This window comes from Halomonas sp. SS10-MC5, from assembly GCF_015992245.1.
GTDB classification, from domain to species: domain Bacteria; phylum Pseudomonadota; class Gammaproteobacteria; order Pseudomonadales; family Halomonadaceae; genus Halomonas; species Halomonas sulfidoxydans.
In genome coordinates, this window is the sequence record NZ_CP065435.1 from 2,593,840 (window position 1) to 3,051,379 (window position 457,540).

Below are 457,540 nucleotides of genomic sequence, written 5' to 3' on the forward strand. Positions count from 1 at the left end.
GAGATCCCCGACGCCCCGGGCAAGTACTTCTACGTCTGGCTGGATGCGCCGATCGGCTACCTGGCCAGCTTCAAGAACCTGTGCGAGCGCACCGGCATCGACTTCGATGCCTTCTGGAAGAAGGACAGCGAGGCCGAGGTGTATCACTTCATCGGCAAGGACATCGTCTACTTCCATGCGCTGTTCTGGCCGGCCATGCTGCACGGCGCCGGCTTCCGCACCCCCACCGCCGTGAACTGCCATGGCTTCGTCACCGTCAACGGGGCCAAGATGTCGAAGTCGCGTGGCACCTTCATCAAGGCAGCCACCTATGCCGAGCACCTGAATCCCGAGTACCTGCGCTACTATTTCGCCGCCAAGCTCACCTCGCGGGTCGACGACCTGGACCTCAACCTCGAGGACTTCGCCGCCCGGGTGAATGCCGACCTCGTCGGCAAGGTGGTCAACATCGCCAGCCGCTGCGCCGGGTTCGTCAAGAAGCTGGGCGACGGCCGGCTCTCGGCCCACTGCGCCGAGCCGGAGCTGGTCGCTCGCTTCATCGCCGCGGGTGATGGCATCGCCGAGGATTTCGAGGCTCGCGAATTCGGACGCGCCGTGCGCAAGATCATGGAGCTGGCCGATGAAGCCAACACCTACATTGCCGACAAGGAACCGTGGGTGCTGGCCAAGCAGGAGGGCCGCGAACAGGAGGTGCTCGACATCTGCTCGGTGGGCATCAACCTGTTCCGCCAGCTGATGGTCTACCTGGCGCCGGTGGTGCCGGCCATGGCCCAGCAATCGCGCCAGTTCCTGCAGTTGGAATCGCTCGACTGGGAGAGCCGTCACGAGGTGTTGCTCGACCACGGAATCGCCAAGTTCAAACCGTTGATGACCCGCGTCGAGCGGGAGAAGATCGATGCCATGATCGAGGCATCGAAGGAGGATCTGGTGGAAGAACAGAAGCTCAAGGAAGCGGCCAAGGGGCCGCTGGCCGACGACCCCATCGCCGAGCAGATCGCCTTCGACGACTTCGCCAAGGTCGACCTGCGCATCGCCCGTATCGCCAAGGCCGAGTACGTCGAGGGTGCCGACAAGCTGCTGCAGCTCACACTCGACCTGGGCGGCGAGTCGCGCAACGTCTTCGCCGGCATTCGCTCGGCCTATGCCCCCGAGGCCCTGGAGGGTCGCCTGACCGTCATGGTGGCCAACCTGGCGCCGCGCAAGATGCGCTTCGGCGTCTCCGAAGGCATGGTCCTGGCTGCGGGAGACGACGACGGTATCTACCTGCTGTCGCCGGATTCCGGCGCCGAGCCCGGCCAGCGCGTCAGGTAGATCGCCTTCGCCCATGAAACTGCGCGGCCTCGGTCGCGCTTTTCATTACTGAAGGAGCACATAGAGCCAAGCTTCGACGCAGCGTGGGCAAGCACAGGCACTTTTCGGTCACAGCCTAAGTTCCACTAAAGTTTTGTAATCCAGAGCCGAAATATCTTGTAAGCAATCACCTACACCGGTGCCAATACCTCTGACACCCGGGGTGGCGGCACATGAAACAGGCATGCCTCATGACGACAGTGCTCACTTCGTTGCGTAATCGTTTCCTGCTGTCGTTGTGTGGCGTGCTGTGCCTGGCCCTGCTGGCCCTGGTGCTGATTGCACGCTACCAGATCATGCCGATCCTGCTGGAAGACGAGGAAACCTTTGCCAGCGCCGAGCTCGACCGGGCCGAACGCGCCCTGGGCAGTGAGCTCAACCACATGCGTCGCCTGGTCGAAGATTGGGCCTACTGGGACGATTCCTTCGACTTCGTCAGCGGGAAGCGGCCCGAGTACGTCGACTCGAACCTCTACGAGGATACGCTCGAGACGCTCGATCTCGAGCTAATGCTCTTTCTCGACGCCGACCGGGAAGCCTTCTGGGTGGTCGGCTACGACGAAGAGGGAGAATTCACCTCCTGCCCGGGCGTGGCGCCCCCCTGCGATTGGGCCGAACCGGCCAGGGACTTTCTCGTCCGCCACATCGAGCAAAAGGCGGACGATGCCACCGACACCTGGCTGCTGGCGCAATCCGAGCTCGCCATGGCGGCCCTGTCACCGATCCACCAGAGCCGGGAAGCGTCGCCGGCGGCCGGCTGGCTTGCCATGGTGCGCCCGTTCAATGCCCCCTGGATCGAACAGCTGCGCGATACCACCGGCATCCAGATGGAGCTGAGCCCCGTGCCGCAGCAGGAGGGCCCTATCCAATACCTGGAGCGCGTCTCGCCGACGCACATGGCGGCACAGCGCCTAATCCCGGCGCTGCCGCCGAACCGCGCCGTACGCATCGACGCCCTGCTGCCCCGCCAGCGTTATCAGGCAAGCCTCGAGACCTTCCGCTTCGCGCTCTACTGGACCGGCGGCGTGCTGATCGTCACCCTGCTGATCGTGCTGTGGCTGCTCGAACGCATGGTGCTGCTGCCGCTGCGCCAGTTCACCCACTACACCCAGCGTGTCCACCGGGAGGTCGTACTCCCGGCCATGCCCGACAGTCTCGCGGCGCGCCACGACGAGATCGGCACCCTGGCGCGGGAATTCCGCCACCTGCTCGACCATCAGCGCAAGCAATCCGAACAGCTGCTGGAGCTGAGCCAGCATGACCCCCTGACGGGCGTGGCCAACCGCCGGTTGTTCGATGAGCGCTTCGCCGAGGCGCTGAGCCTGCGCAGCGCCCGCCACCGCACCTCGGCCATGATGATCGACATCGACCATTTCAAGCTCTACAACGATCATTACGGCCACCAGGCCGGCGATATCTGCTTAATGACCCTGGCGCAGTGCATGGAAGACTGTCTCAAGCCCCATGGGTTCCTCGTGGCCCGCACCGGCGGCGAGGAATTCAGCGTCCTGCTTCCCGGCACCTCGCTCGATATCGCGTTAGCCCACGCCCGCGAGCTGCTGAAAGCCATCAATGCACTGGAGATGCCGCACGAATTCTCCCCCACCAGCACCAGCGTGACCGTCAGCATTGGCGTCGCCGCCCACCAAGCGGACATGACGACCCCGTCCGACATCATGCGGGCCGCCGATCAGGCCATGTACCAGGCCAAGACGGGCGGGCGTAACCGGGTCGAAGCCTATCGCACCAGCGACCAGCTCAGCCCGGTCGAGCGTTAGAAGCGCCAGGGGGAGCAGGACGGTATGCCCGTGCCGGGCCGCCGCGTATAATGTCCGGCCGTCAGCCTCCGCTGGCACCCCACCTGCGCCCTATCAGGAGACGACGTGACGGGCCACAGCACCTTGATCGATGCCATCGATGCGCTGCTGCCGCAGACCCAGTGCGGCAAGTGCGGTCATCCTGGCTGCCGCCCCTACGCCGAGGCCATCGCCGCAGGCGAACCGATCAACCGTTGCCCTCCCGGCGGCGAGGACACCGTCGAACGCCTGGCCGAGCTGACAGGCCGTCCACCCCAGGCCTTGGAGCAGCCAGCCCAGTCACCGCTCGCAGCGGTCATACGCGAAGCGGAATGCATCGGCTGCACCAAGTGCATCCAGGCGTGCCCGGTGGATGCCATCCTGGGCGCCAGCAAACGCATGCACAGCGTGATCACCGCCGAGTGCACCGGCTGCGAGCTGTGCGTGGCGCCCTGCCCCGTCGACTGCATCGACCTGGTTCCCCACCCCGAGTGGCAGGCCGCCGCCGATGAGGCCGAGCGCCAGGCATACCTGGCGCGGCGGGCGGAGCTGGGACGACGGCGCTATCAGGCCCGCCAGCAGCGCCAGGCACGCCTGGCGCGGGAGAAGCGCCTGGAGCGGCAGCGCCGCCTGATTCGACAAGGGACGCGCGACACTCGCAGCGGCCCGGTTCCACAGCAGCGCCAGCGCCAAATGGCGGTTAAAGCCGCCGAACAGGCAGTGCGCCGGGCTCGCCAGCAGTTCGAGAGCGCCCAGCGACGGCATGATAGAGAAGCCTGTCGCCAAGCCGAGGCGCAGCTCGCACGCGCCACCGCCCTGCTCGAGGAGGCCCGCGCCTCCCTCGCGTCCGATTCACCGTGAGCGTGCCATCGAACGAGAACCCCGCATGAACGCCCAGAAACGCTACGAGATCTTCGCCCGCCTGCGCGCGCACAACCCCGAGCCGACCACGGAGCTCGACTGGAGCACGCCGTTCGAGTTGCTCACCGCCGTGCTGCTCTCCGCCCAGGCCACCGACGTCGGGGTCAACAAGGCCACCGCACGGCTGTTCCCGGTAGCCAACACGCCTCAGGCCGTCATCGACCTCGGCCTCGAGGCGCTCAAGGAGCACATCAAGACCATCGGGCTCTACAACACCAAGGCCGAAAACCTGATCAAGACCTGCCGCATCCTGGTGGAGCGGCATGGCGGCGAGGTACCTCGCACCCGCGCCGAGCTCGAGGCGCTACCCGGCGTAGGACGCAAGACCGCCAACGTGATTCTCAACACCGCCTTCGGCGAGCCGACCATTGCCGTGGACACGCACATCTTCCGTGTCTCCAACCGCACCCGGCTGGCCCCGGGCAAGAACGTCGACGAGGTCGAGCAGAAACTGCTGCGCCACGTGCCCCGTGAGTTTCGCCGCGACGCGCATCACTGGCTGATCCTGCACGGGCGTTACACCTGCGTGGCCCGCCGGCCGCGCTGCGGTAGCTGCGTGATCGAGGATCTCTGCGAGTACAAGGAGAAGGTGGATATCGCATAAACCGGTATCGGTTAAGCAAATTTCGAACTGAAAATGCGACTAATGGGGGTTTTGCATATAACGGCACAGTCATGGACGATGCCGGATAGATAACAATAACCAGAGCCGCAAGCATGCCACTGCACGACCGCCCCATCGGTGAGCGCATCGAAGCGCTGCTCGCCCTTTCCCGCGAACACGCCGACACTTTCTGCAGCTCCTCGGCCTGGCTGGCCCGTGAGCGCTACCTGGCCAACCATCCCACGCGAATTCTGGTCATGAAATGCATGGATGGACGCATCCACCTGCCCCATGCCACCCGCACGCCGCTGGGCATCATCACTCCGTTCCGCAACCTCGGCGGCATCTTCCACCTTGGCTGGCCTTACCTCGGCGAGATGCTCACCGATGCCGTCGACGACGCCATTCAGGCCGGCAGCGGCGTGCTGCTGATCATCAGCTACCATTTCTCCCGCGGCGAGCGGCTGCGTGGCTGCGCCGGTTTCGCCTGCGACACGGATGCCGCCCTGGCACAGGCTCACGAGATACGTCGCCAGGCTGAACGCATCTTCGGCCGCGATCATCGCCACGTCTACCCGCTGGTCTGCGGGTTCGAAACCGACACCGATGCGCTCATCGTGCACGGCACCGGCGACTCCCTCCTCGACATCAGCGCACTCGCACCCGAGGCCGAAGGCGAGCTGGAACGTCGCCTCGCCGACCTGTGCCCCGACATGCCTGGCGATATCCGTCGCGACCTGCTGCCACTGCTGAAGGGCAACCTGCAACACGTCGACTCGCTGCGTGGCACCGCCCGCGAGCTCGACATCGAGCATCGCGAGTGGGTGATCTGCGTCGGTCGCGGCTTCGACTTCCTGCACCTGCCCAACACTGCGCTGATCGTCGGCCCCTACAGTCCCGACCTGTCCGAACCCATCGGCACCGCGGCGGCAATCATCGATGGCAACATGAAGGCAGGCCGCATTCCGGACGACGGTTTCCTGCTGCTGGCCTCGACGCCCTATGAAGCGGTCGGCGTGGACCGCGCCCGCGCCGAACTGAAGTCGTGCTTCCTTGCCGAGTTCGCCGCCCAGGTCATCGCCAGGGAACACCCCGGGCTGGCGAACCGCATGACGTCGCGCACCGCTGTCGTGCATTGGCCCAGCCGCAGGCTGGAACTCCTCGATCACGCTTGACCGGAGCGCAACGATGACGCTGCTGAAGAGCTTGCTGCTACCACCCACGCTCAACGTGCTGCTGGTACTGCTGGGGCTATGGCTCAGCCCCAAGCGTTTCCTCGGCGCCCTGCTGATCATGCTGGGGCTGTTCGGCCTAGTGCTGCTCGCCACGCCGATGGCCAGCCATACACTGCGCCAGGGGTTGGAACCCTACGCATCTCCCGCACGCTCCCAACTGGAGCGCGCCGAGGCGATCGTCATCCTGGGTGGCGGGCGAGACTACCAGGCTCCCGAGTTCGGCTGGGGCGACGCGCCGGCGAATCCCACCTGGCGCCGCCTGGCCTATGGTGCGCACCTGCATCGCCAGAGCGAGTTGCCGATCCTGGTGAGCGGCGGTCGTGTCCATGGCGAGGAGTTTGCAGAGGCGAGCCTGATGGCCGCTGCGCTGCGCGACGTCTTCGTCGTGCCGGTTCGCTGGCTGGAAGGCGAGAGCCGCAGCACCGCCGAGAATGCCCGCTTCAGCGCCGAAATGCTGCGTGCCGATGGCATAGAACGGATAGCCCTGGTCTCGCAGGCCTGGCACCTGCCGCGAGCCGTGGCGGAGTTCGAGGCCCAGGGCCTGGAGGTGATCCCCGCGCCCACCGAGTTCACCAGCCCACCGCCCGAGGGGCTGTCGGCCTGGCTGCCACGCGCCTACCACCTCAACCAGAGCACGCGTGCCCTGAACGAGTGGCTGGGGCGTGCCGGCCAATCGCTTCACCAACTGCTGCCATAGCTGCTGCCTGCCGCACGGGACGCAAGCGGAGGTCGCGTCAAGCCGGCGCTGTCTCGCACTGTGGCGCCCCGGCGTCCGGCTCCCCGACCCAGTGCTGCAACCTGGCGACGAGCTGCTGCGGCCAATCGCGGTCGTTGTCCACCTGAGCGTGTACGCGACTGAGTTCCAGCCTGGCCACGTCGACGTCATGACAGGCCCACAGCGCATCGCCTTGGGTAGCGGCGAGTATCCCATCCGCAGGAAAGCCATGATCCATCGGCGCGTAGAGGGTCGCCTCGCCGGTGTTGACGTCGAGCGCCGGGCTCCATGGCGCCTCACCCGCGGTCACCGCCTGGGCCACGAAGAAGCGATTCTCGAGCGCGCGTGCCAGGCAGCCAATTCTCACCCGAGTCGCGCCGGCAGCGGTGTCGGTACAGCTGGGCACCAGCAACAGGCGAATGCCCGCCTCGAACTGGGCACGTACCGGCAGCGGGAACTCCACGTCATAGCAGACCGCGATGCCGACCCGGTGGCCATCGCAGTCGAAACCCGACAGCGCATCGCCCGGTTCGATGATGCCGCTCTGCTTCTCGTAGCCGGTCAGTTGCAGCTTGTCCTGCCAGCCATGAACGCCGTCCGGGGAGAACCAGTCGGCCCGATTGCGGTAGCGGCCACCGCCCACGTCGAGCAGGAAGGTCCCGGGCACCAGGTACATGTCGAGTTCCCGCGCCAGGCGTCCGTAGAGTTCACACCAGGCACCACGCCATGCCTGGAGCCCGGCCAGCGACGCCGCGAGGTCGCCATGCACCTCGGGCGGAAAGCCGGCCGCGAGTTCAAGGCTCAGATATTCGGGCAACACCGCGATTCGGGCGCCCAGCTCACGCGCCTGCCTCAGACAGGTTTCCTGGCGCCGTGCGAAATCATCGAAGCTTGCCGGCATGCCGATGGGATATTTGGCCACGGCCACGCGCATCGCTATTCCTCCTCCCCCTGTTTCCGGACCTGGTTGGCCTACGCCTGGGCCACCTGCCGCAGCCACTCCTCCAGGTTGTAGTAGTTGGTCACGCGGGTGATCCGGCCATTTGCCACTTCGAAGAAGGCGCCGCCGGGCAGCACGTAGCGCTGCCCCTTGGCCGGCGGCAGCCCCTCGTCGGTGGCACGGTACTCGCCGTGAACGACGTATTCCGCGGCGACTCGTCGTCCGTCGGCGGCTGGCATGAGCACGACGTCTTCCAGTCGCTCCACGTAGCTGCGATCCATGCGTGCCAGAAACTGACGAAAGGCGTCACGCCCCGTCTCCCGCGGCCCCTGGTTCAGGTCGTGGGCCACTTCGGGATCGAGACAAGCGAGCATGGCGTCCCAGTCGCCACGGTTGAAGGCATCGTAGTACCGCTGGATCAGTTGCACGCTACCGGACATGAACAGGCTCTCCTGACTGGGCTCGAGGGGCGAAAGTGTAAACGCCCCGGCCCGACAGCGTTAGCCTGTCACCCTGCATTTGACCATTGCTGTACAGCAATGGCCGGTTGGCGCGTGAGCCGCTTCAGAATCCCAGCTGCTCGAGACGATCGGCGAGCGCTTCGAGGGCCGGAAGACCCAGCACGTCGCTCGGCAGCAGCGGCAGTCGCAGCCGTGGCAGGTGCGCGAGCTGCTCGTCGATGCGCGCCAGGTAGCTGGCTTCCTGCTCACGCCTGGCACGCAGGAACTCACCGTCGGCATCGGCGGGAATCACCCGGTTGACCACGGCGCCGGCCACCGGCACCTTGGCCGCTTCGAGCGCCTGCACGGCCCGCACCGTCTCGAGAATCGGCAGCCGCTCGGGGGTCATCACGAACAGGAAGCCGGTTTCTTCGGCGTTCTCGATGCGGCGCCGGGCACGGTGGAACAGCCGGCGGCGCTCGATCAGCGTCCGTGCCACGCCGCGAGTACGCTCGTCGAGATCGCTCAGCGGATCCTCGCGGGGATCGTCGAAGGGCGTGGCCACGTCGCGGCCGCGCCTGGGCGTCAGGTGCGAGAGCACCTTGCCCAGTTCCTCGGACTTGCGATTGTGCGCCAGCAGGCCATCGGTCCAGGCCGCCATGGCTTCGGGCAGGGTCAGCAGGCGCAGGGTATGACCCGTCGGCGCGGTATCGAAGATCACCAGGTCATAGGGCGCGGCATCGTCAGTGACGATGCGCGACAGCCGCTCCAGCAGGGCGGCTTCCTGGGTACCCGGCGACTGTCGCGTCAGGTGCATCTGGCGCTCCAGCTCGGCCATCATCTCCGGCGCGGCATAGCGGCGCATCTGCTCGGTCACCCGGGTCAGGTGCGCCTCGACCTCGGCGTCCGGGTCGATCTCCATGGCGTCCAGGTTGGGCAGCAGACGCCGCGGTGCATCGTTCAGCACACGGTCGAACGCGTCACCGAGGCTGTGGGCCGGGTCGGTGGAGACGACCAGTACGCGGCTGTCGCGGCGCGCGGCCAGCACGGCCAGCGAGGCGGCCACCGTGGTCTTGCCCACGCCGCCCTTGCCGCCCACCCAGACCAGGCGTTTGTCGAGTAACTCTTTCATATTACTTCCAAGGCATCGAGAGTTGGCGGCAGCTCAGGAGAGCTCCCTCGCAGCTCACTGGAGCGCAGCACTTTGTCCGTGTCACTAACAGCATCGGAAATGGTCCAGCGGCGAGCGCTCCATGCCCATGCGCCGGTGCCAGTCGTGGAAGCGCTCCAGCAGTAGCGGCTGAAGCTCCAGGGTGTAGTACGCAGCCGGGTTGGGCACGCCCATCATCTCGGAGAACACCAGCAGCATGAACAGGTCGTCCTCGTCGCGCCGGGCACGGGCGATAGCGCCGCGATAGCGGGCGCTGTAGAACTCTTCGGCGACGAACCGGGCCTGGCTCAGCCAGGCCCGAAGCCGCTCGCGACGAGAATCCGGAGTGTCACTGTCGTCGCTCATGGGCTGCCTCCTCGTTTCACTCCTGCCTGGCCACTTCCGCCCGCGAACGCTTCAGCGCCGAGGCGCACTCCATGGCCACGAGGATCGCGGCGATCAACACCACGATATCCACCAACAGCAGGAAGTAGTTGCCCTCGTTGAAGAAGGTGCGCAGTTGGATGAGCAGCGCTGCGATGGTCATCACCAGCAGGAAGCACAGCGGCGCCAGGGTGTACCACATCGGCCGGCGCAGGCGCACCAGCATCACCGTCACCACCAGCAGGGTCAGGCCTGCCAGCAGCTGGTTGGTCGTGCCGAACAGCGGCCAGATGATCATGCCGCCAGTACCGCTCGCACCACCGGCGCCAAAGGCGAGCAGCAGGCAACTGCCCACGGCCAGCAGGGTGGCGGGCACGTTCCTGTTCATCCACTTGAGCTGATAGATTTCGCCCCACTCCTGGAAGATGTAGCGCTGCAGGCGCAGGCCGGTATCCATTGTCGTACCGGCGAACAGGGCCGCCATCACGGTAAGCAGCGTCGCCGCGGTGGCCTCGGGCAAGCCCAGGCCGTTATGGATGATGAACGCACCGCCCTCGACGAAGGCATTGACGCCGCCGGCACCGAACGCTGTATAGACCGCCTGCCAGTCGGCGAAGGTGGCAAAGCCGGCCGTGGCGGCCAGGATGGCCGCGAGTGCCAGCATGCCCTCGCCCACCGCGCCGAAATAGCCGACGAAGCGGGCGTCGGTCTCCTTGTTCAGCTGCTTCGAGGTCGTGCCGGACGAGACCAGGCCGTGGAAACCGGAAATCGCGCCGCAGGCGATGGTGACGAACAGCAGCGGCAGCATCGACGGCGTGCCGGCCGGCAGCTCGCCGTTGACCATCGGCGCCACCACGGTGGGGTTGAGCAGCAGGACGGCGCCGTAGAGCACGATCAGGCCGATGAACAGCTGCAGGCCGTTGATGTAGTCGCGCGGCTGCAGCAACACCCAGACCGGCAGCATGGAGGCGATCGCCGCATAGCCGAAAAGGATCAGGATCCACACCGCGTTGCCGGAGAAGCCAGCCACCTCGGCCGGCATCTGGATCGGCACCGAGGGGCCGACAAGGATCAGCGCATAGAGCGCGATGACGCCGAGGATCGACACCACCGGCAGGCTGAGGATGCGCCGATAGATCAGCTGGCCGATGATCAGTGCCACGAGGATAGCGCCCCACACCGGCACCACGGCGCTGGAGAAGTTCATCATCAATCCTGCGATGACCACGGCGAACACGGCGTTGACCATCAGCAGGACGAGGAAGATGACGATCATGAAGATGCTGCGGGCACGCGCTCCGACCACATCGCCGGTCAAGGCGCCGACCGACTTGGCCTTGTTGCGCACGCTGGCCCAGATGGCGCCGGAGTCGTGCACGCCGGCAAAGAACACGGTGCCGAGCACGACCCACAGGAAGGCCGGCAGCCAGCCCCAGATGACCGCGATGGCCGGCCCGACGATGGGCGCGGCGCCGGCCACCGAGGTGAAGTGATGTCCCCACAGGACATAGCGGTTGGTCGGCACGAAGTCGACGCCATCCTCGTATTCGTGGGCGGGCGTCTGGAAGTCGGGGTCGAGGCGGTAGATCCTGGTGGCGATGAAACGCGAGTAGAGGAAGTATCCCGCGGCCATCCCCGCAAGACCGAGAACCAGCAGGACGATAGCACTCATTCTGGTCAGCTCCTTTGTGAGGAAGGTTCCTTTTCTTTCCTGACGCTTCGCCCGTGATGCGAAGCGAGAGTTCCGGCAGCGCGCGTGGCCCTGCCCGGCAAGGATGAGCAGAGGATAGTGACAAGTCTACTTTTCGGCCTGACCGGCCGGCCTTTTGCCGCTAAAGTCGTAGCCACTGCCTCGGGACCGGTGATCGACGGCCGGCTTGTTCCAAGGTCTTACAGCCCCCGGGGGAGAGGGCGCGTTACGCTGCGGTAGAAGCCAGCCCAGGACGACGAGACCTTCCATGCCAGAGACTCTGATGCAACTCGCCATGGCCGGCGCCTTCGGTGCCTTCGTCGGCCTGCTGTTTCGCGTGACGCGCCGGCCAGGCCAGGCGCGCGCCTTCACCTTCACCCTGGTGGGCCTGGCTGCCGGCATCACCGCCTACCTGATCTTCTATCTTCTGACCCGCACCACCGGCGCCCCTGCCTGGCTGCTGCCCCTGCTGGTGCTGCTGCAGGTGTGGCTGTGGCTCGGCCCGCTGGGGCCGAAGTGGCGGCGACTCGGGAAGAACGGCGACGAGCCGCGCTGATTGCCGGTTGTCGCCTCCCTTTCCCCAGGCGGCCACCCTGCGCTGCGGGCGCCTTCTGCCAAGGTCGTCTTTGCCGCCCCTGTCAGGCGCACTAGACTGACAATCAACAAGATACAACGACGCTTCAAGGAGTCATGCATGGCCAAGGTGCTGGTGGTGGACGATGAGCCCAACATCGTCCTGTCGCTGGAGTTCCTGATGCAGCAGGCCGGATTCGAGGTGGAGACGGCCGAGGATGGCGAAGGTGCCCTGGCCAAGGTCGAGCAGTACGCCCCCGACCTGATCCTGCTCGACATCAGCCTGCCCGACATCAGCGGCTTCGACGTGCTGGAGCAACTGCGCCAGGACGACCGCCATTCCCGCTTGCCCATCATCATGCTCACCGCTCACGGTCGCGAGGTGGAACGGGAAAAGGGCCTGGCCCTGGGCGCCGACGACTACGTGACCAAGCCCTTCTCGACCCAGGCCCTGGTCGAGAAAGTGAAGGCCCTGCTGGCCGAGGACGCCAGATGAAGGGAGGCAAGCTGCCCAAGCGCCAGCGCCTGATCGGCTTGTGGCTGTTGCTCAGCGGCATCAGCCTGCTGGGTGGCGCCATCTTCGCCGCCTGGCTCGACAGCCTGTTCCAGCCCCAGGGGGTCGCCCGCCTGATGCTGTGGCTCGGCTGCTTCTCCGGGGGCGGAACCATCTTCCTGCTCGGCCTGCTGCTAGAGCGCATGCTGTTCACCCCGCTGCGCCATCTGCAGGTGCAACTGGCCCGCCTGGTGGCCAACCCCGATGCCCGCGAGGACTATCCACCCGAGGGCTGGCTGCGCGGCCTGGGTCCGGACCTGGTGCGAGTACGGGAGGCCTGGCGCAGCGACCGCCAGCGCCTGGCTACCGCCCATGCCGAGGGTGCACGCAGTGCGGCACGCATTCGCCAGGAGCTCGAGACGCTGCTGCAGGTTCTCGACATGCCACTGCTGCTGTGCGATCACCATCGGCGGCTGCTGCTGTTCAACCAGGCCGCCGAGAAGCTGTTCGAGAAGCATACCGGGCTTGGGCTCGGCAAACGCCTGGATGCCCTGCTGCCGATATCGAGCCTGCAGGATGCACTGAGCCAGCTGCCGCAGGACGGCTCCCCGCGCGAGCTGCTGATTCCCTGCGACGAGCGCTGGCTGCACACCGTGATGCGCCGGGTGCCGCAGAGCAATGGCGAGACCCTGCTGACCCTGACCGATGCCACCGCCGCCTGGACCAGCGAGATGGGGGCGCGTGCCGGCCTGGCGCAGCACATGGCGCCGCTGCGCCGGCATGGCGCCAGCCTGGCCAGCGCCGCCGAAGCGCTGGGTAGCGTACGCCACGCCAGGCACATCGACGACACGCTGCGCCGGCGCCTGGAGGCAGTGATCGACGAGGAGAGTCGCGCCCTGGGCAGCGAGATCGAGAATCTCGGTCGCCTGATCGAGGACATGCAGCAGCAGGGCGAGCGCCTGGTGCCACTGTGGTCCAACGACCTGTGGCAATCGCTTAACGAACGGCTCGGCGACAGCCCCATCGAGGTCCTGCCCATCGGCATGCCCGCCTGGTTCAAGGGCGATGCCCCGGCGCTGCTGGTCCTGCTCGTGACGCTGCTGGTGCGATTGAGCAAGCATGCCGACACCACGTACTTCGAAGGCGAGATCCTGCTCGGTAACCGCCGCGTCTACCTCGACTTGATCTGGCCCGGCAAGCCACTGCCGCAGCGGGAACTCGCGGCCTGGTGCGAGCAGCGACTCGACGCCTTGCCGCTCTCTCCGCGGGTCGGCGACCTGCTGCGTCAACATGCCAGCGACGCCTGGAGCCTGGCCGACAGCGATGGACGGCACGCTCGCCTGCGCCTGCCGTTGCCCGCCATGGATCGCGTCGGGGCGCCGCCCAGCCAGCTGCCGCCACGGCCCGAGTTCCATGACTTCGGCATCGCCGACTTGCCGCCACCGGATGCCGAGCTGGCCCGACGCCCACTGAAGGCGCTGGAGATCGTGGCCTTCGACACCGAGACCACCGGGCTCGAGCTGCGCCGCGGCGATACCGTCATCAGCATCGGCGCCTGCCGCATCGTCAACGGCCGGCTTTTGGCCAGCGACACCTTCGACGTACGGGTCGACCCCGGCAGGCCGATACCGCCGGCCAGCACCGCGATTCATGGCATCACCGACAGCGAGGTGGCCGGCGCCCCGCCGCTGCCGGTCATCCTGCCGCGCTTCCGCGACTACATCGGCGATGCCGTGATCCTGGCCCACAACGCCGCCTTCGACCTGCTGGCCCTGCAGCCCACCGACAGCGGCACGACCCTGGACATGCCGGTACTCGATACGCTGCTGCTCTCCCGAGCTCTCGACGAGAGCCTGGACGGGCACGACCTGGATACCCTCGCCGAGCGCTACGATCTCAGCTTCCCCCCGGGCACCCGTCATACGGCGATCGGGGATGCGCGGGTCACCGCGGAGCTGTGGCTGGCACTGCTGCCGCGCCTCGAGGCCCGCGGCATCGAGACCCTGGAGCAGGCACTGGCGCTGCAGGCCACCGCCTTGGACCGAGAGGACGCCTGCACATGAACGCCTCCGGCCCCCAGGCCCGGCTGGCCGGCTTGATCGGCCTGGCCGCCCTGCTCTTCTCGCCACCGCTGGTCCTGATCTTCGATCGACCGCCCGCCGCCGGGCTCTCCTGGCTGCCACTCTACCTGTTCGTGGCCTGGCTGCTGGTCATCGCGCTGGCCGCCTGGCTGATGGAGCATCGGCAGGAGGAAGGCTGACGCGATGAGAACCGATCCGGTGGTGCTGACGGTCGCCTTCGGCTACCTGGCGCTGCTGTTCGTGATCGCCGCCTGGGGCGACCGGCGTGCCGAACAGGGCCGCTCGGTGATCGGCTCGCCCACCGTCTACGCCTTGTCGATCGCCGTCTATTGCACCGCCTGGACCTTCTACGGCAGCGTGGGGCGGGCGGCGGTGTACGGCCCCAGCTTCCTGCTGATCTATCTGGGCCCGACGCTGGCCATGCTGATGGCCCCGCTGCTGATTCGCAAGATGGTGCGCATCGCCAGCACCCAGCGCATCACCTCCATTGCCGACTTCATCAGCGCTCGCTACGGCAAGAGTTCCAGCCTCGGCGCGCTGGTGGCGCTGATCGCGCTGATCGGCATCACGCCCTATATCGCCCTGCAGCTCAAGGCGATCACCCTCAGCCATGCGGTGCTGGTCAACTACCCGGAAGCGGCCGAGTTTCGCCTCGCCGAGGAGAGCTTCTGGACCGACAAGTCGTTCTGGGTGGCGCTGGTGCTGGCCGTGTTCATCATCCTGTTCGGCACGCGGCACCTGGATGCCAGCGAACGCCACGAGGGCATGGTGGCGGCCATCGCCTTCGAATCGCTGGTCAAGCTGGTGGCCTTTCTCACCGTTGGCGTCTTCGTCACCTTCGTGCTGTTCAACGGACCCGGGGACCTGTTTCGCCAGGTCGCCGACTCGCCCGAGCTGGCCGGCGCCCTGAGCCTCGACGCGGTGCCGGGCGGCGCCATCGGCTGGGTCGGTACCCTGGTGCTTGCCTTTCTCGCCTTCCTCACCCTGCCGCGCCAGTTCCAGGTGCTGGTGGTGGAGAACGTCGACGAGCGTCACCTCAGGCGCGCCAGCTGGCTGTTCCCGCTCTATCTGGTGGCGATCAACCTGTTCGTGATCCCCATCGCCATGGCCGGCCTGCTGCTGCCGATGGGCAACGGCGACCCCGACAGCTTCGTGCTCACCCTGCCGCTCTCCGCCGGTACCGAAGGCATCCCGCTGCTGGTCTTCATCGGCGGGCTGTCGGCGGCCACCGGCATGGTGATCGTCGAGACCATCGCGCTCTCCACCATGGTCAGCAACCAGCTGATGATGCCGCTGCTGCTGCGCTCCAAGCGCTTGCACCTGAGCTCCCAAGGGGAGCTGGCCGGCTGGCTGCTGGGCATCCGCCGCGTGGCGATCGTGCTGATCCTGCTGCTGGGCTACCTCTACCACGCCCTGATCGGCGACTCCTACAGCCTGGTGACCATCGGCCTGGTATCGTTCGTCGGCGCGGCCCAGTTCGCCCCGGCCATGCTGATCGGCATGTACTGGCGCGGCGCGACCCGGGCCGGCGCGACCCTGGGCCTGCTGGCCGGCTTCCTCACCTGGTGCTACACGCTGCTGCTGCCGGGCTTCGCCCAGTCGGGTTGGCTCGACGCCACCTTCCTCCAGCAGGGCCCGCTGGGCCTGGCCTGGCTGCGCCCCTATGCGCTGTTCGGCCTCGAGGGGTTCGACATCTACAGCCACGCCCTGCTGTGGTGCCTGCTGGCCAATGTCGGGCTGCTGGTCGGGGTCTCGCTGTTCACCCGCCAGACCCCGGTGGAGCAGACCCAGGCGGCGCTGTTCACCGAAGCCATGAACCCGGGACTTCAGCACACCTCGCTATGGCGCGGCCAGACCACCCGCGGCGAGCTCAAGAGCCTGCTCAACCGCTACCTGGGCGCCGGCTCCACGGCGCGCATCCTGTCCACCCCTCAGGGCAGCCAGGACGACGAGGCCCCCGCCCCGCCGGCCTTGATCGCCCGCGCCGAGCAGGCGCTGTCGGGGGCGCTGGGCAGCGCCTCGGCGCGCGTGCTGATCAATTCGGTGGTACGCGGCGAAGCGCTGGACCTGGAGTCGATCCTCAGCATTCTCGACACCACTTCGCAGACGCTGGAGTACAACCGCCGCCTGGAGCAGAAATCCAACGAGCTGGCGCGCATCGGCGAGGAGCTGCGCGCGGCCAACGAACGCCTGCGCGAACTCGACCGGCTCAAGGATGAATTCGTCGCCATGGTCAGTCACGAACTGAGAACGCCGCTCACCTCGATTCGTGCCTTCGCCGAGATCCTGCGCGACAACCGCGAGCTGCCGGAGGAGAAGCGCATCCACTTCCTCGAGGTGGTGGTGCTCGAGAGCCAGCGGCTGTCGCGGCTGATCGAGGAGATCCTCGACCTCGCACGCCTGGAAAGTGGGCGCCTGACGCTCAACCCCCAGCGGCTCGACCTGGTGGCCCTGGTCCGCCACAGCGTGGATGCGGTGCACCGGCTACAGGAGGACCGCGGCGTCACGCTGGAGATCGACCTGGCGCTCGACGAGGCGCCGGTCGTCGGCGACCCCGATCGCCTGGAGCAGGTGATCATCAACCTGCTCGACAATGCCGGCAAGTTCGCCGCCGACGACGACCCGCGCGTGCGCCTTCACCTGGCCCGGCACAAGCAGAGCTTCAGGCTGAGCGTCGAGGACAACGGCCCGGGCATTGCGCCTGACGAGCGTGAGCGGGTCTTCGAGAAGTTCCACCAGGTCAAGCGCTATGGCGCCACCAGCGGCAAGGCGCGCGGCCGCCCCCGCGGCAGCGGTCTGGGCCTGCCGATCAGCCGCGGCATCGTCGCCCACCTGGGCGGGCGGCTGTGGGTCGACGAGGCGCCGACGCTGGAAGGGGCTTGCCTGGTGATGGAGCTGCCCGAGGCGTCAACGATGGCCGGGCCTGCGGTGATTCGTACTGAAGCTCCATGATACCCGGGCCGCCTTGCAGCGAGCTCAGACGGTACCAACGTTTCGGGCCACCCTGACCAGGCCGCGAATTACCTGCATGTCGTGGCGCAGCAGCAGGCGCTGGTCGTCCTCGAGCCTGGCGACGTCGATCCAGCCATCGGCCGCCCCGCCCGCCTTCAGGCTGGCCAGCTGCGCCGTCAGAAGCCGCTCTTGCAGGCGATCCAGGGCCGCTATCCCCGCCCGGGCCTGACCCGCCGAGAGCGCCTCCTTGAGCACCAGCGCCGACAGCCGGCGGCGCGTATCGGGCACCCCCACGGCGTGGCGCAGCGCCAGCAGGCGGACGGCATTGACCAGTGGCAGCAGGCCCTGACGCTTGAGGTCGAGGGCGTTCACGTGCGGCGCCTCCTCGCTGCTGCCGGCGAGCCGGCCGAAACGATCCAGCGCCACCGGCAGCTCGTCGAGCAGTTGCGCCATCTCGTCCAGGAACAGCCCCGCGCGAGGCATGAGCCGTGCGACGTGATCGGCCAGCGCCTCGGCGAGACCGACGTCGCCGAAGACCGGGTAAAAGTCGAGCAGGATGTTGCTCTGCTGGACGCGCTTCACCCGGCGGTCGCGGGTCCACAGCGTGAGCTGCTCGCGCCATTCCGGTAGGCGTTTGCGCCACATCGGCCAGCGCGCCATGACATGGCCGTGGCACAGTGGAATGCCGGCCTCGTCGAGTCGCGTGGTGAAGCGCTCCCCCAGCGCCTGGAAGAAGCCGTCGATCTCGGTATGGCGAGCGTCCGGGTAGTCGGCCACGATCATGGCATTGTCCTGATCGGGACCGAGCAGGCTCTCGTGGCGACCGGCGGAACCCAGCGTCAGCACACAGAAGGCCACCGGCGGCCTGCCCCAGCCCTGTGCCAGCATCTCGTCGAGGGAAAGCTGGATGGCGCGACGATAGAGCTGGTCGTTGTGGTCACTGATCAGTTGGCTGATGCGCCAGGCCGGCAGGTCGAGCCGCTGCAGGGCCTCGACCAACCGCGGCTGCCAGGCATGGGCGGCCGCCAGGTCGGGATTCGGCCCCAGTTCGTCCACCGCCTCGTACAGCGGGGCCAGCAGGCCGTCCGGTGCCGGCAGGTCGTTGCCGGCGAAGAGCTCTCGCCAGGGCGAGGCCCGATGCAGCACGCGCATATCGTCTCCCATCGCACACACGTCAGGCAGTGTAGCGAGCGAGCGTCAGCATGGCACTTGGGCCAAGGGATGAGCCCTCCCTCGGCAGGCGTGGCAGCGGATTCAGCGCGGCTGGAACATGTCGTCGCCGACCTGGTCGATGTAGCGCTGCGCCTTGCTCACCATCAACTGATCGCAGGCGTCGCGGCCCGGCACCAGGTCGGAACGCTCGAAGCGGTGCTCCAGGGTCTCGCCATTCTCCCCCGGCTTGCGAATCCAACCGCTCACGCGGTACTGGCCGCCCTGCTCGGCCGGCTCGGAGACGATCTGGTAGCCGTGGTACTCGACCGGCTCGGCGGCCTTGGCATTCCCCGGCTTGGCGTCACCGCCGCTTCCGAACAACCCGCCCAATAGTTTCTTCAGCATTGTTCTCTCCTACAGTTCTTCCCTACGAATTCTTCCCCTGCGAGGGCTTTCAATGCGAACCCACCAAACGAGAACGCCGGCCACTGGCCGGCGCGTCTCGCAGAGAATCGACAGACGATCAGCTCTGCTGGCGACCCTTCCCCGCGGCAATCCGCAACCGCAGGGCGTTGAGCTTGATGAAGCCCTCGGCATCCTTCTGATTGTAGGCGCCGGCGTCGTCCTCGAAGGTGGCGATGGACTCGTCGAACAGCGACTGCTCCGACTTGCGGCCCACCACGGTGGCGCTGCCCTTGTAGAGCTTCATGCGCACCACCCCGGAGACGTTCTTCTGGGTCTCGTCGATGGCGGCCTGCAGCATGCGCCGCTCGGGGCTCCACCAGTAGCCGTTGTAGATCACCTTGGCGTACTTCGGCATCAGTTCGTCCTTGAGGTGCGCTTCCTCGCGGTCGAGGGTGATCGACTCGATGGCGCGGTGGGCGCGCAGCATGATGGTGCCCCCCGGCGTCTCGTAGCAGCCGCGGGACTTCATGCCGACGTAGCGGTTCTCGACGATGTCGAGACGGCCGATGCCGTTGTCGCCGCCCAGCTTGTTGAGGGTCTCGAGCACCTCGTGGGGCCTCATCGGCTTGCCATCGATGGCGACGATGTCGCCACGCTCATAGGTCAGCTCGACGTAGGTGGGCTGGTCGGGAGCGGCTTCCGGCGACACGCTCCAGCGCCACATGTCCTCCTCGGCCTCGGCCCAGGGATCCTCGAGAATGCCGCCCTCGTAGGAGATGTGCAGCAGGTTGGCGTCCATCGAGTACGGCGATTTTTTCTTGCTCTTGGAGAAGTCGACGGGGATGTCGTGCTGCTCGCAGTAGGCCATCAGCTTCTCGCGGGAGGTGAGGTCCCACTCGCGCCACGGCGCGATCACCTTGACCCCGGGTTTCAGCGCGTAGGCGCCCATCTCGAAGCGCACCTGGTCGTTGCCCTTCCCGGTGGCACCGTGGGAAATGGCGTCGGCGCCGGTCTCGTTGGCGATCTCGATCAGGCGCTTGGCGATCAGCGGGCGAGCAATGGAGGTGCCCAGCAGGTACTCGCCCTCGTAGATGGTATTGGCGCGGAACATCGGATAGACGTAGTCGCGCACGAACTCCTCGCGCAGGTCCTCGATGTAGATCTCTTTCACGCCCAGGGCCTGGGCCTTGGCGCGCGCGGGTTCGACTTCCTCGCCCTGACCGATGTCGGCGGTGAAGGTCACCACTTCGCAGCTGTAGGTCTCCTGCAACCACTTGACGATGACGGACGTGTCCAGGCCGCCGGAATAGGCAAGCACGACCTTCTTGACATCGGACATTCGGGGGCTCCTCTGAGGTAAACGACGCAAGGCGCCCAGTATAGCGTGGCTGCCGCCCGGCGAATACCGGCGGCGGGACGTATCGCGGCCAAGCTGTTAGACTTTTCGCCCATGAGAGTCGGCCTGGCCGCGGCGGTTGCCGCTGGCAAGGAGCCGTCCCCGACAACGACAGAGAGAGGCACGTGATGAGGAGAGGCGCATGAGCGAGGCGATCACTCGCGAGATGATGGCGCAGCGGTTTCGCAGTTTCCTGCCGGTGGTGGTCGATCTGGAAACCGGAGGGTTCAGCGCGGAGCGCGACGCCATTCTCGAAATCGCCGCCGTGACGCTGACCATGGACTCCGAAGGCAACCTGATGCCCGACGCGACCTACGCCTACCATGTGCAACCCTTCACCGGGGCCAACGTCGAGCAGTCGGCGCTCGATTTCACCGGCATCAAGCTCGACGACCCGCTACGCCAGCGCGTAGCGCTCTCCGAGGCAGAGGCGCTGGGCGAGATCTTTCGTCCGGTGCGCAAGGCGATCAAGGCCTACGGCTGCACCCGCGCCATACTGGTGGGCCACAACGCCGCCTTCGACCATGGTTTCCTCAATGCCGCGGTCAATCGCTGCGGTATCAAGCGCAATCCCTTCCACCCCTTTTCGAGCTTCGACACCGCCAGCCTGGCGGGCCTGGTCTACGGCCAGACGGTCCTCGCCCGCGCCTGCCGCGCGGCGGGCATCCCCTTCGACAACCAGGAAGCCCACTCGGCACGCTACGATACCGAACGTACCGCGGAGCTGTTCTGTGCCATCGTCAACCGCTACAAGGATCTGGGTGGCTGGGCGCTGGCGCAGCGCGAACAGGGCCTCGAAGACATCTAGTCGAGCACTGTCGGATGCCGGCGAGGCCCTGCCGGGCCCGGCTCAGTGCCGGGTGCCGGTGTCCTGCTCCCAGCCGGCGGGCAGGTCGAGGTCGTCCTCGCCTGGCGCACCGCCAACCCCCGGCTTGTCGATGATCTGCACGGTGCTGGCGTGCAGCCCCTCCTCGCCCTCGTCGGGCTCGAAGCGCACCCGGGTGCCCACGGTCAGGCGCTTGAAGTCGTCGTGCAGCACCGAGTTCCTGTGAAAGTAGAACTCTTCGCCGCTGAGGCTCTTGAGAAAGCCGTAGCCATCCTTCTCGAACAGGCGCACCACCGTCGCCACCGGCGGAATCGGCTCGTCGTTGTGCTGCTTGACCTTGCCATCGCGCTTCGCCGTCTGCTTCTTGAGCTGCTTCTCCATCGCCTCGAAGGCGTTGCGAATGATCGGGCGCAGCTGGACCTGGGGGTCGGTGACCTTGTCGCTCTTTTCGGCCACGAGTTCGCCCTTGGCGGGTAGCGACACCTCGACCAGGGCGCGATACGGGTTGCCCGTCTTGTGGGGGTTCTGGGTCTGTTCGATGGTGACACGGCAGGAGACGATGTCGCGGCTGAATTGCTCGAGCTTGGCCACGCGCGACCTGACGTACTCGTCGATCCATGCGGAGCGTGATACGTGCTGGTAGGTGATCTCCAAGGGTGTCTGCATCTCTCCTCCCTGGCAGTGCATGCCTGAATCCGTTTCGGCCTTTCGGCTTCAGCGTGGTCATGCCCGCGGGGGATTTCAAACCCGTTGCTTCGTCATTTGGTTTCCCAACGTATCAGGCCCGTGGCGGCGGTCTGGAATCGACAAGGCCCGCGAAGCGGAGCTCGCGGGCCTTGTCGGGGCGTCGTGCGGAAGCGGATCAGGCCTCGCCGCCCTCCTCCTTGGCCTTGGCGCGTGCCGCCGCGTCCTTGATCAGCTTCTCCAGCTCACCGCTCTGGTACAGCTCGCCGACGATGTCGCAGCCGCCCACCAGCTCGCCTTCCACCCACAGCTGGGGAAACGTCGGCCAGTTGGCATACTTCGGCAGCTCGGCGCGAATGTCCGGGTTGTCGAGCACGTTGACGAAGGCGAAGCGCTCGCCGCAGGACATCAGGGCCTGAACGGTCTGGGCAGAGAAGCCACACTGGGGCAGCTGGGGCGTGCCCTTCATGTAGATCAGGATGGGATTTTCGCTGATCTGGCGCTGGATATTCTCGAGGGTAGTGCTCATGTGCGCTCCAGGTTGGATCGTGAATGCCGAGGCTGCCGGGCCAATACCCAAGCACCACGCTCGGCCTTTCTCTCTTTGCCCTCATTCTACTGATGACGGGCGAATTGCGCATCCCCCGCCGGCTGGATAGGATGGTGGTTTTTTCGCGCGGAGAGATCGCCATGGCGACACGCCACTTCCTGACCCTGCTGGACCTGAGCCCCGAAGAGCTGCACTACCTCGTCCAGCGCGCCATCACGATCAAGAACCGCCTGCGTGCCCAGGGGCCGAGCTATGCCCCGTTCGCCAACCGCACGCTGGCGATGATCTTCGAGAAATCCTCGACCCGCACCCGAGTCTCGTTCGAAACGGCCATGGCGCACTTCGGCGGCCATGCGCTGTTCCTTTCGCCCAGGGATACCCAGCTCGGCCGCGGCGAGCCGATCGAGGATACCGCCCGGGTGCTGGCGGAGATGGTCGACATCGTGATGATCCGCACCTTCTCCCACGCCGGCCTCGAGACCTACGCCGCCGCCAGCGCGGTGCCGGTGATCAATGCGCTCTCCGACGACTACCACCCCTGCCAGCTGCTGGCCGACGTGATGACCTGGACCGAGCTGCGCGGCAGCGTGCGCGGCCGCACGGCGGTGTGGATCGGCGACGGCAACAACATGTGCCATTCGTGGATCAACGCCGCGCGCCAGTTCGACTTCCAGCTGCGCGTATGCTGCCCCGAGGGCTACGAGCCGCGCCAGGACATCCTCGCCGCCGCCGGCGATCGGGTCACGCTGCTGCGCGACCCGAACGAGGCCGTCGTCGGCGCCGACCTGGTGACGACCGATGTCTGGGCCTCGATGGGCCAGGAGGAGGAGCAGGCCAAGCGCGAAGCCGATTTCGCCGGCTTCCAGGTCAGCGAGGCCATGCTGGACCGTGCCAAGCCCGACGTGCTGTTCCTGCATTGCCTGCCGGCCCATCGCGGCGAGGAGATCAGCGAGACTCTGCTCGACGACCCGCGAGCCGTGGTCTGGCAGGAGGCCGGCAACCGTCTGCACGCACAGAAGGCACTGATCGAGTTCCTGCTGCTGGGCCGGGTCGACCACTGAGGCCCGCCCAAGGCTCGTTCTAGCTGCCGCCCACCGCCTGCTGATGCAGCAACAGTTCGACGCGGCGGTTGGCGGCCCGCCCTTCGGGCGTCGCGTTGCTGACCAGGGGGCGCGTCTCGGCATAGCCCACCGCGCGCAGCCGCTCGGCCGGCAGGCCCTGGTCGGCCAGATAGCGCAACACGGCGATGGCGCGCCCCGAGGAGAGCTCCCAGTTCGACGGGAAGCGGGAGCTGGCGATGGGGATGCTGTCGGTGTGCCCCTCCACGGAGATCTCTCCCTCGAAGGAGACGAGGATGTCGCGCAGCCGGCTCAGCACCTCGCGCCCTTGCCCCGTAAGGACGGCCTGGCCACTGTCGAACAGCAGATTGTCGTCGATGCGCAGGGTGATGCCCTGCTGCCCCTCGGTCACGCTCACCCCTTCGATCTCGAGCCCGGGGAAACGCGGCTCTAGGCCATCGTGGCGCGGCTTGAGCCCCGTCCCCGCCACCAGGCGGGCGGCGGCTTCGGCCTGCGGCGTCACCCGTGCCGATGTCTCGCCGCCTTGGCGGCTGCCCTCGATGGCCTGGCCGTTGCCGGCCAGCGAGAGCAGCAGCACGAACAACGTGATCAGCAGCGTCAGCACGTCCAGATAGCTCACCAGCCAGCCCTCCCCCTCGCCGACTTCGACGGCGGGAGGATGCAGCACGTCGCGCGTGCTGCGATCAAGCATTCTGCGCCTCCCCATCGGGGGCTTCGCGCTTGGTCACTTCGGGGTCGCGGATCTCGTCGTGGTAGTTGGCGACGAAGGAGTTGAGTGTCTCTTCGATGAAGGACGGCAGACGACGCTTGGTGATCAGCGAGATGCCCTCGAGCACCATGTTCATGGCGATCAGGCGCTCCTCGGTGCGTCGCTCGAGCTTCACGGCGATCGGCTTGAACACCAGGTTGGCCAGCAGGATGCCATAGAAGGTCGTGAGCAACGCCACCGCCATGCGCGGGCCGATGACGTGCAGGTCGCCCGACTCCATCACCTCGAGCATATTGACCAGCCCGACCAGGGTGCCGATCATGCCGAAGGCCGGGGCATAGGTGGCCATGGTGCGGAAGATCTGCGCTTCGGCATGCTCGCGCGCCTTGAGCCGGGCGATGCGCCAGCGCAGCAGGTCGAAGATCTCCTCCTCCTTGGTATTGGCGATGACCAGCTGGATGCCGGTGCGCAGGAAAGGATTGCGCGCTTTCTCCAGTGCCGCCTCGACGGCCCGCACGTCGCCCTTGAACCACAGCCGCGAGATGTCCACCAGTTCCTTGATGTCGTCGCGCATGTAGGTGTTCTCCCGGCGGAACACCAGGCCCACCAGGCGCACTACCCGCAGGACTTCCCTCAGCGGATAGCTGATGAAGGTGGCCGCCATGGTCCCGGCCAGCACGATGGCCAGGCCCGGCAGGTTGATGAAGCTCTGCGGCGACTCGGCGGTAAAGAACAGCACGCTGACCAGCAGCACGATGCTGGCGAACATGCCGATGATGGTTGAAGGGTTCATGCAAGCTCCTGAAAAGACGGGGCATCGAGCCTAGTGAAAAATATCGGCCATGGGCGTGGCCACTTTAGCCACGAAGGGGAAAGGCCGGCACCGGGTTGACCCAGGTCAAACTTTTCGCCTCCTGCTAAAGTTTCGGCAATCGCGGCCGATACGATAGCCATGAGATCCTTGTCGGCACCAGGCCCTTCGGTCGGGCCTGCCGAGGGCGGCACAGGGGGTTGGCCCTCGCCTGGCCAACGAGCGATTCCGGCGGCGGCCAGGACGCCTCCGTGAGCATCCCGTTGGCCAACCGCGACCAGACAGGAGTAGCCATGCAACGATGCGCCGAGAGGGACGGATGCTGCGAACGCTGTGAGGGGCCGCTGCCGTTCGCTTTTACCATGGCCTTCCAACCCATCGTCGACCTTGCCTCGGCCAGCATCACCACCTACGAGGCGCTGGTGAGAGGGCCGGCTGGCGAATCGGCGGCCAGCATCCTGGACCAGGTCACGCCTCGGCTGCTGTATCGCTTCGACCAGGCATGCCGAATCCGCGCCATCCAGCTCGCCAGCCGTCTCGGCATGCGCGAGAGCCTGTCGATCAACTTCCTGCCCAACGCGGTCTACGAGCCCACGGCCTGCATCCAGGCGACGCTGGCGATTTCCGAACAGGTCGGCTGGCCGGCCGAGCGGCTGGTCTTCGAGGTCACAGAGATCGAAAGGGTGCAGGGCCAGCATTTGCGCAACATCATCGAGGCCTATCGCAACATGGGCTTCAAGACCGCGCTGGATGACTTCGGCAACGGCTTCGCCAACCTCGACCTGCTGGTGGAACTCGAGCCCGACCGGCTCAAGATCGACCGCGCGCTGGTGATGCACTGCGACAGCGATACGCGCCGCCAGGCCATCCTGCGTGCCGTCGTCACGCTGGCGCGGGAACTGGATGTCGACCTGGTGGCTGAAGGCGTGGAGACCCGTGCCGAGGCCTTGTGGCTTGCACGAGGCGGCATTACCCAGCAGCAAGGCTTCTTCTATGCCCGCCCCGGCCTCGAGGCATTGACCCACGGCCTCGAGCCGACGCTCGCGACGTTGCAACGGGCCATCTAGGGTAAGCGGTTCGAACACGTTCATGTCAGCCTGAAACTTGAGAAATTTCCGAGTGCATCGCACTCAGCACGGAGCCAAGCAGCATGCCTGAGCCAAGGGACCCCGATCCTTTCACCGTCGCGCTTCAGCCAATTCACGATGCCAGCCATCATCACGTCGCGGATCGCCTGGTCTACACCCGGCACACCGACAGCGAAACCGAGGACGTCATGGCCGCCACCGCCAGGGCGCTGGCCAGCGCCGTCTATGAACTTGGCGATGGCGGCCTGCTGGGCGACAGGACACTGTTCGTCGACCTGCCGCTGGAGTGGCTCGAGCGCCCCGAACTGCTGCCTACGCCGGCCCCGCGCCTGGCGCTGGGCATGGCCGGGGCGCACACGGTCACCGCCGAACTGCTCGCACGCCTGGACGATATCCGCGAACGCGGCTACCGGGTCATCGTATCGTCCCGCCTGCTGAAGCAGGACCCCGAGGCCATGCTCGACCGCTGCGACATCATCGCGCTCACCTCGCCGCGGGACCTCGACGATGCGACCCTGGAGCGGCTCCCGGGGCGCAACGTCAAGCTGCTGGTCGAGAACCTCGACAGCCGCGAAGAGCTGGAGCGCTACCAGGCGATGGGCTGCGATTACTATCACGGCCACTACCTCGCCAAACCCAGCTTCATCGCCTCGGCTCCGCGGGGCCGCCATGGCAACCGTGCCGCCCAGATCCGCCTGATTCGTGCCCTCTACGAGGACAACCAGGACCTCAACCGCCTCCACGAACTGGTCGTGCAGGTACCCCACCTGCACGTGGCCATCCTGCGCCGGGCCAACTCGAGCTATTTCCACCGCGGCGGCAAGGAGGTCGACCTGCATCGCGCGGTCCAGCTCCTGGGGCTCATCGAGCTTCGCCGGTTGATCCTGACGCTGACGCTCGCCAGCCTGCAGCCCACGTCGCGCATCGTGTTGCGCATGGCGCTGATCCGCGCCTTCATGTGCCGCAACCTGGCGGCCCCCTTCCCCACCCTCGACTCCGAGGATGCCTTCACCACCGGCCTGTTCTCGATGATGGATGCCCTGCTGGAGGAGGACCGCAACACCCTGCTCGAACACCTGCCGCTCGGGCAGCCGATCATCGAGGCCCTCAAGCACCGGAGCGGCCCCCTCGGTGCCGTGCTGACCCTGTGCGAGAATCACGAGCGCCAGATCGAGGAAGCCATCGATGACGTGCCCGCCGACCAGCTTCATGCCTGCTACATGAATGCGCTGGAGAGCACCAAGGCGCTGATGGAAAACCTTTAATCGTGTTCTGCCAGGCGCGCCCGCAGACGGCTCACCGCCTGGCTGTGCAACTGGCAGACCCGAGATTCGGTCACGCCCAGCACGACGCCGATCTCCTTGAGGTTGAGCTCCTCCTGGTAGTACAGCGCCATCAGCAGCTTTTCGCGCTCGGGAAGCGCCTCGATGCCCTCGGCGAGTTGCCGGCGCTTCTCCTCGTCGATGAGCATGCGGTAGGGCGTGTCGATCGAGGCGTCCTCGATCCCGGGCTCGACCCCTTCGGCCATCAGCGCCTCGAAGGGAAGCAGGTGCCCGCTGTTGGTATCGCTGAGCAGTTGGCGATACTCCTCCAGCCCCATGTCGAGTTCACCGGCGATCTCGGTCTCCTCGGCGGGGCGTCCCAGCGACTGCTCCAGACGCCGCACCGCCTCGTCGACCGCCCGGGCGTTGCGCCTGACGCTGCGTGGCAGCCAGTCCCGGCTGCGCAGCTCATCGAGCATGGCGCCGCGAATGCGCTGGCTGGCGAAGGTGGCAAAGCTGGCCCCCTGGCTCGCATCGAAGCGGCCCATGGCCTCGAGCAGCCCCACCGTACCGGCCTGAATCAGGTCGTCGAGTTCGATGCTCGACGGTAGCCGAACCTGCATGGAAAGCGCCTGGCGCCTCACCAGCGGCAGGTACTCATCCAGCAGGTCCGCCTGTTCGATCTTGCCTCGTGCTGTGTACATGCGCTTGCTCTCACGGCTGACGATTCCCACGAGCGTCGACTCGCACGCTCGACGGGTCAGGGGCGTGGCAGATGCTCATGGTTGACGATCACCTGCAGCCCCTGCAGGGTCGCGGCACGCTGCCGGCGATCCTGAAGGGAAAACTGAAAATAGAGTGGCGTATCCGCCGGCAGGCCCGCCAGGCCGTCGGTCTGTCCCCGTGGCCCCGGTAGACGCAGGCAGCTGCCCGGATGGCACAGCCAGGCATTCACCGCGATGCCGACCGGCGGCTGGTAGTGCCAGCCGACCCGCCCCATCACCTGGCCACTGGCCAGCTCCGGCGAGGGCGGCAGCAAGGCAGCGGAAGCCATCGGACGGTCGGCCGTGGCCACCAGCAGCGAGGGGGCGGAGGCGACCCAGCTGCCGCTGGCCTGCGCACCCCCCAGCCAGCCACCGAGCGCGATGGCCGCGAGCCAGTGACTCGCTCGAGGTATCATCGCGCCAATACCAGCAGTTCGATGTCGAAATAAGCCTCTGCCACATACTGCAGATTGGCCAATAGGCCCTGTCGCCCCACCCCGGGCGGATGCACGGCGAGCAGCCGCCGAGGCCCGCCCTGCTCGGCTATCTGCTTGAGCAGACGGTAGCCACGGCGAAATGCCTCGAGATCGTCATCCACCCACAGCGCCCAGTGCGACTGCTGGGTCGCCAGCACGGGCAGGTGTGGGCTGCTGATGGGCAGCGCCACGATGCGCCAGGCGCGGGGGTCACCCACCCATCGCCGCCCCTCGCGGGCCCAACTTTCCAGCAGCTCGGTCACCCTGGCAGTGTGCCGCTCGGCGGTCCCCGGCAGGCCCAGCACCATCAGCGTCACCCCCTGGGCGCTGGCGGCCGGGCGTGACGGCGCGGTGGCGGCACGCCCGGGGGCTGGCTTGGCCGCCGCACGGGCCATGGCCGGCGGCGGTGTCGCGCCGCCGTCGCCCCTGGCCGCCAACTCGACCAGCATCTCGGCCACATGTGCCGGGCACTGCTGCGACTCACCGTTCGCCCACTGGCGCAGCCCTGCGGCCTGGTCCCATCCCATCTAGCCTGTCTCCCTTTCACCGAGACCCAGGTGGCGAATGGCATCGCGCACCAGGAAAAGTTGTACCAACGACTCGAGCAGCGCAACGTCACGGCGACGACGGCGCCCCCCGCCGAGCCCCAGCAGCTCCGCCCGCAGGTCCATCGCCGATTCGTCCTCGGCAAGGTCCAGGTGGGCGGCCACCGTCGCCAGGCCGCTGGCCATCAGCAGGCGCAGGTCGGCACGCAGTTCCCCGAGTTCGGCCGGGTCCAGCCGCTGCCAGGCGCGGCGGGTGAGCTGCGGCAGTACGTCGCCCTGCAGCAGCGCAAGCAACAGCGGCTCGGGCTCGCGCCCCAACCGCGCCGGCGCCAGCCAATAGCGCTTGCCAAGCACCTTGCCGCTCTCCTCGTCGCGAACCTCACCGAACCAGACCCGCGCTTCCAGCAGCTCCCGGTCGCGCCGATTGCCCTTGAACGCGACGTCGGCGGCCAGCGCGGCGAGGACGAGGCGGCCTGGCGCGCCGCGGAAGCGGCAGCGCACGTCACCCACGGCCTCGCCTACGCCATCCAGCGACACCAGGCTTCGCCGCTCACCGGCGTATACGACGCGCTGGCTGCCGCGTGCCTGGCTGCACCAGCTCAAAGCCTGGCGTTCCAGCCACTCACCCGCCTCTGCATCGGGCAGGCCATTCAACAGATGCACACCGATTCCATGCCGAGCTCCCGCCGTCTCGAGGCGCGCCTGCTGACCCGCCACCTGACGGTGCTGCAGCAGCGGCAGCGCCAGCCAGGTACCTTCGGGGCTGAGCGCCACGTCCGGCATCGACCAGCTCTCGCCCGGTACGCGACGACGTTCGCTCCACAGCATCCCCAACGCCTCGCCGGCACCAGGGTAATCCTGCAACAGCCGATCCAGACGCTGCTGCTGGACGGCGAACGGCAAGCCCAGCAGGTTCCACACCTCCTCGAGGCGTTCGAAGCCAGGCAGGCGCTGGCGCAACAGCTGCAACACGGCGGCCAGGCGGCGCCCCTGCCCCAGCAGGCTGCCCGAGCTTCGCACGGCCGGTTCCGGGGCCAGACGCGTCACCGTGCCCGGCGTCGACGGGCGGTCGGCGAGTGCCTGGTCGATCAAGGCCTCCGGCTGGGCGAGTGCCATGTCTTCCGGTACCCGCTGGCCATGCGAGACGAACAGCAGGCGCAGACCATGACGCATGACGATGTCGAGCACGGGCGCCAGCCGCCCGGCCTCATCCTGCTTGGTGACGATGCAGTCACGCAGCTCGCCGCCGGCCGCCTGGGCCGCCTGCCGGTAGCGCACCACCACCTCCTCGAGGGTCTCGGGCTGGCTGGCGGCGTTGAGCAGCAGTACCAGGCGCACCGGCGAGTCGCCACCGTGCAGGTGGCTGACCTGCTCGATGACCCGATGGTCGCGCTGGCTCATGCCGACCGTGTCGATGATGATCCAGGACTTGCCCTTCATGCGCCCCAGCAGGTCCGATACCGGCTGATCGGCATTGAGCGCGTACATCGGCACGTCGAGCAGTCGCGAATAGATGCGCAGCTGCTCGTGCGCGCCGATCCGGAAGCTGTCGGTGGTCACCAGCGCCACCGGGCGGGTGCCGTGGCGCATGACGTAGCGCGCCGCCAGCTTGGCCGTGGTGGTGGTCTTGCCCACCCCGGTGGGTCCGATCAACGCTACGATGCCGGTACGGTCCATGAAGGCCGCTTCGTCGTCCAGGCCGCTCAGGCGCTGGGTCAACTGGCGCGCCAGCCATGCCAGGGCACGCTCCTCCAGGGTAGCGGCGGCCGACAGCTCCTCGGGCAGGGCCGAGACCACCTCGTCGGCCAGCGCGCGGCTGAAACCGCTCGCCAGCATCGTCTGCACGAGCTGCTCGCCCAGCGTGGCGGTCGATGCCGGCTGGCCACGCTCACGCGTCAGCATGGCGCGCATGTCGCGCATCTCCTCGAGCAGCCTCGCGCTCATCGCCTCGAAGGCCTGGGCCGGGTCGGGGCCTGCCGGCGTGGCGGGCCCCGCTGCGGCCGGGGGTTGCGGTACTGCGGACGGTGGCACGCGCTTGCTGGCGCCGCCATCGTCCTGCGCCGCGGCCGACTCGGCCATTGCCAGGATCTCGACGCCCTGCTCGGTGTGTCGGTTGGCCAGGATCAGGGCTTCGTCGCCAAGGGCCGCGCGCACCTGGCGCATCGCCTCGCGACTGTTGACCCCCACGAAACGCATGACACTCATCGCTTATCGACCTCCCACCAGCGTCACGATACGCAGCGTCCGATCATCGGGTATTTCCGCCTGCGACATCACCACCAGGTGGCGCATGCGCCGGCGCAGGAAACGGGCCAGCAGCGGACGCAGGCTGTGCTGCACGACCAGCACCGGCGGTTCGCCGCTCGCCTCATGCCGCTCGACGGCCTGCTCGGTCTGGCTCATCAAGGTCTCGGCCAGCCCCGGCTCGAGCGCCCCGTTGCCATTCATCGCCTGCAACAGGACCTGTTCGAGCTGGGCCTCCAGGCCGATCACGTTCAGCGTATCGCGCCCGGGGAACCACTGCTGGGTGATTGCGCGCCCCAGCATGATCCGTACCAGCGCTGTCAGTTCGTTGGCATCCTGCTGCTGGGGCGCGTACTCCGCCAGGGTATCGAGGATGGTGCGCATGTCGCGAATGGAGACATCTTCGTCGAGCAGGTTCTGCAGGATGCGCTGCAGGACGGTCAGGCTGATCGCCTTGGGCACCACCTCCTCGACCAGCGACTTCTGCTCCTCGCCCAGCTTGTCGAGCAATTTCTGCACCTCCTGGCGCCCCAGCATCTCGGCCGCGTGGCGGTGCAGCAGGTGGTTGAGGTGCGTGGCAATCACGGTACCGGCGTCGACCACGGTATAGCCGTAGACCTGGGCGTGCTCGCGCTGCCCCCCGTCGATCCACACCGCCGGCAGGCCGAAGGCGGGGTCGGAGGTCGGCGTGCCCTGCAGCTGGCCGGTGACCTGGCCCGGATCGATGGCCAGCCACTGGCCCGGGAAGGCCTCGGCGCGCCCGATCTCGGCCCCCTTCAGGGTGATGACGTAGGTATTGGCGCCCAGCTCCAGATTGTCGCGAATGTGCACCACCGCGGGCAGGAAGCCGACCTCCTGGGCGAACTTCTTGCGCACGCTCTTGATGCGGCCCAGCAGCTCGCCATCCTGGCGCTGGTCGACCAGCGGGATCAGGCGATGTCCGACCTCGAGCCCCAGGGTGTCCACCAGCTGCACGTCCTCCCAACTGGCCTCGGGCGCCTCGGGCGCCGGCGGTGGCTCGGCGTGAAGCTCCTGCGCCACCAGGCGCTGCTCCTGCTGACGTGTCAGCATCCAGGCCAGGCCGGCCAGGAGGCCGGTGAACAGCAGGAACACCATGTTGGGCATGCCCGGCACCAGGCCCAGCAGGCCCATGACCAGCGCCGCCAGCACCATCACCTGGGGGTTGACGAACAGCTGGCCGATCATCTGCTGGCCAACGTCCTGCTCGGTGTTGACGCGGGACACGGTCACGCCGGCGGCAGTGGAAATGACCAGGGCGGGAATCTGAGCCACCAGGCCGTCACCGATGGTCATCAGGACGTAGGTGCGGGCGGCATCGCCGAAGCCCATGTCGTACTGGAGCATGCCGATCAGCAGGCCGCCGATGATGTTGACTACCATGATCACCAGGCCGGCCATGGCATCGCCACGCACGAACTTGCTGGCACCGTCCATGGAGCCGTAGAAATCGGCTTCCTGGGCGACCTCGGCGCGACGCGCGCGCGCGTCCTCCTCGCCAATGAGGCCGGCGTTGAGGTCGGCATCGATGGCCATCTGCTTGCCCGGCATGGCGTCGAGCATGAAGCGCGCGCCCACTTCGGCAATACGTCCCGCCCCCTTGGTGATGACCATGAAGTTGATGACGACCAGGATCAGGAAGACCACCAGGCCCACGGCGAAATTGCCGCCGATGAGGAACTCACCGAACGCTTCGATCACCTTGCCCGCCGCATCGCCGCCCTGGTGGCCTTCCATCAGGATGACCCGCGTCGAAGCGACGTTGAGCGACAGCCGCAGCAGGGTGGTGAACAGCAGCACCGCCGGGAAGGCGGCGAAGTCCAGCGGCTTCTGGGTGAACATGCTGACCAGCAGCACCATGACCGCCAGCGCGATGTTGAAGGTGAACAGCAGGTCGAGTGCGAACGGCGGCAGCGGCACGATCATCATGCCCAGGATCATGATGATCAGGATCGGACCGGCCAGCAGCTTCATGCGGACATCGCCCATCCAGTCGCGGCGCCCGATGATATGGCTGAGTGACTTCATCGACGCGCTCCGTCGGATTCGGACGACCCCGGCTCAGCGTTGCCCTCGGCCGCATCGGCCGCGGGCACTGACAGGCTCTCCGGGATGACCAGATTCTCGGGTGTAGGCGGCACCTCTCCCCCTTCTCGTGACACGTGCTTGAGACGGAAGGCCCAGGCCAGGACTTCCGCCACGGCGGTATACAGGTCCAGTGGAATCTCGCGTTCGAGATCGACGTGTTGGTACAGCGCACGCGCCAGTGGCGGTGCCTGCAGCAGGGGAACTCCGGCGGCCTCGCCGAGTTCACGGATGCGCGCCGCCACCATGTCGGCGCCCTTTGCCACCACACGGGGAGCCCCCATGCGCGCCTCGTCGTACTGCAACGCCACGGCATAGTGGGTCGGGTTGGTGATGATCACGTCGGCCTCCGGCACCTTGCTCATCATGCGATTTCGCGCCATCGCCTGCTGCTGGGAGCGAATTCGCGCCTTGACGTGCGGGTCACCCTCGGACTCCTTGTGCTCACGCTTGATCTCATCCTTCGACATGCGCAACTTCTTGGCATGGCTCCAGAGCTGGTAGGGCACGTCGATCAGGATCACCACCAGCAGCGTCAGCACCATCAGCCCGCAGGCTTCGGCGGCCATCAGCAGCGCCCGGGCCAGCGCCTGGGTCGTCGGCTGATCCATCAGCGACAGGTACTCCCCCAGATTGTAATAAAGGTACGCCGTGCCGACCCCGCCGATGAGCACCGACTTGGCCACCGCCTTGAACAGCTCGATCAGTGCCTGAGTGCCGAACATGCGCTTCAACCCCTTGAACGGGTTGAGCTTCGACATCTGGGGCTTGAGCGACTTGGCCGAGATCAGCCAACCGCCCAGCAGCGCCGGCGCCACCAGCGCCACCAGGGTGAGCAGCAGGAACAGCGGCAGCATGGTCCACAGTGTCCGGGATCCCAGGTCGAGCACGTTGCTCAGCATGGGGCCGGTCTCGAAGGCTTGGCGACGCTCGAACAGGAAGGCCTGCTCCATCACCAGCCCCAACTGGTCGTAGAGCAGCGCTCCCATCGACCACATGCCCACCACGCCGCCCAACAGCAGCATGAAGGTGGTCAGCTCACGGGAACGGGCAACCTGGCCTTCCTCACGCGCCTTCTCCAGGCGCCGTGGCGTGGCCTCTTCGGTTTTTTCCTGATCACTGCTCTCGTCGGCCATGGCACCCGCACACTTTTCCGCACGGTGGCCATTGTGGCGTCAACGGCAGGCTGTCGATACGCCAAAAAGCGCCGATGATCGCAGTCTTATCGACCACGACCGTCGGCGCCTATGAAGATGGAGAGCTTGAAATAGGCGGCTTAAGGACTTCAACGCCTATTCATGTCTATGCGAACGCTGAGCAAATCGCCGAGCGAGATGAAGCGCAAGGCGCGCGGCGCACAGGAACCGGAGCATATGGGGTATATGTGAGGATTCCGACCGGGCTGGCGCTCCAGCACCGCGCAACGCAGCGATTCGCTCGCGCAGGCATTTGTGCACCCTAGAAGCCCAGTTGATCGAGCAGATCATCCACCTGATCCTGATTGGTGACGACATCGACTCCCGGCTTGATCTGCGGGCCGTTGAGCAGCCCCTCCTCCCGGCGCCGGGCTTCGTTCTCCCACTGGTCATTGGCCTTGCGCTGCATGTTCTCGCGGGCCACTTCCTCGGGCACGTTGTCGATCAATACCTGTACCAGCTGGTGCTCGATCTCGCGGATGACGTCCATCATCTTCTTGATCACCTGGCCGGTCAGGTCCTGGAAGTCCTGGGCCATCATGATCTCGAGCAACTCCTTCTGCGTGGCCTGGGTCTTGTCGGGCACATCGGCCAGGTAGCTGCGTGTCTGCTTGACCAGGTCACGCGCCTCGTCTAACTCCTTGGGCTCGGCGAACCATTCGGCCCAGCGCTTGTCCAGCGACTCGGCGCCACTGCTGATCGAATCCTGCAGCGGCTGGGCACGGTCGATGGCGTTGAGGGCACGCTCCGCGGCCTGCTCGGTCATGGTGGCCACGTAGCTCAGTCGATCCCGCGCGTCGGGAATCGCCTCGGCCGCCTTCTCGATCTCCTTGTCCAGGCCCAGCTCGCGCATGCTTTCCCGCAGCATGCGGGTCAGCTGTCCGATGCGCTGGACCAGCTCCTCGCCAGCGGCGCCGGGCGATTGCGCCTGGCCAGGCTGCTCGTTTGCGCTCATCTCGTTCTCTCCTCCGCAAGCGGGACTAACCTGCCGGCGTCACTTGCCCAGTTTTTCGAAAATCTTGTTGAGCTTCTCTTCCAGCGTGGCGGCGGTGAACGGCTTCACCACGTAGCCGCTGGCCCCGGCCTGGGCCGCCGCGATGATGTTCTCCTTCTTCGCCTCGGCGGTGACCATCAGCACCGGCAACTGCTTGAGCGAGTCGTCGGCACGGATCTGCTTGAGCATTTCCAGGCCGTCGAGGTTCGGCATGTTCCAGTCGGAGACCACGAACTCGAAGGCGCCCGAGCGCAGCTTGGTCAACGCCTCCTGGCCATCCTCGGCCTCCTCGACGTTGGTGTAACCCAGCTCCTTGAGCAGGCTCCGAACGATCCGGCGCATGGTCGGAAAATCGTCGACCACCAGAAAGCTCATGTTCTTGTCAGCCATCAGGATTCCTCTTTCTCTATCAGACGTTGATCGTCATCCGACGACATCGATTGCCGTCGCGGTTGCAATGAGCGTTCAGAATTCTTCCCAGTCCCCCTCGACCACGGGCTCGGCCTGGGACTTGCGCTTGGGCTTGGGATCGATCTCGCGGCCTGCCGGGCGCGCCCGGCGCTCCGGGTTGGCCAAGGCGGGGACAGCAGTGCGTTGCGTCAGCGAAGCTCCGCCGTTCACGCCCTCTTTCTCGCTCGGCGGTTGGCCATGCGCGGAGTCGCGCTGCGCATCGCCTGCCAGGCGAAATATGGCAACGGCCTGCTCGAGACGGTTGGCCTGCTCCTCGAGCGAGGCCGCGGCGACCGTGGCCTGCTGCACCAGCGAGGCGTTCTGCTGGGTGACCTGATCCATCTGGCCCACCGCCTGGCTTACCTGCTCGATACCATCGCTCTGCTCCTGGGACGCTGCGGAGATCTCGTCCATGATATCGGTCACGCGGCGCACCGCCTTGACCACCTCGTCCATGGTTTCGCCGGCCTGTTCGGCCAGGGTCGAGCCCTCCTTGACCTGGGCCACCGACCCCTCGATCAACTCCTTGATCTCCTTCGCCGCCGTGGCACTTCGGCTGGCCAGGTTGCGCACCTCGCCGGCCACCACGGCGAAGCCGCGGCCCTGCTCGCCGGCGCGGGCCGCCTCCACCGAGGCGTTCAGCGCCAGGATGTTGGTCTGGAAAGCAATGGAGTCGATCACGCTGGTGATGTCGCTGATCTTCTGTGAGCTCGCGGAGATCCCACCCATGGTCTTGACCACGCGATCGACTACTTCGCCGCCACGCTCGGCCGTGGTCGAGGCGTCCAGGGCCAGCCCGCTGGCCTGGCGCGCGTTGTCGGCATTCTGACGGACCGTGGCGGTGATCTCCTCCATGCTCGAGGCTGTCTCCTCCAGCGACGCCGCCTGCTGCTCGGTGCGCGACGACAGGTCGGCATTGCCGCTGGCGATCTCACGCGTGCCGACATGGATCGAGCCGCTGCTGCCACGCACCTGACCGACGATGCGGGTCAGGCTCTGTTGCATGTTGCGCATGGCATTGAACAGCTTGCCGATCTCATTGCGGCTGCCCTCGGGGATCCTGCCCGTCAGGTCGGCCTTGGCGATGGTCTGCAGGTGATTGACCGCGGAGTTGAGCGGGCGGATCACCGTGGCACGCAGCCCGACATACACCAGCACCAGCACCAGTGCGGCCAGCACCAGCGCGGCCAGCTTGATGGCAGCGAAGCGATCGGCCCGCGCACGGAAGTCGGCCGTCATTGCCTGTCCGGTGCTGAAGCCATAGTGAACGAACTCGGTCATGCTGCTGGCCAGGGCGGCACTGGGTTCGATGAGTTCTTCGCGCAGCCTGCCGAACTGCGGCGTATCGAGCTGGTCGAGCGCGGCGTGCTGATCCCGAACCAGGCCGAGCACCGTAGTGAAGTGCTGCTCGAGGCGCTGCGCCAGGTCACGGGAGCCATCGAACTTGGGCACTGCTGAGAAGCTGCTCAGGCGTGCCTCGGCCCTGTCGATCCGATCCGCGGCGACATCGAGCTGCTGATTGGCATCGGCCGTGCGGCCCAGCATGATCTGGTTGGAGGCGATCTCGAGGCTGACCCGCGCCACGTTGAGCAGCGCATCGGCGCGGTTGACTTCGTTGAGCTGCTGGGCGTTGATGCGGTCGAGATCCGTCATGACCCGCTCCGCCTGGCGCTCGGACAGGAACGAGAGCAGCGCCACCACGCCGATCAGTACGGCGAAGCTGGCCAGTGCAGCGATCACGGACACGTTGATACTGATATTGCGAATCAGGCGGCTCATTACCGGGCGGCTCCTTGCGTAGGCTGACGACTTTTTTGTCGTCTTGTTCTTTTCTTGTAAAGGCTCAAACCCGTTGCGCGCGGCCCGAGGCCGCCACCAGCGCCATCAGGCGCTCGGGAATGTCCTCGAGGCTGGCCACCTCGGCGGCTCCGCCCAAGGCAATCGCCTCGCGCGGCATGCCGAAGACCACGCAGCTGGCCTCGTCCTGGGCCAGAGTGGCAGACCCCGCCTGGCGCATCTCAAGCAGGCCCGCGGCTCCATCCTTGCCCATGCCGGTGAGGATCACACCGATGGCGTTGCGTCCTGCCTGGGTGGCAGCGGAATGAAACAGCACGTCCACCGAAGGGCGGTGGCGGTTGACCGGCGGACCGTCGTCGAGCCTGGCCACGTAGTTCGCCCCGCTGCGTGCCAGCTTGAGGTGGGCGTCGCCAGGGGCAATGTAGGCATGACCCGGCAGCACTCGCTCGCCGTCACTGGCCTCCTTCACCGTCACGTTGCACAGGCGGTTGAGCCGCTCGGCGAAAGAGCGGGTGAAGCCGCCGGGCATGTGCTGGGTGATGAGGATGGCCGGGCTGTTGGCGGGAAGCGGCTCGAGTACGGCACGGATCGCTTCCGTGCCCCCGGTGGAGGCACCGATGATGATCAGCTTCTCGCTCGATACCAGCGGCGCCTTCAAGGTGGCCCGCGGCGCCGTCTGGGCCTGGCGCGCCTGGCGCGGGCGCGACTTGGCCGCGGCGCGAATCTTCTCGGCGATGTCATTGGCGTACTCGAGCATGCCATTGCGGATGCCCAGCGACGGCTTGGCGACGAAGTCCAGTGCCCCCAGTTCCAGTGCACGCAGGGTGATTTCCGAGCCGGCCTGGGTCAGCGACGACACCATCAGCACCGGCATCGGCCGCAGGCGCATCAGGCGCTCGAGGAAGTCGAGCCCGTCCATGCGCGGCATCTCGACGTCGAGCGTCAGGACGTCGGGGTTGTGGCGCTTGATCAGGTCGCGCGCCACCAGAGGATCGGGCGCCACGGCGACCACTTCCATGTCCGGCTGCGAGTTGATGATCTCGCTGAGAAGGTCGCGAATCAGCGCCGAGTCATCGACGCACAGCACCTTGATCCTGTTCGATCCCAAGACAAGTCTCCTGTTCATGGGTGAGTCATGGCGACCCATGGCATGCCAATATGAGATTCATCGGCACGGGCGGCGATAACTTTAGCCTCACGGCGTCTCGCTACCTGCCTGCGCCAGCCATCTCCGCCAGGGTGTAGACGGTCTGCCCACGCAGGCGAAACACCTTGCTGATATACGAAAAATTCTCCGAGTGGCCGGCAAACAGCAGGCCATCGTCCTTGAGCAGCGGCGCAAAGCGCTCGAGGATTCGAGCCTGGGTCTGCTTGTCGAAATAGATCATGACGTTGCGGCAGAAAATGGCATCGAAGGGCCCCTTGACCGGCCACTGCGGCGCCAGCAGGTTCATCGACAGGAACTCCACCATCGAGGAGACCTCGGGGCGCACCCTGGCGAGTCCCTCGTGCTGCCCCCGGCCCTTCTGGAAGAAGCGCTTTACCCGGCTCTCATCGATCTTGCGCACCTGCTCGACGGGATAGACGCCGGCCCGCGCACGCGTCAACGCCTCGGTATCGATATCGGTGGCCACGACACGCGCCTCCGTCGCCCGCGCGCCCAGGCTCTCGTGCAGGGTCATGGCGATCGAGTACGGCTCCTCTCCGGTCGAAGCGGCGGCGCTCCAGATGCGCACGGGCCCGCTGGCCTTGCGCACGTGCTCGGCCAGCAGCGGGAAGTGATGCATCTCACGAAAGAACGCCGTGAGGTTGGTGGTCAACGCATTGGTGAACGCCTCCCACTCCCTCGCATCGGGCTGGCGCGCCAGCTTTTCCAGATAGTCGCTGAAGCGGGTCAGGCCATGGTGGCGCAGGCGCTTGGCGAGTCGGCTGTAGACCATCTCGCGCTTGTGCTCCGCCAGCACGATACCCGCCCGCTGGTAGATCAACTGGCGAATCCGAGAAAAGTCTTCGTCGGTGAGGACCAGGTCACGCTCGAGGTGACCCAGCCCGGACCATTGCCCCGGTTCCATTCCGGGGCCCTGTGACATCGTCAAAATGTTTCCCACTCTTCATCGGCTGTTGCCTTGCTGGTCTTGCCAGGCGTCCGCGGCACGGGAAGCGGATCATGCCCCAAGGCGGGGGTGGCAGAACGTGGGCGCTCGGCTGAGGTCTCGGAGAATCTCTCCTGGCCGTGGGCGACGACCTGCTCGAGCCCGGCACCCCGCAGCCGAAAGACACGAATCGCCCGGTCGAGAAGCTCCGCCTGGCGCTGCAGGTCGCTTGCCGCCCGCGCGCTCTGCTGCACCCGCTCGGCGTTCTGCTGGGTCACCTGGTCCATCTCGGTGATGGCCTGGTTGATCTGGCCGATGCCGCTGCTCTGCTCCTCCGACGCCGCGGTGATCTCGCCCATGATGTCGTTGACCCGCTGCGAGGCCGCCACCACCTCGGCCATCGCGCTCTCGGCGCGCTGCACCTGGCTGGCCCCCTCGTGGATCTCGCTGGCGGAACCGTCGATCAAGCTACGGATCTCCTTGGCCGCCTCCGCGCTGCGCCCGGCCAGGTTGCGCACCTCGCCGGCCACCACCGCGAAGCCGCGCCCCTGCTCGCCCGCCCGCGCCGCCTCCACCGAGGCGTTCAGCGCCAGGATGTTGGTCTGGAAGGCGATCGAGTCGATCACGTTGATGATGTCCTTCATCTTCTCGGCGCCGGCGGTGATGCGCGCCATGGTCTGCACCACCCCATGCATCAGCTCGCCGGTGTCGCGTACGCGGCTGGCGTTGTCCAGCGCCAGCCCGCTGGCCTGGCGCGCGTTGTCGGTGTTCTGCTGCACCGTGGTGGTCATCTCCTCCATGCTGGAGGCGGTCTCCTGCAGCGAGGCGGCCTGCTGCTCGGTACGCGCCGAGAGATCCTCGTTGCCGCGCGCGATGGAACGCGACGCCGGCGTCACCACGTCGATGCCCTGCTGTACGCTCCGGGTCGTGCTGTAGAGGCTCTTGCGCATGGTGTTGAGCGCACCGAGCAGCACCCCGATCTCGTCACGAGTACGATCGGGAGAGCGCACCGCCAGGTTGCCCGAGGCGATCTGCAGGGTGAAGTCGACGGCGCGGTGTACCGGCCGGGTGATCGCCCGCAGGGTCCAGAAGCCCAGCAGGATCAGGAACAGGATGCCCACCGACAGCGCCGCCAGCTGACCCGTGAGCATCAGGGCCTGACCGCGCTCGGCTTCTTCCGCCAGCTGGTTGGCATAGCCGAGCTTGCCCTCGATCAGCACGTTGATGCTCTGGCTGATGCTCTCGACCTCCGGGCGCAGCACATCGTTGTAGGCCTCGTAGGCGGCAAAGCCGCTGCCGTCGATCAGCGCCTGCAGCGTGGGGCGGATGCCCTCATCGACGGCGACGCCGAGCTGGGCGTCGAGGGTCGCGATTTCCTCGTTCGTGGGGTCCTCGCCCTCCAGGAAGCTGTCCCAGGAGGCACCGACTCGCTCGACGACGACTTCGGATTCGTCTGCCAGCGCCTGGATCTGCTCCAGACGCAGCGCCCTGGGGTTGCGCACCGGGCGCTCCAGGTCGGTCATCAACTGGCTCAGCAGCTGGTCGACTCGTTGCAGATCGGCGATGTCCTGCACGCCATTGCCATTGATGTAGGCTACACGGTCTCCCGATACCTTGAGGCCATACAGCCCCACCGCCCCGCTGAGCAGCAGCAGCAGTACCGGCACCAGGGTCAGGGTGACCAGCTTGGCCCGCAGGGTATGCACGTTGAGCCGTGCAAACGCACCCAGCACCCCGCGCCGTACCAGCTGCCCCCGCCGGAATGCCAGCTTGGCGCGCCCTTCACGCAGCCGGGCATAGGCGCGAGCCGCCGCCTCGGCGGCCGCCGGCTCGACCGCCGTGCGCACCGAGGTGTAGCCTTGGCACTTGCCGTCCTCCAGGATCGGCGTGACCGTCGCCTGCACCCAGTAGTGGTCACCGTCCTTGCGGCGGTTCTTGATCACCCCTTGCCAGGTCTCGCCCTTCTTGATGGTCTTCCACATGTCCGCGAAGGCCTCGGGCGGCATGTCGGGATGACGAATCAGGTTGTGCGGCGCCCCGATCACCTCCTCGTGGGCGTAACCACTGACCTCGACGAACGCGGAGTTGGCGTAGGTGATTCGCCCCTCCAGGTCCGTGCGGGTGATGAGCAGATGCTCCTCGCCCAGCTTGAATTCCCGCTGCGTTACCGGCTGATTGTCGCGCATCGTTATTATCCTTTGCCGCCTCGTGTAAGTGAGTCCCCTGCCACGCTACTAGAACGTCTCCCACTCCTCTTCGGGCGCCTGGTCGTGCGCCTTGGCCGGTGCCCGCTTGGCAGGAAGCGGGTCGTGCTGCGCGGCTGACGTGGCCGCCGGCGTGCTGGCGGCGCCGGCCGGCCGGCCGGCGGACTCCTTCGCGTCAGGCACCGTCTCGGGGCCAGCCCCCTGCAGGCGATAGACGCGAATGGCCTGGGCCAGCTGCTCCGCCTGGCGCTGCAGGTCGCTTGCTGCCCGCGCGCTCTGCTGCACCCGCTCGGCGTTCTGCTGGGTCACCTGGTCCATCTCGGTGATGGCCTGGTTGATCTGGCCGATGCCGCTGCTCTGCTCCTCCGACGCCGCGGTGATCTCGCCCATGATGTCGTTGACCCGCTGCGAGGCCGCCACCACCTCGGCCATCGCGCTCTCGGCGCGCTGCACCTGGCTGGCCCCCTCGTGGATCTCGCTGGCGGAACCGTCGATCAAGCTACGGATCTCCTTGGCCGCCTCCGCGCTGCGCCCGGCCAGGTTGCGCACCTCGCCGGCCACCACCGCGAAACCGCGCCCCTGCTCGCCCGCCCGCGCCGCCTCCACCGAGGCGTTCAGCGCCAGGATGTTGGTCTGGAAGGCGATCGAGTCGATCACGTTGATGATGTCCTTCATCTTCTCGGCGCCGGCGGTGATGCGCGCCATGGTCTGCACCACCCCATGCATCAGCTCGCCGGTGTCGCGTACGCGGCTGGCGTTGTCCAGCGCCAGCCCGCTGGCCTGGCGCGCGTTGTCGGTGTTCTGCTGCACCGTGGTGGTCATCTCCTCCATGCTGGAGGCGGTCTCCTGCAGCGAGGCGGCCTGCTGCTCGGTACGCGCCGAGAGATCCTCGTTGCCGCGCGCGATGGAACGCGACGCCGGGGTCACCACGTCGATGCCCTGCTGCACGCTCGCGGTTGTGCTGTAGAGGCTCTTGCGCATGGTATCGAGCGAGCCCAGCAGCGCACCGATCTCGTCGCGGGTCTGCTTCGGCATCGCCACCGCCAGGTTGCCCGAGGCGATCTGCAGGGTGAAATCAGCCGCGCGGCGCACCGGCCGGGTGATCGCCCGCATGATCCAAACGCTGATGATGATCAGCAACACGAAGCCGAGTGCCATGAAGCCCAGTTGGCCCACCAGCATCTGCTGCTGCCCCTGCTCAGCGTCCTCGGCCATGCCCAGGGCGGCGATGCGCTGCTGGTCGATCAATTGGTTGATCTGTACCGTCAAGGCTTCCGCACTTTCACGCAGCGGAGCCGTCTGGTTGTTCAGCGCCATCATGGCATCGAAGGCCTCCTCGCCGCCCAGCGCGTCGGCCATGGATGCCAAGCCTTCATCGAGGAAGCTCGTCAGCGAGGCGTCGAACTCCATCGCCACCGGCGTACGGTTGACGTCACGATCCAGGTACTCGCCCCACAGCTCCGAAAGCTGCCCGGCGATGCGAGAGAGTTCCTCGGCGCGCTGGTGTCGCTCGCCCAGGATATCCATGCGCTGTTCGGCGCTGAGCCCCTGCGGCCCCTCGTTGACGAGTTGACCGAGCTGCTGAAGTCGAATCACGTCCTGCAAGCCGTCACGGTTCAGTTCCGCCAGGCGCTCCCCCGACGCTTGCAAGCCGAAAAGCCCGACCCCGCCGCTGATCGCGAGCAGCAGCAGCGCCGAGAGCGTGAGCATGGAGAGGCGGGCGCGAATGGAGTGCAGGTTGATGCGTGCCAGCCAGCCCAGCGGGCCGCGCCGCACCACCAGCCCCTGGCGCAGGGCATAGGCGGAGCGCCCCTCGCGCAGGCCCGCGTAGATGCGCTCGGCCGCTTCGATCGCGCCGGGTTCGGCCACCGTGCGCACCGAGGTGTACCCCAGGCATTGCCCGTCCTCGACGATCGGCGTGACCGTCGCCCGCACCCAGTAGTGGTCGCCGTTCTTGCGCCGGTTCTTGACCAGCCCCTGCCAGGTCTCGCCCTTCTTGATGGTCTTCCACAGGTCCGCGAAGGCCTCTGGCGGCATGTCGGGATGGCGAATCAGGTTGTGCGGCGAGCCGATCAGCTCCTCTCTGCGATAACCGCTTACTTCGACGAAGGTGTCGTTGGCGTAAGTGATCTGGCCCTTGAGGTTGGTGCGGCTGATCAGCAGCTGCCGATCGTCCAACTTGTACTCCCGCTGTGTCACCGGCTGATTGTTGCGCATTGTAGTTTCCTTGCCGATTCGGCTCGATCAGGGCGGAACGGCTGGCATGACGCCGCCCCTGCGTTGTCTGGCACTGCGACTCCGGCGGGTCCTAGAACGAGGCCCACTCTTCTTCTTTCGGCTCTTCGTGCCGGCCCTTCGTGACGTTCTGGCTGCGCTTGGCGGGCAGCGGATCCTGCAGCGCAAGCGGGGCGGCCCGACCGGCTTGCCGGCCCGCCTTCGATGGTGTCTCGCCCTGCTGTCCCGCCAGGCGGAAACGCAGGACGGCCTCGCGCAGGCGAGCGGCTTCGGCCTCGAGCTGGGTCGCCGCCGTGGCGGCCTGCTGCACCAGCGTCGCGTTCTGCTGGGTCACCTGGTCCATCTGGGTCACGGCCTGGTTGACCTGGCCGATACCGTTGCTCTGCTCCAGGGAGGCCGAGGCGATCTCGTCCATGATGTCGCTGACCCGCTGGACGGCCGCGACGATCTCGCCCATGGTCCGACCGGCCTGGTCCACCCGTGCGGTACCGACATCCACCCGCTCCAGCGAGGTGTTGATCAGCGCGCGGATCTCGCCCGCTGCCGAGGCGCTGCGTCCGGCCAGGCTGCGTACCTCCTGGGCCACCACGGCAAAGCCACGACCGTGCTCGCCGGCACGGGCCGCCTCGACCGAGGCATTCAACGCCAGGATGTTGGTCTGAAAGGCAATCGAGTCGATGACGCCGATGATGTCGGACATCTTGTGCGAACTTTCGCTGATGTCGTGCATGGTCGCGACGACCTCGCCGACCACCTCGCCGCCCTGGGCCGCGGTGCGCGATGCCTCGGCGGCAAGCTGGCTTGCCTGGCGCGCATTGTCCGCGTTCTGCTCCACGGTGGAGGCCAGTTCCTCCATGCTGGAGGCGGTCTCGGCCAGCGAGGCGGCCTGCTGCTCGGTACGCGACGACAGCTCGCCGTTACCCTCAGCGATCTCCTGGGCCCCCAGGTAGATGCTCTCGCTGCTGCTGCGCACCGTGCCGACGGTGCCCGAAAGGCCATCCTGCATGTGTCGCAGCGAGGTGAACAGGCGTCCGATCTCGTTGCTACCGCGGTTCTCCACCGGCTGGGAGAGGTCGCCCTGGGCCAAGCCCTCGAAATAACCGACCAGACGGGCGAGCGGTCGTAGCACATTGACGCTGATGCCCCACACCACGATGCCCATCACCACGACCGACCCCAGCAACACGGCGACGATTGCCAGGCGGATCAGACCGGTCGTAGCGGCAAACGAGGCCTGATGCGCCGCACCCGACTCTCCCGCGTGCGGCGCCATGGCGGCGACGGCGGCGCTGCCCTGTTGCAGAGCATAGAGACCCAGGACGCTCAGCACGACGAGCATCGCGCCGAAGAACAGCAACACCAGGAACCAGCTGGCCCGGACTGTCAGGTTGTCGAGTAACTTCACGTCATCCCCTTATGAGCGGCATGCAAAAAGACCGCCTTTCATACGGACATCGGCAAGGGCGAGGCGAACTTGAGCCCCCTTCACTCCGCCACACGCTCCACCAGTTCCATCTCGTCGCTGGTCAGCAGCTTGTCGATATCGACGATGACCAGCATGCGGTCCTCGAGACTGCCCAGCCCGCTGAGGAAATCGGAAGAGAGCGTGACCCCGAACTCCGGCGCCGGCTTGATCTGGTCGGGCGAGAGCGTCATGACGTCGGACACGCCATCGACGACGATCCCGACGACACGATCCTCGACGTTGACCACGATCACCACCGTCTGGCCGCCGTACTCCACCTTGTCGAGGTGGAACTTGATACGCAGGTCGACGATCGGCACGATCACCCCGCGCAGGTTGGTCACCCCCTTGATGAAGTCCGGCGCATTGGCGATTCGCGTGACGTTCTCGTAGCCACGGATCTCCTGCACCTTGAGAATGTCGACGGCATACTCTTCGTCGCCCAGCGAGAACACCAGGAATTCACGGTTGTGGGCTTCGGCAGCGGCGAGTGCCGCATCGTTCGTCTGGCTCATGATCAGTTCTCCAGCGCGTTTTCGGTCAGGACTTCAAGTGTCTGCAATCCCCGCTCGGGCCGGCGCTTCTCCTTCTTGGCCCGGCTGAGGCGATGCAAGCCGGTGATGTCGAGGATCAGCGCCACGCTGCCATCCCCGAGGATGGTCGCGGCGGAGACCCCCGGCACCTTGCGGTAGTTGGTTTCCAGGTTCTTGACCACCACCTGCTGCTGGCCGACCAGGTCGTCCACCAGCAGGGCATAGCGACGCCCTTCGCCCTGCACGATCACGGCGATGGTCTCGGTGAGCGTGGTCTTGGCGTTCGGCACGTCCAGCGCCTCGTGTACCGCCACCACCGGCAGGTACTCGTCGCGGACCTTGAGCACCACGTCGTCACCGGCCATGGCGTAGAGATCCTCCTTGGCCGGCTGCAGCGACTCGAGCACGGCGGACAGCGGCAGAATGAACATCTCGTTGCCGACCTTGATCGACATGCCGTCGAGAATCGCCAGCGTCAGCGGCAGCACGATGCGGATGGTGGTGCCTTCGCCCGGCGTGGACATGATCAGCACGTGCCCGCCCATGCCCTGGATGTTGCGCTTGACCACGTCCATGCCCACGCCGCGGCCGGAGACGTCGGTCACCTCCTTGGCAGTGGAGAAGCCGGGAGCAAAGATGAGCTGCCACACCTCGTCGTCGCTCATGGTGTCGGAAACGGGCAGGCCGTTCTCGCGCGCCTTGGCCAGCAGCCTGTCGCGATTGAGACCGGCGCCGTCGTCGATCACCTCGATGATGATGTTGCCGCCCTGGTGCCGGGCCGACAGCACCAGCTTGCCGGTGCGCGGCTTGCCAGCCGCCTCGCGCACGTCGGGCGGCTCAATGCCGTGATCGAGGCTGTTGCGCACCAGGTGCGTCAGCGGGTCGATGATGCGCTCGGTCAGGCTCTTGTCGAGCTCGGTGGACTCACCCTCGGTGGTGAGCTCGATCTCCTTGCCCAGCTTGCCCGCGGTCTCGCGAACGACCCGGGGGAAGCGGCTGAAGACGAAGTCCATCGGGATCATGCGGATCGACATCACCGACTCCTGCAGATCCCGCGCGTTGCGCTGCAACAGGCTCATCCCGTTGAGCAATGCGCTGTCGGCGACGCCGTCCAGCTCGCTGACGGTCTGGTCGAGCATCGACTGTGTGATGATCAGCTCGCCCACCAGGTTGATGATCTGGTCGACCTTGTCGACCGATACTCGAATCGAGGTCGACTCGCCGCCCCCCTTGGCCTTGTTCTTCGCCTTGGCGGGTTTGCCATCGTCGGCAGGCATGGCGGCGGCCGCCGGCTTCGGCGGCTCCGCCACCGGCTCGGCAGGTGTCTCCTGCGGCGTGGGCGTGGGCTCGCCAGCCTGCATCGCCGGCGTGCCTTCGGCGGCGCGGATGTTGACCTGTTCGGCATCGACGATGAAACACATCACCGCCTCGATGTCGTCATTGCCGACCGACGAGGCGAGCGTCACCTCGTAGCACGCCTCGTCGCCACCGTGGGCGATGACCTCACCCAGCTGGCCCAGCTCTTCGACCAGCAGCTGACGGTCCTTCTCGCCCACGTTGAGCAACGTCACGATGCAGTGATTCGAGCCTGCCTCGCCGTCCTGCTCGCTCGCGGCGACGGGTTCCGGCGGCGGCTCCGGTTTGGGCGCCGGCGCTGAGGGCGCGCCCCCCTCCAGATCCTGGCCGATCTCTTCGAGCGCAATCTGCTGGAGCGTCTTGCAGATACGTTCGAAGGCCTCCTGATCGGGCTCGTCGCCGTTGCGGTAGGCGTCTAGCTGATCGCTGAGCATGTCCTTGGTTTCCAGAAAGGTATCGACGATATCCCGGCGCAGCTTGAGCTCGCCCTTGCGGGTATGGTCGAGCAGGTTCTCGAACAGGTGTGTGGTCTTCTGCAGCACGTCGAAACCGAACGTGCCCGCCCCTCCCTTGATCGAGTGGGCCGCCCGGAAGATGGCATTGAGATGCTCGGTATCCGGTGCCTCCACGTCGAGCTCCAGGAGGTAGCGCTCCATGTCGGCCAGCAGCTCTTCGGCTTCCTCGAAGAAAGTGTCATAGAAATCCGTGATATCCATGCGCTTCACCACCTGGTGTCAAAATGGGTTATTGGGGATTGAGGGTACGGCGAAGGCCTTCAGTAAATTGCTGTACGGGCGCCAGGTCGACCTCGCTGTCGAGGCGGGTGCTCATCGGACTCGGCACGCCCGGGCCGTTGAGAATGCTCGGCCGGCGAATGTACTCCGCCACCTCCGGCAGCAGTACCAGCAGCTCGATCCGGCGATTGTCCGCATCGAAGGGGTCGGTATCGGGCAGCAGCACGCGATCGGCGAAGCCGGATACCCGCAGCAGCTTGTCCGAGTCGAACCCGCCGGCGACCAGTTCGCGGCGCGACGCATTGGCCCGATCGTTGGAAAGCTCCCAGTTGCTGTAGCCCCGGTAGCCGCCCGCATAGGGCCGGCTGTCGGTGTGCCCACCGATACTCAGGTCGTTGGGCAGGTCGTTGAGCAGTGGCGCGATGGTACGCAGAAGGTTGCGCATGTAGGGCTCGACGCGGTCGCTGCCGATGGCGAACATGGGTCGCTGTTCGGTATCGAGTAGCTGGATACGCAGCCCCTCGGGCGTCAGATCGAAGCGCATCTGCTGGCGCAACTCGCGCAGCTCGGGGTCGGCCTCGATCACCGTCTCGATGCGCCGCTGCAGATCCATGAAGAAGCGCCGCTGCTGCTCGCTTGGACGCGAGAACTCGCGAGTGTCGATACGCGCCCGCTCGCCCTCGCTGTGAGCCGGGTCGGGGCCGCCACCGGGAATGGCCCGGGTGCTGCCGGCACGATCCCCGCCGGTGACGGCACTGACCAAGGGCGTGCTGAAATAGTCGGCCACCCCTTCGCGCGCCTCCGGGCTTGCCACCGAGAGAATCCACATCACCAGGAACAGCGCCATCAGGGCCGTCATGAAGTCGGCCAGGGCGATCTTCCAGCTCCCGCCATGGTGAGCGCGGACGACCTTCTTGCGCCGAATGATGATCGGACGCTTGTCTCCCCCCGCACTCATTCTGCTGCCGCACCCGACTTGGCATTACGCACATAGGTCTCGAGCTCGGTGAACCCGGGGCGCTCGGCGGTATGCAAGGCCTTGCGGCCGAACTCCACCGCCAGCTGCGGCGCGTAGCCGTGCAGGCTGGCCAGCAGCGTGATGCGAATGCACTGGAGCATCTTCTCCGCTTCCTTGGCCTGGCGCTCGATGGTACTGGCCACCGGATTGACGAAGCCGTAGCCGATCAGAATACCGAGGAAGGTACCGACCAGGGCGTGGGCGATCATCTCGCCCATCTGCTCGGGGCCGGCATCGGCGTAGGTCAGCGCCTTGACCACCCCCATGACGGCCGCGACGATACCGAACGCGGGCATGGCATCGCCCACCTTGGCGATGGCATCCGCGGGGATGTGTGCCTCCTGCTCGAAGGTCTCGATCTCGTGGAGCATCAACTCGTCGATCTCCATCGGATCCATGCCACCGGCCACCATCAGGCGCAGGTAGTCGGTCAGGAAATTCATGATCATCGGATCGGCCAGCACCTTGGGGTGCTCCTGGAACAGCACGCTCTCCTGCGGGCTGTCGATGTCGCGCTCGATGCCGAGCATGCCCTCGCGGCGAACCTTGGTCAGCAGCTTGAACTGCACTGCCAGCAGCTCCATGTACATCTGTTTGTTGTACTTCTTGGTACGCCGCAGCTTGGGAAGGATCTTGAAGCTCGCCTTGATCGCCTTGCCGTTGTTGGCAGCGATGAAGGCCCCGATCCCGGCCCCACCGATCATCAGCAGCTCGGTCGGCTGGTAGAGTGGCCCAAGGAAGCCCCCCGCCAGCACGAAGCCGCCGAAGACACACGTTATGACTACGAGGTAACCCAGCAGAATCAGCACAACCGATACCCTTCAATGGATGCAAGCCGTCGTTACCATTGCTTATCGGCCAAGCGGCGCCACACTTGAGGCCCGGCGGGCTAAAAAGAACGACCGGCCTTCGGCCGACCCATCCAGCCCCCAACGACAAGACGCCGCCCGAAGGCGGCGTCTTGCTACGCAGGCGTGCCGGTCACAGCAACGTCAACCGACGCGCTTGAGCGAAACCTCACGACCGACGGCCTGCTCCGCCTCGCGCTCACGGCGCTTGCGCGTCTTGCCGGCGCGCGAAGGCGGCATGCAGATACCGCAGACATAGTCATGGTCCGGCGTGTGGGCATGGGCGACGAAGCGGCCACTGCAGTGGGTGCAGGTCGACAGCTGCAGGAGTTCGCTCTCGAAGAACCTGACCAGGGTCCAGGCGCGGGTCAGGCCCAGCACCGGCTCGGCCTGATCGATGCTGACCTGCTCGCCGTAGAGCCGGTAGGCGGTAACGAAGGCCTGCATCCGCTCGCACTTCTGCTCCTCGACCAGGCTGCGATAGATGTTGAAGAACAGCGAGGCGTGTACGTTCGGCAGCCAGGTGATGAACCAGTCGGTGGAAAAGGGCAGCATGCCCTTGGGCGGCGACATGCCGCGCACTTCCTTGAACAGGCGAATCAGGCGGGCACGACTCAGGTCGGTCTCGGTTTCCAGCACCTGGAGACGAGCCCCCAGTTCGATCAGCTCGATGGCGAGCTGAACCTGCTGCATCTCCTCGACGAGGCTTTTCTGCGACATCGCTCACACCCCCCGCGACAGGGATGCGGTACCACGACCCGCCATGAGCAGCGAGGCATGGAACTGCGACAATCCATTGTCACGGGGGTTATCGATCACTTGACGCAGCTGCTCGGCGCCATCGAAACCGAAGTGGCAAAGCAGCTGGTTGGTGCGAGCCAGGCGAGTCAACTGGGCGGCACCGAGCGACACGAGCAGATCGGCAGTCTCGTCATCGATCTTGAGACGAAACATGGCCGCCGCGCGGTCGTCGTTGAGCAGGCGCTGTGCCAGCAGCAGATAGGCGAGGTTGAGCTCCTGGATCTCATCCAGGTGATTCGTGTTCATCATTCAGTTTCCCTGCACGCTGTTGATTCGCGTGTCCTTTGTTTTCTTGTAAAGCACTTATTCAGGACTACGGCCTGGAGATACGTCGGATGGATCAACGACATGACCAGGCAGCACCTGATAAGGACATATCTCACACAGGCATTGTGACCACTGTTTTAATACCTGCCAACCTTTCTCAACGCAACATATCCTCAGTCGAAAAGATGAAGCGACTAAGCCTCAAGGATTAAATTGTTAACGCCTTGTGCCGCAACATAAAAAAAGACACATTAAAGGCTTGACAAATCCAGAAGAAAGCGCATTCGCTTACAATTTTTTACAAAAAACAGGCTGTCCGTTTCAACGCTGCTCTTGCGCTTCCGCAAGCTCATACACCCATACGAGCAATTCGGCGATCACCTGGTACAGCATCGGAGGGATGCGCTCGTCCAGATCCAGCCCCATCAGCAGCGCCACCAGCTCGGGGGCATCGTGAACGTAGATACCCTGCCGTCTAGCCTCGGCCAGAATCCGTTCGGCCATGTCGCCATAGCCCTTGGCCAGCACTCGCGGGGCATCATCACCCTCGCGGTAGGCCAGCGCGACCGCCTGGCGTCGCCGCTCAGGCTTCGGCTCCGTCATCGGCTCCTCCCCCGTCCATTGCTCCCCCCTCCCAGGGGCCGGCATCGATCAGCACCGGCGACAGCCCCGCCTCCTCAAGCCGCTGCTCCAGCTGCGGCAGCCCCCTCTTCAGAACCGACAGGCTACCCTCCTCCCTGGCCAGCAGTTGAAGGCGAAGGTGTGTCTCCTGCAGCCACAGTGCCACCCGAATCTCGCCCAGGCTTGGCACCGTGAGCTGGAGCTCGGAGTGCCAGGCCTCCTGCTGCCCCTCACCCTGACCCTGTTCGGTGCCCTCATGCTCATGCCGGGCACCGGCAGGCAGTTGGATCATCAAGGCCATGAAGATACCGGACCAGACGTCCCCTTCCCAGCGCAAGACGGGTGTGACCAGCATCTCGAGCTGATGCCGGACCAGCCCCTGGAGGCTTTCGTGGACCGGCTCCCCTCCCGTGGCCCGGGCACGAGCCGGCGGCTCGCCCTCCGCCTGCCCGGCCAGCTCCGCCCCTGCCACCCGTGACGCCGCCGGCGCCGGGGTGTCGCGCGCCGGGGCTTGAGACGGTGCCGGCATCTCGCCCCCGGCCCTCTCGCCACGCGCCGCTGCCGGATACAGCGACTCGGTGGCGACATAGGCGCTGGCTGCGGATGGCGCCTGCCCCGGCAAGGCCTGTCCAGGGGCTGGTGGCGCGGGCTGAAGCAAGCCGGGCTGCCCCGTAGCCGGCGCCCCGGCACCGGCCACCGGCGCCGGGGCGGGAGCGTTAGCCGGTGCCGCCGGCGTGAAGCGCAGCGTGCGCAGCATCTGGGGTTCACGTTCCAGCTGCTGGCGACTCATCTCGCCGCGGTACCAGCGGGAAAGATGCGCCTCGTAGAACAGTCCGCTGTCGCGCACGCCGGTTTGCAGCCGTTCGGCCAGGATAGAAGCGCTGGGGGCTTCGCCCGAGGTCATCAGCGGAGAGTTCGGACTGAGTACCGACGGCGGGGCCGGGAAGCGTACCAGCAGGTCGGCAATGGTACGCGCCGAGGGGCTGAAATGGGTCTGAAAGGATGCGGGAGACGGCGCCGGGTCGCTGCGCGATACCGGCACTTCGCCACGTTGATTGGGGGTTGCGGTGCCCTGCAGCGGCGCCATGCCGGGGCGGCGCCCCTCCAGGCGGGAATCGCTGTGCAGCGCCCTGGGCCCTTCGCCGGGGTCGACCGGTCTGACCGGCTCGGTCAACTCCCGCGGCGGGGCGGTATCGATACGCTTGCCCAGCACCTGATGAAGCAGCGTATCGAGCAGTGGCGTGATGCCACTCACGACGTCTCCGGGCCGAACTTGCCGGCAGCATCGATCACGGAGGCCGCCTGCTTGCCGTAACTGCGATGCAAGTCACGCTGGCGCCGGCTGGTATCCATGAGCTGCCCGAGCTCGCTGCGGCGCGCCATCAGCTGCTCACGGATCGCCAGGTCATCGGCCAGAATGGCCTCGAGCAGTTCGGCCTTGCACTGCAGACCTTCGTGATCGAGCCTGGCGTCCTTGTCGAGCTGGCGGACCCGATCGACGAGCTGCAGATAGCCGGATTGACGCTCGATGAGCGCATCCCACTCTCCGGCGCGTGCCAGTTCGAGCATGACGGCAACCTGTTGCCTGAGTCGGGTATAGCCGTCGAGTACGGCACGAGTGGTCGACATCGCCATCTCAGCCTTGCGCTCCTGCGCTACCGATCTCCCGCCACGCCGAGGCAATATCGTCCAGCAGCTTCTCGGCCTGGTCGAGGCTCTCCTGATCACTGTGCAGGTTGGCCGCCAGCAGCAGCCGACCGACGTAGTCGTAAAGCGAGCCCAGCCGATCGGCAATCTCGCCCCCTTTTTCAATGTCCAGCGCTGCCAGCAGCCCATTATTGACGATGTCGAGCGCCTTGGAGATGGCCTTGCCCTTCTCCACGGTATTGCCCGCCTGCATGTGGATGCGCGCCGCGCGGATGGCGCTCAGGGCACCGTCGAACAGCATCACGATCAGTTGATGCGGCGAGGCGGACATCACGGCGCTCTCGACGCCAACCCTGGCATAGGCACCGGCACCTCGTCCGTAAGCGGCAGCTCCTCGCATGGTACTCATGGGTCGTTCTCCGAAAAATCGTGGCGGCGAAACGGTCACGATGGCGATATGGCATTTTACGGATAGTTTGGCAGGCTTCGCGCCAACGGTTCCTGTGAAAAGCCCGCGACCTTGGGGTTATTTCCTGTTATCGGCGCGAAGCGCGTCGACTTTAGCCACGCATCGGAGCACTCACGTCGAGACGGGCACCTCTTCGACCATTTCTCCCAGGCGCGACGTGACATCCCCGCGCAGTACTTCCCCGAGCGCGTCTCCAGGCGGAGCCACCTGCTCGGTCAGCTGTACCTGGAAGGGCTTGCCCTGCTGGTCGAGCCGCTGCACCCAGGCCAACGCGCCGCCGGAGAAACGCACCAGCGAGCCCACCGGGCGCAGCCCGAAGCGCTGCACGTATCGCTTCACCCAGCGCGGGTCGAACTGGCCGGGTGACTTGAGCAGATGCCGGTATACCGCGTCGATGCGCCAGGCGGGGCGGTCGGAGCGGTCGCGCCGCATGGCATCCACCACGTCCACCACCGCACTCATGCGGGCCAGCTCGGGCAAGCCTTCGCTCGTTGCCCCCGCCGGGTAACCGCTGCCATCGAGGCGTTCGTTGATGCCACCCACGACCGCACTCACGACCCCCGCCGCCAGCCATTGGCAACTGCCCAGCCGCTGCTTCAGCAGCATCACGTGCTCGTGGAGGCGAGCCCGCGCTTCTGGCCCCAGCGATTCGGCGGCCAGCAAGCCGGGGGGCAGCAGCCCCTTGCCCAGGTCATGCACCATGGCGCTGGCAGCCAGCGCCTTGCGTACGTCCCGCGGCACCGAGCCGCTGTTAGCCAGGGCCAGCACATGTACGGCAACCCCAAGCCCATGGCGGACCAGTAGTGGCTCCTGCCCCAGGCAACGAGTGGCGAACAGCAGCGCCTCGATGTCCTCCTCGGCCAGTTGGAGCAGCATGTCGGCATGGCGCGAGAGTTGAACCGAGTCGATCTCGTCACCCTGCTGCAGCTCGAGCAGTTGGGCATCGAGGTAGCCTGCCACCCGTGCCAGCCGACGCGCCATCGGTGTCGGGTAGGCCTGCAGGTTGCGCCTGCCGACCGGGGCCGAGGCGCCTGCCGACTGGCTCTGAAACAGCATCGAGGGCAGGCGGCCGACATCGGCATCATCGCCGTAACGCGACGACTCGCGCTCGATCTCGCGAACGAAGAACCACAGCTTGCGCTCCTGCTCGGCGGTACACTTCTCGAACTGGAACCCTACTCTCAGGGTCTGGCGATCGCTATCCGCCACCGTGTGGCGCGGCACCGCCTGTACCGTGAAGCGCGTATCGTTGGGAAAGCAAAGCTCTACCTCGACCAGCACGGCCTCGGCCAGCAGCGCAGCGGCCGAGGCGGGCAGTTCCAACTGACAGCCCTGCTGGGAGAGATCCTTGAGGTCCCCTTGCACTGCGGTCTCGCCCTCGGCACCGCGCACGATGGCGCCGACTTCCATGCCCAGTCGCAGGCGGGCACGAAAGGACTCGCGCCGCTGCAGTTCTTCGAGATAGTGAGGATATTCGCAATGACACTGCACTCGCCCCCCCGCCGTCTCGACCTGCCGCGACTTGAGCGCCGGCGTGCGGATCATCTTGCCCTGCACCTGCCCCAGCAGGCGAAAGCCGACCCCACGCTTGAGCTCACCCACGATTTCGCGAACGGCGGTGATATCGAGCAGAAGGGATTGCGGCGCCGCCTGCTCCATCACTACCACCGGCATGGGCGTGCTGTCGGGCTTGTCAAGCAGCAGTGAAGCTCCGCCGGGCTGGATCAACCGCTCCAGCAGCGCCTCGATCTCGCTCGGGCTCCCCACTCGAAGAAATTCGTCCTGAACCTGCGCCATCCTCGCTATCCCGCCCCTTCGGTAATGGTTTAGTGGTTATCGTCTGGCCACGACTGGGCCCCGGCCGTGAGCGCCTCACCGTCGAGCGGTATCGACAGGCTGTCACCTTGTCCGGGCACCGCGCCTCGTTGCGTCAAGTAGGCCTTAAGCTTTTCGAGAGGCATCGGGCGGGCAAAGAAGAAGCCCTGGAAGACGTCGCAGCCGTGCGCCGCCAGGAAGTCGCGCTGCGCCGCTTCCTCGATGCCTTCGGCCACTACCAGCAGCCCCAGGTGATGGGCCATGGAGATGATACCCTGCACGATGGCGCTGTCGTGGCGATTGACGGTGACGTCACGAACGAAGCTGCGGTCGATCTTGATCTTACCGATGGGCAGCTGCTTCAAGTAGCTCAAGCTCGAGAAGCCGGTGCCGAAGTCATCGATGGACACCTCCACTCCCATGTCACGCAGACGATGCAGCGTCTCGACGGCCGCCGCGGTATCGCTCATCAGGATGCCCTCGGTGAGCTCAAGCTCGAGGCAGTCCGGCGACAGGCCGGTTTCCAGCAGCGCCTGCTGCAGGTTGCTCAGGAAATTGGCGCGGCGGAACTGCAGCGGTGAGAGGTTGACCGAGACGCGATAGCGGCCGTACCCCTTGGCGGCCAACCGACACATGTCACGGCACGCCTGGCGCAGCACCCATTCGCTGATCGGCCCGATCTGGCCGGTGTCCTCGGCCAGCGGAATGAACAGCCCCGGCGAAAGGTACCCCTTGACCGGATGCTTCCAGCGTACCAGCGCCTCGAAGCCGACCACCTGCCCGCCCTGTGCGGCGAGCAGGGGCTGGTAGTGCAGTTCGAAGTTCTCGGCCTCGATCGCTTCCTGCAAGTCGTTGCGCAGCGCCATGCGCTCGCTCACTTCGTCATTGATATCGCTGGTGAAACACTCCCAGGCGTTGCGCCCCTTCTGCTTGGCTCGGTACATCGCCATGTCGGCCTGCTGGATCAGCTCGACGGGATTTTCCAGCTCCTTGCGAAGGAAGGCGATGCCCACGCTGGCGCCGATGTAGAGTTCGTGCTCGCCAACCCGATACGGGCGTCCGATACAGGGAAGCAGCCTCTCGACCAGGCGGATGGCATCCTCTTCGCGCTCCAGCTCGGGCAGCAGGATGACGAACTCATCGCTGCCGAAGCGGGCCAGCGTATCGCCCGGGTCGAGCTCATCCGCCAGGCGCTGGGCGGCCTGGATCAAGACCTGGTCGCCCACTTCGTGGCCGAGGCTGTCGTTGATCGGCTTGAAATCATCCAGGTCGAGGAACAGTACCGCCAGGTGACACCCGTGCCGCTGGGCGAGCAGCACATCGTGCATCAGGTGATCCTCGAACAGCGAGCGGTTGGCCAGCCCCGTCAGCGCATCGTGACTGGCGTGATAGGAAAGCTTCGCCTCGTAGGACTTGCGCTCGGAAATGTCGTGCTGGATGCCGATGAAATGCGTCACGACGCCCTCGTCGTCCCGCACCGGCGCCAGGTAGAGATTGTTCCAGAACGGTGTGCCATCCTTGCGGTAGTTGCACAGCGTGACGTTGATTTCGCGCTGTTCGGCAATAGCCTGCCTCAACTGCGCCATGGCCTGGGTATCGGTATCGTTGCCCTGCAAGAAGCGCCCGTTGCGCCCCAACACCTCGTCGCGGCGGTAGCCGGTGATACGCTCGAACGCCTCGTTGACGTAGATGATGGGATTATTGGGCTGCCGGGCGTCGCTGATGATGATGCCGTTGATGCTGGCCTCGACGCTGCGCTGCAGGATGCGGAGCTCCGTCTCGCGGCGGTGCCGCTCCGTCATGTCCTTGGCAATGCCGTAAAAGCCGATGATGCGGTCGTTGACCACGATGGGAAGGTTGGTCACGTCCAGATAGACGCTGCGCGCCTCGCGATGCGCGATGGTGACCGTATAGCGGAATGCCTCGCCCTTGTCGGCATCGCGATAGAGGGCAGCGACACGCTCACGGTCGTCCGACTCCACCAGCTTCGAGAAATGCAAGCCGATCAGTTGCTTCAGGGCGTAGCCTGTCACGCTGCTGCAGGCCGCATTGGCCGTGGTGAAATGCCCCTCCAGGTCGAGCGAGAAAACCGCGTCGGGATGGTAGGTGAACATCGAACGGTAGCGCTGCTCGTTCTCTTTCAGCGCTCGACGGTTACGCTCGCGCTCCACCGCCAGCGAGACCAGTTCGGCCGCCTCGATCACACGCCGGCGGTCGCTCCGCGCAGGCTCGCCCGGCCGCTGATAGTAAATGGCGAAGGTGCCCAACAGCTGCTGGTTGCTGCCGACCACCGGATAGGACCAGCAGGCCCTCAGGCCATGGCGAGCCGTCAGCGCATGGTAACCGACCCAGCGCGGATCGTTGGCCAGGTCGGCGCATATCACGAAGTCACGAAGGTATGCCGCACGGCCGCAGGCACCGTTGTCAGGGCCTATCGTCACCTCCCCGATCGCCTCGCAGTAGGCTTGCGGCAGGCTGACGCTGTACAGTCGCTCCAGCCGTTGCTGCGCCTCGTCGCAGAGCATGATCGACGCGATGCCACCCGGCACCTGGGCCTCGACGATCCGGCAGATCGCCTTCAGCGTATCCTCCAGAGGCTGGTCCCGCGCAATCAGTGTCTGTACGCGCTGCTGTGCCCTCAGGTGACGCTGGGTGCGCGCCAGGGCCAGCGAACGGCGCCGGCCCAGGCCGGCCATGCCGAGACTGAAGGCCAACAGATAGCTCATGACCAACCCGCCCACGGCGACGCCCAACGGCATCAGCCCCGTCAGGCTGGCCCTCTGCGGACCGGCATCGTGGATGCGCATCTTCATGGCCGCGCCGCCCGGCAGCATCACCAGGCCACGTCTGAGCTCCACCCCCTCGATATCCTGGCGGTGGTTGATCGGCAACAGGCTCTCATCACTCTGCAACGAGAGGCGCAGTGGGGTGACCAGCGTATTCACCTCTTCGCGAAACAGGCGCGTGAGATCGAGCACGGCGATCAGCTTGCCATGGGCGGGAGGCGACAGCGGTACGGAGACCAGGGCAAGCTCGGGGTGCGCTTCGTCCGGCAGCACCCAGCGTGGGTAGGGGCCACCCACCGCCAGCCAGTCCAGCAGCCAATCGTGTTTCGTCACCCAGCCGGCGAGTCGAAAATCGCCTTTTTCCCGCCCCCAGCGAAGCTGCTCGTCGAGCCCGGACTGCCAGTGGAGCGCCACCAGGCTCGGCATGTCGCGAAAGTAGCCATCGACCTCCACTTCCCGATATCGCCGGGGCGGCAGGCCGCCAAACTCGACCCAGCGCTCCGCCATGCGCTGGATCTCGCGCTGCTTGTTGTCCACCACACGCTCGGCGCTGACCTTGAAGGTGAAGAACAGCTCCGCGGCGTGCTGCTGCCTGGCATCGTACTGCTGCATGGTAAGCGCATACCAGGCAATGCCGCTGGCCAGCACTCCGCCAGTCAAGGCCAGGATCATCCCGCGATTCAGCGTGAGCACCACGCTCGGGTGCCGTGCCATCAGCATCATGGCCGTACCGCTCAGCAGCGCGGGCAAGGCGATGAAAGGCGTTGCGAAGGCGCTATCCCAGGGGCCGATGTCCAGCAGGTCGGGCCGCAGCCCCGCCACTACGCTCACTCCCCCCACCAGGCACAGGCCAGCCCCTCCAAGCCACCAGGACAAGCGGGCGCGCACCGAGCGATTGCCCGCCATCAGGCAGGCGGCAACGATCAGCACCGCGACGCTGGTCATCGGCGTCAGCGGTGGCTGCCCGAACGTGAACGCCTCGCCAAACGCGGAAGCCAGCCATGCCAGCAGCGGCGCATAAAGGCCGATCGGCAGCAGCAGTGCCCCACAGAGCTGGGCCAACGGCACCCTGCTCACAAGCGTCGCCAACAGCCCTCCGCCAACCAGCACCATGATGGGCAGGCTGATGCCGGGCGGCTGCCACTCGACCGGGAGCTGCCAAGTGGCCAGGCCGTTGACGATGCCCATGACCAGCAGCAACACCGGCACCAGCACCAGCCAGGCATGGAGCGCCACTTGCTGAGAATTGTTGGGCATTCGGTCCCCACTCGCTAATTTCCCTGAGAGGGTTATCGGCAGCGAGCCGGAAGACTTGAGGAGTTCGGCGAGGGTCGTGCAGATCGCCAGGCGTGGCCACAGGATCGCCGTGCAGGGGCCGGCCATGGCCTGCCACTGAACTCATGGACCTGCGGGCTCAAGCGTCGCTTGGGTCCAGCGCGGCCACCACCTGGTTACGCCCCTCCCGCTTGGCCCGGTAGAGCGCTTCGTCGGCCCGCTTGAGTGCCTCCTGCGCCGGCTCGTCCTGCGCCAGGCGGGTCACGCCGATGCTGGTCGTGACGGGTATGGGCTCGCCAGCGTGGCCGTGAAACTCGGTCTCCTCCACGGCATGCCGAATGCGCTCGGCGACTTCCAGCGCCCTGGCCTGGCCGCTGCCGACCAGGATGATGACGAATTCCTCGCCCCCATAGCGCGCGACACAATCGTGACGGCGCGTCTGGTGCTCCAGCAGCTCGGCAAACTGGCACAGCACGCTATCGCCAGCCGAGTGGCCGTAGCTGTCGTTGATACGCTTGAAATGGTCGAGGTCCGCCAGCAGGAGCGAACAGGGTACGCTGCCGAGACTATCCTGCCCTTCGATGTCACGCTGCCAGGCCTGGACCTTCTCCAGATGTACCTCCAGCGCACCGCGGTTGTAGAGCCCGGTCAGCGGGTCGTGCGTGGCCTGGCGATAGAGCCGCAGCAGCAGGCTGAGCTGAAAGTGGTTGGCCGCCAGCGACACCAGCAACAGGCTGGAGAGCAGCCAGACGCTCTCCAGCCCGCGGCCGCTCATCCAGCTCCCGTCGTTCACCTGCGAGAATGCCAGCAGCCCGAGCATGGCAAGGCCGGCCGCGAGCGATTCGATGAGGGTGAAGGGAAAGACGCTCAGCGCCGCCACCAGCAGGAAGGGGATGAACCCATACCCCACCAGGTTGCGTAGCTGCTCCGCCGGCAGCATGACCAGCACGAACAGGTAGAACCCCGCCGGCAGGGCCAGCAGCATGCCGGCGCAGAAGCGGATGCGCCAGATCCGCTCGCGGCTGCAATAAGCCAGCACCAGCACGGCCACCAGCCCCAGCAGCAGCCCCACCCTTCCCGCCAGGGTCAGGTACAGCAGCTCGCTCGGCAGCACCAGGGCATCCACCACGATCCACAACGGCGAGAGCAGCGCGAAGATGAGCGCCAGGGCCAGCACGCGGCTGCGCAGGTAGCGCGCATGGGCGAAAGCGAAGTCCCGCGAGTGGTGGCGGCTGCTCAGGGTATCGCGCAGGGCGCTCAAGCCGACGAACAGCTCATGCCCCACTTCGGGCGGCTCGGCCAGTGCATCCAGGCGCCGGCTATGGAACTCACGAGGCTCACGCGACTTGCTCAAGAGCATGGTAGGGCCTTGTCGTATGGCCGCACTTCCTGATGGCCGGTAACGGAGATGCCGCACGCCTGCCTGAACGGAGGGTAACTGTGCAGCTTCGTCGTTATATCAGAGCAAGCTCACGGTAACGAGCCCGAAAGACTCGATATGCGACGAACATCGTGCCATTTCATTGCCATTTCAATGCGCATGCATCATGCGAACCGATCCAGACGTGCGATCGATCGGAAGCGCCCCTCCGGCGTGAAGCAGAGGCGAAAGACGCCATGCACGCCATCCCGGCTCACCACGTGGCGCAGCGCCTCGGCAGGGAACGCCACGCGCCGGCCATCCAGGCTCATGGCCAGCACCTGCCCCACCCTGCCCTGGTAATGGGCGAGGCAGGCCTCGGCGGACAGCTTCAACACGACATCGACACTCGGCATGTGTTTCAACCGGCCCAGTGGGTTGCGTTTAAAGGTGGCGACCCCGCGGTGCGCATCAGCGACTTCTCATTCACTAGCTTCGCGCTTATTCTACGCGTCACACGATACCAACGATAAGAGCCCCGCGCTCAACCACGCAGGAACGTCACCTTGAACACAGTTGCTCTTTTCCGCGCCCCCCTGGTGGGCGGCGCCGTGATCGTAGGCACGGCCCTTTCACTCGCTACGGTCCAGGCGCAGGAGCCGGACTGGACCGCCGAGCCCAGCTACGGCAGCCACCACCTTTCCGCCGGCTTCACCCCCGACCCCTGGGTACAGAGCCTGCAGGCGGGCGGCTCCACGCCGGTGAGTGCCAAACTGGGCCCGAACTGCACCGGCTACATCATGGCCAGCGCCCCGGACATCGACCTGCACTACACCGCCGGCAGCATGCCGCTCTACATCACGGTCACTTCCAGCGCCGATACCACCCTGGTCGTCAATGCGCCCGATGGACGCTGGTACTGCAACGACGACTTCAGCGGTCTCGATCCCGTGGTCATGTTCCAGAACCCGCCCAGCGGCATGTACAACGTCTGGGTGGGCGTGCACGGCAGCGACCAGATGCAGCCGGCCACGCTCAAGATCACCGAGCTGAATCCTGCCAACTGAAGCGTGTCCCCTCCCGGGCGAAGATGCCAATAAAACTGCTGTCTTAACGCCATGCTGCAAGCCCAAAGGGAGGGGGCCATGCCCTGCTCAAGCCTCAGTAACGGCCTATCTCCCCGCCACCCTTCCCTCATTGCAGCCGGTATATCTATTTGGCAGTCAGGCCGCAGGCGACATAACGCCCGGCAGTGATGTGGGTCTGGCACCTCTTTTACTCACTGCGCTGACGGCAGAGCAGCGCTGGCAGTTGAGCGGTGAGCTGGCATAGTTCCGTTAGAGCAGTTTCTGCTTGGGTGACTTCGACCATCCCGCCATGACAGGAGGGCCCCGCCTCTCCCGCCACCAAGGCAGCCGGGCGATTCCCACCAGCTTCCAGCCAGACCCATTTTCATATTGGCTTCACCTGGGCCCTCTTCAGGCTCGCCCGCCCCGGGTGAAGCCCCGCCCATCAGATCGATCTTAAAGTTTAACGAATACGTATTCACTCTCTACTACTAAAGTATATTTACTTTAATTTCAAATAGTTATTAAGAACAGGTTTGGCAATGAACCTACCATCCATTGCATACGTATGCGCTATCACCTAGAACAACCCCTGGGCTTGGCCTTTTGGTTGGATACCGGCTGTTGAGCCCACATCGACTCAGGTAACAGACCACAACGATAACGCGCCCAGCGCTAACGCTGGCTTCATCAGGAGTTTTTTCATGAACCGCTTGCAGACCAAGTCCCTACCCCTCACCTCCTTGGCAGCCGCCGTCGCTCTGGCCACATCAACTTCCGCTCTTGCCGAGCCAGAGCGTGTCATCGACGTCAGCCTCCCGCTGGGCCCCGAATCCCAGCAGGGTGTAGGCATTCTCAAGTTTGGCGAGGAGCTCGAACGCCTCTCGGGCGGCCGTCTGGCTATCGAGCCCCATTACGACAATGCCCTTGGGGCCGAGCGAGAGGTCGTCGAGGGCATGGGGATGGGCATGATCGACGCCGGCATCACCTCGACCGGCCCCATGGGGGGGTTCGTCGACGAGTTCATGCTCTTCGATCTTCCGTATGTCTTCGAGAACCACGAGCATGCCTACGCCTTCCTGGATAGCGAGCATGGCGAAGAGCTTGCTCGACTGGCCGAAGAGGGCATGAACGTCAAGTTCCTGGCGTGGATGGAGAACGGCTTCCGCCACAACACCAACTCGGTGCGTCCGCTCGAACATCCCAGCGACCTGGAAGGTATCAACCACCGCACCCAGGAAAGCCGCGTGCAGGTCGATACCTGGGAAGCGCTGGGTGCCAATGCCACCCCCATGGCCTGGACCGAGGTCTACACTGCGCTTCAGCAGGGCGTGATGGATAGCCAGGAGAACCCTCTGGCGACCATCTACGATGTCAATTTCTATGAAGTTCAGGATTACCTGAACATGACCCAGCACGTCTACTCTCCGGCGCCCCTGATGATGAGCCTGGACCTTTTCAACTCCTTCAGCGAGGAAGACCAGGCCATCATCCTGGAAGCGGCCCAAATCGCGTTGCCCGTCCAGCGTGAAACCAGCCAGGAACTCGAGCAGCGCTACCTCGGTGAACTCGAGGAACTGGGCATGACCGTGACCCACCCCGATCTCGAACCGTTCCGCGAGGCTGTCCGCCCCGTCATCGACGAATGGGCCCCCACCGTCGGCGAGGACCTTGTCGACGCTGCCCTCAACTACGAGTACTGAGCCCCACGGCGCCCGCAGGCTGAAGCCCTGCGGGCGCCATGCTGACGCATGAGGCGCCCATGAAGACCTATCTATTGCTGGCCAATAGGGCCATCGACCAGTTTAACCGCCTGATTGGCTGGGGGCTGGCCGCACTCCTGCTGGTGATGACCGTGCTCATCTTCTGGCAGGTATTTGCCCGATTCGTGATAGGAAAACCTCTGTTCTTCTCCGATGAGATTGCCCGCTTTGCCATGCTCTGGCTCACCTTCATCGGGGCCGGTTACGCCTATCGCAGGGGCGCGCTGATCTCCGTGGATATCGTGCTGGAATATGCAGGAAAGACGTTGGGCTGCCTGCTGCGGATCGCCATTATCCTGTGTTCGGCGCTATTCGCTTTCATCATGGTCAAGTACGGGCTGGATATCGTGGAACGCGTCTCGAGCCAGACCGCTCCCAGCACCCGGATTTCCATGATGTGGCCCTACCTTGCGGTGCCCGTGGGTGGCGTCGTCATTCTGATCAACAGCGTGGGGCTGCTGATCGATGAAGCACTCGGCAAACCGTACAGCCCTAAACAGGAGGTGAACTGACCATGGCACTGCTCCTGTTCCTGGTATTGATTTCCCTGTTCCTCATCGGCGTCCCCATCGCCTTTTCGCTCGGCCTGGCTTCTGCCGTGACCGTATGGCATGGCGACCTGATGCCGATGCTGGTCATCGCCCAGCAGCTCATCGCCTCGGTGAACTCCTTCCCGCTGATGGCGATCCCGTTCTTCATCCTGGCAGGCTACCTGATGCAAGGGGGAGGCATCTCCCAGCGCCTGGTCGATTTCTCCAATACGCTGGTCGGCAGCATGACGGGGGGCCTGGCCATGGTCGCCATCGTCACCTCGCTGTTTTTCGCCGCCATCTCCGGGTCTGGGGCGGCGACTACCGCGGCGATCGGCTCCATCCTGATCCCTGCCATGCTGGCCAAGGGCTACCCCGGCGGCTACGCCGCCGCCAACCAGGCCGCCTCCGGCGCCCTCGGCGTGATCATTCCTCCCAGCATCCCGCTGATACTCTATGGCATCGCCGCCAACGTCTCGGTGGGCGACATGTTCATCGCCGGCATCCTGCCGGGCGTTCTGGTCACCTTGACGCTGCTGCTCTTCGCCTACTTCTTCGCCAAGGCCAACGGCCTGGGAGGCAACGAAAAGAGCTCCTTCAAGGACATCCTCCGGGCCGGGCGGAAAGCCATTCTGGCAATCCTGATGCCGATCATCATTCTGGGGGGCATCTATGGCGGTATCTTTACGCCGACCGAAGCCGCGGTGGTGGCGGTTGCCTACTCCTTCCTGATCGGTTTCGTCATCTACCGAGAAATCAAGCTCGCCAGCCTGGTGGGCATCCTCAAGCAATCGGCAGTCACCACCGCGGTGGTGCTCAGCATCATCGGCGCCGCAGGGCTCTACGGTCGCATCCTGCAGCGCTTGAGGGTGCCAAACATGATTTCCGATTTCGTGATCTCGGCCATCGACAGCCCGCTGTTGTTCATTATCCTGGCCAACCTCCTGCTGCTGGTGGCCGGCATGTTCATCGAGGCGGCCGCGGCGATCCTGATCTTCGTGCCGATCCTGCTGCCTATTGCCATCGGCTTCGGCTTCGACCCGGTTCACTTCGGCATCATCATGGTGGTCAACCTGGCCATGGGCATGTTCACGCCGCCGGTCGGCCTCAACCTGTTCGTTGCGTCCCAGATCACCAACATCGGCATTGCCCGGCTCACCTGGGCCGTCATGCCCTTCGTCGGCATCGTGCTCATCAACCTGCTGATCATCAGCCTGCTGCCCTTCCTTTCCACCTGGCTGCCTTCGTTGTAAGCCCTACCCAGGTCAACCTGACTAGGAGAGACCCATGAACGTCGTTGAAAGCCTGGCGCCTCGCCATGGCCTCAGAGTCCTGATCACCGCCGGCGCCAACGGCATCGGCCTGGCCATTGCCAAGGCCTTCCAGGAAGCAGGGGGGCGGGTGCACGTCTGCGATATCGACGCCCAGGCCTTGGCCGCGCTGCCCGAGGGCATCACGCACACCCAGGCCGATGTCAGCCAGGAAGCGGATGTCGAGCGGCTGTTCCAGGACGCCGCCGCCCTGGGCGGGCTCGATGTGGTGGTCAACAACGCCGGAATTGCCGGCCCCACCGCGAGCATCGACGAGATTGATGACGAAAGCTGGCACCGCACCATCGACATCAACCTCAACGGCCAGTACCGCGTCGCGCATCGCGCCGCCCCACTCCTGCGCAAGAGCCACGGCCTACTGATCAACCTGGCCTCGGTCGCCGGCCGCCTGGGCTTTGCCTATCGCACGCCCTATGCCGCCAGCAAATGGGCCGTCGTCGGACTGACCAAGAGCCTGGCCTGCGAACTCGGCCCCGAGGGGGTACGGGTCAATGCCATCCTGCCCGGCATCGTGCGCGGTCCACGCATCGAAAAGGTCATCGAGGATCGTGCCGCCAAACGGGGCATCAGCTATGCCGAGATGGAGAAGGAAAATCTCTCCAAGATCTCCATGCGCCGCATGGTGGAGCCCACCGACATCGCGGCCATGGCGCTTTTCCTGTCGGCGCCGGGCGGCGCCAACATCTCGGGCCAGGCGCTGAGCGTCTGCGCCAACGTCGAATCCCTGTGACGGCAAAAGGAGCCCTACATGACAGCTCGAATAGGTATCGTGGGCGCCGGCCTGATCGGTCGTGCCTGGGCCATCGTCTTCGCCCGATCCGGCATGTCCGTTTCTCTCTATGACGTGGACGCAGGCGCCCTGGACAAGGCGCGGGAGGCCATCCGCCAATCCCTCACTGACCTCCAGCAGGCCGGCCTGATCGAGGACGTGGGCGCCCCACTGGCACGTATCCAGACACAAAGCGACCTGACGCAAGCCATGGCAGGTGTCGAGTACGTCCAGGAGTGCGGCCCGGAGAACGTCGAGGCCAAGCGGCGCATCTATGCCGACCTGGAAGCAGTGGTAGCCAGCGATACCGTGCTGGCCAGTTCCACCTCGGGCATAGCCGCCTCGCAGTTCACCGACCACCTGAGCCACCCGGAGCGCTGCCTGGTCGCGCATCCGGTGAACCCGCCCTACCTGATCCCGCTGGTCGAGGTCGCCCCCGCGCCCACCACATCGCAAGCCGCGGTCAACCGCACCATGCGCCTGATGGAGCAGGCCAACCAGGCCCCCATCCTGGTGCGCAAGGAGATCCAGGGGTTCATCCTCAACCGCCTGCAGGGCGCCCTGCTCAACGAGGCGCTGCGCCTGTTCCGAGATGGCTACGTCTCCGCCGAGGATCTCGACAAGACCGTCAAGCATGGATTGGGGCTGCGCTGGTCGTTCATGGGGCCCTTCGAGACCATCGACCTCAATGCGCCCTCCGGGGTGGTCGACTACGGCCAGCGCTACGGCCCCTTGTACCGCGACGTCGATCGCCAGCGCGGCGGTGACGATCCGTGGGAAACCACGAACCTCGCCGCACTGGGCGAAGCGCGCCGCGAGCAGCTGCCGAGCGACGGGCTCGCCGAGCGACAAGCCTGGCGCGACCGCCGCCTCATGGCGCTGATGGCCCACCAGCGCCTCCTTTCCGCTTCCTGACAGCCGCCAACCACGAGGAGACACACACCATGGCGAACAAACACAAGGTCATCATTACCTGCGCCGTAACCGGCGCCATTCATACCCCTTCCATGTCACCGCACCTGCCGGTCACCCCGGAGGAGATCGCCGAAGCGGGCATCGCCGCGGCCGAGGCCGGCGCCTCAATTCTTCACCTTCACGCCAGGGACCCCGAGAACGGCAAGCCCACGCAGGACCCCGCCGTCTTCGAACGCTTCCTGCCGCGTATCAAGGCTTCCACCGACGCGGTCATCAACCTCACCACCGGTGGCAGCCCGCACATGACCGTGGAAGAACGCATGCGCCCCGCCATGGAGTTCAAGCCGGAGCTCGCCTCGATGAACATGGGCTCGATCAACTTCGGTCTATTCCCCATGCTCAATCGCTACGACAGCTTCCAGCACGAGTGGGAGCGCGCCCACCTGGAGAACAGCCGCGACCTGGTGTTCAAGAATACCTTCGCCGACATCGAGACAGCGATGACGCTAGGCGGCAAGAACGGCACACGCTTCGAGTGCGAGTGCTACGATATCGGCCACCTCTACAGCCTGCGCAACGTGATGGATCGCGGCATCGTGGGGGGACGCATCTTCGTGCAGAGCGTGTTCGGCATTCTGGGCGGCATCGGCCCGCATCCGGAAGACGTGATGCATATGCGCCGCACCGCCAACCGGCTGTTCGGCAATGAGTATGAGTGGTCAGTGCTGGGTGCCGGCAGCAGCCAGATGCGCATTGCCGCTCAGGCGGCGGCCATGGGGGGTCACGTTCGCGTGGGGCTGGAGGACTCCTTGTGGCTCGCCCCGGGCAAGCTGGCCGAAAGCAATGCCAGCCAGGTGAGAAAGGTGCGTGAGATCCTCGAGGGGCTCTCCTTCGAGATTGCGACGCCCGATGAAGCGCGCGACATGCTGCAGCTGAAAGGTGCCGACAAGGTCGGCTTCTAAGGAGATTGGCTTATGCCCCTTTACCGACTCGAAGGCCATGCCCCCGAGATCGACCCTTCCGCCATGGTGTTGAACGAAGCCACCCTGATCGGAAACGTCCACCTGGACCGTGAGGTCACCGTTTGGCCGGGTGCCGTGCTGCGCGGCGATAATGAGCCGATTACCGTGGGCGCCGGCAGCAACCTGCAGGATGGCTGTGTGGTGCATACCGACCCGGGCCACCCGGTCGTCATCGGCCGTCAGGTCACCGTTGGGCACCTGGCCATGTTGCATGGCTGCCGCATCGGCGACGGTGTATTGGTCGGCATGAACGCCACGCTGCTCAACGGCGCCGAGATTGGCGAACACTGCATCATCGGGGCCGGTGCCCTGATCACCTCGGGCAAGAAGTTCCCACCGCGTTCACTTATCGTCGGCAGCCCCGCCAAGGTGGTCAGGGAATTGACCGATGAAGAAGTCCAGGGGGCGCTGGACAACAGTGCCGTCTACGTGAAGAAGATTCATCAGTATCAGTCTCTGGAGAAGCTATGAGCGCAGGGTCGGGCAAGACACGCTCTACGATTCTGGTGATCCGCTGCTTGTGATCTGCCCGGCTCCTGAGAGAGTGATGCATGAAAAGAAAATCCGTAACCTCCCGTGATGTGGCCAAGTTGGCTGGGGTGTCCCAATCGGCAGTAAGTCGCAGTTTTTCCTCCGACGCCAAGGTGGCGGAGAAGACACGCAAGAAGGTGATGGCAGCGGCCAGGGAGCTGGGGTACCGCCCCAACTCGATCGCTCGCTCGCTGATCACCCGCTCCAGTCGCACCATTGCCGTGGTGACTTACAGCCTCGACAACCCTTTCTATGCCTTCATGCTGGAAAAGGCGTCACGGTTCTTTCAGCAGCAGGGGTATCACCTGCTGCTGTTCTTTGCTCCCTCAGATAGGGGGTTCGACACCGTTATCGACGAAATCATCAGGAGCCAGGTCGAGGGCGTACTGTTGTTGGCCATCACCCTCGACAACGCCCAGGCAGAGGAAGTGGCCGATTTCGGGATACCCGTGGTGATCATCAACCGTACCGTGAACTATGCGGGGATCAGCCAAGTCGGCAGCGACAACTTCAGCGGCGGGTACTGGGCCGGTCAACACCTCGCCTCCCTTGGCCATCGCCGCATCGCCTATCTGGCGGGGCTGCCCGACTCCTCCACCGACCACCAGCGACATGCCGGCTTTATCGAAGGGCTTGCCACCATGGGTGCAGCCTGCCACGCGTCGGAGGTGGGCAACTACCGCTACACGGATGCCTGTGATGCCACGCGGCGCCTGTTTGCCGCGAAATCGCCGCCGGATGCACTGTTCTGTGCGAACGACGTGATGGCGATTGCCGCGATGGAAACCATGCGTCATGAATTCGGCCTGATGGTGCCGAATGACGTCTCGGTCATCGGTTTCGACGATGTGCCGATGGCGAGCTGGCCCAGCCACTCCCTGACCACCCTGCAACAGCCCGTCGACCAGATGATCATGAAAGCCACGGAGCTGCTGATGGGACAAATCCACCAGACAGACACCATACCGGAGCACGTCACTTTGCCCGTCACGCCAAAGCTACGCAGCAGTACCCAGCGTTTGGCGCGCGGCACCGAGGAACATTGAGAGGAGCAGCAGTGTGAATATCCTACTTGCGCCGGATAGCTACAAGGACGCCCTGCCGGCACGTAAGGCCGCCAACGCCATGGCGACTGGCATACAGCGTGCCTCGCCAAAGGCGCAGTGGGATGAATGCCCCATGGGCGATGGTGGGGAAGGAACGCTCGATGCGCTGATCGTCTCGACGCAGGCACAGCGGCGTTACCAGATGGTACAGGATGCCTTGGGGCGAGCCTGCCAGGCAGCATGGGGTTGGCATGCCGCCACTCGCACGGCGTATATCGAGCTGGCCGAGGCCAGTGGCCTGCAGCGACTGACGCCCTCGGAGCGCACGGCAATGCATACCTCTACCCATGGCGTGGGTGAGTTGATGCTTGCCGCCCTCGACGAAGGCGCCGAGCGCCTGGTACTCATGCTCGGCGGTAGTGCGACCAACGATGCAGGGGCCGGTATGCTGCAAGCCCTGGGCGCCAGACTGCTGGATGACCGAGGCCAGCCATTGCCGCCCGGCGGAGCGGCGTTGCTCGACCTGGCCCGAGTGGAGCTCGACGGGCTGGATCCGCGCCTGGCCAGCGTGAGCGTTGAAACGGCTGTGGATGTCGATAACCCCCTTCTCGGCGAGCGAGGGGCCACAGCCGTGTTCGGGCCCCAGAAAGGCGCCAATGAGGAGGATGTGGCCCGATTGGAAGCTGCGCTGGCGAACTTCGCCGACAAGGTAGTCAAGGCCCTGGGGGAGGATTACCGCGAAATGCCCGGTGCGGGAGCGGCGGGTGGGATGGGCTTCGCCGCGCGCGCGTTTCTGGGAGCCGAGCTGCGCCCGGGTATCGAGCTGGTGATGGACCAGGTGGGATTTCGGCAAAGATTGGCAGGCGCCGACCTGGTCATCACAGGCGAGGGAAGGCTGGATGGACAGAGCCTGTCCGGCAAGACACCGATTGGCATTGCTCGCCGTGCACGAGACGCTGGGGTTCCGGTCGTCGTGCTGGCGGGCAGCCTCGGCGAAGGCTGGCAGTTGGCCTACCGAGAGGGCGTCACGGCGGCGCTCGCCCTCGCCGATGGACCCATGGCGCTGGAGGAAGCCCTGGCGCGCTGTGCCGAGCTGCTGGCGGACCGCACCGAAAACGTGGTGCGCTTGTTTGATGCACTACCGGCCCGCTCTTTCTGACATCTGCACTGCAACGGCCCGACCTGTGTCGGCAACTCTCAGGTTATGCACTGCCGATAGCCGAGCTTCAAACGCAGACAACCCAGCCATGGGTCGGGCTGCTCAATCTTGCTATGGGCCATCAAACAGTAGGCCTCGAAGGCGGCTTCCCTCCGCCTGCCCCGAGGAGCGCTAGCGTCTTTCCGCGCTTTCCAGTGGCACGTATGGCTCGAATTCGCGTTGGTCAGATTCGTCCAGCGGCTTCACCTTCCCGTGGGCGGTGGCGGCAAACCACGCCTGCTTGTCCGCCTGGGTACGCCGCATGCTGATCCAGCACTGATGGAAAGCCGCCGTGGCGCCGCACGCCACCAGCAGCACCACCAGGGCCAGGGAGCCCGGGTCACGAAGCGGCACCGCCAGAAAGAACATGGTGACCACGGCCGCCGCACAGTTGAGCAGCGCGATGGCCCACGCTGCCGGCCAGATCTTGTGCACCGCCACCAGCACCACGGCGCGGATCAACATCAGCGTGACACCCACGAACCCCAGCACCCCCACCAGGCCGAAGCCCGCGGCGATCCCGGCGTAGAGCGAATGAAAACCCTGGTAACCCTTGAGCCACAGGCCGACATCCCCCGGCGCCATGCTACCGGTGCCGAACAGCAGGCTGCCCTGCCACTCGTTCCACGCCTGCGCCCAGAGCATCAGCCGTTCGGTACTGCCGGGATGAATGACGTGTGCCGTGGCGACCTCACCCTGCAGGGTCAGCACGATGGCCTGCAGAGGATGGTAAAGGCCTTCCACCAGGGTGCGATTCCCGCTGACCAACCCCTGCCAGGTCACCAGCCCCACCAGCAGCGTCAGCAGCAGGGTCAAGGTGCCCACCAGGCCGAACTGTCGGCTGCGGTAGATCCCCATCATCAGCGTGATCCCCGCGAAGCAGAACACGCCCACCATGGCGCCAATCCAGCCCGTGGCGTAACCGCTGGCTACCAGCACCACCAGCACCGGCACGCACATCAGCAGCGCCGCGCCCACCTGGTAGGTGGGCCGCCAGCCGATCCCCAGGCGCTGCACGCCGGAAAACAGCATGGCCAGCAGAATCAGGAAGCCGTTGCTGGCGAGAAAGCCGGTCTGCGAGGGGTTACCCCAGGCGTGAGGATTGGAGAGCACGCCGCTGCCCAGGCGCGGCCAATCAGCATGCAGCACGAACGAGGCGATGCCGCCCAGCAGGAACAGCGTGAAGAGCCACGGCCACTGCAAACGCAGCTGGGCCAGCCACCAGCCGATGGGAATACTGACAACACCGGTAATCAGCACCAGCGGCAGCCAATCCGGCGACACCGGCACGGCCCCGCCCGCCTCCAACGTTCGCACCAGCACATAGCCGCCCAGCGCCAGGCTGGCCCAAAACAGCGGCAGCCGGGTGGCATCGCGCAGGAAGGCCGGCAGCGCGAAGAGCGTGGCGAGCAGCACCAGGCCTGCCCCCAGCGCACTGAACCAGGGGTTCAGCGTCAGCGTGAACAGCGCCAGATAGAGCCCTGCCAGCGCCAGGCGGCGGCGCCACCCGCCGACCAGCGGCCGGGTACGCAGCATTACGCCATCAGCCTGGGCGCGCACCAGAATGGCCGGCCCCTGTGGCGTGGCGTACAGGCGCCGCAAGGCCTTGCTGGTCCGCCAGGCGTGGCGGATGAACACGTAGTGCGCCACCGCCACGCCGATCAGGCCCAGCAGCATCAGCAGATCGGGCACGCCCAGCAGCGAGCCCACCACCCCCACGGCCCCGAGCACCGCCGTCATGCTCATCAGCGCCAGGGTCGCCGAACCCGGCAAGAACCCCGCGCGCAGGAAGATATGGTGCAGATGTTCGCGATCGGCCGCGAAGGGGCTGCGCCCCTTGCGGATGCGGCGGATCATCAGGCTCAGCGTATCCATGACAGGCATCACCAGGATCCAGCCATAGGCAACGGGGCCGAGCACCGCCTGCTCATACTGTGAGAGTTCGATCACGAACCAGGCAATGGCGAAACCCAGCGCCATGCTGCCGGCATCGCCCATGAACACGCTGGCCCGCTTGCGCCAAGGGTGGCGCATGTTGAAGAACAAGAACCCCACCACCGCTGCCGCCAGCGAGGCGATGACCACCAGCAGCGAGAGCTGGCCCTGCACCGCGGCGATGATGCCAAGCCAGCTCAGCATGACCAGCACCGTGCCACCCGCCAGGCCGTCGATGCCATCCATCATGTTCACTGCATTGATCAGCCCCGCCACCGCGAACACCGTGACCGGCACGGCTAGCCACCCCAGCTGTACCGCCCCCACCACGGGGAACTCGCCGAGCGTGGTCACCACCTGGCCCCCCCACACCACCATCAGCACGGCGGCCAGCAGCTGCACGCCCAGCTTGACGGTGCTGCGCATGTCGCGGGCATCGTCGATCACCCCGCAGGCCACCAGCAACGCCATGCCGGCAAACAGCGGCACATATACGCTCTGCACACCCGGCAGAAAAGGCTGCACCAGCAAGAAACCGATGAAGACCCCAAGCCCACCGGTCAGCGGCACCACCCCCTGATGCTGCTTGCGCCCCCCTGGCCTGTCGGCCAACCCCACTGCGGCAGCAGGACGCCGCAATACGGCAATGGCCAGGGCCGACAGCCCCATGGCCAAGAGCGGAATGAAACTCCATGGATCCATAAAACTCCCTACGCATTAATTATCGCCATGGCGTGGCCGCGCTTTCTGTGAAGCGCTGAACCCCGCATGGCTTATTCTTGATGATCGAAACCCTTGCTATTAAGTTATTGTTATCTGAAGTGACGCACGCAGAAAAAGCGCAGGACAGTAGGGGCAGGGAACACACATGAAAACTTTAACATTATGAATGAAATGGCCCTCCGGACCAGTAGCTAAACTCTCACCAGACCGACCAAGTGTACCGGATCGTGAGTATGAAACGTCAGCAGTACAGCAGTGACTTCAAGGCCAAGGTAGCCCTCGCAGCCCAGAAGATAGAAGAGACGACCACCTCGTGTTGGCCGCTCGCTCAGGGTGCCCCCCTTTCATGGTGAGACAGCGGAAGCGCGGGCTGCTGACAACTCCGCTGGACTCTACGTGGGCGTCAGCGACAGGGAAGCCCAAAAGAGCCAGGAGCTGGTCGACAACCTTTATCGCGAAATCAATAAGCGGAAAATAAAGGAACGGGATTCTATCACGAAGGCTCGAGCGTTGAGCCGGGTGCAGCGCCTAGCCAGGTCCGGCGGCCGTTTTATTTTCTGGGCATCAGCCGCTTAGCGCTTGATAATTACTTCGTCAGGCACATTCGGGAGCGGTACCAAGAAGTATTGGATGATGGAATAACCGTTGAGGCGTGCTTTCTTCCACCACTGACCGAGGCAGCCTGATGCCGTTAATACAAAGATCCGAGCTTAGATACAACTATTTAGTGAGAGCCAAAGCATAGAGCCAAATTCATCTGGTTTCAGCTTTCTCCCCTTTCGCTTTCTTGACGCCACTACCCTCATACCCTCGCGGATTCTGCTCCTGCCAGCGCCAGGTATCGCACAGCATTGCTTCCAAGCCGCGCTCGGCGCGCCAGCCCAGCTCCCGCTCCGCCTTGGCGACATCGGCATAGACTTCTGCCAGGTCGCCGTCGCGACGCGGCACAAAGCGATACGGTACCTGTTGTCCCGTGACTCTCTCGAAGGTCTCGACCATCTGCAGCACGGAAACGCCCTGGCCAGTGCCGAGATTGTAGATATGCGCCCCGGGCCGCTCCAGGCTGGCCAGCGACTGCACATGCCCGGCGGCCAAATCGACCACGTGCAGGTAGTCGCGCACGCCGGTGCCGTCGACGGTGGGGTAATCGTTGCCGAAGATCGCAAGCGCCGGCAACCGCCCCACCGCCACCTGGGCGATAAACGGCATCAGGTTGTTGGGAGTTCCCCGGGGGTCTTCGCCGATCAACCCGGATGGATGGGCGCCGATGGGATTGAAATAGCGCAGCAGCGCCACCGACCAGCGCGGGTCGGCCCGGCACTGATCCTCCAGCAGCTGCTCGACCATCGCCTTGGAGCTGCCGTAGGGGTTGGCGGTGCGCCCGCGCGTCAGGCACTCCACATAGGGCACCGGCGCGGCCGGGCCGTAGACGGTGGCCGAGGAACTGAACACCAGCCGGTAGACCCCTGCCGCGGCCATGGCCTGGCACAGCACCAGGCTGCCGTGCACGTTGGCATCGTAATAGGCCAGCGGCTGCTCGACGCTCTCCCCCACCGCCTTGAGGCCGGCGAAATGGATCACCGCCTCGATGGCATGCTCGGCGAACAGCCGATCGAGCAGCGCCCGGTCGCGCACGTCGCCCTCGACGAAACGCACCGCCTTGCCGGTGATCGCCTCGACCCGCTGCAGCGCCTCGCGTGACCCATTGACGAGGTTGTCCAGCACCACCACCTCGTAGCCCGCCTCCAGCAGCTCCACGACGGTATGCGAACCGATATAGCCCGCGCCACCTGTTACGAAAATCGTCATGGCATTCCCCTAATGCGGCCTTATTGAGATCAGCAGCGCCCGTAGCGGTCGGTGAAGCGCACGATATCGTCTTCGCCCAGATAGGAACCCGACTGTACCTCGATCAGCTCCAGCGGGATCTTGCCGGGGTTCTCCAGGGCATGCACCTGGCCGATGGGGATATAGGTCGACTCGTTCTCACTGACGAGTTGGGTCTTCTCGCCGATGCTGACCTTGGCGGTGCCCGAGACCACCACCCAGTGCTCGGCGCGGTGGTGATGCATCTGCACCGAGAGCTTGGCGCCAGGCTTCACGGTGATGCGTTTGACCTGATAGCGGCTGCCGTTGTCGATGCTGTCGTAGACGCCCCAGGGGCGATAGACCTCGCGGTGATTGTGGTGCTCACTACGGCCTTCGGCCTTGAGGCGCTCGACGATCTGCTTGACCTCCTGCACCCGATCCTGGCGGGCCACCAGCACCGCATCCTTGGTTTCCACCACCACCAGGTCCTCGACGCCCACCGTGGCCACCAGCCGATGATCGGCATGCACCAGCAGGTTGTGGCTGTCGTGGAGCATCACGTCACCGTGGCAGGCATTGCCTTGGGCGTCGCGCTCGCTGACCTCCCACAGCGCCGACCAGGAGCCGATATCGCTCCAGCCGGCTTCCAGCGGGACCACGCTGGCATGCGCGGTGCGCTCCATCACCGCGTAGTCGATGGAGTCGGCCGGGCAGGCCTGGAAGGCCTCGGCGTCGAGCCGCGTGAAGTCGAGATCCTCACGGGCCCCGGCCAGGGCCGCGCGACAGGCCTTGACCATGGCCGGCTGGAAGCGTTCCAGCTCCTCCAGGTAGCGGCTGGCCCGGAACAGGAACATGCCGCTGTTCCAGTAGTAGTTACCGGTGGCCAGGTAGTCTTCGGCGGTGGCGGCATCGGGCTTCTCGACGAAGCGCTTGACCCGGAAGCCGAAGTCGCCCTGCCCTTCGCCGCGCTGGATATAGCCATAGCCGGTCTCGGCATGGGTGGGCACCACGCCGAAGGTCACCAGCTGACCCTGCTCGGCCAACGCCTGGGCATGCTGGATGCTGGCATGAAACGCCTCGACATCCTTGATCAGGTGATCTGCCGCCAGCACCAGCAGCAGCGCCTCGGGATCCTCTTCCACCGCCTGTAGTGCCGCCAAGGCGATGGCCGGGGCGGTATTGCGCCCTTCCGGCTCGAGCAGGATGCGGGCGTCGGTGATGCCCTGCTGGCGCAGCTGCTCGGCCACCAGGAAGCGGTGTTCTTCGTTGCAGATCAGCAGCGGCGCGCGGTGCTCCAGGGGCGACAGGCGTCTCAGGGTTTCCTGCAGCATGCTGCCTTCGCCGGTGACCGGCAGGAACTGCTTGGGGCGCAACTGGCGCGACAGCGGCCAGAGCCGCGAGCCACTGCCCCCAGCCATGATAACAGGGGTAATCACTTCAGAACCTCCTCATTCAATAGCGGAAGCATGAAAAAAATAAATCCGCCTCGCGAGTGAGACGGATTGGCAGGCATCGCTTCACAGATACAGGTCACTACCAGGGCCATAAACATACAAAATAAGAGCAATAACTTGATAAGGATGACGAGAACACTCATCCGCTCAGCAATGCATCCACCCGCTGGCTAACGATCCCCAGTTTCTGATCCCAGGCATGCTGCCGCTCTACATACCGTCTTGCCGAGATCGCGATTGAAGATCTGAAACCACCATTGCCAGACAGCAGTTGTAGCGTATCCACATATTCATCGACGGAATTGGCGATCAGGAAGTCCTTCCCGGGGACGGCTTCCAGCCCTTCACTGCCGACACTGGAAACGACGGCAGGGATGCCGAGCGCCATATACTCCAGCACCTTGTTCTGTACGCCAGCCCCAAGGCGAACGGAGCAAATGCCAGCAAGGGCCCCTTTGGCGTGCTCCGCCACTTCATCGACGGCCCCCGTGACTTCGACGCCGGGCAACCTCTCGAGTCGAGCACGGTCAGCATCCTTGATTCGGCCGATCACTCTGAAAACATAGTTACCCTTCCCCACCAGCCTGGGCATTACCTGTTCGGCAAACCAGTTAGCGGCATCCAGGTTCTGCAACGAATACATATTGCCAATGAAGACCACCATCTTGCCATCTGTTTCCGGACTGAAAGGAAGGTGGCTCAAGTCAACACCATTCGAGCAGACAAGGGTGCTTGCAGCAGTCGGAGACCCGACAGGGAACAAGTAGTCCTTGTCGACCTGAGATACCAGAATGGACAAGTCAAAGTCTGACGCGATCCGCTGTTCGTATTCTTTCAATCGCCTCTGCTCGACCTTGTATACCCAAGCCTTGAGACCCGTGACACCAGCCGTTTTTCTTACCCTCTCATAGTTCATGGAAATGGCATCCGTCATCTCCAGCACCTTGGGCAGCGATTGATCACGCAGATAAGAGCCAGAGCGTATCAGGTGAGCCAGCGCCAAATCATGCTCAGGTACCAGTCGACGCACGGCCTGAGAAAACGCCTTGCTCTGGTAGTAGGCCACTTGCAGGGGAGTGGTAGTCGGCAGGCTGCGCAAGCAATTCAAAAAAGAACGCCAACGTGGTAGATAAACTTTTTCGACACGCGAGAAGACGCCGTCTTGTGGCACATCCATCTGCATTTCATCGGTCGACTCACAAAGGCTCAACAGAGTCAGTCGATAATGTTTTGACAACTCCTTGCACAGGAAATATATTCTTAGCCGATCCCCGCCGACAACGGGATAAGGGAACCGAGGAGTGAGCACCAGGACCTTTGGCTTTTCTAGCACTGAAAACGCTCCCAAAACCGGGTGATTGTCTTTTCCACCGAGCTTTCCGAAAATGCCCTGGCATGCCCTCTTCCCGCTTGAACGCGTCTCTCGAAGTCCAGGGCATCACTGTCGTTACATAGCGTGGCCATTGACATAGCCATATCTTGGATATCGGATGGATCGAACAGCCGTGCATGTTCCCCGACGACTTCCGGTAGAGAGGTCGTATTGCTGCAGGCCACTGGGGTACCGGATGCCAGGGCTTCGAGGGGAGGAATGCCAAAGCCCTCGAAGAGTGAGGCAAAGACAAAGCCCCGGGCTAGTCGGTAACGGTCCTTCAATTCCTCGACCGTAAGGTAGCCTTCAAACGTGACATCGTCATCCACAAGCCCTTCTGATCGTGACAAGTGCCTATAATAGTCATGACGAGCTGAGGGTATACCCCCGATGACCAAGGTAATATCACGGCTCAACAGAGCCTTCTGCCTCGCCTGAGCAAAAGCAGCGATGAGTGCCGGCACATTCTTGCTGGGAGCCTCTCCGGCCACGGTGAATAAATAGGGTTGGCGATTCTCCAAGGGAAGCGGCTCCTCACGGAACCACTCATCGCCGATGGCATTGGGAATGACCGTGACATTGGACGCTGCCACCCCCAGCTTGTCTATCAGTTCCCGTCGAGTGTACTTGGATACCGTGATGATATGCTGTGCCTTGCGGACCATTCTCGGTACGACTCTACGGCGATAATAACGCCCAAGGGTCTGATAAAAGGAGCGCGAAGGAGGCAGTTCTTTCCATGAGCGCATGAATATCAGGTCATGAACCACGACGAGAGTGGGCGTTTTCACTCGCCATAACGGCCCCGTGTTGTATGGGCACAACAAGATATCCGGTTTACGCTGCCGGACGAGCCTGGGCAGGTGATACTGTTCCCACAAGGGAAAAAAACCACGTCCCGACTCGACCGACTGCAGTCCCTCGACTCTCGTACCTGCCGGTGATAGCGCCATGACCTGATCGCGAACGGGGCGAATGAGCTGCCAGGCAAAGCGCCCCATCCCCCTCATGGAGCCCGACATCCACTTTGCATCGACGGCAATCATGTGATAAGCCCCTTCTTGCGAGCGATCTCCTCGACGAACTCCAGGAACTGATCGGTCATGTGCTCCACGGTAAAACGTTCTTCAATGGTTTTACGAGCCGCTGCACCAAGCCTCTCCACATCTTCATGAGAATCCCTGAGACGCACGACAGCTTGACACAACTTGTCGAAGTCGCGATCAGGCAGCAGAATGCCGTTCACGTCATCTTCAAGAATCTCAGGAACACCACCGACGGGATAGCTGATCACGGGGCACCCCAGACTCATGGCCTCCAGCACTGCATATGGGAAGGCTTCGTATTTTGATAGCATCAGCAACGCATGGGCTTGGGAAATATAGTCCTCAGGGTTGTCTACATGGCCAGTCCAAGTGATGCGATCTGAAACTTCTCCCTGCTCAGCGTATTCCTTTAGTTCAGCCTCAAGAGGACCACTGCCGACAACAACCAAACAAACGCCACTCACATATCTCAATACATCAATTGCTTCAATTTGATTTTTGTTTGAGTTCACACTTCCCAATATCACAACTGTAAAACGATCATTGCATTCAACCTTTCTCCCGGGAAGACTCACCCCATTATATATGGTTTTTATTTTCCTAGGCGCATAAATATCTGGCAGGGAGTAATCACATACTCTAACCACCCCATCTACAAACAAAAGCAAAAAACGAAACAATATCTTCCTTATGATTGATCGAAAAAAAGAAGCTTGCTTGTCTCTGATATCACTATGTTGCACATATATCACACAACATGTACCGCCTAACCAATTTCTTATCTTATATAGTGCTGCGTTACCATTTAGAATAACAAACTCTACTTGATTTTTATCTACTTCATCAGGGGAAACAAGGAATCTAAGACCTGGACTTTCAGAAATAACCCCAGAACAATAGCCTCGCCTAGAAAGCTCTAGTGTAATATTTGACAAATACCTTTCTTGTCCACCAAAAACTTCAGAGTGGTTAAAAAAAAGAAATTCCAAATCGTTATACCCCTGCCTTTATTTTCAGCGAACCAAGATAAAGCGAAACAACTGTTATCACAAAGAACATGATTTTACTGTAATGTGTAACTAGAGTCATCGACATAGCAAGAAAGACTAAAATGAAGATGACGAGAGAGTTACCCCTAGTCTGGCCAAAACCCTTATCGGCCGAAGAAAATAAAAGCTGAAGCAGATATGCAAAAAAGCCTAAAAAAAGCAAGATCCCAGCCAGTCCTGATTCTGCCAATATCTCAGTATATGTGTTATGTGACACTTGCCCATGATAATTATATGGATGATTAACGAAGTTACCGATACCATATCCAAAGAACGGGTTTTCCATAAACACTGAAAAAGCAGACTGGACCGCTGAAAATCTATCACTCAAAGAGTTTCTATCGCTGCTCTGTGAGTAATAATACGGATCAAAAACCTTTGAAAGATCATGGGGCAGAAGGTCTCGGAGGTAATACACAACAAGCAAAGAAAAGAATACGACCAAAACTCCGATTGATATTTTCCTAAAATTCATAGACTTATTGTACGCAGAAAAAATCAATATGATTAGTAGCGCAATCGCTGATGCCCTTGAGCCAGACAAGATAACGCCAATTACTAATACCCCCCTGACAAAAAGTCTATGCGATATAGTCTGTGAAAAGGTTAAGGCTAGTGCAAGCAAACAAAGCAACCCAAAATAGTTTGGATCACTCATTAAACCAGCACCTCTATATAAACCTGGAACTAGGTTAGACAGGAAAACTCTATCAGAAATGTATCCATGGCCACTAACTGCTTGGAAAAAAGATAGAGCTACACTTATTATCATCCAACAGAAAAAACAATTGCAAAGCACTTTAAGATCAAGGTGACTTCTATAAACTATCACAAAGGAAATAAAGCCAATACCCAAGCTGATTCCAACAGACAGACTCTGGGATGAAAACGAGCCACTAGAAAGCAACAACGACAAAGAAATTAAACTGAAAGCGTAAAGAAAACAAAAAAACTCAACTCTACTAGGTTTGCGAAGAGTCAGCCCACTAGCTAAAAAGGCTAATACAGACAATAGAAATAGCACTTTAGACCAAGACAACAATAAAATATCATCTAAAATCACTGCATCATTTACTACAGCACCAACGTAAAGGAATGCAGCTAAGTAGCTTAACCTGATATTCATTTCAAGGAGTTCAAAAGTTCTTTAGACATTGCAGATGGACTTACTACACTATAGCTTTTATCGTCATCATTGCTTAAAAAATCAAAAATAATCTCAGGGCTTATGCCATCAAAATCAACAACAGAACTTTTACTATTGATATTCTTTAACTCTATAGCAGCTGCGACAGATTCACTTGCAAAAAAAGGCTTGCCAAAGAGCAAAATTTCATTTATGACCATTCCCCAGGGTTCATCATCTGAGAGGAGTATCAAACCATCCGACGCTACGTATAGCTCACATAACCGATCAGGATCGGTAAACCCCAGGAAGTTGATGTCAGAGAAACCATTTTCCTCTGCAACCTTTGCCATTTCCGACTCCAATGGCCCAGAACCGGCAACAAGTAAATGTATCTTTCGTTCTTGGCGAACCTTTGAGAGCAACTCAACCGTTTCGACTACTCTCTTACGAGAAATCAATTGCCCGACATAGATAAAACAAAAAGTGTCTTCATCGATATTAAGACCTTTTCTTATTTTAACCCTGCTGGGCTCCAACTCCCTTTTCTTCTCTAAGAAGAAATCATTATCTACTGCATTGTTCACAATGCTAATACTTTCTTCGTCGACGCCATTATTTATGAGAAACGTCTTGGCCATCTGGCATGAGGCAATACAGGACTGAGCATGGCGGTACATCCTCTGCCGGAGTCGGCTGACGATTCCTGTGGAAACCTTCGAAGTCGTCGTGATCTCATTCCAGACGACGTAGCGAATGCCTAAAGTCAGGCAGGACAGGACGGCAAGAAACGAGGTCCAGGAAGCATCACCGATGACCAGGCGATCCGGACGATGACGAATCAACTCCCAGAATATCCCAAGACGCAGGTGTACGATCCTTCTGGCATCCGCCCCCTTCTTCAGGTTCAGCGTGAATCCTGAAAGTTGGCGGACTGCATAGCCAGCACGGTTCTCGACTTTCCACTCACGATCGATTTCACGCTCGACGCACGTCAGCACCCGAAGCCGCGTGACGCCCTCTTGCCGAGCCAAGGCATCGAAGAACGGTACACGATAAGGCGCCACCATATTGGTCAAGATGGAGATATTCATGCGGCGCTCAATCTTGTTTTCAGATAGAGAAACGACTTCTTGGCCCAGTTCAACGGCTGCGTATACTTCAAGATCGGAAGCCAATGTTTTTCAAGCAATAGCCGATAACCTTCGAGTGCACGGGCCGAAAGCCCGATGGACTCGCCCCCGTGCCGATGGTAAATGGTCAAGATCTCTTTTGCCACGTCACACTCATACCCTTTCAAGAAAATCCTGATCCACATATCCCAGTCTTGGCAGCTGGGCAAAGCTTCATCGAACAGGCCGGCCTCTACGATGGCCCGCTTCTTGACGATTACCGATGCCGACATGATGAAGTTGGTCGTGACAATGTATGACCTGGCATCTCCGCTGACCGATATCTTGCTGTCATAGGATGCCATGCCATTGGCGCCATCGGCCCTTGTCCATGTATATACCAGACCAAGGTTTTTAAAATTACTATCCTGAATGATCTTCGCCTGTGCTTTCAACTTTCCAGGCAACCATTCATCATCGTCATCTACCAGGGCTACCCAGTCACACGAGGCTTGCCGGATCCCACGATTGCGGGCCTTCGGCGCCCCACCATTTTCGGGCTGCTCAAGGAACAACAGTGAAGGAAAGCATTCGCGGTATTCTTCAATGACTTTTTTATATTCTGCAGTCATCTCGGAGCAGTCATCGACTACGATGACCTCCTTGGGCTTCAAAGTCTGAGCCGCGATCGACCGCAAAAGGCGCTTCAACAAATCTGAGCGCTTATAGGTCGGAATGACAACACTGATATCAATCATTGTGATCCTGAATATCCGCTTACCGCATCATGAATAGTTTGGGAGTGTCTTATCTTGCATACGAGTAGCAGCGTACCGAAGATACCGTAAGCAACGGCCGAGGCAACAGCACAACCAATGGCCCCATACCGCCAGGTCAGGACCGCAAAGAGCATGGTTGAGATCATCAAGGTTGGAATGAAAACTTGTGGAAACAGGAGACGCGGTGACAATCTGATGAGCAAATAAGTCGAGAGCGGCCTGGCCATATTGAGCAGAAAGACCCCGACACAAATCAAGCTTCCATATACATAGAAGGAATTTTTCGCCGTTTCATCTGTCACACCAAAGAATGGCGACAGCCATGCACCCAAAGTCACGAAAGACAGCAGCTGGACAAGGGATAGTGCTGCATTAAAGGCCACCAGCTTTTGATAGGCATGTTCTGACTTTTCGCCGGCATTGGCCAAGATAACGGGCACGAAGGATTGGAGAAACATCGGGACAACAAAGAAAAGATTGCTCACTTTAAGTGCTGCCGTATAAGTGGCAATCTCCATGGTTGCCACCTCATTCAGCTTGAGAAACAAGGGATCAACATTGTAGAGATAGAAGGTGATGACACCACTGAAGTGCTGCCACAGTGAAAACCCCAGGAATGCCGACTTGAAGCAGTGCGAAAACGTTTCCCAGTCGATGGGGCCAAGCTGCCCCTCTCGCAACATTACCACTGCCCAGAAACAGGCCACTGAAAAAGTCCAGCACAGATAAATCGTAAGATAAACAGAGAGCCCAGGATAAACAAACTGTGCCAAGCACAGAGTGGCAAGCAGACTTTTTGTCAAGATCTCGACTTTCGCGACACGCTTCTGTTGCAACTCCATCCGCAGATAAATCCGGCCTATTTCGGCGGCCTGGATCAACTGGGTACCGAGAGCCAAGGCGACGGCCACGATCTGCCAGTCATATCCGAAGAGCCAATAGGAGATACCGAGCAGTATCAGCAGCGAAAGGGATTTCGCCAAGGAAAAACAGTAGAATGTCGTGACATATTGGGGGAGTGTACCATTGGTCATCCATTCCTTTTGGTGTTTCAACAAGGAAGTCTCAGGAACGACCAACAAAACGTTAAAGATAAATAACACAGAGGTGGCCAAGCCAAAATCGGCCAGATCAACTGTCGGCAGTGTATTGAGTAGCACCCATAGCGTAATAAAATCAAAGCCACGCGACCCCACCGATTCCAGTGCGGAGTAGCCGAATGCCTTTTTTAGCTTATCAAGCATTATGAAGTCGATAGGTAATGGTGGATATCAGCTTCTGATTCTTTTGCAGGTTCAAACAATCCATGCTTGTATATCGTAGACAACCCTCTCCTGTGGATGAATATAGGGTGACTTCGCTTGTTGGCTTGGTATCCTGGCGAATCTTTATGTCTTCTTCAAGCCCTTTCAACTCTGCACAGTGCGCGTAGTGAAAGTCCTTGAAGAGCATATCCAGCTTGGCCTGAATAATATCGGAAACAACAATTTCGCAGCATGTCCTATCAACCGAAAACAACCTTTCAAATCTTACCAAGGAAGACTCGCCAACAAAACCATTATCAACTTTCCTGAAGCGTAGTTGCTCAATGAACCAGAATCTGACATTATCGACAAAAGAATGAAAACCGTTTCTCCAATATATATTGACTCTTCGCTTGGAGACGTTGACAATACGATCCTTAATGGGGAGCTTCGAATGCAGTACCCCAGAAGGAAGAGGCAATGTCTGGACTGACGTTTCGCATGGCCCCTCTTCCCCACCGAAGCGTGGCGTCATTTCTCTTCCATTCATGCATATATAAGGAAGAGGCTGCTCGTCAGCCACATGCCCATAGCCACCCAAAGGTGTCGCCCAGGTAATCGTGATATTCGGCGAAAGCTGCACCACATCAGGTAACATATCTCTATTCGCCATCTGATAGCTGCCCTGTCCTGAGTAAACAATAGGCCAGGAATGGCTGATAATCGTACAGGGTATTATACCCATACCAACCATGGGGCCTATCGGCAGAGAAGTTGATGCCAGCTAATTCGGGTTCAATCCGTCGAAGTACCAAGGGAAAACTCCCGTCCCTTCTCTGGAACGAGAGCACTCGCTTGGCCAAGGCTTCAAGCTTCGTCTGATCGAGGGCTCTCAAACAGCGGTTGATATACTCGAGGCTGTAAACCAATGCACCATATCCGAATATTTGTTCCTGGCCTCTGCCCAGATAAAGTGCTGTGCCGTCTGCCATCATAAGATGTTCACTAAGCTGCCCGGCCTTGATGATGATGTTCTTGAGCCATTCAGCCTTTGACTCATGGTATATATGTATAAGAACAAACAAGGAAAATGCATGGTATTGCAGGGATCGAGTTTTGAATTCGTCAAGAATCATGCCTTCTGGTGTCGTATAGAGATTTATCGCCAACCTGAAAGTCACGCGATCATACCAGGCGAGCCGCTTGTCAAAGTACTTGTTGACCACTCGTAGAAGATACCAGTTGAACATTCTGGTTCCTTTCTTTCGATAGCGAGTCAACTGCTCGACACAGGGGTGCTTGACCCCATGCAAGCATCGCAACGCCTGCATCGCAAAAACGACAAATTCCCAGGAGTACTCCCTGCTATTTTTTTCTTGCTGCTCAAGATGCTTGATGGCTGTATGGAAAAGTCGGGAGCCGCTCGAGTTTTCGTCATCTTGAACAGCGGCACTCAATGCCGTGAACGCATAACCCCAGGTCGGGGGGTCCGGGAAGCCCTTTTCCGAATCCAGCATGCGCTCGAGATGAGCATTAAGCCGCTTACCAGACTCTTGATATTGTTTTATCCTATCCATCAAGTTACGACTTTGACCCGAGCCCCAAGACTGCATGTCATCCCTTTTTCTACTGTTGCCTCTCCTACCGCCATGACCGGAAAGGATGGATACTTTCTTTCACGTATCCTGAACAGCTGTTTCTTTAGCCAGCGAGGGTAGAGCGATTGATACGGCAACACCCCTTCATAGCGAGGATTGCATGACCGGATGATTAAATTAGATTTTTCGGGATCAGCAATCATGCGCTGATGCACGATCCAGCGGTACCCCAAGGCATCTCTTTTTTCATCTCTTACGTAACATACACTTTGCATGCCTTCGATATCATTGGAAAATGTAAAGTCAAAATCTAGCCATGTCGACCCGGACACCGGAACTCTTAGGGAAGTTACTGGGTACTGATAATAAATATTTGAATTTTTATGAACTATTTCCTTGTCATTAATTTTCGCCGGCCTGTCATTACTTGAATAAACGACAAACCTGGACACTAAATCATAAACCTTAGACACCTCACAGAAGCTAAATTTTACCGCACGGAGTAATTCATTGTTTGATAGCTTCCTCCGGTCACCTATCGTGACATGGGTGCCAAAAAGCTCCGGAGAGAAACTGATATCGGAAGCAATCACAGAGATTTCTTGTGCTTTATTCGAGTGGTTTTTAAACGAATAGTAACCTACAGAGTTACCAAATTCGATATCAAGGAATATTTGACCTGATTCAACAAGGGAGGGCATATCATCAGCTGGAGTCATCTTGCCACCATTACATATAAGCACTGACAAAGAGCTAAGAGTACGTCACAAGGCGGCTTTTCATTACATTCTGTTTCTGTTCTCCTTACTTATAGGAGTAATTATAATATCCGTAACCATACGCCGTGGCGGCCTTGCGCTCGACGGCGTTGAGCACGCAGCCCTTGAGCTCCACCCCGGCGGTTTCCAGGCGGCGGCGGGCCGCTTCCAGTTCCTTGATCGGGTTCTGCTGGAAGCGCACTACCATCATGGTGGTGCCACACTGCTTGCCCACTACGGCGGCATCGGTCACGGCGAGTACCGGCGGGGTGTCGACGATCACCAGGTCGAAGCGCTGGCTGGCTTCTTCGAGCAGTTGGCTGAAGCGCTGGGTGAGCAGCAGCTCCGAGGGGTTGGGCGGTACGCTGCCGCGCGAGAGGTAGCTCAGCCCTTCCTGGCTGGTGGCGCGCAGCACGTCGTCCAGCGCGGCCTTGCCGGCCAGCAGTTCGGAGAGCCCGCCTTCGCTCTTGCCGCGGAAGGCGTGGTGGATGTGGCCCTTGCGCATGTCGGCGTCGATCACCAGCACCCGCTGGCCGGCCTGGGCGCATACCGCGGCCAGGTTGATGGAAACAAAGCTCTTGCCGATGCCGGGGCTGGGGCCGGTGATCATCAGGCGATTGTCGCTGCCTTCCATCATGGCGAAGTGCAGGCTGGTGCGCAGGCCGCGCAGCGCCTCGATGGAGGTATCGGCGGGAGCGCGCTCGGCCAACAGGGCCATGGGCACCGCCCTGCCGCGCTTCTCTTCGCGCCGGCGCATGCGCTGGGTGAGCTTGTGCTGCTCCTCGGAGAGCGGCACCGTGGCGTACACCGGCAGGCCGGTCTCTTCGATCTGCGCGGGCGATTCCACGCCGCGGTTGAGCAGGCCGCGCACCAGTACGAATCCCACCGCCACCATGCCGCCGAGCAGCGTGGCGAGAATCACGATCAACGGTTTCTTCGGCTCCACCGGCAGGCGCTGCACCATGGCACCGTCGAGGATGCGCACGTTGCCCACGGTGCTGGCCTTGGCGATGTTCATTTCCTGCATCTTGTTGAGCAGCTGAACGTAGATCTCCTGGGTGACTTCCACATCACGGGTCAGGCGCAGCATCTGCTGTTGGGTTTCGGGCAGGTTGTTGATCTGCTGGTTGAGCTGGGCGCGCTCGCGCTGCAGCTGCTGCTTCTTTTCGTTCAGCGCGGCATAGGTGGGGTGGCTTGGGGTGAAGCGCCGTGAAATCTCAGCCTCGGAGAACTCCAGCTCGTTGAGCTGGCCTTCCAGGGTGACGATGCGCTCGAGAATCGCCTGGGTTTCCAGCGAGAGGTCGACGCTGTCCTGCTGCATGCGGTAGGCGTTGAGGGTCTCTTCCGCCTGGCTCAGCTGCACGCGTACCTGGGGCGCCTGCTGCTCGAGGAACTCCAGGCTCTGTTCGGCCTCGGCGCTCTGGCGCTGGATGTTCTGGGTCAGGTAGACCTGGCTGATGGCGTTGAGGGTGCGCTGGGCGCGCTGGGGGTCGGCGTCTTTCAGCGAGAGGTCGAACAGGCCGCTGTCGCGGCCCTGCTGGCTGACGCTGAAGCGCGTGCGCAGGTCGTTGATCACGTCGAGCAGCGGTTGCTGCACCAGTTCGAACTCGGCACCGGGCGCGGCCAGCAGCTCGGCCACGCGCAGGGTGACCTGGCCATCGAGGAAGCTCTCGCCCTGCCCGGTCCGGCCCTCGCCGAGCACTTCGCCGTCGAGGCTCAGCCGGTAGCGCTGGCCCTCGAGCACTTGCAGGGTGAACGCTTCACCCTGCAGCGCCGGGGCGACGTGCAGCTCACCCAGGTTGAGGGTTTCCCCGGCCCAAACGTTGCGCCGGGTGAAGGCGTAACCATCCAGGAAGGCCGGGCGCTCGACCCCGTGGCGTACGAGGAAGTCCCCCACCAGCGGCAGCCGGCGCGGGGTGACGGTCACGTCCAGCCGCTCCTGTTCCACCGCACGGCCCAGCACCAAGCGCGAACGCAGGATGCCGAGCTCCGCGTCGGCCTTGGTCTCTTCCCCCAACATGGCACGCACGTCCTGCAGCGGGTTGTTCATGCCCGCCTTGCTCTCGACCTGCACCAGCGCATCGGCGCGGTAGATCGGCGTGGCCAGCAGCGCATAGGCCACCCCGAGCAGGCTGAACAGAGCGGTGATGGCAACGATCCATCCCTTATGGTCGAGCAACAGGCCGAACAGGCGGCCAAGGTCGATTTCGTCGTCGGCCGGCGCCTGGTGGGCCGGGGCGGAGGGCTGGGCAACATCTGACATGGGGACTCCGTTTAGCTTCAAGCTGAAAGCTTCAAGCTGAAAGCGACAAGCTAAAAGAAAACAGGGTTAGGCAGGCAGTGGAAGCAGGCTCACAGCTTGTTTGACCAGGCGGCGGATGCCTGCTTGATCAGGTCGTGGGCGTGTTCGAAGGCTTCGCGGCTCATGCGGTAGGGGTCGGGGATGTCGCGGCCCTTGCCGCCGTCGAGCCAGCGCCCGAGCCGCATGGTCTTGCCCAGGGCGGCGGGCTCCAGCTCGCCCACGGCGCGGCGCTGGCCGTCGCTCATTACCAGGATCAGGTCGGCGGCCTGCAGCATGTCGGCGGTGAGCTGGCGGGCCTGGTGCTGCGAGACGTCGAGCCCCTCGGCCTCGGCCAGTTCACGGGCGGTGGGCTCGACGCCCTGCCCCACCAGCGCGCCCAGGCCGGCGGAGCTAAACTCGCGCTGGGGCAGCTTGGCGCGCAGTATGGCCTCGGCCACCGGGCTGCGGCAGATGTTGCCGATACAGACAATCAGGATGCGCTGGAACATCAGATGTCGTCTCGCAGTTCGGTCACGTCGCGCGTGGCGCGGGTAACCTGGTACACCGCCGTCACGCTGGGCAGGATCTGGCTGATGATCCGGTTCCAGCGGCCCAGCGGGGTGGTGGTCACGTAGACCACGTCGTTGGGCTCGAGCTGGAAGCGCGTGCCGAGCATCATCGCCGTGGCGTTGCGCGCATCGAGCTGGTACACCGTGGCCAGCTGTTCACTCTCGGCTGCGGCTTCGCGGATCACGAAGATGCCGCTGGCATTGGCGCTGTTCTCGTTCATGCCGCCGGCGCGTGTCAGGGCGTCGGTCAGCGACAGCCGCGAGCGCCCCATCGGCAGGCTGACGGTCTCGCCCACCTCGCCCATCACGAATACGTGCTGGCCCAGGTTGTCGGGCACGTGCAGCACGTCGCCATCCTGCAGCAGGCGGTTCTGCTGCAGCTCTCCCCGGTAGAGCATGTCGTACAGCGAGAGGCGGTACTCCTCGCCGTTGCGGGTGAGCGTGACTTCGTGCCAGCTCGCCTCGTCGTTCAGCCCGCCGGCCTGGCTGATGGCGTCGAGCACGGTCAGCGGCACGTTGGTGATCGGCTGGCGGCCCGGCTCGTTGACCTCGCCGGTGACCAGCACCTTCTTCGAGCGGAATGCCGCCACCTGGACTTCTACCTGTGGGTCGGCAATGTAGGTAGCCAACCGGCGCGCGATGATGTCGCGCACTTCGGCCACCGTCAGCCCGACGACCTGGAGCCGGCCCACGTAGGGGTAGTAGATGGTGCCGTCGTTGTGCACCACGTTGCCGGATTCCGCCGCACTGCGCTCGCCGCCGGCGGGAATGGTCAGCTCGGGGTGGTCGTAGACGGTGATACTCAGCACGTCGCCCTTGCCGATACCGTAATCGTAGCCTTCTACGTCGGCCAGCAGCGAGTCGCTGAGGCGGCGCATGTCGGCATTGCTCGGCGCCGGCCGCTGCGCGCGTACCAGCCCGGGGGTGATCGGGCGGATGTCCACCAGGTCGTCGATCGGGGCGCTTTCGGCGCGATAGCCGATGTGCCCGCCGGGCGCATAGGCGCAGCCGGCCAGAAGGCCGGCGCAAGCCAGCAGGACGAACCGTGTGAGTCGGGTGTGATGCATTCAGCCAGCCCCTTGAATTTCGTTCGGACACGCTACCGCCCCGAGGTGACGAAGGCGCATCCCCGAGGCCGGAAAAAAGAATCCCCCAGCCGGCAAGGCGATGCCGGCAAGGGGCTCAGATATGTAGGGCTGCCGCTTCGGGCGTTGCCTTTTGGCAACAGGGGAAATTAGGCACCCATAAAATCGGTGGCGATAGTACACATTTCATTACCTATAGACCATGCCTCTCATCATTTTTTGACCGCTTTGCAGCAATGTCTTACAAAAACTGTCGCAAATTTCCTACAACGAAAGTCGTCCAGCGACGAAGCTCTGGTCATGCGGCGCCTCAGGCGTTACCATCCGCCGGAATTAGTTTTCTGGTACGTAGCACAAAGTAACAGTCGCCATTGAGCGACATCTGCACAGGGAGTCGACGGATGACTTTGAAGGGTATTGCAACGGTGGTCGTGGCGGGCATGCTGGTTGCCCCGCTGGCACTGGCTCAGGAGACTGGCGCTGCGGCCGGCTCCGGCGCTTCGAGCGGTTCCGCCGCAACCGGCGCCGCTGGCAGCGCAGGGGGTACGGCGGCAGGTACCGGGGCGGCAGCGGGTGGCGCAGCCGCAGGCGGTGCCGCGGCGGGCGGCGGCCTGGCGGGCTTGTCCGCGGCGACGGGCCTTTCCACCGCGGCGCTGGCGGGCGTCGGGATTGCCGGTGCGGTGGCCGTTGGCGCCGCCGTTGCCTCTTCCGGCTCCAGCAATGGTGGCACTGGCACCACGGGAACCACGGGCACCAATTGATGGGTTGGCCCTGGTCCCAAGCGCCTAAGCGAGACCGCCTGAGGGCGGTCTCGCTTTTGTGTGGGGCGCTGTTCGGTCTGGCCGGCTGTGCCAGCGACGGCCTGAGCCCGCTGGGCGCTTCGCTGCAAACGGTACTGCCGTCGCGCGGCGAAGCGAGCGACCAGGCCGCCGAGATCCCTTATGCCACGCTCGCGCTGCGCATGGGGGATCTGCAGGGGCTGGCCGTGATGGGCACTCGAGCCGGCGACCACAGCTATTGGCCACTGGCCGATGGCGTGCTGCTGGCGCTGCACGCCGGGGGGCTTTATGCCACCAGCGGGCTGGCGCAGGACCTGTTGGCCACTCACTACCCCGAGACCCCGCCGCCCTGGCAGCTCGATACCCCGGCCCGCTTCGTGCTGGTACGCCACTGGCAGGATAGCGAGGGGCAACTGGTACGCGGGGTGGCCCAGGGTACGCTGGCGTGCGCCGCGGCCGAAGCGACCGAACTGCCGCTAGGGGATCGCCCGCTGGAGCGCTGCACGCAGCAGTTGCGCTGGGAGCATGGCCCAAGCCAGAACGCGACGCTGTGGCGCGACCCGCAGGAGCGCCGGCTGTGGGCGGTGGATGAGCGCCCCTGGCCCGGCGCGCCGCGAATTCGCTGGCAGGTGGCCCGGCACTGGTGGCAATGAATGCCTGCGGTGCCAGGCTTCTGCAACAAGACACGTGAAAACCCTCATGACGCGACGCCGCCCTTTGCTGGCCCTTACGTTGACGCTTCTGCTGCCGGCGCTACTGCCGCCCCCCTTGGCTGCCAGCGCCCAGCGTGAAGCGCCGGCCTCCGGCGCCATGCCGGCCACCCTGCTCGAGGCGTGGCTGGCCTGGCAGGCCGAGCAGCCCGAACCGCTCGACTGGGCCTATAGCTTCGCCCTGCGCAACAGCGACGCCGCCACGCTTGCCGGCCTGCGCCGCGAGCTGCTGGCCGAAGTGGCCGCACTGGGCGATGCCCTGGCACTGATGGGCGACGCGCGCCAGGCGAGCCGGCTGCAGGCATGGCACCAGGCGCTGCGGGAGCTGCCCATCGACGCCGCACGCTCGCCGGAGCGCTTCGACCTGCCCTGGCTCGCCGCTTCGCTGCGGCGCAACCTGCCCACCGCACGCCTGGCGCACCTTGGCAGCTGCGAGCCGCCGGGCTGGGTCGAGCTGTGGCATGCCGCCGGCGTTACCCGCCTGACCTGGCAGCCCGGCATGACCACGGCCGATGCCGTTGCGCAACTGCCCGCCGCCGGTCGCGATGAGCTCGACCAGGCCGCGCTGATATCGCCGCTGGGCACCGCCACGACGCTGGGCGTAGCGCGCTGGAATCGCGAATCGGCCCCGCTGGCCCCCGGTGCGCGGCTAGTGCTGCTGCTGCCCCGCCACGGCCTGGGCGGCACCCAGGAGGGCAGCCTGGTCAACCAACTGCTGGTGCGTTTTCTCGCCACTCGCCTACCCGGTGACGCTTGTACCCTATGGCCAACCCCATGAACCCACGCCCCCGCCGGCCGGCCCTCTCCCTACGCGTGTACACGCGCGCGCTGCCAGGCTGCCTGATTGCCGCCCTGCTGCTGGACAGCCCCTCGGCGCTGGGCGCCGGCCAGAGCGATTTCGGCGGCGTCGGCCTGATGCAAACCCCCACCGCGCGCATGGCGCCGCTGGGCCACTTCGCCGCCACCTATAGCCGCACTGCGCCCTACCGGCGCTATGGCGTGTTCATACAGCCCACGCCGTGGCTGGAGGCAGGCTTTCGCTATGTCGAGATCGAGGACCGACGCTACGGCGAGAGTATTGCCGGTGAGCGCAACTACCTCGACAAGGGGCTGGATGCCAAGTTTCGCCTGCTCGAGGAAGGCCCCTACCGGCCCGAGGTGGCGCTGGGCCTGCGCGATGCCGGCGGTACCACGCTGTTCGGTGCCGAGTATCTAGTGGCGAACAAGCGCTTCGGCGATTGGGATATTTCGCTGGGCCTCGGCTGGGGCTACCTCGGCGCCAGTGGCGATCTCGGCTCGCCGCTGGGCTGGCTCGACAGCCGCTTCGATCACCGCCCCACCGAGTACGGCGAAGGCGGCGGTGAGTTCGAGATCTCGCAGCTGTTCCGCGGGCCGGCGGCGCTGTTCGGCGGCGTGGAGTACCAGACCCCGTGGCAGCCGCTGGTGCTGCAGCTTGAATATGAGGGCAACGACTACAGCAACGAGCCGGCCGGCACGCCGATCGCAGCGGAATCGCGGGTGAATCTCGGCTCACGGCTGCAGCTGGGGGAGAATGTTTCGCTGCATGCGGGCTGGCAGCGCGGCGATACCCTCATGGCGGGGGTGACGGTTTCGGCCAACCTGGCGGGGCTCGCCCAGGCCAAGCAGGACCCGCCCCCCATGCCGCTGGATGCCCCGGCCAGGGGTAACTGGCAAGACGTCGCCGAGGCGCTAGAAGCCAACGCCGGCATGCGGGTGCACGAACTCGAGCGCCGTGGCGGCAGCGTGACGGTGACCGCCGAGCCGCAGCGCTACCGCAACCTGGCCACCAGCGAGGGCCGCGCGGGGCGCATCCTGCACGCCGAACTCGGCCCCGACGTGACCGAATTCCGCTATCGGTGGCAGCAGCACGGGCTGGGCCTGCGCGAGAGCGTGCACCCGCGCGACTCCTTCGTGGCTGGCGTGGCCTCGACCGACGCGGCCCGCGAGCACCTGCAGGGCGTGTACGTGCATGCCCAACTGGAGCGCGCCGCGGGCGAGACCCTGTACCGTGGCACGCCGAAGCGCTTCGACTACCACTTCGGCCCGGCCCTGGAGCAGAACTTCGGCGGGCCGGACGGTTACCTCTACCGCCTCTCGGCCTTCGCCGACATGGCGTGGCACACCGATGCCAACGGCTGGTTCTCGCTGCGCGCCGATGCCACCCTCGCCGACAACCTCGACAAGTATGACTATATTGCCCGCTCCGAGCTGCCGCGGGTGCGAACCCATATCGGCGACTACCTGGCCAGCGCCGACGTGGGCCTTACCCAGCTGCAGTACACCCGCACCGCCCAGCTGGCGCCCGACTGGTACCTGCTGGGCTACGGCGGGCTACTGGAAGTCATGTATGCCGGAATCGGCGGCGAGGTGCTCTACCGCCCCTTCAACAGCCGCTGGGCCCTTGGCCTTGACGTGAACCGGGTGCGCCAGCGCGAGTTCGACCAGCGCTTCGCGCTGCGCGATTACCAGACCTGGACCGGCCATCTCACCGCCTATGTCGATACCGGCTTCGAGGATCTGCTGGCCAAGGTCAGCGTCGGGCGCTACCTCGCCGGCGACAACGGCGTGACCTTTGATGTCTCGCGCGAGTTCGACAACGGCGTGCGGGTCGGCGGCTGGGCCACCTTCACCGACGCCGGCGACGACTTCGGCGAAGGCAGCTTCGACAAGGCGCTCTACCTCTCGATCCCGCTCGATGCCTTCTTCGTGCGCTCGAGCCGCGATCGCGCCGACATTGCCTGGCAGCCGCTCACCCGCGATGGTGGCGCCCGCCTCAACCGCCGCCACTCGCTGTATCAGCTTACCCAGGAGCGGGATCTCGGTAGCTACTGGCGCCAGTTCGAGGGGGTTTGGGAATGAAGATCGAGCGATACGACCTTTTCCTAATTTAAATTATTTACTTGGCAATTTATGTTGTTGAAGCATTACAAGCTGGTCTGACCAGCCAGAAAAGAATGAAAAGAAAATAGAGCGAAGCCAGCAGAGCTTTGCCGTACGCAAGGAATCAGGATGTTTCAGAAAGGGAAGCCACGCTGCCTTTCACGGCAGCCCTATGCCTCGATTCGCAGGCCCGGTTCGTGCAGTGTCAGGAGTGGTCGCAAGCGTTCGAGGCGAAGTGCACATGGCCCGGCTTGAGCGAATAGTCGGCCTTGGGCACTCACTTAGACACCGCTGCTGGCAAATCGCCGGAGTTCGCTACCTGGTCTATGTGGCGCTGGGCATCTGGGCGCTGGCGGCCGATCCTTTCACGCTCTCCTCCACTTCAGACCGTGCCCTGTCGCGTGAATACCAGAACCTTCACGTACGACTCTCCGGTGTCGAGCCCGCCCCGCTGACGGTGGTGATGATCGATGCGCCGAGCATCCAGGCACTGCATGGCGACGGTAGCGGGTGGATGTCGAGCAGCGATTGGCCGCTGGACTACGCCGACCATGCCAGGCTGATCACCGACCTGACCGACAGCCAGGCACACCCACCCAGCGCGCTCTTCTACGATATCTTCTTCGAGGCACCAAGAAGCGCCAGTGGCGATCTCGGGAGGCTGGGCAGCCGGCTGTCCATGCTGGCACAAGATGGCCCAACCAAGCTGTTACTGGCCGGGGGTGGCAGCCCCATGCCCATGTCCCTGCCTTCCTATGAGCTGCTGGCTCAGCCCCAACTGGCGCCGACATCTTGGCATGGGCATGGAGATGACTACCCCTTCCTGGCGGCCGTTCCCCTCCTCAACACCACGCGCGGCGACGTCAGGCCGACCCCGGCGGTTGCTGTGTACCAGGCCCTGTGCGAGGCCTCGAACCGCTCATGCGATTGGCTGGAGCCGACCTCGGCCTCCGATCTTTCCGTGCAGTGGGCATCACGGGAAGCGCCGGAGTGCGTACCGGCAGAGCCGGTAAGCCGCTCGGGCGCACTGCTGAAGCGCTTCGCGCAAGGCGTGCTCCAAGGGCTCTACCGCAAGGTGGAGCCGAGCCACCTCTCGGCCGACTGCCTGCCGGTCAATCTCGTTCGTGCCTCACAGCTCTACGGCGATGACCCGGTTTCGCTGGTTCCGCCGGAGCTCGGTGAAGGCGCACCCTATGCCGTGATGGTCGGTGTCGTCATGCCCAGTATGCTGGATTACGTTGCCACGCCCATTTACGAGCAGTTGCCCGGCGTCATGCTGCATGCCGTCGCCTTCGAAAACCTCTGGCGGCTGGAGAGCGGCTACTTCCGGTATCGAGATGTCACGCTGTGGGGCATCGCCGCATGGTGCCTGGCCGTGTTGCTGTTCATGCTGCAGGCGCAGCGGCGTCACGTTTCCCCGCCACGTACGAAGATTCCCCTGGTGCTGATCTGGTGGGGCGTGATCACCGTGGCCGTGTTGCTGCTTCAGCTGGTCTTTCACAACCTGATGCGAATCGTACCGGAGGGATGGCTATCGCTGATCGCTGTCGTCCCCCTGCTTCGCGAAGTCGTGCTGCGCAACGAGGCAGCTACCCAGCCAATCAAGGAGACAAACGATGCATAACGCGCGAATGCTATGCGCTGCCGCCATTCTGATGTGTACCTCGGCCGCCTGGGCCGAGGCGGTTCAGATCGTGGAGATCCCCAGCCCCCGTTTCACCGAAGCTCAGCAGGTCAGTAGCGAGCAGTGGTTTTTGGTCGACGAGATTGCCGGCTTTTCCTTGCCGCTAGCGGCAAGCACCAACACCGGTTCTCAGCGTGAACTGCTGTTTACCGTCGCCGGGGAGCAGTACCGTATCGCGCGCGCCGATGTCGTCCTTGCCAACGAGGCGCTTGTCACCAGTGCCTGCGATACGGTTCCTCTGGCCCTGGCCGCGGATACCCGCTCCGCCAGCGTGAAGGGGGCAGGTGAATCATGCCGTTGATCAAACGCATCGCCACGCTGCTACTCTGCCTGACGCTGGCGGGGTGCGCCGGGCTGCCGACTGGCGACTCCCAGCTTGCCGGGGTGAGCTACGAAGTGCGCTCGGCCGACCTGCAGCATGTCCACCGAATGAACCGCGTACTGATCGCCGACCAGGCGCTTCTCGATTATCTCAACGGCATTTTGATCCGCCTCGAAGCCGGGCTGGATGAGCCGTGCAACTGCATCGTCGTGGTCGATTCTTTTGCAGGCTACGAAGCTTACGCGCTCTCGCCTTACACCATCGTTCTGTCTACCGGCGTCATGGCGCAGGCAGAGAGCGAAGATGAAATTGCCGCCCTCCTTGCTCATGAACTCTCGCATGTATTCCATGAGGACACGATCAAGTCCCGTTTTCAACAGGCCGCTGTCACGGCGGCGCGCATCGGTGGTATTGCAGCCGGCAATGGCTATAGCGTGGTATTGGGCGATGCCGCCAAGGAAGCGGCCAACGGCCTGATCTATCACCGTTGGAACAGCGAGCAGGAAGTCCAGGCAGATGCCTTTGCCGTGTCGCTTCTCGCGGCAGCCGGTTACTCCCAGGATGGCTTGAAGATGGCCGTTCGTCGCTTGGGCGAGTATTCCCAAAGTGCCCTGGCAAGCCGCGGTGATGATACGCCCGTCTGCGTTACCGATGCGGGCGACAATCGCTATAACGTCAATTTTGCCGGCTGCGCCGCGCGCATGACCGGTTCCCGCGATAGCCTCTACGAGCCCATGGAGGTCCGCCTGGAGAAGCTCAACGAGCGCATCTGGGAGTTAGAGCCTGACGAACGTCGCCGCCGCATCGGCAATGACGTGCCGCGTTTCGCTTCCGTCGACTATCTCTATGGGCTGAACCGCCTGGTATCGAACAATGAGACCGAGCTGCGGGCTGGCCTGGAGGCGGTGGAGCAAGACGCGATCCCTCCGATGCTGGAGAAGAACGCCCACGTCTACAACCAGCTTTCTCTCGCCCACGCTATGCTGGGCAATCTCGAGCCGGCACAGGATTATTTCATGAAGACGCTCGAGAGCGACTACCGCACCACCTTCAACTATCAGCGCCTGCTGCATCATGCCAATCAGCAGAACAACCCCCAGATGGTCGGGCGCATCATTACGCTCATGCATCATGACATCGGCCTGTCCGAAGAGATGCTGCCCTACGAGTATTACCTCGCCAAGCGGCATGAGTTGAGGCTACACGAAGCTCAAGCGTGGGCGCGTTGTGGCTTGAACCTGGCCCAGAACCTGGAGCTTTACCAGCGTTGCGTCGAATTCGGCGAAGCAGCGGACAAGAACTTGGTGCTTAAATGGTAAGCGGCAGCCCTGGCACGACAGGATGAAGGTCGCTTCTCTTGCAGCCCGGCTACGGTCGGGCTGGCTCATGTTTGCGCAGCACCGCCCAGCACACCACGCATAGCCCCAGGTAGCCGCTCAGGCCGCGCACGTCACGCAGCATCGACTGGGTCAGCCCGAAGTCGATGAAGGCCACCGGCACCATCATGCCCGCGGCGGCCAGCAGCCGGGTGCCTGGCTCGGCACCGGGGCTGCGCAAGCGGCGCCAGAACAGGCCCAGCGGTACCACATAGAGTGCCACCAGCACCGCGACGCCCACCAGGCCACGGCGCGCTGCGGTATCGATGAGCTCGCTGTGGAGCTGGTCGTGGTGGCGTATGCCCGCATGGAGCCCGGCCTGGTCAATCAGTTCATCGCGCCGTGCCGACACCTCGCCCTCGCCCCAACCAAACAGCGGCCGTTCGAGGAACATCAGGCCGCCGGCACGCCACATTTCCAGCCGCAACCCGACAGAGGTACCGCGAGAATCCCCTGCCCAGTACTGTTCCAGGTTGCTGTAGGCGAGTGCCACACGATCCCTGACGCCGCTCTGCGGTATCAGCGCCAGCGCCAGCAGCAACGCCATCAGGGTGCCGGCCGCCAATCGCCGGGTCCGACTGGGCAACAGGTTGCGCGCGACCCGATAGACCACCAGCAGCAGCAATGGCGCGGCGATCCAGCCACCGCGAGTGCCCGAAAGCAGCGACCCTACCATGCCGGCCATGGCCGCCAGCAGGCCCAGCACCACCATGGCCGGGCGACGAACGCTGCCGGCGCGCAGGCACCACAGAGCGCCAAGCAGCGAGAGCCCGCCCAGCAGCAGGGAGAGATTGCCGAAGGGAATGGCGTTCATGCCGTTGCTGGCTCGCGCCTTGCCCAGCACCAGCCGTTCGAAGAGGGCAATGCCACCGGCGCCCACGGCACCGCACGATACCGCCAGCCACAGCAGCCGCGGCTCCGGCGAGAACGACCTGAGCGCCAGCAGCAGCGCGGCGCCCAGCAACGGCCACAGCGGCAAAAGCACGCCTTGGTTGCCCTCACCTATCGGCCACTGGCCGCTGCGCCATACGTCGAGACACCACAGCCCGCCATAAGCGAGCAGAGCCAGCAGCATGGCGATATCGTCGCGGTCGAGCCAGCCATCGCCACCCATCCGTGGCGCATGAAACAGCAGCGCTGGCAGCAGGGTGACCGCGGCGAGCAGGGGAAAGATCGCATAGGCCCAAGGCAGCACCACCAGCAGCGCAATAAAGGCGAACCCCCACAGACTGGCCAGTGTCTCCAGCCGTGCCGTGTGGGCTTCCAGTCTGGCGGGTAGCCGCCTGCGATTCGCTCGCTCCTGCTGCTTCCAGGATGTGCTGGCGGTCATCTGCGTTCCTTTCGCGTGCTCTGCTGGGGCGACGAGCTGCCTGCCGCCCTGGGACGACGCGTATTCTGTCATGGGCACCCCGCGCCAGGGCAGGATTTTCTCGCGTGGCGCAGTGGACTTTGCTCGCCTGGCGCGGTGAATGCAGGTGGCGGGTAACTGCCGTTTCCCTTTCCCAGCGGTATCCCCTAGAATGCGCCGGCTTTCGCTATACGCGTGACCGCAAAAGCCCGCCATGGGGCTCAGCGCCTCCCTTCGGATGCTTGGCTGCGGCTGGCGCGGCGCCGTTCAGCCCGACCGAGGGCGATCGACCGGCATGGCCGGAAGCAGCCGCTTGTCGCAAAATAATGGGTCTGGGCTGGCTCCTCCCTTGACACATCCTAAGATATATTCATTACTCGGCACATGATCGACTCCGCAGGTAACCTATGAACGCCGCCCCACGCTCCGGCAATCCCTCCGCCCAGGTGATCCGGTCGCTGCTGCAGCACAAGCACCAGCTCTCGATGCATTCGAAGAACGCCCCCTATGCGCTGCCGGCCCAGGTCACCGAGCTGGACCTGGAGGCCGGCCAGCTGGTGTTGGAGGCGGAGTACAGTGGCTCCGACATCGAGCAGTACACCAGCGGTGGCGGCATGAGCTTCGACATCGAGGCCCTGAAGGCCCCGGATGCCGGCGAGCGCGAGGTCTACAGCATCAGCAACGTGTCGGCGAAGATCCTGAAGACCGATAGCACGACCTACCGGCTGGAATGCCAGCTGCCTGAATCCGTCTTCGTCCAGGATAGCCGCGGGGCGATCCGCATCCCCTTTATCCTGGGCATGCAAGCGCGCGTCAGCGTCGAAGTCTACCTCCACGAACTCAGCATCCCCGGGCGCCTGCGCAACCTCTCCGTCGGCGGCTGCATGGTGGATATCGACATAGCCGACAGCATTGCCATTACCGTGGGGCAGAGCGTGCCGGGCATCACCCTGGAATTTCCCAGCGGGGTGAGCTTCTTCGCCGAAGCAAGCATTCGCCACATGCGCCCCTTCGGCAACCACGGCCATGCAGCCGTGGGTTTCCAGTTCATCAACCTGACCACACCGCAGTCCGAAGCCCTGTTCCACTATGTCTCGGAAGCCGAGCGGGAAGCCGCCTACCGAACGGGAGCCAATGACGCAGTGGCCACGCACTCCCCCCTCTTCATTCCCGGTGCCAAGGAGAAGAAGATTCTGCAACGAGAAGAGCAGGAGCGCCAAAAGCACGCGCAACGCTCCCCCGTCCAGCGGGGGGTGATGGAAATCGCCCATCAGATCCAGATCGGGCTGATGTACATGAAGACCCGCCACCTCTTCCCCGAGGAGATCCTGTATGACTGTGCCGACACCCTGCTCTATCTCGTGGCGCAGGATCGCAAGGCGCTCCTCTATGCGCTGGCGTTCCTGCGCAACGAGCCGGACTGGGTACGCCATGCCGTCCAGGTAGCCGGCCAGTTGGCGGACATGATGCTGCTGCGCGATCCCCATTCGCCTCATGTGCGCGAGGCCGTCCTGGGTGCGCTGCTGCACAGCATGGGCAAGCCGCTATTGGTCAGCGAGGAGCTGCCGTCCCTCAAGGTCCACATGAAGCCCTACCAGAAAGAGATCCTGAAAGGGCACGTAGCCGCCCTCAAGGAAAAGCTGCAGGCATTGGGCTGGTCGCCGAGTCCGACCTGTCGCGACGTACTGGTCAACGCCAACGAGCGACTCGATGGATCCGGCTACCCGGCGGGCAAACGAGGTGAACAGCTCTCGGAGCTGGCCAGGCTGGTTTCCGTGCTCAAGGCCATCAACAAGCTGACGCATGAGCGCAATGGCATTCCGCCGCGGGCGCCGCTCGATGCCTACCGCTGGGTCAACGATGCCTCTGGAGCCTATGACAAAACCATCCTCGTCGAATACATCCAGCAATATGGTCTCTACCCGATCGGCAGCCTGGCCAAGTTCTCCGGCAGCTTCCTGGCCTGGATCATGGATATCGATGCCAAGGGCATGCCCACCAAAGTCAACGTCATCAAGAATCTATCTTTCAAGGACACTAATATCGACAGCGTCTTGACCAGCAAGGACTTCGCGCAGATAGGAAAGCTCGAGGGAGTGGTCAATCCTGCTGACTACGGGGTCCGGATCGCCAAGTAAGAAGCTTTGCCAAGGGGGGACCTATGCAGCTCGCAAACGCCGAGGCGAACATCGCCTTGGCCTTGGCGGCAGGCCTGCTGATGCTGGTCTTCCCCCTGCGGGATACCATGGGGCAGAGCGAGCCCGAGCATGACCAGTTGGTCTTTGCCGGCTCCGCGACCTACCCGCCGTTCCAGTGGCTCGACCGGCACGGCCAGGCGAAAGGCTTCGTCATTGATCTGCAGGAGAGCATGGCACACCACGCCGGGATCGACGCCGAACATCGGCTGATGGAGTGGGATAGCGCCCTGCAGGAAGTCCAGGACGGCAGGGCCGATGCCATTGCGCTGTTCGCCGCCGAAGAACGTGCGCCTTTCCTCGATTTCACCGAGCCCTTCTATTACCTGTTTCACGGCATTTTTTCGCACGACGACGGCGAGCACTTCAGCAGCCTGGCGGCCCTGGAGGGGCACCGAGCCGCCGTGGTCTCCGGCAGCCATGCCGAAGCACGGCTGGCGGAAGAACACCCAGATATTCCGCTGGTGCCGGTCGCCACCGAGTACGACTGCCTGCGCGCGGTGCAGGCCCGGCAGGCGGAGGCCTGTATCGAGGCCTCCCTCACCTCGATGCGCCACGCCGCCGAAATGAACGTACGCCAGTCGAGCCCCCCTTTCTGGCCGCAGCCCTACGTGTTCGGGGTTCGCAAGGGGAATACGGCCATGCTGGCCTGGCTGGAGCACCAGTTGGCCGTGGTCATGGCCGACGGTACCTTCAACGACATCTACCAGCAGTGGCGACCCGAGCTGGAGTGGCGGAAGCCCAACATCATCGACAGCCTGCGCACCTATGCCTGGGCAGTTGCCGTTCTGCTCTTCATGGCGCTGCTGGGCTTCATGTTTTCCTGGTACCTGAAGCGTCAGGTATCCCTGCGCACGCGCCTACTGTCCCAGGAACTAAAGGCCCGTAGCCGACTCGAGGAAGAGCTGCGCTATCAGGCGGAGCATGACACCCTGACCGGGCTTCCCAGTCGCACCAGGTTCATCGAGAGCCTGGACCGGCGACTCCAGGAGCAGCCGAACTGGGAGCCCACGGTAATTCTCCTGCGCTTGCTCAGCCTGGAACAGCTCACCAGCATGTTCGGCTATCGCTTCGGCCACGAGCTGCTGCTCATTAGTTTCGCCAGGCATCTCGAATCGCTGGATTTTGCCCAGGTCAGCCACTTGGGTTCGGGCGTCTTCGCCATTCTGCGCCAGCACGACTTCTCACACGACGATCTCGCGCAACGGGTGAACGATTCCCTCGTCGTCGATACGATCAGCATCGACGTGCAGGTCGCCATGGGCATTTGCGAGGGGCGCACCAAGCGGGACGAATGCAACGGCTCCGAGGCAGAAGAGCTGGTGCGCCGCGCCATGACGGCCTACTCCGCGGCAGCCGGCAGCGGCCAGGCGTGGCGTATCTACAGCCCTGACCTGGAACCCGACCCCAACGACCTGATACTGCTGCGAGACTTCCGTCGCCATGGCACACGCGACATGTACCTGCTTTACCAGCCCAAGCTCGACCTGGCGAGCGGTTATGTCCGGGGAGCCGAAGCGCTGGTCCGTTGGCAGCATCCGCAGTTGGGCAACGTGTCGCCCGCCCATTTCATCCCGCTACTGGAAGAGACGGGGCTGATCACACGGCTGACCTACTGGGTCATGGAAGAAGCGATACAGGCCGTCGAGCGATGCCAGGAGCATGACGAGGATTTCAGCCTCAGCGTCAACATCTCATCCCGGGACCTGATGGAAGGATCCACGCTGATCGATTTCATCAAGACGAGATCGTTCGCCTACCGTAAACAGGCGCTGTGCCTCGAGATTACCGAGACAGGCGTCATCCACGACCAGCGCCACGCCCAGAAGGTCATCGAGCAGCTTCACGACGAGAACATCAGCTGTGCCGTTGACGACTTCGGTACCGGCTACGCCTCCTTATCCTACCTGAGTGCGTTTTCCGTCGATGAGGTCAAGCTGGATCGCAGCTTCATCAGCAACATGCTGGAAAACCGGCGGCACCGTACCATTATCGCCTCGACCATTGCCCTGGCGCATGAGCTGGGGCTCAAGGTGACGGCGGAAGGGGTCGAAGATGCCGCCACGCTTCGCGAGCTGGCCGGGTTGGGCTGTGACATGGCCCAGGGGTACGTCATTTCGAAACCCATCGCCGAGCGCGACTTGCATCAGCTCATCGGGCACCGGTACTTCAGCGAAACGCTTCTGCAGGAAAAGGTTTCGCCTGACTGACCTCTCTCTCGCGAAGGGCAAGCGACTGCCGCTGGCGTGCGAGGCGGTTCATTACACCGCCAAGATTGGCTTTCCATTCGCAGTGCCTTTCAACCAGATCGCTGAAGTTGCAATTGACGATGCCGCTTCCCGCGTCGGGTACCGGCACCAAGCCTGCCGGAGCAGCGAAACCGGCATCCGCCTTACGGCACAGCCACTGCAGCTCGCTGTCCTGTTCCGAGTGGCAGTTATGTATACCGGCCGCCGTAGAGGCAGCAGCCGTGCGCCAGTCCAACTCGTTGGCGCTGTCCACGGCACCGCCCAACAGGATGGCATCCCGGACATATCTCCCGGGCCCCTTACTGGCCAACGCCAGCAGAGCGAAGAAGATGACCCTGGCTCCCAGCGAATGTCCCATCAGAGTGAAAGTTCTATTCTCGGTACGGCTGATGGCCTCGGCCAGCAGCGCCCCCGCCTTCTCCGCGTTCAGCATGGCGGATTGCCAAGGGTTGAACGCTCCCTTTTCCCCACGGAACAAGATATCGCTCGTATGTGCGCCAGCTGCGGTTTTGGTCAGCAGCCCACCCAACCTACGCAGCGCTTTGGCTTCCCAATTCAAATACCAGAGCGAAGCATCACAGTAGTGTTCCGTCAGGCCATCGCACCAGTCATGGGCATCAAGATCCCCCTCGGACAAGGGACCATTGACCATAACGACCCGATGTCCACGGTCCTCGGGTGACGTACGCTTCAATACAAAATGGTAATCGGGGATGTCCTTCAGATAGGCATTTGCCAGCCCATAACCGGCCTTGCCACCCAGCCCGGCTCCGGCGGCGGCAATGATACCCAACTCTCCGCTCCCTACCTTGGTCAACGATGCCGAAGCGAGCAGGTCTTCGTGCGAAGCGTCGTGGCGGGCACGCCAGTAGGAGCCCCCCAGCGCCACCGCAATGCCTGGCGCCGCCAGGTAGCTGCTCGCCTCCCCGGCACCGGGTCCATTGCCATTGGCCAGGCCAACGAGGTTTTTCCTGCGTGGCCGCATCAGATACTTGAACTCTCCCAGTTCGAGTATCTTGGCTGTTGCCTTGGTGAAGTTCGGCATCGAGCCATCATGCTCTGCGCACAGCTCGCCATGCCACACCTGGGTCTGGCACTCATCTCCTGCCTTCCCATCGTCACCAATCACTGCGCGCGCCATGCTGTCGCAGTAGCGACACTGCGCCGTCAGTAGTTTGCATGAGGAGCACAGGAAGGTGGCGCGGCCAGAGCCATGCTTCTTGAACAAGGTATGGCGACTGAATTCTCCGCACCAAGAACACCAGGAATTCAAATGATGCAGGCGTACCTCGGACATGAGTGAATACCCCTTCAGAGCATCGCGAGCCTTCTGCTCCGAGCCATCCATACCGAACAGCACCTTGGCAGGACTCGCGTGATTTATTCTAAGAGGCTTAACGGCACCGCAAGTCGAAACTTTAATCGGATGGTACGGCTTACCCGTTTGTCCGTCTCGCTGGTAGTACCTGCCAGGCGGGCACTGCTGTCACATAAAAACAGCGTTTCCTTTCAGGGCGGCTTACCCTAGAATGCGCCGGCTCGAGCTTCGCTCGTCACTTTCGGAGGGTCGCCTGATGACGCTGAAAGTCCTCTGCAGGCGTTTGATCGCAGCCGTCGTCGTACCTGTCATCCTGGTGACGGCCACGCTGTACCCGATCCTCCAGGCCCACCTCGGCGCCCGGCTCGACGGCGCCGTCTCGGCCGCCGACGCCAAGCTCGAAGCCGGTTTGCGAGTGCTGCAGAGCGAGATCAACGCCAGCATCAACCACCTGCTGGCGACCGCAGAGATGCCGCTGATCCAGCGCTACCTGGCTGGCGTGGGAACGGTTCAATCCCCACGGCAGGAGGCCACGGCACATCTCACCGAAGCCCGCCTTCATGCGCTGTTCGAAACGCTGCTGCCACACTACGCGCGTTACACCCAGTTAAGCCTGATAGATTCAGCCGGCCGGGAACTGGTACACGTCGGCGACGCACCGGCCCAGCCCGAGCGTCATGCCGAGGCCATTTTTTTTCTCGAAGCCATGGCGCTCGCGCCCCGGGACGTCTACGTCGCAGCGCCAAGTCATGCTCAAAACCGTCAAACGGCCGGCGCTTTCCAGTTGACTATCGCCACGCCCGTTTTCGACACGCTTGGCAAGCGCAAGGGTGTGCTGAGATTCACCCTGGATTGGCATCATCTGGCCACCGATATCCAGCGAACCGTTGCCATGGAAGTGGAATCGCTCCCCTTCATGATCGACGCACGGGGAACCTGGCTGCTGACCGAGATGGAGGGGCCGCTCGCGTTCGGTGACAGCTTTGCGGCACATTCACCGCTCATCTGGGAGGCGCTCTTGCAGCGCAATCGCGGTGAAGTGGACGATGGCGATCAGCGAGTCTTGTTTCGCGCCTACGATGCGCGCATTGACCACTATCATAGCCAGGCCGGGATGGTCACCGGCCCACCGGGCTATTATCCGTGGCGGCTGGGGATCACGGTGACCCAACCTGCTCTCGCTACGCTGCTCGCAGAGCAACCCACGGCCGTTCTGATCGCCCTGCTTCTCTATGTGCTTTCCATCACCTTCGGCGTGTACTGGGCGATCAGCCACCATCGCCAGCAGACCCTGCGCCAACAGGCGCAGCGGCTCTCCCAGCAGGCCCATGACTATGCCCATGAGGTGCGCGACCTCTACGAGAATGCGCCGTGCGGCTATCACTCGCTGGACGCCGACGGGCGCGTGGTCAAGATCAACCGTACCGAACTCAACTGGCTGGGCTACGCCGCAGAGGAGGTGATCGGCAAGCGGGACTATCGGGATTTCGTCACGCCCGAGACCCGCGAGGCGTTCGAAGCGGCATTTCGGGAGGTGCTGGGGCCGCAGCGGGAGGGCTCGGCGGAGTGCGAGCTGGTCACCCGAAGCGGCGACACCCTGCCCGTGGTCATCCAGGCCACCGCCTATCACACACGGCAGGGGTTCGTGCACTCCCGCGCGATGGTGTTCGACCTGAGCGAACGCAAGCGGTTGGAGGAAGCGCTGGCTCGCCAGGCCATGACGGACCCCCTGACGGGGCTGGGCAACCGGCGCTACCTCAAGGACCAGGCCAGCCTAGAGATGGCCCGTGCCCGGCGCAGCGGCGCGCCCCTGAGCCTGATCGTCATCGACCTGGACCACTTCAAGCGTATCAATGACGAATACGGCCACGACATAGGCGACCTGGTGCTGCAGGACTTCGCCCGCAAGGCCGCGGAGCAGTTGAGAGAGGGCGACGTGTTGTGCCGCATGGGCGGTGAGGAGTTTGCCGTGCTGTTGCCCGACACCCCCAAGGAGGCTGCCTTGCTGATCGCCGAGCGGCTTCGCCAGGCGCTGGAAAGTTCACCCGCAGCGGTGGATGAAGAGGTCGAGCCTTCGGGGCAGCTGCGCTATACCGCCTCGATGGGGGTCACGTGGGTCAATCCGGAAGCATCGACCCTGAAACCGGCGATCAAGCGCGCTGACACCGGGCTCTACGAGGCCAAGGCTCGCGGGCGCAACCGGGTGGCGTGGCAGGGAGAGTGACGCCAGGCGAGTGTGGTAGCCTTATGCAGGATCGGTCTGCAGCTCTTGGGCGCGCTGGTAGAGACGACGAATTCTCTCGACAGCCACGGCTTCGTGCTCGTCCAGCTCCAGCCGAGTGTCGTCCTTCCCTTCCGGCTCTTCCATGGCATCGACCAGCTGATCAGAGTAGCGCCGCAGCAAGTGCCCCAGGTTCATATTGATCATGGTGATCTCCAATTCGAACTCGTCCTTGAGTTCCTGAAGCCGCCGCGTTTCCCTGGGGTCGAGACTGTACTCAAGCTTGGCCCCGAGCGTTTCGCTCAGAAACTGCTCGGTTGCCTGGAGTTTCGGCAGAAGTTCGTCCAAAAGCTCCCTTGACGATAGGCTCGGATCGAATCCCGCCATGCTTTCTCTCTCAGTCAGAAATTTATGGATTATCCTACCCACCTCTCCTAAGAGCACGTGCTCAAGCCAGCAGCGACATCACGCCCCGCGGCGCCTGGTTGGCCTGAACCAGAACCGCGGAACCCGCCTGCTGGAGGAATTTCGCCTTGACCAGGGCGGAGGTCTCCTGGGCGTAGTCGGCATCGACGATTCGAGACCGGGCAGCTCCCAGGCTTACCTGCTCATGCCCCAAGCTATCGAGGGCGGATTCGAAGCGATTGTGCAGTGCGCCGTAATGGCTGCGATAGCCATCCACCTGGCCCATCGCCTGCTGGAGTTTCTGCATCGCCTCGAGGGCCTTCTCCCTCGGGTCCAACGCCACCCCCTCGAGCCCCAGTGAGTGGCTATTGGCTGGGGTAGGGCCAACGGTAAGCTTATCGATTCCTTGGCCGAAGCCAGCACCGACCGCTATCTCAGTGGGCCTACTGACAGGGCTCATCAACGGTTCCGGCTCCTCGTATTCGATGGGCATCTCGTCCCAGGTTGCCCGGGCATTGAAAGCCCCCTCCCCTGCAACGAAAACGAGCAGGTTCTCGGTGACTCTGTCCAACGTGACCCGCTCCAGCATGTTGTCCGCCAAGCGACCGTCATTGAACTCGGTGCCGTCTTCATCAGCTGTATCCAGCGCCAGCCGATCGCCATCTCCGCTGTAAGCGATGAGCATGCCGTTGTAATCCAGTTGGATAGGCAGCGAATTCGGATCATGAGACCCCGCACTGTCCTGCAGCAAGCCGGCATCGTAGGAGGCATCTGCATTGAATCCGTTACCCACCGTTATCAGCCGGTCGTTGGCCGTCGCGGCGTCGCTGACGTTGCGGTACTGCCAGACATAATCGGGATGATCCCCTTCGATTGGCGTGCCGATGAGATGCTTCCCGTCTACCGTGAAAATCTGTATGTCGTCGTCGAAACTCAGCGAATCGATCTCCAGCATCACGTTAGTGGCACCCTGGGGAATGTAGGCCAATGACGCGATGCCGGAGGAGAAGCGCTTGAAAGTCGGCTCGAGCAGCTCGGTGATATGCGGTGCGTTTCCCAGCTTGACTGGCAGCGGTCGAGGTTCCTCCGGCGCAAGCGGGGTCTTGCCGAACGCCTCGGTGCCAAACGCGATCCGGTCGATCTCCTTGACAAGCTGCTGGTATTCGGCATCGATCGAGGCACGATCAGCCTCCGAGAGCGTTCCGTTGGCTGCCTGAACGGCCAGCTCACGCGAGCGATGCAGGATCTCATTGATACTGTCGAGCCCACCTTCGGCAGTCTGCATAAGCGAAATCCCATCATTGATGCCTCGCGACAGCATAGAGCCCGCGCGCAAGCCTGCCTCCATGCGGTTGGCAATGGCCTGGCCGGCGGCATCGTCCTTGGCGCTGTTCACGCGTAGGCCTGAGGCGAGCCGTTCCATGGACACCGCCAACTGGGACTGGCTGCGGGCAAGGTGGCTCTGCCCCTTAAGCGATAAAATGTTGGTATTGATGACTGTCATGGCCGCTCTGCGGAAGAGATGATAGCTATAATTTCGGCAACGGATAAGAAAACTTTAGTGTAATAAAAAGAGGCGCACCTTATTCTTTAGGTGCTGCATGAGATGCATAAGTATGAATAGGCTAGCCTTACAGTTTTAATTTTCTGAACTAGTTTGGTAAGGAAAAACCGAAATGGCTCTATAATTCAGAGACACCAGAAGCCAAGGAGCAAGTTGGAAATTAATAAGGTGCCGGATCCGTTTTCAAGAAAGGGCCTCTTAAAAACGAAAGAAGCCCAGAAAAGGAAAAAAGAACTGTTAAACTATAGGGAGCCAACGGGAGCATGTGTCAGGCGAATATCATCACTTTACACAGTGTACGCAGCGCACATCTAGCCTTCACCGCCCGGTTAGCAATTTCGTAATTGCACTCTCAATCATCTGGTCGCTTCCCAAGCTATAATTTAAAGCCTTATCAGGGCGCCTTATCAAATTATTCATGCATGCGTCAGAATCCCTAATAAGCAGCCCAGTAGAAAATTCTTTCTCAACATCACCGATATAGTCCGAGCAGTAGACGGTTGGTATACCGAAATTTAGCGCATCAAGAGCACAGGTGGACGAGAAAGTAACATGCACTCTCGCGGACTGCAATGATTCATTAATTCCTATCTTGACAGGATCCTCAACCTTAGACTTAATGTTCATTTTTTTTAGCATCGACTGTATTTCGATCGCCTCATCAATATGGAGTGGATGCGGCCTGATTACTACTTTTTCTTTTATTAAAGAATGCACATTTTTTATAGCATCATAAGGCACAGGAATTCCTTTCGACTGAGGCTGATGGGTATAAAGAATGTATCTACCAATATTTTTAGAAAACTTAATATGCGGACAAACAGGATTCCCACCTTCGACTACTCTTGCCCCTACCTCAATATCACTATCCTTTACTAGCATTTTTGTAGCCATACCTCCCCAAGTCCAAAACAAATCCGGAAGCAACGGACTAGAAAGCTCTAATTCTTTAAACTTAGAATATGCAGGGTGCTTAAAACCATTAATACCGTGCTGCACATCTATAACAGTCACGCCCAGCATTTTGCAAGCAAAAATAATAGGGAAATAATAGGGGCTATAATAACACCTTAGCAGCACAGCATCGACATTCATTTTGGCTAGAAGCTTAAAGTACTCACCAATCAGACCATTGAGAAAATAAAATCTACTCTCAAGATCGCGGCGAATACTTGCGCCATAGAACTCAATCAAACGAGAATCAAAGAAATCTATCTCCTCTTTTTGCTTAGTACTCAATAGCTTTCTGTACTGGGGCTCGGCAATATTAATTCGAGTCGTAGCTATACCTTTTTCTTCGAATTTCCTCAGAATACTACCAAGAAAAATCCTATCTGCAAAATAACCGACCTTCTTGATTCTTTTTTTCTCTGGGTAAACATCAGTCAATACCCCCGAGCTCAACAAGCCCCCTGCAGGCATTTCCACAGGCTTACAAAATACCTCTTTCAAGCAGAATAAAAACGCCTCTCGGATTAAAGGGGAGTAATTCAAACGAGAGGAAGAATCCAAACTTGAAACAATACGGCTGTAAACATCAAATTTCTCGTATGCAAACATATCCCCCTCCACTAAAGGCCTAACAGATCAAATAAATTATCGTCATCACCCAAGAAGCTTTTTCTCTCATCACTACCTTTAACCAACTGATCAGAAAAAGAAGGCAACAGACCCTTATCCTCAAGCAACTTCAAGGAACGGTCAGTACAAACAGAAGACACTAATTTATAAGCAAAATCATGTACACCGAAAATTTCACTAAGGATAAACGCAAGCTTCATTCTATTTTCATTGTTCAAGGTCATTAGACGCTCGCGGCTGGGCAATAGCAATGCATCAGCACTTCCCAACTCGGTAGCCTGCCGCTTCACTTCTGGCACACTCTCGGGCAGATGACTGATATGTTTCATATCATTGAATCGATACAAACGGAATCCATGATTCTCCATCCAATCGAGAAATCTCGCCAGGTTGAATTGCATCTTATGAATCGGCTGAAAAGAAATTCGAGCCTGGATGATTAGTGTATTGGCCAATGCTTTCGTAGCATGCTCCAATATTTTCAAGTTGTCATGACCAGCATCAAGTGCCAAGAAATCAATACTAGGAAGACCCTCAATGCTATCAAGAGCAACTGTTGGAATTTGATACCAGGACGACCTAGAATCAGTTTTAATAGATGCGGCTTCTAATTCATCATCTGTATAAAGCGTGACAGGCTGGCCATCACCAAGACTGGTGCTGGGGAAGTGCTGTATTTCTCCATATTGAGCAAGATGGTCCACCGTAGGTAACTTCCCGGTAGGATCGAAACTCAGAATAACGACACGACCGCTGCCAAGCAATTCGCGGGCATCTGCCCTGGCGGCCAGCACCGCACCATTATCAACTGCAAGCACCGGGCTTTCGAGCTGCCAGTCAAAAATACCGCTGGGTAGCGCTACGGAAAGTTTCACAGGGACATTTTCATCAGCGAACTGCGCTGCACCACTCTTACTGAAGGTCAAAGCCTCGGGCGGCTTGCCTTCGCAATGACGCTGCCATATGGCGCGCAGCGCAGTGGCCAGATGACTGGCAAAGCGAGGACCATCGCAAATGGGAGAATCCGTCAGAATGGTACGTAGGGCAGCACGAATGACGGCAAGATTGGGCAAGTCAGCCGCCAACTCCGTGGCACGTTTACGAAACTCTTCCCAGCTATCTGTTACCAGTTCGGAAAGCCCGGCATTGACGAGATGGGTTGCACTATGACGCCCAGCAAAGGTGGGACCGACCCGGGTTACGACAGGCACCCCCATCATCAGGGCCTCACATGTGGTCAAACCACCTGAATAGGGCCAGGTATCCAGAGCGATATCGATACGCTGATAAGTGGCCAAGAACTCCTGGTGCTGTGCCGGGCCTTCCATCAATAACCGATCCACGGCAACGCCATGTTCCGCAAAGATTCCAGTCAACTTGTCGCGGTAGCGTGCGCTTTCGAACTGAATCCCGCGAAGCAGCAGCTTGCTGTCAGGGATTTCCTTCAGCAGCTTGGCCCATTCGGCCAGCATGGGTGGAGATAGCTTGGCGGGGTTATTCAGGCAACCGAACGTGATGTAGCCATTGTTTAGCGCAGGAAGACCATTGCACGAAGGGGCATGCTCGGGAATATGGTAACAGATATAGTCGTCAGGAAGACGAATCAGCTTCTCCACATAGAGTTCATCGACTCCCTCAGGCGTCTCGATGCTGTCGCTCAAAAGATAATCGAAGCAGCTTAGCCCAGTCGTACTGATCAAGCTTCCCACCCACTTGACGATCAGCGGAGCTGGCTCACGAGTCAGGGTATCGTAGCGCGAGCCTTCACCGGCACCGTTCATGTCAATCAGTATATCGATGCCATCACTGCGAATCGTCTTCTCCAGTTGCTCTGCACTCAGCCCTTCGACCACCTCCCAACGGCGGACGACATTCTGAAAACACTGCGTCAACTTATCCACTACTTGGTTTGTACTGTAAGCAATCAACTCGAACTGCTCAGCAGGTAAATTCTCCAGTGCAGGAAGTATCATCTGCCCTACCGGATGCACTCTGAATCCACCGGAAAGCAGTCCAACACGAATTTTTTTTGCAGGGTTCTTAAGCGTACTTTCCCGAGCTGAGGCAAGCATGGCAACTTGCTTACCCCATTGTACCGTCATGTTGTAAAGATCCACAGCACTGTATGCAGGATTATAGTGTGCCGCTACCAATAGATTTGAATGGACCTTCCTATTGGAAGGATTTAACTTCAGCTCTTTGTTGTAATGAAATTCGGCTTTTTCATATTCACTTTCTTTGACATAGAGTGCCGCAATATGGTTATTCACCCCTACATGTTTTGGGTTTATCTCAAGTAACCGCTTCAAGGTCTCAAGAGCGTCATCGTGTCGCTTAAGCTGTTCAAGTATGCGGGATCGCCATAGCAGTGTTTCTTCATGATAAGCGTCTAATGCTAAAGCACGATCATTTATCTCGAGCGCCCTGCGGTTATCACCCAGTTGATGGTAGGCTCGGCTCATCCATACCAATGCGGTCAAGTGGTCTGATTCTGCCTTAAGAATCTCATGCAGCGCTGCCGTCGCCTGCTTGGCCTGCCCTGCCAGCACTTGATACTGTGCCAGTTTCAGCCGTTGAGCGGCGCCGGGCGTTGCCAGCTGGTCGATCACTTGGGCCATGGCCTCGCAGGCGTCGGCAAAGCGCTCCAACCGGCCCAGCACGTTTGCATGTAGCTCATGGGCCTGGGCAGCCTGCGGGTAGCGTTGCACCAAGGCTTCGGCCATTTCCAAGGCTCGGAGGTAGTCTCCCCCACGATAAGCGCTATCGAAAGCATCTAGCTGAGCGGCCGGCAAGACATTGCCAACCTTTGGTGCGGGAGAAGGGTAACGTCGACGAGCATTTTTCTTGGCCATGGCCGGGGCACCTTGACAGTTGTATACGATGGCAACTGCTCATGGTAAACCGCCTGGCGCGCCGGGATACGTGCAAAAGGACTAGCAACAACCCCCTTTTTCGCTCTTAGGCTGAGCGGTTTCCCAGCAAATACCTACAACGAAGCGAGGCTGGCCAATCGGCCAGCCTCGGGAGAGGGTTGCATAGCACAACCCGATACCAACTTCGCGATTAGCCCAGCAGAGAGAGTACGCTCTGCGGCGTCTGGTTGGCCTGGGCCAGCATCGATGTACCAGCCTGCTGCAGAATGTTCGCGCGGGTCATGTTGGAGACCTCGACAGCGTAGTCGGCATCCTCGATCCGCGAGCGGGCCTCGCTGAGGTTGGTGACGTTGGTGGTCAGGTTCTCTACCACTGAATCGAAGCGGTTCAGGGTAGCACCAAGCGTTGCACGCTGGTCGTCGATCTGCTGAAGGGCAGCGTCGACAACATCGATTGCTGCTTGCGCGCTTGCAAAGCTGGTGACATCGATATCCGCCACTGCTGTGTTAGTAAGGCCAATATCGCTAGCCGTCATCGATACGGTTTCGACTTCGATGGAGTCAGAGGTCCCGGTATTGGCGCCCACTTGGATATTCAAAGTAGCCGAATTGCTGAGCAGTGCAGTGTCGTTGAAAGTCGTTGCTTCGGCAATACGAGTGATTTCTTCGACGCGCTTATCGATTTCCAGCTGGATGGAAGCACGGTCATCAGCTGAGTTGGTGTCGTTGGCCGCCTGCACCGCCAGCTCACGGATACGCTGCAGGTTGTCGCTCAGCTGGTTCAGGCCGCCTTCCATGGTCTGCACCATGGAGATACCATCGTTGGCATTACGCTGGGCCTGCTGCATGCCCTTGATCTGGGCGCTCATGCGGTTGGCGATAGCCTGGCCGGCGGCATCGTCGGCTGAACTGTTGATGCGCAGGCCGGAGGAGAGACGCTCCTGCGCCTTGGCCAGCATGCTCTGAGAAGACTTCAGGTTGTTCTGGCCGATCAGGGCGGTGATGTTGGTATTGATCACTGACATGGTGTCATTCCTTCTTTACGTTGAGGGCTCCATTGACGGGCCCACTGAACCTTTCCTGCGGCCCAGCATCTCGGGCCTGTCTCAACGGCGCCGTTGGCCGTTACCCTAATTAACGGCTTCGCGAGGGAAACCTTTAGGGGGCGGCACGACTTTTTTTGCTTTTTTTGAAGGATCGGACACCTTGCCAAGTCGGCTTCGGTGTCGTAAACGCTCGGGCCCGGCAATTGCCGGGCCCGGTAAATTGGCCAGGATGAGTCGTGATCCTGGCACCGCTGCAAAACTCTCTAGCGGCTTCTACTACTTCTTGGTCTGGACCATCTGCATGCTCAACATATCGAGCTGCTGCATCAAGTAGGAGCCAGTGGAGTTCATCTTGGCGAGCATGACATCGAGCTGCCCGAACTGCTTGCGATAGCGCTCGATGGTTCGCTCAATGCTGAGTTCCATGCGCTCGTAGCGGCCGTTCAGGCTGTCTACCTTCGTTTCCGAACTCTTGATCGAGCTCTTCACCAAGCCCTCGGCGCCCAGCACCTGCTCCAGCGTCGTGCCGAGCCGGCCAGCCATGCCGGCTTCCTTGCTATCTCCTGCAAAGAAATCAGACAGTGCCTGGGGATTGCTTGCGATCACCTCGTCGAGCTTGGTCTCGTCGAGTTCCAGCCGGCCGTTGGGCTTCAGTGAGATGCTCATCTGGGTCAACATCTGTATGTCGCCGCCCGGGACGAGATCACCCAGGTTTCGGCTGAGCCGCGATTCGATGGTGCGTACGGCACGGTCGCCGACCAGTTCACCAGCCGTATCGGCGTCTCCGGTCGCCTCGGTCATGCGACCGATGGTCGACTTCATCTCGTTGTAGGCGGTAACGAACCCTTTCACAGCCTCCTTGAGGACATTGTTGTCGCGCTCCACCACCACCGTCGCGGTTTTCCCCGCCGCCGCGGCGTCCAGTTCGAGCGTCACACCCTGAATCGCGCCCTCAACCCGGTTGGAACTGCTGGTGATGGTGATGTTGTTGATCAGGAGCTCGGCGTCTCTCCCGGCCACCTTGACTGCCGTATCCTCGGTCAGCGCGGTATTGGCGAAGGCCATTCCCGTCACACTCTCTGCCAGCCCCGTCTCCTTGGAGTTCACCACCAGGCGGTAGCGGTTGCCGTCATTGATGATCGAAGCCGACACTCCGGCATCGGCATTCGCATTGATGGCATCTCGAATGTCCTCGAGACTCCCGCCTTCGGCGAGATCGACCGTGACGTCCGCCTTGCCCTGGAAACTGAGCGTCAGCGTATCGCCACCCGCGCCCACCAGCGCATCGGTGGTGCTTGCGACACCCTGGCTGGCGATACTGCCCGCCTTGGCGGTGTGATTCACGGTGACTTCGTAGCGCCCCGGGCTCGCCTCCGCTCCCGCGGTCGCGGTGATACCCTCGCCCAACACACTGGTCGTCAAGCTCTGGTACAGCTTGGCGTCATTGAGCTTGGTCACGGCGTCCTGGAACTTGGTCAGGCCGGACTGCAGCCGGCCATAGGCCGAGATCTTGGCCTGCTCCTGTGTCTTCTGGGCCGTGATCGGCTTGAGCTTCTGTCGCTCCGCCGCGTTCAGCTGATCGAGTAGCCCCGACAGATCCAAGCCAGAGCCAACACCGAGTGAGGAGATGCTTGCCATGGGACGATGCGCCCTCCGTGAGCGTCAATAACGGTTATGGGCTTACTATCGGCTGCTGAACCGGCAACTTTAGCCCTGTGGCATAATTTTTCCGACCGCTAGCGGCAGGCAAGCCCAAGCAGGGAGTGATCAGAGCATGCCCCCACCACCCTCGCCCTGGCCCTGGCCCGGTAAGTGGCTCAGCTGCTGCGTCAGGTAGGCGCTGGTCTGGTTCATCTGGGCCAGCATGCCGTCGAGCTGACCGAACTGCGTCTGGTAGCGCGCGATGGTGGTATCGATGCTCTGCTCGGTACGGGTATAGCGCTCGTTCAGGCTGTCGATACGATTCTCGGCCCCGCCGATGGCCCCTTCCAGTGCTCCATTGCTGTCCAGCAGCTGTTCGAGTGTCGCGTCGAGCCGGCCCGACATGCCATCCGTTGCGCTCTCTCCGGCGAAGAAGGCGCCGACCTCGCCCGGACCCTGCGCAAGCGCCGCTTCCAGTTTCGTTTCGTCGAGCTCGAGCGTGCCATCGACACGCAGGGCGATGCCGAGGTCGGCCAGCATGGCGTGGTCACTCCCCTCGATCACGCTTGCCAGGTCGCTGCGCAGACGGGACTCGATGCCGCGCACCGCACTGTCCCCGATCAGCTCACCGGCCTCCCCGTCCTGGCCGTTGAAAGCCGTCAGCTTGCCTGCCGTGTCCTTGAGCTCATTGTAGGATTCGACGAAGTCGGCGACGGCCTGCCGAATGGAGTCCGTGTCCGGCTCGACCGTCAAGGTGCTGCTGCCCGTGCCCTGAAGGCTGAGCGCGACCCCCTGGATGGCATCGTCAACCTGGTTGTCGGCACTCGACACGGCGATGCCGTTCACCTCGAACCGGGCATCCTGGCCTTCCTGCAGCACCGCTTCGTCCTCCAGCGTTGCCTGTGTCGCCACGGTCGCGAAGTTGGCATCGACGATGGCCGCCTGTTCGCCGGTCTCCTGCGACATCAGGGCCAGCCGGTAGCCCTCACCATCGTTGACGATCGAGGCCGTGACGGCCGCCTCGGCATCGGCATTGATGGCGTCTCGCACGTCTTCGAGAGTGCTATCTGCCGCTATGGCAACGCCATGATCGAGACTGTCATCCGCGAAGGCGAGTTCGAGCATGGCATCGGCATCGTTGAGTTCGGCATCGAGGCTCTCGACGCGCTGCGTGGCAAGACTGCCGGCGGTCGCCAATTGCTCCACCTCGATCGCATACTGGCCGGGCGAAGCCTCGGGGCCTGCCGCAGCCTGCACCGCATCGCCGTTGACGGACGTGGATAGTCCCTGAAAGAGAGCGGCGTCGTTGAGGGCCTCGTTGGCGGACTGGAAACCAGAAAGGGCTCCCTTCAATTCGCCGTAGGCGGAGATCTTGACCTGCTGGGTTTCGATCTGCTGTTTAATGGGTTCGAGCTTGCTGCGCTCGGCGTCGTGGAGCTGATTGAGCAGGCCGTTGAGATCGAGGCCCGAGCCGATGCCGAGGGAGGAGATGCTGGCCATGGGGAACTGCCTTCAGCCGGTGAGTTCGGGTACCGAGCGACACTGCATCGCTCGGTACCGTCCTTACCTCTAGCTTGTCGGCGGCAGCGAGCCAACCTTTAGGCTCGGAAGCGATTTTTTTCGTTGCCTATGAACAGGGCCGCCGAGCCTGTCTGGCTCAGCGGCCGGAAAGGACTCACTCCAGCTCGACGAGTACACGCGACCGGGTTGGTGCCATCTCAATCTGCCTGGGAGCCTGCCGATCCATCCTGCGCTCGCTGAGCTTGAATCCACCCACGGCCTCGGCCAGCCGGTCGGCCTGGTCCTTGAGCTGCTCGGCCGCGACCGTGGATTCTTCCACCAGGGCGGCGTTCTGCTGGGTCATGCGGTCAAGCTCCGCCACGGCGATGTTGACCTGCCCGATACCGTCGCTCTGCTCGCCCGCCGCGACGCTGATCTCGCCCAACACCTTGGCCACGCGGCCGACCCCTTCGACCAGCTCCTCCATGGTGGCACCGGCACGCTGGACCAGCTCGGTGCCCGAGGCCACTTTCTGCCCGGAGGCCTCGATCAACCCACGAATCTCGCGCGAGGCCTCGGCGCTGCGCGTGGCCAGCTGGCGCACTTCACCCGCTACCACGGCGAAGCCTCGGCCCTGCTCGCCGGCACGGGCCGCCTCAACCGACGCGTTGAGCGCCAGCAGGTTGGTCTGGAAGGCGATACCGTCCATCACCTTGACGATGTTGCCGATGCGCTCGGAGGAGGCCGTGATCTCTTCCATGGTGGTCACGACCTGGCCCACCACTTCGCCACCGCGGGCCGCCACCTCGGAAGCGGACTGAGACAGCTCGCTGGCCTGGCGCGCCGAATCCGCGGTGTGCTCGACGGTACTGGTGATCTGCTCGATGGAGGCCGAGCTCTGCTGCAGGCTCGACGCCGCGTTCTCGGTGCGCCGAGAAAGATCCTGACCGCCGGTGGCGATCTCCCCCGCCGCCACGGTCACCGACTCGCTGGCATCGCGGATGGTCAGCATGACGTCCTCGATGCGCGAGACGAAGCGGTTGAAGGCGGCGGCAATCTGGGCCACCTCGTCGCGGCCGTCCTCCGGCAAGCGCTGGGTGAGGTCGCCATCGCCGCTGGCGATGTCGGTCATGGCGTCACGCGCCACCTGCAGCCGACGGAACATCAGCTTGAGCAGCGTCCCCAGCACCAGGGCGGCACCCAGCACCACCAGCACCAGGGTTGCCAGCGAGGTACCCAATACGGCGCGCAGCCCGGCCGTGGCTTCGCGCTGGTCCAGCGCCACGACGAGTTGCCAGTCGGTTCCCTGTATCGGCACGCTGCGAAGCCACTTGCTGCGCCCCTCCAGGTCAAGCCGTACGGGTGCTTCGGCCCCGATCGGCGCAGTGAAATAGTCATTGCCGAAGGCCGGGGAGAGGTGTGACGCCGGCTCCAGCGTCATATCGGGATCGGGATGCGCCACCAGCGTACCGTCGGCGGTGACGAGGAAGGCGAAGCTTGCCGGCGTCGGCGCGATGTCGCCTACGTTGGCCACGATGGTGTCGATGGAGATATCGCCACCGCCCACCGCCACCAGCCGACCATCGTCGTGGAAAGGCGTGGCAATGGTGACGATCAGTCCGCCGGTACTGGCATCCACGTAGGGCGGCGTGACGATGGTGCCGCCGGCCTCCACCGCCTGAAGGTACCAGGGACGCTGTCGCGGGTCGTAATCGGCGGGCGGGTTCCAGCCATCGGAGAAGATGCCCTTGCCGTCCGCCGGGTTCGCCAGGTAGGTCGACATGAAGCCACCGGCAGCGGCCACCTGCTGCAGAGCCGGCAGGGGGTCTTCGCCCTCGACGGCGGGCGCCAGCGCCTCCAGCATGCTGGCGCGGGCATCGATCCACTCGCTGATGGCGAGCCCGTTGCCCTGGGCTTCGGCAGACAGGTGGCGTGCGACCTGCTGGTCGTTATGGCGTTGGAGGGTAAAGTAGTTGATGGCGGCGTTGACAATCAGCGACACGGCGATAACGACGGCCGTGACCAATAGCAAACGAAGTCGCAGGGAGGTGAGCATGGAGAGTTCTCGCTTGTAACGGAATGCGGAGCCGGTCACGTCCATGCGCCGGGGGTAACCGCATATCGGCTGCGAGTCGCTAGACTTTAGACGCAAGTCAACGTGCGTGGATGATCACCTCGACACGGCGGTTCTGGGCCCGCCCTTCCCCCGTGTCGTTGCTCGCCAGGGGCCGCGTGTCGGCCAGGCCCACCGCCCGCAGGCGCTGCGAATCGACGCCTGAACGCTCCAGCGCGTGCACGATGGCGATCGCCCTGGCGCTGGAGAGCACCCAGTTGGAGGGAAACTCTTCGGTGCGGATCGCGCGGCTGTCGGTGTGCCCCTCCACGGCGACCTCCCCGTCATGGCGTTGGATCACCTCCATCAGACGCTGGATGAGCGCCTCGCCGTCGTCGCTCAGCTCGGCCGTGGCGGTGGGAAACAGCAGCCGGTCTTCCACGCGCAGCTTGATGCCTTCGGCCACGCGAGAAACTTCGACGCCCTCCAGGTCGGCCAGGTAGGGGGCATCGTCAAGGCGTGCGCTCAGTGTCTCCTGCAAGGCTTTCGTCGCGGCAACGGCCTGCGGCGTGATCTCCCTGACGCCATTCGGCGGGCGGTCGGTCAGCACCAGCGCGAAGTCGGCCGGCGACGTCGGCACGCTGCCGTTTGCCACCAGCGTCGGCAGCATGAGCGGTGGGGGTTCGCGCTGCGCCAGCAGGGCCAGCGGCGTGGGCGCCGCGAAGGCGATCCGCTCGCTCGGCGCCGGCGTCAAGCGCCGCGGCAACCCAGCCACCCCCAGCGCGGCCGAGATGGCCGACTGGCTCAGCCGCCCGGGAACCGGGCGCGGCATCGCCGCCAGCGGCAGCGCCTGGGTCATCTCGCTGGGCAGCGGTATGGCGAAGGGCACCCGTGTGGCGAGCGGTGCCGCCTCGTCGCCGGGGCGCCCGAAACTCGAGAGCGTGAAGATGAGCACCATCAGCGCCACCAGCAGGGTCATGATGTCCAGGTAGCCGATCATCCAGGTACTGTCCTGATCGTGATCGTGGTGGGTCGGCATCAGCGACTCGTGGCGCATGGGGCCACGGTGATCGCCGCCGCTGGCGTGCAGGGAACTCATCGAGACGGCTGTCGATCCGGGGTTGGGGAGACGGACGAAGAAAGATACCAGACTAAGGGATCACGGCCACGGGCGAAGCCGTAAAAAGCGCCTGCCGAAGACAGTTTCTCATGGCCAGGCGATGGCCTTCAGGCATCTTGTGGTGCCACTCCGCTGCGGGAGAGATAGCGACTGGCGAAAAAATCGGCCGGTACCGGCTGACCGGTGAGGTAGCCCTGGATCAGTTCGACGCCGTGTCGAGCCAGGATGTCGCGCTGCGCCTCGGTCTCGACCCCAACGGCGGCGATGCGCCACTCCATTTCTCCGGCCAGCCCCGCCACCGCGGCCACAATCGCCGCACTGCCGCGCTGGCCGCTGTCCAGGCGCTGCACGAAACGGCGGTCGATCTTGAGCATGCTGATCGGCAGCTCCTGCAGGTAGCCGAACGAGGCGTAGCCGGTGCCGAAATCGTTGATGGCGACCTCGCCGCCCAACCGCCGCAGCCGCTTGAGCACGACGGCCGCCTGATGAGGCTTCTCCAGCAGCGTTCGCTCGGCGATCTCGAACCCCACCAGGCCCGGCTGAAGCTTGTGCTCGTTGAGCTTGGTAGCCACGCGTACGGGCAAATCGTGCTGCCAGAACTGGCACGACGAGAGGTTGATGCTGACGGGGACCGGCGTAGCCCCCGAGGTACTCCAGCCGGCCAGCTGGGTGCAGACCTGCTCGAGGATGAACTCGTCCAGCTGCGGCAGCAGCCCCGCGCGCTCGGCCAGGGTCACGACGCTGACCGGCGGCACGCTGCCCAGCAGCGGATGATGCCAGCGCAACAGGACCTCGGCACCATGCAGCCGATTGCCGTCACGCTCGAACACCGGTTGATAGTGGAGCTGCAGCCCCTCGCCGCTGATGAAGGCTTCACGCAGGGCGGTTTCCAGCGCGCGCTGGCGGTCGTCCTGCAGGTTCATCTCGTTGCGGTAGAGACGGTAGCCGTTGCGCCCTTCCTGCTTGGCCTGGTACATGGCGACATCGGCATTGTGCACCAGCGACTCCGCCGTCGAGGCGTCATCGGGGTAGAGGCTGATCCCCAGGCTGCAGCCGAGGCGGAACTCCTGACCCTCGATCACGCAGGGCTCGTGCACGGCCTCCACCAGGCGCCGGGCCACCCGCACCACCTCGTCCACCTCCTCCAGATCGGGCAGCAGCACGAGGAATTCATCGCCCCCCAGGCGGGCAAGGGTGTCGTCCTCACGCAGGCGCGTCTGCAGCCGTTCGGCCACCATCACCAGCAGTTCGTCGCCGAAGGCATGGCCCAGCGCATCGTTGACCTCCTTGAAGTGGTCCAGGTCGACGAAGATCACCGCCAGCCGGCTCTGGTTGCGATGGGCGTGGCGTATCGCCAGCTCCAGACGATCCTCCAGCAGGCGGCGATTGGGCAGGCCGGTGAGGGCATCATAGTAGGCCAGCTTGCGAATGCGCTCTTCGCTGTCGCGCAAGTGGGTGATGTCGCTGAACAGCGCCGCGTAGTGGGTCGCCGTGCCGCTGCGGTCGGTGATCGCCGTGATCGTGAGCAGCTCCAGATAGAGCTCACCGCTCTTGCGCCGGTTCCAGATCTCGCCGCGCCAGTAGCCGCTGCGCTGCAGGGTATCCCACATCTGGCGGTAGAAGGCGGCATCGTGGCGACCCGAGGAGAGAATGGCAGGGGTCTTGCCAATCACCTCCTCGGCGCTATAGCCGGTCATGTGGCTGAAGGCGCGGTTGACGAATTCGATGCGATTGGCGGCATCGGTAACGATGATGCCTTCCAGCGAGGAGTCGATCACCCGCTCGGCCAGTTGGCGGTTCTCCCGCGACTGGGCCAGCGCACGGTCGCGCTGCTCCAGCGCATGGCGCAGGTCCTGCGTGTAGAGGTGCTCGGCGCCGGCCAGCATGTCGCGAAAGCCCAGCAACCCCACCACCTCACCGGCCTCGTCGAGCACGGCCAGGTGGCGCACGCGGTGATTCAACAGCAGGTCGCGTGCAGCAATCAGCGTGTCGTCCTGGCGCACCGTCAGCAGGGGCCGACTGGCCAGCGAATCGATCGGCGTGTTGCCCGGGTGGCGCGCCACGAAGCGCACCAGGTCGCGTTCGGTGAGGATGCCCAGCTCGCCGCCCTCGCACTTGACCACCACGGCATCGCATTCCGAGAGGCGCATCGAGCGCGCCGCCTGGGCCAGGCGCTGTCCCCCATCCAGCACCAGCGCCCGATGGCGCATGGCCGCCTGGACCTCGCGCAGCCGCAGGTAGGGCTCGAGCCCCTGGTTCAGCGCCACGTCCGTCTGCGACAGGATGCCTAGCGGAGCGTCAGCGTCATCCACTACGAGAAAATGCCGGCGCCGCTCGGCGTTGAAGCGTAGTGCGGCCTCACTGAGCGGCGTGGAACCGTGCAGGCTCACCACCGGCTGGCTCATGACCTGGGCTATCGGCTGGCGTACGGCATCGGGGTCGGCAAAGTTGACCGCCAGTGCATCGTGCTCCGTCCAGATTCCCACGGGCTGTCCTGCCTTGACCACGACGATCGAGCTGCACTGTCGCGCCGCCATGCGTTCGGCGGCCATCCACAGCGGTGTCTCGGGCTCACACGTGAGGAGGCCGGACTGCATGATGCGTTCGATGGGTAGCTCTTGGCTCATGGCGCCTCGCTGGCTGGATACCTGCTGCTTGAGTCGTCGTCATGGAACTCAAGAGCAACCTGCACGCGTCCCTGCACGGTTCAGGATCCCTGCCTGTCCGGAGTGGCGACTTGGAATGTAGCCAATCCGTAACTGCATTTTATCCACTTGGCCTGACTTTGCATCAACGCAGGGAAAAAAAGACCAACGCTTGGTGTTTATCGCGCAAATAAAGCGGCACCAGACGCTAAAGTTGCCGGCTTGGCGGCCGATAGAGTTTGCGGGAGAGGCTGTCCGCCAGACGGCCTTGGGGGATGCTGAAAGATCGCTTCAGCAAGGCATATACAAGGAAAAACACGACATGTCTTCGCCACTGACCGATGCCACCAATGCCTTGAACACGTCGGCGCTACACGACCTGACACCGCGCCAGCGCAAGGAGACCGTGCTCGCCACGCTACCTTCGGCGGGCTCCGTGCTGGCCCATGCCGCAAGCCACGGCCAGGCACCCAGCCCAGCCGACCTGGTGGAACCGATTCAACGCATCAACGAAGTGCTTCGCCAGTATGGCGTGGAGTTCGAACTCAACGACACGTCACGGATCATCACTCGCATCGTGGATCGTGAAACGGGCGACGTGCTGCGCCAGATTCCCGCGGAGGAAGTGCTGGCCATCGCCGAACGGCTGGAGGAACTGCAGGGCAACCTGATCAGCCTCAAGGTGTAAGTTCACACCTGCATGTTCATGACGTCCTTATAGGCCGTCACCAGGCGATTACGCACCTGCAGCCCCATCTGGAAGGCGACACTGGCCTTCTGCATGTCGACCATGACGTCGTTGAGTTCGACGTTGGGATCGCCGGCCTGGAACGCCATGGTCTTGGCAGCGGATGCCTGCTGCAGGCGGTTGATGCGCTGTATCGACGCCTGCAACTCGCCGGCGAAACCGCCCTGGCCCACTTGAGTGGAAACCTGCTGCCCCTTGCCCGCCTGACCGCCGGCCTGGGTCGCCAGGGTCTGCATCTGGGCCAGTGCCGACTGGATGGCCGGTGAACTCATGATCCGCGCCCTCTCTCATTCGCCATGGCATCTGCACCATGGAGCGTTTGCCTGCTGACGCCGGGGCCGCCGAATCGGGACCCTGGCGAATGTAGAGCAAGGCTAACAGGTTACGAAGCGTCACCAAACTACCAAATGGCAGGAAAAAAAGGGGCTTTTCCCGCCTTTGGAGTGGATGGCGGCTCGCATAATAGCGTTCATCACAGTTGCGCCCCCACGGGGCAGCCAGAACGCGGTGAACGGATGCAGTCGATGCCATCTTCGAGCAACATTTTCCAGGCAGCCGATGACGCTCTCCTACGGGGGGGCGCATGAGCAACGGCGCCACGACGCAGGAGCGTCAGGCCTCCCCGGGCAGCGGGTCCTCCGCTGCGCTGCTGGAGCGCCTTCAGCAGCAGTTTCGCGGAAACCCGCTGATCGCCGTTCTGATCGGCGGTGCCGCCATGATCGCGATCGTGGTGGCCTTGCTGATGTGGGCGCGTGAACCGGAGTATCGCGTCCTCTACAGCAACCTCACCGAAGCCGATGGCGGGCGCATCATCAGCGAGCTGGATAGCCGCGGCGTTCCCTATCGCTTCAGCGAAGGCGGCACCGCCCTGCTGGTGCCGGGCGACAGCGTGCACAGCCTGCGCCTGCAGCTGGCCGAACAGGGCCTGCCGCGCGGCGGCAACGTCGGCTTCGAGCTGATGGACAGCCAAGCCTTCGGCGTCAGTCAGTTCGCCGAGCAGGTCAACTACCAGCGCGGCCTCGAGGGTGAACTGTCGCGCTCCATCGAGTCCCTGGGGCCGGTGGAGCGCGCCCGCGTTCACCTGGCCATGGCCAAGTCCTCCGTCTTCGTGCGCGACCGCGAACCCGCCAAGGCGTCCATCATCGTGACCCTCGAGCCGGGCCGCGTCATGGGTGAAAGCCAAGTCGCCGCCATCGTCCACATGGTCTCCAGCAGCGTACCGGACCTCGCGGCCGAGAACGTCACCGTGGTCGACCATAGCGGTCGCATGCTGTCGATGCCGAACAGCCAGGGCCGTGGGCTCGACGCGACCCAGCTCGACTACATCGCCGAAGTCGAACGCTCCTTCCAGCAGCGCATCGAGAACATCCTGGCGCCGATCCTCGGCCGCGACAGCATCAGCGCCCAGGTGGCCGCCCAGATCGACTTTTCGCGCCGCGAAGAGACCAGCGAGCGCTACGGCCCCAACCAGCCGCCCAACGAAGCCGCGGTGCGAAGCCGCCAGACCAGCCTCTCCTACAACGGCGACGACGGCGTGGCGCGGGGCATCCCCGGCGCCCTGAGCAACACCCCGCCGGGCGTGGCGCCCTCCCCCATCGAGCTGCCGACCGACGAGGAAGGCGAGCTCACCGAGGAGGCCGAGCAGAGCCTGCGCGCGCTAAACAATCTGAGCCAGGACGACGTCATCAACTACGAGGTCGATCGTAACGTCCAGCACATCCAGCATCGCCAGGGCCAGGTGACGCGCCTGACCGCCGCGGTGGTGGTGGACTATCGCGAGGAGCGCGACGAGAACGGCGAATGGCAGCGCGTTGCGCTCAGCGAGGCCGAGATCGCCCAGATCGAGCGCCTGGTACGCCAGGCCATCGGCTTCTCCCAGGCGCGGGGCGACGCGATCGAAGTGGTCAACAGCCCGTTCAGCCGTGTGGTCGAGGAGAGCGAGGAGCTCGAGTGGTGGCAGTCGCCCGAGATCCATGCCCTGGCGCTGACCGCCGGCCGCTACCTGCTGGTCGCCCTGGGCATCCTGCTCGGCTACCTGCTGATCCTGCGCCCGTTGATCAAGCGCCACACCGAACGTCCCGTGCTGGCGGCCGCGCCGGGCACCGGCCTGCAGGTCCGCGTGGGCGACGATGCCGAGGCCAGCGAAGGCGAGCTGCAGGCGGCCGGCGGTGAAGATGACGAACTGCGCCCGTACCAGAAGCCGAAGCGCAAGCGCCGCTCCTCAGCCTATGAGGACCACCTGGCCGAACTGCGTGAGCTCGCCCAGGAGGATCCCCGCATGATCGCCATGATCGTTCGCAGCTGGATGAACAAAGAATGAGCAGTGCCAAGCCCATGAGCGGCGTACGCCGCAGCGCCATCCTGATGCTCGCCCTCGACGAGGACAGCGCCGCGGAGGTGTTCAAGTACCTCGCGCCCAAGGAGATCCAGCAGCTCAGCATGGAGATGGCGGAGATGGATCAGGTCTCCCACGAGGACATGCAGCAGGTCATGCTGGAGTTCCATCGCGAGACCGAGGAGTTCATCGCCCTCAACCTCAACTCCAGCGACCATATTCGCTCGGTATTGACCAAGGCCCTGGGCAGCGAACGCGCCACCAGCCTGATCGAGGACATCCTGGAGTCCACCGGCACCAGCAGCGGCATCGACTCTCTGAACCTGATGGAAGCGTCGATGGTGGCGGAGCTGATCCGCGACGAACACCCGCAGATCATCGCCACCATCCTGGTGCACCTGGAGCGCCATCAGGCCGCCGATGTGCTGGAACTGTTCGACGACAAGCTGCGCAACGACGTGGTGCTGCGTATCGCCACCTTCAGCGGCGTCCAGCCGGCTGCCCTGCAGGAACTCACCGAGGTGCTCTCCGGCATGCTCGATGGCCAGAACCTCAAGCGCAGCAAGATGGGCGGCGTGAGAACCGCCGCCGAGATTCTCAACCTGATGAACTCCTCCCTGGAGGAGACCGCCATCGAGACGGTGCGCGCCCACAGCGAGGACCTGGCCCAGAAGATCATCGACGAGATGTTCCTGTTCGAGAACCTCATGGACCTGGACGACCGCAGTATCCAGCTGGTGCTCAAGGAGATCGACACCAACTCGCTGGTGGTGGCGCTCAAGGGCGCACCCGAAGGTCTCATGGAGAAGTTCCTGCGCAACATGTCGCGGCGGGCCGCCGATCTCTTGCGCGAGGACATGGAAGCCCGCGGGCCGATTCGCGTGTCCCAGGTGGAAGCCGAGCAGAAGGCCATCCTCCAGGTGGTGCGCCGCCTGGCGGATTCCGGCGAGATCGTGCTGAGCGGCGGAGACGACACCTATGTCTGAACGTTCGCCCGCCTCTTCCGAACGGCACGCGCCGTGGCAGCGCTGGCAAATGGGCCAGTTGCACGACGAAAACCCGGCCGAGCGACAGAGCCAGGAGTTGGACCCGGCCGAGCAGGCCAGGCGCCGCGCCGCCTTTCAGCGCCAGGCGGAGCTGAAGGCACTGCGCGAGAAAGTCATTCAGGAAGCCCGCGAAGAGGGTTATCGAGCCGGCTTCGAGACTGGGCGCCACGAAGGCCATGCCCAGGGCTTGAAGGAAGGACGCCAGGAGGCCGAGCAAGAGTTGAAGCGTCGCACTCACGAGGTCGTCACGCCGCTCAAGCCGCTCGCCGAGCAGTTCGCGAACGCGCTGGCAACGCTCGACGATGAGATCGCCACGGATCTGGTGGAACTGGCCTTGGCAACCGGCCAACAGCTGGCCGGGGAAGCGCTCAAGGCTCGGCCGCGCCAGGTACTGGAGCTGGTCAAGGCGCTGCTGCACACCGAGCCACCACTGGTCGGCCAGCAGCGCCTGTGGCTGAACCCCCAGGATCACAAGCTGGTGGAAGAACACCTGGGCGTCGAGCTGGCTGCCGCCGGCTGGAAGCTGCAGCCCGATGCCCAGCTGACCCGTGGCGGCTGTCGGGTGACGAGCGCTAATGGCGAGCTGGATGCCACCTGGGAAACACGCTGGCAGGCGGTAAAGTCGCAGGTGCGCAGGCGCCACTCGACGCCCCCCGCCGGCGACGGCAAAGATGACTAGCAGCGAGATGCGCCCATGACCGAAGCAGCGGTATCGACACCCAATGCGCACCGGATGCGCTGGCAGCAGGCGCTGCGGCACGTTCGCGAGCGTGTGGAGACGGTACCCGGCTACCGCACCAGCGGGCGTGTCCTGCGCGCCACCGGCATGGTGATCGAGGCCGTCGGCCTGCGTGTGGCGCTCGGCAATGCCTGCCGCATCGAACTGCTCTCCCCCGGCGGCAACGAAGCGCCGCAGTTCGCCGAGGCCGAAGTGGTCGGCTTCAACGGCGAACGCCTTCTGCTGATGCCGCTCACCGAGATCTCCGGCCTGATGCCCGGCGCCCGGGTGTACCCGCTCGGCGACGGCCCGGATCATGCCGCTCGCCGCTTCCCTCTCGGCGAGTCGCTGCTGGGCCGCGTCGTCGACGGCAACGGCGAGCCGCTCGATGGCCTCGGGCCGCTGGACGACGCCCCGCGCGCGCCGCTCAGCACGCCACCGCTCAACCCGCTCAGGCGCGCCCCGATCGACGAGCAGATCGACGTCGGTATCCGGGCCATCAACGCCCTGCTCAGCGTCGGTCGCGGGCAGCGCATGGGCCTGTTCGCCGGCTCCGGTGTGGGCAAGTCGGTGCTGCTCGGCATGATGGCCCGCTATACCGGCGCCGACGTCATCGTGGTCGGGCTAATCGGCGAGCGCGGTCGCGAGGTACAGGACTTCATCGACAACATCCTCGGCCAGGAGGGGCGCCGCCGCGCCGTGGTGGTGGCAGCTCCTGCCGACACCTCGCCGCTGCAACGGCTGCAGGGCGCCGCCTATGCCACGCGCCTGGCGGAGGGATTCCGCGATCAGGGCAAGAACGTGCTGCTGATCATGGATTCACTGACCCGCTTCGCCATGGCCCAGCGCGAAATCGCCCTCGCCATCGGCGAACCGCCGGCGACCAAGGGTTATCCGCCCTCGGTGTTCGCCAAGCTCCCCAGCCTGGTGGAGCGCGCCGGCAATGCCGAGCGCGGCCGCGGCTCGATCACTGCCTTCTATACCGTGCTGACCGAAGGCGACGACCAGCAGGACCCCATCGCCGACTCGGCACGCGCGATCCTCGACGGCCACATCGTCCTGTCGCGGGCCCTGGCCGAAGCCGGCCACTACCCGGCCATCGACATCGAGGCCTCGATCAGCCGCGTGATGACCCACATCATCGACGAACGGCAACTGGGCATGACCCAGGCGTTCAAGCGACTCTTCTCGCGCTACCAGCGCAACCGCGACCTGATCAGCGTGGGCGCCTACAGCCCGGGGCACGACCCTCAGCTGGACGAAGCCGTCCAGCGCTACCCGCAGCTGGAACACTTCCTCCAGCAGGGCATCAATGAGAATGCTTCGATCGAGGCTTCCCGACAGGTTCTTGCTGAGACCCTAGGAGTCAAGCAATGAGTGCACCGTCTCAACTCGCCATGCTGAGCGACCTGGCGCGGGATGCCCGCGATCAGGCCGGCCGACTGCTGGCCGGCGAGCGACAGAGCGAGCGCCAGGTGGCTTCCCAACTGGAGTCGCTCAGTCGCTATCGGCTCGAATATGCCGAGCGCCTGCAGCAGGCCATGCGGGAAGGTATCGACCCGGCCAGCATGCACAACTACCAGCAGTTCCTGGCTTCGCTGGATGCCGCCCTGCAGCGGGCCAGGCAGGCGCTCGATGCCCAGCAGCAACGCGTTCAGCAGAGCCAGCAACAGTGGCGACAGGAACAGCAGCGACTCTCGGCCTTCGATACCCTGGTGTCGCGCCGTGACGTCGAGCGGCAGCGTCAGGAGGAGCGCCGCGAACAACGCACCAGCGACGAGATGGCAGCCGGACGGCTACTGCGCCAGCGCGCCGGATACGCATCCTGATCCGGTCAAGGAGACAACCATGAATATCCAGATGATCCTGTCCGCCTTGCCGACGCCGCTCTCCGGCAAGCCGGACACCGGCGCCGGCCAGGGCCAGTTCGCCCTGGCACTCAGCCAGGCTGCCACGGCCACTCCCGACCAGGCGGGCAACGTCACGTTTGCCGCCCAACTGAGCGCCATGCCGACAGAGGGGTTACCGCCGCCGACCATGGCCGCTCAGCAGGCGCTGCTCCAGGCCCTGAACGGCCACGCCGGGCAGCGACTCGACGGCGAGGCCGAATCAGCCCTGCCCGATGCGGAGCTGCGCGAGATCATGGCGCGGCTCGCGCTGATCGAAGGCAGCAGCCAGGCGCCGGCCCTGCCCGATGCAGCGCTGCCGGCCGACCAGCAAACGGCACGCCCCGTTGACGAGATGAGCGTCGAGCTCGCCGAACACCCCCAGGTTGCGGCCCTGATGACGGCTGCCGTCACCGAGACACAGCGCCCTGGTACGGCAGCCTCTCCGGGCATGAATTTACCGGGTGAACGCGCCGCACAGCCCGGCCAGCCGGCTGCCGCTGCCGCCGGCCACCCGCTGACGGCGTCGCTAGCAGCCTCGGCAGCCGCCGCCGCGGAAGCGGGAGATGGTGCTGCGGCGTCGGCTCGGCCGGCCGACTTCGCCAATGCCTTGGCCAAGGCACCTGCGCCTCAGCCTACCGCCGAGCTGCGAGCCACCACCGCCGAGACACCGCGTGGCGGCTTCATACCGGATGCCGCCACCATGACACAGGCCACCACCGGCCCCACGGCACCCGCCCATGCATCGGCTCAGCCCGCCCCGCCCCCGGTCCCGGTCGCCCAGGCCAGCCTTGCCGCTCCACTCCAGAGTCCGGCCTGGCCCAGCCAACTGGGGCAACAGCTGGTGCAGTTCGCCCGCCAGGGCGGTGAACAGCAGGTCGAGATGCGCTTGAATCCCGCCGAGCTCGGGCCGCTCACGGTGACCCTGAAAATGACCGAGCAGGGGGCCCAGGCGCAGTTCCTGTCCGCCCATGCCCAGGTACGCCAGGTCCTCGAACAGGCCATTCCACAGCTCCGTGAGGCACTGGCCGAGCAGGGCATCAGCCTCGGCGAGACCTCCGTTGGCGAGCAGCGCAAACAGGACGCCCAGGCGTTCGCGGGCCGTGACGGTCAGCGTGGCCAGGGGGGAGCAACCCGGGGCGAAGACGGGCTGGCACTGCCGGATGGCGATGAGCCGGGCGTGTCCCCCTCCTCCATCACGCTCCCGCTGGATGGCCGGGTGAACCTCTACGCTTGAGACAAAAAGCCAAGATAGGCCCTTTCGCGCGGCCTGTTCCTGTCATCAGGGGTCGCGCACCTTCGGCATACTCTCCTCAACGGCTAGACCCACATTGACAAAGGCAAGGCAATGGCGAAATCGACGGGTGGCTCCTCCAAGCTCCTGTGGTTGATGATACTGCTGGTACTGCTCTCCACGGCGGCGGCCGGGGCGGCCATCTACATGGTCATGAACGATCGTAATGAAGGCGATGCCAGCCTCCAGACGCAGCAGATCGAGCGGCAGGCACCGATCTTCGTCAAGATCGACCCCTTCACGGTCAATCTCGCCGACGACAACTTCGGCTCGCGCCTGCTCTACACCGGCATCTCGCTCAAGGTCGGCGCGGACGAGACCCGCGAGATCCTGATCGAGCACATGCCACAGGTACGCAGCCGGCTGCTGATGCTGTTTTCCGGCAAGCAGGCGAGCGAACTGACCACGCCGGACGGCAAGCGCCGCCTGAGCGAGGAGGTCATCGCCGTGCTCTCGGAGCCGCTGACCGAACCCCAGCCGTCCCTCGAGATCCAGGACGTGCTGTTCACCGAGTTCATCGTGCAATAAACGGGTGCCCTGGCCACCATGTCCCAAGACGATCTGCTGTCACAGGATGAAATCGACGCCCTGCTCAAGGGCGTCAGCGGCGATGACGAGCCCGTTGCGCGCAGCGACGGCGACTCCCGCGTACGTCCTTATGACCCGGCGACCCAGCACCGCGTTATTCGCGAGCGCCTGCAGGCGCTGGATATCATCAACGAACGCTTCGCGCGGCACTTCCGCATGGGGCTGTTCAACCTGCTGCGGCGTAGCGCCGATATCACCGTCGATTCGGTACGCTATCTGAGCTACAGCGAGTTCTCCCGCAACGTGCCGGTACCGACCAATATCAACATCATCGGCATGAAGCCGCTGCGTGGGTCGGCGCTGATCGTGTTTCCGCCCAACCTTGTGTTCATGGTGGTGGACAACCTGTTCGGCGGCGACGGGCGCTTCCTGACCAAGTCCGAAGGGCGCGAGTTCACCAACACCGAGCAGCGCATCATCCAGCGCCTGCTGCAGCTGGCCATCGACGCCTACGAAGAGTCGTGGAAGTCGGTCTACCCGCTGCAGATCAGCTACCTGCGCTCGGAGATGCAGTCGAAGTTCGCCAACATCACCAACTCGCCCAACGAGATCGTGGTGAACACGAACTTCAACATCGAAGTCGGCAATCTCTCCAGCAGCTTCCAGATCTGCATCCCTTACCTGATGGTCGAACCCCTGCGCGACCTGCTGGCCAACCCGCTCAGCGACGGCCACCACGACCAGGATGGCTCCTGGACCAAGCGCATGGCCGGCGAGCTGCGTCGCTCCGAGGTGGAGCTGATCGCCAACTTTGCCGATGTCCCCACCCGCATCGCCCATGTCATGGCGCTCAAGGTGGGCGACGTCCTCCCTCTCGAGCTGCCCGAGACGGTCACCGCCAGCGTCGACGGCGTGCCGGTGATGGAGTGCGACTACGGTAGCCAGCACGAGCAACGCGCGCTGCGTGTCATCCGCATCATCGATCATGGTGCACAGAACCCGGCGTCAAAGGACGCTTTCATCAAGGGCGCAGCGCCTCAAGCCAAGGACTTCAAGCATGACTGATCCCAAGAAACCCGATCAGAACGTTTCCGACGACGACTGGGCCTCCGCGATGTCCGAGCAGGAAGGAAACGAGCCCGCGGCCGACGACGACCCCTGGGCCGAAGCCATGGCCGAGCAGCAAGCGGCCGAGTCTGCGGCCGGCGCCGAGGACGATCCCTGGGCGGAAGCCCTGGCCGAGCAGGAAGCGGCCGATGCCGCGGCCGACGAGGCCCCGGCGTCGGCCAGCGCGCCTGCCGCCGCCCCTCAGTCGGCCGGCGACCGGGTGTTCCGCCCGCTCGACAAGGGCAAGGAAGGCGGTGCCGCCCGCGACCTCGAAATGATCATGGATATTCCGGTCAAGCTGACCGTGGAGCTGGGCCGCACCAAGCTGACCATCAAGCAGTTGCTGGAGCTGACCCAGGGCTCCGTCGTCGAACTCGACGGCCTGGCCGGCGAACCGATGGACATCCTGATCAATGGCTATCTGATCGCCCAGGGCGAGGTCGTCGTGGTCGACGACAAGTACGGCATCCGCATCACCGAGATCATCACCCCCTCCGAGCGGGTACAGAAACTCAACCGATGAGCAACACCGCCTCTTCCGAGACCGCCTCGGGGCTCGAGTCCCTGGCCGTCGGTGGCGATGCCCTGGTGGGCATGGCCACCCTCGGCAAGACTGCCGCCGCCCTGGCGCTGGTCATTGCCATCATTTTCATCTGCACGGCGCTGCTGCGTCGCTGGAATCCCCAGAAGCGCGCGGCGGGCGGCCATCTGCAGGTCATCGGCAGCGCCGCCCTGGGCAACCGCGAGCGAGTGGTGATCGTCGAGGTCGAAGGTACCTGGCTGGTACTCGGTGTCGGCGGTGGCCAGATCAACAAACTGCATGAGCTCGCGGCTCCCGCCCGGCCCGCCGGAAATGGCTCGCACCCGATGCCCGAGGGGGAGCGCTTCGCCGCTCGCTTTGCACGCGCACTCAAGCACAACGCCGGCCTGGGCGGCCGCGGGCGAGGAGATGCATGATCGGCTCTCCTCGCTCGCTGCACCGGCTCGCCCTGGCCGTCGCGCTGATCCTCACCCTGTTGCCGCTCGGTGCGCAGGCCCAGCAGATTCCCGGAATCATCAGCCAGCCCCTCGAAGACGGTGGCCAGCAGTGGTCGATCCAGCTGCAAACCCTGCTATTGCTGAGCTCGCTGGCCTTCCTGCCGGCGGCGCTGCTGATGATGACCAGCTTCACCCGGATCATCATCGTGCTCAGCCTGCTGCGCACCGCCATCGGCACCCAGGCCACGCCGCCCAATCAGGTGCTGCTGGGCCTGGCCCTGTTCCTGACCTTCTTCGTGATGTCGCCGGTCATCGGCCTGGTCTACGAAACGGCCTGGGTGCCGCTGACTGCCGATGAGATCAACTTCGACGAGTTCCTGCAGCTGGCCCAGCAGCCCTTCCGCGAGTTCATGCTGGCCCAGACCCGTGAGCCCGACCTGGCGCTGTTCGCCCGCCTGGCCGAGGTCGGCCCCATGCAGGGCCCGGAAGACGTGCCGCTGCGGATCCTGGTGCCGTCCTTCGTCACCAGCGAGCTGAAGACAGCGTTCCAGATCGGCTTCACCATCTTCATCCCGTTCCTGATCATCGACCTGGTGGTGGCCAGTACGCTGATGTCGCTGGGCATGATGATGGTGCCCCCGGCGACGATCTCGCTGCCGTTCAAGCTGATGCTGTTCGTGCTGGTGGATGGCTGGCAGCTGATCATCGGCTCGCTGTCCGAAAGCTTCTTCATCTAGGCCCGGGCATTGATCCGGGCCTACGCGAAACAGGGCCGAGCCAGCCTCGGCGAGGAGTCCAAATGACACCGGAAATGGTCATGAGCATTGCCTACCAGGGCATGCGCGTCACGCTGTTCCTGGCCGGCCCGCTGCTGATCACCGCGCTGCTGACCGGCCTGATCGTGAGCCTGTTCCAGGCCGCGACCCAGATCAACGAGATGACCCTCTCCTTCATCCCCAAGATCCTTGGCGTCTTCAGCGTGCTGGTGCTGGCCGGCCCCTGGCTGATCGGCCTGATCGTCGACTTCACGCGCAACCTCTTCACCAGCATCCCCAGCATGCTGATGTGAGTCACGCATGGTCGAGGTGACTTTCGCCCAGCTGCACGGCTGGCTCGTCATCCTGCTGTGGCCCTTCGTGCGGATCCTGGCCTTCTTCTCGGCTGCCCCGCTGTGGGGCCACTCCAGTGTCCCGCGCCAGGCCAAGATCGGCCTGGCGTTCCTGGTCACGGTGGTCGTCGCGCCGGTGCTGCCCCCCATGCCCGACGTGCCGATCGTCTCCTGGGCGGGCCTCGGGCTGATGGTGGAACAGATGCTGATCGGCATTGCCATCGGCGTGGTGATGCATGTGACCTTCGCCGTGGTGCAGGCTGCCGGCGAGTTCATCGGCCTGAAGATGGGCCTGGCCTTCGCCACGTTCTTCGATGCCGGCAGCGGCACCAACACCATGATCCTCTCGCGGGTGTTCTACATGATCACGCTGCTGCTGTTTCTCGCCCTGGGCGGGCACCTGCTGGTGCTCGAAGCGCTGGTCTCCAGCTTCCACGGCCTGCCCGTCGGCATCGGTTCGTTCAACCCCGCCGCCTTCGAGATGCTGGTGCGCTACGGCGGCACCATCTTCGTGGCGGGCATGTCGCTGGCATTGCCGCTGGTGGGCTCGCTGCTGATCATCAATTTGGCCATGGGCATCCTCAACCGCTCGGCCCCTCAGCTCACCGTGTTCAACATCGGCTTCCCCATGATGCTGACTATCGGCCTGGTACTGCTGATGGTATTGATGACCGATATGTCGCGCTTCCTCCAGGGGCTGTTCAGCCACGGCATCCAGTTCCTCTACTCGCTCATCGACGCGATGGCGCCACTCGCCTGAACGCCTGAACGCCTGAACGCCTGAACGCCTGAACGCCTGCCAGGCGAAACCCGCCCCACCCCCTGAACAAAAAAAACCGCCCCGGCGAACCGGAGCGGCGAAAAGAGACCCCATGGGTTTGCACCGACAAGGTCTGCAGGGAAGCGTAAAGCCTCGTCCGCCAGCTTTTGGACGCCGCTTAGGGAGATGCTGGCTGCACGAGCGAATTGCCGCGCAGCCTCGGGCCTCAGAGATAATTGAACAGCGACAGGCCCTTGACGTCGACGAAGGCCTTCTGCGCCGCCTGCAGCCCGACCTGACGCAGGCTGTACTCGGAAATCGCCTCGCTGTAGTCGAGGTCGACCAGGTCGGAGAGGGTCTGCTCGTAGTTGTTCATGCGGTTGCCGCCGACGGCCTCGATCACGTCCAGCTCGTTGAGACGCGCCCCCATGGAGGCGCGCACGGTGAGCACGTTGTCGAGACCGTTGTCGAGCTCCCGCATGGTGGTACGCAGCGTATTGGCCAGCTCGGCTTTCTCGGTCGGGGTGCCGGCCGGGTTCTCGAGCACACCGAGTGCCTTCTCCAGGGTCTTGAAGAGGTCATGGTTCATCTCGTCTGCGGTGGCAAACTTGACCCCATCCCCATCTTGGGGAGTTCCCTGCAGCTCGAGCCTCAAGCCGCCCACTTCGACCGTCTGGCCGGCAGGGTCGTAGGGCTCGTCGTTCAGGGCCGGTGCCGTATCGACCCAGTCGCCGTTATCGTCCTGCATCTTCACGGTATAGGTATGCGTTACGCCATCGCTGGTGAAGTCGACGCGAAACGCACGGCCATGGTTCGGGTCCGCGTTGTTCACGACCTGCGGACCGGAGAAGCGCACGTTGCCTCCGTTGCTGCCGGTAAGCGTACCGTCCGCATCCAGCGTCCCGGCCTCGGACAGGTAACCGGCACCACTCGCGACGCTGTTGAAGATGCGCGCGCCACTGTCCGACACCGGCATCTCGCGCGAGGCATCGACACGCTGCGCCCGGGCATTGTCGTCGCCGACATAGGACACGCCGTCAGCACTGCGTACGAAGGGGGGGCTCGAATCCTGATAGCCGCCGAACAGGTAGCGTCCGTTACCGTCGCTGGCATTGGCCTGGCCGATCAGCGTCTCGTAGATGCCGCGCAGCTCCGAGGCCACCGACTGGCGATCCGCATCGTTCAGGGTGTCGCTAGACGCCTGCACCAGCAGCGTCTTGGCGCTGGTGATGGCATCGCTGACACTGTTAAGTACGCTCTCGGCCTGGGCCAGCGAGTTGCGCGCCGATACGCGCGCATCGGCGAACTGCTGGCTCACCGCCATGGCCTGGGAGACGCCGACCGCCCTCGAGGCCGCCTGGGGATCGTCGGAGGGGTTCACGACGCGGCGCCCGCTGGCAATCTGCTGGCCGACCTTGAGGAAGTCGCTCTGCTGACGATTCATGGATGCCACGCTCTGATCGAACATGGTCACGGTGCTGATACGCATCGTACGAGACTCCCTGGTGATCAGTTACGCAAGCCGAGGATGGTGTCGAATACCGTGGAAGCGGTATCGATGACCCTGGCGTTGGCCATATAGAACTGCTGGTAGCGAATCAGGTTGGCCGCTTCCTCGTCCAGGTTGACGCCGGATTCTGACTGCTGCACCGCCTTGAGCTGGTCGGTGAGCCCCTGGCGGGCGTCGAGGTTGACCTTGACGATGTTGGCTCGATTGCCCACGTCGCTGACCATGCCGGCGTAGGCCTGGCTGAACGACGAGCGCCCGGCCACCAGCGCCTCGCTCTGCAGGTTCTGCAGGGCCAGGGCATTACGGTTGTCACCGGTACCGGACATGATCCAGTCGGCCGGATCGTCCGTCGGGTTGAGCGGCTGGGCCGCGGCAATCTTGTCCAGGTCGGAAACCTGCGACTCGAAGGCGGCTGCGGCACGCCGCACCGGTTGAACCTCGTAGCGATCGCCATTGGCAGGCGTACCGCTGAACTGCAACGTCACGCCTCCGAAGCCCAGCGTCGAGGTCCCGTCGTCCCAGGTGATTTCGTCGGCCGGTACCGCCTGGCCATTGTCCTTGCGAATCACCTGGGGGGGATCGCCCGGGGTACCGAAGCGCACCGTATAGTCAGTGGCGCGCAGCCTGTCGATATTGTCCGTATCGAAGCTGGCCGTCAGCACGTCCTCGCCGCTGGTGTTGCGCGGGTAGGAGTAGGCCTGAGGCTGACCGATGGTGAAGAAATCCCCTCCCGGATCGCCGTTGAGATCCATCCCTTGGCGATGCTGTTCGTTGAAACCCACCGTCAGCGATACGGCCAATTGGCCGATCTGGCTCTGGGTCTTGTCCAGGGTCTCGGCACGGAAGGTCATCAGGCCGCCCAGGGCCCCGCCCTGGATGGTATTTTCCGGTAGCGCTATCAGGTTGCCACCGGAGTCGCGATAGCCCAGCACGGTACGCTGCGGGTCGTTGGGGGCATCCATCGCCTCCAGGCGATAGTGGTTGGTGCCGGAAACCAGTGGCTGCCCGTTGGGCAGGCTGATGTTGTAGCTCTTGCCATCCTGGATATCCAGGCGCAGGTTCATGCGCTCGCTGAGCTCGGCCACCAACTGGTCGCGCTGGTTGAGCAGGCTGTTGGGGGCCTCGCCGCTGCGCGCACGGGCCAGGGCGATCTCGCGGTTGAGCGTGGCGAGCTGCTCGGTGGCGTTGTTGATCTGGGTGACTTCATCCTCGATCTGGCCGTTGATGCCCTCCTGCATGTCCTGCAGGTAACCGTCGAAGGCGCGGAACTGGGCGGTCATGGTGTCGGCGGTGCCAAGCACGCCCTGGCGCGCCGCCGGGTCGGAAGGTGCACCGGCGAGGTCTTCCAACGACGAGAAGAAGCTCTGCATCAGCGGTGCCAGACCCGCCTCCCGGTCGGCCAGCAGGTTGTCGATCTGGCTGATCTGGTTCTCGTAGGTCGACAGCGCGCTGGAGGAGCTGGTTGCTGCGTTGAGCTGCGAGGCGACGTACTGGTTGAACTGGCGCTGGATGTCGTTGACCTGCACGCCGGCGTCGGCACGGCTCTGCCCCAGGATCGTCAGTTCCCGGTTGTAGCCGGGGGTATAGACGTTGCTGATGTTGTTGCTGGTGGTGTTCAGCGCGTTCTGGGCGGCATTCAGGCCGCTCAGGCCGACGGAAAAAATGGTGCTCATGGTGTCGTTTCCTTTCGCCAATGCCCGTTATATCGGCCCGGGTCCGCGAACCTTTAGGCGCCGAGACGCAAATCAGTAGCTGAAGAAGACCAGCGAGTCGCCACGCTGCTGCACCGGCCCCATGGAGTTCATCACCGCGATCAGCTTGTCGGCGTAGGCCGGGTCGGTGGCGTAGCCGCCCGCCTGGAGGGCGCGAGCGGCCTGCTCGGCGCTGCCGGCGGTGGTGACCGCTGCATAGCGGGGGTTGTTGCCGATCAGCCGCGCATAGTCGGTGAAGGCCTGCTCGAAGGAGTCGTAGGCACGGAAGGTGTCGACCACTCGCGTGCGCCGCCCGTTGATGTATTCATGGGTGGTGACGTCAGTGGTACGCCCCTGCCAGTTGCGCCCCGCCTTGATGCCGAACAGGTTGTAGCTGTTGCCGCCATCGGCCGTGGCGATCTCGTGGCGCCCCCAGCCGGTCTCCAGTGCCGCCTGAGCCAGGATCAGCTCGGCCGGCACCCCGGTCTGGCGGCTTGCCGCCTGGGCGGGTGCCGAGAGGCGCTGCATGAAGCGTTGCACATGCTCGCCCCCCTGACCGTCGCTCGGGGCTGAGCGGAGCGCCTCGCCGGCAGCCGTGCCGGCGCTTCCTGGCTCGCCGGCGGCGCGGCTCGGGGCCGGCAGCGTGGCATCAAGGGCCGACATGAAGCCCCCGCGCACCGCTTCGAGCTCCTCGAGGAAGGTTGCCGGCAGGCTGGCCGCACGCTCTTCTCGCGCCGCCCCCGTCGCCTTGCCCTCATCCTGCGGGGCTATTGCCTCTTCGCCTGCCGGTTGCAGGGCATCCTGAAGCACCCTGGGCGTGCCGCGCGGTATCCCGGCAATCAATTCGCCCAGTTCGCGGTCGGCCACGCCCGAGCGGGACGACGAGGCACCCAACTGGCCTTCAAGCTGGGCGACGAGATGGTCGGCCAGGCCGATGCCGCGTCCGGCCATGGTCTGGGCCCACTGCTGGTCGAGCATCGACTGGTAGAACTCGCCCTGCTGGCTGTCGAGCAGGCCACCGTCAGGAATGGTGTCGCGCATGCTCTTGAGCATCATCTGCAGGAACAGTGCCTCGAACTGCTGTGCGGCACCGCGCAGGCCTGCCGCGCTATCCTGACGCGCGGTGTGCTTGAGCCGCTCGAGCCCCTGTACGTCGAGGGCGAACTGGCCGGTGGCGTCCTGAATGCTCATCAGAGGATCTCCAGCTCGGCACGCAGCGAACCGGATGCCTTGAGCGCCTCGAGAATGGCCATCAGGTCGGTGGGCGTGGCGCCGAGCGCGTTGAGCGCATTGACCACGTCGACCAGGTCGGCCCCTTCGACCACGCGCAGATAGGCATCCTGCTCCTGAACCTCGATCTCGGTATCGGGCACCACCACCGTTTCCCCTTCGCCGAAGGGCGCCGGCTGGCTGACCATGAAGCGCGGATCGATCACGATCGAGAGATTGCCATGAGCCACCGCGGCACGATGCAGCTTGACCGCACTGTTCATGACCACCGAGCCGGTGCGGGCGTTGAACACCACCTTGGCCGCCGCCTCCGTGGGCGTGACCTGGATATTCTCCACCTGGGCCATGAAATTGACCCGAGAATTGGCATTCATCGGCCCGTCGAGGGCGATGACGCGGCCGTTCATTGCTGCCGCCACCGGCCGGCCGAATTCGTCGTTGATGGCGTTGACCACGCGCTGCACGGTGCCGAAATCGGACTCCTTCAATTCCAGCTCGAGCAGCCCGCCATTGCTCCCGAGATCGAGCGGGACTTCACGCTCCACCATGGCGCCGCCGGCAATGCGCCCGCCAGCCAGCTGATTGACCTGAACCGAGGCGCCTCCCGCCGCCGCCCCAGCTCCACCAACCAGGAGGTTGCCCTGAGCGATGGCGTAGGTATCGCCGTCGGCGCCCTTCAGCGGGGTCATCAGCAGCGTGCCGCCACGCAGGCTGCGCGCGTTTCCGATCGACGAGACGTTGACATCCAGCCGCTGCCCGGGACGCGAGAAAGGCGGCAAATCGGCCGTCACCATCACCGCGGCAACGTTGCGCAGCTGCATGTTGGTGCCGGGCGGCACCGTGATGCCGAGTTGCGACAGCATGTTGGTCAGGCTCTGCCCGGTGAAGGGGGCCTGCATGGTCTGGTCACCGGTCCCGTCGAGGCCGACCACCAAGCCATAGCCCACCAGCTGGTTGTCACGCACGCCAGCGAAACTGGCGATCTCCCGGATGCGCTCGGCCTGTACCGGCAGCGCCAGCAGGAGGAGCCATGCCAGAAGCAGGAGTTTCGCCGCCATCGGAGGAGAACGGTATGGCTTGGACATCGTGAGAGTTGTCATGGTCGCCTCGCTCGCGGTCGCTCAGAAAGGCGAGATGTTGAGGAAGAAGCGCTGCATCCAGCCCATGTACTGCGCCTCGTTGATGTAGCCGTTGCCCACATATTCGATACGGGCGTCGGCCACGGCGGTCGAGGGCACGGTGTTCTGGCCGGTGATGGTGCGCGGATTGACCACCCCGGAGAAGCGAATGAACTCGACCCCCTGGTTGATGGCGATCTGCTTCTCGCCGCGCACCCGCAGGTTGCCGTTGTGCATCACCTCGAGCACCGAGACGGTGATGGTGCCGGTGAAGCTGTTGTTGGCCTGGGAGCCGCCGCCGCCGGAGAAATCGCTCTCGCCGGAGAGGTCGAAGCCGTACTCGGCCAGGCGCTCCAGCGCATCGGGCAGCTCGGCCAGGTCAAGACCGGCCGAGCCGCTGCGATCCATGTTGGAGCGCGAGTTCTTGCTTGCGCTGACCTGCTCGTCGAGCACGATGGTCAGGATGTCGCCCACCATGCGCGGTCGGCGATCCTCGAACAGCGGCTGGACCCCGCGATGCGCCTGGTAGATGGAACCATTGGCCAAGCGCGGCGGCGGCTCGACGATATTGATCTGCTCCTGCTCGCCGACCACCGAGGCACGCGGCACCTGGGCACATCCGCCCAGGGCCAGCATGATGATGGCGATAACCGCCGTGATCACTCTACCCGCCATCGAACTAGTACCCGTACCTTTCATTCTTGCTCGCTTCCGGCCGAACGCTTCAGCCCAGGATGTGCCGTTGATCGTCGATCAGAGCTGGCTCAGGCGGGCCAGCATCTCGTCGCTGGTCTGCACGGCACGGCTGTTGATCTCGTAGGCCCGCTGGGTCTGGATCATGCTGACCATCTCCTCCACCACATTGACGTTGGAGGTCTCCACGTAGCCTTGGAACAGCCTGCCGGCACCGTTCATCCCCGGCATGGCCTCGTTGCGCGGGCCCGACGAAGTGGTTTCGCGATAGAGGTTGCCGCCGATGCTCTCGAGCCCCGTCGCATTGACGAACGTCGAAATGGTGATCTGGCCCACCTCCAGCGCCTGGTTCACGCCCGGCTGGGTCACCGAGACGATGCCGTCCTCGCCGATGGAGATCGACAGGGCGTTGTCGGGAATGATGATGGCCGGCTCGAGCGGATAGCCGTTGGCGTTGACCATCTGTCCGTTCTCGTTGAGCTGGAAGCTGCCGTCGCGGGTATAGGCCGTGGAGCCATCCGGCATCAGCACCTGGAAGAAACCGTTGCCGTTGATCGCCAGGTCACGCGAATTTTCGGTCTGCTCGAGCCCGCCCTGGCTGTGCAGGCGCTCGGTGGCCACCGGACGCACACCGGTACCGACCTGCATTCCCGAAGGCAGGCGGTTCTGTACGTCGTTTTGTGCACCGGGCTGGCGCAGGTTCTGGTAGAGCAGGTCCTCGAACACCGCCCGCGAGCGCTTGAAGCCGTTGGTGCTGACGTTGGCCAGGTTGTTGGAGATGACGTCCAGCTTGACCTGCTGGGATTCCAGGCCGGTCTTGGCCGTCCACAGTGACTTGATCATGAGACTTTTCCTTTACCCTGCGCGCCGTCGGCTCGTGAGCGAGCCATCAGCCTTGTATAGAGAGCAGATTGTTGGCCCGCTGGGCATTCTCGTCAGCGGTCTTGATCGCCTTCATCTGCATTTCGTAGCGCTTGGCCACGTCGATCATGGCGACCATCGCCTCCACGGCGCTGACGTTGCTGCCTTCCAGCGCACCACTGGCAAGCCGCGCTTCCTCGTCGGCCTCCAGCGCGGCGACCTCGCCCTCCGCATTCGGCGGCACGCGGAACAGGCCATCATCGCCGCGCTGCAGGCTCTGCTGCGGCGTGACCAGCTTCAACCGACCTACGTCGACCAGTGCCTCGGGGCCTTCTCCCTCACCGATGGCGCTGAGGGTCCCGTCGGCACCGATGGTGACGCTCGAGCCCAACGGCACGATGAGGGGACCGCCCTCGCCGATCACCGGCCGCCCCACCACGGTGACCAGACCGTTGCCATCCACTTGCAGGTCGCCGCGGCGGGTATAGGCTTCGCTGCCATCGTCGGCCTGCACGGCGAGCCAGGCATCACCTTCCAGCGCCACATCCAGCTCGCGCCCCGTTTGGGTGATCGGCCCCTGGCTGAAATCGCTGCCCGGCGTGGTCGCCGCGACCGATACACGGGTCGGCAACACGCCGTCGCCCTGAACCGGCACGGCACGCATGGCATGCAGTTGGGCGCGGAAGCCGCTGGTCGAGACGTTGGACAGGTTGTGGCTGACCACCGCCTGCTGATCCATGCTCTGCTTGGCCCCGCTCATGGCGGTATAGAGGATACGGTCCACGATTTCGCTCCCTTGACGCTCGAATCAGCGCTTAGCGCAGGTTGATCGCAGTCTGCAGGAGCTCGTCCTGGGTCTTGATCGTCTGCGAGTTGGCCTGGTAGGCCCGCTGCGCCACGATCATGCTGACCAGTTCACGCGCCATGTCGACGTTGGACGTCTCGACCGCCCCGGAAACGATGCTGCCCAGCAGGCCGCTACCCGGCGCGCCGACCAGTTCCTGGCCCGATTCGTTAGAAGCGCGCCAGACGTTGTCGCCGGCGGGCGTCAAGCCTTCGGGGTTACGGAAGCTGACCAGGGCGACCTGACCGGCGGGGCGCGACTGCTCGTTGGAGTAGTTGCGCATGATGGTGCCGTCTTCATTGATGGTGATACCCACCAGGGTGCCCGAGGTGTAGCCATTCTGGGTCAGGCTGCTGACGGTAGAGGTGTTGCCGAACTGGGTGGTGCCGGCCAGGTTGAGGTCGAAGGTGAGATCCTCCGGCTCGCCGCCAAGGTAGTCATTGGCGGCGAACGAGACACCCGCGATGGCGCCATTGGCATTGACGCTTCCCGCACCATTGATCAGCTTGCCGTTATTGTCGAACTGGACGGAAAATTCCGTCACGTTGCCGGCACCATCGTCCAACGTGGTACCGTCGAGCGTCATTCTCGCCGTCCAGTCGTTGGCCGCGGTCTTCTCGTAGTAGACCGTGATGTTACGCGGGTTGCCGAGCGAGTCGTAAACGGTGAAGTTATTGGAGTAGTGGTAGTCGATCATGGCCGGGTTGCCCGTCGAATCCACCGCTTCCACCGTACTCAGGTCGTCGCCGATCACCTTGCGCGCATCCAGGTTGAGCGTGGTACCGACGCGCGTGGTGGCGCTGGCATCCAGCTCTTCGGCAGAGACGTTCAGCGGCTGCGGCTGGCCGCCCACCTGTACCTGGCCGGCGGCGTTGAGGCCATAGCCCATGATCTGGAAGCCCTGAGCATTGATCAGGTTTCCGTCTGAGGTCATGGAGAGCTGACCGTTGCGCGAATAGACCACCTCGCCACTGGTATCCATGTAGCGGAAGAAGCCTTCGCCGGCTACCGCCAGGTCCAGGTTGCGGTTGGTCGATTCGACGTTACCCTCGCTGAAGTTCTGCAGCACGGCCGACACCCGCGTTCCCAGGCCGACCTTGGAGTTGGCGAACACGTCGGAGAACTGGACGTTGGAGCCCTTGAACCCCACGGTCTGGGAGTTGGCAATGTTGTTGCCGATGGTGCCCAGCTTCTGCGACTGGGAATTCAGGCCGCTCAATGCTTGTGAAAAACTCATTGCTTCGTTCCTCTGCCTACCGGCGAAAAATGCCGCTATGCGCGGTTCTCGTATTCAGTGAATGTGGGTCAAAGAATCTGCTTGACCTGGTCGAGGCCGACCTGGCCATAGACGGCGCCCAGGTCCAGCTTCACGCCACCGTTCTTGTCGGGAGGCGTCACCCCACCGACCACGGCATAGTTGAGCGTGGTGCCGTCTACCGTCTTGTCGCCGCTGGTGGCCTCGATACGAACGCGATAGGAGCCCGGAGCCGCCACCTCGCCCTCGCTGGTACGGCCATCCCAGGTGAACGACTCCACCCCCTCCTTGGCCGAGCCGATGTCGTAGCGATTGACCACCTGGCCGCTGGCATTGGTGATCACGACACGGACGTTATCGGCCGACTGGGGCAGCTCGATGCCGAACGGCGTGGTATGCGGCTCGCCCTCTTCGCCATGCTCGAGCAGCACGCGATCGCCCGGCACCAGCACGCCCTTGCCGATCAGGCCGGTGGCCTGCAGGGTCTGGCCGGCGTTCATCTGGTCGGTGATGCCCGAGAGCGTCTCGTTGAGATCCTCGATGCCGCTGACGGTGTTGATCTGCGCCAGCTGACTGGTCATCTCGTGGTTGTCCATCGGCTTGAGCGGATCCTGGTGCTGCATCTGGGCAATCAGCAGGGTCATGAAATTGTTGCGCAGGTCGGCAGACTGGCTGGCATCGCGGGCGGCCGGGCCGCCCTGGTTCATGCGCGTGACGACATTGGCATCAATGGTGTTCGACATGGCGATCAGCCCTCGCCCAGCGTGAGTGTCTTGAGCATCATCTGCTTGCTGGTGTTCATGACCTCGACGTTGGCCTGATAGGAGCGCGACGCCGAGATCATGTTGACCATTTCGTGCACCGGCTCGACGTTGGGCATCGACACGTAGCCCTCCTCATTGGCCAGCGGGTGCTCGGGGCGGTATTCCAGGCGCAGCGGCGCGGGGTCCTCGACGATGTCACGCACCCCGACGCCACCGATGCCCCGCCCGCCCTGCAGACGTGACTCGAACATGACCTGCTTGGCACGGTAGGCCTCGCCGTCCGGCCCGGCCACGCTGTCGGCGTTGGCCAGGTTGCTGGCGGTGACGTTCATGCGCTGCGACTGGGCGCTCATGGCCGAGCCGGCGATATCGAACACGGAAAACATCGACATGGTTATATCTCACTCCTCTGTCAGTTCCGGCCTGTCATTCCGGCTGCATGGCGTTCTTCAGCCCCTGGATGCGGCTGTTCATGAAGGTCAGCGCCGCCTGGTAGCGCACCGCATTGTCGGCGAACTGGGTACGCTCGCGGTCCATGTCCACGGTATTGCCATCCAGGCTCGGCTGGTCCGGAATGCGATAGAGCAGCTCATGCCGGGGCGTCGCCATGGCCTGCCCCGCCAGGTGCCGCTCGGAAGTGCGCGCCAGCGATAACCCGCCGCCTGACGACCGCCCGTGCTCGACCGCCCTCTTCAGCTCGCTGGCGAAGTCGATGTCGCGCGCCTTGTAGTTGGGCGTATCGGCGTTGGCGATATTGCTCGCCAGCACCTGGTGGCGCTGCTGGCGCAGGCCCAGCGCCTGCTGGTGGTAATTAAAGGCGGCCTCGAGCTGGTCGATCATGCCGGCACTCCCGTGCAAACCCAGTGGATGACATGCGGAACTTCTTGAGGTTGAAGAATAGCGATGCCGCTGTCATGTCAATGGCAGGAACAGGCCGGTTTTCCTCGTTCATTTCCGCTGTTTCAGTCCGTCGCCTGTCGCTAGAATCTGGCCATCACCCCTGCTGGACGACCTTGCCCGATGCGTCTGATCCGCCTCGCCCTGCTGCTGCCGCTGACGCTGGCCCTCCTGCCGCTGCCTGCGGCGGCCACGGCTGACGACACCGAACTGCTGCAAGCCGTGCATGCGTTCCTGCACGAGCAGGCAAGCACCCTAGGCGACGAACTGATCATCGAGCTGCGTCTGCCATCAGCGAGGCTGCCGGCCTGCGAATCCCCCGAGCCCTTTCTTGCCCGTCCGGGCGACGTTCCCCTCGGGCGCGTTTCCGTGGGCGTACGCTGTGGCAGTGACGGCCGGCAGGTGCGCTACCTGCAGGCCGACATCGGCGCGCTGGGGGAGTATCCGGTTCTCACCGCTCCGCTGGCGGCAGGCGAGACCGTCCGTCGCGAACACTTGGCCATGCAGTCAGGCAACCTCGCCGAGCTGCCGAACCGAACCTTGCTCGATATTGACGAGATCGTCGGCCAGGTGGCGACCCGCCCGCTCAGCCCGGAGCAGCCCCTGCAGGCTCATCAGTTCCGCAGCCTGCCGCTGGTGGAGAGAAACCAGCGCGTCGTGGTCGAGGCCAGGGGCGCGGCGTTTCGCGTCACCCGCGAAGGTCAGGCGCTGGAGCCGGGAGCCATGGGCGACCGGGTCAGGGTTCGCTTCGACAGCCGTGAAGTCGTGACCGCCGAGGTGGTCGGCGAGGGCACCCTTGTCGTAGACTTCTGACATTGCCACGCTGGCGAACCACACCGGACGAGGCAGGCGCAACGCCGTCTCGAAAACCTGCATCGAAGATCGGGCCTAAAGTTAATCCGCGCGCCGCCGATAACAGCTGAAAGCATCCGGTCATGAGGCCAATATCGTGAAGATCAACAGCCAGAACCCCCTGACTCGCCCGACGCAGACGACGCCGCGCGAGGAGACGCAGCCGGTCAAGGGCGCCACCTCGGCCAAGCAGCAGGAACCCGGTCCGTCGGCCGCCACCCACCTCAGCCAGAAGGCCGCCGACACCTCGCGCGACGTCGACATGGCGCGGGTCGAGGAGATTCGCGAAGCCATTCGCGAGGGGCGACTGGAAGTCCGTGCCGAGCGCATTGCCGATGCCCTGATCGAATCCCTGGCAGCGGAGCGCCGCGGGGAATGAGCCTGGCGAAGCTTCTTCAAGAGCAGCAGCAGCGCCTGAATGGCGTGATCGACCTGCTCCGGCACGAGCGCACCGTGCTGGCCGGCGCGCACATCGATGGCCATCTGCTCGGCGAGATCGCCGGGCTCAAGCAGTCGCTGCTGACCAAGCTGGAAACCAGCGAGACGCTGCGCCAGGGCGTGCAGCAGCGCCTGGGCTATGCCAGAGGAGCGCAAGGTGCGCGACAGGCAGCGGCCGACGCTGGCTGTGAGCACGCCTGGCTCCATACCCTGGAGCTGACCCGCGAGGCCCAGCGCCTCAATGCACTCAACGGCAAGCTGGTGGAGCTGCGCATGGAGCAGAACACCCGCCTGCTGGCGTTCATCCACCAAGCCGCCGAGAAGACCGTCTATCGCGCCAGCGGGCGCGTTGCCGCCCAATCGGGACGCATCAACGCCTCGGTCTAGGCACGGATTCGCCAGCCGCTTCCTCCCCTCGACTCGACAGTCGTCACAAGACCTCCTGCCACGACGCCTGACACCTCCTGCCACGACGCCTGACTCTGACGGCCCTCTGCGCTACACGCCCCACCGCTGCGGACGTGCCCGTGCCGCTACCACAGGCTGTTGATCAAATCGTCGTCGCAGGTCGTGATCACCACGGTATTACGCCCCTCCGCCTTGGCCTTGTAGCTCGCCTCGTCGGCACGCGCGAGCACGGTCTCGGCGGCTTCATCCCCCTCCTGCAGCGCCGTTACCCCCATGCTGAGAGTGATGCTGTACGTCTTGGCCTCGTTGGTTACGGTGACTTCGGACACGGCGCGGCGTAAGGACTCCGCGATCTCCCCTGCCTGCTTGAGCGTACAGCTGGGCAACAGGACGGCAAATTCGTCCCCACCCTGGCGGGCGACGTGATCGCTGCGGCGAACCTCCCAGGCCACTACCTGGGCAACCCGGCGCAGCATCTCGTCACCCAGGGCGTGTCCGCCCTCGTCATTGATCGGCTTGAAGTGATCGAGATCGAACAGGATCAGCACCGAGGGAGTGCCCGTCTTGGCATACTCCGCCAGCGCCTCCTCGAGACGCCGCTCGAAGCCACGCCGATTGAGCAGGCCAGTCAGGGGGTCGTGTTCGGCCTCCCAGCGCTGCAGCGCCTCCTGCTGCCGACGCTCGGTGATGTCCTTGACCATGCCCACGAAGCCCAGCGCCTGCTCATTGCCCAGCACTTGGCTGGCATGCACCTCGACCCACAGCGTGGCCCCGTTGGGGTGGAGGAAGCGAAGCTGACGCACGAAGTCGCTACCGGTCGCCAGGGTGTGACGCCACATGTCCTCGGCTCCCTGCTTGTCGGCCGGATGAATGCGCTCCCACCAATCTTTGAATCCATGAGAAGCTTCCAATCCGAGGAGTTCGAGCAGTGCCGGATTCAGGTAGTTGAGGCGGCCGTTCAGATCCGCCACGAACATGCCGATGGGCGTCGAACCGAGAACGGCGTCGAGGAACGCCTGGCGATCGCGCAGGTGCTCGAGCGCCGCCAGCCGCTCATGCTCGAGCCGGTTGAAGCTGCTGGCCACCTGACGCAGCTCATGCATATTGGTGGAGAGTTCCAGATAGCGCCTCTCTCCCGCCCCGACCTGGGCGATCTGCCGCTCGAGCCGGTGCAGGGGACGCAGCAGCCGCCTCACCAGCAGACGCATGGTGACCAGCATGACGACCGCCAGCACCAGCCAGGCCCACCAGAGCCGCCCCAGGAAGTCACCCAGAGGTTGCCGAACCTGGGCCTGAGGCACCGCCACCTTGACGACCCAGCCGGCCGGCCAGATCTGACGATACGACATGAGGGTCGGCGCCCCCCCGCTGTCCCGGGCAACCGTCTCGCCCTGCCAGCCATCCAGCGCCAGCTGTCGCGCCGGCGCATCGGCGAGATCCTCCTCGTGGGCCAGCGATGGCTGCCGACGCGGATGAAAGAGCCGTTCTCCGCTGACGGCGAATACCGACACGTAGCCATCCTCGCCCAGGCGAATCGTCTCCAGGCGGCGAAACAGCCCCCCTCGGGCGAGGTTGATCATGCCCCCGACGACACCGGCGAAATGCCCTTGCTCATCGAAGCGCGGCACCAGCATGAGCACCAGCGACTCCCCGCTTGCCCTGCCGGTGAAGGGGCGGCTGACGTAGGGCCACGGCGAGTGCCGGACCATGCGGAAATATTCGGTGTCGGCGGTTTCCAGTCCCACACGACCTGGTACGATGGGCCAATCGGCGACCACGCGGCCTTCGGCATCGGTGACCATCAGCCCTTCGAACCACTCCATTAGCACTTGGCTGTTCGCCAACCGGGACGAAAGCTCGTCGGCCTCGACTTCGCGCAGGCTACGCTCGAGCCGCTTGAGCGCACCCAGCCGGCGCTCGACCTGTCGGGTCAGGTCGTCGGCGATCAGCCGCGATTCATAGCGCAGATGCGACAGGTTGGCCTCATCGACGAGCCCCTTGCCGAACTGCCAGGCCAATACCAGAACGATGCCGACGATGACCAGCCAGGTCATGGCCAGTCCGGCAAGGAGGCGCCCCTGCAGCGAGCAGATCGAGCGGGCCAGGGACGCGATAGATGCCATCACGTGCAATGAAATCTCCTGGATGGAGGGAAATAGGGCCTGTCGGCTTCGGCTTGACAGAGTGTGCCGCCTGTTCCTGGCAGCCCCGCACGGAGGCAGGAGAAGCTAACCTTGTTATCGGCACGCCCTAAGCGAACTTGAGCCCTGTAGACGCATCAAAGCATGTTACCCAACATGACGAACGCGCTCCTCAACGCAAGGAGGCTGCCTCGCTCAAGTCCTGGCGAGACAGGACGATATAGAACCTAGATCGAACCGAATTTCACTTTACCGAAGCCGTTCCGATGACCGAAAAAGGTAACCGCCCCCCGGGCAAGCAGCTGCACGTCCTTGCCCAGCATCCGGCTCGGCTGGTGCAACACGCCTTCGAGCAGAGCCAGACCGGCCTGGTCATCACCGATGGCGATGGCAACATTTTGCTGGTCAATGACGCCTTCTGTCGCATCGCCGGCGTCGACAGCGCTGAAACGCGCGGCTGGCCGATCGAGCACTTTTACCTTTCCCGGCGCATACCTTCGCATCTGCCGGTTACCGCTGAGACCCCTCCGAACGTGACACACTCCTGGCAGCAGGAGGTGCTCTGTCGCCGAGCCGATGGGGAATCGCTGCCGGTCCTGATGACGGTCGACGCCATTCTCGACGCACACCAGCAGCCGCGCCATTTCCTGCACACCTTCGTCCAGCTCACCAGCGCCAATGGCGAATGGCTCGACGATCGCCACTGGATACATATCGACCCCATCACCGGCCTGCCCAACTGGCTGCTGCTGCGTGATCGCCTGGGCCACGCCCTGGCCCAGGCCGAACGCGCCGACACCACCCTGGCGCTGCTGTTCATCGATATCGATCGGTTCAAGGCCATCAACGACTCGCTAGGCCATACCGAGGGCGATCGCATGCTGGGCGAGCTGGCCCAGCGCCTGCAGCGCGAGGTGCGCAGCAGGGATACCCTGGCGAGGCTCGGCAGCGACCAGTTCGTGGTGCTGCTGGAAAAGGACGGCACTCCCGAATCGGCACAGCTGGTCGCAGAGCGCCTGCAGGAGGCGCTGGAGCCGCCATTCACCTCCGGCGATCGTTACCTGCTGATGACGGCGTCGATCGGCATCGCCCTCTACCCCACCGATGCGCAGGACGTCGAAACGCTGCTCACGGCGGCTCGCGGAGCCATGTTCACGGCCCGCAAGAAAGGGCCGGGGCGACTGGCCTTCGTCGACCATCGGCTGACGGCGCAACTCAAGGAGAAGCACCGGCTCGAGACGCTGCTCAGCGAAGCCATCCACATGCCGAACCAACACTTCGAGCTGCACTACCAGCCGGAGCTCGATCGGCGCAGCCTGCACTGCACCGGCCTGGAAGCCGTGCTGCGCTGGAAGCGTCCCACGCGCTGGCAGCACCCCCCGGGGCACTACCTGGACACACTCGCCCGCCTGGGGCTAGGCGTACGGCTCAACCGCTGGATGATCCAGACGGCGGTCGCCGACCATCGTCAGTGGCACGACAGCGGGTCTGACCTCGGGCGTCTTCCCGTCTCTCTCCAGCTCTGCGAATCGCACCTGGCGCAGGACACCTTCGATCATCGACCGCTGGATCTCTTCCTGCGACACCAGGAGATGAACTCCTTCGAGTGGCTGACGCTGAAGGTGCCCGCCCACGGGCTCGGCAGCGACCTGGACCGAGCCATCCACTTGCTGAAGCGGCTCGAGCGGCTCGGCATCCGCCTTGCGGTGGAGGGCTTCGGCAGGGATTCCGTCGACCTCCCCTGGCTCGCCCGTCTGCCCTTCCAGAAAGCCACCGTCGATGCCCGGCTGGTCGGCATGCATCATGACGGACGGCGCCTGGTGGAAGCGTCGTGCCGCATGCTGAACGCTCTCGACATAGAGCCAGTGATCGTCGGTATCGACGACGAAAGCCTGGCGACAGCCGTGGAAGGCGTTTCCGCACGCCTCGTGCAGGGCAACCTGTACAGCCCGGCCATGGCGGCGGCAGCGCTGTCGCCATGGCTCGAGGCACATGGGCCGGTCGAGGAGTGACGGGGCTCGAGCCGAAAGGCGCCGCTAGCGCGCCAGGTCGAGCCGCTCGGGGAAGCTGGGCGGAAAGGCGGCGAGATAGGCCTCGCTGACCCGCAGCACCCGGGCATCGTCATGCTTGCCTCCCGCCAACTGGAATCCTACCGGCAGGCCACACGGCGTGAAGCCGCAAGGTACGGATGCGGCGGGCTGCTGGCTGAGATTGAAGGGGTAGGAAAACGGCGCCCACTCCTCCCAGTCTCGCATGCCGGCATCCGGTGGTACGTCATGATGGAGGGGAAAGGGGCGCACCGCTACCGAAGGTGTCATGACCAGGTGATAACGCTGATTGAAGTGTTCGAGCCTCTCGGTCAGGCGCGCCCGTTCCTTGAGCGCATAGAACATGTCCAGCGCACTCAGCCGTTCGGCCCGCTTGGCGTCGGCCACCAGGCCGGGGTCGAGCAGCCGACGCTGCCGCTCGCCGTGCTCGCGATACACCGCCAGCGAAGCGGTGAACCACAGCGTATTGAAGATTCGGATGGGCGACTCGAAGCCCGGGTCCACCTCCTCCACCACGGCGCCGAGTTCCTCGAGCCGATGGGCTGCCTTGCGCACGCACTCGGCCACCTCGGCCTCCACCCGGGCGTAGCCCAGCGTAGGCGAGTAGGCGATGCGCATGCCCTCGAGCCCTTGGCCGAGCTCCTCCCCCCAGTCCTGGGGCTGTCCGCGCAGCGCGTAAGGGTCGCGATAGTCGTAGCGTCCTATCACGTTCAGCATCCGGGCCGCATCGGACACGGTGCGTGTCAGAGGGCCCAGGTGCGAGAGCGAGGCCTCCTTGGAACGCGGCCACTCCGGCACCCAGCCGAAGGTGGGCTTGAAGCCGAACACACCGCAGAATGACGCGGGGATGCGGATCGAGCCACCGGAATCGCCCCCCTGGTGCAGCACCCCCATGTTGAGCGCCGCCGCCACCGCCGCGCCGCCCGACGAGCCGCCCGGTGTCAGCCCGGTGTGCCACGGATTGGCCGTCGCGCCGAAGATGCGGTTGTCGGTGATGGCCTTCCAGCCGAACTCGGGCGTATTGGTCTTGCCCAGAATCACCGCGCCGGCCTCGCGCAACATGCGTGCCGGCGGGGAATCCCGCTCGCAGGGCGCAGCCGACTCCGTCAACGACCCCTTGCGCGCCGGCAGGCCAAGAGACTCGGTCAGATCCTTCAGCGAGACGGGAATGCCATCGATATCACTGAGCGGGCGCCCTTGACGCCAGCGCCGGGCCGAGGCTTCGGCAGCCGCCTGCGCCCCCTCCCTGTCGACCACCACGTAGGCGTTGACGGCGCTGTTGAAGCGGTCGATACGCTCGAGTGCGGCATTCGTTGCCTCCAAGGAAGAAGCCGTGCCGCTTGCAAAGTGCTGGCGAAGCTGCCCCGCATCCATGGTGCCGAGATCGGTGTCGCTCACAAGAACCTCCGTTTTTCCAGTGAGACCCTCCTATGATTGTGGGAAAGACCTGCCATCTTGGGCAAATGGCGCGTACCCCACGCGGTATGGCCCCAGCGGCTAGCGGCGGACCGGTCGAGCCTCCCGCTGCCTGCTCAGCAGCCATGCGCCTGCTACCGCGGCGGCGGCCGCCGATACCAGCACCGCCCGGCGCAGGCGTGGCGAACGAAAGCGACCGTCGATGCGTCGCTCCCCCCGAGGCGGTGCGAACAGGTTTCCCGACGACTCGGCCACAGGCCGCGCCCGACGCAGCGCGGCTTCGACCAGGCCGGCATTGATTCGGCTGTAGCCAGGCAGCCATTGGGCCACCGGCGCCAGCACGGCGGGCAGACCGACGTAGACACTGTGCCGCGGGCGCATGGCGAGCCCGACGATGGCTCTCGCGGTACGCCGTGGGTCGTAGACCGGCGGCACACGCGCAACGAGCCGGCCCGTATGGTTCGCCCCATCCCGGAAGCCCGGCGTGTCCATCACCGCGGGAAATACCTGGCAAACATGGATGTTCGGCCAGCGCCGCAGCTCACCGCGCAGGCTCTCGCCAAAGGCACGCAAGCCGAACTTCGCCGCGCTGTACGAAGCGGCGTACGGCTGCGGCGCCCACCCTCCCAGCGAGACGTTGTCGATCAGCGTACCGTACCCCTGCCGCTTGAAGTACGGCAGCACGGCATGGGCACCGCGCAGGCTGCCCAACAGGTCGGTCTGGATCACCTGCTCATGCGCCTCGCGAGGCACCTGCTCGAAGGCTCCCAGCGCGCCGACCCCGGCGTTGTTGACCCAGACGTCGATACGGCCTGCGGTCGCGTAGGCCTCCCTGGCGACTCGCGACATGTCGTCAGGCCGACTGACGTCGGCGACGACGATTCTCGCCTGGCCGCCCAGGCGATGGCACGCCTCGGCCACACCGTGCAGGGCCTGGCGGTCGCGGGCGACGAGAAACAGCGCAGCACCGCGACGCGCGAACTCGTGAGCAGCGGCTCGGCCAATGCCGCTCGAAGCACCGGTGAGCACGACGACCGTGTCGTGCAAGTCATGGGTACGCATCTCGACTCCTCCTCCCTGTTGGCGACGCTGCGGGCCGGTATCGACGGCGCGGCGCACCCGACACGCGTTGCCGTGCCCATAACGTAGCCGAGCAGGCCAGGAATGGCCCAGCGCATGCCGGCCATTTTGTATCCTTGCGTTTCAAGCGGCTAACCTTGGTTAATAGATACAAACGACGACAAGGAAATGAAAATGAACAAGGTATGGGTCGCTGCCGCCTGCGTGGCCGGCATCGGCGCCGGCATTTATCTACACAACGCCCGGAACCAGGCAGAACGGGTGAGCCCGGATGAGCTGACGCCGGACCAGCAGCGCTACTGCGAGCAGGTCGAACAGTGGTACCGGGAGGAGATGCTCGATGTCGCGCCCAAGTGGCGCCTCGGCCACCCCGACGAGCAGGGTACGTATACCCAGTGGTGCGCGGATAGATAGGACGCTGCGGCAGGCACACGAAAAAGCCGCCTGGCGCGATGCGCCAAGCGGCTGATTCGTAAAAGCTTGTTGGTGGAGCCTAGCGGGATCGAACCGCTGACCTCAACACTGCCAGTGTTGCGCTCTCCCAGCTGAGCTAAGGCCCCACGCGTTCCCGACCTCTCGAGAACGAGGCGTATCTTATCTACCGCGACAGAGCTCGTCAATAGGCTCGCGCCATGTCGTCCTTGCGTTGAGAGAAAGCGGGAATCGAGATGCTCGTTCAATTTCCCTTGCCTCACGAGTATGGCAAGCTTGCCTCTGGATGCCGAAGACTCGGCGATCGAGAGCCCAACCGAGCTCAAGCTCCCGCCGCGACTCCCGGTTCGTCGCCGCGAGCTCTCCCTAATGACGAGGAATGTCAGTCTTGATCAAGGTGCTCATTGTCGACGATCATCATCTGGTTCGCACCAGTCTTGCTCGCTTGCTTGAGAACGAAGAGGACATAGACGTGGTAGGCGAAGCCGCCAGCGGCGAGGAAGCCATCACCCTGTGCCGCCAACTCGAGCCCGACGTGATCCTGATGGACCTGCGCATGCCAGGCATCGGCGGCCTTGAAGCGACCCGCAAGATCATGCGCAACAACACCGACGTACGCATCCTGGCGCTGACCGGCTTCATGGAAGACAATTTCGCCCAGCGCATGCTCGACGCCGGCGCCGGCGGCTTCATCAGCAAGGATACCCAGGTACCGGACATGGTCGACGCCATCCGCAGCGTCTTCGCCGGGCATCGCTACATCAGTCCGGACATCGCCCAGCGCCTGGTGCTCTCCCGCTTCGATTCGGAGGAGAACCCCTTCGACAAGCTCTCGCAGCGCGAGCTGCAGGTGGCCATGATGATCGTCAATTGCCAGCGGGTCTCGGAGATCTCCGACCGGCTGTTCCTCAGCCCCAAGACCGTCAACACCTATCGCTACCGGATCTTCGAGAAGCTCGGCGTCGAGACCGACGTGGAACTCACCCACCTGGGACTGAAGCATGGCCTGATCGAAGGCTTCGACACCGCCAACTGACTGGGCCCTTCTGGTAACCTGTGGCTCCCATGCCAGACAGCCCGAGCGCCATGACCTTCGATTCGAGGCAGTTCCTTGCCAACCTCACACAAGCCCCCGGCATCTACCGGATGCTGGACGAGCACGGCGATACCCTCTATGTCGGCAAGGCCAAGCGGCTGAAGGCCCGCCTGGCCAGCTACTTTCGCGGCGCGCTCAACGCCAAGACCCAGGCCATGGTATCGCGCATCGCCGACGTACAGGTCACGGTGACGCGCAGCGAGATCGAGGCCCTGCTGCTCGAGCAGACCCTGATCAAGGAACTGCGTCCGCCCTACAACATCCTGCTGCGCGACGACAAGTCGTACCCCTTCGTGTTCGCCAGCGATCGTCACCCCTTCCCCGCCCTCGAGTACAAGCGTGCACGTCGGCGCCATGCTGACGGGCGCTACCTCGGCCCTTTTCCGAGCAGCGGTGCGGTGCGCGAGAGCCTCTCGCTGATGCAGAAGATCTTCCGCATACGCAACTGCGAGGACAGCGTCTTCGCTCACCGCACGCGCCCCTGCTTGCAATACCAGATCCAGCGCTGCAGCGCGCCCTGCGTCGGCCTGATCAGCGAAGCCGACTACCGGCGCGACCTGGAACACGCCATCATGTGCCTCGAAGGGCGCAGCGAACAGGTCACCCAGGAGTTGACCGAGGCCATGGAGACCGCCAGTCGCGAGCTGGCCTTCGAGGATGCCGCCCGCCTGCGCGACCAGATCCAGCACCTGCGCCAGCTCCAGCACCGTCAGTTCGTCGACACCGAAGGGGGGGATGCCGACGCCTTCGCCCTGGCCGAACGCGAAGGAGCACTGTGCATTTCGGTGCTGGCGGTACGCCAGGGGCGACTCCTCGGGGCGCGTCACCACTCGCCTGACAATGGCCTGGGCCTGGAAGCCGCCGAGCTGCTGGGAGAATTCGTCAGCCAATACTACCTGGGCCAGGGGCGCGAAATCCCCCGCGAGGTGATCAGCAGCCTGCCGCTCCCCGACGGAGACATCCTGGAAAGCGCCCTGAGCAGCCGCGCCGAGCGCCGCGTACGGGTGACCCACAAGGTGCGCGGCCACCGCGGCCAGTGGCTCGAACTGGCGCGCACCAATGCCGAGCAGCAGTTGGCCAGCCGCCTGGCCAGCCAGAGCGAACTCGAGCGCCGCTTCGACTCCCTGCAGCAGACCCTGGGGCTCGAGGAGGCCGTCGAGCGGCTCGAGTGCTTCGACATCAGCCACAGCCATGGCGAGGCAACCGTGGCCTCGTGCGTGGTGTTCGACCGCAACGGCCCGCGAAAATCGGATTATCGGCGCTTCAACATCGAGGGCGTCACGGCCGGCGACGACTATGCCGCCATGCGTCAGGCTCTGGATCGGCGCTTCCGCCGCCTCGCCGAAGGCGAAGGGGTGACGCCGGACATCCTGCTGCTGGATGGCGGCAAGGGTCAGCTCAACCTGGCCCGTGAGGTGCTGAGCGAACTGGGGCTCACCAGCATTCGCCTGCTGGGCGTGGCCAAGGGCACCACGCGCAAGGCCGGCCTCGAGACGCTGTTCCTCGAGACGGTCGACCGCACCCTCGACCTGCCGACGGCCTCGCCGGCGCTGCACCTGATCCAGCACGTGCGCGACGAGGCCCACCGTTTTGCCATCACCGGGCACCGCAACCGGCGCGACAAGGCCCGGCGCAGCTCTGCCCTCGAAGAGATCGACGGCATCGGCCCCAAACGCCGCCGGGAGCTGCTGCGCTTCTTCGGCGGGCTGCAGGGCGTCAAGCAGGCCAGCCGCGAGGAGCTCGCCCGCGTTCCCGGCATCAGTGCCACGCTGGCCGAGACGATTCATCGCTCGTTGCATGGATGATGCTGGCCGCTACAGATAGAATGGGGCCATTTCGGCTCTCCTGACCCAAGGCAAGGACCCCTCGCCACATGAACATCCCCAACATCCTGACGCTGGCCAGAATCGCCTTCATCCCGCTGCTGGTGGTGTTCGTCTACCTCCCTTATTCGTGGAGCATGCCGGTAGCGGCAGGCCTGTTCGCGCTGGCCTCGGTCACCGACTGGCTCGACGGCTACCTGGCGCGGCGCTGGAACCAGTCCACCCCCTTCGGCGCCTTCCTCGACCCGGTGGCGGACAAGCTGATGGTGGCCGTGGCCCTGGCCCTGCTCATCGAGCGCTTCGACAGTGTCTGGCTGACGCTGCCGGCACTGGTGATCATCGGTCGTGAGATCGTGATCTCCGCACTGCGCGAGTGGATGGCCGAGATGGGCAAGCGCGGCAGCGTGGCCGTCTCCTGGCTGGGCAAGATCAAGACGACCCTGCAGATGATCGCCCTGCTGCTGCTGCTGGCCTTTGCCCCCAGCACGCAGCTCTCCCTGCTGGGCGTCGTCACCCTGCATGTCGCCGCGATCCTGACGCTCTGGTCGATGCTGATGTACCTGCGCGCCGCCTGGCCCCACCTGTCCCGCTCGATGTGATCGAACGCCACCCGACGCCAACAAGTGATTGACACAAGCGAGCTTATCCGTATAATTCGCACTCGAGTCGAGCGGGAATAGCTCAGTGGTAGAGCATCGCCTTGCCAAGGCGAGGGTCGGGAGTTCGAATCTCCTTTCCCGCTCCAGTCTCTTCGTGAGGGAGACAAACGACTCAACGAGGCTGGATGGCAGAGTGGTCATGCAGCGGACTGCAACTCCGTGTACGCCGGTTCGATTCCGACTCCAGCCTCCATTCCTTACCCCTCGTCAGTTGTCTGCTCGAAACCGTGCCGCCCGGATGGCGAAATTGGTAGACGCAAGAGACTTAAAATCTCTCGGTGGCAACACCGTGCCGGTTCGAGCCCGGCTCCGGGCACCAACGAATTCAGCCCTCACTCGCTATCGTCCCCTGCAACCTGTCACGGCGGCCAAGACCGGTGCTGTTGGTGGATGACGAATACAGCCATTTCCGCATTTTGCTGCTTAACGCGAACTGCTCGGGATCGCTGTCATCCAAGACCAACTGGGCCTCGAGCAGCAGCGCTCGGCAGGATTCGACAAGCGAGGCCTGCGTGTCGCGCTCGGCCTGCAGTGCATCCAACCGGCGGCACATTTCCGGGGACGCCATCCCCTGGTAGACGGCGAGTTCCGATAGCGGATATTGGCTGCTCATGACTGACCCTCTTCAGCTTGGCGGCATAGGCCATTGTCGCGGCCTTGAGCCTGCTCGGCCCTTTCTTTGATCGTGGCGCGCACAACGGACAACTCCTCCCATGAGTTTTTTATCGGCCGCGCCTCGTCGTGCTTGAACGAGAAACCTGCCTGCTTCCGTGCATCGTGGATGCGGTGGGCGTCATGGAGCCTCATGAAAAATGGAGCCTCATGAAAAGGCGCCAGACTGATCGTTGGCGCCATGCTACAATCGCGCATTCTTCAACGATCTCAGTCAGCTAAGCTCCTGATAGAAAAGGGAACCGAAGTGCAAGCGCAGCCCCGCGACGAACTTGAAACTTCACGTTGGCAATACCGTGCCGGTTCGAAGCCGGCGCCGGGCACCAGGCGCTCCGCCGCCCACGCCTCCCTATCCTGTTGGGCCCCTTTGCGGCATGCTGGCTGATGCAACAGTCTCCAGCGAGAATGCGCATGGCCCCTATCCGTCCGGCCCGTAGCGAACACGACGTTCTTATCATCGGTGGCGGCGTTGCCGGCCTGACCCTGGCGCTGCACGTCGCCGGGACGCGCCGCGTCACCCTGGTGCGCCCCGCCAGCGACGATCAAGGCGCCAGCCGCTGGGCCCAGGGCGGCATTGCCGCCGTGCTCTCGCCCCAGGACGACTTCGACGCTCATGTCGCCGACACGCTGGTCGCCGGCGATGGCCTGTGCGACGAGCGGGCCGTGCGCTTCACCGTCGAGCAGGGGCCCGCGGCCATCGAGTGGCTGCTCTCTCTCGGTGTACCGTTCACGCGCGACGAAAGCCCAAGCGCCAGCTACCCCTATCACCTGACCCGGGAAGGCGGGCACGGCGCCCGCCGCATCATTCATGCCGAGGATGCCACCGGGCGCGCCGTGCTCGACACCCTGAAGAGCCACGTCGAGGCGCATCCGGCGATCGCCATTCGCGACGACCTGGTCGCCATCGGCCTGATGGGCGATGCCCAGCAGCGCTGTCGCGGCGCCCGCTGCGTGGACGAACGAGGCCAGCTGCAGGAGCTGCTGGCCGGCGATACGGTACTCGCCACCGGCGGTGCCAGCGGACTTTACCGCCATACCACCAGCCCCCACCCGGCCAGCGGCGAGGGCATGATGATGGCCGCTGAGCTGGGCGCCGAGCTGATGAACCTCGAGTTCCAGCAGTTCCATCCGACCTGCCTCTACGACCCGGGCGGCCCGCCCTTCCTGATCAGCGAAGCGGTTCGCGGTGAAGGCGGCAGGCTTTACAGCACGGATGGACATCGCTTCATGCTCGAGCGGGACGAGCGCGCCGAGCTGGCGCCTCGCGACATCGTCGCCCGCGCCATCGACGCCGAGATGCAGCGTACCGGCTCGCCCCACGTCTGGCTGGACGTGACCCATCTCGGCGACGCGGCCATTCGCCGCCACTTTCCCACGATCTACGCCCACTGCCTGCATCGCGGGCTAGACATCACCCGTGCACCGATTCCGGTCGTGCCCGCCGCCCACTACAGCTGCGGCGGCGTTGCCACCGACCTCGACGGCAGCTCCAGCGTGCCGCATCTGTACGCCATCGGCGAAGTCGCCTGCACGGGGCTGCACGGCGCCAATCGCATGGCCAGCAACTCGCTGCTGGAGTGCCTGGTCTACGCGCGCAGCTGCGCCGGCAAGCTGGCGCTGCGCGCCCCCGCCGCCACGTCTTCGCCGACGGCGGGCACCGTGGGTACAAAACGGGTGGAAGCCCATCGCGTCGAGCAATGGCGCACGGCCATGCGCGACATCATGAGCCGCCACGTGGCCATCGTGCGCCGCGACGCCGGTCTGGAGGCCGCCTCGCGCGAGCTGAGCGAGCTGAATCGAGAGATACAGGCCGCTGTCGAAAGCGCTGCACCCGATACGGCACTGGCCAGCCTGTGGCACGCCGTCAGGCTGGCCCGCCTGACCGTGATGGCGGCTCGCCAGCGCCGCGAGTCACGCGGCCTGCACTTCAACCCCGACTGCCCGCCCCACGACCAAACCGGCCTGGCGCCACGCCCTTCCCGGCTTCATCTGGCCGATCTCCCCGACTGAAGGACCCGCGCCGTCCGCCACCGACGCCTTGCCCCTAGCGAGCCAGCGCCCGCCGCAGTTGGCGCCGCGCTTCGCACGAGGCGCTGTCGGGCCACAGCCAGGTCCGTCGACGTTCGATGTCCAGCGCGATCAGCCAGGGGCCACGATAGGCGCAGCGCAGCCTGACGGGAACCGCCTCGGCAGCAGCCGCCGGGCGCCACAGCCAGCGCCAGCCGCCACCGGCTTCCGGTTGCATCTGCAGCTCACCGTGGGCCTGTCCACGCCAGAGCCACCCGCCCAGCCACAACAGCCACCCCAGGGCCGGCAGCCCCAGCCATCCGGGCGCATGGCTCAATACGCTGGCGGTGACCGCCAGCGCCAGCAGCCACTGGCAGCCCCAGGCCAACCTAGACGGGACGATGCGGATCGTTATCGGCGTTCTCGGCATGTTGCTGAATCAGCGTCACGATGCGGCGAAACTGCGGATCGGGCTCCTCGCGCTGCATCAGCCAGGCAAAGAGATCCTGGTCCTCGCCCTCGATCAGCGCGCGATAGGCCGCCTGGTCCCCGGCGCCGAGCCCATCGTAGCAGTGCTCGAGAAAGGGGATCAGCAGCAGGTCGAGTTCCCACATCCCGCGCCGGGAGTGCCAATAGAGCCGCTTGCGCAGGGCAGCGGCATCGGGGGTATTCGCTTCGCTCAACGTCGGCCTCGATGGTAGGAGGAATGAGGCACCAGTATACCGGAGCCGGAAAAATGGGGCAGCGCTTCGACCCGCATTGCCCCTCTCTCTTGACCATGGTCGTAGTGCGTTGTTTTATCTCGGTTTGAGCAGTATGCTGACGGGAGAACAAGAATGCCACCCAGGTCCCACCGGACCAGGAAACGCCTGGAGATGACCCGATGACCAAATCCGAGTTGATCGAACAGATCGCCATGCGCCAGCCTGAGCTCTCGATCAAGGAAGTCGAATCCGCGGTTCGCCTGATTCTCGACGACATCACCGACACGCTGGCCGAGGGGGGACGGGTCGAGATCCGGGGGTTCGGCAGCTTCTCCCTGCACTACCGGGAGCCGCGGGTCGGTCGCAACCCCAAGACCGGCGAACCGGTCGCACTGGAGGGCAAGTTCGTGCCACACTTCAAGCCTGGCAAGGAACTCCGCGAGCAGGTCAATGCCAGCCGCGCCCTCGGCTATTAATACTTTCGTCATTCACAAGGGATAGACACATGCGTTGGCTCAAAGGCCTGATCCTGGCCATCATCCTGCTGGCGGTACTGCTTGTCGGCATTCTCTTCGCCGTCAACAACCAGCAGACGGTACCGCTCAACCTGATCTGGATGGAGCTGCCGGCCGTATCGCTCTCCGTGTGGCTGCTGGCCGCCCTGGTCTGCGGCGTGGTACTGGGCATGCTGGCGATGACAGGGGTCTGGCTGAGGCTGCGCACCGCGCTCTCGCGCGCTCAGCGCTTGAATCGACAACAGCGCAAGGAACTCGACCGTCTTCGCGTTCAGGAGCTCAAGGAACTGCCGTAAATGCCTGATGCCCTGCTGCTTGTACTGCTGATGGCCGCCGTTGCCATTGGCTGGTGGCTAGGCCGCCGTGAGCGCCAGGGCAGCCGCGATCACGCGCCATCGAACACGCTGTCACGGGACTACTTCGTCGGCCTGAACTACCTGCTCAACGAGCAGCCCGACCGCGCCATCGAGACCTTCGTCAGCGCGCTGGAAGTGAACAGCGAGACCATCGACACCCACATCACCCTGGGCAACCTGTTCCGCACCCGCGGCGAGGCCGACCGCGCCGTCAAGATCCACCAGAACCTGCTGGCCCGCCCCACCCTGACGGTTCTGCAAAGCGAACAGGTGCAGCTCGAGCTCGCCCGGGACTTCCTTCACCTGGGGCTGTTCGATCGCAGCGAGCGGCTACTCCAGCAGCTGGTGAACGACGCCAGCCACGACGACTTCCGTCATTCCGCCAAGCGCCTGCTGGCGGACCTCTTCGATCGCGAGGGAGAGTGGCAGGCCGCCTTCGACGTGGCCTACCCCAGCCTGATTCGTCGGCACGAGGACATCCGCCGTGCAGCGGCCCACTGGCTCTGCGAGATGGCCGACCAGGAACGCCGCTCGGCAAGCCCGGGGCTGGCCCGCAAGCACTTGCGGCGCGCGCTATCCATCGACTCGCGCTGCGTGCGCGCCAACCTGCTGCTGGCGGCACTGGCCCAGGATACCGGGCACTATCGCGATGCCATCCGTATCCTCATGCGCATCCCCGACCAGGATCTGGACATGATGCCAGTCGCGCTGGAACCGCTGCATCATGCCTTTGCGATGCTGAATGACGAAGCGGGACTGGTGGATTGCCTGGAGCGACTGCTCGAACGCGCCCATGTGACCAGCCTGATCATTCTGCTGGCGGAGACCCAGCGCAAACGCCACGGGCTGCAGGTGGCCATCGAGCTGGTCAGCGAACAGCTCAATCGGTCGCCGAGTCTGGGCGCCCTCGACTATTTGCTGGACCTCTACCAGCATCAGCAGCAGGAACAGGGGGCTCCCGACGACCGGCTGCAGCTGCTCAAGCAGCACACCCATACCCTGCTGACGGCACGGCCGAGGCATCGTTGCCAGCGCTGCGGGTTCGCCGGCCAGCCCCTGCACTGGCAATGCCCCAGTTGCCGCAGCTGGGGCACCACCCGTCCCATCACCGGCATCGAGGGGGAGTGAGGCTCAGCCCCGGGCCAGTTCCTGCTCGATGGCCGTCAGCGCCGCCATCGGATCGTCCGCCTGGGTCACCGGCCGACCGATCACCAGATGCGTGCTTCCCGCCGCCAGCGCTGCGGCCGGCGTCATCACGCGCCGCTGATCGCCATGCTCGGCACTGCGCGGCCTGATTCCCGGCGTCACCTTGAGGAAGTGTTCACCGCACAGCTCGCTCAGCCGAGCCGCCTCCTGCGCCGAGCACACCACCCCGTCCATGCCGCACCGATGCGCCAGCACGGCCAGGCGTTCGACATGCTCGGCCGGCGTGGCCGCGACGCCCACCTCGGTGAGGTCCTCTGCCGTCATGCTGGTCAGTACCGTCACGGCGATCAGACGGGTCGCCAGCGCGTGGCGATCCAGGCGTTCCCGTGCGGCCTCCATCATGCGCCGGCCACCGCCGGCATGCACGTTGACCATCCACACGCCCTGCTCGGCGGCCGCCTGTACGGCGCCGGCCACAGTGTTGGGAATATCGTGGAACTTGAGGTCGAGAAATATCTGAAAGCCGCGCCCATGCAACGCATCGATCACCTCCGGGCCACTGCGGGTGAACAGCTCCTTGCCCACTTTGACGCGGCAGCGCTCGGGGTCGAGCCGGTCGGCCAGGCACAGGGCGGCATCGAGAGAGGGATGATCGAGGGCGATGATCAAAGGCGAATCACTGGACACGTTGGGGCTCCGGCTGCGGGGGTGATGGCCCGATTATACCAGCCACTGCCGGTTCACCGTTCTCTTCAGCCTGAACTATGCTCTTACCTAATATGAGCACGCCAGCACACGCCCGCTGTGCTCACCTCGTTCCAGGCACCACGACAACGACAACGGCTATGCCACGCATGCCCCTGAATCGATGGACCGGGAGGACTCCATGACAAGCGAACAACGCATTGGCCCGATCGTCCTGCCTGACAGCCGAGCCCAGCGAGTGCTGATCTCACTGCTGGAAGGCTCCGGCGTGACTCTCAATGGCGACGCGCCCTGGGATCCACAGATTTATCATCCTGACTTCTGCTCGAGAATCCTGCGCCAGGGTTCCCTGGGGCTGGGGGAGTCGTTCATGGATGGCTGGTGGGAATGCGAGCAGATCGACGAGATGGCCTGCCGCCTGCTCCTGCATGGCCTGGGCGAGCGGGCCCGCCCCCCTGCAGATCGCCTCATGTATCGTCTCCAGGCGGGGCTGCTCAACCTGCAGAGCAAGGCCCGGGCCTACATCGTCGGCGAAGCACATTACGATCTGGGCAACGACCTGTTCGAGCGCATGCTCGACCCCACCATGAGCTACTCCTGCGGCTACTGGAAAGACGCCGCGACGCTTCACGAGGCCCAGCTCGCCAAGCTCGAACTGGCGTGTCGCAAGCTCGAGTTGCGCCCCGGCATGCACGTGCTGGACATCGGCTGCGGCTGGGGCAGCTTCGCCGAGCATGCGGCCCGTCATCACGGGGTCTCGGTAACCGGCATCACCATCTCGCGGGAACAGGCGGAGCTGGCCAGGGAACGCTGCGCCGGCCTGCCCGTCGAGATCGAGCTGAAGGACTATCGCGAACTGGCCGGCTGCTTCGATCGCATCGTCTCCATCGGCATGTTCGAGCACGTGGGCCATCGCAACTACGAGATCTACTTCCAGACCGTCGAACGCCTGTTGGCCGAGAATGGCCTGTTCCTGCTGCATACCATCGGCTCGAACCGCTCCGAGATCAGCGTCGATCCCTGGATCGACCGTTACATCTTCCCCAACGGGGTGCTGCCTTCGGCACGCCATATCGCCGATGCCAGCGAGGACCTGTTGCTGATGGAGGACTGGCACAACTTTGGCCCCGACTATGACAGAACGCTGATGGCCTGGCGCGACAACTTCGATGCCCACTGGCACGAGATCGCCGATCGCTACAGCCAGCGCACCGAGCGAATGTTCCGCTACTACCTGTCGGTATGCGCCGGCGCCTTTCGTGCGCGCGACCTTCAGCTCTGGCAGGTCGTCTTCTCCCGCGGCAGGCGGACGCGCTACGACGCACCGCGCTGAAGCCTCACGCCGCATGAGGCGTTATCTTACAAGCGCTGTAGGCAATTTCTTACAGCTTCCGCTAGATGATTTACGCTCTGTTACAACGTATATTAGACATTCTCTCAACGGCTCCCTTCCGTAGGTGGGTGGCTTCGCGTAGAAGCCAAGCATGCCCGTGACAAGGTACCGAGCCGTTACATAACAACACCAGGACTCATGCCTGTACGCAGCAGGCCACAAGGGACGCCCGCATGTCTGAAGAGAATGCCATGACGGGAGGGGAGCTGAATGAACCGACCAGCATGCGTGACTTCACGGAACGCCTGCCCGGCGTCGTCTTTCAGTTTCATCGTGACCATCACGGGCACATGCATTTCCCCTACCTGGCCGGAAGCGGCACCGGCCTGCCAGGAATCGATCGCAACGCCTTGAACCAGGACGCTCGCCACATGCTCGACCGCCTGGATGAGGAGGACTACCCGCGCGTGATGGCCGCCATCGAACGTTCGGCTCGCTGGCGCATCCCCATCGCCACCAAGTTCCGCATCCGCCTGTCGGGGCGCCGCTGTCGCTGGGTCGCGCTTCGAGCCCAGCCGGAGGATTCGGCGACCGGCGTGCTCTGGCACGGACTGATGATCGACATCACCGAACAGATGGCCGAGGAGGCCAGGCTACGCCGGCTCTCGGATACCGACGACCTGACCGGCCTGGCCAACCGCCGCAGGCTGATGACCCGGCTCGACGAGGAGATCGCCAGGAGCAATCGGCATGGAAGCCCGCTCTCCCTGATGTTGCTCGACCTGGATCACTTCAAGCGCATCAACGATACCTGGGGACACCTGCAGGGCGACCAGGTACTCGCCGAATTCGCCACCCTGTGCCACCAGCTACTGCGCGAGGAAGACATCATCGGCCGACTCGGCGGCGAGGAGTTCGCCGTGCTGTTGCCCTTGACCCCGCTGGTCGCCAGCCACCCGCTGGCCGAACGGCTGCGCCACGCCATTGCCGCGCACGATTTCGGCATCGAGGCCGGCCAGGTCACCGCCAGTATCGGGCTTGCCGAGTACCGCCTGGGTGAGTCGAGAGACACCCTGATCGGCAGGGCCGATCGCAGCCTGTACGCGGCCAAGCATCAAGGGCGCAACCGCGTCATCAGCGGCTGAACATGCCGCCTCCCGTCGACACCCCATGTGGCAGATTGCGCAAGGCGATGGCATCATGGACAGGATGCGGGCCATGCAGAATGACGGTCCGACGTTGCCACGATTCCCTATTGTCGCCAGACCGACGAGGTAGCGAAATAACATGTTCGAACATATTGAGCGGGTCCCCGGGGACGCCATCCTCGGCCTGATCGAGGCCTTCAAGAAGGATACCAATCCCCAGAAGGTCGATCTCGGCGTCGGCGTCTACAAGGACGCCCAGGGCAACACCCCGGTGATGCGCGCCGTCAAGGAAGCCGAGGCCCTGCTGCTCAAGAACGAAACCACCAAGACCTACATCGGCTCCCACGGCGCGCCCGAGTACGGCGAAGTGATCCTGCCAATGGTGCTGGGCGAAGGCTCACCGGTCCTCGCGGCCGGCCGCGCCAGCGCGACGCAGTCGCCGGGTGGCACCGGTGCCCTGCGCCTGGCGGCCGACTTCATCAGTACCCAGCTCCCCGGCAAGGGCATCTGGGTCAGCAATCCCACCTGGCCGAACCACCACGGGATCTTCACCGCCGCCGGCATCGAGCTGCACAAGTATCCCTACGTCGACGCCGAGAATCGCCTCGATTTCGACGGCATGCTGGCCGCGGTCCAGCAGATTCCGGCCGGCGACGTCATCGTGCTGCACGCCTGCTGCCATAACCCTACCGGCTTCGACCTCTCCCGCGAGCAGTGGCAGCAGATTCTGGAAGTGGTCCGTGAGCGCGGCCTGCTGCCTCTGATCGACTTTGCCTACCAGGGCTTCGGTGAGGGTCTCGATGAAGACGCCTACGGCGTTCGCTTGTTGGCCGAGAACCTCGACGAGGTGATCATCACCAGCTCCTGCTCGAAGAACTTCGGTATCTACTGCGAGCGCACCGGCTGCCTGATCATGGTGGCGAAGAACCACGAGCAGATGGAGAACATCCGCTCTCAGGTGGCCATCGTCGCCCGCGAGAACTACTCCAACCCGCCTGCTCATGGCGGCGCCATCGTCAGCGAGATCCTCCACTCCGCCGAGCTTGCCGCCATCTGGCGCGAGGAGCTCACCGAAATGCGCGACCGCATCAATACCCTGCGCCGCGATTTCGTCGAAGCGCTGAAGCCCTATGGGCTCGACCAGAAGTATGCCTGCGTGGCCGAGCAGCGCGGCATGTTCTCCTATACCGGCCTGCAGCCGGAGCAGGTCGACCGCCTGCGTGACGAGTTCGGCATCTACATGGTACGTTCGGGCCGCGCCAACGTGGCCGGCTTCTCCAACGAGAACCTGCCCTACCTGGCCAAGGCCATCGCCGCGGTCAACTGATCCTACGCTCGCAGTCACGCCCCGCCCCGGCCTTGTCGGGGCGGGCTGAGCCGACGCACGTGCGACCAATCTTTTTTACGTAGGCGATCCGTCGAAGAGCGGGCGCATATTCTCGATCAGGTAGCGATCATCGAACCCGGCCTCATGCTTGAGCGCCTCCAGGTCCGGTATCGTCACGCGGTAGCGCTCGCGGAAGATCAACCCGTCGTCGTTCAGTGCCGTGAAGGTTCGGCTGACATGGACCGGGCTGAGCCCGAGCAGGTCGGCCAGAATCTCCTGCGACAGCGGCAGGCGAAAGCTTTCGCAACCGTTACCGTGGGTCTGCTTGATGCGCTGGCACATCTCGAGCAGGAAATGCGCCAGCTTCTGGCGTGCGTTGCGCCGCGCCAGGTTGACCAGGCGCTCCGTCAGCATCACCTGCTGGCGGCTGGCGATGGCGAACAGGATCGAGGTGAGGGTAAAGGACTGGCGGAAGATGTCGACGAGGTGACGATGGGGAAAGAAGCAGACTTCGCCGTCCTCAATCATCTGCACCCCGGCCAGGCGCTGCGAAAAGGCAAATTCGCGCAGGCCGACGATATCGCCGGGCAGGTAGATATCCAGAATCTGACGCGTACCGTTCTCCAGCTCACGGTAGGAGAACGCCCAGCCGCGCTTGAGCGTGCAGAATTCGTGGGCCCGGTCGCGTTCCTCCCACAGGGGGAAGCCGGCCTTGACCGTGGTGGCGCTGTCCTCCAATCGAAAAAGCAGCGCCTTGTCCTCGGCGGACAGCGGATAGTACTGATTGAAATGCCGAACGATGCAGCTCTCGTCTGGGTTCATCGAGCATCCCCCCTGAATTCATGAATGCGCCAAGCGGCCCCCAGCGCAGCGAACCCCCGCAATGAGCCACTTCATCTTACGTGCTCGCCCTGCGGGTGAATACGACAAAGGCAGTCTTGACCAAATAGTCAGACAGTAGTCACACTGGACCTGCCTTGACTACAACCCCAACACACAAGAGGCTCATCATGGCGGCTTCCCCCGTGCACTACCCCTGGTACAAGAAGGAGGACACCGATGCCTTCTTCGCCCTCTTCCAGAACAATATCGCCAACTTCGTCATCATTGCCATCACCATGCTGGGCATGGGCTTTCCCGCTTCCATTGTCTTCGGTCAGGTATTGCCGGGAGCCGCGGTGGCCGTGATGGTCGGCAATTTCTACTACGCCTGGTCGGCGGCACGTCTGGCGCGCAAGGAGAACCGCAGCGACGTCACTGCGCTCTCCTATGGCATCTCCACGCCGGTGATGTTCGTCTTCCTGTTCGGCGTACTGCTGCCGGCCAAGCAGCTGACCGGCGACGCCGAGCTGGCCTGGAAGGTGGCGGTGGCGGCCTGCTTCATCAGCGGCGCCATCGAGGCGGCGGTCAGCCTGATCGGCCGTTGGGTCCAGTATCACCTACCGCGTGCCGCCATGCTCGGTGCGGTCGCGGGGGTCGCCTTGACCTTCATCGCCGGCGAGATGCTGTTCAAGACGCTCGAAATGCCGGTAATAGGGCTGCTGGTGCTGGCGATCATCATCGTCGGCCTGGTGGCGCGCGTCAGCATGCCGTTCCGCCTGCCGACCTCGCTGTTCGCCATCGTCATCGGCACCGCCATGGCCTACCTCATCGGCGATGCCGGCGGCGAGCGCTTCAGCGATGCCTTCACTCACCTGGGCTTCTACCCGCTGCTGCCCAACCTAGCCTGGTTCGAGGGGCTGGGGCTGCTGTTCACCGGCATGCTGGCGGTGCTCACCGTGGTGCTGCCGATCACGCTGTACAACGCCATCGAGACCATGAACAACGTCGAGGCAATGGAAGCCGCGGGCGACAAGTACGACGTTCGCGAGTGCCAGGCCGTGGATGGCGCCGGTACCATGATCGGCGCCCTGTTCGGCGGTGTCTTCCCCACGACCGTCTACATCGCCACGGTAGGGGCCAAGTGGATGGGCGCCGGTCGCGGCTACAGCATCCTCAACGGCGCCGTTTACGCCCTGGCCACCATGTTCGGCCTGATCGCCGCCCTCGCGGCCATCATCCCGGTCTCGGTGGTCGCACCGATCCTGGTCTTCGTCGGCATGTCGATGATCGCTACCGCCTTCCAGAGCAACGATACGCGCTATTACCCGGCGGTTGCGCTGGCCATGCTGCCTTACTTCGCCAACTACGTGATGACGCGCTTCAACCGGGCTGCCGAGGAGACGGTAACGGGAATCTCTTCGGGTGTCGTGCCGATGGGCCAGGGCGCGATGTTCATGGCCATCTTCATCGGCGCCATGACCGTCTCGGTCATCGACCATCAGTTCCGTCGCGCCGCCATCTTCGCCGCAGTGGCGGCGGCCTTCTCCTTCGTCGGACTGATGCACGCCCCGGAGCTGGCCGTGAACGCCGCCTGGGACTTCACCCTGGGCTATCTGGTGATGGGCGCGCTGTTCCTCTACTTCGCCTGGCAGCAAGAGAAGTCGGTAGCTCCCCATGCCTCCCCGTCCAAGCCCGCCGCGGCTCCCCAGCCGCCAGCGGCCGACTGAGGCACAAAGCATCGGGGGCGCAGCTGCGCCCCCGGTTCCCTTGCCTGGCTCCCTCGGGATTCGTTGGGTTCGTTGAGAAGAAGCGGATCCCGGTTCAGTTGGCGTCGATGGTACTTTCGGCTTCCGTCTCGCCTTCTGCCGTCCCCCTGATGCGATCGCGATTCTCTTCGATCCGGTCCTGGGCAGGTTCGGCAGCCCGCTCCGAGGCACGATCCAGCCCAGGTGCTTTCGGTTTGTCGGCTTCGGCTTCGACCTCCGTTTCCACATCGGCATCCATATCGGACGTCGCGTCGAGGTCGTCAGTGGATTCCGATTCCGTCTCCATATCGCCGTCGAGGCTGGCATCGGTATCGCCATCGACGCTGGCATCGGTATCGCCGTCGACGCTGGCATCGGTATCGCCGTCGACGCTGGCATCGGTATCGCCATCGACGCTGGCATCGGTATCGCCGTCGACGCTGGCATCGGTATCGCCGTCGACACTGGCATCGGCATCGGCATCGCCGTCGACGCTGCCATCGGCATCGCCGTCGACGCTGCCATCGGCATCGCCGTCGAGGCCGCCCTCGGCATCACCCTCGGCGCCTCCATCCAGGCCGCCCTCGGCACCACCTTCGGCGCCGCCATCCAGGCCGCCCTCGACACCACCTTCGGCTCCGCCATCCAGGCCACCCTCGGCATCGCCGGCCTGGGCCAGCAGCATGGGAGACGATTCGCTGGCCACTCCCAACGATGCCGCGGTGGAAACATTGCCGCTCTGCCACGTTTCACTCTCGGCATGAGCGGTCGCGCCGGCCAGGCCGGCAAAGATCAGGGCCATACTGGCAGTCAGTGTCTTGAGCTTCATAGCGCCTCCTTCTCCCCGTCTCCTTGGGGGTGGTTCGGTCAGACTCCTGATGAGCAGCTCGCAACGATACCGCTCATGCCCTACCTAGCGAGAGACATGCCATGCCTAACAAAAAATTCGTAAAAACAGGAAATTGAAAAAGAACGGCGTTCATGCAGCTGCCTGACAGCTGACTAGGGCAGCCTGGATACGTCGCAATCAAGAGACAGGCAATTAAAGCGCTCACCCAGAAAGCTCGCCCAGAGACACGCATGGTAAGAAGGCAAAGCCCCTGTCACCATTTCGCGACATTACGCCTCGAGCGCGGCAGAAGCCGGTCAACCCTTCCGATGCGACGAGGCCCTGCCGAACGTTCGACAGGGCCTCGTCGATACCCACCCGTGCGCTACGTCACGCAGCGTCGTGGGACACATCCAGGCCGCTCGGGTCGATGACGGCCACGCTGGTCAATCAGATCGACCAGGCATAGCTCGCCGACTTCACCCGAGGCCACAGCGACTCCCGCACGAGAGCCGCCGTGCAGGCAGCCTTACTCTGCAGGCTGGGCCGGCTGGCCCTGCTGCTGTTGCATCTGGTTCTGCAGGTCCTGCATCTGCTGCTGCTGCTGGGCAATCGCCTCGTCCAGCCGCTGCCGCTGCTCATCGGTGAACACCGACTCGATACGGGACTGCAACAGCACGGTTTCGGCGGTGATCTCCCCGGTCAGGTCGCCCAGGCGTGAAGCATCCTCACGAATGACATTCTCATCGTAGTCAGGACCAACATGATCGCCGAGGCGCGCCTGGAGGGCCTGGGCCTCCTGCTCCTTGGGTGCCAGCTGACGCTCGGCCTCGTCCAGCAGACCACGGATCTCCTGCTGCTGGTTCTCGTCCAGGTCGAGCAACTGATCGAGCTGGTCCACCTGGTCTCCCTGAGGCGGAGCCTGCATCTCCTGTGCCGCCACGACGCCAGTGATGCCCAGGGTGAGCACGATCGTTGTCAGAAACTTGGTGAGCTTCATCACTTACTCCATTCCATCAGAGTTGCTTTCATGACCCGTACGGTCGAGCCACTACGTCCTATCCCAGACAGCGCAACAGGCGTCAGGTTCGCTCACGCGGCAAAAGTTTCGACTCGACGCCTGCCTCGGCACTGCTGCGGGCCAGCATGTGGCGCATCAGCCGCCAGGCCAGCGTGCCCGCCACCACGTTACCGAAGGCCGCCCCCATGGCGAGCCCCGGCAGGCCAGCAAGCGACGATCCGAGCCAGAGGAACGGTAGGTAGCAGAGGAACAGCCTTGCGGTGGACATCAGCATGGCGCGCAGCGGCCAGCCCAGTGCGTTGCCGGCAGATACCACCAGCATGCAGACCCCGAGGGCGGCGTAGCTCGGCAGCAGGAACCGGACCAGCACCGTCAAATCGCTCCGCACGTCGGCGCTGCCCGCCAGGAGCTGAGAGACCCAGGGCGACAGCAGCGCCAGTCCCCCACCCAGCAGCAGCTGCCACCCGATGACGACCCTCAGCGCCAGGCGTATCAGCTGCCTGACCTGAGCCCAGTCACCGGCACCGTAGCAACGCCCCAGCCAGGGCGGGAGCGACATGGTCATCGCCAGCACCACGACCAACGCCAGCGTTTCGAGCCGGCTCGCCAGCCCCCATGCCGCCACTGCCGACTCCCCCAGGCCAGCTACCACCGAGACGGCAAGCATAGCCGCCAGCGGCGGCATCAGCTGGCTGACCATGGCCGGCCCGGCGATGCCGGCGAAAGCGCCAGCCGAGCCGGCCAGCTCGCGCCTGAGCCCGTGACGCGTCAGCCAGTCGCGCCGGCGCAGCCGATAGACGGCCAGCAGCAGCCCGCTGCCGAAGGCGATGGCCGTGGCCCAGGCCGCGCCGGGAAGACCAAGCCCTGCCCAGGGCCCGACGCCGAAGATGAACAGCGGGTCGAGCAGCAGATTGATCAGGCTCGTGACAACCATCAGCTTGCCGGGCAAACGCGTATCGCCGTGGGCGCGAAACAGGCTATAGACAAAGTAGAGGACCGCCCCCAGCCACGCCGCCAGCAGCTGCGGCGCCCAGTAGGCGCGGATCAGCGCACGTGCCGTCGCGTCGGCTCCCAGACGAGAGAAGATCGGCACCTGGGCCCACCACAGCACGAACACGAGCAGGGCGATGGTCACGCTACCCACTACCAGCACCAGCGAACCCAGGCGCCGGGCCCGTTCGACCTCGCCGGCCCCAAGCGCGCGCGAGATCAGTGCCGCTATGGCGATGCCGAGCCCTACCTGCACGCCGATGACGAGAAAGGTCAGCGGAAAGGTGAACGACTGCGCCGCCAGCGGTGCCGTACCCAGGCGGGCAACGAAAGCACTGTCCACCAGTTGGAAGCCCAGCAGCGCCAACACACCGATCGCCATCGGCCAGGTCTGGCGCCACAGGGTCAGCCCCAACGAGGGCGCGGTATTGTCACTTTGTGTCACGCACTCTCCCGTACAAAACGCGACACCCCCGGATCAGTCCGGGGGTGGCAGTGTCATGACGTTGAGCCAGGTTACTGGCGCACCCCCTCGAAGGTGACGTAGAGCTCGAGTTCGTGCATCGCTTCTGGGAAATCGCTCATGTCGATACCGAAGTCCGCCAGGGTCAGCATGGTGCTGCCCTCGAAGCCGGCGCGATAGCCGCCCCACGGGTCTTCGCCCTCGCCCATCAGGGTGACCGGCATCTCGATCTCGTGGGTCTCGCCGTGCAGGGTCAGGTCTCCGGTCAGCACGCCCTCGTCGTCACCGTTGGGCGTGAAGCCGGTGGAGACGAACGTGGCAGTCGGATACTCGCCGGCGTCCAGGAAATCGCTGCTGAGGAAATGCTTGTCACGCTCGGCATTGTTGGTGTTCAGGCTGTTTACCTGTACCTCCATTTCCACGCTGGAAGCCTCGAGATCCTCGGGGTCGTACTGGAAACGGCCCTCGAACTCCTCGAAGGAGCCGAGAATGTATGAGTAGCCCAGGTGATTGATCTTGAACTGGATGAAGGCATGCTGTCCCTCGGTATCCACCACGTATTCAGCGGCCGGTGCCGTACCGGCGGCGGCCAGGGAAACGGCGCCAAAGGCAGTAGCGAGTGCGGCTTTCTTGAACATCGAGTCTCTCCTTGGTTGAGCGCCCACAGGCGCTGGCGTTCAACGGCGACGCGTACGTGCCGGGTTCATCATGCGAATGAGAGTATCGTAGCGATCGAGGAAATGGTGCTTCAGTGCCGCCAAGGTATGGCCCGCCGCCAGCAGCATCAGCGCCACGGCACTGTACCAGTGGATCTCACCGGCAACGCTGGCCTGGTCGGGCAGGTGACTGACCAGCGCGGGCACCTCGAACCAGTCGAAGACACTGATGCCACGTCCGCGAGCGGTGGAGATCAGGTAGCCGCTGACCAGCACCGCCAGCATCAGCACATAGAGGGCGATATGACCCAGATGGGCGGCAAAGCGCTCTGTGCGGCTACCGTGGGCCGCGGGGACAGGCTGGAACAGGCGCCAAGTTACGCGCAGCAGCGTGACAAACAGCAGCAGCATACCGATGGAGCGGTGCCACCACGGAGCGCGATTGTACCAAGGGTCGTAGTAGCCCAGGTCCGTCATCCACCAGCCGAGCAGGAACAGGCCCACGATCGCCACGGCACTGGCCCAGTGGAAGAGGATGCTGACCAGGCCCCAGCCTGAGCGGGTGTTGCGCCACATCTCGTCGCTCCCGTTGCGCTGCGTGATCGATGGGAGGCAGCATACCGTAACGAATGCTCAGGATGCGCTGAAAAAACCGAACGTTACGTTCGTAAAAATTCCCTGTCGTTGTCACGGGGCGCCCTTCCACGCCCGGAACGCTCAGATCAACGCATCGAGGCCGCGCGCCAGGTCGCTGCGAATGTCCTCGAACGCCTCGAGCCCTACCGCCACGCGGATCAGGCCCTCGCCGATGCCGGCCGCCTCCTTCTGCGCTTCGGAGAGCCGACCGTGGGTAGTGGTGGCAGGATGGGTGATGGTGGTCTTGACGTCTCCCAGGTTGCCGGTGATCGATAGCATGCGGGTGGCATCGATAACCGACCAGGCCGCCTCGCGCCCGCCTCTCACCTCGAACCCCAGCACCGCACCAAAGCCGCCCTGCTGACGCCCGGCCAGCTCATGCTGCGGGTGGCCCGGCAAGCCGCTGTAGTGAACACGCGCCACTGCCGGATGCCCCTGCAGCCATTCGGCCAGGGCCTGGGCATTCTCGCAGTGGGCGCGCATGCGCAGGCCCAGCGTCTCGAGTCCCTTGGTGAAAATCCAGGCATTGAACGGGCTCAGGCACGGTCCGCAGGTACGCACCACGCCAAACACCTCCTCGAGTTCCTTGTCACGTCCTACCACGGCGCCGCCGATCGCACGACCCTGGCCGTCCAGGTATTTGGTGGCGGAGTGGATGACAAGGTCGGCCCCCAGCGCCAGTGGCTTCTGCAGTGCCGGCGTCAGGAAGCAGTTGTCGATGGCCAGCAGCGCGCCCGAGCGATGGGCAATGTCGGCGAGCGCTGCGATATCGACAATCTCGGAGAGCGGGTTGGAGGGGGTCTCGGCGAACAACAGGCGCGTTCGGGGCGTGAGCGCCGCCTCCCAAGCCGCCAGGTCGGAGAGTTCGACGTAGCGTGTGGTGATACCCAGCTTGCCGAAGTACTTGTCGAACAGGCTGACGGTGGAGCCGAACAGCGAGCGCGAGGCGACGATCTCATCGCCGGCCTGCAGCAGGGCGAGCACGGTCGCGAGTATCGCCGCCATGCCGGAACTCGTCGCCACGCAGCGCTCGCCCCCTTCGAGCGCCGCCAGGCGGCGCTCGAAGGTGTGCACCGTGGGGTTGGTGAAGCGCGAATAGACGTTGCCCGGCTCCTCCCCCTTGAACTTGCGTGCCGCCTCGGCGGCGCTGGCATAGACGAAGCTCGACGTGGGGAAGATCGGCTCGCCGTGCTCCTGTTCATGAGTGCGGTGATGTCCGGCACGAATCGCCAGGGTTTCCAGCGCCCAGCCGTCGTCGGGGAATGTCTCGTCATGCATGCTCGGCCACCTCAGTCGTCGATGTCATCTTCCTGATTGTGCATGCCCACCAGCGCGTGGGCACCGACGCTCTGCTGCTCCTTGGCAGCGTCGTTGCGCGAGGCCTCGAGGGCCGAGAGGTAGCCGTCGTCGATATCGCCGGTGATGTAGTTACCATCGAACACCGAGCAGTCGAACCGTTCGAGACCGGGGTTGACTTCGCGGCAGGCGGCCTTGAGGTCATCCAGATCCTGATAGAAGATGCGGTCGGCACCGATCAGCTCGCCGACCTCAGCCTCGCTTCGGCCATGCGCGATCAGCTCGGCGGCCGCCGGCATGTCGATACCGTAGACGTTAGGATAGCGCACCGGTGGCGCCGCCGAGGCGAAGTAGACCTTGTTCGCCCCCGCGTCGCGTGCCATCTGGATGATCTGCTTGCAGGTGGTGCCGCGAACGATGGAGTCGTCCACCAGCAGCACGTTCTTGCCCTTGAACTCGACGCCGATGGCATTGAGCTTCTGGCGCACCGATTTCTTGCGCTGGGTCTGCCCCGGCATGATGAAGGTACGGCCGATGTAGCGGTTCTTCATGAACCCTTCACGATAGGTCACCCCTAGGTGCTGGGCGAGCTCCAGCGCCGAGGTGCGCGAGGTATCGGGAATCGGGATCACCACGTCGATGTCGTGCTCCGGCCATTCGCTGCGGATGCGGTCACCGAGCTTGCGCCCCATCTGCATACGCGTGCCGTAGACGTAGGCGCCGTCGAGGATCGAGTCGGGGCGTGCCAGGTAGACGTGCTCGAAGATGCAGGGCGACAGCGTGGGCGCATCGGCGCACTGCTGGGTATGGAATTCGCCCTCCATGTCGACGAAGATCGCCTCCCCCGGCGCCAGGTCGCGGTGCAGTTCGAAGCCGCCGACATCGAGCGCCACCGACTCGGAGGCGATCATCACCTCCTGGCCCGTGCCTTCGTCGCGGGTGCCGAACACCACCGGGCGGATGCCGTTGGGGTCGCGGAAGGCGACCAGGCCGACACCGTTGATGATCGCCACCGCAGCGTAGCCGCCGCGGCAACGACGATGCACCCGCCGCACCGCGTCGAAGATGTCGCCGGGGGAAAGGTGCAGCCCCTGCTTGCCCAGCTCATGGGCGAAGACGTTGAGCAGCACCTCGGAATCCGAACTGGTATTGATGTGGCGCAGGTCGGAGGAGAACAGCTCTTGCTTGAGCTGGTCGGAGTTGGTCAGGTTGCCGTTGTGCGCCAGCGCAATGCCGTAGGGCGAATTGACGTAGAACGGCTGCGACTCGGCTTCGCTGGACGAGCCCGCGGTGGGGTAGCGCACATGGCCGATACCCAGGTTGCCCTGCAGCCTCGCCATATGGCGCGTGTGGAACACATCGCGTACCAGGCCGTTGCTCTTGCGCAGCAGAAAACGTCCTTCGCTCCAGGTCATCATGCCCGCAGCATCCTGGCCGCGATGCTGAAGCACCGTCAGGGCGTCGTAGATCGCCTGGTTAACGGTCTGCTTGGCCAGAAGGCCGACGATACCGCACATTCCACCTTACCTCGCTTGCAGGGGGCCGACCGCAGTCGGCTTGATAATAGCAGTAGTGACTTACTGGGCGCCGGGCTCGGAAGTGCCGGCATCGCGGCGCTCGGGCAGCGAGAGATTCCGCCAGCCCTCGGGCGCCTCGGGAACGCGCCCTTCCCAAGCCTCGAGCTGGCTCACGGCCCAGTCGCGCAATTGCTCGAAGGTGGGCCGCAGTTCTGCATTCTGCCATGCCTGCAGCTGCGCCAGCGGCGTCAGGCTGATCAGGATAGTGGCTACCACCAGTATGGCCGCTCCGCGGGTGACACCGAAACAGGCGCCGGCGACACGGTTGAAGAAGCCCATGCCGACCCACTCCACGGCGGCATGAACCATGCGGATGACGATGCCGCACAGCAGTACCACGCCAAGGATCACCAGCACGAAGGCCAGCACCAGCCGGCCGTCGGGGTTGTCGATCAGTCCCGAAAGCAGATCGGCCACCGGCTCGGCCAGCAGTCGAGCGGCCAACAGGGCGATGATCCACGCCGCCAGGCCCAGTCCCTCACGAACCAGACCGCGCATGAAACCGGCCAGGGTCGAGACGGCCAGAACGGCGAGAAAGCCCCAGTCGATCCAGGTCAACATCATGCGTTCAGTCTCTCACACGGACCAGCAAACCCTGCAGGTTGACCTGCTCCTTGATGGCACTCATGGCGCGTTCGCCGGAATCCGAGGATTCGAAGGGCCCCACGTAGACCGTGGTCATGCCGTTCTCGCGCCGCCGGCTGTAGACGGGGAACCCCTGCTCCTGCAGCTGCGTCTGGAGGCGCTCGGCGTTGCCCGACTCGCCAAAGCTGCCCACCTGCACGGCCCACTCGCCCTCCGACGAGGCGCTCACGGAGTCCTGGCGTTCGGGTTCGGGATTCGCGGCAGTGGACCGCTCGCCCTCCAGGCGTTCGGAGGCAGCCCGGGCCAGGTCGGCAATCGGATCCTGCCGAGGCGCCTCGGATGGTGGCGAGGCCTGCTCCGCAGCGCCGTTCGTCTCGCCCTGCTGCAAGGCCACGGCCGGTTCCGCCTCGACCCGTGCCGTATCGTCGGGCTCGGGCTCGACGTCTTGCAGTGGCGGCTGCGGTTCCACCAGCGAGGGATTCGTCTCGGGGGTGCGGATCTGTCCCAGGCTCGTCGGCGGCTGCGGGTCGGGCACGTTGCGCCGCTCCACCGGGACCGGCTGCTCGATGGTCAGCATCGGCTGGGGACGCTCGTCGCGGGGGGCCGGCTCATCGAACAGCATCGGCACGAAAATCACCGCCAGGGCAATCAGGATGATCGCACCGCTGATTCGTTCGCGCATTCCGTACTTCATCATCCCTCCTGCCCGGCTAAGCTGCCTGTGCCTGCTTCCACGCCAGTATGGCCGCTACCGTGAAGAAGGAGCCGCACACCAGCACGCGATCGTCGGGCGCCAGCCGCCCGGCCAGCCATGCCGCACCATCCTCGGGCGTCGGGGCCTGGTATGCGACATGTCCCGCTTGCCCCGCGATGCGCTCCGCCAGGTCCGCGGCGGTGCGTGCCCGCTCACCGGCCAGGGTCACGGCCACCCAGCCATCCGCCACGCCGGCGAGCGCGGCGACGACGCCATCGGCGTCCTTGTCACCCAGCATGCCGAGCAGCACCCAGGTTCGCCCGCGGCACGGCCGCTCTGCGAGACGGCCCGCCAGGTAGGCGGCGGCGTGCGGGTTGTGGCCCACGTCCAGGCACCACTGGCCCATCCACTGCATGCGGCCGGGCACCTGCAGGTCGCGCAGGGCCAGCCGGCAACTCACTTCGTCGAGTGCAATGCCGGCCGCGACCAAGGCCTGCAGCGCCGTCGCCGCATTGTCGAGCGGCAGCCCCGGGTCAGGCAAGTCCTCCACGCTTGGCGAGGCGTGATCGCCAACGGCTCCCTGCCAGCCGAAGCGGCCGACGGCACCGGGCGTCCAGCGAAACTCCTGCCCCAGCGCCAGGACCGGGGCGCCGCAAGCCTCGGCGCACTGGCGAACGCTGTCGGGGAGCTCGCTGCTGCCTAGGACGACGGGATGTCCGCCACGCATGATGCCGGCTTTCTCACGGCCGATTGCGTCGAGGTCGGTGCCGAGAAAGGCGGCATGGTCGAGGGCGATGGTGGTGATGACGGCGACGTCGGCATCGATCACGTTGACCGCATCGAGCCTGCCTCCCAGCCCGACCTCGAGAATGGCGAGGTCGGGGCGGCGGCGGGCAATGGCCCACAGCGCCGCCAGGGTCCCGGCCTCGAAGTAGGTCAGGCTGACGGGATCGTCGGCCAGGCGCGCCGTTTCCACGGCTTCGAAGCCGGAAATGAGCGTGACATCGTCCGCCTCGGCGCCATCGAGCCGCAGCCTTTCGTTGTAGCGCAGCAGGTGCGGCGAGGTGTAGGCGGCGGTGGTGAGGCCATGCGCCCTGGCCAGTGCCTCGATCATGGCGACGGTCGACCCCTTGCCGTTGGTGCCGGCGACGGTGATCACCCGCGTCGCCAGGCGCTGCTCCAGCAGTCCCATGCGGCGGGCCACCTCGGCCACTCGCTCGAGGCTGAGGTCGATGCCCACCGGGTGGATCCGCTCGAGGTAATCGAGCCAGGCGTCCAGCGTACGGGGTGACGGAGAGGTCATCACGGGCGATCAGCGCGGCGCATCGGAGCGATCGGCATCCGCGGAGGACGCCGATGGCGAAGCCTCTTCCGGTGCCTCGGGTTCGAAGGCGTCAATGACCTCGCCCTCCTCCGCCGCCGCACGCTCGGCCTCGTCGACCAGGTCCGGTTCCAGGGGCTCGGGAAGCTCCAGGCCCTGCGGAGGCTGGTGGGTGAGCTTGCGCAGCACGGCACCGAGACGGGCACGCATCTCGCTGCGGGTGACGATCATGTCCACCGTGCCATGCTCGAGCAGGAACTCGCTGCGCTGGAAGCCCTCCGGCAATTTCTCGCGCACGGTCTGCTCGATCACCCGCGGCCCGGCGAAGCCGATCAGCGCGTTGGGCTCGGCCACGTTGAGATCGCCGAGCATGGCCAATGATGCCGAGACGCCGCCGAACACCGGGTCGGTCAGCACCGAGATGTAGGGCACGCCGGCCACGCGCAGGCGTTCCAGCGCCGCCGAGGTCTTGGCCATCTGCATCAGCGAGAACAGCGCTTCCTGCATGCGCGCCCCGCCCGAAGCGGAGAAGCAGACGAAGGGAATGCGCTGCTCGAGCGCCAGGGTCGCGGCACGCACGAACTTCTCGCCCACCACGGCCCCCATGGAACCGCCCATGAAGGTGAACTCGAAGGCCACCACGACCACCGGCAGGCCGTCCAGGGTGCCACGCATGGCGACCAGCGCGTCCTTCTCGCCGGTCTCCTTCTGCGCCGCACCGAGGCGGTCCTTGTATTTCTTGGAGTCGCGGAACTTGAGGCGGTCCACCGGCTCCAGGTCGGCCGAAATCTCCTCCCGCCCCTCCTTGTCAAGGAACCAGTCGAGCCGCTTGCGCGCCGTCAGCCGCAGGTGGTGGTCGCACTTGGGGCAGACGTTGTGATGCTTTTCCAGTTCGGGAAGATAGAGTACCGCCTCGCATTTCGGGCACTTGCGCCACAGGCCGTCGGGCACGCTGGCCCGCCGGTCCTTGCGCTGAATCCGCCCCATCGAGGGAACAATCTTGTCGAGCCAGCTCATGTCAGAAAGGCTTCCGTATGCTGTTGCGCCCGGCTGTACCGGGCGTCATGAATCGAATCTCGGGCAAGGGCAAGCTCAGCGAGCGGGCAGCGCATCCAGGGCGCGGCGCATCTCCCCGAGTACCGCCTGGAGCTCGCCGGCAATCGCTTCGGGCCGCTCGGCGTTGTCGGCAATGCGACTGACCAGGGCGCTGCCGACGATGACGCCATCGGCGACCTTGCCGACCTCGGCGGCCGAGGCGCCGTCGCGGATGCCGAAGCCGACGCACAGCGGCAGCTCGGTCAGTTCACGCAGTGGCGCCAGATGTTGGGCCACGTCCTCGGCATTGAGCGTGGCCGCCCCGGTCACGCCCTTGAGCGCGACATAGTAGAGGTAGCCCTCGCCATGGGCGCATATTGTAGCGGCCCGCTCCCGCGAAGTGGTAGGGGCAACGAGAAAGATAGAGGCCAGGCCGTGCTGCTTGAGCAGCGGGCCGAACTCGTCGGCCTCTTCGGGGGGCATGTCCACGGTCAGCACGCCGTCGATGCCGGCGGCCGCGGCCTGCTCGGCGAAGGCTTCGAGACCGATGCGCTCGACGGGGTTGAGATAGCCCATCAGCACGATCGGGGTCTGCTCGTCACGCTGGCGGAATTCGCGCACCATCTCGAACAGATGGGTGAGCCGTACGCCGTGCTCGAGGGCACGCTCACAGGCCTTCTGAATCACTGGCCCATCGGCCATGGGGTCGGAGAACGGCACTCCCAGCTCGAGCACGTCGGCGCCCGCCTCCACCATGGCATGCATGAACCCAACGGTATGCTGCGGCGCGGGGTCGCCGGCGGTGATGTAGGGGATCAGCGCGCGGCGCCCCTGGGCCTTGAGCTCGGCAAAGCGTCTGTCGATTCGATTCATCATCAGAACTCCAGCCCGTCGATCTTGGCGACCGTCATGATGTCCTTGTCGCCGCGGCCGGAAAGGTTGACCACGATGTTTTGATCGGGTCGCAGGGTCGGCGCCAGCACCTTGGCATACGCCAGGGCATGGGCCGACTCCAGCGCCGGCATGATGCCTTCCACCCGGGTCAGCTCGCGGAACGCCTCGAGCACGGCGTCGTCGTTGGCCGCCACGTACTGCACACGGCCCACATCCTTCCACAGCGCATGCTCGGGGCCCACGCCCGGATAGTCGAGACCCGCCGAGATCGAATGCGTGTCCGAGACCTGGCCGCCCTCGTCGGACATCAAGTAGGTACGGTTGCCGTGCAACACGCCGCGCGGCGCGTTGGACGCCAGCGGGGCGGCATGGCGCCCGGTGTCAACGCCGTCGCCTCCTGCCTCGACGCCGTACATGGCGACCTCGTCATCTTCGACGAAGGGGTAGAACAGGCCCATGGCGTTGGAGCCGCCCCCTACGCAGGCGATCAGCGCATCGGGCAACTTGCCGAACTCTTCCAGCGACTGGCGGCGCGCCTCGCGGCCGACCACGGCGTTGAAGTCGCGCACCAGCATGGGATAGGGGTGCGGCCCGGCCACGGTGCCGATGATGTAGAAGGTGTCGTCGACGTTGGTCACCCAGTCGCGCAGCGCCTCGTTCATGGCATCCTTGAGTGTGCGGGTGCCGGACTCCACCGGGATCACGTTGGCCCCGAGCAGGCGCATGCGGTAGACGTTGAGCTTCTGGCGCTGAACGTCCTCGGCACCCATGTAGACCTCGCACTTCAGCCCCAGGCGCGCCGCGACGGTGGCCGTGGCCACGCCGTGCTGGCCGGCGCCGGTCTCGGCGATCACCCGCGGCTTGCCGCTCATCTTGGCCAGCAGCGCCTGGCCGATGGTGTTGTTCACCTTGTGCGCGCCGGTATGGTTGAGGTCTTCGCGCTTGAGCCAGATCCGTGCCCCGCCGAGCTGCTGCGACCATCGCTCCGCATGGTAGAGCGGAGAAGGACGGCCCACGTAATGGGCCAGGTCATAGTCGAATTCGGCCTGGAAGTCCGGATCGTCGCGAAGACGCAGGTAGGTCTTCTCCAGATCGTCCAGGGCGAAGCTCAGGGTCTCCGAGACGAACCGGCCGCCATAGGGGCCGAAGTGGCCGCGGGCGTCCGGCAGTCGGGTCAGGTCACTGAACTTGCTCACTAAAGACACCTCATAGGGTCGCCACAAGGGACAGGGATTGAGTCGGGCTTGGGCAGGGAGCCATCATGCCGGGCGCTTGCGATCCGCCTCGGCCACCGCCGCGGCGAACGCCGACAGCTGGCCGGGATCCTTGACACCGGGTTCGGCTTCCACTCCGCCGGAAACGTCCACCGCGAAGGGGCGCACGCGCTCGATGGCGCCGGCCACGTTGTCCGGGGTCAGCCCACCCGCGAGAATAACAGGTTTTGCCAGGCTTGCGGGGATTCGCGACCAGTCGAAGGTCTCGCCGGTACCGCCCGGCACCCCCGGGCGATAGGCATCCAGCAGCAGCGCCTGGGCGCCATCGTAGGCCGCGGCGGCGGCGTGCAGATCGAGATCGTCACGCATGCGCAGCGCCTTGATCCATGGACGGCCGAACTGCGCGCAAAAGGACGGCGTCTCATCACCATGGAACTGCAGCAGGTCGAGGTGACGGCTGGCCCTCTGGACGAACTCCGGCGAGGCATCGACGAACAATCCCACCCGCGTGACGAAGGCCGGCACCTGGGCTGCCAATGCGGCAAGACGCGCCTCGTCGACGCAGCGCTTGCTGCCCGGCCACAGCACGAACCCCAACGCATCGGCACCGGCGGCCACGGCATCGGCCACGTCCCGTTCGCGGGTCAGGCCACAGAATTTGATGCGAGTGCGGGATGGCGTCATGACTTCCCCTCCTCCACCTCGGGTACACCGCTCGTCGACTCGGCGACGGGTCGGCCTCGGCGAAATTCGACCATGGGGCATGCCGGCAGTTCGCGCTCGCCGGTCCACTCGCCCAGGAAGGCCAGCAGGTTCGGACCCAGCGGCTCGCGCGGCAGGCCCCAGGTCTCATCGTAGAGGGAGTCGACGAAGTGTAGACCGCAGGCCGGCGCGGTGACGTCGGAGAGCGTACGGTCCTTCAGCGCCAGCAGCCCGGCCAGGTAGTCGTCGCCCCGCTCGCCGCGCCCCACGGTGACCAGGGCGCCGACGATGTTGCGGATCATGTGATGCAGGAAGGCATTGCCCTGCACGTCGATCACCACCAGCGGCCCGTGCCGATGCACCTCGATGAAGTGCAGGTGGCGCCAGGGCGTCTTCGATTGGCAGCCCGCCGCGCGGAAGCTGGAGAAGTCGTGCTCGCCGACCAGCGCCTGGGCCGCACGATGCATGGCATCGGCATCGAGCGGATCGCGACACCAGGTGACGTTGGCGCGCTCCAGGACCGGTCGGCTCGGCTGGTTGAGGATGACGTAACGGTAGCGACGCGCCAGCGCCTTGAAGCGGGCGTGGAAATCCTCGGGCACCTCGCACACCCAGCGCACCGCGACATCGCGCGCCAGGTTGGCGTTGACGCCGAAGACCCAGGCCTTCTGCGAACGGGGCGCGGGCGCGTCGAAGTGGACGATCTGGCGCGTGGCGTGCACGCCGGAATCGGTGCGCCCACTGGCATGGACGGTCACCGGCCGGCTTGCCACCTTGGCGAGCGCCCGTTCCAGCTCGGCCTGGACCGAGGGGGCATGCTTGAGGCGTTGCCAGCCACAGTAGGCGCTGCCGTCGTATTCCACCCCCAGGGCCAGGCGGCCGCTCAGGGGGTGGCGATCGTCAAGAGGTCGAAACAGGGTCATGCCGCCATCAGAGTCGGTAGTGAGTGAACAGATCCTGGGCCTCGCTGCGCACCTGCGGATCGCTGGCGTCCTTCAACAGCCGCTGAAGCAGCGGACGGGCCCGCTCCGCGTCACCGCTCTCGAGCAGGTGACGGGCCCGCTGCAGATCGTCACGTCCGCCGGCCTCGCCCAGGACGACACCATTATCGCGGTCCAGCGGCGGGAAGGCCACCTCCTCCACCTCCCATTCGGCTTCGCCGGCCTCCCCGAGAGCCGCGTCCATCCGCGGGAATTCGACGCTGGGCTGCATCGGCGTCTCTTCGCGCGACGGCGGGTCCGGGTCCAGCGCGGGAGGCTGGTAGTCGATCGTGCGCCACTCCAACGATTCACCGCGCTCATCCGCCGGGGTGGGCCCCTTGCCATCGCCTGGCGGTGCCTCGTCATCGGGCGAGCTTGGCGTTACGCCCGGCTCCTCGGCCCGCAGTGGCTCTGCCTGTGCCGACGATGCATCCTCGCGCCCGGCCAGCTCGCTGCGGGGGGCGTCGAGCGGCTCCCGCTCGGCCGGCAACGGCGGTTCCTGCCGCCCCACTGCGGGCGCCAGCGACTCACTCCCCGCGGCGGCGGCGGTGCGCGGCGGCTCGGCCCTGTTCGCAAGGGAATCGGGATCGGGCGCAGCGGGCTGAAGCTTGGCCAGCAACCGCCCCGCTTCGGCCACCAGGGCGGAGTCGCCGGTCTCGGCCAACCGCTGAGCCTCGCGCTCGGCCGCCTGCCGGTCACCCTGCTCCACGTGAACGTTGAGCAGTTTCAGGCGCAGGTCATGGCGCTCGGGTTCACGGGCCAGGCCCGCCTCCAGCATCTCCCTGGCCTGATCGTAGCGCCCATAGGCCATGAAGATATCCGCTTCGCTGATCGCTTCGGCCTGGGGCATGGTGGCGCGAGGCAGCTCTTCCCGATGAGTCTCTGGCTCATCCAGGCTCATGCCCGCCGCGGCGAGCGGGGCCGGACCGGCGGCGGCCCCTGGCGGCACCGCGACGTGGTCGGAGGGAGGCATGCCGTGGACCATGTTGGGCATTGCGCTACCTCCCGACGCGGGGACGGCGTCGCGGCGCTGGCGGCGGCGCACCCACAGCCAGAGCCCCAGCAGAGCCGCCAGCCCGGCGCCGCCCAACAGCAGGTTGCGGTCGACATCGACCGGATATGCCGCCCCCCACCAGGGCGACTCGCCCGGCTCGTCCTTCTCGGCCTGTACTACCGCCCCGCCGCTGCCAACCTGCACTGCAGCCTGGTTACTGGCCAGCAGCGCCGCCAACTGCTCGCGCATGGCCTCGACCTCGTCGCGCAAATTACCAAGCTCGTGCTGCAGGGCGTCGCGCTCGGTCTGTACCGCTTCCAGCGCCGCGCGGCTCTCCTGCCAGCGCCGCTCGAGCAGCGCGAAGCGCGGGTCGTCCTGTGCCAAGGCCAGCTCGCCAGCCCCCAGCGTTGCCAACACGTCGGCATCGAGCCAGCCTTCGGCGCGCCCGCCCTCCTCACCGGCGTTCGCTGCCGCCCGGTCGCGCTCCACGGCAGCGCCCATGGCGGACTCGGCGGCCAGCTCCTCGTCGCTGAGCAGGGTCAGGCGCGGCGCGGGAAGGGCCGCCTCGGCAGCCATGCCCTGCTCGCTCGCTGTCGATTCGCCCGGCGTGCCGGAAGGCTCGGCGATCGCCTGCGCAACGGACATCGCGGCAGCCTCGAGCTCGCCGACCGCCGCTACCCGAGCCCCCAGGGGGACGCGAGCCGGCGCACCGTTGCCGCGACTTGCCCAGGCCTGGTTCATGGCCTGCACCATCTGGGAAGCCTCTTGTGCGGAGCGCGCCGCAATGGCCTCCCGGGACGGCACGGTCAGCGTGTAGCCGGCCCGCATGGCGTTGATGTTGCCTGACGGGAACGCATCGGGATTGGCCTCGACCAGCGCCACCATCATCTGGTCCATGCTGACCCCGGCATCGGGACGCAGCCTGCTGGCCACCGACCAGAGGGTATCGCCACTGCCGACCCAGGCGCGTTCTTCCGCGCTGTTCCGCTCTCCTGCCGGTGCAGCGGATAAGCCTGAGGCGTCGGGCTCGGCATCGGCCACCTGCGCTTCGGCGGCGGATCGTGCCGCGGGGACAGGCTGACGACTCGAGCCGCTCACCAGTACCGGCATGCGATCGTAATCGGGAGGGTCGAGCAGCAGCGTCACCTCGCGCAGTTGGCGCCCTGACGGCCAATCGAAGCGCAGCAGCAAGTCCATCCAGGGCTCCCGCACCGCCCTTTCGCTCGAGAGACTCACGACCCACTGGCCCTGACGCACTTCCACGTCGGCCCGCACGCTGGCCGCCAGCGGCGTGCGCGAGAGGCCCGCAGATTCGAACTCCCGGGCCCCGGCCACGCTGACACGCAGCCGCTCGGGATCGAGCCCGTCCGTATCGGTGAGCGGAATGACGGCACGCAGCGGTGCATTGAGCGGGGAACGCACCTGAGCCTCCCCCACGCCCAGCGCCAGCGCCTGTGGGCCAGCGGCCGACAGTGCCAGCAGCATGGCGTATGTCAACTTGCGTTTCATGGAGCTCCCTTGCCTTGCTCGCTTGCCTGATAAGGCGTCCGGTTCTATTGAAGCCACGCTTCAGACCGCTGATGAATATGTACCATATCCCTGTACGCCCTGCTTCCACGCCAGCCAAGGCCAATCTCAGCCCCACGCAAAACGGGGCATCTCCCGCAGGAGATGCCCCGTCAACGGCACTGCAACGAGAATTACTGCTCGCGCAAGATCTTCAACATGCGCTTGAGCGGTTCGGCGGCACCCCACAGCAGCTGGTCGCCGACGGTGAAGGCCGAGAGATATTCGCCGCCCATGTTCATCTTGCGCAGGCGGCCCACCGGAACGTTCAGGGTACCGGTGACGGCAGCCGGCGTCAGCCCGGCAATGGTGGCTTCCTTGTCGTTCGGAATCACCTTGACCCACTCGTTGTGCTTGGCGATGCGCTCCTCGATTTCATCTATCGGCACATCTTTCTTCAACTTGATGGTGAAAGCCTGGCTGTGCGAGCGCATGGCGCCGATGCGTACGCACAGGCCATCGATCGGGACCGGGTTGGACTGCAGGCCGAGGATCTTGTTGCTCTCGACGCTACCCTTCCACTCCTCGCGGCTCTGGCCGTTGTCGAGCTTGGTGTCGATCCACGGCAGCAGGCTACCGGCCAGCGGCGCGGTGAAGTTCTCGATCGGAAAGTCCTGCCCCTTCATGGCCGCCGCCACCTTGCGGTCGATGTCGAGGATCGCACTGGAGGGGTTGTCGAGCTCGCTCTGGACCACGTCGCGCAGCGCGCCCATCTGGTTGAGCAGCTCGCGCATGTGCTTGGCGCCGGAACCGGAGGCGGCCTGATAGGTCATGGAGGTCATCCATTCGATCAGGTCGGCCTCGAACAGCCCTCCCAGGCCCATCAGCATCAGGCTGACGGTGCAGTTGCCGCCGACGAAGGTCCTGGCGCCTCGGGCCAGCTGGGCGTCGATGACGTGACGGTTGACCGGATCGAGCACGATGGTCGCCTCGTCCTCCATGCGCAGGGTGCTCGCGGCATCGATCCAGTAGCCCTTCCAGCCACTGCCGCGCAGATCGCCGTAGACCTGCTTGGTGTAGTCGCCGCCCTGGCAGGTGATGACCACGTCGAGCGCCTTGAGCGCCTCGATGTCGGTGGCATCCTTCAGCGGAGGCACGTCCACGCCGATGTCGGGGCCGGGCTGACCGACCTGGGAGGTGGTGAAGAAGATCGGCTCGATGCCGTCGAAGTCCCCATCCTCCTGCATGCGCTGCATGAGCACGGAGCCCACCATGCCACGCCATCCGACGAAACCGACTTTCAACATGTGAAGTCCTCCTGGAAAGAATGAGGCCAATAGTATACACGACCCGGGCCCACCTCGCAGGCGAGCCCGGGCCAGGATAACGGCAATGGTATGCGGTGGCGTTCAGGCGGCCTCGAAGGCTGCCAGCACCGCGTCGCCCATTTCGCTCGTCGATACGGTGCGCGTGCCCTCGGAGGCAATATCCGCGGTCCGCAGGCCGTCGTCCAGCACTTTCCCGACGGCATTTTCGATGCGAGCCGCCAGCTCGGGCTCGGAGAGCGAATAGCGCAGCATCATCGCCACCGAGAGGATGGTCGCCAGCGGGTTGGCAATGCCCTTGCCGGCGATGTCCGGCGCGCTGCCGTGGCAGGGCTCGTACATGCCCTGCCCGCTCTCGTTGAGCGAGGCCGAGGGCAGCATGCCGATGGAGCCGGTGAGCATGGCGGCGGCATCGGAGAGGATGTCGCCGAACATGTTGCCGGTGACCATCACGTCGAACTGCTTGGGCGCGCGCACCAGTTGCATGGCGGCGTTGTCGACGTACATGTGCGAGAGCTCGACGTCGGGGTACTCCGGCGCCAGCCGTTCCATCACCTCGCGCCACAGGATGGTGACCTCGAGCACGTTGGCCTTGTCGACGCTGCACAGGCGCTTTCCGCGCTTCTGCGCCAACTCGAAGGCGACCCGGCCGATGCGCTCGATCTCGCTCTCGGAATAGACATAGGTGTTGAAGCCGACCCGTTGGCCGTCGCGCACCTCGATGCCGCGGGGCTGGCCGAAGTAGATGCCGCCGGTCAGCTCGCGCACGATCATGATGTCCAGCCCCGCCACCAGCTCGGGCTTGAGGCTGGAGGCGCTGGCCAGCTGCGGGTAGGTGATGGCCGGGCGCAGGTTGGCGAACAGGCCGAGGTTCTTGCGCAGGCCGAGCAGGCCCTTCTCGGGGCGCTTGGCCAGGTCCTCGAGCTTGTCCCACTTGGGACCGCCCACGGCGCCGAGCAGGATGGCGTCGGCGGCCTTGGCCTTGTCCAGGGTCACGGCGGGCAGCGGCTCGCCGTGCTCGTCGTAGGCGCTACCGCCGACCAGCGCCTCCTCCACCTCGACGTCGAGGCCTTGGGCTTGGCAGCTAGCCAGGATGCGGCTCGCCTGGGCGGTGATCTCGGGTCCGATGCCGTCACCCGGCAGTACCAGAATCTTGCGTGTCATCATTGTTTCCTTGGTTGACTACCGCCGTCGCAAGCGGGGCGCCGGGGGCAGGCCGAAGAGGAGGTCTTTTGCCATGGATGGCAAAAGTAGCGCCCAGGGATGGGTTCACAGCGCCTCCTCGCAGGCCTGCCGCCGGATCAGCCCCGCGGGGCGCCGAGGGCAAGCCGGATCAGCCCCGCATTTCCGACGGTAGAGCTGGAAGTGTCAGGCCTGAGCGCTATCGCGGAACAGCCACGGCCGCTCGGCACGGTGGCGCTGTTCGAAGGCACGAATGGCATCCTCGTCCTGCAGGGTGATGCCGATATCGTCGAGCCCCTCGAGCAGGCAGTGCTTGCGGAAGGCGTCGACCTCGAACTCGAGAATCTCACCCGCAGGGGTGATCACCCGCAGGTTCTCGAGGTCAACGTCGAGGCGATAGCCTTCGCTGGCCTCCACCTCGCGGAACAGTCGGTCGATAACGTCCTCCGGCAAAGTGATCAGCAGCAGGCCGTTCTTGAAGGCGTTGTTATAGAAGATATCGGCGAAGCTCGGCGCGATCACCACGCGAAAGCCGAAGTCCTCCAGCGCCCAGGGGGCATGCTCGCGGGAGCTGCCGCAGCCGAAGTTGCGCCGCGCGAGCAGCACGCTCGCGCCCTGATAGCGCGGCTGGTTGAGCACGAAATCCGGGTTGAGCGGACGCTGGGAAACGTCCTGACCGGGCTGCCCCTCGTCGAGGTAGCGCAGCTCGTCGAACAGGTTGACGCCGAAGCCGGTGCGCTTGATCGACTTCAGGAACTGCTTGGGAATGATCAGGTCGGTATCGACGTTGGCCCGGTCGAGCGGTGCGACGAGCCCTTCGGTGCGTTCGAATTTCCTCATGGCTCAGGCCTCCTCTGCAACGGGCTGGGCGTCGAGACGACGCACATCGACGAAGTGGCCGGCGATGGCGGCGGCGGCGGCCATGGCCGGGCTGACCAGGTGGGTGCGGCCGCCATAGCCCTGGCGACCCTCGAAGTTGCGGTTCGAGGTGGAGGCGCAGTGCTCGCCGGCGCCGAGCTTGTCGGCATTCATTGCCAGGCACATGGAGCAGCCCGGCTCGCGCCACTCGAAGCCCGCCTCGATGAAGATCTTGTCGAGCCCCTCGGCTTCGGCCTGGCGCTTCACCAGGCCGGAGCCCGGCACCACCATGGCGAGCTTGATCGAGTCGGCCACCTTCTTGCCGCGCGCCACCTTGGCCGCCTCGCGCAGGTCCTCGATGCGCGAGTTGGTGCACGAGCCGATGAACACCTTGTCGAGCTTGATCTCGGTGATCTTCTGCTTGGGCGCGAGCCCCATGTACTCCAGTGCACGGGTGTAGCCGCGCTTGACGGTCTCATCGTTCTGCTCGGCCGGGTCGGGCACTTCGCCGGAGATACCGGTGACCATTTCGGGGCTGGTGCCCCAGCTCACCTGGGGCTCGATCTCGGCGGCATCCAACGTGACCACCTTGTCGAACCGGGCGTCCGCATCGGAGACCAGGTTGCGCCAGTCCGCCACGGCGGCCTGCCACTGCTCGCCCCTGGGGGCGAAGGGGCGCTCGGCGAGGTACTCGATCGTGGTGTCGTCCACCGCGATCAGGCCGACCCGGGCGCCGGCCTCGATGGCCATGTTGCACACCGTCATGCGCCCCTCCATGGAGAGGTCGCGAATGGCGCTGCCGGCGAACTCGATGGCGTAGCCGGTGCCTCCGGCGGTGCCGATCCTGCCGATGATGGCCAGCACCACGTCCTTGGCGGTGACGCCGGTGCCGAGCTTGCCCTCGACGCGCACCTGCATGTTCTTCATCTTCTGCGCCAGCAGGCACTGGGTGGCGAGCACGTGCTCCACCTCGGAGGTGCCAATGCCGTGGGCCAGCGCGGCGAAGGCGCCGTGGGTAGCGGTGTGGGAGTCGCCGCAGACAACGGTCATGCCCGGCAGAGTGGCGCCCTGCTCCGGCCCCACCACGTGCACGATGCCCTGGCGCGGGTCGTTGATCTTGAACTCTTCGATGCCGAACTCGACGCAGTTGTCGTCAAGCGTCTGCACCTGGATCAACGACACCGGATCCTTGATGCCGGCGTTGCCCTCGGCACGCTCCTTCAGCGTGGTCGGCACGTTATGGTCCGGCGTGGCCAGGTTGGCGTCGAGACGCCACGGCTTGCGCCCGGCCAGACGCAGCCCCTCGAAGGCCTGAGGCGAGGTCACTTCGTGCAGCAGCTGGCGGTCGATGTAGATCAGTGCGGTGCCGTCGTCGCGCTCCTTCACCAGGTGCTGCGACCACAGCTTGTCGTAAAGCGTCTGGCCTGCCATATCGTTCTCCGGGGCTCTGTGGCCCTTTGCCTGTCCGGTCTAGGGAAAGACTCCCCAAGGTTCGCCGATCTCGTACGTATTGCCTCAAAGGGCCATTGCAGCAGAACTTGCCGAGGGGCGCCGGGGACAGGTCGGAGAGGAGGTCTTTTGCCATGGATGGCAAAAGTAGCGCCCAGGGATGGGTTCACAGCGCCTCCTCGAAGACCTTGTCGCCGGCAAAGCCCCGACATGCCAAGGCTACCCCTTTCCTGCATTGCCATGGCCGAGTGATTGCAGTCTTGCGCGGCTCGCCCATAAAAGCAATTCATGTTATTTATTCATTGGATTCCCAACAGGAATACAAGCGATAGGATGGACACCCAAAGCCTGCAAGCCTTCCTCGCCGTGGCCGACAGCGGCAGCTTCTCCCGCGCCGGCGAGCACCTGCACCTGACCCAGCCGGCGGTCTCCAAGCGCATCGCCACCTTGGAAGACCAGATCGGCGCGCGGCTGTTCGACCGCATCGGCCGCCGCGTCACCCTCACCGAGGCGGGCCGGGTGCTGCTGCCCCGCGCCCGGCAAATTCTCGTCATGGTGGACGACAGCCGCCGCGCGCTGACCAATCTCGAAGGCCAGGTGGCCGGCAGCCTGACGCTCGCCACCAGCCATCATATCGGCCTGCATCGCCTGCCGCCCCTGTTGAAAGCTTACACCCAGGCACACCCCGGGGTGCGTCTGGACCTGCGCTTTCTCGACTCGGAGCTGGCCTATCAGGGGGTACTGGACGGCGAGCTGGAAACGGCCGTGGTCACCCTGGCTCCGCACCCCGACCCGCAGCTCGAGGTGGTCCCGGTATGGGAGGACCGGATGTGCTTCGTCTGTGGCCTCGATCATCCACTGGCGACACGCGGCCGGCTCACGCTGCACGAGCTGTGCGCCTTCGATGCCGTGCTGCCCGGTCCCATGACCTTCACCCGCACGTTGATCGAATCGCGCTTTGCCGCTGCCGGCCTCGAGCTGCCGGTAGCCCTCTCCACCAACTATCTCGAAACCCTCAAGATGATGACCGCCATCGGCCTGGGCTGGAGCCTGCTGCCGGAGCGAATGGTGGTAGGCGAGCTCCACGAACTCGACGTGGAGCATCCGACCATCACCCGCTCTCTGGGTTATCTGGTGCACCGCAGCCGTACGCTTTCGAATGCCGCGCGGGCGATGCTCTCCCTGCTGGAGGAGGCGCGTGACGCAACGAGTCGCAGGAGTTAGGAAGAAATTGTTAGACTGCTCACAATAAACCTGACTCCGCCTGGAGCCCTGAGCCATCGTGTCCCCACCCGACTCGTCACCGACATCCTTGCGCCATGCCCTGGCCGGCGGGCTGATCCTGCTTGGGCTGGTACAGCAGATCCTCGCCTTCGCCGGGATCGTACTTCTGCCACACGGGGTGGGTTACGTGCTATGGATGGCAACCCTGCTGCTGTGGCGCGACATTCCCCGCCGCACCCGCTGGCAGGCCGGCGCATTGGCCGCCATCGGCCTGGGACTGCTGATCCTGGCGGGTTGGCGCTACGCCAGCGACATCGCCTGGCCGGCAGTCACCAGCGGCAACACCTATGTGGTGGCGATGTTGGTCGGTGTCAGCTTCATCGGCCTGATCGGCAACCGCAGCGGCTCGTCGCGTCCGTTGGGCCGCCCGATTACGGGGCGACGGGGCACCCTGGGTACCTGGCTCGGCGTCCATCTGCTCGGCACCATTCTCAATCTTTCGACGGTGTTCATGATCGGCGACCGCCTGGCCCGCCGCGCCCCGCTGACTACACCCCAGTTGCTGGCGCTCAATCGCGGCCTCTCCAGCGCCGCGCTGTGGTCGCCGTTCTTCGCCTCGATGGGCGTGGTGATGACCCTGGCCCCGGGCATGGAGTATTTGCGTGTCCTGGCCATCGGGCTGCCCTTGGCGCTGGTCAGCGGGGCACTCACCACGTTCGAGCTGTCGCGCCGCTTCGACCTCGCCGAAGTAGCGGGCTTCTCGCTCTCGCCGCGTAGCCTGCTGATGCCGGTATCGATGGCCATACTGGTGATGCTGTTTCACTTTCAGCTCACGCCTCGGCTCGGCATCGTCAGCATCATCACGTTTCTGCTGCCGGCGGTGGCACTGGTCAGCAACCTCCCGGCCGGGCCGCGCTGGACCCTGCGCCGCGTGCGCCAGCACACGCTGACGCGCCTGCCGGCGATGCGCGGCGAGATTGCCCTGTTCCTCTCGGCAGGTTTGCTGACCCTGGGACTCTCCACCTTCGTCGCCGCTGCGACGGGCAGCGAATGGCGGCTATTCTCTCATTTCGGCTCGGCCCAGGCCGTGATCAGCTTTCTCGCCATCGTGATCAGCGCCGTGGCCGGGCTGCATCCGATCATCGGCGTCTCGGTACTGGCCTCGATGCTGGACCTGAGTGGCAACGAGCAGACGCTGTTTGCCTTTACCGCTCTGGCCTCCTGGGCGGTGGGCACCTCGGTGGGGCCGCTGTCAGGCATCAATCTGTCGCTGCAGGGGCGCTATGGCGTCAGCGGCTACCGCATGATGCGTCACAACCTGGGGTACGCCCTGCTGCTCAGCGGCCTGGTGATGGTGGCCATCATCGCGCTCGATGCCTGGGTGTAGCGTCTCACTGGGAGATACGGTAGAAGTAGCGATGCCCGCACCGATGGCAGGGTTCGATGCGAGTCACGCCCTCCAGCTCGACGACCGCATCGCAGTGCACGCAGGCCATGCGTCCTGGTGCCGCCACCTCACCCTCGCAGTAGTCGGCCCGTGCCGCCTCCAGGTCTTCGTTGAGCTGGGCGTTCTCGACGATGCTGCGGTCGGCGATGGAGAACAGCGAATCCACCACCTTGCGCGACAGCAGGTCGAGATCGATGCCCAGCCAGGCGGCGACGCCACGGCCTCCCGCCCGCAGGTAGCGCCGCATGTCGATCAGGTCGCGCTCGACCCAGGCACGCAGCAGGGCGAGCTCATCCTTGGTGAATTCCTCGAGTTCCGCCTCGAATTCGACCGCCTCGTCCAGTTCCCGCTGCAGGTTCTCCCAGGTCAGATCATCCGCGCCCTCACGCAGCCGGGCCAGCATGCGCTCGTAGCCCTCACGCAGCCGATGTTCGCGATGGGAGTCGGGACGTTCGCTCATGGTCATCTCCTCGAAGCGGTTTTCGGCATGGACCGGGCATGGCCGGGCCTGCCCTACTGGGGTATCCTTGGTTACCATTTAGACGCCATCCCGCCGTCAGTTCAACATTTTATCGTATGGCTGCCGGCCGGCAATGACGTCGGACAACTTTCTGCGCAAGCGCACGGTGCTACCGCGCCAACACACTCTAAGGTCATTTCGAAAGCCGATGGACGCACAGTACAAGCCCTTTGAAATCGAACGCGACGCCCAGGACTTCTGGGAGAAGAACCAGTGCTTCAAGGCGGTGGAGGATGCCAGCCGCGAGAAGTTCTACTGCCTGTCGATGTTCCCCTACCCCAGCGGCAAGCTGCACATGGGGCATGTGCGCAACTACACCATTGGCGACGTGGTCTCGCGCTTCCAGCGCATGCAGGGCAAGAACGTGATGCAGCCCATGGGCTGGGACGCCTTCGGCATGCCGGCAGAGAACGCGGCGATCCAGAACCGGGTGCCACCGGCCAAGTGGACCTACGACAACATCGACTACATGCGCAGCCAGCTCCAGGCGCTGGGGTTCGCCTACGACTGGGGCCGCGAGTTCGCCACCTGTGACACCGACTACTACCGCTGGGAGCAGTGGTTCTTTGCCAAGCTGGTGGAGAAGGGCCTGGTCTACAAGAAGATGTCCACGGTCAACTGGGACCCGGTGGACCAGACCGTACTGGCCAACGAGCAGGTCATCGAAGGTCGCGGCTGGCGCTCCGGTGCACTGGTGGAGCGCAAGGAAATCCCGCTGTGGTTCCTCAAGATCACCGACTATGCCGATGAGCTGCTCGCCGATCTCGACAAGATCGAGTGGCCCGAGCAGGTCAAGACCATGCAGCGCAACTGGATCGGCAAGTCGCGCGGCGTGGAACTCAGCTTCGACATCAGGAACGCGGACGGCAGCATCGCCGAGCCGCTGTCGGTCTATACCACCCGCCCCGACACGCTGCTGGGCGTGACCTATGTGGCGGTGGCGGCCGGCCATCCGCTGGCCAGGGCCGCGGCGCAGGGCAACGCCGAACTGGCCGCCTTCTGCGAGGAGTGCGCGCGCGGCGGCACCTCCGAGGCGGAACTCGCCACCAAGGAGAAGCGCGGCATGGCCACCGGCCAGGTGGCGGTGCACCCGCTGACCGGTCGCGAAGTGCCGGTGTACGTCGCCAACTTCGTACTGATGGAGTTCGGTACCGGTGCGGTCATGGCCGTTCCCGGCCACGACCAGCGCGACTGGGAGTTCGCCACCAAGTACGACCTGCCCATCGAAGCGGTGATCAGCGACGAGAGCGGCCTGGCCCCGGATCTTTCCGAGGGCGCCTATGTGGAGTACGGCCGGCTGATCAATTCCGGTGAGTTCGACGGCCTGGACTTCGATGCCGCCTTCGAGGCCATTGCCGGCAGGTTGGCCGAGCTGGGTCGCGGCGAGGTGAAGATCAACTATCGCCTGCGCGACTGGGGCGTGGCCCGCCAGCGCTACTGGGGCGCACCGATTCCGGTCAAGTACGGCCCCGAAGGCCAGACCGTGCCGCTCTCCGACGACGAGCTGCCGGTGGCCCTGCCGATGGAGGTGACCGTCGACGCCAGCGGCTCGCCGCTGAAGAAGATGCCCGAGTTCTATGACCTGGGCGACGGCTGGGTGCGCGAGACCGATACCTTCGATACCTTCATGGAATCGTCCTGGTACTTCGCCCGCTTCTGCTGTGCCGACAATCGCGAAGCCATGCTCGACGAGCGTGCCGACTACTGGCTGCCGGTGGATCTCTACATCGGCGGGATCGAGCACGCCATCCTTCACCTGCTCTACGCGCGCTTCTTCACCAAGCTGATGCGCGACCTGGGTTTGGTGAAGGTCGACGAGCCGTTCCAGCGCCTGCTCACCCAGGGCATGGTCATCGCCGAAACCTTCTACCGCTCGACGCCGAACGGCGGCAAGGAATGGTTCAATCCCGCCGATGTCGAGGTCCAACGCGACGACAAGGGGCGCCCGGTCAGCGCGGTGCTGATCAAGGACGGCCAGCCGGTGGAGATGGGCGGCATCGAGAAGATGTCCAAGTCGAAGAACAACGGCGTCGATCCGCAGTCGATGATCGACCGCTTCGGCGCCGATACCGTGCGCCTGTTCATGATGTTCGCCGCCCCGCCGGAGCAGTCGCTCGAGTGGTCCGACTCCGGCGTCGAGGGTGCCAGCCGTTTCCTCAAGCGCCTGTGGCGCCTGGTTGCCGAGCACCTCGAGGCCGGTCAGCCGGGCAAGCTGGACACCGCTGCGCTCAACGACACCCAGCGTGAACTGCGGCGCAAGACCCACGAGACGATCAAGAAGGCCAGCGACGACATCGGTCGGCGCACCACCTTCAATACCGCCATCGCCGCGGTGATGGAGCTGACCAACGCCCTGGCCAAGTTCGACGATGCCAGCCCCCAGGGCCTGGCCGTGGCCCGCGAGGCCGTGGAAGCCTGCGTGCTGCTGCTGGCACCGATCACGCCGCATGCCTGCCATGCGCTGTGGCGCGAGCTGGGCCACGAGGAGCCGGCCATCGACGCCGCCTGGCCACAGGTGGACGAATCGGCCCTCGCACGCGACACCATCGAGCTGGTGGTCCAAGTCAACGGCAAGCTGCGTGCCCGCATCGAAGTCGCCGCCGAGGCCGCCAAGGAAGCCATTGAAGCCGAAGCCTTCGCCGCCGAGAACGTCCAGCGGCACACCGAAGGCAAGACGGTACGCAAGGTGATCGTGGTACCGGGCAAGCTGGTCAATATCGTGGTGAGCTGACGCAGACCGAACGGGAGCGCCCATGCAGCGACGCGAATTTCTCAACCTTGCCGTGGCCGCCGGGGCGGCCCTGGCACTGGCCGGCTGTGGCTTTCGCCTGCGCGGCTTCGATACGCCGGGGCTGGCCCTCGACGAACTCGCCCTGGCGGGTACGGACAGCGACCTCGCCCGCCTGGTGGAAGAGCGCCTGGTGGCGGTCGGTACCCAGGTGCACGACAACGCCCCGCAAGTGCTCAACCTCGGCCCGGAGACGTTCCGTGAGCGCCAGTTGAGCGTCCTCGACAGCGGCCCGCAGGAGCGGGAAATGGCGCTCACGGTGCCCTTCTCGGTGCAACGGCGTAGCGACGGTGTCTATCGGCTCTCCGAACAGCGTCTCGAGGTATCGACCCGTTTCACCGTCAGCGACGACAACCTGCTGGCCCAGGACGACCTGCGCGAGGAAGCGCGCCAGGAGCTACGCCAGGAAGCCGTGCGCCGCCTGTTCGATCGCCTGCGCACTCTGGATGGGGCTCAGCCGTGAAGATGGAAGCTCTCGTGAAGGCGCGCCCGTGAAGATCTTTGCCGACAAGCTGCCGGAAGCGCTGGCCAAGAAGCTGCCCCCGGTGGTGATCGTGGCCGGCGAGGAACCGCTGCAACACATGGAAGCCTGCGATGCCGTGCGCAGCGCGGCCCGCGAACGCGGCATCGAGGAGCGCGACATCCTGCATGTGGAAGCCAACTTCGCCTGGGGCCGGCTGCGTGAGGCAGCCGCCAGCCTGTCGCTGTTCGCCTCGAGCAAGTTGATCGAGCTGCGCCTGGGCAACCAGAACCTTGGCCAGGAAGGCGCCAAGGCGCTGAAGGAGTATGCCGACGCGCCGGGCAACCGCGACAACGTCCTGCTCGTCAGCATGGGCAAGCTCGACTTCCGCCAGCAGAAGAGCGCCTGGTTCCAGGCGCTCGACAAGACAGGCCTGTTCGTGCCGGTGTGGCCGGTCGATGTGGCGCGGCTGGGCTTCTGGCTACGCGACCGAGCCGAGCGCCACGGTCTCTCGCTCGACCTGGATGCCGCCCGCCTGCTCGGCGAACGCACCGAAGGCAACCTGCTCGCGGCGGACCAGGAGCTGCAGAAACTGGCCCTGCTGCTGCCCCCAGGAACGCGCGTGGGCCCCGCTCAGATCGCCGGCGGCGTGGAGGACAGCGCGCGCTACGACGTCTTCACCTTGACCGATGCCTGCCTCAAGGGCGAGCGCGAGCGCGTCTCGCGGATCGTTCGCGGCTTGCGCGGCGAAGGGGTCGAGGCCCCCATCGTGCTGTGGGCCCTCAACCGCGAGTTGCGCACGCTGCTCTCGCTGCACCAGCATCTCGACCAGGGCCAAAGCTTCGAGCACGCCTGCAAGGCTCAGAAGCCAGCCATCTTCGACAAGCGCCGTCCCGCCTACCAGCAGGCCATTGCGCGTTTGCCAAGGAAACGCCTGCACAAGCTGCTGCTGTTCGCTCAACGCCTCGATCTCTCGATCAAGGGCGCGGCCCAACTGCCACCCTGGGAGGCACTTCACGATCTGGCGCTGACACTGGCGGGTGGCCGCGGCCTGCTGGCCGAACTGCCGTCCTCCTACCGCGTCGGCTGAGCCTTTAGGCCGCCCCGTGACCTCTCGCCAAATCGCTTTATGCAAGGGCATGAAATTTCACGCGCTTTCTGCTTATACTTATACAGCATCGTTGGAGCAAGTGGACGACTGCGCTCACCGAACCGGGAGCGCTGGATCATTCAAGAGCCGGAAGCCTTTCCCCAAGAAGAAGGAACACTGATCATGAAAACACTCCGCCGCTTTCTCAGCCCCCTACTGATCCTGGCCCTGGTGCTCGGCAGCGTCTCGGTTTCCGCCGCCCCGCTTCCCGCCAGCGAGCTGGTTTCCACCCAGGCGGCTCTCTCGGCCGAGCGGGCCGACGCCGACCGGGAACGCATCAACGAGATCCTGTCTCGTGCCGACGTTCAAGAGCAGCTCATCGCCCAGGGCGTCGACCTGGCCGAAGTCGAAGCCCGGGTAGCGGCGCTATCCGACGAGGAAGCGCGCCAGATGGCCGAGCAGCTCGACCAGCTGCCCGCCGGTGCCAGCGTCGTCGGTGCCCTGGTGCTCATCTTCCTCGTCCTGCTGGTCACCGACATCCTGGGCCTGACCAACGTCTTCCCCTTCACGCGCTGATGAGAAACGACATGCAGAGCCGTTTCAAGCCAGCATGCATGAACGCCCGCTTAGCGGGCGTTCTTCTGTTGGGCTTTTGGCTGCTGGTGCTGACGGGTTGCGCCTCGACGCCTCGCCTGGCCGAAAGCACCGAGCAGGCGCTACCCCGCCAGGCCGCAATCGACGGCGTGCCTTTCCATTCCCAGCGCGAGTACCAGTGCGGCCCCGCATCGCTGGCCATGGTGCTCAACCATGGCGACGTCGACGTGGCCATGGAGAGCCTGATTCCCCAGGTATTCATCCCCGGTCGCGAGGGCAGCGTACAGCCTGAAATGCTCGCCACGGTGAGGCGTCATGGCCGCATTCCCTTCGTGCTGGACAACAGCTTCGATGCGCTGCTGACGGAAATCGCCGCTGGCCACCCTGTCGTCGTCATGCAGAACCTTGCCCTTCCAGCGTGGCCGATGTGGCATTACGCCGTCGCTATCGGCTACGATCTGGAGGCCGAGGAAATGACGCTGCACAGCGGTGAGGAAGCGGCGCGCATCGAATCCTTCCGCCGCTTCGATGCCACCTGGGCACGCAGCGACCGTTGGGCTTTCGTCGCCCTGGCTCCCGGTGAGATGCCTAGCGGTGTCGGTGAGCAGCGCGCGCTACAGGCGATCGCTGCCTTCGAGCAGGTGCAGGGGGCCGAAGCAGCCCTCCCGGCCTGGGAGGCTTTGGTCAAACGCTTCCCCGGCTCCGGCATGGGCCACTTTGCCCTGGGCAATGCCCGCCATGCTGCCGGTAATGCGCCGGGCGCCATCGAGGCACTACAGAGCGCCGTGACGCAGCGCAGCGACCTGGGTGCGGCTTGGTTGAACCTGGGCCTGCTGCAACGCGCCCAGGGAGAGGAGGAGCTCGCCCGGCAGGCGCTGTCACGTGCCGCCGAGCTGCCGGGTCCATGGCGGGAGCGGGCCATGGAGGCCTTGACGCAGCGCTGATGTGCCAAGGAGAACGGAAGAGGCAGGAGGTGTCGTGAGCTACGCGATCTCGCTCAAGCGTATCTATAGTCCGCACGCACCGGAAGACGGTGCGCGAGTTCTGGTCGATCGGCTCTGGCCCCGCGGCAAGAGGCGCGAGAGCCTGGCGCTGACCGAGTGGTATCGGGACGCCTCCCCGTCGCCCTTGTTGAATCGTCAGCTACGTCAGGATGAAATCAGCCCCAAGGTCTTTGCGGTACGCTACCGTGGCGAGCTACGCGACCATCCCGAGTGCCTGATTCCTCTGATGCGATATGCCCGCCAGGGGAAGTTGACGCTGCTTTCCGCGGCACGCAACCTTGAGGAGTCCTATTTACCTCTGCTGCGGCAGGCCCTGCTGGAGGCGCTAAGGCAAGAAGATGCCGAAGATCTCGAGCCTGCATCGCCTCCGTGCTATCGGCACCAACTGCGGGATGAGTAACTGTCCGGTGCCGGATACCTAGGCGCCACCGTGAGGTTCGTCATCCTCTCGATCCTGCGCGCATGTATCTCCTGATCCGCCCCCTCGCCGGGCCATCGAACAGGTAGTAGAGCAGATATGCCAGCACCATGGGGTCACGCAATGCCAGGCAAGTCCTCACCAGCAGGTTCAAGTCGATCTCCGTTCCTGCGCTCCTGCACAGGGATACATAGCGCTTGAGAAAAAGCCTCATCCGTCGATGGATGAACGTGGTGAGCTGCCTGTCCCTCACTTTCCGGTTGAGCCTCAGGAGGGTCCTGACGGTAGCATGCATGCCCTGAACGTGCTTGGGGACCTTGTGCTGGGTCATGGTCGAGTTCAGTCTTATGCGTCTTTCAAAGTAAACCTGCTGCGTCACCAGAAAGCGTCTAGCGGCCATCACCAACGGGTAGAGGATGCATTCATCCTCATGAAAGTGTTGGATGAACCTAAGCGAGGCATCGGACCATAGGCGGCGCCTGCTCATGTACAGACAGGTCGAGGCGGAAAATCTTCCGCTAGCACGGAACGCTTCGAGAAGTTCTATCGAGGACTCGAAGACTCCATCAAATCCCCTGCCATATTCCAGCTGGATGATGCTTTCATCGACGCCGTCGTAAAAGCTCCTTCCCGAGAAGAAAACAATATCTGGAAAAGCATTGTTCTCTGCCAAACTTTTCATATCGGCTATGAAGTCCGGCGTCACCAAGTCATCCGAGTCGAAAAAATAGACGTATTCACAACTAGCCAACGAAAGTCCCAGGTTTCTGGCACTTCCCTGCCCTTGGTTGCTGGTAGAAAGAATTTTGACAGGATAGGGATGTTGGAATTTTTCAACCAATGCCAGGGTATCATCCGTGCTGCCATCATCGATAATGATGACTTCATCGGGAAGAACCACCTGGCTTGCCATGGAGGCTAGCGCCTCCATGACGTAATGCGAGACGTTGAATGCCGGCATGATCACACTGATGCTAGCCTTATTCATTGTCGCTCCGTATCGACTCGTCATCATTTTCTTTGCCCATCCCGCATGCACCTTCTGGCAAAGAAAATCATCCTGTTACTGGTGTAGGTTCTTCGGTAGTAAAGATGACTCCTACCAAACCCCCAAATCACAAGTGTGGATATTTTTTCGCGCAAGCACATTTTCTCGACAAAATCTTCATTCAAGTCGATTTTTACCTTTGACCCGTCCTTCAGGTCAAAAACCTCTCTGAGTTTTTTGTCAGAAAGAATTTCCATAATATGGAATGGCGTGCCTTGCCAACGATAGATCCAGACAGGCTGGCCGGCTATGAAAGCCGGCCAGATAAAGCGCCTCCCATTATCGAATTTCTTGGCGCAAGCGACGCGCAGCTTAACGCCATCGTCAAGGACGATATTCAAGGAACCTGGGAAGATGCGCAGCCCCGTGAGATGTTCTATCTCCTCGACGGAATGAGCTATATGTTCGTTAGCCCTCCCCCTCCCTGAAGACACGATCCCCTCAACCCTTCTCATTCTTCATCCCTCGAGCCGGATCTTAATGAATGAATTTTCCAACCTGATTGAAAGTCGGCTTAACTTGATCTTTCACCTTTCTCAAAACCTTGTTGGCGAGACGAACAGGCCTCATGGCCATTTTTCCAAAAACCCCCAATTCTCGCTCACCGAACATCGACTCGCTTAGCAATTTCACCACTTCCTTGTTGATATGAACGCCAACGTCTATGGGTTTTTCGTAGTAATAGTTATTTGATTTCAGATATCCCTTGAGCAGGCCACCCACTTGCACGTTATCATGTACATTGACATCCTGATACCAACCCCACTGCTTTTCCCTTGCAATCTCTTCGAGCAGCGCGACATAATTTTCACCAACACGACTCTTATGCACCTTACAGTGATAGAGGAGCGAAAAGAAGAGATCCTCCAGCTCGGGAACAAAGAAATTTTCATGCTTCTTCCTGCGTTCCAGCATGTCCTTCTCCCACGAACAGGGGTAATAACCATCTCCCACGAATCGAATATCGACAGGTATCGTATTGCCTGCAATATCGATAGTTCCTTTGTAAGGCCTTCCACGCTTCTGGTAGACGTTGGCCGCCGAGGCCAGTTTCTGAAAATCGGAACAAAGGAAATCCACGTCACCACAGCCGGATCTGACAGGAAGATTTTCAAAATTTCTCAGCACAAGGTATTTAACACAGTTATTCAGGACTTCAAATGGCTCATTCCAGTCCCGCCAGCCATTGGCTCCCTCTAGATCCTTGTGTATGTCTTTCTTTATCGGAACATCGGAAGACAGACACTCGCGAAGAAGTTCGCTACCGAGAACGAGCGACGTCTGGAAGATAAATTCCTCGTAATTGTTGCTGGAATGCACCTGGTACGCTTTATCAAACCAAGCGCGAAACTCATATTTTTTCTTCACGATATTTCGGTTAGAAAGCTCTATGTTACCGGATACATTTCGAATCAAGGTGTACTGTGGCTCCAGATCCTCAACAATAATGAAGCGAAACGGGGGCTTTCCGATTTTCCTGTCGTACCCTTTGAACTCAAGTGATCCCGAGGGTCTTTGGTAGAGGCGCTGAATATTCCTATTATAATTCCGCTCTGACCAATATATATTGTAATCGCCCAGTATATTAAAGTTTCGCCTTATTCCTTCAACGATCTCACCTTCTTTGCTTCGCCCCCCCTCCCATATGGCAAAACATGAGAAGTCTCGTCTTACCACACCCCTCCTTTCCTGCAACAAGGCTGGCTCACTCGCAGGCTCCCGCGCTTTTTTCGCAAGCTTGAACATGGTGCCAGACTCAGCCGAACTCCCATTCACGCGCCCGATAGTATTCATTTTTCATCTCGCTCTGGCTTTTCCGATAGCTAGACGGCTTGTATAATTTCTTCACGTTTCGGCCATAATCGTTCTTGTAAATGCCGCTCGAATCGGCGGCGGAAAATTTCGACAGCCTCATCCTCTGTATACAACCCGCGCCTAACATTAGGCCATAAATGGGCTTCCTCGAGCCTGATGACGGGGTTATCCTTATCGAACAACATGGGAATACTATCTATTTCCAGAGCCAGACATATCGCAACACGATGCCAGCCATGCCTTGGCTGGATGATTTCCTCTCCCTCAGTGGAAAATATTCTACCCCTGATCAGCCCGAACTCCTCCTTCAGCCCTATGCGCTTGATGGACTCATAAGCCTCGATAAGCCTTTTCAGCTCCATTTCCACCAACTTGGGGGAGACTGGGCCAAAACCTTTCCAACCATCCTCCTCGCGCCAGGCTTCAAAACCATTCTTTCGCGCCTCGTCGCGCATCAACTCGATGCGGAACTCCTTCTTCTCCTCCGGCGTCGACGCATCCCAAGGGTAAACATAAGCAAGTGGATCCAGGCGAAGCCACTGCTTGTTGGGCACGACATTCAGAAACTCGGCCACATTCTTTGGCTGGAATTCATCAAAATAATGGGAAAAGAACCGCAGTGCCGCATCCCTTCCACCGCGTTCATAGGCGCGAATCACCTGGATCCAGATGTGCATCAGGTTGGTGCATGCCAGCAGGGCAAGCGGCACGTCTACCACGTATCTACGCTGCTTGCTCGAATACATGCCTTCCAAAGGAGTGGGACACCTTCCCGGTGCCCTCATATCGTGTATGAGAGCCTGCTGTCTTTCGATTCTGTAACCGGCCAGGCGCAATGGCCCAGCAAGACACGCTCTGACAATCCCTCTTCCCCACGCGCCCAGCGTTCGTTTCATAGCCCCCCCTCGGCCAATCGACTCGGCAACATGCCCGTTCTGCAGGATTTGTCGACGGTTCCCCTCCTTACGTAATCAAGACGTCAAACTCCCGGCCTCGGAAAGAACAAACTGCAACCTTTCGATACTCAAGATCACACAGCTCGCGCAGCGCTGCGTATATCATTTTTCTCATGCTTTTTTGCGAGCCCAGCGCTATGCCCCTAGAGCGGTGGCGTACTGGCCGGGTGTCAGCGTGGGAAACGCTTCCTTGGGCGTTGCAGGGTGGCCCATGACGGTAGGTACACGTGCCGGTTACGGCGACCGGCACGTGGAAGCAGAGGGGCCTGGAGCGGGACGGAAGAGTCAGAACACCCGGTTCAGCCCATTCTGTGCCGCCACCCGGTAGGCCTCGGCCATGGTAGGATAGTTGAAGGTGGTGTTGACGAAGTACTTGAGGGTATTGGCTTCGCCGTTCTGCTGCATGATCGCCTGGCCGATGTGGACAATCTCCGAGGCCTGGTCGCCAAAGCAGTGGATCCCGAAGATCTCCAGGGTGTCCTGATGAAACAGGATCTTGAGCATGCCCACCGTATCGCCGGTGATCTGGGCACGAGCGGTATCCTTGAAGAAGGCCTGCGCCACCTCGTAGGGCACCTTGGCTTCGGTGAGCTCACGCTCGGTCCGCCCGAATGAGCTGATCTCGGGAATGGTGTAGATGCCCGTCGGCACCTCATTGACGAAGCGATAGTCGCGCTCGAGCAATTCGTCGCAGGCGTTGAGCCCCTGGTCGTAAGCGGCGCTCGCCAGACTCGGCCAGCCGATCACGTCACCGGCGGCATAGATATGCGGGATGGCGGTACGGTAATGGTCGTCGACCTGGAGCTGGCCGCGCCCGTTGGCTTCGAGGCCGATGTTCTCCAGGCCAAGTTCATCGGTATTGCCGGTGCGGCCGTTGGCCCACAGGAAGGCGTCGGCACGCAGTTTCTTGCCCGACTTGAGGTAGACCACCACCCCCGACTCGTCGCCCTCGACCCGCTCGTACTCTTCATTGTGGCGGATCAGCACGCCATGCTTGCGGAGGTGGTAGGAAAGCGCATCGCTGATCTCGTCGTCGAGAAACGAGAGCAAGCGGTCGCGGCTGTTGATCAGGTCCACCTTGACGCCAAGCCCCGAAAAGATCGAGGCGTATTCGCAGCCGATCACGCCAGCACCGAAAATGACCAGCGTGCGCGGCGTGTGGGAGAGACTGAGAATGCCATCGGAGTCGTAGATGCGCGGATGGCGGAAATTGATGTCCGCGGGCCGGTACGGACGCGAGCCGGTGGCGATGATGATCTTCTGCGCCACCAGTTCCTCCAGCGCCTCCTGGTCGCGCACCAGCAGGGTGTGCTCATCCTTGAAGCGAGCCACCCCGCTGAACAGATCGATGCGATTGCGGGCATAGAACTTGGTACGCATCTCGACCTGCTGATCAATGGTGATACGCGAGCGTTCCATGACCCTGGGAAAGGAGAACCAGCGTGGCTCGCCGATGTCGCGGAACATGCGGTTGGTATTGAACTGCATGATCTGCTTCACCTGGTGGCGCAGCGCCTTGGAGGGGATGGTCCCCCAGTGGGTGCAGTTGCCCCCCAGGACCGGCTGCTTCTCCACGACCGCCACCCGCTTGCCGTGCTTGGCGGCGTTGATGGCGGCGCTCTCGCCGGCGGGTCCGGTACCGATCACCACCACGTCGTAGTTATGGACTGCCATGGGCTGTTGCGTCTCCTTTGCCTTGTCGATGTTGGTTCTCGGCTTCCGGGGCTACGGCTGCAACACGGTATCTCGAGCGATGCCTGATCCGGCGATCGACAGAATCCGAGGCCGTTAACGGCGAGTGGCATCGTAGCCGAGGTCGGCGCCACGACTCTCGTCGCTCGAACGGCGCGCACTGACCGACTCACCCTTGCGCTTGCGGTTTTCCTCTTCGCACACCTCGTCCTTGCCACCGCAGATGTCGCAACCCTCCTTGAGGCCCAGCTTGTTGAGCCCGCCACAGGAACCGGCGATGGGCTTGCGCCCCATGATCACGCCGATGGCCATGGCCGCCATGATCAGCAGCATGAATCCCAATACGACGAGAAAAGTGCTCATTGCTCATCCTCCAGGCGGCTAGGGCTCGAGCCAAGGCTCGAGGGCCGCGGTATGTTGAATTTCGATACCCTGTGGTGTCTTGACAACGACCCTGGCGGCACTATCCATGCTCTCGGCCAGCGCCAGCGCATGCTCGGGATCGGCCTGCATCAGCCGGCTGGCCTGGTGCATGGCCTCACTGGCGCTCGGCGCGATGACGCTCACCGCCAGCGGGGTCGTCAACGTGAGCAGCGGCACCCGCTCCTGCCGCGCAAAGCGATGCACCAGTGCGGCATTCCGGAGACGCAGGTGTCGTGCGCCATCGGGGCCGGGCAGCCCCGCCAGCTCGAGCGACAGGCGCCAGCCCCCGTCGGGCGACTCCCCCTGGGCGCGCAGCACACCCCCCAGCTCGACCAGCACGGCGGCCGGGGCCGGACGATGCTCCTCAAGCCATTGCACCAACCGGTCGACGGCAAGCACATGCGTCTGGCGATCCACTTCGTGCTGCAGGCCCGGTGTAGCTATCCAGAAGCGGCGAAAGGCCGTAGCCAGCGCGTGGGTAAAGACGCTTCGCTGGCGTTCGAGTGTTGCCATTTCACCTTGTATGCCGGCCTCGAGCGCGGCGACCTGCGTCTGGTCGAGGTCGGCATACAGGGTGATGTGGTAACCCGTTCCCAGGGCCGTGCCCTGGATGAGATGCTCGTCGGACTGGTCACGGCAAGCGCTGAGCACCAGGACCATCAGAACCGGAAGAAGGAGCCGGGCCGGCCCACTGAGGGCCAGCCCGGTGTGTCGCCCGAGGGCGAAGGGGATCATCCGCCAAAGTCGTCCAGCAGGATGTTCTCGGGTTCGACGCCCAGATCGAGCAGCATCTTGATCACGGAGGCGTTCATCATGGGCGGCCCACACATGTAGTACTCGCAATCCTCGGGGGCCGGATGGTCCTTGAGGTAGTTCTCGTACAGCACGTTGTGGATGAACCCGGTGGGACCGGTCCAGTTGTCCTCGGGCAGCGGGTCGGACAGGGCCAGGTGCCATTCGAAGTTGGGGAACTCCTCGGCCAGCTGGTCGTACTCGTCGTTGTAGAAGGTCTCGCGCCAGGAGCGCGCACCGTACCAGAACGAGATCTTGCGCTGGCTCTTGAGGCGCTTGAGCTGGTCGAAGATATGGCTGCGCATGGGAGCCATACCCGCACCACCGCCGACGAAGATCATCTCGGCGTCGGTATCCTTGGCAAAGAATTCGCCGAAGGGGCCCATCACGGTCACCTTGTCGCCCGGCTTCAGGCTGAAGACATAGGTCGACATCAAGCCTGGCGGATGATTGGTACCGGGAGGCGGCGTGGCGATACGAATGTTGAACTTGAGGATGCCCTTCTCTTCCGGATAGTTCGCCATGGAGTAGGCGCGGATGACTTCCTCGGTGTTCTTGTGGGAGATCTTGAACAGGTCGAATTTCTCCCAGTCGCCACGGTACTCCTCCTCGATATCGAAGTCGGAGAACTTGATGTCGTAGGGCGGTGCGACCAGCTGGACGTAGCCGCCGGCGCGGAAATCGACGTTCTCGCCTTCGGGCAGCTTGAGGTTGAGCTCCTTGATGAAGGTGGCGACGTTGGGATTGCCGATGACCTCGCACTCCCACTTCTTGACGCCGAAGACCTCCTCGGGCACCTCGATCTTCATGTCCTGCTTCACCGGTACCTGGCAGGAGAGCCGCCAGCCCTCCTTCTTTTCGCGCAGGGTGAAGTGGGACTCTTCGGTCGGCAGGATCGAGCCGCCGCCCTCTTCCACCCGGCACTTGCACTGGGCGCATGAGCCGCCGCCACCGCAAGCGGAGGAGAGGAAGATGCCGTTGGCCGCCAGCGTGTTGAGCAGCTTGCCACCGGCCTGGGTGGTAATGGTGTGTTCCGGGTCGCCGTTGATCTCGATGGAAACGTCGCCGGTGCTGACGAGCTTGCTGCGGGCCGCCAGGATCACCACGACGAGGCCGATGACGACCACGGTGAACATGAACACACCGAGCAAGATGATAGATGTTCCAACCATGTCGGTTTCCTATTTGCTGTGTAACCTGTTTCCCGGCGGCGCGAACGCCGCCGGAAATGCGCCCGGACTCAGAGCTGGATGCCCGAGAAGGACATGAAGCCCAGCGACATCAATCCCACCGTGATGAAGGTGATGCCCAGGCCCTGCAGGCCGGCCGGCACGTCACTGTACTTGAGCCGCTCGCGAATCCCCGCCAGGGCAGTGATCGCCAGCGCCCAGCCGACGCCGGAGCCCAGGCCGTAGACCACGGATTCGCCGAAGCCATAGTTACGCTCGACCATGAACAGCACGCCCCCGAGGATGGCGCAGTTCACGGTGATCAGCGGCAGGAACACGCCCAGTGCGTTGTAGAGCGCCGGCACGTACTTGTCGAGGAACATCTCGAGGATCTGCACCAGCGCGGCGATGACGCCGATATAGGAGAGCAGGCCCAGGAACGACAGGTCGATGTTCTCGGCGCCTTCGATCCCCGTCCAGGTCAGCGCGCCCTCTGCCAGCAGAGCGTTGTAGATGACGTTGTTGACCGGCACGGAGATGGTCAGCACCACGATCACCGCGATACCGAGGCCGATGGCCGCCGAGACCTTCTTGGATACCGCCAGGAAGGTACACATGCCAAGGAAGAACGCCAGCGCCAGGTTCTCGACGAAGACCGAGGCGACGAACAGGCTGATATAGTGCTCCATGTTACACGGCCTCCTTCGGCTGGGTGTTTTCCTTCATCTTGAACTCATTCGCCTCGACCTGCTCCGGATGGGTAGAGCGCAGCGCCCAGATGATCAAGCCGATGATGAAGAACGCCGATGGCGGCAGCAGCAGCAGGCCGTTGGGCACGTACCAACCGCCGTCCTGCACGGTCGGCAGGATGGTGAAGCCGAACACGCTGCCGGAACCGAGCAGCTCGCGAACGAAGCCGACGGTCATCAGGATGAAGCCGTAGCCCAAACCGTTGCCGATACCATCCAGGAACGACAGGCCCGGGCTGTTCTGCATGGCAAAGCCTTCGGCACGCCCCATCACGATGCAGTTGGTGATGATCAGGCCGACGAACACCGAGAGCTGCTTGGACATCTCGTAGGCGAACGCCTTGAGCACCTGATCCACCACGATCACCAGCGAGGCGATGATGGTCATCTGCACGATGATACGGATCGATGACGGAATGTGATGGCGAATCAGCGATACGAACAGGTTGGAGAACGCCGTTACCGAGATCACGGCCAGCGCCATGACCAGCGAGACGCTCATGCTGGTCGTCACCGCCAGCGCCGAGCAGATACCGAGTACCTGCAGGGCGATGGGGTTGTTATTGAAGATCGGGGTCGTCAGGACGCCCTTGGGAGTCACAGCGGACATTTTCAGGCTCCTTAAGCTTCAGCTTCGAGTTCGACGTCGGCTTCCTGAGCTTCCTCCGGGTCGATTCCCTGGCGGAACCGCGCCAGGTACTCACCGAAGCCCTCCGGGCTCAGCCAGAACTGCAGCATGTTGGTGACGCCGTTACTGGTCAACGTGGCGCCGGACAACGCATCGATCTCGGTCTCGTCGTCGGCGCCACCCTTGGTCAGGTGAATGGCGGGCGTGACATCATCCTCGCTGGCGAAGATCTTCTTGCCTTCCCACTGAGCCTGCCAGCGCGGATTGTTGACCTCGGCGCCCAGCCCCGGGGTCTCGGCGTGCTCGTAGTAGGTGATGCCGACGATGGTGTTGCCGTCACCTTCCACCGACATGAAGCCGCGCATCAGCCCCCACAAGCCCTGGCCACGGATCGGCAGGATGATCTGGTCCGGATCCTCGGGGTCACCGACCAGATAGACGGTGGCGTAGTTCTCGACGCGGCTCAGGCCGGCGATGTCACGATCCCCCGATAGGGTACGCCCCGTGGCCGGGTCACGTGCGGCCTGGAAGTGGTCGAAGGTCTCGGGGTCGAACTCGTCGGTGTACTCCCCGGTACGCATGTCCACCACGCGCGGGGTCACCTCGCCGAAGGCCGCCTCCACGTCCATGCCCGGCTCGTACAGGTTGGCCACGCTGAGGATGTTGGTCTTGCGGTCGAGCTCCTGGTTGAGCTGTTGCTTGGGTCGCAGCGCCACCGCTGCGGTGGACACGATGACCGAACACACGATACAGAGTGCGAACGCCACCGTGAGGATCTTCTTGATGGAGTTATTGCTCTGTGCCATCAGGCAGTCTCCTCGGCCGGTGCACCGACACGCCGCATGCGGCGCTTGATGTTGGCCTGAACAAAGAAGTGATCGATCAGCGGTGCGAACAGGTTGGCGAACAGGATCGCCAGCATGATGCCCTCGGGGAACGCCGGGTTGACCACGCGGATCAGCACGGTCATCACGCCGATGAGGATGCCGAAGATCAGGCGGCCCGGATTGGTCATCGAGGCGGACACCGGGTCGGTGGCCATGAACACCATGCCGAAGGCGAAGCCACCGATGACCAGGTGCCAGTACCACGGCATGGCGAACATCGGGTTGCTCTCGGAGCCGACCAGGTTGAACAGCAGGCTGGTCCCGACCATGCCGAGCAGACAGCCAAGCATGATTCGCCAGGAGGCGATCTTGGTCCACAGCAGCACCGCCGCACCCAGGAAGATGGCCAGCGTCGACACCTCACCGACGGAGCCCGGCAGGTAACCGATGAAGGCATCCCACCAGCTGTACTGTGAGCTCAGCTCCGCCATGCCCTCCTGGAAGGCGATGGAGAGCGGGGTCGCACCGGTGTAACCGTCGGCCGCCACCCACACCGCGTCGCCCGAGATCTGCGCCGGGTAGGCGAAGTAGAGGAAAGCACGGCCGGTCAGCGCCGGGTTGAGGAAGTTCTTGCCGGTGCCGCCGAAGATCTCCTTGCCGATCACCACGCCGAAGGTGATGCCCAGCGCCACCTGCCACAGCGGGATGGTGGCCGGCAGGATCAGGGCATAGAGCACGGAGGTGACGAAGAAGCCCTCGTTGACCTCATGGCCCCGCTTGACGGCGAACAGAACCTCCCAGAAGCCACCGACCACGAAGGTCACCAGGTAGATCGGCAGGAAATAAGTGGCGCCGAGCACGAAGTTGGCCCACAGGCTGTCGGGATCATGGCCCGAGGCGAACACCATCAGGATGGCTTCGCGCCAGCCGTCCATGGAGGCATAACCGTCGGCAATGGCACTGTTGGCCAACCAGCCGGCGTTCCACATGCCGAAGAACATGGCCGGGAAGGTACACAGCCACACGGTGATCATGATGCGCTTGAGGTCGATACCGTCGCGCACGTGGGCCGTGGTCTTGGTGACGCTGGGCGGAGAGTAGAAGATGGTATCGACCGCTTCGAAGAGCGGGTACCACTTCTCGTACTTGCCACCCTTGTGGAAGTGCGGTTCGAGATTGTCGAGCGTCTGTCGGATACCCATCATCAGGCCTCTTTCTCGATCATGGTGAGGTTGTCACGCAGGATGGGACCGTACTCGTACTTGCCCGGGCACACATAGGTGCACAGCGCCAGGTCCTCTTCATCCAGCTCCAGACACCCAAGCTGCATGGCCGCCTCGATGTCTCCGACGATCAGCGTGCGCAGCAGCTGGGTCGGCAGAATATCCAACGGCATCACTTCCTCGTAGACACCTACCGGCACCATGGCCCGCTCGGAGCCGTTGGTGGAGGTGTTGGGCGCGTAGTTGGAGAGCCCCTTGAACTTCGACAGGTAGATCCCCAGCACAGAATGACGGTTGTTGCCCGGCGACAGCCAGCCCAGGAAGGCTCGCTTGTTGCCCTCCTCGAGCAGAGTGAACTGATTGTGGAAGCGGCCCAGGTAGCGCAGGCTGCCCTCCGCGGTGAACCCCGAGAACACTGACCCGGAGATCACGCGCGTGTCTTCGGGTTGGAGGATTTCCCCCGCCAACAGTTCCCCGGTGCTGGCACCGATGCGCGTGCGCAGCAGGCGCGGCTTCTCAGCGCGCGGCCCGCCCACGGCGACGACCCGTGACATGTCGAGCCTGCCCTCGGCGAAGAGCTTGCCGAAGGCGATCACGTCCTGGTAGCCGATGTGCCAGACACGCTTGTGCAGGGCGACCGGCGACAGGTAGTGAATATGCGTACCGACCAGGCCGGCCGGATGCGGGCCGCCGAAGGTCTCGACCTGAACGCCTGCCACGTCGCCGCCGGGAATCCGTGCGTCGGGCGCAGTACACAGGAAGACCTTGCCCTGGGTTAGACTCGACAGCACCTTGAGCCCGTCTTCGAAGGCCTCGGGTTGCTCGTTGATGATGATGGCGGGGTCGGCGCTCAGCGGGTGAGTGTCGATCGCGGTGACGAAGATATCGGCCGGCTCGCTGTCGATGGCCGGGCTGCGCGAGAAGGGGCGGGTGCGAAGTGCCGTCCACAGCCCCGACTCGACCAGCTGGTCGACGATGCGCTGGCGTTCGAGGGATTCTAGCCCATCACGCCCGAGGGCCGTAAACTCGACCGCTTCTTCGTTCTCGTCGACCTGGATCACGACCGAGAGCAGCTTGCGCTTCTCGCCACGGTTGATGGCGACGACTTCGCCGGCAGCCGGTGCCGTGAAGCGCACGCCGGGGTTCTTCTTGTCGGTGAAGAGGAGTTGGCCCAGTTTCACCTTGTCCCCTTCCCGGACCTCCATGGTCGGCTTCATGCCGACGTAGTCGGTGCCCAGGACAGCCACGTGACGCACGGGTCGCGCATCCTCGATGCGCGGCTCGGGCGTCCCCATGATGGGGAGATCCAGGCCTTTCTTGACTTCGATCATAGTCTCGCCCAGTTGATGGATCGGAAATGCGAAGGAAAGGGGTTCGAATGGATTCGAATTCTTGTTGAGTCAGTACGTTACCAGTCAGGCCCGAGGAAATTCGGGCCACCCCGAAAAAATCCACAGCATTATAAAGACAAGCGCGACCAAAGACCACACGGCCTAAGGTCGCAAAAGGGGGCACAAAACCGCTCTACGCTTGGCTTCGAAAGGGTTCAATAGGCGTTGAAAGACGCTCGTTTCAGGGCTTTTCGTCTGTCCTGAAGAGCCGGGGCGGCGCCCCGAAAGCGCCGCCCGGAGTGACGGATCAGTGACGCGGGTCAGGTAATCCCGACCCGCGCGATCGGGTATGCGCCGACAGGGCTCAGGGCTGGACGCGCGGCAGCTTGAGGAAACGCACGTTGGAGATGTGCTGCAGGATGCGCACCACCTGACAGCTGTAGCCGAACTCGTTGTCGTACCAGACGTAGAGCACCGCCTGCCGGCCGCTGGCAATGGTCGCCTTGGCGTCGACGATCCCGGCATGGCGGTTGCCGACGAAGTCGGACGACACCACCTCGGGTGAATCGACATAGTCGATCTGCTTCTGGTAGGAGGAATCGGTCGACATGCGGCGCAGATAGTCGTTGAGCGCCCCGGCATCGGTCTCGCGGCCCAGGGTCAGGTTGAGGATGGCCATGGAGACGTTGGGGATCGGCACGCGGATGGCGTTGCCGGTCAGCTTGCCGGAGAGCTCCGGCAGCGCCTTGGCCACCGCCTTGGCCGCCCCGGTCTCGGTCAACACCATGTTGAGCGGTGCGCTGCGGCCGCGGCGATCGCCCTTGTGGTAGTTGTCGATCAGGTTCTGGTCGTTGGTATAGGCGTGTACCGTCTCGACGTGACCGCACTCGATGCCGTACTCGTCGTTGAGCACCTTGAGCACCGGCACGATGGCGTTGGTGGTACAGGAGGCCGCCGACAGGATGGTGTCGTCCTCGGCGATATCGCCATGGTTGATGCCGAAGACGATGTTCTTGATGTCGCCCTTGCCCGGCGCGGTGAGCAGTGCCTTGGACACGCCCTTGCACTCGAGGTGCTGGCCGAGGCCCGCCTCGTCGCGCCAGATGCCGGTGTTGTCGACCACCACGGCGTTGTCGATGCCGTAGGCGGTGTAATCGACGTCGCTCGGCTTGTCGGCGTAGATCATCTGGATCACGTTGCCATTGGCGGTGATCGTGCGGGCCTCGTAGTCGACGCTGATGGTGCCGTCGAACGGGCCGTGGACCGAGTCGCGGCGCAGCAGGCTCGCCCGCTTCTCCAGGTCCTTGGCGATGTCGCCCCGGCCGCGCACGACGATGGCACGCAGGCGCAGCAGGTTGCCGCCGCCGGCCTTCTCCACCAGCACTCGCGCCAGCAGGCGGCCGATGCGGCCGAAACCGTAGAGCACCACGTCCTTGGACTGGCCGTTGTTGCCGTTGGGGTCGTGGGCATCGACGATCTCGGCGAGCTCTTCGCGCAGGAAGGCCTTGGCATCACCGCCGCCGCGCTTCTTGAAGGCCACGCCCAGCTTGCCCACGTCGACGTGAGCCGGCCCCAGGTTTAGCTCGGTCATGGCCTGGACCAGGGGCAGGGTGTCCTGCACCGAGAGTTCGGTACCCTCGACCTTCCTGACGAAACGGTGGTCCTTCAGGATACGGATCACCGAGCGGTTGAACAGCGAGCGCCCATAGAGGGTGGTGACCACGTTGTTGTGGCGATAGAGGCTGCCGATCAGCGGGATCATCTGTTCGGCAAGGGCCTGATTGTCGTGCCATTCCTGGAAGACGGTCTCGAGGGGTTGCTGACTCACGTGAAGCCTCTCTGATAATCGAAAATTCCGGCTCATTATCCCGTCCGCGTTTCGCTGGGGCAATCGCAGGATGGTCGCAGGCGGTGTAGGGGGATTACAGGAATCGCGGCTTGACTACAAGCGCCGTATCGGGCTGGTATGATCCCCCTTTGCTCCTGTTGCTGCTCTCAGCCAGGCATTTGCGAACGGCCTGACGGCCTGCCCACACGAATGACGGAACGCCCGACGACATCATGCCCAAACTCTCGCCGCTCGATCCGCCCCGACCAGCGGGGACTCGCGATACCCTCTACTGGCAGACCCCGCCGGGCAGCGCGGCTGCCCTGGCGCTGGCCCACCTCGCCGGCGACGCGCCGCTGCTGGTCGTCACGCCGGACACCGCCAGCGCGCAGCGGCTGGAGAACGACCTGCGCTTCTATGCCAGTGTGCCGGTACTCCCCTTTCCCGACTGGGAAACCCTGCCCTACGACAGCTTCTCGCCGCACCAGGACATCGTCTCGGAACGGCTGCGAACCCTGCGCCGGCTCCAGGACGGCGAGCACGGCATCGTGCTGGTACCGATCAATACCCTGATGCAGCGGCTGCCACCGGTCGACTACATCGCCGGGCGCGTGCTCACCCTCGAGGTGGGCATGCGGCTGGATCGCGAGGGCTTTCGCGAGAGTCTCTCGCGCGCCGGCTACCGCGCCGTGGAAACGGTCTACGAGCCGGGTGAGTACGCGCTGCGTGGCGCCCTGATCGACCTCTATCCCATGGGCAGCGAGAGCCCGCTGCGCATCGACCTGTTCGACGACGAGATCGACACCCTGCGGCGCTTCGACCCCGATACCCAGCGCAGCCAGGACAAGGTCGAGCGCATGGAGCTGCTGCCGGCCCACGAGTACTCGCTGTCACGCAGCGCCATCGCCTGTTTCCGCGAGGGCTTCGAGACCCTGTTCGACGTCGACCCGCGCCAATGCCCGCTGTACGTCGATGCCCTGAAGGGCATTCCCTCTCCCGGCCTGGAACAGTACCTGCCGCTGTTCTTCGAGGAGACGGCCACGCTGTTCGATCACCTTGCCGACGGTACCCGCGTGGCGCTGCTGCCCGACGTCTTCGCCGCCGCCGAACACCATTGGGCGGCCATCGAGAGCCGCTACGAGAATCTCGGCGTCGACCCCACCCGGCCGCTGCTGCCGCCCCACCGCGCCTTCCTTCCCGTCGCCGAGGTATTCGCCGCCATCAAGCGTCACCCGCGAGTGGAACTGACCGAGGACCCCGAGCATCGCCACGCCCATGCCGTGGCCGCACGCGCGCTGCCGGAGGCGACCATCAATGCCCGCGCCAAGCAGCCTCTGGCGGCGCTGAGACGATTCGTCGACGAGCACGCTGGCACGCGGGTGCTGTTCGTCGCCGAATCGCGCGGCCGACGCGAGGCACTGGAGGAGCTGCTGGCCCCGCTGCACCTCGAGCTGCCCCATGTCGAGGGATTCGACGCCTTCCGCCAGGGCGACTCGCGCCTGGCCATCACCGAGGGCGAGGTCGGCGCCGGGCTATGGCTGGAGCAGCCCGACATCGCCGTGATCACCGAGACCGAGCTGTTCGGTGACGTGGTGCGCCAGAGCCGTCGCCGCGAGAAGGCCACCGACATGGGCGAACTGGCCATTCGCCACCTGGCCGAGCTGCGCCCGGGCGCCCCGGTGGTGCACCAGACCCACGGCGTCGGCCGCTACCGCGGCCTCGAACGCCTGGAGGCCGGCGGCCAGGCTGCGGAGTTCGTCGCACTCGAGTACGCCGACGGTGCCAGACTCTACGTTCCGGTGGACAACCTGCACCTGATCTCGCGCTACGCCGGTGCCGACGACGAGCTGGCCCCCCTGCATCGCCTGGGCTCCGAGCAGTGGGACAAGGCGCGCCGCAAGGCGGCCGAGAAGATTCGCGACACCGCCGCCGAATTGCTCGACGTCTATGCCCGCCGCGAGGCGCGGGAAGGCTTCGCCTGCGCCCCGCCCGACGAGGAGTATGCCCGCTTCGCCGCCAGCTTCCCGTTCGAGGAGACGCCCGACCAGCGCGCCGCCATCAGCGCGGTGATCGGCGACATGACCGCTCCCCGGCCCATGGACCGCGTGGTGTGCGGCGACGTCGGCTTCGGCAAGACCGAGGTCGCCATGCGCGCCGCCTTCCTCGCCGTGCATTCGGGGCGTCAAGTGGTGGTACTCGTGCCCACCACCCTGCTCGCCAGACAGCACTTCGAGAACTTCCGCGACCGCTTCGCCGACACCGCGGTGCAGATCGAGCTGGTGTCGCGCTTTACCGCGGGCAAGGGGCAGGCCGATTCGCTCAAGCGCATCGAGAGCGGCCAGGCCGACATCGTCATCGGCACCCACAAGCTGCTGTCGAAGTCGATGAAGCTGCCCAACATGGGGCTGCTGATCATCGACGAGGAGCATCGCTTCGGCGTGACGCAGAAGGAGCGCCTCAAGGAACTACGCGCCGAGGTCGACATCCTCACCATGACCGCCACGCCGATCCCGCGCACGCTCAACATGGCGATGAGCGGCATTCGCGACCTGTCGATCATCGCCACGCCCCCGGCGCGCCGGCTATCGGTGAAGACCTTCGTCCAGCAGCGCGACGAGTCGATCATCAAGGAGGCGATCCTGCGCGAAATCCTGCGCGGCGGCCAGGTCTACTACCTGCACAACGAGGTCAGGACCATCGAGACCGCCGCCGAGAGTCTCCGCGCCCTGGTACCCGAGGCACGCGTCGCCGTGGCCCACGGCCAGCTCCCCGAACGCTCCCTGGAGCGGGTGATGTCGGACTTCTACCACAAGCGCTACAACGTGCTGGTCTGCTCCACCATCATCGAGACCGGCATCGACGTGCCCAGCGCCAACACTATTGTCATCGAGCGCGCCGACAAGTTCGGCCTGGCCCAGTTGCACCAGCTGCGCGGTCGCGTGGGCAGGAGCCACCACCAGGCCTATGCCTACCTGCTCGCCCCGCCGCCGCGGGCGATGACCAAGGATGCCGTCAAGCGCCTGGAGGCGATCGGCGCCGCCGAGGACCTCGGCGCGGGGTTCACCCTGGCCAGCCACGACATGGAGATCCGCGGTGCCGGCGAGCTGCTCGGCGAGGAGCAGAGCGGCCAGATGGAGGCCATCGGCTACACCCTCTACATGGAGATGCTCGATCGCGCCGTGGCCGCCATCCGTGCCGGCAAGACGCCCAACATCGAAGCGCCGCTGAGCGATGGCGTCGAGATCAGCCTCAACCTGCCGGCGCTGATCCCCGACGACTACCTGCCCGACGTCCAGCAGCGCCTGGTGATGTACAAGCGCATCGCCAGCGCCGCCGACGAGGCCGAGCTCAAGGAGCTGCAGGTGGAGATGATCGACCGCTTCGGCCTGCTGCCGGCCGCGGTCAAGACCCTGATGCGCCAGACCCGCCTGCGCCAGCGCGCCGAACGCCTGGGCATCGTGCGCCTGGAGGCCGGCGCCCAGCGGGGCCGGGTGATCTTCGGTGGCCAGACCCGGGTCGACCCGCTGACGCTGGTCAAGATGATCCAGGCCGAGCCGCAGCGCTACCGGCTCGACGGCGCCGACACCCTGCGCTTCAAAGGCGAGATGGAAGACGCCGAGGCCCGCTTCCAGGCCATCGAGCAGCTGCTCGATGGCCTCAATCGCAAGGCCAAGGCCGCCTGAAGGCGGCCAGCCCCCCGATCCGGCACCGCTACTCCCGCCGGGACCGGGAACGCTATACTATGCGATGTGTCTTATCGCAGCCTTGACACCAACCCGACGCCACCCCAGCGGCAGGCGTATGATCGTCGCCCGGCGGGCACCGCCTCCCTTGGGCAACCCCGACCAGCGACCTTATGACGAGAACACGACGTAGATGAAGAACCCGACATTGACCAGGCGACTCGGTCTTGGCGCTGCCCTGTTCGGTCTCGCCGCCCTGCTGGCGACCACGACCCTTGCCGAGGAGGACGGCTCCGAGCCCCCTCAGGAGCTGCCCCGTGGCCATTATCACCTGCCCGACGAAGGCAACGTGATCGGCGAGGTCTATACCGTGACCGTCGAGGAAGGCGAGACCCTGCTCGATATCGGTCGCCGCCACAACGTGGGCTACGAGGGGATGCGCATGGCAAACCCCGACGTCAGCATCTGGGCGCCCCGCCCCGGTACCGAAGTGGTGATCCCCGCCCAGTTCATTCTCCCGGACGCGCCGCGGGAAGGCATCGTGGTCAATCTCTCGGAGCTTCGCCTGTACTACTATTCGCGCCCCGGCATCGTCGAGACCTACCCCATCAGTATCGGCCGCGACGGCTTCGCCACGCCGGTAGGCGTGACCCGCACCACCGTCAAGGTGAAGGACCCCCACTGGTCGCCACCGCGCTCCATGCGCGAGGAAGCCGCTGCCCGCGGCGAGCCGGCCCCCGCCGTGGTGCCGCCGGGTCCCGACAATCCCCTGGGCCGTCATGCCATCCTGCTCGGCCTGCCGAGCTACCTGATCCATGGCACCAACCGTCCCGATGGCGTCGGCATGCGCGCCAGCCGTGGCTGTATCCGCATGTTCCCCGAGGACATCGAGTCGCTCTACGAGCGCGTGCCCAGCGGCACCCAGGTCAACATCATCGACCAGCCGTTCAAGGTTGCCTGGTCGGCCGACGGCGTGCTCTATGCGCAGTCTTTTCCCCTGCTCGAGGAGAACCAGGGCACCTTCGAGCCGATCCTCAACGCCATGGAGATCGTGGCCGGCGCCTTCGGCGAAGAACCCGCGCCGGTCGATTACGCCCAGCTGCGCCAGATCGTGGAACAGCCCGACGGTCGCCTGGTGTCGCTGCTGCGCCTCGCCGAGGAGGAGCCGGCTCCCGAGGAACGGGAGGAGACCCTCGACGAGGGATTGTTCTCCGAGCTGGAAGTCAGCCAGCAGACGGGGCTGTTTTCGGAGCTCGAAGTCAGCCACCTCTAGCGCTGGAAGCGGCAGGCGTTGGCTCGACCCAACCGCCGAGGCCTGCCGCATCGACAAGCCATCCGGAACGAGAAAACCCCGCCGAGGCGGGGTTTTCTCGTTGCAGAACCGCCATCGCCCGAAGGCGATACGGCGCTCCGGCAGAATTACTTCTGCATGGAGCGCTGGAACATGCGGTTCATTTCCTCGCGGTTCTGCTCGGACATCTGCAGAGCCGCCTGGGCGTCACGCTGCGCCTGGTTGGCAGTGTTCTGAGCCTGAGTGGCGATGCTGCGCGCTTCCGCAGCGTCGGCCTGAGCGGCTTCAGCGGTCTGGCGAACTTCATCCAGAGCGGCGTTGCTGGCACAGCCGGCCAGGATGGCCAGAGAAGCAGCAGCGGCGGTCAGCTTCAGGGTGGTCTTCAGAGTCATGATGTTCTCCTTGAGTCTTCCTTGGTACTGCACACGTTAGTACAGCGGCGTTGATGTTGCCTGTGATCCAGGCTCCCCTGCTCAATGCAGGATTCTTGCAGCGACTGCTGCCAAGCACAGGAGTCAAACGCTGTTTTATAATACCAGACGGCGCTTGTCCATAGCTCGAAACGTCCCTTGCGTATCTTGAGCCTAGCGGATGACGACGCGAGTGCCAATGTCGATTAGCTCGGAAAGCCTTTCGATCTGTTCGTCGGTCACCGCCACACATCCCTGAGTCCAGTGATAGCTGGCATGAATCTCCGGGTCCCCCCTACCGACACCATGGATCCCGATGAAGCCCCCCAGTACGGTGCGCTGCGGCGGATACCCGTGGCGGCGGTAGTAGGCGAAATAATCTGCGTAATCCTGCTCCGTGTAAAGCCCTGATTCCAACGCCATGCGCGCATGGGAGGGCGTGGGATAGTCCAGCCCGATGAAAATGTGCCAGTCGCTCTCCCAGTTGAACCGGTTGACGCGAAATTCCCCCTTCGGGGTTGTGTTGTCCCCCTGGGTTCGCATGATGCTGGCCCCGGAGCGCCCCAGCGAGATGGGCGCGAAGCGCTCGAGGAGTCGCTCGCCACGGTAGAGGCTCAACGCGGCCTCGCGGTCGTCGACGAGAACCCACACTTCATTGGCATGACGAGGCAGGTGAGCACGCGCCAATAGGGTTTCGATGAGGTTGGCTCGGCCCTCACGAGGCAGGAGGAGCGTGAAAGGCGCCAATAGGGCGAGCTGGCCGAAGCGACGGCGGGAAACGGATCTCATCGGCTCCTCACACAGACGGAATGGTTGGCGACAGGCGCTTTATAACGTATCGCTTGTCGACTGTCAGTTCACTTAACGTAACCGGACCCGGGCCCCGCCGGGCTGATGCTTGCCCTCCATCCTCAGGCCAGCAAGCTTCTTGTGCACCAGTATATTGCCAGCTCTACACCTCTCGCCGCGCTGCCACGGCTCAAGCCGACAGTATGGCTCCCATGCGAAACACTTCCCGCAGGCTGGTGATGCCCGCCTCGGCCTTGGTCAGGCCATCCTCGAGCATCAGCTCGATACCGCGCTCGAGCAGGCTGCGGCGCAGCTCTGACTCGTCGGCATGACGCAGGATGCGGGCATGGTCCTCGGGAGCCAGCTGCCAGATCTCGAACACGCCGATACGGCCGCGAAACCCGAGTCCATCGCACTGCGGACAGCCCTTGGCAACCCAGGTCAGCGCCGGCGGCACATGACCGATCGCCTCCAGCCATTCGCGGTCGCTGTGGTCGGGTGCCGCCTGCTCACGGCAATGCGGGCACAGCCGGCGCACCAGCCGCTGGGCGATGACCAGCCCCAGGTTGGCACTGATCTCACTGTCGCTGAGGCCGAGCTGGCGCATCGAGGTCACCACCCCCACGGCGTCGCGACTGTGCAGCGTTCCCATCAGCGAACGACCGCTGCTGGTCACGCTCAGGGCGGCAAGGGCCGACTCGCGGTCACGAATTTCCCCGATGAGCACGTAGTCGGGATCCAGCCGCAGGAGCGAACGGGTGCCGCTGGCGAAATCCAGACCATGGTCGAGGTCCACCTGGATCTGGTTGATGCCGGGAACGCTATATTCGACGGGATTCTCCAGGGTGACCACGTGACTGTCGGTCAACTGCAGCTGACCCAGCAGGGTGTAGAGCGTAGTGGTCTTGCCGGCACCGGTGGGACCGGCGACCAGCAACATGCTGCCCGTGGCGTCCATCCAGCGCCTGATGCCCAACGCCCCTTCCTCGCCGATTCCCAGCTCCTCGATGTCGTCGAAAGATCGCGGCGGCGCCAGGAAGCGAATCGCCAGCTTCTCCCCCGTCACGCAGTGCACCGCCGTGACGCGCAGGTAGCGCTCCCCTTCGCCGCTCGCCTCCCGTGTCCAGCGGAAGCTGCCCTCCGCGGTAACCAGGGAAGGCACCGGATTGAGCTTCGACAGCACCTTATACTGGTTCACCAGGCGCGCGCCTTGCACTGCATCGACCCGCAGTGCATCGACGATACGCCCATCGATGCGCAGACGAATGCGATAGGCCTCCGGCTCGGGATCGAGGTGCACGTCGGTGGCCCTGGCGCGCAGGGCATCGTCGAGCAGAGCGTAAGCCTCCAGCGTTCCACTGCCCGACGCCTGCTCCGCTTCCAACTGCGCCGACAATGCCGGCAGCAAGTGGCGCTGATAGGTCTGCTCCAGCACGGCCTGCTCCTCCCTGATTGACCCTGGACATGCGGCGCTGGCGCTCGGCCGCTGACAGCAGTCTAGCTCAAGCGCGCCGCGCCGCAGTCCGGCATGCCGCCACGGCACGCCAAGCACAGCGCCCCCGGCAGGCCTGCCTGCGGGGGCGCTCTCGGCACGCATCGATCCGTTCGGTTACGCTAGGGGCGTGGCTCCACGGTGAAGATGCTCTGCAGCTTGTGCTTCTTCCCGTAGATGTGCACCGTGGTCTCGGGGAACGGGTAACGGTCCAGGTACTCGCTGTCACCGTTGAACCGGGGCTTGTGCGCATGGATCATGGCGGCGGCCAGGCGCTCCCGGTTGGCATGGCCGCTCAAGCCCATCGAGTACCACAGCTCCTCGCCGGGCTGCAGGAAGGCACGCCATTTCTCCCTGTCGGGATGATGCTGCAAACCGTAACGCACGTTGCGATGCTCACCCACATAGAGCAGTTGCTGGACCTCCATCTCATGGGTCTCGGGGTCCGCGGCGGCACGAAAGACGCAATAGATGCCGGAGTCGTCCGGCACCTCACGCAGCGACTCATCGCTCCAGTACCCGAGCATCTCGGGAGAGAGAAGATCGTTAGAGATGGAGCTCAACATGAAACGTTCCGGCATGGCGATCTCCTTGATCGAAGGGTCTATTTGCAGTCTGGCACATAAACTCAATAGTCTTCGAGCCGCTGCATGTCACGCACCAGGCGGCGCACTTCCCCCTCGTGCCCCTTGGCCAGGGCCTCGAAGAACTCCTTTTCACGGCTGCCGCCAGCCAGATCGGCGCGATGGGCGTAAAGGTCCTGAAGGGTCCGGTGTGCGGTCAGTGCCGTTGCCAGCACGCCCTGTACGCTCTCGCCCGCGACGCCCTCTGGCAAGCGTTCGAGTACCGGGGGGTGGGGAAAGTCGTTGGGGTCGTCGAACCAGGTGTTGAGCACGCCCTCATGATCGCTGCCATCGTCGAGATAGCCCAGCAGGTCGGCTTGCAGCTTGCGCTCACGCTGCGCCAGGTATTCCAGCGCCATTCTCACCCGTTCGTCGTTACCCGTTGCGGCCAGCTGGGAATAGTGATCGGCCATACGGGCATGATAGTCGGCCGCCCACTCGACCAGCTCCTTGACTTGATGAAAGCGCATGCGAGCCCCCCTCGATGTCGCTCAGCCAGCCTCGACGACCAGCTGCTTGCTTTCATCCTAGCCAAAGCCGACCGCCGTCGCTTGACTTGTATCAATCGAAGGCGATTGGCACCGATGCCGGATGGCACGGAGTAAACGGGTGACAGGCGCCTGCCCTACCACTCCTCGCTGGTCTCACGCAGCGCGGCGATCTCGCTCTTGGCCTCACGCAGGCAGGCGCGCAGCTCGTCGCCCAGCGCAGCGCCGCTGCCCACCGCTATCAGCCCCTGCTGCGAGGAGTTGCGCCGACGCGCCACGCCCTCGCTCGCATGCAGCGCCTCGATGCGCTGCAACAGCCAGCCAAGCCAACTTTCGGGACGCATCGCCAGCTCGCGCAGACGATGCAGCTCGGCAATGCCGGCCCCCTCGGCACCCAGCAGGTCGCGCCAGTCGTGGCGCTCCAGCCGGGCATGCTCGGTGACCTCACGCAGCAGCGACTCGAGCGCCAGTTCGGTCAGCGCCAGTGCGGCCTCCTCGGTGGCCATGCGCCGCGCCTCGGCGTGCTCGTCCTCACCCGGGGGGACCGCCAGGAGCAGCTCGGCCTGGTAGAGCAACTGGTTGGTACGGGCTCGCGGGCTCACTTGCGCTTGTCCTCCACCTGCCATCTACCGTCAGCGTAGATCGCCCGCCAGCCGGTCGCCTTGCTCTCTTCCTCGGTCATGACGAACTGCTCCTTGCTCTTGCGCGAGTAGCGGATCTGGGCCGGGCGGCCATCGGGATCCTCGCTGGGGGCATCGAGCAGATAGCGATACTTCTCCGGCAGCTCACCGGCGTGGGCCTTCAGTTCCCGCACCAGAGGCGGCCGCGTCTCGCGATTGCGCGGAAACTTGCTCGCCGCCAGGAACAGGCCACTGGCACCGTCGCGCAGCACGTAGTGATCGTCGACCTTCTGACAGGCCAGCTCGGGCATCGGGATGGGGTCCATCTTCGGCGGGGCGACCTCACCGTTGCGCAGCAGCTTGCGGGTGTTCTTGCATGCCTCGTTGGTGCAGCCGAAATACTTGCCGAACCGGCCCGACTTGAGCTGCATCTCGCTGCCGCACTTGTCGCACTCGATGGTCGGCCCCTCGTAGCCCTTGATGCGGAACCTGCCGTGCTCGATCTCGTAGCCCTCGCAGTCTGGGCTGTTGCCGCAGATATGCAGCTTGCGGCTCTCGTCGATCAGATAGCTGTCCATCGCCGTGCCGCACTTGGGGCAGCGATGCTTGGCGCGCAGGGCCTGGGTCTCGGCCTCTTCGCCGGCATCGGCGGGGACCGCCTCGTCGCCGGGCAGCAGGTCGATGGTGGTCTTGCAGCGCTCCTTGGGCGGCAGGTTGTAGCCGGAGCAACCCAGGAACACTCCGGTTGACGCCGTGCGGATCTGCATCTTGCGGCCACAGGTGGGGCAGTCGATATCGGTGGGCACCGGCTGGTTGGGGCGCATGCCCTCCTCGCTCTCGGCGGCCTCCAGTTCCTCGCGGAACTCGGCATAGAAGGCGTCGAGCAGCTCGCGCCAGTTGCGCTCGCCCTCGGCGACCTCGTCGAGACTGTCCTCCATGCGCGCGGTAAAGGAGTAGTCCATCAGGTCGGGAAACGACTCCTTGAGCCGCTCGGTGACGATGTCGCCGAGCTTTTCGGCATAGAAGCGCCGGCTCTCCAGCTTGACGTAGCCGCGATCCTGGATGGTGGAGATGATCGAGGCATAGGTCGAGGGACGCCCGATGCCGCGCTTCTCCAGCTCCTTGACCAGGCTCGCCTCGGTATAGCGGGCCGGCGGCTTGGTGAAGTGCTGCTGGGGGTCGAGCGCCTCGAGCCGCATCGGCGTGCCCTCGGCGAGGTCAGGCAGCGCCTGGTCCTCGTTCTTGCCCGCGGGCTTGAGCACCCGGGTATAGCCGTCGAACTTGAGCACCCGCCCCTTGGCCTTGAGCTCGTAGCCGTCGGCTTCCACGGAGAGGGTGCTGGAGAGGTATTCGGCCGGCGTCATCTGGCACGCCACGAACTGCCGCCAGATCAGATCGTAGAGTCGCTCGGCGTCGCGCTCCATGCCGGCCAGGTCGCCGGCCTGACGATTGACGTCGGAGGGGCGGATCGCCTCGTGGGCCTCCTGCGCGCCCTCCTTGCTCGAGTAGCGATTGGGCGACTCGGGCAGGTAGCGCTTGCCGTAGGCCTGCTCGATATGCTCGCGCGCCATGGCCACCGCATCCTGGGACAGGTTGGTGGAATCGGTACGCATGTAGGTGATGTAGCCCGCCTCGTAGAGGCGCTGGGCCAGGGTCATGGTCTTCTTCACCGAGAAGCCGAGGCGCCCGCTGGCGGCCTGCTGCAGGGTCGACGTAATGAAGGGGGCATTCGGCTTCGACCGGGTGGGCTTGTCCTCCCGCGCCGTGATGGCAAGGCTTGCCTTGCGCAGACGCTCGATACGCTCGAGCGTTTCGGCCTCCGAGGTGGGCCGGAAGGTCTTGCCGTCCTGGCGCACCAGTTCGAATCGCACCGGCTCGCCCTGGTCGGAGACGAGATCGGCATGCACGTCCCAGAACTCCTCGGGCACGAAGGCGCGAATCTCGCGCTCGCGCTCGACGATGAGGCGCACCGCTACGGACTGCACTCGGCCGGCCGAGAGGCCGCGGGCGATCTTGGCCCACAGCAGCGGCGAGAGCATGAAGCCCACCACGCGGTCGAGGAAGCGCCGTGCCTGCTGCGCCTCGACACGGGGAATGTTGAGCGTGCCGGGCTCCTGGAACGCCTCCTTGATGGCGTTCTTGGTGATCTCGTTGAACACCACGCGGCGATAGCGCGCGTCGTCGCCGCCGATGGTCTCCTTGAGGTGCCAGGCGATGGCCTCCCCCTCCCGGTCGAGATCGGTGGCGAGATAGACGGTGTCGGCCTTCTCGGCGAGCTTCTGCAGCTCGGCCACCACCTTCTCCTTGCCGGGCAGGATCTCGTAGTGGGCCTTCCAGCCCTGTTCGGGATCGATGCCCATGCGCCGGATGAGCTGATCCCTGGCCTTGTGTTTCTTGTACTCGGCCTTCTCCTCGGGCGACATCTTGCGCGTTGCCGCCGCCTGCCGGGCGCGCTCCTTGGGATCGGAGGCCGCCTTGCCCGAGCCGCTGGTCGGCAGGTCACGGATGTGTCCCACGCTCGACTTCACGACGAACTCGCTGCCGAGATACTTGTTGATCGTCTTGGCCTTGGCCGGCGACTCGACGATGACCAATGACTTGCCCATAGCGCTCCACATTCTGCACGGCAGGGTTCTCGAGCCCCACCTGAACGGTTCCGGTCCACCGGTTCCTCGGCGGAGACGGTGAAAAATCCGCTTACCCTACCCCAGCCACCCGTTTCACGCCAGTCGCTTCACATGGCGGCAGTAAAGCAGCAATGGGAAAGAGGCATCAAGTCGGTCATGCCCCGTCGCGACTTCGCGCCGCCAAACGACCAGCGCCCCTGCCACGATTGACAGGGGCGCCGGGGCGTATTCGCGAAACCTCTTGCTCAACGCTTGCGAGGCTTGCGCGAAGCGTCCGGCCTGCTGTTCGCCTCGCTCCGGGTAGCGTCGGAAGGGCTGTCGGCCTGCGGCCGGGAAGCCGCCTTCCTCACCTTTCCGGTTCGCGCCTTTCCGGTTCGCGCCTTCGAACCGGTGGAGCGCCTCGCCTGATCGGGCTTGGCTGCCTCGGGCTCGGCCCTGAGCAGGCTCGCCATCTCGCTGCGCGCCGTGGCCTCGGCCCTGGCCCCCGTCGCCACCTGGTCGTGAAGCTCGGCCAGCGCCTGGCGACGCTCCGCCGGGTCAACCCGCTCCAGCGCCTCGCCGAACAGCGCCTGGATGTGCTCGTAGCGCTTGCGGGCGTGCTCGGAGAGCTCCCCGCTTGCCGCCAGCACGTGGTCGATATGCTCCAGCGACGCGCGTATCGACTCGCCCGACTCCCCCGCCAACAGCTGAGGAATCGCCGCCAGCGCCGCCTCACGATCCAGCTTGAGGATGAAGAACTGCTCACGCACCAGATGCTTGAAGTCCGACAGACTGGCGCCCGGCTCCAGCTCGGCGCGCGAGGCCCGCAGGCGCTTGAAGTTACGCTCATCGGTCGTGGGTGCCCCACCCAGCACATGGATCACCGAGCGCATCACCGCCTCGTGGATGCCGCCTTCGGCCACGCGCTGGCGCAGTTCGTCCTGGCGCCGCTCCAGGAAGCGACGATGTTCCGGCTCGCTGCCGGGCTGGCGGCGATGGATATGGGCGTCGCCGCCCAGGCCAACCATGGCCTGTAGCAGCGGCTGGCCATACACCGTCAGGAAGGTGTGCTCGATGCTCTGGTCGCGTATCTCGCGCCAGGTGTCCAGGCTACGGGAGATCTGCTCCGACACGGCCCGCTCCATGGTTCGCAGGAGATTGTCCTCGGCGACGGGATGGCGGTCCTCACGCACCCACTCGGCCAGCACCGGCAGCGGCACCGACAGGGGATTGCGATCGGATAGTAGCTTGTAGCCCAGCCGGATCGGATGCAGGCGGCGCATCAGGCGAGCCGCCTCCGGGGTAATCACGGCCCGGATCCAGGGCTGCACGAACAGCCGGTAGAGCCCGAGGTTGGTCTCCGAGAGGCGCGCCACGGTGGCGAAGCGCCGGTCGTCGTCCTCGCGGTGATGCAGCACGTCGCGGTTGAGCCCCTCGATGGAGCGCGCCTTGAACTCGAGCAGGTAGTCGCGCTCGAGCAGCTCGGCATCGTCGCGCTCATCGGCACTGGTCACCGTGGTCTCGTACAACCCCGGCGGCAGCACGTCGATGTAGTCGATGTTGGCGGTGAACTCGGCATGCTCCTTGCGCGACACGCTGCCCGACACGAAGATCCCCAGATGACCGGTGCTGTCGTGCACGCAATAGACGATGGTCTGTTCGCTGGCGACGATGTCGTCGGTGTCGCCGTAGAGATCGCGCACCCAGCCCAGTGCCTGGGGCGGCGGCGTGATGTCGTCGCCCTGTGAGCAGAACACTACCACCGGCGAGCGCACGTTGCGCAGGTCGATGCGACGCCCGTCCGACGTGACCAGTTGTGCGGTGGAGAGCCGGTTGCCGACGAACAGGTTGTCGACGATGTACTGGATCTCCTCGCCGCCCAGCACCACGTGACCACCCCACCAGCGCTCGAAATTGAGATAGCGCTCGGCCTCGGTGTCGACGTTGGCATACAGCCGATACTGCTTGTCCCACCAGGTATTGGCCGGATTGAGCCGCTCGAAGTTCTGTACCAGCAGGGCACCATCGAACAGTCCATCGCCCAAGTCGCTGGCCAGGGTCGTCATCCAGCTGCCGCCGGTCATGCCGCCGGTATAGCGCATGGGCGCCTTGCCCCGCTCGCCGGCCCAATAGGAGAGCGGCGCCCCGGCGATCAGGATCGGTCCGAAGACTTCGGGCTCGAGCGAGGCCGCCATCATGATCTGCCAGCCCGCCTGGCAGTTGCCGACGACCATCGGTTTCTCGCTCGATTCAGGATGGAGTTCGACCACACGACGCAGGAAGGCAATCTCCGCCTCCACCACGTCCTCCACCGTCTGACCGGGTTCGGGATAAGGCAGAAAACCGATGAAATAGCAGGGATGGCCCGCCCGCAGGGCAACGCCGATTTCACTGTCGGGCTTGAATCCACCGATGCCGGGGCCATGCCCGGCCCGCGGGTCGACGACCACGAAGGGGCGCGCCTGGAGATCGACCTCGACACCGGCCGGAGGCAAAATCTGCATCAGTTCGTAGTTGACCGGCCGCGGCAGTTCGCGACCGTCCATTACCACCTCGGCGTTGAAGCCCAACACATTGGGCTTGGTCTTCTCGATGTGCTCGAGATACTGGTTGCCGCGCTCGCGCATCACATCCATGTACAGCACGCTGCGCTCGACGGCGTCCCGCCAGTAATCGAAGGCGGCACGACCGAAACCGAATGGATCCAGGAAGCTGAAAACTTCTGTCGGGGGTATCGGCAAGGGTGCGTTCATGCTCGGCTCCTGTTGTCTCCGCTATTGGGTTTCGACAGCGGAAGGAGAAAAAATGCTGCGATGCAGCAAGCATAGTACGCCCTGCGTCATTGCAATGCAGCCGTTTTGTCGATTTTTTGTGAAGCGCTTACCCGCCCGTTCCGTCGCTGTCTTCGCCGACGCCAGCCGGGCGCCCATACCACTCCGTCAAGGCTCGATGCTCGCGGCGGCGGGCCTCCGCGCCGTCTCGCCCCCATACCAGCAGGCGCATCCCGGTCTCGCCCGCTTCCGGGGTGGGGCGGTCAAGCCTGACGCCGGGCCCACCTCCCAATTGCCCGCCTCCTGGCAGGAGCAGGCGCCAGCGCGCCTGCCCAGGCCGGCCCGGGCCATGCCCCATGTGGCCGACCCGGGGACGCCGCAACCGCTCTCCCGCCACCAGGCGGATCTGTTCCACCGCCAGGTCGAGCCCGGTCAGCACTTCGGCCAGCCCCTCGTAGCCCGTCAGAGCGGGGCGCATGCCAACGAACCCCAGCCGGTTGTCGGCCAGCGAAAAACTCAGCGTCGCCAGGCCGACCAGGCCGAACGAGCGGGCGCCGTGCACGGCAAGCTGCCCCAGATAGGCGCGTTGCTCGGGCGTCAGCCGCTCGCTGGGGGCCATGGCGAACCCCGCGCCGAGCAGCTCGTGCTCGACCAGGGCCAGTGCCTGGCCGCGGCAATCGGCCAGCACCGGCAGGTGTACCCGTGGCGCCTGCGGTTCGCCCAAGGGCAACCCCGCCTCACGCATCAACTGCCGCGCGGCCTCGTCATCGCACATGGCGGCGATGTGGGCCTCCTGCGGGCCGATGAAGACCAGACCCGCACGCGAACAGGCCCGGGCGAGGCGCCACTGCTCCTCGGCTAGCGCCTCCCCGGGATGCACGGCCTCGCAGCCCAGCCGCTGGGCGTGCTCCACCAGGGCATCGCCGGTCCTGCCACCGCTGCCATGCCAGACCAACTCGAGTTCCGTGCAGGCCTGGCCGGCCCGCAGCGCGCCCAGGCCGCTGCCCGCCAGCATGACGCCATGCCAGCCGCCCTGGCGCAGCACGCCGGGAGCGGGGCTGGACGACGCTTGCCGGTGTCCGGCGAGGCCGGCGGCATGACCCCGACCGTCGGCGGTGATAGCATGAAAGGGCTTCTTCAACGGGCCTCCCCGACCCCTCTAGCGGATTGATAGATGACAACGCCTAGCCTGCTGAACCGCCTGACCTTTCGCCAGCTCCAGGTGTTCCAGGCCGTGCATCGCCAGCAGTCCTATTCCCGCGCCGCCGAACAGCTGGGCCTGACCCAGCCGGCGGTCAGCGCGCAGATCCGCCAGCTCGAACAGGCCCTGGGTCAGCCGCTGTTCAAGTACGCCGGCAAGACCCTGCACGTGCTACCGGCGGCCGATGCGCTGGCGGCCTCGACCCAGGCCATCTTCGGCCAGGTCTCGCGCCTGCAGATGACGCTATCGGACATGGACGGCACGATCTCCGGCGAACTGAACCTGGCCGCCGTATCGACGGCGCAGTACGTGGTGCCCCATCTGATCGCCCGCTTTCGTGCCCACTATCCCAACGTCCAGGTGCGGCTGCAGGTATGCAACCGCAGCCAGGCGCTGGAAAGACTGGCGGCACGCCGCGACGACCTGGTGATCATGGCCATGGTGCCCGAGGACGATGACAACCTGGTCTTCATGCCGTTTCTCGAGAACGAACTGATTCCCATCGTCTGGCCCGGTCATCCGCTGCTCGAGGCCCCCTCTCCCACGCTGGAGGACCTAGCCCGCCACTACCTGCTGATGCGCGAGTCGGGGTCGGGCGTACGCACCGCCTTCGAGCAGCTCGCGGCCGAACAGGACGTCGCGCTCCAGCATACCATGGAGCTGGGTACCAACGAGGCGATCAAGCAGGGCGTGATGGCGCACCTGGGCGTCACGGTGCTGCCGCGCCTGGCCGTTCGCCTGGAGCTGGGCGCGGGGCTGCTGGCCGAGCTGCCCCTGCCCGGGTTTCCCCTGCGTCGCTCCTGGTGCACGGTCTATCCCCGGGATCGCTTCCCCACCCCCGTCACCGAACTCTTCCTGCGTTTCGTGCGCGAGCGGCTCGGCGAGATCGAAGCACACTTCAAGGCCCCACCGCAGCCGATGCCCGATCACGGCGTGGTCTGCCTGCCGATCCCGCCCGGCTGAAGGCTTCGGCCCCTGGTACCGGCGCGGAGCGCTGTGCCAGGCAGGCGGGGATATGGTAGATTACGGGCCTGCGACCATCGTATCAATTGCTGCCATGCGGGCTGGTGCCGCCCGGACCCGACGTCCCGCCGCACCGCGGCATGGTTGTGGCAGCCGCCGAGTGGAGGGGCTCACACCCTATGAGCGACAGCACCTCGAAACGCGTGCCGAGCGGCGCGAAGTTCCGTACCGAGCATGGTTTCGCCGCCATCAAGGATGGCATCAAGCAACGCAGCCAAGCCGAGGGGCGTCCCGAACCGGGTCGCAAGCCGCAGTGGCTGCGCGCCCAGATCCCCGGCGGCGGCCGCTTCGAGGCGGTGAAACGCAACGTCAACGAGCATCGCCTGAGCACGGTATGCGCCGAATCGCACTGCCCCAACATGGGCGAGTGCTGGAGCAACGGTACGGCCACCATCATGCTGATGGGCTCGGTGTGTACCCGCGCCTGCCGCTTCTGCGCCGTCGACACCGGCAATCCGCGCGGCTGGCTGGACGCCGAGGAGCCGGCCAACACCGCCAAGTCGGTGGAGTTGATGGGGCTGCGCTACGTGGTACTGACCTCGGTCGACCGCGACGACCTGGACGACGGCGGCGCCGCCCACTATGCCGCGTGTATCCGCGCGATCAAGGCGAATACCCCTGAAGTGGTGGTCGAGGCGCTGACGCCCGACTTCGACGGCGACCCGTCCGCCATCGAGCGGGTGGTCGACTCCGGCCTCGAGGTGTTCGCCCAGAACGTCGAAACGGTGGAACGACTCACCCACTACGTGCGCGACCCCCGCGCCGGTTACCGCAAGACCCTCGACGTGCTGGCCCACGCCAAGCGTCACCGCCCCGGCGTGCTGACCAAGACCAGCCTGATGCTCGGCCTCGGCGAGACCGACGAGGAGATCCTCGCCACTTTCGACGACCTGCGTGCCATCGATGTCGACATCGTCACCCTCGGCCAGTACCTGCGCCCCACCCGCAACCACCTGCCGGTGGAGCGCTGGGTGACGCCGGACGAATTCGAGCGCTATCGCCGCCTGGGCCTGGAGAAGGGCTTCATGGAGGTGGCCTCCGGGCCGCTGGTGCGCTCCAGCTATCGGGCCGACCGGGTGTTCGAGAAGAACAACCTGGGCCTGGCCGCGCCGGCCGAGGTGCCGGGCCAGGCAACCGACCCCAATCGCATCCAGGCGGTCAACGTCGGCTGACAACCCGCCCCACCGGCGGAGCCACGGCCCAAGCGCAAAAAAGGCGACCTCGCGGTCGCCTTTTTGTCTTCCCTGCCCCCGTCGACTGACGGCGCCGCACTCAATCGACTTGCGCAGCCTTCGCCGTCAGCCGGGCGGGCAAGGCCGCCTCATCCGGGACGAGCTCGCGTCCCAGCTGCAGCGCCAGGCACTCGGCAAGGCGGGTGCCGACCTGATCGAGGGAGAGCGGCTCGGCGACCAGGTCGGCCAGGCGTGTCATGGCCATGCCGGCATAACCACAAGGATTGATGCGCTGGAAGGGAGCCAGGTCGGCATCGACGTTGAGCGCCACGCCGTGATAGCTCGCACCGCGCCGTATGCGCAGGCCCAGCGAGGCGATCTTGGCCTCACCGACATAGACCCCGGGGGCATCCGGCCGGGCGTGGGCCTCGACGCCGCGCTCGGCCAGCACGGCGATGACGGCATTCTCGATCGCCGAGACGAGATCGCGAACGCCCAGCCGGGCCCGGCGTACGTCGAGCAAGGGATAGAGCACGACCTGACCGGGACCGTGATAGGTCACCTGTCCGCCTCGGTCGGTCTGCACCACGGGGATATCGCCTGGCATCAGCAGATGCTCGGGCTTGCCTGCCTGCCCCTGGGTGAACACCGGGTCATGCTCCACCAGCCAGAACTGATCCGGCGTCGCCTCGCAGCGGCCGTCGGTCAATTCGCGCATGGCCTGCCATACCGGCTGGTAGGGGCGCCGGCCCAGGCGCAGCAGGGTAATCGGCGCCCCTCCCGCCTGGCCGCTCAACTACACCACCATGTGCACGCGCCCGGTGGCCTTGAGCTCGGCGAACAACGCCTTGAGCTGGGCCTCGCCGGTGGCGCGCATCGTCAATCGCACCGACTGGAAGCGGGCATTGCGGCTCGCCACCACTTCGATGCTGGACGCATCGAAGCTTGCGTCATGACGCTGCACCACCTGGCAGACGGTAGCGGTGAAATCCTCGGCAGCGTCACCCACCACCTTGATCGGGTAATCGCAAGGGAAGGTGATCGTTGGCGCCGACACCGCGGCAGCCGGCGGCTGACGCAGGTCGCGCAGTTTGTTGTCAGACATGGCCATGAGCGCCTCGTGGGGATTTCCGACTATTTTACTCAACTATCCGACGCCGACCAAGGCACGACTAGAACCACCCGCTGAGCAGGTTGCTGAAGAATCGCCGCACCTGGTCGAACAGCCGCTTGAACAGCCCGCCCTCCTCGATCGACTCGAGGGCTACCAGGGGCTGCTCACCCACGACCTCCTCACCGAGACGCACCTCCAGCGTGCCCACCCGGTCACCGAGGCTGATCGGCGCGGTGAGGTCGGGGCGAATGTCGAGCCGCGCGCTGAGTTCCTGGTTGCGCGCGCGCGGCAGCGTCATCGCGACATCGCTGTCGACACCAACGCGCAGTTCGTCCTTCTCGCCCCCCCAGATGCGCGGCGAGTTCAGTACCGCCCCCTGCTCGTAGAGCTCGAGCGTCTCATAGTAGCGGAACCCGTAGCTGAGCAGCTTCTGGGTCTCCTGGGCACGCGCCTCTTCGGAGCTGGTGCCCATGACGACCGAGATGAGTCGCATGCCATCGCGCTCGGCCGAGGCCACCAGGCAATAACCCGCCTCGTCGGTATGCCCCGTCTTCAGGCCATCCACCGTCGGGTCGCGCCACAGCAAGCGGTTGCGGTTGGGCTGGCGGATGTCGTTGTAGGTGAAGTACTTCTCGGCGTAGATGGCGTAGTGCTCGGGATAGTCGTCGATGATGTACTGGGAAAGCCGCGCCAGATCGCGCGCCGTGGAGTAGTGCTCGGGATGGGGAAGCCCCGTGGCGTTGACGAACTGGGTGTTGTTCAGGCCCAGCCGGGACGCATGCTGATTCATCATGTCGGCGAAGGGCGCTTCGCCTCCGGCAAGATGCTCGGCCACGGCGACACTGGCATCGTTGCCGGACTGGATGATGATCCCGTAGAGCAGGTCGCGAATCGTGACGTCCGTGTTGACCTCGATGAACATCTTGGAGCCACCCGTTCGCCAGGCGTTCTCGCTGACGCGCACGGTATCGTCCAGGCTGACGTTGCCGCGATTCAGCTCGCGCTCGACCAGATAGGCCGTCATCAACTTGGTCAGGCTCGCCGGTGGCAGGCGTTCGTCGGCGTTGTGCTCGGCCAGCACCCTGCCGCTGTCGGCATCCATCAGTATCCACGACTTCGCCGCGATCTGCGGTGAAGCGGGTATCAGCGTCTGGGGCTGCGGCACCGCTTGCGCCATGGCCTGGGAAACGACCAGCATCAGGCCGAGCAGCGTCAATGGGAGAAGACGCGAACGGAAACGGGAAAACAGCACTCGCATGGGCATGGATCTCATCGCTACGTCGAGAAAGGTCAAGGGTAAGGTGCGCCGTTCAGTCGGCGCCATTGACGATAAAGGCTTGATCGAAACCGGCACGTCTCAGCTCATCGCGGGCGGGCTCGACCTGCCCGGCATGGGCGAGGGGGCCGACCTGAACCCGGTACATGCCGGCGGCGTCCGCCACGCGAACCGGATGCGACAGCTCGTCCTCCAGGCGCGCCTTGAGCGCTCGCGCGTTGTCGGCCGAGCCCAGCGCCGCGATCTGCAGGTAGATCGGCGTCTGGCTGCTCGCCTGGCTGGGTGCGCTGGGCGCCGAGGCGTCCCCGGTGCGTGCCGGTGCCGCCACGTCACGCCGCGGCGCGCTATCGGCCGCGGGTTGGACAGCGGCGACTGCAGGCCGGTTCGCTCCACTGCCGCCGTTTTCGGCCTGCCAGGCCACCGGGTCGATTGCTTCGACCTTCACCCGACCGGTACCGCGGTCGAGGATGTCGAGTCTTGCCGCGGCGGCGTAGGAGAGGTCGATCTCGCGGTCGTTGTGGAACGGGCCGCGGTCATTGACCCGCACGATCACCGAGCGACCGTTGTCCAGGTTCGTGACGCGGGCATAGGTCGGCAGCGGCAACGAGCGATGCGCCGCGCTCATCTTGTACATGTCATAGATCTCACCGTTCGAGGTGGCGTAGCCGTGAAACTTCTGGCCGTACCAGGACGCGGTGCCCTGCCGCGCGTAGCCGCGGGCATCCGGCAGGACGCGATAGGTCTTGCCCCATACCTCGTAGACCGGACGGTTGCCCCCCCGCGAGGGTGCCTCGGCGCGCGGCACGGCGTCGGGGATCTGGCTCACGTCGGGCGGGTCCTGGGGGTAGGCATCACCGCTCATGGCGTAGCGCTCCGTCGACGTCGCCGCTGCCGGGCCGCCGTCTCGCTGCGCCGGGGTACTCGATCCGCTGCCGGCACAGCCTGCCAGCAGCAGCGTCATGGCCAGTCCCAACCACAGCGTCTTCACAGCGCACCCTCCTGCTCGTCGGACACGGAGGCGGACAGCGGGAAAGGCTCCAGCTCGCGCAGCTCCGCTATCGCCTCGGCCAGCTCGGTCACGGCCATGGCGTAGAGATGGCTGTGGTTGTAACGGGTGATGACATAGAAGTTCTCGTAACCCAGTCGGTAGCGCCACTGCGTATCGTCGACCTCCAGCGCCAGCGGAATGACCCGGGTCGATTCGTCGAGTTCAGCGACGGAATCGACGCCGGAGCGCTCCAGCTCGCTCAATGCCTGATAGGGCCGCCGGGTCTGGTTGAACTCGATCGCCCCGGGCGGCGTGGCAGGCCCTTCGGCCTCGGTATAGATGGGCTCGCCCGGACGCCAGCCATGCTCGGCGAAATAATTGGCCACGCTGCCGATGGCATCGACCGGGTTGGTCCACAGGTCGCGCTGGCCGTCGCCGTCGAAATCCACCGCATAGGCACGGTAGCTGCTGGGTATGAACTGCGGATAGCCCATGGCACCGGCATAGGAACCCGTGAGGCTGCCGGGCTCGACCTCCTGCTCGTGGCTGATCTCGAGAAAGGCGGCCAGTTCGCCACGAAAGAAACTTCCGCGAACCGGATGGTGGAAGGCCAGCGTCGCCAGCGAGTCGATGACCCGGTGGCGTCCCGTGAAGCGGCCGTAGCTGGTCTCGACGCCGATGATGGCGGCAATGATCTCCGGCGGCACGCCGTATTCGGCCTGGGCGCGGGAAAAGGCCTCCTCATGGGCCTCGATGAAGGCGACCCCGCGACTGATCCGTTCCGGCTGCAGGAAGATCGCGCGATACTCGTCCCAACGCAGCCGGCGCTCCGCCGCCCCCGCCATGGCGTCGAGCACGCCCTGCTGGAAGGCAGCGTCATCCAGCGCCGCCTCCAACCAGCCACGCTCGATGCCGCGCCCAGCGAGCTCCTCGAGCAGTTGCCTGGCCCCTTCATGCTCGGCAGGGGAAAAGTCTGCGGCGTGCACGGCAGGCGCCGCCCACCAGAGCGCCATGGTCACCACCGCGGCGCCAGCCCCTTTGCACTTTCTCGATGGCTTCATGCTTGCGCCACTCCCTGACTGGGGCCACATCGTCCGAGCCCGCAACGCGCTGCGCCGGCCATCAGCGCGGCAGCAGGCGGCGGTGCCCATGAATGGACATGAGAATACCGAATCCCGCCAGCAAGGTCACGCTGGAGGTCCCACCGTAGCTGACCAACGGTAGCGGTACCCCGACCACGGGCAGAATGCCGCTGACCATGCCTACGTTGACGAAGACGTAGATGAAGAACGTCAGGATGATACTGCCGCCCAGCAGGCGCCCGAAGGTGTCGTGGGCCACGGCGGAGAGCCACAGCCCGCGGAGCACGATCAGCAGGTAGAGCAGCAGCACGAGCAGCATGCCCACCAGGCCGAATTCTTCGCCGAGCACCGCCACGATGAAGTCGGTGTGCCGCTCGGGCAGGAACTCCAGCTGCGACTGGGTTCCCTGCAGCCAGCCCTTGCCCCACAGGCCACCGCTGCCGATGGCCGTGGTCGACTGGATGATGTTCCAACCGGCCCCCAGAGGGTCGCTTTCGGGGTTGAGAAAGGTCAACACCCGCTGCCGCTGGTAGTTGTGCAGGTTGATCCACAGCAGCGGCAGCGCCGCCGCCGCGCCCACGCAGAGCAGGCCGATGAAGCGCCACGAGAGCCCCGCCAGCAGCACCACGAAGACCCCGGCGCACCCCACCAGCAGGGAGGTGCCGAGGTCCGGCTGCTTGGCGATCAACACGATGGGTACGCCGAGTATCGCCGCACACACCAGCAGGTCCTTCCAGCGCGGCGGGAGTTCGCGTCGCCCCAGCCAGGCCGCCAGCATCAGGGGCATGGCCAGCTTCATCAGCTCGGAGGGCTGGAAGCGGATCACCCCAGGGATCTCGAGCCAGCGCTGGGCCCCCATGCCGATGTCGCCCACGACCTCCACCGCGACCAGCATCAGCAGCCCGGCGCCATAGGTCAGCGGCGCCCAGCGCAGCAGCGTGGCAGGCGGAAGCTGTGCCAGGGTCAGCATCACCACGAGCGCGACCAGGAAGCGAGTGCCCTGGGCCATGACCACTTCGATGCGCTGGCCGCTGGCACTGTAGAGCACCCCCAGCCCCGCGACCAGCAGTACCAGCAGCAGCAGCAGCAGCCAGGGGTCGAGATGGGTGCGCTCCCAGATGCTCTTGCGCCGTGATATGCCGTCTTGCGGTGCCTTCACCGGCCGCGCGCGCAGCCCCTTTGCCACTCCCATCCACGTCATCGCTCAGTTCCCCGCCACGCTGCCGGTATCATTCTCCATCACCTCGCGCACCTCCTCGACATCGGGAGCCTCCTCCTCCAGCAGCCAGGCGTCGGTGATGGCGCGTGCCAGGTGCGCGGCATGGGTACTGCCCCCCCCGGCATTCTCCACGATCACGGCCACGGCGATCTGGGGCTCCTCCAGTGGAGCGAAGGCCATGAACAGCGCATGGTCGCGCAGCCGTTCGGCCAGCTCCTCGGCGTTGTAGCGCTGGTCTTGCCCCAGCGAGAAGACCTGGGCGGTGCCGGACTTGCCGCCCATGCGATACTCGAGATCCACCCCGGTACGCCTGGCCGTGCCCTCGTGCCCCGTGAGGACCTTCTCCATGCCGGAGAAGATGCGGTCCCACCAGGCGTCGTTCTGGATGACGATGTCGGCGGGGGTATCCGGCAGCTGGATCGGCACGTCCTCCTCGCCGATTCGCCGGGCCAGGCGCGGCTTGACCCACTGGCCGCGATTGGCGAGTACGGCGGTGGCCGTGGCCAGCTGCAGCGGCGTGACCTGCCAGTACCCCTGGCCGATGCCGACCGAGAGCGTCTCGCCGGGGTACCAGGGCTGGTTGAAGCGGGCCCGCTTCCAGTCCCGCGAAGGCATCAGGGCCGCACTCTCACCGAAGACGTCATGGCCGACGCGCTGGCCGAAGCCGAAGGCACTCATCTGCTCGTGCAGGCGGTCGATGCCCATGTCATGCGCCAGAGAATAGTAGTAGGTGTTGTTGGAGACGGCGATGGCGCGCTCCATGTCGACCCGCCCATGCCCCCAGCGCAGCCAGTTGCGGTAGCGACGACTGTCGTTGGGCAGTTGGTAGAAGCCCGGGTCGTTGATCGTCTTCTCGGGCGTGATCACGCCTTCGGCCAGCCCGGCCAACGCCAGGAACGGCTTGATGGTGGAGCCCGGTGGATACTGGCCGCGGATGGCGCGGTTGAACAGCGGCAGGTCGATGTCCTCCTGCAGCGCGCGGTAGGAGTCGAAGTCGATCCCGGTGACGAACTGGTTGCTGTCGAATCCCGGCGTCGAGACCATGGCCAGTATCTCGCCGGTTTGGGGCGCCACGGCGACGATCGAGCCGCGGCGGCCATCGAGCAGCTCGTAGGCCAGCAGCTGCAGCTCTTTGTCGAGCGTCAGGGTCAGGTTCTGACCGGGCACGGGGTCGGTGCGCCCCAGCTCGCGCAGCACCCGCCCGCGGGCGTTGGTTTCCACTTGGCGCAGGCCGGCCTGGCCATGCAGCACGTCTTCGTAGAAGCGCTCCACCCCGGTCTTGCCGATGAAGTGGGTACCGGCATAGCGCCCGGAATCGAGCTCCTTGAGCTCATCGGCGTTGATGCGCCCGACATAGCCGAGAGCATGGGCCATGACATGGGCATCGGGGTAGTAGCGCAGCAGCTGCGCCTCGACCTCGACCCCGGGAAGCCGATGCCGGTTGACGGCCAGCCGGGCGATCTGCGCCTCGTCGAGATCGCTCATCAGCAGCGCCGGCTGGAACGGCCGCTGAGGCTGACGCGCGCGCAGCCGAAAGCCCTCGGCCTCCGGCGGCGTCAGCTCCAGCAGCTCCTCGAGCCGGTCCAGGGTGGCATCGAGATCGTCGACCCGCTCGCGCGTGAGTGTCAGGTTGTAGGTGGGGCGGTTCTCGGCCAGCAGCATGCCGTTACGATCGTAGATCAACCCGCGAGTGGGCGGCAGCGGCTCCACTCGCACGCGGTTCTTCTCGGAGCGGGTACTGTAGACTTCGTGCTGGACGACCTGGAGATACACCAGCCGCCCCGCCAGCAATCCGATCAACAGCAGGATGGTCAATACGGCAAGAAATGCCCGCACGCGAAAGATGCGCAGCTCCTGCTCGGGATTCTTCAACGTCTCGCGGCGGTCGCGCATGCCGAAAATGGTCTCGACTCAAAGTTCGTGAAGCCGCCGTTCAGCGGTGATAGGGGTGCCCGACCAGCAGGGTCCAGGCGCGGTAGAGCTGCTCTGCCAGGATCACCCTGACCAGCGGATGCGGCAGGGTCAGTGGAGAGAGCGACCAGCGCCGGTCGGCAGAGGCGGAGAGCTCCGGGGCCAGCCCGTCGGGCCCGCCCACCAGCAGCACCACGTCGCGTCCCTCGAGGCGCCAGGTCTCGGCCTCCCGGGCCAGGCGCTCGGTGCTCCAGGGCTTCCCCGCGACCTCGAGCGCGACCGTGAATTCATCGCCGCGCAGCCGCTCGCGAATCCGCTTCGCCTCGGCCGCCACGGCCCTGGCCGTGTCGGCGTTCTTGCCGCGCTGACCGGGAACGATCTCCTCGATTTCCAGGGCAAAATCGCGCGGCAGACGCTTGCGGTACTCTTCGACGCCGTCGTTGACCCAGCCCGGCATGCGCGTGCCGACCGCCAGCAGGCGGATTCTCATACGCCACCGTGTTCCTGCTGCGGCTCCGAGTCGCTCGGCAGATCGGCCCACAGCCGTTCCAGGTCGTACAGCTGGCGGGTCTCGGGGAGCATGACGTGGACGACCAGATCGCCCAGGTCCACCAGGACCCAGTCGGACCCGGCCTGCCCCTCCACACCCAGTGGCTGGATACCGCCGGCCTTGGCCTGCTGAACCACGTGATCGGCAAGCGCGGCGACGTGACGCGTGGAAGTGCCGCTGGCCACGATCATCAGGTCGGTCACGCTGGTCAGCCGGGACACGTCCAGTTGCACCACGTCCTTGGCCTTGAGGTCGTCCAACGCCTCTACCACCAGAGTCTTGAGCGAATCGTTCTGCATAGCCCCTCGTCAACGGGAAGTCTTGGTCACCGTCATTGTATCGTCTTGGGCTGCCGCTGGCAGCGCTCAGCGACGCCGATAAAGCAAGTTGGCGAGGATTCTCGCCTCGACGGCTTCGGGCAGCAGGTAGCGCACACTCCGTTCCGATGCGAGCCGCCGGCGAATCTCGGTCGCCGAAATCGCCATGCGCGTCGGTAGCGCAAGCCGCAGCAGGTGGCCCGCGGGGCGCCGCATCAACGCCTCGGCACTCGCGACTTCACGCCCTCTGATCAGTTCAGCCAGGGCTGACGGCAGCGGGGCGTCGTGGCCGGGGCGATCGATCACTACCAGGTGGGCCAGTTCGAAAAGACGCCGAGGCGACTGCCAGTCGGCCAGGCGCAGGAAGGCGTCATGCCCCAGGGCCATGACGAGCCTTGCCTGGTTGCCGTACTCGCCGCGCAGACTGGCCAGGGTATCGGCACTGTACGAGGGCCCGTCGCGCTCGAGTTCACGCGGATCGGCGACCAGCCCTGGCGTCTCGCCGATGCCCAGCCGCAGCAGCGCCAGGCGCTCCTCGGGGGTGACCTGGGGTGCACCGCGCAGGGGCGGTATCTTGGCCGGCACCATGTGGACCCGATCCAGCCCCAGGGCCTCGAGCAGCTCCACGGCGCTGCGCAGGTGTCCCAGGTGGACGGGGTCGAAGGTGCCGCCCAGCATGGCCACCCGCGGCGGCTCCAGTGGCAGCGCGGCGTGCCGGGCCGGCTGCGTACTGGTCTGGTGTGCGGTCACCGGCGGACCTGTCCATCGCCCAGTACCACGTACTTGCGGGTGGTCAGCCCCTCGAGCCCCACCGGCCCCCGGGCGTGCAGCTTGTCGGTGGAAATACCGATCTCCGCCCCCAGGCCGTATTCGAAACCGTCGGCGAAGCGGGTCGAGGCGTTGACCATCACCGAACTGGAATCGACTTCGGCCATGAAGCGGCGCGCCAAACCGTAGTCCTCGGTGACGATGGCGTCGGTGTGGTGCGAACCGTAGCGCTCGATGTGATCGATGGCGGCATCGATGCCGTCGACCACGCGTATTGCCAGCACCGGGGCCAGGTACTCGGCGTACCAGTCCGCTTCGGTCGCGGCGGCAATGCCGGCGAGAATGGCGCGACTCCGCTCGCAGCCGCGCAGTTCGACGCCATGCTCGGCATACGCCGCGGCCAGTTGCGGCAGCAGTTCCTCCGCCATGGGGGCGTCGATGAGCAGCGTCTCCATGGTGTTACAGGTGCCGTAGCGATGCGTCTTGGCGTTGATGGCGATCGCCAGCGCCTTCGCGGGGTCCGCCGAGGCATCGATATAGACGTGGCATACGCCGTCCAGGTGCTTGATCACCGGCACCCGCGCCTCGCGCGAGATGCGCTCGATCAAGGACTTGCCACCGCGCGGTATGATCACGTCGACGTACTGGGGCATGGCGATCATTTGCCCCACCGCGGCCCGGTCGGTGGTCGCCACGACCTGCACGGCCCCCTCCGGCAGCCCGGCCTCGCGCAGCCCCTCGCCGATGCAGGCGGCAATCGCCGCGTTGGAGTCGCGCGCCTCGGAGCCGCCGCGCAGAATACTGGCGTTGCCCGACTTGAGGCACAGGCTGGCGGCCTCCAGGGTCACATTGGGGCGCGATTCGTAGATGATGCCGATCACGCCGAGCGGTACGCGCATCTGGCCCACCTGGATGCCGCTGGGGCGAAAGCGCAGCCCGTCGATCTCGCCGACGGGGTCGGGCAGCGCCGCCACCTGCTCCAGGCCCTCCACCATGGCATCGAGCCGCGCATCATCCAGCGCCAGGCGGTCGAGCAACGCCGGCTCCAGGCCGTTGGCTCGGCCGCGCGCGAGGTCCGCGGCGTTGGCGGCCAGGATCTCGCTGCGGCGACGCTGGAGCTGCTCGGCCATCGCCAGCAGGGCTCGGTTCTTGTCGCCGGTGATGGCGCGGCGCATCTGGCTGGCAGCGCTGCGCGCCGCCTCGCCGAGGCGGGTCATGTAGGCGACGACATCGACCACCGCGGCTTCGGTGCGTTCGGGTTGGGAGGCGTGAGCGGGCATGCTGGACGAAGTTCTCCTGGGCAGAGCGCCACACGGCGCTGCGGACGTTATACTGGCGCGACAATACGACGAACTCCATAGTAAGGCACCATGCAGAGCAAGTACAAAGTCGGGCTGATGCGCCTGAACCTATGGGCTGCAGCGCTGCTGCTGATCCTGCTGGCGTACCTGTCGGAACAGCTGTCCAGCGCCTTGCTGCTGGTCTTGGCCAGCATCTGGCTGATGGTCACGGCCAGCCTGCTCGAACTGAGCCATCGCCGCCCCGCCACCATACCCTGGCAGTTGCTGCCCAGCCTGTTGCTGGCCGGGCTGCTCGTCGCCGACCCAGCGCGTCACGCCCTGTGGCTGTGGGTCTGGCCCGCCCTGCTGATGCTGCCGCAGCCTGGCTGGGTGCTGGCCCTCACTTGCCTTCTGGCGGCACTGACCTGGTGGCTGCTGGCGGACCTGCTGGGCATCGAGCAGACGCTGTTCTCCGGCCTGGTGCTGCTGCCGCTGATGCTGCTGGGCCTGGCTCGCAACCGCTACTGGTTCCCGACCCGCGCTGCCGCACGCCAGCGCATGCGCCTGGTACCAGGCCTGCCCCTGTGGAGCGGCCAGCAGCTTGCCACCGACCTGCGCCGGGAGCGCGCGCGCTGCCGGCGTGAGGGGGTACACGCCGAGCTGATGCTGCTGCGTACCTCACGGCATCAGCTGTGGCCGATGGCCCAGGACCTGTGCCGCCTGACCCATGAGTTCGAGAACTGCTATCGTCTCGACCACCGCACCCTGGCCACCCTGCTGCTGAGCCGGGATGACAAGCAGGCCAGCGAACGACGCCATACACTGCTCAAGGGGCTGCGCCCCAATGCCAAGGTCCGCTTCGCCTCGCTGAGCGGCCTGGGCACGCTCGAGGAAGCGGTACAGCGCTTCGAGCGCCAGCGCGAGGAACTCCAGGTCGAGACGGAGCGCGTCCATGGCTGAGGCCAACCGCCCCCATATGGGCCGAATCGTCATTGCGTACGCCATTGCCACCCTGTTGCTGGGCGGCTATGCGATCTGGCGCTACCTGATGGGCGACTACAGTCGCATCCTGCTGCCGGCCTCTCTCGCCCTGGTCATGCTGGTGGCCTGCCTGATGTGCGTCGCCAGCGCCAGCCAGGCGAGGTTGTCCGCCTACCTGGCGCTGATCGTCGGCTACCTGATGCTGGCCCTGGAGCTGCCATGGCTGGACGAGGCGGGTATCATGTGGCTCGGCTTCGCCCCGCTGCTCACGGTGCTGTTGCTGCCTCTCGCCTCTGCCATGCTGCTCAACCTCCTGCTGGCCCCTGTCTGGCTCCTGCTCAGCGATACGCAGCTGGACGTTCACCTGGCGCTGAGCTATGTCGCCATGGCACTGGTGGTGGCACTGGTTCCCTGGGAGCAGCGCCGCCAGCAGGCGCTGCTGGACGCCACCAATCCACGCGACCCGCACTGCAATGCCCTGGCTCGCGAGGCCATGCACGAACTGCTCGCCAGCGAGTACAAGCGCACCCAGTTCCTCGGCCAGCCCTTTGCCGTGCTGGCACTCCACCTGCCCCAGCTGGAAATGGCCAGCGAGCAGTTCGGCAACCGGGCGCGCCAGGCCCTGCTCGATGCGCTCTGCCTGGCTGTCAATCGCTTCTCGCGCCGCCATGACTTCCTCGGCCGGCAGAGCGCCTCCACATTCTGGCTGGTACTGCCGGACACCAGCCAGAGCGGGGTCCAGATGGTACAGCAGCGCATCGGACAGGCACTGGAAACCACGGTGCTGGTGGACACCGGACCGCTGCAGGTGAAAATCGCCCACTGCCAGCGCCTCCCAGGGGAAAGCTGGCCGCGCTTCGAACAGCGGCTGCTGACCTTGACCCGCCATCTCAGCAATAACTGAAGGGATTCACGCAAGCCGGTAACCAAGGAGTCGATGCTTGAGCCTGACCGAAGCCCTGCTGCAACTCGCCCCCTCCCCCCAGCTGCTGCTGTTCACCGTGGGCGCCATCGCCATGATCGAATCGCTGGCTCTGATCGGCCTGCTGCTGCCCGGGGTGGTCCTGATGACCGCGGCGGCCTCGCTGGCCGGCCATCAGGACATGGCCGTGACCTCGCTGCTGCTGGCCGCGTTTTGCGGTGCCATACTCGGCGACGGGCTCAGCTTCACCCTGGGCTATACCCAGCGCGAGCGGGTCACCCGGCTGTGGCCACTGTCGCGTCATCCGGAGTGGCTGGCGCGAGGCGCACGTTTCTTTCAGCACTATGGCAGCCTGTCGGTGTTCTTCGGTCGCTTCGTCGGCCCGGTTCGCCCCGTCATCCCGTTGATTGCCGGCATGTTGCACATGCCGCCGCGCACTTTCCTGTGGGCCAACCTGGTCTCGGCGGCGCTGTGGGCGCCCACCTATGTGCTGCCGGGATACCTGCTGGGGCAGACCTGGCAGCAACTGCTGACAATTCCGGCGGGGCTCGAGGCGCTGCTGATCACGCTGGCCGTGATGCTCGTGGTGCTGGCGGTAGCTTTCTCGTGGCTGCGCCAGCAGGTGAGCCGCCCGGGCCGCGTCTACCGGGTGCTGGCAAGCGGCGCTAGGCGCCACCCGCTGCTGCGCCGGACCTGGTTGAAGGGAAGTTGGCACGGCGAGATGCCCCTGGCCAGCTGGCTGCTGCTGATCTTCTCGCTCGGCGGGCTTTCCGGCCTGACCATCGCCGTGATCCGCCAGGACGGCCCCTTTCCCATCGACCTTCAGGTGAACAGTTTCTTCGACGCCCTGGTGGTGCCGCTGCTGCCCGAGGCGGGCGAGCTGCTGGCGCGCGTCGGCGACATCGCTGGAATCCTGGCTCTGGTGCTGCCCTGGGGCGCCTGGCTGCTGGCCCGCCGCCACCTGGCCGCCCTCGCCCATGTTGCCGCCGGGCTCGGCGGCATTGCCGTGCTCAACATACTGGGCAAGGCGCTGATCGGCCGGCCACGGCCGGAAACGCCGGACTACCTGCTAGGCTCGCTGTCCTACCCCAGCGCCCACGCCTCCTCCGCCGTGGTACTCTACGGCCTGGCCGCCGCCTTCATCGCCCAGGAGCTGCCCCCGCAGCGGCGCTTCTGGATCTACTGGCTCGCCATTGCCCTGACCCTGCCCATGGCGCTGTCACGCCTGGTGATCGGCGTTCACTGGCTCTCCGATCTGATCGGCGGCGGTCTGCTGGGACTGGTGGTCTGCGCGCTGGTGCGCCTGGCCTGGCAACGCCGCCCCCATGCCCCGCTGAGCCCCTGCCCCTGGCCCTGGCTGACGGTCGCCTCGCTGGTGCTGCTCGGCGCCCGGGTGGCGCTGCTGCCGGCCGTGTGACGAACGCCGCGACGGTCGGGGTTCAGCCGAAGGCCAGCCAGCCCCCCACGCCCACCATCAGCGTGCCGGCGATGCGGTTGAGCAGCCGGACGTTGCCACTCTCGCCGAGCACGCGCCGCAGACCGCGCCCGCCGGCGGCATACAGCAACAGGCTCAGGAACTCGATGGTGAGAATCACACCGATCAGCGCCGCCAGCTGTCCGCCCAGCGGACGCGACGCATCGAGGAAGGGGGGCAGCAGGGCGACGAAGAAGGCCCAGCCCTTGGGGTTGGCCACCGCCGTGACGAAGCCCTGCAGCGCCAGCTGACCACGCGTGGCCGGCGCCAGCTCGACGTTCTCGAGGGGAATCGCCATGCGACCCCGGGAGCGCCACATCATCACCCCCAGGTAGCCGAGGTAGGCGCCGCCGACCCACTTGAACAGCGCGAACAGCTCCGGCTGGCGCAGCATCAGCGTGGCCACGCCGGCACCGGCGGCGGCAGCCACCAGCCCCACGCCGATGAGCTCGCCGGCCATCATCCATAGCGTGCGCTTCACCCCCTGGGTCATGCCCAGCACCATCGACAGGGTCATGCACATGCCAGGCGTCAGCGAGACGAAAAGAAAGGTCGGCACGAAGACCGACAGCAACGATAGCTTGATCATGGCGCAGGCCTGTTTCCCGTACTCCTAGCGTGACGTCCGCTCGTGACGTGGCGATGACACGACGGCGAAGTTCATTCGCCCCAGCGCGGCAGGAGCCGGTGCTCGATGCCGAGCTGATTGAGGATGCGGGCCACGATGAAGTCGACGAGATCCTCCACCCTCTCGGGCTGGTGGTAGAAACCGGGCGCGGCGGGCAGGATGACCGCCCCCATGCGGGTCAGGTTCAGCATGTGCTCGAGATGAATGGCCGACAGCGGGGTCTCGCGCGGCACCAGGATCAGCCGGCGGCGCTCCTTGAGCGCCACGTCGGCGGCGCGCTCGATCAGGTTGTTGCTCGCACCGGTGGCCACTGCCGACAGCGTGCCGGTGGAGCAAGGGCAGATCACCATGGCCGACGGCGCACCGGAGCCCGAGGCCACCGGCGCCATCCACTCCTCGCGACCGAAGCAGCGAATCTGGCCGGGGGCGGCCCCGCTGCGCTCGATCAGCGCCCGGGCCAGCCGCTCGGGTCGTGCCGGCAGGTCGGCATCGGTCTCGGTCTCGATCACCAGATGCGCGGCCTTGGAGATCATCACCCACACTTCGTGCCCCGCAGCCACCAGCGCCTCGATCAGGCGCAGGCCGTACTGGGCTCCGGAGGCGCCGGTGATCGCCACCGTCACGGGGGGCTGGAAGCCCGACTTATCCCTCGGCCCGGAACCTGCCTCAGCCATGCGCCACCTCGAGCGCCGCCAGCAGCTTCTCGTGGATACCGCCGAAGGCGCCGTTGGACATCACCACGATGCGGTCGAGCGGGCGCGCCTCGGCCACCAGCGCCGAGACCAGCGCGTCGATGTCCTCCTCGAGCCGTGCCGGCACGGGGCTGGCTTCAACCACCGGGGCCAGCGACCAGTCGAGGCCCGGCGGCTGGTACCAGAACGCCAGGTCGGCGGCGGCGACGCTCGCTGTCAGGCGGTCGCGCATGGTCCCCAGGCGCATGGTGTTGGAGCGCGGCTCGATCACCGCCAGCAGGCGACCGCGCGGCGTGGCGGCACGCAGCCCCTCGAGGGTGGCCGCGAAGGCGGTGGGGTGGTGGGCAAAGTCGTCGATGACCTGGATGCCGGCCACCTCGCCGCGCACCTCCTGGCGCCGGCGTGGCGTCTCGAAGCGCGACAGCGCCGCACACCCCCGCGCCAGGTCGACGCCGCAGGCATGCGCCGCGGCCAGGGCCGCCAGGGCGTTGCGCGCGTTGTGGCTACCGGTCAGCGCCCAGTCGACCACGGCGTCCTCGTTCACCTCGCCCTGCTGGTGTACCACCCGGAAGCGCGAGGCGTCGTCGCGCTCCAGCACCAGCCGCCAGGCGCTCTCCGCCGCGCTGCCGAAGCGCTCCACCGGCGTCCAGCAGCCCATGTCCAGCACTCGGTCCAGCGCCGGTTCGCCATCGGCCACCAGCAGCCGGCCGCGTCGCGGAACGGTACGCACCAGATGGTGGAACTGACGTTCGATGGTGGCCAGGTCAGCAAAGATATCGGCGTGATCGAACTCGAGATTGCCGAGCACGGCGATCTCGGGGCGGTAGTGCACGAACTTCGAACGCTTGTCGAAGAACGCGGTGTCGTACTCGTCGGCCTCGACCACGAAGGGTGCACCCGCGCCACCGAGCCTTGCCGATACGCCGAAGTTGCGCGGTACGCCGCCGATCAGAAAGCCCGGCTCGAACCCGGCCGACTCCAGCAGCCAGGCGGCCAGGCTCGCGGTGGTGGTCTTGCCGTGGGTGCCGGCCACGGCGATGACCCGGCGTCCCGGCAGCACGTGCTCGGCCAGCCACTGGGGGCCGGAGGTATAGGGCAGGCCCAGGTCGAGCAACGCCTCGACCTCGGGATTGCCACGGGTCATGGCATTGCCGACCACCACCAGGTCGGGGGGCGGCGTCAGATTAGCCTCGGCGTAGCCTTCATACAGGCCGATGCCGGCCTCTTCGAGCTGGGTACTCATCGGCGGATAGACGCCCGAGTCCGAACCGGTGACGGTATGCCCCAGGTCGCGCGCCAGCAGGGCCAGGCTCCCCATGAAGGTGCCGCAGATACCGAGAATATGGAGGTGCATGCAATCCGACCTTGTTCACCTGGTAGAGCTGGCGGGCGCTGCCCGCCGAAAAGGAACCGGCAGACTAGCACGGCCTGGCGGCGCCCCTCCAGCGGCGTGCAGGTTCGCCGCCTTTCGTCTAAAATGTCACGCCTCGTCGTGACGCATGAAAATGGACATTTCCCAGGAGCCCATAAGCCCCATGGCCCAGCATAACGCCTTCTATGCCCAGTCCGGCGGTGTCACCGCCGTGATCAATGCCAGCGCCTGCGGCGTGATCGAAGCCTGCCGCCAACATGCCGACCGTATCGGCAAGGTCTATGCCGGACACAACGGCATCATCGGCGCCCTGACCGAGGACCTGATCGACGTCAGCCAGGAGTCGGACGAGGCGATCGCCGCCCTGCGGCATACCCCCGGCGGCGCCTTCGGCTCCTGCCGCTACAAGCTCAAGGACATCGAGAGTCATCGCGCCCAGTACGAGCGCCTGATCGAGGTCTTCAAGGCTCACGACATCCGCTACTTCTTCTACAATGGCGGCGGCGACAGCGCCGACACCTGCCTCAAGGTCTCGCAGCTCTCCGAGAAGATGGGCTATCCGCTGACCGCCATCCATGTGCCCAAGACCGTCGACAACGACCTGCCGATCACCGACAACTCGCCGGGCTTCGGCAGCGTGGCCAAGTACATCGCCACCTCCACCCTGGAAGCCTCGCTGGACATCGCCTCCATGTGCGCCACCTCGACCAAGGTCTTCGTGCTCGAGGTGATGGGGCGTCATGCCGGCTGGATCGCCGCCGCCGGTGCACTGGCCGGCGAAGGGGAAGGCGAGCCCCCCCATTTGGTGATCTTCCCCGAGGTGCCCTTCGAGCGCAGCAAGGTGATGGCGCGGGTCGAGGAGTGCGTGAAGAAGTACGGCTACTGCGTGATCGTGGTCTCCGAAGGCGCCCGCTACGAGGACGGCACCTTCCTCGCCGACTCGGGCAACACCGACGCCTTCGGCCACCGCCAGCTGGGCGGCGTGGCGCCCACGCTCGCCGGCATGGTCAAGCAGGACCTCGGCTACAAGTACCACTGGGCGGTGGCCGACTACCTGCAGCGCGCGGCACGCCACCTGGCCTCGCGCACCGATGTGGAGCAGGCCTATGCGGTGGGCCAGCAGGCGGTGGAGCTGGCCGTGGCCGGCCAGAACGCCATGATGCCCGCGATCAAGCGGGTCAGTGACACCCCCTACGAGTGGCGCATCGAGTCCGCGCCGCTGGCCGAGGTCGCCAACCGCGAGAAGTTCATGCCGCGCGACTTCATCCGCGAGGATGGCTTCGGCATCACCGCTGCCTGCCGCCGCTACCTGGCCCCGCTGATCCAGGGGGAGGACTACCCGCCCTACGAGAACGGGCTGCCCAAGGTGGCCAATCTCAAGCTGGCCAAGGTCGAGCGCAAGCTGCCCGAGTTCAAGCTCTGATCCAGCGTCGAGTTCGCGACGAAGCCCTCGCCCCGGCGGGGGCTTCGTCGTGTCGGGCCCGTGTCAGCGCAGCAGCCACGAGAGCACCAGCAGCAGCAGCAGGATACCGGCGACCCCCTGCCAGAAGTTGGCCGGCTCGCGCAGCAGCCGGCGCGGATCGCGACGCCTCGGCCGGCCTCGCCCCTCCTGGTGCCGCAGTGAGTAGAGCAGCTCGGACATGCGCCGGAAGCGCAGCGAACGCTGGGGGTCCAGCGCTCGTCGCAGGGTGTCGTCGAGCTGCGCCGAGATTTCGGGATTGAACAGCCTGGCGCTGCGGTAGCTGAGCTGCTCGAGGTCGGTATGGCTACGCAGCCGATCGGGGCTCAGCTCGTAGGGCAGCTCCCCGGTCAGCAGCCAATAGGTGGTCGAGGCCAGCGAGTACTGGTCGCTGCGCCGGCCGACGCTGTCGTCCAGCGCATACTCCGGCGCACTGTGTTCGGACAGCCCGGTCTGGCGGGCCAGCTCGCGTGAGCGGCGGTGGCCGTCCAGGTCGCGCATGTGGCAGGCGCTGAAGTCGGTCAGGACCACCTGGCCGTGGATGTCGATCAGGATGTTGTCGGGGTGGATGCGCTGGTGCAGCACCTCTCGATGATGCAGCGCCTGCACCGCCTTGCCCAGCTGCATGGCGATGTCGAGGCGCTGGGCCAGGCTGGCCTGGGGGTGGCGCTGGGCCCACTCGGTCAACGTCATGCCTTCCACGTAGGCCATCAGGTAGTAGAGGTAGCGGCGCGGACGCGAGGATTCCATGACGCGGGCCACGAACGGCGACTTGACCCGCTCCACTACCCACTGCTGCAGCAGGAAGTGCTCGAGATAGGCGTTGCGGTTGGACAGTTCAGGGCTCGGCGCCTTCATCACCATCTCGCGCTCGGTGCGGCTGTCGCGCACCCGATAGACGCGCGACTGGGCGGTACGCGACAACACCTCCTGCACCTCCAGGCCGTCGATTCGCTCACCCGGGGAGAGCTCGGGCGGGATCGGCAGGTCGCCGTAGATGCGGCTCGGATGATCGCGCTCCTCCTCGGGCAGCTGGTCGATGCGCACTAGCTGGAAGCAGAACTGATCGGCGCCGTAGCCTCGCTCCTGGGCCCGCTCCCGTGCCGCCGCGGCCAGGCGCTCGCAGGCCGCGTCGAGGTCGCTGGCATCCTGACGAATCAGCCCGACGTAGTCGGACGGCATCAGGGTGCCGCGCACCGCCTGGGTGGTGAACAGGAAGATGTCGCCCTGCTTGAGCGGCAGCTGCATGTAGTCGATGTCGATGCTGCCATCGAGCCCCAGGGCTCGCGAGGGATAGCGATACCCCCCCAGGTCGGTGATGTGGTCACGCGAGAGCTGCTCGAACTCGGCGCCACGCAGGCGGAAGACCAGGGTATCGCCCATGTGGAACAGGTAAGCGTCACGCCCGCGGTAGATCATGGCCGAAAGGGAGGCGACGTAGCTGCCGCCTTCGACGAAGGTGCTCTGGCTGTAGCACCAGCCGTTGAGCGCCCGCAGCACGCGAGTCGCCGAGGTTTTCACGTCCCAGTGATCCGGCGTGGAAAAGTAATCGGCCAGAAACCCCCTCACGCTGAGGTCGCCGGCCTGCTTGGCGATGGCATTGCGCAAGCTGGTGTCGCTGATCACCGCGCAGGCGCCCTTGGCGGCGAACTGCCCCACCTCATCGGGAATCCGAACCGACATCGAGCTGCGGTGGTTCCGCTGGTCCGGCGCCACGAAGGCCTGCCCGACGCTGAGAGACAGTCGATTGGATGGCAAGACACGCTCCTTCAAGATATCGCCACTGATCACCATTCGCTCCGCATCGCTGGCCGAACCGCCTGACGAGGGCCATCATACACGGTTGCGAGAAACGCAACCTGTCAACCAAAGCCCAAGCCGGCCAGACCCCCACCCTCACCTATGTCGCATTGGTAATCCTCGGGTCTGGTCCGTATAATTCGGCGCATTTTGCGATGTCTTCACTTTTCGCCCAACGAAGGAAGCGACGATGAACTTCGACCACATCCCTGCCGGCAAGGACCTACCCAACGACGTCTACGTCGCCATCGAGATTCCTGCCAACCACGCTCCGATCAAGTACGAGATCGACAAGGAGATGGGCGCTCTTCTGGTTGACCGCTTCATGGCCACCCCGATGTTCTATCCGGCCAACTACGGCTTCATTCCCCACACCCTGGCCGACGACGGCGACCCCCTCGACGCCCTGGTGGTCACGCCCTACCCGGTCCAGGCCGGCAGCATCATCCGCGCGCGCCCGGTGGGCATCCTCAACATGACCGACGAGGCCGGCGAAGACGCCAAGCTGGTGTGCGTGCCCCACGCCAAGCTGACCACGCTCTACGACGACGTGCAGGAGGTCACCGACCTGCCCGAACTGCTGCGCCAGCAAATCGCGCACTTCTTCGAGAACTACAAGGATCTCGAAAAGGGCAAGTGGGTGAAGGTGGAGTCCTGGGAAGGCGCCGATGCCGCCCACAAGGCAATCGAGAAGGCCGTCGCCGCCTACGACAAGGCCTGAGCAGAACCGCCTCTTCCGAGCGGGCCGCCCCATGGGGCGGCCCGCTCGCTTTCGTGCGACATCACAGCGCAGGCGTAAGGTTCTAACGCCGCCGCCGACTGAGGTATTCTAGAACCGTTCGGCACCTTGGCCCGGGGAACTCGACGCTCGCTCGCGAGTCAACCAGGGGGCCGCCGCCTCCGAGGCGTGCCGCTGCCGACAGCCTCCGCTTGCCACAAGGACTACTGCGTTGACCCGTCGCCACCTCGTCATACGCCTGCTCTGCTGCCTGCTGCTGTGGCTGCCGCTGGTCGCCCAGGCCCAGTGGTTCTCCTCCGGCAACGGCCAGGGTGACTTCCTGCCGGTGCGGGAGGCCTTCCAACCCAGCGCCTGGCACGATGGCGAGACGCTGTTCATCGGCTTCGAGAACGCCGAGGGCTACTATCTCTACCGACACCGGCTGGGCGTCGAGAGCCGCGACGAGGCGGTGGAGATCGGCGAGCCGACCCTTCCCGAGGGCGAGTTCAAGAGCGACGAATTCCTCGGCGATGTCTACGTCTTCTACGATCGCGTGGTCTTCGAGGCCCCGCTCCCGCAAGGCGCCGAGGGCCCGCTGGACGTCACGGTCAGCTTCCAGGGCTGCGCCGATGCCGGGCTCTGCTACCCCCCCGAACGGGTCGAGCTGCAGGCCCCCGCCAGCGCCATGCCGGCCGCCTTCGTCGGCTGGCGCGAGGCCGACGGCGAGGACGACGGGATCAGCGAAGACACGGCTGGCGCATCACCTCCCGCCCTGCAGAGCGAGGATGGCCGCTTCAGTCGCTTGATCGACGAGGCCAGTCTGCCGCTGGCGCTGGGGCTGTTCTTCCTTGCCGGGCTGGGCTTGACCTTTACCCCCTGCGTGCTGCCGATGGTACCGATTCTCTCCTCGATCATCGTCGGCCAGTATCCCAGCCGCCCGCGCGCCTTCGCGCTCTCCGCCAGCTACGTCGGCGGCATGTCGCTCACCTATGCCGTGGTCGGCGTGCTGATGGGGCTGTTCGGCGCGGGACTCAACCTGCAGGCGCACCTGCAATCCGCCCCCGTGCTGATCGTCTTCGCGCTGCTCTTTGTCGTCTTCGCGCTGGCCATGTTCGGTGCCTTCGACCTGCGCCTGACGCCCCGCCTGGCAAGCCGGATCGACGCCTGGCAGGCACGCGCCCAGCGCAGCGGGCCGCTAGGCCTCGCCGGCGCCGGCGCGCTGTCGGTGCTGGTGGTCTCGCCCTGCGTGTCAGCGCCCCTGGCCGGCGCCCTGGTGTTCATCTCCTCTACCGGCGACGCACTGATGGGAGGTGCCGCCCTGCTGGCACTGAGCCTGGGCATGGGCGTACCGCTGCTGCTGGTCGGCACCTTCGGTGCCACCGCGCTGCCGCGCAGCGGTGCCTGGATGAACGGCGTCAAGATCGCCTTCGGCATCCTGCTGCTCGGCGTCGCGGTATGGCTGGTCGAGCGCCTGCTGCCTTCCGCCGCGGGCCTGCTGCTGTGGGCGGCGCTGGCGATCGGCAGCGCCCTGGCGCTGGGCGCGCTCTCGTTCAACCTGGCCCAGGGTTGGCCGCGGGTGCGCCAAGCCGCCGGCCTGATACTGCTGGCCTGGGGCATCGCCCTGGTATTCGGTGCCGCCATGGGCGGCGGCGACCCGCTGCGCCCACTGGCGCCATTCCATGCCGCAACCGGCACCGCCGAGCGCGTCCAGGTCACCACCGTGGAAGACCTCGAGGCCCTGCGCGGCGCACTTCGCTCGGGCGCAGCCCAGGGCCAGCCCGCCTTCGTGCACTTCACCGCGGACTGGTGCATCTCCTGCAAGCAGATGGAGCGCCAGGTCTATCCCGACCCCCAGGTCGCCGAGCCGCTCTCGCAATTCGCCCGCATCAACGTCGACGTGACCCGCACCGACGACACCACCCGCACACTGCTCGATCACTTCGGCCTGTTCGGCCCACCGAGCCTGCTATTCTTCAGCGGGGAAGAGGAGATCCGCGAAGCCCGCATCCAGGGTGAAGTCAGGGCCGGCGAGCTCGCCAGCCACCTCAACGGGATACTCGACTGGTTCGAGCGACAGCGCAGCTGATACCACCGCCGGCCCAGGCTACTACCGTATCGAACAGCGTTCCCGACCGGCTGGACATCCCTCGCGATTTTAGGCACACTCCGCCAACGACGCTTATCAAGGCCTATAGAGCCGGCAATGTTCGTCATCTTGCCGCGATCTATCGAAAGTTGGCTTGGGTTGACAGCGCCCTCGCCCATCGCCATTTACTCACCGGTCGAGACTCAACATGGATATCCGTAAGGTCAAGAAACTGATCGAGCTGCTGGAAGAATCCAATATCAGCGAAATCGAGATTCAGGAAGGCGAGGAATCGGTGCGTATCAGCCGCCACCCCAACGGCGTCAGCTGGCCCCAGGCGCCCCTGCCGCAGTATGCCGCGCCACAGGCGGCGCCCAGCCCGGCCGCACCGGCTCCCGCCGCCGGACCCGCCGAAGAGGCCCCCGCCGCCAGCTACCAGGGCCACGCCCTGACCTCGCCGATGGTCGGCACCTTCTACCGCAGCCCGGCGCCGGGCTCGAAGCCCTTCGTCGAAGTGGGCCAGAGCGTCAAGAAGGGCGAGACCGTGTGCATCGTCGAAGCGATGAAGATGATGAACCAGATCGAAGCCGACCGTGACGGCGTGATCGAGGCAATCCTGGTCGAGGACGGCGAGCCGGTCGAGTTCGACCAGCCGATGCTCGTCATTTCCTGATCATTCACCGACACTGGCGGACTCCCTATGCTGGACAAGGTTCTCATCGCCAATCGCGGCGAGATCGCTCTGCGAATCCTGCGCGCCTGCAAGGAACTGGGCATCAAGACGGTCGCGGTGCACTCCAAGGCCGACCGTGAACTGATGCACGTGCGCCTGGCCGACGAGGCCGTGTGTATCGGGCCGGCCTCTTCGGCGCAGTCCTACCTCAACATCCCGGCGCTGATCAGCGCCGCCGAAGTCACCGATTCGAGCGCCATTCACCCCGGCTACGGCTTTCTCTCCGAGAACGCCAACTTTGCCGAACAGGTGGAGCGCTCCGGGTTCGTGTTCATTGGCCCACGCGCCGAGACCATCCGCCTGATGGGCGACAAGGTCAGCGCCATCGAGGCCATGAAGAAGGCCGGCGTGCCCACGGTTCCCGGCTCGGACGGCCCGCTGGGCGACGACGAAGGCGACAACGTCACCATCGCCCGGCGCATCGGCTACCCGGTGATCATCAAGGCCGCTGCCGGCGGCGGCGGGCGCGGCATGCGTGTGGTGCACACCGAGGGACACCTGCTGTCGGCGATCAACGTGACCCGCACCGAGGCGCATGCCGCCTTCGGCGACGGCACGGTCTACATGGAGAAGTTCCTCGAGCGGCCGCGTCACGTCGAGGTCCAGGTGCTGGCCGACGGCCAGGGCAACGCCATCCACCTGTACGACCGCGACTGCTCGCTGCAACGGCGCCACCAGAAGGTGTTGGAAGAGGCCCCCGCCCCCGGCATCGATCCCGAGGCCCGGGCCAAGGTGCTCGAGGCATGCCGTCAGGCCTGCATCGAGATCGACTATCGCGGCGCCGGTACCTTCGAGTTCCTCTACGAGGACGGCCAGTTCTTCTTCATCGAGATGAACACCCGAGTGCAGGTGGAGCATCCCGTCACCGAGATGGTGACCGGCGTGGACATCGTTCGCGAGCAGCTGCGCATCGCCTCGGGACTGCCGCTGTCGATCCGCCAGGAGGACGTCAAGCTCAACGGTCACGCCTTCGAGTGCCGCATCAACGCCGAGGACCCGCGCACCTTCATGCCCTCCCCCGGCAAGGTCACGCTCTATCATCCGCCGGGCGGGCTGGGCGTGCGCATGGATTCGCATCTCTACACCGGCTATACCGTGCCGCCCCACTACGACTCGCTGATCGGTAAGCTGATCACCTGGGGCGATAGCCGAGAGATCGCGCTGACGCGCATGCGCAACGGTCTCGACGAGCTGCTGGTGGAAGGTATCAAGACCAATACCGACCTGCACAAGGACCTGGTCCGCGACGGCCACTTCCAACAGGGCGGCGTCAACATCCACTACCTGGAGAAGAAGCTCGGCTCCTGAGCCGACGTTCGCTCCCGGCGGGGTGGCCACGGCCACCCCGCCTGCGTTACGCACGGAGACCCCCATGCCCTGGCTGCAACTCAAGGCCCGCATCGCCCCGGAGCAGGCCGAACGGCTCGAGGAACTGCTGCTGGCCGAAGGCGCCACCGCCATTACCCTCCAGGATGCCCACGACGACCCGGTATTCGAGCCCGAACGCGGCACCACGCCGCTGTGGAACGAGACGGTGTTGACCGGCCTGTACGACGACCTCGAGGGCCTCGAGGCGATGCTCGAGCGCCTCGCCGCGGCCTGGGCCGAGACCATGCCCGACGACCCCTGCCCGGTCATCGAGCACGAACTGCTCGCCGATCGCGACTGGGAGCGCGAGTGGATGGAGGACTTCCAACCGCTGCGCATGGGCCAGCGGCTGTGGATCGTGCCCAGCTGGCACGAGCCGCCGGACCTGGACGCCGTCAACCTGCACCTGGACCCGGGCCTGGCCTTCGGCACCGGCACCCACCCCACCACGGCGCTGTGCCTCGAATGGCTCGACGCCCTGGCGCTGGCGGGAAAGCTCGACGGCGTCGAGGTGCTGGACGTGGGCTGCGGTTCCGGCATCCTGGCCATCGCCGCGCTCAAGCTGGGCGCGACAACGGCCACCGGCACCGACATCGACCCCCAGGCCCTGCAGGCGAGCCGCGACAATGCCATACGCAACGACGTTACCGAGCATGAACTCACGCTTTGCTATCCCGAGCAGCTCGCCTCTGGACGCCGCTTTCCCCTGGTGGTCGCCAACATCCTGGCCGGCCCCCTGGTGGAGCTGGCCCCGACCATCGCCGGGCATGTCGCACCCGGCGGAAAAGTGGCACTGTCGGGCATTCTCGAAAGCCAGGCCGACGAGGTGCTCGATGCCTATCGCGGCGAGGGCCTGAGGATGGACGAGCCGCAGGTTCGCGAGGGTTGGGTCAGGCTCAGCGGACAGCGCCCGGCCTGACAACCGCCACCTTCACCCCGCCCCTCCGGGGGCGTATGATATGCAGCCCCGAACTCGTTGATCCGTCTCATGCCCGATAGCCGCCCGTTGCCCCAGATCGGCCGACACCGCCTGCCCAACCGCGTCATCCTGGCGCCCATGGCCGGCGTGACCGACCGCCCCTTCCGCCAGCTCTGCCGCCGGCTGGGCGCGGGTCTGGTGGTGGGCGAAATGGTCACCTCGGATCCGGCGCTGTGGCACACGCGCAAGTCGCGCCAGCGCATGGACCATCGCGGCGAACCCGGCCCCCGTGCCGTGCAGATCGCCGGCGGTGACGCCACCATGCTGGCCGAGGCGGCCCGCCTCAACGCCGGGCAGGGCGCCGAGATCATCGACATCAACATGGGCTGCCCGGCCAAGAAGGTTTGCAACAAGGCCGCCGGATCGGCGCTACTGCGTGACGAGGCCCTGGTGGCGGAAATCCTCGAGGCGGTAGTGGCCGCGGTCGAAGTGCCGGTGACGCTGAAGATCCGCACCGGCTGGTGCGCCGAGAGCAACAACGGCGTGCGCGTGGCGCGCCTGGCGGAAGCCGCCGGCATCCAGGCGCTGGCGGTCCACGGTCGTCACCGCCAGCAGCGCTACCAGGGGCAGGCCGAGTACGACACCATCGCCGCGATCAAGCAGGCCGTGCGCATTCCGGTATTCGCCAACGGCGATATCGACTCTCCACGCAAGGCCGCCCAGGTTCTGGACTATACTGGTGCGGATGCGGTGATGGTCGGTCGCGGCGCCCAGGGCAACCCATGGATCTTTCGCGAGATCGACCACTACCTGCGCCATGGACGCCACTGCCCGCCCCCCGATCCGGACGAGAGGGCCGATGTCCTGCGCGGGCACCTGCATGCCCTGCATGCCTTCTATGGCGATTACATGGGCGTGCGCATCGCGCGCAAGCATCTCGGCTGGTATCTCGCCGGCGACGGTCGTTTCGACGCCGACCGGCAGCGCGAGCTGCGGGCAGCCTTCAACGCCCTGGAGCAGCCTGACGAACAGTATGACTTCATCGACGTCCTCTTTCGCCCGGAGAGTGAGGCCCTCCTCCGCCGGGCAGCGAATGGAATCAGTGCCGCATGAATCGTGACGCCTTCAATCGCAATGCCGATCTGCCAGGCCTCGAAGCCAGCTCCTGCGCAGGCCTGCCGGAGCTCGACAGCCCCGCCCTGCCACCGGCCACGCTGGCGGAGCAGCCGCTGCGCGAAGCCGTGGACGCCGCCATGCGACGCTATTTCGACCACCTCGATGGCGGCACCGTGACCGACCTCTACGCCATGGTGATGGCCGAGGTCGAGGCGCCCCTGCTGGCCAGCGTGCTCGAATACACCCAGGGCAACCAGACCCGCGCCGCCGAGATGCTGGGCCTCAACCGCGGCACGCTGCGCAAGAAGCTCAAGCAGCATGACCTGATCTGAACCCGGTCGGCGCGGGTGGCCAGCCGCTGCCCGAGCCGGCTTACCTTAACCCACTCCATAGAGTTGCACCCCACCATGGCCCAAGCCTCCCCCACCCCGGTACGCCGCGCGCTGATCAGCGTTTCCGACAAGACCGGCATCGTCGACTTCGCCCGCGGCCTGTCCGGGCATGGTGTCGAACTGCTCTCCACGGGCGGCACCTTCCGCCTGCTGCAGGAGAACGGCATCGCCGTCACCGAGGTATCCGAACACACCGGCTTCCCCGAGATCATGGACGGACGCGTCAAGACGCTGCATCCGAAGATCCATGGCGGCATCCTGGGGCGTCGCGGCCAGGACGACGCGGTCATGACCGAGCACGGTATCGCGCCCATCGACATGGTGGTGGTCAACCTCTACCCCTTCGCCCAGACCGTGGCCAAACCGGACTGCACCCTTGCCGATGCCATCGAGAACATCGACATCGGCGGCCCGACCATGGTGCGGGCCTGCGCCAAGAACCATGCCTACACCACCATCGTGGTGGATGCAGGCGACTACCCGCGGGTGCTCGAGGAGATCGCTGCCCAGGGCGGCGCGGTGAGCGACGCCACGCGCTTCGATCTGGCAGTGAAGGCCTTCGAGCACACCGCCGGCTACGACGCCGCCATCGCCGACTACCTGGGCCAGCGGGTGCCCGGCGGCGAGGACGGCTTCCCGCGCACCTACAATGTCCAGTTCGTCAAGAAGCAGGCTATGCGCTACGGCGAGAACCCGCACCAGGGCGCGGCCTTCTACGTCGAGGCCGATGCCAGCGAGGCCAGCGTCGCCACCGCCCGCCAGCTGCAAGGCAAGGCACTGTCGTTCAACAACGTCGCCGACACCGATGCCGCCTTCGAGTGCGTCAAGAGCTTCACCGACACCGCCTGCGTGATCGTCAAGCACGCCAACCCCTGCGGCGTGGCGGTCGGGACGACGCCGCGCGACGCCTACGACAAGGCGTTCGCCACCGACCCCACCAGCGCCTTCGGCGGCATCATCGCCTTCAACCGGCCGCTGGACGCCGACACCGCCCGCGCCATCATCGACCGCCAGTTCGTCGAGGTGATCATCGCCCCGGGGGTCGAGGAGGACGCCGTCGCCATCGTCGCCGAGAAGCAGAACGTGCGCCTGCTCGACGTCGGTGACAACTGGCCCGGCGAGCGCGAGCACGCCCACGACTTCAAGCGCGTTACCGGCGGCCTGCTGGTACAGGACCGCGACCTCGGCATGGTCGGTCGCGACGAACTGACCGTGGTCACCGAGCGCGTGCCCAGCGAACAGGAGATGCGCGACCTGGCGTTCGCCTGGAAGGTCGCCAAGTACGTCAAGTCCAATGCCATCGTCTACGCCAAGGACGGTCAGACCATCGGCGTCGGTGCCGGCCAGATGAGCCGCGTCTACTCGGCCAAGATCGCCGGCATCAAGGCTGCCGATGAAAACCTCTCGGTACCCGGCTCGGTGATGGCCTCGGATGCCTTCTTCCCCTTCCGCGACGGCATCGACGCCGCGGCGGCGGCCGGCATCACCGCGGTGATCCAGCCCGGCGGCTCCATGCGCGACCAGGAAGTGATCGACGCCGCCAACGAGGCGGGCATTGCCATGGTCTTTACCGGCATGCGCCACTTCAGGCATTAAAGACGATCTCGGTCAGACATACTTGGCCGCACAAAATAAAGCCCTCATCAATCCTGTTGATGAGGGCTTCTCGTATAGCGGACATTGACAGTCACACGTCGCGACTCTCCGGCGACAGGCCTGCGCGAAGGCGCTGTGAACCCATCCTTGGGCGCTACTTTCTCCTTTCCTGGAAAAAGACCTCCGCTTCGACCTGCCCCCGGCGCCGCTCATCGTTGCGATCAACCGCACCATTATGAAGCTCAGCGAAACGTCGCAAGTGCAGTCCGTCTATTAACCAAGATCGATGCAGAGGTACTTGGTTTCGAGAAACTCCTCGATGCCCTGATGGCCGCCCTCGCGGCCAAGCCCCGAGGCCTTGACGCCGCCGAACGGCGCCGCGGTGTTGGAGATCAGCCCGGTGTTGATGCCCACCATGCCGTACTCCAGGGCGTCGGCGACGCGCCATACCCGGCCCAGGTCGCGGGAGTAGAAGTAGGAGGCAAGCCCGTACTGGGTGTCGTTGGCCATCTGTACGGCATCCTCCTCGTCCTCGAAGGGGAACACCGCCGCCAGCGGGCCGAAGGTCTCCTCCTGGGCCACCTTCATGTCACTGTTGGCGAAGCTGATCAGCGTCGGGGTGAAGAAGTTGCCGCCCAGCGGATGGGGGTGGCCACCCAGCAGTAGCTCGGCCCCCTTGTCGACGGCATCGTGCACGTGCTCGCTGACCTTGGTCACCGCGTTGCCGTCGATCAGCGGGCCGATGTTGATGTCGGGCTCGGTACCGTCGCCCACTTTCAACTCGCTGTTCATCGCCACGGCCAGTTTCTCGCAGAAGGCGTTGACCACGCTGGACTGGACCAGGAAGCGGTTGGTGCAGATGCAGGTCTGGCCGGCATTGCGGAACTTGGCCGCCATGGCGCCCTCCACCGCGGCATCCAGATCGGCATCCTCGAAGACGATGAACGGGGCGTTGCCGCCCAGCTCCAGCGAGATCTTCTGGATGTGCTGGGAGGCCCGCGACATCAGCTCGCGCCCCACCTCGGTGGAGCCGGTGAAGGTGATCTTGCGCACCAGCGGCGACTCGGTCATGGCCGCGGCGATTTCGCCTGCCCGCCCCGGCACCACGTTGAACACGCCGCGCGGCACGCCGGCGCGCTCGGCCAACAGCGCCAGCGCCGTGGCCGAGAACGGCGTCTGGCTGGCCGGCTTGATGACGATGGTGCAGCCCGCCGCCAGCGCTGCGCCGGCCTTGCGCGTGATCATCGCCGCCGGGAAGTTCCACGGCGTGATGGCGCCGACCACGCCCACCGGCTGCTTGGTGACCACGATACGCTGGTTGGGCTTGGCGGCGGGAATGGTCTCGCCGTAGATGCGCCGCGCCTCCTCGGCGAACCAGCGGATGAAGCTTGCCGCATAGGCGATCTCGCCGGCCGCCTCCTTGAGCGGCTTGCCCTGCTCGTGGGTCATGATCATCGCCAGGTCGTCCTGATGCTCGAACATCAGGTCATGCCACTTCATCAGGATGTCGGCGCGCTCCTGGGCGGTGAGCGCTCGCCAGCCTATCAACGCCGCATCGGCAGCGGCGATGGCGCGCTCGGTCTCGGCACGCCCCAGGCGCGGCACGGTGCCGAAGGTCTCTCCGGTCGCCGGATTGACGACCTCGATCTGCTCGCCGCTGTCGGCGGCGACCCAGCTGCCGTCAATGTAGGCGAAAGGGCAATAGAGCTGTGTTTCCTTGAGGGCTTCCATGTTGTCTCTCCTGGCCTCAGCGGGGCCTCTACCGAGGGTAAGTGTGTGCGTGCCACGCCCTGCCCCTGTTACCGGGTCTCGGTGCTGCGCTGCTCGGGCACGTTCTCGGAAATGTCATCCTGTACGGGCGGCTGAAGCATCGCGTTAAGTATGGCAAGGATCAGGACCAGCGCGATGGCAATCCAGCACAGTGCACGGCCGATGTAGCGTTCCGGCTGGCGATGGACCTGGCGCAGGCCCATTACGGCGAAGATGGCGGCGGCAAGATTCAGAGGCAGCAGGCTGCCCTGGAACAACAGGGCGACGAGCGCCAAGACGATGGCCGTCATGGCCCATGGCGCATGGCGTTGCCGTGGCGAATCGCGGGACGGGGTGTCGCGTTTCAACGGGTTTCTCTCCCTGTCGGCTCGGCAATGGACCCTTCATGCTAAGCGCAAAGCCCCGCTGCCGCCAAACCCGGACCATCACCTGCAGGACACGGCGACCTCAGCGGCTCCGGCGCGGCTCTCGACTGGCCGAGAGCGTGACGGAAACCGAGTCGGCGAAACGCAGCGCATGCGGCTTGTCGATCTCGACCTGCGCCGTTAGGACCTGCTCGTGGCTCATGATCAGGTCGAGAACCTCTCGCGTCATGCGTTCCAGCAGCAGGAAGCGGCCCTCCTCCACCAGCGCGATCACCTGCTTGCAGATGGTGCGATAGTTGAGCGCCTGTTCGATGAGGTTGAAGGCGACGGCCTTGTCGGCCCGATAGCGGATCACGGCGTTGACCACCACATCCTGGCGATTCTGGATCTCTTCCTCCTTGATGCCGATGAACGTTCGCAAGCGCAGGTTCTTGATGCGAATCGTGGCCAGGTCGTGATCGAGATGCTGGTCGTCCAGGGCATGCAGCGTCATGGCGAAACTCCGGGCAAGAACGGCCGTGGGCGGGGCGCCCAGTCAGCGGCCGTTGACCAAGGTAAGAAACTCCTGCCGGGTGGGCTGGTTTTCGCGGAAAGCCCCCAGCATCACGGAAGAGGTCATGCTGGAATTCTGTTTCTCCACGCCGCGCATCATCATGCACAGGTGCCGCGCCTCGATCACCACCGCTACGCCACGCGCGCCGGTCACACGCTGCACGGCCTCGGCGATCTGGCGCGTCAGGTTTTCCTGGATCTGCATGCGGCGGGCGTACATGTCGACGATACGCGCAAACTTGGAGAGCCCCAGCACCTTGCCACTGGGCAGGTAGGCGATGTGGCACTTGCCGATGAAGGGCAGCAGGTGGTGCTCGCACATCGAGTAGAGCTCGATGTCCTTGACCAGCACCATCTCGTCGGTCTCGCTCTGGAAGACTGCGCCGTTGATGATCTCCTCGAGGGTTTGGGAGTAGCCGCGAGTGAGAAACTGCATCGCCTTGGCGGCGCGCTTCGGCGTATCGCGCAGGCCTTCTCGTTCCGGGTCCTCGCCCAGCTCGAGAATGATCTGGCGGTAGTAGTTGGCAAGCTCTTCGTTCATGGTCAGGCCCTGCGACTGGATACCGTTCGTCTGGTGATGGCCCGGCCATCGTCGTTGAATCATACAAGGACTATGCGCGCGCGCACACCTTGTACAGCTTTTTGCGCCTCTCGACGCTATTCTACCGTAACCGAAGGCTTGCCGCAGGCGGTATGCCTGAAAACGACCCCCTGCGACATTCGTGACACTGCTCCGCCTCGGTGGCTGTGGTAACATGCTGGCCTTCGAGTACCGCCGATACCCGCAGCCTGGTCCCCCGAGAGCCGATATGACCAAGATTCCAGACGCGATACTGTCAGTCAGCGGACTGGCCCTACTGCTCCTCCTGCCCCTGAATGCCTCGGCCAACAGCCTTTCCGTGCCCGGGGACGCCATTGTCGCCGTACAGGTCATCGATGATCTCATCCTGGATGGCGATAGCGGGCGCCGCGACGACATTCTGCTGCGCCCCGTCGGCGGCCAGGACGGTACCACCCATGAGCTCCCCGAGTACTGCGTCGTGGTGGGTGATGCGCGACAGGACGGTGATCGCCTGCGCATTGCCGCCAAGGCGCTGACTTGCGTCGAGACCGAAGGCGGCGACAGCGACATCTACAACGGCGAGATTTCCGCGGCCGCGTACGACAGCGACGGCAGCTACGGGCTGGCCGTATGCGACGCCGGGCGCTGCGAACTCGCAAGCGATCACGTCTTTCATCTCCAGCTGGCCAGCCAGCTGGAGATCGAGGAGCAGGACAACCCCTCTGCGCGTATCAACGAGCAGCGCCGCCAGTCCGACGGCGCCGGCGTCGCCAACCCCATCCCTGCCGAGCGCCCCGACCCCGACAGCGACTGATCTCCCGGCCCGCGCCTCCTCGTCGGGGCGCGCCTTTCACGCCAGCCAGCGCGGCGCCTGGCCAAGCACCAGGCGCTGCTGTTCCAGCTGGCGAATGTGCGCATCCCAATAGCCGCCATCGGTCACCCAGGGAAACGCCTGGGGGAAGGCCGGGTCGTCCCAGCGCGCCACCAACCAGGCGCTGTGGCGCATCAGGCGCAGCGTGCGCAATGGCTCGATGAGCGCCAGCTCGCGGCGATCGAACTCACGATGCTGTTCATAGCCCTCCAGCACTTCCGACAGCTGCATGTGCCACTCCGCCTCATGTTCGGCGGTGAGGAACATCCACAGGTCCTGCACCGCCGGCGCCATCATGGCATCGTCGAAGTCGACCAGGGCAAAGGTGTCGTCGCGACCGAGCAGGTTGCCGATGTGGCAGTCGCCCTGCACTCGGATCGCCTGTGCAGGCGTCCAGGCATGGGCCTGCAGCGCCGCATGCAGCGCCTCGGCGACCCCGGCATAGGCGTGGCGCTGGCGCCGGTCCAGCCAGGGCGCCGCCAGCACGCGCATGCGCGCCTCGTTCACCATGCCATCCAGGTCGAGCCGGACCCGATGCTCGAAGTCGGCACGCTCACCCACGGCATGCACGGCACCGATCAGCTCGCCCAGGGCAAACAGGTGGGCAGGGTTCTCGAGCTCCGGGGCCTGGCCCGGCAGCTGCGGAAACAGGGCGAGGCGGAAGCCCTCGACATGGTGCAGGCTACGTCCGGCGTCATCACGCCAGGGCGGGGCCACGGCGACACCCTCCGCGGCCAGCACATCCAGGAAATCGTGCTCCTCCTGGATCTGGGCGTCGCTCCATCGCCCGGGACGGTAGAACTTGGCCACCCAGCGGCGCCCCTCGTCATCGTAGAGCAGGAAGACCCGGTTCTCGTAACTGTTCAGGGCGAACGGCTCGCCCGGCAGCCAGAAGCCGAGGGACTCGATGGCCGACACGACGCGGGCCGGCGAGAGTGCCGCGAAGGGATGTGGCGTGCTGTGCATGGGGGTCACCGGCAAATGGGAGCCTTCATGGTAACAGCCTGCGCGACGGGGAATCACTCACCCCGTAGCGGGGTGCGGGCCACCGACCACGCCTCCACCTCGCACGCGCCGGCGGACAGGCAGGCTTGCGCCAAGGCGTCCAGGGTCGCGCCGGTGGTCATGACGTCGTCGAGCAGCGCCACGCGCGGCGGCAGCGGGCCTCTTACCTCGAAGCCGCCGCGCAGGTTGCGGTAGCGCTCGGCGCGATCGAGCCCGCGCTGCGAGCGGGTGGCTTGGCACCGCCGTGCACGCGCCAGCACCAGGCCATGACGTGTCGCCAGGCGTCGGGCCAGCCAATCGGCCTGGTCGAAGCCACGCTCTCGCGCCCGCCGGGGGTGCAGCGGCACCGGGATCAGCACTTGGGGCCAGGCCAGAGCCCCCGGCGGCAGGCCGAGTTCGAGCAGCTCGAGCAGCACGGTGCCGGCCCGCGGCGAGGCGTGAAACTTGAAGCGCTGCATCAACCTGGCCACTTCATCCTCGTAGCGCAGCGGCACCCGCGAACGTACGAACAGCGGCGGGCGGGTCAGGCAGTGGCCGCAGCGCCTGTCCGAGAGCGACCCCGGCGGTTGCGGCTCGGCACAGCCGGGGCAGGCCGGCAGGTTCCACGGCAGCGCCTCGAAGCAGGCCGCACACCAGGGGCGCTCCGGCTCGGCGGCTGCCAGGCAGAAGCCGCAGCGCCCCGGCAACGCACGGCGCAGCATGGCATCGACACCGTGCCAGAGCGAGCGCAGCCAGTCGCCCCGGCGTACCGGCGGCGTCGGGCCGTCTCGCAACGCTTGCTCCCATTCCGGTTCCATCGATGGTCGTCCTTGTCGAGTGACGGAATGCCCAAGAGCTTATCACCCCGGCACCGCGACGTTTGCCGCTCTTTCGGCCCGCCTATCGTTAACCTGTTGCACTCATGAGGTTGACAGGCAGACATTTTCACGTACGCTCACAGTCAACCTTACTGGACCATCGAGTTGACCGAGACGAGCCCTCCATGTCCGACACCCTGAATGCCAGCCCGAACGGCCAAACCATCACCGCCAATACCAGGATTCGCCATGACTGGTCGCTGGCCGAGATCGAGGCACTCTTCGAACTGCCTTTCAACGACTTGCTGTTCCGCGCCCAGCAGGTGCATCGAAACCACTTCGACGCCAACGCCGTTCAGGTTTCCACGCTGCTTTCGATCAAGACCGGGGCCTGTCCGGAGGACTGCAAGTATTGCCCTCAGTCGGGCCACTACGCCACCGGGCTGGGCAAGGAGATGCTGCTGGAGATCGAGAAGGTGGTGGCCCAGGCCAAGGCAGCCCAGGAGGCCGGCGCCAGCCGCTTCTGCATGGGCGCGGCCTGGCGCAGCCCGCGCGAGAAGGACCTGGGCGTGGTGCTGGAGATGGTCCGCCAGGTCAAGGCGCTGGGGCTCGAGACCTGCATGACGCTGGGCATGGTCGACGGCGACCAGGCCGCCCGCCTGGCCGAGGCCGGCCTCGACTACTACAACCACAACCTAGACACCTCGCCGGAGTACTACGGCGAAATCATCACCACCCGCACCTATGCCGACCGCCTGGAAACCCTGGCCAACGTACGCGAGGCGGGGATGAAGGTCTGTGCCGGCGGCATCCTCGGCATGGGCGAGGCACCCCGCGACCGCGCCGCGCTGCTGCAGCAACTGGCCCGGCTCGATCCGCATCCCGAGTCCGTGCCGATCAACATGCTGGTCAAGGTACCCGGCACACCGCTGGAGGACGTCGAGGATCTCGACCCCATCGAGTTCGTGCGTGCCATCGCCGTGGCTCGCATCCTGATGCCGGCCAGCCACGTCCGCCTCTCCGCCGGCCGCGAGCAGATGGATGAATCGACCCAGGCGCTGGCCTTCCTCGCCGGGGCCAACTCCATCTTCTACGGCGACAAGCTGCTGACCACCGGCAACCCCCAGGCCACGCGCGACCGCGCTCTGTTCGACAAGCTCGGGCTGCACCCCGAGCGGCGCGACACCTGCCGCGACGACGACCGCCAGCAGGCCACGCTCGAAGACGCCCTGGCACGTCAGGCGAGGCAGGCCCGCAGCGCCGCGCTGGCCTACGACGCCACACAGGCCTGAACGTCATGGCATCGAGCCCCCAGGCCTGGCCTCAACGCCTCGCCGACGCCGCGACCTGGCGCCGTGCCCAGGGGCTGTGGCGTGAGCGCCTTACGTCCACCCGCGGGATGCTCGATTTCGCCGGCAACGATTACCTGGGGCTGGCCGCCGACCCCCGGCTGGCCAAGGCCCAGGCGGCGGGAGCACGGCGACTCGGCGCCGGCGCCGGGGCCTCGCACCTGGTCAGCGGTCACCTGGAGGTCCATGAGGCCCTCGAACGGCGCCTGGCCGAACTCGTCGGGCGCCCTCGCGCCCTGCTCTTCTCCACCGGCTACATGGCCAACCTGGGGACGCTGCAGGCCCTTTGCGACAGCGAGACCCAAGTCTTCCAGGACCGGCTCAACCATGCCTCGCTGCTCGATGGTGCCAAGCTAGCCGGGGCACGTTCGCGGCGCTTCCACCATCGCGACCTCGACGACCTCGACCGCCTGCTCGCGCGCGCCCCCTCCGAAGCGGCCAGGTTGGTGGTCAGTGACGGCGTGTTCAGCATGGATGGCGACGTGGCCAATATCGGCGGACTGGCGGAAATCAGCGCCCGACATGGCGCCTGGCTGATGATCGACGACGCCCATGGGCTGGGCGTGTTAGGCGCCCACGGCGACGGCTGCGTCGGTCGCGCCCATGGCGTCGAGCATGTGGCCGTGCTGGTCGGCACGCTGGGCAAGGCGCTCGGCACCGGCGGCGCCTTCGTCGCCGGCAGCGAGGCCCTGATCGAGCATCTGATCCAGTTCGCCCGCCCCTATGTCTACACCACCGCCCAGCCGCCGGGCGTTGCCGCCGCCACCCTCGCGGCACTCGATGTGATCGCCGCCGAGCCCGAGCGTCGCGAGCGCCTGCGGGACAATATCGCCTACTTTCGTCACGAGGCAGCGCGGCTCGACCTGCCGCTGACCGATTCCTTCACCCCCATTCAGCCGCTGGTGCTGGGTGAAAGCGAGGCGGCGTTGCGCTGGGCCGGCCGCCTGCGCGAGGCAGGACTTCAGGTCGGTGCCATCCGTCCACCCACCGTTCCACGGGGCGAGGCCCGGCTACGCATCACGCTGCGCGCCACCCACGATCGGGAGTGCCTGGATCGCCTGCTCGAGGCACTGGCACGACTGCCAGGGGAGATAACGCGTTGATGACGCTGGTTCTGCTCTCCGGCTGGGGCATCGATGCCCGCATCTGGCACCCGCTCGCCCCCTACTGGCCAGGCGGCATCGAGGTACGCACTCCCGACTGGCCGGGCTACGGCGAACGCAGCCACGAAACCCTGCCGAAGACGCTCCCGGTGCTGGCGGACAAGATGCGCGGCGACCTGCCCCAGGACGCCATCTGGGTCGGCTGGTCGCTCGGTGGCCTGCTGGCCGGCGCGCTGCTGCCTCACCTGCCGCCTCCACGTGCCTTGCTGCTGGTGGGTACCGGCGCCCGCTTCTGCAGCGAGGACGGCGTCAGGGCTGCCGAACTCGCCACCTTTCGCCGCGCCTTCGACCGCGACCCACGGGCAACCTGGCAGCATTTCCTGCGCTGGCAGCTGCAGGGGGAACCCGCCCCGCGAATGGCCCACCGCCGCCTGCTCGATCTCCTCGGGGGCCACCCCAGCGCGTCCAGCCAGACGCTGGCAACGGGCCTCGAGCAATTGGCTTACCTCGACCTTGGCGAGATGCTTGCCGCCCCCCCCTGTCCGATCTGGCGTATCGCCGGCGAACGGGACCGGCTGATGGGCAAGACAGCGCGACAGTCAGCCGAGCGGATACTCACCGGCTGCGGCCACTCCCCCATGCTGTCGCACCCGGAGACCCTGGTACGCCACCTCGTCGAGCTGGCGGGAAGCGATGCCGATCAGCGCAGCGACCGTGGCGGGGTCGCCTCATGAGCCCCACTTTCGCCCAGGCATCCCCCCACGCCTCTCCCTGGCAGGCCGATACGACCCACCGCTGGCGGCGACACGTCGCCAGGGCGTTCTCCCGGGTCTCGGAGCACTACGCTCGCCTGGCCCACGCCCAGCGGCAGATGGGCGAAGCGCTCTGGCCACTGCTGCCCGACCGCGCGGAGCGCGTGCTCGATCTGGGCTGCGGCCCGGGACACTGGAGCCGGCGCCTGGCAGTCCGTTTCGGTGCCGGCTGCCATGTCCTCGGGCTCGACCTCGCCCCGGGAATGCTCGACACCGCCCGCCGCGAGGCCCGCCAACGCGTCGACTGGCTGTGTGCCGATGCCGCCGCCCTGCCCCTGGCGGATCGCCAGGTGGACCTGGTGTTCTCCAACCTGGCCATCCAATGGTGCCCGGATCTCGACGCCGTGATAACGGAACTCTTCCGGGTGCTACGCCCCGGCGGCCGCGCCGTGATCAACACCCTGGGGCCCGGCACGCTGCACGAGGTAGCCCACGCCTGGTCGTCGCCCGATGCCCTGCTCGACTTCCGCACGCAGGAGCGGCACCTGGTCAGCGCACGCCTGGCTGGGTTCTCACAGCCCCGCTGCACCGACACCCACGAGCGCTTCTTCTACCCCGACCTGGCGGCGGTGATGGCCTCGATCAAAGGCGTCGGCGCCCAGACCCCACGCCCCGCCGCCCGCCTCACACGCGCCGACCTGGAGCACGCCAAGCGTCGCTACGAAGCGCTACGCGAAGCTGCCGGCCTGCCGGTCAGCTATCGGCGGCTGACCCTGGTACTCGACAAGGAGCCGTCAGCATGACGCGTTACTTCGTGACCGGCACCGACACCGATGCCGGCAAGACCCTCGTCACGGCCGGCATGCTGTCGCTGGCACGCTCGCGAGGCCTGAGCACCCTGGGCCTCAAGCCTGTCGCCTCGGGCTGCCGTCGAACCGACGCCGGGCTGCGCAACGACGATGCCCTCGCCCTGCTGGCACGCAGCGTGCCGTCGCCGCCCTACGCGACGATCAACCCCTTCGCCTTCGAGCCCCCCATCGCCCCGCACCTGGCCGCCCGTCAGGCCGGCGTGGACCTCGACCTCGAGCGGCTCTGCGCCCACGTCTCGCCCCTGCTGGACGAGCCCCGCGACCTGATTCTCGTCGAGGGTGCCGGTGGCTGGCGCGTACCGCTCAATGGCCGCGACGATCTCGCCGGCCTGGCCTTGCGCCTGCGCCTGCCAGTGATCCTGGTGGTCGGCCTCAAGCTTGGCTGCCTCAACCATGCGCGCCTGACGGCCGAGGCCATACGTGCGGACGGGGCCAGGCTGGCCGGCTGGGTGGGGAACCTGCTGACTGCCGACTTCGCCCGCGACGCCTCGTGCTATGCCGACAACCTGGCCACGCTGCAGCGTACTCTCGGTGCTCCCTGCCTCGGGGTGATACCGCGCCTGAGAGTGGCACCGGCACGGCGACCGGAAGCCGCCATCGCTCATCTCGCGCTACCCGAAGGCGATTGACTTGCGACCGAGGGTCCGTAAAATGTTGACGCCTGCCCAGCCCTGCGGATGTGGTGGAATTGGTAGACACGCCAGATTTAGGTTCTGGTGCCTTCGGGCGTGGGAGTTCAAGTCTCCCCATCCGCACCATCACGGCTCTCGCGCGTCGAGCGTCGCGACATTCCCACTGCCATCACTTTTGCCTCTCCGACGACAGCCCATCGCCGCTGTGCCGGCGCGCGCCTGTCGCACGCCTGTCCACTCCCGCTTTGCATTCACGGAGGCATGACCATGACTTCCCCCGTCTGGCATCCCTATGCCCACCTGCTCACCCAGCCCGCCGCCCCCAGGGTCGTCGGTGGCGAAGGCCCGCGCTTCACCCTGGACAGCGGCGAGACGCTGCTCGACGCCACCTGCTCGTGGTGGTGCATGATCCATGGCTACGCGCATCCGCGCCTGGTGGCGGCCATCAAGGAGCAGGCCGACACCCTATGCCACGTGATGCTGGGGGGGCTGACCCACGAGCCAGCCGACCGCCTGGCGCGCGAGCTGGTGCGCGTCACGCCGCCAGGCCTCAACCACGTATTCTTCTCCGACAGCGGCTCGGTGGGCATGGAAGTGGCCATGAAGATGGCGGTGCAGTACCACCACCTGCGCGGCAGGCCCGAAAAGCACCGCATGCTGTCGCTGATGAAGGCTTACCATGGCGACACCAGTGGCTGCATGGCGGTCTGCGACCCCGAGGAAGGCATGCACAGCCTGTTTGCCGGCTACCTGCCCAGCCACCATTTCGCCCCCGCCCCCACCGCCCCCTACGATGCCGACGCCGACGCCGTGGCGCACGATCTCGCCGCCCTGCGCACGGTGCTGGAACGGCATCATCATGAGATCGCCGCGCTGCTGATGGAGCCGCTGCTGCAAGCCGCCGGCGGTCTCAACATGACCTCGCCGAGCTACCTGACAGGTGCACGTGAGCTGTGCGACGAATTCGACGTGCTGCTGGTGTTCGATGAGGTGGCGACCGGTTTCGGCCGCACCGGCAGGCTGTTCGCCGCCGACCACGCCGGGGTGACGCCCGACATCATGGTGCTCTCCAAGGGACTGACCGGGGGCTACCTGGGGCATGCGGCGACGCTGGCCACCGACCGGGTGCACGACGCCTTCATCGGCGAGACGCCACGGCACGCCTTCATGCACGGCCCCACCTTCATGGGCAACCCCCTGGCCTGCCGGGTGGCGCTGGAGAGCCTCAGCGTGTTCGAGGAAGAGAACTACCTGGAAAAGATCGCGGGCCTCAACCAGGTGCTGCGCACGGAGCTGCTGGAGGATCCGGCGCTGCGTCGCCACCCCCGGGTGCGTGACGTCAGGGTGCTGGGCGCCACGGCGGTCATCGAGGTCGACGATGCCGCCGGCCTCGAGGGGGTCGCGGCCTTCGCCCGCGCACGGGGTGTCTGGCTGCGCCCCTTCGGCCGCTGGCTCTATACCATGCCGGCCTATATCACGCCCGAGGTGGACATGCGCAACATCACCGGGGTCATGAAGGATTGGTTTCGCTGACGAAAAGCGCCGCCCTCATGGAGGGCGGCGCGCTTGCTTGCACTTCGCAGATGCTTTGCCGGCCGCTGTCGGCCTGACAGCCTGAGGCTCAGGCCATGACAGGCTGCGCGTAGGAGATCGGCGCCAGCTCGCGCTCGTTCTCGAAGGTGACGATCTCGTAGGAATCGGGCTGAGCCAGCAACGCCCGGCACAGCTGGTTGTTCAGTGCATGGCCCGACTTCACGCCGCGGAACTCGCCGATCAGGCTGTAGCCGAGCAGGTAGAGATCGCCAATGGCGTCGAGCACCTTGTGCTTGACGAACTCGTCCTCGTAGCGCAGGCCACCCTCGTTGACGATGCGGTACTCGTCGACCACGATGGCGTTGTCGAGGCTGCCACCCAATGCCAGGTTGTTGGCACGCAGGTATTCGAGATCGCGCATGAAGCCGAAGGTCCGGGCGCGGGAGACCTCCTTGACGAAGGACGTCGTGGAGAAATCCACCACGGCGGTCTGCTTCTGATCCTCGAAGACAGGATGATCGAACTCGATGGCGAACGTCACCTTGAAGCCCTGGTGCGGCAGGAAGCGCGCCTCCTTGCCGTCGTCCTGCACCACCACCTCGCGCTTGATGCGGATGAACTTCTTCGGTGCCTCCTGTTCGGCAATGCCAGCCGACTGGATCAGGAACACGAACGGACCGGCACTACCGTCCATGATCGGCACTTCGGGTGCGCTGAGGTCGATGTAGGCGTTGTCGATCCCCAGGCCGGCCAACGCGGACATGAGATGTTCGACGGTTGCCACCTTGACGTCGCCCCGCGAAAGCGCGGTGCACAGGGTGGTATCGGTGACCAGGGCGGCGCTGGCCGGCACCTGCACCTCGGGGTTCAGGTCCGTCCGCACGAACACGATGCCGGTGTTCACCGGGGCCGGACGCAGGGTCAGGTACACCTTCTTCCCGGAATGAAGGCCGACGCCGGTGGCGCGGATGGTATTTTGCAGGGTGCGTTGTCTGATCATGGGCAGTAGCCAGGCCGTTGTATGTTATCAAACACCGTTCACTATAACACCGAACGAGCGTTTCAACAAAAAAACATCACCTGGCCCTGCCTAGGCTCGCAATAGCCTGTCTCAATCGGCTTGTCGACGCAGGAAGGCCGGGATGTCGAGGTAGTCGTCCAGCTCCTGGGGCGAGCGACGCTTCTCCGGCTGCGGCTTGGCCGCTTCCTGGGGCTCGGCCTTGGGCATGGCGCTCTGCTGGCGCATGGCCGGCTGCGCACGCTGGCGATATTCGCTGCCTTCGCTGCGCTTGACGGTCTCACGGCCTGCCGCCTTGACCTGCCGCCCCTCGAGGCCCGCCGCCACGACGGTGACGCGCAGCTCGTCGGTCATGTCCATGTCGATGGAGGTGCCCACGACGATGGTCGCATCCTGGGAGGCGAACTCCTGAACGGTGGCGCCGACGTCGTTGAACTCGCCGATGGAGAGGTCCGGTCCCGCGGTGATGTTGACCAGGATGCCGCGTGCGCCGTGCAGGTCGATATCCTCCAGCAGCGGACTGCGGATGGCCTTCTCGGCGGCTTCGCGAGCACGGTTCTCGCCGGTGGCGCCGCCGGTGCCCATCATCGCCATGCCCATCTCGGACATCACGGTGCGCACGTCGGCGAAGTCGACGTTGATGATGCCCGGGCTGGTGATCAGTTCGGCAATCCCCTGCACGGCGCCCAACAGCACGTCGTTGGCGGCACTGAAGGCGGTCAACAGGCTGGCATTCTTGCCCAGCACCGAGAGCAGCTTCTCGTTGGGAATGGTGATCAGCGAGTCGACGTGCTCCGACAGCTCCTTCATGCCCTCTTCGGCCACGCGCATGCGCTTCGGCCCTTCGAACGGGAACGGGCGGGTGACGACGGCCACGGTGAGGATGCCGAGCTCCTTGGCCACCTGGGCCACCACGGGGGCGCCGCCGGTGCCGGTACCGCCGCCCATGCCGGCCGTGATGAAGACCATGTCGGCGCCGCTGATCAGCTCGGCGATGCGCTCACGATCCTCCATGGCGGCCTGGCGCCCCACGTCGGGATTGGCGCCGGCGCCCAGCCCCTTGGTGATCTCGTTGCCGAGCTGGAGCACGGTCTTGGCGGCCACCCGCTTTAGCGCCTGGGCGTCCGTGTTGGCGCAGATGAACTCGACGCCTTCGATATTGCTCTCGACCATGTGGTTGACGGCGTTGCCGCCGCCGCCACCTACGCCGACGACCTTGATGACCGCACTGCTCGAGGGTGCGCTATCTACCAGTTCGAACATAAGCCCCGTCTCCTGGACCGCGCCGCGGCCCTATTAGAAATTTCCTTTCAACCAGCCCTTGAGTTTTGCCAGCGCCGGAATCCCTTCCCATCCTCCACGCTGGGAGACGTCTTCGCGCCTGGGTGGCGCCGCCACTACCCTGCCCTCACGACCATGCCCTTGCCGAGCCTCCTGAAGAGCGTAATGTAGCAAACCTACACCGGTGGAATAAATCGGGTTGCGCACCACGTCGGAGAGCCCGCGCACGTTATGCGGGCAGGCGATGCGCACCGGCATGTGGAAGATCTCCTCGGCCAGTTCGACGACTCCCTCCATGCGCGAGGTGCCACCGGTGAGTACCACGCCGGCGGCCACCAGATCCTCGTAGCCGCTGCGCCGCAGCTCGTCGCGAATCAGGGTGAAGAGCTCCTCGTAGCGCGGCTCGACCACCTCGGCCAGGGCCTGTCGCGACAGGTCGCGGGCGGGCCGGTCGCCGACGCTCGGCACCTTGATCATCTCGTCGCTGGCGGCCAGTTGGGTCAGCGCACAGGCGTACTTGACCTTGATCTCCTCGGCGTACTGGGTCGGGGTGCGCAGCGCCATGGCGATGTCGTTGGTCACCTGATCGCCGGCGATGGGAATCACCGCGGTGTGGCGGATGGCTCCCTCGGTAAACACGGCGATATCGGTCGTGCCGCCGCCGATGTCGACCATGCAGACGCCGAGTTCGCGCTCGTCCTCGGTCAGCACCGCCATGCTCGAAGCCAGTTGCTCGAGGATGATGGCATCGACTTCGAGACCACAGCGCCGCACGCATTTATCGATGTTTTGTACCGCATTGAGCGCGGCGGTCACCAGATGCACGCGCGCCTCGAGCCGCACGCCCGACATGCCGAGCGGCTCACGAATGCCCCCTTGGGTGTCGATGGCGAACTCCTGGGGTAGCACATGCAGGACACGCTGCCCTTCGGAGATGGCCCGCGCCCGAGCCGAATCGATGACTCGCTCGATATCGGTGGACATCACTTCACGCTCTTTTATCGCCACCACACCGTCCGAGTTCATCGAACTGATATGACTGCCCGCCACGCCGACATAGACCGAATGGATGTCGCAGCCGGCCATCAACTCGGCTTCTTCCACGGCGCGCTGGATCGACTGCACCGTCGACTCGATGTTGATCACCACGCCCTTCTTCATGCCGCGCGAAGGGTGCGATCCGATGCCGGCAATCTCGATGCCGCCGTCATCGGTAGGCTGTCCGACGATGGCCACTACCTTGGACGTTCCGATATCCAGTCCGACTACCATATTGGATGAGTTGGAAGTGACTGCCATGCGCCGGAGTGTCTCCTGAAACTTGACCCGCTGGGAATCCCATTATTCTGATAAATGGTCATTGCGCCCATTATAGAAACAACTGGCGTTAAACCACCAGTCCATTACGAAAAACCTGGTTCACGATACGGGTTATTGAAGACAAAGAAAATAGCGCAATGCTGCAAGATGAGGCCTGTGCGTGACAAAAGGTTTCAGCCCGTACCGTCATCTTCCTCTTCGATGTCGGTCTCGCCATGCCAGGCCACCGCCACGCCGTTGGGGTAACGCAGGTCGATGTAGCGGATGTGGGCCGCCTGCGTGCCCAGTTGCCGCTGCCACGCAGCCGTCAACCTGGCCAGGCGCGCCTCGCGATCGCTGCGTCCGAGCATCACCCACACGCCGTCGTCGAGTTGGAAGCGCCAGGCGCCACGCGGCTCCAGCCGCAGCTGGGTAATGTGCAATCCCAGCGTTTCGAAGCGGGGCACGAGCCGATCGTGGTAAGCCAGGACCTCGGCACCACTGCCGACCGGCCCGGCCAGATCGGGCAGTCCTTCCGGCGGCTCCACCGGCGCGAAGGCGAACGGTTCGCCGTTCGAATTCAGCAAGTATTCGTCGTTCCAGCGCGCTACCGGCACCTGCTCGACCAGCTCGAAGGCCAGGGTGTAGGGCCACTCCCGCGCCACGCGGACCTCGGCGAGCCAGTCGATGTTGCGCGCACGGCGGCGCAGCGCCGGTAGATCGGCGGACAGCCAGGTCTGTCCCTGCAGCAGCGGAGCCAGTTGAGAGCGCAGGTAATCGGCGCTGACGTGCTGCAGCTCGCCGCGGATGGCCACTCGCTCGATGGGCCGGTCGAGCCAGGTCCACAGCGCGCGACCGCCCGCACCCAGCAGAATCAGCAGCAGCAGTATGCCCAACGTCGAGCCGCGAGTGCTCATGCCTGGCGCGGCTCCAGCGTGGTGGCCAGTATCTGCAGCACCAGCGCTGCGAAATCGAGACCGGCATGGGCGGCGGCCTGGGGCACCAGGCTATGGTCGGTCATGCCCGGCGCGGTATTGACCTCGATCAGCCAGAAGCGCCCTTCGCCGTCGCGCATCACGTCGACCCGCCCCCAGCCTTCGCCGCCGACGGCATCGAAGGCCCGGAGGCACAGTTCACCCAGCGCCGCCTCCTGTTCCTCGGCGAGGCCGCAGGGCAGGTGATAGCGCGTCTCATCGGAGTTGTACTTGGCCTCGTAGTCGTAGAAGCCGCTGGGCACTTCGACGCGAATGGCCGGCAGCACCCGCCCGCCCAGCAGCGACACCGTGTACTCCTCGCCCTGGATGAAGCGCTCGGCCATCACTCGCGCATCGAAGCGTGCCGCCTCGTGGTAGGCCGCCTGCAGCGCCTCCCGGCTGTCGACGATGCTGATGCCCAGGGTCGAGCCCTCGTGGACCGGCTTGACGATCAGGGGCAGGCCCAAACGAGCGACGATGTCATCCCAGTCGGAATCAGCAGCCAGCATCAGCGACTCTGGCGTGGGCAGCCCCAGGGCCTGCCAGACGAGCTTGGTGCGCTGCTTGTCCATGCCCAGCGCCGAGGCCAGCACGCCGCTGCCGGTGTAGGGGATCCCCAGCAGTTCCAGCGCCCCCTGCAGGGTACCGTCCTCGCCCCCGCGGCCGTGTAGGGCGATGAAGACGCGGTCGGGCGCGAGCGCCTCGAGCCCGGCCAGGCCGCCGTCGGCGGGATCGTAACCGATCGCATCGACGCCGCTGCGTTCGAGCGCCGCCAGCACCGCCGCCCCACTTCTCAGCGAGACCTCACGCTCGGCGGAGTTGCCGCCATAGAGCACCACGACCCGCCCAAACTCACTCGCCTGCGTCATAGCTCCACCTCGTCGAGAATCAACCGGCTCTCGGCCAGCCCGAGGGCGATGCCGCCCACATCCCCGGCGCCCTGGGTGATCAGGATATCGTCGCCGCGCAGCACCTTGGCCAGCAGTGCCGGCAGCTCCGACTTGTGCTGCACGAAGATCGGATCGAGCGTGCCGCGCTGGCGGATCGAGCCCGCCAGCGTCTTGCCGTCGGCGCCGGGAATCGGCGTCTCGCCGGCGCTGTAGACGTCGAGCAGCAGCAGGACATCGACACTGGCGAGGACACGCACGAAGTCCTCGTACAGGTCCCGGGTCCGGGTGAAACGGTGGGGCTGGTAGATCATCACCAGCCGCCGCTGGGGCCAGCCGGCCCGCACCGCCTTGATCACCATCTCCACTTCCCGCGGGTGATGGCCATAGTCATCGACCAGCATGACCTCGCCGCTGCCGTCGGGCGGCGCGAAGTGGCCATGCACCTGGAAGCGGCGCCCCACCCCGGCGAAGCCGGCCAGGCCGCGCAGGATGGCGGCCTCGTCGACGCCGGCATCGGTGGCCACGGCGATCGCCGCCAGCGCGTTGAGCGCATTGTGGCGCCCCGGCATGCTCAGGCGGACCTCCAGCGGCGCCAGGCCGTCGGGGCGCAAGGCGGTGAAGTGAACCTCGCCGGCCTGCTGGGCGAAGTCGACGACCCGGTAGTCGGCATCCTCGCTGAAGCCGTAGGTCACGAACTGACGATGGATGCGATCGAGCAGGCCACGTACCTGCTCGTCGTCGATGCACAGGATGGCCAGCCCGTAGAAGGGCAGGTTGTGCAGGAATTCGATGAAGGTACCCTTGAGCCGCTCGAAGTCGCCGCCGTAGGTACTCATGTGATCGGCGTCGATGTTGGTGACGATCGACACCATCGGCTGCAGGTGCAGGAACGAAGCGTCCGACTCGTCGGCCTCGGCCACCAGATAGTCGCCCTCGCCCAGCCGCGCGTTGGTGCCGGCGCTGGTCAGCTTGCCGCCGATGACGAAGGTCGGGTCGAGCCCGCCTTCGGCAAGCAGCGTCGCCGTCAGGCTGGTGGTGGTGGTCTTGCCGTGGGTACCGGCCACGGCGATGCCGTGGCGGAAGCGCATCAGTTCGGCGAGCATCTCGGCCCGGCGCACCACCGGCACGCGATGCTCCTGGGCCCAGCGAATCTCGGGATTCGACGCATCCACGGCGGTGGAGACCACCACCACGTCGGCGCCGCTGACGTTGTCCTCGGCGTGGCCGATGGCCACGCGGATGCCGTGCTCGCGCAGGCGAGTCACCACCGGCGACGGCTTCAGGTCGCTGCCGCTGACCTGATAGCCCTGATTGGCGAGGACCTCGGCGATGCCACACATGCCGGCCCCGCCAATGCCGACGAAATGGATGTGCCGAATACGGCGCATGCCCAGGCCTCGCCCATGGCGGGGCAGCGTTGCCTGACCGGGAACCGGCCTCAAGGTGCTATCGCTCAAGCGCTGTCTCCAAGCAACCGGCCACCAGGCGCTCGACGGCATCGAGATGCGCGCAGCGGCGCGCCTGCCGGGCCATGGTGGCGAGAGTGTCGGGGTCGAGCAGCGTCGCCAGGCTCTCGCCCAGCGCCGCCGCGGTCATTTCCTGCTGCGGCATCAGTCGGGCCGCGCCCGCCGCCACCAGGGCGCGGGCATTGGCGGTCTGGTGGTCGTCGACCGCATGGGGCAGCGGCACGAACAGGGCCGGCTTGGCCGCCGCCGCCACCTCCGAGACGGTGAGCGCCCCGGCCCGGCACACCACCAGGTCGGCCCAGTCGTAGGCCGCCGCCATATCGTCGATGAAGGCGCTCACCTCGGCCTCGACGCCCCGGGCCGCGTAGGCCTCGCGGGTAGCCGCGTCCTTGTCGCGGCCGGCCTGGTGGCGCACCTCGGGGCGACGCGCCTCGGGCAGCACCGCCAGCGCCTCGGGCAGGCGTTGGTTGAGCGGCTGCGCCCCCAGCGAGCCGCCCACCACCAGCAGCCGCAGGCGACGGCCGCCCATTGCGGCCGCCTCGCGCGGCGACTCGCCCAGGGCAGCGATATCCTCCCGCACCGGGTTGCCGACCACCTCTCCCCGGCTGCCGAAAGCCTGGGGAAAGGCACTGAAGACGCGCCGCGCCAGCCGTGCCAGGGCACGATTGGTCATGCCCGCCACGGCGTTCTGTTCGTGAATGACCAGCGGCCGGCGCAGCAGCCAGGCCGCCAGCCCCCCGGGGCCACTGGCGAAGCCGCCGAGCCCCACCACCAGCACCGGGTCGAGCCGGCGAATGACCTGCGCCGCCTGCCATACCGCGCGGGTCAGGTTGAACGGTGCCTTGAGCCAGCCGGCCAGGCCGTTACCGCGCAGGCCGGCCACCGAGATGCGGTGCAGCGGCAGCTCGGCCGCCGGCACCAGGCGGTTCTCGATGCCTCGAGGGCTCCCGAGCCAGTGGACTTCCAGCGCCTCGGCCTGAAGCCCACGGGCCAGCGACAGCGCCGGGATGACATGCCCGCCGGTACCGCCCGCCATGATCAGAACGCGGCGCGTTGTCGACTGCGTCACTTGGTGGCCCCCTGTCCGTTGATCCTGGGTTCGCGTCGCCCTGCCGATTCCCGCGGTGCGGTCGGGCTGGCGCGACGCATCGCCCGGCGGGTATCGATGTCCGCGCGCAGCAACAGGGCCACCATCGCCGCGCTCACCAGCAGGCTCGAACCACCGTAGCTGAGCAGCGGCAGGGTCAACCCCTTGGTCGGCAGCATGCCGGTGCTCACCGCGATGTTGATGAAGGCCTGGGCACCGATCACCAGGGCGATGCCGTAGCTGACATAGGCAGCAAAGGCCATGCCTGCCAGCTCGGCCCGCCGTCCTACCGCCAGCGCCCGCCAGATCAGCAGGGCGAACAGCCCCACCACGCCAATGGCACCGAACAGGCCGAGCTCCTCGGCCAGCACGGCAAAGACGAAATCGGTATGCGCCTCCGGCAGGTAGAACAGCTTCTGCACGCTGTTGCCGAGCCCCATGCCCAGCCAGTGGCCCCGCCCGAAGGCGATCAGCGCCTGGGTGAGCTGGTAACCGCTGGCGAACTGGTCCGCCCAAGGGTCAGAGAAGCTGGTCAGACGCGCCAGCCGGTAGGGTTCGGCAATGGCCACATAGAAGCCGAGCAGGCCCACCGCCGCCAGGATGAAGACGAATCGCCCCCAGGGGGCCCCCGCCATCAGCAGCATGCCCATCACGCAAGCGGTCATCACCACGACCGCGCCGTAGTCCGGCTCCAGTATCAGCAGCACGGCGACGACGCCCATCACCAGCAGCGGACGCAGGAAGGCACCCCAGCGGCGGCGCACCTCGGGCAGGAAGCGCTCGAGGTAACCGGCGAGGTAGACGATCATGCACAGCTTGGCCAGCTCCGATATCTGCAGGTTGAAGGGCAGCAGGGGAATCGACAGCCAGCGTCGGCTGCCGTTGACCTCGCGCCCGACCAGCAGCACCAGCAGCAACAGCACGATGCTGACCAGCAGCAGCAGTGGCCCGTTGGCACGCCACCAGGCGAGCGGCGAGCGCAGCGTCGCGGCGGCGGCCAGCAACGCCATGGCCACGAACAGCGCATGGCGCTGACTGAAGTACCAGGGGTTGCCGGTGAGGCTGGCCGCCACTTCGGTGGATGCCGACGTGACCATGACCCAGCCGGTCAGGATCAGCGTCAGCGCGGCGAACAGCAGCCAGCCGTCGAACGGCTGGTCGCGGGTCGAGAGGCGCGCGCGAAGTCGGCGCAATCGAGCGAACCTGTCCGCGGATGGCGCCTTGGTCTTAGCCATGCCCAGCCTCCTCAGCGATGCGTTGGACGTGGCGCCGGAATGCCTCGCCGCGGGCCTGGTAGTTGGCAAACTGATCGAGGCTGGCACAGGCCGGCGAGAGCAGCACGCAGTCGCCCGGCTCGGCGATCGCCCGCGCACGCCGCATGGCGGCCTCGAGATCGGCGACACGGGTCACGGTCACGCTACCCTCCAGTGCCTCGGCGAGCCTGTCGGCGTCGGCGCCGAACAGAATCGCCTCGCGGCCAAACCGGCCCATGGGCTCGGCCAACGGTGCGAAATCCGCGCCCTTGCCCAGACCGCCCGCCAGCAACACCAGCCGCCCCGACAGGGTCGGCCCCAGGCCGGCCAGGGCGGCCAGGGTCGCACCGACGTTGGTCCCCTTCGAATCGTTGATCCAGCGCACGCCGCCGAGCTCGGCAACCGACTCGCTGCGATGCGGCAGCCCCTTGAAGCGGCGCAGCACATCGCACATCGACGCGAGGGGTAGCCCGAGGCGATTGCCCATGGCCAGCGCCGCCAGCGCATTGGCCTGGTTGTGACGTCCCGCCAGCCCCAGTTCGTCGGTCGCGATCAGGGGCTCGTCGCCGCGCATGAGCCAGTCGCGACCGTGGCGGCTGGCAATCCCCCATTCGCCGGCCTCGGGAGGCAGGGTCGTGAATCGGTCCATGGCAGGAAGCGGTGCCTCCGGCCAGGTCAGGCGGTCCTCGGCGTTGACCACGGCATGCCGCGCGTCGCGGAAAATGGCCAGCTTGGCCTTGCGGTAGCCCGCCATGTCGCCGTGCCGGTCGAGATGATCCTCGGACAGATTCAGAAAGGCCGCACTCTCGGCCCCCAGGCAGGGCGTGGTCTCGAGCTGGAAGCTGGAGAGCTCGAGCACGTAGAGCTCGGCTTCGGGCACGTCGGCAAGCAGGTCGAGGGCCGGTGTGCCCAGGTTGCCGCCGACGCCCACGCGCCGGCCGGCGGCGCGGGCCATCTCGCCGAGTAGGGTGGTGACGGTGGACTTGGCGTTGGAGCCGGTGATGGCAGCGATCGGCGCCCGCGCCGCGCGCACGAACAGGGCGATCTCGCCGACCACCAGCGGTTCTCCGTCGGCGCGACGGCACTTCCCCACCTCGGCCAACCCTGGCGTCTGCGGGTCGACCCCGGGGCTCACCACGATCTCCGCGGCTTCGCTCATGTCGAGCGCGGTGAGCGGCCCGCAGTGAAGCGCGACCCCAGGGTGAGCGGCACGGAAGTCCGCGAGGCCCGGCGGCACCTCACGCGTATCGGCGACCATGAACGGCGTGCCCACCCGGGCCAGGTGCCGGCAGATCGCCCGGCCCGATACGCCGAGCCCGACCACCAGTGTCTCCCCCTTCGCCACCTTGGGCATTTCAGCCTCCTCGCGCAGTGGGATCGGCGCCACCCGGCTCAGCGTACCTTCAGCGTGGCCAGGCCGACCAGCACCAGCACCACGGTGATGATCCAGAAGCGTACGATGACCCGCGGCTCCGGCCAGCCCTTGAGCTCATAGTGGTGATGCAGCGGCGCCATGCGGAAGATGCGCCGGCCGGTCAGCTTGTAGGAGCCGACCTGCAGGATCACCGAGATGGTCTCCAGCACGAAGATGCCGCCCATGACGAACAGCACGATCTCCTGGCGCACGATCACGGCGACCACGCCCAACGCCGCGCCCAGCGCCAGCGCGCCGACATCGCCCATGAAGACCTGCGCCGGATAGGTGTTGAACCACAGGAAGCCGAGCCCCGCGCCGGAGATGGTGGCACAGAACACCGCCAGCTCACCGGCGCCGGTGATGTTGGGAATCTGCAGGTAGTTGGCGAACACCGCGTTGCCGCTGGCATAAGCAAACACCGCCAGCCCCATGGCGACCATGACGGTGGGCATGATCGCCAGGCCGTCGAGGCCATCGGTGAGGTTGACGGCGTTGGAGCTGCCGACGATGACCAGGTAGGTGAGCACGACGTAGAACACGCCCAGCGGCAGCACGATGTCCTTGAACAGCGGCACGATCAGGCTGGTCTCCACCGGGCTGGTGGCTGTCAGGTAGAGCATCAGCGCGGTGCCCAGGCCGATCACCGACTGCCAGAAGTACTTCCAGCGCGCCGGCAAGCCACGGGGGTTCTTCTCCACCACCTTGCGATAGTCGTCGACCCAACCGATCGCGCCGAACCCTAGCGTCACCACCAGCACGATCCACACGAAGCGGTTGGTCAAGTCGGCCCACAGCAGCGTGCCGACGGCAATCGACATCAGGATCATGGCGCCCCCCATGGTCGGCGTGCCGGCCTTGGACAGGTGCGACTGCGGACCGTCGTCGCGCACCGCCTGGCCGATCTGCCGCTCGACCAGGCGGCGGATCATCCAAGGGCCCAGCCACAGGCACAGCAGCAGGGCCGTCATGGTGCCCAGGATCATGCGCAGGGTCAGGTAGTTGAAGACGTTGAAGGCGCTCTGGTACTGCGCCAGGAATTCAGCCAGAAAAAGCAGCATGTGTTGCGTTCACCTTGATGCGTCAGCTCGTAGCGCCGCCACCACCCGCTCCATGCCGGCGCTGCGCGACCCCTTGATCAGCACGCTGGCACCGGTGGGCAGATGGCCCAGGACATGGCGCGTCAGCGCCTCGTGATCGTTGAAATGATACCCGCCATCGCCGAAGGCCCGGCTCGCGGCCAGCGCCGGTTCGCCGCAGGTCAACAGCGCGTCGATCCCCAGCTCTCTCGCGCAGCGGCCGACTTCCGCGTGGAGCCGCTCCGACTCCTTCCCCAGTTCTCCCATGGCACCCAGCAGGCACCACCTGGGGCCGGGCAGCTCGGCCAGCAGCGCCAGCGCCGCCTTGACCGCTCCCGGATTGGCATTGTAGCTGTCGTCCAGCAGGCGGCACTCACGAATGCCCGGCAGCGGACTCAATCGCCCCGGCATCGGTGCCGCCGCCGCCAGCCCCGCCAGCAGCTGGCCGTCGTCAAGCCCCAGCGCCAGTGCCCCGGCGGCCGCCGCCAGCGCGTTGGCGACGCCGTGACGCCCGAGCAGCGCGAGTTGCACCCGGCCGACCCGACGGCCATCCGCGACAAGCGTGAAAGCATAGCGCCCCAGGGCGTCGCAGGCCAGCTCGGTGGCCCGCACGCGGCTCTGCTCGGCAAAACCGAAGTCCAGTACCTCCCGCGGCGCGGCCAGCCGCGCCCAGAGCGGAAAATAGACGTCGTCGCGGTTGAGCACCGCCACTCCGTCGCTGCCCAGGCCGCCGAGGATCTCGCCCTTGGCCTGGGCGATCTGGCCCATGCCGCCGAACTCGCCGACATGGGCGCCGGTGACGTTGGTGATGATGGCCACCTGCGGCTCGGCCAGGCCCACGGTCCAGGCGATCTCGCCGAGGTGATTGGCGCCCAGCTCGACCACCGCCTGGCGGTGCTCGGCGGTGAGCCCCAGCAGGGTCAGCGGCGCGCCGATGTCGTTGTTGAGATTGCCCAGCGTGGCCAGGGTCTTGCCACGCTGGCCGAGCAGCCGGGCCAGCAGCTCCTTGACGCTGGTCTTGCCGCTGTTGCCGGTCACCGCTACCAGCGGGCCACCCCAGGCGCGGCGCCGGGCACGTCCGAGCAGACCCAGCGCCAGCCGCGTGTCCGGCACCACCAGTTGCGGCAGCGAATCGTCGACACGCCGCTCGACCAATGCCGCCGCCGCCCCCGCTTCCCGCGCCTGGGCGATGAAATCGTGGGCATCGAAGCGCTCGCCGCGCAGCGCCACGAACAGGCTGCCCGGGACCAGACGACGCGTGTCGCTGACGATGTCGCTCAGGAGCACCTCGTGGCCGGGCGCGGCCACACCCAGCGCCTCGGCGACGGCAGCCAGGCTCTGCAGGCCGGATCCGCTCATGCCCCCTCCTCGCGACGCGCCAGCGCAGCATCGGCTTCGGCAAGATCGCTGAAGGCATGGCGTACGCCGTCGATTTCCTGATAGGGCTCGTGCCCCTTTCCGGCGATCAGCACCACATCATCGCTCCCCGCCTGGGCCAGGGTACGGGCAATGGCCTCGCGGCGCCCCGCGATGCTTTCGGTGCGCGGTGCGGCGGCCTCCGACACCCCGGCGAGGATCTGCGCGCGTATCTGCGCCGGGTCCTCGCTTCTCGGATTGTCGTCGGTCACCACCAGCCGATCGGCATGACGCTCGGCGGCAGCCGCCATCAGCGGGCGCTTGCCGCTGTCGCGGTCGCCGCCACAGCCGAACAGGCACCACAGCCGACCGTCGCCGGGCAGATGCTCGCGCAGCGCGACCAGCGCATTCTCCAGCGCCTCGGGAGTGTGCGCATAGTCGACGATCACCGCCGGTCGGCCATGCCGTCCCACCCGCTGCATGCGTCCCGGTACCGGGGTCAATCGCGAAGCCGCCTCGAACAGCGCATCGAGCGGCTCCCCCAGGCCGTGCAGCGTGGCGATGGCCAGCAGGACGTTGTCGAGGTTGAAACGGCCCATCAGCGGCAGTTCGAGCGAACGCTCACCCTCGGGCGTGGCCACCAGGGCCAGCTGGCCGTCACGGCTGGGACGCCAGTCGATCACGCGCAGCGTCGCCGCCGGATCGTCGCCGACCGCCAGCACACGCACGCCTTCCGGCAACCCTGCCAGCATCAGGCGAGCCAGCGGGTCATCGGCGTTGACCACCGCGAGCGCCAGCTCGGAACGGCGAAACAGCCGCGCCTTGGCGGCAGCATAGGCCGCCATGCTGCCGTGATAGTCGAGGTGGTCGCGACTGAGGTTGGTGAATACCGCGGCGGTGACGTGGCAGCCATCGAGGCGCCCCTGCTCCAGGGCGTGTGAAGAGACCTCCATGGCCACTCGGTCGATGCCGCCCGCGGCCATCTCGCCGAGGGCCGCCTGCAGCGTCAGCGGGCCGGGCGTCGTCAGCCCCGAATCCTCCAACTGACCGGGGCGCCCCATCCCCAGCGTGCCGACAAGGCCCGCCGGGCGCCCCAGGGCCTCGCTCAGTTCGGCGACGTAGTGGGTCACGGAGCTCTTGCCGTTGGTCCCGGTCACGCCGACCAGCTCCAGCGCATCGGGCACCTCGAAGAGCAGCCGCCCCAGCTCGCCCAGACGCTGGCGCAGGAACGGCAGGCCGACGACCGGCTGCTCCCGCGCCGCATCGGGTAGCGTCTCGCCCGGCTCGAGGTGGTAGAGCACCTGGACGGCGCCCGACTGCAGCGCCTCGGCCAGGTAGGAACGGCCGTCGCCGGTCACTCCCGGCACGGCGATGAACACGTCGCCCGGCGCGACCCGCCGACTGTCGAGCACCAGACGAACCGGCGCGACACCGGCAAAGCCCGGCATCGCCATGCCGGGCCAGCAGCGGCGTAGCGCCGCCTGGAGACGGGAAATACTTACCTGCATCGACACACCTCTGTCGTGGAAACGGCAGGAATCATCTAGCACGCTGGTCCGGCGGCACGTCGAGCAGCCGCAGGGCACTGCCCGTGACGCGCGAGAACACCGGCGCCGCCACGGCACCGCCGTAGTACTCTCCCGCCCGGGGGTTGTCGATCATGACGATGGTGACGATACGCGGGTCGGAGACGGGAGCGATACCGGCAAACAGGCTGCGATAGGCGTTCTCCTCGTAGCCGCGTCCTGACGTCTTGCGTACTGTACCGGTCTTGCCGGCCACCCGGTAGCCCGGTACCGCCGCGCGCCTGCCGCCGGTGGTCGGCTGCACGGATTGCTCCATGATGCGTAATAGCTCGTGGGCCACCTGCGGGTCGATGGTCGGCGTTCCGGCAGGCGCCTCGTCCAGCTTCAGCAGCGAGGGAGCCATGCGCACGCCGCCATTGGCCAGCGCGGTATAGGCGCTGGCCAGTTGCAGCGCGGAGACCGACAGGCCGTAACCGTACGACAGCGCCGCCCACTGGCTTCGCGACCAGCGCACCGGGGCCGGCATGTGCCCCACGGACTCGCCGGGAAAGCCGGTCTCGGAGCTCTGGCCGAAGCCGAGCCGACGGTAGAGGTCAGGGACCAGAGGGTCGTCGAGCTCCAGTACCAGCTTGGACATGCCGATATTCGACGACTTCTCGAGGATGCCGGCCAGGTCGAGCTCGCCGTAGTTGCGGATGTCGCGAATGGTGAAACGGTCGATGCGCATCCAGCCCGGCGAGGTGTCGACCACCACGTCGCTCGGGAATCGACCGCTCTCCATGATCGCCGCCATGGCCAACGGCTTCATCACCGAGCCCGGCTCGAAGACGTCGACGATGGCCTGGTTGCGCAGGCCGCGCGGATCGATGCCGGCGCGATTGTTGGGATTGTAGGAGGGCTGGTTGGCCATGGCCAGCACCTCACCGGTGCGGGCATCCATCATCACCACGACACCACCCTCGGCCTCATGCTCGGCAACCGCCGCCTTGAGTTCACGGTAGGCCATGTACTGCAGGCGCTGATCGATGGACAGCGTCAGTTCACCGCCCGGCTGCGCCTCACGCAGGATCTCCAGGTCGCGCACCAGACGCCCGCGCCGGTCCTTGACCACGCGGCGCTGGCCCGGCGTGCCGGCCAGGTAGGGCTGGTAGGCCAGCTCGATGCCCTCCTGCCCCATGTCGTCGACGTTGGTCACGCCGAGCAACTGGGCGACCACCTCGCCGGCCGGGTAGTAGCGCTTGTACTCATGCTGGGCGTAGACCCCCGGTACCCGCAGGTCGAGCACCCGCTGGGCGGCCGCGGGCGTCAGCTGGCGGCGCAGGTACATGAACTCGCGCTCGCCGAAACGCTCCAGCCTGGCATCGAGGTCGTCCAGCGGCATGCCCAGCGCCTGCGCCAGCATCAGCCGTCGAATGCGGTCGTCGGGCACTTCCTGAGGGTTGGCCCACAGCGTCACGACCGGCGTGGAGACGGCCAGCGGCTCGCCGTTGCGATCGGTGATCATGCCGCGATGGGCCGTCAGCGATTCCGTGCGCAGGATACGCGCATCGCCCTGGCCCTGGAGGAAAGGCCGATCGAAGACGTGCAGGGTCACGATGCGCCCCGCCAGCAACAGCAAGCCGAGGATCACCGCCCCCAGCACCACGCCATAGCGCAGCCCGCCCATTGGCGCCATGGGCGGCCGGCGACGCGGCGTCACGCCACTGCGTACCTCGGTACTCATGGCCGTATGACCTCGACTTCGTCGACATCGGGGAGGCGCATCTCGAGCCGCTCGACGGCCAGGCGCTCGATGCGCGCCGGTGATGACCAGGCGCTCTCCTCGAGCAGCAGCTGGCTCCACTCCGTCTGCAGCTGATCGCGCTCACGCTCGAGCTGCTGCAGGCGCACGTACTGCATGCGGGTCTGGTGGCTGGCGTTGATCACCGCCGTGGCGTTGGCCAGGCAGGCCAGCAGCAGGCCAAGGACGAGCAGCAGGCGCCAGCTCGGCAGCCAGGCCGGACGCCTGGCGACGCGCAGCATTCGGGATGACAGCCGTCCTTGCGCCATGCCGTTCCTCAGGTCAGCTTGCGCGCAGCGCGCATCACCGCGCTGCGCGCGCGCGGGTTGGCCTCGACCTCGGCCGGCGTGGGGCGCTGCGCCTTGCCCAGCATCTCCAGGCGCCTGGCGAGCTGCGCCTCGCGCACCGGTATGCCGCGCGGCAGGTCGCTATCACCACGCACGTGGTGGCGAATGAAGCGCTTGACCCGGCGGTCCTCGAGGGAATGGAAGCTGATCACCACCAGGTGGCCGCCCGGCGCCAGCGCCTCCAACGCGGCCTCCAGCGCCAGGTCCAACTGCTCGAGCTCGCCGTTGATGTGGATGCGCAGCGCCTGGAAGGCGCGCGTGGCGGGATGCTTGCCCTTCTCCCAGGCCGGATGGGCCACCTTGAGCACCTCGGCCAGGTCGCCGGTGCGCAGGAACGGTCTCTCGGCACGACGCGTCACGATGGCGCGCGCCAGGCGCCTGGCGAAGCGCTCCTCGCCGTAAATCTTGAACACCTGGGCGATATCGGCCTCACGGGCGCGCGCCAGCCACTCGGCAGCGCTCTCGCCCCGGGTCGGATCCATGCGCATGTCGAGCGGGCCGTCACGCAGGAAACTGAAGCCCCGCTCGGGGTCGTCCAGCTGCGGCGACGACACGCCGATGTCGAGCAGTATGCCGGCCAGGCTGCCGTGCAGGCCTCGGCGTCGGGCGATCTCGTCCAGGTTGGCGAACTCCCCCTGCTCGATGGCGAAGCGCGGGTCGTCCAGCGTCTGCGCCTCGGCGATGGCATGAGGGTCACGGTCGATGGCCAGCAGGCAGCCCTCAGGGCTCAGCCGCTCGAGGATGGCACGCGAGTGACCGCCGCGGCCGAAGGTGCCGTCAAGATAGGTCCCACTGGGGTCATGAACGAGCGCATCCACGGCGCCGTCCAGCAGCACGCTGGCATGACGAAAGCCATGTCGGCTCGGTTCAGCGGCGGATGGCGGCATGCGCTTTCCCGGTGTCTCGAACTTGAATGAACGCACCGGCCTTGACCGGACGCGAAGGGTTTGATTCGGGGGAGTCGGCCGATAAGCCGGGTTCTGTCGAGGACAGCCATTCATCTAGGAGCCGCGTCACCGCGGCCCTCCAGCAACCTACCCGAACCCGACGCGGGCCACGCCATTGGGTTCCTATTTGGTCTTGCTCCGGGTGGGGTTTACCATGCCACGCACTGTTACCAGGCGCGCGGTGCGCTCTTACCGCACCCTTTCACCCTTGCCGGCCTCCCGCGGGAGACGTAGGCGGTCTGCTCTCTGCTGCACTTTCCGTCGGCTCGCGCCGCCCAGGCGTTACCTGGCACCCTGCCCTGTGGAGCCCGGACTTTCCTCCCCCGGCGGCGCTCGCAAGCGCTGCCGGCGGCGACTGTCTGGCCGACTCCGAGCGCAAGAATACCAGCGCGCCCGAGGCCTCTCAATGTCTTTCCACACCTTGTCAGCGCGCCTCCTTGAGCGACTGGGCGCGGCCATACCAGGCTTTCTTCGCCCCGCCCAACAGGCGCGCCGCCACCGCCGCGGCCTGCTTCACGCCCACGCCCTCGGCGAGCAGCGCCTCGAGCACGGCGTCGGCTTCCAGGCTGGCGGCGTCCGAACCGTGCCTCGCTTCGGCGCCTGCCAGCATGATCACGAACTCACCGCGGGACTGATCAGGGTCGTCCTCCATGCGCGTCAGCAGCGCCGCGGCGCTGCCGTCGAGAAAGGTCTCGAACGACTTGGTCAGTTCCCGGGCCAGGACCAGGTGGCGCTCACCGAGGACCGCCGCGATGTCGGCCAGGGTGTCACGGATGCGGTGGGGCGATTCGTAGAACACCAGCGTCTCCTGGTTGCTGGCGAGCCGCTCGAGGCGTTGCCGTCGCGCCCCCGCCTTGGCCGGCAGGAAGCCCTGGAACAGGAAACGGTCGGTGGGCAGGCCGGCCGCGCTGAGCGCAGCCACCAGCGCGCAGGGCCCCGGCACCGGCACGATGCAACGCCCGCGCGCGCGCAGCTCACGCACCAGCACGAAGCCGGGGTCGCTGATCAGCGGCGTTCCGGCATCGCTGACCAGCGCGATGCTCTCGCCGCGCACCAGCCGCTCGTCGAGCTGATCCACCCGCGCCGCCTCGTTGTGCTCGTGCAGCGAAAGCATGGGCACCGTAAGCCCGAGGTGGCGCAACAGCCGAACGGTATGGCGGGTATCCTCGGCGGCGATCAGCGACACCTCGCCCAGCAGCCTGGCCGCCCTGGGGCTCAGATCCTCCAGATTCCCAATCGGCGTGGCGACCACGTACAATGTGCCCAGATCGATGTCAGACATGGCGATTCCTCAGGGAGACTGTCGGGCTTGGCCGAACGTGATTGATGCCGGGCCCAGAGACAGGCCTGTGCCTCTCTGAGCCTGCAGACAAGGAAGGATACATGCTGAAAACGTCCCGCGGCCTGCTGGCCACCGTGCTCCTCGCCCTCCTGGTGGCCGGCTGCACCCCCTCCGGCGTCGTCGAGCGCGTGCCCGACGACGACCCCGGCGCCCTGCTCGAACAGGCCGAGCAGCAAGCCCCCGAGCAGGCCGCGCTCAGCCGACTCGAGGCGGCGGATATCCTAGCACGCCGTGACCGGCGCACCCAGGCGCTGGAGGTCGCTCGCGAGATCGACGACGCCCGGCTGCCCGCCGAGTACCGCCTGCACTGGGCCATGCTGCTGTCGGAGCTCGGCGAAGCGCTCGAGGACCCCTGGGCCGTGGTCCAGGCCGGTCAGCTGCTCGATGAGATCGAGGTGCCACGCGACGCCGACCTGATCCTGCGCGAGCGCATGGGCCGCGCCCTGCTGCAGATCGACGAACACCGCGCCGCAGCCGCCATGCTGATGGACGTGCAGGCACGCACCGACCGGGAAGCGCTCAACGAGCCCATCTGGGCCGCCCTATCGCGCCTCGAGGGCAGCGGGCTCGCCAGCCTGCGCGAGGGCGCCGACGACCTCACCCGCGGCTGGCTGGAGCTGGCCAGCCTGGTGCGCGAAAGCGACGGCGACATCGAGCGCCTGTTCGCTCGCCTAGAGTCCTGGCGTGAGCGCAACCCCCGGCATCCAGCGGCCCGCCGCGTGCCCTCCGAGCTGCTGGCACTGCGCGAACTGCGCGGCAAGGAGGTACGCCACATCGCCGTCTTCCTGCCCGGCAGCGGCCCGCTGGCCGGCGTGGCCGAATCGATTCGAACCGGCATTCGCATCCACCACCTCCACAGCGTCGAGCGCAACGGCGGCGTACGGCTCTCGTTCCTCGACGCCAGCCAGGGCGACCTCGACGCCCTCTATGCCGAGGCGCGAAACCGCGGCGCCCAGGTGGTGATCGGCCCGCTCGACAAGGACCAGGTCAGCGAACTCGAGTCCCGCGACAGCGTGCCCTTGCCGACACTGGCGCTGAACTATGGTGCCGGTTCGACGAATCGTGCCGAAGGGCTGTTCCAGTACGGGCTTTCGGCCGAGGACGAGGCGCGCCAGGTGGCTCGCCGTGCGCGCGAGGATGGCCATCGTCGCAGCGCCCTGATGGTGCCCAACAACGAGTGGGGCGCCCGGGTCGGCCGCGCCTTCGAGGATGAATGGCGCCAGCGCGATGGCACCATCACCAACGCCATCGCCTACGATCCGCGCGGCTCGGCGACCGAGAGCACCCGCCGCGTGCTGGCCGGCGGACGCCCCGACATGCTGTTCCTGCTGGCCCTGCCGAGCTACGCCCGCCAGGTGCCGCCGACGCTCGATTACTACGATGCGGCGGATCTTCCCATCTACGCCACCTCGCACCTCTACGAAGGGCGCCCCCAGCCACTGCTCGACCACGATCTCGACGAGGTCAACTTCGTCGATATTCCCTGGCAGATCCCCGACGCCGCCGTTGGCGGGGTGGAAGCACTGCCCTACCTCGCCAGCTTCGAGGAACTTCAGCAGGAAGCCGATCCCTCCACCTTCCGGCTGATGGCCATGGGCGTCGACGCCTACGAACTGGCACGACGGCTGCCGCAGTTCCAGCTGCTGCCCGAGAGCGAACTGTTCGGCGCCACCGGCCTGCTGGTCCCCGGGCACGACGGCCGCATCCAGCGACGGCTGCCCTGGGCGCGCTTCGAGCGCGGCGTGCCGCAGCCCATCCTGACCCTCGAGCGGCTCGACGATGGCCAGAATGATGACCGGCTCCGCTGACGCCCGTGCCCGTGGCGCCCGCATCGAGCGTCTGGCCGCCGAATGGCTCGCGGCACGCGGGCTCACGCTCATCGCCAGCAACCAGCAGTTCAAGGGTGGCGAACTCGACCTGGTGATGAGCGACGGCGAGACGCTGGTCTTCGTGGAGGTGCGCCATCGCGCCGACGTGCGCCACGGACATCCGCTGGAAACCGTGACTGCCGCCAAGCAGCGCCGGCTGATCCATGCGGCGCGTTTTTATCTGGCGCGTAACCGGCTATCATGTCCCTGCCGTTTCGACGTGCTGGCCGTGACCGGCTCCCCGCCCGCGCTCGACTTCGAATGGGTACAGGGCGCCTTCGAAGCGTTCTGACCGACGTTACGCGACAGGACTCGACAGAATGGATTTTCAGCAACGCATACTCGGCCACTTCAACGCCAGCATCGATACCAAGACCTACGCCAGCGAGGTGCTGCCCCCCTTCATCGAGGTCGCCAGCCAGATGATGGTCCAGTGCCTGGTCAACGAAGGCAAGATCCTGGCCTGCGGCAACGGCGGCAGCGCGGGCGATAGCCAGCACTTCTCCTCCGAGTTGCTCAACCGTTTCGAGCGGGAGCGTCCCAGCCTGCCGGCACTGGCACTTACCACCGATACCTCGACGCTGACCTCGATCGCCAACGACTACAGCTACAGCGAGGTCTTCTCCAAGCAGATCAGGGCCCTCGGCCAGCCCGGCGATATCCTGCTGGCGATCTCGACCAGCGGCAACTCGGGCAACGTCATCCAGGCCATCCAGGCCGCCCATGACCGCGACATGTCCGTCGTCGCCCTGACCGGCCGCGACGGCGGCGACATGGCCTCCCTGCTTGGCCAGGACGACTGCGAGATACGCGTCCCGGCGACTTCCACGGCTCGCATCCAGGAGGTTCACCTGCTGGTGATCCACTGCCTGTGCGACCTCATCGATGAACAACTCTTCGGCAGCAGCGAGTAATACCATGACCTCAACCAGACTGTTCGCTTGTCTTCTGGCCACCCTGGCACTGGCCCTCGGCGGCTGTACCGCCGTCACCGGCGTCACCAACCCCGGCACCATCGACGAGAACTACGGCAGGCGCACGTTAGGCGCCCAGGTGGAAGACGAGAGCATCGAGACCAAGATCGCCCACAACCTGCGCCGCAGCGACGCCCGTCTCGGCGATGCCCGCATCAACGTCGACAGCTACAACGGCATCGTGCTCCTCACCGGCCAGGTCCCCAGCGAAGAGCTGAAGGAGAAGGCCAATGAAGTGGCGCGGGAGGTTCGCAACGTACGCGACGTGCACAACGAGCTTTCCGTCGCCGCCAACCTTCCGGCCAGCCAGCGTCTCTCTGACACCTGGATCAATACCCGCATCCGCACGACGCTGGCGGCCGACGAGAGCATCGACACCGGCCGGCTGCGTTTCATCACCGAGAACGCTACGGTCTACATCATGGGCATGGTCACACGGGCCGAAGCAGACCGCATCGTCAATGCCGTGGCCGACGTCGGTGGTATCCAGCGTATCGTCAAGGTCTTCGACTACCTCGACTGAGCGCACCGCCCCCAACGCAAACGCAGAACGGCAGGCCTGGGCCTGCCGTTCTGCGTCTTGGTCGCCGCGAAACCTACGCCTGCCGGGCTACTTGATCACCCGCAGCGACGGCCGTTTCCTGGACGCGGCACCCTTCGTGCCCTTGCCGGTGGGCGATGTCTCGTCGTGTTCGGGTTTCCCGGCGACTTCTCCGCCCTCTTCGGCACCGCTGTCGACGCTGGTCAGCTCGGGCTTTTCGGCGGAGGCGCCCTCCTCCTGTTGCGGTGCCGGCATGGTCGGCTCATGCCCGAAGACCATGCCCACACCGTTCTCCTTGGCGTAGATCGCGACCAGGGCCGGCATGGGCACGACGACCTGCATGGGCTGCCCACCGAAGCGGGCGTGAAAGCTCACGGCATCGTTCTCGATGCGCAGATCGCGCACCGCAGCGGGCCCGACGTTCAGCACGATCTGGCCATTCTGCACGAATTGGCGCGGCACGCTGACGCCAGGCTGCTCGGCGTCCACCACGATATAGGGAGTCTGGTCATTGTCCAGAAGCCACTCGTAGAGGCCTCGGGCCAGATAGGGGCGGCTCGACAACATGGCGTTCTGCCCTCCAGTCTGTCGGCGTCGGGCAAGCCCGACGCCTGGTTCAGGCGCGCATCTCGCGCTCGTTCTCGCTCAGCGACGACACGAAGGATTCCCGTTCGAACAGGCGCTCCATGTAGGCAACGAGCGGCTTGACCTGCTTCTCCGGAAGCTCGATGCCCAGCACCGGGAGACGCCAGAGTATCGGCGCGATACAGCAGTCTACCAGCGAGAATTCCTCGCTCATGAAGAACGGCACGTCCTCGAAGATCGGCGAGATGCCGATGAGGCTTTCACGCAGCTCCTTGCGTGCCTTCTCCACCTCCTTCTTGCTGCCGCTCTCGATCTGTTCGACCAGCGGGCACCACTCCCGCTCGATGCGATGCATCCAGAGCCGGCTCTGCGCCCGTGCGACGGGGTACACCGGCAGCAGCGGCGGATGGGGGAAGCGCTCGTCCAGGTACTCCATCATGACCTTGGACTCATAGAGCGCCAGATCGCGATCGACCAGGGTCGGCACGCTGTTGTAGGGGTTCAGGTCGGCAAGCTCTTCGGGACGTTGGTCGCCATTGACCTCGACGATATCGACCGCCACGCCCTTCTCGGCGAGCACGATACGTACGCGATGACTGAAGTGGTCATCGCCTCCCGAGTAGAAGATCATCGACGACCGCTTGGCCACTACACCCATGTAACAATCCTCGCATCAATTCGAACCAGCATGATAGCACGCACCCAACTGCGGGGGTGGCGTGCTCTCGAACTCGGAACAATACGCAGGGGGCGCATGGCACGATGGCCATACGCCCCCTGCGGCACGACCTACCGATTCGAGCGAATCAGTGGATGTCGCGCCAGTACTCACGCTTCAGCAGGTACGCCAACACGCCGAAAATGAAGATGAAGATCAGCACCTTCGGCCCCAGCGCCTGCGCATGCAGCTTGGTCGGTTCGCCGACGTAGGCCAGGAAGTTGGTCAGATCGTAGACCGCCTCCTCGAACTCCTCCGGCTCCATGGCGCCGGGCTGCGTCACCTGCAGCACCTCGCAGGACTGGTACTTGCCGGTGAGCGGATCGAGCTCCGCCCCATGGACGGGACGATCCGTCTCGGCACAGACCTTCTCCTGCACGCCCTGCAGCGGCTCCAGCACGTTGGGCATGGCGACCAGATCGAACACGTCGTTGTTGACCCCATTGGGACGCTCGGGGTCACGGTAGAAGGTCAGCAGGTACGAGTAGATCCAGTCGGTGCCGCGCAGCCGCGCCTCGAGGGTGAGGTCGGGCGGGGGCGCGCCGAACCAGCTCTCGCCGTCCTCGCTGCTCATGGCGTTGTTCATCTGGTCGTTGTAGGCCAGGGACGAAGAGAAGATCAGGTTCTCCTCGATGAGCTCCTGCGGAACGTCGAGGTCCTCGGCGGCACGAGCGAAGCGCTGATGCTCGAGCGAATGACACCCCATGCAGTAGTTGACGAAGAGCTTCATGCCCCGCTGCAACGACGGCTTGTCTTGGAGATCCGGCGTCATCGAGTACGGCACGCTCTCGCCACCCGCCGCCATCGCGGTGAAGGGCACCAGCACGAAGAGCAGTGCGAACAGTTGCTTTTTCATTAGCCAGTCACCCTCTCCGGAATGGGTTTGGTCTTCTCCATCCTGGTGTAGAACGGCATCAGCAGGAAGAAGGCGAAGTAGACCGCCGTGCAAACCTGCGCCAGCACGGTACGACCGTCAGTCGCCGGCAGCACGCCCAGCACGCCGAGAATCACGAAGCTGATGGCGAACAGCGCCAGCATCACCTTGGAGATCCAGCCCTTGTAGCGCATGGAGTTCACCGGGCTGCGGTCGAGCCAGGGCAGCACGAACAGCACCGCGATGGCCGCGCCCATGAATACGACGCCGAGGAACTTGGCATCCAGCCCGAAGATCGAGAAGGTGATGGCGCGCAAGATGGCGTAGAAGGGCGTGAAGTACCACACCGGTGCGATATGGTCCGGCGTCTTCAACGGGTTGGCCGGCTCGAAATTGGGCTTCTCGAGGAAATAGCCGCCGCCCTCGGGGAAGTAGAACACCACCGCGCAGAACACGAACAGGAACACGGCCACGCCGAACACATCCTTGACGGTGTAGTACGGATGGAAGGGAATGCCATCGATCGGCTTGCCGGTCTCGTCCTTCTTGGCCTTGATGTCGATGCCGTCCGGATTGTTGGAACCGACCTCATGCAGGGCGATGAGGTGGAGCACCACCAGGGCCAGGATCACGATGGGCAGCGCCACCACGTGCAGGGCGAAGAAGCGGTTGAGCGTGATGCCGGAGATCAGGTAGTCACCGCGCACCCACTGAGCCAGGTCCGGGCCGATGCCGGGGATCGCAGAGAACAGCGAGATGATCACCTGGGCGCCCCAGTAGGACATCTGCCCCCAGGGCAGCAGGTAACCCATGAAGGCCTCGGCCATCAGCGCCAGGTAGATCGCCATGCCGAAGATCCACACCAGCTCGCGAGGCGCCTTGTAGGAGCCGTAGAGCAGGCCGCGGAACATGTGCAGATAGACCACCACGAAGAACGCGGAAGCGCCGGTGGAATGCAGGTAGCGGATCAGCCATCCCCACTCCACGTCGCGCATGATGTATTCGACGGAGGCGAAGGCACCCTCGGCGGAAGGGTTGTAGCTCATGGTCAGCCAGACGCCGGTGAGAATCTGGTTGACCAGCACCAGCAGGGCGAGTGAGCCGAAGAAGTACCAGACGTTGAAGTTCTTGGGCGCGTAATACTTGGAGAGATGGTCCTGCCACATCTGGGTGGCGGGGAAGCGGTCGTCCACCCAGCGCATGAATCCGCTCTCTGCCTTGGCACGGTTCGGATTACCCATCAGGCAGCCTCCTCATCTTCGCCGACGACGATCACGCTGTCGCTTTCAAAGCGATACGGCGGCACCTCGAGATTGGTCGGCGCCGGTACGTTGCGAAACACGCGGCCCGCCAGGTCGAAACGCGAGCCGTGGCAGGGGCAGAAGAAACCGCCCGGCCAGTCGTCCGTCCCCACCCCTTCGGCGTTCGGCTCGGGGCGGAACAGCGGCGAGCAACCCAGATGGGTACAGATACCGATCAGCACGCCGATCTCGGGCTTGATCGAGCGCAGCGGACCGCTGACGTAGCTCGGCTGCTGCGGTTCATTTGACTCGGGGTCGGCCAGACGGGAGGGATCGAAGCTTTCGGTGCGCTCGATCATGTCGGAGGTACGCCGGATGACCCAGACTGGCCTTCCGCGCCATTCGACGGTCATGCGCTGTCCCGGCTCGAGCTTCGAGACGTCCGCCGTCACTGGCGCCCCTGCCGCCCTTGCCCTGGCACTCGGCTGCCAGGAAGCCACAAAGGGAACTGCCACTCCCACGGCCCCCACCGCCCCTACGACGGTGGTAGCCCCAAGGAGGAGACGGCGCCGCCCTTTGTTCACGCCGTTGTCTGCCATTTTCTGGTTTCTCCCATCAGCTTACCCGTTGATCCCGCACGGAATGAGTTCCGCGACCACGGATACCAAATCCGCCATATCTTAAGGAATCGCACCGCTTGGTACAAGACGAAACAGTCCTGACCAAGGTGGAATTCGACCTGCAATTGCTTGAAATAAAAATAAAAAAACCCGGGCAAACGCCCGGGTTTTTGTTTCGTTCTGGACGCAATCAGCGCTTGGAGAACTGCGGACGGCGACGCGCCTTGCGCAGGCCGACCTTCTTGCGCTCCACCTGACGTGCATCGCGAGTGACGTAGCCAGCGGCGCGCAGCGCCGGACGAAAGTCCTCGTTGTACTCCATCAGGGCGCGGGTGATACCGTGACGAATGGCGCCCGCCTGAGCGGAACCGCCGCCGCCCTTGACGGTGACATAGACGTCGAACTGCCCGGTCGTCTCGGTCAGTTCGAGCGGCTGGCGAACCACCATGCGGCCGGTAACGCGACCGAAATACTGATCCAGGTCACGGTTGTTGACGGTAATCTTGCCGGTGCCCGGCTTGAGGAAGACACGGGCTGTCGATGTCTTGCGGCGCCCGGTACCGTAATACTGCTGTGCCATGGTGATGATCCCCTCAGATGTTCAGTTCTTGCGGCTGCTGGGCGGCGTGCGGATGTTCGGCGCCGGCGTAGACCTTGAGCTTGGAGTACATGGCGCGCCCCAGCGGCCCCTTCGGCAGCATGCCCTTGACGGCAGACTCGATCACGCGCTCGGGTGCATGCGCGATCATCTTCTCGAAATTCATGGAGCGAAGACCGCCCGGGTAGCCGGTGTGGCGATAGTAGGTCTTGGCCTTGGCCTTGTTGCCGGTGACCCGCACCTTCTCGGCGTTGATCACGACGATGTAGTCGCCGGTATCGACATGAGGGGTGAACTCGGGCTTGTGCTTGCCGCGCAGGCGACGTGCAATTTCGGTGGCCAGACGGCCGAGCGTCTTGTCCGCCGCGTCGACGACATACCAGTCGCGCTGCACGCTCTGCGGCTTAGCAGTGAACGTTTTCATGGAGAAATCACCACAAGATCTATCAAGTGCATTGGACCCCGTGCGCCGCGGCGCCACCGGGATCATCCCTATTTTTCTTGGTTGCCGCGCTCAGTGAGCGGCGACAACGGTCGAGGAGCGCGTATTCTACATGAACTGCGCGCTCGGGATAAAGCCCTATCTGGCTGCCGTCATGGCTTGTGGGGCAGGCCAAGATACTCGTGCGACTGCATCTCCTGCAGTCGCGACAGGGTGCGCTGAAACTCGAACGCGAGCCGGCCGTCGGCATACAGCGCCTCCGCCGGTGCCTCGGCCGACATCAGCAGCTTGACGCCGCGATCGTAGAACTCGTCGACCATGTTGATGAAGCGGCGCGCCTGATCGTCGGTCGCCGCCCCCATCCGGGTCACGTTGGAGACCAGCACGGTGTGGAATTCGCGGGCCAGCTCGATGTAGTCGTTCTGGCTGCGCGGCCCGTCGCACAGTTCGCGGAACTCGAACCACACCACGTCGTCGTGCAGGCGCCGCGCTCGCAACACGCGGTGATTGATCTCGATCGGCACCTCGGCCTCGCCCTCGTGCCTGGCGATTTCGCGAAAGCTGCGCTCGAGCTCACGCTCGGCGGCCGCGTCGAGGGGCGCATGGAAGATCTCGGCCCGCTGCAGGGCGCGCAGACGATAGTCGATCCCCGAGTCGACGTTGACCACGCGGCAGTGCCGCTTGAGCAGGTCGATGGCGGGCAGGAAACGGGCGCGCTGCAGGCCGTCCTTGTACAGCTCGTCGGGCACGATGTTCGAGGTCGCCACCAGCACCACGCCGCGCTCGAACAGCGCCTCGAGCAGGTTGGCGAGAATCATGGCATCGGTGATGTCCTTGACGAAGAACTCGTCGAAGCAGATCACCCGCGCCTCGGCGGCGAATTTCCCGGCGATCAGCGTCAGCGGGTTCTTCTCGCCCTTGTAGTGCTCCAGCTCGTTGTGCACCCGCTGCATGAAGCGATGGAAATGGGTGCGCATCTTGTCGGGGAATGGCAGGGACTCATGGAAGGTGTCGACGAGATAGGTCTTGCCACGCCCCACCCCGCCCCAGAAATAGAGCCCCTGGATCGCCGGCAAGGCCGGCTCCTCGCCCCCCTTGTCGCGCTTGCCGAACAACCCCGCCACCCGGGACTTGAGCCCGCGCCCGGTGGTTACCGCCCGGGGCTCGGTCCGCGGCGAGGCCACGAGCTGGTCGTAGAGACGCTGCAGGTGCTCCACGGCCTGCTCCTGGGCAGGGTCGTAGTGAAAGTCGTCGCGCTCGAGGTCGGCCCGGTAGCGTGCCAGCGGCGTGCCGGCACCGGCCGAACGGGGCCCCGCAGAGGTCACGGTCGCGCACATGGAAGTTTCCTTGCTGGATCATGGCTCGCATCGTTGCAGGCCCCGCATTATACGCATCCCGAGCGCGGCGCGCAGAAAAATGGCCGATCGTTGACCCGCCGACGGCCAACGCTTCTATAATGGGCCGCCAGACATGGCTCGAACCGGGCAGCGGCACGGCCCCGGTGTGTATCAGTATCAGGAGAACTTCGTGGACTACGGCAATGTGAACTGGATCGTGGCCATCGTCAGCCTGCTGGCCGGCCTTGGCATCGGTGTCATCGGCCACCGCATGCTCGGCGCCTCGGCCACGCAGCAGCAGAAGCTGCGTCGCCAGGTGGCCGAGCGCGAGCGCGAACTCAGCGTGATGCGGGAGGGCATGAACGAGCATTTCACCCAGGTGGGCATGATGGTGGGCAATATCCAGCGTGAGATGCGCACCCTCGAGCATCGCCTCACCGAGGATGCCAGCACGTTGCACTGCGAACCCCGCCACGACCGTCAGCTGAAGGCGGCCGACCAGCCCGCCCTGACCGGCAGCGAGGACGACATACCGGCGCCGCGCGACTACGCCGACGGCTCCGGCGGCACCCTGTCGGAGGATTTCGGCCTCAAGTCCAGCGGCGAGAAGAGCGAGACCCCGCAGCCGCCGCGCTACTGAGCGCCCGCGTCCGCCGGGCGCGCCCCTCAGGCCGGATTGTCGATATCCACGAAGCGATGCTCGACACCGTACTCCCGCTCGAGCCAGCCCCCCAGCGCCTGGACTCCGTAGCGCTCGGTGGCATGGTGGCCCGCCGCCAGGTAGTGGATGCCGAGCTCCCGGGCCAGATGCGTGGTGCGCTCTGAGATCTCGCCCGAGATAAACGCCTCGGCACCGGCCTCCCAGGCCTGGACGATCATGTCCTGCGCCCCACCGGTGCACCACGCCACGCGGCGTACCGCTCCGCCACCGGGTGCCTCGACGAGCAGCGGCTCGCGCCCCAGACGCTCCCCCACATCACGCGCCAGGGCCGCAGGCGATGCGGCCTCGGGCAGGCTGCCGAGCCACACCAGCCCCTGGCCGAGCTCGCCGTCGGCACAACCTTCCACACGCCACCCGAGACGACGGCCGAGTTCGGCGTTGTTGCCGAGCTCGGCGTGGGCATCGAGCGGCAGGTGGTAGGCCAGCAGATTGATGTCGTGGAGCAACAGCGTGCGGATGCGTCGCTGCTTGATGCCGGTGATCGCCACCGGCTCGTTCTTCCAGAAGTAGCCGTGGTGGACGAGCAGCAGGTCCGCCCGCCACGCCACCGCCTCGTCGAGCAGCGCCTGGCAGGCGGTCACCCCACTCATCACGCGGCGCACCTCGTCTCGCCCCGCCACCTGCAGCCCATTGACGGTATAGTCCTTGAACGCGGTGACGTTCAGCAACGTATCGCAGGCCCGCACCAGCTCGGTTCGCAAAATCATCCCTGCCTCCCGGACAGCGCTTCGGTGTCGATGTTACAATCGGCCCCATTGTAACGACTGAGCGGGACACCATCGACTTCCCGCCGACCAGGAAGCGCCGCATGCGTCGTTCTCTCATTGCCTATGCCCTGCCCGTCCTCATCGGCGTGCTGCTGGCCATCGTCCTGCTGAACACCTTTCCGCAGCTACTGCGGGCCCCGTCGACCCCGGACACCTCCTCCCAACCCGCGCCGGACCCGGAGGTGACGGTGTCGCGCCCCTCCCCCGAGCTTCAGCAGGCCTCTCCCCTGGCGCGCCAGCAGGGGCCGGTCAGCTATTCGACCGCAGTCGAGAAGGCCGCACCGGCCGTGGTCAACATCTACTCGTCGCGGGTCGTGGCGCGCGAGGAGCATCCGCTGATGTCGGACCCGTTCTTCCGCCAGTTCTTCGCCGACGACCTGCCAACCCAGCAGCGCCTGCTGTCGAGCCTGGGCTCTGGGGTCATCGTCAGTGAGGACGGCTACGTGCTGACCAACCATCACGTCATCGATGGCGCCGACGAGATCCAGGTGGCCTTGCGTGACGGCAGGGAAACGCTGGCGGAGGTGATCGGCACCGACCCCGAGAGCGACCTGGCCGTGCTGCGCATCGACCTGGAGCAACTGCCGGTGATTCATCTCGCCGATACCGAGGACGTGGTGGTGGGCGACATTGCCATGGCCATCGGCAACCCCTTCGGCGTCGGCCAGACCGTCACCATGGGCATCATCAGCGCCACGGGGCGCAGCCACCTGGGGCTGAGTGCCTACGAGGATTTCATCCAGACCGACGCCGCCATCAACCCGGGCAACTCCGGCGGCGCCTTGATCAACGCCGAAGGCTCGCTGGTGGGAATCAACACCGCCATCTTCTCCCGCTCTGGCGGCTCCCAGGGGGTCGGCTTCGCCATCCCTACCCGCCTGGCGCGCACCATCCTGGAGGATCTGGTGACCCAGGGGCGCGTGATCCGCGGCTGGCTGGGCATCGAGGCGCAGGAGATGACCCAGGACCTGGCGGCCTCCTTCGGGTTGCAGGCGCCGCGCGGCGTGGTCATCTCCGCGGTGGTGCCGGACGGGCCCGCCGCCCGCGCCGGCCTGCGCCCGGGCGACGTGCTGCTGGAGGTCGACGGGCGCCCCATCCTCGATGCGCGTGCCGCGATGAGCGACATCGCCGCCATCGAGCCCGGGGCCACGCTTCCCTTGACGCTGGTGCGCAGCGGCGAGACCTTCACCGTCGACCTGGAGGTGGGCGAACGCCCGCTGCCGCCGAGCCGACGACCCGAACGCTGAGGAGCGGCGCCCCTCCTACTCCTTGATGCGGTACTCGGCGGAGCGGGCATGGGCCGTCAGCGACTCGCCGCGCGCCAGCACCGAGGCCACCCTGCCCAGCGCCGATGCTCCCGCTTCGGAGCAGTGGATGAGCGATGAGCGCTTCTGGAAGTCATAGACGCCCAGCGGCGAGGAGAAACGCGCCGTGCCGGAGGTCGGCAGCACGTGGTTGGGGCCGGCACAGTAGTCGCCCAGCGCTTCGGCCGTGTAGCGCCCCATGAAGATGGCCCCAGCATGGCGCACCTCCGGCAGCAGCGCGTGCGGATCGGCCAGGGAGAGCTCGAGGTGCTCAGGCGCGATGCGGTTGATCAGCGTCACTGCCTCGGCGCGATCCCGGCAGCGGATCAGGGCACCGCGTCGCGCCAGCGACTGGCGCACGATCGCCTCGCGCTCCAGCGTCGGCAGCAGACGGGCGATCGCCGCCTCGACCTCGGCCAGGTGGCGCGCGTCCCAGCTGACCAGCAGCGCCTGGGCGTCCTCGTCGTGCTCGGCCTGGGAGAACAGGTCCATGGCCAGCCACTCGGGATCGGTACCGCCGTCCGACACCACCAGGATCTCGGAGGGGCCGGCGATCATGTCGATGCCCACCTGGCCGAATACCGCGCGCTTGGCGGTCGCCACGTAGATGTTGCCGGGCCCGACGATCTTGTCGACCCGCGGCACGCTCTCGGTGCCGTAGGCCAGCGCTGCCACCGCCTGGGCGCCACCGATGGTGAAGACGTGATCCACCCCGGCGAGGTGGGCGGCGGCCAGCACCAGCTCGTTGAGCACCCCATCGGGCGTCGGCACCACCATGACGATCTCGCGCACGCCGGCCACGTGGGCAGGAATGGCGTTCATCAGCACCGAGGAGGGGTAGGCGGCCTTGCCGCCCGGCACGTAGATGCCGGCCCGGTCCAGCGGCGTGACCTGCTGGCCGAGCACACTGCCGTCCTCCTCGACGTAGGACCATGACGCCGGCTTCTGACGCTCGTGGTAGAGCCGAATGCGCTCGGCGGCCTGGGCCAGGGCGTCACGCTGTTCCGCGGGCAGACCGTGGAAGGCCTGCTCCAGCCGCGCCGCCCCCAGGGTGAGCTCGCTCATGGCGGTCACCTTCAGCCGGTCGAAGCGCCCCGTGTACTCGATCAGGGCGGCATCGCCGCGCTCACGAACCGCTGCGATGATCTCCGCGACACGCGCCTGAACCTCGGCGTCCGACACGCCCTCCCAGGCCAGCAGCGCCTCCAGGCGCGACTCGAAGTCGGCAGCCTCGGTCGACAGCCGGGAAATGTCGACGGTTTCGACGGGGGGTTCGCTCATCATCGCCTGCGCCTCCTGATGAATGGTTTCGTTGCGGGTACCGAATCGCATGGCTACCGAGCCGGCGCCTCGGCATGCGCTCGCCGACGCGCCACCGCCTCGGCGAGGCGTGCGATCAGCGGCTTGAGGCGTTCGTGCTTCATGGTCATCGCCGCCTTGTTGACCACCAGGCGGGTACTGATCGGCGCGATCAGCTCTCGCGGCGACATGCCGTTGGCGCGCAGGGTATTGCCGGTGTCGACGATGTCGACGATCTCGTCGGCCAGGTTCATCAGCGGCGCCAGCTCCATGGCCCCGTAGAGCTTGATCACTTCGGCCTGGATGCCCTGCTCGGCGTAGTAGCGCCGCGCCACGTTGACGAACTTGGTCGCCACCCGGCGCCGGGCCCGCGCCGCCGCGGCCCCGTCGATACCGGCGGTCATCAGCTTGCACTTGGCGATCTCGAGGTCCAGCGGCTCATAGAGCCCCTCGGCGCCGTGCTCGAGCAGCACGTCCTTGCCCGCCACGCCCAGGTCGGCGGCGCCCAGCTGTACGTAGGTCGGCACGTCGGTGGCGCGAATCACGACCAGCTTGACGTCGTCGAGGTTGGTATCGAAGAGCAGCTTGCGGCTCTTGCCCAGGTCCTCGGCCGGCACGATCCCGGCATCCGCCAGCAGCGGCAGGGTCTCGTCGAGGATGCGGCCCTTCGACAGGGCCAGAATCAGTTGCTTGCTCATGGTCTCGCCTATGGTCGGAAACCGCGGGCGCCGCCAGCCCGCTCAGCCGGGAATGCGACGAATCCGGGCGCCCAGCAGTTGCAGCTTTTCTTCAATGCACTCGTAGCCGCGGTCGATGTGATAGATGCGGTCGACCAGGGTCTCCCCCTCGGCCATCATCGCCGCGATGACCAGCGAGGCCGAAGCGCGCAGGTCGGTGGCCATGACCGGAGCACCGGAGAGCCGCTCGACCCCGGTGATCATGGCGGTATTGCCCTCCAGCGCCACCTGCGCTCCCATGCGATTCAGCTCCTGCACGTGCATGAAGCGATTCTCGAAAATCGTCTCGACCACATGGGAGGAGCCGTCCGCCACGGCGTTGAGGGCCACGAACTGGGCCTGCATGTCGGTGGGGAAGCCCGGGTAAGGCGCGGTGCGTATGTTGACCGGACGCGGGCGCCGCCCCTCCATGTCCAGCTCGATCCAGCCGTCGCCTACGGTGACCTTGGCACCGGCCTCCTCGAGCTTGGCCAGTACCGCCTCGAGAATGTCGGCGCGGGTATTGCGGACCCGCACGCGACCGCGCGACAGTGCGGCGGCCACCAGGAAGGTGCCGGTCTCGATGCGGTCGGGCATGACGTCGTGATAGGCGCCATGCAGCTGCTCGACGCCCTCGATGACGATGTTGTTGCTGCCGTGGCCGCGGATCTTCGCGCCCATCTTGATCAGGCACTCGGCCAGGTCCACCACCTCGGGCTCGCGGGCGGCGTTCTCCAGGATCGTGGTGCCTTCCGCCAGGGTCGCGGCCATCAGCAGGTTCTCGGTCCCAGTGACGGTGACGGTGTCGAAGAAGATGGTGGCGCCCTTGAGCCGACCGTCGACGCGGGCACGGATATAGCCACCCTCGACGCGTATCTCCGCGCCCATGGCCTCGAGCCCGCGGATATGGAGGTCCACCGGCCGCGAACCGATGGCGCAGCCGCCCGGGAGCGACACGTCGGCATGGCCGAAGTGTGCCAGCAGGGGCCCCAGCACCAGGATCGAGGCGCGCATCTTCTTGACCAGCTCGTAGGGGGCGTGGCAGTCCCGCACCTGGGAACCGTCGAGCTGGATGGTCATCTTCTCGCCCATCACCGGCTCCACGCCCATGCGACCCAGCAGCTCCAGCGTGGTGGTGATGTCCTGGAGATGCGGCAGGTTGCCGATGGTCACCGGCGCGTCGGCCAGCAGGGTGGCACACAGGATGGGCAATGCCGCGTTCTTGGCGCCGCTGGCCCAGACCTCGCCGTCGACGGGGCCGTTGCCGGTAATGATCAACTTGTCCATGAATGCTCGACCGTCAGGCGCCCTGGCCAGGTGAAGCCGCGTTCTCCGGCGCGCTAGCCCACTGCGCCGGGGTGTAGGTCTTGAGGCTGACGGCATGCACGGCACCCGAGGCAATCTCTTCGGCGAGAGCCCCATAGATCAGCTGCTGCCGCTTGACCGGCGACAGGCCGTCGAAGACATCGCCCACGGCAATGACCTGGAAGTTGCAGCCTTCGCCCTGGATATAGAAATCGCAGTCCTCGAGGCGCGCCTCGAGCAGCGCCTTGACGTCACTGGGTTGCATGAAAAACGGAACTCCTGTGGGACGAATGGAGCGGCCGCGGCCCCATGAAGGCCGCCGCCGGAAACCAGAATCCCTACATGGTAAAGAAAAGCATCGCACTTGGCGATGCCGGAACCGGGCCTGGCGGTGGGGATCAGGCCTCGCCGGCGAGCGGCAGCAGCGCGTCGAGCCCGGCCACCCGGGTCAGCCGCGCCAGCGGCGCCGAGAGTTTGACCTGGTCGATCTCGACACCGGCCGCGCGTGCCTGGCGCGCCCACTCGAGCAGCACGCTGAGCGCGGCACTGCTGACCTGCTCGACCCCGCCAAGGTCGAGCACCACGCGAGCCCCGGCGGCCTGGTCGGCGAGCCAGGCACGACCCGCCTCCGCCAGCGGCGCGGCAATCTCGAAGTCGACATCGCCGCTGACGGCCAGCCCCTGCGGGCCGGTTTCCAGCCGCACACCGCCACGCTCGAGCAGCCGGCTCATGAGCGGCCGCCTTCCTCGAGCTCCTCGGTGGCGATCTCCGGCGACCAGTTGGCGATCACCGCATCGTAGTCACGGCCGTGGTCGCGCATGGCCTGGTCGAACTGGTTGCGGAAAGTCAGCCCCAGGTTGATACCGTTGACGATGACGTTGACCACCTTCCACTGGCCATCGCTCAGGCGCAGCGTGTAGCTGACCGGATAGACCGTACCGTCCATGGCTACCACTTCCATGGCCACGGAAGCCTGGTCCTCGTGGCGCGACGCTCGCCGACTCTCCAGTACGCGCAGCTCACGATAATCGAAGGTCACCAGCCCCTTGGTATAGGTATCGATCAGGGTCTGGCGGAAGACGTCGACGAACTGCGAACGCTGCCGGGGAGAGGCGTTCTGGAAGTAGCGCCCCATCACGCTGGCGCCGATGTAGCGGAAGTCGGCGATGTCGTCGAGGCTGTCGTCGACCAGCGACTTGAGTTCGTTGATATTGCTGGCGTAGTACTCCTTGCGCCCATCGATCTGTCCCATCAGCCCGTCGATGCTGTCACGTATGACCTGCTCGGGATCGCGTTCCGGCGCCGCCACCGCCGACAGGCTGACCAGGACCAGGGTCAGGCCGGCTACCAGGCGGCGAAACGGGGCGAGGGATAGCGTCATCTGACTCATGGTTCGACCTCTAGTGAAACGGTGACAAGGGTGTGGCTCAGTCATTGACCATATTGGACACGAACTGCTGGATCAGTTCTTCCAACACCAGGGCGGACTGGGTATCGCGGATGGTATCGCCAGCGCTCAGCGTCTCGGGGTCCCCGCCGACCGTCAGCCCGACGTACTGCTCGCCCAGCAGGCCCGAGGTGAGGATGGCCGCCGTGGTGTCGCGCGGCAGGCGACCCTCCAGCTCGGCGTCGAGTTCGAGGACGACCCGGGCATCGTACCATTCGGTATCCAGCTCGACCGCGGTGACGCGCCCTACCGTGACGCCCGACATGGTGACGCGGGCACGCGGCTTGAGGCCGCCGATGTTGGCGAAGTTGGCCTCCAGGCGGAAGGTGTCGTCCGGCACCGTGAAGGTCAACCCGCTGACCCGCAGCCCCAGGACCAGCAACCCCAGTATGCCGGCCAGCATGAACAGCCCGACGCCCAGCTCCATTGTCTTGCTGCGCTTCATCCTGCCTCTCCAGTAAGCGATAGGTATTTACCGAGCATCAGGAAAACCCTCCGAACATCAGCGCGGTGAGCACGAAATCGAGCCCCAGCACCGCCAGCGAGGAGTAGACCACGGTGCGCGTGGTGGCACGCGAGATGCCCTCCGAGGTGGGTACCAGGTCGTACCCCTGGAACACCGCGATCCAGGTCACCACCAGGGCGAACACCAGACTCTTGACCATGCCGTTGCCGACGTCGGCGATGAAATCGACGCTGGCTTGCATGCTGCTCCAGTAGGAGCCCTCGAACACGCCCAGCCACTCGACGCCGACCAGATAGCCGCCGTAGATGCCAACCACGCTGAAGCCGACGGTGAGCATTGGCAGCGCCACGAAGCCTGCCCACAGACGCGGCGCCACCACCCGGCGCAGCGGATCGACGCCGATCATCTCCATGCTGGTGAGCTGCTCGGTGGCCTTCATCAGGCCGATCTCGGCGGTCAGCGCCGAGCCGGCACGCCCGGCAAACAGCAGCGCCGCCACTACCGGCGACAGCTCACGCAGCAGCGACAGCGCCACCATCTGCCCCAGCGCCTGCTCGGCGCCGAAGTCGACCAGGATGGTGTAGCCCTGTAGCGCCAGCACCATGCCGATGAACAGCCCCGACACCAGCACGATCGCCAGCGACAGCACGCCGACGAAGTGCATCTGCCGTAGCCACAGGTAGCAGCCTTCGCGGGACGGGATGCCGATGGAGGACTGGACGAGGAACAGCCCCGCCCTCCCCAGGGCCTCGAGCACGTCGCAGCCGCCGCGCCCGAGGCGCATGATGCGCCCGATGATCATGGCCGCCCCTCCAGGTTGAGGATGTCGCGGAAGTAGTCCGGCGCCGGATAGTGGAAGGGCACCGGGCCGTCCGGCTCGCCGTGCACGAACTGACTGACGCGCGGGTCGTCGTCGATGTCGAGACTCCCCGGCGTACCGTGCGCCATGACCCGCCCGTCGGCGATGACGTAGACATAGTCCGCAATCGACAGGGTCTCCTGAATATCGTGCGAAACCACGATGGAGGTCAGTCCGAGCGCCTCGTTGAGCTTCTTGATCAGCTGTACCAGCACGCCCTTGGAGATCGGGTCCTGGCCCACGAACGGCTCGTCGTAGAGCACCAGGTCAGGGTCGAGCGCAATCGCCCGGGCCAGCGCGACGCGCCGCGCCATGCCGCCCGACAGCTCCGCCGGCATCAGTTCGCGCGCCCCACGCAGCCCCACCGCCTGCAGCTTCATCAGCACCAGGTCGCGAATCATCGCCTGGGGCAGATCGGTATGCACACGCAGCGGGAAGGCCACGTTCTCGAACACGCTGAGGTCGGAGAACAGCGCGCCGCTCTGGAACAGCATGCCCATGCGCCGACGCAGGGTGAACAGCGCCTTGCGCGACAGCGCGTGCACGTCCTGACCGGCGATCAGGACTCTACCGGCGTCGGGAACCAGCTGCCCGCCGATCAGCTTGAGCAGCGTCGTCTTGCCCGTGCCGCTGGGGCCCATGATGGCCGTGATCCGGCCACGGGGGATCCGCAGCTCGACGCCGTCGAAGATGGTCTTTTCACCGCGCGAGAAACGCAGCCTCTCCACCTCCACGAAGGGGGAATCGATCATGCCGCAAGGTCCAGGAAAAATTATCGAACATCGTATCCTAACTGCTCTGCCCGACGCCAGCCCGAGCCACGGCGTCGCTTGCACCCGAACCGCTGAAGACGTCTAATGTGCGGCCTCACTTGCCACCCTGATCCGTTGCCATGCTGATCGCTTTCGTCGCCGTCGCCCTCGGCCTTGCCGGCCTCACCTGGAGCGCCGACCGTTTCGTCAATGCCGCGGCCGCCACGGCCAGCCGCACCGGCCTGAGCGCGATGCTCGTCGGCATGACCGTGGTGGCGCTGGGCACCTCGGCGCCCGAGATGGTGGTGGCGCTGTTCGCGGCTCTGGACGGCCTTCCCGACCTGGCCATCGGCAACGCGCTGGGCTCCAACATCGCCAACATCGGGCTGGTGCTGGGCGCGACGGCGCTGGCGCGCCCCGTCCCGGTGCCCTTCTCGCTGGTGCGTCGCGAGCTGCCCCTGTTGCTCGGCGCGACCGGGATCACCGGCTATGCGCTGGCCAACGGCGTGCTGGGACACTTCGATGGCTTGGTCCTGCTGCTGCTGATGGTCTTCAGCCTGTGGTGGCTGATTCGCGCCGATACGCCCGATGCCAACCCGGCCGGCGAGATACCCGACATGACGCTCAAGCGCGCACTCTCCTGGCTGGTCGTCACCCTGCTGCTGCTGTCACTGAGCTCCCGCGCCCTGGTGTGGGGGGCCAGCGAGCTGGCGCGCGGCCTCGGCATCAGCGAACTGGTGATCGGCCTGACCGTGGTCGCGGTGGGTACCAGCCTGCCGGAACTGGCTGCCTGCGTAGCCAGCGCACTCAAGCGCCACCACGACCTGGCCATCGGCAACGTGATCGGCTCCAACCTGTTCAATCTTCTCGCGGTGCTGCCGATTCCGGCGCTCATCGCCCCCGGCGCCCCCCACCCGGACGCCGCGGGACGCGACTATCGCGTCATGCTGCTGCTGACGCTGGCCCTGGCCATCCTGCTGCTGTGGCAGCGCCAGGGCCGGCTCGGCCGCCTCGTCGGCGGTGCCTTCCTGACCACTTACGCCGCCTACCTGGTCTGGCTCGGCGTCAGCGGCGGGGCCACTTGAGTGAAACCTCCCATCGGGCAACAATCATCGCCATGAGCTCAGACGATTCCACCGCACCCCCCGACAGCGCCGCCCCGGGCATCACGCCGCTGAGGGAGAGCGCTCGACGCACCCTCAGGATCGAGGAGCAAGCCATCGCGGCACTCCTCGAGCGGCTCGACAGCCACTTCGACCGCGCCTGCGAGCTGATGCTCGCCTGCCAGGGCCGCGTGGTGGTGACCGGCATGGGCAAGTCGGGCCATGTCGCCGGCAAGATCGCCGCCACACTTGCCAGCACCGGCACGCCGTCGTTCTTCGTGCACCCCGGCGAGGCCAGCCACGGCGACCTCGGCATGATCACCCCAGGCGACGTGGTGCTGGCCTTGTCGAACTCCGGCGAGACCGCCGAGGTCACCGCACTGCTGCCGCTGCTCAAGCGCATCGGCACGCCGCTGATCAGCATGACCGGGCGCCCCGACTCGACGCTGGCCCGCCACGCCGACGCCCACCTCGATGCCGGCGTCGAACGCGAGGCCTGCCCCCTCGACTTGGCGCCAACGGCTTCGACCACCGCCGCGCTGGCGCTGGGCGATGCGCTGGCCGTGGCCCTGCTCGAGGCGCGCGGCTTCACCGCCGAGGACTTCGCCCTCTCGCACCCCGGCGGCAGTCTTGGCAAGCGGCTGCTGCTGCGCGTCAGCGACCTGATGCACCAGGGCGAGCGACTGCCGAGCGTGCCGCTGGGCAGCCCCTTGCGCGACGCCCTGCTCGAGATCACCCGGCAGGGGCTCGGCTTCACCTGCGTCGTCGATGAGCACAATCGGCTGATCGGTGTCTATACCGACGGCGACCTGCGCCGCACGCTCGACCAGTATCAGGACCTTAGCCAGCTGACGGTGGACGATGTCATGACCCGGCCCGGCAAGCGCATCGCCCCCGACGTGCTGGCGGCCGAAGCGGTACGCATGATGGAAGACAACCTGATAACGGCGCTGGCCGTCGTCGACGAAGCGGGCCACCCGATCGGTGCCCTGCACATGCACGATCTGCTGCGAAGCGGCGTGATCTGACCTCATCCCGACCAAGGAAAGCCCATGGCTCTGGCCACCTCCACTCTCGATCCGCATCTTGTCGACCGCCTGCGCAAGGTTCGCCTGCTGGCGCTGGACGTGGACGGCGTACTCACCGACGGCCGCCTCTATTTCCAGGCCGACGGCGTCGAAATCAAGGCATTTCACACCCAGGACGGCCTGGGCCTCAAGCTGCTGCGGCGGGCCGGCCTGCAGGTAGCCTTCCTGACCGGACGCGAATCGCCCATGGTCAGCCACCGCGCCGCCGCCCTGGGTATCGATCACGTCTACCAGAGCTGCGAGGACAAGCTCGCCACCCTGCGCGAGCTGTGCACGCGGCGGGGCATCGAGCTCGAACAGGTGGCCTACTGCGGCGACGACCTACCCGACCTGGCCGCCATCCAGCGTGCCGGCATCGGCATCACCGTCCCCAACACCCCGCCCTACATCCGCGACGTGGCCGACTACGTCACCGAACGCAGCGGGGGACACGGCGCGGTGCGCGAGATCTGCGACCTGCTGCTCGAGGCCCAAGGGCATCGCGACGCGCTGGTCGATACCTACCTCCACGGCAAGCGCTGAGGCCGAGCGAACATGCTGCGTCGGTTGCCACGCCCCTCGTTTCGTGTCTGGCTGTTCCTGCTGCTGGTGATCCTCGGCGGCCTGATCGCCTGGCTGGATCCCTGGCAGGCCCCGGCCCCCGGCCCGGTCCCCACCGACGAGGCCGGCGAACCCGACTATTACCTGGAGCAGGCGCAGCTGACCCGCTTCGACGCCACCGGTCTGGCGCATCAGCGCCTGGAGAGCCCGCGACTCGTCCACACCCCCCATGACGACGTCACCCGTGCCGTCACGCCCCTGGCCCATCTGATCGACCGCGACAACCGGCGCTGGGAGGCGAGCGGTGAGGAAGGCCGTCTCGGCCCGGGCGGCAATCCGCTGACGCTCTCGGGCGACGCCCGGCTGTTCGCGCCCGAGGAGCGCTGGCAGCTCGACACCGAGACCCTGCACTTCGACGCCAACGTGGGTCATGCCTGGAGCGACACGCCCGCCCTGCTGCAGCAACCCCCCCAGCACATGCGCGGCGAGCGCTTCGACGCCTGGATTCATGACAATCGGGCACGTTTGACCGACAATGTGCGCGGCCACCATGTCCCGGAAGGCACCCAGTCGGGACAAGCCGACGCCGTCAACCTAGAGGATTTCACGCCATGAAGCGATGCAGGCTCCCGACCCTCCGCAGGCCATTCACCCTGGCACTGGCCAGCGTGACGCTGATCGGCCTGGCGAGTATCGGGCCGGCCATGGCGCAGCAGCGCGACGCCGAGCAGCCCATCGAGGTCGAGGCCGACCGGCTCGACCTCGACGATCGCGCCGGCACCGCGGTCTACACCGGCGATGTCGACATTCGCCAGGGCAGCATGCGACTCACCGGCGACCGCGTCGAGTTTCAGCGCAATGCGGCCGGCGAACTCTCGCGCGCCACGGCCCGCGGCGAGCGCGCCTACATCGAGCAGCAGCCCGACCCCGAGCAACCCGTGGTTCGCGGCTGGGGGCGTACCATTGTCTACCATGTCGCCGAGCGCCGTGTGGAACTGATCGACCGCGCCGAGCTGCACCAGGGCGGCGACACCTTCGACGGCGGCTACCTCGAGTACTTCCTCGACCGCCGCGTGGTGCAGGCACGCTCCCAGAGCGAGGGCGTCGAAGGCAGCCAGCGCATTCGCATGACCCTGCAGCCGGAGCGCTGACATGTCGATGAAGACCCTGCACGCCCGCCACCTGGCCAAGAGCTACAAGCGTCGCCGCGTGGTCCACGACATCAGCCTCACCATCGAGCAGGGCCGCGTGGTCGGCCTGCTCGGGCCCAACGGGGCCGGCAAGACCACGTCGTTCTACATGATCGTCGGTCTGGTCAAGGCCGATGCCGGTGAAGTGCACATCGACGACCGGGACCTCTCGCACAGCGCCATGCACGAACGGGCTCGGGCGGGTATCGGCTACCTGCCCCAGGAGGCATCGATCTTTCGCAAGCTGTCGGTAGCCGACAACATCATGGCCATCCTCGAGACGCGCCGGGATCTCGACCGCCGCGGGCGACAGGAGAGGCTCGAGCAGCTGCTGGAAGATTTCCACGTCACCCACATCCGCGACAACCTGGGCATGAGCCTGTCCGGCGGCGAACGGCGCCGCGTCGAGATCGCCCGGGCGCTGGCCACCGAACCGGCCTTCATCCTGCTCGATGAACCCTTCGCCGGGGTCGACCCGATCTCGGTGGGCGAGATCAAGGGCATCATCCGCCAGCTCAAGGCGCGCGACATCGGGGTGTTGATCACCGACCACAACGTCCGTGAAACCCTCGACATCTGCGACTCGGCCTACATCGTCGGCGACGGCCAGATCATTGCCGATGGAAACGCCGAGGCCATTCTGGCCAACAAGCGGGTGCGAGAGGTCTATCTCGGCGAGGACTTTCGCCTGTAGCGCACTCCACTGCATTATGCAAGCACCTGGGACGCATTAAAACATTCTAATCAGGGATAAAAACTTTCACTGGCATGCATATTGCAGCCATTTCTCTTGCAAGTCATGGGCTACCCGTCTAGGGTAGAGCTTTTCCGGCAGATGAGCGCCTTACCCTCATGGCCATGAAAGCGTCCCTGCAATTACGTGTCGGCACTCAGCTGACCATGACCCCCCAGCTGCAACAGGCCATAGCCCTGCTGCAGCTCTCGACCCTCGACCTACGCCAGGAGATCCAGCAGGCGCTGGAATCCAACCCCATGCTGGAACTCGACGACGGCTTCGGCGAACAGGCCGTCAGCGAAACCCCGAGCGACGACTGGGCCAGCGAGATACCCAGCGAACTCTCCACCGACAGCGACTGGACGGACACCTACCCCGACCACGGCACGGGCTCCGGCTCAGGCGCCGCCACCGGCGAGGGGCCGGACTTCGAGCGCCAAGCCTCGGCGCAGACCCTCGCCGGCCATCTGATCTGGCAGCTGGCGATGACCGACCTGAACGACCGCCAGCGCCTCATCGCCGAGAGCCTGATCGACGCCGTGGACGCCGCCGGCTACCTGGCCCACCCCCTGGAGGAAATACGCGACGGCCTGCGCCGTCAGGGCCTGGAGGGGTTGCCCACCCGGGAGGTCGAGCAGGTCCTGCTGCGATTGCAGCAGTTCGAGCCCACCGGCGTGTTCGCCCGCGACCTGCGCGAGTGCCTGATGCTGCAGCTGGCGGCGCTGCCCGATGATACCCCACTGCTGCCCCAGACCCGCCGTCTCGTGCGCCAGTTCCTCGAGGCGCTGGCTGCCGACGACCGCCGCCTGCTCAAGCGTCGCCTGGGTCTCGACGACGAGTCGCTGGACCAGGTCATCGCCCTGGTTCGCTCGCTGGATCCCCGCCCCGGCAGCGACTTTGCCGAGGTCGGCAGCAGCTACGTCACCCCGGACCTCGTCGCCTATCACGACGAATCGGGCTGGCGCGTGGAACTCAACGCCGAGGCCCTGCCGCGCCTGCGCATCCAGCCCGACTACGTCGCCCTGGTGCGGCGTGCGGACAAGAGCCAGGACAACCAGTTCCTCAAGGATCACCTGCAGGAGGCCCGCTGGCTGATAAAGAGCCTGGCCAGCCGCAACGACACGCTTCTGCGGGTGGGACGGGAGATCATGGCGCGCCAGATCGAGTTTCTCGAGCAGGGCGAGGAAGGCATGAAGCCGCTGGTGCTGGCCGACATCGCCCAGGCCGTCGAGATGCACGAATCGACCATCTCGCGGGTGACGACGCAGAAGTTCATCCATACTCCGCGAGGCGTCTTCGAGCTGAAGTACTTCTTCTCCAGCCATGTCGGCGGAAGCGGCGACGGGGACGTCCACTCCAGCACCGCGATCCGTGCCCGCATCCGCAAGCTCATCGCCGACGAGCCGCCCCGCAAGCCGCTCTCCGACAGCCGCCTGGTGGATCTGCTGGCCGAGGATGGCATCCAGGTCGCCCGCCGCACGGTGGCCAAGTATCGCGAAGCCTTGGGCATCCCCTCATCGAGCGAGCGCAAGCGTTTTCGTTGACCCCGCGACGTGATGTTGACCCCGGGCAATCCCGCCGCCCGAGGGGGTATGCAGGGCAGGAAAAAGGGTTACAATCGAGCTACCACCCGAAGGACGAAGGAGCTTGTCATGCAAGTCAACATCACCGGCCATCATGTTGAGCTGACCGATTCACTGCGTGACTACGTGAGCGAGAAGCTGAACCGCGTCCAGCGACATTACGACAACATCACCAACGTGCAGGTCACGCTCTCGATCGAGAAGGAGCGCCAGCAGGCCGCCTGCACGCTGCATGCCGCCGGCGCCGATCTGCATGCCGAAGCTTCCGATCAGGACATGTACGCCGCCATCGATGCGCTGACCGACAAGCTCGATCGTCAACTGGTCAAACACAAGGAAAAGGCCCAGGCTCGCGCCCAGGGCGCCGGCGTTCGCTGAGTTGCCATGACACTGGAAACCATCCTGCCCCCGGAACGCGCTCTGTTCGACGTTCCGGGAGGCAGCAAGAAGAGGGTGCTGGAGTTCTTCAGCACCTTCATCGCGCAGAACACCCCGAGCCTCGACAGCCAGGAGGTCTTCGGTAGACTGGTCGGGCGCGAGCGGCTGGGCAGCACCGGTATCGGCAACGGCGTGGCCATTCCTCATGCCCGCAGCCCCCACTGCCACAGCCCCGTGGCCGCCTTTCTCAAGCTGGCCGAACCCATCGACTTCGACGCCATCGACGGCGAGCCGGTCGACCTGGTGTTCGTGCTGCTGGTGCCCGAAGAGGCCGACGATACGCACCTGTCGCTGCTGAGCCAAGTAGCCAGCGTCATGAACGACGCCGAGACGCGCGCCCGGCTGCGCAAGTGCACGAGCCAGCGTGAACTCCACGAGCGTCTCGTCGAAGCGATACGACGACAGTCCTCGGCCTGACCGCTTCCCTCGCCGTACGGCCAGCCCCTGATCAGGAGATTCCTCATGCAGCTTGTGATCATCAGCGGCCGTTCCGGCTCCGGCAAGTCGATCGCACTGCAGGCGCTCGAGGACATCGGTTACTACGCCATCGACAACCTTCCGGCGATGCTGCTCGGCTCGCTGGTGGATGAGCTACGCAGCTCGCCCACGATCCAGACCTCCATCGCCGTCAGCATCGATGCGCGCAACCTCCCCCACGCCCTGGAGCGCTTCCCGCGCCTGCTGGAGGAGCTGCGCAACAAGCAGGTCGACTGCCAGGTCATCTACCTGACCACCGATGCCCGCATTCTCCTCGAACGCTACTCCGCGACCCGACGGCGTCACCCCCTGACCCGCGGCCGGGACATGACCCTGAACGAGGCCATCGAGTCGGAAGACGCCACGCTGAGCGACATTCGCAACCTGGCGGACCTGATCATCGACACCTCGCGGCTGTCGGTGCATGACCTGCGCGGGCGTATCACCGAACAGGTGGCCAGCCATCGCGCCGACCAGTTGACCCTGACGGTGGAGTCGTTCGGCTTCAAGGGCGGCGTACCGCTCGATGCCGATATCGTCTTCGACGCGCGCTGCCTGCCCAACCCCTACTGGGACCCGCGATTGCGCTCGGCCACCGGCAGGGAGCCCTGCATCGTGGAGTTCCTCGAACAGTATCCTCTGGTCCAGCAGATGCTCGACGACATCATCGCCTGGGTCGAGCGCTGGCTACCGGCCTACCGCGATACCCACCGCAGCTACCTGACCGTCGCCATCGGCTGCACCGGCGGCCAGCACCGTTCGGTGTACCTGGCGGAGCGCCTCGCCAAGCACCTGGCCCGGCAGCAGCCGGACGTGCGCCTGCGTCACCGGGAGCTCGGCATCCACACCCCGGTCACCGCCACCCGGGATGTGACCGTAGAGACCTCCGAACGCAAGGAAACCTGAGTGTGCCCTGCCGCAAGCTGACCCTGACCAACAAACGCGGCCTCCATGCCCGCGCTGCCACCAAGCTGGTCCAGTGCTGCCAGCCCTTCAGCGCGCGCGTGCTCGTCAACCGCGGGCCGCAGCAGGCCGATGCCAGCAATATCATGGCGCTGCTGATGCTGGGGGCTCCCTGCGGCACCGAACTCGAGGTCAGCGCCGAGGGCGAAGATGCCGAAGCGGCGCTGGAAGCGATCGAGGCCCTCTTCGAGGCCCGCTTCGAAGAGGATACCTAGAGGAATGGCTGCGCTCGTCCATGCGGCGTTGAAGCCTGCTCGTCGGGCTTCGCCTGGCCTGGCCATCGCTCGCTCATGGCGCCGGCCAGGCGGCAAGGGATAGGAAGCTCATCCCATTCAGCTACCGGCCACGGTCATCTCGTCGATCAGCCAGCTGCCGGTATGGATGCTGCCGCGAGTGTCGATGTCATTGCCCACGGCCAGCAGCCCCTTGTACATTGCCTCGAGGTTGCCGGCGATGGTGAACTCCTCCACCGGATGTCGGATCTCACCGTTCTCCACCCAGAAGCCGGCCGCCCCACGCGAATAGTCGCCGGTCACGCCGTTGACCCCCTGCCCCATCAGTTCGGTGACTAGCACGCCCCGACCCATGCGGGCGAGCAGCGCCTCGCGCGACTCGAGCGGTGCGGCGATGCGCAGGTTGCGTGCGCCGCCGGCGTTGCCGGTGGTCTGCATGCCAAGACGCCGCGCGCTGTAGGCCGACAGCATGTAGCTGGCCAGGCGGCCCTCCTCGACGAAGACGTTGTCGCGGGTCTGCACGCCGTCGTTGTCGAACGGCGAGCTGGCCATGGCGCCACGCTCCATGGGTCGCTCCCCCAGGCTGAACCAGTCGGGAAACAGCGGCTCGCCCAGCCGGTCGCACAGGAAAGACGCCTGGCGAAAGAGCGCACCGCCGGCGATGGCACTCATCAGGTGGCCGACGAGGCCGCTGGCGACGCTGGCATCGAACAGCACCGGCAGGCGCCCGGTCACGGGGCGCTGTGCGCCCAGGCGGCGCAGGGTGCGCTCGGCCGCGCGCTTGCCCACCTCCTCTGCGGCCAGCAGGTCGCGGGGGTTGCGCGCACTGGTGTAGTCATAGTCGCGCTGCATGCCGCCCGCGTCCTCGGCGATCAACATGCACGAGAGCGAATGGCGGCTACCACGCTGACTGCCGAGGAAGCCATGACTGTTGGCATAGACCCGCACTCCCTCGCCGCTGGAGAGCGAGGCGCCTTCGGATTGACGGATACCGGGTTCGCCGCGCCCGGCCGCTTCACAGGCCAGTGCCAGCTCGATGGCCTGCTCGGTGGAGAGCGGCCAGGGATGGTGCACGTCGAGATCCGGCAGGTCGGTCGCCATCAGTTCAGGGTCGGCCAGCCCGGCCGCGGGGTCTTCCCCGGTGTAGAGCGCGATGGCCATGGCCTTTTCCACGACCTCGCGGATCGAGGCGTCACCGGCATCGGTGGAGGAGGCGCTGCCCTTGTGCCCGCGCAGGTAGACCGTCACGGCAACCCCCTGGTCGCGAGAGAGTTCGACGGACTCCACCTCCCCTTCACGTACGCTGATGCCGACGCCCTGATCGACACTGGCCCCCACCTCACAGGCATCGGCCCCCAGATGCCGAGCCAGGGACAACGCCTGCTCGGCACGGGACTCCAGCAGCGCCTGCTGGGCGGCGGCATCGAAAGCCTTGCTCATGTGTCTCTCTCCCTCATTCACCGGCCGTGCCGGTCTCCGTACGCGTCTGTTCCCGCCGTAGCACGACGGACTGATATACTGCTGTCATCGAACCTATTCATCTCTCGATGGCCAGGCTAGCGCTGACCCTCTCACTACTTGGATGCGGCATGACCCAGGATATTCCCTCTTCCTCCGATGAAAGACCCAGCAAGTCCCAGCTCAAGCGCGAGATGCATGCCCTGCAGGCGCTGGGCGAGCAAATCATCGCCATGAGTCCCGCCGAACGCGCCCGCTTCCCGCTCTCCGAGGACATGCTGGCAGCGGTCGAGGAAACCGCGCGCATCCGCTCCCACGAGGGGCGCCGGCGCCACATGCAGTACGTCGGCAAGCTGATGCGGCGCGAGGACCTCGAGGCGATACAGGCCGTGTTCGACGAGATCGAGCAGGAGGCCCGCCGGCGCGATCTGGCCTTCCACCGCCTCGAGAAGTGGCGCGACCGCCTGATCGACGAGGGCGACGGCGCCGTCGAGGCGTTCATCGAGGAGCATCCCGACGTCGACCGTCAGGCGCTGCGCCAGCTGATCCGCAACGCCAAGAGCGAGCGCGAACGGGGCAAGCCCCCCGCCAATGCACGCAAACTGTTCCGGCTGATCCGCGATACGGCCGGTTTGTAAAAGCGCAGGCCCAGGACACAGTCTGCGACCGACCGCCTGGCTTCACGGGGTCGCGGCGGCAGGCTTCCGAGGAGGCGCTGTAACCCCTTCCCTGGGCGCTACCTACGCCATCCATGGCGTAGGACCTCCCCTCCAGCCTGCCCCCTGCGCCCCCCTCGCCGCCGCTATAGGCACAGTTACGAGACTCTTGCTTCACTCAGGAGGCAGTTCCGCCTACCGTAAGCTCATCCAGCTTCAGCGTCGGCTGGCCGACGCCCACCGGCACGCCCTGCCCCTCCTTGCCGCAGACGCCAATCCCGGTGTCGAGCTCCAGGTCGTGGCCGATCATCGACACCCGCCCCATCGCCTCCGGCCCGTTGCCGATCAGCGTCGCGCCCTTCACCGGCACGGTGATCCTGCCGTCCTCGATCAGGTAGGCCTCGCTGGCCGAGAACACGAACTTGCCCGAGGTGATGTCCACCTGGCCGCCGCCGAAGCTGACCGCATAGATGCCCCGCTTGACGCTGGCGAGAATGTCGGCCGGATCGTCCTGGCCGGCCAGCATGTAGGTATTGGTCATGCGCGGCATCGGCATGTGGGCGAACGACTCGCGCCGGGCGTTGCCGGTGGGCCGCATGCCCATCAGCCGGGCGTTGAGCTTGTCCTGCATGTAGCCGGTGAGGATGCCGTCCTCGATCAGCGGGGTGTACTGCCCCGGCGTGCCCTCGTCGTCCACGCTCATGGAGCCGCGGCGATCGGCCAGGGTGGCATCGTCCACCACCGTCACGCCCCGCGCGGCAACACGCTGCCCCATGCGCCCGGCGAACGCGGAGCTGCCCTTGCGGTTGAAGTCACCCTCCAGGCCGTGGCCCACCGCCTCGTGCAGCAGGATCCCCGGCCAGCCGGGGCCGAGCACCACCGGCATCTGGCCGGCCGGGGCGTCGACCGCCTCCAGGTTGACCAGCGCCTGGCGCACAGCCTCCCTGGCGAAGCGCTCGGCCACGTTGTCATCGCGCAGCCGCGACATGGCATAGCGCCCGCCGCCACCGGCACTGCCACGCTCACGCCTGCCGTTTCTGACCGCAATGACGCTGACGTTGAAGCGCACCAGCGGCCGAATGTCCGCCGCCAAGGTGCCGTCGCTGGCGCGTACCAGCACGACCTCGTGCACGCCGGTCAGGGATGCGCTGACCTGGCTGATCGCCGGATCGGCGGCCCGCGCCACGCGGTCGGCCTGCTTGAGCAGGGCGATCTTCTCCTCGGCCGAGAGGCCCGCCAAGGGATCGATCGAGGCATAGCGCGGCGCGGCCTGGCTCACGACCCGCGAGCCGGCCGGCAGGGTCGCGCCGCTGCGCACGATGCCCGACGCCGTCCGCCCGGTCTCGGCCAAGGCGTCGGCGGTGATCTGGTTGGAGTAGGCGAAGCCCGTCTTCTCTCCCGCCATGGCGCGCACGCCGACTCCGCCGTCGATGTTGTAGCCGGCCTCCTTGACCTCGCCGTCCTCGAGGACCCAGCTCTCATGCCAGCTCCGCTGGAAGTACAGGTCGGCATAGTCGACGCCGGCCGTCAGCACATGGCCGAGGCCGGCATCGAGCGCATCGATATCCAGCCCGCCGGGGTGCAGCAGGATCTCGGCGGCGGTATCGAGCATGAACGGGGAAGATGTCGTCATTCGGCGGTTTCCAGTGTGATATCCGGCGAGATCCAAGGACCCCGCACGCGATAGTGAATTCGGGTGACCCGGTCGATGGCTCTGCCGAAGAGCCGGTCGGCGATGAACAGCGCGCCGCCCACCACCGGCGCCCCGGCAATCACCGCGGCCAGCGGCAGGCTACTGCTGACGGGCACCGTGACCCCCAGGCGCTGATCCAGCTCCCGCCGGAAGAGATCGACGGTGCCGTCCAGGGTGAAGGAGGTCGCCGGGCCGTCTATCGTCACCGGGCCATTGGTCTCCAGCACGCCTTCATACAGGGTAGCAGCCCCGCTCACTCGATCGAAAGCCGTGCCCTGGCCGGTGACGTCGGAAAAATCCATGCGCAGCCGGCGCAGCAGGTTGTCGACGTTGAGCAGACCCACCAGCCGTGCCGTGGGTGACTCGAGGTAGGCGAAACGGCCGTCGCGCAGCTCGACCTCGACGCTGCCGCGTGAGCGCGCCAGGGCGAACTGCCAGGGGGCACCCGGCCAGGCCAGCTGACTGCGCACCCGGGTCTCGTTGCTGCGGATCGAGACCGGCTGGCCGAGGCTCTCCAGCGCCGTGCCCAGGTCGCGCCCGTCGAGATCGATCCGCGAGCGGGTCAGGCTGTCGCCGGCGCCGGCCGACTCCCAAACAAGCTCCCCCCGCGCCGAGACCTGGCCCAGGGTCAGCCCCAGCGGTGCCACCCGCAGCCGCTGCGGCCCGCCCTCCCAGCGAGCGGTCAGCGGGCCGATACGCCGCCCCTGGTAGAGGATGTCGGCGATCCGCAGGCGGCCATCGGGCAGCTCGGTGAGCCAGCCGGGCAGAGGCGCCGGGTCGGGCGGCACGTCGAGCTCCTCGAGCAGGTTGCCGGCGTCCTCCACCCGGGCCGACAGCAGGTCGTCGAGGGTCAGGTGCTCGAGCGCGATATCCAACGGCGCGGAGAGGGAAGGCCGATAATCGAGGATGCCCTCGAGCAGGTCGCCCTGCAGCCCGACGCGCCAGCCGCCGCCGACTTGCGGACGCGCCTCGGCGCTCATGACGCCAAGGCAGGTGTCCGGCCCAGCGAGACAGGCGGTTTCCACCCGCAGCAGACGCAGTGGCGAGGCCCCCTCCCTCGCGGTCGCGCGCCCGCCCGATAGCAGCGGCGCCAGTGCCTCGCCCCACTCAACCGGGTCGAGCCGTGACTGGTAGAGAGTCCCGGTCCAGCCCTCCTGTTCGGGCCACTCGGGAGACTCCGGCAGCCGTCCCATCCAGAACTGCCCCTGGCCCAGCTCCGACCACGGCACGCCTCGCCAGCGCAGGCGCGTATCGCCGCCCAGCTCGGCCTCCACCCGCTGCTGGTCGAGGTCGGCCTGCACCCACAGCGGGCGCGTCTCGCCCGCCGTCTTGCCCAGCGGCGCCGGCAGGTCGATGGCGACCCCCTCCAGGCTGCTGTCGAAACGAAAGCTGTTGCGCGCTTCGCCGAGCGAGAACCGGCCACGCCAGGGCAGGCGCCCCGAGACCCTGGCCGTGAGGTCGCCGATCTCGTAGCGCTGCAGCACGCTGGCGATCTCGGCGGAGCCGTTGAGGTCGGCATGACCGGCAAGGGTGTCGATCTCGGCCTGGGCCGGACCACCCCACAGGCGTGCCTCCAACTGGCCCACGAGCCCGCCCTCCTCGTCTTGCTGACGCCAGGCAAGGGGGCCGTGAACGTCCTCGAAAGGCACGTCCAGCGGCAGGTAGTCGAGTCGCTCCAGGGCCACCTCGGTGTCGAGATCGAGACGAAACCCCTCCTCGTCGCCGAGCCTCGTGGCCAGCTCGATCCGACCGGTGGCCCGCCCTTCGCCGCGCCAGTCGTCCACCTGCTGCTGCATGCCGTCGACGGGTACGGCACGCAGGTAGCGGTGCAGGGCGTCGCCGTCGGCCGTCAGGTCGCCGCTCACCCTCAGCACCTCGTCCTCGAGGAAGACCCGTCCGTTGCCCGCCTCGACGCCCAGGCTCACGGCATGGTCCACCTCGGCCTCGAGGGTGCCGATACCCGCCGTGAGCCGCCCCTCGAGGGACTCGATCGCCGGCCACTCGGGATCGAACGCCAGGCGCCCCTCCTCGATCTCGAGGTCGAGCTGCAGGCGCGGCTCGAGGCCGCTGCCGCCACGCCGCAGCGGCAGGTGCAGCTTGAGCTCGCCCGACGGCACGCGCCCGGCCACCCCCGCGGAGAGCCAGGTATGCAGTTCCTCCCCCAGCACATCGCCGGGCAGCCATTCCTCCAGCGGCCGCTCCAGGGCATCGGCATCTCGAAAGCGCAGATCGAGCCCCAGGCCCCCGTGCACATCGCCGCCGAGCGCCAGGCCGAAGCTCCCCTCCACCTCGGCCCCCTGCCAGCCCGCCTCGAGCCGGCGCCCGCTGACGAAGGTGCGCGGCCCCTCGTAGGTCCAGCGCACCTCGCCGCTGGCATGGGAGAGCGCCATCGGTGCCTGGTAGAGCTGCGGCACCTTGAACGTCGGCTCACCCACGCCGACGAACTCGACGTGCCCCGAAAGATCCCGCGCCTCGACCCAGGCATCGAGCGGGCCACCGCCCGGCACCTCATCCCAGGGCTCCACTTCGACCTGGTGCACGGCGGCCTGGGCGACCCAATGGCCGTTACGCCGCCCGACTCCGAGCCCCGCCACCAGGCCGCGAGGATCCAGGGCGTCGATGGTGCGCACCAGCCCCTCGGGCAGCAGAATGCGCTCGCGCCAGGCAGCCAGCGAAGCCAGCTCGAAGCGGCTGGTGGTCAGCCACCAGCCCTCGGCGTCACTGCGCACATGCCAGAAATGCGGCAGGGCCGGCTCGTGCTCGAGCTCGAGCTCGCGCGGTTCGGCCCAGTCGGCAGCGGCAGCATCGCCCTGCAGCCAGGCTTGCCAACCCTCGTCGTTGCGCAGCCACTGGCCGCGCGCCTTGAACGGTTCCAGCACGATCGGCTCGTCGTTGCGACGCAGCGCCAGCCGGGGCACGTCGATGTCGACGCGTGCATCGGCCAGCTCACCGCGGTGCCAGCGCCCCCACAGGGTGACGTCGCCGCTGGCGTCCTCCAGCCGCAGGGGATCGTCGGGAGTGAATACCTCGACCAGGTCGATCAGCGTGCCGAGCTTCATCCTGGCCTGAAGGGCCGCGCTGAAATCGCGAAAACCGGTAGGTCCCGGGAAGACCTCCAGCGCGGCCTGCAGCGTGGCCTCCTCCTGCCCCTCGAGGTGCACCTCGCCCTCCAGATGCGCTCGGCGCTCGTCACCGGTGAGCAGCAGCCGCGGCGCCAGCATCTCGACCCGGCGCTCGCGGCCGTGCAGTACCAGCCGCACGTTGTCCACCCAGGCTCGCTGGCGCAGCAGTAGCCCGACCCAGGCGTCGAGCTGTTCGAGGTGGAATTCACCTTCCAGCAGTTCGGGGGGGATCTGGGCCGGGTCCGGCCAGTGCCACCCGCCCTGCTCGTCCTGGTAGAGATGCAGCGTCATCCCGCTCATGCGGGCATCGGCGACCACCGGCACGCCGTTGCGCAGGCTCGCCGAAGTATCGAGCCGCAGGCGTGCATGCTCGACCTCCAGCAGCGGCAGGCCGGCACTCCCGGCCCGGGTGCTGAGCGACAGCCCGCGCCCCTCGATCACCGGGTCGAGCCGGGCCAGCCTTGCATCGAACTCACGCAACTGAACCGCCGCACCCGTGCGCGCCGCGAGCAACCGCTCGACGCGTGGCGCCACCTGGTCGGCCTGGGACAGGACGAGCCGCAGTGCCACCACGAGCACGGCGACAAGCGTCAGCACCACGGCCAGCAGGGTGAGGGCCCAGCGTCCTATCCGGCGTGAAGGAGGCATCGGACCCTCACATCAGCACGATGTCGTACTGCTCCTGGGAGTAGTGGCTCTCGACCTGGAAGCGAATGGTCTTGCCGATGAACGCCTCCAGGTCGGCCACGGCCGCGGACTCCTCGTCGAGCAGCCGATCCACCACCGGCTGAGAGGCCAACACCATGTAGGTTTCGGCGTTGTAGGCGCGCTCTTCACGCAGAATCTCGCGGAAGATCTCGTAGCATACCGTCTCGGCGGTCTTCAGGGTGCCGCGGCCGCTGCAGGTGGGGCACGACTCGCACAGGGTCTGCTCCAGGCTTTCACGGGTACGCTTGCGCGTCAGCTGTACCAGCCCCAGCTCGGTGACGCCGGTGCACTTGGTCTTGGCGTGATCGCGCTCCAGCGCCTTCTCGAGCACCCGCAGCACCTGGCGCTGATGCTCCGGGTCCTCCATGTCGATGAAGTCGATGATGATGATGCCGCCGAGGTTGCGCAGGCGCAGCTGGCGGGCGATGGCGTTGGCCGCCTCGAGGTTGGTCTTGAAGATGGTTTCCTCGAGGTTGCGATGGCCCACGTAGCCGCCGGTATTGACGTCGATGGTGGTCATCGCCTCGGTGGGGTCGATCACCAGGTAGCCGCCGGACTTGAGCTGCACCTTGCGCCCCAGCGCCTTTTGGATCTCGTCCTCGACGCTGTAGAGGTCGAAGATCGGCCGCTCCCCGGGGTAGTACTCGATACGCGCCGAGGAATCCGGCATGAACTCCTCGGCGAACTCGAGCAGCTTGACGTAGTTCTCCCGCGAGTCGATGCGCACCTTCTCGATCTCGTCGCGCATCAGGTCGCGCAGGGTGCGGATGAACAGCGGCAGGTCGTCGTAGATGACACTGGGTGCCGGCGCGGTCACCTTGCGCTCGCTGACCTTGCGCCACAGCCGCAGGAGAAAATGCATGTCGGCATAGAGTTCCTCCTTGCCCACGTTCTCCGCTGCCGTGCGCACGATGAAGCCGCCGGTGATCTCGATCTCCTGCTCGGTCTGACAGAGCTCGAGCAGCTCGCGCAGACGCTCGCGCTCGCGCTCATCCTCGATGCGCTGGGAGACGCCATGATGGGGGGAGTCGGGCATGTACACCAGGTAGCGCGACGGCACCGAGAGATGGGTGGTCAACCGCGCTCCCTTGGTGCCGATGGGGTCCTTGGTGACCTGGACCACCAGAGCCTGGCCCTCGTGCAGCAGCTGGCCGATGGACGCCTGCTCCTCCGGCGGGGTGCCGGGCGGCATCACCTCGTGGGCATGGATGAAGGCCGCACGATCGAGGCCGATATCGACGAAGGCCGCCTGCATGCCGGGGAGCACCCGCACCACGCGACCCTTGTAGATATTGCCAACGATGCCGCGTCGGCGCGTCCGCTCGATCAGCGCCTCCTGCAGCACGCCATTCTCCACCACCGCCACGCGGGTTTCCATCGGCGTCAGGTTGATCAGTACTTCGCCGCTCATGCGGAGGTCCTTGTCCAGTTCAGTCTTCGCCGCATTATGACATAGTGATGCGGCTAGACAGCATTACCGACTGCGTGCCACAGCGGCACGCCCTGTCGTTCGAGCAGCCGCGCCGTCTCGAACAGCGGCAACCCGACCACCGCCGAGTGGCTGCCCTCGATGCGTTCGACGAAGATCGCCGCCAACCCCTGGATGGCGTAGCCGCCCGCCTTGTCGGCCGGCTCACCGGTAGCCCAGTAGGCCGCCATCTCCCTTTCGTCGATCCGGCGCATGCACACCCGCGTGGCCACGCAGGCGTCGAGCAGGCCGGCAGGCCCCGTCACGGCCACGGCGGTAAGCACCTCGTGAGCGCGCCCCGACAGCAGGCGCAGCATGGCGGCCGCCTCGGCGCGGTCGGCAGGCTTGCCGAGAATCCGGCCGTCGCATACCACGGCGGTATCCGAACCCAGCGTCGGCAGCGTGGTGAGCCGTCCTCCCGCCACCGCCTTGTCCCGCGCCAGACGCACGACATAGGCTTCCGGGCGCTCTCCGGCAAGTGGTGACTCGTCGATGTCGACCGGCCTCACTTCGGCCGCCACGCCAATGCTGGCCAGCAGCTCGCGCCGCCGCGGCGAGGCCGACGCCAGACACAGTACGGCAGGGCTCGACGCCTCGGTCATGGGAGCCGCTCCATCAGTCGTGACTCAGCAGGCGACGTTCCAGCGCCTGGAACATGGTGACCAGCCAAGGCCACAGCGCCGCGCCGATGAGCGATGGCAGCAGGAAGGCGAGGTGCATCGAGAAGGGGCCGAACAGGGTACGCAGCCACTGCTCGACCAGCTGCACCAGCCCCAGCAGCACCAGGATCAGCAGCGCCTGCTGGACCAGGGAGTAGGTGCGAAAGCGCGGATAGACCAGCGCCGAGAGGAAGGCCAGCAGCGACAGGGTCAAGGCGTTCTGGCCCAGCGGGGCGCCTTCGATGAGATCGAGCAGGATGCCGAGCACGAAGCCGTGCAGCACACCGACCCGGTCGGGCGTGGCCATGCACCAGTAGATCAGCATCAGGCCGAGCCAGTCGGGACGCCAGATCTGCCAGCCTTCGGCCAGCGGCATCACCTGCAGGCACAGCGCCAGCAGCAGGGTGACCCACACCCAGGCCAGAGGCGTTCGCGGTCCGCTCGGCATCAGCTCTGCTCCTCCGTGGCGGGAAGGAGGGAGGCGTCGACCTCGCCCCCCTCGCTCTCCTCGGGTTCGGGCAGTTCGCGATCCCACATCTCATCCTCCGGGACCGGCGCCGGCTCGGGCGGGAAGATCAGCAGGAAGTGTCGCGAACGCTGCAGGCGCGCCACCGGCTCGGCCGTCACCCGGGCGAAGGGCTGACCCGGGTCGTGCACCACCTCGGTGATTCTTGCCACCGGATACCCCGGCGGGAAGCGCCCGGCCAACCCGGAGGTCACCAGCAGATCCCCCTCGCGGATGTCGGCCGTGTCGGGCACGTGCACGACGCGCAGGGAGTCGTACTGGCCGCTGCCCTGCAGCACGAAGCGCAGCCCGTTGCGATTGACCTGGACCGGCAGCGCATGGCTGGCATCCGCCACCATCAGCACCCGGCTGGAGTAGGCCGAAACGGCCGTCACCTGCCCCACCAGCCCCGAGGCATCCAGCACCGGCTGGCCCACGTAGACGCCATTGCGACGCCCGCGATCGATCACCATCTGGTGGGTGAACGGGTCGGAGTCCAGGGAGAGCAGCTCGGCGGTGATGTACTCCGCCTCCGAGCGCGCCGCGGCACCCAGCAGCTCGCGCAGGCGCACGTTCTCCGCTGTCAGGCTCGACATGTGCTGCACCCGGTGCGACAGGTGCAGGATCTGCTCGCGCAGCCGGCGGTTCTCCTCCACCAGGCCACGCTGGTCGGAAAGCGCCAGCGACCCCCAGGCCAGAATGTCGCTGGGCACGGCGACCAGCCACTGGATCGGCGCCACGACGGTGGTCAGCTGCGCTCGGACCTCTTCCATACGGGTAAAGCGGTGATCGACGAACATCAAGGCAGAAGCGGCCACCGCACACAGCAGCATGCGGTAACCGGGCACAGAACCGTGCGAGAACAGCGGTTTAATAGACGTTCCCCCCGCACCGGGCGCAGCACGTCGGCTGGCCGCGCCTGTTCATCCGTCGATTCGCACTGGTAGGCGGTCTGGCGCCAGCGTCAGTCGCTCGAGAGCAGCTCGAAGGTGTGGCGATCGATCATCTCGAGCGCCTTGCCACCCCCACGCGCCACGCAGGTCAGCGGGTCTTCGGCCACGATCACCGGCAGGCCGGTCTCCTCGGCGATCAGCTTGTCGAGGTCGCGCAGCAGGGCGCCACCACCGGTCAGCACCAGGCCACGCTCGGCGATGTCGGAAGCGAGTTCCGGCGGTGACTGCTCCAGCGCGCTCTTGACCGCGGCGACGATCGAGGAGAGCGTCTCCTGCAGGGCGTCGAGAATCTCGTGGGAATTCAGGGTGAAGCTGCGCGGGATGCCCTCGGCCAGGTTGCGCCCGCGCACGTCGATCTCGCGCAGTTCGCCGCCGGGGTAGGCGCAGCCGATCTCCTCCTTGATGCGCTCGGCGGTGGCCTCGCCGATCAGGCTGCCGTAGTGGCGCCGCACGTAGGCGGAAATGGCCTCGTCGAAGCGGTCGCCGCCGACGCGGATCGATTCGGAGTAGACCACGCCGTTGAGCGAGATGATGGCGATCTCGGTGGTCCCACCACCGATGTCCACCACCATCGAGCCCTGGGCGTCGTCCACCGGCAGGCCGGCGCCGATGGCAGCGGCCATGGGCTCCTCGATCAGGAACACCTCGCGCGCACCGGCGCCCTCGGCGGATTCCTTGATCGCGCGGCGCTCGACCTGGGTCGACATGCAGGGCACGCAGACCAGCACCCGCGGGCTCGGCGTCAGGAAGGTGCTCTGGTGCACCTTGCGGATGAAGTGCTGCAGCATCTGCTCGGTGACGGTGAAGTCGGCAATGACGCCGTCCTTCATCGGCCGAATCGCGGTGATGTTGCCCGGCGTACGGCCCAGCATGCGCTTGGCATCGGCGCCGACCGCGGCCACGCTGCGCATGTTGCCGGACTGGCGAATGGCCACTACCGACGGCTCATCGAGCACGATACCGCGACCGCGGACATAAATCAGTGTATTGGCCGTACCCAGATCGATGGAAAGATCGCTGGAGAACAGCCCCCTCAAGCGTTTGAACATGGACGTCGTTACCTAGTGCAGACCGGGGACCAGTGCGGAGGCAAACGGTATCATCGCGGCCCCCGTGCAGCAAGCGACATGGCGCCGCCGCGGGTGCGAGAAGAGTGCCCGCCACGCGCCGGATATGGTACCTTTTCCTGCTGTGCATAACACTCCCAATCCGTGCGAGGACACTCAGCTCATGGCGCTTGAACACGCAGACGTGCAGCGGGCCGCCCATCTGGCCCGCCTCGGCCTGACCGACGACGAAGCCGCCCGCTACGTGGACGACCTAGGCCGCATTCTCGAGATGGTCGACATGCTCCAGGGGCTCGACACCGAGGGTGTCGCGCCGCTGGCTCACCCGCTCGACGTCACCCAGCGCCTGCGCGCCGACGAAGTCACCGAAAGCGACCAGCGCGGCCGCTTCCAGCGCTGCGCGCCGGCCGTGGAGAACGGGCTCTACCTCGTGCCTCGCGTCGTCGAATGAGCCCCGACCGCCCGTCGGTCACCTCTGGACCCACTTTCTCTCTCACGGCACGCCTTCATGGAGCCATGCCGCATGCATGACAAGACCCTGGCCGAACTGGCCCGTTCGCTCGACGCCGGCGAGTTCTCCAGCCGCGAACTGACCCAGCACCTGCTGGGCCGCATCGACCGCCTCGACGGCGAGCTGAACAGCTTCGTCACCGTTACCTACGACCAGGCCCTGGCCGCCGCCGAGGCCGCCGACAAGGCGCGCGCCGCGGGCGAGACAGCCCCGTTGACCGGCCTGCCCCTGGCGCTGAAGGACATCTTCTGCACCCAGGACATCAAGACCACCGCCGGCTCGCGGATGCTCGACAACTTCATCTCGCCCTACGACGCCACCGTGGTCGAGAAGCTCAAGGCCGCCGGTACCGTCAGCCTGGGCAAGACCAACATGGACGAGTTCGCCATGGGCTCCTCCAACGAGAACAGCCATTACGGTGCGGTAAAGAACCCCTGGGATCTCGCCGCGGTACCCGGCGGTTCTTCGGGCGGCAGCGCGGCGGCGGTGGCCGCCGGCCTGGTGCCGGCTGCCATCGGCACCGACACCGGCGGCTCGATCCGCCAGCCCGCCGCCTTCTGCGGCATCACCGGACTCAAGCCCACCTACGGGCGGGTGTCGCGCTACGGCATGATCGCCTACGCCTCGAGCCTCGACCAGGCCGGCCCCATGGCCCGCTCCGCCGAGGACTGCGCGCTGCTGCTGGGGGCCATGGCCGGCCACGACCTGCGCGATTCCACCTGCGTGGCGCGCGGCGTGCCCGACTACACCGAGGAGCTCGACACGCCCCTCGCCGGCCTCAAGATCGGCCTGCCCCGCGAGTACTTCGGCGACGGCCTCGATCCGCAGGTGGAGGCGGCGGTGCGCGACGCCATCAAGGTGTACGAGTCGCTCGGCGCCAGCGTGCGCGAGGTGAGCCTGCCGCACACCCACTACGCGATCCCGGCCTACTACGTCATCGCCCCGGCCGAGGCCTCGTCGAACCTGTCGCGCTTCGATGGCGTACGCTTCGGTCATCGCTGCGACAACCCCGCCGACCTGATCGACCTGTACAAGCGCAGCCGCGCCGAGGGCTTCGGCGACGAGGTCAAGCGCCGTATCCTGATCGGCACCCATACGCTTTCCGAAGGCTTCTTCGACGCCTACTACAAGAAGGCCCAGCAGGTTCGCCGCCTGATCCGCCAGGACTTCCTCGACGCCTTCGAGGAGGTCGACGTGCTGATGGGCCCGGCCTCGCCCACGCCGGCCTTCGACCTCGGCGCCAAGAAGGACCCGGTCTCGATGTACCTGCAGGACATCTACACCATTGCCATCAACCTGGCGGGCATTCCCGGCATGAGCGTACCGGCCGGTTTCGCCGGCAGCCGCCCCATCGGGCTGCAGATACTGGGCAGCCACTTCACCGAGGCGCGCCTGCTCAACGTCGCCCATCAGTTCCAGCAGGCCACCGACTGGCACCGTCAACGCCCCGCCTTCGCCGAGGAGAACGCCTGATGCAATGGGAAACCGTGATCGGGCTGGAGGTCCACGTCCAGCTCGCCACCCGTTCGAAGATCTTCTCCGGCGCCTCCACCGCCTTCGGCGCCGAGCCCAACACCCAGGCCTGTGCCGTCGACCTGGGCCTGCCCGGGGTTCTGCCGGTGCTCAACGAGGCCGCCGTGGCCATGGCGGTCAAGTTCGGCCTGGCGATTCATGCCGAGATCCCCGAGGTTTCGGTCTTCGATCGCAAGAACTACTTCTACCCCGACCTGCCCAAGGGCTACCAGACCAGCCAGATGTACCAGCCCATTGTCGGTGCCGGTGTGGTCGAGATCACCCTGGATGACGGCACGACCAAGCCGATTCGCGTCCACCACGCGCACCTCGAGGAAGACGCCGGCAAGTCGCTGCACGAGGACTTCCATGGCATGACCGGCGTCGACCTCAACCGCGCCGGCACGCCGCTGCTCGAGATCGTCTCCGAGCCCGACATGCGCTCGGCGAAAGAGGCCGCCGCCTATCTGAAGGCGATCCACTCCATCGTCACCTATCTCGGCATCTCCGACGGCAACATGGCCGAGGGCTCGATGCGCTGCGACGTCAACGTCTCGGTGCGCCCCAGGGGACAGGAGGCCTTCGGCACCCGTGCCGAGATCAAGAACGTCAACTCCTTCCGCTTCGTCGAGCGTGCCATCGCCTTCGAGGTGGAGCGCCAGATCGAGCTGCTCGAGGAGGGCGGCAAGGTGGTGCAGGAGACGCGCCTGTTCGATCCCGAGCGCGACGAGACCCGCAGCATGCGCACCAAGGAGGAAGCCAACGACTATCGCTACTTCCCCTGCCCCGACCTGCTGCCGGTGGTACTCGACCAGGCCTATATCGACCACCTGCGCGACAACCTGCCGGAGCTGCCCGCCGAGAAGCGCGCCCGCTTCGAGAACGAGCTGGGACTCTCCGCCTACGATGCCAGCGTGCTCTCCGCCACCCGCGAGATGGCCGACTACTTCGACGAGGTGAGGGACGTCTGTGGCGATGCCAAGCAGGCCGCCAACTGGGTCCAGGGCGAACTCTCTGGAGCCCTGAACCGTGAGAACCTGTCGATCAAGGACAGCCCGGTGTCGGCCCGCCAGCTCGGCGAGCTGATCGTGCGGGTCATCGACGACACCATCAACGGCAAGGCCGCCAAGCAGGTGTTCCAGGCGCTGTGGAACGGTCAAGGTGCAAGCGCCGACGACATCATCGAGGCCCAGGGGCTCAAGCAGGTCACCGACAGCGGTGCCATCGAGGCGATGATCGACCAGGTCATCGCCGACAGCCCGGCCCAGGTGGCCCAGTACCGCGATGCCGAACCGGACAAGCGCGGCAAGATGATCGGTTACTTTGTCGGTCAGGTGATGAAGGCCTCGCGCGGCACCGCCAATCCGCAGCAGGTCAATGCGCTGCTGAAGGAAAAGCTGGACGCGCTCTGCTAGGTCACAAGGCGCTGTCGTGTCAGCGACAGCGCCGGCTCCCCACGACGAGGAAACAGCATGTCGGATGATGTAGGCACACGTCTGCGTGCGCTGCGCACCCTGCGCGGCATTTCCCAGCGCGAGCTGGCCAAGCGCTGCGGTGTCACCCACTCCAGCCTGTCGCTGATCGAACAGGGCAAGGTCAGCCCGTCGGTCAGTTCGCTGAAGAAGATCCTCGACGCCATCCCCATCAGCGTCGGCGATTTCTTCACCATGGACATGGAGAGCCGCAACCAGGTCTTCTACTCGGCCGAGGAACTGGCCGACGTGGGTAGCGGCGAAGTCGTCTACAAGCTGGTCGGCGCCAATCGCGCCAGCCGCGCCCTGGCCTTCATGATCGAGACCTACCCGCCCGGCGCCGATACCGGCCGCGAGATGATCGCCCACCAGGGCGAGGAGGCCGGCGTGGTGCTCGAGGGCGAGATCGAGATCACCATCGGCGCCGAGACCCGCCTGCTCGGCCCCGGCGAGGCCTATTACTTCGACACCAACGTTCCCCACCGCTTTCGCAACCCCGGCAGCGAAGCCTGCCGGCTGGTGAGCTGCTGCACGCCGGCGCGAACCTTCTAGCCTGACGGATCAGCACCACCCATCCTGTACAAGTTTTCGAGAACCTGCCCTTGCGGCAGGTTTTTTTATTTCTATCCAAGCCAGAGAATATCGCGGTGGCTGCGAGGCTATGGCGCAAATAGCGTCAAATAATTGTACATTGTTTGTACAAGATATAGAGTGCGACTTGTACAACAAGAGCCCTCCCTACGAGCTCCTCCACGCAGAAGGAACGACAACCATGAAGGCCACGAACGCCAGCCTTGCCCGCCTCGGTATCCGCACTCGATTGCTTCTCGGTTTTTCCGCCGTGCTCGCCCTGATCGTACTGCTCACTGCCATCGGCATCGTGCAGGTCAACCGTATCGACCGCAGCCTCACCACCATCAACGACATCAATGGCGTCAAGCTGCGCCACGCCATCGACTGGCGGGGCAGCGTGCATGACCGCGCCATCCTGCTGCGCGACATGACCCTGGTCGAGACACAGCCGGAGTTGGCGGCGCTGCAGCGCGACTACCGGGCTCTGGCCGATGACTATCGACTCGCCGCCAACGGCATGAACGAAATGACGCGCGAAAGCGTCACGCCACGGGAGCAGGAGCTGCTTGCCGCCGTGGAGCGCCAGGCCGAAGCCACCCAGCGCATCGCGGCCGAAGTGATGGAACAGCGTGAACAGGGGAATTTCGCCGCAGCCAGGGAACGGCTGCTCAGCGCCGCCGGTCCGGCCTTCTTCGCCTGGCTCGACAGCATCAACGCCTTCATCGACCATCAGGAGGCCGAAAGCGCCGCCGATTCCGCCCTGGCACGCGATACCGCCGCCGGATTCCAGATGCTGATGCTGGCCCTGTGTCTCGCGGCAATGCTCCTGGGTGGCGGCATTGCCTATCTTCTCGCCCGCCAATTGCTGCGCGAGCTGGGCGCCGAGCCGCATGAGGTGCGCGCCTTCGCCGAGGCGATCGGCCGTGGAGAGCTGGCCACGGCCGGCCGCCTGCGCAAGAACGACGAACACAGCATCATGGCCGCCCAGGTCGGCATGGCACGCCAGCTACAGGAAATCGTCGCCCAGGTACGAGCCGCCGCCGAGGCAGTGGCCAGCAACAGCGAGCAGATCGCCGAAGGCAATACCGATCTCGCCTCGCGTACCCAGCAGCAGGCCAGCGCCCTGACGCAGACCGCCTCGGCCATGGAGGAGCTTAACGGCACCGTGGTTCAGAATACCGAGAACGCCGGCCAGGCCAGCCGCGAGGCCGAAAGCGCTTCGCACACGGCACGCCAGGGTGGCGTAGCGGTAGAGCAGATGGCGGCTACCATGAACGAGCTCGACAGGAGTGCCGGAGAGATCGCCAGCATCATCTCGACCATTGATGATATTGCCTTCCAGACCAATATCCTGGCGCTCAATGCCTCGGTGGAAGCGGCCCGGGCAGGTGAGCACGGGCGTGGCTTCGCCGTGGTTGCCGCAGAAGTGCGCAAGCTGGCCCAGAAGAGCGCCGATGCCGCCAAGGAGATCAATGAGCTGATCACCAGCAATGTGGAGCGTGTGAAGAGTGGCAATACCCGCGCCGCCGAGGCCCGCCAGGCCACCGAGGAAATCGTTGAAGCCATCGCACGCGTCAGCCAACTGATGCGCGAGATCAGCCAGGCCAGCGTCGAGCAGAGTGCCGGTGTCCAGGAAGCCGGGACCGCCGTAGCCGAGATGGACAGGGTAACGCAGCAGAACGCCACGCTGGTGAACGAAAGTGCCACGGCCGCCGGCAATCTGCGCCAGCATGCGCAACAGCTGATGACCGCCATGGCGGCCTTCCAGCTGCCGAACACTGCTCGCACAGATGGCCAAGGTGCGACGAACGAAGTGATGCTTACCGCACCACGGCCCATCATGCGCCAGTTGCAGCTCGCCGCGACGGAGCGTCAGCCGGAGTGGGCCAACTTCTAAGCCCCCGCTTGGCTGGGAATCCCTAGCTTCGTCCGCCCCCGTCAGGCAGCGCCTGGCGGGGGCGTTCAGCTTCGAGCTCCAGCCCGGCCCGCTCGACCAGCTCGGCGGGCAGCTCCTTCTTCACCGCCACCCCCAGTTCCTGGAATTCGGCGGCCTGCTTGATCAGGTTGCCACGACCGTTGACCAGTTGCCCCATGGCGCGGTCGTAGCTGTCGCGGGCGCCGTCGAGCTTCGCCTGCACCTCCTGCATGCTCTCGAGGAACAGGCGCAGCTTGTTGTAGAACCGCTCGGCACGATTGGCCAGCTCGGCGCTGTGGCGGCTCTGGTCCTCGAAGCGCCACAGCTGGCGCACGATGTTGAGGCTTGTCAGCAGCGTGGTCGGCGTGGCCACCAGCACGTTGTGCTCGATGGCGCGCTGGTAGAGGGTCTCGTCGTACTTGAGCGCCTCGACGTAGGCCGACTCCACCGGCACGAACATGATCACCACGTCCGGCGAGTTGAGCCCCGGCAGGTCGTAGTAGTGCTTGTCGGCCAGCTCATTGATACGCTCGCCCACCGCCGTGGCATGGGCCGCCAGGGCCAGCTCGCGTTCACGCTCGTCCTCGGCGTTGACGTAGCGCACGTAGGCGGCCAGCGACGTCTTGGCGTCGATCACCAGGTGGCGCCCCTGGGGCAGGTAGACCACCGCGTCGGGCCGCCGGCGACCCTCGGCCGTGGTGAAGCTGACCTCGCGCTGGTAGTCCTTGCCGGAGCGCAGGCCGGAGCCCTCGAGCACGTTCTCGAGCATCAGCTCGCCCCAGTTGCCCTGCACCTTCTTCTGCCCCTGCAGCGCCTGGGTGAGGCGCTCGGCCTGGTCGGTGATCTCACGATTGAGCGCCTGCAGGTGCCTGAGCTCGGCGCGCAGCCCGGCGCGCTGCTCGGTGTCGTGGCGGTGGATCGTCTCGACCTTCTCGCGAAAGCCCTTCATCTCGGCCTGGATCGGCTGCAGCAGCCCGCTGATGCGCTGCTGGGAGAGTTCGGAGAAGGCGCGCCCCTTGCGTTCGAGAATCTCGTTGGCCAGGTTCTCGAACTCCTGGCGCAGCTGGTCGCGGCCATCGCGCAGCAGCGCCAGCTGCGCCTCGAAGTGCTGCTGCTTCTGCTCCAGGGTGGTGGCCAGGCGCGCCTCGCGTACCTGCACCTCGCCCAGTTCGCGCTGAAGCTGCTCGAGGCGCTGCTCACGCTCGGTGAGCCGCTCGCGAAGCTCGGCGTGAATGACCGCATGCCGCTCCCGCTCGACGCCGCGCTGCCGCCCGGCAAGCAGGCCGGCCAGGCCGAAGGCGAGCAGAAACGCCAGCAGCGCAGTCAGTGCCATGACGTAGCCCAGAGGAAGAGCGGCCAGCAGCGTGGTGAGATCGGTCAAGGGCATTCTCCTGCTGCAGCAAAGGGATAGCTCGCAAGTCTCCTCAATACCGCCGAGTTTGTCACGGCCTGCATCGCATCCCACCTGGCATCGTTCATCGTTTCTTCGTCCGCCCAGCCATCAACGAACGGCATCCAGGCGTCAACGCAGGGTCATGCTATCGTGAAAGCCAGGCTCTACTGACGCACCTACCCATGCTCGATTTCCTTGCCCGCTCCGAAAGCCATGCCTGGCACCAGCAGCTGGCTCGCCTGCTGCGCACGGCGGCGACCCCCGACTTCCCCGCCAGGCTCGATCAATCCCTGCGCGAGCTGGTGGGTCACGAAACCGTGCTGATCAACGCCTATCGGGGTCGTCGGCAACCGCTGCTGATCCACGACGACTACCCGCCACACCGCCACGAGCAGGGCGTCGAGCGCTACCTGAGCCAGGCCTATCTGCTCGATCCCTTCTTCGCCGCAGTGAGCAATGGCCTGGACCAGGGTGCCCATCGCCTGCGCGAGCTGGCCCCGGATCGCTTCGAAGCCAGTGAGTACTACGCCCACTACTATCGTGCCTTGGGCCTGGTCGATGAAGTCGGCATTTTCTGCCGGGTCGAGGCGGAGGTGGTGATCGCCGTGTCGCTCGGCTTCGGGACGAAGTCGCCACCCTTGACCCGCCGCGCGCTGCAGGCGTTGCGCTACGTATCGCCCATTGCCGAGGCCCTGCTGACCGAGTACTGGAAATGGCAGGGAAGTCAGTTCCAGCAGCGTCTCGCGGAGCAGGAACCGGTGGAAGCCGCGCTTGCCAGCTTCGGCGCCGCGGTGCTGACGGCAAGGGAGCAGGAGATCGTGCGTCTGCTGCTGGCCGGCCATTCGACGAAATCGGCGGCCCGGGAACTCGACATCAGCGACGGCACCGTGAAGGTACACCGCAAGCACATCTATCAGCGTCTCGAGGTCTCCAGCCAGTCGCAACTGTTCCGGCTGTTCCTCGATCATGTGGCGCTGGTGTCGCGCCAGCAGGCGGTCTGAGACGCGAAAAAAAAGCCGGCCCCCCGGACATGGGGAACCGGCAAGTCGAGGATTTCCTAACAGGCGATGTCGGTAGCCTGTCGTGGTGAGCCCTCAGAGCGACAGCGACATCCACACGCTCTTCAGTTCGGAATACTCCTCCAGGCTATGATGCGACTTGTCGCGCCCGTTGCCCGACTGCTTGACCCCGCCGAAGGGCATCGTCTGGTCGCCCCCGGCCCAGTTGTTGACGAACACCTGGCCCGACTGCAGCCGTCGCGTCACGCGCAGGATGCGGTCGATGTCCTGGCTCCAGAGCCCCGCGGCCAGGCCGTAGGGCGTGTCGTTGGCCATGGCGATGGCCTCTTCCTCGCTGTCGAAGCCGAACACCGCCAGCACCGGGCCGAAGATCTCCTCGCGGCCGATGGTCATCTGCGGCGTGACGCCGTCGAACACCGTGGGCGGGATGAACAGCCCCGGGCCTTCCAGCGACTGGCCGCCAGTGCGCAGCCGCGCACCCTCCTCCACGCCCTGGCGGATGTAGTCGAGGATACGCCGATGCTGGGCCTCGTCGACGATGGCGCCCATGAAGCTCGCAGGGTCCAGCGGGTCGCCCGGTTGCATGCTCTCGGCGGCCTTGAGTACCCGCTCGACGACCTCGTCGCGGATCGCATTCTCCACCAGCAGCCGGGAGCCGGCGATGCATACCTCGCCCTGGTTGTGGAAGATCGCCGCGGCGGCGTGGCTGGCTACCCGGTCGAGGTCCTTGCAGTCGGCGAAGACGAGGTTCGGCGACTTGCCACCGCACTCCAGGTAGACCCGCTTGAGGTTGGATTGCCCGGCGTACTGCATCAGCTGCTTGCCCACCGCGGTGGAGCCGGTGAAGGCCAGGCAGTCGACCTCGTGGGAGAGCGCCAGGGCCTTGCCCACGGTATGGCCGAAGCCCGGCAGCACCTGGAACACGCCCTTGGGCAGGCCGGCTTCCTGGGCCAGCTGCGCCAGGCGCAGCGCCGAGAGCGGCGACTTCTCCGAGGGCTTGAGGATCACGCTGTTGCCGGCGGCCAGCGCCGGGGCGATCTTCCAGGCGGTCATCATCAGCGGGAAGTTCCACGGCACGATGGCCGCCACCACGCCGATGGGCTCGCGCAGCACCAGGGCCAGGGTCTCCTCGCCGGTGGGCGCCACCTCGCCGTAGAGCTTGTCGATGCACTCGGCCTGGTAGCGAATGCAGCCGATGGCGCCGGCCATGTCGCCCAGCGAGCTCGAGATGGGCTTGCCCATGTCGAGGGTGTCGAGCAGCGCCAGCTCGTGCTTGTGGGCCTCCATCAGGTCGGCCAGGCGCAGCAGGGTCTTCTTGCGCTTGGCCGGCGCCAGGCGCGACCACGCGCCGCCGGCGAAGGCCTGGCGCGCCGCCGCCACGGCGCGCGCGGCGTCGGGTTCGTCGCAGCTCGCCACCTGAGCGAGGATCTCGCCGGTGGCCGGATTGCGCGACTCGAAGGTGTCGCCGCTTTCGGCCGCGACGAAGGCGTCGTCGATGAAGGCCCGCGATTCGAAAGAAAGCTCGGCGGCCCGGGCCTGCCACTCGGCCAGGGTGCGGGGGGATGGCGTACGGCTCACGATCGGGACTCCTCTCTTGAAGGTGACTCTGCCGCCTGTTTTCGTGCGACCAGCCGCCGCTCGGTATCGTCCAGCGCTTGTCGGGCCAGGCTCACCAGTTCGTCGATCTCGGCGCGGGAGATGACCAGCGGCGGTGAAATGATCATCGTATCACCCACCGAGCGCATCACCAGGCCAAGCTCAAAGCAGATGTCGCGACACAGGGTGCCGGCACCGAGCGATTTGTCGAAGCGCCCGCCGGTGTCGGGGTCGACCAGCTCCAGCGCACCGATCAGGCCCAGCGAGCGCACCTCACCCACCAGCGGATGCTCAGCCAGGGTGGCCCATCGCTCGGCAAGGTAGGGACCAATGTCGTTGCGCACCCGCTCGACGACGCCCTCGGCCTGCATCAGCTCGAGATTCTTCAGCGCCACGGCGGCGCACACCGGATGGCCCGAGTAGGTGAAACCGTGGAAGAATTCACCGCCGCGCTCGATCAGCGTCTCGGCGACGCGGTCGCCCACCAGCACGCCACCGATCGGCAGGTAACCGGACGAGAGCCCCTTGGCAATCGGCATCAGGTCGGGCGCGAGGTCGTAATGCATGCTGCCGAACCACTCCCCCAGGCGGCCGAAGCCGCAGATCACCTCGTCCATCACCAGCAGGATGTCGTACCTGGCCAGCACCTCCTTGACCGCCGGCCAGTAGCTCTCCGGCGGGATGATGGCACCTCCCGCCCCCTGCACCGGCTCGGCGATGAAGGCGGCGACATTCTCCTCGCCGAGCTCGAGAATCTTCGCCTCGAGGGCCGCGGCGCACTCGCGACCGAAGGTTCCAGGATCCTGGCCCGCCGGCCGCCCTTCCCCAAACCAATAGGGCTGGCGCACATGGGTTATCTTCGGCACCAAAGGGCCGCCCTGGCCGTGCATCGGCGCCATGCCGCCGAGGCTCAGGCCGGCAACCGTCGAGCCGTGATAGGCGTTCTCGCGCGCGATGATCCACTGCTTGTCGGGCTTGCCTTCCAGCGCCCAGAAGCGGCGCACCATGCGCAGCACGGTATCGTTGGCCTCGGAGCCCGAGCCGGTGAAGAACACGCGGTTCATGTGCGCCGGCGCCAGCCGGCACAGCGCCTCGGCCAGCTTCACTGCCGGTGGATGGGTACTCTTGAAGAAGTTGTTGTAGTAGGGCAGTTCGCGCAGCTGCGCGGTAGCCGCCTCGACCAGTTCCTCGCGGCCGTAGCCCAGGTTGACGCACCACAGCCCGGCCATGGCGTCGAGGATGCGATGGCCCTCGCTGTCGTGAATGTAGACCCCCTCGGCGTGGGTGACGATACGGCTGCCCTCCTCCGCCAGTGCCTTGAAGTCGGTGAAGGGGTGCAGGTGGTGGTCACGATCCAACTGGCGGTAGGCCTGGGTCTGCATGGGTATTCTCCTGCTCAGATGGATAGCGACTCAGCAACGGCACGGTCGGCAAGATGGGCACGACAGGCAGCGGCGAAACCCACGAACAGGGCGTGGTAGAGCGGGTGCTCCTGTGTACGCCATTCGGGGTGCCACTGCACCGCCAGGGCGAAGGCCGGGGCTGCGACCACCGATACCGCCTCGATCAGCCCGTCCGGCGCCACCGCCTCCACTCTCAGGCCATCACCCAGGCGATCGATGCCCTGCTGATGCAACGAATTGACCGTCGCATGCGGCTCGGCATACAGCGCCGCCAGGCGACCACCGGCTAAAAGCTCGACATCATGCGCGGGGGCGTAGCGGGTCGCGTAGTCGGCCTCGGGCTCGCGATGGTCGGCAAGGCCGGGCACGTTCTGCACCGCCTGGTGCAGCGTGCCGCCGTAGGCCACGTTGAGCTCCTGAAAGCCGCGGCAGATCCCCAGCAGCGGCAGGCCGCGCCGAATGGCGGCGGGTATCCAGGCCAACGCCGCGGCGTCACGATGCGGATCGTCGCGGGTGTTTTCCGGTGCGCGCGCGGCGCCGTAGCGGGAGGGTTCGACGTTGGAGTAGCTGCCGGTGAGCAGCAGGCCGTCCAGGTGCGCGAGCAGGTCGCCGTCCACGGCGTCCTGCCAGACCGGCAGCATCACCGGCGCCAGGCCGTAGGCACGCAGCGCACTCAGGTACTTGTCGGTCACCACGTGGGCGGGGTGACCCTCCACCTCACGGCGACAGGCGATGACGCCCACCAGGGGTCGGCTCGGCATGACGGCCTCCTCGAAATCGTGCTGACAAAACAGTGTTGATTAAACTTTCCACTATCGAGACAAAAAAATCCACTCCACCTCCACCATCTCTCAATCAAGCTATACATACAAAGCGTTTTCGCGGAAAAACATGAGCAATACGCCACGACCAGTCGTAAAAGATTTGACAACAAAAACGCTTCATCGAAAGATAGGCACCAATGATGAACTAGCGACATTGACAGGTGCCCCATGCCGCCGCTCAGCGCCGACCAGGCCCGGGAGTTTCTCGCGCGCCATCCTGACATCGACAGCATCGACCTGCTGATCAGCGACCTCAACGGTGTCATGCGCGGCAAGCGCATCCCGCGGGACAAGCTGGAAAAAGTCTGCCAAGAGGGCGTCAACCTGCCGGCATCGGTCTTCGCCCTGGACATCAACGGCCACACCATCGAGGCCACCGGACTGGGCCTCGCCAGCGGCGACGGCGACCGCGTCTGCCGCCCTATCGGCGGCACGCTACTGCCATCGCCGTGGCTACGCAACGGCCGCCAGGGGCAACTGCTGATGACCATGGTCGAACCCGACGACTCCCCCTTCTTCGCCGACCCACGCCAGCTGCTGTCGCGCCAGCTGGGGCGACTGAGCGAGCGTGGCCTGACGCCCGTGGTCGCCGTGGAGATGGAGTTCTATCTGGTGGATCACGAACGCACCCCCGAGGGACGGATACAGCCGCCGCGCTCGCCCCGCAGCGGCGAACGCGCCAGCCAGAGCCAGCTCTACTCGATCGGCGAGCTCGACGAATACGCCGACTTTCTCGAAGACGTGCAGCGGGCGGCCGAACGCCAGGGTCTGCCACTCGATACGGCACTCAAGGAGTGCGCGCCGGGCCAGTTCGAGATCACCCTTTATCACTGCGACGATGCGCTCAGGGCGTGCGACAGCGCCGTCCTGCTCAAGCGTCTGATCAAGGGCGTGGCGCTCAATCACGGCTTCGAGGCCACGTTCATGGCCAAGCCCTATGGCCGCGAAGCCGGCAACGGCACCCACGTGCATCTCAGCATGCTCGACGCCAGCGGCCGCAACGTCTTCGCCGACGCGAGCGGCGATCCGCTCGGTAGCGCCACCCTGCATCAGGCCGTTGCCGGGTTGCTTGCGCTGATGCCGGCCTCGATGGCGATCTGCGCGCCCAATTTCAACTCGTTCCGGCGCTTCCAGCCCGGCCTCTACGTACCCATGACGCCCACTTGGGGCTTCGACAACCGCTCGGTGGCGCTGCGCATTCCCTCGGGCAGCAACGATGCCCGGCGCATCGAGCACCGGGTCGCCGGTGCCGACGTCAATCCCTACCTGCTGCTCGCCGTGCTGCTGGCCAGCATCGAGCACGGCATCGCGGAGCGGCTGGCGCCGCCCGCCCCCGTCGTCGGCAACGCCTATGAGCAGTTCGAGCCCACCCTGACCAACAGCTGGCACCGTGCCCTCGACCTGCTGGAAGCCAGCGAGCCGTTGCAGCATGCCCTGGGCCGCGATTTCGTCCACGTTTTCGTGGCCAACCGGCGCGCCGAGCGCGAGCTGGCCCTGCAGACGGTGAGTCAACTGGAGTATGCCTGGTACCTAAGACACGTGTAGGACAGGCAGGAAAGTCGCATCGCCCCGACCCAGGCCGGGGCGATGGAAGGGGAAAAATCAGCCGTCCGTGCTGGCCAGCGGCAGATCCCAGCGCGGCTGGCCCTCTTCGAGCAGCACGCGATCGCCCTGGGGCCGGTGATCGAGACGCGATACCTCGGTGAGTTCGCCGTGACGCCAGGTGACGTCATAGCCGACGGTCTCCTCGGCGCTATCCATGACCGTGTGACACTGGCGCTGCGTGGTGGTGTAGGTCTGGGTCTGGTTGGCCTCGATGCGCCCCTGGATCTCGCGTCCGGCGAAGCCACCACCCACGGCCCCCGCTACGGTGGCCAGCGTCTTGCCGCTACCGCCCCCGACCTGGTTGCCGAGCAGCCCGCCCACCACGGCGCCCGCCGCCGTACCGGCGATGCGATGCGGGTCGCGGCTGGGCGCCTGGGCCTGATGCTGCACCACGACGTCCTCGCATACCTCACGCGGCGTCTCGACGCTGCGGGTTACGGGCTGTACCGCCACGACCTCGGCGAACTGCGGCCCGCTCTCCCGGGGTGCCTGCTGTACCTGCCAGGCACCGAAGCCCAGTCCGCCGAGCCCCAGCACACTCAGTGTCGTTCCGATCACGATCGACTTGTTCATCACGCTCCTCCTGCAGGACGTCATGCCGCCCCGGGCTTTATCAGGCTCGGCTCGATGCGATGTGGAGGAGAGACGCGGGGCGGCGACTCCTTGCCGCCCGGGAATGGTTTCAGTATACGCCGCGCTCGGCCGGCGTTAAGCGCAGCGCAGCGGGTTCCACAATTTCTGACCCGCTGTCTGCCGCGGGCGACACTTCACCAGCCGAGCCGATCCCGCGTCGCGTAGTACCAGGCGCCCAGCGCCGAGAGCGGCACGCGCAGCAGCCGCCCGCCGGGAAACGGCAGGTGCGGCAGCCCGGCGAAGGCGTCGAAGCGCTCGCCCGCACCGCGCATCACCTCGGCGATCAGCTTGCCGGCCAGGTGCGAGCAGGTCACTCCGTGGCCCGAGTAGCCCTGGGCATAGTAGACGTTGTCGCGGAGACGACCGAACTGCGGCAATCGATTGAGCGTCATCAGGAAATTGCCGCTCCAGGCATAATCGATACGCGTATCGGCCAGCTGCGGAAAGGTCTTGAGCATCTTGGGTCGGATTACCGCGGCGATGTCCGAGGGATCCTGGCCGCCGTAGTTGACGCCGCCGCCGTAGAGCAGCCGGCCGTCGGCGGTGAAGCGGTAATAGTCGAGCAGATAGTTGCAATCCTCCACCGCCATGTCGTGGGGGATCAGCTCGCGACGCAGCGCTTCCGGCAACGGCTCGGTGGTGATGATCTGGGTGCCGCAGGGCATCGACTTGCTCTCCAGTTCCGGTAATACCCCCTGCAGGTAGGCGTTGCCGGCCATCACTACCCGCTGGGCACGCACGCTCCCCTGCGGCGTACGCAGCGTCACGCTCGCGCCGTGACGCACCTCGAGCACGGGCGTTTGCTCATGGATCGTGCCGCCCAGCGACTCGAACGCCGCGGCCTCGCCCAATACCAGATTGAGCGGGTGCAGGTGGCCACCGGAGTGGTCCACCAAGGCACCGACATAGCGCTCGCTGCCGATCTCGCGCCTGTAGGCCTCGCCCTCCAGCAGCTCCAGCTGCTGGTTACCGTAGCGCTCCCATAACGCCTTGTGCTCGCGCAGTCCGGCGAGTTGCTTGTGGTTGCAGGCGGCGAACAGGTTGCCCTCCTTCAGGTCGCAGGCAATAGCGTAGCCGGCGATGCGGTCGCGAATGATGCGATTGCCCTCGAAGGCCATGTCGCCCAGGGCCCGCGCGGTGTCGGTGCCGTACCGGGCCTCGATCACGTCCATGTCGCGGCTGTAGCTGTTGACGATCTGGCCGCCGTTGCGCCCGGAAGCGCCGAACCCCACCCGGGCGGCCTCCAGCACCACCACCCGATGCCCCTGTTCGGCGAGATGCAGGGCCGCCGAGATGCCGGTGAAGCCCGCCCCCACCACGCATACCTCGCACTCGACGTCGCCGACCAGGGCGGGACGCTCGGGCGCGGGGTTGGCCGTGGCCGCATAGTAGGACGCCACATGCTCGGCATTGGCTTGGGTCGACATAACTACCTCATGCTCAAAGAAAAGAGTTACCTTCCAGCCGTCATATCCTGCAGCATCGCCTGTCGCCGCCTCGCCTCGCTGCGCCGCATCAGGTACCAGGCGAGGAAGGTCGCCAGCGACACCGCCAGGATGATCAGCGTGGCCAGGGCGTTGATCTTGGGCGACACGCCCATGCGCACCGAGGAGAACACCACCATCGGCAGGGTGGTGGCGCCGGGGCCGGAGACGAAGCTGGCGATCACCAGATCGTCGAGCGAGAGGGTGAACGCGAGCAGCCAGCCCGCCGCGAGCGCCGGCGCAATCACCGGCAGGGTGATCTGGAAGAAGGTACGCACCGGGCGCGACCCGAGATCCATGGCCGCCTCCTCGATCGACAGATCCACCTCGCGCAGGCGCGAGGCCACCACCACCGCCACGTAGGCGCTGCAGAAGGTGGTGTGAGCGATCCAGATGGTGACCATGCCGCGGTCCGCCGGCCAGCCGATCAGCTGCGCCATGTGCACGAACAGCAGCAGCAGCGACAGGCCGGTAATCACCTCGGGCATCACCAGCGGCGCGGTAACCATGCTGGAGAGCGCGGTCTTGCCGCGAAAGCGGGCGAAGCGAACCATCACGAAGGCTGCCAGCGTACCCAGGCACACCGCCATGGAGGCGGAGAAGAAGGCGATGCGCAGGCTGGTCCATACCGCCGAGAGGATCTGCTGGTCGCGCAGCAGCTCAACGTACCAGTGTGCCGAGAAGCCCGCCCACACGGTGACCAGCCGCGACGAATTGAAGGAGTAGACGACCAGGATGATCATCGGCAGGTAGAGGAACACCAGCCCGACGATCAGCATCGCGGTGGTGAAGGATGGCTTGCGCATGGTCACTCCTGAAGCTCGCGGGACTGATAGCGATGAAACAGGGCGATGGGCACGATCAGGATCGCCAGCATCACCATCGCCAGCGCCGAGGCCACCGGCCAGTCGCGATTGTGGAAGAACTCCTCCCACAGCACCTTGCCGATCATCACCGTGTTGGGCCCGCCGAGCAGTTCGGGAATCACGTACTCCCCCACCGCCGGGATGAACACCAGCATCGAGCCGGCGATGATGCCGCCCTTGGACAGCGGCAGGGTGACCCGAAGGAAGGTGTTGAACTGGCGCGAGCCGAGATCCTCCGCCGCCTCCAGCAGCGAGACGTCGAGCCGCGTCAGGTTGGCATAGAGCGGCAGCACCATGAACGGCAGGTAGGCATAGACGATGCCGAGGATCACGGCGAAGTTGGTGTTGAGCATACGGATCGGCGAGTCGATCACGCCGGCCCAGATCAGCAGGTTGTTGACCAGGCCGTTGTTGCTGAGGATGCCCATCCAGGCGTAGACGCGAATCAGGAACGAGGTCCACGACGGCAGCATTACCAGCAGCAGCAGCACCAGCTGCCAGTGGGCCGGAGCGCGGGCCATGGCGTAGGCCATGGGGTAGCCGATCGCCAGGCACAGCACGGTGGCCAGCAGAGCGATCTTCACCGAGCCCCAGTAGGCCGAGACGTAGAGCGTGTCGGTGGCCAGGAACAGGTAGTTGCCGAAGCTCACGACGACGTTCAACGTCTCGTTGGCGTAGTTGAAGATGGGGCCGTAGGGCGGTATCGAGATGGCCGCCTCGGAGAGGCTGATCTTGAGCACGATGCCGAACGGCAGCAGGAAAAACAGGGTCAGCCACAGCAACGGCACGGCGATGACCCAACCGCGACCGGGCTTGAGCAGCCGCCGCAGGCGAGCGGTGTAGTTAGACATGCGGATCTCCCGGCGTCATGGGCTCAGTCGTGCAGGATGACGGCGCTCTGATCGTCCCAGTGGACGAACACCGGCTCGTCCCAGTGCGGCCGGTCGCCGCGGCGCTCGGTATTGGCCATGCTGGCCTTGACCAGCTGGCCACTCTCGAGCCTCACGTAGTAGACCGAGAAGCCGCCAAGGTAGGCGATGTCCTCGACGACCCCGTGCGCCCAGTTGGCCTCGACGCTCGGGCGCTCGCGGGACAGCCACGTCTTTTCCGGGCGAACCGCCACCCATACCCGACGCTCGTCGGCCTGGGTGCTGACGCCGTGGCCGATGCGAATCGAACGCCCCAACGCCGGGCTGTCGATCACGCAGTGGTCGGCCTCGTCGACCACGATCTCGCCCTCGAACAGGTTCACCGTGCCGACGAACTCCGCCACCATGCGATTGGCCGGACTCTCGTAGACATCCATCGGGGTCCCCACCTGAGCGATCCAGCCGTCGGCCATGATCGCCACGCGGTCGGCCATGGTCATGGCCTCCTCCTGGTCGTGGGTGACCATGATGCAGGTCACCCCGACGCGCTCGAGGATCTGCACCACCTCGAGCTGCATCTCGGTGCGCAGCTTCTTGTCCAGCGCTCCCATCGGCTCGTCGAGCAGCAGCAGCTTGGGCCGCTTGGCCAGCGAGCGCGCAAGGGCCACGCGCTGGCGCTGGCCGCCGGAGAGCTGGTGCGGCTTGCGCCGGGCATAGCCCTCCATGTGCACCAGCCTGAGCATCTCGGCCACGCGCTCGTCGATCTCGCGGCGCGGCAGTTTGTCCTGCTTGAGGCCGAAGGCGATGTTCTGCGCCACCGTCATGTGCGGGAACAGCGCGTAGGACTGGAACATCATGTTGATCGGCCGCTCATAGGGCGGCATGGCGGTAATGTCCACGCCGTCGAGCACCACCTGCCCTTCGCTGGGTTTCTCGAAGCCGGCCAGGATGCGCAGCAGGGTCGACTTGCCCGAACCGGAGCCGCCCAGCAGGGCGAAGATTTCGCCGCGACGGATCGACAGGCTGACGTCATCCACCGCCAGGACGCCGTCGAAGCGCTTGCTGACGCGGCGGATCTCCATCAGCGACTCATCGCGGGCCGGCCGCGGCTTGCCCACCGCGGCATCGCTGGCCGAACGCTCCACGACTCGTCGCGGCGTCTCGGCGGCTTGGGTCTGGGATTGCGGCATCACGACCTCTCCTCGACCAGACGGGAAGAACGGCCGGCCCTGCGGACCGGCAGCGGGGCCTCACATGCCGGACTTGACCCGGTTCCAGGTGCGCGTGCGTACGCGCTGTACGGCCAGAGGCTTCTCTTCCTGGACGTACAGGTTGTCCATCACCTCCTGGTCGGGATAGACGGAGGTGTCGTTGAGAATCTCAGGGTCGAGGAACTCGTTGGCGGCGATGTTGGGGTTGGCATACACCACGTACTCGGTGATGTCGGCGGCGATCTCGGGCTCGAGGATAAAGTTGATGAAGGCGTGGGCGTTGTCGGGGTTGGGCGCGTCGGCCGGAATCGCCATCATGTCGAACCACAGCGCCGCGCCCTCCTTGGGAATGGTGTAGGCGATCTCGAAGTCGCGCCCGGCCTCCTCGGCGCGGTCGGCGGCCTGGAAGATGTCACCGGAGTAGCCCGCCGCCACGCAGATGTCGCCGTTGGCGAGATCCGAGATGTAGCGCGACGAGTGGAAGTAGGTGATATTGTCGCGCACCGCGGCGATCAGGTCGCCGGCCGCCTCGATGTCCTCGGTCTTCTCCGAGGTCGGCGACAGGCCCAGGTAGGCCATGCCGGCGGAGAGCATGTCGTCGCCGGTATCCAGCATGGAGATGCCGCAGCCGCCCTCGTTCAACGCTGCGGTCACCTCGGGATCGAAGATCAGCGCCCAGGAGTCCAGCGGCGCGTCCTCGCCGAGGATCTCGGTGACCCGCTCGACGTTGTAGCCGATGCCGTTGGTGCCCCACATGTAGGGAATCGAGTACTGGCTGCCCGGATCGATCGACTCCAGCTGCTCCATCAGTTCGGGGTTGAGGTGCTCCATGTTGGGGATCTTGTCGTGGTCCAGCTCCTGGTAGACCCCGGCGCTGACCTGGCGGGTCAGGTAGTAGTTGGAGGGCACCACCACGTCGTAGCCGGAGCGGCCCGCCAGCACGGCGGCATCCAGCACCTCGTTGCTGTCGTAGACGTCATAGATCACCTCGATGCCGGTGGCCTCGGTGAACTTCTCCAGGGTGTCCGGCGCGATGTAATCCGACCAGTTGTAGACCCGCACCTCGTTGGCCTGGGCAGTAGCGGCCACGGCCAGGGAGCACAGTGCGGCGGCCCGCGTCAGCTTGCGTTGACATGACATGATGACACCTCTTGTTCGCATTGTTGTCGTACGCCTGGCCATGGCGCCGGCCAGGCACTTCCCCACTAGACGCTCAACAGCAGGAACTCCCTCTCCCACGAACTGATGACCTTCTTGAAGTTCTCGTTCTCCACCCGCTTCACCGCCACGTAGCCGGTCACGAACCGGTGCCCCATGTAGCGCTCCAGTTCGCTGCAGTGCTCCATCCGCTCGAGCGCCTGCTCGAGGGTGAACGGCAGGCGCAGGTTGCGCCGTTCGAAGGCTCGGCCCTGCACCGGCGCAGAGGGATTGAGCTTCTGCACCATGCCGAGATAGCCGCACAGCAGACTTCCCGCGATGGCCAGATAGGCGTTGGCATCGGCACCGGGCAAGCGGTTCTCGATACGCCGGTTCTGCGGCGAGGAGTCGGGCGCCCGCAGCCCGCAGGTGCGATTTTCCTCGCCCCACTCGACGTTGACCGGCGCCGAGGTATCGGGCAGGAAGCGGCGGAACGAATTGACGTTGGGCGCCATCAGCGGCAGCGCCTCGGGAATGAAGCGCTGCATGCCGCCAATATGATGCAGGAACAGCTGGCTCATGGAGCCGTCCTCGTTGGCGAACACGCTCTTGCCGGTGGTGGCGTCCAGTACGCTCTGATGGATGTGCATGGCGCTGCCGGGCTCGTTGGTGATCGGCTTGGCCATGAAGGTCGCCACCACGTCGTGCTTGAGCGCCGCCTCGCGCAGGGTGCGCTTGAACAGGAAGACCTGGTCGGCCAGCACCAGGGGGTCGCCGTGACGGAAATTGATCTCCATCTGGGCGGTCCCTTCTTCGTGAATCAGGGTATCGATGTCGAGGCCCTGGACCTCGCACCAGTCGTACATGTCCTCGAACAGCGGATCGAACTCGTTGGCCGCGTCGATGGAGAACGACTGCCGGCCGGTCTCCTGACGCCCGCTGCGACCAATCGGCGGCAGCAGCGGCAGGTCGGGATCCTCGCAGCGCTTGGTCAGGTAGAACTCCATCTCCGGCGCCACCACCGGCTTCCAGCCCTGCTCGGCGTAGAGCGCCAGCACCCGCTTGAGCTGGTTGCGGGAGGAGAGCTCGATGGGGTTGCCCATCTTGTCATAGCAGTCGTGGATCACCTGGGCGGTGGGCTCGAGCGCCCAGGGCACCGGGTAGACCGCGGAGATGTCGGGCCGGCACAACATGTCGATGTCGGCGGGGTCGAGCAGCGAGTAGTAGAGCTCATCCTCGACATAGTCGCCGGTCACGGTCTGCAGCAGGACGCTCTCGGGCAGCCGCATGCCCTTCTCGGCCATGAACTTCGACACCGGCGTGATCTTGCCACGGGCAATGCCGGTGATGTCGCTGACCAGGCACTCCACCTCGGTGATGCGTCGCTCCTTCAGCCAGCTTTCCAGATCTTTCATGGGAACCTCGTTGCGGCCCGTCCCGGGCGTCACGTTCGTTATAGTCGGTCGCGCAGCTTGTAGAAAGCGGTCGCCAGCACCAGCAGCGGCGTGCGCAGGCGCTCGCCTCCGGGAAAGCGACGGTGGGGCATGGCGGCGAAGACGTCGAAGCGCTCGCTCTGCCCGCCGATGGCCTCGGCCACCAGCTGCCCCGCCAGCCCGGCCAGCGCCATGCCGTGCCCCGAGTAGCCCTGGGCGTAGTAGACGTTGTGACCGAGGCGGCCGAAGTCCGGCGCACGGTTGAGCGTGATCGCCACGTCGCCGCCCCAGCGGTAGTCGATTCTCACCCCTTCGAGCAGCGGGAACAGACGCGCGATCTTGGCATCCATGCGCTGCTGAAGCCCGCGGGGTTCGCGGCCATCGTAGCTGACTTCTCCACCATAGATCAGCCGTTTGTCGGCCGAGAGGCGGTAGTAGTCGAGCACGAAGTTGGCGTCGGACAGGGCATCGTTGTGTGGAAGCACCTGAGCGGCACGCGCTTCGCCCAGCGGCTCACTGGCGACGATGTAGTTGGCCGCGCGCATGACGCGTCCCTCGAGCTCCGGCAGCAGGCGCCCCAGGTAGGCATTGGCCCCCACCACCACGAAGTCGGCGGCGATCTCCCCCCCGGCCGTGACCACGGTGGCCGGCTGGCCGCGGCGAATCTCCAGCGCCGGGCTGTGCTCGTGGATCGTCACGCCGGCGTGCTGAGCCGCCCGTGCCAGACCGAGGGTATAGTTGAGCGGGTGCAGATGCCCCCCCTCATGCTCGAGGAGGGCGCCGGGGTAGGCGTCGGTGACCACGCGCTCGCGCAGCGCCTCGCCCTCCAGCCACTCGAGCGCCGCGTAGCCGTAGTCGCGGGCCAGGCGCTCCTGCATCTCGCGCAGCTCGCGCACGTGTCGGGGCTTGACCGCGGCGTGCAGGTAGCCCCAGGCGAGGTCGCAGGGAATCGCGTGGCGCTCGATGAGCTCGGCCGTGAGGCGCACCGCCTCGCGGCTCATCTCCCACACCACGCGGGCACGCTCGCGTCCCAGCGCCTGCTCCACGGTGGCGATATCGGTCCCCAGGCCGGGCAGGATCTGCCCCCCGCTACGTCCGGAGGCGCCGAAACCGATCTCGTGCGCCTCGAGCAGCGCCACCGAGTAGCCGCGCTCGGCCAGGTGCAGCGCCGCGGAGCAGCCGGTGATGCCACCACCGATCACACAGACGTCGACACGCCGATGGCCGGCGAGCGGCGGACACGCCTGATCGAGACGCACCGTGATCGAATCACGATAGTAGGAAGCGGGTCTGTCGGTCTGGGCGGCAGTGGCCATGCTGCGTTTCCCTGAAGCGCTACGGCGGGACATCGGATTCGACTAGTCTGGCACCATACCGACAGGGGCTGTCAAGTATCCAATAACGAAACCGGCATGCCAGCCTTTGGCGACTTTCGCCGAAACCCAACGAAACGACTTACACAACAACAATATACGGTAGAATTTCAAGGTAACGAGGCTGATGAGAGCGTTGCCGAGCCGCCCATACTTGTAAAATAATGACCATCACACGAGCACTCAGCGCGAGGCGCACACCGCGCAACCGGGGTCCCGCGGGACCTGGAAGTGACGCCACTGGCCGGAAAGCGCGTCGAAGGTGGAGAGGCCGCGATGCGGCGTGCCGGCCCCGCTGAGCAGCTTGACCGCCTCCAGCGCCTGGAAACAGCCGATCAGCCCGACCAGCGGTGCCACCACGCCGCTCTCGGCGCAGCGCAGCGCTTCATCGCCGCCTTCCCCAGGGGGGTAGAGACAGGCATAGCAGGGCGATGCGGGATCGCGGGGATCGAACACCGCCAGCTGCCCCGAGAAGCGAATCGCCGCTCCCGAGACCAGCGGCACCCCGGCGCGCTGGCAGGCGGCATTGATGGCATAGCGACTGGAAAAGCGGTCGGTGCAGTCGAGCACCAGGTCGACCTCGCGCACAACCGCTTCGAGCGCGGCTTCGTCGAGATGCGCCTCGATCGCGCGGATCTCGCAGCCCGGATTGAGCGCCGCGGCCGCGTCCCGGGCGGAGCCAGCCTTGTTGCGCCCCAGGTCGGCCATGCCGTGGGCGATCTGGCGCTGCAGGTTGGAGAGCTCCACCACGTCGGCGTCGGCCAGGGTCAGGTGCCCCACCCCGGCGGCGGCCAGGTAGAGCGCCACCGGCGAGCCCAGCCCGCCGGCGCCGACCACCAGCGCACGCGAGGCCAGCAGGCGCTCCTGTCCGTCGATGTCGATCGCCTCCAGCATGATCTGGCGGCTGTAGCGCAGCAGCGCCTCGTCGTTCATGGCCATTACTTGCCTTCGAGCTCCTCGATGTCGGGGACGTAGAGCGAGAACTCCTCCTTGACCTCCTCCATCACCACGTAGCTCTTCGACTCCTTGACGCCGGGAAGGGTCAGTACCACGTCGCCGAGCAGCTGGCGGTAGGCGGACATCTCGGGGATCCGGCACTTGAGAATATAGTCGAACTGCCCCGAGACCAGATGGCACTCCTGGATCTGCGGCAGCCGCGACACGGCACGACGGAATTCGTCGAACACCGCCGGTGACTGGGTCTCGAGGCTGATCTCGACGAACACCAGCAGGTTGGCCTTGAGCGCGCGGGGATTGAGTATCGCCTTGTAGCCGCGGATGACACCGGACTTCTCGAGGCGCTTGACGCGCTCCAGGCAGGGGGTGGTGGAGAGCCCCACCTGGGCGGCCAGGTCGACGTAGGAGATGCGGGCATTGTCCTGCAGGCAGCGCAGGATCTTGAGGTCGATGCGGTCGAGCGAGCGAGTCTTGGATTTCATTGTCGTGTCGCGGGAAGCCGAGTCAGAGTGAGTGAAGCGTCGCCATGACAGCAGATCGACCTGAAAAAGCGCGGCAATCGGGTGCTGCGCTGGTGTTCGGTCGTACAAACATGCCGACATTTGGAATTATTTCCTGAACAGATGTACCACAGCGGCCACCCGCCCTCCAATACGCCTCCTCAACGCTGGCAGGGCCGCCGGCCGAACGTGACCCGCTCCCACCCTCCCAGGTCCCGTCGGCTGGCCACCGCGACATAGCCACCGGCCTCCAGCAGGCCGCGAACGGCGGCGGCCTGGCCATGGCCGTGCTCCAGCACGAGCCAGCCCCCCGCCAGCAGATGCCCCATGCCCTGCTCGGCGAGGTGGCGCAGGTCGGCCAGCCCGTCCTCCGCCGCAACCAGGGCGCTGCTGGGCTCGAAGCGCACGTCGCCCTGCGCCAGGTGCGGATCCCCGGCATCGATATAGGGGGGGTTCGCCGCGATCAGGGTGAAGCGCTCCCCGGACAGGGCAGCGAACCAGTCGCTGAGCAGGAAGCGCGCGTTGGCGATGCCCAGCCGGCCGGCATTGGACTCGGCCAGCGCCACCGCCTCGGGCACCCGGTCGACGCCGAGCGTCTCCCACCCGGGGCGCTCGCTGGCGAAGGCCAGCGCGATGGCGCCGGTGCCGGTGCCCAGGTCGAGCAGGCGGCCCGCGGGCTCGGGGGCTAGCTCTAGCAGCACCTCCACCAGGGTCTCGGTATCGGGCCGCGGAATCAGGGTATGCCGCGAGGTGGCCAGGGCAAGCCCCCAGAACTCACGCTCGCCGGTCAGGTAGGCCACGGGGTGGCCCGCTGCGCGCGCCGCCACCAGAGCCTCGAAGCGGGCCCGCGCGTAGGTCGCCGCCGGGCGGTCGCCCCAGGTATAGAGCCACGTGCGTTCGACCCCCAGCACATGGCACAGCAGCACCTCGGCGTCGAGCCGCGGGCTGGGCGACCCCGCTCGCGCCAGGCGCTCGGCGGCCCGCGCCAACAGCACGTCGAGCCGCATCAGGCTTCCCGCTGCAGTGCCGCCAGTTGCTCGGCCTGATGCTCGTGGATCAGCGGGTCGAGGACCTCGTCGAGTTCGCCGGACATCACCTCGCCGAGCTTGTAGAGGGTGAGATTGATGCGATGGTCGGTCAGCCGGCCCTGGGGGAAGTTGTAGGTGCGGATGCGCTCGCTGCGATCCCCCGACCCCACCAGGCTGCGGCGCGTGTCGGCCTGCTCGCGCTGGCGGCTCTCCAGCGCGCTCTGCTTCAGCCGTGCGGCCAGCAGCGACATCGCCTTGGCCCGGTTCTTGTGCTGGCTGCGCTCCTCCTGGCACTCCACCACCACGCCGCTCGGCAGGTGGGTGATGCGGATCGCCGAGTCGGTGGTGTTGACGTGCTGGCCGCCGGCGCCGCTGGAGCGGAAGGTGTCGACGCGCAGGTCGGCGGGATTAATGTCGACGTCGCCCACCTCGTCGGCCTCCGGCATCACCGCCACGGTACAGGCGGAGGTGTGGATGCGCCCCTGGGACTCCGTGGCCGGCACGCGCTGGACACGGTGGGCGCCGGATTCGAACTTGAGCCGGGCATAGACCCCTTCGCCCTTGACCCGCGAGATGAGCTCCTTGTAGCCACCCTGCTCGCCGTGGCTGGCGCTGATCACCTCGACCTTCCAGCCCCGCTTTTCGGCATAGCGCGAGTACATGCGGAACAGGTCGCCGGCGAACAGCGCCGCTTCGTCGCCGCCGGTGCCGGCACGTATCTCGAGGAAGACGTTGCGACCATCGTCCGGGTCGCGCGGCACCAGCAGCTGCTTGAGCCGTACCTCCAGCACCTCCAGCCGTCGCCGCCCCTCTTCCAGCTCCAGCTGCGCCAGCTCGCGCATCTCGGCGTCGCTGTCGTCGGCCAGCAGCGCGGCGTCCTCCAGGTCGCTCTCGACCGCCCGGTAGTCGCGCCAGGCCTCGACCAGGGGCTCGAGCTCGGCGTACTCGCGGGAATAATCGCGGAAACGAGGCTGATCGCTGATCACCTCGGGCTCCGCCAGCAGGGCGGCGAGCTCCTCGAAGCGCTCGACGAAGCCATCGAGACGCTGGCGCAGGGTCGCTTTCATGGCGTGTCCTGTCAGGGTTTCGTTGATGTGGAATCCAGCAGCAGCGCCTCGGCGGCGCTGAGCAGGTCGCGTCGCTCGCCGCCCGACGCCTCGCGCAGGGCCACGGTGGGGCGGTGCAGCAGGCGATTGGTGAGCTGATGGGCCAGCAGGCGGATCACCTCCTCGGGGTCCTCGCCGCGTGCCAGCCTGGCCAGCGCCTGACGCTCGGAATGCTCGCGCAGCTCGGCCGCCTGGTCGCGGTAGCGCCGAATCAGCTCCCCGCTGCCGCGGACGCGCCGCTCGTGCAGCCAGACGTGCACGCCATGCTCGATCAGCGCCTCCGCCTGATCGGCGGCCGCCTGGCGATGCCGGCGGTTCTCCTGGATCACCTCGTTGAGGTCGTCGACGGTATAGAGAAAGATGTCGTCCAGGTCGCCGACCTCGGGCTCGATGTCGCGCGGCACGGCGATGTCGACCATGAAGATCGGCCGGTGGCGGCGCTTCTTCAAGGCCCGCTCCGCCATGCCCTTGCCCAGGATCGGCAGCGGCGCAGCGGTGGAGGAGATGACGATGTCCGCGCGGGCCAGGGCCTCGGGGATCTCGTTGAGCGAGATCGCCTCGGCATTGAACTCGCCGGCCAGCAGCTCGGCACGTTCGCGCGTGCGGTTGGCCACGATCATGTTGCGCACGCCGGCCTCGCGCAGGTGGCGGGCGACCAGCTCGATGGTCTCTCCGGCGCCGATCAGCAACGCCCGGGAACGACTGAAGTCATCGAAGATGCGGCTGGCCAGGCTCACCGCGGCATAGGCCACCGAGACCGGGTTCTGGCCGATGCCGGTACGTGTCCGCACCTGCTTGGCCACGGCAAAGGTGTGCTGGAACAGCAGCTCCAGCTCGCCGCCCAGCCCGCTCGCCTGGCGCGCCGACTGATAGGCCTCCTTGAGCTGGCCGAGAATCTGCGGCTCGCCCAGCACCATGGAGTCCAGCCCCACCGCGACGCGCATCAGGTGCCGCGCGGCGTCATTGCCCAGGTAATGGTAGGCGCAGGGCGTGAGCTCATCGAGCGCCAGCCCGTGGAAGTGGCTCAACCAGTCGAGGATGGCGCGCTCGCCGCTCGGCTCGGTGACGCAGTAGAGCTCCGTACGGTTGCAGGTCGAGAGCACCGCCGCTTCATGCACCTGAGGCAGATGGCGCAGCTCGGTCAATGCCGACTCGAGTTGGGCGGGGGTGAAGGCGACCCGCTCGCGCACCGCGACAGTGGCCGTCCTATGGTTGATTCCAAGGGCAAGGAGCGTCATGCGTTAAGCGTCTTCGGTGATGTCGGCCGGCGGCACCGTAAATGAAAAAACCGTCTCTGCGGCGCTGCATTCTATCACAGCCTTCGGATATCGGCGCCAGGCGCACGGCTCCTGCCCTTGACGCACGACAAGGCGGGTGCACTCCCATGGCGATGGCGCCGACGCAGCGATCCCTTTGCCCATCGGCTGCTAGCCGGTATGCTGGCACCTCGGGACACCGGATGAGATACGCATGCCCTCGACGCTGATACGCTCCTCGCGCCATGGACTGGCAGTGCTTGGCCTGACCGTTCTGCTGGGCGGTTGCCAGGGCCTGGCCTCCTCCCCTTTGGCTACCACGCTAGAAGAAGACCCCATGGCCTCCGCCCCGCCCATCGAGCACGGGCTGGATGCAGAGGGGCTGGCGACGCTGCTGACGGCCGAGTTCGCCGGGCAGCGCGGCGACTATCGGCGTGCCACGCTGGGTTACCTGGCCATGGCCGAACGCTACGGGGTCGCGCAACTGGCGGAGCGCGGCACGCTGGCGGCGCGCTTCAGCAACGACGTCCTGCTGCTCGAGCAGGCGGTCAACGCCTGGCATCAGCTCGACCCGCTCGCGGAGGCACCGCTGCGTCTGCTCGCCGGGCTGGCCCTGCAGCGCGGCGACTGGGACCAGGCCCTCGAGCGGCGCCTGGCGCTGGCCGAGCAGGGACAGCATGCCGAGCTGACGCTGTTCGCCGAGCTGGCGCTCGAGGCCGGCGCCGATCCGCTTCCCCTGCGCGAACGGCTGCGAGAATATCTCGAGCGTACCGGCGTCGACACCCACCCGCACTATCACGATGCCGTGCTGGCCATGGCCACGCTCGAGGCGGCCACGGGCCAGCGCCAGCAGGCCGAGCGGCGCCTGAGCCTGCTCGAGCGCAATCACTCGGAGCTGCCCGCCCTGTGGCTCACCCGTGCCCAGTTGGCGTTGGAGGCCGACAGCCCGCGCCAGGCACGCGAGGCGGCACGCCGCGGCCTGGAGGTCTCGCCCGGCGACCCGCGCTTCCAGCTGCTTCTGGCGCAGGCCGAGCTGATGCTCGGTAACGTCGCCGCCGCCGAGCAGCACACCTCGACGCTGATGGAAGAGCACGTCGGCAACCAGGAGCTGCACCTCTCGCTGGCCCGCCTCTATCTGGAGGGTGGCCACCTGGACGCGGCCCGCCGCCTGCTGCTGCCGTTGGTCAGCAGCGACGAGCCACCTCCCGCCGCCTTCTACCTGATGGGCACCATCGCCGAGGAAGAGGGCGAGATCGACAACGCCCTTCTCTACTATCGCCAGGTGGCTCCCGGCGGCGATTTCCTGCGCGCCCGCCTGCGAGCGGCCCAGATGCTGATCGCGGACGAGCGCCTGCTCGACGCCCGGGCCTTCCTGCGCATCGAGCGCCTGCGCCATGAATCGCACTTCAGCGAACTGGTCGCCCTCGAGGTGGAACTGCTCGACGAAGTCGGCCGGCAGGACGACGCCGACGCCCTGCTCGACCGCGAGCTCTCGCGTACGCCCAACGACGAGCCGCTGCTCTATCTGCGCGCCATGCGCGCCTGGGAACACGGTGACTTCGAGGGCATGGAGCGCGACCTGGGACGCATCATCGAGGCCAATCCGGAGAATGCCTCCGCCCTCAATGCCCTGGGTTATACCCTGGCCGATATCAACGACGCCGAGCGCCTGGAGGAGGCCCGTGAACTGATCGAGCGTGCCCATGCGCTCGAACCCGGCAGCCCGGCGATCATGGACAGCCTGGGCTGGGTCCACTATCGGCTAGGCGACCCCGAACGTGCCCTGGCCTGGCTGGAGCGCGCCTACGCCAGCATGCCCGACCAGGAGATCGCCGCCCACCTGGCCGAGGTGCTGTGGACCCTCGATCGCCGGGAAGAGGCGCGACGCGTCGTGGAACAGGCACTGCGCCAGCACGACGAACATCCGCTGATCGACGCGCTCCTCGAGCGCGTTCCCGAGCTGGCCCCCTGATCATCCACTGTCAACGAGACGATGCCATGAGACGCCCCATTTCTGCGATACGCGGGCTCGCCGCGAGCCTTGCCCTGGCGCTGCTGGCCGGCTGCGCCACGCCTGGCGCGGCGCCGGACGGTGAGCGCACGGCCGACCAGTGGACGGCCCAGCAGGAGCGCCTGGAGGAACTGAACACCTGGACGCTGGTTGGCAAGGCCGGCCTGCGCACCCCCCAGGAGACGACCAGCGCCAACCTCGACTGGAGCCAGCATCCGCACTACTACCGCATGCTGATCAGCGGCCCCTTCGGCAGCGGCCGCAACCTGTTGGAGGGCCGCGAAGGTCGCTTCTCGTTGACTAACGCCGAGGGGCGCTTCGAAGCCGCGACGCCCGAGGCGCTGATGCAGCAGCAGCTCGGCTGGTCGCTGCCGGTCAGCTCCCTGGCCGACTGGATTCGCGGCCTGCCCGCCGACCACAGCCGTTACCAGCTGCAGCAGGACGAGCGCGGCTTCCCGCAGCAGCTCGAGCAGGATGGGTGGCAGATCGTCTATCGCGACTGGACCCAGGTCGAGTCGCTGTGGTTGCCGCGCCGCCTGGTCATGGAATATGACGACCTGCGCGTGACGCTGGTGGTCACGGAGTGGCGTCCCGTGATCGACGAGTGAGGCGATGACGGAACCGATGAAAGAGCTCGTATTGCCGGCGCCGGCCAAGCTCAACCGCATGCTGCACATTACTGGCCGCCGGCCCGATGGCTATCACGAGCTGCAGACGCTGTTCCAGTTCCTCGACCATGGCGACGAGCTGTGCTTGCGGCCAAGGAGGGATGGCGTGATTCGCTTGGCACCCGGCCTGTCGGGCGTGCCCGACAGTGACAACCTGATCGTGCGCGCCGCTCGCCTGCTGCAGGACGAAACCGGCTGTCGGCTTGGCGCCGACATTCACCTGACCAAGCGCCTGCCCATGGGGGGCGGCCTGGGCGGCGGCAGCAGCGACGCCGCCACCACGCTGCTCGGCCTCGACCGGCTCTGGCAGCTCGACCTCACGCTCGACCGGCTGGCGGAGCTCGGCCTGCAGCTCGGCGCGGACGTGCCGGTGTTCGTGCGCGGTCACGCCGCCTGGGCCGAAGGCGTGGGCGAGCGGCTCACGCCGGTGACGCTCGACACCCCCTGGTTCGTGGTCGTACACCCCGGCATCGAGGTCGCCACCGCCGCGGTGTTCGGGGCGGCGCAATTGACACGTAACACGGCCCCGATTACCATGGCGCGCGCACTGCAGGGGGGAGCGCCCAGCTGGCACAACGACTGCGAGCCGACGGTCCGGTCACTCTATCCGCAGGTCGCCGAAGCGCTCGACTGGCTTGGCCGCCGAGCTCCCGCCATGCTGACGGGAACCGGGGCCTGTGTCTTCGCCTGGTTCGATTCAGACGCCGAGGCGAAGCGTCTATTGGCCGACCTGCCGGGCCGCTATACTGCTTTCACTGCCCGCGGCCTGAATCTCTCCCCGCTACATGCTGCTCTAGGTCGACGGCCATGATGCCAGCGAGCGCCCGACCCGAAGCGCGGTGGCGTCGCTTGCGGCAACCTGGCTCATCGTCAACAGAGCTCCCCAACACTGCATAGGTGGATGCGCGTGTCAAAATTGATGGTTTTTGCCGGGAATGCCAATCCCGAACTCGCCCAGAAGATCGCCGAGAGTCTCGATACTCGCATGGGGAATGCCACGGTCGGGCAGTTCAGCGATGGCGAGATCGCGGTCGAGATCAACGAGAACGTTCGCGGCAAGGACGTGTTCATCCTGCAGTCCACCTGCGCCCCGACCAACGACAACCTGATGGAGCTGATCCTGATGGTTGACGCGCTGCGCCGGGCTTCGGCCACTCGCATCACCGCCGTGGTGCCCTACTTCGGCTACGCCCGCCAGGACCGCCGGGTGCGCTCCGCCCGGGTGCCGATCTCAGCCAAGGTGGTGGCCGACATGATGGTCAAGGCCGGCGTCGACCGGGTCATGACCATGGATCTGCATGCCGATCAGATCCAGGGTTTCTTCGACGTGCCGGTGGACAACGTCTACGGCTCGCCGATCCTGCTCGACGACATCGAGCGCCAGAACTACGACGACCTGGTGGTGGTATCGCCCGACGTGGGCGGCGTGGTCCGCGCCCGCGCCATCGCCAAGCAGCTCAATGCCGATCTCGCCATCATCGACAAGCGCCGCCCCCAGGCCAACCAGGCCCAGGTGATGCACATCATCGGCGAGATCGAGAACCGCACCTGCGTGGTGGTGGACGACATGATCGATACCGCCGGCACCCTGTGCAAGGCCGGCGACGCACTGAAGGACCATGGCGCGCGCCGCGTGGTGGCCTACGCCACCCACCCGATCCTGTCGGGTCCGGCGGTGGAGAACATCACCGGCTCGGTACTCGACGAGGTGGTGGTCACCGATACCATTCCGCTGTCCGACGTCGCCCGTCGCAGCGGCAAGATTCGCCAGCTGAGCGTGGCCGGCCTCATCGCCGAGGCGATCCGCCGCGTCAGCAACGAGGAATCCGTCAGCGCCATGTTCCACTGAGTCTTTCACTCGGAGCAGGCGCCGGAGCAGCACCCCCACGGGGGTTTTCGGGAACGTCGCGATCAGGTCGCGGGTTGCACGTCTCCCTTACTTTCAGCAAGAGGCAACATCATGTCCGATTTCACACTCAATGCCAGCGTTCGTAACGACCTGGGGAAAGGTGCGAGCCGCCGCCTGCGTCGTGCGAACCTCGAGGTGCCCGCCATCGTCTACGGTGGCGAGAAGGCCCCCCAGCCGATCTCCGTCGAGAAGGCCGCGTTCTACAAGGCCATCGAGGACGAGTCCTTCTTCTCCTCGGTACTCAACCTGATCATCGACGGCAAGAAGGAGCAGGTCGTGGTACGTGACCTGCAGCGTCATCCGTACAAGCCGCTGGTCACCCACGCCGACTTCCTGCGCGTGGACGCCACCCACGAGATCACCATCAACGTGCCGCTGCACGTCGTGGGCGAGGAGAAGTCCAAGGGCATCAAGGACCAGGGCGGCGAGCTGCACGTACTCTCCAACGAAGTCCAGATCAGCTGCCTGCCGAAGGATCTGCCGGACTTCCTCGAGGTCGACATCAGCGATGTCGAGATGGGCACCACCCTGCACCTCTCCGACCTCAAGCTGCCGGCCGGCGTCACCCTGGTCGAGCTGACTCACGGCGCGGACCACGACAACGCCGTGCTGAGCATCACCAAGCCGAAGGGCCGCAGCGAGGCCGACGAAGGCGAGGGTGAAGGCGAGGAAGGCGAAGGCAACGCCGAGTAATCGCGCTGCCGTCGGGGGCCGCCAGCGGGCGGCCCCCTCCCCATCCGATCAAGCGCTGCGGCGCTTGTTTTTGTTTGGAGGCCCCGCATGTCCCAGGTCAAGGCCATCATCGGGCTGGGCAACCCCGGCGACAACTACGCCGCCACTCGCCACAACGCCGGCGCCTGGCTGGTGGAGATCCTGGCCCGCCAGGCCGGTACCGAGCTGCGCCCGGAGAAGAAGTTCCTCGGCCTTTACGCCAAGGTCCTGCTCGACGGCCAGGAGCTGCACCTGCTCGAGCCCACCACCTTCATGAATCGCAGCGGCGGCGCCGTCGCCGCGCTGTGCCAGTTCTACAAGATCGCCCCCGGCGAGCTGCTGGTGGCCCACGACGAGCTCGATCTCCCCCCCGGCAGCGCCCGCTACAAGCAGGGCGGTGGCCACGGCGGCCACAACGGCCTGCGCGACATCATCAGCGCGCTGGGCGACAAGGCGTTCGGCCGGCTACGCATCGGCATCGGCCACCCCGGCGATTCACGCCAGGTGACCAACTACGTGCTGGGGCGCCCCGGCAAGGCGGAGCTCGAAGCCATCGGCGCGGCCCTCGACGAGTGCCTGGCGACGCTGCCCCTGGTCGTAACCGGCAAGTGGGCCCAGGCGATGAACCGCCTGCATAGCTTCAAGCCCTGAAAGGCTTCGCCGTAGCTCACCGCTCATAGCAACGGTAGAATGGCCGCCAATTTCTCACACGCTCTCCAGGACACTCCCATGGGTTTCAACTGCGGTATCGTCGGCCTGCCCAATGTGGGCAAGTCGACCCTCTTCAACGCCCTGACCAAGTCCGGCATCGATGCCGAGAACTTCCCCTTCTGCACTATCGAGCCCAACGTCGGCATCGTGCCGATGCCCGACCCGCGGCTGGACAGGCTGGCCGAGATCGTGAAGCCCCAGAAGGTGCTCCCCACCACCATGGAATTCGTCGATATCGCCGGCCTGGTGGCGGGCGCTTCCAAGGGCGAGGGGCTCGGCAACCAGTTCCTGGCCAACATCCGCGAGACCCAGGCCATCGCCCACGTGGTGCGCTGCTTCGACAACGACAACGTGATCCACGTGGCCAACCAGGTCGACCCGCGCGCCGACATCGAGACCATCAACCTGGAACTGGCGCTGGCCGACCTCGACACCGTCGAGCGCGCCATCCAGCGCCTGGTTCGCGTGGTCAAGGGCGGCGACAAGGAGGCCATCGCCACCAAGGCGATTCTCGACCGCATCCAGCCGCACCTGGCCGAAGGCCAGCCGCTGAGAAGCGCAGGCCTCGACGACGATGAGAAGCGCCAGCTCAAGAGCTTCGGCTTCCTCACGCTCAAGCCGACGATGTACATCGCCAACGTCAACGAGGACGGCTTCGAGAACAATCCCTACCTCGATGTCGTCAACGAGATCGCCGCCGAGGAGGGCGCCGTGGTGGTGCCGGTGTGCAACCAGCTCGAGGCCGAGATCGCCGAACTCGACGACGACGAGCGCGCCATGTTCCTCGGCGAGATGGGCATGGAGGAGCCCGGTCTCGACCGCGTGATCCGCGCCGGCTACAAGCTGCTCGGCCTGCAGACCTACTTCACCGCGGGCGTCAAGGAGGTGCGCGCCTGGACCGTCAAGGTCGGTGCCACCGCCCCCGAAGCTGCCGGCGTGATTCATACCGACTTCCAGAAGGGCTTCATCCGCGCCGAGGTCATCGCCTATGACGACTTCGTCGCCCTGGGCGGCGAACAGGGCGCCAAGGACGCCGGCAAGTGGCGCCTCGAAGGCAAGGAGTACGTCGTGCAGGACGGCGACGTGATCCACTTCCGCTTCAATGTGTAACCACAAGCTTGACCTGACGGGAGTGAATCCGTAGACTTCGCCTCCGTCGATTGGCTACGTAGCTCAGTTGGTTAGAGCACATCACTCATAATGATGGGGTCCCCTGTTCGAGTCAGGGCGTAGCCACCAGAGATCGAAAAAAACCCGGCGCCTTCTGGCGCCGGGTTTTTCGTGGTGGCAACTCAGGCCAGCCGCGGGCGGTTGGCGAAGGCGATCAGCGCCCGGATCAGATGCTCGACGTCATGGCTGCCCGCCGTCTCGCGGATCGAGTGCATGGCCCACTGCGGCACGCCCACGTCCAGCGTCGGCACGCCGAGCTCGGTGGCGGTGATCGGGCCAATGGTGCTACCGCAGCCCATGTCGGCACGGGTGACGAAGGTCTGCACCGGCACCTCGGCCTCGCGGCAGACGTCGCGGAACAGCGCCGCCGTGGCACTGTTGGTGGCATAGCGCTGGTTGGCGTTGACCTTGATCACCGGCCCCCCGTTGAGCGCCGGCCCATGGGCGGCATCGTGCTTGTCGGGGAAGTTGGGATGCAGGGCGTGGGCGTTGTCGCAGGAGATCATGCGCGAGGCCTGGATCAGGCGAATGAAGCCCTCGTCGCCCGGTTCGCCGAGCTGGGCATTGACCCGGCGCAGCACGTCGCCGAGGAACGGCCCCTGGGCGCCGCAGGCGCTGGCGCTGCCGACCTCCTCGTGGTCGTTGGCGACCAGCACCACGCCCTGGCTGCCGTCGCTCTCCAGCAGCGCCTCCAGGCCGATGAAGCAGGAGAGCAGGTTGTCGAGGCGCGCACTGGCCACCAGCTCGCGCTCGACGCCGACCAGGGCCGGCGGCTGCACGTCATGCAGCGCCAGCTCGAAGTCGAGGATCTCGGCCCCCGTGATGCCATGCTGCGCCTCCAGCCACTCGAGCAGCAGGCGCTGCAGGTCGGCCTTCTCCCCACCCTGCAGGAACACCGGCGGCATCTGGGTCTGGGCGTTGATCGCGCGTCCGGCGTTGACCTCGCGATCGAGGTGGATGGCCAGGCTGGGGATGATGGCGACCGGCCGCTCCACGTGGAGCAGCACGCCCTCGATGCGGCCGTCGGGGTGACGCACGTGGACGCGGCCGGCCAGGCCCAGGTCACGATCGTACCAGGGCGCCAGCAGCACGCCGCCATAGAGTTCGATGCCGAGCTGCAGCCAGCCGGCAGACGTCTGGGCAGCCTGCGGTTTCAGGCGCAGCCCGGGGCTGTCGGTATGGGCACCGATCATGCGCAGCGCCTCGAGCCCAGCTCGGGGCAGCTGCAGCGCCACGATGGACGAGTCGTTGCGCGTGACGTAGGCCCGCTCACCGGCAGACAGCTGCCAGGCCTGGCTCTCGTCGAGCCGGCGAAAGCCGGCGGCTTCGAGACGCTCGGCCATGGCGGCGACGGCATGCCAGGGCGTGGGGGAACGGTACAGAAAGTCGAGCAGGCGCTCGAGGCGGGCTTCCCGAGACATGAGGATCCTCATCAGGGGTCTAAGGTTGACGCGAGAGCTGCTACAATGCGATGTCTGCCTTTGGCAACTCACAGGGCATACGCTTGTCTAGGGAAGGAAGTGTACACGAAACCAGGGGTGCTTCATCGATGAGCCAGTTAGTCGTTATTCGGCGCACAGCGGTCCTGACGCTGGCGCTGCTGTCGTGGTGTGCTCAACTGGCGCTTGCAGCCCAGATCCAGCCGGGTGAAGAGCAGCGCCAGGCCGCCGTCGAGGTAGCCGAATCGCTGCGCTATGGCCACTACGCCGACACCGCCATCGATGACGACTGGTCGCGACTGGCCTTCGAACGCTATCTCGACATCCTGGATGGCCAGCGCGCCTTCCTGCTCGAAAGCGACGTCGAGGAGTTTCGCCACCTCGAGACACGCATCGACGACATGCTCTTCGAGGGCGAGCTCGAGCCCGCCTACCAGCTCTACCAACGCTATCACGACCGTGCGGAAAACCGCTTCGAGTGGCTGCTCGACACCCTCGACGAAGGGCTGAACTTCACCTACGAGACCGACATGCGGCTCGATCTCGACCGTCGCGATGCCGACTGGGCCACCAGCGAGGCGGAACTCGAGGAGCTGTGGCGCAAGCGCCTGAAGAACGATGCCCTGACCCTCGACATCAGCGGCCAGGACGAGGAGCAGGTGGAGAACAACCTGCGCCAGCGCTACGAGGGCCAGCTCACTCGCCTGCGCCAGACCAACGGCGAGGACGTGTTCGGCCTGTTCATGGCCGCGGTGACCAGCAGCATCGACCCGCACACCGAGTACCTCTCGCCGCGCCAGGGCGAATCCTTCGACATTCAGATGCGTCTGTCGCTGGAGGGCATCGGCGCCATGCTGCAGTCCGACGGCGAGTACGTGAAGGTCACCAGCCTGGTGCCCGGCGGCCCCGCGGACCGTGCCGGCGTGCTGGAACCCGCCGACCGCATCGTCGGCGTGGGCCAGGAAGACGAGGAAAAGACGGTCAACGTCGTCGGCATGCGCCTCGACGAAGTGGTCGACCTGATTCGCGGCCCCAAGGGGACCGTGGTACGCCTCGATGTCGTTCCGGCGGAAGCCGTCGACATGACCCGCTCGCATACCGTCGAGATCACCCGCGACACGGTCGACCTCGAGGACCAGGCGGCGCATGGCGAGGTCATCGAGGTGGAGCGCGACGACGGCGTCAAGCGCATCGGCGTGATCACCATCCCCACCTTCTATGTCGACTTCGATGCCTGGCAGGCCGGCGCCGAGGAATTCCGTAGCACCACGCGCGACGTGGCCCGCGAAGTGGAGCGGCTCAAGGGCGAAGGTGTTGACGGCATCATGCTCGACCTGCGCAACAACGGCGGCGGTGCGCTGCAGGAAGCCAATTCGCTGCTCGGTCTGTTCATCGATCGCGGCCCCACCGTGCAGGTGCGCGACGCGCGTGGCCGCATCAGCCTCTATGGCGACACCGAGACCGGCACCCTTTACGACGGCCCGCTGGCCGTGCTGGTCAACCGCCTGTCGGCCTCGGCCTCGGAGATCTTCGCCGGCGCCATCCAGGACTATGGCCGCGGCCTGGTGCTGGGCAGCGCCACCTTCGGCAAGGGCACCGTGCAGACCCTGAACGACCTCAGCCACGGCCAGATCAAGCTGACCCGCGCCAAGTTCTACCGCATCTCGGGCGAGAGCACCCAGAATCGCGGCGTCGAGCCCGACATCCTGTTCCCCGACATGGTCGACCCGGAGCGAATCGGTGAGAGCAGCCTGGATAACGCGCTCGCGTGGGACACCGTCCAGGCCGTCCAGTACCGCCACTACGGCGAACCATGGGAATATCTCGAGACGCTGCGTTCGCGGCACCGCGAGCGGGCCGAGTCCCACCCCAACTTCGTCTACCTGAAGGAGCGCGTCGAGCTCGCACGCCGCATGCGCGAAGAGCACACCAGCGTCAGCCTGGATCGTGAGCGACGCCAGCGAGAGGTGGAGAGCCGCGATGCCGAGCAGCTGGCGCTGGAGAATCGCCGCCGCAAGGCCTTGGGCCTGGAGCCGCTGGACGAGCTGATCGATGCGCGCAGCGAAGCGGGAGAAGAGGAAACGGAGCGCGACGAGCCGGTGGATCGAGTCCAGGTGACCGAAGCCGCCGCCATTCTCGCCGACTACGCCGAGTTGACCGAACGACGCCTGGCCGGCCGCTACTGACCTCCCTTCGAGGCGGGTCCCGCCCGGGGCCCGCCCCTCGCCGCGCCCAGGTTGCGTTGCCGCCCCCTCCCCTCGGTGCCGCCTCAGGCAGCCCCACCCCAGCCGGACCATGAGATACGTCATCAATTCGCCTGCGTTTCCCTGCTAGGATCAGCCCGATACGGCATGCCTGTCTCGGCTTCGTCCACGCTGCGTTGATGGCGCAAGTCAGTGGATCGGCGAGAATGACCGTAGCAACGGCCTGGCGAGCCATGGCCGAGGTTCCGGTCGTCGCACGGGCTCGGCCCGCCACGCCGATCCACGCCCCAGGGGAACAATGCGCATGCGGATTCATCGGTTGGCACGCTCGGCTCGATTCGCAAGCCAGCACTGGCCAAGCTGGCTGCTGGCCTATGCCGCGCTCTCCGTGGCGGCGCATCTGCTGCGCAACCCGTACCACGGCTTCAGCCTGATGCTGCCGCAGGGGGGCATCCTGCTTGCTGCCCTGCTCGTGCTGCCCTCCACCCATCGCCGGGAGCGGCTCCGCCTGGTTGGTGCTGTCCTGCTGGTCGATTCCGGCCTGCGCATCGGCCTTCAGGACATGCCACCTCTCGCCGCCCTATGGGTCAGCGCGCCTTTGGTCGCGCAGGCCTGGCTGGGCGCCCTGCTGCTGCGGCACATCGCACCCGACGGCAGCAGCCCCGATACGCAGCGGGGCATCCTGCAATTCCTGCTGTGGGGTTGCCTGCTGCCGGCAGCGCTGTCGTCCAGCCTGACGACTCTGGGCCTGCTTGACGCGCCCGGCCTCTTTCTCGCTGAATGGCTGTGGTGGTTCATCCAGCGCCTCAACGGCCTACTGCTCTTCGCCCCCCTGCTGGTGCTGGTCTTTCGACCCGCCTTCGACGCAGCGACCGAGGCTCGCGAACGCCCGCCCCACTGGGAATCGGTGACGCTCTGGGCGCTCACCTGCCTGGCGTCGGCCCTGATCTTCAGCGTCAGCAACCCCGCCGGCAGAGCGCTGGCGACCTACAGCTTCCTGCTGACCCCGCTCCTGGTGATCGCCGCCATACGACTCCCCCTGACGACCAGCCTGTTCGTGGTGCTCTCGGCCAGCCTGGTCGCCAGCGTGGCCGATGCGCTGGGAGCCGGCGATACCCCCGCAAGCGCCCAGCGCAGCCTGATCGCCGTCTCGGTGTTCCTGCTGATCAATCAGATGGTCGTCTGGCTGCTCGGCGCCCTGATCGACGAACGCCATCGCGTGCTGCGCCGGGTGCAGAAGATGCGCGACATGTACGAGATGCTCAGCAACGCCAATCAGGCGCTAATCAACCTCAAGCTGACCCCGCTCCAGCTCTACCAGCGAATGTGCGAGATCATCGTTGCCGAGAGCGACTTTTACCTGGCCTGCATCACGCCGCTCCAGGCGGCACGGCCGGGCAGCGCCGGTAGACCCTCCAGCGTGATTTGCGCACGCCAGGGAAGCGGCCTGCTAGCGGCGGGAGAGTGGTGCCACCCCGACGAGGAGCTGGTCCGCCAGGCGCAGGCCAAGCGTCGCCATGTCATTCGACACGACTGGCGGCCAGGCGCAAGCGCCTCCCCCCCGCGGGATGAGCCTGGCACCATGGCGGCATTTCCCATCCGTCCGGAGGACAAGCCGGTACAGGCCGTGTTGACGGTGTTCAGCCTGCGACGCGACGGCTTCGATGCGGATATGGTGCGCCTCTTCGACGAGCTGGCCGGCGACATCGCCTTTGCCTTGACCATGCAGGCGGATCGCCAACGCCTGAAGCTGGCGTCGGAGGTCTTCGAGCACAGTCATGAATCCATCATCATCGCTGACGCCAGAGGCCGTATTCTCGACGTCAACCCCTCCTTCACGCGCATCACGGGTCACAGCCGGCGGGAGGTGGTAGGCCACAACCCTCGCCTGCTCCAGTCTGGCCGACAGGATCGTACGTTCTACGAAGCGCTGTGGCACAGCCTGCTGACGAAAGGGCACTGGGCCGGCGAATTCTGGAACTCGCGCAAGAACGGCGAACACTACCCGCAGCGCGGCACCATCACCGCGGTACGCGGAGAGGACGGCCAGATCGAGCACTTCATCTCGGTCATGGAGGACGTCTCGGCCCAGGTACAGGCCGAACAGAAGATTCTCAACCTCGCCAACTACGATGCCCTGACGGGCCTACCCAACCGCCTGATGCTGGAAAGCCGCTTTCAGCATGCGGTCGAGCAGGCGGGCGATGCCCCGTTGGCGCTCTCGGTACTCTTCGTGGACCTGGACGAATTCAAGCACGTCAACGATGCCATGGGGCACCAGCAGGGTGACCTCCTGCTGCAGCTGGTGTCCGCCCGGCTGGTGGGCGAGCTGCGCGACGGCGACACCCTGGCCCGCTTCGGTGGTGACGAGTTCGTGGTGCTGCTGGCCGGCCGGCGCCAGGAGGCGCGCTCCCTGGCCAAGCGCCTGATCCGCAGCGTTCGCCAGCCCTACCGGCTCGATGAGCAGCCCGTGCACATCGGCTGCAGCATCGGCATCGCCCAGGCGCCGCGCGACGGAACCAATCTCGACGAGCTGATCCAGGCCGCCGATACCGCCATGTACCAGGCCAAGGCGCGTGGGCGCGGCATCTATGCGTTCTACTCCAGCGACATGCAGCACCAGGCGCAGAACCGACTGACCCTACGGGTGGAACTCGACGGCGCCATACAACGCAACGAGCTGCGCGCCTACTATCAACCCAAGCTTGGCATCGCCGATGACGGCATCATCGGCTTCGAGGCGCTGGTGCGCTGGCAGCATCCCGAGCGCGGCCTGGTGCCGCCGGGGAACTTCATACCCGTTGCCGAATTGAGTGGCCAGATCGCCGCCATCGACCGCTGGATGCTCGAGGCGGTGATCGAACAGCTGGCACGCTGGCGACGCCAGGGGCGCCGAATACTGCCGGTGGCGGTCAACGTCTCGGCCTCGCTGTTCTCCCGCTCCGACTTCGTTGACGAGCTGACGCGCTGGCTCGGCGAGAGCAGGATACCGGGTCACGACCTCGAACTGGAGATCACCGAGCACGTGGCCATGTTCGACCTCGACTACACCCTTGCCACGCTGCAGGCGCTGAAACGCCTCGGCGTGGCACTGTCGATCGACGACTTCGGCACGGGCTACTCGGGGCTCGCCTACCTGCGTGACTTTCCCATCGACACCGTCAAGATCGACATGAGCTTCATCAAGCGGGTACACGAGGACGAGAAGAACCAGGGCATCGTACGTGCCATCATCGCCCTGGCCGATACCTTGGGCCTGCACACCATCGCCGAAGGCGTGGAGACCGAGAAAGAGCTGGCGTTCCTGAAACGTCAGGGGTGCTGGGGTTACCAAGGCTATCTGTTCAGCCCGGCGCTGGCGGCAGACGAGATCGAGCATCGCTTCCTGGCGCTCGAGGCACGCCAAGGCATGCGGCTCGACCGCTGACACGACATCGGAAAACGCCACCGGGCTGCGCGGCAGCGCACGCAACGGAAACCCGTCGCTGGCAGGCGAAGACGGAGATTGGCTCCCGGAGCAGGACTCGAACCTGCGACCCAGTGATTAACAGTCACTTGCTCTACCGACTGAGCTATCCGGGAACGGCATGACGGGAAAGGATTCCCAGGGCGGGGCTGATGGCTCCTCGAGCAGGACTCGAACCTGCGACCCAGTGATTAACAGTCACTTGCTCTACCGACTGAGCTATCGAGGAATGACGGACGTCAGGATCAGCTCGTGTTCTTGGCTCCCGGAGCAGGACTCGAACCTGCGACCCAGTGATTAACAGTCACTTGCTCTACCGACTGAGCTATCCGGGAATGGCCGTGAACACGGTGCGTAGTATACGGATCGCTCACATAAGGTCAAGGGCGGATTCTGCCGGCCTGACACCGCTCTCGAACGCACGATGCCCGCGCAACCGGAGTCGCGCGGGCATCATGTGTGAAACCTGGTGGCTACGCCCTGATTCGAACAGGGGACCCCATCATTATGAGTGATGTGCTCTAACCGGCTGAGCTACGTAGCCTTTCGAACGGGAATCGAACCCCTCGACGCGGCAGGATTATGCACGAAACGAATCGGGCTAGCAAGCCGGCGCGGCTCCGGTTTTTATTGATTGAACGTTCAATAAAAAAATGCCATGCTGATGGAAAATCCAGCGGCGTCGTTCTCGAGAGGAGGCAGCGGGTGCCCAAGACAGGTATGGAGCCGATCCGGCGTAGCCAGCTCATCAAGGCGACCATGACCGCCATCGACGAAGTCGGTCTGGCTGATGCCACGGTCCTGCGAATCGCCCGGCATGCCGGCGTATCGGCAGGCATCATCAGTCACTACTTCGGCGGCAAGGACGGCCTGCTCGAGGCCACCATGCGCCAGATCCTGACCGACCTCGGCGAGGCGGTGGCACAGCGCCGTCGCCAGCTCGTCAATGGCTCTCCTCGTGAGCATATCGGCGCGATCATCGATGGCAACTTCGATCGCAGCCAGATCATCGGTCCGGCCGCCAAGACCTGGCTCGCTTTCTGGGCCAGCAGCATGCACAAGCCGCAGCTCCAGCGCCTTCAGCACGTCAACGACCAGCGCCTCTACTCCAACCTGTGCTGCCAGTTTCGTCGTCTGATGCCGCACGCAGCGGCGCGCGATGCCGCCCGCGGCCTGGCCGCCATGATCGATGGCCTGTGGCTGCGCGGCACCCTCAGCCCCGAGGGGCTGGATACCGCACGCGCCCGACGCCTGGCGCACGCCTACCTCGACCAGCTGCTGGCCCGTTACGACACCTCCCTTGCGTCCACCAAGGAGACAGCATGACCGCTTACGACACCGAGACCCTGTACATCGCGGGCCGTCGGGAGCCGGCAACGTCCGGCGAAACCTTCGACGTCGTCAATCCCTATGACGGCAGCCTGCTGGCCAAGGTCGAACAGGCCAGCCAGGCCGACATCGATCGCGCCGTCGACTCGGCCCGGGAGGGTCAGCGCCGCTGGGCCGCCATGACCGGCATGCAGCGCGGCCGCATCCTCTACCGTGCCGTCGCACTCTTGAGAGAGCGGAATGACGAGCTTGCCGAGCTCGAGACACGCAATACCGGCAAGCCGATCAGCGAAACCGCCGCGGTGGACATCGTCACCGGCGCCGACGCGCTCGAGTACTATGCCGGCCTGGCGCCGGCCATCGAGGGCGCCCAGATCCCCCTGCGCGAGTCGTCGTTCGTCTACACCCGCCGCGAGCCGCTGGGCGTGATCGGCGCCATCGGCGCCTGGAACTATCCGATCCAGATCGCCTGCTGGAAAGCGGCCCCGGCGCTGGCCGCGGGCAACGCCGTGGTGTTCAAGCCCAGTGAGGTGACGCCGCTGACCGCCATGAAGCTGGCCGAGATCTTCACCGAAGCGGGGCTGCCCGACGGCGTGTTCAACGTCGTGCATGGCGACGGCCGCATCGGCCAGATGCTGACCGCGCACGAAGGCATCGCCAAGGTGTCGTTCACCGGCGAGGTGGGCACCGGCAAGAAAGTGATGGCCGCGGCCGGCGGCTCGACGCTCAAGGACGTGACCATGGAACTCGGCGGCAAGTCGCCGCTGATCGTCTTCGCCGACGCCGACCTCGAGCGCGCCGCCGATGCGGCGATGATGGCCAACTTCTACTCCAGCGGTCAGATCTGCACCAACGGCACGCGGGTCTTCGTCGAACGCACGGTGAAGCAGGCCTTCGAGGAGAAGGTCGCCGAGCGCGTGGCACGTGTCCGCGCCGGCGACCCGCTCGACCCCAGCGTCAACTTCGGCCCGCTGGTGAGCTTCGAGCACCAGGCCAAGGTGCTCTCGTACATCGAGCAGGGTAAACAGGACGGCGCACGCGTGCTGGTCGGCGGCGAGCCCTTGGCCGAGGGCGATTTCGCCCGCGGCGCCTGGGCCCCGGCCACGGTGTTCACCGATTGCAGCGACGACATGCGCATCGTGCGCGAGGAGATCTTCGGTCCGGTGATGTCGATCCTCGCCTTCGACGAGGAGGAGGAGCTGATCCGCCGCGCCAACGACACCCACTACGGCCTTGCCGCCGGGGTGTTCACCGAGAACCTCGCCCGGGCACACCGCACCATCCATCGGCTGGAAGCCGGCATCTGCTGGATCAACACCTGGGGCGAGTCGCCGGCGGAGATGCCGGTGGGCGGCTACAAGCAGTCCGGTGTGGGCCGCGAGAACGGCATCGAGACCCTGGCCCACTACACCCAGACCAAGTCGGTGCAGGTGGAGATGGGACCCTTCGAGTCGGTGTTCTGAGGAAATCGCCATGTCCCAGATTCGTGAATTCGACTACGTCATCATCGGCGCCGGTTCCGCCGGCAACGTGCTGGCCACCCGCCTCACCGAGGACCCCGACGTCAGCGTGCTGCTGCTCGAGGCCGGCGGCCCCGACTACCGCTTCGACTTCCGCACCCAGATGCCCGCCGCCCTGGCCTACCCGCTGCAGGGCAAGCGCTACAACTGGGCCTTCGAGACCGACCCGGAACCGCACATGGACGGCCGCCGCATGGAGTGCGGCCGCGGCAAGGGGCTCGGCGGCTCGTCGCTGATCAACGGCATGTGCTACATCCGCGGCAATGCCCTGGACTACGACAACTGGGCCAGCATGGCGGGGCTCGAGGACTGGCGCTACGCCGACTGCCTGCCCTACTTCAGGAAGGCCGAGTGCCGCGACATCGGCCCCAACGCCTACCACGGCGGCGACGGGCCGGTCAGCGTGGCCACGCCCAAGGAGGGCAACAACGAGCTCTACCGCGCCTTCGTCGATGCCGGTGTACAGGCGGGCTACCCCGAGACCGAGGACGTCAACGGCTACCAGCAGGAGGGCTTCGGCCCCATGGACCGTTTCGTCACCCCCAAAGGGCGCCGCGCCTCCACCGCCCGCGGCTACCTCGACCAGGCCAAGCAGCGCGCCAACCTCACCATCGAGACCCACGCCACCACCGACGTGATCGAGTTCGAGGGCAAGCGTGCCGTGGGCGTGCGCTACCTGCGCCGCGACCAGGCCCACCAGGTCCGTGCCCGCCGCGAGGTACTGCTGTGCGCCGGGGCCATCGCCTCGCCGCAGATCCTGCTGCGCTCGGGGGTCGGCAACCCGGAGCACCTGCGCGAGTTCGACATTCCGGTGGTGCACGACCTGCCAGGTGTCGGCGAGAACCTGCAGGACCACCTGGAGATGTACATCCAGTACGAGTGCAAGCAGCCGATCACGCTCTACCCGGCGCTGAAGTGGTTCAATCAGCCCAAGATCGGCGCGGAATGGCTGTTTCTCGGCAGCGGCATCGGCGCCAGCAACCAGTTCGAGTCGTGCGCCTTCATTCGTACCCACGACGCGGAGCCCTGGCCCAACCTGCAGTATCACTTCCTGCCCATCGCCATCAGCTACAACGGCAAGAGTGCGGTGCAGGCACACGGCTTCCAGGCCCACGTGGGCTCGATGCGCTCGGAGAGCCGCGGGCGCGTTCGCCTCACATCGCGCGATCCGGCGGCGGCCCCCAGCATCCTGTTCAACTACATGGCCAAGGAGAAGGATTGGCAGGAGTTCCGCGATGCCATTCGCCTGACCCGCGAGATCATCGCCCAACCCGCCATGGATCCGTATCGCGGCCGAGAGATCTCGCCAGGGCCGGACGTGCAGGGCGATGAGGAGCTGGATGCTTTTGTACGCGCGCACGCAGAAACCGCCTACCACCCCTGCGGCAGCTGCCGCATGGGGGAAGGCGACGACGCCGTGGTCGACGGCCAGGGCCGCGTGCATGGCCTGGAGGGACTGCGTGTGGTGGATGCCTCCTTGTTCCCGGTGATCCCTACCGGCAACCTCAATGCACCGACCATCATGCTGGCCGAGAAGATCGCCGACCGCATCCGCGGCCGCGAGCCGCTGCCGCCTTCCGATGCGCCCTACTACGTGGCCGGCGACAGCCCGGCCAGGCGCGAGCCCCAGCGTCGCCTCATTTAAGGCAGCGCTTTAACTTCCTACCCAGCGCCCTGCCTCGTGCAGGGCGCTGTCATTTCGTAGGCGCCTCAGGACTGGCCAGCACTCGGGAGATCGGCTAGGCTGACACATTCAAACAACCGTTCTAAACATGAACCAAGGGAGCGCCGAACACATGCTCACCCTGTTACTCCTGATCCTCACCGTCGCTGGCCTGCTGGCACTGATGCGGCGCGAGGCCGGCGCCATGCCGATCCTGGTCATGCTCGGAGGCCTTGGCCTGGTGAGTCTGCTGGTCTCCCCCGTGCTTGGCGTACTGCTGCTGCTCGGCGCGGCGGCGGTGGCCGTGGCCGGGCTTCCGGCGCTGCGCACCCGGTGGCTCACGCCGCGCCTGTTCGCCATGTTCAAGCGCGTCTCGCCCAAGGTCTCCGACACCGAGCGCACTGCGCTGGAAGCCGGTACCGTGGCCTGGGACGGCGAACTCTTCTCGGGCCGCCCCCGGTGGGACAGGCTGATGAGCTACCGCGACGACGGCCTGAGCGAGGAGGAGCGCGCCTTCATCGATCACCAGTGCTCGGTGGCGGCGGGCATGTGCAATGCCTGGGAGATCGCCAAGGAGCGTGCCGACCTGCCCGAGGAGCTGTGGCAGTACCTGAAGAAGGAAGGCTTCTTCGGCATGATCATCCCCAAGGAGTACGGCGGCCTCGGGTTCTCGGCCAAGGCCCAGTCGCTGGTGCTGCAGAAGCTCTCGATCAGCGAGACGCTGATGGTCACGGTAGGCGTGCCCAACTCCCTGGGGCCGGGCGAGCTGCTGCTCAAGTACGGCACCCAGGCGCAGAAGGACCACTACCTGCCGCGCCTGGCCGACGGCCGCGAGATCCCCTGCTTCGGGCTGACCGGCCCCCGCGCCGGCAGTGATGCCACCTCGCTGCCCGACACCGGCATCGTGTGCAAGGAAATGATCGACGGCAAGGAGGTGCTGGGGCTGCGCCTCGACTTCGAGAAGCGCTGGATCACCCTGGCCCCCATCGCCACCGTGGTGGGCCTGGCCTTCCGCCTGTTCGACCCCGATCATCTGCTGGGCGAGGAGGAGGATCGTGGCATCACCCTGGCGCTGGTGCCGCGCAACACCGCCGGCATGGAGATCGGCCGGCGCCACCATCCCATCGGCAGCCCGTTCCTCAACGGCCCGATCAAGGGCAAGGACGTCTTCGTGCCGCTGGACACCATCATCGGCGGCACCGAGATGATCGGCCAGGGCTGGCGCATGCTGGTGGAGTGCCTCTCCATCGGACGCTGCATCACCCTGCCCTCCGGCGCCAGCGGTACCTCGCGCTACGCCTTGGGCTGGACCGGCGGCTTCGCCCGCGTTCGCCGCCAGTTCAACGTCCCCGTCGCGGAAATGGAGGGCGTGCAGGAACCGCTCGCCCGCATGGCGTCGCTGGGGTACATCGCCCAGGCGGCGGTCTACCAGACCGCCAATACCATCGATCGCGGCGAGAAGCCGGCGGTGCCCTCGGCGATTCTCAAGAGCCAGCTCACCGAGTTCCAGCGCATCGCGCTCTCCGACGCCATGGACATCCACGGCGGCAAGGCGGTCACCCTGGGCCCGCGCAACTACCTGGGCATCGGCTACAGCGCCAACCCGGTGTCGATCACGGTCGAGGGCGCCAACATCATGACCCGCAACCTGATGATCTTCGGCCAGGGCGCCATCCGCTGCCACCCGTTCGTGCTCGAGGAGCTGGCCGCTTCGGACAGCAACGACCTGCCGGCCTTCGATCGCGCCTTCTTCGGCCATGCCGCCCTGGTCTTCGGCAACGCCGCCCGCGCCTTCACCATGGGGCTCGGCATCGGCAAGCCGGATGTGCCTTTCGACGCGGTCGCCGCACCCTATGCCCGCGACATGGCGCGCCTCTCGGCCGGCTTCAGCCTGTGCGCCGATGCCGCCATGGCCAGCCTCGGGGCCACGCTCAAGCAGCGCGAGATGCTCTCGGCGCGCCTGGGCGACGTGCTCTCCAACCTCTATCTCGCCTCGATGGTGCTCAAGCACTGGCAGGAGGGCGACAAGGTGGAAGGCGAGGCCGCCCTGCTCCACTACAGCTGCACTCATCTGCTGCAGCGCGCCGAACAGGCCTTCGACGAGCTGTTCGACAACCTGCCCAACCGGGCGCTCGCCGGTGTGCTGCGCACCGTGACGATGCCGTTGGGACGGCGCTGGAAGCGCCCCGCCGACCAACTGACCCGCGAGATCGCCCAGGCGGTGTCGCGCGACACCGCGCTGCGCGCCAAGCTGCTCGCGGCGGCCTGGCAGCGGAACGACGGCGTCAAGGACAATCCCCTGGCCCGCTACAACGCCCTGCTCGCCGACTACGACCGCGCCGAGGCGCTCTATCGCACCGTCAACAAGGCCTACGCCAAGGGCGAGCTGCCGCGCGAGGCGCTGCACCCCGAGGCGCGCCTGGAAGCGGCACGGGAGAAGGGACTGGTCAGCGAAGAGGACGCCGAGTTCATGCGCGGCTTCGAAGCCGAGGTACTGGAGCTGCTGAGCGTGGACGACTTCGAGTACGACGAATTCGCCACCGACAAGGCCAACATCCTGCGCCACAACGCGGCGTAAGGTCAGCACCACTCACCAACCCCGGCCCAGCGCCGGGGTGTCTTATTGTTCAAAGCGGCGAGCGCAGTAGCGAATCGCGACCTCTTATAACGGCCAGACCAGCAATATCATCGGCATCGCCACCGCCAGCACCAGCAGCGACAGCGGCAAGCCCATCCTCCAATAGTCGCCGAACCGGTAGCCACCGGGCCCCATCACCAGGGTGTTGGACTGGTGCCCAATCGGCGTGAGAAAGGCGCACGAGGCACTCACCGCGACCACCATCAGGAAGGGGTCGGCCGAGGCGCCGAAGCCGTCGGCCAAACTGGCGGCAATGGGGGCCATCAGCAGCGCCGCCGCGGCATTGTTGATCACGTTGGAAAGCAGCATCGAAATCAGGAACAGGCCGATCAGCAGCAAGAGCACCGGCCACTGCTCGCCTGCCATCACCAGGCTTTCGGCCACCAGGGCCGCTCCGCCGCTGGTCTCCAACGCCTGGCCCACTGGCAGCATGGCCGCCAGCAGCACGATGACCGGCCCGTCGACGGCCTGGTAGGCCTCGCGCAGTGGCAGCACGCCCACCAGCAGCGAGACCAGCGCCGCCGCCGATAGCGCCACCGCTGCCGGCAGCAGGTCCATCAGCATGGCCAGTATGGCCACGCCGAAGACGGCAAGCGATACCAGCAGCATGCGTGGCTGACCCAGCGGTAGGTTGCGCCGGGCCAGCGGCAGGCAGCCCAAGGTCGCCAGACTCTCGGAAAGGTTGCTCTCGCCCCCCTGCAGCAGCAGCACGTCGCCGGCGCGAAAGCGAATGTCGCGCAGGCGCTGCTTGAGCCGCCCGCCATCGCGAGCTACGGCGATCAGGTGCAGACCGTACTGGTTCTGCAGGCGCAGCTGGGTGACGGTGCGGTTGATCATCATGGAGTCGTTGCGTACCACCGCCTCGACCAGTTCGAGCCCTTCGGTGTCGGCCGATGTCTTCCCGGATTTGCTCTTCTTGTTCTCCTTGCTCGACTTGTCGTCGTTTCCCTGAGCCGGTCCGGCGTCTGTCCTGGAGGCTTCAGCGTCGCTCTCCTCCGGCTGCGCTGCATTCTCCTGCGCCTCTTGCTCCTCGGGGTCCAAGCCCACCCGCAGCCCGGCCTTGTCCTCGAGCAGCTTCATCTCCTCGGGCCCGGCCTCGACCAGCAGAATGTCGCCCTCCTTCAGGGTGCCCAGGAAGGCGTGCCCGGCCCAACGCCGCTCGTCGCGCACCACGGCCAGCACCGGCACGCTCTCCTCCACCTCCCGCTGCAGTTCCCGCAGCGTCCAGCCCATTGCCTTGGAATCCTCAGTGACCTTCAGTTCCACGAGGTAGTTGGCGGTATCGAACATCTCCTCGGTGGATGCCTTGCCCGCCCGCCTGGGCACCAGCCGCCAGCCCAGCAGCACGATGAACGCCAGTCCTGCCAGCGCCACGACCGCCCCCACGGGAAAGAACGAAAACATGCCGAAACTGTCACCCGTCACGGAGCGACGGTAGGTGGAGATGATGATGTTGGGAGGCGTGCCGATCAGCGTCATCAGGCCGCCGAGCAGCGAGCCGAAGGCCAGCGGCATCAGCAGCAGCGAGGGGGAGGTGTCGTGCTCCCGGGCCAGGCGCATGGCCACCGGCAGCAGCAACGCCAGGGCGCCGACGTTGTTCATGAAGCCGGACAGCACCACCACCGTGGCCGTCAGCGCCACCAGTTGCAGAAACAGCCGATCGCCGACCTTGAGCACCTGTTCGGCGATCACGTCGACCACGCCGGAGCGTTCGAACCCGCGGCTGAGCACCAGCACCGCGGCCACGGTGATGACGGCGGGATGCCCGAAGCCGAAGAACGCCTCGTCGGCCGGCACCAGCCCCAGCATCACCGAGGCCAGCAGCGCCGAGAGCGCCACCAGGTCGAAGCGAAAGCGCCCCCAGACGAAGGCGGCCAGCGTGAGTCCCAGCACGATGAATACCAACGTATGGTCGGCCATACCCGCTCCCTGTGGTGACTCAGGCCCCAGCACAACAGCCGCACGAGAAAAAATCCAGCCTTTTCTGAGAGTTCCCCCCTACGTCGGTGCAAGAAACCCGGCCTGGGCCGGGTCTGCTGCAGGGTAGGCACCGGCTGCTTGGCCATTACCTTCGGCCAAACGGCGCCGGCCTTACGGCTCACGGAACGGCAGGGGGGTATCCGTGTCGCGGCGCACCGCAAAGACGTTCAGGGTCATGGCCACCAGGGCGTAGTAGCCGAACACCCCTACCAGCTCGACCACCGCGGGCTCGCCGAAGGCCTCGACGGCTTCGGCATAGAGTGCCGCGTCGACGCGTCGGGTGGCATAGAGCGTCCGGCCCAGGCGATAGACCAGGCGCTCGTCATCGCGCTCGAAGACCGGCTCCTCGCCCGTACGCAACGCCTCGATCACGTCATCGGCGATGCCTGCCTCGCGGGCGATGGGCTCGTGGATCTGCCATTCGGCCTGGGACCGCCACCAGGCGGCGGTGACCAGGATCGCCAGTTCGGTCAGGCGCAGCTCCAGCCGCGTGCCGTAGCGGCAGAAGGCACCCAGCCGCTGGGCATGATCGGCCAGGCCCGGGCTATGGATCCAGGCCAGGAAGGGGCCGTCCAGATTGCCGCGAGGGCCGCTGAGGATCTCCTCCAGCACGCGGCGCTGTTCGGCGTCCAGGCGCGTCTCGTCGAGCGGGGTCAGGCGGGATTCGATGGCCATGCTTATCTCCTTATCGGCTACCCAGCGCACTGCGCAGGGCGATATCGAGCTTGTCGACGATCTCGTCCAGATGGCTCTCCGCGAGGATGAAGGGCGGCGCCAGCAGGATGTGATCACCCTGGCGTCCGTCGATGGTGCCGCCCATCGGGTAGCACATCAGCCCCGCCTGCATGGCGGCCTGCTTGACGCGTGCATGTACCTTGCGCTCGGGCTCGAACGCCGCCTTGGTGGCCCGGTCCGCCACCAGTTCCAGGCCCAGGAAGAGCCCACGGCCGCGTATGTCGCCGACATGGGGATGTTCGCCGAGGCGCTCGGTCAGGCGCCGCTGCAGTCCTTCGCCCAGCTCACGCACCCGGGGCAGCAGGTCGCGCTCCTGGATGGTCGTCTGCACCGCCAGGGCCGCGGCACAGGCCGTCGCATGGCCGATATAGGTATGCCCGTGCTGGAAGAAGCCCGAGCCATTGGCGATAGCATCGCGGATACGCCCGCTGACCAGGGTGGCGCCGATCGGCTGGTAGCCGGCCCCGAGCCCCTTGGCGATGGTGATCAGGTCGGCGGTGACGCCCTCCTGCTCAGCGGCGAAGAGGGTGCCGGTGCGCCCCATGCCACACATCACCTCGTCGAGAATCAGCAGCACGCCATGGCGATCGCACACCTCGCGCACGCGCTTGAAGTACCCCGGTACCGCGGGAACCGCACCCATGGTGGCCCCTACCACCGGCTCGGCGACGAAGGCCATCACGTTCTCCGCTCCGAGACGCAGGATCTCGGCCTCGAGCTCGTCGGCCAGGCGCGTCGCATAGGCCTCGGGGCTCTCGCCCTCCTGCAGACCGCGGTAGGCATAGCAGGGGCTGACATGACTCACGTCGATCAGCAGCGGCTCGAACTGCTGGCGGCGCCAGGCGTTGCCCCCGGTAGCGAGCGCCCCCAGGGTATTGCCGTGGTAGCTCTGGCGACGCGCAATCAGGTGCTTGCGCTGCGGCTGGCCGATCTCGATGAAATACTGACGCGCCAGCTTCAGGGCCGCCTCCATCGCCTCGGAGCCACCCGAGACGAAGTAGACCGACTCGAGCCCCGCGGGTGCGCGCTCGACCAGAAAATCGGCCAGGGCTTCCATCGGCTCGGTGGTGAAGAAGGCGGTGTGAGCGTAGGCCACCTTGCCCACCTGCTCACGGATGGCCTCGATGACGGCGGCATCGCTATGCCCCAGACAGGAGACCGCGGCGCCACCGCAGGCATCCAGATAACGCCGCCCCTGATCGTCGATCAGGTAAGGGCCTTCACCCTTGATGGCCGCGGGGTAATCCTGCGTCAGGCTGCGGTGGAAAACGTGGCTCATGGGATTCTCCGGGTTGACAATACGCAAAATATAAATGCTCTATTTAAATTTGCAATTAAAATTTGCATATTTATCATCCAACGCCCTCAGCAGCGCCATGAGGCTACAATGCTCCCCCGACGCCACGAGATGAAGTGAAGCGACGCCATGACGGACACCCCCACGCCCCCTCCGGAAACGCTGAGCGGCCTCAGGCAACGGCTCAAGGCCATCGAAGCCGGCGAGGCCGGCATCCGGCTGGGCAAACGCTCCCGGCACGTACTCGCGCTGCTCGTCGAGGCACCGCAGCAGGCCGCGGTCTCATCCATCAGCGAGCTGGCGGAGCGGCTGGGCGTCAATGCGTCGACGCTCTCGCGCCTGGCCCAGCGCCTGGGCTATGGGGGGTTCGGCCAGTTGCAGGATGTCTTCCGCCGCGAAGTCACCGAAGGCCAGAGCTTCTACAGCGACCAGGCCTCCCGCCTCCTCGAGGCGAGCAGCGACACGCAGGGACTGGCCCGGCTGAGCCGGTTGGGACGGCAAGAGAGCGCCAACATGGCGAGCCTGTTGGAGCGGATCGATCCGACGGCCTTCGAGCAGACGGTGACGCTGCTGGCGACGGCCCATCGGGTGCGCGTGCACGGCATGCGCCAGTTCCACTCCCTGGCGCTGTTCATGGCCTATGGCCTGGGGATGTTGCGCCCCGACGTCGCCCCACTCGACGCGGGCCGGCAAGGCGTCGCCGATGCCCTGGCCCAGCTCGACCCCGGCGACGTGCTGATAGTGGCAAGCTGCTTCCCCTATACCCCGAGCGTACTGGCCACGGCCGAGGTCGCGGCCCGCCACGGGGTAGAGGTCATCGCCCTGACCGACTCGGAGCGCTCACCCCTGGCCCGGGTCGCGCGGCACAGCTTTCCGGTGCCCAATCATAGCCTGTTCTACAGCAACAGCATGTGTGCCTTCATGCTGCTCGCCCAAGGGCTGTTGAGTGAAGTGGCCAGCGCCCTGGGTAGCGCCGGGCTGGCGGCGCTCAAGCACCGCGAGACGATGATCGCCGAACTCGGCGCCTCCCTGTGATCGCGGACGATCGCCCAAGACGCAGTGCCACGAAAAATTCAACGAAACTTCAGACAACCTGCCTGCGCTCCTCCCTATGGTGAACCTTTCACGGAGGGAGGAGCGGAGCATGTCATACCGGATCGATATCGACTCATTGCGCCGTTATCAGGCCGACGGCGTAGCATCCAAGGCCATGACCGAGGGTGAGCGCCAGCGCTTCGAACAGGCCGTCGAAGAAGCCCTCAACGCCCGCGCGTCAGCAGGCGGCACGGGCGAACTCGACAGCGCAACGGAGCGGGTCTTCGTCGCCGAGGAAGGCGACAGCCTGTGCCTAACACTGCCGAGAGTTCAAGCGAAAACGAGGACGCCCGCCTCGAGGAGACGGGCGTCGTGTCGGTGCGGCTTCAGGGCAACAGGATGGTCGAGCCGGTGGTCTGGCGGCCGGCCAGCGCATCCTGGGCCTTGCCGGCATCGGCCAGGGCGAAGCGCTGGCCGATGTCGACCTTGATCTTGCCGCTGCCCAGCATGTCGAACAGGTCGCGGCACATCATTTCCAGCCGCTCGCGGCTGTCGGCATAGCCGTTGAGGCTGGGGCGGGTCACGAACAGCGAGCCCTTCTGGTTGAGGATGCCAAGATTGACCCCTTCGACCGGCCCCGAAGCGTTGCCGAAGCTGACCATCAGCGAACGCGGCTTGAGGCAGTCGAGCGAAGTGATCCAGGTGTCCTTGCCCACCGAGTCGTAAACCACATCGCACATCTCGCCATTGGTGAGCTCGCGCACCCGCTCGACCACGTCTTCGCGGGTGTAGTCGATGGTTTCCCAGGCGCCGTTGGCCTTGGCCAGCTTCGCCTTTTCTTCCGAGCTGACGGTCCCGATCAGCTTGACGCCCAGCGCACGCGCCCACTGGCAGGCGATGGAGCCCACCCCGCCGGCGGCGGCATGCCACAGGATCGTCTCGCCGCCCTCGAGCGGTCGGGTCTGGCGCAGCAGGTACTGCACGGTCAAGCCCTTGAGCATGCTGGCCGCGGCGGTTTCCGTGGCGATCGTGTCGGGCAGTACCACGACCTTCTCCGCCGGTAGCACATGGTACTCCGCATAGGCGCCGAGCGGCCCCTGGGCATAGGCGACCCGATCGCCCTCCTTGAGATGGTCGACGCCCTCGCCCACCGCGTCGACCACCCCGGCGCCCTCGGTGCCGAGCCCGGACGGAAGGCCAGGCGCGGGATAGAGGCCGGTGCGGAAATAGATGTCGATGAAGTTGAGCCCGATCGCTTCATTCTTGACCCGAACCTCGCCGGAAGCGGGATCGGCCGGCGTGACGTCGAGGAATTCGAGCACCTCGGAGCCGCCGGTGCGAGCAAACTGGATGCGCTTGGCCATGAGATCTTCCTTTGTTCGCTAACGTTAAGTGAACACCATCCAACCGCCGATCAGGCAGGCGGTCAAGCGCGCCGCCACCCGACAATGATGATCAGCCGGGGAATGCCGCCAGCCGTTCGACGAAACGTGCCTTCTCCTGTTCGAAGAAGCGCGGGTCGTGCTTGAAACGCCGCAGCACGGCGTCGTCATCGAAGCCCAGCGCCGGCTCCAGCTCGTTCACGCCACGCGCCGGGTGGTGGGTCGAGAGGCCGACGCGCCGTCCGCCGGGCGCGGCGAACCAGCGGTTGATGCCGCAGCGGCGAAAGAACGCCTCTTCGTCCTGGTCAAGCGCATCGACCCGCAGCGGGGCCTTCTGGGCCAGCTCGCGGATCAGCCGGCGCAGGCTCTCACGGTCGCCGCCGGGGGAGGCGTGCAGCCTCAGCGACATGCCCGCACCCGAGGCATCGAGTGCCAGCAGGGCCAGCGCACCGGGCCTGCCCTGCTCGTCCACCAGCGCCCACAGGCGGGCGGCCTCCTGCGAGAACAGCACCTGTCGCGTGCCGGTGAACGTGACCAGCGGCGAGAGCCCCGCTTCCCTACCGTAGATATCGGCGCACAGGCGGGCGAGCCAGGCATCGCGCTGCTCGTCACGCTCGGGGGTCATCACCTTCATGCCTTGCCTCGTTGCATCGTCAAAGGCTGCAAGCCTAGCATAGTCGCGGTCGATTCCATGCGCGTCGCCCCGCTCGAATCGCCATTCGGATCCCATAGCTTGCCACGACCTTCACGCGGAGCCCCGACATGCCAAAGCACCCTGCTATTGCGCTGCCCCGATTGATCGCTCACCGCGGTCTCTCCGCGCATGCCCCGGAGAACACGCTGGCGGCGGTGAAGGCGGCACATGAGGCCGGCTATGCCTGGGTGGAACTCGACGTGCAGCTGCTCGGCGACGGTACCCCGGTAATCTGGCACGACGCCACGCTCAAGCGCTGCTCCGACGGCCATGGCCGACTTGCCATGCTGGATCTCGCCGCGGTGCGCAAGCTCGATGTCGGTGCCTGGTTCGGCGACGGCTTCCGCGGCGAGCGCATGGCCACCCTGAGCGACATGCTCGCGCTGCTGGTGGAACTGGACATGGGCGTCAACATGGAGCTCAAGGTGACCCACCGGCGCAGCGGTACCGAGCTGGCCGAGGTGGTGGTACCCCGCCTGCTCAAGGCACTGCCTCCCGAGCGCCTGATTCTCTCTTCCTTCGATCAGCCCGCCCTGCAGCATGCCCGCTCCCTGGCCGATGCCTCGCTGCTGGCCATCGGCGTGCTCACCGAGGGCGTACCCGCAACGTGGCGGACGCGCTGCGAGGCGCTCGATGCCTTCAGCCTTCATACCGACTGGACGCGGCTCACCGCCCGCCGCGCCCGGGAGATCAAGGACGCCGGCTATCGCCTGCTGTGCTACACGCCCAACGACCCCGCCGCGTTCGCCCCGCGCTGGGAGTGGGGCGTCGACTGCGCCATCAGTGACGATCCGGCCCTGTTCGCCGGCATCGCCCCGCCGCCGCGACTCTGAGGAACCGGAGCAAGGACAGCCATGCCTGCAGTGGTCTAGCTTGATGGTGGAACGGACAGAACGAAGCACAGCCAGGAGGAAGTGCAATGGAACTGCTCGACAGTATCACGGACTATCTGATCGACAACGGATTGAAGCTTGCCACCGCCGAGTCCTGTACCGCGGGGCTGATCGTGTCCGAGCTGGCCCGGGTGCCCGGCAGCGGCCAGAGCATCGACTGCGGCCTTGGCGTCTATTCGCCACAATCGAAGCATCGCTACCTCGGGGTCAGCTTCGACACCATCGACCGATACGGATTGACCAGCGAGGCCGTGGCCTGCGAAATGGCCAGCGGAGCGCTGAGCAACAACGATGCCGACGTGGCCCTGGCCAATACCGGCATTGCCGGCCCCACCCCGGGCGACGACGACACTCCCATCGGCACGGTCTGCTTCGCCTGGGCCTTCCGCGAGAATGGCCAGCACCACCATTTCAGCGAAACCCGCCACTTCGACGGCACGCGTAACGAAGTGCGCCTGGCCGCGGCCCACTACGCGCTGGAACGATTGCCTCACTATCACCGGCTGTGCGCCGGCGCCGAATCGACAGGGGCCGAAGAAGAGCGCCGTTCACGCCAGGCCGAGCAGCGCTCGATCGGCGTGCAGCTGCGCTCCAGAACGAACGTCGACGCCCGGCATGAGCTCGAGCGGCGCCGCGATTTCCTATGTGCGGCCATGCGGAAGAGTGGACAGCACACGCTGGTGCTTGGCATCAGCGGCGGTGTCGACTCCACCGTCGCGGGGCGCCTGGCGCAGCTCGCCGTGGAGCAGCTGCGCGAGGAAGGGGAACAGGCCTGGTTCGTCGCCATGCGCCTGCCCTACGGCGTGCAGCAAGATGCCGAGGACGCCGAGCGGGCGCTGGCCTTCATCCAGCCCGACGAAGTGCTGGAGGTGAACATGCAAGCCGGCAGCGATGCCTTGCTGGAAGCGCTGGAGAGCGGCGGGCTGGCATTCACGGACGCCCATCAGCGCGATTTCGTACTGGGCAACATCAAGGCGCGCCAGCGCATGGTGGTCCAGTACGCCGTGGCCGGCGCGCGCGGCGGGCTGGTCATCGGCACCGACCAGGCCGCCGAAGCGCTGATGGGCTTCTTCACCAAGTACGGCGACGGTGCCTGCGATGTCGCTCCGCTGACCGGCCTGACCAAGCGCCAGGTACGCCTGCTCGGCCAGCAGCTCGGCGCCCCCGCTGAGCTGATCGACAAGGCGCCCACCGCCGACCTCGAGTCGCTGGCACCGCAGAAGCTCGACGAGGTGGCCCTCGGCGTCAGCTACGATGAGATCGACGCCTTCCTGGAGAACCGGGATGTCTCCCGACCCGCCTTCGATACCATCGTGACCACCTACCGGCGCACCGAGCACAAGCGCCAGTTGCCGCTCACGCCGGACTGAAACCCTTCCCATATCACGCACGTGGGCCGACATCGGAGTGTCGGCCCGCACGGTAGCCAACCGCCCGAACGATGCCGTCAGAGCCCCACCAGACGCGCAATGGCGGCCATGTCCAGGTTCGCTTCCAGGCAGTCGGCCAGTCGATCGAGCTCCTGCTGCCGATGGGCCCGATAGTCCACCGCGTCGCCCTGCGACTCGAGCCCGCAGCGGGCAAGCAGCGCCGCGCACGCCTCGGGGCCGTCGAACAGGCCGTGGAGGTAGGTGCCCATGACCCGGCCGTCGTCGCTGACGGCACCGTCCGGCCCACCCTGCAGCTCGACGAGTGGCCGCGCCAGGGCAGGCCCTTCGCTCACCCCGTTGTGGATCTCGTAGCCGGTGACCGGCACCCCTTCGGGAAGCAAGCGCCCACTCACGTTACGCAGCTGCTTGCCCGCTACCATGCGGGTCTCGAACTCGAGCAGCCCGAGCCCTTCGCTAGCGCCCGCCGGCCCCTCCAGGCCCTCCGGGTCGTGCACGGCACGGCCCAGCATCTGCAAGCCGCCGCAGATGCCGAGCACCCGACCGCCGTAGCGCAGGTGGCGCTGGATGGCGGCTTCCCAGCCCTGGGCGCGCAGCCAGGCGAGGTCGCTGCGGGTGCTCTTGCTGCCGGGCAAGATGATGAGATCGGCCGGCGGGATCGCCTGGCCGGGTCCGACGAAGGTCAAGTCGACCTGCGGATGCAGGCGCAGTGGATCGAAGTCGTTATGGTTGCTGATGCGCGGCAGCGCCGGCACCAATACCTTGAGCGTATCCCCCTTCCCCACCCGGCCGCTGCGACCGATGCTGTCCTCGGCATCGAGCAATAATCCCTGCAGATAGGGCAGCGTGCCATATACCGGCTTGCCGGTGCGCTCGGTGAGCCAGTCGAGCCCCGGCTCGAGCAGGGCGATATCGCCACGGAAGCGATTGACGATGAAGCCACGGGTACGTGAGCGCTCGCTCGCGCTGAGCAGCGCCAGGGTGCCGACCAGCTGCGCAAAGATCCCGCCGCGGTCGATATCGCCCACCAGCACGACCGGGCAGTCGACCATCTCGGCGAAGCCCATGTTGGCGATGTCGTTCGCACGCAGGTTGATCTCCGCCGGGCTACCCGCGCCCTCGGCGATGATCACGTCATAGCGAGAAGCCAGCGCCTGCCAGGCCGCCAGCACGCTTTCCCGCGCGGTGCGCTTGTAGGCGTGATAGTCCAGCGCCTCCATGTGGCCGTGGACCCGGCCGCGCAGGATCACCTGGGCGCCGCGGTCGCTCTCGGGCTTGAGCAGCACCGGGTTCATGTCGCTGTGGGGCTCGACCCCCGCCGCCAGTGCCTGCAGTGCGGTGGAGCGGCCGATCTCGCCGCCGTCCACCGTCACCGCGCTGTTGAGCGCCATGTTCTGCGGCTTGAACGGCGCCACCGACACCCCGCGCCGCGCCAGCACCCGGCACAGCCCGGCCACCACCGTGCTCTTGCCGGCATCCGAAGTGGTGCCCTGGATCATCAGGGTTGGCATGGGATTACAGCTCTATCCCGCGTTGCGCCTTGATCCCCTGATCCTTGAAGGCGTGCTTGATCAACTTCATCTCGGTGACGGTGTCGGCTAGCTCGATCAGCGGCTCAGGGGCGTAGCGCCCGGTGACGACGGCATGCTGCATGGGCGGCCGCGCCTGCAGGTCGTCGAGCACTTGGTCGAGGTCGAGGTAGTCGTAGCGCAGGGCGATGTTGAGTTCGTCGAGCAGTACCAGGTCGAAGCTGGCATCGGTGAGCATGCCGCGGGCCACCTGCCAGGCAGCCTCGGCGGCGCGGGTGTCGCGCTCGCGGTCCTGGGTATCCCAGGTGAAGCCCTCGCCCATCACGTGGTATTCGACGCCGGGCTGGCGACGGAAGAAGGCCTCCTCGCCGGTCTCCCGCGTGCCCTTGATGAACTGCACCACGCCTACCTTCATGCCGTGGCCCAAGGCACGCGCCAGCATGCCGAAGCCGGAGCTGCTCTTGCCCTTGCCCGGGCCGGTCAGCACCAGCAGCAGGCCCTGCTCCTTCTGCGCGCCGGCGATGCGCTCGTGCATGATCTTCTGCTTGGCCGCCATGCGCTGGGCATGGCGCTGGGGGTCCTTGGCGTTCTCGCGCATGGTTGTCTCCTAGTTCTTGTCCTGGGTGAAATGCAGCGGCTCGCCGCGGAAGATGGCCGCGGCCAGCGCCGGCGCCGAGGGGAAATAGCCGTGGAAGTAGCTGGCGACCAGCCTGCCCTCGACATAGACCGGTTCGCCGGGGCTCCCGGCCAGGCGCCGGGCGTGGGCAGCCGGCGTCAGCGGCGTCTCCAGCAGTGAATGGTGGTAGGTGTGGCCGCGCAGCTCGCCGGTGTCGGTCGCCAGGCTCTGCAGGCCCAGGGCGCTGAGCTTGCCGGCCATCTGCGCGGTACCGGGCAGCAGCCCCAGCATGGCATGTTCATGGCCCTCGCCATCCACCAGGGCCCCCATGCACGCCATCAGCCCGCCGCACTCGGCCAGGATCGGCCGACCGGCGTCGTGATGGGCGCGGATCGCGGCGCGCATCGGCGCGTTGACAGCAAGCTTTCCACCATGCAGCTCCGGATAGCCGCCGGGCAGCCACAGGGCGTCGCAGCCGGGCAGCTCGCGGTCGGCCAGCGGCGAGAAGAAACGCAGCTCGGCGCCCATCTGTGTGAGCAGGTCGAGGTTGGCGCGATAAAGGAAGGCGAAGGCGTCGTCACGCGCCACGCCGATGCGCACGTCCTCGAGCAGCCGCGGCGGCAGTTCGGGCGCCTCGGCGTCGAGCGTGACCCGCGCCGGCAACCGGTCGAGGCCGGCTTCCTTGAGCACCTCGGCGGCAGCATCGAGCTGCGCATCGAGCCCCGCCAGCTCGCCGGCCTGGACCAACCCCAGGTGGCGGTCGGCAACCTTCATCGCCTCGTGGCGAGGAATCGCCCCCAGCAGCGAGAGCCCCGTCGGCATGCTCTCCGCCAGCAGCCTGCCGTGGCCGGGGCTACCCACACGGTTGGCAATCACCTCGTGGATGGCGAGGTCGGGGTGGTAGTTGGCCAGCCCCTGGGCCACGGCGCCGAAGGTCTGGGCCATGCCCCAGGAGTCGATCACCGGCAGCGCCGGCAGCCCGGCGAGTATCGCCAGGTCGGCGCTGGAGGGGTCGCCGTCGAACAGCCCCATGGAACCCTCGACCAGGATCAGGTCGGCGTCACGGGCCGCCTCGGCCAGGCGCCAGCGACACTCCGCCTCGCCGGTCATCCAGGGGTGCAGCTGGTAGACCGGCTGGCCCGAGGCCACCTCCTGCACCATGGGGTCGAGGTAGTCGGGGCCATGCTTGAACACCCGCACCCGGCGCCCGGCGTTGCGGTGCAGCCGCGCCAGCGCGGCGGTGACCATGGACTTGCCCTGGCCGGAGCCGGGGGCGGTGATCAAGGCGGCATGGGTCTCGCCGCGAATCGTCGAGTCGGTCATATCACCTCACGGGAACGAAAACGGGGGCGCCGTCGATTTCGGCGGTGGCCAGGCGCTGGCCGTAGAGCCGCTCCAGGGCGGCGGGCACCAGCAGGCGCTCGGCCGCCCCCCAGCACGCCTCGCCGTCGGGATAGAGCAGCAGCAGATGATCGCACCAGCGCGCCGCCAGGTTGAGGTCGTGCAGGCACATCATCACCGCGCGGCCCTCGGCGGCCTGCTCGGTGAGCAGCGCCATCACGGCGCTCTGGTGGTGCAGGTCAAGATGATTGGTGGGCTCGTCGGCGAGCCAGATCCGCGGCGCCTGGGTCAGCACCGTGGCGACGGCCAGGCGCTGGCGCTCGCCGCCCGAGAGCGTGCTCACCAGGCGCTCGGCCAGGTGGTCGACCTCAAGGCGCTCGAGGGCCGCCTCGGCAAGGCGCAGGTCCTCGCCGCCCTCCATCTGCCACGCCGAGAGCCAGGGGTGGCGGCCGATCAGCGCGGTCTCGCGCACCGTGGCGGGAAAGCCGTCGTGGCGTTCCTGGAACACCAGGCCCAGCGTCTGCGCCACCTGCCGTCGGCCCAGCGCCGCCAGCGGGCGGCCGTCGATCAGTACCTGCCCGGCCCGCGGCGCACGCAGCCCGGCCAGGGTATGCAGCAGCGTGGTCTTGCCGGCGCCGTTGGGGCCGAGCACGCCCCACACCTGCCCCGGCTCGACGCTGAGCGTGAGCGCTTGGCCGTCATGCCGCCCCGGCACGTCGATCACCAGCTCTTGAGTCTCGAGGCGGTTCATCAGCGGCTCCGGTACAGCAGGAAGAGGAAGGTGGGCACGCCGAGCAGCGCGGTGATCACCCCCACCGGCAGCTGCTCCGGGGCGATCATGGTGCGCGCCAGGGTATCGGCCAGCACCAGCAGGGAGCCGCCGGCCAGGGCACAGGCCGGCAGGATCAAGCGCTGGTCGTTGCCCAGCACCAGGCGCAGCATGTGGGGCACCACCAGGCCAACGAAGCCGATGCTGCCGGCAGTAGTCACGGCGGTGGCGGTAAGTACGCTGGCGACGAGGTAGATCGTCCACTCCAGCGGGCGCACGTTGACCCCAAGTGCCGCCGCCTGCAGAGGGCCGCGGGCCATGACGTTGAGGCTGCGCCCCAGCGGCACCAGCAGCAGGCAGATGAGCAGCAGCAGCGCCAGCGGCGGCCAGGGCGTGCGTGCATAGGAGAGATCGCCCATCAGCCAGTAGAGCATGCCGGGCAGGCGCTCGGCGGGGCTTATCGCCAGCATCAGGGTGATCACCGCGCCCCAGCCGGCGGCGACCACCACGCCGGTGAGCAGCAGCCGCGAGGGCGTCCAGCTGCCGGTGCCGTGGGCCAGGCCGAACACCAGCAGGGTGGAGAGAAAGGCGCCAAGGAAGGCGGAGCCGGTGATCACCGCTCCGCCGAGCCCCGTCAACATCGCCGCCAGCGCCCCCACCGAAGCGCCGCCGGAGAGGCCCAGCACGTAGGGGTCGGCGAGCGGGTTGCGCAGCAGCACCTGCATCAGGGCGCCGGCGACGGCGAGCAGCCCGCCCACGGCGAAGGCCGAGAGCGAACGCGGAATGCGCAGCTCGAGGATCAGCGTGCGCGCCAGGGGGCTGCCCTCGCCCCGGACTACCGCCCACACATCGCCAAGGGTGAGCGCGGCGCTGCCCCACGTGACCGACACCAGCAGCGCCGCCAGCCCCAGCAGGGCCAGCGTCCCCAGCGGCAGCCACAGCGAGCGTCGGCGCGGCATGCGCATGGCGTCAGCGCTTGTCACGGGCACGGTCGAGCTTCTCGCAAAACAGCCGGCTGCCCTCCAGCAGCCTCGGCGTGGGGCGCTGGATCAGCGACGGCGGCACGAAGTAGAGATTGCCGCGCTCCACCGCGGCCAGGTCGGGGTACTGCTCCCAGTGAGCCAGCCACTCCCGGTTCTCCTCGCCCATGCCACCGGCCAGGATCGCCTCGGGGTCGGCGGCCAGCACCGACTCGTCGTCGATGCGCGGCACCAGCCGCGACAGCTCGCCGAAGACGTTGACCCCGCCGCACAGGGTCAGCACCTTGCCGATCAGGTGGTCGTCGTTGATGGTCATCAGCGGCTCGTCCCACACCTGGTAGAACACCGAAATCGGCTCGGCCTCGGCGTAGCGCTCGGCGAGTGCCGCCATGCCATCGCGGAACTCGGCGGCCTCGCGGTCACCCGCCTCGCGGGTGTCGGCGAGCCGCGCCAGCCGCTCGATGGCGTGGGACACGCCCTCGAAGTCCCGCGGCTCGATGTAGAACACCGGCATGCCCAGCGCCTCAATGGTCTCGAGCTGCTCGGGCGGGTTGCCGGTGACCCAGCCGATCACCAGGTCGGGGCGCAGCGAAACGAGGGTCTCCAGGTCCATACGCGTGTGGCTGCCCACCGAGGTGACCGCCTGAGCCTCGGGCGGATAGTCACTGTAGGCCACCACCGCCACCACCTTCTCTCCCGCCCCCGCGGCATAGACCAGCTCGGTCGCGCCCGGCGAAAGCGCGGCGATGCGCTCTGCCGGGGCCGAAAGGCACACCTCGCGGTCGCGGTCGTCGATGGCGCACAGCGAAGCGGCGCGTACCTCGCCGGCCACCGGCCCCAGCAGGGCCAGCGCCAGCAAGGCAGCGGAAACAGCAGCGGGGCCAAGGGCCCCGCCGAAGCGGCCGCTACTGGCCGAAGTGAACACTGACGAAGGCCGCGCGGCCGGCGTTGGGATAGTCACGTGCGGTCTCGTACTCCTTGTCCAGCGCGTTCTCCAGCGTCAGGCGGGCCGACCACAGCGGGGCAAACTCCCAGCCGGCACGCAGGTTGACCAGCCCGAAGCCGCCGATACGATCCTGGTTGGCCGCATCGTCGTAGCGATCGCCTTGCAGGATCCAGGACCCGCCCAAGGACCAGTCGCCCAGCTCGCGGTCCACGTCGAAGCGGGCGCTCTGGCTGGCGCGACGCTGGATACGATTGCCGGCATCGGCACCGCTACGATTCTCCGGATCGGTCCATGTCAGTGCCGTAGCCAGCGTCCAATCCCCGAGTTCGACGCCACTCGACAGTTCGACGCCGCGGATCCGTGCCTCGGCAATGTTCTGCGGCGCCCAGAGCCCGCTCGGGGTCGGTGCCCAGGCGATCATGTCGTCGAGTTCGGTGCGATAGGCCGCCAAATCCCAGAACCATTGCCGATATTGGCCGCGCACACCCACTTCGATGGTTTCGGAGGTTTCCGGATTGAGCTCGGGGTTGCCGGAGTTCGGCCAGTACAGGTCGTTGAACGTCGGCGCGCGAAAGGCAGTACCGTAGCTGGCTCGCAGGGTATGAGCATCATCCAGATCATAGCCCAGTGCCAGGCTGCCGGTGACCTCGTCGCCATAGGCTTCGTTATCGTCGTAACGCAGCCCGGCCTGTACGGCGAAGGGCGAGAAATCGAGCAGACCCTGGGTGAAGACGGCGCTGTTGTCACGGCTGGAGACGGCAAAATCCGTGGTGCCCGATACCTTGTCTTCGCTATGCTCCACGCCGGCGATCAACTCATGCATGCCGAAACTCAGGGTATTCTGCCAGCGGGCGGTCTGGGTCCGGGTCTCGATGAGCGAAGGGAAGTCGGTATTGAAGGTGTCGAGCTCATCGCGAGCTTCACTCAATGTCAGTCGGCTGGTCCACCGCTCGGTCACAGGCAGTTCGCCATAGATGCCTGCCACCTGCTGCACGAAGTCGCTCTCGCCGTCGACGAAAGCGTTGCCGCCTCGAGCACGCAGGGCCAGCATGCCCACCTCCCCCCCCCCATCGAAGGTATGCGCCAGGCGTGCCAGCGCCGAGGTGTTGTCGTAGCCCTTGTCCTCACCATCGCGGCGCAGCGGGGTGCCGTCGGTCGTGAAACGGCTGCCGGCGAAGCTGTAGCGGGTGCCGCCGCTGCTGCCGGAAAGCCCGGCGCTGTAGCGCTGGGTGTCGAAGGAACCACCACCTGCGGAGATGCGCGGGTGCGGTCCTCCCTCCTGCGCCTCATGGGTGAAGAGCTGAACCACGCCGCCCACGGCATCGGCACCGTACAGGCTGCCGCGCGGGCCACGCACGATCTCGGCGCGCTGGAACATGCGCGGGTCGAGATAGTGCCAGGCCGCGCCTCCGGCGGTGGCGGAGCGCAGGCGGATGCCGTCGATCATCAGCACGGTCGATTCACTGCCGGTACCGCGCAGGTAGATACTGCTCGCCTTGCCGAATGATCCGCGGTCGTTGACGTCGACCCCCGGCTGCCCTCGCAGCAGATCGGTCACGCTGGTGGGATCCTGCCGGCGCAGGGTGGCCTCGTCGAGCACGGTCACGGAGGAGAGACTCTCGTCGGCGGTGCGCGGCGCCAGGGTGGCGGTGACCACCAGCGGATTGAGCGCCACGGCATCGGCGCTCTCGCCGGTCGGATCTTGAGCCTGAACGGCCAGCGGAAGCGCGGCCAGGCCAAAGGCGGCCAGATGATGCTTGGTTTTCATTCTGATTCCCTTGCTCGCCGTGCCTACCCGCACGGTCTTCTTTGCGAAGCCGGGCGGCATGGGAGTCGAGAAAGGGAGAGAAGTGAGGCGTCTGCCCTGCCTCGAGGTTACCCACCGCAACCCGGCATGAAGGGAGAGCCGAACGATTTGTCGAGCTTTCCCGCTCTCAGGCCGGTCTCCGGGCTGACGAGCGAAGCGTCGACGGCACGCTTCGGGCCCATCGCCTTCCCATGCTTGAGCACAGTGGCGCGATGATGGACCCACACTCGATCACCGTTGCGGGGGCAGCGTCGGAATGCGCCTTCTTCAAACCTGAAGAGGACCACCGACTTCCCGTTTAACCTCGAAATGACAATGAGGCACCTGAGAGTGGGCGTAAGCTAGCAACCGTAGCGCCGGGCGTCAACGCATCGTTGCGCTCTGGCTGATATGGATCAACGAGTTAGCCCTTTCACCAGGCCATTCCATACGTACCACACCCGCTCGCAGCGAGCCGTGGCGTCCTGGGCGAGCCAGCCGTTGAGGTCGCGCAGGCGCCTGTTCTCGCGGCCGAGGGGCACGACGGCGCGGCCCATTTCCACCACGATCAGCACGGCCTGGCCGCCCTGCGCGACTTCCCAGTCCCGCAGCGCATCGAGCTCCCGCGCCATGGCCTGACGCAGCCGGTCGTCGTCGGGCTCGGCGTCGAGCCGCTCGCCGATCCAGCGTTCCCAGCCCTCCAGCACCAGGCATGAGGTGTCGGCCACCGATGGCCACGCCTCGAGCCGGCCTCCCGCATGGGCGGAGTGCCAGCGGGGCTCCTCGAAGCGCTGCCTTACGACGCCGCGCTTGCCGGCGCAGGTACCGCCGATGAAGAGTTGCATTGCCAGCGCTCCCCGTCATGAGTGAAGGTGAATCGCCGCCCCTCGGCCTGAACGACGCCGCCCTCCCAGAAGCCGATGTCCTCGAAGCGGCGGCGCAGCTCTCGAATCACGCCGCCATGGCAGACCACCAGCGCGCGATGGTGGCTGTGCGGCGAGCAGCCGTTCACGAGATCGGCGAACCAGTCGTCGAGCCGCTGGCGCAGCTCGGCGGTGGACTCGCCGCCGGGCGGCGGCTGCTGGCCTTCGCTGTCGATCCAGGCGCGATAGAAGGGCTGCGACTTCAGCTCATCATAGGTGCGCCCCTCGTAGTCGCCGAAGTCGAGCTCACGCAGGCGCGCATCGAAGTGCATCGACCAGGCCTGCTCGCGCCCTTCGATCACGTGCGCCAGGGTCTGCCGACAGCGAGTCAGGTCGCTGCAGTGCACGGCATCGAAGCTCTGCTCCGCCAGCGCCTCGCGCAGCCGGTCGAGGCCCGGCAGGGCGTCGGGCAGCAGCAGCGGGATGTCGCGCTGCCCCTGGTAGCGATGCTCGCGGTTCCACTGCGTCACCCCGTGACGAACGACCACCAGCTCCAGGCGACCAGCAGCAGCCATAGCTCTCCTCCCTCGATTGCGGTTCCGACGATGTCGCCGTTGATGCCCTTGAAGGCGCGCAGCATGCCCCAGGCATAGAGCATCAGGAACGGCGCCAGTGCAAGGCACAGCCACGCCCCGCCCGACACCAGCACGGCCAGCGGCAGCAGCGGCAGCGCCGCGAGCCAGAGATCGCGCAGTGAAAGGTCGCGCTTCCAGCTGGCGGCCATGCCCTCGCGCCGTGCCGCCGGGGCCACCACCAGCAGCGCCACGGCTGCCAGGCGGCCCAGCCCCAGCACTATCAGCAGCAGCAGGCCGGCGCCGGCGTCGAGCAGCACGAACAGCAGCGCAGCCTTCCACAGCAGCAGGAACACCAGCGCCAGGATGCCGAAGCTGCCCACATGGGGATCCTTCATGATCTCCCACTTGCGCTCCAGCGGCGCGTTGCTGCCCAGGGCGTCGGCCACGTCCATCAGGCCGTCCAGGTGCAGCCCGCCGGAGAGCGCCACCCACAGCGTGAGCAGGGCCAGCGCCAGCAGCAGCGCGGGTAGCAGGTTCTCGAGCAGCGCGGCCGCCGCCGCCAGCAGGCCGCCGAGCAGCACGCCCACCAGCGGATAGCAGCGCACCGCCCAGCGCCGGGTGGCCGGCGTCCAGGGGCAGGCGAACGGCAGCGGCAGGCGGGTGAGGAACTGCAGCGCCAGCACCAGGCCAAAGGCGGCGTCTTTCATGAGCGCTCCCCACCACGGCGTTTCCACACCTGCGGCAACCCGGCCATCACCTGGATCACCTCGTCCGCCTCCTTCGCCACCAGGCGGTGAGCCCGCTGCAGGAAGGCCAGGTAGCGCCACACCTCGGCGTCCTCGGGGGGCATGCCCTCGTTGACGTCGTTGGAGACGATCACCAGCGCCACGTCGCGTCGCCGGGCCTCGGCCAGCAGGCGCTCGAGCATGGCGATGCCCCGCGCCTCGTCGAGTTCGCCGGCATACTCGCTTGCATAGAGCAGTTGGCTGGCCCACAGGGTCAGGCAGTCGAGCAACAGCGTGCTGCCGGGCGCCACCCACTCGAGGGCGGCGACCAGATCCACCGGCTCCTCCAGGGTGATCCAGCCCTCGCCCCGGGCTTGCCGATGGCGGCCGATGCGGGCCTGCCACTCGCCGTCGCTGCCGCTCCTGGCGGTCGCCAGGTAGTAGCGGGCCCCGCCCCGCTCGGCCTGCCAGCGCCGCGCCAGGGCTTCGGCATGGGTGCTCTTGCCGGAGCGCGCCCCGCCGCTGATGAAGGCGATCATGGATGTCTCCAACGCGCGATGGCCTCGACCAGCGCCCGGTTCTCCGGCCGCGAGCGCACCGCCACCCGCAGCCAGGCGCCCTCGAGGCCGATGAAACGGTGGGTATGACGGACGAGAATGCCACCGCGCGCCAGGTGTTCCAGCAGCGCCGGCATCGACCCGCCGCGAGCCTCCTGAAGCCAAGCATCCCTGAACAACAGGAAGTTGGCGTGGGACGGCACGATGTCGAGCCCCAGCGACGCGAGCTCGCCCTGTAGCCAGGGGCGCTCGGCGTCGAGCCAGGCGCGGGTTCGCGCCAGATAGTCCCGGTCCGCCAACAGCGGCGCGACCAGCCCCGCCGCCAGGGCGTTGACGCTCCACGGCGGCTGCAACTCGGCAATAGCGTTTACCGCGGCGGCCGAGCCCAGCAGATAGCCCAGCCGCAGGCCGGGAATGGCATACAGCTTGGTCATCGAGCGCAGCAGCAGCAGGTTGTCGAAGCGAGCCAGCAGCGGCGTGAGCCGCTCGTCCGGCGTGGCGAAATCGACGAAGGCCTCGTCTACCACCAGCATGGCGCCGTGGCGCTGGCCTGTCGCCAGCAGGCGCTCGATGATCCCGCACTCGATCAGCGTGCCGGTGGGGTTGTTGGGGCGACACAGGAACAGCGCGCCGGCATCGCGCATGGCCCCAGCGGCACGCGCCTCGTCCAGCATGAAACGCTCCCCCGTCAGGGCGAGAGGCTCCACGGCGATGCCGTAGTGACGACAGGCCCGCTCGTACTCGCCGAAGGTGGGCTGCACGATGGCGACCCGGCTCACGCCGCGCCTGGCCAGCAGCGCCGCGGCGAGGAAGATCGCCTCGGCACCGCCGTTGGTGAGCCTTACCTGCTCGGGCCCGAGCCCTTCGGCGTGCGCGATGGCTTCTCGCGCCTCGCGATAGTCGGGGTCGGGATAGCGGGCGAGCTCCGCCACGCTGGCGGCAAGCCGCTCCGGTAGCCACGAGGGCGGCCCCAGCGGATTGAGATTGGCACTGAAGTCGATGACCTCACTGTCGCCGGCGAGGCCGAACCGCGGCAATAGCTGCTCCGGACGCCCGCCGTGGCTTGGCCAGTCGTTCATGTTCTCGTTCGCATTGCTCATGGCATCGCTCATTGCCTCTTCACATGAGCCCCCTTCCCGCCAGCACGAACATCACCATCAGCAGGAAGAAGGCGCTCCAGGCACCGTGCATATGGCATATGGCGCGCTCGATATGGGCGACTCGCAGCGGCTCGTGGGGCTCGCCCATTAGGGCCCGCTCCGACACCTGCCCAGCGTAATGATTGACGCCGCCGAGCTGCACGCCGAGCAGGTACGCCATCATCGCCTCGGGCCAGCCGGCGTTGGGGCTGGGGTGGCGCGGCGCATCGCGCCGGGTGCCGGCCAGCGCCCCTCGCCCGCGTGTCCCTGGCAGCGCCAGGGCGGCCAGCCACATGGCCAGCGCGGTCAGTCGCGCCGGCACCCAGTTGGCCAGGTCGTCGAGCTTGGCCGAGGCGTAGCCGAAGTCGGCGTAGCGCTCGCTGCGATGGCCGACCATGGAGTCCAGCGTGTTCACTGCCTTGTAGGCCAGCGCCAGGGGCGCCCCGCCGAGCAGCGCCCAGAACAGCGGCGCGGTGATGCCGTCGACCGTGTTCTCGGCCACGGTTTCCACCGTGGCCCGGGTGATCCCCGCCTCGTCGAGGGCCTCGGTATCGCGCCCGACGATCATCGACACCGTACGGCGCGCGGCGTCGAGGTCACCTTGGGCCAACGGGCCGGCCACCGCGCAGGCGGCATCGCGCAGGCCCTTGATCGCCAGCGCACTGGCCAGCAGCAGCAATTCGCCGATGAGCCCCAGCCAGGGATGCAGCCAGGCGAGCAGCGTCAGCACGCTCCAGGCCAGCGCATAGACCAGCACCACCACGCAGCCGGTGAGCAGAAAGCCCTTCAGCCGACGATTCCGGTGAGCGCCGCGGTTCCAGCGGCGCTCGAGCACCTCGATCAGCCGCCCCATGGCGGCCACCGGGTGCGGAAGCCAGCGCGGGTCGCCGATCAGCAGATCCAGCGCAATGGCCCCCAGCAGCAGCGCCAGCAGGGCCAGGCTCAGGGGCTCGACGCTCATTTAGCCTTGTCACCGGAGGCCACACCGGCCGAATCGAAGGTGGCCATCTCGCTCAGCATGCGGCAGGCGGCCTCCAATAGCGGAAACGCCAGAGCGGCCCCGGTCCCCTCGCCCAGTCGCAGTTGCAGATCGAGCAGCGGCTCGGCATCGAGCAGTTCCAGCGCCACGTCGTGGCCCGGCTCGCAGGAGCGATGGCCGAAGATAAGGTAGCCGCGTAGTGCAGGCGCCAGCCGGCAGGCCACCAGCGCGGCCACCGTGGCGATGAAGCCGTCGACCAGGATCGGCATGCGCCGGGCCGCCGCACCCAGGTAGGCGCCGGCCATGGCGGCGATCTCCAACCCGCCGAGCTTGGCCAACAGTTCGAGCGGCCGAGAGGGATCCACGCCGCGGGCCGCCAACGCGCCTTCGATCACCTCGGCCTTGTGGGCCAGCCGCGCGGGAGCGATACCCGTGCCCTGGCCGACCAGGCGACTCGCCGGCCGGCCGCTCAGCGCCGCCAGCAAGGCGCTGCTGGCGGTGGTGTTGGCAATGCCCATCTCGCCCACGATCAGGCAGCGACAGCCGGCGGCGAAGCTGCGCCCGGCGGCGCGGACTCCCACCTCGATGGCGCGCTCGGCCTCGGTAAGACTCATGGCATCCTCTCGGGCGAAGTTGGCGGTACCCGGGCGCACCTTGTCGATGATCACACCGTCGCCCTCGACCGCCCCCTTCACGCCGACATCGACGACCTCGAGCCGAGCCGCGACCTGCCGGGCAAAGACGTTGATGGCGGCACCGCCAGCGGCGAAATTGGCCACCATCTGTGCGGTGACCTCCTGAGGAAAGGCCGACACACCCTCCTCGGCCACGCCATGGTCGGCAGCGAAGACGATCACCCCGGGCGGGCTCACCGCAGGCGCAGCACTGCCGCTCAGGCAGGCAAGCTGGATGGCCAGCGATTCGAGACGACCCAGGCTGCCGGGCGGCTTGGTGAGGTTGTCGAGGCGTGTCTGCACGGCGGGGGCGAGAGCGTCATCGACCGGTACGATGGCGGCCAGGGAATCGGCGAGCATGAGCGTATCCTGATGGGGTTGGGCAGCCGCCATCTTAACAGCCTGGCTCGGTCTGTCACGGCGCCGCAGCGAGCCTCTCCGTCAGCTGGCCATCCTCTCCCGCCCCGCACGCCTCGTCTTCGCCCCACGCCAGGCGCGCCGAATTCGCCACCACGCTGAGCGAGCTGGCCACCATGGCCAGTACCGCCACCAGGGGCGGAATCGGCATGGCCACCGCCAGCCCCAGGGCCAGCAGGTTGTAGACACCCGAAAGCACCAGGTTCTGGCGCATCACCCGACGGGTGCGGCGCGCCAGGCGCCAGGCCACCTCGACACCGCCGACGCCGGGCTTCAGCAGCGCCACGCTGGCTCCCTCCTGCACCGTGCTGTTGGCGCCCAGCGGCGCCACGCCGACGCTGGCGGTGGCCAGCCCCACCACGTCGTTGAGCCCGTCGCCGACGTAGAGCGACGGCTGCGGCATGGCCGCCAGCAGCTTGGCCTTGGCCTCGGGGCTGCGCCCGGCATAGCACTCCTCCGCTTTCATGCCCACGGCATCCGCCAGCCGCCTCACCGCCGGCGCCCGGTCGCCGCTGATCAGCGCCAGGGCGAGGCCGTGACGGCGCAGCTCGGCCAGCGTCTCGGCGGTACCGGGCAGGGCCGTCTCGCCCAGGGTGAAACGGGCCAGCACTGTACCGTCGCAGGCCAGCAGCACTTCGCTCTCTCCCGAGTCGGCGGCCTGCTCGGTGGCAACGCCCTGCGCGGCGAGCCAGGCACGGCTGCCCAGCAGCAGCTCGCGTCCGTCGCCAAGTGAGACCCGGCGCCCCCGTCCGCCGACCTCCTCGGCCTGCACGACCTCGAGTTCCCCGCCCGCCCCGGCATCCTGGGCCCCTCGGGCATCTTGAATATCTTGCACATCTTGAACATAGCGACGCACGGCGCGCGCCAACGGGTGCTCGCTGCCGCGTGCGGCTACCGAAGCCAGCGCCAGCAGCTCCGCGTCAGGCAGGCCGGCCACCGTGTGCATGGCCTGCACCTGCGGCTCACCGGCGGTGAGGGTGCCGGTCTTGTCGAAGGCGGCGCTGCGGATTCGTGCCAGGGTCTCGAAGGCCCCCGGGTCGCGCATCACCACACCGCGCTCCAGCGCCTGGCTGCTACCCGCCAGGCCGGCCAGGGGAATCGCCAGCCCTACGGCGCAGGGGCAGGCCACCACCAGCACCGATAGCGCCCTCACCCAGGACTCCTCGGTCGGCACGCCGGCCAGCCAGGTCGCCACCAGGGTAAGCAACGCCAGCACCACCGCCAGGGGGCTGAGCCAGCCGGCGAAACGGTCGGCCAGACGCTGCAGCTCGCCCTTGCGGGCCTGCTGCCACCACATCTGCTCGCGCAGCCGGTCCAGACGACACTCGCCCATCGCGGCGCTGACCTCGAGCACCAGGGCAGCGCCCAAGTTACGGCAGCCGGCCGCCACGGCATCGCCCGGCAGGCAGCGGCGCGGCGCGCTCTCGCCGGTCAGCGGCGCCAGGTCGAGCAGGGCCTCGTCGTCTTGCAGGATGCCGTCCAGGGGCAGCGTCTCGCCGCGTTCGATGCGCAGCCGCTCCCCCACCGCCACCGCTGCCAGTGGGCAAGGCTGCCAGCCATTGCGCCCCCAGCGCTGCACTTCGGCGGGAGGTTGATGTAGCGCCTGCAAGGCACGCAACCCGCGGTGGCGACATAGCGTTTCCACCAGCCGCCCGACCAGCAGCAGGGTGACCAGCATCACGGCGGTATCGAAGTAGACCTCCGCCGAGCCGCGCGACAGCAGCCACAGCGAGACGCCGACCGCCGTCAGCGCGCCCAGCGACACCAGTGCATCCATGCCGGGGCGCCGTGCGCGGGCCGTGCGCCAGCCGGCGCGGTAGAACGGAAAGGCCACGTAGCTGACCACCGGCAACGCAAAGGCGCCGGACACCCAGGCCATGACCAGTTCCAGTCGCGGGCTGGGCATGGCGCCGACATAGATCAATAGCGAAGCGAGCATGGTCCACATGCCGAAGGCCACGGCCATCAGCAGCCGCAGGGTGAGATAGCGGCTCTCGGCGTCGAGCCGCGCTTCGGCATCGGCGACCGCCTCGGGGGGACCGAGGCGGTAGCCGAGACGGCGCACGGCAGCCGCCAGCCAGGGCTCGTCGAGGGCCTCCGGTTCACCTTCCACCAGCAGGGTAGCGCTGGGGTAGTGCACGCTGGCGGCGCCAATCCCGGGCAGCCGCTTCAATTGGGCCTCGACGGCCAGTGCGCAGCTGGTGCACCAGAGCCCCTGCACCGAATACAGGGCTTCGGCCCGGCGGGTGGTGGGGCTGTCGGAAGTCGGCGTCATGCTCACCAGCGTAACGGTCCGCGACCATTTATCCAGCGTTGGCGCTGCATGAATGAGCCGATATACTGTATATAAATACATGAACGAGGTCGCCGCCATGCCGCCGTTCGACCAGCAGCAGCCGCGCAAGGGACGCGGCGCCACCTATAACCCCGACAACCGCTTTGCACCCACGCGCAGTGAAACGGAAGACGACGGCTGGTGGCAGGAGGCGATGCCGACGCGCCTGGCCACCGTGGTCAGCAATGAACGAGCCCGCAGCGCACTCTCCTGGAACGATTCGCCGGATCTCGGCTTCGACCGCTCGCTGAACCCCTACCGCGGCTGCGAGCATGGCTGCATCTACTGCTACGCCCGGCCCAGTCACGCTTACTGGGATCTCTCCCCGGGGCTCGACTTCGAAACCCGGCTGATCGCCCGGAGCGGCCTGGTGGAGCGGTTGCGCGAAGAGTTCTGCAAGCGCAGCTACGTGTGCCGGCCCATCGCCCTGTCCGGCAATACCGACTGCTATCAGCCACTGGAAGCGGAGCGTGGTTCCACCCGCGAGATATTGGCCTTCCTGCTCGAATGCCGCCATCCGGTCTCGATCATCACCAAGAGCGCCCTGATCCTGCGCGACTTGGATTTACTGGCCGAGCTCGCGCGCCGGCGCCTGGTCCGGGTGGCGATCAGCCTCACCAGTCTGGATACCGAGCTCAAGCGCAGCCTGGAACCGCGCACCGCCTCTCCCGCTGCCCGTCTGCGTACCGTCGAGCGCTTGAAGGATGCCGGCATCCCGGTAGGTGTCATGGTCGCACCGATCATTCCGGGCTTGACCGACCACGAGCTGGAGCGCCTGCTCGAGGCGGCACGCGATGCCGGAGCGGAAACGGCCGGATGGACGCTGCTGCGCCTGCCGCGAGAGGTGGCCCCGCTGTTCGATGAGTGGTTGCAGGCGCATTATCCGCAGCGCGCCGGCAAGGTGATGAGCCTGATGCGCCAGTGCCGGGGCGGCGCCGAGTATGACAGTCGCTTCGGCAAGCGCATGCGCGGCGAGGGGATCTTCGCCCAGCTCATCGCCCAGCGCTTCGAAAAGGCGTGTCGCCGCCTGGGGCTCAACGACCCTGAGAAGCGCGACTTGCGCCAGTTGGACACCGCGGCCTTCAGGCCGCCCCGGACCCAGGGCGACCTGTTCGAATGAGCCGAGCAACGCAGAGAGAAACGGGCCAGGCGGAGGCTCAGCCAGGCCGTCGATCCTCGATGATGGTGCCGTGCTGCTGGACTTCGGCTTCGTGCGCCGCCTCTCGCCAAGGCTCGGCCAGCGCCTCCTCGTACCATTGCTGCATGGCAGGCAGCGACAGCAGCCGCGTGACGTAACCCATTGAAGGCTCACTGAGCGTGAGCCCGAAACTCTGCACGCGGAAGGCCACCGGGGCGAAGAAGGCATCCACCGCGGTGAAGGCCTCACCTGCCAGGAAAGGCCCTCCGAAACGGGTGAGCCCCTGCTGCCAGAGCTCATCGAGGCGGGCCAGGTTGCGTGCCAAGGCATCCGGCATGTGGTGCAGCTTCACCCTGACGCCGCAATTCATCGGACACAGGCTGCGCAGTGGGGAAAAGCCGGCGTGCATCTCGCTGCTGGCACAGCGCGCCCAGGTGCGCGCCTCCTCGTCGGCGGGCCATACGCCGGCGTAGCGCTCGGCCAGGTATTCGACGATCGCCAGTGACTCCCAGACGGTGCGTTCGCCATCCTCCAGACAGGGCACCAGCCCCGAGGGCGAGAAGGCTCGAAAGGTGCTCCAGTTCGAGTCGGCTTCGAAGGGAGTGAGTACCTCTTCGAAGCGAATCTCCTTCTGACGCATCAGCACCCAGGGGCGTAGCGACCATGAGGAGTAGTTCTTGTTGGCGATATGCAGACGATACATGGCGATACTCATCGCAGCGGGTCAAAACGGGAGCATAGCCGGCCACGGCCCGCTCCTGCCACAGGGATCCCCCCACAACGCGCCCCCTCGCCGCCGTGAGGCAACGTCAGGGAATCAGCACCGCCGCCCCGGTCAGCCTGCCCTCGCGCAGGTCGGCCAGCGCCTGGTTGGCCTGCTCCAGGGGGTAGGCGCGGGTCTCGGTGCGTATCGGCACGGTAGGGGCCAGAGCGAGAAACTCCTCACCGTCCTGGCGGGTGAGATTGGCCACCGATTTGATACTGCGCTCCTGCCACAGCAGGCGATAGGGAAAGGCGGGGATATCGGACATGTGAATGCCCCCGGAAACGACCGCCCCGCCCGGGCGCACCTGAGCCAGCGCCAGCGGTACCAGCTCGCCCACCGGCGCGAACAGCAGCGCGGCATCGAGCGGCTCGGGCGGCGCCTGGTCGGCATCGCCGGCCCATACCGCACCGAGCCGCAGCGCGAAGGCCTGGGCCGCGTCGTCGCCCGGCCGGGTGAAGGCATAGACCCGCTGCCCCCTGGCCACGGCCAGTTGGACAAGGATATGCGCGGCGGCACCGAAGCCATAGATCCCCAGGCGGCGGTTCTCTTCACCGCCTGCCAGGCGCCAGGTGCGATAGCCGATCAGCCCCGCGCACAGCAGCGGCGCGGCGGCCTGGGCGTCCTCGGCGACCAGGGGGAAACAGTAGCGGGCATCGGCCACGCCGTACTCGGCGTAGCCGCCATCGAGGGTGTAACCGGTGAATCGGGCTTGCGCGCAGAGGTTTTCACGGCCGGCCACACAGGCCTCGCATTCACCACAGGTCCAGCCCAGCCAGGGGACGCCGATACGCATGCCGGGCGACAGGGGCCCGACGCCCTCTCCCACCGCCGTGATCTCGCCGACGATCTCGTGCCCTGGCACCAGCGGCAGTCGCGGCGAAGGGAGCTCGCCGTCCACGACGTGCAGGTCGGTGCGGCATACGCCGCAGGCCAGCACACGATACTGCACCTGACCCACCTCGGGCTCAGGCCGGGACACCCACTCCAGCTGCAGCGGCTGGCCCGGGCCATGCAACCGCATGGCGCGCATCTGGCTCATGGCAGCCCCCTTGGAAGAAGTCTCTCACGGGAGCATAGCGCAGCCTCTCGGCTACGCTCAGCTCACAGTGACTTCGTAGCCGGTGAACTTGCGCAGGTTGATCACTCCCGAGTCGAGGATCAGGTACTGCCCCTTGAGGCCCAGCAGCGTACCGCTCACCCGCGCCTGCTTGTCGAAGTTGTGCGAAACGACCTTGCGCGGGAACTCCAGCACCGGGTAGTCGAAAGAGACCGGCGCTTCGTCGATTACGCGGAGGGTATCGACACCGAAACGCTCACGCAGCTGGCCTAGCCCACCGTCGAGACGGGCCAGGAGGCGATCACGCTCGGCCACGAGATCGAGCGCCTCCACCTCGCCCTTGAGCATGGCGCGCCAGTTGGTGCGGTCGGCCACCTCTTCCTTGAACAGCACTTCGACCAGGCCGGACTGCTGGCGCGTCTCCACCATCAGGATCGGCAGCGCCTGGATTGCGCCCTGGTCGAGCCAACGCGTCGGCACCTGGGTGCCCCGGGTGATGCCCACCTTGAGCCCCGAGGAGTTGGCCAGATAGATCACATGCGGCTGGAAGCAATGGCGCTCGGCCCACTCGGGCTCGCGGCAGGTGCCGGCATCGAAGTGGCAGGTCTCGGGCTTGACGATACAGGTATCGCACTGGGCCAGCTTCTTGAAGCAGGGGTAGCAGTAGCCTTGGGCGAAGCTCTTCTTGGTCGCCCGGCCGCAGTGGGTGCAGGCGATGGCGCCCGTCCAGTTCAGCTCGAGCGGCTGGCCCAGGCGTGCATTGAGGTCCAGGCGATGCTCGCCGGCGCGCAGCGTATACCTGACCGGCCCGCCCGGCTCCCCGGGCGCGATGGCCATCTTGCTCAGGCAGCCCTGCACGACCGGAGCCGCTTCTATCCGTCCACCTTCAATCACGGCTGGCATCCCGGGCCAGCCCCGCCAGTTCGGGCGGCACGTCGGTGCCGCTGCTGGCACTGCCGCAGGTACGCTGATCGAGGTAGCCGACGCGCTGCCCTTCGGGCACGTGGTTCTCGTGCTCGTAGCGAATCACCGCCTCGAGGCAGAGCTCGGTCTGCTCCGCGGTCAGCCTGCGCCCATCGGGCCACTTGCGCAGGGCCACCGCCTGCTTGAGGCTCTCGTAGATGGCCGGCGTCATCTGCCGGATCATCCGTTCGAAGGTCATATCACTCATGGGAAGTCTCTCGAAGTGACGGCTCAGTGAAGACGCCTGGCTCGGCCCGAATAATACCACCCCAGCAGAAGCCCCACGACCAGCCCCCCCAGGTGCGCCTCGTTAGCTACGTTGCCGAAGCCGACCGCTCCGGCCATGTCGGTCATGGTGAACACCATCCAGCCGAGCATGAAGACCACCAGCATCTGCGGCACGAAGAAGCCGCTATGCGGCGCCCGGCGCGACATCAGCCAGACGTACCCGAGCAGGGCGAAGTCGACACCCGACATGCCGCCGAACAGCACGGTGCCGGTGGCGTACTGGGCCAGGTTGGCGCCGACGCCTGCCACCAGCAGGATCGTCAGCATGCGCCCGCTGCCCTGCAGCGTCTCGACCTGGCGGCCAAAGTACCACAGCCACATCATGTTGAAGATCAGGTGCATCCAGCCGAAGTGGAGAAAGGCCGGCGACAGCAGCCGCCACACCTGCCCCGAGGCCAGCGCATCGGTGAGGTTGCCGAAGGCCAGTCCACCACCCACGACGGCGACCGGCACGATGGTCAGCATGGCCACCACAATGTCGCCGAGCACGCCCATCAGGGCGAAGACCAGCAGCGAAATGCCCAGCGCCGCGGTCGTGACCGGCACTTGACGCAGAGCTGCGGAAAGAGAAGCCCCACTCGTCGAACGGCGGCGCCGTTCCGGCATGATCCGCTCGCCGCGCTGCCAACGCGTCAGCAGTCGAACCAGCGCATCGTGCTGGGCGGGATCGGCGAGCCACAGCACCTGCCCTTCTGCCTCCTCGGTGAAGCGGTGTCCGATCCGGTGCGCCCACAGCGCTCGGCGCAGTTCGCTGGTGTCCGTTTCGTGGGGAAACAGCATGATGCGGTACATGAACTCTTCCTGAACCAACGTGTTATGAGCATCTTGCGCTGCGGCGGGGCTTTTCTCAAATCCACCAGAGGGGCACAGAAAAAATCCGGCGGAAGGGGGGCCGCCGGACAAGAGCAAGGGATCATTCAAGGGAACACCTACTCAGACGGGCGAGCCGAAAGGAAGTTCAGGCTGGCGACAAAAAAAGTTGTAAAACTTTGTATCCCTTTTCAGTCGAAGTCGATCTCCCACGGCCGAGGCCTCGCCGCCTCTTCCTGGGGCACCCGGACCCAGACGAAATGATTGGCATCCAGGCGCCGCTCGCCGCTCCAGCGGTAGGCCACCAGGCGGCCGAATTTCACCGCGCTGTAGTCGAGGCAGGCGATGTTGGCCGTGGGCAGCGCCGGAATGCCCTCGCACCAGTAGTGGCCAATGAACAGCGGCGGCTGATCGAGCCCGTAATGAGGCAGGCGGGCGCGTTCGTTCGCGGCCAGTTCCCGCTCCTCCAGGTCGTCGGGGAGGTTGTCGGGCTGGAAGATCACGTCACCCCAGGTGCGCGGCTCGCGGGCCCAGAAGTGGGCGCGGAAGCTATGCCGGGTGAAGCCATCGCCCGAGTGGATCTCCACGCCCTGAGGCAAGGGTATGTGCACGCCGCGAGTCAACCGGTCGAGCACCCGATAGGCCAGCGTATCCGATTCCACGGATTGACGCAGGAACGGCTCGTCGATGACGCCCCCGGGGCATTCGCGCTCGAGCGCATCGATCAGCTCCTGGTCCCAGCAGGCATGAACCACTCGGAACGCATCGAAATCGAGGTACAGCGGAATATCCATGAACCACGCCAGGGCCTCGTCCCACTCCGTGGGATGGTCGCGGTACTGATCGAGCGTCTCCTTGATGATGCGATTGTGCCGCGGGGAGTGGTCGCGCAGCCACTCGCGCCCGCCCTGGCGCGGTGCACGATGGCAGTAGGCCAGGGCATTGTATTCGTGATTGCCCATGACGATGTGGGCCTCGCCCTCCTCCACCATGCGCCGGGCAATGGACACGGCCAGGCGAATCCGCGGGCCTCGGTCGATCAGATCACCGAGGAAGATCGCCTTGCGCCGCGGATGGCGGTAGACGCCGCCGCGCTGGTGGTAGCCGAGCTTCTCGAGCAGCGCTCCGAGAGTCGCCCCGCAGCCGTGCACGTCGCCGATCAGGTCGTAGCCCTCTATTGCCGCCTGCCTCACGTCAATCCCCCAGCCGGTTGCTCCAGCCCAGCTTGCTGCGCAGGACCTCGTAGAAGTTATGACCGAGGGGATGCACCAATTGCACCCGCTGGGGCTTGCGCTTCACCACCAGAACGTCGTCCGGCTTGGCCACGGCGCGTGTCTGGCCGTCGCAGCTGATGTGCGGATAAGTCTGATTGGTCTCGCCGATGTGCACGTGGATCTCGCTGGCGGCATCGATGACGATGGGACGACTGGAGAGGGTATGCGGGAACATCGGCACCAGCTCGATCACGTCCAGCTTGGGATGCATGATCGAGCCGCCGCCCGACAGCGCATAGGCGGTGGAGCCGGTGGGCGTGGCCATGATCAGGCCGTCGCTGCGCTGGCTGCAGACGAACTGCCTGTCGATGAACAGCTCGAACTCGATCATGCGCACCGCCTTGCCGGGATGCAGCACGACTTCGTTGAGGGCATCGCCGTTGCCGACCAGGGTGCCGTCGCGATACAGCTCGGCATCGAGCAGGAAGCGCTCTTCGACCTCGTACTGGCCGTCCAGCACCTGGCCGACGCGTTCCTCCAGCTCGTCGGGTGAAATGTCGGTGAGAAAGCCCAGTCGCCCACGGTTGACCCCCAGCACCAGGGTGCCGCTGTGGCACAGCGTGCGCGCGGCGCCCAGCAGGCTGCCGTCACCGCCCACCACGATCACCAGGTCGCAGAGTTCGCCGAGGGTGCGTCGGCTGGCCTCGGGGTGGCCGTGGTCGAGCAGCACGGTGGCGGTGCGATCCTCGACGATGACGTGAAAGCCACGCGCGTCGAGGAAGCGCAGCAGGCGCTTCAAGGTCTCGACCACCTTGGCACTGCCCAGGCGGCCGATCAGGCCGATGTTCTTGAACCCGTCGTGCTCGTTCTGCATGCCCTGCTCTCTCGGATCATGGCCGCTCATTATGGAGGCTGGGTGCAGGGCGGGCAAACTCGGCTCAGGCAGCGGCGGGGGTGCGACGGCGCAGCCACCATTCGTTGAGCACCAGCGAGCCGACGATGATCGCCCCACCCAGTCCCAACCGCAGCAGGTCGGCGTCGCGGTTCCAGATCACCAGATTGACCAGCAGCCCGGCGGGGATCAGGGCGTTGTTCATGATTGCCAGCGCGCCGGCATCCACCCGGGTCGCCCCCAGGTTCCAGAAGAAGTAGCCAAGGCCCGAGGCCACCAGGCCCAGCCAGGCGAGAACGCCCCAATGCACTGGCGTGGCGGGCAGCGCCGCGGTATTGCCGAGCAGGGCGAAGGCCGGCAGTGCCACGACCAGCGCACCGAGATAGAACCAGGCAAAGACGCTGTGGCGCGGCAGCTCGGCGGGCAGCGTCACGGAGAAGCGTCGATAGCCCACCTGACCCAGCGCGAAGCAGAGATTGGCCCCCTGTACCACCAGGAAGCCGAGCCAGAAGCCGCTGTCGACCCCGTCGTAGCGGATCACCGCGGCCCCCAGCACGGCCAGGGCGGCGGTGAGCAGGTAGAACGGCGTGAAGCGGCCGAACAGCGCGTCGTCGAGCAGCGTCACATAGAGCGGCGTGAAGATGGTGAACAGCAGCACCTCCGGCACCGACAGCAGCAGGAAGGACTGGTAGAAGAAGATGTACATCACGCCGAGCTGCACCGCCCCCAGCCCCATCAGCGCCAGGCGCTGACGCCCGGCCAGCAGCCGCGGCCGCAGGAACGGCAGGAACACCAGGGCCGCCAGGCCGACGCGCATCAGCACCGCGAAGTAGCTGTCCACCTGGCCGGCGAGATAGACACCGATCAGCGAGAACGAGAAGGCCCAGAGCGCGGTGACGCCGATCAAATAGCCCACGGTTAACCTCTTTCTTCCTTTGGGTTGACGCGTGATTATACCGCCAAGCGGCGATCCATCAATGCGACTCTCGCTGCCGCGACTCGGGTGCGCGCGAGGGACAGGTGTCGGGCACATCGTCTCCCGTGCCGCCCCCCACCTCGCTCCTCTCGCGTCGCGTGGTGGCAAAATACTCCTCCAGGCGCGCCTCGGCCTCGTCGCCGAACAGGATCGCACACGCCTCGCGCAGCCCCGGAGACTGGCGCATCGTCTCCTCGTGCACCACCAGGGCGATCTTGGAGCGACGCCGCAGGAAGTCCTCCAGGCGCGTGATCATCTCGCGCCGCTTGGCGTAGTGCAGCTCGCAGCGCAGGTACTCGGTGCCCTCGATCAGCGCCTCGGCCTGGCGCGGGTCCTCGCGGATCTCCTCGAGCATCTCCAGCGCGTGGGTACCGTAGCGCCGCCACAGCCGGCTTGACAGCGGCTCGGAGGCGTCGGCCGCGGTCAGCTCGTCGAGGTGCATCAGCCTCGCCTGGTGCAGGAACTGGCGGCGCACCTGATCGGGCGGCTCACCGTACCAGCGGTGCTTCGGATAGGGCACCTCGATGCCCATGTCACCGACCGCGGCGACGATCTCCTCGCCCACGTTGAGGCAGTCGGTGAGCTTGCCGCCGAAGATGCTCAGGTGGGCATCGTGTGGATTGACGTCGATGGCGTGCTTGCGCGAGAGCTGCAGGAAGTCGCGCCCGCCGTCGCCTTCGGCCCTGATCGCCAGGGGCCGCACGCCGCAGCGGAGGGAGATGATGTCCTCCTTGTCCAGCGGCCGGTCGAGCTCGAGACGCTTGTTGATATTGTCGAGCACGAAGCGAATGTCGGCCTCGCTCGCGCTCACATCGGGCCGTTCGACGCGGGTGTCGGTGGTGCCGATACAGGTTCGCGGCCCCATGGGGATGACGAAGAACAGCCGTCCATCGTCGGCGAAGAACGCCAGCACCCGATGATTGTCGGTCAAGCGCGGCACGATCAGGTGGATGCCCTTGGAGTAGGCATGACGATGACGCGTGGCCTGACCGGTGAGGCCGTTGTGCTCGTCGACCCAGGGCCCGGCAGCGTTGATCAGGACCTTGGAGCGAATGACGAGCTCCCGCCCGGTGACGACGTCGCGAGCCTGCGTCACCCAATCACTGCCCTCGCGTCGCGCCCCCAGCGACTCGACGTAATTCGCCGCCACGGCGCCGTAGTTGAGCGCCCCGCGCACGAAGTTGAAGACGAAGCGGGCGTCGTTGTCGTGAAGGTAGGCGTCGGAGTACTCGAAACCGCCCACGGCCTCGCGCGTGTCGATGATCGCTTCGCTGTTGCGGATCGCTCGGGGCGAGAGGAAGCGCGGTATGCGGGTGAAACCGTTACCGATCAGCCAGTAGAGCCAGGCACCGGCCCACAGGTAGCGCGGGTGGTAGCGGAACCCCCGCGTGATGGTAGTCAGGAAGCGAATCTCCTGCACCGAGGCGGGATAGCTCCGGATCAGGTGATTGCGACTCAAGCAGAGTTTTCTCACCAGCGCGAAGTCGCGGCTCTCCATGTACTTGATACCGCCCCACACCAGATTGGAGGAGTGCATACTGGTGCTGCCGGCGAAGTCGCCGCGGTCGATCAGCGCGACCCGCACGCCCTTGCCGGCCAGAGCGGCCGCCGAGGCCGCGCCGTTGATCCCGCCACCCACGATCAGGACGTCGAACGCCTCGCCGCCGAGTTTCTCGACGTTACTGCTACGCAGTTCCATGTGCGGACCTTTTACAAGCAAAGGCCCCGTTCGGCGAGCGCCGAACGGGGCCTGGAATGACCCGGACGGGCTACCGGAAACACGTGGTTCGTTGTCGGCCCGGCGCGGTGGCCGGGCCCTGGCCGCGTCGGGCGCCTCGCCCGACGCCGGCTGCTTACTGACGTGTACCGGCGGCCATCCACTCCTCCATCATCTCGTCGTAAGGCACGGTGGTGCCCTGCGGCATCTCGTCGTCCAGCTTGGCCTTGGGCGAGCCCTCCTGCGACAGCCACTCCTCCGGGTCGCGCTCCTCGTTGAGCATCGGCGGGTAGGCCTCGAACACGTTGGCGCGCGCCAGACGTGCCATGATGCTGTCGAGCTCGCCGGCCAAGTCGTCGAGCGCCTCCTGGGGCGTGACCTCGCCGCTGACCGCGGGTGCCAGATTCTGCCACCACAGCGGCGCCATGCGCGGGTAGTCGGGCACGTTGGTCGAGGACGGGGTCCAGTTGGACTCATTGGGGCTGCGATAGAACTCCACCAGCCCCCCCAGCTTCGGTGCCATCTCGCTCATCTGATCGGAGAAGATGTCGGACTCGCGAATCGGCGTGAGGCCGGCCATCAGCTTCTCCAGCGACACGCTCTTGGAGACGGCGAACTGGGCGAACAGCCAGGCCGCGGTGCGCCGGTCCTCCGGGGTGGAATCGAAGAAGGTCCAGGAGCCCACGTCCTGATAGCCCACCTTCATGCCCTCCTCCCAGTACGGTCCGGTGGGCGACGGCGCCATGCGCCACTTGGGGTTGCCCTCGTCATCGGTGACCGGCAGCCCCGGGTCGGTCATGTCGGCGGTGAAGGCGGTATACCAGAAGATCTGCTGGGCGATGTTGCCCTGGGCGGGTACGGGCCCGGCCTCGCCGAAGGTCATGCCCTGCGCTTCGGGCGGCGCGTACTTGTCCAGCCACTCGACCATCTTGGTCACGGCGAAGACCGCCGCCGGTGAGTTGGTCGCCCCGCCGCGACTGACGCTGGCGCCCACCGGACGGCTCTCCTCGTCGACGCGAATGCCCCAGTCGTCCACCGGGTTGCCGAACGGCACGCCGGGGCTGCCCATGCCGGCCATGGAGAGCCAGGAGTCGTGGAAGCGCCAGCCCAGCGACGGGTCGCGGCGGCCATAGTCCATATGGCCGTAGACCCGTTCGCCGTCGATCTCGCCAACGTGCTCGGTGAAGAATTCGGCGATGTCCTCGTAGGCGGTCCAGTTGGTCGGCACGCCCAGGTCGTAGCCATAGATCTCGCGGAACTGCTCCTGCAGGTCCTCGCGCTGGAACCAGTCGTAGCGGAACCAGTAGAGGTTGGCGAACTGCTGGTCGGGCAGTTGATAGAGGTTGCCGTCGGGCCCGGTGCCATACTGCAGGCCGATGAAGTCATCGAGATCCAGCGTCGGCAGGGTGTAGTCCTTCCACTCGTTCTCCATCGCCTGGGTCAGGTTGACGGTAGTGCCGTAGCGGATATGCGTGCCGATGGCATCCGAGTCGTTGACGTAGGCGTCGTAGATGTTGCGTCCGGTCTGCATCTGGGTCTGCATGTTGTCCACCACATCGCCCTCGCCGATGATGTTGTGGGTAACCCGGATACCAGTGAGTTCCTCGAAGGCGGGTGCCAGCACGTCGCGCTCCCAGACGTGCGTGGTGAGGCCCTCGGCGACGGTATTGATCTCCATGCCACGAAACGACTCCGCGGCCTCGGCGAACCACAGCAGTTCCTCGATCTGCTCCTCGCGGGAGAGCGTCGAGTTCTGGAAGTGCTCGTCGACCAGCCGTTCGGCGATCGCGCGTGCATCGTCTGATTGGGCGTGCAGGCCGGCCGAGGCGAGCATCAGGCCGCCCGCGATCGCCGTCAGTTGGATCCTTTTATTCTTCATGTTGACCTCGTTCTGCGTGTGGATGTCATCCTTGACGTGGTTATCGTCCGTACGGCCTTGGTTCAGCCCCAGCGCATCAGCACCAGCAACCAGAGGACGGAGATCCCCAGGGCAAACCAAATCGAGAGCTCGGTGAAACCGACCACCGCCAGGTGGACGTAGGCGGCGGAGAGCAGCCCGATGAAGAGCCGGTCACCGCGGGTGGTGGCGATCGGCAGGAAGCCGCGCCGTTCAACGCTGGGGGACGCCAGCTCCCAGGCCGTCATGGCGCACAGGATGGCAGCGATGACGGAGAAGAAGATTGCCGTGGGCAGGGTCCAGACCATCCATTCCATCGTGGTTTCCTCCCCTTCAGGTACGGCCCAGGGCGAAGCCCTTGGCGATGTGGTTGCGCACGAAATAGACCACCACGATGCCCGGGACGATGGTCAGTACGCCGGCAGCGGCCAGGGTGCCCCAGTCGATCCCCGAGGCGGTCGAGGTGCGCGTCATGATCGAGGCGATCGGCTGCGCGTTGGTGGCGGTCAGGGTGCGAGAGAGCAGCAACTCCACCCAGGAGAACATGAACAGGAAGAACAGCGTCACGCCGATCCCCGAGCGGATCATGGGCAGGAAGATCGTGACGAAGAAGCGCGGAAAGCTGTAGCCGTCGATGTAGGCGGTTTCGTCGACCTCCTTGGGCACGCTGCTCATGAAGCCCTCGAGGATCCACACCGCCAGCGGAATGTTGAACAGGCAGTGGGCCAGCGCCACGGCGATATGGGTATCGAACAAGCCCACCGAGTAGTAGAGCTGGAAGTAAGGCAGCAGGAACACCGCCGGCGGCGCCATGAGGTTGGTCAGCAGCCAGAAGAACAGGTGCTTGTCGCCGATGAACGTGAAACGGCTGAAGGCGTAGGCGGCGGGCAGCGCCACCGAGATGCTGATCAGCATGTTCATCAGCACGTAGGCCAGCGAATTCACGTAGCCCATGTACCAGTTGGCATCGGTGAAGATGCCGACGTAGTTGCCCAGGGTGAAACTCTGCGGCCAGAACGAGAAGCTGCCGAGAATCTCGCTGTTGGTCTGGAACGAGATATTGAGCAGCCAGTAGATCGGCAGCAGCACGAAGACGAGATAGAGCCCGAGCAACGTGCGGCGACGCCAGCGAATGGTCGCGGAGCGTGCCTGCTTGCGTCGCCGCGCGGCGCTTTCGGCGGCCTGCTGGCGTACGCTTTCGGGCGTGGTCGGTACGGAGCGGGTCATGTCAGGCTCCTCCCTGAGCGGTGTGGTCTTTCTGGCTGTTCATGATGGCGGTGTAGAAGATCCAGCAGACCAGCAGGATGATGAGGAAGTAGATCAGCGAAAAGGCGGCAGAGGGCCCCAGATCCTGCTGCGCGATGGCCATGGTGGTCAGCGACTGGCTGAGGAAGGTGGTGGAACTGCCCGGGCCGCCGCCGGTGAGCACGAACGGCTCGGCGTAGATCATGAAAGAGTGCATGAAGCGCAGCAGCACGCCGATCACCAGTACGTTGGTCAGCTTGGGCAGCTGGATGTAGCGGAACACGGCCCACTTCGTAGCTCGGTCGATGCGTGCCGCCTGGTAGTAGGCGTCGGGAATCGCACGCAGGCCGCTGTAGCACAGCAGGGCGATCAGCGGGGTCCAGTGCCATACGTCCATCAGCACGATGGTGGCCCAGGCATCCGAAGCGTTGCGGGTGATGTTGTAGGGGTAGCCCAGCTCACGGATGCCCACCCCCATCAGCCCGATGTCGCCGCGAGTGAAGAGCTGCCAGATGCTGCCCACCACGTTCCACGGGATCAGCAGCGGCAGCGTGATCAGGATCAGCACCGCGGAGGCCTGCCAGCCGCGCTTGGGCATCAGCAGGGCGATACCGATGCCCAGCGGCACCTCGATCGCCAGGATGGTGAAGGAAAAGGCGAACTGACGCAGCAGTGCCGCCTGCAGGGAGCGGTCGTTGAGAATCGCCTCGAACCACTCGGTGCCGGTGAAGAAGCGCGTATTGGCGTCGAACACGTCCTGGACCGAGTAGTTGACTACCGTCATCAGCGGAATGATGGCCGAGAACGCCACCAGCAGCAGCATGGGCAGGATCAGGAACCATGCCCGATTGTCGTGGACCTTGTTCATTGCCCCACCTCCACGCGGAACTCGTCGATATAAAGGTGCAGCCACGCCGCGGGGAAGCGGACGAACGCCTGCCGCGGCGGCAGCGGCTGGTCCTCTCCCAGGCGCGCACGAAACGTCTCGCCGGCGAACGCGAACGACACGACGCGGTAGGTGCCGAGATCCTGGACGGCGTCGATCTCGATCGGGTAGGCGTCCGCGGCCGGGCTCCCCAGCACCTCGACGAACTCCGGGCGGATGCCGAGCTTGATGTTGCGCGAACGGGCCTGCTGGATGGCGCCCTGAAGCGCCGGGGAAAGGACCAGGTCGACGGTACCGGCCCGCGCCCCGCTGTCGGTTCTCGCCACCGGCATGAGGTTCATGCCCGGACTGCCGATGAAATATCCGACGAAGGTGTGCGCGGGTGTCTCGAACAGCTCGCGTGGGGTGCCGAACTGCACCACCTGCCCCTCGTACATCACCGCGATCTTGTCGGCGAAGGTCGAGGCTTCGAGCTGGTCGTGGGTCACGTAGATCATGGTGATGTTGAAGCGCTCGTGGATCTCCTTGAGCTTGCGCCGCAGCTTCCACTTGAGCTGGGGATCGATCACCGTGAGCGGCTCGTCGAAGAGGATCGCCGAGACGTCGTCGCGTACCAGGCCGCGCCCCATGGAGACCTTCTGCTTCTCGTCGGCGGTCAGGTTGCGCGCCTTGCGCTTGAGCAGCGAGGTCAGATCGAGCACGTCGGCCACTTCGGCCACGCGCTCGCGGACCTTCGCCTCGGGCGTACCCACGTTGCGCAGCGGGAAGGCCAGGTTGTCGTAGACGCTCATGGTGTCGTAGACCACCGGGAACTGGAACACCTGGGCAATGTTGCGCTCCTCGGGCGGCAGCTCGTTCATGACCTGGTCGTCGAACAGCACCTGGCCGTCCGAAGGCGTGAGCAGGCCGGAAATGATATTGAGCAGCGTCGACTTGCCGCAGCCGGACGGCCCCAGCAACGCATAGGCGCCTCCCTGCTGCCACACGTGCTCCATCTCGCGAATGGCATAGTCATCGGGGCCCGAGGGATTCGGCGCATAGCTGTGCGCCAGCGACTTGAGAGTGATCTGGGCCATCAGTGCGCTCCAGGGCGTGCGGGGATATGCACGACGTCGCCATGCCGATCGAAGGCGTAGATCTTGTGGGTCGGAAAATAGACCTTGATCTCCTGATCGACGGAAAACGGATGGATACCGGCCAGGTGCAGTACCAGATGGAAGAGGTCGTTGTGCACGTGCAGGAAGGTTTCGGAGCCGCTGATCTCGGCGATATCGACCTTCATCCTCAACTCCAGGTCGTCCTCCGCCTGACGCTGCAGCCCGATGTGAGAGGCGCGTACGCCAAATTGGTACTGGCCCGGCGCCAGGCTCGCCAGATCCCGATTGAGCGGGAAATGCACGTCGCGGTCGAAGGTGACCTCCGAGCCCGACACCATCGCCGGCACGACGTTGATGGGCGGTTCGGAGAACATCTCGGCGGTCAGCACGTCGCGCGGGCGATGGTAGACGTCCTCGGTGGGGCCGTACTGCAGCAGGCGCCCCTCGTGCAGCACGGCGGTGTGCCCACCCAGCGCCAGCGCCTCGTTGGGCTCGGTGGTGGCGTACACGGCGATGCAGTTGCGCGCCTTGAACAGTTCGCGCAGCTCCTCGCGGAACTCCTCGCGCAGCTTGTAGTCGAGGTTGACCAGCGGCTCGTCGAACAGAATCAGGTCGGCGTCCTTGACCAACGCCCGGCCCATGGCGGTACGCTGCTGCTGGCCGCCGGAGAGTTCCGCCGGGTAGCGTTCGAGCAGATGCTCGATGTGCAGCATGGTGGCGGTCTCGTGGACCCGCTGACGAATCTCCTCCGCCGGCACGCGCGCCAGCTTGAGCGGCGAGGCGATGTTGTCAAAGACGCTGAGGCCCGGGTAGTTGATGAACTGCTGATAGACCATCGAGACGTTGCGCTTGCGTACCGATTTGCGCGTCACGTCTTCGCCATGCATCAGCACGCGGCCTCGCGTCGGGGTCTCGAGGCCGGCCATGATCCGCATCAGCGTCGTCTTGCCGGCCAGCGTTCTTCCCAGCAGGACGTTGAAGGAGCCGGGAGCCAACTCGAGGTTGACCCCCTCGATATGTGTGGCCCCATTGACCACGTGGTCGATGTTTTCCAGTATCAGAGACATGCTGAACTCTTTGCCATCGTGTTGGAGTCGTTGTAGGAAGCGGCGCGGGCACTCCGACTCGACCGTCCAGCGGCAGGCGTGCCTCGAGACGGCCTGGGAAGCGGTCGTGTCTTGCTCGTAGGGAATGGGTGGGACATGGTCTCGCCCTGTTGTTCTTGTCGGGTCGTTACTCATTGAGGTCGCGGCAAACGAACAGGGAAAGGCACCAATGTTCGATTTTGAACGAAAACGAACCTCAAATGTTCGATTTACGATAGCGAGACTAGCCCAGAGAGCGCTGAGCGGCAACGCTCGTGTTCGAATAAGTACCTAGACCATGGTCTAATCTGGAAAGATGCCAGGCGGCAGCGGACGCTTCCCTCCCGGTGTCGCTCGGCGCTGTCCTTTCGTTTGAGGCGACACTGTTCGGTTCCGAAGATGGCATGCGCGCGGCCCCGATCAGCCCAGCCTGCGCCTCAACCATGACCAGGCATAGATACAGCCCGGCACCCAGCCCAGCAGCGTGAGACACAGGCAGACGATCACACGGCGCCCTCCTCCTTGCGCAAGGCCAACGGCCAGCGGCGGCAGCAGCACGGCAAGCGCCTTGTAGGAGAAGCGAAGCGCGGCCGACGCCTGCCAGGCTGACGACGTAGGAGCCCGCGCCTGCCGCGCATCGCCGGTGGCCGGCCCGGCGTCTGTCGAGGGGATGTACGTCTCTACCGCGGTGCTCGCTTCGCGTTCGGTCCGGGCGGTTTGTCCGGCCTGGCGATGTGCCTGGTGATCGAACTTCTGGTCGATGGCTTCCGCCCCCTCGGCCAGCGCCTCGTGATAGCGCTCCCAGTCCTCCCAGTCGAAGGGCGTACCGGCGCGCGGCTGGTGTCCGCCCGCCTCACGTGCGCGCTCCCAAGCCTTCTCCTCCAGGGTGTTGGGGCGCTCCTCGTCCCGACTGCCATCGAGCCCCTTTCTCGCCAGATATTCGCGTGCATCCATGTCCACCTCCCGCTCTCGAGCATCCGGTTTGCCGCCTCTGCCTCACAAGCTAGCCTACCCTCACCCTATTTGGAGCCACCCGGCCCCGGCCATGTTCCGTCGCGGCCTTCGCCCGCGCCCGGCACCAGCGTTGGCAAGATGTTGAAGACCTACCTTATATCCGGGTCGACTCGGCTATGCTGTAGATATCCCGCCAAGAGCGATCGAAACAAGGAGATGCGCCATGCCCAACAGGGCCCCTACCATCGTTCGCGAGATCATGTCCCGGGATTGCTACCGGGTCACCGGCAACACGTCGATCATCACCCTGGCCGAAGGATTGGCCCTGCATCGCCTGCCTGGCGTGCCGGTCGTCGACGATCACGACCAGTTGATCGGCTTCATCTCCGAGCAGGACGTGATGGGCAAGCTGCTCCAGAGCGCCTACCTGAACGACGAAGCCCCCCTGGTCAAGGAGCTGATGCGCAACGAGGTGCTCTCCGTTTCGCCCACCAAGAGCATCACCGACCTGGCCCAGGAGATGCTGGGCCAGAAGCCCAAGGTGTTCCCTGTGACCGAGCAGGGTCGCCTGTGCGGCATCGTGACCCGTCGCGACGTGCTGACCGCCATCCTGCGCATGCGATACAGCTGAAGCCGGCGCCCCGCCGCCCCACCCCGGAAACGAACGAGCCCTGCCCGGCGGCAGGGCTCGTTCGTTCGCCTGAACCCTCGACGTAAGCGACAGACAAAAAACCGCCCATGGAGACCATGGGCGGCAAAGATCGAAACTGCGAGCCAGAGCAACAGTGTTAGCGACTGCCATCGCGCTGTTGCCTGTACCAGATATGACAGCAGCAAGCAAAAAAGTTCGCCACTGTTCGTTAATTTTTTTGTCGCTCGTGGAAAACAAGCACTTATCGCTCGGGAAAGGAGAATTTCACCGTCCCGCTTGCAAAGCTCAACCCCTTGGTTTTACTATCGAATCCGCTCTGCGGGTGTAGCTCAATGGTAGAGCAGAAGCTTCCCAAGCTTAAGACGAGGGTTCGATTCCCTTCACCCGCTCCAGCAGCCGCCGCTGCGGCGGCCGGTTCGCCTCTTCCCAGCGTGGCTTCCCCATGGCTCTGTTCCTGCTTATCTTCGCCGTCTGTCTGTTCGTCATCGGCGGCGTGGTGCTGATCCTGCTGTTCTCGCGCACACCGCGCTATCGCACCGAGCCGGAGCAGCTGCTCGAGCTGTTCGACAAGGCGTTGGACAACCAGGTCGGGGAGAACGAGTGGAACCTGGTGATCAACTACCCGATCCGCCACGACGACTACCTCGACGGCGTGAGGCGCCGTGCCCAGCATCTGATGCAGGAGCATGGCCGCCCCTGGCAGGTCGCCCAAGGCAAGCCGCTGCTCGACAAGACCGGCCAAGAGGAGCTGGCTGCGCTGCGCTCCCATCTGGCTGCCCACCAGCGCCTGCGCGAGCGGCAGCGCAACCAGCCTTAGCGTCGAACAGACGCCGAGTATGGTATGCTCGGGTGCGATAGCCAGCACACGGGAGCTTCATATGCCCAGTGTCATACGCCAGACGCCGCTCGATACCGCTACCCAGCACCACGCGCACGATTTTCATCAGATCGTCATCGGTCTGCAGGGGCGGGCGGAATTCGAGATCGAAGGCCTGGGAGGGGCGATCTCGGCATTGTCGGGCTGCATCGTACCCGCCAACCACGTGCACTACTACATGGGCCAGGGCGAGAACCGCCAGCTCATACTCGACCTGCCCGCCAACGCCCCCTCGCTCACCGGCTATCACCATGAGCTGTCACGATTGTTCGATGCGCCGCGCTTTTTCGCCCTCGACAAGCCGCTCAAGCACTACCTGGACTTCCTCCTGCTCGAGCAGGCCAGCGGCCAAGCGAGCCTGAACACCGCCCAGAGCGACCGGCTGGCGGCGACCTTTCTCGGCTGCCTGCACGCCAGGCTTGGCGGAGAGACGCCACAGCCGTCGATGCGTCGGCTCGATCTGGTCAAGCTCGACCATTTCATCGACAGTCACTTGTCTTCGCCCATCACGGTGGCCGACCTTGCCGCCCAGGCATGCCTCAGCGAGGCCCACTTCCGCAGCCGCTTTCGCGAGCAGACCGGCCTGTCGCCCTGGCAGTACGTACGCCGGCGTCGCCTGGAAGCGGCCCGGCAGCTGCTCGCGGAGAGCCGTATGCCGCTGTCGCAGATCGCCCTGCACACCGGCTTTGCCCACCAGAGCGCCCTGTCCCATGCGTTCCGCAGCGCCTACGGCTGCCCGCCGAGCCAGCTTCGCCGTGCCCAACCGGACAGCGCCACGGCCCTCGCTTCCAACCGATTACAACATACGACTTAAGTCGTAATTGCAATCCCCGCATCGCCAAGTTCCGCGAATTCTGCAAATACTCCGGGGTTTTTGACAAGCAGGCCCGGCGTACGCCCCCTACAGTCAAGGATGACGCACCCATGCTCGGGTAGACCGCCTGGCGCATGGCTCTTGCCGTTTCAGGACGGGTGACATTCGGGGAATTCATATGCTCAACGCCAAAACAATGCTGGACACTGCCTCCTGGCAGCAGGATCTCGATACCCTGTTCTCGCGCATCAGCGACCATTACATCGTGGACGAAGAAACCTTCGTCAAGGAACTGGTCGAGGTGCTCAGCGCCAATCCCGAAGACTTCCGGCGCATTGCGGGCAAGACCGCCGAGCTGGTCCGCGAAGTGCGCGAGATGGACACTGCGGTCGACACGATCGATCAGCTGCTGCAGCAGTACAGCCTCGATACCCACGAAGGCCTGATGCTGATGTGCCTGGCCGAAGCCATGCTGCGTATTCCCGACACGGCCACCGCCGATGCGCTGATCGAGGACAAGCTAGGCCCCGCCGACTGGAAGGCCCACGTCGGACAGAGCGATTCCTGGTTGGTCAACGCCTCGACCTGGGGACTGCTGATGACCGGCCACGTGGTCACCCTCGACAAGCCGCGTGACGGCAAGCCCTCGGGCTTCATCAACCGCATGGTCAACCGCATGGGCGAGCCGGTGATTCGTCGCGCCATGTACGAGGCGATGAAGATCATGGGCAAGCAGTTCGTGCTCGGCCGCGACATCGACGAGGCACTGAAGCGCTCCCGCCCCCTGTTCGACAAGGGCTACACCTACTCCTACGACATGCTCGGCGAGGCGGCGCGGACCCGGACCGATGCCAAGCGCTACTTCGACGACTATGCGCGCGCCATCGAACGGGTCGGCCTGACCAGCACCAACCTCACCGAACGTACCCCGGCGCCCTCCGTGTCGATCAAGCTCTCGGCGCTCCACCCGCGCTACGAGTTCGGTCGCCGCGAGCAGGTCCTGCGCGAACTGGTGGGCAGCGTGCGCGAACTGGCCGACATGGCTCGCCAGCGCGACGTGGCGCTGACCATCGACGCCGAGGAGGTCGATCGCCTGGAGCTGTCGCTGGAGGTGTTCCGCGCCGTTTACGAGAGCGATACCTGCCAGGGCTGGGGCCATTTCGGCCTGGTGGTGCAGGCCTACTCCAAGCGTGCGCTGCCGGTACTGCATTACCTCAACCGCCTGGCCGAGCGCCAGGGCGACGAAATCCCCGTACGCCTGGTCAAGGGCGCCTACTGGGACAGCGAGATCAAGGAGTCGCAGCAGCTCGGCGTCGAGGGCTATCCGGTCTACACGCGCAAGGCGTGCACCGACGTGGCCTACCTGGTCTGCGCCCGCTTCCTGCTTTCCGACCAGACTCGCGGCCGCATCTTCCCGCAGTTCGCCACCCACAACGCCCACACCATCAGCACCATCCTCGAGATGGGTAACGAAGCCACCCGCCCCTTCGAGTTCCAGCGTCTGCACGGCATGGGCGAGGCGCTCTACGATGCGGCCCTCAAGCGTGCGCCCAAGGGCACCTACTGCCGTATCTACGCCCCGGTGGGCGCCCACAAGGATCTGCTGCCCTATCTGGTGCGCCGCCTGCTGGAGAACGGCGCCAACTCCTCGTTCGTGCACCAGCTGGTCGACCCCAAGGTGCCGGTGGAAACGCTGTGCGTGCATCCGGTGGAGACGCTGGGCCAGTACCGCACCTTCGCCAATCCGCGGATTCCGCTGCCCAAGGACATCTATGGTGAAAAACGACGCAACTCAAGGGGAGTCAACCTCAACGTGCGCAGCCATTACGACCCGCTGATGAAGGCCATGTCGGGTTTCATGGAGCGCAGCTACGACGTCGGGCCCCTGCTGGCCTTCGAGGTGGAGCGCGACCCGGCCAACGTGCATGAGGTGTTCAGCCCCTACGACCGCCGTCAGCGGGTCGGCAGCGTGCAGTGGACCAGCCGCGACCAGGCCGCGCGCGCGGTGGATGCTGCCTGGGCCGCCTTCCCGCGCTGGGAAGCCACGCCGGTCGCCGAGCGCGCCGCCATCATTCGCCGCCTGGGCGACCTGATGGAAGAGAACCTGGCCGAGCTGATGACGCTGTGCTCGCGCGAGGGCGGCAAGCTGCTCACCGATGGCGTCGACGAGATCCGCGAGGCGGTGGACTTCTGCCGCTACTACGCCATGCGCGCCGAGGAGCAATTCGGCGAGCCGCTCGAACTGCCCGGCCCCACCGGCGAATCGAACCGCCTGATGCTGAGCGGCAAGGGGGTGTTCGCCGCGATCAGCCCGTGGAACTTCCCGGTGGCGATCTTCTGCGGTCAGATGGTGGCCGCCGCCGTGGCCGGCAACAGCGTACTGGCCAAGCCCGCCGAGCAGACCTCCATCGTCGCGCATCGCGTGGTCGAGCTGCTCTACGAAGCCGGCATGCCGCGCGACGTGGTGCAGCTGCTGCCGGGCGACGGCCCCACCGTGGGCAGCGTCCTCACCTCCGACCCGCGCATCACCGGTGTTGCCTTCACCGGCGGCACCGATACCGCCCAGATCATCAATCGCGCCCTGGCAGCCCGTGACAACGCCCCGCTGCCGGCGCTGGTCGCCGAGACCGGCGGCATGAACGCGCTGATCGTCGACTCCACCGCCCTGCCGGAGCAGGTCGTCGCCGACGTGGTCCAGTCCGCCTACCAGAGCGCCGGCCAGCGCTGCAGCGCCCTGCGCGTGCTCTACCTGCAGGACGACGTGGCCGACCGGGTCATCGAGATCCTGCGCGGCGCCATGGAGGAGCTGCACGTCGGCGACCCCCGCGACCTGGGTACCGATGTGGGGCCGGTGATCGACGAGGATGCGCGCAGTAACCTGCTGGCCCATATCGAGAGGCTGAAGGGAGAAGGCCGCCTGTTGGCCGAGACCCGGCTGGATCCGGCCCATACCGCCCATGGCACCTTCGTGCCGCCGGTGGCCTTCCGCATCGATGCCATCGACGCTCTCGAGCGGGAGCAGTTCGGCCCGGTGCTGCACGTAGTGCGCTACAAGGCCAGCGAGATCGAGCAGGTACTCGAATCGATCAACGCCAAGGGTTACGGGCTGACGTTCGGCGTGCATAGCCGCAATGAATCCTTTGCACAGCTCGTTGCTCAGAGGATTCGCGTTGGCAATGTGTACATAAACCGGAATATCATCGGCGCCGTCGTGGGCGTTCAGCCGTTCGGCGGACAGGGTCTTTCCGGCACCGGACCCAAGGCGGGCGGGCCGCACTACCTGCTGCGCTTCGCCACGGAGAAGACCGTGACCGTCAATACCGCCGCGCTGGGCGGCAACGCGTCACTGCTTGCGCTGGGAGACGAGTGACAAGGCTCGTCTTTTACCACAAGAACACTGAAGGAACCCCCAATGGTTGAGAACAACATGGCTATCGGCTTCACCTTCGCGGTGTACCTCATCGTGATGCTGGGCATCGGTATCGTTGCCTACAAACGCACCACCAACCTTTCCGACTATATCCTCGGTGGCCGCTCGCTCGGCCCCTGGACCTCGGCGATCTCGGCCGGTGCCTCGGACATGTCGGGCTGGCTGCTGCTCGGCCTGCCGGGCGCCGCCTACGTCAGCGGCATCTCGGCGAGCTGGATCGCTATCGGCCTGCTGATCGGCACCTGGCTCAACTGGTTGGTCGTGGCGCGTCGCCTGCGTCTTTACAGCTTCAAGGTCAGCGATGCGCTGACGCTGCCCGAGTACTTCGCCAATCGCTTCCGCGACAAGTCGCAGCTGCTACGGGTGATCTCGGCGGTGTTCATCCTGATGTTCTTCCTCTTCTACACCAGCTCCGGCCTGGTCGCCGGCGGCCGGCTGTTCGAGACGGTCTTCGGCTACGACTACTCGGTGGCAGTCACCATCGGCACCATCGCGGTGATCTCCTACACCTTCTTCGGCGGCTTCCTGGCGGTTTCGTGGACCGACCTGATCCAGGGCCTGATGATGGCCGCGGCGCTCGCCATCGTGCCGATCATCGCCTTCGGCGACCTGGGTGGCACCAGCGGCGCCGGCGCCGCGCTCGCCGCCGAGAGCGACTACATGCTCTCCTGGTTCCGCGATGCCTCCACCGGCGAGGCACTGAGCTTCATTGGCATCGTCAGCTCGCTGGCCTGGGGCCTGGGCTACTTCGGCCAGCCGCACATCCTGGCGCGCTTCGCCGCCATCCGCAGCGATCGCGACATCCCCGCCGCACGCCGCATCGCGGTGACCTGGACCGCCATTGCCCTGATCAGCTCGGTGGCCGTGGGACTGCTCGGGGTGGGCTTCGTGCAGCGCGACCTGGCCGACGGCGAGACCGTGTTCATGGTCATGGTCAACCTGATCTTCCATCCGGTGATCGCCGGCATCCTGCTCGCTGCCATCCTGGCCGCGATCATGTCCACCGCCGATTCCCAGCTGCTGGTCTCCTCCTCGGCGCTGACCGACGACTTCTACAAGGCGATCTTCCGCAAGGATGCCAGCCAGACCGAGCTGGTGTGGGTAGGCCGCCTGGCCGTCATCGCCATTGCCGTCCTGGCCTACCTGCTGGCACTCAACCCCGATGCCACCGTGCTCGACCTGGTCGCCTACGCTTGGGCCGGCTTCGGTGCCGCCTTCGGCCCGGCGCTGATCATGTCGCTCTACTGGCGTCGCATGAACAAGTGGGGCGCACTGGCCGGCATCGTGGTGGGCGGCGTCACCGTGGTGGTCTGGGCCGAGCTGTCCGGCGGCATCTTCGACCTCTACGAGATCGTCCCGGGCGTCATCCTGGCCTACCTCGCCATCGTAGTGGCGAGCCTGGCCACCGAGGAGCCGGACCTGCGCGTGACCGCCGACTTCGACACCTTCGACGAGGCGTGATTGACCGTCACCTGCCATGAGAAAGCCGCCTCCGGGCGGCTTTCTCGTCTTTCCGCTCATGCCAGCCAGAAGGCGCGCATCGCCACCAGCAGGGTAAAGGCCCCCAGCGCCACCAGGCTCACCGGAGGGCAGGTCGCGCGCCGTAGCCAGTGGCGGCGAAACTCGAGCCCCAGCGCCTGCATGAAGGCCGCGCCCAGCGCCCAGACGCCCAGGCCGATGGCCGGCATGCGCCACACCATCGACAGGCCGCTGAGCAGCTCGGGGCGGATCAACAGCCATAAGGCCAGCGCCGCGGCCACCAGCATGGCCGCCAGCGTCAACCACGTCGAGCGACCCTGAACTTCAGACAACATCGTGCCTCTCCCGTGGACTCCTACCCCAAGGCTTAGCCCTTCATGCCTCCCCGCGCCATGCTGCGTCACAACAATATTTGTACATCGCGTAGCACGTTATTAGTCATATTCATGGCTTTGAAATTAGGCAAGTGCGCGATTGTGTCAATCAATTATGCCAATAATGGCGATAACAAAATTAAACAGGACTTTTAGAAACACTGTTCTTATACTTCTCATCGTCCAATCTCGCCGGAACCTCCGGCCAGCCGAAACCTGGAGGAAACACTATATGAAACCGATTCGTCTGATTCCCGTGGTTGCCCTCGCTGCCGGCTCCCTGTTCGCCAGCCAAGCAGTACTGGCCTATGGCGCCGGCGATGCTTTCGTACGTGGCGGCTTCGCCAAGTCGGATACCACCTCCGACAATGGCATCGCCGACGGCATCAGCAGCGGCGAGACCGGCTTCACCTACGGCGCCGGCTACCTGTTCCACGACAAGATCGGCGTCGAGCTGAACGGCTCCGAAAAAATCGAGCATGACGTGTCGCTCGGCGGCGGCACGGGCACCATCGACCGCATGCCGGTCAACCTGCTGGTGAACTACTATCCGCTCGGCGGGCTGGATTCAAAAGTTCAACCCTACGTCGGCGCCGGTCTCAACTACACCCGCTTCTCCGGCGAGCCGGAAGGTATCGACGCACGCCGCTCCTACGGCGCCGTGGGTCAGGTCGGGATCGATCTCGCCGTGACCGAAAACTTCATGCTCAACGGCTTCGCCAACTATGCCGACGTCGATTCCGACATTTCGGTCAATGGAAACGAGATCGGGGAAGCCAAGGTCGACCCGATGACCATCGGCGGTGGCGTCACCTTCCGCTTCTGAACCAAGCGAAGCCTTGTCGCACCGAAACGCCGGGCCATGCCCGGCGTTTTTCGTCCTACAGCTTTCCCATCTCGTCTTTCGGCATTAAAGAAATATTGTAAATACCTATTTAGTTGCCGAGACAACTATTGTCATGGGTCAATATTCCGCCGCCAAGCCCTGAGTAGACTGACTTCGTTTTGTTGGCAGCCCAGGCTGCTCCTTTGCTAACGACAGGAGTCGACTCATGCGCAAGCAAGCCCTTCCCTCCCTGTTCACCGCCGGCCTCACGGCGACGGCCCTTCTCGCCAGCAGCCAAGTGCTCGCCTACAACCAGGGCGACTTCATCACCCGCGTAGGCGTCGCCCATGTCGACCCCAAGAGCGGCAACGGCAGCCTGGCGGGCGGCGTGTACGACGTCGATGTGGACAGCGATACCAACCTGGGGTTTACCCTGGGCTACCTGTTCCACGACAAGCTGGGCATCGAGCTGCTGGCGGCGCTGCCGTTCAAGCACGACATCGAACTCAACGGCGTCGAGGCCGCCTCCACCAAGCACCTGCCACCGACCCTGACCCTGCAGTACTACCCGCTGGGCGGCACCGGCACCCAAGTTCAGCCCTACGCTGGCGTCGGCCTCAACTACACCCACTTCTTCAGTGAAGAGATCGACCTCGATGGCGTGGACCTGGAGCTCGAGAGCTCCTGGGGGCTGGCCGGTCAGTTGGGACTCGACGTGCGCCTGAATGACAATTGGGGCGTCAATGCCGCCGCCTGGTACGTCGATATCGATACCGACGCCAGCCTGAACGGTACGGAGGTCGGCAAGGTGAGTATCGACCCCTGGGTCTTCATGGCCGGGATCAGCTATCGCTTCTGAGAACCCGCCTGAACGCCGCGAGGCCCGCCATGGCGGGCCTCATGCGTTTCCGGCCGCGACGGAGTCAGCGCGCAGAGTGACGCGACAGCCCGAGCAGCGCGAGCACGCGATCCTCCAGGCCGCCGATCGCCTCGACCCGAGCCAGGCGACGGTGGTAGTCGGCGCTGAGGAAGGGCTCGCCGGCCAGCAGGTGATCGAGATACTCCCGCGCCGGCTTTAGCGCCTCGGCGGTGGTGCCGGGTGCAGCGATATAGACCCAGGCCTCGATCGGACCTTCCCGGGTAGCGATGGGCAGGCGATGCCGCTCGTACTCGTGCGGGTAGCCTTCGAAGGGGTCCATGCGTTCGATCTGAGCGGGCTCGAGCAGTTCGAACAGGGCACCCTCGACACTCTCCCCTGCCGCCGGGGCCACGTTGGCATGGGCGAGGCCTGCGACCCGCGACGCCTTGTCGAAGCGCAGCGCATGATCGTCCAGCCTGCCCGGCAAGACGCGCCGTGTCGCGCCGATGCGGGCCTCGACCCGCGCCACGTTCATGTTGCTGCCATAGGCGAAGTAGTACGGCATGAGTTCCTCGTTGCGTGGGCGGACGCGCCGCTTCAGTTCTCGGTCACCAGGCGGTCGATCTCCTCGACGGCCTTGCACAGCAGCAGGCGCTCGCTGGCACGGGCACCCTGCTGGGCCAGGTAGGTGTCGACCACGGGCGCCACGTCGCACTTTGCCGGCATCGGCGCCTCGGCCTCGATCAGCGCATCGAGGCGGGCAATGAAGACGAAACGCAGCCACTGGGGCAAGGCCATGGTATCGATGCAGAACGGTTGCTGGCTCTCGTAGGCTTCCGGCGCCGGCGCACTCATGCGCCACATGTTGGTGGCCTTCATCGTGGCCTCGAGACGGCGCAGTGCTACGTCGAGCTCCTCGTGAACGGTCATGGGGCCTCCTGTGGAACTGTGCCTCCATTATCGCACAACTCGGCCGGCCTCCCATCGGGCCGCATCGATCATGCGGGCTGTCCGGCCAGTATCTTGCGCAGGAAATCCCGCGTGCGCGGGTCGCGAGGCGCATTGAACAGCTGCGACGGCGGCCCCTGCTCGACGATGCGACCGCCTTCCATGAACACCACGCGGTCCGCCACATCCCGGGCGAATCCCATCTCGTGAGTGACCACCAGCATGGTCTGGCGCTCACGGGCCAGCTGCTTCATCAGCGCGAGCACCTCCTCGACCCACTCCGGATCGAGCGAGGAGGTCGGCTCGTCGAACAGTATCACCTCGGCCTGGGCGGCCATGGCGCGTCCGATCCCGACCCGCTGCTGCTGACCGCCGGACAACGACGCCGGGTAGGCGTCCGCCTTGTCGGCCAGGCCGATGCGCTGCAGGATCTCCCGCGCGCGGGCGTGCGCCTTGGCCTTGGGCCAGCGGTTGACCACGATCAGCCCCTCGGCGATGTTCTCGAGTGCCGTCTTGTTGGCGAACAGCGCATAGTTCTGGAACACGAATGCCGTGCGACGCCTCGCCGCCAGGATCTCGGCCCGGCTGACCCGGGTGACGTCGACGTCCAGGTCGCCGATGACCAGGCGGCCGGCATCCGGCCGTTCGAGAAAGTTGAGGCAGCGCAGCAGGGTCGACTTGCCGGTACCGGAAGGGCCGATCACGACGATGATTTCGCCCTGGTCGATTTCCAGGTCGATACCATCGAGGACGGTCGCGCTGCCGAAACGCTTGACGAGATTGGCGATCTTGATCATCTGCGGTAGGCCCTGTTGAGTCGCGTTTCCAGCCACTTCTGCAGCCAGGCCAGCAGCTCGACGATGATCCAGTACATGATCGCCACGGTGATGAAGGCCTCGAAGTAGAGGAAGCTGCCGGCCGCCTCCTTCTGGGTCGCCCCCATCAGCTCCGTGACACCCAGGGTGAAGGCCAGCGAGGTTGCCTTGATCATGTCGATGAAATAGTTCATCAGCGTCGGCACGGCCACGCGAGTGGCCTGGGGCAGCACGATGCGGCGCATCAGTTGGCCATTGGTCATGCCGATCGACAGGGCCGCCTCGGTCTGGCTGCGGTCGACCCCGACGATGGCCGCGCGTATCGACTCCGCCATGTAGGCCGAGAAGTGCAGCGTCAGCCCCATGATGGTGGCGGTGATGCCGTTGATCTGGGTCAGGAAGGCTAGCAGTTGGGGCAGGCCGTAGTAGAACAGGAACAGCTGGACCAGCAGCGGCGTGCCGCGAAAGAAGGAGATGAACAGCAGGGTCGCTGCGTTCAGCCCCGGCACCTTCAGCACGCGGATCACCGCCAGGCCGCAGGAGAGGAGCAGGGCCAGGGCCATACCTGCCGTCGCCATCTGCAGCGTGAGCGGCAGATAGCGCAGCAGGATGGGAATCAGCCCCAGCATGTAATCGAGATCGAGGACACGCATGATGAGCGCTCAGTGGGTCACGGACGTGTAATGTCGGTGCCGAACCAGCGCTCCGCAATGGATGCCAGGGTGCCGTTCTCGCGCAGGGTGGCAAGGGCTTCGTCGACCCGGTCACGCAGGGCACGATCCGCCTCGGTATCGCGGAACGGCAGCGCGTTGCGGATGGTGGAGAATGGCTCGCCGGCGAGCTGTAACGGCAGTGAACGCTCCTGGATCACTTGGGTCGCGCTCACCCGGTCCATGACGAAGGCATCGACACGGCCCAGCGCGGTGTCCTGCTCGATATTGCTGTCATAGGTGCGGATGTCGATCTCGTCGGCATAGGGCAGCTCGCGCAGCAGCTGTTCATAGTTCGAACCGAGGTTGACCGCGACCCGCCGGCCCTTCAGGTCCTCCACGCCTTCGATCTCCTCGTTGCCTGCCCTGACGACCACTTGGGCGCCATCGTAGACGTACGGCTCGGTGAAGAGATATTTCGCCGCACGCTCTTCGGTAATGGTGATCTGGTTGGCAATGGTGTCGATGCGCCCCGACTCGAGCATGCCGAACAGTCCGGAGAAGTTGGCCGTCACGAAATCCACCTCGACGCCCAGTTCTTCGCCGAGCGCCCGCATGACATCCACTTCGAAGCCCTTGAGCGTGTCCTGCTCGACGAAAGTGAAGGGAAAGTAGCTCCCCGACATGCCCACCCTGAGCACATCGTCCTGAGCCTGCGCGCTACCCAGGGAGAGCGCGACGGAAAGAACCGCTGCAACGAGAAGACGCGATGTCATGATTGATCTCCATAAATATCGTTTTGGAATAGATATCGCCAATTGTTATTCGACTTTAGCAAAAAGCCGCCCATTAACCCACCGTCGCTTCATGGCATTTCGCTATGTCAGCCATAGCGTAGTCGCGCGTCGGAAGGTCATGCACAGATTCGCTGAAAGAGGCTGTGGATAAGCTCTGGAAAGCCGTCCCGGTAGCAGACAAGTCGCGGCTTTGCCAGGCATGGTCATTTCTTGACCAATCGTCGGCATGTCCAGGCGGGAGAGTGGCTGACAACTCCCCGGCCGTCACGGTAGAGTGCACGCTCAAAAGGGAGCCCCTATGCAACCGATCCACACCCTTCATGACTTCTTCGTGCGCACCGGTGCCGAGGTTCGTGTCTATCACATGGGCCGGCGGGTCGAGCCGTGCCCGCTCGACGCCCTCGCCGGCCTGGAGCAGGATGCCACCCCCTGGCCGTTGCCCTGGCAGGGCCAGGCGCGCCTGGGCATCGTCTTCCGCTTCGGGGACCTCGTCGATTCGCTGATCTGGTTCCTCGCCCTGCCGCTGGACGAGCAGGGGCGACTGGTGCCGGCACCGCGCGATGCGTTCCTGCAGCGCCTGCTGGTCATCCTCGGACACAACGTGGATCGCGTGGGCCGTGAAGCCCAGGCCGGCGGCGAGATCGAGAACCTGATGCACGACAACCCCCTCGCCTTCACCCCGTCGCTGCCCTTCCAGGCCATGCTGCATGCTTATGCCACGCGCGACACCGGCAGGCCGGCAAGCTCGCACCTGGAGCCGGTGGAAGCCTACCTCAGCGGCCAGCAGCAGGTGGACTGGCAGTTCCTCGGCCTGCAGGGGCTGGCCGATTTCGCCGTTCGCCTGGACGAGGAAGCCGCGCGCCTGCTCGCTTCGACCCTGCCTGGCCTGCCCGACGAAGTGCTCCATTCGCTGTGCTACTGTCTAGAGCATGTTGCCGTGTCCGAGGCGCTCGCCCTGGCGCTGCGGGATCGCGGAGAGCGGGCGGCGGCCACTGGCCACCTGGAGACGCTGTGTGCCTGCGTCAGGGCCGTGGGCGGCGCCGACACGGCGATCGTCGGCCCCTGGTTCGATGCGCTGCTGTCCGATCCGGCGGCCTGCGGCCCCGACCTGCTGGCGGCGATGGCCGGTCGCGGCTGGGAGCACCTCGAGAATGGCCAGCGCCTGCCCCGTTTCCTGGAGCGCCTGGCCGCGCAGCCGCAGGCGGATTTCGCCAGCGTGGCCCGCGACCTGGCGCTGATCCCGCGCCTGCGCCTGCCGGTGCTGGTGACGCTGCGTGAAGCCCGGCAGGACTCCGCCATCGGCCGGCGCCTGGCCGGCCTGGGCCAATGAGCCTGGCGCCATGCAACGACAGCTGGAAATGACGCGATGAAGGAACTGCCTTATATTCCCAAGGCCGTGATCGGTCGCCTGGAAATGGTCACCCTGCCGACCATCGGCATGACCGTCTGCGCCAAGATCGACACCGGGGCCCGCACCTCGGCCCTGCATGCCGAGGACATCGAGATCTTCGAGGAGGAGGGCCACCTCTGGGTCAGCTTCACGACCCGCAGCGGAGGGCTGGAGTCGCCACCGCACGCCTACCGCACCCACCTGCATGATCGCCGCAAGGTGACGAGTTCCAACGGACACAAGGAGTGGCGCTACGTGATTCGCACGCCGATGCAGCTGGGCGAGCTGGAAGTGATGGTGGAACTGACCCTGGCCGATCGCAGTGACATGCGCTACCCCATGCTGCTCGGCCGTCGCGCGCTGCGGCGTTTACTCGTGGCGCCCGGCGTTACCTTCCTGCATGGCGAACCTTGACCCCCGGCCCTACCGCCTCGGAGCCCACGATGCATATCGCGCTGCTGTCCCGCAATCGCAATCTCTACTCCACGCGACGCCTGGTGGAAGCCGCCGAACAGCGCGGCCACAAGGTACGGGTGATCGACACCCTGCGCTGCTACATGAGCATTGCCGCGCATCACCCCTCGATCCACTACAAGGGTGAGGAGATCGAGCGCTTCGACGCGGTGGTGCCACGTATCGGCGCTTCGGTGACCTTCTACGGCTGCGCCGTGCTGCGCCAGTTCGAGATGATGGGCACCTACGTGCTCAACGACTCGGTCGCCATCACCCGCTCGCGCGACAAGCTGCGTTCGCTGCAGCTGCTGTCGCGCAAGGGGCTGGGGCTGCCGATCACCGGCTTCGCCCATTCGCCGGATGACATCCCCGATTTGATCACCATGGTCAAGGGCGCGCCGCTGGTGATCAAGCTGCTGGAGGGCACCCAGGGCATCGGCGTAGTGCTGGCCGAGACCAACCAGGCCGCCGAGTCGGTGATCCAGGCCTTCATGGGCATGAAGGCCAACATCATGGTGCAGGAGTACATCAAGGAAGCCCGCGGCGCCGACATCCGCTGCTTCGTGATCGGCGACAAGGTGGTCGCTTCGATGAAGCGACAGGCGGCCGAGGGCGAGTTCCGCTCCAATCTTCATCGCGGCGGCACGGCCAGCCTGATCCGCATCACGCCGGAGGAGCGCTCCACGGCGATCCGCGCGGCCAAGGCCATGGGCCTGAGAGTGGCCGGTGTCGACCTGCTGCGCTCGAACCACGGCCCGGTGATCATGGAGGTCAATTCCTCGCCGGGGCTGCAGGGCATCGAGACCGCCACCGGCAAGGACATCGCCGGCCTGATCATCGAGCACATCGAGAAGAATGCCGCCGCTCCACGCAAGGCCCCGCCTAAGCCCAAGGGGTAATTGCGAGAAAAGGGCCAGTATTTGTAGAAAGGCTACATATTTTGTCCGCGGGGGTAGCAAAACAGTGTTTCCCCCGCCACAATCTGCGTCACCGGAGGAGGTGACCGCTCATGTTTCTCGACAATCGCCAAGTGGCGATGGACAGCGTTCTGGAAGCGCTGGCTGACAGCATCGACTATTTTCAGGACAACCTCGAGCGCCTGCGCCCTTCCCTGCGCGAAACGCTCAAGCCTCACTACGAAGCCCGCGCCCAGACGATGCACAAGCTGCAGGAGCTGGCCAGGCAGCATCTCAAGCTGCTGCCGCGCGATGCCGACGTCGAGCGTGACGACTACATGTGGCTATGGAGCCGCCTGAAGAGTTTCGTCGGCAACGAGAGCCAGGTGGTCATCGGCGAGCTGCTGGAGCAGGAGCGCGTCTTGATGCAGGCCCTGGCCACGCTCTATACCCACCCGCTGCCCAATCCGCTCGAACCGATCGTCGAGCAGTGCTGGAGGGACTGCCGGGCGTTGATTCGCGAACTCTATCGTCAGCAGAAGCCGCGCCGCCGCTGAGTTCCGGCCGGGCGGTCACGGCGACTCGGTCTCCTCCGGCGCCGGCTCCAGGTCGAGCAGTTGGCGCCACACCGGCGGCGCGATCTGCAGCGGCTCGAGCGGCCCCAGGAAGTACGGCTCCCGGCCCCATACGTAGAGATCGCCCACGGTGGCCGCTCGCGCCACCCACTCCCGCGCCTGAAGCCGCCACAGGCCCGCCACCGGGCGCGACGGCGCGCTGCAGCCATGCGCCTCGAGGCCGAGCGCATCGGCAATGAACAGCGCACGCGGCAGATGCCACGCCTGGGTGACCAGCAGCACCCGGTCGACGCCGAACACGTCCCGCGCCCGCGCCAGCGTATCGAAGGTGCTGAACCCGGCGTAGTCGAGGGTCATGTCCTCGTCGCGCACGTGCTGGGCACGCAGGTCGCGCCACATGGTAATGGGCTCGTTGTACTGCCGGGTACGGTTGTCGCCGGAGAGCAGCAGATGCTCGACCCGGCTCAACCGCATCAGGCGGGAGGCGGCGTTGATGCGCGCGTCGAAGTGCGGATTGCGCACGCCGCTGCGGGTCCAGTGGGAAGTCCCGAAGACGATGCCCACGCGCTCGGGACCGCACAAGGGCAGCTCATGTTCGATACGCCCCTGGGTCTGCGCCAGAACCCATAGATTGGCGCCGACGAACAGCAGCACGGCGAGCAGCAGCAGCGCGCCGAGCGACATCAGAAGGAACTTGAAGGTTTTCCACAACAGCGCCTGCATTCACCGTCACCGGACCAGGAATCACGAAGCCCCGCCACCGCCAGCGAGCGGCCCGGGGCCAGCCGCTAGAACATGCCGAGTTCCAGCTTCGCCTCGTCGCTCATCATCTCACGGCTCCAGGGCGGATCGAAGACGATCTCGGTGTGCACGCGACTGATCTGGGGGGCACCGAGGATCTTGTTGCGCGCATCGGCGGCAATCACGTCGCCCATGCCGCAGCCCGGCGCGGTCAGGGTCATGCGAATGGTGACGATACGCTCGCCGCTGATCAGTCGCTCGATGCGGCAACCGTAGACCAGCCCCAGGTCGACAATGTTGACCGGGATCTCGGGGTCGAAGCAGGTGCGCAGCTGATCCCAGACGAACTGCTCGATCTCCTCGTCCGTGGCATCCTCGGGCAGGGTCGGCCGCGGCAACGGCTCGAGCCCCAGGGCATCGAGATTGCTGCCCTCGATCAGGTAGAGCCGGCCCTCGTAGCCGACGCTGACCGAGCTGCCCTTGGCCTGCATCACGCTGACCACGCTGTCTTCGGGCAGCGTCACGGTCTTGCCGAAGGGGATCGAGATGGCGTCCACGTCGCGCTGCAGCGGCAGCGTCTGGCCCTTCTGCAGGCTGGCGATCTGTTCGATGGTCGACATGGCTCAGCGCACCATGCCGATGACGCGTTCGAGGGCGTCGGCGAAGGCCTCGACCTCTTCCAGCGTGTTGTAGGCGGCAAACGACGCCCGGCAGGTCGCCGTCACGCCGAAGTGTGCCAGCAGCGGCTGCGCACAGTGGTTGCCGGTGCGAATGGCCACGCCGAGCTGGTCGATCAGCAGCGCGATATCCTGCGAGTGGGCGCCATCGACGACGAAGGAGAGCACGCCGGCCTTGTCCGGGGCGGTGCCCAGGATTCGCAGCCCGTCGATGCGCGACACCGCGGCGGTGGCACGCTCGAGCAGCCCTGCCTCCCAGGCGCCGATACGCTCGATGCCCACGCCGTCGACCCAGTCCAGCGCCACGCCGAGCGCGATCACCTCGGCAATGGCCGGTGTACCGGCCTCGAACTTGTGGGGAATGTCAGCAAAAGTGGTGGGCACGTCGAAGGAGACGCTCTTGATCATCTCGCCGCCGCCCTGCCACGGCGGCATCGCCTCGAGCAGCTCGGCCCTGGCGTAGAGCGCCCCCGCCCCCGTCGGGCCATACACCTTGTGGCCGGAGAAGGCGTAGAAATCGGCCTCGATGGCGCGCACGTCGACGCGCTGGTGCGGCACCGCCTGGGCACCGTCGACCAGGATCAGGGCACCGTGCTCGTGGGCGACGGTCGCCATCTCGCGCACCGGGTTGACGGTGCCGAAGGCATTGGAGACGTGATTCACGGCCACCAGCTTCGTACGCTCGGTGAACAGCGCGCGATAGGCGTCGAGATCGAGCACGCCGCGCTCATCCACCGGAATTACCTTGACTTTGATGCCGAGCTGGGTGGCCAGGAGCTGCCACGGCACGATGTTGGAGTGATGCTCGAGCAGCGAGACCACTACCTCGTCGCCGGCCACGAGGTTGGCCCGGCCCCAGCTGTTGGCCACCAGGTTGATCGCCTCGGTGGTGCCGCGGGTGAAGACGATCTCGCGGCGGTCGGCGGCATTCAGGAAATCGCGCACCGTCTCGCGAGTCGCTTCGTAGGCCGCCGTCGCCTCGTCGGCCAGGGTATGCAGGCCGCGATGGATGTTGGCGTTGTAGCGGCTGAAGTAGTCGCGGAAGGTGTCGATCACCGCCAGCGGCGTCTGGCTGGTGGCGGCATTGTCGAAATAGATCAGCGGGCGGCCGTGCACCTGCCGCTCGAGAATCGGGAACTGGGCGCGAATCCCGGCCACGTCGAAGGCCGGTGCGCTGAGCGGTCGCTCGGTGGCCAGGTGGTTCATCGCTCTCTCCTCGCTCACTCGTCGTGCAGGGCCATGGAGGCTTCCACCAGCCCGGCCAGGTTGAAGCGCTCCGGCAGCTTACCGGCCACCGCCAGCTCCACCCGTTCGGCAACGGCGTCCAGGTCGACCAGTTCCATCACCTCGCCGGCGAAGGCCAGGGTCAGCAGGCCACGCGCCGTCTGCTCGTCGATGCCGCGGGTACGCAGGGCATAGACCGCCTCTTCGTCGAGCTGCCCGGTAGTGGTGCCGTGGGAGCACTTGACGTCGTCGGCGTAGATCTCCAGCTCCGGCTTGGCGTCGATCTCGGCGCGATCGGAGAGCAGCAGGTTGGCGTTGCTCTGGTAGCCCTCGATCTTCTGGCTGTCGCGCTTGACCACCACCTTGCCGTTGAACACGCCGCGGGCGCGGTCGTCGAGGATGCCCTTGTAGTTCTCGTTGGAGAAGGTACGCGGGGCGTTGTGGTTGGCCAGGGTGTGGTTGTCGATGTGCTGGCGCCCCTGGCCGTAGAACAGGCCGTAGAAGTTGGCCTCGGCCCCCTCGCCGTTGAGTTCGCCGATCAGGTCGTTGCGCACCAGCCCGCCGCCCAGGTTCAGGTTGAACGAGGTGTAGCGGCTGTCGCGGTTCTGCTCGACGTGGATGCTGGCCACGTGGAGGTCGCCGAGTGCAGCCTCCTGCAGCTTGTAGTGGGTCAGGATCGCCCCGCGGTCGAGCATCAGCTCGGCCACCAGGTTGGTGAAGTTGGCCGCCTCGCTCTCGCCGACGTGATGCTCGATCAGCGTGGCCTGGCTGCGGGAACCGGCCTCGACCAGGATGCGCGGGTGGCTCATCACCGGCGCGGTGTTGGCCCGTGACAGGAACTGCAGCAGGATCGGCTTCTCCACCACGCTGCCCGGCGCCAGGCGCACCACGGCGCCCTCCTCCATGAAGGCGGTGTTGAGCGCCGAGAACGGCGAGAACTCGACCCCGGTCAACCGCCCCAGCGGGCCGCCTACGGCCTCGTGATTCTCGACCAGCGCCTGGGACAACGGCAGCACGGCGACGCCGCGTGGCAGCTCGCCCAGATCGGAGAGCGCCGGCGAGAACACGCCGTCGACGAAGGTCAGCCGATGCGCCTCGATGGGCAGCGTCAGCGCCGCAGCCGAGGCGGGTGAGAACTCGGCGCTGTCGGTCAGCGCGAAGTCGCCGCGGGCGATCGCGCGCACGTCGGTGTACTTCCACGCCTCGTCGCGACGGGTGGGGAAGCCGAGCGCCTCGAAGCGAGCCGCCCCGGCCTGGCGCCGCGCGGCGATCCAGGTCGGCTCCTGCCCGCGGGAGGCACTGCGCTCCGCGAGACGGTCGAGGAAGGTTTTCACCTCGCTTGACTGTTGTTCGACATCGCTCATGCAGCAGACTCCTCCACGACCCAGTCGTAGCCGCGGGATTCCAGCTCCTTGGCCAGCTCGGCGTCGCCGCTCTTGGCGATACGGCCATCGACCAGCACGTGGACGCGGTCGGGCACGATGTAGTCGAGCAGGCGCTGATAGTGGGTCACCAGCAGGATGGCGCGCTTCTCGTCACGCAGCGAGTTGACCCCATCGGCCACCACGCGCATGGCGTCGATGTCGAGGCCGGAGTCGATCTCGTCGAGCATGGCCAGCCTGGGCTGCAGCACCAGCATCTGCAGGATCTCGTTGCGCTTCTTCTCGCCGCCCGAAAAGCCCTCGTTGACGGCGCGCTGCAGGAAGCTGGCGTCCATCTTCATCTGCGCCAGTTTCTCCTTGACCAGCTTCATGAACTCCGGTGCCGGGATCTCGCCCTCGCCGCGCGCCTCGCGCTGGGCGTTGAGCGCCGCCTTGAGCAGGTAGATGTTCTTCACCCCGGGGATCTCCACCGGGTACTGGAAGCCCAGCAGCAAGCCCGCCTGGGCGCGCTCCTCGACCTCCATCTCCAGCACGTCCCGGCCCTCGAAGGTGATCGACCCCTGGGTCACTTCATAGCCATCCTTGCCCGCGATCACCGCCGAAAGGGTCGACTTGCCGGCCCCGTTGGGGCCCATGATGGCGTGCACTTCCCCGGCGTTGATGGTCAGGTTGAGGCCCTTGAGGATGTTCTTGCCTTCCACCTTGACGTGCAGATCCTTGACTTCGAGCATCTTGAGTACCTTTTCGATTCTGGCGAGCCGTAAAGCGACCCGGAAAATAATTCATCCAGCCCAGCGAAACGAGCGAGCGGCGTCTGGACAAGGCGAGCGCGGAAGAGAGTAGCGGAGTTTACGACTGTAAATGAGCATTCTCGAATCCGCGCTCAACGCCGTACAGGCGTCGCGTAGCCGTTTCCTTAGCCAAAGCGCTTTAACCCACGGCACCTTCCAGGGTGACGTTCAGGAGCGCCTCGGCCTCGACGGCAAACTCCATCGGCAGCTCCTGGAACACGTCCTTGCAGAAGCCGTTGACGATCATGCTGACCGCATCCTCCTCGGAGATGCCGCGGCTCTGGCAGTAGAACAGCTGGTCCTCACCGATCTTGGAAGTGGTCGCCTCGTGCTCGATGGTCGCGGTGCTGTTGCCGATCTCCTGGTACGGGAAGGTGTGGGCACCGCACTGGTCGCCGATCAGCAGCGAGTCGCACTGGGTGAAATTGCGCGCGCCTTTGGCTCGCGGGCCGATCTTGACCAACCCGCGATAAGACTGATTGCTGCGCCCGGCGGAAATGCCCTTGGAAACGATGTAGGAGCGCGTCCCCTCGCCGATGTGGATCATCTTGGTCCCGGTGTCGGCCTGCTGGCGTCCGTTGGTCACCGCTACCGAGTAGAACTCGCCGATGCTCTCCTTGCCGCGCAGCACGCAGGAGGGGTACTTCCAGGTGATGGCGGAGCCGGTCTCGACCTGGGTCCAGCTGATGCGCGAGCGGTCGCCGCGACAGTCACCGCGCTTGGTGACGAAGTTGTAGATGCCGCCCTTGCCGTCCTCGTCGCCGGGGTACCAGTTCTGCACCGTGGAGTACTTGATGTAGGCGTCGTCCAGTGCCACCAGCTCGACCACCGCCGCGTGGAGCTGGTTCTCGTCGCGCATCGGCGCGGTACAGCCCTCCAGGTAGGAGACCTGGGCGCCCTCCTCGCAGATGATCAGGGTGCGCTCGAACTGGCCGGTGTTGGCCGCGTTGATGCGGAAATAGGTGGAGAGCTCCATCGGGCAGGTGACGCCCTTGGGCACGAAGACGAAGGAGCCGTCGGTGAACACCGCCGAATTGAGCGCGGCGAAGTAGTTGTCCGCCACCGGCACCACCGTACCCAGGTACTGCTTGATCAGCTCCGGGTAGTCACGGATCGCTTCGGAGATCGAGCAGAAGATCACCCCCGCCTCGTGCAGCTTCTCCTTGAAGGTGGTGGTCACCGACACGGAGTCGAACACCGCATCCACCGCCACGCCGGCCAGCGCGGCGCGTTCATGCAGCGGGATACCCAGCTTCTCGTAGGTCTCGAGCAGCTTGGGGTCGACCTCGTCGAGGCTCTGCGGACGATCCTCGGGGCGCTTGGGCGCGCTGTAGTAGGAGATCGCCTGGTAGTCGATCGGCGGGTACTCCAGGTGCGCCCAGGAGGGCGACGTCATCTTGAGCCACTGGTGGTAGGCCTTGAGGCGCCACTCGAGCATCCACTCGGGCTCGCCCTTTTTGTTGGAAATGAAGGCGATAACGCTCTCGTCGAGCCCCGGCGGTACCGTATCGCTCTCGATGTCCGTCACGAACCCTTCTTTGTACTCGCGGCGGACAAGCTGTTCCATTTCCTGACTTGCCATGGTCTCTCCCCTCCCGGGCGGTTGGGCCGGCGAGCGAGCTCGCCTCGGGTAATGAATCCGGTTCGGTGGCTCAGGCCGTATCGGCGGCCAGGCTCACGCTCTGTATGGGTAGCTGTACCGGCAGCTTGATCGGCGCGGTGTCGGCCAGGTGGGCCAGGGTCACGCTGTCGAGCAGGGTACGTACGGCCAGCGACACGCGCTGCCAGTTGTCGGAGACGCCGCAGGTGGCCAGCAGGTCGCAGTCGCCCTCGGCGTGACTGCACTCGGTCATCGCTACCGGTCCCTCGATGGCGGTGATGATGTCGATCGCGGTGATTCGCGAGGCCGGTCGTGCCAAGGAGTAGCCGCCCTGGGCCCCGCGCCGCGACTCCAGCAGCCCCGCCTTGACCAGCATCTTCAGCGTCTTGCTGACCGTGGGATGCGGCAGCTGCACGGCCTCGGCCAGCTCCGCCGCGGCATGCGGCTGCTCCGGGTGGCGGGCGATCTGCGCCATGATCACGGCGGCGTAGTCTGTCAGCCGGGAAAGCTTGAGCATGCCTGACTCCTGAATGTCACGGACACCTGGCGGAGGCCCTGCGCTCCATTTGGGACCATTTTAGTCCTGTATGAATGCGATGTGAAGACTCCATCTTCGTCCGTCGCGCGGAAGCCCCAAGATGCCGGCACGTTCGGCGCCGTTCACATCAAGAAATACAATCGTTCTCATTGGCACGGACAATCGCCGCTCCGCCGGTGGCCGCACCACCTCCGTCGCAACGAAACAGAGAGGGAAGTCATTTCAGCGGGGCGGTACGTTCCGGCTCTCCCGCCGCCTGGAGAGGGCGTCGTCTTGCCGCAGGAGCCGCTCGCGCTCGTGATGCCAGGCCAGCAGCTCCTCGACGGGCAGCGCCTTGGAATAGAGGAAGCCTTGGGCCTGGTCGCAGCCCAGCGCCTGAAGGGCGCGATGCTGTCCCAGCGTCTCGACGCCTTCGGCGGTGACTTCCAGGTCGAGCGCATGCCCCACGTCGATCAGGCAAGCCATCAGCTTGCGCGCACGCTCGTCCTTCTCCAGCCCCTCGACGAAGGCGCGATCGATCTTGAGGCCGGTGATGGGCAGGTGGCGCAGATATTCGAACGATGAAAAGCCGGTGCCGAAGTCGTCGATGCTGACCTGGATGCCGTAGCCGCGAATACGCTCCAGTGCCTGCTTGGCCGCAAACAGATCGTGCACCAGCGCGCTCTCGGTGATTTCCACCTCGAGCTGCGATGGGCTGATCCCCGTCTCCTCCACGAGCTGGTTGAACTCATCCAGCAGGTCGTCATCCATCAGGTTGCGCACCGAGAAGTTGATGCTGACCTTGCCGCCATGGCGGCGGGCGAAGTGACAGGCCTCGCGCATGACGAACCGGGTCACCGGCGCAATCAGGGTGGTGTTCTCGACCTTGGGCATGAACATGCCGGGGGCGATCAGCGCACCGCTCTCGTCACGCCAGCGAATGAGCCCCTCGAAGCCGCTGACCCGCCCGCTCGCCAGGTGCAGCTTGGGCTGATAATGGAGTTCGAACTCGCCCTGCGCCAACCCGCGACGCACTCGAGCAATCAGACGGATGTTCTGCAGGCTGCGTCGCGCGAAGGAGGGTTGGAAATGGCAGTGCGCGCGATGCTTCTCGGAAGCGGCCAGCATCGCGATTCTCGCCTCGCGGATCAGGCTGCCCGGAGTGGCGTTACCGGCGCCTTGCAGCGAGCTACCCAGCACCAGCTGCACACGCAGTGGCACTCCGAGCGTCACCAGGTTGTCCTCCCCCAGGTCGACCACCCGACGGGCGAGACGCTCCAGCTCCCTGTACCCTACCGGCCAGAACAGCAGCACCAGTTCGGCGCCGCTGACGCGGTAGCTCCCCTGGAGATTGGGGCCCAACTGGGCCAGGCGGTTACTGATCGCCACCATCAGCTCATCGGAAGCATCCGCCCCCAGGGCCTCCATGATCTCGCCGATGTCCTCGACACGCACCAGCACCACCCCGACGCCACGCCCATCCTGGCGCGTTGATCGCTTCAGCCAGCGGGCCAGGTCCGCTTCCAGGGCGATGTCATTGGGAAGGCCCGCGCGAGGATCGGTCCGCGATGCCAGCTCGGCGTCGAGGTAGCTCTGCCGCAGGCGCTCGAACAGGCCTCCGGCGAAGCCGCCGATGATCAGGTACAACCCGAGCCGAATCATCCAGTTGAGGGTGTCCTGGGGCTCGCCGGTCTCCACCGAGAGCGGTATCACCGCCATCAGCAGACCTGCCGCGAGCGCCACGAGCAAAGAGCCGTACCAGGTATACCAGGCTCCCGCCAGCAGCACGGGGATCAGCATCAGGTAGGGATAGGCGTACTGGGTGCCGCCGGTGACATGGACGAGCGCCGTGCCCAGCAGCAGCAAAGCGGCCAGCACCAGCCCCTGGCAGGCATGGCGCAACATCAGCGGGCAGGACCGCCACCACTGCTCCGCGGCACGCCAGGCGTGGACGATACGGCACATGCCTGCCATGGGCTCTCTCTCTCCGACCAAGGGCGTCAACTCAGTAGAACGCTTAGGATTTTTTGCAGTGTATACAAGTTGGCTCGAGGTGGCCTTAGCCGCTCTCAACGCTTCGAGGCGCTTCGGCTTGGTTCTCATGCCGCATCGAGCGCCTCGCGTCAGGCTCACAGCAGCTTGAGAACTGGCGAGCACGAGCCGGATTCGCCAGACTTGCAATGATGGTTAGCGGTATCGGCCAAGGAACCCCTGAACGCCACATTGACGAGGCACCCCATGCGCAACCTCAAACTCGACCGCATCGATCGTATGCTGCTCGAAGCCCTTCAGCAGGACGCCCGTCTGACCACTGCCGAAATGGCAGAGCTCGTGAGCCTCTCGCCCTCCCCTTGCGCTCGCCGTATTCGCCGGCTCGAGCAGGCCGGGTTGATCACTCGCTACCGCGCCGAATTGGACAAGGTCCGGCTCGGCCTGACGATCACGCTCTTCGTGCAGGTACGGCTCGACCAGCATCAGCAGGAGCGGGTGGAAGCCTTCGAGGAGAGCGTGCGAGACATGCCGGAGGTGATCCAGTGCCATAGCGTTTCCGGCCATTTCGATTACCTGCTGCAAGTGATCACTGCCGACCTGGGGGCCTCCGAGCAGTGGTTGCGGCAATTCCGCCAGCTGAAGATGGTCAGCGCCGTGGACAGCAGCTTCGCCATTCGTGCGGTCAAGGAGAATGGCCCTCTTCCCCTGCCGGCCTCGTGATACCAGGCGATTCCGGCAGCAGCGACCAGGGAGACAGCATGGCGAGAGCCCCCATTACCGTCTTCGGCGGCACCGGCTTTCTGGGTCGGCACGTGGTGCAGGCCCTGTTCGATGCGGGTCATGCGGTGCGCATCGCGGCACGCCGGCCGGCACTGCCGGACTGGGCCGAACCCGGTGACCCCCTGGAACCGATGAGCCTCGACATCCGCAGCGAGAGCGATGTGAGCCGGGCGCTCGAAGGGGCACGGGGAGTCGTCAATGCCGTGAGCCTCTACGTCGAGCGCGGCCAGGCGAGCTTCGACCAGGTGCATGTGGAAGGCGCCGGCCGCCTGGCCCGCCTGGCCCGGGCAGAAGGCGTGCCAACCTTCATCCAGCTCTCCGGCATCGGCGCCGCCACGTCGTCGCGCTCGCGCTATGTCAGGGCGCGGGGGCGCGGCGAGTCGGCCGTGATCGATGCCTACCCCAAGGCGATCATCCTGCGCCCGAGCGTCATGTTCGGCCGCGATGACGCCTTCCTGAACCGCCTGGCGGAGCTGACTCGGCTGCCCGTCATCCCGCTCTTCGGGCACGGCGAAACGCGACTCCAGCCGGTCCACGTGGTGGACGTGGCAAGAGCGATCGTGCGACTGATGGGCGCTGCTCCATCCGAACGGCGGCTGTTCGAGTTGGGCGGCCTGGATATCCTGAGCTACCGGGAGATCCTGGAGCTGGTCATGGCCCACCTGGAGCTTGAGCGCAGGCTGCTGCCGGTACCGTTCCCGCTGTGGCAGCTTGTCGCCCTGCTGGCGTCACCCCTGCCCGGACCGCCGCTGACCCGCGACCAGGTCATTATGATGGCCGAGGACAATACGGTCGGCGAGGGCGTGGGGACCTTCGCCGACCTCGACATCCTGCCGCGCTCGCTGCGTGACGCCCTGCCCGCCTGCCTGCCGGAACGCCGCTGACGACACACGAGCGGCCCATTCGCGCGGCGCATGCCGCCACGCATCACTGCCAGCGCCAGCCATGCCGCTCCCACCATTCCAGCGCGATGGTCCGGTTCTCCGCGTTGGCGTCTTCGTCCAGCGTCGTGGTGAGGCGGACGTAATCGCCGCCGGTCTGGGTCATCAGGCGTGGATCCTGAGTGGCCAACTGCAGCGCATACAGGGCCAGCATCAGCTCATACTCGCTGCGAGTATCGAGCAGCGCGAACAGCATCGGAACCGCGGGCTCGCCGATCTGACCCAGGCGCTCCGCCGCAATGTACCAGACCCGCGGATGCTCCTCGCCGCCGTAGACGTCGATGAAGCCCCGGTCGGCAAGACGGCTGATGTAGTAGTGGACCTCGTCCTCTTCCGAGGCGAAGTGCGGGGGCACCCAGAAGCGTTCCTGACGCGTAACGGTCACGAGAGGGCGCGTCGGCTCGGTCGGCGCGACCTGCTCGGGGTCGGCGCGAACCGGCTCGGGAGCGCTCGGCCGTTCGCCCACCTGGGCCGAGCGGCCGGCGCAACCGCTCAGGAACAGCAGCAGCAACAGCGCGCTGAAAACTCTGGTGCCAGGCATGGCGTACTCCCCGGTTTGGCTCATCGTTGCGGTGTGTTTTACGTCTTCGTGCGCTGCTTGGCTAGCCCTCGTCTATCAGCCGTGCCAGCGCCCGAGCCAGGACGGAGGCCATGTGCACGGCATTGCTCTCGTGAACGATGGTGTCGGTGCTCCAGACCTCGCCTACTCCCGCCCGACGGATGACGCTCATGGCATCGCCGGCAAACAGCGCATGGGTCACCGCCACGTCGACGCTGTCCGCCCCGGCGGCCAGCACTTGCTCGGCGGCCTGGGCCAGCGTACGACCGGAGCTGGCCACATCGTCCAGCAGCACGACGCGCCGGCCGGCAATGGCCAGGTCCGGCAGCGCGATGTCGACGTCACGGTCGCCGTGCCGCGCCTTGGTACACACGCCATAGTCGAGCCCTGCCACCCTGGCCGCACTCTCCACCCACTGCAGCGATTCCGCATCGGGCCCCAGCAGCAGCGCATCGGGGCGCCGCTGGACGATCGCCGCCCCCAGCTGCGGGGCGCCGGAGAGCGCAAGGGCATGCGCCAAGGGTATCGCCTGCTCCAGGCGCTCGATGCGATGCAGGTGTGGGTCGACGGTCACTACGGCATCGAACGACTCGGCGAGGAAGCCGCCAACCAGACGCTGGCTGACGAGCTCTCCCGGGTGGAAGGCCATGTCCTGTCGCATGTAGGCCAGGTAGGGGGCCACCAGTACCAGACGCTTGACCCCCTGCGCACGCGCGTGGCGAGCCAGCAGCATCAGCTCGACCAGCTTGTCGTTGGGGCGGTCCAGGCTGCGATAGATGACCAGGCAGGCGGGCAGCTCGACGTCAGGCAGGCGCAGGCACAGCTCCTCGTCGGGGAAGCGATGGCGCCCGACCGCACGGGCCTCGATGCCCGCCGCCGCGGCCAGGCGCCCGGCAGGCAGGGATTCCTCTTCGAAATAGAGCAGGGCGGCGCGCATCAGAACTCCACGTTCAGGCGATTGATCTCGTCCGGCTGACCGATACTGTAGCCGCTGTGGTGCTCGCTGCACTGATGGGCGAAGCCTCGTTCGCTGCGAAAGGCG

The 457,540-nt window shown here is 65.6% G+C and carries 418 protein-coding genes, 11 tRNA genes, 1 other RNA gene and 1 riboswitch (2 of these 431 running past the window's edge); of the genes, 157 read left to right on the forward strand and 273 right to left on the reverse strand.

What is annotated here, in order from left to right:
• From metG to I4484_RS12125, 6 genes are all read left to right on the forward strand, one after another.
• On the forward strand, positions 1-1,311 hold the 3' portion of the coding sequence (gene metG / locus I4484_RS12100) for a methionine--tRNA ligase (protein ID WP_197447542.1). The gene continues 732 nt to the left of window position 1, outside the view; 1,311 of the gene's 2,043 nt are visible here — the last part of the coding sequence; its start codon lies off the left edge, out of view; the stop codon is at positions 1,309-1,311.
• A gap of 230 nt (positions 1,312-1,541) precedes the next feature.
• The gene (locus I4484_RS12105; RefSeq protein WP_197447543.1) at positions 1,542-3,128 is read left to right on the forward strand and encodes a diguanylate cyclase; all 1,587 of its coding nucleotides are present in this window, start codon (positions 1,542-1,544) and stop codon (positions 3,126-3,128) included.
• 105 nt (positions 3,129-3,233) lie between these two features.
• On the forward strand, positions 3,234-4,007 hold the full coding sequence (gene rsxB, locus I4484_RS12110; protein WP_197447544.1) for an electron transport complex subunit RsxB: 774 nt from the start codon (positions 3,234-3,236) through the stop codon (positions 4,005-4,007).
• A gap of 25 nt (positions 4,008-4,032) precedes the next feature.
• Positions 4,033-4,671 carry an endonuclease III gene (gene nth / locus I4484_RS12115; protein ID WP_197447545.1) on the forward strand — a complete coding sequence of 213 codons (639 nt, stop codon included), beginning with the start codon at positions 4,033-4,035 and terminating at the stop codon, positions 4,669-4,671.
• Between the two features lie 113 nt (positions 4,672-4,784).
• Positions 4,785-5,846, forward strand: a complete 1,062-nt coding sequence (locus I4484_RS12120; protein ID WP_197447546.1) for a hypothetical protein — start codon at positions 4,785-4,787, stop codon at positions 5,844-5,846.
• Between the two features lie 13 nt (positions 5,847-5,859).
• Positions 5,860-6,603, forward strand: a complete 744-nt coding sequence (locus tag I4484_RS12125; protein ID WP_197447547.1) for a YdcF family protein — start codon at positions 5,860-5,862, stop codon at positions 6,601-6,603.
• Positions 6,604-6,640: 37 nt separating this feature from the next.
• Here the strand turns inward: I4484_RS12125 and I4484_RS12130 are convergent, their stop codons facing one another.
• The 5 genes from I4484_RS12130 to I4484_RS12150 form a co-directional block, all read right to left on the reverse strand.
• Positions 6,641-7,555 (reverse strand): carbon-nitrogen hydrolase family protein, encoded by a 915-nt coding sequence (locus I4484_RS12130; protein WP_197447548.1) that lies wholly within the window; start codon positions 7,553-7,555, stop codon positions 6,641-6,643.
• A gap of 38 nt (positions 7,556-7,593) precedes the next feature.
• On the reverse strand, positions 7,594-8,001 hold the full coding sequence (locus I4484_RS12135) for a ketosteroid isomerase-related protein (protein ID WP_197447549.1): 408 nt from the start codon (positions 7,999-8,001) through the stop codon (positions 7,594-7,596).
• Between the two features lie 124 nt (positions 8,002-8,125).
• A complete protein-coding gene (locus tag I4484_RS12140; RefSeq protein ID WP_197447550.1) occupies positions 8,126-9,133 on the reverse strand; it encodes an ArsA family ATPase in 1,008 nt (335 codons plus the stop codon).
• Between the two features lie 84 nt (positions 9,134-9,217).
• Positions 9,218-9,517, reverse strand: a complete 300-nt coding sequence (locus tag I4484_RS12145; protein WP_197447551.1) for a cory-CC-star protein — start codon at positions 9,515-9,517, stop codon at positions 9,218-9,220.
• Between the two features lie 16 nt (positions 9,518-9,533).
• Positions 9,534-11,207 (reverse strand): carbon starvation protein A, encoded by a 1,674-nt coding sequence (locus I4484_RS12150; RefSeq protein ID WP_197447552.1) that lies wholly within the window; start codon positions 11,205-11,207, stop codon positions 9,534-9,536.
• A 286-nt stretch (positions 11,208-11,493) separates the two neighbouring features.
• On the opposite strand from I4484_RS12150, the gene I4484_RS12155 reads away from it, so the two are divergent.
• The 5 genes from I4484_RS12155 (at position 11,494) to I4484_RS12175 (ending at position 17,324) form a co-directional block, all read left to right on the forward strand.
• Positions 11,494-11,781 carry a hypothetical protein gene (locus tag I4484_RS12155; RefSeq protein ID WP_197447553.1) on the forward strand — a complete coding sequence of 96 codons (288 nt, stop codon included), beginning with the start codon at positions 11,494-11,496 and terminating at the stop codon, positions 11,779-11,781.
• A 138-nt stretch (positions 11,782-11,919) separates the two neighbouring features.
• Positions 11,920-12,294 (forward strand): response regulator transcription factor, encoded by a 375-nt coding sequence (locus I4484_RS12160; protein ID WP_197447554.1) that lies wholly within the window; start codon positions 11,920-11,922, stop codon positions 12,292-12,294.
• On the forward strand, positions 12,291-14,354 hold the full coding sequence (locus I4484_RS12165) for a 3'-5' exonuclease (protein WP_197447555.1): 2,064 nt from the start codon (positions 12,291-12,293) through the stop codon (positions 14,352-14,354). The genes I4484_RS12160 and I4484_RS12165 overlap by 4 nt, the downstream gene beginning before the upstream one ends.
• Positions 14,351-14,551, forward strand: coding sequence for a hypothetical protein (locus I4484_RS12170; RefSeq protein WP_197447556.1), 201 nt, complete (start codon positions 14,351-14,353; stop codon positions 14,549-14,551). The genes I4484_RS12165 and I4484_RS12170 overlap by 4 nt, the downstream gene beginning before the upstream one ends.
• A 4-nt stretch (positions 14,552-14,555) precedes the next feature.
• Entirely contained in the window at positions 14,556-17,324 is a 2,769-nt protein-coding gene (locus I4484_RS12175; protein ID WP_197447557.1) for a sensor histidine kinase, read from the forward strand.
• A 24-nt stretch (positions 17,325-17,348) separates the two neighbouring features.
• On the opposite strand, the gene I4484_RS12180 is transcribed toward I4484_RS12175, so the two are convergent.
• From I4484_RS12180 to I4484_RS12190, 3 genes are all read right to left on the reverse strand, one after another.
• Positions 17,349-18,476, reverse strand: coding sequence for a DUF294 nucleotidyltransferase-like domain-containing protein (locus I4484_RS12180; RefSeq protein WP_197447558.1), 1,128 nt, complete (start codon positions 18,474-18,476; stop codon positions 17,349-17,351).
• A 102-nt stretch (positions 18,477-18,578) separates the two neighbouring features.
• Positions 18,579-18,881 (reverse strand): HlyU family transcriptional regulator, encoded by a 303-nt coding sequence (locus I4484_RS12185; protein WP_197447559.1) that lies wholly within the window; start codon positions 18,879-18,881, stop codon positions 18,579-18,581.
• Positions 18,882-18,999: 118 nt separating this feature from the next.
• Positions 19,000-20,220, reverse strand: a complete 1,221-nt coding sequence (locus tag I4484_RS12190) for an argininosuccinate synthase (RefSeq protein ID WP_197447560.1) — start codon at positions 20,218-20,220, stop codon at positions 19,000-19,002.
• A 199-nt stretch (positions 20,221-20,419) separates the two neighbouring features.
• On the opposite strand from I4484_RS12190, the gene rnt reads away from it, so the two are divergent.
• Positions 20,420-21,085 (forward strand): ribonuclease T, encoded by a 666-nt coding sequence (rnt, locus tag I4484_RS12195; RefSeq protein ID WP_197447561.1) that lies wholly within the window; start codon positions 20,420-20,422, stop codon positions 21,083-21,085.
• A gap of 42 nt (positions 21,086-21,127) precedes the next feature.
• Here rnt and I4484_RS12200 read toward each other — a convergent pair whose 3' ends face one another.
• Together I4484_RS12200 and I4484_RS12205 are read right to left on the reverse strand one after the other, a co-directional pair.
• On the reverse strand, positions 21,128-21,769 hold the full coding sequence (locus I4484_RS12200) for an HPF/RaiA family ribosome-associated protein (RefSeq protein WP_197447562.1): 642 nt from the start codon (positions 21,767-21,769) through the stop codon (positions 21,128-21,130).
• Between the two features lie 196 nt (positions 21,770-21,965).
• Positions 21,966-22,316 (reverse strand): Grx4 family monothiol glutaredoxin, encoded by a 351-nt coding sequence (locus I4484_RS12205; protein WP_197447563.1) that lies wholly within the window; start codon positions 22,314-22,316, stop codon positions 21,966-21,968.
• Positions 22,317-22,477: 161 nt separating this feature from the next.
• On the opposite strand from I4484_RS12205, the gene argF reads away from it, so the two are divergent.
• Positions 22,478-23,398, forward strand: coding sequence for an ornithine carbamoyltransferase (argF, locus tag I4484_RS12210; protein ID WP_197447564.1), 921 nt, complete (start codon positions 22,478-22,480; stop codon positions 23,396-23,398).
• A gap of 19 nt (positions 23,399-23,417) precedes the next feature.
• On the opposite strand, the gene I4484_RS12215 is transcribed toward argF, so the two are convergent.
• On the reverse strand, positions 23,418-24,107 hold the full coding sequence (locus I4484_RS12215) for an OmpA family protein (RefSeq protein WP_197447565.1): 690 nt from the start codon (positions 24,105-24,107) through the stop codon (positions 23,418-23,420).
• The gene (locus I4484_RS12220; RefSeq protein ID WP_197447566.1) at positions 24,100-24,918 is read right to left on the reverse strand and encodes a motility protein A; all 819 of its coding nucleotides are present in this window, start codon (positions 24,916-24,918) and stop codon (positions 24,100-24,102) included. The genes I4484_RS12215 and I4484_RS12220 overlap by 8 nt, the downstream gene beginning before the upstream one ends.
• Positions 24,919-25,229: 311 nt before the next feature.
• Here I4484_RS12220 and I4484_RS12225 point away from each other — a divergent pair, with 311 nt between their 5' ends.
• Positions 25,230-26,003, forward strand: coding sequence for an EAL domain-containing protein (locus tag I4484_RS12225; protein WP_197447567.1), 774 nt, complete (start codon positions 25,230-25,232; stop codon positions 26,001-26,003).
• Positions 26,004-26,086: 83 nt separating this feature from the next.
• Positions 26,087-27,289, forward strand: a complete 1,203-nt coding sequence (locus I4484_RS12230) for an EAL and HDOD domain-containing protein (RefSeq protein WP_197447568.1) — start codon at positions 26,087-26,089, stop codon at positions 27,287-27,289.
• Here the strand turns inward: I4484_RS12230 and I4484_RS12235 are convergent.
• From I4484_RS12235 to I4484_RS12370, 28 genes are all read right to left on the reverse strand, one after another.
• Positions 27,286-27,990, reverse strand: a complete 705-nt coding sequence (locus I4484_RS12235) for an RNA polymerase sigma factor FliA (protein ID WP_197447569.1) — start codon at positions 27,988-27,990, stop codon at positions 27,286-27,288. The genes I4484_RS12230 and I4484_RS12235 overlap by 4 nt on opposite strands.
• Positions 27,991-28,046: 56 nt before the next feature.
• A complete protein-coding gene (locus I4484_RS12240) occupies positions 28,047-28,466 on the reverse strand; it encodes a flagellar protein FlhE (protein ID WP_197447570.1) in 420 nt (139 codons plus the stop codon).
• Positions 28,463-29,053 carry a hypothetical protein gene (locus I4484_RS12245; RefSeq protein WP_234283466.1) on the reverse strand — a complete coding sequence of 197 codons (591 nt, stop codon included), beginning with the start codon at positions 29,051-29,053 and terminating at the stop codon, positions 28,463-28,465. The genes I4484_RS12240 and I4484_RS12245 overlap by 4 nt, the downstream gene beginning before the upstream one ends.
• A complete protein-coding gene (flhF, locus tag I4484_RS12250; protein ID WP_234283465.1) occupies positions 29,054-31,276 on the reverse strand; it encodes a flagellar biosynthesis protein FlhF in 2,223 nt (740 codons plus the stop codon).
• 3 nt (positions 31,277-31,279) lie between these two features.
• The gene (flhA, locus tag I4484_RS12255; protein ID WP_197447571.1) at positions 31,280-33,361 is read right to left on the reverse strand and encodes a flagellar biosynthesis protein FlhA; all 2,082 of its coding nucleotides are present in this window, start codon (positions 33,359-33,361) and stop codon (positions 31,280-31,282) included.
• Complete coding sequence (gene flhB / locus I4484_RS12260) at positions 33,358-34,554, reverse strand: flagellar biosynthesis protein FlhB (RefSeq protein ID WP_197447572.1); 1,197 nt, start codon at positions 34,552-34,554, stop codon at positions 33,358-33,360. The genes flhA and flhB overlap by 4 nt, the downstream gene beginning before the upstream one ends.
• 322 nt (positions 34,555-34,876) lie before the next feature.
• Complete coding sequence (gene cheZ / locus I4484_RS12265) at positions 34,877-35,569, reverse strand: protein phosphatase CheZ (RefSeq protein WP_197447573.1); 693 nt, start codon at positions 35,567-35,569, stop codon at positions 34,877-34,879.
• 39 nt (positions 35,570-35,608) lie between these two features.
• Complete coding sequence (gene cheY, locus I4484_RS12270) at positions 35,609-35,998, reverse strand: chemotaxis response regulator CheY (RefSeq protein ID WP_197447574.1); 390 nt, start codon at positions 35,996-35,998, stop codon at positions 35,609-35,611.
• A 75-nt stretch (positions 35,999-36,073) separates the two neighbouring features.
• A complete protein-coding gene (locus tag I4484_RS12275; RefSeq protein ID WP_197447575.1) occupies positions 36,074-37,837 on the reverse strand; it encodes a methyl-accepting chemotaxis protein in 1,764 nt (587 codons plus the stop codon).
• A 64-nt stretch (positions 37,838-37,901) separates the two neighbouring features.
• On the reverse strand, positions 37,902-38,963 hold the full coding sequence (locus tag I4484_RS12280) for a chemotaxis response regulator protein-glutamate methylesterase (protein ID WP_242597112.1): 1,062 nt from the start codon (positions 38,961-38,963) through the stop codon (positions 37,902-37,904).
• Between the two features lie 100 nt (positions 38,964-39,063).
• Positions 39,064-39,945 (reverse strand): CheR family methyltransferase, encoded by an 882-nt coding sequence (locus tag I4484_RS12285; RefSeq protein ID WP_197447577.1) that lies wholly within the window; start codon positions 39,943-39,945, stop codon positions 39,064-39,066.
• Positions 39,946-39,947: 2 nt separating this feature from the next.
• Positions 39,948-42,134: a methyl-accepting chemotaxis protein gene (locus I4484_RS12290; RefSeq protein ID WP_197447578.1), complete on the reverse strand. Its 2,187-nt coding sequence runs from the start codon at positions 42,132-42,134 to the stop codon at positions 39,948-39,950.
• Between the two features lie 48 nt (positions 42,135-42,182).
• Positions 42,183-44,369: a PAS domain-containing methyl-accepting chemotaxis protein gene (locus I4484_RS12295; RefSeq protein WP_197447579.1), complete on the reverse strand. Its 2,187-nt coding sequence runs from the start codon at positions 44,367-44,369 to the stop codon at positions 42,183-42,185.
• Between the two features lie 91 nt (positions 44,370-44,460).
• Positions 44,461-45,792, reverse strand: a complete 1,332-nt coding sequence (locus tag I4484_RS12300) for a methyl-accepting chemotaxis protein (protein ID WP_197447580.1) — start codon at positions 45,790-45,792, stop codon at positions 44,461-44,463.
• An 80-nt stretch (positions 45,793-45,872) separates the two neighbouring features.
• Positions 45,873-46,367, reverse strand: a complete 495-nt coding sequence (locus I4484_RS12305) for a chemotaxis protein CheW (RefSeq protein ID WP_159552561.1) — start codon at positions 46,365-46,367, stop codon at positions 45,873-45,875.
• 2 nt (positions 46,368-46,369) lie between these two features.
• Complete coding sequence (cheA, locus tag I4484_RS12310; protein WP_197447581.1) at positions 46,370-48,457, reverse strand: chemotaxis protein CheA; 2,088 nt, start codon at positions 48,455-48,457, stop codon at positions 46,370-46,372.
• Positions 48,458-48,485: 28 nt separating this feature from the next.
• Positions 48,486-49,433, reverse strand: coding sequence for a flagellar motor protein MotB (gene motB, locus I4484_RS12315; RefSeq protein ID WP_197447582.1), 948 nt, complete (start codon positions 49,431-49,433; stop codon positions 48,486-48,488).
• Positions 49,430-50,302, reverse strand: a complete 873-nt coding sequence (gene motA, locus I4484_RS12320; RefSeq protein ID WP_197447583.1) for a flagellar motor stator protein MotA — start codon at positions 50,300-50,302, stop codon at positions 49,430-49,432. The genes motB and motA overlap by 4 nt, the downstream gene beginning before the upstream one ends.
• Before the next feature lie 183 nt (positions 50,303-50,485).
• Complete coding sequence (gene flhC, locus I4484_RS12325) at positions 50,486-51,061, reverse strand: flagellar transcriptional regulator FlhC (RefSeq protein WP_197447584.1); 576 nt, start codon at positions 51,059-51,061, stop codon at positions 50,486-50,488.
• 3 nt (positions 51,062-51,064) lie between these two features.
• Positions 51,065-51,391: a flagellar transcriptional regulator FlhD gene (flhD, locus tag I4484_RS12330; protein WP_197447585.1), complete on the reverse strand. Its 327-nt coding sequence runs from the start codon at positions 51,389-51,391 to the stop codon at positions 51,065-51,067.
• A 339-nt stretch (positions 51,392-51,730) separates the two neighbouring features.
• Entirely contained in the window at positions 51,731-52,012 is a 282-nt protein-coding gene (locus I4484_RS12335) for an EscU/YscU/HrcU family type III secretion system export apparatus switch protein (RefSeq protein ID WP_197447586.1), read from the reverse strand.
• On the reverse strand, positions 51,993-53,285 hold the full coding sequence (locus I4484_RS12340; protein WP_197447587.1) for a flagellar hook-length control protein FliK: 1,293 nt from the start codon (positions 53,283-53,285) through the stop codon (positions 51,993-51,995). The genes I4484_RS12335 and I4484_RS12340 overlap by 20 nt, the downstream gene beginning before the upstream one ends.
• Positions 53,282-53,659, reverse strand: a complete 378-nt coding sequence (locus I4484_RS12345) for a flagellar protein FliT (protein ID WP_234283464.1) — start codon at positions 53,657-53,659, stop codon at positions 53,282-53,284. The genes I4484_RS12340 and I4484_RS12345 overlap by 4 nt, the downstream gene beginning before the upstream one ends.
• A gap of 7 nt (positions 53,660-53,666) precedes the next feature.
• The gene (fliS, locus tag I4484_RS12350; RefSeq protein WP_197447589.1) at positions 53,667-54,086 is read right to left on the reverse strand and encodes a flagellar export chaperone FliS; all 420 of its coding nucleotides are present in this window, start codon (positions 54,084-54,086) and stop codon (positions 53,667-53,669) included.
• Between the two features lie 171 nt (positions 54,087-54,257).
• Positions 54,258-55,943 (reverse strand): HD domain-containing phosphohydrolase, encoded by a 1,686-nt coding sequence (locus tag I4484_RS12355; RefSeq protein ID WP_197447590.1) that lies wholly within the window; start codon positions 55,941-55,943, stop codon positions 54,258-54,260.
• Positions 55,944-55,972: 29 nt separating this feature from the next.
• A complete protein-coding gene (locus tag I4484_RS12360; RefSeq protein WP_234283463.1) occupies positions 55,973-60,004 on the reverse strand; it encodes an EAL domain-containing protein in 4,032 nt (1,343 codons plus the stop codon).
• A gap of 157 nt (positions 60,005-60,161) precedes the next feature.
• The gene (locus I4484_RS12365; protein ID WP_197447591.1) at positions 60,162-61,382 is read right to left on the reverse strand and encodes a diguanylate cyclase; all 1,221 of its coding nucleotides are present in this window, start codon (positions 61,380-61,382) and stop codon (positions 60,162-60,164) included.
• Between the two features lie 185 nt (positions 61,383-61,567).
• Positions 61,568-61,798 (reverse strand): DUF2835 domain-containing protein, encoded by a 231-nt coding sequence (locus I4484_RS12370; RefSeq protein ID WP_197447592.1) that lies wholly within the window; start codon positions 61,796-61,798, stop codon positions 61,568-61,570.
• Positions 61,799-61,948: 150 nt separating this feature from the next.
• Here I4484_RS12370 and I4484_RS12375 point away from each other — a divergent pair, with 150 nt between their 5' ends.
• From I4484_RS12375 to I4484_RS12420, 10 genes are all read left to right on the forward strand, one after another.
• Positions 61,949-62,449, forward strand: a complete 501-nt coding sequence (locus I4484_RS12375) for a hypothetical protein (RefSeq protein ID WP_197447593.1) — start codon at positions 61,949-61,951, stop codon at positions 62,447-62,449.
• A 704-nt stretch (positions 62,450-63,153) separates the two neighbouring features.
• Positions 63,154-64,152 (forward strand): TRAP transporter substrate-binding protein, encoded by a 999-nt coding sequence (locus I4484_RS12380; protein WP_197447594.1) that lies wholly within the window; start codon positions 63,154-63,156, stop codon positions 64,150-64,152.
• A 59-nt stretch (positions 64,153-64,211) separates the two neighbouring features.
• Entirely contained in the window at positions 64,212-64,724 is a 513-nt protein-coding gene (locus I4484_RS12385; RefSeq protein ID WP_197447595.1) for a TRAP transporter small permease, read from the forward strand.
• A 2-nt stretch (positions 64,725-64,726) separates the two neighbouring features.
• Positions 64,727-65,995 (forward strand): TRAP transporter large permease, encoded by a 1,269-nt coding sequence (locus I4484_RS12390; RefSeq protein ID WP_197447596.1) that lies wholly within the window; start codon positions 64,727-64,729, stop codon positions 65,993-65,995.
• 34 nt (positions 65,996-66,029) lie between these two features.
• Positions 66,030-66,803 (forward strand): SDR family oxidoreductase, encoded by a 774-nt coding sequence (locus I4484_RS12395; RefSeq protein ID WP_197447597.1) that lies wholly within the window; start codon positions 66,030-66,032, stop codon positions 66,801-66,803.
• A gap of 18 nt (positions 66,804-66,821) precedes the next feature.
• Positions 66,822-67,757: a 3-hydroxyacyl-CoA dehydrogenase gene (locus I4484_RS12400; RefSeq protein ID WP_197447598.1), complete on the forward strand. Its 936-nt coding sequence runs from the start codon at positions 66,822-66,824 to the stop codon at positions 67,755-67,757.
• Between the two features lie 29 nt (positions 67,758-67,786).
• Positions 67,787-68,719, forward strand: coding sequence for a 3-keto-5-aminohexanoate cleavage protein (locus I4484_RS12405; RefSeq protein ID WP_197447599.1), 933 nt, complete (start codon positions 67,787-67,789; stop codon positions 68,717-68,719).
• A 12-nt stretch (positions 68,720-68,731) separates the two neighbouring features.
• The gene (locus I4484_RS12410; protein ID WP_197447600.1) at positions 68,732-69,250 is read left to right on the forward strand and encodes a gamma carbonic anhydrase family protein; all 519 of its coding nucleotides are present in this window, start codon (positions 68,732-68,734) and stop codon (positions 69,248-69,250) included.
• Between the two features lie 80 nt (positions 69,251-69,330).
• Positions 69,331-70,356 (forward strand): LacI family DNA-binding transcriptional regulator, encoded by a 1,026-nt coding sequence (locus I4484_RS12415; protein ID WP_197447601.1) that lies wholly within the window; start codon positions 69,331-69,333, stop codon positions 70,354-70,356.
• Positions 70,357-70,369: 13 nt separating this feature from the next.
• Complete coding sequence (locus I4484_RS12420) at positions 70,370-71,515, forward strand: glycerate kinase (RefSeq protein ID WP_197447602.1); 1,146 nt, start codon at positions 70,370-70,372, stop codon at positions 71,513-71,515.
• 171 nt (positions 71,516-71,686) lie between these two features.
• On the opposite strand, the gene I4484_RS12425 is transcribed toward I4484_RS12420, so the two are convergent.
• The 16 genes from I4484_RS12425 to I4484_RS12500 form a co-directional block, all read right to left on the reverse strand.
• Positions 71,687-74,191: an MraY family glycosyltransferase gene (locus I4484_RS12425; RefSeq protein ID WP_197447603.1), complete on the reverse strand. Its 2,505-nt coding sequence runs from the start codon at positions 74,189-74,191 to the stop codon at positions 71,687-71,689.
• 774 nt (positions 74,192-74,965) lie between these two features.
• Positions 74,966-76,021 carry a UDP-glucose 4-epimerase GalE gene (gene galE, locus I4484_RS12430; RefSeq protein ID WP_197447604.1) on the reverse strand — a complete coding sequence of 352 codons (1,056 nt, stop codon included), beginning with the start codon at positions 76,019-76,021 and terminating at the stop codon, positions 74,966-74,968.
• Positions 76,022-76,050: 29 nt separating this feature from the next.
• Positions 76,051-77,457 (reverse strand): mannose-1-phosphate guanylyltransferase/mannose-6-phosphate isomerase, encoded by a 1,407-nt coding sequence (locus I4484_RS12435; protein WP_302925199.1) that lies wholly within the window; start codon positions 77,455-77,457, stop codon positions 76,051-76,053.
• 157 nt (positions 77,458-77,614) lie between these two features.
• Positions 77,615-78,652, reverse strand: a complete 1,038-nt coding sequence (locus I4484_RS12440; protein WP_197447605.1) for a glycosyltransferase family 4 protein — start codon at positions 78,650-78,652, stop codon at positions 77,615-77,617.
• Positions 78,653-78,801: 149 nt separating this feature from the next.
• Positions 78,802-79,893: a glycosyltransferase family 1 protein gene (locus tag I4484_RS12445; protein WP_197447606.1), complete on the reverse strand. Its 1,092-nt coding sequence runs from the start codon at positions 79,891-79,893 to the stop codon at positions 78,802-78,804.
• Positions 79,890-80,882, reverse strand: coding sequence for a glycosyltransferase family 4 protein (locus I4484_RS12450; RefSeq protein ID WP_197447607.1), 993 nt, complete (start codon positions 80,880-80,882; stop codon positions 79,890-79,892). Before I4484_RS12450 ends, I4484_RS12445 begins: the two co-directional genes overlap by 4 nt.
• Before the next feature lie 4 nt (positions 80,883-80,886).
• A complete protein-coding gene (locus tag I4484_RS12455; protein ID WP_197447608.1) occupies positions 80,887-82,068 on the reverse strand; it encodes an O-antigen ligase in 1,182 nt (393 codons plus the stop codon).
• Complete coding sequence (locus I4484_RS12460; protein ID WP_197447609.1) at positions 82,065-83,162, reverse strand: glycosyltransferase; 1,098 nt, start codon at positions 83,160-83,162, stop codon at positions 82,065-82,067. Before I4484_RS12460 ends, I4484_RS12455 begins: the two co-directional genes overlap by 4 nt.
• Positions 83,159-83,938, reverse strand: coding sequence for a glycosyltransferase family A protein (locus I4484_RS12465; RefSeq protein ID WP_197447610.1), 780 nt, complete (start codon positions 83,936-83,938; stop codon positions 83,159-83,161). Before I4484_RS12465 ends, I4484_RS12460 begins: the two co-directional genes overlap by 4 nt.
• The gene (locus I4484_RS12470; RefSeq protein ID WP_197447611.1) at positions 83,935-85,203 is read right to left on the reverse strand and encodes a lipopolysaccharide biosynthesis protein; all 1,269 of its coding nucleotides are present in this window, start codon (positions 85,201-85,203) and stop codon (positions 83,935-83,937) included. The genes I4484_RS12465 and I4484_RS12470 overlap by 4 nt, the downstream gene beginning before the upstream one ends.
• On the reverse strand, positions 85,196-85,876 hold the full coding sequence (locus I4484_RS12475; protein WP_197447612.1) for a hypothetical protein: 681 nt from the start codon (positions 85,874-85,876) through the stop codon (positions 85,196-85,198). Before I4484_RS12475 ends, I4484_RS12470 begins: the two co-directional genes overlap by 8 nt.
• The gene (locus I4484_RS12480; RefSeq protein ID WP_197447613.1) at positions 85,866-86,816 is read right to left on the reverse strand and encodes a hypothetical protein; all 951 of its coding nucleotides are present in this window, start codon (positions 86,814-86,816) and stop codon (positions 85,866-85,868) included. Before I4484_RS12480 ends, I4484_RS12475 begins: the two co-directional genes overlap by 11 nt.
• The gene (locus I4484_RS12485; protein ID WP_197447614.1) at positions 86,780-87,520 is read right to left on the reverse strand and encodes a hypothetical protein; all 741 of its coding nucleotides are present in this window, start codon (positions 87,518-87,520) and stop codon (positions 86,780-86,782) included. The genes I4484_RS12480 and I4484_RS12485 overlap by 37 nt, the downstream gene beginning before the upstream one ends.
• Before the next feature lie 85 nt (positions 87,521-87,605).
• Positions 87,606-89,822 carry a polysaccharide biosynthesis tyrosine autokinase gene (locus I4484_RS12490; protein WP_197447615.1) on the reverse strand — a complete coding sequence of 739 codons (2,217 nt, stop codon included), beginning with the start codon at positions 89,820-89,822 and terminating at the stop codon, positions 87,606-87,608.
• 89 nt (positions 89,823-89,911) lie between these two features.
• Entirely contained in the window at positions 89,912-90,349 is a 438-nt protein-coding gene (locus I4484_RS12495; protein WP_197447616.1) for a low molecular weight protein-tyrosine-phosphatase, read from the reverse strand.
• Entirely contained in the window at positions 90,349-91,476 is a 1,128-nt protein-coding gene (locus I4484_RS12500; protein WP_197447617.1) for a polysaccharide export protein, read from the reverse strand. The genes I4484_RS12495 and I4484_RS12500 overlap by 1 nt, the downstream gene beginning before the upstream one ends.
• Before the next feature lie 419 nt (positions 91,477-91,895).
• Here I4484_RS12500 and I4484_RS12505 point away from each other — a divergent pair, with 419 nt between their 5' ends.
• The 7 genes from I4484_RS12505 to I4484_RS12535 all read left to right on the forward strand — a co-directional run bounded on the left by I4484_RS12505 (position 91,896) and on the right by I4484_RS12535 (position 99,209).
• Positions 91,896-92,255, forward strand: coding sequence for a hypothetical protein (locus I4484_RS12505; protein WP_197447618.1), 360 nt, complete (start codon positions 91,896-91,898; stop codon positions 92,253-92,255).
• A gap of 56 nt (positions 92,256-92,311) precedes the next feature.
• Positions 92,312-92,926, forward strand: a complete 615-nt coding sequence (locus tag I4484_RS12510; protein ID WP_197447619.1) for a YjbF family lipoprotein — start codon at positions 92,312-92,314, stop codon at positions 92,924-92,926.
• A 46-nt stretch (positions 92,927-92,972) separates the two neighbouring features.
• The gene (locus I4484_RS12515) at positions 92,973-93,761 is read left to right on the forward strand and encodes a capsule biosynthesis GfcC family protein (protein WP_197447620.1); all 789 of its coding nucleotides are present in this window, start codon (positions 92,973-92,975) and stop codon (positions 93,759-93,761) included.
• Entirely contained in the window at positions 93,758-95,863 is a 2,106-nt protein-coding gene (locus I4484_RS12520) for a YjbH domain-containing protein (protein WP_197447621.1), read from the forward strand. Before I4484_RS12515 ends, I4484_RS12520 begins: the two co-directional genes overlap by 4 nt.
• Before the next feature lie 262 nt (positions 95,864-96,125).
• Positions 96,126-97,508 carry a CHASE2 domain-containing protein gene (locus tag I4484_RS12525; protein ID WP_197447622.1) on the forward strand — a complete coding sequence of 461 codons (1,383 nt, stop codon included), beginning with the start codon at positions 96,126-96,128 and terminating at the stop codon, positions 97,506-97,508.
• Positions 97,501-97,869: a hypothetical protein gene (locus tag I4484_RS12530; RefSeq protein ID WP_197447623.1), complete on the forward strand. Its 369-nt coding sequence runs from the start codon at positions 97,501-97,503 to the stop codon at positions 97,867-97,869. The genes I4484_RS12525 and I4484_RS12530 overlap by 8 nt, the downstream gene beginning before the upstream one ends.
• A complete protein-coding gene (locus I4484_RS12535) occupies positions 97,860-99,209 on the forward strand; it encodes a M48 family metalloprotease (RefSeq protein ID WP_197447624.1) in 1,350 nt (449 codons plus the stop codon). The genes I4484_RS12530 and I4484_RS12535 overlap by 10 nt, the downstream gene beginning before the upstream one ends.
• A gap of 49 nt (positions 99,210-99,258) precedes the next feature.
• Here the strand turns inward: I4484_RS12535 and I4484_RS12540 are convergent, their stop codons facing one another.
• Positions 99,259-100,596 carry an O-antigen ligase gene (locus I4484_RS12540; RefSeq protein ID WP_197447625.1) on the reverse strand — a complete coding sequence of 446 codons (1,338 nt, stop codon included), beginning with the start codon at positions 100,594-100,596 and terminating at the stop codon, positions 99,259-99,261.
• Between the two features lie 425 nt (positions 100,597-101,021).
• Here I4484_RS12540 and I4484_RS12545 point away from each other — a divergent pair, with 425 nt between their 5' ends.
• Entirely contained in the window at positions 101,022-102,752 is a 1,731-nt protein-coding gene (locus I4484_RS12545; protein WP_197447626.1) for an HD domain-containing phosphohydrolase, read from the forward strand.
• Positions 102,753-102,775: 23 nt separating this feature from the next.
• Positions 102,776-105,019, forward strand: a complete 2,244-nt coding sequence (locus I4484_RS12550) for a bifunctional diguanylate cyclase/phosphodiesterase (protein ID WP_197447627.1) — start codon at positions 102,776-102,778, stop codon at positions 105,017-105,019.
• Here I4484_RS12550 and I4484_RS12555 read toward each other — a convergent pair.
• Complete coding sequence (locus I4484_RS12555) at positions 104,979-106,355, reverse strand: DUF726 domain-containing protein (RefSeq protein ID WP_197447628.1); 1,377 nt, start codon at positions 106,353-106,355, stop codon at positions 104,979-104,981. The two genes, I4484_RS12550 and I4484_RS12555, sit on opposite strands and share 41 nt — an antisense overlap.
• Before the next feature lie 277 nt (positions 106,356-106,632).
• On the opposite strand from I4484_RS12555, the gene I4484_RS12560 reads away from it, so the two are divergent.
• Positions 106,633-108,600, forward strand: coding sequence for a GGDEF domain-containing protein (locus I4484_RS12560; RefSeq protein ID WP_197447629.1), 1,968 nt, complete (start codon positions 106,633-106,635; stop codon positions 108,598-108,600).
• Positions 108,601-108,621: 21 nt separating this feature from the next.
• On the opposite strand, the gene I4484_RS12565 is transcribed toward I4484_RS12560, so the two are convergent.
• The 10 genes from I4484_RS12565 to I4484_RS12610 all read right to left on the reverse strand — a co-directional run bounded on the left by I4484_RS12565 (position 108,622) and on the right by I4484_RS12610 (position 125,006).
• Positions 108,622-108,984 (reverse strand): hypothetical protein, encoded by a 363-nt coding sequence (locus I4484_RS12565; protein ID WP_197447630.1) that lies wholly within the window; start codon positions 108,982-108,984, stop codon positions 108,622-108,624.
• 61 nt (positions 108,985-109,045) lie between these two features.
• On the reverse strand, positions 109,046-110,506 hold the full coding sequence (locus I4484_RS12570; RefSeq protein WP_197447631.1) for a flagellin: 1,461 nt from the start codon (positions 110,504-110,506) through the stop codon (positions 109,046-109,048).
• A 378-nt stretch (positions 110,507-110,884) separates the two neighbouring features.
• Complete coding sequence (locus tag I4484_RS12575) at positions 110,885-112,126, reverse strand: hypothetical protein (RefSeq protein ID WP_197447632.1); 1,242 nt, start codon at positions 112,124-112,126, stop codon at positions 110,885-110,887.
• Positions 112,127-112,137: 11 nt separating this feature from the next.
• Positions 112,138-114,999, reverse strand: a complete 2,862-nt coding sequence (locus I4484_RS12580; protein WP_197447633.1) for a tetratricopeptide repeat protein — start codon at positions 114,997-114,999, stop codon at positions 112,138-112,140.
• 211 nt (positions 115,000-115,210) lie between these two features.
• Complete coding sequence (locus tag I4484_RS12585) at positions 115,211-116,044, reverse strand: flagellin (protein WP_197447634.1); 834 nt, start codon at positions 116,042-116,044, stop codon at positions 115,211-115,213.
• A gap of 297 nt (positions 116,045-116,341) precedes the next feature.
• Positions 116,342-117,703, reverse strand: a complete 1,362-nt coding sequence (gene fliD / locus I4484_RS12590) for a flagellar filament capping protein FliD (protein ID WP_197447635.1) — start codon at positions 117,701-117,703, stop codon at positions 116,342-116,344.
• 129 nt (positions 117,704-117,832) lie between these two features.
• Entirely contained in the window at positions 117,833-119,206 is a 1,374-nt protein-coding gene (gene fliD, locus I4484_RS12595; RefSeq protein ID WP_197447636.1) for a flagellar filament capping protein FliD, read from the reverse strand.
• Positions 119,207-119,381: 175 nt separating this feature from the next.
• Positions 119,382-121,262, reverse strand: a complete 1,881-nt coding sequence (locus I4484_RS12600) for a methyl-accepting chemotaxis protein (RefSeq protein ID WP_197447637.1) — start codon at positions 121,260-121,262, stop codon at positions 119,382-119,384.
• Positions 121,263-121,359: 97 nt separating this feature from the next.
• Positions 121,360-122,358: an OmpA family protein gene (locus I4484_RS12605; protein ID WP_197447638.1), complete on the reverse strand. Its 999-nt coding sequence runs from the start codon at positions 122,356-122,358 to the stop codon at positions 121,360-121,362.
• A gap of 128 nt (positions 122,359-122,486) precedes the next feature.
• Positions 122,487-125,006 (reverse strand): EAL domain-containing protein, encoded by a 2,520-nt coding sequence (locus I4484_RS12610; protein ID WP_197447639.1) that lies wholly within the window; start codon positions 125,004-125,006, stop codon positions 122,487-122,489.
• Positions 125,007-125,346: 340 nt separating this feature from the next.
• On the opposite strand from I4484_RS12610, the gene I4484_RS12615 reads away from it, so the two are divergent.
• Positions 125,347-125,712, forward strand: a complete 366-nt coding sequence (locus I4484_RS12615; RefSeq protein ID WP_197447640.1) for a flagellar protein FlaG — start codon at positions 125,347-125,349, stop codon at positions 125,710-125,712.
• Between the two features lie 2 nt (positions 125,713-125,714).
• Here I4484_RS12615 and fliE read toward each other — a convergent pair whose 3' ends face one another.
• Positions 125,715-126,044, reverse strand: a complete 330-nt coding sequence (gene fliE / locus I4484_RS12620; protein ID WP_197447641.1) for a flagellar hook-basal body complex protein FliE — start codon at positions 126,042-126,044, stop codon at positions 125,715-125,717.
• Positions 126,045-126,355: 311 nt separating this feature from the next.
• On the opposite strand from fliE, the gene fliF reads away from it, so the two are divergent.
• The 13 genes from fliF (at position 126,356) to fliR (ending at position 137,532) form a co-directional block, all read left to right on the forward strand.
• On the forward strand, positions 126,356-128,092 hold the full coding sequence (gene fliF, locus I4484_RS12625) for a flagellar basal-body MS-ring/collar protein FliF (protein WP_197447642.1): 1,737 nt from the start codon (positions 126,356-126,358) through the stop codon (positions 128,090-128,092).
• The gene (gene fliG, locus I4484_RS12630) at positions 128,089-129,093 is read left to right on the forward strand and encodes a flagellar motor switch protein FliG (RefSeq protein ID WP_197447643.1); all 1,005 of its coding nucleotides are present in this window, start codon (positions 128,089-128,091) and stop codon (positions 129,091-129,093) included. Before fliF ends, fliG begins: the two co-directional genes overlap by 4 nt.
• A complete protein-coding gene (locus I4484_RS12635; protein WP_197447644.1) occupies positions 129,086-129,832 on the forward strand; it encodes a flagellar assembly protein FliH in 747 nt (248 codons plus the stop codon). Before fliG ends, I4484_RS12635 begins: the two co-directional genes overlap by 8 nt.
• 15 nt (positions 129,833-129,847) lie before the next feature.
• Positions 129,848-131,248 (forward strand): flagellar protein export ATPase FliI, encoded by a 1,401-nt coding sequence (gene fliI, locus I4484_RS12640; RefSeq protein WP_276571202.1) that lies wholly within the window; start codon positions 129,848-129,850, stop codon positions 131,246-131,248.
• On the forward strand, positions 131,245-131,700 hold the full coding sequence (fliJ, locus tag I4484_RS12645; protein ID WP_197447645.1) for a flagellar export protein FliJ: 456 nt from the start codon (positions 131,245-131,247) through the stop codon (positions 131,698-131,700). The genes fliI and fliJ overlap by 4 nt, the downstream gene beginning before the upstream one ends.
• 19 nt (positions 131,701-131,719) lie before the next feature.
• A complete protein-coding gene (locus I4484_RS12650) occupies positions 131,720-132,994 on the forward strand; it encodes a flagellar hook-length control protein FliK (protein ID WP_197447646.1) in 1,275 nt (424 codons plus the stop codon).
• A 111-nt stretch (positions 132,995-133,105) separates the two neighbouring features.
• On the forward strand, positions 133,106-133,579 hold the full coding sequence (gene fliL / locus I4484_RS12655; protein WP_197447647.1) for a flagellar basal body-associated protein FliL: 474 nt from the start codon (positions 133,106-133,108) through the stop codon (positions 133,577-133,579).
• An 18-nt stretch (positions 133,580-133,597) separates the two neighbouring features.
• Positions 133,598-134,644: a flagellar motor switch protein FliM gene (fliM, locus tag I4484_RS12660; RefSeq protein WP_197447648.1), complete on the forward strand. Its 1,047-nt coding sequence runs from the start codon at positions 133,598-133,600 to the stop codon at positions 134,642-134,644.
• The gene (gene fliN, locus I4484_RS12665) at positions 134,637-135,209 is read left to right on the forward strand and encodes a flagellar motor switch protein FliN (protein WP_197447649.1); all 573 of its coding nucleotides are present in this window, start codon (positions 134,637-134,639) and stop codon (positions 135,207-135,209) included. Before fliM ends, fliN begins: the two co-directional genes overlap by 8 nt.
• A complete protein-coding gene (gene fliO, locus I4484_RS12670) occupies positions 135,206-135,643 on the forward strand; it encodes a flagellar biosynthetic protein FliO (RefSeq protein ID WP_197447650.1) in 438 nt (145 codons plus the stop codon). Before fliN ends, fliO begins: the two co-directional genes overlap by 4 nt.
• Positions 135,640-136,401, forward strand: coding sequence for a flagellar type III secretion system pore protein FliP (gene fliP / locus I4484_RS12675; protein WP_234283462.1), 762 nt, complete (start codon positions 135,640-135,642; stop codon positions 136,399-136,401). The genes fliO and fliP overlap by 4 nt, the downstream gene beginning before the upstream one ends.
• A gap of 62 nt (positions 136,402-136,463) precedes the next feature.
• Positions 136,464-136,733 carry a flagellar biosynthesis protein FliQ gene (fliQ, locus tag I4484_RS12680; RefSeq protein WP_197447651.1) on the forward strand — a complete coding sequence of 90 codons (270 nt, stop codon included), beginning with the start codon at positions 136,464-136,466 and terminating at the stop codon, positions 136,731-136,733.
• Between the two features lie 7 nt (positions 136,734-136,740).
• Complete coding sequence (gene fliR, locus I4484_RS12685; protein WP_197447652.1) at positions 136,741-137,532, forward strand: flagellar biosynthetic protein FliR; 792 nt, start codon at positions 136,741-136,743, stop codon at positions 137,530-137,532.
• Between the two features lie 226 nt (positions 137,533-137,758).
• Here the strand turns inward: fliR and flgL are convergent, their stop codons facing one another.
• The 11 genes from flgL to flgB all read right to left on the reverse strand — a co-directional run bounded on the left by flgL (position 137,759) and on the right by flgB (position 148,338).
• On the reverse strand, positions 137,759-139,021 hold the full coding sequence (gene flgL, locus I4484_RS12690; protein WP_197447653.1) for a flagellar hook-associated protein FlgL: 1,263 nt from the start codon (positions 139,019-139,021) through the stop codon (positions 137,759-137,761).
• Between the two features lie 20 nt (positions 139,022-139,041).
• Entirely contained in the window at positions 139,042-140,715 is a 1,674-nt protein-coding gene (gene flgK / locus I4484_RS12695; RefSeq protein ID WP_197447654.1) for a flagellar hook-associated protein FlgK, read from the reverse strand.
• A 72-nt stretch (positions 140,716-140,787) separates the two neighbouring features.
• Positions 140,788-141,924 carry a flagellar assembly peptidoglycan hydrolase FlgJ gene (gene flgJ, locus I4484_RS12700; protein WP_197447655.1) on the reverse strand — a complete coding sequence of 379 codons (1,137 nt, stop codon included), beginning with the start codon at positions 141,922-141,924 and terminating at the stop codon, positions 140,788-140,790.
• Positions 141,924-143,021, reverse strand: a complete 1,098-nt coding sequence (locus I4484_RS12705) for a flagellar basal body P-ring protein FlgI (RefSeq protein ID WP_234283542.1) — start codon at positions 143,019-143,021, stop codon at positions 141,924-141,926. Before I4484_RS12705 ends, flgJ begins: the two co-directional genes overlap by 1 nt.
• Before the next feature lie 63 nt (positions 143,022-143,084).
• A complete protein-coding gene (locus tag I4484_RS12710) occupies positions 143,085-143,756 on the reverse strand; it encodes a flagellar basal body L-ring protein FlgH (protein ID WP_197451032.1) in 672 nt (223 codons plus the stop codon).
• A gap of 78 nt (positions 143,757-143,834) precedes the next feature.
• On the reverse strand, positions 143,835-144,617 hold the full coding sequence (flgG, locus tag I4484_RS12715) for a flagellar basal-body rod protein FlgG (RefSeq protein ID WP_197447657.1): 783 nt from the start codon (positions 144,615-144,617) through the stop codon (positions 143,835-143,837).
• A gap of 46 nt (positions 144,618-144,663) precedes the next feature.
• The gene (locus tag I4484_RS12720; RefSeq protein WP_197447658.1) at positions 144,664-145,419 is read right to left on the reverse strand and encodes a flagellar basal body rod protein FlgF; all 756 of its coding nucleotides are present in this window, start codon (positions 145,417-145,419) and stop codon (positions 144,664-144,666) included.
• 31 nt (positions 145,420-145,450) lie between these two features.
• The gene (gene flgE, locus I4484_RS12725) at positions 145,451-146,716 is read right to left on the reverse strand and encodes a flagellar hook protein FlgE (RefSeq protein WP_197447659.1); all 1,266 of its coding nucleotides are present in this window, start codon (positions 146,714-146,716) and stop codon (positions 145,451-145,453) included.
• A gap of 68 nt (positions 146,717-146,784) precedes the next feature.
• Positions 146,785-147,477, reverse strand: coding sequence for a flagellar hook assembly protein FlgD (flgD, locus tag I4484_RS12730; protein ID WP_197447660.1), 693 nt, complete (start codon positions 147,475-147,477; stop codon positions 146,785-146,787).
• Between the two features lie 5 nt (positions 147,478-147,482).
• Positions 147,483-147,890 (reverse strand): flagellar basal body rod protein FlgC, encoded by a 408-nt coding sequence (gene flgC / locus I4484_RS12735; RefSeq protein ID WP_197447661.1) that lies wholly within the window; start codon positions 147,888-147,890, stop codon positions 147,483-147,485.
• A gap of 34 nt (positions 147,891-147,924) precedes the next feature.
• The gene (flgB, locus tag I4484_RS12740; RefSeq protein ID WP_197447662.1) at positions 147,925-148,338 is read right to left on the reverse strand and encodes a flagellar basal body rod protein FlgB; all 414 of its coding nucleotides are present in this window, start codon (positions 148,336-148,338) and stop codon (positions 147,925-147,927) included.
• A gap of 180 nt (positions 148,339-148,518) precedes the next feature.
• Between flgB and flgA the strand changes: the two genes are divergently transcribed.
• From flgA to I4484_RS12755, 3 genes are all read left to right on the forward strand, one after another.
• A complete protein-coding gene (flgA, locus tag I4484_RS12745) occupies positions 148,519-149,208 on the forward strand; it encodes a flagellar basal body P-ring formation chaperone FlgA (protein WP_197447663.1) in 690 nt (229 codons plus the stop codon).
• Between the two features lie 136 nt (positions 149,209-149,344).
• The gene (gene flgM, locus I4484_RS12750) at positions 149,345-149,626 is read left to right on the forward strand and encodes a flagellar biosynthesis anti-sigma factor FlgM (RefSeq protein ID WP_197447664.1); all 282 of its coding nucleotides are present in this window, start codon (positions 149,345-149,347) and stop codon (positions 149,624-149,626) included.
• Positions 149,623-150,072, forward strand: a complete 450-nt coding sequence (locus tag I4484_RS12755; RefSeq protein ID WP_197447665.1) for a flagella synthesis protein FlgN — start codon at positions 149,623-149,625, stop codon at positions 150,070-150,072. The genes flgM and I4484_RS12755 overlap by 4 nt, the downstream gene beginning before the upstream one ends.
• A gap of 146 nt (positions 150,073-150,218) precedes the next feature.
• On the opposite strand, the gene I4484_RS12760 is transcribed toward I4484_RS12755, so the two are convergent.
• Positions 150,219-152,216, reverse strand: coding sequence for a diguanylate cyclase (locus I4484_RS12760; protein WP_197451033.1), 1,998 nt, complete (start codon positions 152,214-152,216; stop codon positions 150,219-150,221).
• A gap of 284 nt (positions 152,217-152,500) precedes the next feature.
• Here I4484_RS12760 and I4484_RS12765 point away from each other — a divergent pair, with 284 nt between their 5' ends.
• Positions 152,501-154,246: a bifunctional diguanylate cyclase/phosphodiesterase gene (locus I4484_RS12765; RefSeq protein ID WP_197447666.1), complete on the forward strand. Its 1,746-nt coding sequence runs from the start codon at positions 152,501-152,503 to the stop codon at positions 154,244-154,246.
• A gap of 24 nt (positions 154,247-154,270) precedes the next feature.
• Here I4484_RS12765 and I4484_RS12770 read toward each other — a convergent pair whose 3' ends face one another.
• Together I4484_RS12770 and I4484_RS12775 are read right to left on the reverse strand one after the other, a co-directional pair.
• Positions 154,271-155,680 (reverse strand): amidase, encoded by a 1,410-nt coding sequence (locus I4484_RS12770; RefSeq protein WP_197447667.1) that lies wholly within the window; start codon positions 155,678-155,680, stop codon positions 154,271-154,273.
• Positions 155,681-155,779: 99 nt separating this feature from the next.
• The gene (locus I4484_RS12775; RefSeq protein ID WP_197447668.1) at positions 155,780-156,760 is read right to left on the reverse strand and encodes an SDR family oxidoreductase; all 981 of its coding nucleotides are present in this window, start codon (positions 156,758-156,760) and stop codon (positions 155,780-155,782) included.
• Between the two features lie 192 nt (positions 156,761-156,952).
• Here I4484_RS12775 and I4484_RS12780 point away from each other — a divergent pair, with 192 nt between their 5' ends.
• Positions 156,953-157,192, forward strand: coding sequence for a hypothetical protein (locus I4484_RS12780; protein WP_197447669.1), 240 nt, complete (start codon positions 156,953-156,955; stop codon positions 157,190-157,192).
• A gap of 70 nt (positions 157,193-157,262) precedes the next feature.
• Here the strand turns inward: I4484_RS12780 and I4484_RS12785 are convergent.
• A tRNA-Ala gene (locus I4484_RS12785) sits at positions 157,263-157,338 on the reverse strand.
• 260 nt (positions 157,339-157,598) lie between these two features.
• Here I4484_RS12785 and uvrY point away from each other — a divergent pair.
• The 6 genes from uvrY to I4484_RS12815 all read left to right on the forward strand — a co-directional run bounded on the left by uvrY (position 157,599) and on the right by I4484_RS12815 (position 161,107).
• Complete coding sequence (gene uvrY / locus I4484_RS12790; RefSeq protein WP_197451034.1) at positions 157,599-158,246, forward strand: UvrY/SirA/GacA family response regulator transcription factor; 648 nt, start codon at positions 157,599-157,601, stop codon at positions 158,244-158,246.
• A gap of 50 nt (positions 158,247-158,296) precedes the next feature.
• On the forward strand, positions 158,297-160,111 hold the full coding sequence (gene uvrC, locus I4484_RS12795; RefSeq protein WP_197451035.1) for an excinuclease ABC subunit UvrC: 1,815 nt from the start codon (positions 158,297-158,299) through the stop codon (positions 160,109-160,111).
• Positions 160,112-160,179: 68 nt separating this feature from the next.
• Entirely contained in the window at positions 160,180-160,728 is a 549-nt protein-coding gene (pgsA, locus tag I4484_RS12800; RefSeq protein WP_197447670.1) for a CDP-diacylglycerol--glycerol-3-phosphate 3-phosphatidyltransferase, read from the forward strand.
• 71 nt (positions 160,729-160,799) lie between these two features.
• Positions 160,800-160,874, forward strand: a tRNA-Gly gene (locus I4484_RS12805).
• Between the two features lie 33 nt (positions 160,875-160,907).
• A tRNA-Cys gene (locus tag I4484_RS12810) sits at positions 160,908-160,981 on the forward strand.
• A 39-nt stretch (positions 160,982-161,020) separates the two neighbouring features.
• Positions 161,021-161,107: transfer RNA gene (locus I4484_RS12815), tRNA-Leu, on the forward strand.
• Positions 161,108-161,113: 6 nt separating this feature from the next.
• On the opposite strand, the gene I4484_RS12820 is transcribed toward I4484_RS12815, so the two are convergent.
• Entirely contained in the window at positions 161,114-161,401 is a 288-nt protein-coding gene (locus tag I4484_RS12820; protein ID WP_197447671.1) for a hypothetical protein, read from the reverse strand.
• Positions 161,398-161,643: a hypothetical protein gene (locus I4484_RS12825; RefSeq protein WP_197447672.1), complete on the reverse strand. Its 246-nt coding sequence runs from the start codon at positions 161,641-161,643 to the stop codon at positions 161,398-161,400. The genes I4484_RS12820 and I4484_RS12825 overlap by 4 nt, the downstream gene beginning before the upstream one ends.
• Before the next feature lie 228 nt (positions 161,644-161,871).
• Between I4484_RS12825 and nadB the strand changes: the two genes are divergently transcribed.
• Positions 161,872-163,470: an L-aspartate oxidase gene (nadB, locus tag I4484_RS12830; RefSeq protein ID WP_197447673.1), complete on the forward strand. Its 1,599-nt coding sequence runs from the start codon at positions 161,872-161,874 to the stop codon at positions 163,468-163,470.
• 34 nt (positions 163,471-163,504) lie between these two features.
• Here the strand turns inward: nadB and I4484_RS12835 are convergent, their stop codons facing one another.
• Entirely contained in the window at positions 163,505-163,897 is a 393-nt protein-coding gene (locus I4484_RS12835; RefSeq protein WP_197447674.1) for a hypothetical protein, read from the reverse strand.
• Positions 163,857-164,150 carry a succinate dehydrogenase assembly factor 2 gene (locus I4484_RS12840; protein ID WP_197447675.1) on the reverse strand — a complete coding sequence of 98 codons (294 nt, stop codon included), beginning with the start codon at positions 164,148-164,150 and terminating at the stop codon, positions 163,857-163,859. Before I4484_RS12840 ends, I4484_RS12835 begins: the two co-directional genes overlap by 41 nt.
• Before the next feature lie 200 nt (positions 164,151-164,350).
• On the opposite strand from I4484_RS12840, the gene I4484_RS12845 reads away from it, so the two are divergent.
• From I4484_RS12845 to lapB, 3 genes are read left to right on the forward strand one after another with little or no spacing between them, the layout of a single operon-like run.
• Positions 164,351-164,647, forward strand: a complete 297-nt coding sequence (locus I4484_RS12845; RefSeq protein WP_086508802.1) for an integration host factor subunit beta — start codon at positions 164,351-164,353, stop codon at positions 164,645-164,647.
• 29 nt (positions 164,648-164,676) lie between these two features.
• Positions 164,677-164,982: a lipopolysaccharide assembly LapA domain-containing protein gene (locus I4484_RS12850; protein ID WP_111414137.1), complete on the forward strand. Its 306-nt coding sequence runs from the start codon at positions 164,677-164,679 to the stop codon at positions 164,980-164,982.
• Complete coding sequence (lapB, locus tag I4484_RS12855; RefSeq protein ID WP_197447676.1) at positions 164,983-166,170, forward strand: lipopolysaccharide assembly protein LapB; 1,188 nt, start codon at positions 164,983-164,985, stop codon at positions 166,168-166,170. It begins immediately after the preceding gene.
• A gap of 3 nt (positions 166,171-166,173) precedes the next feature.
• Here lapB and pyrF read toward each other — a convergent pair whose 3' ends face one another.
• Complete coding sequence (gene pyrF / locus I4484_RS12860) at positions 166,174-166,875, reverse strand: orotidine-5'-phosphate decarboxylase (RefSeq protein WP_197447677.1); 702 nt, start codon at positions 166,873-166,875, stop codon at positions 166,174-166,176.
• A gap of 199 nt (positions 166,876-167,074) precedes the next feature.
• On the opposite strand from pyrF, the gene cfa reads away from it, so the two are divergent.
• The 3 genes from cfa to I4484_RS12875 all read left to right on the forward strand — a co-directional run bounded on the left by cfa (position 167,075) and on the right by I4484_RS12875 (position 170,701).
• Positions 167,075-168,226, forward strand: coding sequence for a cyclopropane fatty acyl phospholipid synthase (cfa, locus tag I4484_RS12865; RefSeq protein WP_197447678.1), 1,152 nt, complete (start codon positions 167,075-167,077; stop codon positions 168,224-168,226).
• A 233-nt stretch (positions 168,227-168,459) separates the two neighbouring features.
• Positions 168,460-169,371 (forward strand): GGDEF domain-containing protein, encoded by a 912-nt coding sequence (locus I4484_RS12870; RefSeq protein WP_197447679.1) that lies wholly within the window; start codon positions 168,460-168,462, stop codon positions 169,369-169,371.
• A gap of 142 nt (positions 169,372-169,513) precedes the next feature.
• Positions 169,514-170,701: an amino acid aminotransferase gene (locus tag I4484_RS12875; RefSeq protein ID WP_197447680.1), complete on the forward strand. Its 1,188-nt coding sequence runs from the start codon at positions 169,514-169,516 to the stop codon at positions 170,699-170,701.
• A gap of 75 nt (positions 170,702-170,776) precedes the next feature.
• Here I4484_RS12875 and I4484_RS12880 read toward each other — a convergent pair whose 3' ends face one another.
• Positions 170,777-171,523 carry a Crp/Fnr family transcriptional regulator gene (locus I4484_RS12880; protein ID WP_197447681.1) on the reverse strand — a complete coding sequence of 249 codons (747 nt, stop codon included), beginning with the start codon at positions 171,521-171,523 and terminating at the stop codon, positions 170,777-170,779.
• Between the two features lie 188 nt (positions 171,524-171,711).
• Here I4484_RS12880 and I4484_RS12885 point away from each other — a divergent pair, with 188 nt between their 5' ends.
• Positions 171,712-173,250 (forward strand): NCS2 family permease, encoded by a 1,539-nt coding sequence (locus I4484_RS12885; protein ID WP_197447682.1) that lies wholly within the window; start codon positions 171,712-171,714, stop codon positions 173,248-173,250.
• A 94-nt stretch (positions 173,251-173,344) separates the two neighbouring features.
• Here the strand turns inward: I4484_RS12885 and I4484_RS12890 are convergent, their stop codons facing one another.
• The 20 genes from I4484_RS12890 to leuC all read right to left on the reverse strand — a co-directional run bounded on the left by I4484_RS12890 (position 173,345) and on the right by leuC (position 195,457).
• Entirely contained in the window at positions 173,345-174,097 is a 753-nt protein-coding gene (locus I4484_RS12890) for a hypothetical protein (protein ID WP_197447683.1), read from the reverse strand.
• 529 nt (positions 174,098-174,626) lie between these two features.
• Positions 174,627-175,097, reverse strand: a complete 471-nt coding sequence (locus I4484_RS12895) for a Spy/CpxP family protein refolding chaperone (protein ID WP_197447684.1) — start codon at positions 175,095-175,097, stop codon at positions 174,627-174,629.
• An 82-nt stretch (positions 175,098-175,179) separates the two neighbouring features.
• On the reverse strand, positions 175,180-176,490 hold the full coding sequence (locus I4484_RS12900; RefSeq protein WP_197451036.1) for an MATE family efflux transporter: 1,311 nt from the start codon (positions 176,488-176,490) through the stop codon (positions 175,180-175,182).
• A gap of 134 nt (positions 176,491-176,624) precedes the next feature.
• Positions 176,625-177,209, reverse strand: a complete 585-nt coding sequence (locus tag I4484_RS12905; protein ID WP_197447685.1) for a YceI family protein — start codon at positions 177,207-177,209, stop codon at positions 176,625-176,627.
• Between the two features lie 39 nt (positions 177,210-177,248).
• A complete protein-coding gene (locus I4484_RS12910; protein ID WP_197447686.1) occupies positions 177,249-177,803 on the reverse strand; it encodes a cytochrome b in 555 nt (184 codons plus the stop codon).
• A 141-nt stretch (positions 177,804-177,944) separates the two neighbouring features.
• A complete protein-coding gene (locus tag I4484_RS12915) occupies positions 177,945-179,141 on the reverse strand; it encodes an O-succinylhomoserine sulfhydrylase (protein ID WP_197447687.1) in 1,197 nt (398 codons plus the stop codon).
• A gap of 11 nt (positions 179,142-179,152) precedes the next feature.
• The gene (gene purF, locus I4484_RS12920; RefSeq protein WP_197447688.1) at positions 179,153-180,676 is read right to left on the reverse strand and encodes an amidophosphoribosyltransferase; all 1,524 of its coding nucleotides are present in this window, start codon (positions 180,674-180,676) and stop codon (positions 179,153-179,155) included.
• 60 nt (positions 180,677-180,736) lie between these two features.
• Complete coding sequence (locus I4484_RS12925; protein ID WP_197447689.1) at positions 180,737-181,300, reverse strand: CvpA family protein; 564 nt, start codon at positions 181,298-181,300, stop codon at positions 180,737-180,739.
• Between the two features lie 4 nt (positions 181,301-181,304).
• Positions 181,305-182,015, reverse strand: a complete 711-nt coding sequence (locus I4484_RS12930) for an SPOR domain-containing protein (protein WP_197447690.1) — start codon at positions 182,013-182,015, stop codon at positions 181,305-181,307.
• A 16-nt stretch (positions 182,016-182,031) separates the two neighbouring features.
• Positions 182,032-183,318, reverse strand: a complete 1,287-nt coding sequence (gene folC, locus I4484_RS12935) for a bifunctional tetrahydrofolate synthase/dihydrofolate synthase (RefSeq protein WP_197447691.1) — start codon at positions 183,316-183,318, stop codon at positions 182,032-182,034.
• A gap of 9 nt (positions 183,319-183,327) precedes the next feature.
• A complete protein-coding gene (gene accD / locus I4484_RS12940) occupies positions 183,328-184,353 on the reverse strand; it encodes an acetyl-CoA carboxylase, carboxyltransferase subunit beta (protein WP_197447692.1) in 1,026 nt (341 codons plus the stop codon).
• Between the two features lie 75 nt (positions 184,354-184,428).
• Positions 184,429-185,244, reverse strand: a complete 816-nt coding sequence (gene trpA / locus I4484_RS12945) for a tryptophan synthase subunit alpha (protein ID WP_197451037.1) — start codon at positions 185,242-185,244, stop codon at positions 184,429-184,431.
• Positions 185,245-185,246: 2 nt separating this feature from the next.
• Positions 185,247-186,461 carry a tryptophan synthase subunit beta gene (trpB, locus tag I4484_RS12950; RefSeq protein WP_197447693.1) on the reverse strand — a complete coding sequence of 405 codons (1,215 nt, stop codon included), beginning with the start codon at positions 186,459-186,461 and terminating at the stop codon, positions 185,247-185,249.
• A 63-nt stretch (positions 186,462-186,524) separates the two neighbouring features.
• Positions 186,525-187,163 carry a phosphoribosylanthranilate isomerase gene (locus I4484_RS12955; protein WP_197447694.1) on the reverse strand — a complete coding sequence of 213 codons (639 nt, stop codon included), beginning with the start codon at positions 187,161-187,163 and terminating at the stop codon, positions 186,525-186,527.
• On the reverse strand, positions 187,160-188,104 hold the full coding sequence (truA, locus tag I4484_RS12960; RefSeq protein WP_197447695.1) for a tRNA pseudouridine(38-40) synthase TruA: 945 nt from the start codon (positions 188,102-188,104) through the stop codon (positions 187,160-187,162). The genes I4484_RS12955 and truA overlap by 4 nt, the downstream gene beginning before the upstream one ends.
• Before the next feature lie 7 nt (positions 188,105-188,111).
• Entirely contained in the window at positions 188,112-190,664 is a 2,553-nt protein-coding gene (locus I4484_RS12965; RefSeq protein ID WP_197447696.1) for a FimV/HubP family polar landmark protein, read from the reverse strand.
• Between the two features lie 191 nt (positions 190,665-190,855).
• On the reverse strand, positions 190,856-191,968 hold the full coding sequence (gene asd, locus I4484_RS12970) for an aspartate-semialdehyde dehydrogenase (RefSeq protein ID WP_197447697.1): 1,113 nt from the start codon (positions 191,966-191,968) through the stop codon (positions 190,856-190,858).
• A gap of 102 nt (positions 191,969-192,070) precedes the next feature.
• Positions 192,071-193,150: a 3-isopropylmalate dehydrogenase gene (gene leuB / locus I4484_RS12975; protein ID WP_197447698.1), complete on the reverse strand. Its 1,080-nt coding sequence runs from the start codon at positions 193,148-193,150 to the stop codon at positions 192,071-192,073.
• A 204-nt stretch (positions 193,151-193,354) separates the two neighbouring features.
• Positions 193,355-194,008: a 3-isopropylmalate dehydratase small subunit gene (leuD, locus tag I4484_RS12980; RefSeq protein WP_197447699.1), complete on the reverse strand. Its 654-nt coding sequence runs from the start codon at positions 194,006-194,008 to the stop codon at positions 193,355-193,357.
• A 3-nt stretch (positions 194,009-194,011) separates the two neighbouring features.
• Positions 194,012-195,457, reverse strand: coding sequence for a 3-isopropylmalate dehydratase large subunit (gene leuC, locus I4484_RS12985; RefSeq protein WP_197447700.1), 1,446 nt, complete (start codon positions 195,455-195,457; stop codon positions 194,012-194,014).
• 351 nt (positions 195,458-195,808) lie between these two features.
• Here leuC and I4484_RS12990 point away from each other — a divergent pair, with 351 nt between their 5' ends.
• Positions 195,809-196,699 (forward strand): LysR family transcriptional regulator, encoded by an 891-nt coding sequence (locus I4484_RS12990; RefSeq protein WP_197447701.1) that lies wholly within the window; start codon positions 195,809-195,811, stop codon positions 196,697-196,699.
• Positions 196,700-196,757: 58 nt separating this feature from the next.
• On the forward strand, positions 196,758-198,086 hold the full coding sequence (locus I4484_RS12995) for a hypothetical protein (RefSeq protein ID WP_234283461.1): 1,329 nt from the start codon (positions 196,758-196,760) through the stop codon (positions 198,084-198,086).
• A 4-nt stretch (positions 198,087-198,090) separates the two neighbouring features.
• Here the strand turns inward: I4484_RS12995 and I4484_RS13000 are convergent, their stop codons facing one another.
• Positions 198,091-198,606 carry a zinc ribbon-containing protein gene (locus I4484_RS13000; RefSeq protein ID WP_197447702.1) on the reverse strand — a complete coding sequence of 172 codons (516 nt, stop codon included), beginning with the start codon at positions 198,604-198,606 and terminating at the stop codon, positions 198,091-198,093.
• 208 nt (positions 198,607-198,814) lie between these two features.
• Here I4484_RS13000 and leuS point away from each other — a divergent pair, with 208 nt between their 5' ends.
• The 6 genes from leuS (at position 198,815) to I4484_RS13030 (ending at position 205,002) form a co-directional block, all read left to right on the forward strand.
• Positions 198,815-201,397 carry a leucine--tRNA ligase gene (leuS, locus tag I4484_RS13005; protein ID WP_197447703.1) on the forward strand — a complete coding sequence of 861 codons (2,583 nt, stop codon included), beginning with the start codon at positions 198,815-198,817 and terminating at the stop codon, positions 201,395-201,397.
• A gap of 22 nt (positions 201,398-201,419) precedes the next feature.
• On the forward strand, positions 201,420-201,917 hold the full coding sequence (lptE, locus tag I4484_RS13010) for an LPS assembly lipoprotein LptE (RefSeq protein WP_197447704.1): 498 nt from the start codon (positions 201,420-201,422) through the stop codon (positions 201,915-201,917).
• Between the two features lie 28 nt (positions 201,918-201,945).
• On the forward strand, positions 201,946-203,004 hold the full coding sequence (gene holA / locus I4484_RS13015; protein WP_197447705.1) for a DNA polymerase III subunit delta: 1,059 nt from the start codon (positions 201,946-201,948) through the stop codon (positions 203,002-203,004).
• A gap of 183 nt (positions 203,005-203,187) precedes the next feature.
• Entirely contained in the window at positions 203,188-203,580 is a 393-nt protein-coding gene (locus I4484_RS13020) for a PA2779 family protein (RefSeq protein WP_197447706.1), read from the forward strand.
• A gap of 38 nt (positions 203,581-203,618) precedes the next feature.
• On the forward strand, positions 203,619-204,542 hold the full coding sequence (locus tag I4484_RS13025) for a PA2778 family cysteine peptidase (protein ID WP_234283460.1): 924 nt from the start codon (positions 203,619-203,621) through the stop codon (positions 204,540-204,542).
• Between the two features lie 34 nt (positions 204,543-204,576).
• Entirely contained in the window at positions 204,577-205,002 is a 426-nt protein-coding gene (locus tag I4484_RS13030; RefSeq protein WP_197447708.1) for a DUF488 domain-containing protein, read from the forward strand.
• A gap of 40 nt (positions 205,003-205,042) precedes the next feature.
• Here I4484_RS13030 and I4484_RS13035 read toward each other — a convergent pair whose 3' ends face one another.
• From I4484_RS13035 to I4484_RS13100, 14 genes are all read right to left on the reverse strand, one after another.
• Positions 205,043-206,008 carry a glycosyltransferase family A protein gene (locus I4484_RS13035; protein WP_197447709.1) on the reverse strand — a complete coding sequence of 322 codons (966 nt, stop codon included), beginning with the start codon at positions 206,006-206,008 and terminating at the stop codon, positions 205,043-205,045.
• A gap of 23 nt (positions 206,009-206,031) precedes the next feature.
• Complete coding sequence (locus I4484_RS13040; protein WP_197447710.1) at positions 206,032-206,523, reverse strand: DUF120 domain-containing protein; 492 nt, start codon at positions 206,521-206,523, stop codon at positions 206,032-206,034.
• A 22-nt stretch (positions 206,524-206,545) separates the two neighbouring features.
• Positions 206,546-207,814: a hypothetical protein gene (locus I4484_RS13045; protein WP_197447711.1), complete on the reverse strand. Its 1,269-nt coding sequence runs from the start codon at positions 207,812-207,814 to the stop codon at positions 206,546-206,548.
• A gap of 77 nt (positions 207,815-207,891) precedes the next feature.
• Complete coding sequence (locus I4484_RS13050; protein ID WP_197447712.1) at positions 207,892-208,593, reverse strand: hypothetical protein; 702 nt, start codon at positions 208,591-208,593, stop codon at positions 207,892-207,894.
• Between the two features lie 531 nt (positions 208,594-209,124).
• A complete protein-coding gene (gene sthA / locus I4484_RS13055; RefSeq protein WP_197447713.1) occupies positions 209,125-210,513 on the reverse strand; it encodes a Si-specific NAD(P)(+) transhydrogenase in 1,389 nt (462 codons plus the stop codon).
• A gap of 114 nt (positions 210,514-210,627) precedes the next feature.
• Positions 210,628-210,894: a (Na+)-NQR maturation NqrM gene (gene nqrM / locus I4484_RS13060; RefSeq protein ID WP_197447714.1), complete on the reverse strand. Its 267-nt coding sequence runs from the start codon at positions 210,892-210,894 to the stop codon at positions 210,628-210,630.
• 18 nt (positions 210,895-210,912) lie between these two features.
• Entirely contained in the window at positions 210,913-211,689 is a 777-nt protein-coding gene (locus I4484_RS13065) for a hypothetical protein (RefSeq protein ID WP_197447715.1), read from the reverse strand.
• Positions 211,686-212,918 carry an NADH:ubiquinone reductase (Na(+)-transporting) subunit F gene (nqrF, locus tag I4484_RS13070; protein ID WP_197447716.1) on the reverse strand — a complete coding sequence of 411 codons (1,233 nt, stop codon included), beginning with the start codon at positions 212,916-212,918 and terminating at the stop codon, positions 211,686-211,688. The genes I4484_RS13065 and nqrF overlap by 4 nt, the downstream gene beginning before the upstream one ends.
• A gap of 68 nt (positions 212,919-212,986) precedes the next feature.
• A complete protein-coding gene (nqrE, locus tag I4484_RS13075) occupies positions 212,987-213,604 on the reverse strand; it encodes an NADH:ubiquinone reductase (Na(+)-transporting) subunit E (RefSeq protein WP_104201866.1) in 618 nt (205 codons plus the stop codon).
• A gap of 1 nt (position 213,605) precedes the next feature.
• Positions 213,606-214,274, reverse strand: a complete 669-nt coding sequence (locus tag I4484_RS13080; protein WP_197447717.1) for an NADH:ubiquinone reductase (Na(+)-transporting) subunit D — start codon at positions 214,272-214,274, stop codon at positions 213,606-213,608.
• A gap of 11 nt (positions 214,275-214,285) precedes the next feature.
• Positions 214,286-215,098, reverse strand: a complete 813-nt coding sequence (locus I4484_RS13085) for a Na(+)-translocating NADH-quinone reductase subunit C (RefSeq protein WP_197447718.1) — start codon at positions 215,096-215,098, stop codon at positions 214,286-214,288.
• The gene (locus tag I4484_RS13090) at positions 215,098-216,324 is read right to left on the reverse strand and encodes an NADH:ubiquinone reductase (Na(+)-transporting) subunit B (RefSeq protein ID WP_197447719.1); all 1,227 of its coding nucleotides are present in this window, start codon (positions 216,322-216,324) and stop codon (positions 215,098-215,100) included. Before I4484_RS13090 ends, I4484_RS13085 begins: the two co-directional genes overlap by 1 nt.
• Entirely contained in the window at positions 216,324-217,673 is a 1,350-nt protein-coding gene (locus tag I4484_RS13095) for a Na(+)-translocating NADH-quinone reductase subunit A (protein ID WP_197447720.1), read from the reverse strand. Before I4484_RS13095 ends, I4484_RS13090 begins: the two co-directional genes overlap by 1 nt.
• 364 nt (positions 217,674-218,037) lie before the next feature.
• A complete protein-coding gene (locus I4484_RS13100; protein WP_197447721.1) occupies positions 218,038-219,501 on the reverse strand; it encodes a glyceraldehyde-3-phosphate dehydrogenase in 1,464 nt (487 codons plus the stop codon).
• Positions 219,502-219,734: 233 nt separating this feature from the next.
• On the opposite strand from I4484_RS13100, the gene mfd reads away from it, so the two are divergent.
• Positions 219,735-223,184 (forward strand): transcription-repair coupling factor, encoded by a 3,450-nt coding sequence (mfd, locus tag I4484_RS13105; protein ID WP_197447722.1) that lies wholly within the window; start codon positions 219,735-219,737, stop codon positions 223,182-223,184.
• 193 nt (positions 223,185-223,377) lie between these two features.
• Positions 223,378-224,457 (forward strand): L,D-transpeptidase family protein, encoded by a 1,080-nt coding sequence (locus tag I4484_RS13110; RefSeq protein ID WP_197447723.1) that lies wholly within the window; start codon positions 223,378-223,380, stop codon positions 224,455-224,457.
• 146 nt (positions 224,458-224,603) lie between these two features.
• Here the strand turns inward: I4484_RS13110 and I4484_RS13115 are convergent, their stop codons facing one another.
• The 9 genes from I4484_RS13115 to I4484_RS13155 form a co-directional block, all read right to left on the reverse strand.
• The gene (locus I4484_RS13115) at positions 224,604-224,867 is read right to left on the reverse strand and encodes an Lpp/OprI family alanine-zipper lipoprotein (protein WP_149326529.1); all 264 of its coding nucleotides are present in this window, start codon (positions 224,865-224,867) and stop codon (positions 224,604-224,606) included.
• A gap of 192 nt (positions 224,868-225,059) precedes the next feature.
• The gene (locus tag I4484_RS13120; RefSeq protein WP_197447724.1) at positions 225,060-225,674 is read right to left on the reverse strand and encodes a murein L,D-transpeptidase family protein; all 615 of its coding nucleotides are present in this window, start codon (positions 225,672-225,674) and stop codon (positions 225,060-225,062) included.
• 190 nt (positions 225,675-225,864) lie between these two features.
• Complete coding sequence (locus I4484_RS13125; RefSeq protein ID WP_197447725.1) at positions 225,865-227,109, reverse strand: GspE/PulE family protein; 1,245 nt, start codon at positions 227,107-227,109, stop codon at positions 225,865-225,867.
• 179 nt (positions 227,110-227,288) lie between these two features.
• On the reverse strand, positions 227,289-227,747 hold the full coding sequence (locus I4484_RS13130) for a hypothetical protein (protein WP_197447726.1): 459 nt from the start codon (positions 227,745-227,747) through the stop codon (positions 227,289-227,291).
• 47 nt (positions 227,748-227,794) lie between these two features.
• A complete protein-coding gene (locus I4484_RS13135; protein ID WP_197447727.1) occupies positions 227,795-228,259 on the reverse strand; it encodes a 2-hydroxyacyl-CoA dehydratase in 465 nt (154 codons plus the stop codon).
• 155 nt (positions 228,260-228,414) lie between these two features.
• Positions 228,415-228,879 carry a DUF6586 family protein gene (locus tag I4484_RS13140; protein ID WP_197447728.1) on the reverse strand — a complete coding sequence of 155 codons (465 nt, stop codon included), beginning with the start codon at positions 228,877-228,879 and terminating at the stop codon, positions 228,415-228,417.
• Positions 228,876-231,503 carry a type I DNA topoisomerase gene (gene topA, locus I4484_RS13145; RefSeq protein WP_197447729.1) on the reverse strand — a complete coding sequence of 876 codons (2,628 nt, stop codon included), beginning with the start codon at positions 231,501-231,503 and terminating at the stop codon, positions 228,876-228,878. Before topA ends, I4484_RS13140 begins: the two co-directional genes overlap by 4 nt.
• A 266-nt stretch (positions 231,504-231,769) precedes the next feature.
• Positions 231,770-234,256, reverse strand: coding sequence for a DUF3141 domain-containing protein (locus tag I4484_RS13150; protein ID WP_197447730.1), 2,487 nt, complete (start codon positions 234,254-234,256; stop codon positions 231,770-231,772).
• 127 nt (positions 234,257-234,383) lie between these two features.
• Complete coding sequence (locus I4484_RS13155; protein ID WP_197447731.1) at positions 234,384-235,415, reverse strand: biotin carboxylase N-terminal domain-containing protein; 1,032 nt, start codon at positions 235,413-235,415, stop codon at positions 234,384-234,386.
• A gap of 33 nt (positions 235,416-235,448) precedes the next feature.
• Here I4484_RS13155 and I4484_RS13160 point away from each other — a divergent pair, with 33 nt between their 5' ends.
• Positions 235,449-236,438, forward strand: coding sequence for a LysR family transcriptional regulator (locus tag I4484_RS13160; RefSeq protein ID WP_197447732.1), 990 nt, complete (start codon positions 235,449-235,451; stop codon positions 236,436-236,438).
• A gap of 179 nt (positions 236,439-236,617) precedes the next feature.
• Positions 236,618-237,670, forward strand: a complete 1,053-nt coding sequence (lipA, locus tag I4484_RS13165; protein WP_197447733.1) for a lipoyl synthase — start codon at positions 236,618-236,620, stop codon at positions 237,668-237,670.
• A 100-nt stretch (positions 237,671-237,770) separates the two neighbouring features.
• Here the strand turns inward: lipA and lipB are convergent, their stop codons facing one another.
• The 11 genes from lipB to I4484_RS13220 all read right to left on the reverse strand — a co-directional run bounded on the left by lipB (position 237,771) and on the right by I4484_RS13220 (position 248,175).
• Complete coding sequence (gene lipB, locus I4484_RS13170) at positions 237,771-238,466, reverse strand: lipoyl(octanoyl) transferase LipB (protein ID WP_197447734.1); 696 nt, start codon at positions 238,464-238,466, stop codon at positions 237,771-237,773.
• Positions 238,467-238,775: a YbeD family protein gene (locus I4484_RS13175; RefSeq protein ID WP_197447735.1), complete on the reverse strand. Its 309-nt coding sequence runs from the start codon at positions 238,773-238,775 to the stop codon at positions 238,467-238,469.
• A gap of 67 nt (positions 238,776-238,842) precedes the next feature.
• Complete coding sequence (locus I4484_RS13180) at positions 238,843-240,042, reverse strand: D-alanyl-D-alanine carboxypeptidase family protein (RefSeq protein WP_197447736.1); 1,200 nt, start codon at positions 240,040-240,042, stop codon at positions 238,843-238,845.
• A 52-nt stretch (positions 240,043-240,094) separates the two neighbouring features.
• Entirely contained in the window at positions 240,095-241,048 is a 954-nt protein-coding gene (locus I4484_RS13185) for a septal ring lytic transglycosylase RlpA family protein (protein WP_234283459.1), read from the reverse strand.
• Entirely contained in the window at positions 241,045-242,109 is a 1,065-nt protein-coding gene (gene mltB / locus I4484_RS13190) for a lytic murein transglycosylase B (RefSeq protein WP_197447737.1), read from the reverse strand. Before mltB ends, I4484_RS13185 begins: the two co-directional genes overlap by 4 nt.
• A 61-nt stretch (positions 242,110-242,170) precedes the next feature.
• Positions 242,171-243,331: a rod shape-determining protein RodA gene (gene rodA, locus I4484_RS13195; protein WP_197447738.1), complete on the reverse strand. Its 1,161-nt coding sequence runs from the start codon at positions 243,329-243,331 to the stop codon at positions 242,171-242,173.
• Positions 243,332-243,334: 3 nt separating this feature from the next.
• Positions 243,335-245,242, reverse strand: a complete 1,908-nt coding sequence (gene mrdA, locus I4484_RS13200; RefSeq protein ID WP_197447739.1) for a penicillin-binding protein 2 — start codon at positions 245,240-245,242, stop codon at positions 243,335-243,337.
• Positions 245,243-245,282: 40 nt separating this feature from the next.
• The gene (rlmH, locus tag I4484_RS13205) at positions 245,283-245,750 is read right to left on the reverse strand and encodes a 23S rRNA (pseudouridine(1915)-N(3))-methyltransferase RlmH (protein ID WP_197447740.1); all 468 of its coding nucleotides are present in this window, start codon (positions 245,748-245,750) and stop codon (positions 245,283-245,285) included.
• Complete coding sequence (rsfS, locus tag I4484_RS13210; protein ID WP_197447741.1) at positions 245,747-246,109, reverse strand: ribosome silencing factor; 363 nt, start codon at positions 246,107-246,109, stop codon at positions 245,747-245,749. Before rsfS ends, rlmH begins: the two co-directional genes overlap by 4 nt.
• Positions 246,110-246,175: 66 nt before the next feature.
• Positions 246,176-246,805 (reverse strand): nicotinate-nucleotide adenylyltransferase, encoded by a 630-nt coding sequence (gene nadD / locus I4484_RS13215; RefSeq protein WP_197451040.1) that lies wholly within the window; start codon positions 246,803-246,805, stop codon positions 246,176-246,178.
• Positions 246,806-246,873: 68 nt separating this feature from the next.
• Complete coding sequence (locus I4484_RS13220; RefSeq protein WP_197447742.1) at positions 246,874-248,175, reverse strand: glutamate-5-semialdehyde dehydrogenase; 1,302 nt, start codon at positions 248,173-248,175, stop codon at positions 246,874-246,876.
• A 90-nt stretch (positions 248,176-248,265) separates the two neighbouring features.
• On the opposite strand from I4484_RS13220, the gene I4484_RS13225 reads away from it, so the two are divergent.
• Genes I4484_RS13225 through I4484_RS13235 form a run of 3 tightly spaced genes read left to right on the forward strand, consistent with a single transcriptional unit; the run spans position 248,266 to position 251,495 of the window.
• Positions 248,266-249,135: a hypothetical protein gene (locus tag I4484_RS13225; RefSeq protein ID WP_197447743.1), complete on the forward strand. Its 870-nt coding sequence runs from the start codon at positions 248,266-248,268 to the stop codon at positions 249,133-249,135.
• Positions 249,128-250,060, forward strand: coding sequence for a diguanylate cyclase (locus tag I4484_RS13230; protein WP_234283458.1), 933 nt, complete (start codon positions 249,128-249,130; stop codon positions 250,058-250,060). Before I4484_RS13225 ends, I4484_RS13230 begins: the two co-directional genes overlap by 8 nt.
• 37 nt (positions 250,061-250,097) lie before the next feature.
• Positions 250,098-251,495, forward strand: coding sequence for a bifunctional DedA family/phosphatase PAP2 family protein (locus I4484_RS13235; RefSeq protein ID WP_197447744.1), 1,398 nt, complete (start codon positions 250,098-250,100; stop codon positions 251,493-251,495).
• Between the two features lie 22 nt (positions 251,496-251,517).
• Here the strand turns inward: I4484_RS13235 and I4484_RS13240 are convergent, their stop codons facing one another.
• The 3 genes from I4484_RS13240 to mpl all read right to left on the reverse strand — a co-directional run bounded on the left by I4484_RS13240 (position 251,518) and on the right by mpl (position 254,226).
• A complete protein-coding gene (locus tag I4484_RS13240) occupies positions 251,518-252,141 on the reverse strand; it encodes a LysE family translocator (RefSeq protein WP_197447745.1) in 624 nt (207 codons plus the stop codon).
• Positions 252,142-252,212: 71 nt separating this feature from the next.
• A complete protein-coding gene (locus I4484_RS13245) occupies positions 252,213-252,854 on the reverse strand; it encodes a flavin prenyltransferase UbiX (RefSeq protein WP_197447746.1) in 642 nt (213 codons plus the stop codon).
• Positions 252,847-254,226 carry a UDP-N-acetylmuramate:L-alanyl-gamma-D-glutamyl-meso-diaminopimelate ligase gene (mpl, locus tag I4484_RS13250; RefSeq protein WP_197447747.1) on the reverse strand — a complete coding sequence of 460 codons (1,380 nt, stop codon included), beginning with the start codon at positions 254,224-254,226 and terminating at the stop codon, positions 252,847-252,849. Before mpl ends, I4484_RS13245 begins: the two co-directional genes overlap by 8 nt.
• Positions 254,227-254,407: 181 nt before the next feature.
• Between mpl and I4484_RS13255 the strand changes: the two genes are divergently transcribed.
• Positions 254,408-255,667: a 6-phosphofructokinase gene (locus I4484_RS13255; RefSeq protein WP_197447748.1), complete on the forward strand. Its 1,260-nt coding sequence runs from the start codon at positions 254,408-254,410 to the stop codon at positions 255,665-255,667.
• Positions 255,668-255,730: 63 nt separating this feature from the next.
• Here the strand turns inward: I4484_RS13255 and I4484_RS13260 are convergent, their stop codons facing one another.
• Positions 255,731-257,461, reverse strand: coding sequence for a bifunctional protein-serine/threonine kinase/phosphatase (locus I4484_RS13260; RefSeq protein ID WP_197447749.1), 1,731 nt, complete (start codon positions 257,459-257,461; stop codon positions 255,731-255,733).
• A gap of 232 nt (positions 257,462-257,693) precedes the next feature.
• On the opposite strand from I4484_RS13260, the gene ppa reads away from it, so the two are divergent.
• The 8 genes from ppa to purH all read left to right on the forward strand — a co-directional run bounded on the left by ppa (position 257,694) and on the right by purH (position 266,431).
• Positions 257,694-258,224: an inorganic diphosphatase gene (gene ppa / locus I4484_RS13265; protein WP_197447750.1), complete on the forward strand. Its 531-nt coding sequence runs from the start codon at positions 257,694-257,696 to the stop codon at positions 258,222-258,224.
• 229 nt (positions 258,225-258,453) lie between these two features.
• Positions 258,454-260,307, forward strand: a complete 1,854-nt coding sequence (gene dsbD, locus I4484_RS13270; RefSeq protein WP_197447751.1) for a protein-disulfide reductase DsbD — start codon at positions 258,454-258,456, stop codon at positions 260,305-260,307.
• A 208-nt stretch (positions 260,308-260,515) separates the two neighbouring features.
• A complete protein-coding gene (gene accB, locus I4484_RS13275; protein ID WP_197447752.1) occupies positions 260,516-260,980 on the forward strand; it encodes an acetyl-CoA carboxylase biotin carboxyl carrier protein in 465 nt (154 codons plus the stop codon).
• Between the two features lie 27 nt (positions 260,981-261,007).
• Complete coding sequence (accC, locus tag I4484_RS13280; RefSeq protein WP_197447753.1) at positions 261,008-262,348, forward strand: acetyl-CoA carboxylase biotin carboxylase subunit; 1,341 nt, start codon at positions 261,008-261,010, stop codon at positions 262,346-262,348.
• Positions 262,349-262,412: 64 nt separating this feature from the next.
• Positions 262,413-263,327 (forward strand): 50S ribosomal protein L11 methyltransferase, encoded by a 915-nt coding sequence (gene prmA, locus I4484_RS13285; protein ID WP_197447754.1) that lies wholly within the window; start codon positions 262,413-262,415, stop codon positions 263,325-263,327.
• Between the two features lie 69 nt (positions 263,328-263,396).
• On the forward strand, positions 263,397-264,440 hold the full coding sequence (gene dusB / locus I4484_RS13290; protein ID WP_197447755.1) for a tRNA dihydrouridine synthase DusB: 1,044 nt from the start codon (positions 263,397-263,399) through the stop codon (positions 264,438-264,440).
• On the forward strand, positions 264,437-264,775 hold the full coding sequence (fis, locus tag I4484_RS13295) for a DNA-binding transcriptional regulator Fis (RefSeq protein WP_197447756.1): 339 nt from the start codon (positions 264,437-264,439) through the stop codon (positions 264,773-264,775). The genes dusB and fis overlap by 4 nt, the downstream gene beginning before the upstream one ends.
• 75 nt (positions 264,776-264,850) lie before the next feature.
• Complete coding sequence (purH, locus tag I4484_RS13300; RefSeq protein WP_197447757.1) at positions 264,851-266,431, forward strand: bifunctional phosphoribosylaminoimidazolecarboxamide formyltransferase/IMP cyclohydrolase; 1,581 nt, start codon at positions 264,851-264,853, stop codon at positions 266,429-266,431.
• Positions 266,432-266,704: 273 nt separating this feature from the next.
• On the opposite strand, the gene I4484_RS13305 is transcribed toward purH, so the two are convergent.
• The 4 genes from I4484_RS13305 to folE form a co-directional block, all read right to left on the reverse strand.
• Complete coding sequence (locus tag I4484_RS13305) at positions 266,705-268,162, reverse strand: NAD-dependent succinate-semialdehyde dehydrogenase (protein ID WP_197447758.1); 1,458 nt, start codon at positions 268,160-268,162, stop codon at positions 266,705-266,707.
• A gap of 68 nt (positions 268,163-268,230) precedes the next feature.
• A complete protein-coding gene (locus I4484_RS13310) occupies positions 268,231-268,548 on the reverse strand; it encodes a DUF4190 domain-containing protein (RefSeq protein ID WP_197447759.1) in 318 nt (105 codons plus the stop codon).
• A gap of 100 nt (positions 268,549-268,648) precedes the next feature.
• On the reverse strand, positions 268,649-269,059 hold the full coding sequence (folX, locus tag I4484_RS13315) for a dihydroneopterin triphosphate 2'-epimerase (RefSeq protein WP_197447760.1): 411 nt from the start codon (positions 269,057-269,059) through the stop codon (positions 268,649-268,651).
• Positions 269,060-269,101: 42 nt separating this feature from the next.
• On the reverse strand, positions 269,102-269,659 hold the full coding sequence (gene folE, locus I4484_RS13320; protein ID WP_197447761.1) for a GTP cyclohydrolase I FolE: 558 nt from the start codon (positions 269,657-269,659) through the stop codon (positions 269,102-269,104).
• 268 nt (positions 269,660-269,927) lie between these two features.
• Here folE and I4484_RS13325 point away from each other — a divergent pair, with 268 nt between their 5' ends.
• Positions 269,928-270,494 carry a hypothetical protein gene (locus I4484_RS13325; RefSeq protein ID WP_197447762.1) on the forward strand — a complete coding sequence of 189 codons (567 nt, stop codon included), beginning with the start codon at positions 269,928-269,930 and terminating at the stop codon, positions 270,492-270,494.
• Positions 270,495-270,530: 36 nt separating this feature from the next.
• On the opposite strand, the gene I4484_RS13330 is transcribed toward I4484_RS13325, so the two are convergent.
• Together I4484_RS13330 and I4484_RS13335 are read right to left on the reverse strand one after the other, a co-directional pair.
• Positions 270,531-271,517 carry a serine/threonine protein kinase gene (locus I4484_RS13330; protein ID WP_197447763.1) on the reverse strand — a complete coding sequence of 329 codons (987 nt, stop codon included), beginning with the start codon at positions 271,515-271,517 and terminating at the stop codon, positions 270,531-270,533.
• Positions 271,518-271,570: 53 nt separating this feature from the next.
• Positions 271,571-272,353: a ComF family protein gene (locus I4484_RS13335; RefSeq protein WP_234283457.1), complete on the reverse strand. Its 783-nt coding sequence runs from the start codon at positions 272,351-272,353 to the stop codon at positions 271,571-271,573.
• Between the two features lie 185 nt (positions 272,354-272,538).
• On the opposite strand from I4484_RS13335, the gene bioB reads away from it, so the two are divergent.
• The 7 genes from bioB (at position 272,539) to bioA (ending at position 278,591) form a co-directional block, all read left to right on the forward strand.
• Positions 272,539-273,645, forward strand: coding sequence for a biotin synthase BioB (gene bioB / locus I4484_RS13340; RefSeq protein WP_197447764.1), 1,107 nt, complete (start codon positions 272,539-272,541; stop codon positions 273,643-273,645).
• Between the two features lie 5 nt (positions 273,646-273,650).
• Positions 273,651-274,805 carry an 8-amino-7-oxononanoate synthase gene (bioF, locus tag I4484_RS13345; RefSeq protein ID WP_197447765.1) on the forward strand — a complete coding sequence of 385 codons (1,155 nt, stop codon included), beginning with the start codon at positions 273,651-273,653 and terminating at the stop codon, positions 274,803-274,805.
• A complete protein-coding gene (locus tag I4484_RS13350) occupies positions 274,805-275,539 on the forward strand; it encodes an alpha/beta fold hydrolase (protein WP_197447766.1) in 735 nt (244 codons plus the stop codon). Before bioF ends, I4484_RS13350 begins: the two co-directional genes overlap by 1 nt.
• Positions 275,536-276,360: a methyltransferase domain-containing protein gene (locus I4484_RS13355; protein WP_197447767.1), complete on the forward strand. Its 825-nt coding sequence runs from the start codon at positions 275,536-275,538 to the stop codon at positions 276,358-276,360. Before I4484_RS13350 ends, I4484_RS13355 begins: the two co-directional genes overlap by 4 nt.
• On the forward strand, positions 276,357-277,055 hold the full coding sequence (gene bioD, locus I4484_RS13360) for a dethiobiotin synthase (RefSeq protein WP_197447768.1): 699 nt from the start codon (positions 276,357-276,359) through the stop codon (positions 277,053-277,055). The genes I4484_RS13355 and bioD overlap by 4 nt, the downstream gene beginning before the upstream one ends.
• A 44-nt stretch (positions 277,056-277,099) precedes the next feature.
• A tRNA-Leu gene (locus I4484_RS13365) sits at positions 277,100-277,184 on the forward strand.
• 141 nt (positions 277,185-277,325) lie between these two features.
• Positions 277,326-278,591, forward strand: coding sequence for an adenosylmethionine--8-amino-7-oxononanoate transaminase (gene bioA, locus I4484_RS13370; RefSeq protein WP_197447769.1), 1,266 nt, complete (start codon positions 277,326-277,328; stop codon positions 278,589-278,591).
• An 88-nt stretch (positions 278,592-278,679) separates the two neighbouring features.
• Here the strand turns inward: bioA and lpxC are convergent, their stop codons facing one another.
• The 17 genes from lpxC to rsmI all read right to left on the reverse strand — a co-directional run bounded on the left by lpxC (position 278,680) and on the right by rsmI (position 297,590).
• Positions 278,680-279,591: a UDP-3-O-acyl-N-acetylglucosamine deacetylase gene (gene lpxC, locus I4484_RS13375; RefSeq protein WP_197447770.1), complete on the reverse strand. Its 912-nt coding sequence runs from the start codon at positions 279,589-279,591 to the stop codon at positions 278,680-278,682.
• 111 nt (positions 279,592-279,702) lie between these two features.
• Positions 279,703-280,872: a cell division protein FtsZ gene (gene ftsZ, locus I4484_RS13380; protein WP_197447771.1), complete on the reverse strand. Its 1,170-nt coding sequence runs from the start codon at positions 280,870-280,872 to the stop codon at positions 279,703-279,705.
• A gap of 33 nt (positions 280,873-280,905) precedes the next feature.
• Positions 280,906-282,189, reverse strand: a complete 1,284-nt coding sequence (gene ftsA, locus I4484_RS13385) for a cell division protein FtsA (RefSeq protein ID WP_111414243.1) — start codon at positions 282,187-282,189, stop codon at positions 280,906-280,908.
• A 194-nt stretch (positions 282,190-282,383) separates the two neighbouring features.
• Positions 282,384-283,106: a cell division protein FtsQ/DivIB gene (locus I4484_RS13390; protein WP_197447772.1), complete on the reverse strand. Its 723-nt coding sequence runs from the start codon at positions 283,104-283,106 to the stop codon at positions 282,384-282,386.
• On the reverse strand, positions 283,103-284,032 hold the full coding sequence (locus I4484_RS13395) for a D-alanine--D-alanine ligase (RefSeq protein ID WP_197447773.1): 930 nt from the start codon (positions 284,030-284,032) through the stop codon (positions 283,103-283,105). Before I4484_RS13395 ends, I4484_RS13390 begins: the two co-directional genes overlap by 4 nt.
• A complete protein-coding gene (gene murC / locus I4484_RS13400; protein ID WP_197451043.1) occupies positions 284,029-285,441 on the reverse strand; it encodes a UDP-N-acetylmuramate--L-alanine ligase in 1,413 nt (470 codons plus the stop codon). The genes I4484_RS13395 and murC overlap by 4 nt, the downstream gene beginning before the upstream one ends.
• A gap of 58 nt (positions 285,442-285,499) precedes the next feature.
• On the reverse strand, positions 285,500-286,588 hold the full coding sequence (gene murG, locus I4484_RS13405) for an undecaprenyldiphospho-muramoylpentapeptide beta-N-acetylglucosaminyltransferase (RefSeq protein ID WP_197447774.1): 1,089 nt from the start codon (positions 286,586-286,588) through the stop codon (positions 285,500-285,502).
• Positions 286,585-287,841, reverse strand: coding sequence for a putative lipid II flippase FtsW (ftsW, locus tag I4484_RS13410; RefSeq protein ID WP_197447775.1), 1,257 nt, complete (start codon positions 287,839-287,841; stop codon positions 286,585-286,587). The genes murG and ftsW overlap by 4 nt, the downstream gene beginning before the upstream one ends.
• Positions 287,834-289,213, reverse strand: a complete 1,380-nt coding sequence (gene murD, locus I4484_RS13415; RefSeq protein WP_197447776.1) for a UDP-N-acetylmuramoyl-L-alanine--D-glutamate ligase — start codon at positions 289,211-289,213, stop codon at positions 287,834-287,836. The genes ftsW and murD overlap by 8 nt, the downstream gene beginning before the upstream one ends.
• Positions 289,214-289,251: 38 nt before the next feature.
• Positions 289,252-290,334, reverse strand: coding sequence for a phospho-N-acetylmuramoyl-pentapeptide-transferase (mraY, locus tag I4484_RS13420; RefSeq protein ID WP_197447777.1), 1,083 nt, complete (start codon positions 290,332-290,334; stop codon positions 289,252-289,254).
• Between the two features lie 9 nt (positions 290,335-290,343).
• On the reverse strand, positions 290,344-291,711 hold the full coding sequence (gene murF, locus I4484_RS13425; protein ID WP_197447778.1) for a UDP-N-acetylmuramoyl-tripeptide--D-alanyl-D-alanine ligase: 1,368 nt from the start codon (positions 291,709-291,711) through the stop codon (positions 290,344-290,346).
• The gene (locus tag I4484_RS13430; RefSeq protein ID WP_197447779.1) at positions 291,708-293,216 is read right to left on the reverse strand and encodes a UDP-N-acetylmuramoyl-L-alanyl-D-glutamate--2,6-diaminopimelate ligase; all 1,509 of its coding nucleotides are present in this window, start codon (positions 293,214-293,216) and stop codon (positions 291,708-291,710) included. Before I4484_RS13430 ends, murF begins: the two co-directional genes overlap by 4 nt.
• A 31-nt stretch (positions 293,217-293,247) precedes the next feature.
• On the reverse strand, positions 293,248-294,957 hold the full coding sequence (locus I4484_RS13435; RefSeq protein WP_197447780.1) for a penicillin-binding protein 2: 1,710 nt from the start codon (positions 294,955-294,957) through the stop codon (positions 293,248-293,250).
• A complete protein-coding gene (gene ftsL / locus I4484_RS13440; RefSeq protein WP_197451044.1) occupies positions 294,954-295,256 on the reverse strand; it encodes a cell division protein FtsL in 303 nt (100 codons plus the stop codon). Before ftsL ends, I4484_RS13435 begins: the two co-directional genes overlap by 4 nt.
• A gap of 35 nt (positions 295,257-295,291) precedes the next feature.
• On the reverse strand, positions 295,292-296,248 hold the full coding sequence (gene rsmH / locus I4484_RS13445; protein ID WP_197447781.1) for a 16S rRNA (cytosine(1402)-N(4))-methyltransferase RsmH: 957 nt from the start codon (positions 296,246-296,248) through the stop codon (positions 295,292-295,294).
• Positions 296,249-296,314: 66 nt separating this feature from the next.
• Positions 296,315-296,679, reverse strand: an RNA gene (gene rnpB / locus I4484_RS13450) — RNase P RNA component class A.
• Positions 296,680-296,732: 53 nt separating this feature from the next.
• Positions 296,733-297,590, reverse strand: coding sequence for a 16S rRNA (cytidine(1402)-2'-O)-methyltransferase (gene rsmI / locus I4484_RS13455; RefSeq protein ID WP_197447782.1), 858 nt, complete (start codon positions 297,588-297,590; stop codon positions 296,733-296,735).
• 101 nt (positions 297,591-297,691) lie between these two features.
• Between rsmI and I4484_RS13460 the strand changes: the two genes are divergently transcribed.
• From I4484_RS13460 to I4484_RS13475, 4 genes are read left to right on the forward strand one after another with little or no spacing between them, the layout of a single operon-like run.
• On the forward strand, positions 297,692-299,458 hold the full coding sequence (locus I4484_RS13460) for a penicillin-binding protein activator (RefSeq protein WP_197447783.1): 1,767 nt from the start codon (positions 297,692-297,694) through the stop codon (positions 299,456-299,458).
• Positions 299,442-299,810, forward strand: coding sequence for a YraN family protein (locus I4484_RS13465; RefSeq protein WP_197447784.1), 369 nt, complete (start codon positions 299,442-299,444; stop codon positions 299,808-299,810). The genes I4484_RS13460 and I4484_RS13465 overlap by 17 nt, the downstream gene beginning before the upstream one ends.
• Positions 299,811-299,838: 28 nt before the next feature.
• Entirely contained in the window at positions 299,839-300,432 is a 594-nt protein-coding gene (locus I4484_RS13470; RefSeq protein WP_197447785.1) for a phosphoheptose isomerase, read from the forward strand.
• A gap of 4 nt (positions 300,433-300,436) precedes the next feature.
• Positions 300,437-301,015 (forward strand): BON domain-containing protein, encoded by a 579-nt coding sequence (locus I4484_RS13475; protein WP_197447786.1) that lies wholly within the window; start codon positions 300,437-300,439, stop codon positions 301,013-301,015.
• An 87-nt stretch (positions 301,016-301,102) separates the two neighbouring features.
• On the opposite strand, the gene I4484_RS13480 is transcribed toward I4484_RS13475, so the two are convergent.
• The 8 genes from I4484_RS13480 to zapE form a co-directional block, all read right to left on the reverse strand.
• Positions 301,103-301,600, reverse strand: a complete 498-nt coding sequence (locus I4484_RS13480) for a ClpXP protease specificity-enhancing factor (protein ID WP_197447787.1) — start codon at positions 301,598-301,600, stop codon at positions 301,103-301,105.
• 49 nt (positions 301,601-301,649) lie between these two features.
• Positions 301,650-302,276, reverse strand: coding sequence for a stringent starvation protein SspA (gene sspA, locus I4484_RS13485; RefSeq protein WP_197447788.1), 627 nt, complete (start codon positions 302,274-302,276; stop codon positions 301,650-301,652).
• Between the two features lie 148 nt (positions 302,277-302,424).
• Positions 302,425-303,192, reverse strand: coding sequence for a cytochrome c1 (locus tag I4484_RS13490; RefSeq protein ID WP_197447789.1), 768 nt, complete (start codon positions 303,190-303,192; stop codon positions 302,425-302,427).
• Positions 303,192-304,451: a cytochrome bc complex cytochrome b subunit gene (locus I4484_RS13495; RefSeq protein WP_197447790.1), complete on the reverse strand. Its 1,260-nt coding sequence runs from the start codon at positions 304,449-304,451 to the stop codon at positions 303,192-303,194. Before I4484_RS13495 ends, I4484_RS13490 begins: the two co-directional genes overlap by 1 nt.
• Positions 304,451-305,050, reverse strand: a complete 600-nt coding sequence (gene petA / locus I4484_RS13500; protein WP_197447791.1) for a ubiquinol-cytochrome c reductase iron-sulfur subunit — start codon at positions 305,048-305,050, stop codon at positions 304,451-304,453. The genes I4484_RS13495 and petA overlap by 1 nt, the downstream gene beginning before the upstream one ends.
• A gap of 211 nt (positions 305,051-305,261) precedes the next feature.
• A complete protein-coding gene (rpsI, locus tag I4484_RS13505; protein WP_149326461.1) occupies positions 305,262-305,651 on the reverse strand; it encodes a 30S ribosomal protein S9 in 390 nt (129 codons plus the stop codon).
• A 13-nt stretch (positions 305,652-305,664) separates the two neighbouring features.
• The gene (gene rplM / locus I4484_RS13510) at positions 305,665-306,093 is read right to left on the reverse strand and encodes a 50S ribosomal protein L13 (RefSeq protein ID WP_111414267.1); all 429 of its coding nucleotides are present in this window, start codon (positions 306,091-306,093) and stop codon (positions 305,665-305,667) included.
• Between the two features lie 170 nt (positions 306,094-306,263).
• Positions 306,264-307,448, reverse strand: coding sequence for a cell division protein ZapE (gene zapE, locus I4484_RS13515; RefSeq protein ID WP_197447792.1), 1,185 nt, complete (start codon positions 307,446-307,448; stop codon positions 306,264-306,266).
• A gap of 190 nt (positions 307,449-307,638) precedes the next feature.
• Here zapE and I4484_RS13520 point away from each other — a divergent pair, with 190 nt between their 5' ends.
• Positions 307,639-308,088 carry a YhcB family protein gene (locus tag I4484_RS13520; protein ID WP_197447793.1) on the forward strand — a complete coding sequence of 150 codons (450 nt, stop codon included), beginning with the start codon at positions 307,639-307,641 and terminating at the stop codon, positions 308,086-308,088.
• A gap of 26 nt (positions 308,089-308,114) precedes the next feature.
• On the opposite strand, the gene I4484_RS13525 is transcribed toward I4484_RS13520, so the two are convergent.
• Positions 308,115-308,876 (reverse strand): Nif3-like dinuclear metal center hexameric protein, encoded by a 762-nt coding sequence (locus I4484_RS13525; protein ID WP_197447794.1) that lies wholly within the window; start codon positions 308,874-308,876, stop codon positions 308,115-308,117.
• 101 nt (positions 308,877-308,977) lie between these two features.
• Between I4484_RS13525 and I4484_RS13530 the strand changes: the two genes are divergently transcribed.
• Positions 308,978-310,183 carry a Do family serine endopeptidase gene (locus I4484_RS13530; RefSeq protein WP_197447795.1) on the forward strand — a complete coding sequence of 402 codons (1,206 nt, stop codon included), beginning with the start codon at positions 308,978-308,980 and terminating at the stop codon, positions 310,181-310,183.
• A 15-nt stretch (positions 310,184-310,198) separates the two neighbouring features.
• Here the strand turns inward: I4484_RS13530 and hisD are convergent, their stop codons facing one another.
• The 9 genes from hisD to I4484_RS13575 form a co-directional block, all read right to left on the reverse strand.
• Positions 310,199-311,521, reverse strand: coding sequence for a histidinol dehydrogenase (gene hisD, locus I4484_RS13535; RefSeq protein WP_197447796.1), 1,323 nt, complete (start codon positions 311,519-311,521; stop codon positions 310,199-310,201).
• Positions 311,522-311,574: 53 nt separating this feature from the next.
• Positions 311,575-312,237 (reverse strand): ATP phosphoribosyltransferase, encoded by a 663-nt coding sequence (gene hisG, locus I4484_RS13540; protein ID WP_197447797.1) that lies wholly within the window; start codon positions 312,235-312,237, stop codon positions 311,575-311,577.
• Positions 312,238-312,279: 42 nt separating this feature from the next.
• Complete coding sequence (gene murA, locus I4484_RS13545; protein ID WP_197447798.1) at positions 312,280-313,542, reverse strand: UDP-N-acetylglucosamine 1-carboxyvinyltransferase; 1,263 nt, start codon at positions 313,540-313,542, stop codon at positions 312,280-312,282.
• A 13-nt stretch (positions 313,543-313,555) separates the two neighbouring features.
• Positions 313,556-313,825, reverse strand: coding sequence for a BolA family protein (locus I4484_RS13550; RefSeq protein ID WP_197447799.1), 270 nt, complete (start codon positions 313,823-313,825; stop codon positions 313,556-313,558).
• A gap of 133 nt (positions 313,826-313,958) precedes the next feature.
• The gene (locus I4484_RS13555) at positions 313,959-314,291 is read right to left on the reverse strand and encodes a lipid asymmetry maintenance protein MlaB (protein WP_197447800.1); all 333 of its coding nucleotides are present in this window, start codon (positions 314,289-314,291) and stop codon (positions 313,959-313,961) included.
• Positions 314,288-314,950, reverse strand: coding sequence for a phospholipid-binding protein MlaC (locus I4484_RS13560; protein ID WP_197447801.1), 663 nt, complete (start codon positions 314,948-314,950; stop codon positions 314,288-314,290). The genes I4484_RS13555 and I4484_RS13560 overlap by 4 nt, the downstream gene beginning before the upstream one ends.
• Before the next feature lie 37 nt (positions 314,951-314,987).
• Positions 314,988-315,452 (reverse strand): outer membrane lipid asymmetry maintenance protein MlaD, encoded by a 465-nt coding sequence (mlaD, locus tag I4484_RS13565; RefSeq protein WP_197447802.1) that lies wholly within the window; start codon positions 315,450-315,452, stop codon positions 314,988-314,990.
• A gap of 37 nt (positions 315,453-315,489) precedes the next feature.
• Positions 315,490-316,275, reverse strand: coding sequence for a lipid asymmetry maintenance ABC transporter permease subunit MlaE (mlaE, locus tag I4484_RS13570; RefSeq protein WP_197447803.1), 786 nt, complete (start codon positions 316,273-316,275; stop codon positions 315,490-315,492).
• The gene (locus I4484_RS13575; RefSeq protein WP_197447804.1) at positions 316,272-317,084 is read right to left on the reverse strand and encodes an ABC transporter ATP-binding protein; all 813 of its coding nucleotides are present in this window, start codon (positions 317,082-317,084) and stop codon (positions 316,272-316,274) included. The genes mlaE and I4484_RS13575 overlap by 4 nt, the downstream gene beginning before the upstream one ends.
• A gap of 140 nt (positions 317,085-317,224) precedes the next feature.
• On the opposite strand from I4484_RS13575, the gene I4484_RS13580 reads away from it, so the two are divergent.
• The 11 genes from I4484_RS13580 (at position 317,225) to I4484_RS13630 (ending at position 325,417) form a co-directional block, all read left to right on the forward strand.
• The gene (locus I4484_RS13580) at positions 317,225-318,169 is read left to right on the forward strand and encodes a calcium/sodium antiporter (protein WP_197447805.1); all 945 of its coding nucleotides are present in this window, start codon (positions 317,225-317,227) and stop codon (positions 318,167-318,169) included.
• Positions 318,170-318,201: 32 nt separating this feature from the next.
• Positions 318,202-319,215: a KpsF/GutQ family sugar-phosphate isomerase gene (locus I4484_RS13585; RefSeq protein ID WP_234283456.1), complete on the forward strand. Its 1,014-nt coding sequence runs from the start codon at positions 318,202-318,204 to the stop codon at positions 319,213-319,215.
• Between the two features lie 24 nt (positions 319,216-319,239).
• The gene (locus I4484_RS13590) at positions 319,240-319,797 is read left to right on the forward strand and encodes an HAD family hydrolase (RefSeq protein WP_197447806.1); all 558 of its coding nucleotides are present in this window, start codon (positions 319,240-319,242) and stop codon (positions 319,795-319,797) included.
• A gap of 12 nt (positions 319,798-319,809) precedes the next feature.
• Entirely contained in the window at positions 319,810-320,430 is a 621-nt protein-coding gene (lptC, locus tag I4484_RS13595; protein WP_197447807.1) for an LPS export ABC transporter periplasmic protein LptC, read from the forward strand.
• The gene (gene lptA / locus I4484_RS13600) at positions 320,427-320,966 is read left to right on the forward strand and encodes a lipopolysaccharide transport periplasmic protein LptA (protein WP_197447808.1); all 540 of its coding nucleotides are present in this window, start codon (positions 320,427-320,429) and stop codon (positions 320,964-320,966) included. Before lptC ends, lptA begins: the two co-directional genes overlap by 4 nt.
• Before the next feature lie 7 nt (positions 320,967-320,973).
• On the forward strand, positions 320,974-321,699 hold the full coding sequence (gene lptB / locus I4484_RS13605; RefSeq protein WP_197451046.1) for an LPS export ABC transporter ATP-binding protein: 726 nt from the start codon (positions 320,974-320,976) through the stop codon (positions 321,697-321,699).
• Positions 321,700-321,857: 158 nt separating this feature from the next.
• Positions 321,858-323,285, forward strand: a complete 1,428-nt coding sequence (locus tag I4484_RS13610) for an RNA polymerase factor sigma-54 (protein ID WP_197447809.1) — start codon at positions 321,858-321,860, stop codon at positions 323,283-323,285.
• A gap of 108 nt (positions 323,286-323,393) precedes the next feature.
• A complete protein-coding gene (raiA, locus tag I4484_RS13615; RefSeq protein WP_197447810.1) occupies positions 323,394-323,702 on the forward strand; it encodes a ribosome-associated translation inhibitor RaiA in 309 nt (102 codons plus the stop codon).
• A 6-nt stretch (positions 323,703-323,708) separates the two neighbouring features.
• Positions 323,709-324,179: a PTS IIA-like nitrogen regulatory protein PtsN gene (gene ptsN / locus I4484_RS13620; protein ID WP_197447811.1), complete on the forward strand. Its 471-nt coding sequence runs from the start codon at positions 323,709-323,711 to the stop codon at positions 324,177-324,179.
• A 45-nt stretch (positions 324,180-324,224) separates the two neighbouring features.
• Entirely contained in the window at positions 324,225-325,145 is a 921-nt protein-coding gene (gene rapZ / locus I4484_RS13625) for an RNase adapter RapZ (RefSeq protein ID WP_197447812.1), read from the forward strand.
• Between the two features lie 2 nt (positions 325,146-325,147).
• Positions 325,148-325,417 carry an HPr family phosphocarrier protein gene (locus I4484_RS13630; protein WP_197447813.1) on the forward strand — a complete coding sequence of 90 codons (270 nt, stop codon included), beginning with the start codon at positions 325,148-325,150 and terminating at the stop codon, positions 325,415-325,417.
• Positions 325,418-325,534: 117 nt separating this feature from the next.
• On the opposite strand, the gene pmbA is transcribed toward I4484_RS13630, so the two are convergent.
• A complete protein-coding gene (gene pmbA, locus I4484_RS13635; RefSeq protein WP_197447814.1) occupies positions 325,535-326,875 on the reverse strand; it encodes a metalloprotease PmbA in 1,341 nt (446 codons plus the stop codon).
• 149 nt (positions 326,876-327,024) lie between these two features.
• Between pmbA and yjgA the strand changes: the two genes are divergently transcribed.
• Positions 327,025-327,531, forward strand: coding sequence for a ribosome biogenesis factor YjgA (yjgA, locus tag I4484_RS13640; protein WP_197447815.1), 507 nt, complete (start codon positions 327,025-327,027; stop codon positions 327,529-327,531).
• 196 nt (positions 327,532-327,727) lie between these two features.
• On the opposite strand, the gene tldD is transcribed toward yjgA, so the two are convergent.
• The 7 genes from tldD to I4484_RS13675 form a co-directional block, all read right to left on the reverse strand.
• Positions 327,728-329,182 (reverse strand): metalloprotease TldD, encoded by a 1,455-nt coding sequence (tldD, locus tag I4484_RS13645; RefSeq protein WP_197447816.1) that lies wholly within the window; start codon positions 329,180-329,182, stop codon positions 327,728-327,730.
• Positions 329,179-333,012, reverse strand: a complete 3,834-nt coding sequence (locus I4484_RS13650) for a YhdP family protein (RefSeq protein ID WP_197447817.1) — start codon at positions 333,010-333,012, stop codon at positions 329,179-329,181. Before I4484_RS13650 ends, tldD begins: the two co-directional genes overlap by 4 nt.
• 7 nt (positions 333,013-333,019) lie before the next feature.
• Positions 333,020-334,483, reverse strand: a complete 1,464-nt coding sequence (rng, locus tag I4484_RS13655; protein ID WP_197447818.1) for a ribonuclease G — start codon at positions 334,481-334,483, stop codon at positions 333,020-333,022.
• Positions 334,484-334,536: 53 nt separating this feature from the next.
• Positions 334,537-335,142 (reverse strand): nucleoside triphosphate pyrophosphatase, encoded by a 606-nt coding sequence (locus tag I4484_RS13660; protein WP_197447819.1) that lies wholly within the window; start codon positions 335,140-335,142, stop codon positions 334,537-334,539.
• A 13-nt stretch (positions 335,143-335,155) separates the two neighbouring features.
• The gene (gene mreD / locus I4484_RS13665) at positions 335,156-335,647 is read right to left on the reverse strand and encodes a rod shape-determining protein MreD (protein ID WP_197447820.1); all 492 of its coding nucleotides are present in this window, start codon (positions 335,645-335,647) and stop codon (positions 335,156-335,158) included.
• Positions 335,647-336,537 carry a rod shape-determining protein MreC gene (gene mreC / locus I4484_RS13670; protein WP_197447821.1) on the reverse strand — a complete coding sequence of 297 codons (891 nt, stop codon included), beginning with the start codon at positions 336,535-336,537 and terminating at the stop codon, positions 335,647-335,649. Before mreC ends, mreD begins: the two co-directional genes overlap by 1 nt.
• Before the next feature lie 131 nt (positions 336,538-336,668).
• Complete coding sequence (locus I4484_RS13675; RefSeq protein ID WP_104201758.1) at positions 336,669-337,706, reverse strand: rod shape-determining protein; 1,038 nt, start codon at positions 337,704-337,706, stop codon at positions 336,669-336,671.
• 181 nt (positions 337,707-337,887) lie between these two features.
• Here I4484_RS13675 and gatC point away from each other — a divergent pair, with 181 nt between their 5' ends.
• The 5 genes from gatC to I4484_RS13700 all read left to right on the forward strand — a co-directional run bounded on the left by gatC (position 337,888) and on the right by I4484_RS13700 (position 343,689).
• The gene (gene gatC, locus I4484_RS13680; protein ID WP_197447822.1) at positions 337,888-338,175 is read left to right on the forward strand and encodes an Asp-tRNA(Asn)/Glu-tRNA(Gln) amidotransferase subunit GatC; all 288 of its coding nucleotides are present in this window, start codon (positions 337,888-337,890) and stop codon (positions 338,173-338,175) included.
• 72 nt (positions 338,176-338,247) lie between these two features.
• Positions 338,248-339,708, forward strand: a complete 1,461-nt coding sequence (gene gatA / locus I4484_RS13685) for an Asp-tRNA(Asn)/Glu-tRNA(Gln) amidotransferase subunit GatA (protein WP_197447823.1) — start codon at positions 338,248-338,250, stop codon at positions 339,706-339,708.
• On the forward strand, positions 339,708-341,162 hold the full coding sequence (gatB, locus tag I4484_RS13690) for an Asp-tRNA(Asn)/Glu-tRNA(Gln) amidotransferase subunit GatB (RefSeq protein ID WP_197447824.1): 1,455 nt from the start codon (positions 339,708-339,710) through the stop codon (positions 341,160-341,162). Before gatA ends, gatB begins: the two co-directional genes overlap by 1 nt.
• Before the next feature lie 57 nt (positions 341,163-341,219).
• Positions 341,220-341,771: a cupin domain-containing protein gene (locus I4484_RS13695; RefSeq protein WP_197447825.1), complete on the forward strand. Its 552-nt coding sequence runs from the start codon at positions 341,220-341,222 to the stop codon at positions 341,769-341,771.
• A 220-nt stretch (positions 341,772-341,991) separates the two neighbouring features.
• Positions 341,992-343,689 carry a methyl-accepting chemotaxis protein gene (locus tag I4484_RS13700; protein ID WP_197447826.1) on the forward strand — a complete coding sequence of 566 codons (1,698 nt, stop codon included), beginning with the start codon at positions 341,992-341,994 and terminating at the stop codon, positions 343,687-343,689.
• A 22-nt stretch (positions 343,690-343,711) separates the two neighbouring features.
• Here the strand turns inward: I4484_RS13700 and rmuC are convergent, their stop codons facing one another.
• Positions 343,712-345,088, reverse strand: a complete 1,377-nt coding sequence (gene rmuC / locus I4484_RS13705) for a DNA recombination protein RmuC (protein ID WP_197447827.1) — start codon at positions 345,086-345,088, stop codon at positions 343,712-343,714.
• A 194-nt stretch (positions 345,089-345,282) separates the two neighbouring features.
• Here rmuC and I4484_RS13710 point away from each other — a divergent pair, with 194 nt between their 5' ends.
• Positions 345,283-346,101, forward strand: a complete 819-nt coding sequence (locus tag I4484_RS13710) for a LuxR C-terminal-related transcriptional regulator (protein ID WP_111414303.1) — start codon at positions 345,283-345,285, stop codon at positions 346,099-346,101.
• 93 nt (positions 346,102-346,194) lie between these two features.
• On the opposite strand, the gene I4484_RS13715 is transcribed toward I4484_RS13710, so the two are convergent.
• From I4484_RS13715 to I4484_RS13725, 3 genes are read right to left on the reverse strand one after another with little or no spacing between them, the layout of a single operon-like run.
• Positions 346,195-347,700, reverse strand: coding sequence for an aldehyde dehydrogenase (locus tag I4484_RS13715; RefSeq protein ID WP_197451047.1), 1,506 nt, complete (start codon positions 347,698-347,700; stop codon positions 346,195-346,197).
• The gene (locus I4484_RS13720) at positions 347,694-349,097 is read right to left on the reverse strand and encodes an aspartate aminotransferase family protein (RefSeq protein WP_197447828.1); all 1,404 of its coding nucleotides are present in this window, start codon (positions 349,095-349,097) and stop codon (positions 347,694-347,696) included. Before I4484_RS13720 ends, I4484_RS13715 begins: the two co-directional genes overlap by 7 nt.
• A 14-nt stretch (positions 349,098-349,111) precedes the next feature.
• Positions 349,112-349,879, reverse strand: coding sequence for a gamma-glutamyl-gamma-aminobutyrate hydrolase family protein (locus I4484_RS13725; RefSeq protein WP_197447829.1), 768 nt, complete (start codon positions 349,877-349,879; stop codon positions 349,112-349,114).
• A 231-nt stretch (positions 349,880-350,110) separates the two neighbouring features.
• On the opposite strand from I4484_RS13725, the gene I4484_RS13730 reads away from it, so the two are divergent.
• Positions 350,111-351,487 (forward strand): glutamine synthetase family protein, encoded by a 1,377-nt coding sequence (locus I4484_RS13730; protein WP_197447830.1) that lies wholly within the window; start codon positions 350,111-350,113, stop codon positions 351,485-351,487.
• Between the two features lie 57 nt (positions 351,488-351,544).
• Here I4484_RS13730 and I4484_RS13735 read toward each other — a convergent pair whose 3' ends face one another.
• The 13 genes from I4484_RS13735 to hemA all read right to left on the reverse strand — a co-directional run bounded on the left by I4484_RS13735 (position 351,545) and on the right by hemA (position 365,382).
• Entirely contained in the window at positions 351,545-352,120 is a 576-nt protein-coding gene (locus I4484_RS13735; RefSeq protein WP_197447831.1) for a glycine zipper 2TM domain-containing protein, read from the reverse strand.
• 194 nt (positions 352,121-352,314) lie between these two features.
• Complete coding sequence (locus tag I4484_RS13740) at positions 352,315-353,607, reverse strand: FAD-binding oxidoreductase (protein ID WP_197447832.1); 1,293 nt, start codon at positions 353,605-353,607, stop codon at positions 352,315-352,317.
• Between the two features lie 26 nt (positions 353,608-353,633).
• Entirely contained in the window at positions 353,634-354,470 is an 837-nt protein-coding gene (locus tag I4484_RS13745; protein ID WP_234283455.1) for an ABC transporter permease subunit, read from the reverse strand.
• Positions 354,471-354,472: 2 nt separating this feature from the next.
• Positions 354,473-355,381, reverse strand: a complete 909-nt coding sequence (locus I4484_RS13750) for an ABC transporter permease subunit (RefSeq protein ID WP_197447833.1) — start codon at positions 355,379-355,381, stop codon at positions 354,473-354,475.
• Positions 355,382-355,404: 23 nt separating this feature from the next.
• A complete protein-coding gene (potA, locus tag I4484_RS13755) occupies positions 355,405-356,481 on the reverse strand; it encodes an ABC transporter ATP-binding protein (RefSeq protein WP_234283539.1) in 1,077 nt (358 codons plus the stop codon).
• Positions 356,482-356,649: 168 nt separating this feature from the next.
• Positions 356,650-357,750: a polyamine ABC transporter substrate-binding protein gene (locus I4484_RS13760; RefSeq protein ID WP_197447835.1), complete on the reverse strand. Its 1,101-nt coding sequence runs from the start codon at positions 357,748-357,750 to the stop codon at positions 356,650-356,652.
• 65 nt (positions 357,751-357,815) lie between these two features.
• The gene (locus I4484_RS13765) at positions 357,816-359,162 is read right to left on the reverse strand and encodes a glutamine synthetase family protein (protein ID WP_197447836.1); all 1,347 of its coding nucleotides are present in this window, start codon (positions 359,160-359,162) and stop codon (positions 357,816-357,818) included.
• A gap of 38 nt (positions 359,163-359,200) precedes the next feature.
• The gene (locus I4484_RS13770) at positions 359,201-360,496 is read right to left on the reverse strand and encodes an FAD-binding oxidoreductase (protein ID WP_197447837.1); all 1,296 of its coding nucleotides are present in this window, start codon (positions 360,494-360,496) and stop codon (positions 359,201-359,203) included.
• Between the two features lie 240 nt (positions 360,497-360,736).
• Complete coding sequence (locus I4484_RS13775) at positions 360,737-361,486, reverse strand: molybdopterin-synthase adenylyltransferase MoeB (RefSeq protein ID WP_197451049.1); 750 nt, start codon at positions 361,484-361,486, stop codon at positions 360,737-360,739.
• Positions 361,487-361,491: 5 nt separating this feature from the next.
• Positions 361,492-361,992, reverse strand: a complete 501-nt coding sequence (locus I4484_RS13780) for an Lrp/AsnC ligand binding domain-containing protein (protein ID WP_197447838.1) — start codon at positions 361,990-361,992, stop codon at positions 361,492-361,494.
• Positions 361,993-362,171: 179 nt separating this feature from the next.
• Positions 362,172-363,017 carry a peptide chain release factor N(5)-glutamine methyltransferase gene (gene prmC, locus I4484_RS13785; RefSeq protein WP_197447839.1) on the reverse strand — a complete coding sequence of 282 codons (846 nt, stop codon included), beginning with the start codon at positions 363,015-363,017 and terminating at the stop codon, positions 362,172-362,174.
• Positions 363,017-364,105: a peptide chain release factor 1 gene (gene prfA / locus I4484_RS13790; RefSeq protein WP_197447840.1), complete on the reverse strand. Its 1,089-nt coding sequence runs from the start codon at positions 364,103-364,105 to the stop codon at positions 363,017-363,019. The genes prmC and prfA overlap by 1 nt, the downstream gene beginning before the upstream one ends.
• An 11-nt stretch (positions 364,106-364,116) precedes the next feature.
• On the reverse strand, positions 364,117-365,382 hold the full coding sequence (gene hemA / locus I4484_RS13795; protein WP_197447841.1) for a glutamyl-tRNA reductase: 1,266 nt from the start codon (positions 365,380-365,382) through the stop codon (positions 364,117-364,119).
• A 232-nt stretch (positions 365,383-365,614) separates the two neighbouring features.
• On the opposite strand from hemA, the gene I4484_RS13800 reads away from it, so the two are divergent.
• The 8 genes from I4484_RS13800 to I4484_RS13835 all read left to right on the forward strand — a co-directional run bounded on the left by I4484_RS13800 (position 365,615) and on the right by I4484_RS13835 (position 372,649).
• A complete protein-coding gene (locus tag I4484_RS13800; RefSeq protein WP_197447842.1) occupies positions 365,615-367,372 on the forward strand; it encodes a tetratricopeptide repeat protein in 1,758 nt (585 codons plus the stop codon).
• Positions 367,373-367,398: 26 nt separating this feature from the next.
• Entirely contained in the window at positions 367,399-368,019 is a 621-nt protein-coding gene (gene lolB, locus I4484_RS13805) for a lipoprotein insertase outer membrane protein LolB (protein WP_197447843.1), read from the forward strand.
• A 16-nt stretch (positions 368,020-368,035) separates the two neighbouring features.
• Positions 368,036-368,890 (forward strand): 4-(cytidine 5'-diphospho)-2-C-methyl-D-erythritol kinase, encoded by an 855-nt coding sequence (gene ispE, locus I4484_RS13810; RefSeq protein ID WP_197447844.1) that lies wholly within the window; start codon positions 368,036-368,038, stop codon positions 368,888-368,890.
• A gap of 96 nt (positions 368,891-368,986) precedes the next feature.
• On the forward strand, positions 368,987-369,928 hold the full coding sequence (locus tag I4484_RS13815; RefSeq protein ID WP_010629229.1) for a ribose-phosphate pyrophosphokinase: 942 nt from the start codon (positions 368,987-368,989) through the stop codon (positions 369,926-369,928).
• 111 nt (positions 369,929-370,039) lie between these two features.
• On the forward strand, positions 370,040-370,681 hold the full coding sequence (locus I4484_RS13820) for a 50S ribosomal protein L25/general stress protein Ctc (RefSeq protein ID WP_197447845.1): 642 nt from the start codon (positions 370,040-370,042) through the stop codon (positions 370,679-370,681).
• A gap of 87 nt (positions 370,682-370,768) precedes the next feature.
• Complete coding sequence (gene pth, locus I4484_RS13825; RefSeq protein ID WP_197447846.1) at positions 370,769-371,350, forward strand: aminoacyl-tRNA hydrolase; 582 nt, start codon at positions 370,769-370,771, stop codon at positions 371,348-371,350.
• A 78-nt stretch (positions 371,351-371,428) separates the two neighbouring features.
• Positions 371,429-372,520, forward strand: a complete 1,092-nt coding sequence (gene ychF, locus I4484_RS13830) for a redox-regulated ATPase YchF (protein WP_197447847.1) — start codon at positions 371,429-371,431, stop codon at positions 372,518-372,520.
• Between the two features lie 52 nt (positions 372,521-372,572).
• Positions 372,573-372,649: transfer RNA gene (locus tag I4484_RS13835), tRNA-Met, on the forward strand.
• A gap of 53 nt (positions 372,650-372,702) precedes the next feature.
• On the opposite strand, the gene I4484_RS13840 is transcribed toward I4484_RS13835, so the two are convergent.
• Positions 372,703-374,001: a M18 family aminopeptidase gene (locus tag I4484_RS13840; protein ID WP_197447848.1), complete on the reverse strand. Its 1,299-nt coding sequence runs from the start codon at positions 373,999-374,001 to the stop codon at positions 372,703-372,705.
• A 128-nt stretch (positions 374,002-374,129) separates the two neighbouring features.
• On the opposite strand from I4484_RS13840, the gene I4484_RS13845 reads away from it, so the two are divergent.
• Positions 374,130-376,205 carry a carboxy terminal-processing peptidase gene (locus I4484_RS13845; protein WP_234283454.1) on the forward strand — a complete coding sequence of 692 codons (2,076 nt, stop codon included), beginning with the start codon at positions 374,130-374,132 and terminating at the stop codon, positions 376,203-376,205.
• Between the two features lie 322 nt (positions 376,206-376,527).
• Complete coding sequence (locus tag I4484_RS13850) at positions 376,528-379,650, forward strand: EAL domain-containing protein (protein WP_197447849.1); 3,123 nt, start codon at positions 376,528-376,530, stop codon at positions 379,648-379,650.
• Between the two features lie 79 nt (positions 379,651-379,729).
• Here I4484_RS13850 and I4484_RS13855 read toward each other — a convergent pair.
• The 4 genes from I4484_RS13855 to I4484_RS13870 all read right to left on the reverse strand — a co-directional run bounded on the left by I4484_RS13855 (position 379,730) and on the right by I4484_RS13870 (position 380,233).
• Positions 379,730-379,805: transfer RNA gene (locus I4484_RS13855), tRNA-Asn, on the reverse strand.
• A 37-nt stretch (positions 379,806-379,842) separates the two neighbouring features.
• A tRNA-Asn gene (locus tag I4484_RS13860) sits at positions 379,843-379,918 on the reverse strand.
• A 30-nt stretch (positions 379,919-379,948) separates the two neighbouring features.
• A tRNA-Asn gene (locus I4484_RS13865) sits at positions 379,949-380,024 on the reverse strand.
• Positions 380,025-380,156: 132 nt separating this feature from the next.
• Positions 380,157-380,233, reverse strand: a tRNA-Met gene (locus I4484_RS13870).
• Positions 380,234-380,394: 161 nt separating this feature from the next.
• On the opposite strand from I4484_RS13870, the gene betI reads away from it, so the two are divergent.
• From betI to I4484_RS13890, 4 genes are all read left to right on the forward strand, one after another.
• The gene (gene betI, locus I4484_RS13875) at positions 380,395-381,015 is read left to right on the forward strand and encodes a transcriptional regulator BetI (RefSeq protein ID WP_197447850.1); all 621 of its coding nucleotides are present in this window, start codon (positions 380,395-380,397) and stop codon (positions 381,013-381,015) included.
• A complete protein-coding gene (gene betB / locus I4484_RS13880) occupies positions 381,012-382,481 on the forward strand; it encodes a betaine-aldehyde dehydrogenase (protein ID WP_197447851.1) in 1,470 nt (489 codons plus the stop codon). Before betI ends, betB begins: the two co-directional genes overlap by 4 nt.
• A gap of 10 nt (positions 382,482-382,491) precedes the next feature.
• Positions 382,492-384,183 (forward strand): choline dehydrogenase, encoded by a 1,692-nt coding sequence (gene betA / locus I4484_RS13885; protein WP_197447852.1) that lies wholly within the window; start codon positions 382,492-382,494, stop codon positions 384,181-384,183.
• A 151-nt stretch (positions 384,184-384,334) separates the two neighbouring features.
• Positions 384,335-386,779: an acyl-CoA dehydrogenase gene (locus I4484_RS13890; protein ID WP_197447853.1), complete on the forward strand. Its 2,445-nt coding sequence runs from the start codon at positions 384,335-384,337 to the stop codon at positions 386,777-386,779.
• A gap of 84 nt (positions 386,780-386,863) precedes the next feature.
• Here I4484_RS13890 and I4484_RS13895 read toward each other — a convergent pair whose 3' ends face one another.
• From I4484_RS13895 to I4484_RS13905, 3 genes are all read right to left on the reverse strand, one after another.
• Positions 386,864-388,759, reverse strand: coding sequence for an SLC13 family permease (locus I4484_RS13895; RefSeq protein ID WP_197447854.1), 1,896 nt, complete (start codon positions 388,757-388,759; stop codon positions 386,864-386,866).
• Between the two features lie 171 nt (positions 388,760-388,930).
• Positions 388,931-389,494 carry a carboxymuconolactone decarboxylase family protein gene (locus I4484_RS13900; protein ID WP_197447855.1) on the reverse strand — a complete coding sequence of 188 codons (564 nt, stop codon included), beginning with the start codon at positions 389,492-389,494 and terminating at the stop codon, positions 388,931-388,933.
• Positions 389,495-389,504: 10 nt separating this feature from the next.
• Entirely contained in the window at positions 389,505-390,833 is a 1,329-nt protein-coding gene (locus tag I4484_RS13905; RefSeq protein ID WP_197447856.1) for an aspartate aminotransferase family protein, read from the reverse strand.
• A gap of 147 nt (positions 390,834-390,980) precedes the next feature.
• Here I4484_RS13905 and I4484_RS13910 point away from each other — a divergent pair, with 147 nt between their 5' ends.
• Positions 390,981-391,886, forward strand: coding sequence for a MurR/RpiR family transcriptional regulator (locus I4484_RS13910; protein WP_197447857.1), 906 nt, complete (start codon positions 390,981-390,983; stop codon positions 391,884-391,886).
• Positions 391,887-392,272: 386 nt separating this feature from the next.
• Here I4484_RS13910 and I4484_RS13915 read toward each other — a convergent pair whose 3' ends face one another.
• The gene (locus tag I4484_RS13915) at positions 392,273-393,250 is read right to left on the reverse strand and encodes an NADPH:quinone reductase (protein WP_197447858.1); all 978 of its coding nucleotides are present in this window, start codon (positions 393,248-393,250) and stop codon (positions 392,273-392,275) included.
• 91 nt (positions 393,251-393,341) lie between these two features.
• On the reverse strand, positions 393,342-393,902 hold the full coding sequence (locus I4484_RS13920; RefSeq protein WP_197447859.1) for a hypothetical protein: 561 nt from the start codon (positions 393,900-393,902) through the stop codon (positions 393,342-393,344).
• 128 nt (positions 393,903-394,030) lie between these two features.
• On the opposite strand from I4484_RS13920, the gene I4484_RS13925 reads away from it, so the two are divergent.
• Together I4484_RS13925 and nadE are read left to right on the forward strand one after the other, a co-directional pair.
• Complete coding sequence (locus I4484_RS13925) at positions 394,031-394,795, forward strand: glycerophosphoryl diester phosphodiesterase (protein ID WP_197447860.1); 765 nt, start codon at positions 394,031-394,033, stop codon at positions 394,793-394,795.
• A gap of 86 nt (positions 394,796-394,881) precedes the next feature.
• Positions 394,882-396,225: an ammonia-dependent NAD(+) synthetase gene (gene nadE, locus I4484_RS21060; RefSeq protein WP_346731429.1), complete on the forward strand. Its 1,344-nt coding sequence runs from the start codon at positions 394,882-394,884 to the stop codon at positions 396,223-396,225.
• Between the two features lie 77 nt (positions 396,226-396,302).
• Here nadE and I4484_RS13940 read toward each other — a convergent pair whose 3' ends face one another.
• From I4484_RS13940 to I4484_RS14010, 15 genes are all read right to left on the reverse strand, one after another.
• A complete protein-coding gene (locus tag I4484_RS13940; RefSeq protein WP_197447861.1) occupies positions 396,303-397,754 on the reverse strand; it encodes a cobyric acid synthase in 1,452 nt (483 codons plus the stop codon).
• Positions 397,755-397,758: 4 nt separating this feature from the next.
• Positions 397,759-398,370, reverse strand: coding sequence for a cob(I)yrinic acid a,c-diamide adenosyltransferase (cobO, locus tag I4484_RS13945; protein ID WP_197447862.1), 612 nt, complete (start codon positions 398,368-398,370; stop codon positions 397,759-397,761).
• 9 nt (positions 398,371-398,379) lie between these two features.
• On the reverse strand, positions 398,380-399,711 hold the full coding sequence (locus tag I4484_RS13950) for a cobyrinate a,c-diamide synthase (protein WP_197447863.1): 1,332 nt from the start codon (positions 399,709-399,711) through the stop codon (positions 398,380-398,382).
• 1 nt (position 399,712) lies between these two features.
• A complete protein-coding gene (locus I4484_RS13955) occupies positions 399,713-400,480 on the reverse strand; it encodes an ABC transporter ATP-binding protein (RefSeq protein WP_197447864.1) in 768 nt (255 codons plus the stop codon).
• The gene (locus I4484_RS13960; protein ID WP_197451052.1) at positions 400,480-401,463 is read right to left on the reverse strand and encodes an iron ABC transporter permease; all 984 of its coding nucleotides are present in this window, start codon (positions 401,461-401,463) and stop codon (positions 400,480-400,482) included. The genes I4484_RS13955 and I4484_RS13960 overlap by 1 nt, the downstream gene beginning before the upstream one ends.
• Positions 401,464-401,467: 4 nt before the next feature.
• Entirely contained in the window at positions 401,468-402,337 is an 870-nt protein-coding gene (locus tag I4484_RS13965) for a cobalamin-binding protein (protein ID WP_197451053.1), read from the reverse strand.
• 46 nt (positions 402,338-402,383) lie between these two features.
• Entirely contained in the window at positions 402,384-404,192 is a 1,809-nt protein-coding gene (locus I4484_RS13970; protein ID WP_197447865.1) for a TonB-dependent receptor, read from the reverse strand.
• Between the two features lie 151 nt (positions 404,193-404,343).
• A riboswitch (cobalamin riboswitch) is annotated at positions 404,344-404,574 on the reverse strand.
• Positions 404,575-404,626: 52 nt separating this feature from the next.
• Positions 404,627-405,055 carry a bifunctional adenosylcobinamide kinase/adenosylcobinamide-phosphate guanylyltransferase gene (locus I4484_RS13975; RefSeq protein ID WP_197447866.1) on the reverse strand — a complete coding sequence of 143 codons (429 nt, stop codon included), beginning with the start codon at positions 405,053-405,055 and terminating at the stop codon, positions 404,627-404,629.
• Positions 405,007-405,648 carry a histidine phosphatase family protein gene (locus I4484_RS13980; RefSeq protein ID WP_197447867.1) on the reverse strand — a complete coding sequence of 214 codons (642 nt, stop codon included), beginning with the start codon at positions 405,646-405,648 and terminating at the stop codon, positions 405,007-405,009. Before I4484_RS13980 ends, I4484_RS13975 begins: the two co-directional genes overlap by 49 nt.
• Entirely contained in the window at positions 405,600-406,355 is a 756-nt protein-coding gene (gene cobS, locus I4484_RS13985) for an adenosylcobinamide-GDP ribazoletransferase (RefSeq protein WP_197447868.1), read from the reverse strand. Before cobS ends, I4484_RS13980 begins: the two co-directional genes overlap by 49 nt.
• Complete coding sequence (locus tag I4484_RS13990) at positions 406,352-406,912, reverse strand: bifunctional adenosylcobinamide kinase/adenosylcobinamide-phosphate guanylyltransferase (protein WP_197447869.1); 561 nt, start codon at positions 406,910-406,912, stop codon at positions 406,352-406,354. The genes cobS and I4484_RS13990 overlap by 4 nt, the downstream gene beginning before the upstream one ends.
• Entirely contained in the window at positions 406,909-408,030 is a 1,122-nt protein-coding gene (gene cobD, locus I4484_RS13995) for a threonine-phosphate decarboxylase CobD (protein WP_234283453.1), read from the reverse strand. Before cobD ends, I4484_RS13990 begins: the two co-directional genes overlap by 4 nt.
• Positions 408,031-408,049: 19 nt before the next feature.
• Entirely contained in the window at positions 408,050-409,030 is a 981-nt protein-coding gene (cbiB, locus tag I4484_RS14000; protein ID WP_197447870.1) for an adenosylcobinamide-phosphate synthase CbiB, read from the reverse strand.
• Positions 409,027-410,082, reverse strand: a complete 1,056-nt coding sequence (cobT, locus tag I4484_RS14005; protein ID WP_197447871.1) for a nicotinate-nucleotide--dimethylbenzimidazole phosphoribosyltransferase — start codon at positions 410,080-410,082, stop codon at positions 409,027-409,029. The genes cbiB and cobT overlap by 4 nt, the downstream gene beginning before the upstream one ends.
• 55 nt (positions 410,083-410,137) lie before the next feature.
• On the reverse strand, positions 410,138-412,414 hold the full coding sequence (locus tag I4484_RS14010; protein WP_197447872.1) for a cation-translocating P-type ATPase: 2,277 nt from the start codon (positions 412,412-412,414) through the stop codon (positions 410,138-410,140).
• A 79-nt stretch (positions 412,415-412,493) separates the two neighbouring features.
• Here I4484_RS14010 and I4484_RS14015 point away from each other — a divergent pair, with 79 nt between their 5' ends.
• A complete protein-coding gene (locus I4484_RS14015; protein WP_234283452.1) occupies positions 412,494-413,594 on the forward strand; it encodes a PA0069 family radical SAM protein in 1,101 nt (366 codons plus the stop codon).
• A gap of 37 nt (positions 413,595-413,631) precedes the next feature.
• Here the strand turns inward: I4484_RS14015 and I4484_RS14020 are convergent, their stop codons facing one another.
• The 16 genes from I4484_RS14020 to I4484_RS14095 all read right to left on the reverse strand — a co-directional run bounded on the left by I4484_RS14020 (position 413,632) and on the right by I4484_RS14095 (position 429,459).
• A complete protein-coding gene (locus tag I4484_RS14020) occupies positions 413,632-414,315 on the reverse strand; it encodes a glutathione S-transferase family protein (RefSeq protein ID WP_197447874.1) in 684 nt (227 codons plus the stop codon).
• Between the two features lie 106 nt (positions 414,316-414,421).
• Complete coding sequence (locus tag I4484_RS14025; protein WP_197447875.1) at positions 414,422-415,417, reverse strand: zinc-dependent alcohol dehydrogenase family protein; 996 nt, start codon at positions 415,415-415,417, stop codon at positions 414,422-414,424.
• 57 nt (positions 415,418-415,474) lie between these two features.
• Positions 415,475-416,338 (reverse strand): DUF2797 domain-containing protein, encoded by an 864-nt coding sequence (locus I4484_RS14030; RefSeq protein WP_197447876.1) that lies wholly within the window; start codon positions 416,336-416,338, stop codon positions 415,475-415,477.
• On the reverse strand, positions 416,322-416,606 hold the full coding sequence (locus I4484_RS14035) for a YeaC family protein (protein ID WP_197447877.1): 285 nt from the start codon (positions 416,604-416,606) through the stop codon (positions 416,322-416,324). The genes I4484_RS14030 and I4484_RS14035 overlap by 17 nt, the downstream gene beginning before the upstream one ends.
• Positions 416,607-416,629: 23 nt before the next feature.
• Complete coding sequence (locus tag I4484_RS14040; RefSeq protein WP_197447878.1) at positions 416,630-417,478, reverse strand: rhomboid family intramembrane serine protease; 849 nt, start codon at positions 417,476-417,478, stop codon at positions 416,630-416,632.
• A 209-nt stretch (positions 417,479-417,687) separates the two neighbouring features.
• The gene (locus tag I4484_RS14045; RefSeq protein WP_197451055.1) at positions 417,688-418,674 is read right to left on the reverse strand and encodes a metallophosphoesterase; all 987 of its coding nucleotides are present in this window, start codon (positions 418,672-418,674) and stop codon (positions 417,688-417,690) included.
• A gap of 16 nt (positions 418,675-418,690) precedes the next feature.
• Positions 418,691-419,584: an NAD(+) kinase gene (locus tag I4484_RS14050; protein WP_197447879.1), complete on the reverse strand. Its 894-nt coding sequence runs from the start codon at positions 419,582-419,584 to the stop codon at positions 418,691-418,693.
• Between the two features lie 64 nt (positions 419,585-419,648).
• The gene (locus I4484_RS14055; RefSeq protein ID WP_197447880.1) at positions 419,649-420,518 is read right to left on the reverse strand and encodes a carboxylate/amino acid/amine transporter; all 870 of its coding nucleotides are present in this window, start codon (positions 420,516-420,518) and stop codon (positions 419,649-419,651) included.
• A gap of 58 nt (positions 420,519-420,576) precedes the next feature.
• On the reverse strand, positions 420,577-422,277 hold the full coding sequence (locus I4484_RS14060) for a glycerol-3-phosphate dehydrogenase/oxidase (protein WP_197447881.1): 1,701 nt from the start codon (positions 422,275-422,277) through the stop codon (positions 420,577-420,579).
• A 154-nt stretch (positions 422,278-422,431) separates the two neighbouring features.
• Positions 422,432-424,174 (reverse strand): ABC transporter substrate-binding protein, encoded by a 1,743-nt coding sequence (locus tag I4484_RS14065; RefSeq protein ID WP_197447882.1) that lies wholly within the window; start codon positions 424,172-424,174, stop codon positions 422,432-422,434.
• Positions 424,175-424,236: 62 nt separating this feature from the next.
• Positions 424,237-424,509 (reverse strand): DUF2160 domain-containing protein, encoded by a 273-nt coding sequence (locus tag I4484_RS14070; protein WP_197447883.1) that lies wholly within the window; start codon positions 424,507-424,509, stop codon positions 424,237-424,239.
• Positions 424,510-424,525: 16 nt separating this feature from the next.
• On the reverse strand, positions 424,526-425,419 hold the full coding sequence (locus tag I4484_RS14075) for a carbohydrate ABC transporter permease (RefSeq protein ID WP_197447884.1): 894 nt from the start codon (positions 425,417-425,419) through the stop codon (positions 424,526-424,528).
• A 1-nt stretch (position 425,420) separates the two neighbouring features.
• Entirely contained in the window at positions 425,421-426,305 is an 885-nt protein-coding gene (locus tag I4484_RS14080; protein WP_197447885.1) for a carbohydrate ABC transporter permease, read from the reverse strand.
• Positions 426,302-427,399 carry an ABC transporter ATP-binding protein gene (locus I4484_RS14085; RefSeq protein WP_197447886.1) on the reverse strand — a complete coding sequence of 366 codons (1,098 nt, stop codon included), beginning with the start codon at positions 427,397-427,399 and terminating at the stop codon, positions 426,302-426,304. Before I4484_RS14085 ends, I4484_RS14080 begins: the two co-directional genes overlap by 4 nt.
• Positions 427,399-428,487 (reverse strand): ABC transporter ATP-binding protein, encoded by a 1,089-nt coding sequence (locus tag I4484_RS14090; protein WP_197447887.1) that lies wholly within the window; start codon positions 428,485-428,487, stop codon positions 427,399-427,401. The genes I4484_RS14085 and I4484_RS14090 overlap by 1 nt, the downstream gene beginning before the upstream one ends.
• Before the next feature lie 438 nt (positions 428,488-428,925).
• Positions 428,926-429,459 carry a YqaE/Pmp3 family membrane protein gene (locus I4484_RS14095; protein ID WP_197447888.1) on the reverse strand — a complete coding sequence of 178 codons (534 nt, stop codon included), beginning with the start codon at positions 429,457-429,459 and terminating at the stop codon, positions 428,926-428,928.
• A 223-nt stretch (positions 429,460-429,682) separates the two neighbouring features.
• Between I4484_RS14095 and I4484_RS14100 the strand changes: the two genes are divergently transcribed.
• The 6 genes from I4484_RS14100 to putP all read left to right on the forward strand — a co-directional run bounded on the left by I4484_RS14100 (position 429,683) and on the right by putP (position 436,693).
• Positions 429,683-430,090, forward strand: coding sequence for a CBS domain-containing protein (locus tag I4484_RS14100; RefSeq protein ID WP_197447889.1), 408 nt, complete (start codon positions 429,683-429,685; stop codon positions 430,088-430,090).
• Between the two features lie 339 nt (positions 430,091-430,429).
• A tRNA-Gly gene (locus tag I4484_RS14105) sits at positions 430,430-430,503 on the forward strand.
• Between the two features lie 50 nt (positions 430,504-430,553).
• A complete protein-coding gene (locus tag I4484_RS14110; RefSeq protein ID WP_197447890.1) occupies positions 430,554-430,928 on the forward strand; it encodes a hypothetical protein in 375 nt (124 codons plus the stop codon).
• A 61-nt stretch (positions 430,929-430,989) separates the two neighbouring features.
• Positions 430,990-431,802 carry an AraC family transcriptional regulator gene (locus I4484_RS14115; protein ID WP_197447891.1) on the forward strand — a complete coding sequence of 271 codons (813 nt, stop codon included), beginning with the start codon at positions 430,990-430,992 and terminating at the stop codon, positions 431,800-431,802.
• 178 nt (positions 431,803-431,980) lie between these two features.
• On the forward strand, positions 431,981-435,172 hold the full coding sequence (putA, locus tag I4484_RS14120; protein WP_197447892.1) for a bifunctional proline dehydrogenase/L-glutamate gamma-semialdehyde dehydrogenase PutA: 3,192 nt from the start codon (positions 431,981-431,983) through the stop codon (positions 435,170-435,172).
• A 42-nt stretch (positions 435,173-435,214) separates the two neighbouring features.
• Positions 435,215-436,693: a sodium/proline symporter PutP gene (putP, locus tag I4484_RS14125; RefSeq protein WP_197447893.1), complete on the forward strand. Its 1,479-nt coding sequence runs from the start codon at positions 435,215-435,217 to the stop codon at positions 436,691-436,693.
• 56 nt (positions 436,694-436,749) lie between these two features.
• On the opposite strand, the gene I4484_RS14130 is transcribed toward putP, so the two are convergent.
• A complete protein-coding gene (locus I4484_RS14130) occupies positions 436,750-437,046 on the reverse strand; it encodes a hypothetical protein (RefSeq protein ID WP_197447894.1) in 297 nt (98 codons plus the stop codon).
• Positions 437,047-437,317: 271 nt separating this feature from the next.
• On the opposite strand from I4484_RS14130, the gene I4484_RS14135 reads away from it, so the two are divergent.
• Together I4484_RS14135 and I4484_RS14140 are read left to right on the forward strand one after the other, a co-directional pair.
• Entirely contained in the window at positions 437,318-437,911 is a 594-nt protein-coding gene (locus tag I4484_RS14135) for an OmpW family protein (RefSeq protein WP_197447895.1), read from the forward strand.
• A 226-nt stretch (positions 437,912-438,137) separates the two neighbouring features.
• On the forward strand, positions 438,138-438,770 hold the full coding sequence (locus tag I4484_RS14140; RefSeq protein WP_197447896.1) for an OmpW family protein: 633 nt from the start codon (positions 438,138-438,140) through the stop codon (positions 438,768-438,770).
• A 64-nt stretch (positions 438,771-438,834) separates the two neighbouring features.
• Here I4484_RS14140 and I4484_RS14145 read toward each other — a convergent pair whose 3' ends face one another.
• The 5 genes from I4484_RS14145 to I4484_RS14165 form a co-directional block, all read right to left on the reverse strand.
• Positions 438,835-439,335: a gamma-glutamylcyclotransferase family protein gene (locus I4484_RS14145; protein ID WP_197447897.1), complete on the reverse strand. Its 501-nt coding sequence runs from the start codon at positions 439,333-439,335 to the stop codon at positions 438,835-438,837.
• A 32-nt stretch (positions 439,336-439,367) separates the two neighbouring features.
• Entirely contained in the window at positions 439,368-439,700 is a 333-nt protein-coding gene (locus I4484_RS14150; protein ID WP_197447898.1) for a YqcC family protein, read from the reverse strand.
• 68 nt (positions 439,701-439,768) lie between these two features.
• The gene (locus I4484_RS14155; RefSeq protein WP_197447899.1) at positions 439,769-440,515 is read right to left on the reverse strand and encodes an amino acid ABC transporter ATP-binding protein; all 747 of its coding nucleotides are present in this window, start codon (positions 440,513-440,515) and stop codon (positions 439,769-439,771) included.
• The gene (locus I4484_RS14160) at positions 440,512-441,186 is read right to left on the reverse strand and encodes an amino acid ABC transporter permease (protein WP_197447900.1); all 675 of its coding nucleotides are present in this window, start codon (positions 441,184-441,186) and stop codon (positions 440,512-440,514) included. Before I4484_RS14160 ends, I4484_RS14155 begins: the two co-directional genes overlap by 4 nt.
• 17 nt (positions 441,187-441,203) lie before the next feature.
• Complete coding sequence (locus tag I4484_RS14165) at positions 441,204-441,959, reverse strand: amino acid ABC transporter substrate-binding protein (protein WP_197447901.1); 756 nt, start codon at positions 441,957-441,959, stop codon at positions 441,204-441,206.
• Between the two features lie 319 nt (positions 441,960-442,278).
• Here I4484_RS14165 and I4484_RS14170 point away from each other — a divergent pair, with 319 nt between their 5' ends.
• The 4 genes from I4484_RS14170 (at position 442,279) to I4484_RS14185 (ending at position 445,276) form a co-directional block, all read left to right on the forward strand.
• Positions 442,279-443,310, forward strand: a complete 1,032-nt coding sequence (locus I4484_RS14170; protein WP_197447902.1) for a DUF3549 family protein — start codon at positions 442,279-442,281, stop codon at positions 443,308-443,310.
• A 36-nt stretch (positions 443,311-443,346) separates the two neighbouring features.
• Positions 443,347-443,784, forward strand: a complete 438-nt coding sequence (locus I4484_RS14175; protein ID WP_197447903.1) for a RimK/LysX family protein — start codon at positions 443,347-443,349, stop codon at positions 443,782-443,784.
• 29 nt (positions 443,785-443,813) lie between these two features.
• Positions 443,814-444,722 (forward strand): 30S ribosomal protein S6--L-glutamate ligase, encoded by a 909-nt coding sequence (gene rimK, locus I4484_RS14180; protein WP_197447904.1) that lies wholly within the window; start codon positions 443,814-443,816, stop codon positions 444,720-444,722.
• A 110-nt stretch (positions 444,723-444,832) separates the two neighbouring features.
• A complete protein-coding gene (locus tag I4484_RS14185; RefSeq protein ID WP_197447905.1) occupies positions 444,833-445,276 on the forward strand; it encodes a hypothetical protein in 444 nt (147 codons plus the stop codon).
• Positions 445,277-445,291: 15 nt separating this feature from the next.
• On the opposite strand, the gene I4484_RS14190 is transcribed toward I4484_RS14185, so the two are convergent.
• The 8 genes from I4484_RS14190 to I4484_RS14225 all read right to left on the reverse strand — a co-directional run bounded on the left by I4484_RS14190 (position 445,292) and on the right by I4484_RS14225 (position 454,200).
• Complete coding sequence (locus I4484_RS14190; RefSeq protein ID WP_197447906.1) at positions 445,292-446,017, reverse strand: vancomycin high temperature exclusion protein; 726 nt, start codon at positions 446,015-446,017, stop codon at positions 445,292-445,294.
• A gap of 65 nt (positions 446,018-446,082) precedes the next feature.
• Positions 446,083-446,655, reverse strand: coding sequence for a putative Fe-S cluster assembly protein SufT (sufT, locus tag I4484_RS14195; RefSeq protein ID WP_197447907.1), 573 nt, complete (start codon positions 446,653-446,655; stop codon positions 446,083-446,085).
• Between the two features lie 3 nt (positions 446,656-446,658).
• Positions 446,659-447,918 carry a cysteine desulfurase gene (locus I4484_RS14200; protein WP_197447908.1) on the reverse strand — a complete coding sequence of 420 codons (1,260 nt, stop codon included), beginning with the start codon at positions 447,916-447,918 and terminating at the stop codon, positions 446,659-446,661.
• 14 nt (positions 447,919-447,932) lie between these two features.
• The gene (gene sufD, locus I4484_RS14205; protein WP_197447909.1) at positions 447,933-449,300 is read right to left on the reverse strand and encodes a Fe-S cluster assembly protein SufD; all 1,368 of its coding nucleotides are present in this window, start codon (positions 449,298-449,300) and stop codon (positions 447,933-447,935) included.
• Entirely contained in the window at positions 449,297-450,049 is a 753-nt protein-coding gene (gene sufC, locus I4484_RS14210) for a Fe-S cluster assembly ATPase SufC (RefSeq protein WP_197447910.1), read from the reverse strand. The genes sufD and sufC overlap by 4 nt, the downstream gene beginning before the upstream one ends.
• A 199-nt stretch (positions 450,050-450,248) precedes the next feature.
• Positions 450,249-451,691: a Fe-S cluster assembly protein SufB gene (gene sufB / locus I4484_RS14215; protein ID WP_197447911.1), complete on the reverse strand. Its 1,443-nt coding sequence runs from the start codon at positions 451,689-451,691 to the stop codon at positions 450,249-450,251.
• Positions 451,692-451,761: 70 nt separating this feature from the next.
• Positions 451,762-452,226: an SUF system Fe-S cluster assembly regulator gene (locus I4484_RS14220; protein ID WP_197447912.1), complete on the reverse strand. Its 465-nt coding sequence runs from the start codon at positions 452,224-452,226 to the stop codon at positions 451,762-451,764.
• Positions 452,227-452,469: 243 nt separating this feature from the next.
• Positions 452,470-454,200: a bifunctional diguanylate cyclase/phosphodiesterase gene (locus I4484_RS14225; protein WP_197447913.1), complete on the reverse strand. Its 1,731-nt coding sequence runs from the start codon at positions 454,198-454,200 to the stop codon at positions 452,470-452,472.
• 264 nt (positions 454,201-454,464) lie between these two features.
• Here I4484_RS14225 and I4484_RS14230 point away from each other — a divergent pair, with 264 nt between their 5' ends.
• The gene (locus I4484_RS14230) at positions 454,465-454,938 is read left to right on the forward strand and encodes an Lrp/AsnC family transcriptional regulator (protein WP_197447914.1); all 474 of its coding nucleotides are present in this window, start codon (positions 454,465-454,467) and stop codon (positions 454,936-454,938) included.
• Positions 454,939-454,976: 38 nt separating this feature from the next.
• Positions 454,977-455,882: a complex I NDUFA9 subunit family protein gene (locus tag I4484_RS14235; RefSeq protein ID WP_197447915.1), complete on the forward strand. Its 906-nt coding sequence runs from the start codon at positions 454,977-454,979 to the stop codon at positions 455,880-455,882.
• Between the two features lie 43 nt (positions 455,883-455,925).
• On the opposite strand, the gene I4484_RS14240 is transcribed toward I4484_RS14235, so the two are convergent.
• From I4484_RS14240 to I4484_RS14250, 3 genes are all read right to left on the reverse strand, one after another.
• Complete coding sequence (locus I4484_RS14240) at positions 455,926-456,480, reverse strand: hypothetical protein (RefSeq protein ID WP_197447916.1); 555 nt, start codon at positions 456,478-456,480, stop codon at positions 455,926-455,928.
• Positions 456,481-456,541: 61 nt separating this feature from the next.
• A complete protein-coding gene (locus I4484_RS14245; protein ID WP_197447917.1) occupies positions 456,542-457,435 on the reverse strand; it encodes a ribose-phosphate diphosphokinase in 894 nt (297 codons plus the stop codon).
• Positions 457,435-457,540, reverse strand: partial view of a thymidine phosphorylase family protein gene (locus I4484_RS14250; protein ID WP_234283451.1) — the 3' end only. Its footprint extends 1,487 nt past the window's final position; the window shows 106 of its 1,593 coding nt (coding positions 1,488-1,593); the start codon falls outside the window, past its right edge; the stop codon is at positions 457,435-457,437. Before I4484_RS14250 ends, I4484_RS14245 begins: the two co-directional genes overlap by 1 nt.

Bases quoted from the DNA above. Each gene is read 5' to 3' on its own strand.
- I4484_RS12105 (WP_197447543.1), top strand. From the start codon at position 1,542: ATGACGACAGTGCTCACTTCGTTGCGTAATCGTTTCCTGCTGTCGTTG.
- nth (WP_197447545.1), top strand. From the start codon at position 4,033: ATGAACGCCCAGAAACGCTACGAGATCTTCGCCCGCCTGCGCGCGCAC.
- I4484_RS12120 (WP_197447546.1), top strand. From the start codon at position 4,785: ATGCCACTGCACGACCGCCCCATCGGTGAGCGCATCGAAGCGCTGCTC.
- I4484_RS12125 (WP_197447547.1), top strand. From the start codon at position 5,860: ATGACGCTGCTGAAGAGCTTGCTGCTACCACCCACGCTCAACGTGCTG.
- I4484_RS12130 (WP_197447548.1), bottom strand. From the start codon at position 7,555: ATGCGCGTGGCCGTGGCCAAATATCCCATCGGCATGCCGGCAAGCTTC.
- I4484_RS12135 (WP_197447549.1), bottom strand. From the start codon at position 8,001: ATGTCCGGTAGCGTGCAACTGATCCAGCGGTACTACGATGCCTTCAAC.
- I4484_RS12140 (WP_197447550.1), bottom strand. From the start codon at position 9,133: ATGAAAGAGTTACTCGACAAACGCCTGGTCTGGGTGGGCGGCAAGGGC.
- I4484_RS12145 (WP_197447551.1), bottom strand. From the start codon at position 9,517: ATGAGCGACGACAGTGACACTCCGGATTCTCGTCGCGAGCGGCTTCGG.
- I4484_RS12150 (WP_197447552.1), bottom strand. From the start codon at position 11,207: ATGAGTGCTATCGTCCTGCTGGTTCTCGGTCTTGCGGGGATGGCCGCG.
- I4484_RS12155 (WP_197447553.1), top strand. From the start codon at position 11,494: ATGCCAGAGACTCTGATGCAACTCGCCATGGCCGGCGCCTTCGGTGCC.
- I4484_RS12160 (WP_197447554.1), top strand. From the start codon at position 11,920: ATGGCCAAGGTGCTGGTGGTGGACGATGAGCCCAACATCGTCCTGTCG.
- I4484_RS12165 (WP_197447555.1), top strand. From the start codon at position 12,291: ATGAAGGGAGGCAAGCTGCCCAAGCGCCAGCGCCTGATCGGCTTGTGG.
- I4484_RS12170 (WP_197447556.1), top strand. From the start codon at position 14,351: ATGAACGCCTCCGGCCCCCAGGCCCGGCTGGCCGGCTTGATCGGCCTG.
- I4484_RS12175 (WP_197447557.1), top strand. From the start codon at position 14,556: ATGAGAACCGATCCGGTGGTGCTGACGGTCGCCTTCGGCTACCTGGCG.
- I4484_RS12180 (WP_197447558.1), bottom strand. From the start codon at position 18,476: ATGCGCGTGCTGCATCGGGCCTCGCCCTGGCGAGAGCTCTTCGCCGGC.
- I4484_RS12185 (WP_197447559.1), bottom strand. From the start codon at position 18,881: ATGCTGAAGAAACTATTGGGCGGGTTGTTCGGAAGCGGCGGTGACGCC.
- I4484_RS12190 (WP_197447560.1), bottom strand. From the start codon at position 20,220: ATGTCCGATGTCAAGAAGGTCGTGCTTGCCTATTCCGGCGGCCTGGAC.
- rnt (WP_197447561.1), top strand. From the start codon at position 20,420: ATGAGCGAGGCGATCACTCGCGAGATGATGGCGCAGCGGTTTCGCAGT.
- I4484_RS12200 (WP_197447562.1), bottom strand. From the start codon at position 21,769: ATGCAGACACCCTTGGAGATCACCTACCAGCACGTATCACGCTCCGCA.
- I4484_RS12205 (WP_197447563.1), bottom strand. From the start codon at position 22,316: ATGAGCACTACCCTCGAGAATATCCAGCGCCAGATCAGCGAAAATCCC.
- argF (WP_197447564.1), top strand. From the start codon at position 22,478: ATGGCGACACGCCACTTCCTGACCCTGCTGGACCTGAGCCCCGAAGAG.
- I4484_RS12215 (WP_197447565.1), bottom strand. From the start codon at position 24,107: ATGCTTGATCGCAGCACGCGCGACGTGCTGCATCCTCCCGCCGTCGAA.
- I4484_RS12220 (WP_197447566.1), bottom strand. From the start codon at position 24,918: ATGAACCCTTCAACCATCATCGGCATGTTCGCCAGCATCGTGCTGCTG.
- I4484_RS12225 (WP_197447567.1), top strand. From the start codon at position 25,230: ATGCAACGATGCGCCGAGAGGGACGGATGCTGCGAACGCTGTGAGGGG.
- I4484_RS12230 (WP_197447568.1), top strand. From the start codon at position 26,087: ATGCCTGAGCCAAGGGACCCCGATCCTTTCACCGTCGCGCTTCAGCCA.
- I4484_RS12235 (WP_197447569.1), bottom strand. From the start codon at position 27,990: ATGTACACAGCACGAGGCAAGATCGAACAGGCGGACCTGCTGGATGAG.
- I4484_RS12240 (WP_197447570.1), bottom strand. From the start codon at position 28,466: ATGATACCTCGAGCGAGTCACTGGCTCGCGGCCATCGCGCTCGGTGGC.
- I4484_RS12245 (WP_234283466.1), bottom strand. From the start codon at position 29,053: ATGGGATGGGACCAGGCCGCAGGGCTGCGCCAGTGGGCGAACGGTGAG.
- flhF (WP_234283465.1), bottom strand. From the start codon at position 31,276: ATGAGTGTCATGCGTTTCGTGGGGGTCAACAGTCGCGAGGCGATGCGC.
- flhA (WP_197447571.1), bottom strand. From the start codon at position 33,361: ATGAAGTCACTCAGCCATATCATCGGGCGCCGCGACTGGATGGGCGAT.
- flhB (WP_197447572.1), bottom strand. From the start codon at position 34,554: ATGGCCGACGAGAGCAGTGATCAGGAAAAAACCGAAGAGGCCACGCCA.
- cheZ (WP_197447573.1), bottom strand. From the start codon at position 35,569: ATGAGCGCAAACGAGCAGCCTGGCCAGGCGCAATCGCCCGGCGCCGCT.
- cheY (WP_197447574.1), bottom strand. From the start codon at position 35,998: ATGGCTGACAAGAACATGAGCTTTCTGGTGGTCGACGATTTTCCGACC.
- I4484_RS12275 (WP_197447575.1), bottom strand. From the start codon at position 37,837: ATGAGCCGCCTGATTCGCAATATCAGTATCAACGTGTCCGTGATCGCT.
- I4484_RS12285 (WP_197447577.1), bottom strand. From the start codon at position 39,945: ATGTCACAGGGCCCCGGAATGGAACCGGGGCAATGGTCCGGGCTGGGT.
- I4484_RS12290 (WP_197447578.1), bottom strand. From the start codon at position 42,134: ATGCGCGACAATCAGCCGGTAACGCAGCGGGAATTCAAGCTGGGCGAG.
- I4484_RS12295 (WP_197447579.1), bottom strand. From the start codon at position 44,369: ATGCGCAACAATCAGCCGGTGACACAGCGGGAGTACAAGTTGGACGAT.
- I4484_RS12305 (WP_159552561.1), bottom strand. From the start codon at position 46,367: ATGAGCCAGACGAACGATGCGGCACTCGCCGCTGCCGAAGCCCACAAC.
- cheA (WP_197447581.1), bottom strand. From the start codon at position 48,457: ATGGATATCACGGATTTCTATGACACTTTCTTCGAGGAAGCCGAAGAG.
- motB (WP_197447582.1), bottom strand. From the start codon at position 49,433: ATGAGTGCGGGGGGAGACAAGCGTCCGATCATCATTCGGCGCAAGAAG.
- flhC (WP_197447584.1), bottom strand. From the start codon at position 51,061: ATGTCGCAGAAAAGCCTCGTCGAGGAGATGCAGCAGGTTCAGCTCGCC.
- flhD (WP_197447585.1), bottom strand. From the start codon at position 51,391: ATGATGAACACGAATCACCTGGATGAGATCCAGGAGCTCAACCTCGCC.
- I4484_RS12335 (WP_197447586.1), bottom strand. From the start codon at position 52,012: ATGACGGAGCCGAAGCCTGAGCGGCGACGCCAGGCGGTCGCGCTGGCC.
- I4484_RS12345 (WP_234283464.1), bottom strand. From the start codon at position 53,659: ATGTCGACCACTCGTGCCGTACTCGACGGCTATACCCGACTCAGGCAA.
- fliS (WP_197447589.1), bottom strand. From the start codon at position 54,086: ATGAGTACCATGCGAGGAGCTGCCGCTTACGGACGAGGTGCCGGTGCC.
- I4484_RS12355 (WP_197447590.1), bottom strand. From the start codon at position 55,943: ATGGCGCAGGTTCAGGACGAATTTCTTCGAGTGGGGAGCCCGAGCGAG.
- I4484_RS12360 (WP_234283463.1), bottom strand. From the start codon at position 60,004: ATGCCCAACAATTCTCAGCAAGTGGCGCTCCATGCCTGGCTGGTGCTG.
- I4484_RS12365 (WP_197447591.1), bottom strand. From the start codon at position 61,382: ATGCTCTTGAGCAAGTCGCGTGAGCCTCGTGAGTTCCATAGCCGGCGC.
- I4484_RS12370 (WP_197447592.1), bottom strand. From the start codon at position 61,798: ATGCCGAGTGTCGATGTCGTGTTGAAGCTGTCCGCCGAGGCCTGCCTC.
- I4484_RS12380 (WP_197447594.1), top strand. From the start codon at position 63,154: ATGAACCGCTTGCAGACCAAGTCCCTACCCCTCACCTCCTTGGCAGCC.
- I4484_RS12385 (WP_197447595.1), top strand. From the start codon at position 64,212: ATGAAGACCTATCTATTGCTGGCCAATAGGGCCATCGACCAGTTTAAC.
- I4484_RS12390 (WP_197447596.1), top strand. From the start codon at position 64,727: ATGGCACTGCTCCTGTTCCTGGTATTGATTTCCCTGTTCCTCATCGGC.
- I4484_RS12395 (WP_197447597.1), top strand. From the start codon at position 66,030: ATGAACGTCGTTGAAAGCCTGGCGCCTCGCCATGGCCTCAGAGTCCTG.
- I4484_RS12400 (WP_197447598.1), top strand. From the start codon at position 66,822: ATGACAGCTCGAATAGGTATCGTGGGCGCCGGCCTGATCGGTCGTGCC.
- I4484_RS12405 (WP_197447599.1), top strand. From the start codon at position 67,787: ATGGCGAACAAACACAAGGTCATCATTACCTGCGCCGTAACCGGCGCC.
- I4484_RS12410 (WP_197447600.1), top strand. From the start codon at position 68,732: ATGCCCCTTTACCGACTCGAAGGCCATGCCCCCGAGATCGACCCTTCC.
- I4484_RS12415 (WP_197447601.1), top strand. From the start codon at position 69,331: ATGAAAAGAAAATCCGTAACCTCCCGTGATGTGGCCAAGTTGGCTGGG.
- I4484_RS12425 (WP_197447603.1), bottom strand. From the start codon at position 74,191: ATGGATCCATGGAGTTTCATTCCGCTCTTGGCCATGGGGCTGTCGGCC.
- galE (WP_197447604.1), bottom strand. From the start codon at position 76,021: ATGACGATTTTCGTAACAGGTGGCGCGGGCTATATCGGTTCGCATACC.
- I4484_RS12440 (WP_197447605.1), bottom strand. From the start codon at position 78,652: ATGGATGTGCCACAAGACGGCGTCTTCTCGCGTGTCGAAAAAGTTTAT.
- I4484_RS12445 (WP_197447606.1), bottom strand. From the start codon at position 79,893: ATGATTGCCGTCGATGCAAAGTGGATGTCGGGCTCCATGAGGGGGATG.
- I4484_RS12455 (WP_197447608.1), bottom strand. From the start codon at position 82,068: ATGAATATCAGGTTAAGCTACTTAGCTGCATTCCTTTACGTTGGTGCT.
- I4484_RS12460 (WP_197447609.1), bottom strand. From the start codon at position 83,162: ATGAATATCTCCATCTTGACCAATATGGTGGCGCCTTATCGTGTACCG.
- I4484_RS12465 (WP_197447610.1), bottom strand. From the start codon at position 83,938: ATGATTGATATCAGTGTTGTCATTCCGACCTATAAGCGCTCAGATTTG.
- I4484_RS12470 (WP_197447611.1), bottom strand. From the start codon at position 85,203: ATGCTTGATAAGCTAAAAAAGGCATTCGGCTACTCCGCACTGGAATCG.
- I4484_RS12475 (WP_197447612.1), bottom strand. From the start codon at position 85,876: ATGGCGAATAGAGATATGTTACCTGATGTGGTGCAGCTTTCGCCGAAT.
- I4484_RS12480 (WP_197447613.1), bottom strand. From the start codon at position 86,816: ATGCAGTCTTGGGGCTCGGGTCAAAGTCGTAACTTGATGGATAGGATA.
- I4484_RS12485 (WP_197447614.1), bottom strand. From the start codon at position 87,520: ATGACTCCAGCTGATGATATGCCCTCCCTTGTTGAATCAGGTCAAATA.
- I4484_RS12490 (WP_197447615.1), bottom strand. From the start codon at position 89,822: ATGTCAGATGTTGCCCAGCCCTCCGCCCCGGCCCACCAGGCGCCGGCC.
- I4484_RS12495 (WP_197447616.1), bottom strand. From the start codon at position 90,349: ATGTTCCAGCGCATCCTGATTGTCTGTATCGGCAACATCTGCCGCAGC.
- I4484_RS12500 (WP_197447617.1), bottom strand. From the start codon at position 91,476: ATGCATCACACCCGACTCACACGGTTCGTCCTGCTGGCTTGCGCCGGC.
- I4484_RS12505 (WP_197447618.1), top strand. From the start codon at position 91,896: ATGACTTTGAAGGGTATTGCAACGGTGGTCGTGGCGGGCATGCTGGTT.
- I4484_RS12515 (WP_197447620.1), top strand. From the start codon at position 92,973: ATGACGCGACGCCGCCCTTTGCTGGCCCTTACGTTGACGCTTCTGCTG.
- I4484_RS12520 (WP_197447621.1), top strand. From the start codon at position 93,758: ATGAACCCACGCCCCCGCCGGCCGGCCCTCTCCCTACGCGTGTACACG.
- I4484_RS12525 (WP_197447622.1), top strand. From the start codon at position 96,126: ATGGCCCGGCTTGAGCGAATAGTCGGCCTTGGGCACTCACTTAGACAC.
- I4484_RS12530 (WP_197447623.1), top strand. From the start codon at position 97,501: ATGCATAACGCGCGAATGCTATGCGCTGCCGCCATTCTGATGTGTACC.
- I4484_RS12535 (WP_197447624.1), top strand. From the start codon at position 97,860: ATGCCGTTGATCAAACGCATCGCCACGCTGCTACTCTGCCTGACGCTG.
- I4484_RS12540 (WP_197447625.1), bottom strand. From the start codon at position 100,596: ATGACCGCCAGCACATCCTGGAAGCAGCAGGAGCGAGCGAATCGCAGG.
- I4484_RS12545 (WP_197447626.1), top strand. From the start codon at position 101,022: ATGAACGCCGCCCCACGCTCCGGCAATCCCTCCGCCCAGGTGATCCGG.
- I4484_RS12550 (WP_197447627.1), top strand. From the start codon at position 102,776: ATGCAGCTCGCAAACGCCGAGGCGAACATCGCCTTGGCCTTGGCGGCA.
- I4484_RS12555 (WP_197447628.1), bottom strand. From the start codon at position 106,355: ATGTCCGAGGTACGCCTGCATCATTTGAATTCCTGGTGTTCTTGGTGC.
- I4484_RS12560 (WP_197447629.1), top strand. From the start codon at position 106,633: ATGACGCTGAAAGTCCTCTGCAGGCGTTTGATCGCAGCCGTCGTCGTA.
- I4484_RS12565 (WP_197447630.1), bottom strand. From the start codon at position 108,984: ATGGCGGGATTCGATCCGAGCCTATCGTCAAGGGAGCTTTTGGACGAA.
- I4484_RS12570 (WP_197447631.1), bottom strand. From the start codon at position 110,506: ATGACAGTCATCAATACCAACATTTTATCGCTTAAGGGGCAGAGCCAC.
- I4484_RS12575 (WP_197447632.1), bottom strand. From the start codon at position 112,126: ATGTTTGCATACGAGAAATTTGATGTTTACAGCCGTATTGTTTCAAGT.
- I4484_RS12580 (WP_197447633.1), bottom strand. From the start codon at position 114,999: ATGGCCAAGAAAAATGCTCGTCGACGTTACCCTTCTCCCGCACCAAAG.
- I4484_RS12585 (WP_197447634.1), bottom strand. From the start codon at position 116,044: ATGTCAGTGATCAATACCAACATCACCGCCCTGATCGGCCAGAACAAC.
- fliD (WP_197447635.1), bottom strand. From the start codon at position 117,703: ATGGCAAGCATCTCCTCACTCGGTGTTGGCTCTGGCTTGGATCTGTCG.
- fliD (WP_197447636.1), bottom strand. From the start codon at position 119,206: ATGGCCAGCATCTCCTCCCTCGGCATCGGCTCGGGCCTCGATCTCAAC.
- I4484_RS12600 (WP_197447637.1), bottom strand. From the start codon at position 121,262: ATGCTCACCTCCCTGCGACTTCGTTTGCTATTGGTCACGGCCGTCGTT.
- I4484_RS12605 (WP_197447638.1), bottom strand. From the start codon at position 122,358: ATGAGTTCCCTGCACGCCAGCGGCGGCGATCACCGTGGCCCCATGCGC.
- I4484_RS12610 (WP_197447639.1), bottom strand. From the start codon at position 125,006: ATGAGCCAAGAGCTACCCATCGAACGCATCATGCAGTCCGGCCTCCTC.
- I4484_RS12615 (WP_197447640.1), top strand. From the start codon at position 125,347: ATGTCTTCGCCACTGACCGATGCCACCAATGCCTTGAACACGTCGGCG.
- fliE (WP_197447641.1), bottom strand. From the start codon at position 126,044: ATGAGTTCACCGGCCATCCAGTCGGCACTGGCCCAGATGCAGACCCTG.
- fliF (WP_197447642.1), top strand. From the start codon at position 126,356: ATGAGCAACGGCGCCACGACGCAGGAGCGTCAGGCCTCCCCGGGCAGC.
- fliG (WP_197447643.1), top strand. From the start codon at position 128,089: ATGAGCAGTGCCAAGCCCATGAGCGGCGTACGCCGCAGCGCCATCCTG.
- I4484_RS12635 (WP_197447644.1), top strand. From the start codon at position 129,086: ATGTCTGAACGTTCGCCCGCCTCTTCCGAACGGCACGCGCCGTGGCAG.
- fliI (WP_276571202.1), top strand. From the start codon at position 129,848: ATGACCGAAGCAGCGGTATCGACACCCAATGCGCACCGGATGCGCTGG.
- fliJ (WP_197447645.1), top strand. From the start codon at position 131,245: ATGAGTGCACCGTCTCAACTCGCCATGCTGAGCGACCTGGCGCGGGAT.
- I4484_RS12650 (WP_197447646.1), top strand. From the start codon at position 131,720: ATGAATATCCAGATGATCCTGTCCGCCTTGCCGACGCCGCTCTCCGGC.
- fliL (WP_197447647.1), top strand. From the start codon at position 133,106: ATGGCGAAATCGACGGGTGGCTCCTCCAAGCTCCTGTGGTTGATGATA.
- fliM (WP_197447648.1), top strand. From the start codon at position 133,598: ATGTCCCAAGACGATCTGCTGTCACAGGATGAAATCGACGCCCTGCTC.
- fliN (WP_197447649.1), top strand. From the start codon at position 134,637: ATGACTGATCCCAAGAAACCCGATCAGAACGTTTCCGACGACGACTGG.
- fliO (WP_197447650.1), top strand. From the start codon at position 135,206: ATGAGCAACACCGCCTCTTCCGAGACCGCCTCGGGGCTCGAGTCCCTG.
- fliP (WP_234283462.1), top strand. From the start codon at position 135,640: ATGATCGGCTCTCCTCGCTCGCTGCACCGGCTCGCCCTGGCCGTCGCG.
- fliQ (WP_197447651.1), top strand. From the start codon at position 136,464: ATGACACCGGAAATGGTCATGAGCATTGCCTACCAGGGCATGCGCGTC.
- fliR (WP_197447652.1), top strand. From the start codon at position 136,741: ATGGTCGAGGTGACTTTCGCCCAGCTGCACGGCTGGCTCGTCATCCTG.
- flgL (WP_197447653.1), bottom strand. From the start codon at position 139,021: ATGCGTATCAGCACCGTGACCATGTTCGATCAGAGCGTGGCATCCATG.
- flgK (WP_197447654.1), bottom strand. From the start codon at position 140,715: ATGAGCACCATTTTTTCCGTCGGCCTGAGCGGCCTGAATGCCGCCCAG.
- flgJ (WP_197447655.1), bottom strand. From the start codon at position 141,924: ATGAGCATTCAGGACGCCACCGGCCAGTTCGCCCTCGACGTACAGGGG.
- I4484_RS12705 (WP_234283542.1), bottom strand. From the start codon at position 143,021: ATGGCGGCGAAACTCCTGCTTCTGGCATGGCTCCTCCTGCTGGCGCTG.
- I4484_RS12710 (WP_197451032.1), bottom strand. From the start codon at position 143,756: ATGGCGGGTAGAGTGATCACGGCGGTTATCGCCATCATCATGCTGGCC.
- flgG (WP_197447657.1), bottom strand. From the start codon at position 144,617: ATGATCAAGTCACTGTGGACGGCCAAGACCGGCCTGGAATCCCAGCAG.
- flgE (WP_197447659.1), bottom strand. From the start codon at position 146,716: ATGAGTTTTTCACAAGCATTGAGCGGCCTGAATTCCCAGTCGCAGAAG.
- flgD (WP_197447660.1), bottom strand. From the start codon at position 147,477: ATGTCGAACACCATTGATGCCAATGTCGTCACGCGCATGAACCAGGGC.
- flgC (WP_197447661.1), bottom strand. From the start codon at position 147,890: ATGTCGATGTTTTCCGTGTTCGATATCGCCGGCTCGGCCATGAGCGCC.
- flgB (WP_197447662.1), bottom strand. From the start codon at position 148,338: ATGATCGACCAGCTCGAGGCCGCCTTTAATTACCACCAGCAGGCGCTG.
- flgA (WP_197447663.1), top strand. From the start codon at position 148,519: ATGCGTCTGATCCGCCTCGCCCTGCTGCTGCCGCTGACGCTGGCCCTC.
- I4484_RS12755 (WP_197447665.1), top strand. From the start codon at position 149,623: ATGAGCCTGGCGAAGCTTCTTCAAGAGCAGCAGCAGCGCCTGAATGGC.
- I4484_RS12760 (WP_197451033.1), bottom strand. From the start codon at position 152,216: ATGGCATCTATCGCGTCCCTGGCCCGCTCGATCTGCTCGCTGCAGGGG.
- I4484_RS12765 (WP_197447666.1), top strand. From the start codon at position 152,501: ATGACCGAAAAAGGTAACCGCCCCCCGGGCAAGCAGCTGCACGTCCTT.
- I4484_RS12775 (WP_197447668.1), bottom strand. From the start codon at position 156,760: ATGCGTACCCATGACTTGCACGACACGGTCGTCGTGCTCACCGGTGCT.
- I4484_RS12780 (WP_197447669.1), top strand. From the start codon at position 156,953: ATGAACAAGGTATGGGTCGCTGCCGCCTGCGTGGCCGGCATCGGCGCC.
- uvrC (WP_197451035.1), top strand. From the start codon at position 158,297: ATGACCTTCGATTCGAGGCAGTTCCTTGCCAACCTCACACAAGCCCCC.
- pgsA (WP_197447670.1), top strand. From the start codon at position 160,180: ATGAACATCCCCAACATCCTGACGCTGGCCAGAATCGCCTTCATCCCG.
- I4484_RS12820 (WP_197447671.1), bottom strand. From the start codon at position 161,401: ATGAGCAGCCAATATCCGCTATCGGAACTCGCCGTCTACCAGGGGATG.
- I4484_RS12825 (WP_197447672.1), bottom strand. From the start codon at position 161,643: ATGGCGCCAACGATCAGTCTGGCGCCTTTTCATGAGGCTCCATTTTTC.
- nadB (WP_197447673.1), top strand. From the start codon at position 161,872: ATGGCCCCTATCCGTCCGGCCCGTAGCGAACACGACGTTCTTATCATC.
- I4484_RS12835 (WP_197447674.1), bottom strand. From the start codon at position 163,897: ATGCCGAGAACGCCGATAACGATCCGCATCGTCCCGTCTAGGTTGGCC.
- I4484_RS12845 (WP_086508802.1), top strand. From the start codon at position 164,351: ATGACCAAATCCGAGTTGATCGAACAGATCGCCATGCGCCAGCCTGAG.
- I4484_RS12850 (WP_111414137.1), top strand. From the start codon at position 164,677: ATGCGTTGGCTCAAAGGCCTGATCCTGGCCATCATCCTGCTGGCGGTA.
- lapB (WP_197447676.1), top strand. From the start codon at position 164,983: ATGCCTGATGCCCTGCTGCTTGTACTGCTGATGGCCGCCGTTGCCATT.
- cfa (WP_197447678.1), top strand. From the start codon at position 167,075: ATGACAAGCGAACAACGCATTGGCCCGATCGTCCTGCCTGACAGCCGA.
- I4484_RS12870 (WP_197447679.1), top strand. From the start codon at position 168,460: ATGTCTGAAGAGAATGCCATGACGGGAGGGGAGCTGAATGAACCGACC.
- I4484_RS12875 (WP_197447680.1), top strand. From the start codon at position 169,514: ATGTTCGAACATATTGAGCGGGTCCCCGGGGACGCCATCCTCGGCCTG.
- I4484_RS12880 (WP_197447681.1), bottom strand. From the start codon at position 171,523: ATGAACCCAGACGAGAGCTGCATCGTTCGGCATTTCAATCAGTACTAT.
- I4484_RS12885 (WP_197447682.1), top strand. From the start codon at position 171,712: ATGGCGGCTTCCCCCGTGCACTACCCCTGGTACAAGAAGGAGGACACC.
- I4484_RS12890 (WP_197447683.1), bottom strand. From the start codon at position 174,097: ATGAAGCTCAAGACACTGACTGCCAGTATGGCCCTGATCTTTGCCGGC.
- I4484_RS12895 (WP_197447684.1), bottom strand. From the start codon at position 175,097: ATGAAGCTCACCAAGTTTCTGACAACGATCGTGCTCACCCTGGGCATC.
- I4484_RS12900 (WP_197451036.1), bottom strand. From the start codon at position 176,490: ATGGCGATCGGTGTGTTGGCGCTGCTGGGCTTCCAACTGGTGGACAGT.
- I4484_RS12905 (WP_197447685.1), bottom strand. From the start codon at position 177,209: ATGTTCAAGAAAGCCGCACTCGCTACTGCCTTTGGCGCCGTTTCCCTG.
- I4484_RS12910 (WP_197447686.1), bottom strand. From the start codon at position 177,803: ATGTGGCGCAACACCCGCTCAGGCTGGGGCCTGGTCAGCATCCTCTTC.
- I4484_RS12915 (WP_197447687.1), bottom strand. From the start codon at position 179,141: ATGCATGACGAGACATTCCCCGACGACGGCTGGGCGCTGGAAACCCTG.
- purF (WP_197447688.1), bottom strand. From the start codon at position 180,676: ATGTGCGGTATCGTCGGCCTTCTGGCCAAGCAGACCGTTAACCAGGCG.
- I4484_RS12925 (WP_197447689.1), bottom strand. From the start codon at position 181,300: ATGATGTTGACCTGGATCGACTGGGGCTTTCTCGCCGTTCTGGCCGTC.
- I4484_RS12930 (WP_197447690.1), bottom strand. From the start codon at position 182,015: ATGAAGTACGGAATGCGCGAACGAATCAGCGGTGCGATCATCCTGATT.
- folC (WP_197447691.1), bottom strand. From the start codon at position 183,318: ATGACCTCTCCGTCACCCCGTACGCTGGACGCCTGGCTCGATTACCTC.
- accD (WP_197447692.1), bottom strand. From the start codon at position 184,353: ATGAGCTGGCTCGACAAGATTGTTCCCTCGATGGGGCGGATTCAGCGC.
- trpA (WP_197451037.1), bottom strand. From the start codon at position 185,244: ATGAATCGAATCGACAGACGCTTTGCCGAGCTCAAGGCCCAGGGGCGC.
- I4484_RS12955 (WP_197447694.1), bottom strand. From the start codon at position 187,163: ATGACGCCATCCCGCACTCGCATCAAATTCTGTGGCCTGACCCGCGAA.
- truA (WP_197447695.1), bottom strand. From the start codon at position 188,104: ATGACCCTGTTTCGACCTCTTGACGATCGCCACCCCCTGAGCGGCCGC.
- I4484_RS12965 (WP_197447696.1), bottom strand. From the start codon at position 190,664: ATGAAACGCAAGTTGACATACGCCATGCTGCTGGCACTGTCGGCCGCT.
- asd (WP_197447697.1), bottom strand. From the start codon at position 191,968: ATGTTGAAAGTCGGTTTCGTCGGATGGCGTGGCATGGTGGGCTCCGTG.
- leuB (WP_197447698.1), bottom strand. From the start codon at position 193,150: ATGACACGCAAGATTCTGGTACTGCCGGGTGACGGCATCGGACCCGAG.
- leuD (WP_197447699.1), bottom strand. From the start codon at position 194,008: ATGAGGAAATTCGAACGCACCGAAGGGCTCGTCGCACCGCTCGACCGG.
- leuC (WP_197447700.1), bottom strand. From the start codon at position 195,457: ATGGCAGGCCAGACGCTTTACGACAAGCTGTGGTCGCAGCACCTGGTG.
- I4484_RS12990 (WP_197447701.1), top strand. From the start codon at position 195,809: ATGGACACCCAAAGCCTGCAAGCCTTCCTCGCCGTGGCCGACAGCGGC.
- I4484_RS13000 (WP_197447702.1), bottom strand. From the start codon at position 198,606: ATGAGCGAACGTCCCGACTCCCATCGCGAACATCGGCTGCGTGAGGGC.
- leuS (WP_197447703.1), top strand. From the start codon at position 198,815: ATGGACGCACAGTACAAGCCCTTTGAAATCGAACGCGACGCCCAGGAC.
- lptE (WP_197447704.1), top strand. From the start codon at position 201,420: ATGCAGCGACGCGAATTTCTCAACCTTGCCGTGGCCGCCGGGGCGGCC.
- I4484_RS13020 (WP_197447706.1), top strand. From the start codon at position 203,188: ATGAAAACACTCCGCCGCTTTCTCAGCCCCCTACTGATCCTGGCCCTG.
- I4484_RS13025 (WP_234283460.1), top strand. From the start codon at position 203,619: ATGAACGCCCGCTTAGCGGGCGTTCTTCTGTTGGGCTTTTGGCTGCTG.
- I4484_RS13035 (WP_197447709.1), bottom strand. From the start codon at position 206,008: ATGAATAAGGCTAGCATCAGTGTGATCATGCCGGCATTCAACGTCTCG.
- I4484_RS13040 (WP_197447710.1), bottom strand. From the start codon at position 206,523: ATGAGAAGGGTTGAGGGGATCGTGTCTTCAGGGAGGGGGAGGGCTAAC.
- I4484_RS13045 (WP_197447711.1), bottom strand. From the start codon at position 207,814: ATGTTCAAGCTTGCGAAAAAAGCGCGGGAGCCTGCGAGTGAGCCAGCC.
- sthA (WP_197447713.1), bottom strand. From the start codon at position 210,513: ATGGCAGTCCATAACTACGACGTGGTGGTGATCGGTACCGGACCCGCC.
- nqrM (WP_197447714.1), bottom strand. From the start codon at position 210,894: ATGAGCACTTTTCTCGTCGTATTGGGATTCATGCTGCTGATCATGGCG.
- I4484_RS13065 (WP_197447715.1), bottom strand. From the start codon at position 211,689: ATGATCCCCTTCGCCCTCGGGCGACACACCGGGCTGGCCCTCAGTGGG.
- nqrF (WP_197447716.1), bottom strand. From the start codon at position 212,918: ATGGTTGGAACATCTATCATCTTGCTCGGTGTGTTCATGTTCACCGTG.
- nqrE (WP_104201866.1), bottom strand. From the start codon at position 213,604: ATGGAGCACTATATCAGCCTGTTCGTCGCCTCGGTCTTCGTCGAGAAC.
- I4484_RS13080 (WP_197447717.1), bottom strand. From the start codon at position 214,274: ATGTCCGCTGTGACTCCCAAGGGCGTCCTGACGACCCCGATCTTCAAT.
- I4484_RS13085 (WP_197447718.1), bottom strand. From the start codon at position 215,098: ATGGCACAGAGCAATAACTCCATCAAGAAGATCCTCACGGTGGCGTTC.
- I4484_RS13090 (WP_197447719.1), bottom strand. From the start codon at position 216,324: ATGATGGGTATCCGACAGACGCTCGACAATCTCGAACCGCACTTCCAC.
- I4484_RS13095 (WP_197447720.1), bottom strand. From the start codon at position 217,673: ATGATCGAAGTCAAGAAAGGCCTGGATCTCCCCATCATGGGGACGCCC.
- mfd (WP_197447722.1), top strand. From the start codon at position 219,735: ATGCCCAAACTCTCGCCGCTCGATCCGCCCCGACCAGCGGGGACTCGC.
- I4484_RS13110 (WP_197447723.1), top strand. From the start codon at position 223,378: ATGAAGAACCCGACATTGACCAGGCGACTCGGTCTTGGCGCTGCCCTG.
- I4484_RS13115 (WP_149326529.1), bottom strand. From the start codon at position 224,867: ATGACTCTGAAGACCACCCTGAAGCTGACCGCCGCTGCTGCTTCTCTG.
- I4484_RS13120 (WP_197447724.1), bottom strand. From the start codon at position 225,674: ATGAGATCCGTTTCCCGCCGTCGCTTCGGCCAGCTCGCCCTATTGGCG.
- I4484_RS13130 (WP_197447726.1), bottom strand. From the start codon at position 227,747: ATGCCGGAACGTTTCATGTTGAGCTCCATCTCTAACGATCTTCTCTCT.
- I4484_RS13135 (WP_197447727.1), bottom strand. From the start codon at position 228,259: ATGCGCTTTCATCAAGTCAAGGAGCTGGTCGAGTGGGCGGCCGACTAT.
- topA (WP_197447729.1), bottom strand. From the start codon at position 231,503: ATGGGCAAGTCATTGGTCATCGTCGAGTCGCCGGCCAAGGCCAAGACG.
- I4484_RS13150 (WP_197447730.1), bottom strand. From the start codon at position 234,256: ATGAACGCACCCTTGCCGATACCCCCGACAGAAGTTTTCAGCTTCCTG.
- I4484_RS13160 (WP_197447732.1), top strand. From the start codon at position 235,449: ATGACAACGCCTAGCCTGCTGAACCGCCTGACCTTTCGCCAGCTCCAG.
- lipA (WP_197447733.1), top strand. From the start codon at position 236,618: ATGAGCGACAGCACCTCGAAACGCGTGCCGAGCGGCGCGAAGTTCCGT.
- I4484_RS13175 (WP_197447735.1), bottom strand. From the start codon at position 238,775: ATGTCTGACAACAAACTGCGCGACCTGCGTCAGCCGCCGGCTGCCGCG.
- I4484_RS13180 (WP_197447736.1), bottom strand. From the start codon at position 240,042: ATGCGAGTGCTGTTTTCCCGTTTCCGTTCGCGTCTTCTCCCATTGACG.
- mltB (WP_197447737.1), bottom strand. From the start codon at position 242,109: ATGAAGCCATCGAGAAAGTGCAAAGGGGCTGGCGCCGCGGTGGTGACC.
- rodA (WP_197447738.1), bottom strand. From the start codon at position 243,331: ATGACGTGGATGGGAGTGGCAAAGGGGCTGCGCGCGCGGCCGGTGAAG.
- mrdA (WP_197447739.1), bottom strand. From the start codon at position 245,242: ATGCGCGACCGCCGCGAGACGTTGAAGAATCCCGAGCAGGAGCTGCGC.
- rlmH (WP_197447740.1), bottom strand. From the start codon at position 245,750: ATGAGAATCCGCCTGCTGGCGGTCGGCACGCGCATGCCGGGCTGGGTC.
- rsfS (WP_197447741.1), bottom strand. From the start codon at position 246,109: ATGCAGAACGATTCGCTCAAGACTCTGGTGGTAGAGGCGTTGGACGAC.
- nadD (WP_197451040.1), bottom strand. From the start codon at position 246,805: ATGCTGGGCGGCACCTTCGACCCCGTCCACCTGGGACACCTGCGCAGC.
- I4484_RS13220 (WP_197447742.1), bottom strand. From the start codon at position 248,175: ATGCCCGCTCACGCCTCCCAACCCGAACGCACCGAAGCCGCGGTGGTC.
- I4484_RS13225 (WP_197447743.1), top strand. From the start codon at position 248,266: ATGCAGAGCAAGTACAAAGTCGGGCTGATGCGCCTGAACCTATGGGCT.
- I4484_RS13230 (WP_234283458.1), top strand. From the start codon at position 249,128: ATGGCTGAGGCCAACCGCCCCCATATGGGCCGAATCGTCATTGCGTAC.
- I4484_RS13240 (WP_197447745.1), bottom strand. From the start codon at position 252,141: ATGATCAAGCTATCGTTGCTGTCGGTCTTCGTGCCGACCTTTCTTTTC.
- I4484_RS13245 (WP_197447746.1), bottom strand. From the start codon at position 252,854: ATGGCTGAGGCAGGTTCCGGGCCGAGGGATAAGTCGGGCTTCCAGCCC.
- mpl (WP_197447747.1), bottom strand. From the start codon at position 254,226: ATGCACCTCCATATTCTCGGTATCTGCGGCACCTTCATGGGGAGCCTG.
- I4484_RS13255 (WP_197447748.1), top strand. From the start codon at position 254,408: ATGGCCCAGCATAACGCCTTCTATGCCCAGTCCGGCGGTGTCACCGCC.
- ppa (WP_197447750.1), top strand. From the start codon at position 257,694: ATGAACTTCGACCACATCCCTGCCGGCAAGGACCTACCCAACGACGTC.
- accB (WP_197447752.1), top strand. From the start codon at position 260,516: ATGGATATCCGTAAGGTCAAGAAACTGATCGAGCTGCTGGAAGAATCC.
- accC (WP_197447753.1), top strand. From the start codon at position 261,008: ATGCTGGACAAGGTTCTCATCGCCAATCGCGGCGAGATCGCTCTGCGA.
- prmA (WP_197447754.1), top strand. From the start codon at position 262,413: ATGCCCTGGCTGCAACTCAAGGCCCGCATCGCCCCGGAGCAGGCCGAA.
- dusB (WP_197447755.1), top strand. From the start codon at position 263,397: ATGCCCGATAGCCGCCCGTTGCCCCAGATCGGCCGACACCGCCTGCCC.
- fis (WP_197447756.1), top strand. From the start codon at position 264,437: ATGAATCGTGACGCCTTCAATCGCAATGCCGATCTGCCAGGCCTCGAA.
- purH (WP_197447757.1), top strand. From the start codon at position 264,851: ATGGCCCAAGCCTCCCCCACCCCGGTACGCCGCGCGCTGATCAGCGTT.
- I4484_RS13305 (WP_197447758.1), bottom strand. From the start codon at position 268,162: ATGGAAGCCCTCAAGGAAACACAGCTCTATTGCCCTTTCGCCTACATT.
- folX (WP_197447760.1), bottom strand. From the start codon at position 269,059: ATGACGCTGCATGCCCTGGACGACCAGCATCTCGATCACGACCTGGCC.
- folE (WP_197447761.1), bottom strand. From the start codon at position 269,659: ATGAACGAAGAGCTTGCCAACTACTACCGCCAGATCATTCTCGAGCTG.
- I4484_RS13325 (WP_197447762.1), top strand. From the start codon at position 269,928: ATGACCAAGATTCCAGACGCGATACTGTCAGTCAGCGGACTGGCCCTA.
- I4484_RS13330 (WP_197447763.1), bottom strand. From the start codon at position 271,517: ATGCACAGCACGCCACATCCCTTCGCGGCACTCTCGCCGGCCCGCGTC.
- I4484_RS13335 (WP_234283457.1), bottom strand. From the start codon at position 272,353: ATGGAACCGGAATGGGAGCAAGCGTTGCGAGACGGCCCGACGCCGCCG.
- bioB (WP_197447764.1), top strand. From the start codon at position 272,539: ATGTCCGACACCCTGAATGCCAGCCCGAACGGCCAAACCATCACCGCC.
- bioF (WP_197447765.1), top strand. From the start codon at position 273,651: ATGGCATCGAGCCCCCAGGCCTGGCCTCAACGCCTCGCCGACGCCGCG.
- I4484_RS13350 (WP_197447766.1), top strand. From the start codon at position 274,805: ATGACGCTGGTTCTGCTCTCCGGCTGGGGCATCGATGCCCGCATCTGG.
- I4484_RS13355 (WP_197447767.1), top strand. From the start codon at position 275,536: ATGAGCCCCACTTTCGCCCAGGCATCCCCCCACGCCTCTCCCTGGCAG.
- bioD (WP_197447768.1), top strand. From the start codon at position 276,357: ATGACGCGTTACTTCGTGACCGGCACCGACACCGATGCCGGCAAGACC.
- bioA (WP_197447769.1), top strand. From the start codon at position 277,326: ATGACTTCCCCCGTCTGGCATCCCTATGCCCACCTGCTCACCCAGCCC.
- lpxC (WP_197447770.1), bottom strand. From the start codon at position 279,591: ATGATCAGACAACGCACCCTGCAAAATACCATCCGCGCCACCGGCGTC.
- ftsZ (WP_197447771.1), bottom strand. From the start codon at position 280,872: ATGTTCGAACTGGTAGATAGCGCACCCTCGAGCAGTGCGGTCATCAAG.
- ftsA (WP_111414243.1), bottom strand. From the start codon at position 282,189: ATGGCAGTCACTTCCAACTCATCCAATATGGTAGTCGGACTGGATATC.
- I4484_RS13390 (WP_197447772.1), bottom strand. From the start codon at position 283,106: ATGAGCACTCGCGGCTCGACGTTGGGCATACTGCTGCTGCTGATTCTG.
- I4484_RS13395 (WP_197447773.1), bottom strand. From the start codon at position 284,032: ATGACGCAGGCGAGTGAGTTTGGGCGGGTCGTGGTGCTCTATGGCGGC.
- murC (WP_197451043.1), bottom strand. From the start codon at position 285,441: ATGCGCCGTATTCGGCACATCCATTTCGTCGGCATTGGCGGGGCCGGC.
- ftsW (WP_197447775.1), bottom strand. From the start codon at position 287,841: ATGGCTAAGACCAAGGCGCCATCCGCGGACAGGTTCGCTCGATTGCGC.
- murD (WP_197447776.1), bottom strand. From the start codon at position 289,213: ATGCCCAAGGTGGCGAAGGGGGAGACACTGGTGGTCGGGCTCGGCGTA.
- mraY (WP_197447777.1), bottom strand. From the start codon at position 290,334: ATGCTGCTTTTTCTGGCTGAATTCCTGGCGCAGTACCAGAGCGCCTTC.
- murF (WP_197447778.1), bottom strand. From the start codon at position 291,711: ATGAGCGGATCCGGCCTGCAGAGCCTGGCTGCCGTCGCCGAGGCGCTG.
- I4484_RS13430 (WP_197447779.1), bottom strand. From the start codon at position 293,216: ATGCAGGTAAGTATTTCCCGTCTCCAGGCGGCGCTACGCCGCTGCTGG.
- I4484_RS13435 (WP_197447780.1), bottom strand. From the start codon at position 294,957: ATGAGTACCGAGGTACGCAGTGGCGTGACGCCGCGTCGCCGGCCGCCC.
- ftsL (WP_197451044.1), bottom strand. From the start codon at position 295,256: ATGCTGCGCGTCGCCAGGCGTCCGGCCTGGCTGCCGAGCTGGCGCCTG.
- rsmH (WP_197447781.1), bottom strand. From the start codon at position 296,248: ATGCCGCCATCCGCCGCTGAACCGAGCCGACATGGCTTTCGTCATGCC.
- rsmI (WP_197447782.1), bottom strand. From the start codon at position 297,590: ATGTCTGACATCGATCTGGGCACATTGTACGTGGTCGCCACGCCGATT.
- I4484_RS13460 (WP_197447783.1), top strand. From the start codon at position 297,692: ATGCTGAAAACGTCCCGCGGCCTGCTGGCCACCGTGCTCCTCGCCCTC.
- I4484_RS13465 (WP_197447784.1), top strand. From the start codon at position 299,442: ATGACCGGCTCCGCTGACGCCCGTGCCCGTGGCGCCCGCATCGAGCGT.
- I4484_RS13470 (WP_197447785.1), top strand. From the start codon at position 299,839: ATGGATTTTCAGCAACGCATACTCGGCCACTTCAACGCCAGCATCGAT.
- I4484_RS13475 (WP_197447786.1), top strand. From the start codon at position 300,437: ATGACCTCAACCAGACTGTTCGCTTGTCTTCTGGCCACCCTGGCACTG.
- I4484_RS13480 (WP_197447787.1), bottom strand. From the start codon at position 301,600: ATGTTGTCGAGCCGCCCCTATCTGGCCCGAGGCCTCTACGAGTGGCTT.
- sspA (WP_197447788.1), bottom strand. From the start codon at position 302,276: ATGGGTGTAGTGGCCAAGCGGTCGTCGATGATCTTCTACTCGGGAGGC.
- I4484_RS13490 (WP_197447789.1), bottom strand. From the start codon at position 303,192: ATGAAAAAGCAACTGTTCGCACTGCTCTTCGTGCTGGTGCCCTTCACC.
- I4484_RS13495 (WP_197447790.1), bottom strand. From the start codon at position 304,451: ATGGGTAATCCGAACCGTGCCAAGGCAGAGAGCGGATTCATGCGCTGG.
- petA (WP_197447791.1), bottom strand. From the start codon at position 305,050: ATGGCAGACAACGGCGTGAACAAAGGGCGGCGCCGTCTCCTCCTTGGG.
- rpsI (WP_149326461.1), bottom strand. From the start codon at position 305,651: ATGGCACAGCAGTATTACGGTACCGGGCGCCGCAAGACATCGACAGCC.
- rplM (WP_111414267.1), bottom strand. From the start codon at position 306,093: ATGAAAACGTTCACTGCTAAGCCGCAGAGCGTGCAGCGCGACTGGTAT.
- zapE (WP_197447792.1), bottom strand. From the start codon at position 307,448: ATGTGCGCGACCGTGACCTCTGCGGGGCCCCGTTCGGCCGGTGCCGGC.
- I4484_RS13525 (WP_197447794.1), bottom strand. From the start codon at position 308,876: ATGATTTTGCGAACCGAGCTGGTGCGGGCCTGCGATACGTTGCTGAAC.
- I4484_RS13530 (WP_197447795.1), top strand. From the start codon at position 308,978: ATGCGTCGTTCTCTCATTGCCTATGCCCTGCCCGTCCTCATCGGCGTG.
- hisD (WP_197447796.1), bottom strand. From the start codon at position 311,521: ATGAGCGAACCCCCCGTCGAAACCGTCGACATTTCCCGGCTGTCGACC.
- hisG (WP_197447797.1), bottom strand. From the start codon at position 312,237: ATGAGCAAGCAACTGATTCTGGCCCTGTCGAAGGGCCGCATCCTCGAC.
- murA (WP_197447798.1), bottom strand. From the start codon at position 313,542: ATGGACAAGTTGATCATTACCGGCAACGGCCCCGTCGACGGCGAGGTC.
- I4484_RS13550 (WP_197447799.1), bottom strand. From the start codon at position 313,825: ATGCAACCCAGTGACGTCAAGGCGCTGCTCGAGGCGCGCCTCGAGGAC.
- I4484_RS13555 (WP_197447800.1), bottom strand. From the start codon at position 314,291: ATGAGCCGGCTGCTCGAGCGTGGCGGTGTGCGGCTGGAAACCGGCCCG.
- I4484_RS13560 (WP_197447801.1), bottom strand. From the start codon at position 314,950: ATGAGTCAGATGACGCTATCCCTCGCCCCGTTTCGCCGCCTGGTAGCC.
- mlaD (WP_197447802.1), bottom strand. From the start codon at position 315,452: ATGAAGCGCAGCAAGACAATGGAGCTGGGCGTCGGGCTGTTCATGCTG.
- mlaE (WP_197447803.1), bottom strand. From the start codon at position 316,275: ATGATCATCGGGCGCATCATGCGCCTCGGGCGCGGCGGCTGCGACGTG.
- I4484_RS13575 (WP_197447804.1), bottom strand. From the start codon at position 317,084: ATGATCGATTCCCCCTTCGTGGAGGTGGAGAGGCTGCGTTTCTCGCGC.
- I4484_RS13580 (WP_197447805.1), top strand. From the start codon at position 317,225: ATGCTGATCGCTTTCGTCGCCGTCGCCCTCGGCCTTGCCGGCCTCACC.
- I4484_RS13585 (WP_234283456.1), top strand. From the start codon at position 318,202: ATGAGCTCAGACGATTCCACCGCACCCCCCGACAGCGCCGCCCCGGGC.
- I4484_RS13590 (WP_197447806.1), top strand. From the start codon at position 319,240: ATGGCTCTGGCCACCTCCACTCTCGATCCGCATCTTGTCGACCGCCTG.
- lptC (WP_197447807.1), top strand. From the start codon at position 319,810: ATGCTGCGTCGGTTGCCACGCCCCTCGTTTCGTGTCTGGCTGTTCCTG.
- lptA (WP_197447808.1), top strand. From the start codon at position 320,427: ATGAAGCGATGCAGGCTCCCGACCCTCCGCAGGCCATTCACCCTGGCA.
- lptB (WP_197451046.1), top strand. From the start codon at position 320,974: ATGAAGACCCTGCACGCCCGCCACCTGGCCAAGAGCTACAAGCGTCGC.
- I4484_RS13610 (WP_197447809.1), top strand. From the start codon at position 321,858: ATGGCCATGAAAGCGTCCCTGCAATTACGTGTCGGCACTCAGCTGACC.
- raiA (WP_197447810.1), top strand. From the start codon at position 323,394: ATGCAAGTCAACATCACCGGCCATCATGTTGAGCTGACCGATTCACTG.
- ptsN (WP_197447811.1), top strand. From the start codon at position 323,709: ATGACACTGGAAACCATCCTGCCCCCGGAACGCGCTCTGTTCGACGTT.
- rapZ (WP_197447812.1), top strand. From the start codon at position 324,225: ATGCAGCTTGTGATCATCAGCGGCCGTTCCGGCTCCGGCAAGTCGATC.
- pmbA (WP_197447814.1), bottom strand. From the start codon at position 326,875: ATGAGCAAGGCTTTCGATGCCGCCGCCCAGCAGGCGCTGCTGGAGTCC.
- yjgA (WP_197447815.1), top strand. From the start codon at position 327,025: ATGACCCAGGATATTCCCTCTTCCTCCGATGAAAGACCCAGCAAGTCC.
- tldD (WP_197447816.1), bottom strand. From the start codon at position 329,182: ATGACGACATCTTCCCCGTTCATGCTCGATACCGCCGCCGAGATCCTG.
- I4484_RS13650 (WP_197447817.1), bottom strand. From the start codon at position 333,012: ATGCCTCCTTCACGCCGGATAGGACGCTGGGCCCTCACCCTGCTGGCC.
- rng (WP_197447818.1), bottom strand. From the start codon at position 334,483: ATGAGCGGCGAAGTACTGATCAACCTGACGCCGATGGAAACCCGCGTG.
- I4484_RS13660 (WP_197447819.1), bottom strand. From the start codon at position 335,142: ATGACCGAGGCGTCGAGCCCTGCCGTACTGTGTCTGGCGTCGGCCTCG.
- mreD (WP_197447820.1), bottom strand. From the start codon at position 335,647: ATGCCGAGCGGACCGCGAACGCCTCTGGCCTGGGTGTGGGTCACCCTG.
- mreC (WP_197447821.1), bottom strand. From the start codon at position 336,537: ATGCTGCTGTGTGCGGTGGCCGCTTCTGCCTTGATGTTCGTCGATCAC.
- I4484_RS13675 (WP_104201758.1), bottom strand. From the start codon at position 337,706: ATGTTCAAACGCTTGAGGGGGCTGTTCTCCAGCGATCTTTCCATCGAT.
- gatC (WP_197447822.1), top strand. From the start codon at position 337,888: ATGGCGCTTGAACACGCAGACGTGCAGCGGGCCGCCCATCTGGCCCGC.
- gatA (WP_197447823.1), top strand. From the start codon at position 338,248: ATGCATGACAAGACCCTGGCCGAACTGGCCCGTTCGCTCGACGCCGGC.
- gatB (WP_197447824.1), top strand. From the start codon at position 339,708: ATGCAATGGGAAACCGTGATCGGGCTGGAGGTCCACGTCCAGCTCGCC.
- I4484_RS13695 (WP_197447825.1), top strand. From the start codon at position 341,220: ATGTCGGATGATGTAGGCACACGTCTGCGTGCGCTGCGCACCCTGCGC.
- I4484_RS13700 (WP_197447826.1), top strand. From the start codon at position 341,992: ATGAAGGCCACGAACGCCAGCCTTGCCCGCCTCGGTATCCGCACTCGA.
- I4484_RS13710 (WP_111414303.1), top strand. From the start codon at position 345,283: ATGCTCGATTTCCTTGCCCGCTCCGAAAGCCATGCCTGGCACCAGCAG.
- I4484_RS13720 (WP_197447828.1), bottom strand. From the start codon at position 349,097: ATGCAGACCCAGGCCTACCGCCAGTTGGATCGTGACCACCACCTGCAC.
- I4484_RS13725 (WP_197447829.1), bottom strand. From the start codon at position 349,879: ATGCCGAGCCGACCCCTGGTGGGCGTCATCGCCTGTCGCCGTGAGGTG.
- I4484_RS13730 (WP_197447830.1), top strand. From the start codon at position 350,111: ATGCCGCCGCTCAGCGCCGACCAGGCCCGGGAGTTTCTCGCGCGCCAT.
- I4484_RS13735 (WP_197447831.1), bottom strand. From the start codon at position 352,120: ATGAACAAGTCGATCGTGATCGGAACGACACTGAGTGTGCTGGGGCTC.
- I4484_RS13740 (WP_197447832.1), bottom strand. From the start codon at position 353,607: ATGTCGACCCAAGCCAATGCCGAGCATGTGGCGTCCTACTATGCGGCC.
- I4484_RS13745 (WP_234283455.1), bottom strand. From the start codon at position 354,470: ATGCGCAAGCCATCCTTCACCACCGCGATGCTGATCGTCGGGCTGGTG.
- I4484_RS13750 (WP_197447833.1), bottom strand. From the start codon at position 355,381: ATGTCTAACTACACCGCTCGCCTGCGGCGGCTGCTCAAGCCCGGTCGC.
- potA (WP_234283539.1), bottom strand. From the start codon at position 356,481: ATGGAGATCCGCCGCGTCAGCAAGCGCTTCGACGGCGTCCTGGCGGTG.
- I4484_RS13760 (WP_197447835.1), bottom strand. From the start codon at position 357,750: ATGTCATGTCAACGCAAGCTGACGCGGGCCGCCGCACTGTGCTCCCTG.
- I4484_RS13765 (WP_197447836.1), bottom strand. From the start codon at position 359,162: ATGAAAGATCTGGAAAGCTGGCTGAAGGAGCGACGCATCACCGAGGTG.
- I4484_RS13770 (WP_197447837.1), bottom strand. From the start codon at position 360,496: ATGGCCACTGCCGCCCAGACCGACAGACCCGCTTCCTACTATCGTGAT.
- I4484_RS13775 (WP_197451049.1), bottom strand. From the start codon at position 361,486: ATGAACGACGAGGCGCTGCTGCGCTACAGCCGCCAGATCATGCTGGAG.
- I4484_RS13780 (WP_197447838.1), bottom strand. From the start codon at position 361,992: ATGAAATCCAAGACTCGCTCGCTCGACCGCATCGACCTCAAGATCCTG.
- prmC (WP_197447839.1), bottom strand. From the start codon at position 363,017: ATGCGGCTCGACGTGCTGTTGGCGCGGGCCGCCGAGCGCCTGGCGCGA.
- prfA (WP_197447840.1), bottom strand. From the start codon at position 364,105: ATGAAAGCGACCCTGCGCCAGCGTCTCGATGGCTTCGTCGAGCGCTTC.
- hemA (WP_197447841.1), bottom strand. From the start codon at position 365,382: ATGACGCTCCTTGCCCTTGGAATCAACCATAGGACGGCCACTGTCGCG.
- I4484_RS13800 (WP_197447842.1), top strand. From the start codon at position 365,615: ATGCCCTCGACGCTGATACGCTCCTCGCGCCATGGACTGGCAGTGCTT.
- lolB (WP_197447843.1), top strand. From the start codon at position 367,399: ATGAGACGCCCCATTTCTGCGATACGCGGGCTCGCCGCGAGCCTTGCC.
- ispE (WP_197447844.1), top strand. From the start codon at position 368,036: ATGAAAGAGCTCGTATTGCCGGCGCCGGCCAAGCTCAACCGCATGCTG.
- I4484_RS13820 (WP_197447845.1), top strand. From the start codon at position 370,040: ATGTCCGATTTCACACTCAATGCCAGCGTTCGTAACGACCTGGGGAAA.
- pth (WP_197447846.1), top strand. From the start codon at position 370,769: ATGTCCCAGGTCAAGGCCATCATCGGGCTGGGCAACCCCGGCGACAAC.
- ychF (WP_197447847.1), top strand. From the start codon at position 371,429: ATGGGTTTCAACTGCGGTATCGTCGGCCTGCCCAATGTGGGCAAGTCG.
- I4484_RS13840 (WP_197447848.1), bottom strand. From the start codon at position 374,001: ATGTCTCGGGAAGCCCGCCTCGAGCGCCTGCTCGACTTTCTGTACCGT.
- I4484_RS13845 (WP_234283454.1), top strand. From the start codon at position 374,130: ATGAGCCAGTTAGTCGTTATTCGGCGCACAGCGGTCCTGACGCTGGCG.
- I4484_RS13850 (WP_197447849.1), top strand. From the start codon at position 376,528: ATGCGGATTCATCGGTTGGCACGCTCGGCTCGATTCGCAAGCCAGCAC.
- betB (WP_197447851.1), top strand. From the start codon at position 381,012: ATGACCGCTTACGACACCGAGACCCTGTACATCGCGGGCCGTCGGGAG.
- betA (WP_197447852.1), top strand. From the start codon at position 382,492: ATGTCCCAGATTCGTGAATTCGACTACGTCATCATCGGCGCCGGTTCC.
- I4484_RS13890 (WP_197447853.1), top strand. From the start codon at position 384,335: ATGCTCACCCTGTTACTCCTGATCCTCACCGTCGCTGGCCTGCTGGCA.
- I4484_RS13895 (WP_197447854.1), bottom strand. From the start codon at position 388,759: ATGGCCGACCATACGTTGGTATTCATCGTGCTGGGACTCACGCTGGCC.
- I4484_RS13900 (WP_197447855.1), bottom strand. From the start codon at position 389,494: ATGGCCATCGAATCCCGCCTGACCCCGCTCGACGAGACGCGCCTGGAC.
- I4484_RS13905 (WP_197447856.1), bottom strand. From the start codon at position 390,833: ATGAGCCACGTTTTCCACCGCAGCCTGACGCAGGATTACCCCGCGGCC.
- I4484_RS13910 (WP_197447857.1), top strand. From the start codon at position 390,981: ATGACGGACACCCCCACGCCCCCTCCGGAAACGCTGAGCGGCCTCAGG.
- I4484_RS13915 (WP_197447858.1), bottom strand. From the start codon at position 393,250: ATGGCCAAGCGCATCCAGTTTGCTCGCACCGGCGGCTCCGAGGTGCTC.
- I4484_RS13920 (WP_197447859.1), bottom strand. From the start codon at position 393,902: ATGAAGGTGATGACCCCCGAGCGTGACGAGCAGCGCGATGCCTGGCTC.
- I4484_RS13925 (WP_197447860.1), top strand. From the start codon at position 394,031: ATGCCAAAGCACCCTGCTATTGCGCTGCCCCGATTGATCGCTCACCGC.
- nadE (WP_346731429.1), top strand. From the start codon at position 394,882: ATGGAACTGCTCGACAGTATCACGGACTATCTGATCGACAACGGATTG.
- I4484_RS13940 (WP_197447861.1), bottom strand. From the start codon at position 397,754: ATGCCAACCCTGATGATCCAGGGCACCACTTCGGATGCCGGCAAGAGC.
- cobO (WP_197447862.1), bottom strand. From the start codon at position 398,370: ATGCGCGAGAACGCCAAGGACCCCCAGCGCCATGCCCAGCGCATGGCG.
- I4484_RS13950 (WP_197447863.1), bottom strand. From the start codon at position 399,711: ATGACCGACTCGACGATTCGCGGCGAGACCCATGCCGCCTTGATCACC.
- I4484_RS13955 (WP_197447864.1), bottom strand. From the start codon at position 400,480: ATGAACCGCCTCGAGACTCAAGAGCTGGTGATCGACGTGCCGGGGCGG.
- I4484_RS13960 (WP_197451052.1), bottom strand. From the start codon at position 401,463: ATGCGCATGCCGCGCCGACGCTCGCTGTGGCTGCCGCTGGGGACGCTG.
- I4484_RS13970 (WP_197447865.1), bottom strand. From the start codon at position 404,192: ATGAAAACCAAGCATCATCTGGCCGCCTTTGGCCTGGCCGCGCTTCCG.
- I4484_RS13975 (WP_197447866.1), bottom strand. From the start codon at position 405,055: ATGCAACTCTTCATCGGCGGTACCTGCGCCGGCAAGCGCGGCGTCGTA.
- I4484_RS13980 (WP_197447867.1), bottom strand. From the start codon at position 405,648: ATGGCTGCTGCTGGTCGCCTGGAGCTGGTGGTCGTTCGTCACGGGGTG.
- cobS (WP_197447868.1), bottom strand. From the start codon at position 406,355: ATGAAAGACGCCGCCTTTGGCCTGGTGCTGGCGCTGCAGTTCCTCACC.
- I4484_RS13990 (WP_197447869.1), bottom strand. From the start codon at position 406,912: ATGATCGCCTTCATCAGCGGCGGGGCGCGCTCCGGCAAGAGCACCCAT.
- cobD (WP_234283453.1), bottom strand. From the start codon at position 408,030: ATGAGCAATGCGAACGAGAACATGAACGACTGGCCAAGCCACGGCGGG.
- cbiB (WP_197447870.1), bottom strand. From the start codon at position 409,030: ATGAGCGTCGAGCCCCTGAGCCTGGCCCTGCTGGCGCTGCTGCTGGGG.
- cobT (WP_197447871.1), bottom strand. From the start codon at position 410,082: ATGCTCGCCGATTCCCTGGCCGCCATCGTACCGGTCGATGACGCTCTC.
- I4484_RS14010 (WP_197447872.1), bottom strand. From the start codon at position 412,414: ATGACGCCGACTTCCGACAGCCCCACCACCCGCCGGGCCGAAGCCCTG.
- I4484_RS14015 (WP_234283452.1), top strand. From the start codon at position 412,494: ATGAACGAGGTCGCCGCCATGCCGCCGTTCGACCAGCAGCAGCCGCGC.
- I4484_RS14020 (WP_197447874.1), bottom strand. From the start codon at position 414,315: ATGTATCGTCTGCATATCGCCAACAAGAACTACTCCTCATGGTCGCTA.
- I4484_RS14025 (WP_197447875.1), bottom strand. From the start codon at position 415,417: ATGAGCCAGATGCGCGCCATGCGGTTGCATGGCCCGGGCCAGCCGCTG.
- I4484_RS14030 (WP_197447876.1), bottom strand. From the start codon at position 416,338: ATGCCAGCCGTGATTGAAGGTGGACGGATAGAAGCGGCTCCGGTCGTG.
- I4484_RS14035 (WP_197447877.1), bottom strand. From the start codon at position 416,606: ATGAGTGATATGACCTTCGAACGGATGATCCGGCAGATGACGCCGGCC.
- I4484_RS14040 (WP_197447878.1), bottom strand. From the start codon at position 417,478: ATGTACCGCATCATGCTGTTTCCCCACGAAACGGACACCAGCGAACTG.
- I4484_RS14050 (WP_197447879.1), bottom strand. From the start codon at position 419,584: ATGCAGAACGAGCACGACGGGTTCAAGAACATCGGCCTGATCGGCCGC.
- I4484_RS14060 (WP_197447881.1), bottom strand. From the start codon at position 422,277: ATGGAACTGCGTAGCAGTAACGTCGAGAAACTCGGCGGCGAGGCGTTC.
- I4484_RS14065 (WP_197447882.1), bottom strand. From the start codon at position 424,174: ATGAAGAATAAAAGGATCCAACTGACGGCGATCGCGGGCGGCCTGATG.
- I4484_RS14070 (WP_197447883.1), bottom strand. From the start codon at position 424,509: ATGGAATGGATGGTCTGGACCCTGCCCACGGCAATCTTCTTCTCCGTC.
- I4484_RS14075 (WP_197447884.1), bottom strand. From the start codon at position 425,419: ATGACCCGCTCCGTACCGACCACGCCCGAAAGCGTACGCCAGCAGGCC.
- I4484_RS14080 (WP_197447885.1), bottom strand. From the start codon at position 426,305: ATGAACAAGGTCCACGACAATCGGGCATGGTTCCTGATCCTGCCCATG.
- I4484_RS14085 (WP_197447886.1), bottom strand. From the start codon at position 427,399: ATGGCCCAGATCACTCTCAAGTCGCTGGCGCACAGCTATGCGCCGAAT.
- I4484_RS14090 (WP_197447887.1), bottom strand. From the start codon at position 428,487: ATGTCTCTGATACTGGAAAACATCGACCACGTGGTCAATGGGGCCACA.
- I4484_RS14095 (WP_197447888.1), bottom strand. From the start codon at position 429,459: ATGGATGCACGCGAATATCTGGCGAGAAAGGGGCTCGATGGCAGTCGG.
- I4484_RS14100 (WP_197447889.1), top strand. From the start codon at position 429,683: ATGCCCAACAGGGCCCCTACCATCGTTCGCGAGATCATGTCCCGGGAT.
- I4484_RS14110 (WP_197447890.1), top strand. From the start codon at position 430,554: ATGGCTCTGTTCCTGCTTATCTTCGCCGTCTGTCTGTTCGTCATCGGC.
- I4484_RS14115 (WP_197447891.1), top strand. From the start codon at position 430,990: ATGCCCAGTGTCATACGCCAGACGCCGCTCGATACCGCTACCCAGCAC.
- putA (WP_197447892.1), top strand. From the start codon at position 431,981: ATGCTCAACGCCAAAACAATGCTGGACACTGCCTCCTGGCAGCAGGAT.
- putP (WP_197447893.1), top strand. From the start codon at position 435,215: ATGGTTGAGAACAACATGGCTATCGGCTTCACCTTCGCGGTGTACCTC.
- I4484_RS14130 (WP_197447894.1), bottom strand. From the start codon at position 437,046: ATGTTGTCTGAAGTTCAGGGTCGCTCGACGTGGTTGACGCTGGCGGCC.
- I4484_RS14135 (WP_197447895.1), top strand. From the start codon at position 437,318: ATGAAACCGATTCGTCTGATTCCCGTGGTTGCCCTCGCTGCCGGCTCC.
- I4484_RS14140 (WP_197447896.1), top strand. From the start codon at position 438,138: ATGCGCAAGCAAGCCCTTCCCTCCCTGTTCACCGCCGGCCTCACGGCG.
- I4484_RS14145 (WP_197447897.1), bottom strand. From the start codon at position 439,335: ATGCCGTACTACTTCGCCTATGGCAGCAACATGAACGTGGCGCGGGTC.
- I4484_RS14150 (WP_197447898.1), bottom strand. From the start codon at position 439,700: ATGACCGTTCACGAGGAGCTCGACGTAGCACTGCGCCGTCTCGAGGCC.
- I4484_RS14155 (WP_197447899.1), bottom strand. From the start codon at position 440,515: ATGATCAAGATCGCCAATCTCGTCAAGCGTTTCGGCAGCGCGACCGTC.
- I4484_RS14160 (WP_197447900.1), bottom strand. From the start codon at position 441,186: ATGCGTGTCCTCGATCTCGATTACATGCTGGGGCTGATTCCCATCCTG.
- I4484_RS14165 (WP_197447901.1), bottom strand. From the start codon at position 441,959: ATGACATCGCGTCTTCTCGTTGCAGCGGTTCTTTCCGTCGCGCTCTCC.
- I4484_RS14170 (WP_197447902.1), top strand. From the start codon at position 442,279: ATGCAACCGATCCACACCCTTCATGACTTCTTCGTGCGCACCGGTGCC.
- I4484_RS14175 (WP_197447903.1), top strand. From the start codon at position 443,347: ATGAAGGAACTGCCTTATATTCCCAAGGCCGTGATCGGTCGCCTGGAA.
- rimK (WP_197447904.1), top strand. From the start codon at position 443,814: ATGCATATCGCGCTGCTGTCCCGCAATCGCAATCTCTACTCCACGCGA.
- I4484_RS14185 (WP_197447905.1), top strand. From the start codon at position 444,833: ATGTTTCTCGACAATCGCCAAGTGGCGATGGACAGCGTTCTGGAAGCG.
- I4484_RS14190 (WP_197447906.1), bottom strand. From the start codon at position 446,017: ATGCAGGCGCTGTTGTGGAAAACCTTCAAGTTCCTTCTGATGTCGCTC.
- sufT (WP_197447907.1), bottom strand. From the start codon at position 446,655: ATGTCGACCATCGAACAGATCGCCAGCCTGCAGAAGGGCCAGACGCTG.
- I4484_RS14200 (WP_197447908.1), bottom strand. From the start codon at position 447,918: ATGAACCACCTGGCCACCGAGCGACCGCTCAGCGCACCGGCCTTCGAC.
- sufD (WP_197447909.1), bottom strand. From the start codon at position 449,300: ATGAGCGATGTCGAACAACAGTCAAGCGAGGTGAAAACCTTCCTCGAC.
- sufC (WP_197447910.1), bottom strand. From the start codon at position 450,049: ATGCTCGAAGTCAAGGATCTGCACGTCAAGGTGGAAGGCAAGAACATC.
- sufB (WP_197447911.1), bottom strand. From the start codon at position 451,691: ATGGCAAGTCAGGAAATGGAACAGCTTGTCCGCCGCGAGTACAAAGAA.
- I4484_RS14220 (WP_197447912.1), bottom strand. From the start codon at position 452,226: ATGCTCAAGCTTTCCCGGCTGACAGACTACGCCGCCGTGATCATGGCG.
- I4484_RS14225 (WP_197447913.1), bottom strand. From the start codon at position 454,200: ATGGCAGGCATGTGCCGTATCGTCCACGCCTGGCGTGCCGCGGAGCAG.
- I4484_RS14230 (WP_197447914.1), top strand. From the start codon at position 454,465: ATGCGCAACCTCAAACTCGACCGCATCGATCGTATGCTGCTCGAAGCC.
- I4484_RS14235 (WP_197447915.1), top strand. From the start codon at position 454,977: ATGGCGAGAGCCCCCATTACCGTCTTCGGCGGCACCGGCTTTCTGGGT.
- I4484_RS14240 (WP_197447916.1), bottom strand. From the start codon at position 456,480: ATGCCTGGCACCAGAGTTTTCAGCGCGCTGTTGCTGCTGCTGTTCCTG.
- I4484_RS14245 (WP_197447917.1), bottom strand. From the start codon at position 457,435: ATGCGCGCCGCCCTGCTCTATTTCGAAGAGGAATCCCTGCCTGCCGGG.